Source organism: Arthrobacter sp. BG3, from assembly GCF_056680185.1.
On record NZ_CM155270.1, the window covers coordinates 2170260 to 2625246 of the forward strand.

404 protein-coding genes, 1 tRNA gene, 6 rRNA genes, 6 pseudogenes and 4 riboswitches (2 of these 421 only partly in view) are annotated in these 454987 nt (G+C 67.3%); of the genes and pseudogenes, 226 read left to right on the forward strand and 191 right to left on the reverse strand.

Annotation, left to right across the window (positions count from 1 at the left end; translation table 11 throughout):
- The 11 genes in view from AC1MFL_RS09640 to AC1MFL_RS09690 are tightly spaced (at most 60 nt apart) and all read left to right on the forward strand, a layout consistent with a single transcriptional unit that may run on beyond the window.
- On the forward strand, nt 1–157 hold the final stretch of the coding sequence (locus AC1MFL_RS09640) for a shikimate dehydrogenase (protein ID WP_479815134.1). 725 nt of this gene lie to the left of the window's left edge; only the last 157 of its 882 coding nucleotides appear in the window; its start codon lies beyond the left edge, outside the window; the stop codon is at nt 155–157.
- A complete protein-coding gene (locus AC1MFL_RS09645; protein WP_479815136.1) occupies nt 157–2142 on the forward strand; it encodes a bifunctional sugar phosphate isomerase/epimerase/4-hydroxyphenylpyruvate dioxygenase family protein in 1986 nt (661 codons plus the stop codon). The genes AC1MFL_RS09640 and AC1MFL_RS09645 overlap by 1 nt, the downstream gene beginning before the upstream one ends.
- Before the next feature lie 40 nt (nt 2143–2182).
- The gene (pcaH, locus tag AC1MFL_RS09650; protein ID WP_479815138.1) at nt 2183–3091 is read left to right on the forward strand and encodes a protocatechuate 3,4-dioxygenase subunit beta; all 909 of its coding nucleotides are present in this window, start codon (nt 2183–2185) and stop codon (nt 3089–3091) included.
- A 7-nt stretch (nt 3092–3098) separates the two neighbouring features.
- Nucleotides 3099–3665 (forward strand): protocatechuate 3,4-dioxygenase subunit alpha, encoded by a 567-nt coding sequence (gene pcaG, locus AC1MFL_RS09655; RefSeq protein WP_479815414.1) that lies wholly within the window; start codon nt 3099–3101, stop codon nt 3663–3665.
- Nucleotides 3662–5182, forward strand: coding sequence for a lyase family protein (locus AC1MFL_RS09660; RefSeq protein ID WP_479815140.1), 1521 nt, complete (start codon nt 3662–3664; stop codon nt 5180–5182). Before pcaG ends, AC1MFL_RS09660 begins: the two co-directional genes overlap by 4 nt.
- Nucleotides 5175–5993, forward strand: coding sequence for an alpha/beta fold hydrolase (locus AC1MFL_RS09665; protein ID WP_479815142.1), 819 nt, complete (start codon nt 5175–5177; stop codon nt 5991–5993). Before AC1MFL_RS09660 ends, AC1MFL_RS09665 begins: the two co-directional genes overlap by 8 nt.
- A complete protein-coding gene (gene pcaC / locus AC1MFL_RS09670; protein ID WP_479815144.1) occupies nt 5990–6445 on the forward strand; it encodes a 4-carboxymuconolactone decarboxylase in 456 nt (151 codons plus the stop codon). Before AC1MFL_RS09665 ends, pcaC begins: the two co-directional genes overlap by 4 nt.
- Nucleotides 6442–7680, forward strand: a complete 1239-nt coding sequence (locus AC1MFL_RS09675) for a thiolase family protein (protein WP_479815146.1) — start codon at nt 6442–6444, stop codon at nt 7678–7680. The genes pcaC and AC1MFL_RS09675 overlap by 4 nt, the downstream gene beginning before the upstream one ends.
- Before the next feature lie 3 nt (nt 7681–7683).
- Nucleotides 7684–8358: a 3-oxoacid CoA-transferase subunit A gene (locus tag AC1MFL_RS09680; protein WP_479815148.1), complete on the forward strand. Its 675-nt coding sequence runs from the start codon at nt 7684–7686 to the stop codon at nt 8356–8358.
- A 1-nt stretch (nt 8359) separates the two neighbouring features.
- Nucleotides 8360–9061 (forward strand): 3-oxoacid CoA-transferase subunit B, encoded by a 702-nt coding sequence (locus AC1MFL_RS09685; RefSeq protein ID WP_479815149.1) that lies wholly within the window; start codon nt 8360–8362, stop codon nt 9059–9061.
- Nucleotides 9062–9121: 60 nt separating this feature from the next.
- Entirely contained in the window at nt 9122–9937 is an 816-nt protein-coding gene (locus AC1MFL_RS09690; RefSeq protein WP_479815150.1) for an IclR family transcriptional regulator domain-containing protein, read from the forward strand.
- Between the two features lie 6 nt (nt 9938–9943).
- Here AC1MFL_RS09690 and AC1MFL_RS09695 read toward each other — a convergent pair whose 3' ends face one another.
- Nucleotides 9944–10183 (reverse strand): hypothetical protein, encoded by a 240-nt coding sequence (locus AC1MFL_RS09695; protein ID WP_479815152.1) that lies wholly within the window; start codon nt 10181–10183, stop codon nt 9944–9946.
- 228 nt (nt 10184–10411) lie between these two features.
- On the opposite strand from AC1MFL_RS09695, the gene AC1MFL_RS09700 reads away from it, so the two are divergent.
- The 9 genes from AC1MFL_RS09700 (at nt 10412) to AC1MFL_RS09740 (ending at nt 21653) form a co-directional block, all read left to right on the forward strand.
- Nucleotides 10412–11335 (forward strand): diacylglycerol/lipid kinase family protein, encoded by a 924-nt coding sequence (locus AC1MFL_RS09700; protein WP_479815153.1) that lies wholly within the window; start codon nt 10412–10414, stop codon nt 11333–11335.
- 326 nt (nt 11336–11661) lie between these two features.
- Complete coding sequence (locus AC1MFL_RS09705; RefSeq protein WP_479815155.1) at nt 11662–13323, forward strand: sugar transferase; 1662 nt, start codon at nt 11662–11664, stop codon at nt 13321–13323.
- Nucleotides 13324–13340: 17 nt separating this feature from the next.
- Entirely contained in the window at nt 13341–14453 is a 1113-nt protein-coding gene (locus tag AC1MFL_RS09710; protein WP_479815157.1) for a Gfo/Idh/MocA family protein, read from the forward strand.
- On the forward strand, nt 14450–15445 hold the full coding sequence (locus AC1MFL_RS09715; protein WP_479815159.1) for an NAD-dependent epimerase/dehydratase family protein: 996 nt from the start codon (nt 14450–14452) through the stop codon (nt 15443–15445). The genes AC1MFL_RS09710 and AC1MFL_RS09715 overlap by 4 nt, the downstream gene beginning before the upstream one ends.
- A 38-nt stretch (nt 15446–15483) precedes the next feature.
- Nucleotides 15484–16614, forward strand: coding sequence for a DegT/DnrJ/EryC1/StrS family aminotransferase (locus AC1MFL_RS09720; protein WP_479815416.1), 1131 nt, complete (start codon nt 15484–15486; stop codon nt 16612–16614).
- On the forward strand, nt 16607–17266 hold the full coding sequence (locus tag AC1MFL_RS09725) for a NeuD/PglB/VioB family sugar acetyltransferase (protein WP_479815161.1): 660 nt from the start codon (nt 16607–16609) through the stop codon (nt 17264–17266). The genes AC1MFL_RS09720 and AC1MFL_RS09725 overlap by 8 nt, the downstream gene beginning before the upstream one ends.
- Nucleotides 17263–18396, forward strand: coding sequence for a DegT/DnrJ/EryC1/StrS family aminotransferase (locus AC1MFL_RS09730; protein WP_479815163.1), 1134 nt, complete (start codon nt 17263–17265; stop codon nt 18394–18396). Before AC1MFL_RS09725 ends, AC1MFL_RS09730 begins: the two co-directional genes overlap by 4 nt.
- Nucleotides 18397–18425: 29 nt before the next feature.
- Nucleotides 18426–19022 carry an acyltransferase gene (locus AC1MFL_RS09735; RefSeq protein ID WP_479815165.1) on the forward strand — a complete coding sequence of 199 codons (597 nt, stop codon included), beginning with the start codon at nt 18426–18428 and terminating at the stop codon, nt 19020–19022.
- A gap of 9 nt (nt 19023–19031) precedes the next feature.
- The gene (locus AC1MFL_RS09740; RefSeq protein WP_479815167.1) at nt 19032–21653 is read left to right on the forward strand and encodes a WecB/TagA/CpsF family glycosyltransferase; all 2622 of its coding nucleotides are present in this window, start codon (nt 19032–19034) and stop codon (nt 21651–21653) included.
- Between the two features lie 46 nt (nt 21654–21699).
- Here the strand turns inward: AC1MFL_RS09740 and AC1MFL_RS09745 are convergent, their stop codons facing one another.
- Both AC1MFL_RS09745 and mscL read right to left on the reverse strand, forming a co-directional pair.
- Nucleotides 21700–22584: an ACT domain-containing protein gene (locus AC1MFL_RS09745; RefSeq protein WP_479815169.1), complete on the reverse strand. Its 885-nt coding sequence runs from the start codon at nt 22582–22584 to the stop codon at nt 21700–21702.
- A gap of 63 nt (nt 22585–22647) precedes the next feature.
- Nucleotides 22648–23121: a large conductance mechanosensitive channel protein MscL gene (mscL, locus tag AC1MFL_RS09750; protein ID WP_479815171.1), complete on the reverse strand. Its 474-nt coding sequence runs from the start codon at nt 23119–23121 to the stop codon at nt 22648–22650.
- 218 nt (nt 23122–23339) lie between these two features.
- Here mscL and AC1MFL_RS09755 point away from each other — a divergent pair, with 218 nt between their 5' ends.
- The 4 genes from AC1MFL_RS09755 to AC1MFL_RS09770 all read left to right on the forward strand — a co-directional run bounded on the left by AC1MFL_RS09755 (nt 23340) and on the right by AC1MFL_RS09770 (nt 27079).
- Complete coding sequence (locus AC1MFL_RS09755; RefSeq protein WP_479815173.1) at nt 23340–24428, forward strand: FUSC family protein; 1089 nt, start codon at nt 23340–23342, stop codon at nt 24426–24428.
- 77 nt (nt 24429–24505) lie between these two features.
- Complete coding sequence (locus AC1MFL_RS09760; RefSeq protein ID WP_479815175.1) at nt 24506–25270, forward strand: IclR family transcriptional regulator; 765 nt, start codon at nt 24506–24508, stop codon at nt 25268–25270.
- A 108-nt stretch (nt 25271–25378) separates the two neighbouring features.
- Complete coding sequence (locus AC1MFL_RS09765) at nt 25379–26569, forward strand: 4-hydroxybenzoate 3-monooxygenase (protein ID WP_479815176.1); 1191 nt, start codon at nt 25379–25381, stop codon at nt 26567–26569.
- A 117-nt stretch (nt 26570–26686) separates the two neighbouring features.
- Nucleotides 26687–27079: a nuclear transport factor 2 family protein gene (locus tag AC1MFL_RS09770; RefSeq protein WP_479815178.1), complete on the forward strand. Its 393-nt coding sequence runs from the start codon at nt 26687–26689 to the stop codon at nt 27077–27079.
- 94 nt (nt 27080–27173) lie between these two features.
- Here AC1MFL_RS09770 and AC1MFL_RS09775 read toward each other — a convergent pair whose 3' ends face one another.
- The 7 genes from AC1MFL_RS09775 to purB all read right to left on the reverse strand — a co-directional run bounded on the left by AC1MFL_RS09775 (nt 27174) and on the right by purB (nt 34719).
- Nucleotides 27174–28946, reverse strand: a complete 1773-nt coding sequence (locus AC1MFL_RS09775; protein ID WP_479815418.1) for an ABC transporter permease — start codon at nt 28944–28946, stop codon at nt 27174–27176.
- 38 nt (nt 28947–28984) lie between these two features.
- The gene (locus AC1MFL_RS09780; protein ID WP_479815180.1) at nt 28985–30052 is read right to left on the reverse strand and encodes an ABC transporter ATP-binding protein; all 1068 of its coding nucleotides are present in this window, start codon (nt 30050–30052) and stop codon (nt 28985–28987) included.
- 128 nt (nt 30053–30180) lie between these two features.
- Nucleotides 30181–31281 carry an extracellular solute-binding protein gene (locus tag AC1MFL_RS09785; protein WP_479815181.1) on the reverse strand — a complete coding sequence of 367 codons (1101 nt, stop codon included), beginning with the start codon at nt 31279–31281 and terminating at the stop codon, nt 30181–30183.
- A gap of 233 nt (nt 31282–31514) precedes the next feature.
- Nucleotides 31515–31949 (reverse strand): acyl-CoA thioesterase, encoded by a 435-nt coding sequence (locus AC1MFL_RS09790; protein ID WP_479815182.1) that lies wholly within the window; start codon nt 31947–31949, stop codon nt 31515–31517.
- Between the two features lie 58 nt (nt 31950–32007).
- Nucleotides 32008–32511 (reverse strand): GNAT family N-acetyltransferase, encoded by a 504-nt coding sequence (locus AC1MFL_RS09795; RefSeq protein ID WP_226760172.1) that lies wholly within the window; start codon nt 32509–32511, stop codon nt 32008–32010.
- A gap of 94 nt (nt 32512–32605) precedes the next feature.
- Entirely contained in the window at nt 32606–33280 is a 675-nt protein-coding gene (locus AC1MFL_RS09800) for a histidine phosphatase family protein (RefSeq protein WP_479815183.1), read from the reverse strand.
- Nucleotides 33277–34719 carry an adenylosuccinate lyase gene (gene purB, locus AC1MFL_RS09805; RefSeq protein WP_479815185.1) on the reverse strand — a complete coding sequence of 481 codons (1443 nt, stop codon included), beginning with the start codon at nt 34717–34719 and terminating at the stop codon, nt 33277–33279. The genes AC1MFL_RS09800 and purB overlap by 4 nt, the downstream gene beginning before the upstream one ends.
- Nucleotides 34720–34881: 162 nt before the next feature.
- Here purB and AC1MFL_RS09810 point away from each other — a divergent pair, with 162 nt between their 5' ends.
- Nucleotides 34882–35241 (forward strand): hypothetical protein, encoded by a 360-nt coding sequence (locus AC1MFL_RS09810; protein WP_479815186.1) that lies wholly within the window; start codon nt 34882–34884, stop codon nt 35239–35241.
- Nucleotides 35241–36680: a hypothetical protein gene (locus AC1MFL_RS09815; protein WP_479815188.1), complete on the forward strand. Its 1440-nt coding sequence runs from the start codon at nt 35241–35243 to the stop codon at nt 36678–36680. Before AC1MFL_RS09810 ends, AC1MFL_RS09815 begins: the two co-directional genes overlap by 1 nt.
- Here AC1MFL_RS09815 and AC1MFL_RS09820 read toward each other — a convergent pair.
- Nucleotides 36631–37017: a phage holin family protein gene (locus AC1MFL_RS09820; protein ID WP_479815189.1), complete on the reverse strand. Its 387-nt coding sequence runs from the start codon at nt 37015–37017 to the stop codon at nt 36631–36633. The genes AC1MFL_RS09815 and AC1MFL_RS09820 overlap by 50 nt on opposite strands.
- Before the next feature lie 84 nt (nt 37018–37101).
- On the opposite strand from AC1MFL_RS09820, the gene AC1MFL_RS09825 reads away from it, so the two are divergent.
- From AC1MFL_RS09825 to AC1MFL_RS09840, 4 genes are all read left to right on the forward strand, one after another.
- Nucleotides 37102–38220 carry a histidinol-phosphate transaminase gene (locus AC1MFL_RS09825; protein ID WP_479815190.1) on the forward strand — a complete coding sequence of 373 codons (1119 nt, stop codon included), beginning with the start codon at nt 37102–37104 and terminating at the stop codon, nt 38218–38220.
- Between the two features lie 147 nt (nt 38221–38367).
- Nucleotides 38368–39630 carry a pyruvate dehydrogenase (acetyl-transferring) E1 component subunit alpha gene (pdhA, locus tag AC1MFL_RS09830; RefSeq protein ID WP_479815191.1) on the forward strand — a complete coding sequence of 421 codons (1263 nt, stop codon included), beginning with the start codon at nt 38368–38370 and terminating at the stop codon, nt 39628–39630.
- Complete coding sequence (locus tag AC1MFL_RS09835; RefSeq protein WP_479815192.1) at nt 39630–40610, forward strand: alpha-ketoacid dehydrogenase subunit beta; 981 nt, start codon at nt 39630–39632, stop codon at nt 40608–40610. The genes pdhA and AC1MFL_RS09835 overlap by 1 nt, the downstream gene beginning before the upstream one ends.
- Before the next feature lie 38 nt (nt 40611–40648).
- Nucleotides 40649–42160: a dihydrolipoamide acetyltransferase family protein gene (locus AC1MFL_RS09840; RefSeq protein WP_479815194.1), complete on the forward strand. Its 1512-nt coding sequence runs from the start codon at nt 40649–40651 to the stop codon at nt 42158–42160.
- 95 nt (nt 42161–42255) lie between these two features.
- Here AC1MFL_RS09840 and AC1MFL_RS09845 read toward each other — a convergent pair whose 3' ends face one another.
- The gene (locus tag AC1MFL_RS09845; protein WP_226760162.1) at nt 42256–42594 is read right to left on the reverse strand and encodes a hypothetical protein; all 339 of its coding nucleotides are present in this window, start codon (nt 42592–42594) and stop codon (nt 42256–42258) included.
- A 219-nt stretch (nt 42595–42813) separates the two neighbouring features.
- On the opposite strand from AC1MFL_RS09845, the gene AC1MFL_RS09850 reads away from it, so the two are divergent.
- Complete coding sequence (locus tag AC1MFL_RS09850) at nt 42814–44412, forward strand: AMP-binding protein (protein ID WP_479815195.1); 1599 nt, start codon at nt 42814–42816, stop codon at nt 44410–44412.
- A gap of 165 nt (nt 44413–44577) precedes the next feature.
- Nucleotides 44578–44895 (forward strand): YegP family protein, encoded by a 318-nt coding sequence (locus AC1MFL_RS09855; protein ID WP_479815197.1) that lies wholly within the window; start codon nt 44578–44580, stop codon nt 44893–44895.
- A 149-nt stretch (nt 44896–45044) separates the two neighbouring features.
- On the opposite strand, the gene AC1MFL_RS09860 is transcribed toward AC1MFL_RS09855, so the two are convergent.
- The 3 genes from AC1MFL_RS09860 to AC1MFL_RS09870 all read right to left on the reverse strand — a co-directional run bounded on the left by AC1MFL_RS09860 (nt 45045) and on the right by AC1MFL_RS09870 (nt 47514).
- Entirely contained in the window at nt 45045–45476 is a 432-nt protein-coding gene (locus AC1MFL_RS09860; RefSeq protein WP_479815199.1) for a universal stress protein, read from the reverse strand.
- Nucleotides 45477–45529: 53 nt separating this feature from the next.
- The gene (locus AC1MFL_RS09865) at nt 45530–46822 is read right to left on the reverse strand and encodes an aminotransferase-like domain-containing protein (protein WP_479815201.1); all 1293 of its coding nucleotides are present in this window, start codon (nt 46820–46822) and stop codon (nt 45530–45532) included.
- Between the two features lie 128 nt (nt 46823–46950).
- On the reverse strand, nt 46951–47514 hold the full coding sequence (locus AC1MFL_RS09870; RefSeq protein ID WP_479815202.1) for an NAD(P)H-dependent oxidoreductase: 564 nt from the start codon (nt 47512–47514) through the stop codon (nt 46951–46953).
- A 126-nt stretch (nt 47515–47640) separates the two neighbouring features.
- On the opposite strand from AC1MFL_RS09870, the gene AC1MFL_RS09875 reads away from it, so the two are divergent.
- From AC1MFL_RS09875 to AC1MFL_RS09900, 6 genes are all read left to right on the forward strand, one after another.
- Complete coding sequence (locus tag AC1MFL_RS09875; RefSeq protein ID WP_479815204.1) at nt 47641–48237, forward strand: TetR/AcrR family transcriptional regulator; 597 nt, start codon at nt 47641–47643, stop codon at nt 48235–48237.
- A gap of 361 nt (nt 48238–48598) precedes the next feature.
- Nucleotides 48599–49585, forward strand: coding sequence for an ABC transporter permease (locus AC1MFL_RS09880; RefSeq protein ID WP_479815206.1), 987 nt, complete (start codon nt 48599–48601; stop codon nt 49583–49585).
- Nucleotides 49586–49587: 2 nt separating this feature from the next.
- Nucleotides 49588–50598 (forward strand): ABC transporter permease, encoded by a 1011-nt coding sequence (locus tag AC1MFL_RS09885; RefSeq protein ID WP_479815208.1) that lies wholly within the window; start codon nt 49588–49590, stop codon nt 50596–50598.
- Nucleotides 50595–52847: a dipeptide ABC transporter ATP-binding protein gene (locus AC1MFL_RS09890; RefSeq protein ID WP_479815210.1), complete on the forward strand. Its 2253-nt coding sequence runs from the start codon at nt 50595–50597 to the stop codon at nt 52845–52847. Before AC1MFL_RS09885 ends, AC1MFL_RS09890 begins: the two co-directional genes overlap by 4 nt.
- Before the next feature lie 49 nt (nt 52848–52896).
- Nucleotides 52897–54606 (forward strand): ABC transporter family substrate-binding protein, encoded by a 1710-nt coding sequence (locus AC1MFL_RS09895; RefSeq protein ID WP_479815212.1) that lies wholly within the window; start codon nt 52897–52899, stop codon nt 54604–54606.
- Between the two features lie 113 nt (nt 54607–54719).
- The gene (locus tag AC1MFL_RS09900; protein ID WP_479815214.1) at nt 54720–55775 is read left to right on the forward strand and encodes a Gfo/Idh/MocA family protein; all 1056 of its coding nucleotides are present in this window, start codon (nt 54720–54722) and stop codon (nt 55773–55775) included.
- A gap of 118 nt (nt 55776–55893) precedes the next feature.
- On the opposite strand, the gene ald is transcribed toward AC1MFL_RS09900, so the two are convergent.
- Nucleotides 55894–57012, reverse strand: coding sequence for an alanine dehydrogenase (gene ald, locus AC1MFL_RS09905; RefSeq protein WP_479815215.1), 1119 nt, complete (start codon nt 57010–57012; stop codon nt 55894–55896).
- 257 nt (nt 57013–57269) lie between these two features.
- On the opposite strand from ald, the gene AC1MFL_RS09910 reads away from it, so the two are divergent.
- Nucleotides 57270–58490, forward strand: coding sequence for a PucR family transcriptional regulator (locus AC1MFL_RS09910; protein ID WP_479815217.1), 1221 nt, complete (start codon nt 57270–57272; stop codon nt 58488–58490).
- Nucleotides 58491–58505: 15 nt separating this feature from the next.
- Here the strand turns inward: AC1MFL_RS09910 and AC1MFL_RS09915 are convergent, their stop codons facing one another.
- The 3 genes from AC1MFL_RS09915 to ptsP form a co-directional block, all read right to left on the reverse strand.
- Nucleotides 58506–58763 (reverse strand): hypothetical protein, encoded by a 258-nt coding sequence (locus AC1MFL_RS09915; protein ID WP_479815219.1) that lies wholly within the window; start codon nt 58761–58763, stop codon nt 58506–58508.
- Nucleotides 58764–58837: 74 nt separating this feature from the next.
- Nucleotides 58838–59260: a helix-turn-helix domain-containing protein gene (locus AC1MFL_RS09920; protein ID WP_479815221.1), complete on the reverse strand. Its 423-nt coding sequence runs from the start codon at nt 59258–59260 to the stop codon at nt 58838–58840.
- Between the two features lie 57 nt (nt 59261–59317).
- The gene (ptsP, locus tag AC1MFL_RS09925; RefSeq protein WP_479815223.1) at nt 59318–61003 is read right to left on the reverse strand and encodes a phosphoenolpyruvate--protein phosphotransferase; all 1686 of its coding nucleotides are present in this window, start codon (nt 61001–61003) and stop codon (nt 59318–59320) included.
- 201 nt (nt 61004–61204) lie between these two features.
- On the opposite strand from ptsP, the gene AC1MFL_RS09930 reads away from it, so the two are divergent.
- The 5 genes from AC1MFL_RS09930 to AC1MFL_RS09950 all read left to right on the forward strand — a co-directional run bounded on the left by AC1MFL_RS09930 (nt 61205) and on the right by AC1MFL_RS09950 (nt 67101).
- Nucleotides 61205–61933, forward strand: a complete 729-nt coding sequence (locus AC1MFL_RS09930) for a TetR/AcrR family transcriptional regulator (protein ID WP_301226037.1) — start codon at nt 61205–61207, stop codon at nt 61931–61933.
- 58 nt (nt 61934–61991) lie between these two features.
- Nucleotides 61992–64004, forward strand: a complete 2013-nt coding sequence (locus tag AC1MFL_RS09935) for a PTS mannitol transporter subunit IICBA (RefSeq protein ID WP_479815225.1) — start codon at nt 61992–61994, stop codon at nt 64002–64004.
- Entirely contained in the window at nt 64004–65152 is a 1149-nt protein-coding gene (locus tag AC1MFL_RS09940) for a mannitol-1-phosphate 5-dehydrogenase (protein ID WP_479815227.1), read from the forward strand. The genes AC1MFL_RS09935 and AC1MFL_RS09940 overlap by 1 nt, the downstream gene beginning before the upstream one ends.
- Before the next feature lie 194 nt (nt 65153–65346).
- Nucleotides 65347–65823 (forward strand): MarR family winged helix-turn-helix transcriptional regulator, encoded by a 477-nt coding sequence (locus AC1MFL_RS09945; protein WP_479815229.1) that lies wholly within the window; start codon nt 65347–65349, stop codon nt 65821–65823.
- A 51-nt stretch (nt 65824–65874) separates the two neighbouring features.
- On the forward strand, nt 65875–67101 hold the full coding sequence (locus AC1MFL_RS09950) for an MFS transporter (RefSeq protein WP_479815231.1): 1227 nt from the start codon (nt 65875–65877) through the stop codon (nt 67099–67101).
- 174 nt (nt 67102–67275) lie between these two features.
- On the opposite strand, the gene AC1MFL_RS09955 is transcribed toward AC1MFL_RS09950, so the two are convergent.
- From AC1MFL_RS09955 to rraA, 3 genes are all read right to left on the reverse strand, one after another.
- The gene (locus AC1MFL_RS09955) at nt 67276–68727 is read right to left on the reverse strand and encodes a sugar porter family MFS transporter (protein WP_479815233.1); all 1452 of its coding nucleotides are present in this window, start codon (nt 68725–68727) and stop codon (nt 67276–67278) included.
- 191 nt (nt 68728–68918) lie between these two features.
- Nucleotides 68919–70580 (reverse strand): MDR family MFS transporter, encoded by a 1662-nt coding sequence (locus AC1MFL_RS09960; protein ID WP_479815234.1) that lies wholly within the window; start codon nt 70578–70580, stop codon nt 68919–68921.
- Between the two features lie 103 nt (nt 70581–70683).
- Nucleotides 70684–71160 (reverse strand): ribonuclease E activity regulator RraA, encoded by a 477-nt coding sequence (gene rraA / locus AC1MFL_RS09965; protein WP_479815236.1) that lies wholly within the window; start codon nt 71158–71160, stop codon nt 70684–70686.
- A gap of 106 nt (nt 71161–71266) precedes the next feature.
- On the opposite strand from rraA, the gene AC1MFL_RS09970 reads away from it, so the two are divergent.
- The 5 genes from AC1MFL_RS09970 to AC1MFL_RS09990 all read left to right on the forward strand — a co-directional run bounded on the left by AC1MFL_RS09970 (nt 71267) and on the right by AC1MFL_RS09990 (nt 76633).
- Nucleotides 71267–72583, forward strand: a complete 1317-nt coding sequence (locus tag AC1MFL_RS09970) for an MFS transporter (RefSeq protein WP_479815238.1) — start codon at nt 71267–71269, stop codon at nt 72581–72583.
- A 162-nt stretch (nt 72584–72745) separates the two neighbouring features.
- Nucleotides 72746–73423 (forward strand): helix-turn-helix domain-containing protein, encoded by a 678-nt coding sequence (locus tag AC1MFL_RS09975; protein ID WP_479815240.1) that lies wholly within the window; start codon nt 72746–72748, stop codon nt 73421–73423.
- Between the two features lie 305 nt (nt 73424–73728).
- Nucleotides 73729–74940: an NAD(P)-dependent malic enzyme gene (locus AC1MFL_RS09980; protein WP_479815242.1), complete on the forward strand. Its 1212-nt coding sequence runs from the start codon at nt 73729–73731 to the stop codon at nt 74938–74940.
- A 165-nt stretch (nt 74941–75105) separates the two neighbouring features.
- Nucleotides 75106–75606 (forward strand): DUF456 domain-containing protein, encoded by a 501-nt coding sequence (locus tag AC1MFL_RS09985; protein WP_479815244.1) that lies wholly within the window; start codon nt 75106–75108, stop codon nt 75604–75606.
- A 37-nt stretch (nt 75607–75643) separates the two neighbouring features.
- Entirely contained in the window at nt 75644–76633 is a 990-nt protein-coding gene (locus AC1MFL_RS09990) for a hypothetical protein (RefSeq protein WP_479815246.1), read from the forward strand.
- Nucleotides 76634–76820: 187 nt separating this feature from the next.
- Here AC1MFL_RS09990 and AC1MFL_RS09995 read toward each other — a convergent pair whose 3' ends face one another.
- The gene (locus tag AC1MFL_RS09995) at nt 76821–77471 is read right to left on the reverse strand and encodes a LysE family translocator (RefSeq protein WP_479815248.1); all 651 of its coding nucleotides are present in this window, start codon (nt 77469–77471) and stop codon (nt 76821–76823) included.
- Nucleotides 77472–77574: 103 nt separating this feature from the next.
- On the opposite strand from AC1MFL_RS09995, the gene AC1MFL_RS10000 reads away from it, so the two are divergent.
- Nucleotides 77575–78030 (forward strand): Lrp/AsnC family transcriptional regulator, encoded by a 456-nt coding sequence (locus tag AC1MFL_RS10000; RefSeq protein WP_479815249.1) that lies wholly within the window; start codon nt 77575–77577, stop codon nt 78028–78030.
- Nucleotides 78031–78081: 51 nt separating this feature from the next.
- Here the strand turns inward: AC1MFL_RS10000 and AC1MFL_RS10005 are convergent, their stop codons facing one another.
- Nucleotides 78082–78564 carry an Lrp/AsnC family transcriptional regulator gene (locus AC1MFL_RS10005; protein ID WP_479815251.1) on the reverse strand — a complete coding sequence of 161 codons (483 nt, stop codon included), beginning with the start codon at nt 78562–78564 and terminating at the stop codon, nt 78082–78084.
- A 453-nt stretch (nt 78565–79017) separates the two neighbouring features.
- On the opposite strand from AC1MFL_RS10005, the gene gluQRS reads away from it, so the two are divergent.
- Together gluQRS and AC1MFL_RS10015 are read left to right on the forward strand one after the other, a co-directional pair.
- Nucleotides 79018–79914 carry a tRNA glutamyl-Q(34) synthetase GluQRS gene (gene gluQRS, locus AC1MFL_RS10010; RefSeq protein ID WP_479815253.1) on the forward strand — a complete coding sequence of 299 codons (897 nt, stop codon included), beginning with the start codon at nt 79018–79020 and terminating at the stop codon, nt 79912–79914.
- 9 nt (nt 79915–79923) lie between these two features.
- On the forward strand, nt 79924–80607 hold the full coding sequence (locus tag AC1MFL_RS10015; protein WP_479809437.1) for an HD domain-containing protein: 684 nt from the start codon (nt 79924–79926) through the stop codon (nt 80605–80607).
- Between the two features lie 68 nt (nt 80608–80675).
- Here the strand turns inward: AC1MFL_RS10015 and AC1MFL_RS10020 are convergent, their stop codons facing one another.
- The 8 genes from AC1MFL_RS10020 to AC1MFL_RS10055 form a co-directional block, all read right to left on the reverse strand.
- Complete coding sequence (locus AC1MFL_RS10020) at nt 80676–81341, reverse strand: transmembrane-type terpene cyclase (protein ID WP_479809438.1); 666 nt, start codon at nt 81339–81341, stop codon at nt 80676–80678.
- Between the two features lie 102 nt (nt 81342–81443).
- The gene (locus AC1MFL_RS10025; protein WP_479809439.1) at nt 81444–82760 is read right to left on the reverse strand and encodes an ATP-binding protein; all 1317 of its coding nucleotides are present in this window, start codon (nt 82758–82760) and stop codon (nt 81444–81446) included.
- A 120-nt stretch (nt 82761–82880) separates the two neighbouring features.
- Entirely contained in the window at nt 82881–84452 is a 1572-nt protein-coding gene (locus tag AC1MFL_RS10030; RefSeq protein WP_479809440.1) for an amino acid permease, read from the reverse strand.
- A 26-nt stretch (nt 84453–84478) separates the two neighbouring features.
- Nucleotides 84479–85894: an aspartate ammonia-lyase gene (locus AC1MFL_RS10035; protein ID WP_479809441.1), complete on the reverse strand. Its 1416-nt coding sequence runs from the start codon at nt 85892–85894 to the stop codon at nt 84479–84481.
- Nucleotides 85895–85902: 8 nt separating this feature from the next.
- The gene (locus tag AC1MFL_RS10040) at nt 85903–86946 is read right to left on the reverse strand and encodes an asparaginase (protein WP_479809442.1); all 1044 of its coding nucleotides are present in this window, start codon (nt 86944–86946) and stop codon (nt 85903–85905) included.
- A gap of 46 nt (nt 86947–86992) precedes the next feature.
- Complete coding sequence (locus AC1MFL_RS10045) at nt 86993–87700, reverse strand: FadR/GntR family transcriptional regulator (RefSeq protein WP_479809443.1); 708 nt, start codon at nt 87698–87700, stop codon at nt 86993–86995.
- Nucleotides 87701–87793: 93 nt separating this feature from the next.
- Complete coding sequence (locus AC1MFL_RS10050) at nt 87794–88396, reverse strand: DUF305 domain-containing protein (RefSeq protein WP_479809444.1); 603 nt, start codon at nt 88394–88396, stop codon at nt 87794–87796.
- A gap of 127 nt (nt 88397–88523) precedes the next feature.
- A complete protein-coding gene (locus AC1MFL_RS10055; RefSeq protein ID WP_479809445.1) occupies nt 88524–89063 on the reverse strand; it encodes a hypothetical protein in 540 nt (179 codons plus the stop codon).
- Between the two features lie 142 nt (nt 89064–89205).
- On the opposite strand from AC1MFL_RS10055, the gene AC1MFL_RS10060 reads away from it, so the two are divergent.
- Both AC1MFL_RS10060 and AC1MFL_RS10065 read left to right on the forward strand, forming a co-directional pair.
- Nucleotides 89206–89541 carry an ArsR/SmtB family transcription factor gene (locus AC1MFL_RS10060; RefSeq protein ID WP_479809446.1) on the forward strand — a complete coding sequence of 112 codons (336 nt, stop codon included), beginning with the start codon at nt 89206–89208 and terminating at the stop codon, nt 89539–89541.
- Nucleotides 89538–90671, forward strand: a complete 1134-nt coding sequence (locus AC1MFL_RS10065; RefSeq protein ID WP_479809447.1) for a cation diffusion facilitator family transporter — start codon at nt 89538–89540, stop codon at nt 90669–90671. The genes AC1MFL_RS10060 and AC1MFL_RS10065 overlap by 4 nt, the downstream gene beginning before the upstream one ends.
- Here AC1MFL_RS10065 and AC1MFL_RS10070 read toward each other — a convergent pair.
- On the reverse strand, nt 90668–91624 hold the full coding sequence (locus AC1MFL_RS10070) for an L-lactate dehydrogenase (RefSeq protein WP_479809448.1): 957 nt from the start codon (nt 91622–91624) through the stop codon (nt 90668–90670). The two genes, AC1MFL_RS10065 and AC1MFL_RS10070, sit on opposite strands and share 4 nt — an antisense overlap.
- Nucleotides 91625–91846: 222 nt before the next feature.
- Complete coding sequence (locus AC1MFL_RS10075) at nt 91847–92464, reverse strand: uracil-DNA glycosylase family protein (protein WP_479809449.1); 618 nt, start codon at nt 92462–92464, stop codon at nt 91847–91849.
- A gap of 477 nt (nt 92465–92941) precedes the next feature.
- Between AC1MFL_RS10075 and AC1MFL_RS10080 the strand changes: the two genes are divergently transcribed.
- The 3 genes from AC1MFL_RS10080 to AC1MFL_RS10090 all read left to right on the forward strand — a co-directional run bounded on the left by AC1MFL_RS10080 (nt 92942) and on the right by AC1MFL_RS10090 (nt 96374).
- The gene (locus AC1MFL_RS10080) at nt 92942–94729 is read left to right on the forward strand and encodes a glycoside hydrolase family 3 protein (RefSeq protein WP_479809450.1); all 1788 of its coding nucleotides are present in this window, start codon (nt 92942–92944) and stop codon (nt 94727–94729) included.
- Between the two features lie 66 nt (nt 94730–94795).
- Nucleotides 94796–95979, forward strand: a protein-coding gene (locus AC1MFL_RS10085; protein WP_479809451.1) for an IS3 family transposase whose coding sequence is annotated in 2 segments (ribosomal slippage) — nt 94796–95057 and nt 95057–95979 — 1185 coding nt in all. Because the reading frame shifts where the segments join, the coding sequence is not laid out codon by codon here.
- A gap of 86 nt (nt 95980–96065) precedes the next feature.
- On the forward strand, nt 96066–96374 hold the full coding sequence (locus AC1MFL_RS10090) for a fibronectin type III-like domain-contianing protein (protein ID WP_479809452.1): 309 nt from the start codon (nt 96066–96068) through the stop codon (nt 96372–96374).
- Between the two features lie 24 nt (nt 96375–96398).
- On the opposite strand, the gene AC1MFL_RS10095 is transcribed toward AC1MFL_RS10090, so the two are convergent.
- Nucleotides 96399–97877 carry an HNH endonuclease gene (locus AC1MFL_RS10095; RefSeq protein ID WP_479809453.1) on the reverse strand — a complete coding sequence of 493 codons (1479 nt, stop codon included), beginning with the start codon at nt 97875–97877 and terminating at the stop codon, nt 96399–96401.
- Between the two features lie 114 nt (nt 97878–97991).
- Between AC1MFL_RS10095 and AC1MFL_RS10100 the strand changes: the two genes are divergently transcribed.
- Complete coding sequence (locus tag AC1MFL_RS10100; RefSeq protein ID WP_479809454.1) at nt 97992–98501, forward strand: hypothetical protein; 510 nt, start codon at nt 97992–97994, stop codon at nt 98499–98501.
- Between the two features lie 9 nt (nt 98502–98510).
- On the opposite strand, the gene AC1MFL_RS10105 is transcribed toward AC1MFL_RS10100, so the two are convergent.
- Nucleotides 98511–100004 (reverse strand): amidohydrolase, encoded by a 1494-nt coding sequence (locus AC1MFL_RS10105; RefSeq protein WP_479809455.1) that lies wholly within the window; start codon nt 100002–100004, stop codon nt 98511–98513.
- 355 nt (nt 100005–100359) lie between these two features.
- Between AC1MFL_RS10105 and AC1MFL_RS10110 the strand changes: the two genes are divergently transcribed.
- The 5 genes from AC1MFL_RS10110 to AC1MFL_RS10130 all read left to right on the forward strand — a co-directional run bounded on the left by AC1MFL_RS10110 (nt 100360) and on the right by AC1MFL_RS10130 (nt 104834).
- Nucleotides 100360–100731, forward strand: coding sequence for a hypothetical protein (locus tag AC1MFL_RS10110; protein WP_479809456.1), 372 nt, complete (start codon nt 100360–100362; stop codon nt 100729–100731).
- On the forward strand, nt 100728–101783 hold the full coding sequence (locus tag AC1MFL_RS10115) for a zinc-dependent alcohol dehydrogenase family protein (protein WP_479809457.1): 1056 nt from the start codon (nt 100728–100730) through the stop codon (nt 101781–101783). The genes AC1MFL_RS10110 and AC1MFL_RS10115 overlap by 4 nt, the downstream gene beginning before the upstream one ends.
- Complete coding sequence (locus tag AC1MFL_RS10120) at nt 101780–102226, forward strand: flavodoxin family protein (protein WP_479809458.1); 447 nt, start codon at nt 101780–101782, stop codon at nt 102224–102226. The genes AC1MFL_RS10115 and AC1MFL_RS10120 overlap by 4 nt, the downstream gene beginning before the upstream one ends.
- Nucleotides 102227–102262: 36 nt before the next feature.
- Entirely contained in the window at nt 102263–103930 is a 1668-nt protein-coding gene (locus AC1MFL_RS10125; protein ID WP_479809459.1) for a DUF4389 domain-containing protein, read from the forward strand.
- A gap of 124 nt (nt 103931–104054) precedes the next feature.
- A complete protein-coding gene (locus AC1MFL_RS10130) occupies nt 104055–104834 on the forward strand; it encodes an SDR family NAD(P)-dependent oxidoreductase (RefSeq protein ID WP_479809460.1) in 780 nt (259 codons plus the stop codon).
- A 2-nt stretch (nt 104835–104836) separates the two neighbouring features.
- Here AC1MFL_RS10130 and AC1MFL_RS10135 read toward each other — a convergent pair whose 3' ends face one another.
- The 4 genes from AC1MFL_RS10135 to AC1MFL_RS10150 form a co-directional block, all read right to left on the reverse strand.
- Nucleotides 104837–105496, reverse strand: coding sequence for a GntR family transcriptional regulator (locus AC1MFL_RS10135; RefSeq protein WP_479809461.1), 660 nt, complete (start codon nt 105494–105496; stop codon nt 104837–104839).
- 133 nt (nt 105497–105629) lie between these two features.
- Entirely contained in the window at nt 105630–106622 is a 993-nt protein-coding gene (locus AC1MFL_RS10140) for a transketolase family protein (protein ID WP_479809462.1), read from the reverse strand.
- Entirely contained in the window at nt 106619–107521 is a 903-nt protein-coding gene (locus AC1MFL_RS10145; protein ID WP_479809463.1) for a transketolase, read from the reverse strand. The genes AC1MFL_RS10140 and AC1MFL_RS10145 overlap by 4 nt, the downstream gene beginning before the upstream one ends.
- Nucleotides 107521–108858, reverse strand: coding sequence for an MFS transporter (locus tag AC1MFL_RS10150; RefSeq protein ID WP_479809464.1), 1338 nt, complete (start codon nt 108856–108858; stop codon nt 107521–107523). Before AC1MFL_RS10150 ends, AC1MFL_RS10145 begins: the two co-directional genes overlap by 1 nt.
- Before the next feature lie 193 nt (nt 108859–109051).
- Between AC1MFL_RS10150 and AC1MFL_RS10155 the strand changes: the two genes are divergently transcribed.
- From AC1MFL_RS10155 to AC1MFL_RS10170, 4 genes and pseudogenes are all read left to right on the forward strand, one after another.
- On the forward strand, nt 109052–109876 hold the full coding sequence (locus AC1MFL_RS10155) for a sugar phosphate isomerase/epimerase family protein (RefSeq protein WP_479809465.1): 825 nt from the start codon (nt 109052–109054) through the stop codon (nt 109874–109876).
- 47 nt (nt 109877–109923) lie between these two features.
- A complete protein-coding gene (locus tag AC1MFL_RS10160) occupies nt 109924–110700 on the forward strand; it encodes an SDR family NAD(P)-dependent oxidoreductase (RefSeq protein WP_479809466.1) in 777 nt (258 codons plus the stop codon).
- A gap of 33 nt (nt 110701–110733) precedes the next feature.
- Nucleotides 110734–112461, forward strand: a pseudogene (locus AC1MFL_RS10165) (dihydroxyacetone kinase family protein); the annotation flags it as partial.
- Nucleotides 112462–112473: 12 nt separating this feature from the next.
- On the forward strand, nt 112474–113001 hold the full coding sequence (locus tag AC1MFL_RS10170; RefSeq protein ID WP_479815420.1) for an RpiB/LacA/LacB family sugar-phosphate isomerase: 528 nt from the start codon (nt 112474–112476) through the stop codon (nt 112999–113001).
- Between the two features lie 10 nt (nt 113002–113011).
- Here AC1MFL_RS10170 and AC1MFL_RS10175 read toward each other — a convergent pair whose 3' ends face one another.
- The 4 genes from AC1MFL_RS10175 to AC1MFL_RS10190 all read right to left on the reverse strand — a co-directional run bounded on the left by AC1MFL_RS10175 (nt 113012) and on the right by AC1MFL_RS10190 (nt 116893).
- Nucleotides 113012–114130, reverse strand: coding sequence for a sulfite oxidase (locus tag AC1MFL_RS10175; protein ID WP_479809467.1), 1119 nt, complete (start codon nt 114128–114130; stop codon nt 113012–113014).
- Nucleotides 114131–114266: 136 nt separating this feature from the next.
- Nucleotides 114267–115121 carry an SDR family oxidoreductase gene (locus AC1MFL_RS10180; protein ID WP_479809468.1) on the reverse strand — a complete coding sequence of 285 codons (855 nt, stop codon included), beginning with the start codon at nt 115119–115121 and terminating at the stop codon, nt 114267–114269.
- A gap of 4 nt (nt 115122–115125) precedes the next feature.
- Nucleotides 115126–116130 (reverse strand): aldo/keto reductase family protein, encoded by a 1005-nt coding sequence (locus AC1MFL_RS10185; protein WP_479809469.1) that lies wholly within the window; start codon nt 116128–116130, stop codon nt 115126–115128.
- Nucleotides 116131–116170: 40 nt separating this feature from the next.
- Entirely contained in the window at nt 116171–116893 is a 723-nt protein-coding gene (locus AC1MFL_RS10190; protein WP_479809470.1) for a hypothetical protein, read from the reverse strand.
- Between the two features lie 227 nt (nt 116894–117120).
- Between AC1MFL_RS10190 and AC1MFL_RS10195 the strand changes: the two genes are divergently transcribed.
- The gene (locus AC1MFL_RS10195) at nt 117121–117567 is read left to right on the forward strand and encodes a YchJ family protein (RefSeq protein WP_479809471.1); all 447 of its coding nucleotides are present in this window, start codon (nt 117121–117123) and stop codon (nt 117565–117567) included.
- A gap of 102 nt (nt 117568–117669) precedes the next feature.
- Here the strand turns inward: AC1MFL_RS10195 and AC1MFL_RS10200 are convergent, their stop codons facing one another.
- The 3 genes from AC1MFL_RS10200 to AC1MFL_RS10210 all read right to left on the reverse strand — a co-directional run bounded on the left by AC1MFL_RS10200 (nt 117670) and on the right by AC1MFL_RS10210 (nt 121125).
- Nucleotides 117670–118554, reverse strand: coding sequence for a TIGR04086 family membrane protein (locus tag AC1MFL_RS10200; RefSeq protein ID WP_479809472.1), 885 nt, complete (start codon nt 118552–118554; stop codon nt 117670–117672).
- Between the two features lie 167 nt (nt 118555–118721).
- Nucleotides 118722–120734 carry an acyl-CoA dehydrogenase family protein gene (locus AC1MFL_RS10205; protein ID WP_479809473.1) on the reverse strand — a complete coding sequence of 671 codons (2013 nt, stop codon included), beginning with the start codon at nt 120732–120734 and terminating at the stop codon, nt 118722–118724.
- Between the two features lie 64 nt (nt 120735–120798).
- Complete coding sequence (locus AC1MFL_RS10210; RefSeq protein ID WP_479809474.1) at nt 120799–121125, reverse strand: hypothetical protein; 327 nt, start codon at nt 121123–121125, stop codon at nt 120799–120801.
- A gap of 262 nt (nt 121126–121387) precedes the next feature.
- Here AC1MFL_RS10210 and AC1MFL_RS10215 point away from each other — a divergent pair, with 262 nt between their 5' ends.
- The 4 genes from AC1MFL_RS10215 to AC1MFL_RS10230 all read left to right on the forward strand — a co-directional run bounded on the left by AC1MFL_RS10215 (nt 121388) and on the right by AC1MFL_RS10230 (nt 128216).
- A complete protein-coding gene (locus tag AC1MFL_RS10215; protein ID WP_479809475.1) occupies nt 121388–122836 on the forward strand; it encodes a DUF3375 family protein in 1449 nt (482 codons plus the stop codon).
- Between the two features lie 2 nt (nt 122837–122838).
- Nucleotides 122839–123669, forward strand: a complete 831-nt coding sequence (locus AC1MFL_RS10220) for a DUF4194 domain-containing protein (RefSeq protein WP_479809476.1) — start codon at nt 122839–122841, stop codon at nt 123667–123669.
- The gene (locus AC1MFL_RS10225) at nt 123666–127142 is read left to right on the forward strand and encodes an ATP-binding protein (RefSeq protein WP_479809478.1); all 3477 of its coding nucleotides are present in this window, start codon (nt 123666–123668) and stop codon (nt 127140–127142) included. The genes AC1MFL_RS10220 and AC1MFL_RS10225 overlap by 4 nt, the downstream gene beginning before the upstream one ends.
- A gap of 237 nt (nt 127143–127379) precedes the next feature.
- Entirely contained in the window at nt 127380–128216 is an 837-nt protein-coding gene (locus AC1MFL_RS10230; protein ID WP_479809480.1) for an SGNH/GDSL hydrolase family protein, read from the forward strand.
- 27 nt (nt 128217–128243) lie between these two features.
- Here the strand turns inward: AC1MFL_RS10230 and AC1MFL_RS10235 are convergent, their stop codons facing one another.
- On the reverse strand, nt 128244–128531 hold the full coding sequence (locus AC1MFL_RS10235) for a YciI family protein (RefSeq protein WP_226759245.1): 288 nt from the start codon (nt 128529–128531) through the stop codon (nt 128244–128246).
- 103 nt (nt 128532–128634) lie between these two features.
- On the opposite strand from AC1MFL_RS10235, the gene AC1MFL_RS10240 reads away from it, so the two are divergent.
- The 3 genes from AC1MFL_RS10240 to AC1MFL_RS10250 are packed head-to-tail and all read left to right on the forward strand — an operon-like array spanning nt 128635 to nt 131812.
- Nucleotides 128635–129123 carry a MarR family winged helix-turn-helix transcriptional regulator gene (locus AC1MFL_RS10240; RefSeq protein ID WP_226759244.1) on the forward strand — a complete coding sequence of 163 codons (489 nt, stop codon included), beginning with the start codon at nt 128635–128637 and terminating at the stop codon, nt 129121–129123.
- A 49-nt stretch (nt 129124–129172) separates the two neighbouring features.
- A complete protein-coding gene (glsA, locus tag AC1MFL_RS10245; RefSeq protein ID WP_479809481.1) occupies nt 129173–130990 on the forward strand; it encodes a glutaminase A in 1818 nt (605 codons plus the stop codon).
- Between the two features lie 60 nt (nt 130991–131050).
- On the forward strand, nt 131051–131812 hold the full coding sequence (locus AC1MFL_RS10250) for an SGNH/GDSL hydrolase family protein (protein ID WP_479809482.1): 762 nt from the start codon (nt 131051–131053) through the stop codon (nt 131810–131812).
- On the opposite strand, the gene AC1MFL_RS10255 is transcribed toward AC1MFL_RS10250, so the two are convergent.
- From AC1MFL_RS10255 to AC1MFL_RS10265, 3 genes are all read right to left on the reverse strand, one after another.
- On the reverse strand, nt 131809–132570 hold the full coding sequence (locus tag AC1MFL_RS10255; RefSeq protein ID WP_479809483.1) for an FAD:protein FMN transferase: 762 nt from the start codon (nt 132568–132570) through the stop codon (nt 131809–131811). The two genes, AC1MFL_RS10250 and AC1MFL_RS10255, sit on opposite strands and share 4 nt — an antisense overlap.
- A gap of 64 nt (nt 132571–132634) precedes the next feature.
- The gene (locus AC1MFL_RS10260) at nt 132635–133192 is read right to left on the reverse strand and encodes an FMN-binding protein (RefSeq protein WP_479809484.1); all 558 of its coding nucleotides are present in this window, start codon (nt 133190–133192) and stop codon (nt 132635–132637) included.
- Nucleotides 133189–134625, reverse strand: coding sequence for a ferredoxin reductase family protein (locus AC1MFL_RS10265; protein ID WP_479809485.1), 1437 nt, complete (start codon nt 134623–134625; stop codon nt 133189–133191). Before AC1MFL_RS10265 ends, AC1MFL_RS10260 begins: the two co-directional genes overlap by 4 nt.
- Nucleotides 134626–135108: 483 nt before the next feature.
- Between AC1MFL_RS10265 and rpmB the strand changes: the two genes are divergently transcribed.
- From rpmB to rrf (AC1MFL_RS10295), 6 genes are all read left to right on the forward strand, one after another.
- Nucleotides 135109–135345: a 50S ribosomal protein L28 gene (rpmB, locus tag AC1MFL_RS10270; RefSeq protein WP_056342125.1), complete on the forward strand. Its 237-nt coding sequence runs from the start codon at nt 135109–135111 to the stop codon at nt 135343–135345.
- A complete protein-coding gene (gene rpmG / locus AC1MFL_RS10275) occupies nt 135345–135512 on the forward strand; it encodes a 50S ribosomal protein L33 (RefSeq protein ID WP_011693743.1) in 168 nt (55 codons plus the stop codon). Before rpmB ends, rpmG begins: the two co-directional genes overlap by 1 nt.
- A 4-nt stretch (nt 135513–135516) precedes the next feature.
- Nucleotides 135517–135822: a 30S ribosomal protein S14 gene (rpsN, locus tag AC1MFL_RS10280; RefSeq protein WP_011693742.1), complete on the forward strand. Its 306-nt coding sequence runs from the start codon at nt 135517–135519 to the stop codon at nt 135820–135822.
- A 725-nt stretch (nt 135823–136547) separates the two neighbouring features.
- Nucleotides 136548–138071 (forward strand): 16S ribosomal RNA (locus tag AC1MFL_RS10285).
- Between the two features lie 500 nt (nt 138072–138571).
- Nucleotides 138572–141706, forward strand: a 23S ribosomal RNA gene (locus AC1MFL_RS10290).
- 209 nt (nt 141707–141915) lie between these two features.
- Nucleotides 141916–142032: ribosomal RNA gene (gene rrf, locus AC1MFL_RS10295) — 5S ribosomal RNA — on the forward strand.
- The 16S, 23S and 5S rRNA genes sit together here, the layout of an rRNA operon.
- 137 nt (nt 142033–142169) lie before the next feature.
- Here rrf (AC1MFL_RS10295) and AC1MFL_RS10300 read toward each other — a convergent pair.
- Nucleotides 142170–144620: an HAD-IC family P-type ATPase gene (locus AC1MFL_RS10300; protein WP_479809487.1), complete on the reverse strand. Its 2451-nt coding sequence runs from the start codon at nt 144618–144620 to the stop codon at nt 142170–142172.
- Between the two features lie 586 nt (nt 144621–145206).
- Between AC1MFL_RS10300 and AC1MFL_RS10305 the strand changes: the two genes are divergently transcribed.
- The 6 genes from AC1MFL_RS10305 (at nt 145207) to AC1MFL_RS10330 (ending at nt 155743) form a co-directional block, all read left to right on the forward strand.
- Nucleotides 145207–146730: ribosomal RNA gene (locus AC1MFL_RS10305) — 16S ribosomal RNA — on the forward strand.
- 500 nt (nt 146731–147230) lie between these two features.
- Nucleotides 147231–150365 (forward strand): 23S ribosomal RNA (locus AC1MFL_RS10310).
- Between the two features lie 210 nt (nt 150366–150575).
- Nucleotides 150576–150692 (forward strand): 5S ribosomal RNA (gene rrf / locus AC1MFL_RS10315).
- Nucleotides 150693–151193: 501 nt separating this feature from the next.
- Entirely contained in the window at nt 151194–151481 is a 288-nt protein-coding gene (locus tag AC1MFL_RS10320; protein WP_069949929.1) for an HU family DNA-binding protein, read from the forward strand.
- A gap of 141 nt (nt 151482–151622) precedes the next feature.
- Nucleotides 151623–153785 carry a bifunctional copper resistance protein CopD/cytochrome c oxidase assembly protein gene (locus tag AC1MFL_RS10325; protein WP_479809488.1) on the forward strand — a complete coding sequence of 721 codons (2163 nt, stop codon included), beginning with the start codon at nt 151623–151625 and terminating at the stop codon, nt 153783–153785.
- On the forward strand, nt 153782–155743 hold the full coding sequence (locus AC1MFL_RS10330) for an NHL domain-containing thioredoxin family protein (RefSeq protein ID WP_479809490.1): 1962 nt from the start codon (nt 153782–153784) through the stop codon (nt 155741–155743). The genes AC1MFL_RS10325 and AC1MFL_RS10330 overlap by 4 nt, the downstream gene beginning before the upstream one ends.
- Nucleotides 155744–155945: 202 nt before the next feature.
- Here AC1MFL_RS10330 and AC1MFL_RS10335 read toward each other — a convergent pair whose 3' ends face one another.
- The 4 genes from AC1MFL_RS10335 to AC1MFL_RS10350 form a co-directional block, all read right to left on the reverse strand.
- A complete protein-coding gene (locus tag AC1MFL_RS10335; RefSeq protein ID WP_479815422.1) occupies nt 155946–156938 on the reverse strand; it encodes a hypothetical protein in 993 nt (330 codons plus the stop codon).
- 148 nt (nt 156939–157086) lie between these two features.
- The gene (locus tag AC1MFL_RS10340; RefSeq protein WP_479809491.1) at nt 157087–158766 is read right to left on the reverse strand and encodes a helicase HerA-like domain-containing protein; all 1680 of its coding nucleotides are present in this window, start codon (nt 158764–158766) and stop codon (nt 157087–157089) included.
- Between the two features lie 62 nt (nt 158767–158828).
- On the reverse strand, nt 158829–159530 hold the full coding sequence (locus tag AC1MFL_RS10345) for a type 1 glutamine amidotransferase domain-containing protein (RefSeq protein WP_479809492.1): 702 nt from the start codon (nt 159528–159530) through the stop codon (nt 158829–158831).
- Nucleotides 159531–159582: 52 nt separating this feature from the next.
- On the reverse strand, nt 159583–160452 hold the full coding sequence (locus AC1MFL_RS10350) for an aldo/keto reductase (RefSeq protein WP_479809493.1): 870 nt from the start codon (nt 160450–160452) through the stop codon (nt 159583–159585).
- A 107-nt stretch (nt 160453–160559) separates the two neighbouring features.
- Between AC1MFL_RS10350 and AC1MFL_RS10355 the strand changes: the two genes are divergently transcribed.
- Together AC1MFL_RS10355 and AC1MFL_RS10360 are read left to right on the forward strand one after the other, a co-directional pair.
- Nucleotides 160560–161369, forward strand: a complete 810-nt coding sequence (locus AC1MFL_RS10355; protein ID WP_479809495.1) for a glycoside hydrolase family 25 domain-containing protein — start codon at nt 160560–160562, stop codon at nt 161367–161369.
- A 140-nt stretch (nt 161370–161509) separates the two neighbouring features.
- Nucleotides 161510–162499 (forward strand): LLM class flavin-dependent oxidoreductase, encoded by a 990-nt coding sequence (locus AC1MFL_RS10360; protein ID WP_479809497.1) that lies wholly within the window; start codon nt 161510–161512, stop codon nt 162497–162499.
- 9 nt (nt 162500–162508) lie between these two features.
- On the opposite strand, the gene galT (AC1MFL_RS10365) is transcribed toward AC1MFL_RS10360, so the two are convergent.
- The 6 genes from galT (AC1MFL_RS10365) to AC1MFL_RS10390 all read right to left on the reverse strand — a co-directional run bounded on the left by galT (AC1MFL_RS10365) (nt 162509) and on the right by AC1MFL_RS10390 (nt 171175).
- On the reverse strand, nt 162509–163609 hold the full coding sequence (gene galT, locus AC1MFL_RS10365) for a galactose-1-phosphate uridylyltransferase (protein ID WP_479809499.1): 1101 nt from the start codon (nt 163607–163609) through the stop codon (nt 162509–162511).
- Between the two features lies 1 nt (nt 163610).
- Nucleotides 163611–165791, reverse strand: coding sequence for an alpha-galactosidase (locus AC1MFL_RS10370; RefSeq protein WP_479815424.1), 2181 nt, complete (start codon nt 165789–165791; stop codon nt 163611–163613).
- Between the two features lie 61 nt (nt 165792–165852).
- Nucleotides 165853–167931 carry a beta-galactosidase gene (locus tag AC1MFL_RS10375; protein ID WP_479809501.1) on the reverse strand — a complete coding sequence of 693 codons (2079 nt, stop codon included), beginning with the start codon at nt 167929–167931 and terminating at the stop codon, nt 165853–165855.
- A 2-nt stretch (nt 167932–167933) separates the two neighbouring features.
- Entirely contained in the window at nt 167934–168875 is a 942-nt protein-coding gene (locus AC1MFL_RS10380; protein ID WP_479809503.1) for a carbohydrate ABC transporter permease, read from the reverse strand.
- On the reverse strand, nt 168872–169825 hold the full coding sequence (locus AC1MFL_RS10385; RefSeq protein WP_479809505.1) for a carbohydrate ABC transporter permease: 954 nt from the start codon (nt 169823–169825) through the stop codon (nt 168872–168874). The genes AC1MFL_RS10380 and AC1MFL_RS10385 overlap by 4 nt, the downstream gene beginning before the upstream one ends.
- A 30-nt stretch (nt 169826–169855) precedes the next feature.
- Nucleotides 169856–171175 carry an ABC transporter substrate-binding protein gene (locus AC1MFL_RS10390; RefSeq protein ID WP_479809507.1) on the reverse strand — a complete coding sequence of 440 codons (1320 nt, stop codon included), beginning with the start codon at nt 171173–171175 and terminating at the stop codon, nt 169856–169858.
- 224 nt (nt 171176–171399) lie between these two features.
- Here AC1MFL_RS10390 and AC1MFL_RS10395 point away from each other — a divergent pair, with 224 nt between their 5' ends.
- Entirely contained in the window at nt 171400–174027 is a 2628-nt protein-coding gene (locus AC1MFL_RS10395) for a trehalase-like domain-containing protein (protein WP_479809508.1), read from the forward strand.
- Nucleotides 174028–174058: 31 nt separating this feature from the next.
- Here the strand turns inward: AC1MFL_RS10395 and AC1MFL_RS10400 are convergent, their stop codons facing one another.
- From AC1MFL_RS10400 to AC1MFL_RS10420, 5 genes are all read right to left on the reverse strand, one after another.
- Nucleotides 174059–175099 (reverse strand): GmrSD restriction endonuclease domain-containing protein, encoded by a 1041-nt coding sequence (locus tag AC1MFL_RS10400; RefSeq protein ID WP_479809510.1) that lies wholly within the window; start codon nt 175097–175099, stop codon nt 174059–174061.
- A 158-nt stretch (nt 175100–175257) separates the two neighbouring features.
- Entirely contained in the window at nt 175258–176388 is a 1131-nt protein-coding gene (locus tag AC1MFL_RS10405) for an FAD-dependent oxidoreductase (protein ID WP_479809511.1), read from the reverse strand.
- 43 nt (nt 176389–176431) lie between these two features.
- Nucleotides 176432–177358: an AEC family transporter gene (locus AC1MFL_RS10410; protein WP_479809512.1), complete on the reverse strand. Its 927-nt coding sequence runs from the start codon at nt 177356–177358 to the stop codon at nt 176432–176434.
- 116 nt (nt 177359–177474) lie between these two features.
- Nucleotides 177475–177903, reverse strand: a complete 429-nt coding sequence (gene panD / locus AC1MFL_RS10415) for an aspartate 1-decarboxylase (RefSeq protein ID WP_479809514.1) — start codon at nt 177901–177903, stop codon at nt 177475–177477.
- A 93-nt stretch (nt 177904–177996) separates the two neighbouring features.
- Nucleotides 177997–178908 (reverse strand): LysR family transcriptional regulator, encoded by a 912-nt coding sequence (locus AC1MFL_RS10420; protein WP_479809515.1) that lies wholly within the window; start codon nt 178906–178908, stop codon nt 177997–177999.
- Nucleotides 178909–179053: 145 nt separating this feature from the next.
- Here AC1MFL_RS10420 and AC1MFL_RS10425 point away from each other — a divergent pair, with 145 nt between their 5' ends.
- Nucleotides 179054–180517, forward strand: coding sequence for an amino acid permease (locus tag AC1MFL_RS10425; RefSeq protein WP_479809517.1), 1464 nt, complete (start codon nt 179054–179056; stop codon nt 180515–180517).
- A 220-nt stretch (nt 180518–180737) separates the two neighbouring features.
- Nucleotides 180738–184268: a bifunctional proline dehydrogenase/L-glutamate gamma-semialdehyde dehydrogenase gene (locus AC1MFL_RS10430; RefSeq protein ID WP_479809519.1), complete on the forward strand. Its 3531-nt coding sequence runs from the start codon at nt 180738–180740 to the stop codon at nt 184266–184268.
- 111 nt (nt 184269–184379) lie between these two features.
- Here the strand turns inward: AC1MFL_RS10430 and AC1MFL_RS10435 are convergent, their stop codons facing one another.
- Together AC1MFL_RS10435 and AC1MFL_RS10440 are read right to left on the reverse strand one after the other, a co-directional pair.
- A complete protein-coding gene (locus tag AC1MFL_RS10435; protein WP_479809521.1) occupies nt 184380–184676 on the reverse strand; it encodes a hypothetical protein in 297 nt (98 codons plus the stop codon).
- A gap of 265 nt (nt 184677–184941) precedes the next feature.
- The gene (locus AC1MFL_RS10440; protein ID WP_479809523.1) at nt 184942–185796 is read right to left on the reverse strand and encodes a LysR substrate-binding domain-containing protein; all 855 of its coding nucleotides are present in this window, start codon (nt 185794–185796) and stop codon (nt 184942–184944) included.
- 137 nt (nt 185797–185933) lie between these two features.
- On the opposite strand from AC1MFL_RS10440, the gene AC1MFL_RS10445 reads away from it, so the two are divergent.
- Nucleotides 185934–187292, forward strand: a complete 1359-nt coding sequence (locus tag AC1MFL_RS10445; RefSeq protein ID WP_479809525.1) for an MFS transporter — start codon at nt 185934–185936, stop codon at nt 187290–187292.
- Between the two features lie 102 nt (nt 187293–187394).
- On the opposite strand, the gene AC1MFL_RS10450 is transcribed toward AC1MFL_RS10445, so the two are convergent.
- The 3 genes from AC1MFL_RS10450 to AC1MFL_RS10460 form a co-directional block, all read right to left on the reverse strand.
- The gene (locus tag AC1MFL_RS10450; protein WP_479809527.1) at nt 187395–188543 is read right to left on the reverse strand and encodes a N(5)-(carboxyethyl)ornithine synthase; all 1149 of its coding nucleotides are present in this window, start codon (nt 188541–188543) and stop codon (nt 187395–187397) included.
- An 8-nt stretch (nt 188544–188551) separates the two neighbouring features.
- Nucleotides 188552–188701, reverse strand: coding sequence for a hypothetical protein (locus AC1MFL_RS10455; RefSeq protein WP_226759890.1), 150 nt, complete (start codon nt 188699–188701; stop codon nt 188552–188554).
- A gap of 114 nt (nt 188702–188815) precedes the next feature.
- A tRNA-Gly gene (locus AC1MFL_RS10460) sits at nt 188816–188889 on the reverse strand.
- Nucleotides 188890–189189: 300 nt separating this feature from the next.
- On the opposite strand from AC1MFL_RS10460, the gene AC1MFL_RS10465 reads away from it, so the two are divergent.
- Nucleotides 189190–189633 (forward strand): SRPBCC family protein, encoded by a 444-nt coding sequence (locus AC1MFL_RS10465; RefSeq protein ID WP_479809529.1) that lies wholly within the window; start codon nt 189190–189192, stop codon nt 189631–189633.
- Between the two features lie 50 nt (nt 189634–189683).
- The gene (dcd, locus tag AC1MFL_RS10470) at nt 189684–190259 is read left to right on the forward strand and encodes a dCTP deaminase (RefSeq protein WP_479809531.1); all 576 of its coding nucleotides are present in this window, start codon (nt 189684–189686) and stop codon (nt 190257–190259) included.
- Nucleotides 190260–190271: 12 nt separating this feature from the next.
- Here the strand turns inward: dcd and AC1MFL_RS10475 are convergent, their stop codons facing one another.
- Genes AC1MFL_RS10475 through AC1MFL_RS10485 form a run of 3 tightly spaced genes read right to left on the reverse strand, consistent with a single transcriptional unit; the run spans nt 190272 to nt 193395 of the window.
- A complete protein-coding gene (locus AC1MFL_RS10475) occupies nt 190272–191468 on the reverse strand; it encodes a cation:proton antiporter (protein WP_479809533.1) in 1197 nt (398 codons plus the stop codon).
- 4 nt (nt 191469–191472) lie between these two features.
- Nucleotides 191473–191955, reverse strand: coding sequence for a cation:proton antiporter regulatory subunit (locus tag AC1MFL_RS10480; protein ID WP_301228153.1), 483 nt, complete (start codon nt 191953–191955; stop codon nt 191473–191475).
- A 39-nt stretch (nt 191956–191994) separates the two neighbouring features.
- On the reverse strand, nt 191995–193395 hold the full coding sequence (locus tag AC1MFL_RS10485; protein ID WP_479809535.1) for an MFS transporter: 1401 nt from the start codon (nt 193393–193395) through the stop codon (nt 191995–191997).
- Between the two features lie 150 nt (nt 193396–193545).
- On the opposite strand from AC1MFL_RS10485, the gene AC1MFL_RS10490 reads away from it, so the two are divergent.
- The 6 genes from AC1MFL_RS10490 to mnhG are packed head-to-tail and all read left to right on the forward strand — an operon-like array spanning nt 193546 to nt 200022.
- Complete coding sequence (locus AC1MFL_RS10490) at nt 193546–196581, forward strand: Na+/H+ antiporter subunit A (protein WP_479809536.1); 3036 nt, start codon at nt 193546–193548, stop codon at nt 196579–196581.
- Nucleotides 196578–197156, forward strand: coding sequence for a Na(+)/H(+) antiporter subunit C (locus AC1MFL_RS10495; RefSeq protein ID WP_479809537.1), 579 nt, complete (start codon nt 196578–196580; stop codon nt 197154–197156). Before AC1MFL_RS10490 ends, AC1MFL_RS10495 begins: the two co-directional genes overlap by 4 nt.
- Nucleotides 197153–198799, forward strand: a complete 1647-nt coding sequence (locus AC1MFL_RS10500) for a Na+/H+ antiporter subunit D (RefSeq protein ID WP_479809538.1) — start codon at nt 197153–197155, stop codon at nt 198797–198799. The genes AC1MFL_RS10495 and AC1MFL_RS10500 overlap by 4 nt, the downstream gene beginning before the upstream one ends.
- Nucleotides 198796–199341, forward strand: a complete 546-nt coding sequence (locus AC1MFL_RS10505; protein WP_479809539.1) for a Na+/H+ antiporter subunit E — start codon at nt 198796–198798, stop codon at nt 199339–199341. The genes AC1MFL_RS10500 and AC1MFL_RS10505 overlap by 4 nt, the downstream gene beginning before the upstream one ends.
- Nucleotides 199338–199616, forward strand: coding sequence for an MrpF/PhaF family protein (locus AC1MFL_RS10510; protein WP_226759900.1), 279 nt, complete (start codon nt 199338–199340; stop codon nt 199614–199616). Before AC1MFL_RS10505 ends, AC1MFL_RS10510 begins: the two co-directional genes overlap by 4 nt.
- Nucleotides 199606–200022: a monovalent cation/H(+) antiporter subunit G gene (gene mnhG, locus AC1MFL_RS10515; protein ID WP_479809540.1), complete on the forward strand. Its 417-nt coding sequence runs from the start codon at nt 199606–199608 to the stop codon at nt 200020–200022. Before AC1MFL_RS10510 ends, mnhG begins: the two co-directional genes overlap by 11 nt.
- A 17-nt stretch (nt 200023–200039) precedes the next feature.
- Here mnhG and AC1MFL_RS10520 read toward each other — a convergent pair whose 3' ends face one another.
- A complete protein-coding gene (locus AC1MFL_RS10520) occupies nt 200040–200303 on the reverse strand; it encodes a DUF4235 domain-containing protein (protein WP_479809542.1) in 264 nt (87 codons plus the stop codon).
- 124 nt (nt 200304–200427) lie between these two features.
- On the opposite strand from AC1MFL_RS10520, the gene AC1MFL_RS10525 reads away from it, so the two are divergent.
- Nucleotides 200428–201225 (forward strand): DUF4386 family protein, encoded by a 798-nt coding sequence (locus AC1MFL_RS10525; protein ID WP_479809544.1) that lies wholly within the window; start codon nt 200428–200430, stop codon nt 201223–201225.
- A gap of 1 nt (nt 201226) precedes the next feature.
- On the opposite strand, the gene AC1MFL_RS10530 is transcribed toward AC1MFL_RS10525, so the two are convergent.
- The gene (locus AC1MFL_RS10530) at nt 201227–201775 is read right to left on the reverse strand and encodes a heme-degrading domain-containing protein (protein WP_479809546.1); all 549 of its coding nucleotides are present in this window, start codon (nt 201773–201775) and stop codon (nt 201227–201229) included.
- 185 nt (nt 201776–201960) lie between these two features.
- Nucleotides 201961–202104, forward strand: a riboswitch (TPP riboswitch).
- A 64-nt stretch (nt 202105–202168) separates the two neighbouring features.
- Between AC1MFL_RS10530 and AC1MFL_RS10535 the strand changes: the two genes are divergently transcribed.
- The 5 genes from AC1MFL_RS10535 to AC1MFL_RS10555 all read left to right on the forward strand — a co-directional run bounded on the left by AC1MFL_RS10535 (nt 202169) and on the right by AC1MFL_RS10555 (nt 208181).
- A complete protein-coding gene (locus AC1MFL_RS10535) occupies nt 202169–202801 on the forward strand; it encodes an ECF transporter S component (RefSeq protein WP_479809548.1) in 633 nt (210 codons plus the stop codon).
- Nucleotides 202801–204456, forward strand: a complete 1656-nt coding sequence (locus AC1MFL_RS10540; protein WP_479809550.1) for an ABC transporter ATP-binding protein — start codon at nt 202801–202803, stop codon at nt 204454–204456. Before AC1MFL_RS10535 ends, AC1MFL_RS10540 begins: the two co-directional genes overlap by 1 nt.
- Nucleotides 204453–205256: an energy-coupling factor transporter transmembrane component T family protein gene (locus tag AC1MFL_RS10545; RefSeq protein ID WP_479809552.1), complete on the forward strand. Its 804-nt coding sequence runs from the start codon at nt 204453–204455 to the stop codon at nt 205254–205256. Before AC1MFL_RS10540 ends, AC1MFL_RS10545 begins: the two co-directional genes overlap by 4 nt.
- A 96-nt stretch (nt 205257–205352) precedes the next feature.
- Complete coding sequence (locus AC1MFL_RS10550; RefSeq protein ID WP_479809554.1) at nt 205353–206876, forward strand: UDP-N-acetylglucosamine 1-carboxyvinyltransferase; 1524 nt, start codon at nt 205353–205355, stop codon at nt 206874–206876.
- A gap of 120 nt (nt 206877–206996) precedes the next feature.
- A complete protein-coding gene (locus tag AC1MFL_RS10555) occupies nt 206997–208181 on the forward strand; it encodes a glutamate--cysteine ligase 2 (RefSeq protein WP_479809556.1) in 1185 nt (394 codons plus the stop codon).
- A 99-nt stretch (nt 208182–208280) separates the two neighbouring features.
- Here the strand turns inward: AC1MFL_RS10555 and AC1MFL_RS10560 are convergent, their stop codons facing one another.
- The 4 genes from AC1MFL_RS10560 to AC1MFL_RS10575 all read right to left on the reverse strand — a co-directional run bounded on the left by AC1MFL_RS10560 (nt 208281) and on the right by AC1MFL_RS10575 (nt 211457).
- Entirely contained in the window at nt 208281–209489 is a 1209-nt protein-coding gene (locus tag AC1MFL_RS10560; protein WP_479809558.1) for an O-succinylhomoserine sulfhydrylase, read from the reverse strand.
- A complete protein-coding gene (locus AC1MFL_RS10565) occupies nt 209490–209909 on the reverse strand; it encodes a rhodanese-like domain-containing protein (protein WP_479809560.1) in 420 nt (139 codons plus the stop codon).
- On the reverse strand, nt 209906–210214 hold the full coding sequence (locus AC1MFL_RS10570) for a DUF1737 domain-containing protein (protein WP_479809561.1): 309 nt from the start codon (nt 210212–210214) through the stop codon (nt 209906–209908). The genes AC1MFL_RS10565 and AC1MFL_RS10570 overlap by 4 nt, the downstream gene beginning before the upstream one ends.
- A 13-nt stretch (nt 210215–210227) precedes the next feature.
- A riboswitch (SAM riboswitch) is annotated at nt 210228–210342 on the reverse strand.
- Between the two features lie 152 nt (nt 210343–210494).
- Nucleotides 210495–211457, reverse strand: coding sequence for an aminodeoxychorismate lyase (locus tag AC1MFL_RS10575; RefSeq protein ID WP_479809563.1), 963 nt, complete (start codon nt 211455–211457; stop codon nt 210495–210497).
- Between the two features lie 93 nt (nt 211458–211550).
- On the opposite strand from AC1MFL_RS10575, the gene cls reads away from it, so the two are divergent.
- Nucleotides 211551–213026, forward strand: a complete 1476-nt coding sequence (gene cls / locus AC1MFL_RS10580) for a cardiolipin synthase (RefSeq protein WP_479809565.1) — start codon at nt 211551–211553, stop codon at nt 213024–213026.
- Between the two features lie 49 nt (nt 213027–213075).
- Here cls and pabB read toward each other — a convergent pair whose 3' ends face one another.
- On the reverse strand, nt 213076–215127 hold the full coding sequence (gene pabB / locus AC1MFL_RS10585; protein ID WP_479809567.1) for an aminodeoxychorismate synthase component I: 2052 nt from the start codon (nt 215125–215127) through the stop codon (nt 213076–213078).
- Nucleotides 215124–215690 (reverse strand): low molecular weight protein-tyrosine-phosphatase, encoded by a 567-nt coding sequence (locus tag AC1MFL_RS10590; protein WP_479809569.1) that lies wholly within the window; start codon nt 215688–215690, stop codon nt 215124–215126. Before AC1MFL_RS10590 ends, pabB begins: the two co-directional genes overlap by 4 nt.
- Nucleotides 215691–215796: 106 nt before the next feature.
- Between AC1MFL_RS10590 and AC1MFL_RS10595 the strand changes: the two genes are divergently transcribed.
- Nucleotides 215797–215949 carry a hypothetical protein gene (locus AC1MFL_RS10595; RefSeq protein WP_479809571.1) on the forward strand — a complete coding sequence of 51 codons (153 nt, stop codon included), beginning with the start codon at nt 215797–215799 and terminating at the stop codon, nt 215947–215949.
- On the opposite strand, the gene AC1MFL_RS10600 is transcribed toward AC1MFL_RS10595, so the two are convergent.
- A complete protein-coding gene (locus AC1MFL_RS10600) occupies nt 215946–216440 on the reverse strand; it encodes a MarR family winged helix-turn-helix transcriptional regulator (protein ID WP_479809572.1) in 495 nt (164 codons plus the stop codon). The genes AC1MFL_RS10595 and AC1MFL_RS10600 overlap by 4 nt on opposite strands.
- Before the next feature lie 289 nt (nt 216441–216729).
- On the opposite strand from AC1MFL_RS10600, the gene AC1MFL_RS10605 reads away from it, so the two are divergent.
- The 6 genes from AC1MFL_RS10605 (at nt 216730) to AC1MFL_RS10630 (ending at nt 223385) form a co-directional block, all read left to right on the forward strand.
- The gene (locus tag AC1MFL_RS10605) at nt 216730–217665 is read left to right on the forward strand and encodes an SDR family NAD(P)-dependent oxidoreductase (protein ID WP_479809573.1); all 936 of its coding nucleotides are present in this window, start codon (nt 216730–216732) and stop codon (nt 217663–217665) included.
- A gap of 1 nt (nt 217666) precedes the next feature.
- On the forward strand, nt 217667–218560 hold the full coding sequence (locus tag AC1MFL_RS10610) for an amidohydrolase family protein (protein ID WP_479809574.1): 894 nt from the start codon (nt 217667–217669) through the stop codon (nt 218558–218560).
- Nucleotide 218561: 1 nt separating this feature from the next.
- A complete protein-coding gene (locus tag AC1MFL_RS10615) occupies nt 218562–219788 on the forward strand; it encodes an acyl-CoA dehydrogenase family protein (protein ID WP_479809575.1) in 1227 nt (408 codons plus the stop codon).
- Nucleotides 219789–219872: 84 nt separating this feature from the next.
- Complete coding sequence (locus AC1MFL_RS10620) at nt 219873–220328, forward strand: MaoC family dehydratase (protein WP_226760581.1); 456 nt, start codon at nt 219873–219875, stop codon at nt 220326–220328.
- Between the two features lie 43 nt (nt 220329–220371).
- On the forward strand, nt 220372–221736 hold the full coding sequence (locus AC1MFL_RS10625) for an MFS transporter (protein ID WP_479809576.1): 1365 nt from the start codon (nt 220372–220374) through the stop codon (nt 221734–221736).
- Nucleotides 221737–221789: 53 nt separating this feature from the next.
- Complete coding sequence (locus AC1MFL_RS10630) at nt 221790–223385, forward strand: acyl-CoA synthetase (RefSeq protein WP_479809578.1); 1596 nt, start codon at nt 221790–221792, stop codon at nt 223383–223385.
- Nucleotides 223386–223453: 68 nt separating this feature from the next.
- Here AC1MFL_RS10630 and AC1MFL_RS10635 read toward each other — a convergent pair whose 3' ends face one another.
- On the reverse strand, nt 223454–224077 hold the full coding sequence (locus tag AC1MFL_RS10635) for a LysE family transporter (protein ID WP_479809580.1): 624 nt from the start codon (nt 224075–224077) through the stop codon (nt 223454–223456).
- Nucleotides 224078–224132: 55 nt separating this feature from the next.
- Entirely contained in the window at nt 224133–224627 is a 495-nt protein-coding gene (locus AC1MFL_RS10640) for a hypothetical protein (RefSeq protein WP_479809582.1), read from the reverse strand.
- 424 nt (nt 224628–225051) lie between these two features.
- Between AC1MFL_RS10640 and AC1MFL_RS10645 the strand changes: the two genes are divergently transcribed.
- Nucleotides 225052–225828, forward strand: coding sequence for a hypothetical protein (locus tag AC1MFL_RS10645; protein WP_479809583.1), 777 nt, complete (start codon nt 225052–225054; stop codon nt 225826–225828).
- Between the two features lie 41 nt (nt 225829–225869).
- On the opposite strand, the gene AC1MFL_RS10650 is transcribed toward AC1MFL_RS10645, so the two are convergent.
- Nucleotides 225870–226685, reverse strand: coding sequence for a methyltransferase domain-containing protein (locus AC1MFL_RS10650; RefSeq protein WP_479809584.1), 816 nt, complete (start codon nt 226683–226685; stop codon nt 225870–225872).
- 133 nt (nt 226686–226818) lie between these two features.
- On the opposite strand from AC1MFL_RS10650, the gene AC1MFL_RS10655 reads away from it, so the two are divergent.
- On the forward strand, nt 226819–228192 hold the full coding sequence (locus tag AC1MFL_RS10655) for an APC family permease (protein ID WP_479809585.1): 1374 nt from the start codon (nt 226819–226821) through the stop codon (nt 228190–228192).
- Here the strand turns inward: AC1MFL_RS10655 and AC1MFL_RS10660 are convergent.
- On the reverse strand, nt 228107–228634 hold the full coding sequence (locus tag AC1MFL_RS10660) for a MarR family winged helix-turn-helix transcriptional regulator (RefSeq protein ID WP_479809586.1): 528 nt from the start codon (nt 228632–228634) through the stop codon (nt 228107–228109). The two genes, AC1MFL_RS10655 and AC1MFL_RS10660, sit on opposite strands and share 86 nt — an antisense overlap.
- 204 nt (nt 228635–228838) lie before the next feature.
- On the opposite strand from AC1MFL_RS10660, the gene AC1MFL_RS10665 reads away from it, so the two are divergent.
- Nucleotides 228839–231064, forward strand: a complete 2226-nt coding sequence (locus AC1MFL_RS10665; RefSeq protein WP_479809587.1) for an MMPL family transporter — start codon at nt 228839–228841, stop codon at nt 231062–231064.
- 26 nt (nt 231065–231090) lie between these two features.
- Here AC1MFL_RS10665 and AC1MFL_RS10670 read toward each other — a convergent pair whose 3' ends face one another.
- A complete protein-coding gene (locus AC1MFL_RS10670) occupies nt 231091–232047 on the reverse strand; it encodes an NAD-dependent epimerase/dehydratase family protein (RefSeq protein WP_479809588.1) in 957 nt (318 codons plus the stop codon).
- A gap of 154 nt (nt 232048–232201) precedes the next feature.
- On the opposite strand from AC1MFL_RS10670, the gene AC1MFL_RS10675 reads away from it, so the two are divergent.
- The 7 genes from AC1MFL_RS10675 to AC1MFL_RS10705 all read left to right on the forward strand — a co-directional run bounded on the left by AC1MFL_RS10675 (nt 232202) and on the right by AC1MFL_RS10705 (nt 238485).
- Nucleotides 232202–232975, forward strand: coding sequence for a TetR/AcrR family transcriptional regulator (locus tag AC1MFL_RS10675; RefSeq protein WP_479809589.1), 774 nt, complete (start codon nt 232202–232204; stop codon nt 232973–232975).
- 105 nt (nt 232976–233080) lie between these two features.
- Nucleotides 233081–233485: a hypothetical protein gene (locus tag AC1MFL_RS10680; protein ID WP_479809591.1), complete on the forward strand. Its 405-nt coding sequence runs from the start codon at nt 233081–233083 to the stop codon at nt 233483–233485.
- A gap of 260 nt (nt 233486–233745) precedes the next feature.
- Nucleotides 233746–235608, forward strand: a complete 1863-nt coding sequence (gene dnaK / locus AC1MFL_RS10685) for a molecular chaperone DnaK (protein WP_226760715.1) — start codon at nt 233746–233748, stop codon at nt 235606–235608.
- 2 nt (nt 235609–235610) lie between these two features.
- Nucleotides 235611–236285, forward strand: a complete 675-nt coding sequence (locus AC1MFL_RS10690; RefSeq protein WP_479809593.1) for a nucleotide exchange factor GrpE — start codon at nt 235611–235613, stop codon at nt 236283–236285.
- Between the two features lie 94 nt (nt 236286–236379).
- Complete coding sequence (locus tag AC1MFL_RS10695) at nt 236380–237363, forward strand: DnaJ C-terminal domain-containing protein (protein ID WP_479809595.1); 984 nt, start codon at nt 236380–236382, stop codon at nt 237361–237363.
- 15 nt (nt 237364–237378) lie between these two features.
- Nucleotides 237379–237804, forward strand: coding sequence for a heat shock protein transcriptional repressor HspR (locus AC1MFL_RS10700; RefSeq protein WP_479809597.1), 426 nt, complete (start codon nt 237379–237381; stop codon nt 237802–237804).
- A 282-nt stretch (nt 237805–238086) separates the two neighbouring features.
- Complete coding sequence (locus tag AC1MFL_RS10705) at nt 238087–238485, forward strand: hypothetical protein (RefSeq protein ID WP_479809599.1); 399 nt, start codon at nt 238087–238089, stop codon at nt 238483–238485.
- Between the two features lie 98 nt (nt 238486–238583).
- Here the strand turns inward: AC1MFL_RS10705 and AC1MFL_RS10710 are convergent, their stop codons facing one another.
- Nucleotides 238584–242027 (reverse strand): DEAD/DEAH box helicase, encoded by a 3444-nt coding sequence (locus tag AC1MFL_RS10710; RefSeq protein ID WP_479809600.1) that lies wholly within the window; start codon nt 242025–242027, stop codon nt 238584–238586.
- A gap of 262 nt (nt 242028–242289) precedes the next feature.
- Here AC1MFL_RS10710 and AC1MFL_RS10715 point away from each other — a divergent pair, with 262 nt between their 5' ends.
- Nucleotides 242290–243174 (forward strand): DMP19 family protein, encoded by an 885-nt coding sequence (locus AC1MFL_RS10715; protein WP_479809602.1) that lies wholly within the window; start codon nt 242290–242292, stop codon nt 243172–243174.
- A gap of 44 nt (nt 243175–243218) precedes the next feature.
- On the opposite strand, the gene AC1MFL_RS10720 is transcribed toward AC1MFL_RS10715, so the two are convergent.
- Entirely contained in the window at nt 243219–243785 is a 567-nt protein-coding gene (locus AC1MFL_RS10720) for a COG4315 family predicted lipoprotein (RefSeq protein WP_479809603.1), read from the reverse strand.
- 187 nt (nt 243786–243972) lie between these two features.
- On the opposite strand from AC1MFL_RS10720, the gene AC1MFL_RS10725 reads away from it, so the two are divergent.
- The 3 genes from AC1MFL_RS10725 to AC1MFL_RS10735 all read left to right on the forward strand — a co-directional run bounded on the left by AC1MFL_RS10725 (nt 243973) and on the right by AC1MFL_RS10735 (nt 247065).
- Complete coding sequence (locus AC1MFL_RS10725) at nt 243973–244473, forward strand: sigma-70 family RNA polymerase sigma factor (RefSeq protein ID WP_479809604.1); 501 nt, start codon at nt 243973–243975, stop codon at nt 244471–244473.
- A 5-nt stretch (nt 244474–244478) separates the two neighbouring features.
- Nucleotides 244479–245168, forward strand: a complete 690-nt coding sequence (locus tag AC1MFL_RS10730) for an anti-sigma factor family protein (protein WP_479809605.1) — start codon at nt 244479–244481, stop codon at nt 245166–245168.
- A gap of 127 nt (nt 245169–245295) precedes the next feature.
- The gene (locus AC1MFL_RS10735; protein ID WP_479809607.1) at nt 245296–247065 is read left to right on the forward strand and encodes a hypothetical protein; all 1770 of its coding nucleotides are present in this window, start codon (nt 245296–245298) and stop codon (nt 247063–247065) included.
- Nucleotide 247066: 1 nt separating this feature from the next.
- On the opposite strand, the gene AC1MFL_RS10740 is transcribed toward AC1MFL_RS10735, so the two are convergent.
- From AC1MFL_RS10740 to trmB, 3 genes are all read right to left on the reverse strand, one after another.
- The gene (locus AC1MFL_RS10740; RefSeq protein ID WP_479809609.1) at nt 247067–248287 is read right to left on the reverse strand and encodes an N-acetylglucosamine-6-phosphate deacetylase; all 1221 of its coding nucleotides are present in this window, start codon (nt 248285–248287) and stop codon (nt 247067–247069) included.
- Complete coding sequence (locus AC1MFL_RS10745) at nt 248284–249090, reverse strand: DUF1206 domain-containing protein (protein WP_479815426.1); 807 nt, start codon at nt 249088–249090, stop codon at nt 248284–248286. The genes AC1MFL_RS10740 and AC1MFL_RS10745 overlap by 4 nt, the downstream gene beginning before the upstream one ends.
- A 138-nt stretch (nt 249091–249228) precedes the next feature.
- Nucleotides 249229–250152 (reverse strand): tRNA (guanosine(46)-N7)-methyltransferase TrmB, encoded by a 924-nt coding sequence (gene trmB / locus AC1MFL_RS10750; RefSeq protein WP_479809610.1) that lies wholly within the window; start codon nt 250150–250152, stop codon nt 249229–249231.
- A gap of 109 nt (nt 250153–250261) precedes the next feature.
- Between trmB and AC1MFL_RS10755 the strand changes: the two genes are divergently transcribed.
- Nucleotides 250262–251569, forward strand: a complete 1308-nt coding sequence (locus AC1MFL_RS10755; RefSeq protein WP_479809611.1) for a CynX/NimT family MFS transporter — start codon at nt 250262–250264, stop codon at nt 251567–251569.
- 68 nt (nt 251570–251637) lie between these two features.
- Here the strand turns inward: AC1MFL_RS10755 and AC1MFL_RS10760 are convergent, their stop codons facing one another.
- The 3 genes from AC1MFL_RS10760 to lhgO all read right to left on the reverse strand — a co-directional run bounded on the left by AC1MFL_RS10760 (nt 251638) and on the right by lhgO (nt 255802).
- Complete coding sequence (locus tag AC1MFL_RS10760; protein WP_479809612.1) at nt 251638–253050, reverse strand: hypothetical protein; 1413 nt, start codon at nt 253048–253050, stop codon at nt 251638–251640.
- Nucleotides 253051–253068: 18 nt separating this feature from the next.
- Nucleotides 253069–254283 carry a hypothetical protein gene (locus tag AC1MFL_RS10765; protein WP_479809613.1) on the reverse strand — a complete coding sequence of 405 codons (1215 nt, stop codon included), beginning with the start codon at nt 254281–254283 and terminating at the stop codon, nt 253069–253071.
- 313 nt (nt 254284–254596) lie between these two features.
- On the reverse strand, nt 254597–255802 hold the full coding sequence (lhgO, locus tag AC1MFL_RS10770) for an L-2-hydroxyglutarate oxidase (protein WP_479809614.1): 1206 nt from the start codon (nt 255800–255802) through the stop codon (nt 254597–254599).
- A gap of 129 nt (nt 255803–255931) precedes the next feature.
- Here lhgO and AC1MFL_RS10775 point away from each other — a divergent pair, with 129 nt between their 5' ends.
- Nucleotides 255932–257341, forward strand: coding sequence for an MFS transporter (locus tag AC1MFL_RS10775; protein WP_479809615.1), 1410 nt, complete (start codon nt 255932–255934; stop codon nt 257339–257341).
- A 126-nt stretch (nt 257342–257467) separates the two neighbouring features.
- On the opposite strand, the gene AC1MFL_RS10780 is transcribed toward AC1MFL_RS10775, so the two are convergent.
- A complete protein-coding gene (locus AC1MFL_RS10780) occupies nt 257468–258952 on the reverse strand; it encodes an amino acid permease (RefSeq protein WP_479809617.1) in 1485 nt (494 codons plus the stop codon).
- Between the two features lie 552 nt (nt 258953–259504).
- Here AC1MFL_RS10780 and AC1MFL_RS10785 point away from each other — a divergent pair.
- From AC1MFL_RS10785 to AC1MFL_RS10815, 7 genes are all read left to right on the forward strand, one after another.
- Nucleotides 259505–260146: a response regulator transcription factor gene (locus AC1MFL_RS10785; RefSeq protein WP_479809618.1), complete on the forward strand. Its 642-nt coding sequence runs from the start codon at nt 259505–259507 to the stop codon at nt 260144–260146.
- Between the two features lie 14 nt (nt 260147–260160).
- Nucleotides 260161–261357 carry a sensor histidine kinase gene (locus AC1MFL_RS10790; RefSeq protein WP_479809620.1) on the forward strand — a complete coding sequence of 399 codons (1197 nt, stop codon included), beginning with the start codon at nt 260161–260163 and terminating at the stop codon, nt 261355–261357.
- Nucleotides 261358–261498: 141 nt separating this feature from the next.
- Nucleotides 261499–261834 carry a hypothetical protein gene (locus AC1MFL_RS10795; RefSeq protein WP_479809622.1) on the forward strand — a complete coding sequence of 112 codons (336 nt, stop codon included), beginning with the start codon at nt 261499–261501 and terminating at the stop codon, nt 261832–261834.
- Between the two features lies 1 nt (nt 261835).
- Nucleotides 261836–262792, forward strand: a complete 957-nt coding sequence (locus tag AC1MFL_RS10800) for an FAD:protein FMN transferase (protein WP_479809623.1) — start codon at nt 261836–261838, stop codon at nt 262790–262792.
- On the forward strand, nt 262785–263342 hold the full coding sequence (locus AC1MFL_RS10805) for a ferric reductase-like transmembrane domain-containing protein (protein WP_479809624.1): 558 nt from the start codon (nt 262785–262787) through the stop codon (nt 263340–263342). The genes AC1MFL_RS10800 and AC1MFL_RS10805 overlap by 8 nt, the downstream gene beginning before the upstream one ends.
- Nucleotides 263339–264592 carry an NADH-ubiquinone oxidoreductase-F iron-sulfur binding region domain-containing protein gene (locus AC1MFL_RS10810; protein WP_479809626.1) on the forward strand — a complete coding sequence of 418 codons (1254 nt, stop codon included), beginning with the start codon at nt 263339–263341 and terminating at the stop codon, nt 264590–264592. The genes AC1MFL_RS10805 and AC1MFL_RS10810 overlap by 4 nt, the downstream gene beginning before the upstream one ends.
- The gene (locus AC1MFL_RS10815) at nt 264589–264831 is read left to right on the forward strand and encodes a ferredoxin (protein ID WP_479809628.1); all 243 of its coding nucleotides are present in this window, start codon (nt 264589–264591) and stop codon (nt 264829–264831) included. The genes AC1MFL_RS10810 and AC1MFL_RS10815 overlap by 4 nt, the downstream gene beginning before the upstream one ends.
- 30 nt (nt 264832–264861) lie before the next feature.
- Here the strand turns inward: AC1MFL_RS10815 and AC1MFL_RS10820 are convergent, their stop codons facing one another.
- Nucleotides 264862–265524 carry a class I SAM-dependent methyltransferase gene (locus AC1MFL_RS10820; RefSeq protein ID WP_479809630.1) on the reverse strand — a complete coding sequence of 221 codons (663 nt, stop codon included), beginning with the start codon at nt 265522–265524 and terminating at the stop codon, nt 264862–264864.
- Nucleotides 265525–265730: 206 nt separating this feature from the next.
- Here AC1MFL_RS10820 and AC1MFL_RS10825 point away from each other — a divergent pair, with 206 nt between their 5' ends.
- A complete protein-coding gene (locus AC1MFL_RS10825; protein ID WP_479809631.1) occupies nt 265731–266054 on the forward strand; it encodes a hypothetical protein in 324 nt (107 codons plus the stop codon).
- Nucleotides 266055–266367: 313 nt separating this feature from the next.
- Nucleotides 266368–268251 (forward strand): DEAD/DEAH box helicase, encoded by a 1884-nt coding sequence (locus AC1MFL_RS10830; protein ID WP_479809632.1) that lies wholly within the window; start codon nt 266368–266370, stop codon nt 268249–268251.
- 152 nt (nt 268252–268403) lie between these two features.
- Here AC1MFL_RS10830 and AC1MFL_RS10835 read toward each other — a convergent pair whose 3' ends face one another.
- From AC1MFL_RS10835 to AC1MFL_RS10860, 6 genes are all read right to left on the reverse strand, one after another.
- Nucleotides 268404–269054, reverse strand: coding sequence for an MBL fold metallo-hydrolase (locus AC1MFL_RS10835; protein WP_479809634.1), 651 nt, complete (start codon nt 269052–269054; stop codon nt 268404–268406).
- A gap of 22 nt (nt 269055–269076) precedes the next feature.
- A complete protein-coding gene (locus AC1MFL_RS10840) occupies nt 269077–270087 on the reverse strand; it encodes an aldo/keto reductase (protein WP_479809636.1) in 1011 nt (336 codons plus the stop codon).
- A gap of 67 nt (nt 270088–270154) precedes the next feature.
- On the reverse strand, nt 270155–270586 hold the full coding sequence (locus tag AC1MFL_RS10845; protein ID WP_479815428.1) for a DMT family transporter: 432 nt from the start codon (nt 270584–270586) through the stop codon (nt 270155–270157).
- A gap of 2 nt (nt 270587–270588) precedes the next feature.
- Nucleotides 270589–270912 carry a DMT family transporter gene (locus AC1MFL_RS10850; protein WP_479809638.1) on the reverse strand — a complete coding sequence of 108 codons (324 nt, stop codon included), beginning with the start codon at nt 270910–270912 and terminating at the stop codon, nt 270589–270591.
- A 9-nt stretch (nt 270913–270921) separates the two neighbouring features.
- Nucleotides 270922–270989, reverse strand: a riboswitch (guanidine-III (ykkC-III) riboswitch).
- A 7-nt stretch (nt 270990–270996) separates the two neighbouring features.
- The gene (locus tag AC1MFL_RS10855; protein ID WP_479809640.1) at nt 270997–271314 is read right to left on the reverse strand and encodes a hypothetical protein; all 318 of its coding nucleotides are present in this window, start codon (nt 271312–271314) and stop codon (nt 270997–270999) included.
- A 12-nt stretch (nt 271315–271326) separates the two neighbouring features.
- Entirely contained in the window at nt 271327–272088 is a 762-nt protein-coding gene (locus tag AC1MFL_RS10860; RefSeq protein WP_479809642.1) for a FadR/GntR family transcriptional regulator, read from the reverse strand.
- Nucleotides 272089–272311: 223 nt separating this feature from the next.
- Here AC1MFL_RS10860 and AC1MFL_RS10865 point away from each other — a divergent pair, with 223 nt between their 5' ends.
- From AC1MFL_RS10865 to AC1MFL_RS10880, 4 genes are all read left to right on the forward strand, one after another.
- Entirely contained in the window at nt 272312–273385 is a 1074-nt protein-coding gene (locus AC1MFL_RS10865; RefSeq protein WP_479809644.1) for an ABC transporter ATP-binding protein, read from the forward strand.
- Nucleotides 273386–273448: 63 nt separating this feature from the next.
- Complete coding sequence (locus AC1MFL_RS10870; protein WP_479809645.1) at nt 273449–274636, forward strand: ABC transporter substrate-binding protein; 1188 nt, start codon at nt 273449–273451, stop codon at nt 274634–274636.
- A gap of 1 nt (nt 274637) precedes the next feature.
- Nucleotides 274638–275567 (forward strand): ABC transporter permease, encoded by a 930-nt coding sequence (locus AC1MFL_RS10875; RefSeq protein ID WP_479809646.1) that lies wholly within the window; start codon nt 274638–274640, stop codon nt 275565–275567.
- Nucleotides 275568–275637: 70 nt separating this feature from the next.
- On the forward strand, nt 275638–276465 hold the full coding sequence (locus tag AC1MFL_RS10880) for an ABC transporter permease (RefSeq protein ID WP_479809647.1): 828 nt from the start codon (nt 275638–275640) through the stop codon (nt 276463–276465).
- Here AC1MFL_RS10880 and AC1MFL_RS10885 read toward each other — a convergent pair.
- A complete protein-coding gene (locus AC1MFL_RS10885; RefSeq protein ID WP_479809649.1) occupies nt 276462–277157 on the reverse strand; it encodes a HutD/Ves family protein in 696 nt (231 codons plus the stop codon). The two genes, AC1MFL_RS10880 and AC1MFL_RS10885, sit on opposite strands and share 4 nt — an antisense overlap.
- A gap of 190 nt (nt 277158–277347) precedes the next feature.
- Between AC1MFL_RS10885 and AC1MFL_RS10890 the strand changes: the two genes are divergently transcribed.
- The 3 genes from AC1MFL_RS10890 to AC1MFL_RS10900 all read left to right on the forward strand — a co-directional run bounded on the left by AC1MFL_RS10890 (nt 277348) and on the right by AC1MFL_RS10900 (nt 279713).
- Nucleotides 277348–277959 (forward strand): phosphoribosylanthranilate isomerase, encoded by a 612-nt coding sequence (locus tag AC1MFL_RS10890; RefSeq protein WP_479809651.1) that lies wholly within the window; start codon nt 277348–277350, stop codon nt 277957–277959.
- Between the two features lie 46 nt (nt 277960–278005).
- A complete protein-coding gene (locus tag AC1MFL_RS10895; RefSeq protein WP_479809653.1) occupies nt 278006–279043 on the forward strand; it encodes an LLM class flavin-dependent oxidoreductase in 1038 nt (345 codons plus the stop codon).
- Nucleotides 279044–279167: 124 nt separating this feature from the next.
- Nucleotides 279168–279713, forward strand: coding sequence for a YceI family protein (locus AC1MFL_RS10900; protein ID WP_479809655.1), 546 nt, complete (start codon nt 279168–279170; stop codon nt 279711–279713).
- Between the two features lie 42 nt (nt 279714–279755).
- Here the strand turns inward: AC1MFL_RS10900 and AC1MFL_RS10905 are convergent, their stop codons facing one another.
- Entirely contained in the window at nt 279756–280151 is a 396-nt protein-coding gene (locus tag AC1MFL_RS10905; RefSeq protein ID WP_479809656.1) for a hypothetical protein, read from the reverse strand.
- A gap of 22 nt (nt 280152–280173) precedes the next feature.
- Nucleotides 280174–280332, reverse strand: coding sequence for a hypothetical protein (locus tag AC1MFL_RS10910; RefSeq protein WP_479809657.1), 159 nt, complete (start codon nt 280330–280332; stop codon nt 280174–280176).
- Nucleotides 280333–280464: 132 nt separating this feature from the next.
- Between AC1MFL_RS10910 and AC1MFL_RS10915 the strand changes: the two genes are divergently transcribed.
- Nucleotides 280465–280875 (forward strand): YccF domain-containing protein, encoded by a 411-nt coding sequence (locus AC1MFL_RS10915; protein ID WP_479809659.1) that lies wholly within the window; start codon nt 280465–280467, stop codon nt 280873–280875.
- A 25-nt stretch (nt 280876–280900) separates the two neighbouring features.
- Nucleotides 280901–281413: an SRPBCC family protein gene (locus AC1MFL_RS10920; protein ID WP_479809661.1), complete on the forward strand. Its 513-nt coding sequence runs from the start codon at nt 280901–280903 to the stop codon at nt 281411–281413.
- Nucleotides 281414–281550: 137 nt separating this feature from the next.
- Here the strand turns inward: AC1MFL_RS10920 and AC1MFL_RS10925 are convergent, their stop codons facing one another.
- The 4 genes and pseudogenes from AC1MFL_RS10925 to AC1MFL_RS10940 form a co-directional block, all read right to left on the reverse strand.
- Nucleotides 281551–282420, reverse strand: coding sequence for a DUF4031 domain-containing protein (locus AC1MFL_RS10925; RefSeq protein WP_479809663.1), 870 nt, complete (start codon nt 282418–282420; stop codon nt 281551–281553).
- A 25-nt stretch (nt 282421–282445) separates the two neighbouring features.
- Complete coding sequence (locus AC1MFL_RS10930; RefSeq protein WP_479809665.1) at nt 282446–283663, reverse strand: AI-2E family transporter; 1218 nt, start codon at nt 283661–283663, stop codon at nt 282446–282448.
- 78 nt (nt 283664–283741) lie between these two features.
- A complete protein-coding gene (locus AC1MFL_RS10935; RefSeq protein ID WP_479809667.1) occupies nt 283742–284389 on the reverse strand; it encodes a BBE domain-containing protein in 648 nt (215 codons plus the stop codon).
- 268 nt (nt 284390–284657) lie between these two features.
- Nucleotides 284658–285017: pseudogene (locus AC1MFL_RS10940) on the reverse strand (FAD-binding oxidoreductase); the annotation flags it as partial.
- A gap of 231 nt (nt 285018–285248) precedes the next feature.
- On the opposite strand from AC1MFL_RS10940, the gene AC1MFL_RS10945 reads away from it, so the two are divergent.
- Genes AC1MFL_RS10945 through AC1MFL_RS10960 form a run of 4 tightly spaced genes read left to right on the forward strand, consistent with a single transcriptional unit; the run spans nt 285249 to nt 288351 of the window.
- Nucleotides 285249–285659: a TOBE domain-containing protein gene (locus tag AC1MFL_RS10945; protein ID WP_479809669.1), complete on the forward strand. Its 411-nt coding sequence runs from the start codon at nt 285249–285251 to the stop codon at nt 285657–285659.
- Nucleotides 285656–286444 (forward strand): molybdate ABC transporter substrate-binding protein, encoded by a 789-nt coding sequence (modA, locus tag AC1MFL_RS10950; RefSeq protein ID WP_479809671.1) that lies wholly within the window; start codon nt 285656–285658, stop codon nt 286442–286444. The genes AC1MFL_RS10945 and modA overlap by 4 nt, the downstream gene beginning before the upstream one ends.
- 6 nt (nt 286445–286450) lie before the next feature.
- The gene (locus AC1MFL_RS10955) at nt 286451–287305 is read left to right on the forward strand and encodes an ABC transporter permease (protein ID WP_479809673.1); all 855 of its coding nucleotides are present in this window, start codon (nt 286451–286453) and stop codon (nt 287303–287305) included.
- Nucleotides 287302–288351 carry a sulfate/molybdate ABC transporter ATP-binding protein gene (locus AC1MFL_RS10960; protein WP_479809675.1) on the forward strand — a complete coding sequence of 350 codons (1050 nt, stop codon included), beginning with the start codon at nt 287302–287304 and terminating at the stop codon, nt 288349–288351. The genes AC1MFL_RS10955 and AC1MFL_RS10960 overlap by 4 nt, the downstream gene beginning before the upstream one ends.
- Here AC1MFL_RS10960 and AC1MFL_RS10965 read toward each other — a convergent pair.
- Nucleotides 288339–288863 carry a carboxymuconolactone decarboxylase family protein gene (locus tag AC1MFL_RS10965; protein ID WP_301230016.1) on the reverse strand — a complete coding sequence of 175 codons (525 nt, stop codon included), beginning with the start codon at nt 288861–288863 and terminating at the stop codon, nt 288339–288341. The two genes, AC1MFL_RS10960 and AC1MFL_RS10965, sit on opposite strands and share 13 nt — an antisense overlap.
- Before the next feature lie 613 nt (nt 288864–289476).
- Between AC1MFL_RS10965 and clpB the strand changes: the two genes are divergently transcribed.
- Complete coding sequence (gene clpB / locus AC1MFL_RS10970) at nt 289477–292146, forward strand: ATP-dependent chaperone ClpB (protein ID WP_479809678.1); 2670 nt, start codon at nt 289477–289479, stop codon at nt 292144–292146.
- A gap of 133 nt (nt 292147–292279) precedes the next feature.
- Here clpB and AC1MFL_RS10975 read toward each other — a convergent pair whose 3' ends face one another.
- Complete coding sequence (locus AC1MFL_RS10975) at nt 292280–293173, reverse strand: septum formation family protein (RefSeq protein ID WP_479809680.1); 894 nt, start codon at nt 293171–293173, stop codon at nt 292280–292282.
- A gap of 291 nt (nt 293174–293464) precedes the next feature.
- On the opposite strand from AC1MFL_RS10975, the gene AC1MFL_RS10980 reads away from it, so the two are divergent.
- Together AC1MFL_RS10980 and AC1MFL_RS10985 are read left to right on the forward strand one after the other, a co-directional pair.
- On the forward strand, nt 293465–293698 hold the full coding sequence (locus AC1MFL_RS10980) for a DUF3073 domain-containing protein (protein WP_024364970.1): 234 nt from the start codon (nt 293465–293467) through the stop codon (nt 293696–293698).
- Between the two features lie 119 nt (nt 293699–293817).
- A complete protein-coding gene (locus AC1MFL_RS10985; protein ID WP_479809682.1) occupies nt 293818–294600 on the forward strand; it encodes a VOC family protein in 783 nt (260 codons plus the stop codon).
- An 86-nt stretch (nt 294601–294686) separates the two neighbouring features.
- Here the strand turns inward: AC1MFL_RS10985 and purM are convergent, their stop codons facing one another.
- From purM to AC1MFL_RS11000, 3 genes are all read right to left on the reverse strand, one after another.
- Nucleotides 294687–295859 carry a phosphoribosylformylglycinamidine cyclo-ligase gene (gene purM, locus AC1MFL_RS10990; RefSeq protein ID WP_479809684.1) on the reverse strand — a complete coding sequence of 391 codons (1173 nt, stop codon included), beginning with the start codon at nt 295857–295859 and terminating at the stop codon, nt 294687–294689.
- On the reverse strand, nt 295856–297538 hold the full coding sequence (gene purF / locus AC1MFL_RS10995; RefSeq protein WP_479809686.1) for an amidophosphoribosyltransferase: 1683 nt from the start codon (nt 297536–297538) through the stop codon (nt 295856–295858). The genes purM and purF overlap by 4 nt, the downstream gene beginning before the upstream one ends.
- Nucleotides 297539–297603: 65 nt before the next feature.
- A complete protein-coding gene (locus AC1MFL_RS11000) occupies nt 297604–297948 on the reverse strand; it encodes a hypothetical protein (protein WP_479809688.1) in 345 nt (114 codons plus the stop codon).
- 101 nt (nt 297949–298049) lie between these two features.
- Between AC1MFL_RS11000 and AC1MFL_RS11005 the strand changes: the two genes are divergently transcribed.
- Nucleotides 298050–298898, forward strand: coding sequence for a class I SAM-dependent methyltransferase (locus AC1MFL_RS11005; protein WP_479809690.1), 849 nt, complete (start codon nt 298050–298052; stop codon nt 298896–298898).
- Nucleotides 298899–298916: 18 nt separating this feature from the next.
- On the opposite strand, the gene bcp is transcribed toward AC1MFL_RS11005, so the two are convergent.
- From bcp to AC1MFL_RS11060, 11 genes are all read right to left on the reverse strand, one after another.
- Nucleotides 298917–299396: a thioredoxin-dependent thiol peroxidase gene (bcp, locus tag AC1MFL_RS11010; RefSeq protein WP_479815430.1), complete on the reverse strand. Its 480-nt coding sequence runs from the start codon at nt 299394–299396 to the stop codon at nt 298917–298919.
- Between the two features lie 96 nt (nt 299397–299492).
- Nucleotides 299493–300149: a winged helix-turn-helix domain-containing protein gene (locus tag AC1MFL_RS11015; protein ID WP_479809692.1), complete on the reverse strand. Its 657-nt coding sequence runs from the start codon at nt 300147–300149 to the stop codon at nt 299493–299495.
- Nucleotides 300150–300157: 8 nt separating this feature from the next.
- Complete coding sequence (gene allB, locus AC1MFL_RS11020) at nt 300158–301501, reverse strand: allantoinase AllB (RefSeq protein WP_479809693.1); 1344 nt, start codon at nt 301499–301501, stop codon at nt 300158–300160.
- Complete coding sequence (locus AC1MFL_RS11025) at nt 301494–302678, reverse strand: glycerate kinase (RefSeq protein ID WP_479809695.1); 1185 nt, start codon at nt 302676–302678, stop codon at nt 301494–301496. The genes allB and AC1MFL_RS11025 overlap by 8 nt, the downstream gene beginning before the upstream one ends.
- 3 nt (nt 302679–302681) lie before the next feature.
- Nucleotides 302682–304472, reverse strand: coding sequence for a glyoxylate carboligase (gcl, locus tag AC1MFL_RS11030; protein WP_479809697.1), 1791 nt, complete (start codon nt 304470–304472; stop codon nt 302682–302684).
- A gap of 251 nt (nt 304473–304723) precedes the next feature.
- On the reverse strand, nt 304724–305602 hold the full coding sequence (locus AC1MFL_RS11035) for a 2-hydroxy-3-oxopropionate reductase (protein WP_479809699.1): 879 nt from the start codon (nt 305600–305602) through the stop codon (nt 304724–304726).
- A gap of 64 nt (nt 305603–305666) precedes the next feature.
- Entirely contained in the window at nt 305667–306467 is an 801-nt protein-coding gene (locus tag AC1MFL_RS11040; RefSeq protein WP_479809700.1) for a hydroxypyruvate isomerase family protein, read from the reverse strand.
- A 239-nt stretch (nt 306468–306706) separates the two neighbouring features.
- Nucleotides 306707–306868 carry a hypothetical protein gene (locus AC1MFL_RS11045; protein ID WP_479809701.1) on the reverse strand — a complete coding sequence of 54 codons (162 nt, stop codon included), beginning with the start codon at nt 306866–306868 and terminating at the stop codon, nt 306707–306709.
- Nucleotides 306869–306924: 56 nt separating this feature from the next.
- Entirely contained in the window at nt 306925–307740 is an 816-nt protein-coding gene (locus AC1MFL_RS11050) for a bifunctional allantoicase/(S)-ureidoglycine aminohydrolase (RefSeq protein WP_479809702.1), read from the reverse strand.
- A 37-nt stretch (nt 307741–307777) separates the two neighbouring features.
- On the reverse strand, nt 307778–309058 hold the full coding sequence (locus AC1MFL_RS11055) for a DUF6986 family protein (RefSeq protein WP_479809704.1): 1281 nt from the start codon (nt 309056–309058) through the stop codon (nt 307778–307780).
- Nucleotides 309059–309189: 131 nt separating this feature from the next.
- Nucleotides 309190–310602: an NAD-dependent malic enzyme gene (locus tag AC1MFL_RS11060; RefSeq protein ID WP_479809706.1), complete on the reverse strand. Its 1413-nt coding sequence runs from the start codon at nt 310600–310602 to the stop codon at nt 309190–309192.
- A 232-nt stretch (nt 310603–310834) separates the two neighbouring features.
- On the opposite strand from AC1MFL_RS11060, the gene AC1MFL_RS11065 reads away from it, so the two are divergent.
- Entirely contained in the window at nt 310835–311590 is a 756-nt protein-coding gene (locus tag AC1MFL_RS11065) for an IclR family transcriptional regulator (RefSeq protein ID WP_479809708.1), read from the forward strand.
- Between the two features lie 98 nt (nt 311591–311688).
- Here the strand turns inward: AC1MFL_RS11065 and AC1MFL_RS11070 are convergent, their stop codons facing one another.
- Together AC1MFL_RS11070 and pucL are read right to left on the reverse strand one after the other, a co-directional pair.
- The gene (locus AC1MFL_RS11070) at nt 311689–313194 is read right to left on the reverse strand and encodes a nucleobase:cation symporter-2 family protein (RefSeq protein WP_479809710.1); all 1506 of its coding nucleotides are present in this window, start codon (nt 313192–313194) and stop codon (nt 311689–311691) included.
- 150 nt (nt 313195–313344) lie between these two features.
- Entirely contained in the window at nt 313345–314253 is a 909-nt protein-coding gene (gene pucL, locus AC1MFL_RS11075; protein WP_479809712.1) for a factor-independent urate hydroxylase, read from the reverse strand.
- Nucleotides 314254–314604: 351 nt separating this feature from the next.
- On the opposite strand from pucL, the gene AC1MFL_RS11080 reads away from it, so the two are divergent.
- From AC1MFL_RS11080 to AC1MFL_RS11105, 6 genes and pseudogenes are all read left to right on the forward strand, one after another.
- Entirely contained in the window at nt 314605–314817 is a 213-nt protein-coding gene (locus AC1MFL_RS11080; RefSeq protein WP_479809714.1) for a hypothetical protein, read from the forward strand.
- A gap of 297 nt (nt 314818–315114) precedes the next feature.
- The gene (locus tag AC1MFL_RS11085; protein ID WP_479809716.1) at nt 315115–315609 is read left to right on the forward strand and encodes a nucleoside deaminase; all 495 of its coding nucleotides are present in this window, start codon (nt 315115–315117) and stop codon (nt 315607–315609) included.
- A 46-nt stretch (nt 315610–315655) separates the two neighbouring features.
- Nucleotides 315656–316720: pseudogene (locus AC1MFL_RS11090) on the forward strand (XdhC family protein).
- Complete coding sequence (locus AC1MFL_RS11095; protein WP_479809718.1) at nt 316711–317694, forward strand: FAD binding domain-containing protein; 984 nt, start codon at nt 316711–316713, stop codon at nt 317692–317694. The pseudogene AC1MFL_RS11090 and the gene AC1MFL_RS11095 overlap by 10 nt, the downstream one beginning before the upstream one ends.
- Before the next feature lie 2 nt (nt 317695–317696).
- The gene (locus tag AC1MFL_RS11100; RefSeq protein ID WP_479809720.1) at nt 317697–320600 is read left to right on the forward strand and encodes a molybdopterin-dependent oxidoreductase; all 2904 of its coding nucleotides are present in this window, start codon (nt 317697–317699) and stop codon (nt 320598–320600) included.
- An 86-nt stretch (nt 320601–320686) separates the two neighbouring features.
- A complete protein-coding gene (locus AC1MFL_RS11105) occupies nt 320687–321670 on the forward strand; it encodes an aldo/keto reductase (RefSeq protein WP_479809721.1) in 984 nt (327 codons plus the stop codon).
- A gap of 95 nt (nt 321671–321765) precedes the next feature.
- Here the strand turns inward: AC1MFL_RS11105 and AC1MFL_RS11110 are convergent, their stop codons facing one another.
- Complete coding sequence (locus AC1MFL_RS11110; protein ID WP_479809723.1) at nt 321766–322290, reverse strand: DUF488 domain-containing protein; 525 nt, start codon at nt 322288–322290, stop codon at nt 321766–321768.
- Between the two features lie 93 nt (nt 322291–322383).
- Here AC1MFL_RS11110 and AC1MFL_RS11115 point away from each other — a divergent pair, with 93 nt between their 5' ends.
- Nucleotides 322384–323028, forward strand: coding sequence for a uracil-DNA glycosylase (locus AC1MFL_RS11115; RefSeq protein ID WP_479809725.1), 645 nt, complete (start codon nt 322384–322386; stop codon nt 323026–323028).
- Between the two features lie 90 nt (nt 323029–323118).
- Here AC1MFL_RS11115 and nboR read toward each other — a convergent pair whose 3' ends face one another.
- From nboR to uraD, 4 genes are all read right to left on the reverse strand, one after another.
- Nucleotides 323119–323745, reverse strand: a complete 627-nt coding sequence (gene nboR, locus AC1MFL_RS11120) for a nicotine blue oxidoreductase (protein WP_479809727.1) — start codon at nt 323743–323745, stop codon at nt 323119–323121.
- 31 nt (nt 323746–323776) lie between these two features.
- Nucleotides 323777–326518 (reverse strand): pyruvate dehydrogenase (acetyl-transferring), homodimeric type, encoded by a 2742-nt coding sequence (aceE, locus tag AC1MFL_RS11125; protein ID WP_479815431.1) that lies wholly within the window; start codon nt 326516–326518, stop codon nt 323777–323779.
- Nucleotides 326519–326867: 349 nt separating this feature from the next.
- A complete protein-coding gene (gene uraH / locus AC1MFL_RS11130; RefSeq protein WP_479809729.1) occupies nt 326868–327209 on the reverse strand; it encodes a hydroxyisourate hydrolase in 342 nt (113 codons plus the stop codon).
- On the reverse strand, nt 327206–327703 hold the full coding sequence (gene uraD, locus AC1MFL_RS11135; protein WP_479809731.1) for a 2-oxo-4-hydroxy-4-carboxy-5-ureidoimidazoline decarboxylase: 498 nt from the start codon (nt 327701–327703) through the stop codon (nt 327206–327208). The genes uraH and uraD overlap by 4 nt, the downstream gene beginning before the upstream one ends.
- Nucleotides 327704–328000: 297 nt before the next feature.
- On the opposite strand from uraD, the gene AC1MFL_RS11140 reads away from it, so the two are divergent.
- On the forward strand, nt 328001–328240 hold the full coding sequence (locus AC1MFL_RS11140; RefSeq protein ID WP_479809733.1) for a hypothetical protein: 240 nt from the start codon (nt 328001–328003) through the stop codon (nt 328238–328240).
- Between the two features lie 216 nt (nt 328241–328456).
- Here the strand turns inward: AC1MFL_RS11140 and AC1MFL_RS11145 are convergent, their stop codons facing one another.
- Nucleotides 328457–328672 carry a hypothetical protein gene (locus AC1MFL_RS11145; RefSeq protein WP_479815617.1) on the reverse strand — a complete coding sequence of 72 codons (216 nt, stop codon included), beginning with the start codon at nt 328670–328672 and terminating at the stop codon, nt 328457–328459.
- On the opposite strand from AC1MFL_RS11145, the pseudogene AC1MFL_RS11150 reads away from it, so the two are divergent.
- A pseudogene (locus tag AC1MFL_RS11150) lies at nt 328611–329192 on the forward strand (serine hydrolase); the annotation flags it as partial. The gene AC1MFL_RS11145 and the pseudogene AC1MFL_RS11150 sit on opposite strands and share 62 nt — an antisense overlap.
- Before the next feature lie 258 nt (nt 329193–329450).
- Here the strand turns inward: AC1MFL_RS11150 and AC1MFL_RS11155 are convergent.
- Nucleotides 329451–330287, reverse strand: coding sequence for an alpha/beta fold hydrolase (locus AC1MFL_RS11155; protein ID WP_479809735.1), 837 nt, complete (start codon nt 330285–330287; stop codon nt 329451–329453).
- Between the two features lie 187 nt (nt 330288–330474).
- On the opposite strand from AC1MFL_RS11155, the gene AC1MFL_RS11160 reads away from it, so the two are divergent.
- Complete coding sequence (locus AC1MFL_RS11160) at nt 330475–330642, forward strand: hypothetical protein (protein WP_192815714.1); 168 nt, start codon at nt 330475–330477, stop codon at nt 330640–330642.
- Nucleotides 330643–330735: 93 nt separating this feature from the next.
- On the opposite strand, the gene AC1MFL_RS11165 is transcribed toward AC1MFL_RS11160, so the two are convergent.
- Complete coding sequence (locus tag AC1MFL_RS11165; RefSeq protein ID WP_479809737.1) at nt 330736–331650, reverse strand: serine hydrolase; 915 nt, start codon at nt 331648–331650, stop codon at nt 330736–330738.
- 196 nt (nt 331651–331846) lie between these two features.
- Here AC1MFL_RS11165 and AC1MFL_RS11170 point away from each other — a divergent pair, with 196 nt between their 5' ends.
- The 3 genes from AC1MFL_RS11170 (at nt 331847) to AC1MFL_RS11180 (ending at nt 336676) form a co-directional block, all read left to right on the forward strand.
- A complete protein-coding gene (locus AC1MFL_RS11170) occupies nt 331847–332764 on the forward strand; it encodes a 2-hydroxyacid dehydrogenase (RefSeq protein WP_479809739.1) in 918 nt (305 codons plus the stop codon).
- Between the two features lie 139 nt (nt 332765–332903).
- Nucleotides 332904–334637 (forward strand): ABC transporter ATP-binding protein, encoded by a 1734-nt coding sequence (locus AC1MFL_RS11175; protein WP_479809740.1) that lies wholly within the window; start codon nt 332904–332906, stop codon nt 334635–334637.
- A complete protein-coding gene (locus AC1MFL_RS11180; RefSeq protein ID WP_479809742.1) occupies nt 334634–336676 on the forward strand; it encodes an ABC transporter ATP-binding protein in 2043 nt (680 codons plus the stop codon). Before AC1MFL_RS11175 ends, AC1MFL_RS11180 begins: the two co-directional genes overlap by 4 nt.
- 35 nt (nt 336677–336711) lie before the next feature.
- Here AC1MFL_RS11180 and AC1MFL_RS11185 read toward each other — a convergent pair whose 3' ends face one another.
- The gene (locus AC1MFL_RS11185; protein WP_479809744.1) at nt 336712–337350 is read right to left on the reverse strand and encodes a GntR family transcriptional regulator; all 639 of its coding nucleotides are present in this window, start codon (nt 337348–337350) and stop codon (nt 336712–336714) included.
- Nucleotides 337351–337507: 157 nt separating this feature from the next.
- Here AC1MFL_RS11185 and AC1MFL_RS11190 point away from each other — a divergent pair, with 157 nt between their 5' ends.
- Nucleotides 337508–338248 carry an alpha/beta fold hydrolase gene (locus AC1MFL_RS11190; protein ID WP_479809746.1) on the forward strand — a complete coding sequence of 247 codons (741 nt, stop codon included), beginning with the start codon at nt 337508–337510 and terminating at the stop codon, nt 338246–338248.
- A 40-nt stretch (nt 338249–338288) separates the two neighbouring features.
- On the opposite strand, the gene tcuA is transcribed toward AC1MFL_RS11190, so the two are convergent.
- From tcuA to AC1MFL_RS11205, 3 genes are all read right to left on the reverse strand, one after another.
- Nucleotides 338289–339755, reverse strand: coding sequence for an FAD-dependent tricarballylate dehydrogenase TcuA (gene tcuA / locus AC1MFL_RS11195; protein WP_479809748.1), 1467 nt, complete (start codon nt 339753–339755; stop codon nt 338289–338291).
- A 184-nt stretch (nt 339756–339939) separates the two neighbouring features.
- Nucleotides 339940–340362 carry a universal stress protein gene (locus tag AC1MFL_RS11200; RefSeq protein ID WP_479809750.1) on the reverse strand — a complete coding sequence of 141 codons (423 nt, stop codon included), beginning with the start codon at nt 340360–340362 and terminating at the stop codon, nt 339940–339942.
- Between the two features lie 77 nt (nt 340363–340439).
- The gene (locus AC1MFL_RS11205; protein WP_479809752.1) at nt 340440–341099 is read right to left on the reverse strand and encodes a GntR family transcriptional regulator; all 660 of its coding nucleotides are present in this window, start codon (nt 341097–341099) and stop codon (nt 340440–340442) included.
- A 313-nt stretch (nt 341100–341412) separates the two neighbouring features.
- Between AC1MFL_RS11205 and AC1MFL_RS11210 the strand changes: the two genes are divergently transcribed.
- The 6 genes and pseudogenes from AC1MFL_RS11210 to AC1MFL_RS11235 all read left to right on the forward strand — a co-directional run.
- Complete coding sequence (locus tag AC1MFL_RS11210; protein WP_479809754.1) at nt 341413–342531, forward strand: PrpF domain-containing protein; 1119 nt, start codon at nt 341413–341415, stop codon at nt 342529–342531.
- 34 nt (nt 342532–342565) lie between these two features.
- Nucleotides 342566–343663: an ABC transporter ATP-binding protein gene (locus AC1MFL_RS11215; protein ID WP_479809756.1), complete on the forward strand. Its 1098-nt coding sequence runs from the start codon at nt 342566–342568 to the stop codon at nt 343661–343663.
- Nucleotides 343660–345438 carry an ABC transporter permease gene (locus tag AC1MFL_RS11220; protein WP_479809758.1) on the forward strand — a complete coding sequence of 593 codons (1779 nt, stop codon included), beginning with the start codon at nt 343660–343662 and terminating at the stop codon, nt 345436–345438. Before AC1MFL_RS11215 ends, AC1MFL_RS11220 begins: the two co-directional genes overlap by 4 nt.
- A gap of 37 nt (nt 345439–345475) precedes the next feature.
- Nucleotides 345476–346591, forward strand: coding sequence for an ABC transporter substrate-binding protein (locus AC1MFL_RS11225; RefSeq protein WP_479809760.1), 1116 nt, complete (start codon nt 345476–345478; stop codon nt 346589–346591).
- Nucleotides 346592–346898: 307 nt separating this feature from the next.
- Nucleotides 346899–348344, forward strand: a complete 1446-nt coding sequence (locus AC1MFL_RS11230; protein WP_479809762.1) for an SLC13 family permease — start codon at nt 346899–346901, stop codon at nt 348342–348344.
- Between the two features lie 43 nt (nt 348345–348387).
- Nucleotides 348388–349037, forward strand: a pseudogene (locus AC1MFL_RS11235) (ABC transporter ATP-binding protein); the annotation flags it as partial.
- A gap of 74 nt (nt 349038–349111) precedes the next feature.
- On the opposite strand, the gene AC1MFL_RS11240 reads toward AC1MFL_RS11235, so the two are convergent.
- Both AC1MFL_RS11240 and AC1MFL_RS11245 read right to left on the reverse strand, forming a co-directional pair.
- A complete protein-coding gene (locus AC1MFL_RS11240) occupies nt 349112–349297 on the reverse strand; it encodes a hypothetical protein (protein ID WP_479809763.1) in 186 nt (61 codons plus the stop codon).
- Nucleotides 349298–349441: 144 nt separating this feature from the next.
- Complete coding sequence (locus AC1MFL_RS11245; RefSeq protein WP_479809765.1) at nt 349442–351319, reverse strand: hypothetical protein; 1878 nt, start codon at nt 351317–351319, stop codon at nt 349442–349444.
- 203 nt (nt 351320–351522) lie between these two features.
- Between AC1MFL_RS11245 and AC1MFL_RS11250 the strand changes: the two genes are divergently transcribed.
- A complete protein-coding gene (locus AC1MFL_RS11250) occupies nt 351523–351786 on the forward strand; it encodes a hypothetical protein (protein ID WP_479809767.1) in 264 nt (87 codons plus the stop codon).
- Between the two features lie 65 nt (nt 351787–351851).
- Here AC1MFL_RS11250 and AC1MFL_RS11255 read toward each other — a convergent pair whose 3' ends face one another.
- On the reverse strand, nt 351852–352784 hold the full coding sequence (locus AC1MFL_RS11255; RefSeq protein WP_479809769.1) for a hypothetical protein: 933 nt from the start codon (nt 352782–352784) through the stop codon (nt 351852–351854).
- Nucleotides 352781–353407, reverse strand: coding sequence for a DUF6932 family protein (locus AC1MFL_RS11260; RefSeq protein ID WP_479809771.1), 627 nt, complete (start codon nt 353405–353407; stop codon nt 352781–352783). Before AC1MFL_RS11260 ends, AC1MFL_RS11255 begins: the two co-directional genes overlap by 4 nt.
- A 313-nt stretch (nt 353408–353720) precedes the next feature.
- Here AC1MFL_RS11260 and metH point away from each other — a divergent pair, with 313 nt between their 5' ends.
- Entirely contained in the window at nt 353721–357371 is a 3651-nt protein-coding gene (gene metH / locus AC1MFL_RS11265; protein ID WP_479809773.1) for a methionine synthase, read from the forward strand.
- Here the strand turns inward: metH and AC1MFL_RS11270 are convergent.
- The gene (locus tag AC1MFL_RS11270; RefSeq protein ID WP_479809775.1) at nt 357361–360219 is read right to left on the reverse strand and encodes an ATP-binding cassette domain-containing protein; all 2859 of its coding nucleotides are present in this window, start codon (nt 360217–360219) and stop codon (nt 357361–357363) included. The genes metH and AC1MFL_RS11270 overlap by 11 nt on opposite strands.
- A complete protein-coding gene (locus AC1MFL_RS11275; protein ID WP_479809777.1) occupies nt 360216–360773 on the reverse strand; it encodes a hypothetical protein in 558 nt (185 codons plus the stop codon). Before AC1MFL_RS11275 ends, AC1MFL_RS11270 begins: the two co-directional genes overlap by 4 nt.
- 363 nt (nt 360774–361136) lie before the next feature.
- On the opposite strand from AC1MFL_RS11275, the gene AC1MFL_RS11280 reads away from it, so the two are divergent.
- The 4 genes from AC1MFL_RS11280 (at nt 361137) to AC1MFL_RS11295 (ending at nt 366170) form a co-directional block, all read left to right on the forward strand.
- A complete protein-coding gene (locus AC1MFL_RS11280) occupies nt 361137–361751 on the forward strand; it encodes a helix-turn-helix domain-containing protein (protein WP_479809779.1) in 615 nt (204 codons plus the stop codon).
- A 227-nt stretch (nt 361752–361978) separates the two neighbouring features.
- On the forward strand, nt 361979–363220 hold the full coding sequence (gene argE, locus AC1MFL_RS11285; protein ID WP_479809780.1) for an acetylornithine deacetylase: 1242 nt from the start codon (nt 361979–361981) through the stop codon (nt 363218–363220).
- Between the two features lie 2 nt (nt 363221–363222).
- The gene (locus tag AC1MFL_RS11290) at nt 363223–364545 is read left to right on the forward strand and encodes an MFS transporter (protein ID WP_479809782.1); all 1323 of its coding nucleotides are present in this window, start codon (nt 363223–363225) and stop codon (nt 364543–364545) included.
- 194 nt (nt 364546–364739) lie between these two features.
- The gene (locus tag AC1MFL_RS11295; RefSeq protein WP_479809783.1) at nt 364740–366170 is read left to right on the forward strand and encodes an NAD(P)-binding protein; all 1431 of its coding nucleotides are present in this window, start codon (nt 364740–364742) and stop codon (nt 366168–366170) included.
- A gap of 85 nt (nt 366171–366255) precedes the next feature.
- Here AC1MFL_RS11295 and AC1MFL_RS11300 read toward each other — a convergent pair whose 3' ends face one another.
- On the reverse strand, nt 366256–366585 hold the full coding sequence (locus tag AC1MFL_RS11300; RefSeq protein WP_479809785.1) for a hypothetical protein: 330 nt from the start codon (nt 366583–366585) through the stop codon (nt 366256–366258).
- Nucleotides 366586–366909: 324 nt separating this feature from the next.
- On the opposite strand from AC1MFL_RS11300, the gene AC1MFL_RS11305 reads away from it, so the two are divergent.
- Together AC1MFL_RS11305 and gad are read left to right on the forward strand one after the other, a co-directional pair.
- The gene (locus tag AC1MFL_RS11305; protein ID WP_479809787.1) at nt 366910–368304 is read left to right on the forward strand and encodes a chloride channel protein; all 1395 of its coding nucleotides are present in this window, start codon (nt 366910–366912) and stop codon (nt 368302–368304) included.
- Nucleotides 368305–368481: 177 nt separating this feature from the next.
- A complete protein-coding gene (gene gad / locus AC1MFL_RS11310; RefSeq protein ID WP_479809789.1) occupies nt 368482–369861 on the forward strand; it encodes a glutamate decarboxylase in 1380 nt (459 codons plus the stop codon).
- Nucleotides 369862–369914: 53 nt separating this feature from the next.
- Here the strand turns inward: gad and AC1MFL_RS11315 are convergent, their stop codons facing one another.
- The 5 genes from AC1MFL_RS11315 to AC1MFL_RS11335 all read right to left on the reverse strand — a co-directional run bounded on the left by AC1MFL_RS11315 (nt 369915) and on the right by AC1MFL_RS11335 (nt 373355).
- The gene (locus AC1MFL_RS11315; protein WP_479809791.1) at nt 369915–370514 is read right to left on the reverse strand and encodes a PadR family transcriptional regulator; all 600 of its coding nucleotides are present in this window, start codon (nt 370512–370514) and stop codon (nt 369915–369917) included.
- 155 nt (nt 370515–370669) lie between these two features.
- Complete coding sequence (locus AC1MFL_RS11320) at nt 370670–370834, reverse strand: hypothetical protein (protein WP_479809792.1); 165 nt, start codon at nt 370832–370834, stop codon at nt 370670–370672.
- Between the two features lie 126 nt (nt 370835–370960).
- Nucleotides 370961–371545 carry a histidine phosphatase family protein gene (locus AC1MFL_RS11325; RefSeq protein WP_479809794.1) on the reverse strand — a complete coding sequence of 195 codons (585 nt, stop codon included), beginning with the start codon at nt 371543–371545 and terminating at the stop codon, nt 370961–370963.
- Between the two features lie 125 nt (nt 371546–371670).
- Nucleotides 371671–371931, reverse strand: coding sequence for a hypothetical protein (locus tag AC1MFL_RS11330; protein ID WP_479809796.1), 261 nt, complete (start codon nt 371929–371931; stop codon nt 371671–371673).
- Nucleotides 371932–372104: 173 nt separating this feature from the next.
- Complete coding sequence (locus tag AC1MFL_RS11335) at nt 372105–373355, reverse strand: MFS transporter (protein ID WP_479809798.1); 1251 nt, start codon at nt 373353–373355, stop codon at nt 372105–372107.
- A gap of 74 nt (nt 373356–373429) precedes the next feature.
- Here AC1MFL_RS11335 and AC1MFL_RS11340 point away from each other — a divergent pair, with 74 nt between their 5' ends.
- The gene (locus AC1MFL_RS11340) at nt 373430–373972 is read left to right on the forward strand and encodes an ArsR/SmtB family transcription factor (protein WP_479809800.1); all 543 of its coding nucleotides are present in this window, start codon (nt 373430–373432) and stop codon (nt 373970–373972) included.
- A 54-nt stretch (nt 373973–374026) separates the two neighbouring features.
- On the opposite strand, the gene AC1MFL_RS11345 is transcribed toward AC1MFL_RS11340, so the two are convergent.
- Complete coding sequence (locus AC1MFL_RS11345) at nt 374027–374920, reverse strand: alpha/beta fold hydrolase (protein ID WP_479809802.1); 894 nt, start codon at nt 374918–374920, stop codon at nt 374027–374029.
- A gap of 113 nt (nt 374921–375033) precedes the next feature.
- On the opposite strand from AC1MFL_RS11345, the gene AC1MFL_RS11350 reads away from it, so the two are divergent.
- Together AC1MFL_RS11350 and AC1MFL_RS11355 are read left to right on the forward strand one after the other, a co-directional pair.
- The gene (locus AC1MFL_RS11350; RefSeq protein WP_479809804.1) at nt 375034–375900 is read left to right on the forward strand and encodes a phosphotransferase family protein; all 867 of its coding nucleotides are present in this window, start codon (nt 375034–375036) and stop codon (nt 375898–375900) included.
- 156 nt (nt 375901–376056) lie between these two features.
- Nucleotides 376057–376401 carry a cupin domain-containing protein gene (locus tag AC1MFL_RS11355; RefSeq protein ID WP_479809806.1) on the forward strand — a complete coding sequence of 115 codons (345 nt, stop codon included), beginning with the start codon at nt 376057–376059 and terminating at the stop codon, nt 376399–376401.
- Between the two features lie 30 nt (nt 376402–376431).
- Here the strand turns inward: AC1MFL_RS11355 and AC1MFL_RS11360 are convergent, their stop codons facing one another.
- Complete coding sequence (locus AC1MFL_RS11360) at nt 376432–377349, reverse strand: DMT family transporter (RefSeq protein ID WP_479809808.1); 918 nt, start codon at nt 377347–377349, stop codon at nt 376432–376434.
- A 196-nt stretch (nt 377350–377545) separates the two neighbouring features.
- On the opposite strand from AC1MFL_RS11360, the gene AC1MFL_RS11365 reads away from it, so the two are divergent.
- A complete protein-coding gene (locus AC1MFL_RS11365) occupies nt 377546–378451 on the forward strand; it encodes a GOLPH3/VPS74 family protein (protein WP_479809810.1) in 906 nt (301 codons plus the stop codon).
- A gap of 42 nt (nt 378452–378493) precedes the next feature.
- Here AC1MFL_RS11365 and AC1MFL_RS11370 read toward each other — a convergent pair whose 3' ends face one another.
- The 6 genes from AC1MFL_RS11370 to AC1MFL_RS11395 all read right to left on the reverse strand — a co-directional run bounded on the left by AC1MFL_RS11370 (nt 378494) and on the right by AC1MFL_RS11395 (nt 385135).
- Nucleotides 378494–378790, reverse strand: coding sequence for a hypothetical protein (locus AC1MFL_RS11370; protein ID WP_479809811.1), 297 nt, complete (start codon nt 378788–378790; stop codon nt 378494–378496).
- 134 nt (nt 378791–378924) lie between these two features.
- Nucleotides 378925–380514: a long-chain-fatty-acid--CoA ligase gene (locus AC1MFL_RS11375; protein ID WP_479809813.1), complete on the reverse strand. Its 1590-nt coding sequence runs from the start codon at nt 380512–380514 to the stop codon at nt 378925–378927.
- The gene (locus AC1MFL_RS11380) at nt 380511–381707 is read right to left on the reverse strand and encodes an acetyl-CoA C-acetyltransferase (RefSeq protein WP_479809815.1); all 1197 of its coding nucleotides are present in this window, start codon (nt 381705–381707) and stop codon (nt 380511–380513) included. The genes AC1MFL_RS11375 and AC1MFL_RS11380 overlap by 4 nt, the downstream gene beginning before the upstream one ends.
- Before the next feature lie 35 nt (nt 381708–381742).
- Complete coding sequence (locus AC1MFL_RS11385; protein WP_479809817.1) at nt 381743–382996, reverse strand: acyl-CoA dehydrogenase family protein; 1254 nt, start codon at nt 382994–382996, stop codon at nt 381743–381745.
- A 123-nt stretch (nt 382997–383119) separates the two neighbouring features.
- On the reverse strand, nt 383120–383845 hold the full coding sequence (locus tag AC1MFL_RS11390; RefSeq protein ID WP_479809818.1) for a TetR/AcrR family transcriptional regulator: 726 nt from the start codon (nt 383843–383845) through the stop codon (nt 383120–383122).
- Between the two features lie 57 nt (nt 383846–383902).
- The gene (locus tag AC1MFL_RS11395; RefSeq protein WP_479809820.1) at nt 383903–385135 is read right to left on the reverse strand and encodes an NYN domain-containing protein; all 1233 of its coding nucleotides are present in this window, start codon (nt 385133–385135) and stop codon (nt 383903–383905) included.
- Between the two features lie 305 nt (nt 385136–385440).
- Here AC1MFL_RS11395 and AC1MFL_RS11400 point away from each other — a divergent pair, with 305 nt between their 5' ends.
- The 4 genes from AC1MFL_RS11400 to AC1MFL_RS11415 all read left to right on the forward strand — a co-directional run bounded on the left by AC1MFL_RS11400 (nt 385441) and on the right by AC1MFL_RS11415 (nt 389202).
- Entirely contained in the window at nt 385441–386346 is a 906-nt protein-coding gene (locus AC1MFL_RS11400; RefSeq protein ID WP_479809822.1) for a C2 family cysteine protease, read from the forward strand.
- A gap of 221 nt (nt 386347–386567) precedes the next feature.
- Nucleotides 386568–387515, forward strand: a complete 948-nt coding sequence (locus AC1MFL_RS11405; RefSeq protein ID WP_479809824.1) for an alkaline phosphatase family protein — start codon at nt 386568–386570, stop codon at nt 387513–387515.
- An 18-nt stretch (nt 387516–387533) separates the two neighbouring features.
- Complete coding sequence (locus tag AC1MFL_RS11410) at nt 387534–388331, forward strand: alkaline phosphatase family protein (protein WP_479809826.1); 798 nt, start codon at nt 387534–387536, stop codon at nt 388329–388331.
- 91 nt (nt 388332–388422) lie between these two features.
- Entirely contained in the window at nt 388423–389202 is a 780-nt protein-coding gene (locus tag AC1MFL_RS11415) for an alkaline phosphatase family protein (protein ID WP_479809827.1), read from the forward strand.
- Between the two features lie 59 nt (nt 389203–389261).
- Here AC1MFL_RS11415 and AC1MFL_RS11420 read toward each other — a convergent pair whose 3' ends face one another.
- The gene (locus AC1MFL_RS11420) at nt 389262–389663 is read right to left on the reverse strand and encodes a VOC family protein (protein WP_479809828.1); all 402 of its coding nucleotides are present in this window, start codon (nt 389661–389663) and stop codon (nt 389262–389264) included.
- A 135-nt stretch (nt 389664–389798) separates the two neighbouring features.
- On the opposite strand from AC1MFL_RS11420, the gene AC1MFL_RS11425 reads away from it, so the two are divergent.
- The 4 genes from AC1MFL_RS11425 to AC1MFL_RS11440 are packed head-to-tail and all read left to right on the forward strand — an operon-like array spanning nt 389799 to nt 393006.
- On the forward strand, nt 389799–390563 hold the full coding sequence (locus tag AC1MFL_RS11425; protein WP_479809829.1) for a phosphatase PAP2 family protein: 765 nt from the start codon (nt 389799–389801) through the stop codon (nt 390561–390563).
- Nucleotides 390564–390573: 10 nt separating this feature from the next.
- Nucleotides 390574–391314 (forward strand): DedA family protein, encoded by a 741-nt coding sequence (locus AC1MFL_RS11430; RefSeq protein ID WP_479809830.1) that lies wholly within the window; start codon nt 390574–390576, stop codon nt 391312–391314.
- Between the two features lies 1 nt (nt 391315).
- Nucleotides 391316–391990 (forward strand): response regulator transcription factor, encoded by a 675-nt coding sequence (locus AC1MFL_RS11435; RefSeq protein WP_479809831.1) that lies wholly within the window; start codon nt 391316–391318, stop codon nt 391988–391990.
- Nucleotides 391991–392004: 14 nt separating this feature from the next.
- A complete protein-coding gene (locus AC1MFL_RS11440; RefSeq protein ID WP_479809833.1) occupies nt 392005–393006 on the forward strand; it encodes a sensor histidine kinase in 1002 nt (333 codons plus the stop codon).
- A 184-nt stretch (nt 393007–393190) separates the two neighbouring features.
- On the opposite strand, the gene AC1MFL_RS11445 is transcribed toward AC1MFL_RS11440, so the two are convergent.
- From AC1MFL_RS11445 to AC1MFL_RS11460, 4 genes are all read right to left on the reverse strand, one after another.
- Complete coding sequence (locus tag AC1MFL_RS11445; RefSeq protein ID WP_479809835.1) at nt 393191–393412, reverse strand: hypothetical protein; 222 nt, start codon at nt 393410–393412, stop codon at nt 393191–393193.
- A gap of 236 nt (nt 393413–393648) precedes the next feature.
- Nucleotides 393649–394608 (reverse strand): aldose 1-epimerase family protein, encoded by a 960-nt coding sequence (locus tag AC1MFL_RS11450; RefSeq protein ID WP_479809837.1) that lies wholly within the window; start codon nt 394606–394608, stop codon nt 393649–393651.
- A gap of 2 nt (nt 394609–394610) precedes the next feature.
- Nucleotides 394611–395840, reverse strand: coding sequence for an ROK family protein (locus AC1MFL_RS11455; RefSeq protein WP_479809838.1), 1230 nt, complete (start codon nt 395838–395840; stop codon nt 394611–394613).
- 13 nt (nt 395841–395853) lie between these two features.
- Nucleotides 395854–397113, reverse strand: coding sequence for an FAD-binding protein (locus AC1MFL_RS11460; protein ID WP_479815432.1), 1260 nt, complete (start codon nt 397111–397113; stop codon nt 395854–395856).
- A 262-nt stretch (nt 397114–397375) separates the two neighbouring features.
- Here AC1MFL_RS11460 and xylA point away from each other — a divergent pair, with 262 nt between their 5' ends.
- From xylA to AC1MFL_RS11475, 3 genes are read left to right on the forward strand one after another with little or no spacing between them, the layout of a single operon-like run.
- The gene (gene xylA / locus AC1MFL_RS11465) at nt 397376–398566 is read left to right on the forward strand and encodes a xylose isomerase (RefSeq protein WP_479809840.1); all 1191 of its coding nucleotides are present in this window, start codon (nt 397376–397378) and stop codon (nt 398564–398566) included.
- A 19-nt stretch (nt 398567–398585) separates the two neighbouring features.
- Nucleotides 398586–400142, forward strand: coding sequence for a xylulokinase (locus AC1MFL_RS11470; protein WP_479809842.1), 1557 nt, complete (start codon nt 398586–398588; stop codon nt 400140–400142).
- Nucleotides 400126–401259 (forward strand): Gfo/Idh/MocA family protein, encoded by a 1134-nt coding sequence (locus AC1MFL_RS11475; RefSeq protein WP_479809844.1) that lies wholly within the window; start codon nt 400126–400128, stop codon nt 401257–401259. The genes AC1MFL_RS11470 and AC1MFL_RS11475 overlap by 17 nt, the downstream gene beginning before the upstream one ends.
- On the opposite strand, the gene AC1MFL_RS11480 is transcribed toward AC1MFL_RS11475, so the two are convergent.
- Nucleotides 401256–402326, reverse strand: a complete 1071-nt coding sequence (locus tag AC1MFL_RS11480) for a LacI family DNA-binding transcriptional regulator (protein ID WP_479815434.1) — start codon at nt 402324–402326, stop codon at nt 401256–401258. The genes AC1MFL_RS11475 and AC1MFL_RS11480 overlap by 4 nt on opposite strands.
- A 282-nt stretch (nt 402327–402608) precedes the next feature.
- Between AC1MFL_RS11480 and AC1MFL_RS11485 the strand changes: the two genes are divergently transcribed.
- The 7 genes from AC1MFL_RS11485 to AC1MFL_RS11515 all read left to right on the forward strand — a co-directional run bounded on the left by AC1MFL_RS11485 (nt 402609) and on the right by AC1MFL_RS11515 (nt 409878).
- Nucleotides 402609–403928: an extracellular solute-binding protein gene (locus tag AC1MFL_RS11485; protein WP_479809846.1), complete on the forward strand. Its 1320-nt coding sequence runs from the start codon at nt 402609–402611 to the stop codon at nt 403926–403928.
- Nucleotides 403929–403932: 4 nt separating this feature from the next.
- A complete protein-coding gene (locus tag AC1MFL_RS11490) occupies nt 403933–404835 on the forward strand; it encodes a carbohydrate ABC transporter permease (RefSeq protein WP_479809848.1) in 903 nt (300 codons plus the stop codon).
- Complete coding sequence (locus AC1MFL_RS11495) at nt 404835–405737, forward strand: carbohydrate ABC transporter permease (protein WP_479809850.1); 903 nt, start codon at nt 404835–404837, stop codon at nt 405735–405737. The genes AC1MFL_RS11490 and AC1MFL_RS11495 overlap by 1 nt, the downstream gene beginning before the upstream one ends.
- Before the next feature lie 62 nt (nt 405738–405799).
- Nucleotides 405800–407023, forward strand: coding sequence for a Gfo/Idh/MocA family protein (locus AC1MFL_RS11500; protein WP_479809852.1), 1224 nt, complete (start codon nt 405800–405802; stop codon nt 407021–407023).
- Nucleotides 407024–407034: 11 nt separating this feature from the next.
- Nucleotides 407035–408039 (forward strand): sugar phosphate isomerase/epimerase family protein, encoded by a 1005-nt coding sequence (locus tag AC1MFL_RS11505; RefSeq protein WP_479809854.1) that lies wholly within the window; start codon nt 407035–407037, stop codon nt 408037–408039.
- A gap of 40 nt (nt 408040–408079) precedes the next feature.
- Complete coding sequence (locus AC1MFL_RS11510) at nt 408080–408781, forward strand: ThuA domain-containing protein (protein ID WP_479809856.1); 702 nt, start codon at nt 408080–408082, stop codon at nt 408779–408781.
- Complete coding sequence (locus AC1MFL_RS11515) at nt 408766–409878, forward strand: Gfo/Idh/MocA family protein (protein ID WP_479809858.1); 1113 nt, start codon at nt 408766–408768, stop codon at nt 409876–409878. Before AC1MFL_RS11510 ends, AC1MFL_RS11515 begins: the two co-directional genes overlap by 16 nt.
- Nucleotides 409879–410083: 205 nt before the next feature.
- On the opposite strand, the gene mdlC is transcribed toward AC1MFL_RS11515, so the two are convergent.
- A complete protein-coding gene (gene mdlC / locus AC1MFL_RS11520) occupies nt 410084–411688 on the reverse strand; it encodes a benzoylformate decarboxylase (RefSeq protein WP_479809860.1) in 1605 nt (534 codons plus the stop codon).
- Nucleotides 411689–411801: 113 nt separating this feature from the next.
- Here mdlC and AC1MFL_RS11525 point away from each other — a divergent pair.
- Nucleotides 411802–412698, forward strand: a pseudogene (locus tag AC1MFL_RS11525) (LysR family transcriptional regulator).
- Nucleotides 412699–412774: 76 nt separating this feature from the next.
- On the opposite strand, the gene AC1MFL_RS11530 reads toward AC1MFL_RS11525, so the two are convergent.
- The 4 genes from AC1MFL_RS11530 to AC1MFL_RS11545 all read right to left on the reverse strand — a co-directional run bounded on the left by AC1MFL_RS11530 (nt 412775) and on the right by AC1MFL_RS11545 (nt 417793).
- Nucleotides 412775–414022: an MFS transporter gene (locus AC1MFL_RS11530; protein ID WP_479809862.1), complete on the reverse strand. Its 1248-nt coding sequence runs from the start codon at nt 414020–414022 to the stop codon at nt 412775–412777.
- A 189-nt stretch (nt 414023–414211) separates the two neighbouring features.
- A complete protein-coding gene (locus AC1MFL_RS11535; protein WP_479809864.1) occupies nt 414212–415507 on the reverse strand; it encodes a cation:proton antiporter domain-containing protein in 1296 nt (431 codons plus the stop codon).
- Nucleotides 415498–417414, reverse strand: coding sequence for a pyruvate kinase (locus AC1MFL_RS11540; protein WP_479809866.1), 1917 nt, complete (start codon nt 417412–417414; stop codon nt 415498–415500). The genes AC1MFL_RS11535 and AC1MFL_RS11540 overlap by 10 nt, the downstream gene beginning before the upstream one ends.
- 175 nt (nt 417415–417589) lie before the next feature.
- Nucleotides 417590–417793, reverse strand: a complete 204-nt coding sequence (locus AC1MFL_RS11545) for a hypothetical protein (protein ID WP_226758765.1) — start codon at nt 417791–417793, stop codon at nt 417590–417592.
- Between the two features lie 373 nt (nt 417794–418166).
- On the opposite strand from AC1MFL_RS11545, the gene AC1MFL_RS11550 reads away from it, so the two are divergent.
- Complete coding sequence (locus AC1MFL_RS11550; RefSeq protein WP_479809868.1) at nt 418167–418517, forward strand: DUF3846 domain-containing protein; 351 nt, start codon at nt 418167–418169, stop codon at nt 418515–418517.
- Between the two features lie 6 nt (nt 418518–418523).
- On the opposite strand, the gene AC1MFL_RS11555 is transcribed toward AC1MFL_RS11550, so the two are convergent.
- Nucleotides 418524–418988, reverse strand: coding sequence for a hypothetical protein (locus AC1MFL_RS11555; protein WP_479809870.1), 465 nt, complete (start codon nt 418986–418988; stop codon nt 418524–418526).
- A 132-nt stretch (nt 418989–419120) separates the two neighbouring features.
- Nucleotides 419121–419195: riboswitch (cyclic di-GMP riboswitch) on the forward strand.
- 121 nt (nt 419196–419316) lie between these two features.
- On the opposite strand from AC1MFL_RS11555, the gene AC1MFL_RS11560 reads away from it, so the two are divergent.
- The 4 genes from AC1MFL_RS11560 (at nt 419317) to AC1MFL_RS11575 (ending at nt 422231) form a co-directional block, all read left to right on the forward strand.
- Nucleotides 419317–420255, forward strand: coding sequence for an ice-binding family protein (locus tag AC1MFL_RS11560; protein ID WP_479809872.1), 939 nt, complete (start codon nt 419317–419319; stop codon nt 420253–420255).
- A gap of 225 nt (nt 420256–420480) precedes the next feature.
- Nucleotides 420481–420981, forward strand: a complete 501-nt coding sequence (locus tag AC1MFL_RS11565; protein WP_479809874.1) for a class F sortase — start codon at nt 420481–420483, stop codon at nt 420979–420981.
- 168 nt (nt 420982–421149) lie between these two features.
- A complete protein-coding gene (locus AC1MFL_RS11570; RefSeq protein WP_479809876.1) occupies nt 421150–421806 on the forward strand; it encodes a DedA family protein in 657 nt (218 codons plus the stop codon).
- 65 nt (nt 421807–421871) lie between these two features.
- Nucleotides 421872–422231 (forward strand): hypothetical protein, encoded by a 360-nt coding sequence (locus AC1MFL_RS11575; protein ID WP_479809878.1) that lies wholly within the window; start codon nt 421872–421874, stop codon nt 422229–422231.
- 64 nt (nt 422232–422295) lie between these two features.
- Here the strand turns inward: AC1MFL_RS11575 and AC1MFL_RS11580 are convergent, their stop codons facing one another.
- The 4 genes from AC1MFL_RS11580 to AC1MFL_RS11595 all read right to left on the reverse strand — a co-directional run bounded on the left by AC1MFL_RS11580 (nt 422296) and on the right by AC1MFL_RS11595 (nt 428467).
- Nucleotides 422296–424125, reverse strand: coding sequence for an alpha/beta fold hydrolase (locus AC1MFL_RS11580; protein ID WP_479809880.1), 1830 nt, complete (start codon nt 424123–424125; stop codon nt 422296–422298).
- Nucleotides 424126–424137: 12 nt separating this feature from the next.
- Nucleotides 424138–426804 (reverse strand): PEP/pyruvate-binding domain-containing protein, encoded by a 2667-nt coding sequence (locus AC1MFL_RS11585; protein ID WP_479809882.1) that lies wholly within the window; start codon nt 426802–426804, stop codon nt 424138–424140.
- A gap of 120 nt (nt 426805–426924) precedes the next feature.
- On the reverse strand, nt 426925–427563 hold the full coding sequence (locus AC1MFL_RS11590; protein WP_479809885.1) for a LysE family translocator: 639 nt from the start codon (nt 427561–427563) through the stop codon (nt 426925–426927).
- A 73-nt stretch (nt 427564–427636) separates the two neighbouring features.
- Nucleotides 427637–428467, reverse strand: coding sequence for an oxidoreductase (locus AC1MFL_RS11595; protein ID WP_479809886.1), 831 nt, complete (start codon nt 428465–428467; stop codon nt 427637–427639).
- Nucleotides 428468–428789: 322 nt separating this feature from the next.
- Here AC1MFL_RS11595 and AC1MFL_RS11600 point away from each other — a divergent pair, with 322 nt between their 5' ends.
- A complete protein-coding gene (locus tag AC1MFL_RS11600; protein WP_479809888.1) occupies nt 428790–429677 on the forward strand; it encodes a helix-turn-helix domain-containing protein in 888 nt (295 codons plus the stop codon).
- Between the two features lie 17 nt (nt 429678–429694).
- Complete coding sequence (locus AC1MFL_RS11605) at nt 429695–430501, forward strand: SDR family oxidoreductase (RefSeq protein WP_479815436.1); 807 nt, start codon at nt 429695–429697, stop codon at nt 430499–430501.
- On the opposite strand, the gene AC1MFL_RS11610 is transcribed toward AC1MFL_RS11605, so the two are convergent.
- From AC1MFL_RS11610 to AC1MFL_RS11620, 3 genes are read right to left on the reverse strand one after another with little or no spacing between them, the layout of a single operon-like run.
- Nucleotides 430477–430956, reverse strand: a complete 480-nt coding sequence (locus AC1MFL_RS11610) for a hypothetical protein (protein WP_479809890.1) — start codon at nt 430954–430956, stop codon at nt 430477–430479. The two genes, AC1MFL_RS11605 and AC1MFL_RS11610, sit on opposite strands and share 25 nt — an antisense overlap.
- A gap of 49 nt (nt 430957–431005) precedes the next feature.
- On the reverse strand, nt 431006–431419 hold the full coding sequence (locus AC1MFL_RS11615) for a hypothetical protein (RefSeq protein WP_479809892.1): 414 nt from the start codon (nt 431417–431419) through the stop codon (nt 431006–431008).
- Nucleotides 431416–431811, reverse strand: a complete 396-nt coding sequence (locus AC1MFL_RS11620) for a cupredoxin domain-containing protein (RefSeq protein WP_479809894.1) — start codon at nt 431809–431811, stop codon at nt 431416–431418. Before AC1MFL_RS11620 ends, AC1MFL_RS11615 begins: the two co-directional genes overlap by 4 nt.
- Nucleotides 431812–431982: 171 nt before the next feature.
- Between AC1MFL_RS11620 and AC1MFL_RS11625 the strand changes: the two genes are divergently transcribed.
- A complete protein-coding gene (locus AC1MFL_RS11625) occupies nt 431983–432564 on the forward strand; it encodes an NADPH-dependent FMN reductase (RefSeq protein ID WP_479809895.1) in 582 nt (193 codons plus the stop codon).
- Nucleotides 432565–432607: 43 nt separating this feature from the next.
- Here the strand turns inward: AC1MFL_RS11625 and AC1MFL_RS11630 are convergent, their stop codons facing one another.
- Together AC1MFL_RS11630 and AC1MFL_RS11635 are read right to left on the reverse strand one after the other, a co-directional pair.
- Entirely contained in the window at nt 432608–433180 is a 573-nt protein-coding gene (locus AC1MFL_RS11630) for an MOSC domain-containing protein (protein WP_479809897.1), read from the reverse strand.
- 37 nt (nt 433181–433217) lie between these two features.
- On the reverse strand, nt 433218–434006 hold the full coding sequence (locus tag AC1MFL_RS11635; RefSeq protein WP_479809899.1) for a DeoR/GlpR family DNA-binding transcription regulator: 789 nt from the start codon (nt 434004–434006) through the stop codon (nt 433218–433220).
- A 171-nt stretch (nt 434007–434177) separates the two neighbouring features.
- Here AC1MFL_RS11635 and galT (AC1MFL_RS11640) point away from each other — a divergent pair, with 171 nt between their 5' ends.
- From galT (AC1MFL_RS11640) to galE, 3 genes are read left to right on the forward strand one after another with little or no spacing between them, the layout of a single operon-like run.
- Nucleotides 434178–435347 carry a galactose-1-phosphate uridylyltransferase gene (galT, locus tag AC1MFL_RS11640; RefSeq protein ID WP_479809901.1) on the forward strand — a complete coding sequence of 390 codons (1170 nt, stop codon included), beginning with the start codon at nt 434178–434180 and terminating at the stop codon, nt 435345–435347.
- Nucleotides 435344–436528 (forward strand): galactokinase, encoded by a 1185-nt coding sequence (galK, locus tag AC1MFL_RS11645; RefSeq protein WP_479809903.1) that lies wholly within the window; start codon nt 435344–435346, stop codon nt 436526–436528. Before galT (AC1MFL_RS11640) ends, galK begins: the two co-directional genes overlap by 4 nt.
- Entirely contained in the window at nt 436525–437532 is a 1008-nt protein-coding gene (gene galE, locus AC1MFL_RS11650; protein WP_479809905.1) for a UDP-glucose 4-epimerase GalE, read from the forward strand. The genes galK and galE overlap by 4 nt, the downstream gene beginning before the upstream one ends.
- Here the strand turns inward: galE and AC1MFL_RS11655 are convergent.
- Entirely contained in the window at nt 437526–438569 is a 1044-nt protein-coding gene (locus tag AC1MFL_RS11655) for a LacI family DNA-binding transcriptional regulator (RefSeq protein ID WP_441005435.1), read from the reverse strand. The genes galE and AC1MFL_RS11655 overlap by 7 nt on opposite strands.
- 5 nt (nt 438570–438574) lie before the next feature.
- Nucleotides 438575–439777, reverse strand: a complete 1203-nt coding sequence (locus AC1MFL_RS11660; protein ID WP_479809907.1) for a Gfo/Idh/MocA family protein — start codon at nt 439775–439777, stop codon at nt 438575–438577.
- A gap of 214 nt (nt 439778–439991) precedes the next feature.
- Here AC1MFL_RS11660 and AC1MFL_RS11665 point away from each other — a divergent pair, with 214 nt between their 5' ends.
- The 4 genes from AC1MFL_RS11665 (at nt 439992) to AC1MFL_RS11680 (ending at nt 445733) form a co-directional block, all read left to right on the forward strand.
- The gene (locus AC1MFL_RS11665; RefSeq protein WP_479809909.1) at nt 439992–440948 is read left to right on the forward strand and encodes a carbohydrate ABC transporter permease; all 957 of its coding nucleotides are present in this window, start codon (nt 439992–439994) and stop codon (nt 440946–440948) included.
- Nucleotides 440949–440959: 11 nt separating this feature from the next.
- On the forward strand, nt 440960–441937 hold the full coding sequence (locus tag AC1MFL_RS11670) for a carbohydrate ABC transporter permease (RefSeq protein WP_479809911.1): 978 nt from the start codon (nt 440960–440962) through the stop codon (nt 441935–441937).
- 61 nt (nt 441938–441998) lie between these two features.
- Entirely contained in the window at nt 441999–443339 is a 1341-nt protein-coding gene (locus tag AC1MFL_RS11675; RefSeq protein WP_479809913.1) for an ABC transporter substrate-binding protein, read from the forward strand.
- A gap of 129 nt (nt 443340–443468) precedes the next feature.
- Nucleotides 443469–445733 (forward strand): alpha-galactosidase, encoded by a 2265-nt coding sequence (locus AC1MFL_RS11680; protein WP_479809914.1) that lies wholly within the window; start codon nt 443469–443471, stop codon nt 445731–445733.
- A 178-nt stretch (nt 445734–445911) separates the two neighbouring features.
- Here AC1MFL_RS11680 and AC1MFL_RS11685 read toward each other — a convergent pair whose 3' ends face one another.
- The gene (locus AC1MFL_RS11685) at nt 445912–446889 is read right to left on the reverse strand and encodes a glycoside hydrolase family 16 protein (protein ID WP_479809916.1); all 978 of its coding nucleotides are present in this window, start codon (nt 446887–446889) and stop codon (nt 445912–445914) included.
- A gap of 477 nt (nt 446890–447366) precedes the next feature.
- On the opposite strand from AC1MFL_RS11685, the gene AC1MFL_RS11690 reads away from it, so the two are divergent.
- Nucleotides 447367–449319 (forward strand): ATP-binding protein, encoded by a 1953-nt coding sequence (locus AC1MFL_RS11690; protein ID WP_479809917.1) that lies wholly within the window; start codon nt 447367–447369, stop codon nt 449317–449319.
- 51 nt (nt 449320–449370) lie between these two features.
- On the opposite strand, the gene AC1MFL_RS11695 is transcribed toward AC1MFL_RS11690, so the two are convergent.
- The 4 genes from AC1MFL_RS11695 to AC1MFL_RS11710 all read right to left on the reverse strand — a co-directional run bounded on the left by AC1MFL_RS11695 (nt 449371) and on the right by AC1MFL_RS11710 (nt 452000).
- Nucleotides 449371–449718, reverse strand: coding sequence for a DUF202 domain-containing protein (locus AC1MFL_RS11695; protein ID WP_479809919.1), 348 nt, complete (start codon nt 449716–449718; stop codon nt 449371–449373).
- A 1-nt stretch (nt 449719) separates the two neighbouring features.
- A complete protein-coding gene (locus tag AC1MFL_RS11700) occupies nt 449720–450076 on the reverse strand; it encodes a YidH family protein (RefSeq protein ID WP_479815438.1) in 357 nt (118 codons plus the stop codon).
- 319 nt (nt 450077–450395) lie between these two features.
- Nucleotides 450396–450938, reverse strand: a complete 543-nt coding sequence (locus AC1MFL_RS11705; protein WP_479809921.1) for a TspO/MBR family protein — start codon at nt 450936–450938, stop codon at nt 450396–450398.
- Nucleotides 450939–451394: 456 nt separating this feature from the next.
- Nucleotides 451395–452000, reverse strand: coding sequence for a TetR family transcriptional regulator (locus tag AC1MFL_RS11710; RefSeq protein WP_479809923.1), 606 nt, complete (start codon nt 451998–452000; stop codon nt 451395–451397).
- 84 nt (nt 452001–452084) lie between these two features.
- On the opposite strand from AC1MFL_RS11710, the gene AC1MFL_RS11715 reads away from it, so the two are divergent.
- Complete coding sequence (locus AC1MFL_RS11715) at nt 452085–452864, forward strand: SDR family NAD(P)-dependent oxidoreductase (RefSeq protein ID WP_479809924.1); 780 nt, start codon at nt 452085–452087, stop codon at nt 452862–452864.
- 108 nt (nt 452865–452972) lie between these two features.
- Here the strand turns inward: AC1MFL_RS11715 and AC1MFL_RS11720 are convergent, their stop codons facing one another.
- Nucleotides 452973–454987: the 3' portion of a PKD domain-containing protein gene (locus AC1MFL_RS11720; protein ID WP_479809925.1), read on the reverse strand. 169 nt of this gene lie beyond the right edge of the window; only the last 2015 of its 2184 coding nucleotides appear in the window; its start codon lies off the right edge, out of view — the gene reads right to left on this strand; it ends in the stop codon at nt 452973–452975.

Genomic DNA, 454987 nt, shown 5'->3' on the forward strand with positions numbered 1-454987 from the left:
GGCCCGGGCCAAGGGCTGCGACGTGCTCGACGGCGGCCGGATGGCGGTCGGGCAGGCAGCCGACGCCTTCCGGATCTTCACCGGCCTCGAGGCCGACGCGGACCGGATGCGCGCCCACTTCCTGGAGCTCGTCGCAGCGGAAGAGGTGGCCGCCTGATGCGCACCGGAATCGCCACCGTCTGCCTCTCCGGCACCCTGCGGGAAAAGATGCAGGCCTGCGCCATTGCGGGTTTCGACGGGATCGAAATTTTCGAACAGGACCTTGTCACCTCCCCGCTGAGCCCGGAGGACGTCCGGAAGATGGCGGCCGACCTGGGCCTGACGCTGGATCTGTACCAGCCGTTCCGCGACTTTGACAGTGTGACCGCGGAGCTGCTGGCCGCCAACCTGCGCCGGGCGGCGGCCAAGTTCCGGCTGATGTCCCGCCTCGGCATGGACACTATCCTGGTCTGCTCCAACGTCGCCACTGCCAGCATTGATGACGACGGGCTCCGGGCGGAGCAGCTCGCAGCCCTCGCCGCCCTGGCCCAGGATCACGGGGTCAAGGTGGCCTACGAGGCCCTGGCGTGGGGAAAGTACGTCAACGACTACGAGCACGCCCACCGCCTCGTGGAGACGGTGGACCACCCCAACCTGGGGACCTGCCTCGACTCGTTCCACATCCTCTCCCGCGACTGGGACACCGCCCCGATCGAATCCTTCAACCCCGAGAAGATCTTCTTTGTCCAAGTGGCCGATGCGCCCAAGCTGTCCATGGATGTACTGTCCTGGAGCCGGCACTACCGGGTGTTCCCGGGCGAGGGGCAGTTCGAACTCGCCAAGTTCCTCGGCCACGTGGTCCGGGCCGGGTACACCGGGCCGGTTTCCCTGGAGGTCTTCAACGACGTCTTCCGGCAGTCCGACGTCGACCGCACTGCGGTGGACGCGATGCGGTCGTTGATCTGGCTTGAGGAGCAGAGCGCGAAGTGGCTGGACGCCGCCCCGGCCTGGAAAAGCACCGCCGAAGAAGACGCCGCTGGCACCCGCTTCTCCGCCCGCCGCCGCTACCCGATGGAACTGGCCACGCTCCCGCAGGTCGCCGAACCGGGCGGATTCAACTTCGCCGAGGTCAGGGCCGCGGACACCGCCGCCCTGGAAACCCTGCTGGGCCAGCTGGGATTCGCGTCCAACGGGCGCCACCGGACCAAGAATGTGCAATTGTGGACCATGGGCCACGCCCGAGTGATCATCAACGAGGACTCCTCCCAGGAATCCCGCGACGCCGGGGCCGCAGCCGCACCCGCGATTTCGGCCTTGGGCTTCGACGTCGAGTCCCCCGTGATTGCCGCGGCCCGCGCCCAGCAGCTCAAGGCCCCGGCCGTGCCGCGCAAAAGCCAGGCCGACGAGGAAATTTTCCAGGGCTTCGCCGCCCCGGACTCCACCGAGATCTTCCTGTGCCAGGGCAGCCCCGACGGCACCGCGGTCTGGACCCGCGAATTCGGCGAGGGACTGGAAGCCCCCGCTGCCGGCCTGACCGGGGAACAGGGCGCCACCGGGGAACAGAGTGCCGTGATCGACCACGTCAACCTCGCCCAGCCCTGGCAGCACTTCGACGAGGCCGTGCTCTTCTATACCAGCGCCCTCGCACTGGAACCTCAGCCGTATGCGGAAGTCGCCAGCCCCACTGGCCTGGTCCGGTCCCAGGTGATGCTCACCCATGACCGCGGCGTCCGCCTGGTGCTGAACCTGGCTCCGCTGGTCCAGCGCGAAGGCGCCGCCCCCGGCACGGAGTGGGCGGGCACCGGCCAGCGCCGGACCTACCAGGAACACATCGCCTTCGCGGTGGATGACCTCGTGGCGACGGCCCGGGCCGCGAAGGCCCGCGGCCTGGATTTCCTCCAGATCCCAGCCAACTACTACGAGGACCTCGACGCGCGGTTCGACCTGGACCCGGCCTTCCTGGCCACACTCCGGGACCTCAACCTGCTCTACGACCGTGACGCCGACGGCGAATTCCTGCACTTCTACACGGCCACGGTCGGCAGCGTGTTCTTCGAAATGGTGGAACGCCGCGGCAGCTACGACGGCTACGGCGCTCCGAACGCACCGGTGCGGCACGCCGTCCAGTACGACCACCTGCACCAGCTGAACCCCACCACCTGACCCACCAAACAACACCAACACCCAACGAAAGGAGGCTGCTGTGCCTGAAGAAATCAACCTTGAGATCTACAACGCGGACCCGCTCACCGAGGACGTGTCCGACGAGGCCACGGAGGCCGCACCGAAGACGTACGCGAGCGGTGTCCCTGCCGGGGACACTGCCGCAGAGTCGCAGGCGGACCTCAGTGCCGAGATGAAAGCCCTCGGGGATGCCTACGCCCAGGCCCTCAGGAACGGTGCCCCGGCGGAGATCCAGCCGCGACTGGACTACGCCCCGTACCGCAGCAGCATCCTGCGCCACCCCACCAAGGACCTGCACCACGCGGACCCGGAAACCATCGAGCTCTACTCTCCCGCGTTCGGGCACATGGACGTGCACGCGCTGGAAGCGGACCTCACCATCCAGCACAACGGTGAACCGCTCGGCGAACGTATCATCGTCTCCGGCCGCGTGCTCGACGGCGACGGCCGCCCCGTCGCGGGCCAGCTCGTCGAGATCTGGCAGGCGAACTCCGCCGGCCGCTACATCCACAAACGCGACCAACACCCCGCCCCGCTGGACCCCAACTTCACCGGCGTCGGCCGGTGCATCACGGGCGCCGACGGCTCCTACAGCTTCACCACCATCAAGCCCGGCGCCTACCCGTGGAAGAACCACCTGAACGCCTGGCGCCCGGCCCACATCCACTTCTCCCTGTTCGGGCAGGAGTTCACCCAGCGGATCATCACCCAGATGTACTTCCCGGGTGACCAGCTCTTCCCGCTGGACCCGATCTACCAGTCGATCGTGGACCAGGACGCCCGCGACCGGCTCGTGGCCACCTACAACCACGAGCAGACCAAGCCTGAATGGGCGCTGGCGTACAACTGGGACATCGTCCTGACCGGGTCCAAGCGGACCTGGACCGAGAACGAGGCCCTGGGAGCAGCAGGAGACGACAATGAATAAGGCCAGCATGAGTAAACTCACCCCGACACCGGGCCAGACCGTCGGCCCGTTCTACGGCTACGCACTGCCCTTCACCAAGGACCGCGAGCTGCTGGCTCCGGGCTCCCCGGGCTCCCTCCGGCTCCAGGGCACGGTTTACGACGGCGCCGGGCATCCGATCCCGGACGCGATCCTGGAGATCTGGCAGGCCGACGCCGAGGGCAAGGTCCCGCACCACACCGGTTCGCTGGTGCGCGACGGCTACACCTTCACCGGTTTCGGCCGCAGCGCGGTGGGCAACACCGGCGTCTTCACCTTTACGACGGTCAACCCCGGCCCCACCGAGGATGGTGCGGCCCCGTTCATCTCCGTCGCGGTCTTCGCCCGTGGCCTGACGAACCGGCTCTTCACCCGGATCTACCTGCCGGAAAACGAGGAGGCCCTGGCCGCGGACCCGCTGCTGTCCTCGCTGGATCCGGAACGCCGCAAGACGCTGATCGCACGCCGCGACGCCGACGGCGGCCTGACCTGGGATGTCCGGCTCCAGGGCGAGGGCGAGACAGTGTTCCTCGACTTCGAGGGCCCCTCGAAGTGATCTCTCGTGAAACCGGCGGAGCCGCCGAGGGCGACGTCGGCCTCCTGAGTCCCGTGTCGGCGTCGCCCCGTGTGGCGGCGCTGACCGGGGACCGGGCGGTACTGGCCGCCATTCTCCGGGTCGAGGCCGCTTGGGCCAGAGTCCTGGAGGACGCGTCCCTGGCGCCGGTCGGGTCCGCCGCGGTGGTCGCTGAGGCCGCCGACGTGGGCCGTTATGACCTCGCGGGCATTGCCGTGCGCGCCCAGGGCGGCGCCAACCCGGTGATCCCCTTGCTGGCGGATCTCCGCGGGCAGGTCAAGGCCCTTGACACAGCGGGGATCGGTGCCGGGAAAGCCGTGCACACCTCGCTGACCAGCCAGGACGTGCTCGATTCCGCCCTGATCCTGCTGGCCCGGGATGCTGTCCGCGGCCTGCTCACCGAGCTCCGGGCCACCACCGCGGCCCTGGCTGCCCTCGCGGAACGGCACGCCGAGACGTTGTGCGTGGGCCGCAGCCTCACCCAGCACTCCCTGCCGTTCAGCTTCGGGCTCAAGGCGGCTCAATGGTTCCACGGGCTCGCCGCCGCGGCGCGGCGGCTGGAGGCCCTCGACTTCCCGGTGCAGACCGGGGGAGCGGCCGGAACCCACGCGGCCGGCACCCAGCTGACAGAGGGCGCGGCGCCGACCCCAGGTCCCCGGCCGTCCCCGTTTGATCTCTCCGACCGGCTGGCCGCAGAACTCGGCCTTGCCGCAGTTCCGGCGCCGTGGCATACGAACCGGCTGGCTGTGACGTCCCTTGGTGACGCCCTGGCCGCCGTGACCGACGCTGCCGGCAAGATGGCCTCTGACGTGCTGTTCCTCAGCCGCCCGGAGGTGGCCGAACTCGCCGAACCCCGCGCCGCCGGCCGGGGCGGGTCCTCGGCGATGCCGCAGAAGCAGAACCCGGTGCTGTCCGTGCTGGTCCGCAGCGCCGCCCTGCAGGCACCCGGTCAGGCCGCACAGCTGCATCTGGCCGCCGCCAACTTCAACGATGAACGCCCCGACGGTGCCTGGCACAGCGAATGGCCGGCCCTCCGCCAGCTCCTCCGCCTGAGCCTCGGCGCCGCCGTGCAGCTCCGCGAACTCGCCGAAGGCCTGCAGGTTTTCCCCGCGGCCATGCGCCGCAACCTGGACCTTTCCGGGCCGCTGCTGCTCAGCGAAGCCGTCACGGCCGCCGTCGCCCCGCTCCTCGGCGGGATTCAGGGCGTCGACGGAATGCACAGCGTCGACGGAAAGCAGCGGCTGCAGTCCGTCGTGGACCAGACGCTCCAAGTCCCGGCGGCCGAACAGGCCAGCACCTACCGTCGGCTGCTCCGCACTGCAGTGCCTGCGGAGCAGCTCTCCGACGCCCGGCTGGAGGAGCTGCTCGACCCGGCCAACTATCTCGGCCAGGCCGCCGAAATCTCCCGACGCATCCTCGCGGCCTACCCGGAGTTCGGCGCCACCGGAGCCCCCGCCCCATCACCGACCCCCGACCTGAACGGAGCCTCCCGTGGCTAGACCCACAGTCAAGGCAGTACTGCTTTCGCCCCAGCGCCCGCTGGGGGACAAACCCCTCCTCGTGCTGGGGCCGTCCCTGGGCACGTCCACGCTGCTGTGGAGCCAGGCCGGTGCCCTGCTCGGGGACGACGCCGACGTCATCGCCTGGGACCTCCCCGGCCACGGGATCTCGCCGGCCGCGACGGAAACCTTCACCGTCGCCGAACTGGCCGACGCCGTGGTCGAGCTGGTGGATTCGATCGCACCCGGAGCGCTATTCCACTACGCCGGTGTTTCGCTGGGCGGCGCCACCGGGCTGCAGTTGGGAATCAAGCATGGTGAACGGCTCAAGAGCCTGTCCGTGCAGTGCACCGGCGCGAAACTCGGCACGCCCGAGGGCTGGCTCGAACGCGCGGAAACCGTACGGACCCAGGGGACGCCCGTGATGATCCAGGGTTCGGCGCAGCGCTGGTTCGGCCAGGGTTTCATGGAGCGCCAGCCGGAACTCAGCGGCCAACTGCTGCACAACCTGCGCGACGCCGACCGCTTCAGCTACGCGTACTGCTGCGAAGCCCTCGCCGCCTATGACGTCCGGGACGACCTCGGCAGCATCCGGGTCCCCACCCAGGCCATCGCAGGCGTGGAGGACACCGTCGCCCCACCGTCGTTCGCCGAGGCGATCGCCGAGGGAATCACCGCCGGCGGCGGCATCGCGAGTGCAGTGAGCCTTGAGGGCGTGGCACACCTGGCGCCCTTCGAAGCACCCGGACACGTGGCCGACTTGCTGCGGACCCTGATTACCTGGGCCGAATCCCGCGGGGCCGGACAGTGACCGGCGCGGAGCGGCCCGGCCTGGAACGGCATGGAGTGGTGCAGCCGGAGGCCACCAGCCAGGAGATCTACGACGGAGGCATGGTGGTCCGCCGCGAGGTGCTTGGCGCTGCGCACGTGGACCGTGCCAACGCCAACAAGGACGCTTTCACCGAGGACTTCCAGGACATGATCACCCGGATCGCCTGGGGCGGCATCTGGACCAGGCCCGGCCTGACCCGGCAGATGCGCTCCGCAGTCACCATCACCGCGATGGTCGCGCACGGGCACTGGGAGGAACTGGCCATGCACATCCGTGCCGCCATCACCAATGGCCTCAGCAGGGACGAGATCAAGGAAATCCTGCTGCAGACCGCCATCTACTGCGGGGTCCCCTCCGCCAACACCGCCTTCAAGACCGCCCAGCAGGTCTTCCACTCAATGGACAACACAGAAATGGACAGCACGCCGTGAACGAGGCTTTTATTTTCGATGCCGTGAGGACTCCGTTCGGGAAGTTCGGCGGCGGCCTCGCCGGGGTCCGCCCGGATGACCTGGCCGCGCATGTGATCGGCGAGGCCGTGAGACGCGCCCCGGGCCTGGATGTTGAGCGGATCGATGAGGTGGTGTTCGGCAACGCCAACGGCGCGGGCGAGGAGAACCGCAACATCGCCCGGATGGGCACCCTGCTCGCGGGGCTGCCGGTCTCAATCCCCGGCACCACGGTCAACCGGCTGTGCGGGTCCTCCCTGGACGCGGCGATCATCGCGTCCCGGCAGATCAACACCGGAGACGCGGACCTGATGCTGGTCGGCGGCGCCGAGTCGATGTCCCGGGCCCCCTGGGTGCTGCCCAAAACCGAGAAGCCCTACCCGGCAGGGGATATGCCCCTGGTCTCCACCACCCTGGGCTGGCGCCTGGTGAACCCGGCCATGGACCCGGACTGGACCGTGTCCCTGGGCGAAGCCACCGAACGGCTCGCCGACAAATACGCCATCACCCGCCAGGCGCAGGACGAGTTCTCCGCCGCCTCCCACAACCTTGCCGCCGCGGCGTGGGACGAGGGCTTCTACGACCGGCTCGTCGCGCCGGTCCCGGGCACGGTCCTGGTCCGGGACGAGGGCATCCGGCCCGGGTCCTCGGCCGGGAAACTGGCCGGCCTGAAAACGGTGTTCCGCACCGAGGACGGCACCGTCACCGCCGGGAACGCCTCCCCGCTCTCGGACGGCGCCTCCGCGGCCTGGCTCGGCTCCGAAAACGCCGCCGCCCTGCTGGGTATGGACCCGCTGGCCCGCATCGCCGGGCGCGGCGCCCACGCCAACGACCCCCAGTTCTTCGGCTACGCCCCGGTCGAGGCCGCGAACAAGGCCCTTGCGAAGGCCGGCATCGGCTGGGACCAGGTCGGCGCCGTCGAACTCAACGAGGCGTTCGCCGCGCAGTCGCTGGCCTGCATCACCGCCTGGGGCATCGACCCGTCCATTGTGAACCGGCACGGCGGCGCGATCGCGACGGGCCACCCCCTCGGCGCCTCCGGCGGCCGGATCCTCGGCACCCTGGCCCGGTCCCTGCAGGCCTCCGGGCAGCGCTGGGGCGTCGCCGCGATCTGCATCGGCGTCGGCCAGGGCCTCGCCGTCGTCCTCGAAAACGTCACGGCAACAACACAGCCCGGAACAGCACAGCCGGCAACAACAGCGACAGCAAAGGGCTAGGACATGCTGAACTTTCCAGAGAACGTCAACGAGGCCGTCGCCGGAATCCAGGACGGTTCCACCGTGATGATCGGGGGGTTCGGCAACGCCGGGCAGCCGTTCGAACTCATCGATGCCCTGATGGACTGCGGCGCGAAGGACCTCACCGTCGTGAACAACAACGCCGGCCAGGGCGACCAGGGCCTTGCGCTGCTGATCAAGGAGGGCCGGGTGAAGAAGATGATCTGTTCCTTCCCGAGGCAGTCCGATTCCTGGCACTTCGACGCGAAGTTCCGTGCCGGCGAGATCGAGCTGGAACTGGTGCCGCAGGGGAACCTGGCCGAGCGGATCCGCGCCGCGGGCGCCGGGATCGGCGGCTTCTTCACCCCCACCGGCTACGGCACCATGCTGGCCGAGGGCAAGGAAACCCGCATCCTCGACGGCCGCGGCCAGGTCTTCGAGACCCCCATCCACGCCGACGTCGCGCTCATCAAGGCGCTCAAGGCGGACGGCAAGGGCAACCTCGTGTACCGCAAGACGGCCCGGAACTTCGGCCCGATCATGGCCGCCGCGGCCAAGCACACCATTGTCCAGGTGTCCGAGATCGTCCCCACGGGCGGTCTTGATCCGGAGATCATCGTGACCCCCGGAATCTACGTCAACAGCATCGTTCGTGTGAACACAGAAAGCGTGGCCTGAGATGAGCGTCCAATCCCATGATCAGGCGGCTCAGGCGGCCGGCATCCGGAAGTCGGACAAGCCGCTGGGACGCGATGACCTGGCCCGCCTCGTGGCCCTGGACATCAAGCCCGGCTCATTCGTGAACCTGGGCATCGGCCAGCCCACCCTGGTCTCGAACTACCTTCAGCCGGAGCAGAACATCACCCTCCACACCGAGAACGGCATGCTCGGCATGGGACCGGAGGCCACCGGGGACCAGATCGACGGCGACCTCATCAACGCCGGGAAGATCCCGGTGACCGAACTGCCCGGGGCGTCCTACTTCCACCACGCCGACTCGTTCGCGATCATGCGCGGCGGGCACCTGGACATCTGCGTGCTCGGCGCCTTCCAGGTCTCCGCGACGGGCGACCTCGCCAACTGGCACACCGGCGCCCCGGACGCGATCCCGGCGGTCGGCGGCGCCATGGACCTCGCGACCGGCGCCAAGGACGTCTTCGTGATGATGACGCTCCTGACCCGCGAGGGCGTGTCCAAGCTCGTGGAAACCTGCACCTACCCGCTCACCGGGATCGGCTGCGTCACCCGCGTCTACACCGACAAGGCCGTCTTCCTGACCGGCCCCGGCGGCGTGCAGGTCCGCGAAACGTTCGGCTGCACGCTGCAGGAGCTGCAGGAGCTGGTTCCAGTGCCGCTCACCGCCGCGCCCGCCGGAAGCTGAGGGTCCGCCGCCACGGACAAAGTGGTGCGGATAAAGTGATGCGGGACCGAAAGGGTGGAAATGATTGTCGCAGCAAAGGGCGCCACGGCCGGTGGTGCGCCGCCGGCCAGTGACCAGTACGTGCAGTCGCTGGCGCGCGGACTGGCAGTGATCCGCGCCTTCGGCACGGACCACCCCAAGATGACGCTGACCGAGGTTGCGGCCCGGACGGACCTCACCAGGGCCACGGCACGGCGGTTCCTGTACACGCTCGTGGAGCTGGGCTACGTCCGGACCGACGGGAAGATTTTCGCCCTGACCGCCAAGGTGCTGCAGCTCGGCTACGCCTACCTGTCGGGCCTGTCGCTGCCGCACCTCGCCCAGCCGCACCTCGAGGAACTGTCCCTGCAGTTGGGGGAGTCGACGTCGGCCGCCGTGCTGGAAGGGACCGATATCGCCTACATCGCCCGGGTGGCGACGCGCCGGATCATGGCCGTCGGCATCACGGTCGGCACCCGGTTCCCGGCCTACGCCACCTCGATGGGCAGGGTGCTGCTGGCGGCCCTGCCGCCCGCCGAGCTGGAGGACTACCTGGCCCGGGCTGAAATCCGGCCCCTGACCCCGCTTGCCATCGGATCGCGGGAGTCACTGCTGGCGGAGCTCGCCAAGGTCCGGGCCCAGGGCTGGTGCCTTCTGAACCAGGAGCTGGAGCTCGGCCTGATGTCCATCGCCGCGCCGGTCCATGACGGCCCCAAGGTGGTCGCCGCCATCAACGTGTCATTGCAGGCCCAGTCGGTGGCGAGCCGGCCGGACCCGGAGGCCTACCTGGACTCGGTGCGGGCGGCCACCGTGGCCACCGCGGAAATCATCTCCGCGGACCTGTCCTCCGGACGTTAGCGGCCCTCAGCTGGAGTGGCCTGACGCCGGCCGGGTGGAGACGACGATGGTGACCCCTCCGGAGTCGTCGCGGATCTTCAGGTGCAGGTCCCTGCCCACGAGCGAGGCATGGATATCCTCGCTGTCCGCAGGGGCGATCTGCTCTGCCAGACGTGTGACCGCCAGCGCCATGGCCCGGCCCCAGTCATGGGGATCCGTGCTGGACGCCTCGGCCTCGGCCGAGTAGTTCTCCTGTGGTTCAGACATAAGCTCCCGCTTTCCGCCCCTGGAGCGCGTGCCGTCCGGCAGATCCGGACAGGCGGCCTGCCCGGCTACAGTCTCACGCCGGCAGGCTCCAGTACATGAGCATGGCCAGTCTACTGACCGCGGTGCGCGGGCGTCCACGGTTCGCGGCCCCGCTGCGGAAGTTATGCGCAGAATCCCGCTAGGATTTCAGCCGGGACACCCTATGCCCAATTGCCATCGAAGGACGCCATGCCAGAGAACAATCCCGCGCCGTCCAGACGCGCAGCCGTAGTCATCAATCCCGCCAAATCCGGCGGTCCGGCGCTCCAGGGCGCGATCTTCAGGCTCTGCGAAACGCAGGGCTGGGCCGAGCCGCTCTGGCTGGAAACCACCGTTGAAGACCCGGGCACCGGCCAGGCACGCGAGGCGCTCGAGGCAGGGGTCGACGTCGTGATTGCCGCCGGCGGTGACGGAACCGTGCGCTGCGTCGCCGAGGTGCTCGCCGGCACCGGAACGCCCATGGGGTTGGTCCCGCTGGGAACCGGGAACCTGCTCGCCCGCAACCTCGGGGTGGACATCACCGACCCGGTATCTGCCTGCTACGACGTGATCCACGGCAGCGAACAAGCCATCGACGTCGTCAAGGCCCGGCTTGACCACTCGGACGAGGAAAAGGTGTTCCTGGTCATGGCCGGTCTCGGGTACGACGCCGCCATCATGGCCGATACCGTTGATGCGCTGAAGGACCGCATGGGCTGGCTCGCGTACGTTGAGGCCGGCATCCGCAAGCTTCCCGGCAAACCGGTCAAGGCGCAGATCAGCGTCGACGGCGGAGAACCCGTCCGCCGCAGGATCCGCAGCGTGATGATCGGCAACTGCGGCCGGATCATGGGAGGCGTCGAGATCTTCCCCGACGCCAACATCGACGACGGCATGCTTGATCTGCTCATCCTGGCCCCGAGCGGCCGGCTCGGCTGGCTGGGAGTGGTTGCCGGGATCTTCGGCCGGAACAAGCGCGAGACCGAATCCGTGGAGTACTTCCAGGGCAAATCCGCCGAAATCACCCTGGAGCATGAACAGGAGTTCCAGCTGGACGGCGACCACCTCGGCACCGGGACGCACCTGGCCGTGAGTGTCGGGCGCAGTGCCTTGAAGATTCGCATGTCGGTCTAGAACACCGCCGGCAGGCTCGCAGCGATACTTGCCTACCGATTACGGGCGCCAGCGCTGGGGGACAGGTCCGGGTAGTAAGTACTACCCGGACCTTGCCGTCGGAGGCCTCTCGAAAAGGCAGGTATTGACCACCCGTGACCAGACTGTTCCCACCAACTTGTATTGGCTCAGGCATCAAACGATGCAGCCAAGTGCCTTTTGGAGGGAGTCGCAATGGCCCGCTGGTTCCTTGTCGCCCCGCATGTTCGGCCGAATGACCGGGCAGCGTTTCTTTGTTCGGATCCAGCGCCCGGCCACGCCTGGCCCACAGGCTCCTGCGGGCGCCGGTGACACCCCAGGTCGAGGGAATGCCGCTGAAGCTGACCCTCCAAAGCGCCGCACACACTGCCGGTCACCCAGGCGGCACGGTGGCCGACCTCGCCTACGCAGCCCACGCACCCCGTATCCTCAGCACCCCCCAGGCCTCCCACGGCCACCCCGCAATCTTTGCGCCCCCGCGACGGACCTCCGCCGACGCTCCCGCGGTTGACGCCGCCGCCCTGCCGACCCCGGCCAGGATTTCAGGCCGGGAATGGGCGCGGTTCCTGCGCCGCCTGCTGCGGGGCACAGATGCCCTGCTGGTCGCCGTCTCAGTCATCGCGGGACTCCTCATCCACATCGAGGGCGGCGGCCAGCCCTTCGCGGGGACCGTCACGGACCTCTACGGGACACTCATCGGCGCGGTCCTCGGCGTGCTGTGGATTGCAGCCCTGGGCCTCTACCGGACCAGGGACCCGAAGGTCCTGGGAGCCGGGGCGAGTGAATACAAGCGGGTGGCCGCCGCCAGCAGCGCGGTCTTCGGATTGCTTGCCGTCGGCTTGGTGGTGTTCCGGGTCCAGCCTGCTTCGGCGTTCTACCTGGTGTCCCTCCCGCTGGGCCTTGTCCTGCTGCCGGGCAGCCGGTGGATCGCCCGCCGCTGGTACAACAAGCGGCAGGCCCAGGGGCAGTACCTCGTCCGGGCGATCGTCATTGGCCAGACCGAGGACGTGCGCTACGTGCTCAAGCGGATCGCCCGGAAATCCAATGCCGTGTACGAGATTCTTGGGGTCTCGCTGCCTGGCGGGCGGCGGGGGACGTCGTTCGACGTCGATGGCCGCCGGGTGCCCGTTCTCTCCTCCACCGATGACGTCGTCCGGACGGTCGGCCTCTGCGGCGCGGAGGCCGTCATCGTGGCCGGCCCCGTACCGGGCGGCAACCAGTACATCCGCGAACTGGGCTGGGGGCTGGAAGAACATCAGGCAGAACTGGTGCTGGCCTCGTCCCTGACCAACGTCGCCGGACCCCGGATCCACTGGCGGCCGGTGGAAGGGCTGCCGCTGATGCACGTGGATGTGCCCCGGTACAGCGGCGGCAAACATGTGTGCAAGCGGCTGCTGGACATTACCGTGGCCGCCGCCGCCCTGATCCTGCTGTCGCCGCTCTTGGCCGTCCTGGCGGTCATCGTCAAGCGTGACAGCCCGGGACCCGTCCTGTTCAGGCAGGAGCGGGTGGGCAAAGCGGGAAAACCATTCCGGATGCTCAAATTCCGGTCCATGGTGACAGATGCCGAAGCCGTACTGGCCGCACTCGGGGCCCAGAACGACGGCGCCGGCGTCTTATTCAAAATGCGCAACGATCCCCGGGTGACCCGCTGCGGACGTTGGATGCGCCGTTACTCGCTGGACGAACTGCCGCAGTTCTGGAACGTCCTGTCCGGAGAAATGAGCCTGGTCGGACCCCGCCCGCCGCTGCAGCGCGAGGTCGGCGGCTACGAGCGGCACACGCACCGACGGCTGCTGATCAAACCGGGGATTACCGGTCTGTGGCAGGTCAACGGCCGTTCGGACCTGCCATGGGATGAGGCCGTGCGCCTGGATCTCTACTACGTCGAAAACTGGTCAATCATGGGCGACGTCATCATCATATGGCGCACCTTCAGGGCTATGTGCGTGCCTGCCGGCGCGTACTGACTGAGTGAGGAAACACAATGAATGAAACACGTTCAGGGTACTCCCGCGGCCTGGACCCGGCGCAGGCCGCCGGGCCGCTGCGCGTAGCCGTCATCGGCGCCGGCTACTGGGGCCCCAACCTGGCACGGAACTTCACCGCAAGCCCCCACTGGGAGCTCGCCGGAATCGTGGACCTGGACCAGGGCAGGGCCGCCAAACTCGCCGCAGCCCAAGGCCGGGTGGCAGTCTTCCGGTCGATTGACGAGCTGCTGGACACCGCCGACGTCGACGCCGTTGCAATTGCGACGCCGGCCCACACGCACCACGGCATCGCACTGACGGCGCTGAAGGCCGGGAAGCATGTGCTGGTCGAGAAGCCACTCGCTGACAGCCGGGTCAAAGGAGCGGAGATGGTCGAGGAAGCGGAGGAACGCGGCCTGGTCCTGATGGCAGACCACACCTACTGCTACACACCGGCCGTGCTGAAGATCCGGGAGCTGATCGCCGACGGTTCGCTCGGCGAGATCCTGTTCATCGACTCGGTCCGGATCAATCTGGGACTCGTGCAACCGGACGTGGACGTCTTCTGGGACCTCGCACCGCATGATCTGTCCATTCTCGACTTCATTCTTCCCGACGGGCTGCGGCCGGTGGAGGTGACAGCCCACGGGGCAGACCCCCTGGGAACGGGCCAGGCCTGCGTCGGGCACCTGACGTTTGCCCTCCCCAACGACGCCATGGCCCACGTCCACGTCAACTGGCTGAGCCCGACCAAAATCCGCCAGCTCGTGGTGGGCGGGTCGCGGCGCACGCTGGTCTGGGACGACCTGAACCCCCAGCAGCGGCTCAGCGTCTATGACCGCGGCATCAGCCTGGACAGGCAGTCATCTTCTGCAGCGGACCGCAGGACCTCCGCCATCTCCTACCGGCTTGGCGACACCTGGTCGCCGGCGCTGCCGGAATATGAGGCACTGGGCCAGATGGTGGCCGAGTTCGCCAACAGCATCTGGCAGCAGCGGCCCGCCCGGACCAGCGGCGCTTCGGGTCTCCGGGTGCTCTCGGTCCTGGAGGCCGTCAGCGACAGCCTCAGCGCGGACGGGAAAGCCAGCATCGTCGTCGGGAACGAACCGCGACTGGAGGCAAGCAGATGAGCATCCTGCAAGGAGCGCAGGTCCTGGTCACGGGCGGTGCCGGGACCATCGGTTCCACGATCGTGGACCACCTGCTCGACGCCGGGGCCGGCAGGATCGACGTGCTGGACAACCTGGTCCGGGGCCGGCGGGCCAACCTGGACCCGGCCCTCGCCAGCGGACGCGTTGAACTCATCGAAGGGGACCTCCGCGACCGGGACCTGGTTCACGACCTCAGCCGGGGCAAGGACATCGTCTTCCACCAGGCGGCCATCCGCATCACCCAGTGCGCCGAGGAACCCCGGCTGGCCCTGGAGGTGCTGGTGGACGGGACCTTTAACGTGCTCGAGGCCGCATCGGCCCAGCGCGTCGGCAAGCTCGTGGCGGCCTCCAGTGCCTCGGTCTACGGTATGGCGGAGACGTTCCCCACCGCCGAACGCCACCACCACCACAACAACGACACGTTCTACGGTGCGGCCAAGTCCTTCAACGAAGGCATGGTCCGCAGCTTCCGTGCGATGTCCGGCCTGGACTATGTGCTGCTGCGCTACTTCAACGTGTACGGGCCACGGATGGATGTCCATGGCCTCTACACCGAAGTCCTGGTGCGCTGGATGGAGCGGATCGAGGACGGGCTGCCGCCGCTGATTTTCGGCGACGGACGGCAGACCATGGATTTCGTCCACACCCGGGATGTGGCCCGGGCCAACATTTTGGCCGCGGGCAGCGGCGTGGACGAGGGGGTGTACAACGTCGCCAGCGGCGCCGAGACAAGCCTCCTGGAGCTCGCCGAGGCGCTGCTGCGTGCGATGGATTCGGAGCTGCACGTCGAGCATGGCCCCGAGCGGGCCGTCAACGGCGTTGTCCGGCGTCAGGCGGATACCGCCGCGGCCGCCCGTGACCTTGGGTTCCGTGCCGAAACCGGGCTCGAGGAGGGCCTGCGCGAACTGGTGGACTGGTGGCGTCCGCTCCGCACCGAAATTGCGGACGCCAGGGTCGGGGGTGTGCGGTGACGGTCGGCCAGGACCGGGCCCTGAGCCGAATCAACGTGATGAAGCCCTGGCTTGGGGCCGAGGAAGCGGAGGCCGTGGCCGAAGTGATCGCGTCCGGCTGGGTGGCGCAGGGACCCCGTGTGGCGCGCTTCGAGGAAGCCTTCGCCGCCGCGCAGCAGGCCAGCCACGCCGTGGCGGTCTCCAACTGCACCACGGCCCTGCATCTGGCGCTGAAGGTGGCGGGCATCGGACCCCGCGACGACGTTGTGGTGCCATCCCTGTCCTTCATTGCCACCGCCAACGCGGTCACCTATGTGGGCGCCAGGCCGGTTTTCGCGGACGTCGAGGCGGACACCGGGAATGTGTCCGTGCGGACGCTCGCCGCCGCCCTGACGCCGGCCACCCGCGCCGTGATCGTGGTCGACCAGGGCGGGATGCCGGTCGATCTGGATCCGATCCGTGCCCTCTGCGACGGATTGGGCATCACCGTCGTCGAGGACGCGGCCTGCGCGGCGGGCTCCACCTACCGGGGCCGACCGGTGGGAGCGGGTGCCGAGGTCGCCGCCTGGTCGTTCCACCCGCGCAAAATCCTCACCACCGGTGAGGGCGGGATGCTGACCACCCAGAATGCGGATTGGGCGGACCGCGCCCGGAAGCTCCGCGAACACGCCATGAGCGTCTCGGCGAATGACCGGCACGCCTCGGTCCTGGCTCCGGCGGAGTCGTACGAGGAGATCGGGTTCAACTACCGGATGACCGACATGCAGGCGGCTGTGGGACTCGTGCAGTTGGGCCGGCTGGGTGAGGCGGTGTCCCGGCGCCGGGCGATCGCCGCCGCGTACCGGAAGGCGCTCGCCGGGGTGGAAGGGCTGCGTTTCAGCGAGGATCCGCTTTATGGAACCAGCAATTTCCAGTCTTTCTGGTTCGAAGTTTTGCCGGACTTTGCCCTCGGACGGGAGGAACTGCTGGAGCGGCTGGCGCAGGACGGAATCTCCGCGCGGCGGGGCATCATGGCCGCACACCGGCAACCCGCCTACGCCGGCAGGAACACGGGAAGGGCGGACCTGTCCGTGACGGAGCGGCTCACGGACCACACCGTCATCCTGCCGGTCTACCACCAGTTGAGCCTGGACGAGCAGTCCCGGGTGATCCATTCAATTCTGAAGGCTGCGGGGAAAACCGGTGACTGAGCTACTCCTGATTGGCGCCAGCGGCCTTGCCCGCGAGGTGCTTGCCTGCGTCCGCGAAAACGGCCAGTTCGACGTGGTCGGAGTGCTCGACGATGACGAGTCCAAGGCCGGGTCGGCCCTGGACGGCGCTTCCATCATCGGTCCTGCGAGCCACGCCCTCCGTTATCCGGAGGCGCAGGTGGTCGTCTGCATTGGCACGGGGAAGGGGCGCGAGCGGGTTGTCGCCAGACTCGCCGGGCTGGGCTTCCCCAGCCACCGCTTCGCGACGGTGGTCGACCCGTCAGTGCGGGTTCCGTACTGCTGCGACATCGGTCCGGGGAGCATCATGTTGGGCAATGTCACCCTGACCGCCGGGATCACGGTCGGGAGCCACGTCGTGATGATGCCAGGTGTAACGCTGACCCACGACGACGTCGTGGAGGACTTCGCCACCCTGGCTGCCGGCGTTTCCCTGGGCGGCGGTGTCAGGATCGGGCGCACGGCCTACCTGGGCATGAATTCGTGTGTGCGTGAACGCACCAAGGTGGGGGCCGGGACGAGGATCGGGATGGGAGCCGCCGTTTTGGGCGACGTTCCCGACGGCGAGACCTGGGCCGGGGTTCCCGCGCGCGTGCTTGAACCGGCTGCGACTGCGGCGGGTGGTGTGCGGTGACGCGGCCCGGCACCGTCGGCGTTTCCGTCCCCTTCGTCGACTTGGGCGCCCAGCACGAGGAGATTGCCGACGAAGTGGAGATGGGGCTCAAGGAAGTCTTCGCGCAGGCCTCTTTCATTGGCGGCCCCGCCGTGGCCGACTTTGAGCAGGCGTATGCCCGGTTTCTCGGTGCCGGGAACTGTGTGGGCGTGGCCAACGGCACGGACGCCCTGGAACTGGCGCTCCGTGCAGCCGGGGTCAAGGCGGGCGGGGAAGTCATCCTGCCCGCCAACACCTTTATCGCAACCGCCGAGGCAGTGAGCCGGATCGGTGCGGTGCCGGTGCTTGTCGACGTCGACCCGGATTACCTGCTGATCGACCCGGAGCGGGTGGCGGAGGCAGTGACTTCCCGGACGCAGGCCATTATTCCCGTCCACTTGTTTGGTCAAACGGCTTTTGTTGAGCGCCTAATTCCGATTGCGGACTCCTGCGGGGCCGTGGTTGTCGAAGACGCCGCGCAATCCCAGGGCGCCACCCGCTTTGGCCGCTTCGCCGGCACGCTGGGACTCGTGGCCGGCACGAGCTTCTATCCCGGCAAGAACCTCGGGGCCGCCGGGGATGCCGGGGCCGTGGTGACAGATGACGACGGCGTCGCGGCCCGGGTGCGGATGCTGGGTGCGCATGGCAGCGAACGGAAGTACCAGCACGACGCGGTCGGCATGAACTCCCGTCTCGACACCATCCAGGCGGTGGTGCTCAACGCCAAGCTGCGCCGGCTGGCGGCGTGGAACGAGAGGCGGCGGAAGGCCGCGGCCCGCTACCAGGAACTGCTGGCAGACCTGCCGGGCGTGCTGCTTCCCCGCACCGCCCGGGGCAACACCGACGTCTGGCATCTGTACGTCATCCGGGTCGCAGAACGGGACCGTGTGCTGTCGGCATTGAACCAGGCGGGTATCGGCGCCGGCATTCACTACCCGGTTCCGGTGCACCTCAGTTCCGCCTACCGGGGCCTGGGCCTCGGCCCCGGATCCTTCCCGGTCACGGAGCAGGCCGGCCGCGGGATCCTGTCGCTGCCGATCTTCCCGCACCTCAGCGAGACACAGCAGCAGTATGTGGCGGACCAGTTGCAGGCAGCCCTGGGCCGCTCATGACGACAGGACCCGAGACCAGAAGGAGCGCCATGACATCCATTGCCGAAACGGCGGACGTGGCAGAGACCGCCGTCATTGGAGACGGTACGAGAATCTGGCATCTGGCGCAGATTCGTGAGGATGCCACCGTGGGGAGCAACTGCAATATCGGCCGCGGCGCCTATGTCGGCCCCGGCGTCGTTCTGGGAAACAACTGCAAACTGCAGAACTATGCCCTTGTCTATGAGCCGGCATCCTTGGCCGACGGCGTCTTCGTCGGCCCCGCGGCGGTCCTCACGAATGACCTCCACCCTCGGGCCATCACCCCGGACGGGGCGCTCAAGGATTCGGACGATTGGGTCGCGGTCGGCGTCACCGTCGGCAAGGGGGCGTCCATCGGGGCCGGCGCCGTTTGCATCGCGCCCGCGTCCATCGGCGAGTGGGCCACGGTGGCCGCCGGAGCCGTGGTCACCCGTGACGTGGCGGCCTACGCCATCGTGGCCGGAGTCCCCGCCCGGCAGGCGGGCTGGGTGGGCGAGGCCGGGCACCCCTTAAAGCACGACGGGGGCGGCAGTTGGCTCTGCCCGGCCACCGGCCGGAGGTACGTCGAAACCAGCGGGCAACTAGCGCCTGCGGCAATGGACTGAGGAGGCGGCGTGGAAAAGCTGGGTGGGGGCAGGGTAATCCTGGGCGGCACACCGGTAGATCTGATGGAACCCGAACCGGCGCTGGAGAGGATACTCGCCAGAGTGACCGACGGCCACGGTCTCCCGCCGCTGGGGGTGGCTTCGGTCAATCTTGACCATCTGCACCATTTCGGAACTGGCGGCCGATGGGCGGGGACTCTGCACGCGGATCCCGCAAGCGCCGTGGATTGGCTCTACCTTCTGGACGGTGCGCCCCTGGTCTCACAGTCGCAACGAATCACCGGGCACCGGTGGCCCCGGCTGGCAGGCAGCGATCTGGCATCCCCCCTTTTGGCGCGCGCAGAGCAGCTCGGGCTGAGGGTGGGGTTTCTGGGCGGGTCCGAAGCGAACCAGCGGCTGCTGTCGCAGAAGATCGCCAATGAACACCCCGATCTGCAACTCGCCGGCATGTGGTCCCCGGGCCGTGAGGAACTGGCCTCGGTCCGCGACTCCGAGCGGATCGCCAGCGAGATCGCCGCTGCCGGCACACAGATCCTCTACGTGGGACTCGGCAAGCCGCGCCAGGAACTCTGGATTGACCGGTACGCGAAGGCCACGGGGGCGGCTGTCCTCCTGGCGTTCGGTGCGGCGGTGGACTTCCTGGCCGGCAGGGTCCAGCGGGCACCCGACTGGTTTTGTGAGCACGGCCTGGAATGGGGTTACCGCCTGGCCCTGGAGCCCAAACGGCTGGCAGGCCGCTACCTCGTGGACGGACCACCGGCCTACCTGAAACTGCGAACCGCCTCCTGCGCCGTAGCGCCGGACCGCACGGAACTCCTGCCCCAAGCTGCCCCCGCCCCACGGACTCCGGGCCGCTTTACCGGGCCTGACGGTTCGGCGGACGCCGTCGTCGTCATTGTGACCTATAACAGTTCAGAATGCGTGGGAACGCTCCTGGAAAGCCTGCGGGTGGAAACCGCCGATCTGACGCTGCGGGTTCTGGTGGCAGACAACTCCTCCGGCGACGGCACCCTGGACCTGGTGCGCGGCCGTCACCCAGACGTCCACGCGTTCAGTACGGGCGGCAATCTGGGATATGCCGGCGGCATCAACGCCGCGATGTGCCGGGCCGGCGATGCTGGGACTGTGGTGGTACTCAACCCCGACCTCACGGTGGAACCGGGCAGCTTCAAAACATTGCTGCATCGGCTGCTTGCGTCGCAGGCCGGGGCCGTGGTTCCACGCCTTTTGGACGAGCGGGGCGCAACCAGCTGCTCACTTTACCGGGAGCCCACCATCGCCACTGCTGTGGGCGATGCGCTGCTGGGCAGGCGGGCTCCCAACCGGCCAGGCTGGCTTGCGGGCACGGACTACTCGCAGGAGAGCTACGCCCACTCCCACACCGTGGATTGGGCAACCGGTGCTGCCCTGATGGTCCGGCGTTCCCTGGCGGACTCGGTTGCGTGGGACGAGTCTTATTTCCTGTACAGCGAGGAGACCGCTTTCTTCCGGTCTCTGCGGACGATGGGGGAAACCGTTTGGTATGAGCCTGCGGCCGTCATGCGCCACACCGGCGGGGCTTCCGGCAGTTCGCCCCAATTGAACGCGCTCCTTGCCGTCAACCGTGTCCGATACATTCGTCAGTACCATTCCCCGGCCTACTCGGCGGTGTTTCACGGGGCCGTCGTCCTTGCTGAAGTTCTGCGGTGCTGGAAGTCGGACCGCCGGGGTGTACTGAGGACGGTCCTCAACCAGGGAAGTTGGGCAGCCCTGCCCGGCCCGGGCAAAGACACCAGCAACAACGCGGACCCCGGACATTTCCCGCACGGGTCGGTGATCATTCCGGCGCATAATGAAGCCGCCGTGATCGCCCGCACCCTGGCACCGCTGGCCCGGCTGGCTGCCGCAGGACAACTTGAGGTCATCGTGGCCTGCAATGGCTGCAGCGACGACACGGCCGGAATTGCGAGGGCATTCGAGGGAGTCACGGTGCTGGAGCTGGAACAGCCGTCCAAGACTGCCGCACTCAACGCAGGCGACGCGGTCGCCTCGCGCTGGCCCCGGCTGTATCTCGACGCGGATGTGCAGATCAGCCCGGACACCGTCCGGGACGTCCTCAACGCGCTGCTCTCCGGCCAAGTGCTGGCCGCCCGTCCGGCCGTGCGCTTCGACCTTCAGGACGCGCACCCGCTGATCCACTCGTACTACCGCACCCGGCTGCAGCTACCGGCGGCCAGCAGCGGACTGTGGGGAGGCGGTGTGTACGGACTGTCCCAGGAGGGGCGGCAGCGTTTCGGGCAGTTCCCCGATCTGATCGCGGATGATCTGTTCGTGGACCGTCTCTTTGAGCCGGCGGAAAAAGCCGTGCTGGACGTGGAACCTGTGGTGATCTGCCCGCCGCGGACCCCCAAGGACCAGTTGGCCGTGCTGCACCGCGTCTATCGAGGCAACGCCGAGCAGGACGGCGGGCACAGCACCGCCAGTCACACCCTGTCGGAGGTGGTCCGCTCAATTCGCGGTCCACTCTCCGCCGTCAACGCCTCGGTCTACATGGGATTTGCCCTGGCGGGGCGCCGGAGAACCGCTCATCCGGCGGTGTGGGAACGCGATCCCAGCAGCCGACGGACGGCCGGCGGCCGCACACCGCACTAAGGGGACCCCGGCCCGGCGTTGAAGCGGGGCCGGGGAATCCGCACCGTCACCGGCTGGTGGCGGGGCGGTGCGCGAGAATCTCGGCGAGTTCGGCCAGCCGGTGAGCGCGGGCGGATTCCGCCGGGGTAAACGGCTCGCCGGGACGGCTGAAGGTGATGGGACCGTGCCAGGCGGTCGGGATCCTCAGTACGGTGCCGTCCGTTGCCGGCAGGGTGTCCGCTTTGGCGGCCGGAGCCCCGGTGTCCGTGTCCGTCCTGGTCCCGATCCGGGCGTGGAGCAGTTCAGCGACCGCCAGCGGCAGTTCCTCGGGGTTGGCCGCGATCCTGGTCGCAAGGCTGAGCGCACCGGTCTGCCCGTCTGCCATGGCCAGCGCTGTGGTGGGCCAGACATGCGGATCGCTGCCGCCGCCGTCGCGCAGGGCCTTCAGGAGTTCCGCCTCGCGCAGCTCGCCGGGCGCCGAAAGCACGAACTCGTCCAGCACGCCGCCGTCGACGGGGTGGACGTGGATGCTCAGGATGTTGGTGTCCAGCCGGGCCAGCGACTGCGTGAGTTTCTGCAGTGAACCGGGGCGGTCCATCAGCACCGTGCGGGCGCGCCAGAGGGCCGGTGCGGCGCGGAGCCGGCTGCGGTGCCGGAGGGCGGGGGCGTGCAGCCAGCGCCGCAGCATCCGCGCCGCGGAAGGTTCCGCCACCCAGATGACCAGAATGGTGGCCGTCATCGTCAGGACCAGGACCTTCGCCGCATAGGGCAGGTGGGTGCCGACCACCGCCGCATGGACCACAAGTTCGATCGGCAGCATTACGGCGATGTTGGCCAGGGTCAGCCGGGCCTTGGTCGGTTCGGGCATCTGGCCGCAGACTTCGCAACTCAGTTCGGAGGCGGCCGGGGCCCGTGTCGCGCCTTGTTTTCTGCCAGGGGCTAAGGGCTTCATGGGTCCCATGATGTCCGTCCGCTGTTACGGGCCTATTGCCGGCCCGTGACGTTTTGGCTCGGTCTAGCGGCTGCGTTCTCCGGCGGTCCCGACGGCGCGCTCGATGGCGTGGCCGGCCGCACCTTCGTGCTCCGGAACGGCCATCCGGGCCAGCAGGTCGCGGATCTCGGCCAGCAGGGCCGTGTCGGCCGGGAGCGGCTTCTCCCCCGGCTCTGCAGTGGCGAGGCGCTTCTTAACCAGCTGGTTGATCCGGTTCATCGGCGCAACGAAGATGAAGTAGACGACAGCGGCGGTGATCAGGAACGTGACAAACGCCGTGATCACCGCACCGAAGTTGACGAAGGTTTTTTCGTTCGCCGGCCAGATACGGAAGCCCAGCCCGTCGGTCTCGACACCGCCGGCCGCCGCGATGATGGGGTTCACGATGTTTGACGTAAACGCACCTACCAGCGCAGTGAAGGCGGTGCCGACCACCACGGCGATGGACAGTTCGATCACGTTGCCGCGCAGGATGAAGTCCTTGAATCCTTTGAGCATGGGGGTCCTCCGGTGTGCCTTGATTAGAGCTCTGGGCCGTGTCCCCGGCCGGGGGATCAAACGCTAGACGCTATCACCTCCGTGCACACCTCTCCGGCCGCCGAATTCCACCCAATGGATTGAAGGCGCCGGATCCGGGCCGTTCCGGCGTAAAATCGATTGCGGATGCCAGCGCCGCCGTCGTAACAATCCGACCGCGAGAGAGGCATCACCCACCCGTGAAAATGCTTGCCGAGCTGTTCACGATGGCTCCCGGCAATAAGGACCACCGTGTCGCAATCCGCTGCGCCGTCGGTGTCTTTGTCCCGCTGATCACGCTGGTGTTGCTGGACCGCCTGGACCTGGCCGTCTTCGCCTCCTTCGGAGCGTTCGCCGGGATCTACGGGCGCAATGAGCCGCATGCCACGCGCTTCGTCCTGCAACTGCGGGCCGGGATGCTGATGCTGCTGGTCATGCTGCTCGCCGCCTTGACCGCCCGTGCCGGGGTTGCCTTCGCGGTCCCCGCGGCGGACATCATCTGGTTCCAGGTCTTCGCCACCACGCTGGTGGCAGGCGGCTGCTCGCTGGTCGTCGCCTGGTGGCGCCTGCGCCCCGCGGGCTCGTTGTTCCACATTTTTGCCTTCGCCGCGATTGCGTCCATCCCCAACCAGCCGCCGCTCTGGCAGGGCATGCTCGTGGCGGTGTTGACAGTCGCCTTCTCTCTCCTGATCGGGATGTCCTCCCGGGTGGTCAGGAGCCGGCGGACGCCGTGGGCATGGACCGTCGCCGCCCCACTCACCCGGGCCGAGGAGCGGGCGGCCCTGCTCGAAAGCATCAGCTACATCGTGGCGGCAGGCTTGGCCGGCAGCCTTGCGACGCTGGCAGGCGAACGGCTGGGCTTCGGCCACAACTACTGGGCGATGGTGGCCGCCGTCGTCCCGCTCGTGGGCCACTCCACCCGGCACCGGGTCAGTCGTGCGGTGCAGAGAATCGTGGGCACGGCGATCGGGTTGGTGCTTCTCACGGGGATCCTCCTCATGCAGCCCGCGCCCTGGCAGACCGTGCTGGTCATCGCGGCCTGCCAGTTCGGCGCCGAGATGTTCATCGCCCGCCAGTACGTCCTGGCCCAGATCTTCGTCACCCCGCTGGCGCTGATTTCGACGCTGCTGGTGGTTCCCTCGTCGCCCGGCATCCTGCTGCGCGACCGGATTCTTGAGACCGTCATCGGAGCTGCCGTCGGCATCGCCGTCGTGCTGGCACTGGCGGTGTCGCGGCGTCTGCGCACGCGGCAGCCACCGCGGTCAGCACGCTCCGCCCGCCCCAGCTGAGCGGCAGCGTGGGATCCAAGCGCCCCACGCCGGCGGCGTAGAGTGGAAGCGGAATCCATTCAACGGAAGTGACTGCCATGGCTAACTCCGCCGCAGGCGACTCAGTGGTGGACCGCGTGGTCAGGGTGATCGAGGCATTCCCCGAAGGCGTCACGGTGCTGCAGCTCTCCGAACTCGCCGAGCGGGCCGGACTGCCGCCGAGCACCGCCCACCGGCTGGTCCGGCAGCTTGCCGGACACGGGCTCCTGGAGTTGGGCAGCGGAGGGTCCGTCCGGCTCGGCCTGCGCCTGTGGGAGCTGGTCAACAGGAATTCGCCCACCCTGGCCCTCCGCCAGGCGGCCATGCCCTTTATGGAGGACATCCAGCAGGTGCTCAACCAGAATGTGAACCTCGCCGTGCTGGAAGGCTGGGAGGCACTATTTGTCGAGCGCCTGTCGCGCCGCGGTTCCGTGGCCAACCGCGCCCAGATCGCCGGCCGGATGCCGGTGCACGTTTCCTCGGCCGGGCTGGCCCTGATGGCCAGCCAGCCGCCGGCGGTCCAGGCGGAGTACCTCCGCCAGTTCCACGATCCGGACGGCTTGGTCCAGCCGGAGGCACTCCGCACGTTGCTCCAGGAGACGGCCGGCCATGGCTTTGCGCAGCTGGCCGGCGTCGTGGACCCGGACACGTGGGGGATCGCCGTTCCGGTGCGGGACGCGGGGAACCGCACCGTGGCGGCGCTCGGCGTCGTCGTCCCGCTGCGTGAAATGCGGCTTCAGGCCTTGGTCCCGGCCCTGCAGACGGCGGCCCGCGGGATCGGACGGCAGCTCCATGACGCAAAGGCCGCCGCCTCGTTCCATTGAGTGGAATCGCTGTAACGCGTGTCACGTGTCCGGGCGCACACTGTAGCCAGAGAACCCACCGGCTCCGGACAGCCAGCAGTCCGGGCCCCGCAATGAAGCGAGGACAGCATGGCACAACGCAAGGTCATTACCACCCAGGTCGCAATCGTGGGCGCGGGCCCGGCAGGACTGATGCTCTCCCACCTGCTGGCCAAACAGGGAATCGAGTCCACTGTGATCGAGATCCGCAGCCACAAGGAAATCTCCGAAACGGTCCGTGCGGGCATCCTGGAACACGGCTCGGTGAACCTGCTCGTGGACAGCGGGGTCTCGGACCGGGTCCTGCGCGATGGTGACCGGCACGACGGAATCGAACTGCGCTTCAACGGCGAAAGCCACCGGATCGACTTCCAGGACCTCGTCGGGGAGTCGGTCTGGCTCTACCCGCAGACCGACGTCTTCCTCGACCTCGCCGCCCGGCGCCAGGACGACGGCGGCGACGTCCGCTACAACGTCACCGACACCACCATCCATGACCTCGAGGGCAAGCCGAAAGTCTGGTTCACCGATGCCGAGGGCGTTGAATGGGAGCTGCAGGCCGATTTCATTGCCGGCGCCGACGGCTCCCGCAGCCACAGCCGCTTCCAGATCCCGGAAGCCCGCCGCAAGTGGTACTTCCACGAGTACCCCTTCGCCTGGTTCGGGATCCTGGCCGAGGCGCCGCGCAGCTCCGACGAACTCATCTACGCCAACTCCGAGAACGGGTTCGCCCTTATCAGCCAGCGGACCGAGACCGTCCAGAGGATGTACTTCCAGTGCGACCCGAACGAGGACGTCAACAACTGGAGCGAAGACCGGATCTGGGACGCCTTCCGCAGCCGGGTCAACGGCAACGGCTTTGAGCTCAAGGAGGGCCCGGTCATCGACAAGACCGTCCTGAAGTTCCGCAGCTTCGTGCACGCCCCGATGCGGCACGGCAAGCTGTTCCTCGCAGGCGACGCCGCCCACACCGTCCCGCCGACCGGGGCCAAGGGCCTGAACCTGGCGCTGCACGACGTCAAGGTGCTCTTTGAGGGTCTCGACAGCTTCTACAAGACCGGAAACGCCGTACTCCTGGATGCCTACAGCGACCGCGCCCTTAATCGGGTCTGGAAGGCCCAGCAGTTCTCCTACTGGATGACCTCCATGCTGCACACCCCGGCAGACGGCGACGACTTCGCCCGCGCCCGCCAGCTCGGCGAGCTCAACTCCGTGGTTTCATCCCGCCACGGCCGGGCCTACCTCGCCGAGGCCTACACCGGCTGGCCGGGCGCCCACTAGGGCGTCCGCCCGGACTCCGGAAGGCGTGCATGTTTTCCATCGACAGGATCTGCGGCCAGGACTAGCCTTTAACCGTCCCAGCAAGACCCGACAAGGACGGCGGAGAGGTGTCCGAACATGGGAACAGCAGAGAATGTTGAACTGGTCCGGCGGGGGTATGAGGCCTTCAACGCCGGGGATATGGCCACCCTCAGCGAGTTGTTCGCCGACGACGCCGTCTGGTACGTGCCCGGAAGCGGCGTGCTCTCGGGCACGAAGCAGGGCCGCGATGCCATTCTGGCGTACTTCGGTGAACTGGGAGCGCGCACCCAAGGTGACTTCCAGGCCAACCTCGAGGACATCGTCGGCGGGGAAAACCACATAGTCGCGATCCAGCAGACCCAAGGAAAAAACAAGGGCAAGACCCTCGACATGGCCACCATCATTACTTTTGTGGTCCGCGACGGAAAGGTCACGGAAGGCCGGGAGTTCTTCGAGGACACTGCGAAGGCGGACGACTTCTGGATCTAGTCGGCAGCCCGGGAAGGAACGCCACGGGCCAGGTCAGGCACTCGGGGGTGGCAGATCTCCCGGACGCACCGCGGGCGCCGGTCACGTCAGCCGGTCACGGCACCAGCGCGGGATCAGTGTGCGCTGCTTCCGCCAGGACCGGCGTCGGGCTCTGCTTGCCACCGGCCCCGGACTTTGCCTTCCGTGCCGGCTTCCGGCCCGCCCTGCCGTACACCAGATACATCGTCACTCCGGTGATGACCATAAGCAGCACCGTGTAGACGAAGGTGTTGGACACCCCGTCAACGCCCTCCGCGCCGTCGGTGTTGGCCTTGATCACCAGGCCCAGTGGCTGGAACAGCGGGTGGGCCAGGAAGATCGCCGTGTCGTAGTCGTCCAGCATGCTGTTGAAGTTCAAGGCCGTGATGGCCGCCGCCGCCGGCAGCACGATCGGCAGCAGGATCCGGCGGAAGACGTACAGCGTCCTGGCGCCCATGATGGTGGCGGCTTCTTCGAGCGAGGAGTTGACCGAAGCGAAGGACGCCTTCAGCATCCGCAGGGTGAATGGGACCTTCACAGTCACGAAGGCAATCAGCAGGATGACCGTGGTCCCGGTCAGCACGGCGCCGCCGACCAGCGGGCTCGGGTGGTCATAGCTCAGGATCAGGCCCAGGGCCAGCAGGGCCGACGGCAGGATCCACGGGATGTGGAGCAGGTATTCGAAGGCCGTGGTGACCCAGTTGCGGTATTTCTGCAGGAGCCGGGCCACGAACAACAGCCCGCCGACGGCGATCACCGCCGCCAGGGCACTGTAAACGATGCTGATCACGAAGGGCCGAAGGCCCAAAGGCTGGGTGAGCACGCGAACGTAGTTGTCCAGGGTCAGGCTTCCCGGCGACAGCTGTCCGGTCTGGATCGCGGCGCCGTCGGCGAAGGAGAAGACAACGATCAGCACCACTGGCAGGGTGTACACGGCGAACAGCAGGTATGCCACGACGTGGACGGCGGCGTTGGCCACGGGGTTGCGGAGCCGCTGTTTTTGCAGCCCGGAGGAGACTTTTGACACCGAGAAATAGGTGCCGCCCTTTTCCAGCCGTGTCATGACGGCCAACATCAGGATGGTGGCCACGCCCAGGATGACGGCGAGCAGCGCGGCGAGGTCCCGCGACGTCGGACTGTTGGAAAACGTGAGAATCATGGGGGTGATGGTTTGGAACTCCCGTCCGCCCAGGACCTGCGGGGCGCTGAGGGCACCGAGGCCGGTCAGGAAGGAGAGCACGGTAACGGCAAAAAGCGTCGGCTTGAGCATCGGCAGGACAATACGCCGCAGGATCGTCCAGGTGGAGGCGCCCATGTTCCGGGCCGCCTCGATGGTCTGGTAGTCCACCCCCTTGAGGGCGTTGGCGACGAAGAGCATGTGGTTCGTGGTGGTGGCAAACGTCATCACCGCCAGGACGGCGAAGAAACCGGAAAACCAGCCCGGGTCCATGCCGGGAAACAGCGACAGCAGGAAACCGGTGACAATTCCCTTGTCCCCGTAGATGAACTTGTAACCGGCCGCCAGCACAATGCCGCCGTAGATAAAGGTCGTGGCATAGCCGAGGAACAGGATCCGTGAGCCGCGGATCTTGAAGTACTGGGTGACCAGCACAATAAAGATCCCCACGACATTGACGGTGATGGACAGGGCGACCGCCAGCAGGAAGCTGTTGCCCAGTGACTTCATGGCGCGCGGGGAGGAAAAGAGTTTCTCGGCGGCCCGTCCCGAGAAGCTGCCGTTTGGGAAGAAGGTCTGGATCAGCACATTCGCATTGGGCCAGACGAGGAAGGCCGCGATGAACCAGGTCAGCACGATCCCGATAATCAGGACGGCGGGGGAGCGGAGCATGCTCCGGGTGCCCGCGCTGTTCGAGCCGCCTCCGCTGCTCACGGGCGGGCCGCTTCCTGCAGCCGGGCGCCCAGCGACACGCCTGTTTCCGGGTGGTACTGCAGGACGTGCCGCGGCTGGACGTACACCGTTGCCGGGCTGCCGGTGCCGGGCTGGTGCCCGCCGTCTTCCTTGACGAGAAGCCGGATATCGGAGCCGTGGCAGCGCACGACGTATCTGCTGTGCAGCCCGTGGTAGCTCTTCGAGACGACAGTTCCCTGCATCGGGACGGCCGAGCCGTCGCCGCCAGCGGGTTCCAGGGACGCCTTCTCCACCCGCAGGTAGGAATTGGCTGCGGGGTCGAGCGTGTGGAGTGACTTCCGGTTCAGGTCGGCGAGGAAGTCACCGGTGAGGCGGGAGCTGTCGCCGATGAAATTGCAGACGAATTCGGTGGCGGATTCGTCGTAGATGCTTTGCGGGGTGCCAATCTGCTCCACGACACCGTTGTTGAAGACGGCCACCCGGTCGCTCATCGCCAGCGCCTCGTCCTGGTCGTGGGTGACGTAGACGGTGGTGATGCCGAATTCGCTCTGGAGATCCTTGAGCTGCTGCCGCAGCTGGTGCCGGAGCTTGGCATCAAGATTGGAGAGCGGCTCGTCGAGGAGCAGGATTTTGGGCTGCAGGACGAGGGCCCGGGCGACGGCGACGCGCTGCTGCTGCCCGCCGGACAGCTCAGTGACATTCTTCCGCAGCTGCTCGTCGGACAGATCCACGCGTTTGGCGATGTCGCGGACGAGCCTGTCGCTCTCCGCCGGCTTTTCCTTCCGGACCCGCAGGCCGAAAGCGATGTTCTCCCAGACGCTCATGCTGGGGAACAGGGCGTAGTTCTGGAACACCATGCCCACCTGCCGTTTGTCGCTCGGGAGCCGGGTGACGGGCTTTCCGTCGACGTAAACCTCGCCGGCGGTCGGCTCAATGAATCCGGCCAGGGTGCGCAGCGCCGTCGTCTTTCCGCAGCCGGAGGGCCCCAGGAGCGTGAAGAACTCGCCCTGTTTCACCTCGAGATTGAGCTCCGGGATGGCGGTGAAGTCACCGAAGGTGACCTGGATGTTCTCGAAACGGATCATGGAACCCTGTCTTTCTGGCGGCTGGGCGGCTGGGCGGCTGGGGCGGCTGGGGCGGCTGGGGCGGCGCGAAGGGCAGCGGTGGGCCGCGTGCGGCCGGCATCAGGGCCGGCCGCACGCAGGCGCACGGCTCAGCTCATGTATTCCAGTTCGATCTTTTCAACCCACGAACCCATGTTCGCCTGGACGAAACCCCAGTCGATGTCCTGCTGTTTGAGCGTGTTGAAGAACTCGACGACCTCGGGCTTTGCCTTGGCAATGGCTGCCTTGTTGACCGGCATGGAATTGAACTGCTGCGCCCACGCGCCCTGGGTGTCGGCGCTGCCGAACCAGTCGATGAACTTCAAGGCCTCGTCCTTCTTGTCCGTGCCCTTGACCAGCGCAACCTGCTCGATGGCCAGCGGGACGCCGACAGAGGGCATAACGGTCTCCACGTTGACCTTGAACGACTTCTCACGCTCGGCAATGATCGAGGACGGCATCTGGCCCATGTCGGTGTCGCCCGAGGCGATGCGGGCGAAGAGGTCGGTCTTGGCCACCGCCGGGGTGCCGTTCTTGAAGTACCCTTCAATCTGCTTCCAGCCCTCCTCCGAGATGCCCAGATCGCCGGCGTCGTCCCTGTAGCGCGTCAGGATGCTGGCGAAGACCAATTGTGCGGTGGCGGTTCCGAGGCCGGTGACGCGCTCGTAGCGGGACTTGAACCGGTCCTGCGTCCACAGGTCGGTCCAGTCAGTGGGGGCCTGATCCTTGCTGAACTTGTCCGAGTTGTAGCCCAGGAGGATGGCCTGCTGCACCAGCGGCCAGTACGCCTTGGCCGCGCCCTTGTCCCCCTTGGCGTCGTCGACCTCTCCTGACCAGGAGGGGGTGAACGGCTCAATCGCGCCGGCGGCCTTGATCTGCTCGAAGTACATGTTGTTCAGCCCGAACGCCACATCCGCAATCGGGTTGTTCTTCTCGGCAATCAGCTTGTTGGTGGCGTCGGCGCCGCCCGCGCCCACGATTTCGATCTTGAAACCGGCCTCGGCGGCCTTCTGCGTCACCCATTCACCGCGCCCCTCACCATTGGAATTGGTGTAGACGATGAGGGTTTCCCCGGAGGGCGGACCGGAGGGGGCTGTGGCGGCGGTGCCGGCGGCTGGTTCGGACGGTGCGGGGGCTGCGGCGCCCGCTCCGCAACCGGAAAGGAGGGCGACGGCGACGGCGCCGGCAACCAGGGTTTTCAATCTGCGCACGAGGGGGACTCATTTCTGAATGGGACCAGAGGGCAATGTCCGGCCAGCCTATAGCGGCCCGAACCGGATTCTGAGTTAATGGCCATCAAATCGACTAATTAACACTTGCGGGGCCTCCAGTCTGGTCCACAAGCCGCAACAGATGGCTTCCCGCGCGTTAACGGGCCGTGAATATCCGCCGCAGCGCCGCGGCCACCCAGCCCGGCGCAGTGCGCCACCGGTGCCGGCTGGACCTAGTCCTCCTCGAGCGTCTCCGTCAGGTGGTGCGCCGGGATCCGGTCCCGGTCGTAGGTGATCTCGGTGTACCCGTGGGGCGTGGGCTTGCCGTGCGGATCGAGGTTCACGAAGACGATTTCCTCGATCGTGAGGATGCTCTGCCGGGTGATCATGTTGCGGACCTCGGCGCGCATGGTCAGCGACGTCCGGCCGAAGCGGGTGGCAGTCAGCCCCATCTCGATCAGATCGCCCTGGACAGCCGAGCTGACGAAGTTGATTTCGGAAATGTACTTGGTGACGGCCCGGCCGTTGCCGAGCTGCAGGATGGCGTAGATCGCCGCTTCCTCATCGATCCATTTCAGCAGGCTTCCGCCGAACAGTGTGCCGTTGGCGTTGAGGTCTTCGGGGCGCACCCACTTTCGGGTGCGGAAGGTGATGTCTGCCGGTTCCATAGTGCGAGATTAGCCGACGGCGGCGCGGCGGGTCCTGTGTGACGGCGGCAGGCGTCCCTCAGGCCATGGCGGTGTGCGCCGCGCTGTGCGAGTCGATCGCCTTCGCATAGCAATAGGAGTGCTCCACCCCGATGTACGGCCCGAAGTTCGGCACCGGGGCAAAGCCCGAGTTCTCGTAGAACTGCCGGCCGTCAGTCTGCACCGAACCGGCCTCCGCGGTGATGGAGGTGATCCCGAGGGAATGGGCATGTGCTTCCAAGGCCGCGAGGATGGAGCTGGCCACCCCGGAGCCGCGGGTGTACGGAAGCACGTAGAGCCTCTTGATCTCGGCGGTCCGCGAGTCGAGGATCCGCAGGCCGCCGCAGCCCACGGGCTGCCCGGAGGCCTTGTCGTGGGCGACGAGGAACACGGCCGTGTCCGTCTCCGAGGGCGGCGGCCCCGGCTCGTGGTCGCTCGTGCCGAAGCGGGCGTCGAGTTCGGCCTGCTGGGCCGCGCGGAGGTCCGCGCCCACGGGGTTGGCCCAGGTGACCTGCCGGATGTTGAGCCGCGGATTGGTCTGCATGGCTGCCTCGCTTCGCCGAAGGGTTATGCAGATTAACCCTAGGCAGCGGCGGTTTCGGCCGTGTTTCCTGCGCGTTAGGGTTCGGAGAACTCCGCTACAGCGTGCGGCCGGTCGGGTCCTCCGCCGTCGGATCCACGAGCGCCAGGCCACCCACGGGACTGTCGTCCCAGTGGATGAGCCGCCATCCGGCGCCGGGGTCCCCTTCGAGTGCGACGATCCCGGTGTTGGCGAGGACGTGGCGGGCGGCGAATCCCGCCTCCACATTGCCGGCCCGAAGGCCGGCCCAGACGCGGATCGCGGCGCCGTGGCTGACCACGGCGACAGTTCCGGCGCCTGCATTCTCCGCGGATGCGGCGTCGGCGATCCGCGCGATCGAGGCGTCGTAGCGCTCGAAGAACTCGTGCCCGCTGGGCCCGGCCGGCATCCTGCGGTGCAGTTCGCCTGCCGCCCAGCCAAACACGGTGCCGAGGTAGCGCAGGTGCGATTCCTTGTCGGTGAGCTTTTCCAGCGACCCGGCTTCGATCTCCCGCAGCCCCTCCAGCACCTCGATCTCCAGGCCGCGCGCGGTCGCGAGCGGCGCGGCCGTGATCTGGGTGCGGATCAGCGTGGAGGCGTAAAGGCGGCCGATCTGCTCCTTCGCCAGGGACCGCGCCAGGGCGGCCGCCTGCCGCTCCCCGAGCTCGGTCAGCCCGGGGCCCGGGTGGGCGGTGTCCAGCTGGCCCAGGACGTTTCCGGGTGTCTGGCCATGGCGGATGAGCAGGAGCCTCATGCGAGGTGGTCCACCAGCTTGTCCGCGATGCCGGTGTACTTGCCGGGGGTGAGTGCCAGCAGCCGCGCTTCGGCGTCCGCGGACAGGCCCAGGCTTTGGACAAATTCCTGCATCCGGGCCGCATCGACGCGCTGCCCGCGGGTCAGGTCCTTGAGCCGCTCGTAGGGGTTTTCCATGCCTTCGACGCCGGCGATGGCCTCTGCGCGCATGACCATCTGGATGGCCTCGCCGAGGACTTCCCAGTTGGTGTCGAGGTCCGCGGCGAGCACGTCCTCAGCGACCTTGAGGCGGTCCAGGCCCTTGGCCACGTTGGAGATGGCGAGCAGCGAATGGCCGAAGGCCACCCCGATGTTGCGCTGCGAGGAGGAGTCGGTGAGGTCGCGCTGCCAGCGGGAGGTGACCAGGGTGGAGCCCAGGACATCCAGCAGACCGGAGGAGATCTCCAGGTTGGCCTCGGCGTTCTCGAAACGGATCGGATTGACCTTGTGCGGCATGGTGGAGGAGCCGGTGGCACCCGCGACCGGGATCTGCACGAAGTAGCCGATCGAGATGTAGCTCCAGATGTCCGTGCAGACGTTGTGCAGGATCCGGTTGAACCGCGCGACGTCGGCGTACAGCTCCGCCTGCCAGTCGTGGCTTTCGATCTGGGTGGTCAGCGGGTTCCAGCTCAGGCCGAGGCCCTCGACGAAGCTCCGGGCGACGTGCTGCCAGTCGGCGCCGGGGACGGAGGCGACGTGGGCCGCGTAGGTGCCGGTGGCGCCGTTGATCTTTCCGAGGTATTCGGTCCGGGCGATGCGGTCCAGCTGGCGTGTCAGGCGGTGCGTGATGACGGCCAGTTCCTTGCCGAGCGTCGTCGGCGTGGCCGGCTGGCCGTGCGTGCGTGAGAGCATCGGCACGGCGCGGTTGGCCTCGGCCATGGCGCTGATCTGTGCGACCAAGGCGCGTGCGGCGGGCAGCCAGACGTCCTCCACGGCGCCCTTAATGCCGAGGGCGTAGGAGAGGTTGTTGATGTCCTCGGAGGTGCAGCCGAAGTGCACCATGGCGGTCAGGTGCTCGATTCCGATGCCAGGCAGGCGGCGGCCGATGTAGTACTCGACGGCTTTGACATCGTGCACCGTGACGGCTTCGATGTCCGCCAGTTCGCGCACGGAGTCGGCGTCGAATTCGGTGACGATGGCACGGAGCTTCTGCTGCTGCTCCGCGGTCAGCGCTGCGGCGCCGGGCAGCACCTGGTTGCCGGTCAGGTGGATGAGCCATTCAACCTCGACGGCGACCCGGTCGCGGTTGAGGGCGGCTTCGGAAAGGTAGTCGACCAGCGGCGCGACGGCGGACTGGTACCGGCCGTCCAGCGGGCCGAGCGCGATCTGGTGTGAGGACGCGGCGAGGGCCAGGCGTCCGGACGGCGTGCGGGTATCGGCTGTGGCGTCAGTTTCAGGCATGGTCCGATTCTTTCACGAAGTCCTGCCGGGCCTTAAGCGCGCTGATCCATGTGACTTCCGGCAGGCCTTAAGCCCCGGTCTCCGGCCGGTTCTGCTGCCCGTTGTCCACATGGCTGAGCGGGGAGCTTCAGCTTGCTCGCCGGGGTCCCTAACGTCGGTGTTATGACCGCCGGGACAACCAGATCCAGCACCAGCTTCAACGGCACCAGCGCCAGCCGGGGTGCACCGGCCGATGCTTTGTTGGCCTCCGACGCCGCGGCATGCGCGCCGCGCGGCTATGAGGTCCAGCAGCTTGCCGCGCGCGTGGCCGCCTGCGCAGACCGCGCCGACGCCATGCTGGCCCAACTTGTCAGGTTGGAACTGCAGGGCTGGCAGTCCCCGGCCGGCCGGGCATACCGGACGTCGCTGTCCCTGCAGGCCGCTGCCCTGAACCGGAGCCGGACGGCCCTGCAGGAGGCCGTTGCCGCGGTGCTCAGGCATGCCCGGAATGTGGCGATGTCCCCGGGACGGCCGGGCTACTGATGGCCGAGGCCTCGCCCGCCGGCTCCGGGCCGGCCCCGGTCCCTTCCGCCCCGGCGGACGGGACGCTCCGGATCCGCGGCGGCGTGGGTGGGCTCAGCTTCCAGTTCGAGGAGTTGCTGGCCGGAGCTTCGGCCCTGGACGGGATCGTCCGGGAGCTGGCGGCAGTGGAGGCGGAGGCCGAGGGGGTGCACCGGGCGCTGTTCCCGTACCAGTCCGCCTCGTACGCGAGCGGCAGCCAGGCAATCATCGCCGTTGGTGAGGGAGCCCGGGTGCTGGGCAGCGTCCGGATGGAGCTGGAGCGTCTGTGCAGCGAGGTCCGCGAGAGCCATCGGGAGTACGAGTCTGCGGAAGCCCGGAACACCCTGCTCCTGCGGATCGGACGGACCGGTCCAGGGTACGGGCCACTGTGGAGACTGTTTGGCCTGCCTCCGATCACCGTGCGCGACACGGCGGAGGACGGCATCGGGCTGGTGCCGTCGACGCTGGCGCTGCTTCTTGGCCTGCCGGCCGGCTTGGCCGCCGCAGGGGGGACGGCGGCCGGCGCGGCGGGCGTCCGCTCCACCATCCGCGGGTTGACCGCCGGGCCGGGCCTGGAGTTTCTGCGGCCCCGACCCGTCCGGATCGCCGGCAGGGAAACCCGGACGGAGCAGGTCGATGCATCCCCTGCAGGGCTGTTATTGCGGGCTGAGGCCGTCGGCCGGAACAGCGGTGACATCGAGGTACTTGAGCTGGGGCAGGGCGGCACCCGCGCCTGGGTGGTGATCATTCCCGGGACGCAGCTGGACGGGCTGCCGCAGGGCACCAATCCCTTCGACGTGGGCGGCATCGCGGAGGGCCTGGGCTACGACTCCGCCGAAACCGGCGCGGCCATCCGCCGGGCCCTGGCGGAGGCCGGCGCGGAGGCTGGCGACCAGGTGGCCGCCGTCGGCTACAGCCAGGGCGGGATCCATGCCATGAATCTGGGCCGGGACAAGGCATTCCTGGCCGACTACGAACTCAGGTTCGTGCTCACGGCGGGTTCCCCGGTGGGCGGGATCGAGCCGGCCGCCGGCACCAGCAGCCTGCACCTGGAGCATGAACAGGACTGGGTGCCCGGGGCGGACGGACTCCCCAACCCGGACACGAGGGACCGGGTGACGGTAACCTTGACCAGCCCGATCCCCGGACCCGAATGGCTGGAGCCCGGACTGGGGCCAGGCCACGACCTGGACCGCTATGCCGGCGGCGCCCGGCTCGTCGCGGCCAGCCCGGATCCGTCACTTCAGGCGTCAACCGCTGCCCTCGCGGCAGTGGTCGGCGCGGGCGGCACCGCCACGGCGACCCGATTCTCCCTGCGGCGTGAAGCGATGCCGTCGCGGCGGGGACTGCCCCAGGCCCGACGCGGTGTTCCTAACGGTCGAGCGCCGGAAGAAAGCTCGCCACGAGGGATACCGCGCTGATGATGAGGGCGGCGAACACCGCGGTCCACCAGAAGCTGTCAATGGTGAAGTGCACGGTGGTGTAGCTGCTGATCCAGGACGTCAGGTAGAGCATCCCCGCGTTGATGACCACCGCGAAGAGGCCGAGGGTGAGGATGGTGATCGGCAGCGAGAGCAGGCTGACGATGGGCTTGACGAAGGCGTTGACGAGGCCGAAGATCAAGCCGATGAACAGGTAGCCCAGGATGATGCTGACAGTGCCGTTGCCCGCGGTGGAAATATCCAGGCCGGTGAGGATCCAACACGCGATTGCCAGGGCCAGTCCGTTGACGATGACCCGTACGATAAATGAGCGCATGCGCTCATGCTGTCACACGCCCGGCGGCAGCAGCAGGGACCATATCCCCCTCTTGCGGCAGCGACCCGAAGTAGGCTGGTTGGCATGACTTCATCTGAGAACACGGCCGGGGGCGTCCGGCCCCGCCCGGTGGTGGACCTCCTTCCCCGCTACGCGGCCGGCAAACCGCCCGTCCCCGTCGAGGGACTGGTCAGCTACAAGCTTTCCTCCAACGAAAACCCGCTCCCCCCGATCCCTGCAGTACAGCAGGCCATCGCGGCGCAGACCGACTTCAACCGCTACCCGGATCCGCTGAGCAGCAAGCTCCGGGCCGCGCTCGCGGGATTCCTCGACGTTCCCGCCGAGGACATCGTCACCGGCGCCGGAAGCCTCGGGGCACTGAACCAGCTGCTGGCCACGTTCGCCGGACAGAACGACGACGGCAAACCCGATGAGGTCATCTACGCCTGGCGCTCGTTTGAGGCGTACCCGATCTGCGTCGGCGTTGCCGGCGCCGAGAGCGTCCGGATCCCGCTGACCGCCGAGGGCCGCCACGATCTCGACGCCATGGCCGGGGCAGTCACCGCGCGCACCCGGATGATCCTGCTGTGCACCCCCAACAACCCCACCGGCCCGATCCTCACCGCCGAGGAAACCGAGCGCTTCATCAAGCAGGTTCCCTCCGACGTCGTGGTGGTCATCGACGAGGCCTACCAGGAGTTCGTCCGCGACGTGCACGCCGTGGACGGCATCGCCATGTACCGGAAGTACCCCAACGTGGTGGTGCTGCGGACCTTCTCGAAGGCCCACGGCCTTGCCGGGCTGCGGGTCGGCTACAGCGTCTCCCACCCCGACCTCACGCAGCACCTGCGCGTCACGGCGACCCCCTTCGCTGTCTCCCAGATCGCCGAAACCGCGGCCGTGACTTCGCTGGAGCACTTCGGCGAGGTTGTAGAAAGGGTACAAAGCCTCGTGGACGAACGCGACCGGGTCACCGCCGGGCTGCGGGACCTCGGCTGGTTCGTGCCTGAGGCGCAGGGCAACTTCGTGTGGCTCAACCTGGGTGCTGACAGCGCCGAATTCGCCGCCCTTGCGGGGGAGCGGGCACTCTCCGTGCGCGCCTTCGCCAATGAGGGCGTACGGGTGAGTATCGGCGAGACCGAGGCGAACACCCGCTTCCTGGAACTCTGTGCGATCTATACAAAACCGCCACGGCGTTCCTAGCGCTTAACATGACGGCCGCGGCCAACCCGCTGCGGATAAAGTAAGGACGAGTAAGCCAAAATATATGCCGGACCGGGAATGTATTACCGGGCCGGCATATATCCCAGCGATTGCGACGCATTCGGATGCGGCAAGCAAGGAGACGGTATGGGCGCCACACATCTGCCCTCTACCGAGTTCGACGGAACCGACATTGAGGACCAGCTCGAGGCGGAGGCCGAAGCCCGCCTGGGCGATCCCGACGAGCCGATGGTGCAGCTCCTCGCCCCGGACGGCACGCTCCGTTCCGACCCCGTTTTTTCGGAGTACGCCCGGCGGCTTGACCCGGAGAAACTGCGGGGCTTCTACGCCGACATGGCCAGAATCCGCCGCTTCGACGTCGAGGCCACCGCGCTCCAGCGGCAGGGCCAGCTGGCGCTATGGGTTCCGCTCACCGGCCAGGAGGCCGCGCAGATCGGTTCCGGTCGGGCAAGCCAGCCGCAGGACTACATCTTTCCCACCTACCGTGAACACGGCGTCGCACTGACCCGCAACGTGGACCTTGCCGAGCTGCTGCGGCAGTTCCGCGGCATCTCCAACGGCGGCTGGAACCCCAAGGACACGAACTTCCACCTGTACACCCTGGTCCTTGCCGCCCAGACCCCGCACGCAGTGGGCTACGCGATGGGCATCCAGCGCGACCAGAAACTCGCTGCATCGGCCGCCACCGCGGACGGAACAGCCGGCCAGGCCGCGGAGCCCAAGGCTGCCGTTATGGTCTACTTCGGCGACGGCGCCAGCTCCGAGGGCGACGTCCACGAGTCCATGGTGTTCGCCTCCTCCTACAAGGCCCCCGTGGTGTTCTTCTGCCAGAACAACCACTGGGCGATCTCCGTCCCCAGCTCCGTGCAGACCCGCATCCCGCTCGCCCACCGGGCCAAGGGCTACGGATTCCCCGGCATCCGGGTGGATGGCAACGACGTGATCGCAGTCCATGCCGTCACCGAATGGGCCCTGGAGCGTGCACGCCAGGGCGAGGGTCCGGTGCTGATCGAGGCCTTCACCTACCGCGTCGGCGCGCACACCACGGCCGACGACCCCACCAAGTACCGGGAATCCGCCGAGGAAAGCCTGTGGCGGGCCAAGGATCCGCTGGAGCGGCTGGAAAAGTACCTCCGTGCCGAAGGACTGGCCGACGACGCTTTCTTCGAACAGGTCAGGGCCGACGGCGACGAACTCGCCGCCTACGTCCGCAAGACCACTTACGACCTCGAAACGCCGGACATCCGGACTGCCTTCGCCAACACCTACGTGGAGGCCCACCCGCTGGTGGCGGAGGAGTTGGCCTGGTTCGAGGAGTACAGCGCAGGATTCGCCGAGGAGGCGTCCGCCGACCAGGCAACCGCCCAGGCAGAAGGCACGGCCAACTGATGACCACCATGACCATTGCCAAGGCCATCAACGAAGGCCTCCGCGCGACGCTGAACACCCACCCCCGCGCCCTGCTCATGGGCGAGGACATCGGGCCCCTGGGCGGCGTGTACCGCGTCACCGACGGTCTGATTGCCGAGTTCGGCGCCGACCGCGTGGTGGACACCCCGCTTGCCGAGTCCGGCATCATCGGCACCGCGATCGGGCTGTCCCTCCGTGGCTACCTGCCGGTCTGCGAAATCCAATTCGACGGCTTCGTGTTCCCGGGCTTCAACCAGATCACCACCCAGCTGGCCAAAATGCACTCCCGCAGCAACGGCAACCTGACCGTTCCCGTTGTCATCCGGATCCCCTACGGCGGCGGGATCGGCTCGATCGAGCACCATTCGGAATCCCCGGAGGCGCTGTTCGCCCACACGGCGGGCCTGCGCATCATCACCCCGTCCAACCCGCACGACGCCTACTGGATGATCCAGCAGGCCGTCGACTGCCAGGACCCCGTGATCGTCTTCGAACCGAAGCGCCGCTACTGGCTCAAGGGAGAGGTCGACACCGTGTCGCCCGGAACTTCCGCTGACCCGTTCAAGGCCCATGTGCTCCGCGCGGGGACAGATGCCACCGTAGTGGTCTACGGCCCGCTGGTGCCGGTGGCCCTGGCCGCGGCCAATGCCGCCGCCGAGGACGGACGCAGCGTCGAGGTGATCGATCTGCGTTCGATCTCGCCGATCGACTTCGACACCGTCACGGACTCGGTCAGGAAGACGGGCCGGCTGATCGTGGCCCACGAGGCCCCGACTTTCGGCGGGATCGGCGGCGAAATCGCGGCCCGGGTCAGCGAGCGTGCCTTCCACTCACTCGAGGCGCCCGTCATCCGGGTCGGCGGCTTCCACATGCCCTACCCCGTGGCCAAGGTGGAGGAAGACTACCTTCCGGACATCGACCGCATCCTTGAGGCACTGGACCGTGCCCTTTCCTACTGACCGCTTCCACTGAGGCGCCCTCTCCCAGCAAGGACAACATGACTCTCCACAAGTTCAACCTCCCCGATGTGGGCGAAGGGCTGACCGAGGCCGAGATCGTCGCCTGGAAGGTCAAGCCCGGCGACACGGTGGCCATCAACGACGTCCTGTGCGAAATCGAGACCGCAAAATCCCTCGTCGAACTGCCTTCACCGTTCGCCGGCACCGTCACCGAGCTGCTCGTCCCCGAGGGGCTGACCGTCGACGTCGGGACCCCGATTATCAGCGTGAGCGATGCAGTGGCCGCCGACGCGGCTGCCGCCCCGGCCCCCACCGCCGCGCCGGCCCCCACCGCCGCGCCGGCCCCCGAAGCTCCGCTGTACGGAAAGCTGGAGGCGGAGACCATCGACGCCGGCGAATCCGCGGGGGGCCCGGCCGGCGGTCCGCTGGTGGGCTCCGGTCCCAAGGCAGACGCGGTCAAGCGCCGGCGCCGTGTGGCTGCGCCGGCGGCTGCGGCAGGCTCCACTGCCGGGCCGGTCCCGCTGGCCGAACCTGTCGAGGCGCACGACATCTGGATCAGCCCGGAGGCCGTCGCCCAGGCGGAGCGCCCGGTCCCTTCGGACAACATTGACCTGCGGCCCACCCTCGGCGGGGCCATCAGTGGCCTGGTCAGCAGGGTCCTGGCCAAGCCTCCCGTGCGCAAAATCGCCCGGGACCTTGGCATCGATCTGGCCGATGTCGTCCCCACCGGTGCCCGCGGCGAAGTGACCCGCGAGGACCTCGTGAGCTACCAGGCGCAGCGCGACGCCGAGGTGGACAAGGCGGATACCTTCTGGGGCAAGACCGGCCGCCCGCAGGAACAGCGGATCGAACGGATTCCGGTCAAGGGAGTCCGCAAGGCCACTGCGAAGGCCATGGTCGAGTCGGCCTTCGCGGCCCCGCACGTCAGCATTTTCGTCGACGTCGACGCCAGCCGGACCATGGAGTTCGTCAAGCGGCTCAAAGCCTCCCGCGATTTTGAAGGCATCAAGGTCTCGCCCCTGCTGATCCTGGCCAAAGCGGTCATCTGGGCTGCGGCCCGCAACCCCAGCGTCAACGCGACCTGGGTGGACAATCCGGACGGCAGCGACTCCGCCGAGATCCATGTCAAGCACTTCATGAACCTCGGAATCGCCGCCGCCACGCCGCGCGGCCTGATGGTCCCGAACATCAAGAATGCCCAGGATCTCTCGCTCAAGGAGCTGGCCCTGGCGCTGAACGACCTCGCCGCGACCGCCCGGGCAGGTAAGACCCAGCCCGCGCAGATGCAGGGCGGAACCTTGACGGTGACGAACATCGGCGCCCTTGGGATCGATACGGGCACTCCGATCATCAACCCCGGAGAGGTGGCGATCGTGGCCTTCGGCACGATCAAGCAGAAGCCCTGGGTCCTCGACGGCGAAGTGATTCCGCGCTGGATCACCACCCTCGGCGGTTCCTTCGACCACCGTGTGGTGGACGGCGACCTCTCGGCGCGCTTCATGGCCGACGTCGCGGCGATCCTGGAAGAGCCGGCCCTGCTGCTGGACTGACCCGCCACCGGATAACACCGGCGAACGCGCAAACCCCGCCACTGAGCATGCCCAGCGGCGGGGTTTCGTGGTGGAAAAACGCGGGACCCGCGGGCCTAGCTGCCGGAGTAGCTCGACAGCAGCGCGATCATGCCCGGATCCCCGCTGTTCCCGGCCAGGGCCACGGCGGCGGCGAACATCACGCCGGCAAAGCCTGTTGTGCACGCGGTCACCACGGCAAAGAATTTCCAGTCGTCGCGGACAATGCTCCGCACCGTCTCGGGCATGCGCAGCCCGGGGGAGATCATGTTGGGGGCACTGTCCACGGAACCGTCGTCCAGGAAAGCGAGGACCCGGCCGCCCCGGCGGTCCACCCGCATGGAACTGATGTGGTTGCCGTGCCGGGCCAGAAGAATGTCGTGGCCAACGAGCTGGCGGCGCTGAAGTGTAGGCATTTTCATCCCCTGGAGCTAAAAGTATTGGATGTCCACGCCAGTGGGGGCACCACCAATTTTACCGCCGGCACAACGCTCCGGCGGGCCGGAATCCGCGTGAGGCTGCCCACTGGGCGCGGTGACGCGGCTCAACTCCGGTCCTGTCCAGGACGGCCCGGCGGCACTAGAGTGGCACCAGCCGCCGCCAGCTGGGCGGACGCGGATCAAAGGAGATGTTGCGTGTTTTCTAGCCCGTTCCCCGATGTGGAAATTCCCGATGTCAGCGTCTACGACTACCTCTTTGGCGGCCTGGCGGAGGCGGACCTGGACCGGATCGCCGTCGTCGACGGCACGAGCGGTGCGGAGACCACCTACCGGGCCCTGGTCGGGCAGATCGATGCCGTCGCCGGCGCCGTCGCGGCCCAAGGCCTGGGCGTCCACGGCATCGCGGCCATTCTGTGCCCTAACGTCCCGGCCTTCGCCGTGGTCTTCCACGGGCTGCTGCGGGCCGGTGCGACGGTCACCACCGTCAACTCCCTTTACACGGCGGACGAGATTGCCCTTCAGCTCGCCGACGCCGGCGCGGAGTGGCTGTTCACCGTCTCGGCCCTGCTCCCCGCGGCCCGGGAGGCGGCGAGCCGGTCCGGAATCCCGGACCACCGGCTCGTCGTGCTCGACGGCGCCGCCGGCCACCCGTCGCTGCGGGACCTGCTGGGTGCGGGTGCCCCGGCGCCGGACGTCAGCTTCGATCCGGCGACCCACGTCGCGGTGCTGCCGTACTCCTCCGGGACCACCGGCCGGCCCAAGGGCGTCATGCTCAGCCACCGGAACCTCGTGGCGAACGCGCAGCAGTCCCGCGGGCTGCTCAAGGTCACTCCGGAGGATCGCCTGCTGGCACTGCTGCCGTTCTTCCACATCTACGGGCTGACCGTGCTCCTGAATCTTGCCCTGCGCCAGCGTGCCTGCCTGGTGACCATGCCGAAGTTTGAGCTGGCCGAGTTCCTGCGCATCATCCAGGACCACAAATGCAGCTACCTGTTTATCGCCCCGCCGGTGGCCGTGGCCCTGTCCAAGCACCCGATGGTTGCCGACTACGACCTCAGTTCAGTGCACACCGCCCTCTCCGGGGCCGCGCCGCTCGACGGCGAACTGGGCAGCAGGCTGGCCGAACGGCTTGGCTGCCGGGTGCTGCAGGGCTACGGCATGACCGAGATGAGCCCGGTGTCCCACCTGATTCCCCTGGACGCCGCGGAGCTGCCCGTCAGCTCGGTCGGCTACACCGTCCCCAACATGGACTGCCGGCTGCTGGATCCTGCCACCGGGACGGAAATCGACCTCCCGGCCGAGGGCACCAGTGCGCCCGGGCACCTGCTGTGCCGCGGACCCAACGTGATGCTCGGCTACCTCAACCGGCCCGAGGAAACGGCGGACACGCTCGACCCCGACGGCTTCCTGCACACCGGGGACATTGCCACCGTGCGCGCCGACGGCGTTGTCACGATCGTTGACCGGCTCAAGGAACTGATCAAGTACAAGGGGTACCAGATCGCACCGGCGGAGCTGGAAGCGCTGCTGCTGACCCACCCCGGCATCGCGGACGCCGCAGTGATCGCAACGTCCGACGCCGACGGCCAGGAAGTGCCGATGGCGTTTGTGGTGCGCCAGCCCGGGGATGACGGGGAGCGGCTCGACGAGACCGCGGTGATGGAGTATGTGGCGGCCAAGGTGGCGCCCTTCAAGAAGATCCGCAGGGTGGAATTCATCGACGCCGTGCCCAAGTCCTCCTCCGGCAAGATCCTGCGCCGGATGCTGAAGACTGCCGGGGCGGCGGCCGGATAGGCCGGAGAACCGGCGGGCCCTGGAGCCGGGAACAGGGCCCGCAGACGCCCGGTCGGTCCACGCAGGACCCCGATTGTGACGCACGACATCCGCGTGAAGGGCCTCTGAGGGTATAGTCAGGAGTAGGTCAGGACGCGGCCACTGGAACCCCATTATGGAGCTACCATGTCAACGATTTCCCCCGTCCTGCCTTCCGCCGCCAAACATGCACCTGCGTTCCAGGGCGCCCCGGCGCCTGCCGCTTCCGGCACCATCCAGGCAGCCACAGCCCGACGGCCCTCAGCCCCCGGCAAGTTCGAACTCGTCCGTGATGACCGGGGCGGTTTCCTCATCCGCATCCTTGACGGGAACGGGGCCGTGCTGGCCCTCTCCAGAACCTACCTGGACCTTGCCGCTGCGGTCGCTGGGGTCGAGTCCGTGCGGGAATGCGCTGCCACTTCCCACATCTCGGACCAGACGGCCCGCACCCCGGCGCTTCCGTAACGAGGCCACGACCGCCGACACCGGACAAGCTGTCCGGTAGCTGCCGATCACCATTGGGGGTGACCGGAGGCCGCCGGAGACTTGCCTCGGGGCGGTTCAACGGCCGGTCGGCGCCGGGAATTTCCGGCGCCGACCGCTGCGGTCCGCGCCTAATCCGACGTGTCAGTCTTGGCGATGTAAACGTCGCAGGGCGCGTTGTGGGCCACGGAGTTGGCCACGCTGCCCAGCACGCGGCCCAGGCCGTGCATCCGCCGGTTCCCTACCACTATCAGTGTGGCGCCGGAACGGGCCGCCTCGTCGATCAGGGCCTCGGCCGGTTTGCCACGGGCGGCTGCGTAGGTGACGTTCAGTGCCGGGGTACGGAGGCTGTCCGCGACGCCCCGGGCGACCTTCTCCGCGTCCCCCGCATCGGAGACAATCCATTTGTCGCTGCCGCTGCCGAAGACCTCTGTCCTGTCACTGTCGAACGCACTGACCACGTGAAGGGTCGCCCCGAGTGAAGTGGCAAGGTCACGGGCGGTGTGCGCGGCCTTCAGGGCAGTCTCGCTGCCGTCAACGCCGACAACAATAATTCCGGTCATGAAATGCTCCTTGAGGTCAACGAACGTGTGCGGCCATGCACCAATGATTCAGGCTACAGGGCCGCGATGGCTTCCCGCAGGACCGGCGCCAGCCGGCGGACCCCTTCGCGGATGGACTCCGGTGGGACGGCGCTGAAGGCCAGCCGGATCTTGTTGGAGGGATCATCGGAATGTGTGAACGCCGCGCCTGGAATGAAGACCACCCCGGCCTCGATTGCCTTTTTCAGCAGCGGGTAGGTGTCAACGCCCTCGGGCAGGGTGACCCAGACGAAGAAGCCGCCCTCCGGACGGGTCCAGCTGAGGCCGGGCGGCATGTATTCGTCGAGGGCGGCCAGCATCGCATCGCGCCTCTCCTTGTACAGCCCCCGGTAAGTGTCGATCTGGCCGCGCCAGTCGTAGTCGCGAAGGTAGGCGGAGACGAGCATCTGGTTGAGGGTCGGCGGGCACAGGGTGACAGCCTCCGAGGCCAGGTAATAGCGGCGCTGGAGGTGGGCGGGGACGAGTGCCCAGCCGATCCGCAGGCCCGGCGCGAAGATCTTCGAGAAGGAGCCCATGTAGATCACGTCGTCGGGGTTTGCAGCCCGCAGCGGGGTGAGGGGCTTTCCGTCGAAACGGAGCAGTCCGTAGGGATTGTCCTCCAACACCAAAATATTCGCATTGCGGCATATATCCACGACCTGCTGCCGCCGCTCCGCCGCCAGCGTGATGCCGGAGGGGTTGTTGAAGCTCGGGATCGTGTACAGGAACTTGATGCTCTTGCCTGCCGTCTGCAGGGCGGCAATCCGGGCCTCCAGGAGGTCCGGGATGATCCCGTCGCCGTCCATCGGCACGGTGGCGACCTGGACCTGGTAGGCCTCAAAGGTGTTAAGTGCGCCGACGTAGGTGGGGTCCTCGACCAGCACCACATCGCCCGGGTTGCAGAAGACCTTCGTCGCGACGTCCTGCGCGGACTGGGAACCCGCGGTGATCACCACGTTTTCAGGTTTGGCGTCCAGGATGCCTTCGGCGGCCATGACTTCGCAGACCTGGGTCCGGAGTTCCTCGGTGCCCTGCCCTCCGCCGTACTGGAGCGCGGTCATCCCCTGTTCGGCGATGATCTTCGCGGCGGTCTGGCCGAGCCGTTCCAGCGGCAGGGACTTCAGATACGGACTTCCCCCCGCCAGCGAGACGAGTCCGGGCCGCATCGAGATGTCGAAGACATCCCGGACCGCCGATTGCTTGATATTTGCTGCGCGCTCCGAGAAGAGGTCCTCGTGGCGGTGGGCGGACGTAGCCGCACGTTCGATTGCGTCAATTGCCTCGGCCGGAAGTACTTCTGCGCCGGCATCAAGTGTTTCGTGGGTCACATCTCACAGAATACAACCCATGTTGCCTCCGGGAAAACCTTTGTTTCCAATCAGTTCCGGAAGGCTCCGGACACGGAACATCCCCGGCCGCTTCACGGCGGCCGGGGATGTTCTGCTTTGCTGCGGACCTAGGCTGCGGTGGCCGCGCGGGAGCCTTCCAGGGCCTCGAAGACGGCCTTGATCTGCTCCACGACCTCAGCGTCGTCCTTCGGGTGGACCTCGGCGAACCGGACCATGGAGCCCGGGACGGCCAGCTTGACGTCTTCCAGGACCCGGGCGCCGGCGATGCCGACGGCCTTGCGGGCCTCATCCTGGGCCCAGATTCCGCCGAACTGGCCGAAGGCGGTGCCGACGACGGCGGTCGGCTTGCCGCTGAGGGCGCCGGCGCCGAAGGGGCGTGAGAGCCAGTCGATGGCATTCTTCAGCGATGCGGGGACCGTGCCGTTGTGCTCCGGCGTAACCAGCAACAGGGTGTCGGCCTCGTTGGCGGCGGCGCGCAGGGCGGCTGCGGCGGCGGGAACCTGGCCCTCGACGTCGATGTCCTCGTTGTAGAACGGGATGTTGCCGAGGCTGTCGTGGATGAGCACCTCAACCTGTTCCGGTGCGTTCAGCTGGATGGCTTCGGCGAGCTTCCGGTTGGTGGAATCGGCGCGGAGGCTGCCGACCAGGGTGAGAACGGTGTTCTTGGACATGTGGACTCCTAGGGGTCGCGCCGCGGATGGTGCCGCGGCTGGCTGATCAGTGGAGGCTCTGTCGGCCTTCACTGATCTAAGCGGACTGCGGTCCGCTTCTATTCCCCCGACGCTAGACTGAGCGGTGTGAGCTTAATCCCCTTCCGCCCGGATGCGGAGCCCGAACGCCGCGACGCCGCCCGGAACCGCGAGCTGCTGATCCGTGCTGCCCGCGAGCTCATCGAGGAATGCGGGGCGGACGGGCTGACCATGGGGACGCTGGCGCAGCGGGCGGGGGTGGGCAAGGGGACGGTGTTCCGCCGGTTCGGCAGCCGGGCGGGGCTTATGATGGCGCTGCTCAGCGACGCCGAGGCCCGGTTCCAGGAGCGTTTCATGTTCGGCCCGCCGCCGCTCGGCCCGGGTGCTCAGCCACTGGAGCGGCTCATCGCCTTCGGCGAGGAGCGCATCGCCTGGGTGATGGAATTCGGCGAGCTGGCCCGGGCCGCGGACGTATCCGCGTACAACCGGTTCGACGTACCGGCGGCTGTGCTCTGGCACCGGCATCTGGAGATGCTGCTGCGGGAAGCGGGCGTGACCGCGGATCCCTGGCTGATGGCCACCTCGCTCAGTGCCGTCCTGGAGCCGGAGCGGATCCTGCATGCCGTCCGGGTGCACCAGATAGCCCCCGACCGCCTCGCCGCATCCTGGCGTGAGCTCGTCTCGCGCGTGGTGCGGGGGGCCTAGCTCAATCCGGATTCCGGACGGGCGACGTCAAATCAATTCCCCGGATTTATTCATAACGATCTGATACCTGACTCGCGGATTGCCGGGGCGGGACGCAGTCGGCTGCCGCACGTATGTGATAGTTTCCTCTGGAATGTGACCCGCAACATAGTCCACCAGGGCTTGCCGAAAGGCCTGCGGGCGGCCAGACACCCGCTGGCCAAGATCCCGGATCGGCGGCGGTAATCCCCTGCCGGATGGGGACTACGGAAGGATCAAGCTGTGAATTTTGTCAAGAATCCTGCCTGCGGTGAGGCTGTATCAGCCCGTCCGGCAGCGGCAGGCACCGCACAGGCAACGGCGATCCAGAACTAGCCGCCCCATGATCCGATACCTCGCCAAACGTGCCCTCACGTATGTCTTCATGATCTTCCTGACCACCACAGCCGGATACTTCCTGGCCGTCAACACCCTGCAGCCCGCGCTGCTGGAACAGGAACGCATTCCGCGGCCCACCCCCGAGCAAGTGGCGAACTCCTTCCGCCTCAAGGGACTCGACCCGGACCTGAGCCCGTGGGAGCGCTACGTGGAGTGGCTCACGGCGATCGTCACCCGCTGGGACTGGGGGCGCAGCCCCAACGGTGCCTTCATCAACGCCGAATTCGGTGACCGGGTCTGGATCTCGACCCGGCTGTTCCTGGCCTCCATCGTCCTGACCCTGATCATCGGCGTCGCCCTGGGCGTGTACACGGCGGCGCGGCAGTACAAGGCCTCCGACCGCGTCATCACCTCCTACAGCTACCTCGTCTACATTGTCCCCGCGCCGATCGCCTACTTCCTGGTGCAGCTTGGCGCCATCAACATCAACGAGACAGTCGGCGAACGCATCTTCTTTGTCACCGGAATCTCCACCCCGGGACTGGACGGCGGCGGCTGGGCGCAATTCCTTGACATGCTCGCCCACTACGCCGTGCCAACCTTCGCGATCACGATTGTGGGCTGGGGCACGTACCAGATCGCCCAGCGCCAATACCTCCTGGACAACGTCAACGCCGACTTCGTCCGGACGGCGCGGGCCAAGGGACTGACCCGCAACCAGGCCATCAGCCGGCACGCCCTCCGGGTGTCCTTCATCCCCGTGGCGCAAAGCATCGCCTTCACCATCCCGGCCATCTTCGCCGGCGGCTTCTTCGCCGAGAAGATCTTCGCCTGGCACGGCGTCGGCTCCTGGAGCATTGACGCGATAACCCTGCAGGACGTCAACGCCGCGACGGCGACCCTCGCCTACGGCTCCGTGATCTTCGCAACCGGCGCGATCCTGGCGGACTTCGCCACCACCCTCGTCGACCCGAGAGTGCGGGTGCAGTAACCATGACAAACCTCAGTGCCATCGACCCGGCTGCCGCCGCCGGCGAGGCAAAAATCGAGAACAGCGACGTCGTCATCACGAAGTCCTCGATCATCCTCCGCCGTTTCCTGCGCAACAAGACAGCCGTCGTCGGCCTGGTCGTCTTCCTCGCCCTGACCCTCTTCTCCTTCGTGGGCGGCCTCTTCACCAGCTGGGACAAGGAGACGATCGACCCGTTCAACATCGGCATGCCGCCGTCAGCCGAGCACCTGCTGGGAACCTCCCAGGCCGGGATCGACCTCTACGCCCTGACCGTGGAGGGCACCCGGATCTCGATCCTGATTGGCCTCGTCGTCGGTCTCGCCTCGGTCCTGATCGCCGCCGTCTATGGCTGCACCATGGCCTACTTCGGCGGAAAGGCGGACAAGGTCATGCTGTTCATCCTCGAAGCCCTGATCATGATGCCGGCCCTGCTGGTCGTCGCCGTGGCCACGAGCGGCGGCGGCAACGGCCTGCAGAAGTCCCTGCCCAGCTGGCTGCTGCTGATCATCGTCCTGCTGGTCTTCAGCTGGATGGGGACGGCCCGCCTCATCCGCTCACTTTCGATGTCGCTCATGACGCGGGACTTCGTCAAGGCTGCCCAGTACATGGGGATCCCGCCGCGGCGCATTGTCTGGCGCCACCTCGTCCCGAACATCGGCTCACTGCTGGTGCTGGACATCACCCGCGGCATCACCGGAGCGATCCTGGCCGAGGTGGCGTTCTCCTTCATCGGCATCGGCATCAAGGTCCCGGACGTCAGCCTGGGTGTGCTGATCGGCCAGGCAACGTCCCAGGTCTCCACCTTCCCGTGGATGTTCTGGGTCCCGCTGACCGTCATGTTCCTGCTGACCGGTTCGCTCGCCATGATGAACGACGGCCTCCGTGACGCGTTCGACCCCAGCTCCAGCTCCGTCGGCCGCGCCAAGAGGAGCGACCCCGGGAAGAGCAAGTCCGGCAAGACACCGACGACCGCAGGGACGAAGAACGCATGAGCCACGAAATGACCGCCGGCACCGAGTCCGCCGACCTCTCCGAGCTCTCCGCCATCGAGCGCCTGCACGTCGCCGGGCTGCACGCCGCAGGTGGTGCCCCGGCGGACGCCGTGCTCTCCGTCCGGGACCTGAACGTCCGCTTCAACACCGAGAACGGGGTGCTGCACGCCGTCCGCGGCATCGATTTCGACCTCCGTGCCGGCAAAACGCTGGGCATCGTGGGCGAATCCGGCTCCGGTAAGTCCGTTACCTCCATGGCCATCATGGGACTGCTGCCCCCGACGGCGGAGATCACCGGTTCGGTCCGGCTCCAGGGTAAGGAACTGCTGGGACTCAGCGACAAAGCCATGTGCCAGTACCGCGGGAACGACATCGCCATGGTCTTCCAGGATCCGCTGTCCTCCCTGACCCCGGTCTACACGGTCGGGAACCAGATCGTCGAGGCGCTCACGGTGCACAACCCCACCATGAGCAAGCAGGCCAAGGAGGCGCGCGCCGTCGAGCTTCTGGGCATGGTGGGCATCCCCAGCCCGAAGGACCGGATCAAGGCATTCCCGCATGAGTTCTCCGGCGGCATGCGGCAGCGCGTGATGATTGCGATCGCCATCGCGAACAACCCGCGCGTTCTGATCGCCGACGAGCCGACGACGGCGCTGGACGTCACCATCCAGGCGCAGGTCCTTGAGGTGTTGCACGCTGCGCAGGAGGAAACCGGCGCCGCCGTCGTGATGATCACCCACGACCTCGGCGTCGTCGCCGGCATGGCGGACGACATCATGGTGATGTACGCCGGCAAGCCGGTGGAAACCGGCAGCGTCGACGACATCTACTACAACCCGCGGATGCCGTACACGATGGGCCTGCTCGGCGCGGTGCCGCGCGTTGACGCGGCCGAAAAGTCCTCGCTGGTGCCGATTGAGGGCATCCCGCCCAACCTCATCCATCCCCCCACAGGCTGTTCCTTCGCGCCGCGCTGCCCGCTGGCCAGCGAGGCCTGCCTGCACGGCGAGCCGGAGCTGCGGCCGGTCACCGGTGCCGGCCTGGACGGCGGACTGCCGCACCGGGCCGCCTGCATCAAGACCGGATCCCTCGGCCCCGACGTGGACGTCCGCGAGGTCTTCCGGGCGCCGGCCGTTCCGGTGTCGCACTTTGACGCGATCCCGCGCGCGGAACGCAGGACCGTGCTGGAACTCCGGGACGTCCGGAAGCACTTCCCGCTGATGAAGGGTGCCCTGATCAAACGCCGGATCGGCACCGTCAAGGCGGTGGACGGGCTGAGCTTCGACATCCGTGAGGGCGAGTGCTTCTCGATCGTCGGCGAGTCCGGCTGCGGCAAGACCACCACCCTGCTGGAAATCATGGAGTTCCACAAGGACCAGGACGGCGAGGTGGTCATCGGCGGGCTCAGCAACAAGAAGGCCTCCGACGCAAAGACCAAGAGCGCCATGCGCAAGGAACTCCAGATGGTGTTCCAGGACCCCACCGGCGCCCTCGACCCGCGCTTCACTGTTTTTGAAGTGCTGTCCGAGCCGCTCGAGAACGCCGGCATGGCCAGGCCCCAAATCCGGAAACGCATCATGGAGCTGATGGAGCTCGTGGGCCTCCAGCCGGACCACGTCAACCGCTTCCCCAACCAGTTCTCCGGCGGCCAGCGCCAACGCATCGGTATTGCCCGCGCCCTCGCCGTGAACCCCAAACTGGTGGTCCTGGACGAGCCGGTGTCCGCCCTGGACGTATCCGTCCAGGCCGGCGTCATCAACCTGCTGGACCAGCTCCGTGCGGAACTTGGCCTGAGTTACCTGATGGTGGCCCACGACCTGTCCGTGGTGCGGCACATCTCCAACCGCGTGGCCGTGATGTACCTGGGCAAGATCGTGGAGATCGGGGACGTGGACAGCGTCTTCGACAATCCGCGCCACCCGTACACCCGGGCGCTGCTCTCCGCGATTCCGGTTCCGGACCCCGTCCTGGAACGCACCCGTGAACGCATCATCCTGCAGGGGGACCTGCCCTCACCGCTGGAGGCCCCCATGGGCTGCAACTTCGCCACCCGCTGCCCGGTGTTCGCGGCACTGCCGCCCGCGAAGCAGGAGAAGTGCCTGAACCAGGAGCCCGGGCTGGCCACCGTCGCGGAAACCACCGGGGCCGGACACCTGTTCCCGGCGGCCGCCACAGACCAGCAGTTCGCCTGTTTCTACCCGGACGGCGAACTGGACACGGACATGCTCGTTGTCCACGAAACAATCTGACCCACCAGTCACACGCATCACACCTTGCACCAAAAATGAAGGGGAACACATGAAGAATCTGACCAAGATCGGCGGCGTTACCGCCGTCGTTGCAGCGCTCGCGCTGACCGCTTGTGGCGGCGGCGGCGCCGCACAAGGTCCGGCGTCCGCGAAAGGCCAGGACGCGGGAAGTGACCTGGCCAAGCTGATCAGCATCAACGCGAAGGACGCCAAGGACCTGCAGCCGGGCGGCACTGTCACGCTGCCGCTGGGCAACATCGGTCCGGACTTCAACGGGTTCTCCAACAACGGCAACAGTGCGGACAACACCGCCCTGCACCGCCCGATCGACCAGGCCGGCACCTGGGGCTGCTGGAACTATGACTTCGACGGCACCGCCACGCCGAACAAGGATTTCTGCGAAGACGTCAAAAGCGAGGTCAAGGACGGCAAGCAGACCATCACCATCAAGGTCAATGAGAAGGCCACCTACAACGACGGCACCCCGATCGACGTCAAGACTTTCGAAAACACCTGGAACATGCTTAAGGGCGAAAACAAGGACATTGACATCGTCAGTTCCGGCGCCTACGAGTTCGTCGAATCCGTCAAAGCCGGTTCCAGCGCCAAGGAAGTCATTGTCACCACCACCCAGCCGGTCTACCCGCTGGACGCCCTCTTCACCGGTCTGGTCCACCCGGCCGTGAACACCCCGGCGCTCTTCAACGAAGGCTTCACCGGCGACATGCACCCGGAATGGATGGCCGGGCCGTTCAAGCTGGACCAGTACGACAGTGCCGCCAAGACGGTCACGCTTGCCCAGAACGACAAGTGGTGGGGCACCAAGCCGGTCCTGGACAAGGTGGTTTTCCGCCAGCTCGAGAGCAGCGCCGCCATCGCAGCCTTCAAGAACGGTGAAATCGATGGTGTTTCCGCAAACACCATCACCCCCTACAAGCAGCTCGACGGCTCCAAGAACTCCGAGATCCGCCGTGGCCAGCGCCTCTTCGCCGGCGGCCTGAACCTCAACGCGCAGAAGGCGCCGATGAGCGACGCCGCAGTCCGCAAGGCGATCTTCACCGCCGTCGACCGCGAGGCCCTGCGCAAGGTGCGCTTCAACGGACTGAACTGGGACGAAACCAGCTCCGGATCGATGATGCTGCTGCCGTTCTCCAAGTACTACCAGGACAACTACCCGGTCAAGGAAACCGGCGCCGAGGCCGCCAAGAAGGTCCTGACCGACGCCGGCTACACGGCCAACGCCGCAGGCATCATGGAAAAGGACGGCGTCCCCGCCGCCTTCAAGATCAGCAACTTCGGCGACGATCCCACCACCCTGGCGTTCGCGCAGACGCTGCAGAACCAGCTGAAGGCCGGCGGCATGGATGTTGGCATCGACCAGCGCGCATCCGCCGACTTCGGCAAGGTCCTGGGCAGCCGCGACTTCTTCATGAGCGTCTCCGGCTACACCGTAGGCTCGGACGCGACCGACGCCGTCAAGCAGTTCTACGATTCCAAAACGAACGAGAACCAACTGGGCGACGCCGAACTGGACGCCGAGATCAAGAAGCTCTCCACCATCGCCGACAACACCGAGCGCAACAAGGCAGCCATGGAAGTTGAGAAGAAGCACATGGAGAAGTACTTCTCCATGGGTGTGGTGATGAACGGCCCGCAGATCTCCTTTGTGCGCACCGGCCTGGCCAACTACGGCCCGTCCCTGTTCAAGAGCCTGTCCCAGGTCCCGGACTGGACCACCCTCGGCTGGGAAAAGAAGTAGTCCCCGGCTAAGAGCCAGCTGATACAGCAAGGCCGGCACCCCCGCATCGGGGTGCCGGCCTTCGCCGTTTAAGCCGGGCGGGGAAGGGGCCGGGCGGGGGTAGCGTGGGAGCCATGACAACCGACTCCACCCGGCCCATCCGTACGGCCGTTGCAGGCTTCGGCCTCTCGGGCAGCGTCTTCCATGCCCCGCTGCTCGCCGCAGACCCCGCCTTCTCCCTCGCGCTCATCTCCACCTCCGACGCCGGCCGGCAGGCCGCCGCATCTGCCCGGTACCCCGGCACCCGGATCGTGGACACCCCGGCAGGCATCCTTGGGCTCGCCGGCGAACTGGACCTGCTGGTCCTGGGCACACCGCCGGCCACGCACTTTCCGCTCGCGAAAGCCGCGCTGGAAGCCGGGCTCGACGTCGTCGTCGACAAACCCTTCACCGTGCGCAGCACCGAAGGCGAGGAACTCATCCGGCTCGCGGCGCGGCTGGGACGCGTACTCACGGTCTTCCAGAACCGGCGCTGGGACGGCGACTACCTGACCGTCCGCGGCCTGCTGAACGGCGGTGTCCTCGGCACGGTCACCCGGTTCGAATCCCGCTTCGAGCGCTGGTCCCCGGCGGTCGCCAAGGCCTGGAAGGCCGCCGCGACGGCGGACGACGGCGGCGGGGTGCTGTTCGACCTCGGCACCCATCTGCTGGACCAGGCGGTGCAGCTGTTTGGCCCCGCCACGGTCACTCACGCGGAACTGGACGCCCGGCGGCCAGGGGAGAAGACCGACGACGACGTCTTCCTCGCCCTGCGGCACGAATCCGGCGTCACGAGCCATCTGTGGATGAACATGCTCTGCGCCCAGCAGGGGCCGCGCTTCCGGCTGCTGGGCAGCGGGGGCGGCTTCACCAAACATGGCGTTGACCCGCAGGAGCCGTTCATCGCGGCGGGCGGCAGCCCGCTGGACCCGGACTACGGCGTCGAGGACCGGAACTGGGCCGGGCTCCTCGGCCGGGACGGCCACCTCGACCGGCTGCCCACCGAGCGCGGCGCCTACCCGGAGTTCTACCGGATCCTGGCGAACAAGATCCGCGGCGGCGGGGCGGCTTCGGCCTTGCCTGTCCCGGTGGATCCGTCAGGGCCCGTGGAGGTGCTGCGGCTCATCGAGCAGGCCCGGGCGCTCGCCTAAGCGCCGTTAAACAGCCATCGGCTGCGCCGTAACTGCCGGTTTGGGGGTCCCAAAGAGCGGTTACGGAGCAGCCGATGCTGTGCGGGCTATGCGGCGCCGCGATGCCGGGGTCGGCTGGTTAGGCGGCGACGAGATCGTGCCAGTCGGCGACGAGGGGCAGGTTGTGCGCCTCCGAGACCGAGCGGTGGGCGACCTTGCCGGCGGCGATGTTGAGGCCTGCGGCGAGGGCGGCGTCGCGTTCGAAGGCGGCCTTGACGCCCAGGTTGGCCAGCGAGACGGCGTAGCGCAACGTGACGTTCGTCAGCGCGTAGGTGGAGGTGTTCGGAACGGCGCCGGGCATGTTGGCAACGCAGTAGAAGATCGTGTTGTGGACCTTGTACGTCGGTTCCTGGTGTGTGGTGGGGTGCGTGTCCTCGAAGCAGCCGCCCTGATCCACCGCGATGTCCACCAGCACGGAGCCGGGCTTCATCCGGGAGACGAGCTCGTTGGTGACCAGTTTCGGGGCCTTGGCGCCCGGGATCAGCACGGAACCGATCACGAGGTCGGCGTCGACGACGGACTTCTCGATCTCGTAGGCGTTGGAGGCAACGGTCTTCAGGCGGCCCTGGTACTGGGCATCCAGTTCGCGCAGGCGGTTGATGTTGATGTCCAGGATGGTGACGTCGGCGCCGAGGCCCAGGGCCATGGCGGCGGCGTTGGTGCCGGCGACGCCGGCGCCAAGGACAACGACCTTGGCCGGGCGGACGCCGGGCACGCCGCCGAGCAGCACACCCTTGCCGCCGGCCGGAGCCATCAGCGACGTGGCGCCGACCTGGACGGACAGGCGGCCGGCAACCTCTGACATCGGGGCGAGCAGCGGCAGGGTGCGGCCTTCCTGCACGGTCTCGTAGGCGATGGCGGTGACGCCGGTGTTGATGAGCTCCTGCGTCAGCTCCGGTTCCGCGGCGAGGTGCAGGTAGGTGAAGAGGATCAGGCCCTTGCGGAAGCGGTGGTACTCGGCCTTCACCGGCTCCTTGACCTTCATGACCATGTCCGCGCGGCCCCAGACGTCATCGGCGTCGGCGACGATCTCGGCGCCGGCGATGGCGTACTCCTCGTCGGTGATGCCCGAGCCCAGGCCTGCGCCGCGCTCCACCAGGACCGAGTGGCCGTGGGTGCGGAACTCGTGCACGCCGGCAGCCGTGATGGCGACGCGGAATTCATTGTTCTTGATCTCTTTGGGGACACCGATGATCATTTGTGGGCTCCAGTGCTGGCGGCCTTATAGGCCTGGGTGTGTGCGGGGAAGTCGTACTTCCAGAATAAATCCGGCTGTGAGGCAAGCGACAGGCTCCGCCGCGCGGCAGCATCGGCTTTCCCCGGAAAGCCGGGCTTTTCCAAATGGCGGACTGGACATTTGTCGAATCGGCAAGCGTCAGGTGTCGCCTGCTGTCCGTTGGGTGGTGTCAGCCGCGGCATTGTCGTTGGCGGTGGCATCGGCAGTAGTCTGGCAGCATGCAGCAGCAGGATGTCGAACAGCTCGTGGAACAGGTCGCACTGAAGCTGGGCCGCGGCCTGTCGCTCGAGGATCTCGATGGCCTGCTGCTCGCCTACAGCTCCAACCAGTCGCACGCCGACCGGGTCCGGGTGAACTTCCTGCTCAGCAAGCGCGTCCCGTTGGACGTCAGCGCCTGGCAGCTTTCGCACGGGATCGCGACGGCGGTCCGCCCCGTGGTCGTGCCCGCCAACGAGGAGCTCGGGATGCTGGGCCGGGTCTGCGTTCCCCTCCTGGTGCGGGGCTTCCGGGTGGGGTACCTCTGGGTCCAGCTCGACGCCGAGGAGCCGAACGCGACGACGGTGCTCGCCCAGCTGCCCGGGGTGGCCGGCGAGCTGGAGCAGCTCTCTGCCCTGCTGCTGGACTCCAACACGGCCGAATCCGAGTTCCGCCGCCGCCGTGAACAGGAATTCCTGGCGGCCTGCCGGGGCGAAGCCAACGCCGTCGCCGCGGTGGCGGGCTGGAAGGAAGTGCAGGGGCGCGGGCCCTGGCAGCTCGTGACGGTCCTCGACGCCGACGGCTGGGCGGAAGGGGCGGATCCGATCGCCTCCACGCTGATCCACCGCTCCGCGGCGCTGCAGGCAACCATCGGGGTCGACGCCGCCCTGTTCAGCGCCGGCACGGAGACCCACGCCGCCGTCTTGTTCAGGGAATCGACGGGACGGGCCGACCACGCCCAGGTGCTGGTCCACTATCAGCTGGAGCTGGCCAAACGCGCCGGCCGGCAGGTCCACCGGATCATCCTGGGAACCTCCGAGGGCTTCGCGAAGCCGCGGGAACTGGCCGAGGCCTACCGCCAGTCCCGGCAGGCCGCGCAGGCAGCGGCGGTGGACCCGCAGCTGGGTGAACTCGTGGACTGCCGCGCCACCGGGATCTACCAGGTGCTGGCCTCGGCCGGCGGCGGAGCGGGGGCGTGGGCGGACGCGGGCTCGGTCTATTTCCGCATCCTGGAGGACCACGACCGGAACCACGAGCTGCTGCCGGTGCTGGAGCTTTTCTACGACAATGACGGCTCGGTCCAGGAAGTAGCGGACAAACTGCACCTGCACCGGAGCAGCATCTACAACCGCCTGGGCAGGATCCGCCAGTTGCTCGGCGTCGACCCGCTCAAGGGGATGGTGCGGCTGGAACTCCACGCGGCACTGAAGGCGCGGCGCTGGGCGGGGCGCCCCAGGATCTAGTCCGGTCCAGTGGCTTCAGGTGCCGCGGCCCTCGCGTTTGGGCTGCTCGGCCTCCAGCGCTGCCGCGCGCGCTGTTTCCCGCGCCCCCCGCTGCGCTGCTTCCCTCCTGCGGAGCGAAATCCGGCTGTCCACCCACAGGGAAACGGCCACAAACGCAACACAGCTGGACATGAAGGCAGCCGTATTATTCAGCCCCATGGCGGTTCCGAGGATGCCTGTGAGCACCATGGCGGCAATGCCGGCCACGATGTGCCACCCTCTGAACTTACCCACAATCCAAGCGTAACCCCGGCCTTCTCCGCCTTTCCGCGCAGGGCCGGGATCGTTGTTTGATCCTTATCACGCCGTCACGAAGCATCGGCGGCACCGTCATCCCCGTGCTCCTGGGCGCCGTCAGCGGTACTGTTCTTCTTCTGCTTTTCCAGCCAGGCCATGATGTCGGCGAGCCGGATCCGCCGGTGCGTGCCCCGGTACTCCACCGGGATTTCGCCGCGGTCCGTCATGTTCCGCAGATAGGTGTGCGAGATGCCGGCCAGCTCTGCGGCCCGGGACGTGGTCAGCATTTCCTCGACGCTGCTGACTGTTACCGCCTCGCCCCGCCCGAAGCGCGCCAGCAGGTCCACGACGGCCTCCCGGGCCTGGGGCGGCAGCCGGTGGACGGTGCCGTCGACGAACACCGTGATGTCGTCGCTGCCGGTCAGGGCGAACCGGAGATTCTGGGCGTCCTCAGCCGGAAGGGCGGCCGTCACCCGGGGAGCAATCAGTGTCATGGAGTGCATCCTAGCGCCCCCGGTTCAGCCTCACGATGCCTTCGCCCTGTTGCGTCCCTACAACCCGAGCTCCTCGAGCACCGGAAGCTTCGCCCGGACCCAGGCGCGGGCCTCGGTGGCGCTCGGCGCGGAGAGGGCCAGCTTGGCCAGTTCCTGGGCCTCGGCCAGGGTGACGGTCTTCAGCACGGCGGCCACGGCGGCGAGGGACCGGGCCGTCATGGAGAGCGTGGAAACCCCGAGCCCGGTGAGGACGACGGCGAGGGCCGGGTCGGCGGCAGCCTCGCCGCAGACGCCGACGGGCTTGTTGTGGCCTTCCGCGACGGAACCTTCCACGGTCAGGCCGACAAGCCGGAGCACGGCGGGCTGCCAGGGCGTATTGAGCGCTGCAAGCGGGCCGAGCTGGCGGTCGGCGGCCATGGCGTACTGGGTGAGGTCGTTGGTGCCCAGGCTCGCGAAGGCCACTTCCCGGAGGATGGCCTCGGCGGTGAGCGCCGCCGACGGGACTTCCACCATGACCCCGGGGGTCTTGATCCCGGCCTCGGCGCAGAGTGTGGCGAAGCGGGCGGCCTCCTCCGCGGTGGAAATCATCGGCGCCATCACCCAGACGTCCGCCTCGGACTCCTGCTCGGCCCGGGCGATGGCCTGCAGCTGGCGTTCCAGCACGCCCGGTGTGGTGAAGTCGGTGCGGTACCCGCGGACGCCGAGGGCGGGGTTGGGTTCCGTGGCGTCGGTGAGGAAGGGCAGCGGTTTGTCCGCGCCGGCATCGAGCGTCCGGAGGACCACTTTCTTGCCCGGGAAGGCGTCGAAGACGCCCTTGTATGCGGCGGCCTGTTCATCCACGGTGGGCTCGGTGTCCCGCTCCAGGAAGCAGAATTCAGTCCGGAACAGGCCCACGCCCTGCGCGTTGAGCTTCGCGGCGGCCACGGCGTCCTTCGCCCCGCCGACGTTGGCGAGCAGCGGCACCAGATGGCCGTCCGCCGTCGCGCCGGTGCCGTCAAAGTCCGCCAGGAGCGAGGCCGTGGCGGCCCAGTGCTCGGCGGCGGCCCGCTGGGAGGCGTCGGGATCCACTGTGATCAGGCCGGCTGCGCCGTCCACGTAAACCTCGGTGCCGTCCGGAAGCTGGTCGACGCCCGTGGCGGCAACGACGGCGGGCAGGCCCAGGGAGCGGGCGATGATCGCGGTGTGGGACTGCGGTCCGCCGCCGGCCGTGAGCAGCGCCAGGATCTTTTCCGGGTCCAGCGTGGCGGTGTCAGCCGGCGCCAGATCCTCCGCGATCAGGATGAACGGGGTGGGGGAGGACGGGATGCCCGGGGCCGGGACGCCGCGCAGTTCGGCCACGATCCGGGCCCGGACGTCCAGGACGTCGGTGGCGCGCTCCGCCATGTAGCCGCCCAGGTTATGCAGCATTTCCGAGACCGAGGCGCCCGCTTCCCAGATTGCCCGCTGGCCCGAGGTGCCACGGCCGATCAGTTTGGCAGCCGACTTCAGGAGCATCGTGTCCGTCGCCATGAGCGCGGTGGCCTCGAGGACCGCCTTCCCGTCGCCACTGACCGTCTGCGCCCGGGCCTTCAGCTCATCGTGCACTGCCTTCGCGGCCGCCTTCAGCGCCGCCGTCGCTTCCTCAGCGGTGACGCCGGCCGGCAACTGCTCGCCGGCGGGCGGCTCGCTGACAGGTTTGGGCATCTGGCGGATGGTTCCGATGATGCGGCCGGGGCTGACGCCTACTCCTGGGAAGTTCTGCACTGAAGGTCCTCATTCTCTGCCGTGGGCCGGTAGGCCGGTGTGTCAGGTGCCGGAGCCGGCCGTCCGGTCCGGGCCGGAGATTCCGGCCGGTCCATCCGGTGGGCCTGCCGACGGCCACGTCAGCGGTCGGCTCCCGGCACCTGAAAAAATTGTATGTGATGCACTTCATATAGCGTTGCTATAGGTGCTAGGGTAGCGGTTATGAGTTTCGATGGCCAGCTTCCGCCAAAGACGCGCCTGCTGCGTGCGGCGGCGGAGTTGCTGGCCAACTCCGCCGGAGGCGCGGTATCCACCCGCCAGATCACCCAGCTGGCCGGCGTCACCGCCCCGACCCTCTATCACCACTTCGGTGACAAGGAAGGGCTGTTCGACGCCGTCGTCGCGGCAGGCTTTGAGGAGTACGTGGCGGGCGAACGCGACTTCGCGCCGTCGGGACAACCGCTGGAGGATATCCGGCGGATGTGGGACAACCACGTGCAGTTTGGGCTCAAGCAGCCGGAACTGTACCTGGTCATGTTTGGCAATATCCGCCCGGAGAGCCGCCCGGCCGTCGTCGCCGACGCCGAGGGCCTGATGGAGGAAATGCTGAACAAGGCCGCCGTCGCCGGCCACCTCAACGTTCCCCCGCGGGAGGCGGCCAGGAGCATTCTGGCTGCCAACGTCGGGGTGACGCTCATGCTCATCACGGAAAAGGCGCCCGAGCGCAATCTCGAGCTGTCTGCCATGACCCGCGACGCCATGATCTTTGCGGTGTCCTCGGACCAGGCCAAGAACAGCGACCCCGAGGATTCCGGGAAATCGTCAGTGGTTGTGGCGGCGATCGCCCTGAACGCGGCACTGCAGGCATCGCACTCGGACCAGCTCTCCAGCTCGGAACTCAAGCTTTTCCTCGAATGGCTCCACCGGATCTCCATCAGCTCCACCAGCTAGCTTCGCGAAATTATCGGACCATCCTGCGGTGCAGCAGGAATGACGGTTAGGAAATCACATGGCAACAGAGACGGTTGCGAAACCCCGCACCAGCGTGCGGGTGGGCGTCCAGAAGTTCGGGACGTTCCTGTCCGGAATGATCATGCCCAACATCGGTGCGTTTATCGCCTGGGGCATTATTACCGCACTCTTCATCCCGGCGGGCTTCTTCCCCAACGCGGATCTCGCCAAGCTTGTGGCGCCGATGATCACCTTCCTGCTGCCGCTCCTGATCGGCTACACCGGCGGCCGGATGGTCTATGGCGTGCGCGGCGGGGTCGTGGGCGCGGTGGCCACCACGGGCGTCATCGTCGGCACGGACATCCCCATGTTCATTGGCGCCATGATGCTCGGCCCCCTCACGGCCTGGCTCATGAAGAAGCTGGACAAGATCTGGGAAGGCAAGGTCAAGCCGGGCTTCGAGATGCTCATCGACAACTTCTCGGCCGGCATCCTGGCCGCCGCCATGGCCGTCGTTGGCATGCTCGTGATCGGCCCGGTGGTGAAGGCCTTCAGCGACGGCGCCAGCAAAGTTGTCGAATTCCTCGTCCTCAACGGACTGCTCCCCTTCACCAGCATCTTCATCGAGCCCGCGAAGGTCCTGTTTCTGAACAACGCCATTAACCACGGCATCCTCACTCCGTTGGGAACACAGCAGGCGCTCGAGCAGGGCAAGTCCATCCTGTTCCTGCTCGAGGCCAACCCCGGTCCGGGCTTCGGAATCCTGCTCGCCTACTCGATCTTCGGCACGGGACTGGCCAAGGCGTCCGCGCCGGGCGCCGCCCTGATCCAGTTCGTCGGAGGCATCCACGAGATCTACTTCCCGTACGTGCTCATGAAGCCCATCATGATCCTCGCCGCCATCGGCGGCGGCATGACCGGCATCTTCACCCTCGTGGTCACCGGCGCCGGGCTCCGGTCGCCGGCAGCGCCTGGCAGCATCATCGCCGTCTACGCCGCCACCGCACGCGACAGCTACGTCGGTGTGACCCTCTCCGTGCTGTTCGCCACCACCGTGTCCTTCGTGATCGCCTCGGTGATCCTGAAAGCCAGCAAGACCCCGGTGGGCGCAACCGAGGAAGAGGCCCTCGGCGCCGCCACCGTCCGGATGGAGGAAATGAAGGGCAAGAAGAGCTCGGTTTCCGCCATGCTCACGGGATCCGGCACTGCCGCCGGCACTTCCGCCGGTGCTGCCGCCGGCGGCGTCGCGGTCCTCGCCGGCCCGGTCAGGAACATCGTCTTCGCGTGCGACGCCGGCATGGGGTCCAGCGCGATGGGCGCCTCGGTGCTGCGGAACAAGATCAAGGCTGCCGGCTTCCCGGGCGTCTTGGTCACGAATTCCGCGATCGCGAACCTCAGCGACACCTACGACGTCGTCATCACGCACCAGGACCTGACGGAACGGGCCAAGCCGGCTACCGCCAGCGCCGTGCACGTCTCGGTCGACAACTTCATGAACAGCCCGCGTTACGACGAGATCGTGGAGCTGGTCAGGTCAAGCAACACGGAGGCCGGAACCGACGTTCCGGCCGCTCCGGCTGCCGCTGCGGGCACTGCAGCTGGCGCCGCAACGCCGGAAGCTCCCGAGGAAACCGGCCCCGCCGGAATCCTGGTGCCGGAAAGCGTCGTCCTGAACGGCTCGGCCACCAGCCGCGACGCCGCCATCGACGAGGCCGGCAAGCTCCTGCTGGACCGCGGCGCCGTCGACGCCGGATACCTGGACGCCATGCACGAACGCGAGGAATCCGTCTCCACCTACATGGGCAGCTTCCTCGCCATCCCGCACGGCACCAACGCCGCCAAGGACCACATCATGAAGTCCGCGGTCTCCGTGGTCCGCTACCCGAACGGCATCGACTGGAACGGTAAGGAAGTGAAGTTCGTGGTCGGCGTTGCGGGCATCAACAACGAACACCTGCACATCCTGTCCTCGATCGCCAAGGTCTTCACCAACAAGGCCCAGGTGGCGCAGCTTGAGGCCGCCACCACGGTTGAGGAAGTCCTGGCCCTGTTCGGAAAGGTCAATTCATAATGAAGGCTGTACATTTCGGAGCCGGAAACATCGGGCGCGGATTCGTGGGGCTGCTCCTGCACGACGCGGGGTATGAGGTGGTATTCGCGGATGTCGCGGAGGACCTGATCACCCGGCTGGCCGCCGCTGACAGCTACCAGGTCCACGAGGTGGGGGAGCACCCCACCGTCCGGACGGTGAAGAACTTCCGGGCGCTGAACTCCAGCAGCCAGGAGGCGGACGTCGTCACGGAGATCGCGACGGCGGACGTCGTCACCACCGCCGTCGGGCCGCACATCCTCAAATTCGTGGCCCCTGTGATCGCCAAGGGGATCGCCGCCCGGGCTGCCGGACTGGCTCCGCTGCAGGTGATGGCGTGTGAGAACGCCATCAACGCCACGGACATCCTGAAGTCCGAGGTGGCGGCCCAGTGGGATCCGGCCGCGGGAGCCCTCGCTGACAAGGCGGTCTTCGCGAACACGGCGGTGGACCGGATTGTGCCCAACCAGGAGGGCGGGCAGGGACTGGATGTCACGGTGGAGACGTTCTACGAGTGGGTCATTGACCGGACCCCGTTCGGTGCGGCGGCGCCGGTCATTCCGGGTGCCACGTTCGTGGACAACCTGGAGCCGTATATCGAGCGGAAACTGTTCACTGTGAACACCGGGCATGCCGCCGCAGCGTACTTCGGATTCGAGGCCGGGCTGGGGACGATTTCCGAGGCCATGGCCGACCAGGACGTCGCCGCCGATGTGCGCGCCGTCCTGGACGAAACGAAAGAGCTGCTGGTGGCCAAGCACGGCTTCAACCGCGAGGAGCAGGAAGCCTATGTCCAGAAGATCCTGGGCCGCTTCTCCAGCCCGTACCTGCCGGACACCGTGAACCGGGTGGGACGGGCGCCGTTGCGCAAGCTCAGCCGGCACGAACGCTTCATCGGTCCGGCCGCGGAACTGGCCGAACGCGGGATCGTCCCGGAGGCGCTGCTCGGCGCGATCGCCGCGGCGCTGCGCTTCAACGACCCCGCTGACGCCGAAGCCGTGGAGCTCGGGCAGATCCTGGCCTCCTCGACCGCGGAGGACGCCACCGCCAAGATCACAGGCCTGGCCCCGGACCACCCGCTGTTCCCGGCCGTCTCCGCCCTGGTCGAGGACGCCAAGGCCGCCGTCTAGTCCGCATCAATCGCCGAAGCCTAGCCGCCGACGCCGGAGCTCACCCGAGCTCCGGCGTCGGCGTGTTTAATCCCCCGCCGAGGTGACAGTTGACGCCCATGCTTCTCCAAACCATGGGCGCCAACTGTCACTTCGGCGGAGGGCGGAGAGCTCCCGTTGACCGTTAGGGCGCCTAACTGTTAGGCTCCCTAACTATGTACGACAGTGAACCGGCTGACCCGCGCCTCGTCGCCCTCGCCCAGGACTTCCGCGAAGCCCTCCGCCACAGCATCTACCTTGTCCGCCGCCTGGACGCCGACGGCGAACTCAGCGCCGCCCAGCTCAGCACCCTCAAAATGCTCATGGACGGCGCCGACGCCACCTCCGGTGAAGGCAACGGTGCGAGGGTGGGCGAAATCGCCCGGAACCTGGGCGTCAAAGTACCCACCGCCACGGAACAGATCATCAAACTCGAGCGCGCCGGCCTCGCCCGCCGGGAACCCGATCCCAACGATTCCCGCGCTGTCCGGGTGAGACTTACCGCGGCGGGCCGGGCCGCCGTCGAATCCGCCAATGAGCGCCGCAACGCCGTTATGGCCGGCATCCTCTCGTCCCTTTCGGAGGGGGACCGCGCCACCCTCGCGGCCGCCCTGCCGGTCATCGGCAAGATCAACGCGACGCTTCAGGCCTGATACTCAACCGAAAATCCCGTAATTTAGATCCCATCATTTAGGAGTGCGACTATGCACGGCCAGCCCGCCGACACCCTGCCGGTAGCCGAAGTTACCCTTGAGGCTGAGAAGGCCTCACTGCTCAAACAGCCCAAGGCGGTGTGGGCGACGGCCCTCGCAGCGGTGTTCGCCTTCATGGGGATCGGCCTGGTGGACCCCATCCTGCCGGCGATCGCCAAGAACCTGGACGCCTCGCCCAGCCAGGTGTCGCTGCTGTTTACGAGCTATTTCCTGGTGACCGCCGTCGCCATGCTGATCACGGGTTATGTCTCGTCCCGGATCGGCGGCAAACGGACGCTGCTGATCGGACTGGCAGTGATCGTCGTCTTCGCCTCGCTCTCCGGAACTTCGGGAAGCGTGGCCGAGCTCATTGGCTTCCGCGCCGGCTGGGGACTGGGCAATGCCCTGTTCGTGGCCACGGCGCTGGCCGTCATTGTCGGCGTCGCAAGCGGCGGGGCAGGCACGGCGATCATCCTGTACGAGGCCGCCCTCGGCCTCGGCATTTCCCTGGGCCCGCTTCTGGGCGCACTGCTTGGCGGCTGGCAGTGGCGCGCGCCGTTCTTCGGCACCGCCGTGCTGATGGCTTCCGCGTTTATCGCCCTTATTGCCCTGCTGCCCAAAACCCCGCTGCCCGAGCGGAAGGTCCGGCTCCGCGATCCACTCCTCGCGCTGGGGCACAAAGGACTCCGGACGACGGCGGCCAGCGGCCTGTTCTACAACTACGGCTTCTTCACCGTCCTCGCCTTCACGCCCTTCATCCTCGGCATGGACGCCTACGGGATCGGCGGTGTGTTCTTTGGCTGGGGTGTTGCCGTCGCCGTCTTCTCGGTCTTTGCCGCCCCCGTGCTGCAGAACCGTTTCGGGGCCGTGCGGGTCCTCACCGGCACCCTGGCCCTGCTGATGCTGGACCTCCTGGGACTGGGGCTGGCTGCCGGGCACTCGGTGCCCGCCGTCGTCGTCCTGGTGGTGGTTTCCGGGGCGCTCCTGGGCGTCAACAACACCATCTACACGGAGCTGGCCATGGGGGTTTCTGATTCGCCGCGGCCGGTCGCCTCCGCCGGGTACAACTTTGTGCGCTGGATGGGCGGCGCCATGGCACCGTTTGCCGCAGCGCAGCTGGGCGAGCACTTCGGGCCGCAGGTGCCCTTCTTCGCGGGCGCGCTGGCCATGGTGGCGGCAATTGCCGTGGTCCTCGGCGGACGCCGCTACCTCACAGCACACGAGCCCCACGTGGTGTAGCCGGCGCCCGGCGCCCGCCGCCGCAGGGTACCCGCCCCGCCGGGTGCGCGTCCCGCCGAGGTGACAGAAGACGCCCATGTTCACGCAGAACATGGGCGTCTTCTGTCACCTCGGGAGTCGAAACGCACGCGCGGGGCAGCACGTGCGTCTCACGCGCGGGGCAGCACGTGCGTCTCAGGCCTGGGCGGAGGCCTTCGCGGAACCCTTCGGGACAAAGAGGGTCTCGGCGTGCTCCAGGGACATACCGTTGGTCTCCGGCACCTTGAACTTCACGAAGAAGAATGACGCCGCCGCGAACATCGCGTACATGGCGTAGGTCATGGGCAGGGAAGCCGCCGCCATGACCGGGAAGCTCAGGGTGATGGCGAAGTTGGCGATCCACTGGGCGGCCGCGGCGAGGCCCAGGGCGCGGGCGCGGATCCGCGACGGGAAAATCTCGCCCAGCAGCACCCAGACGAGAGGGCCCCAGGAGGCGCCGAAGCTGATCACGAAGACGTTGGCGGCAACCAGCGCGGCCGGGCCCCATACGCCGGGCAGCGAAATTGCGTCCCCGGTTCCGGTGGCTGAGCCGAAGGCCAGCGCCATGGTGCCCAGTGAGACGGCCATGCCGATGGAACCGGCGAGCATGATGGGCCTGCGCCCGATCCGGTCCACCAGGGCGATCGCCACGAGCGTCACGAGGATGTTCGTGATCGCGGTGGCGACGGAAATCGTCAGGGAGTCCTTTTCCTGGAATCCGACGGCCTTCCACAGGGTGGTCGAGTAGTAGAAAATCACGTTGATGCCGACGAACTGCTGCAGCACTGACAGGATGATGCCGATCCACACCACGGGCTGCAGGCCGAAGGCCTTGCCTCGCAGCGAGCCCTTCTGGCCGGCGAGCTTGTCTTCCTCGATGGCGTTCTTGATGTCGCGCAGGTGGCGGTCGGTGTCCTCGTTCGGGGCGATGGACTGGAAGATTTTGAGGGCTTCCTCGTCCTTGCCCTGGAAGATGAGGAACCGCGGTGACTCGGGCAAGGTGAAGGCAATCCAGCCGTAGACGACGGCGGGGACGGCGGCGGCCATGAACATCCAGCGCCACGCTTCCAGACCGAACCAGAGGGCCTGGCCGGCGCCGCCGGCGAAGTTTGCGAACAGGGCGTCCGAGAGCAGCGCGGCGAAGATGCCCGTGGTGATGGCGAGCTGCTGGAGCGAGGCCAGTCGTCCGCGGACGTGGCGCGGGGAGATTTCGGAAATGTACGCCGGCGCGATCACGGAGGCCAGGCCGATGCCCAGGCCGCCAACGAGTCGCCAGAAGATGAGGTCCCACACGCTGAAGGCGAAGCCGGTTCCGATCGCGCTGACCAGGAACAGCAGTGCTCCGAGCTTCATGGCAGGGATGCGGCCGTACCGGTCAGCGACCTTGCCGGCCAGATAGGCACCTGCTGCGCATCCGAGGAGGGCCACGGCCACGGCGAAGCCGGTCACCGCCTCGCTGAGCGCGAACTCGTCCTTGATGGCGTCGACGGCGCCGTTGACGACTGAGGAGTCGAAGCCGAAGAGGAAGCCGCCGACGGCGCCCGCCACGGCCAGCCAAATGACCCTCTGGGGGATCTTGGCTGCGGTCTGGTCTTGGGTGGTTGTCATCTGGCTCCCTCGGCACGTTTGCGTTCCCCGGCTGGCGCCGCGACCACCCAGTCTTCCACTGGAGTGTGCCCGGCACCCGTTCCGACAGCCAAAGTGAGACAAAACCTACAATTTGCTCACACCGCGGCCCGGCCCCGGGGAACAGCAACGGCAGGCAGCCCGGGGGACTGCCTGCGTGCACCGTGACTCGCCTAGTGGGCCGCGACGGCCTCTGCCCGGGCCGCGGCGGCGGCCTTCGGGTCCGTCAGCTTCTTGTTCGGAAGCGCGAAGCTGATCAGGAAGGCGACGCCGGTCAGGACGGCCGCGGTGAGCATCACGGCGTCGATCGACTGGGCGAAGCCCTCGGTGATCGGGCGCGTCAGGACCGGGTTCGCATGGTGCACCCAGCTCGTGTCGTTGAGGGAATCGCTGCTCGCGCCGTTCTTGAAGAACGCGTACAGCGGCGCGTTCGCGGGGTCGGCCGCGACTGCGGGGTCCTTGAGGACCTTGAGGTAGTCCGCGTTCAGCATGGCGTCCTTCATCCCGGTGGCCACCTTGTCCGCCGCCATGCTGAACAGCATGGAGATGAACACCGCGGTGCCCACCGCGCCGCCCATGGAGCGGAAGAACGCGGCCGAGGAGGTCCCGACGCCCATATCCTTGGCCGGCACGGAGACCTGCATCGCAAGGGTGAGCGGCTGCATGCAGAAGCCCAGGCCCAGGCCGAAGAACACTGCGATGGCGCCCGGAACCCACAGCGGGGTGTCCACCCCCAGCGAGAGGCCCATGACGGCCGCCGCTCCAGTCAGGGTGGCCGTGCCCAGGATGGGGAAGATCCGGTAGGTCCCCGACGCCGAAATGGTCCGGCCTGCGGTGATGGAACCGGTGAGGATGCCCAGGGTGAAGGTGATCATCATCAAGCCGGCTTGGGTCGGGGTCAGCCCCTTGACCAGCTGCAGGTACATAGGGAGCATCGCAATCGCCCCGAACATGCCGACGCCGATGATGAAGTTCAGCAGCGAGGAAAGGCCGAATGTCGTGTTGCGGAAGAGCCGGAGCGGGATCAGGGCGTAGTCGCTGGCATGTTTCTCCGCCAGCAGGAACGCGACGATGCCAACTACGCCGAGCCCGATGCAGAGTAGGGAGTTGACCGAGGTCCAACCCCAGCTGCGGCCCTGTTCCGCCACGAGCAGCAGCGGCACGATTGCCAGGGTGATGGCAGCGGCGCCCCAGTAGTCAATCCTCTGCCTTACGTGCTTGGCCGGCAGGTGCAAATAGAGGAATACCACCGCGAGGGCGGCGAGCCCGATCGGGATGTTGATGAAGAATACCCAGCGCCAGCCATCGACGCCCAGGATGGTCTCCGCGCCGGCGAACGCGCCGCCGATCACCGGCCCCAGCACCGAGGAGATGCCGAACACGGACATGAAGTAGCCCTGGTATTTGGCGCGGTCCTTCAGGGCCACGATGTCGCCGATAATCGTCAGGGCGAGGGCCAGCAGGCCGCCGGCACCGAGGCCCTGGATGCCGCGGGCGATCGCCAGTTCGGTCATCGAGTGGACCGAACCGGCATAGACGGAACCGGCCAGGAAGATCAGGATGGCCGCGAGGTACAGCGGGCGCCGGCCGAAGATATCACTGAGCTTGCCGTACAGCGGCGTGCTCACCGTCGAAGTGATGAGGTACGCCGTCGTTGCCCACGCCTGCAGGGAGAGCCCGTCCAGGTCGTTGGCAATGGTGTAGATCGAGGTGGACACAATGGTCTGGTCCAGCGATGACAGGAACATGCCGAGCATGAGGCCCACCATGACTGTGATGGTCTGACGGTGCGTCAGGACCTCTCCGGCTGCGCGCACAGAGGTGGTCTTGGACATGACTGCTCCCGGGGGAAGTATGGGGATCAAGCAGGAAGGTTGCTTGCAGTAACTATGTTAGTTGCTGCTTTGTTCCCGCTCCACCGATTTCCCGGCCCGCGGGCTACCGCTCGACCAGGATCCCGTCAGGGTCGCACCAGATCATCGCGCCGGGCCGGAGGACGACGCCGTCGATCTCCAGTTCCACGTCACTCTCGCCGGCGCCAGCCTTGGCGCTCTTGCGGGGGTTGCTGCCCAGCGCCTTCACCCCGAGCGGCAGCCCTGCGATTGCCGTCCGGTCGCGGATGGCGCCGTTAATCACGACGCCGGCCCAGCCGTTCGCGACGGCGCTCGCCGCGATCAGGTCCCCCATCAGGGCCGTGCGCAGCGAGCCGCCGCCGTCCACCACCAGGACTGCCCCGCCGCCGGGCGTCGCGAGGGTGGACTTGACCAGGGCGTTGTCCTCAAAGCAGCGGATGGTCCGGACTGGGCCGTTGAAATGCGTGTGCCCGCCGAGCGACTGGAACTGCAGGGCCATGGAGTCAAGCTCCTCACCCCGCTCGTCATAGAGATCGGCGGTGTTAACGGCGGATGCAGCCATCGGTTCTCCTCATACTGGAAATAGCGGGCGGATCGTGGTCCCCACGATAGTCTGGCTGCACATTGATCTCGCGTGCGTCAGCCGTTTCCGGGGGGAACCGAATTACATGAGCCTGTCCGATCTATCCGGAGCAGCTCCGGACCCAACCCGCGCCGGCCTCTCGGCGGAAAGCCCGACCGCGACTGCGCTCGCCGAGCCCGAGCGGGCTGTCCGTCCCGTCTGGATTGCCGGCGTCGTCCTCGTCAACCTGGGAATCAACGCGGCGTTCTTCGCCCCGCTCCAGGTGCTGCTCGGCCAGCAGGCGGAAGCGTTCAGCGCCGGTGACAAAGAGGCCATCCTCGCCCTTGTGACCGGGGCCGGGGCGGCGGTGTCCCTCGTGGCCAATCCGTTGTTCGGTGCGTTCAGCGACCGCACCACCTCACGCCTGGGACGCCGGGTGCCGTGGGTCCTCTTCGGGGCCATCCTCGGCGCCGCGGCCCTGATCGCCCTCGCCGGGGCACCCAATGTTGCCATCATGACGCTGCTTTGGTGCCTCGTCCAGGCGGGCTGCAACGGGGCCTATGCCGCCATTACCGCGGCCGTTCCGGACCGTGTGCCCGTGGCCCAGCGCGGCACGGTGGGCGGCCTCGGCGCCATGGGCCAGACCGTCGGAATCCTCGTCGGCGCGGTGATCGCCGCAGCGGTGGCTGGAGACTTCGCCGTCGGCTATTGGGTCTGCGCCGCGGCTCTGCTGGCCGGCGTCCTGCTGTACTTCTTCAGGAACGACGACGTCGCGCTCCCCGCCGGAGCGCGCCCGCCGTTCAGCCTGGCTGGCTTCGCCCGGGGCTTCTGGATTTCCCCGGTGCTGTACCCGGACTTCGGCTGGGCCTGGCTGACCCGGCTCCTGGTGAACATCGGCAACCACATGGTCACCCTCTACCTGCTCTTCTTCCTCAAGGACGCGGTCCATCTTGAGGAGACGCAGGGCATCGCACCGGAATTCGGTGTGCTGATCCTGACCGGCCTCTATGCCGTGATGGTGATCATCACCAGCGTGATCGGCGGCCGGCTGAGTGACCGGATGGGGAAGCGGAAGCCGCTCGTGATCGTCTCCTCCGTCATCATCGCAGTGGCCTCGCTGATCCTGGCGTTCGCGCCGACCTGGCCGGGGGCACTCCTTGGCGCCTCCGTGCTGGGGATCGGCTTCGGCTGCTACCTTGCGGTGGATTTCGCCCTCATCACCCAGGTGCTGCCGACGGCACTAAGCCGCGGAAAGGATCTGGGCGTCCTCAACATCGCCAATTCCCTGCCCCAGGTGCTCGCGCCGCTTATCGCTTTCCCCTTCGTCACGATGTGGGGAGGCTACGTTTCGCTGTACGTGGCCGCCGCGGTGATTGGGCTGCTGGGCGCTGTGTTCGTGGTGAAAATCAAGGGCGTTGACTAGCTCCGGGCCCACCGCGGGCGCGACTTCGTCCGGGCATCCCCGGCGCTGCCTGTAACCCGCTGGCGGCCCTGGAGGGTGGCGTATAGTGGACGGGAATTGCCGCGGCAGTGCTGCGGGGGATCCCTCCCGGCTGCCGAGAAAACCGACCCCGGAACGCTGCTGATGCCTGAATTTCCCTCAGAACTTCCTCCGATGGCCCCTCCGCCCACCCTGCCCCGGCAACGGCTCCGCTACACCCGGATTCTCGATGTGGCGGCCGGGTTCGCCCGCAAGGGTCTGGACTCCGTCGTCCTATCCGAGGTCGCCGCCAAGGCCGATGTGCCCCTGGGCACCCTGTACCGCTACTTTCCCTCAGCCACACAACTGGTGCTGGCGCTTTACCGCAAGCAGCTCACGGAGCTGCTTGCGGCCCAGGCCCCGGCCGCCGTCGCACCGGGCATGCCGGGCAGCCCCGCGAAAAAGTCCGCGGGGCGCGCTGCGGGCCGCTCCGCGTCGCCTCCCGCGGCGAACGCCAAGGGCGGCATCCCCGCCCAGGCGCTGGCCGGCGTCGTGATGGAAATTTTCCACATGCGCCTTATGCAGCCGGCCGTGGAACAGTGCCTGAACAAGGCCGTCTACACCAAGGACACCGACACCACGAAGCTGCTCCGCGAGATCGACTCCGCGGCCGAAAAGGCCGTCACGGCCGTGAGCGGCGACGCCGCCATCTCCCGGGTGCTGCTGCTGGCCGTCACTGGACTGGTCCAGTCCGTCCGATGCCGCCGTCTTTCCCTCTTCGAGGCCGAAGAAGACCTCAAAAAGGCCTGTTTTCTACTGACATGCAGCCGCCGGACGGCGTAACTGGTCTAGACCAATCTGACTTTTTACTGGGCGGTAACGGCACTTTTTAGTGATCAGGCTCACTAATAGCGATGGATAAACGTTTCACCATCTGTTCGGATGTGTCGTGCGACACGTCGCCGCCGGCCTGCGTTGTCTACCATTGGGAGAACCGGAGCGGCCCAGCCGCTTGCAGTACCCGGAGCTTCGCCGCAGACCCACCAACCCCACGGGTCGCAGCTGACGTTCCCCAGACCATCTTGAGCATCCCTGTGCTTGAGCTTCCATGAGCCGTACGCCCACGGTGAGCCCCAGGAGACAATGAAGTGTCCATTGAGACGATTAACCCCACCGACCCCGCGTCCGCAGCAGAGCCCGTAGCGGTGCTCAGCGACGAGGAAATTTTCGCAGCCCACCAGGGCGGCAAGCTTTCAATTTCCAGCACCGTGCCGCTCGCCAGCAAGCGCGACCTTTCCGTCGCCTACACACCCGGAGTCGCCCAGGTCAGCCGCGCCATTGCCGCCAACCCGGAACTCGCCAAAACCCTCACGTGGGCCCAGCGCCTCGTCGTCGTCGTCAGCGACGGCACGGCCGTCCTGGGCCTGGGCGACATCGGCCCCAGCGCCTCGCTGCCGGTGATGGAGGGCAAGTCAGCCCTGTTCAAGGCCTTCGGCGAGCTCGACTCCATTCCGCTGGTGCTCAACACCACCAACGTCGACGAGATCGTGGAGACCCTCGTCCGCCTGCGTCCGAGCTTCGGCGCAGTCAACCTCGAGGATGTCTCGGCGCCGCGTTGCTTCGAACTCGAGGAAAAGCTCATCGAGGCCCTCGACTGCCCCGTCATGCACGATGACCAGCACGGCACCGCCGTCGTCGTCCTCGCGGCCCTGACCGGCGCCGCCAAGGTAACCGGACGCGAACTTGAGAAGCTGCGCGTTGTCGTCTCGGGCGCCGGCGCCGCCGGGATCGCCGTCGCGCAGATGCTGCTCACCGCCGGCATCACCGACGTTGTGCTGCTGGACTCCCGCGGCGTCATCAACAGCGAGCGTGCGGACATCGCCGCCGATCCCGCCAGCAAGAAGGCCGAGCTGGCCCGGAGCGGCAACCCGCGCGGCGTCTCCGGCGGACCCGCCGATGCCCTGCTGGGCGCCGACGTGTTCATCGGCGTCTCCTCCTCCAAGCTGGCCGAGGAGCACCTCAAGCTGATGAGCCAGGACTCGATCGTCTTCGCGCTGTCCAACCCGGACCCCGAGGTCCTGCCGGAGGTAGCACGCCGGTACGCGGCCGTCGTCGCCACCGGCCGCAGCGACTTCCCGAACCAGATCAACAACGTCCTCGCGTTCCCCGGCATCTTCCGGGGGGCCCTCGATGCGGGCGCCCGCCGGATCACTCCGGCCATGAAGCTGGCTGCGGCGCGCGCCATCGCGGCACTGGCCGAAGAGGATCTGTCGGCCGACTACATCGTCCCCAGCCCGCTGGACCCGCGGGTGGCACCGGCAGTTTCAGCCGCCGTCGCCGCTGCGGTCGAAGCCGAGTAACAACAGCTAAACAGACGACGACGGCGGCGGCGCTTCCTTGGGGGATGCGGCGCCGTCGCCGTCTTTTGCGTTCCGGCGCACTCCTGGCGGACCGCCCCGATCCGCGGACCGCCCCTCTTGGCGGACCGGTCTGAACCGCCCGCTGCCGCGACCTAGACTGGGGCGATGAACACCGAGACAGTTGTGACGATCATGTGCGGCCTCGCCATCCTCGTGGGCGTGGTCGGCACCGTCATCCCCGTGCTGCCGGGCAGTATCCTGATCGGTCTGAGCCTGCTGGCCTGGGCCATCTGGGGCGGCGCCGGAACCACCGGCTGGGTGGTCTTCGGGATCGGCCTGGTCTTCGTCCTCGCCGGGATGGCCGCCAGTGCGGTGCTGACCGGCCGGAAGCTCAAACAGCACAGCATTCCCGGCCGCTCGGTGATGGCCGGGCTCGTCTTCGGTGTTGTAGGAATGTTTATCATCCCCGTCGTGGGCTTGTTCGTTGGGTTCGCCGCCGGCCTGCTGCTGAGTGAACTGCACCGCACGCGCGCTTTCGGCACCGCCATGTCATCGAGCTGGGCTGCACTGAAGGCCACGGGGCTGGGAATGATCGTGGAGTTCGGGCTCGCCTGCCTTGCCGGCAGCACCTGGGTGATCGGCCTGTGGATTTCGGCTGCGGCCTAGTCTGCCGCGGCCTCCCGCAGCGAACTAGCATGGAGGTATGAGCGCCGGACCAGCCGAATCCGCACCCCGCCCCGCCCTTTACCGCGACCTCCGCGACCTGACGCCGTTCCGCACGGCGGTCATCCGGACGCCGGTCCGCGGTCTCGCCGAGGGTGTGGGCGGGGCAGTCTCCGGAGTCCTGGCGGGCCGGACCCGCGGCACCCTGCCCGTGGAGGGCGGCGCGCCGCGGCTCGGCAAAGTGGGCCGCAAGGCGCCGGGAAAGGCCGCGAAGGCCGTGCACGCCGCCATCTTCGGCAGCTCCGACCCAAACCGGCTAATCTCCCTGGCGCACACCTACCCCGGGTGGGCCGGGCTGTGCTACCTGATGGCGGGGCTGCTGAGCTACGCTCACGGCGGCCACCTGCGCGCCGCCGAGCTGCTCCAGCGCGGAATGCTGACCAGGAACGAGGACGACGCGAACCTGTATGCCTCCGCCAACCTGAGCCGTGTCGTCACCCGGGTGACCGTGGCCGAGCGGGTCGAGGTTCCGGTCCTCTTCAGCGAGGAAGGGGTGTTCCTGGCGCTTTCCCACTCGTTGCGCGAAGCCGGCCAGCCGGAGGCTGCCCTTGCGGCGCTGACCGGACTGCCGCCGTCGTTGCCCATGGCTTTGGCGCGGTGCTCGCTCGCCGCCGCCCTGGGGCGCCACCGGGACGTGGTGGATGACACTGACGGGCTGCGCAACGGTGATGACCTCTCGGCGGCGCTGCTTCTGGTGCGGGCACGCTCGCTCCGGAAACTTGGTGCCAACGCGGCCGCCCGGGCCGTCCTGCAGGAGGTCCTGCGCCGGCGCGGGACCGACTTCACGCTCCGCAGCGATGCCCTGACGGACCGCGCGCTCCTGCTGCTGGACAACGGGCGGAAGGCGCTGAACCGGCTGGAGTGGCAACACCGCCAGCCCGTCGAACTGGAGACGGTCCGGGCCATCCGCAAGGACGCAGAACTGCATGAGCTCTGGGACCGCGAATACGGCTGGACCGACGACGACTGAACCAGGGCAGAGTGTCCCGATCCGGAGGACATCAGGGCCCTCTTCACCGCGGCCGCCTTGTACTCCACCCGCCCGGACGACCCCGAGCCGTGGACCGGGCGCGAGCAAATCGTCGAGCGCTGGATCGCCGCGCGGGATGAGCCGGGGGACTGGACGTTCGAGTGGAAACTCCTGGGCGCAAGTGACCTCAGCCGCGCGAGAGGGCGTGGCCCAGGAGCGGAACCAGCTGCTCGGACAGCAGCACAGCCCCCAGTGCCACCATGATGATGCCGCTGGCGAGCGTCACCCTCCGCGCCGCGCCCGGCCGGGAGTGCAGCAGTTTCCGTGCCAGCAACGCAACGCAGCTATAGACCACCGCGACCAGCAGCACGAAGGTCAGGCCCAGGAGGCCGGACTGGACCGGCACCGGCAGCGGCGCGTCCGGGCTGACAAACTGCGGCACCAGGGCCACGTAGAACAACAGGTCCTTCGGGTTGATCCCGCTGGTGCCCACGCCCTGCAGGAAGGTCCGGAACTGGTTCTCCGGCGCCCGCACCTCGGCGCCGCCGAAGCTCGCTCCGCGCCAGGACCGGATGGTTGTAAACCCGAGCCAGAGGAGGTAGGCCGCGCCGGCCGCCGTCAGCCACCCCAGCACACCCGGGATCCCGGTGAGCAGGGCCGCCAGGCCCGCGACCAGAAGCACAGTGTGCAGCAGGTAGCCGCCGCAGAGTCCCGCGACCGCGGGCACGAAACTGCGTTGTTTCAGCCCTGCGGTGATGGAATAGGCCCAGTCGACCCCGGGGGTGCAGGCAAGGGCGCCGGCGACCACCAGAAAGGCGAGGAAAAGCTGAGGGTTCATGGCGGTCTCCTGAGGGGCGGGTACAGGAAAAGTCTAAGAGAATTTCCGCCAGAAGTGTTCCCTCTTTTCGCGGAAAAACGCCGCCTGACGGTAAGATTATTGCGTGATTGACCACTTGGACAGAAGTATTTTGCGCCACCTCAAAGAGGACGGCCGCATGACGGCCACGGCGCTCGCCGCCAAAGTGGGATTGACCGTGGCGCCCTGCCACCGGCGGCTCCGCGACCTGGAGGCATCGGGCGTCATCCGCGGCTACCGGGCCGACATCGATCCGGCCGCGGTGGGGCTCGGGTTCGAGGCGATCGTGTTCGTCACTCTCCGCCAGGTGGACCGGGCAACGATGGAGATTTTCGAGAGCCGAGTGGCTGACAACCCCAGCATCGTGGAGGCCCAGCGGCTGTTCGGGTCCCCCGACTACCTGCTTAAAGTCATCGCCGAGGACCTGCCCGCCTACCAGCGCTTCTACGACAGCGAGCTGACCTCGCTGCCCGGCGTCGAGCGGCTGACATCAACGCTGGTGATGAAGAACCTGAAAACCAATACCGGCCCGCCGGTCTAGGCGGTGCCGTTCCGGTGGCGGTTCCCGGGCCGGGTGCGGGCATGGCTCTTCCTAGCCCAGCAGCCCCGTTGTCCGGTAGGGAATGACCTCACGCAGGAACATGCTCGTGGAGGTCCGCACAATGCCGGGACAAAGCCGGATTTCCTCGGAGACGCGGTACAGGTCATCCGGGCTCTTCGCCACCACGCGGATCAGCAGGTCGGTCTCGCCGGCCGGGGCGTGGCATTCGAGCACCTCGGGGATGTTCCGCAGCGCGGCGATCGCCTCGTTCAGGTGGCTCTGGTCCAGTTCCGCACTCACCGAGGCTGCCACCCCCCGGCCCAGCGCCGAGGGCAGCACCCGGCTGCTGTTCGGCCGCAGGGCGCCCGACGCCGTCATCCGCTCCAGACGGGACTGCACGGTGCCGCGCGCCAGGGCCAGCTTCTGGGCCAGCACCATGATTGGCAGCCGTGGATCCTCATCGAGGGCAAGGAGAATCCGCCTGTCCGTAGCGTCGAGTTCCTGCAATGTGACCACTTCCTGTACGTCATTCATGCCTGAATTGATCAGTCTGACCATTGTAATCCCCACCCGTTGCGCCAACTGTAGGACTTCTGTTGAAATAGTGACAACAAAGGGACACGGGCCACCGCCGGTTCCCACAGGCTACAAGCACCCCGGCACACCACCCGGACCTTGGATGAGGCTTCCCGCAAGGAACCCGCCCGCTGACTGACTCTTGATCACACCATCGTCATTCCGCATAATGCCCCGCAATCGCAGTGCCATGGCCCGGAGCAACGCCCCGGGCCCGGCACGGCAAGAGCCCCTGAGCCACCGACGTCGGTTTTCCCGAAGTCATCGGTAGCTGAGGGGCTCTTGTGTGTCCACCGCCCCCCAGGCAACGCGGGGTCACCTCCGGCCCATGTTCCGCCCCGACATGGGCCGGAGGTGACCCCGCGTTGGTGTTGGAATGGCTCCGGCGCGGGCGGCGCATAGGCTGGAGCCATGACCTCTGCCGGCCGCTTCGCCCCCAGCCCCTCCGGCGAACTGCACGTCGGCAACCTCCGCACGGCCATCCTCGCCTGGCTCTTCGCCCGGTCCACCGGCAGGCAGTTCCTCATGCGCGTTGAGGACCTGGACCGCGCCCGGGCCGGCGCCGAGGCGAAGCAGCTCCGGGACCTGGCCGCGATCGGCGTGACCTGGGACGGCGGCGTCGTCCGTCAGACGGACCGCCGGCCCCTCTACGCGGAAGCGATCGCCCGGCTGACCGCCGCGGGACTGACGTACGAGTGCTTCTGCACCCGCCGCGAGATCCAGGAGGCGCCGTCCGCGCCGCACGCCCCGCAGGGAGCCTATCCGGGCACCTGCCGGGAGCTGTCTGCGGCGGAGCGTGAAGCCAGGCGTGCCGTCCGCCCCGCGGCGATCCGGCTCCGGTCCGCCGTCACCGAGGCGAACGTCCAGGACGTGCTGAAAGGCAGTTACACGGGCGTGGTGGATGACTTTGTGCTCCGCCGCAACGACGGTGTGACCGCCTACAACCTCGCCGTCGTCGTGGACGACGCTGCCCAGGGCATCGACCAGGTGGTGCGCGGGGACGACCTGCTGCCCTCGACGCCGCGGCAGGTCTACCTCGCCTCGCTGCTGAATATGCCCGTTCCGGAATATGCCCACGTTCCGCTCGTGCTGAACGCCGACGGCGCCCGGCTGGCCAAGCGCGACGGCGCCGTCACGCTCGCGGACCTTTCCGCCGCCGGCATACCCGTCGGCCAGGTGCGCGACGCGCTGCTGGCATCGCTCGGGCTGCCGGCCGGGCAGCTGGAGCATGCCCTGGCCGTGTTTGACCCCGCCGCGCTGCCGCGGGAGCCATGGATCTGGCCCGGGATGGCCGGCCCGGACGCGTAGGCTTGAACCATGTCAGAACCAGAGTTCAGGGAAGCGCGCAGCCCGCAGCCGATTTTTACCGTCGAGACAGCGAAGATCCTCGCCGAAGTGGCCCACAACCGCCAGAAGGACAAGCTCAAGCGGCCCTACCGCGAGCACGTGATCGCTGTCGGGGATGCCCTGGCGGACTTCGACGACGACATCCGGATTGCCGGCTACCTGCACGACATCGCCGAGGACACCCCCATGACCCGGCAGGCACTGCTGGACATGGGCGTCTCCGAGCGCGCCGTGGACATCATTGAGCGCGTGACCAAGCGCCTGCATGAGAACCCTGACGACTACCAGGCCGGCATCCGCTACATCGCCGAGGACCACGACGCCACCCTGGTGAAGATCGCGGACAATGCGCACAATTCCCTGCCCGAGCGCGTCAGGGCGCTGGCCGAAAAGTGGCCGGACAAGCCGCCGGTCACCCGCTACAACGAGGCCCGTCCGGTGCTCTACGCCGCAGTTCCGGTGGAGGAAACCCGGAAAATCCTGGCCCGGATCAACCCGTGGCTGCTGGAGGAGCTGGACGATCTGCTCGACGAGGCAGACGACACCGACTACGAAAACCTCTCCTATGACGACGCCCCGGAGGGCGAGCCGTCCGGGGCGGAACCGGCGGAAACCCCGGCCGGGGCCGCAGAGTCCGGGCCGCACCAGGACTGAGCCCCCGCCGGCCGCAGCGGGTCCTTCCCCACCCCGGGACCTCCGTCGCCGTTCACAGCAACGCGGGGTCACATCGCGCCCATCCCGGGGCCCAACATAGGCGATATCTGACCCCGCGTTGCGGTTGGCAGGGATCGCGCCCGCCACAGCAGGCCGATGTAGGCGAGATCGAAGACGCTGCAGAGGATGCCGACGCCCAGGATCAGCGGCGAGTTGGCGTACCAGCCGAACACAATGGTGGGTGCGAGTGTTCCGATCCACTTGCCCACCGCAATCAGCAGGGATTGGCCGCGTGATCCCCGGCGGGCAACAAACATGGCGATGAACAGCCCGGACATCAGCAGATTCTGCAGGAACGCCGCGTAGCGCGCAGCGTCGTTCCAACCGAACTCGACCACGAACAGCAACTGAACTGCGAAGGACGTGGCGCCCAGCAGGAGCGCCCAGCCGATGAAAAGCGGCCGTGTCACCCAGGGCGGCAGCTCGGAACGGCCGAACCGGAGGAAGGTGTACACAATCACGACGTCGGCGAGTGCCCACGCGATGTTGAAGGCCCCTTGGGTGGAGATTCCGGTCGCAACGGACCTCACGGCATAGATGGTCTCCCAGGCGAAGTTGAGTCCGAGCGCCGCGGCCGGAATCGCGTAGCTTCGGTCCCTGAATCCGATCCGGATGCCATCAACGTAGACCGCGGTCCAGGCGAGGCCGCTCACAACCGTCAGGAACAGGATCACGGCTTCCTCTCTGGTTCACCACTCAGGCAACGCGGGGTCACATCCAGCCCATTCCGGGGTTCAACATGGGCGATATCTGACCCCGCGTTGCAGTAGTGGGAGTTACACCCGGCCCAGGGCGTCGATGTCCTCGAGGAATTGCTCGTGGACCGCGTCGCTGACCGTGGTCCGGGTGTCGGCGATCGCGTCGAGGTAGTCCTGCGTCGCGGGGCCCTTCCGGACCGCGTCGCGGATGGAGGCGGTGGGACTGGAAGCCAGCCCGCCGTCGTCGTACACCGCTTTCTCGAGCGCCCGCTGGGACGCGCTCCGGGCGGCATACTCGATGTCCGCGGGGGAGAAGCCCTCGGTCCGGTCCACCAGCAGCTCCACGTCCACGTCATCCACGACCGTGGCGGGAATGAAGCGCTGCCACATGGCCTCGCGGGCCTGGCGGTCGGGCAGGCCGATGGGGATGACGTAGTCGAACCGGCCGTGGCGCAGGAACGCGGTGTCCAGGGCGCGGATGAAGTTGGTGGCGCAGACCAGCAAGCGGCCGGGCTGCTCGCGGAAGGCCGGGATGATCTTGAGGAGTTCGTTGGTGACGCCCTGCAGCGGCGACGGCGGTTCGCCGGACCGCTGGGAGGCGATCTCCTCCACCTCGTCGATGAACACGACGGCGTGCTCCAGCTCCGCGATCTCCAGGAACGTCTCGCGCAGCGCGCCGGCGAGGCCCTTGGGGTCGGAGGCCAGCCGGGAGGGGAAGACCTCCACGAAAGGCCATTCGAGGCGGGAGGCAATCGCCTTCGCGAAGGTGGTCTTTCCGGTGCCGGGAGGGCCGAAGAGGACGACGGCGCGCGGCGGGACCACGCCGTATTCGTCCGCGAGGTCGGCCTCGGCCAGGGGAAGGACCAGGCGTCGTTCCAGCAGTTCCTTCTCGTTCCGCATGCCGGCGACGTTTTCCCAGAGGTCGCGGGCCAGGATCCGGCCGCCGAGCTGGCTGAGGGGTTCAAGTTCCTGACGCTGCACCGGGATCTTGCGTTCGAAATAGCGCAGGTTCTTCTTCAGCACGAAGCCGCGGCCCAGGAACGCCTCCACCCGGGTCTCGGATTCCGGCATGAGCGCGGAGAGCTTGTTCAGCCCGTGCGGGGCCATCCGGTTCTCGACGGCGGCCAGCAGCGACGTGCCGATCCCTCGGCCGCGATACTCGGGGAGGGTGGCCAGGAAGACGATCCAGCCCTGGTCGTGGGCGGCGCGTCCGACGGCGGCGCCCACCACCTGGTCGCCCTGGACCGCGACGACGGCGTGGTCCTTTTCGCAGGAGGCCAGCACCTCGGAGAGCGCGTAGACCGGCTCGACGTTGCTGGCTTTGAGGGTCTCCCAGAGGTGCAGGATGCCGTCAAGATCGGCGGAGTGAAAATCCCTGATTCGCCAGTTGGTCATAAGGTGTCTCCCGGGTGGTTCGTCGCTGAGCCAGTGTGAATCTTTCCGTCGAGCATATGCGAACCGCCGCCCGCAGAGGTTGCGGGGACGTTGCGTTACGGGAGGCGGAATGCCGAAAGGCTACTCCGGATCTCCGCCGGCGCTCCCTGCGGGCCGGGCAGCCACGAGCGGATACGGGCCGGTGAAGCCGTCCCGGACGGCGGCGATTTCCAGGATGCGGTGCCGGCAGAGGCGCCAGCCCAGCATCAGGAGCGGCACGATGACCACGAGGGACGCGATGGTCCACGTCCCCACAGGCGAGTCGAATGCCATGAGGACCAGCACCGCCAGGAGGAAGGCCAGCGTGAGCCAGCCTGTGACAGGAGCACCAGGCATCCGGAAAGTCGGGCGGAGCAGCTCCCCGCGGGCCGCGAGCCGTGCGAGCTGCATCTGGCACAGGACGATCATGGCCCAGGTGCTGATGATGCCCAGCGATGCGACGTTCAGGACGATCTCGAAGGCCTCGGCCGGGACCAAGGCGTTCAGGATAACGCCCAGCAGGGCCACGCTGGCGGTCAGGGCGATGCCGCCGTAGGGGACGCCGGACTTGTTCATCCGGGCGGCGAATTTCGGCGCAGACCCCGAAACGGACATGGAACGCATGATCCGGCCGGTGGAGTAGAGGCCGGCGTTGAGCGAGGACAGTGCCGCGGTCAGAACCACGAGGTTCATGATGGCATCCACGCCCTCGATCCCGATGGATCCGAAAAACGTCACGAACGGGCTTTCGCCGGCCTTGTAGGAGCTGTAAGGCAGCAGCAGCGAGAGCAGCACGAGCGAGCCGACGTAGAACACGGCGATACGGACTATCACCGTGTTGATGGCCCGCGGCATGATTTTTTCCGGGTTTTCCGTTTCGCCGGCGGCGGTGCCGATCAGCTCAATCGAGGCGTAGGCGAACACAACACCCTGCATCACCACGATTGCGGGCAACAGGCCGTTGGGGAACACGCCGCCGTTGTCCGCGATCAGGCTGAACCCGACCTCCTGCCCGGCGACGGGGGTGCCGAAGATGACGAAGTAGATGCCGACCAGCAGGAAGGACGTAAGTGCCACCACCTTGATCAGCGCGAACCAGAATTCGAGCTCGCCGAAGACCTTGACGCTGATGAGGTTGAGGCCCAGGACCAGGATCAGGGCGGCCAGTGCCCAAGCCCACTGCGGCACATCCGCGATGGGCGCCCAGTACTTCTTGAAGAAGTTCATGTAGAGCGCGACGGCGGTGATGTCCACGATCGCCGTCATGGCCCAGTTCAGCCAGTACAGCCAGCCGGTGACGAACGCGGCCTTCTCGCCGAAGAATTCACGGGCGTAGGAAACGAATGAACCCGACGAGGGCCGGTGCATCACGAGTTCGCCAAGGGCGCGCAGGATCATGAAGGCGAAGAATCCGCAGACGGCATAGCTGATGACCAGGGCCGGCCCGGCGGTGGCGAGGCGGCCGCCGGCGCCCATGAACAGGCCAGTGCCGATGGCGCCGCCGATCGCGATCATCTGGACCTGCCGGGGTTTGAGGCCCTTGTGGTAGCCCTGGTCCTCGGCGTGGAGCGCGGCCTCGGTGGCATGGGCGTGCGCCGGAATGGTGTGGTCGGTGACGGCCTGTCGCCGTTGGGCCGTTTGTTTTTGGGCGCGGGCAGTTTCGGGATAAGTCATGGGAATCCTTTGGGATTGAGGGTGCGCTACTTGCTCAGGTTGGCCAGGCGCTGCGGGCTGAGGAGGTCGGTGAGCTGCTCGGCGGTGAGCAGCCCGTGTTCAAGCACCAGCTCCGCGACACCCTTGCCGGTGGCGAGGGCTTCCTGCGCGATGGCCGTGGCCGTGGCGTAGCCCAGGTGCGGGTTGAGAGCGGTGACCAGCCCGATTGACTGTTCCACCGTGAGCCGGAGGTGTTCGGTGTTGGCGGTGATGCCCCGGACGCAGCGTGCCGTGAGGGTGCGGCAGGCGGCTTCCAGGTGGCTGATGCTCTTGTGGAGGCTGTGGACAATGATCGGTTCGAAGGCGTTGAGCTGGAGCTGCCCGGCCTCGGCGGCCATGGTGATGGTGACGTCGTTGCCGATGACCTCGTAGGCCACCTGGCTGACCACTTCGGGGATGACCGGGTTGATCTTGCCGGGCATGATCGAGGAGCCGGACTGGACCGCCGGGAGGTTGATTTCGCCGAACCCGGCGCGCGGTCCGGAGGAGAGCAGGCGCAGGTCGTTGCAGATCTTGGACAGTTTCACGGCGACCCGCTTGAGCACTCCGGAGAGGTGCACAAAGGCGCCGACGTCCTGGGTGGCCTCGATGAGGTCCACCGCCGTGACGAGGGGCAGGCCCGTGATCTCGGTCAGGTGCCGGCAGGCGGCCTCGGCGTAACCGGCCGGTGCGTTGAGGCCGGTGCCGATCGCGGTGGCCCCGAGGTTGATTTCGTGGATCAGCAGGTCGGCTTCGGCCAGCCGGAGCCGGTCCTCGCCGATCGTAACCGCGTAGGTGCCGAATTCCTGGCCGAGCGTCATGGGAACGGCGTCCTGCAGCTGGGTGCGGCCCATCTTCACCACCGTGCGGAATTCGAGCGCCTTGGCGGCGAAGGCGTCCTCGAGTTCGGTGAGGGCATCGAGGAGTTCCCTCGCGGCGAAGATCGTGCCTAGCTTGACCGCGGTGGGGTAGACGTCGTTGGTGGACTGGCTGAGGTTGACGTGGTCATTGGGGTGCAGCCGCGCGTAGTCGCCCTTCGGGTGTCCGAGGATTTCCAGGGCACGGTTGGCGATCACCTCATTGGCGTTCATGTTTGACGACGTCCCGGCACCGCCTTGGATGACGTCCACGACGAACTGCTCGCTGAGCTTGCCGTTCATGATGTCCGTGCAGGCCTCCTCGATGGCCTGGGCGCGCCCGGCGTCGAGCAGCCCGAGCTCGTGGTTGGTGCGGGCGGCGGCCAGTTTCACCGCGGCCAGCCCGCGGACAAGGTACATGTTGGAAGCGAGCGGCTGGCCCGTGATGGGGAAGTTCTCCACGGCCCGGAGGGTGTGGACACCCCAGTAGGCGCCGGCGGGAACGTCCCGGTCGCCCAGAAGGTCGTGTTCGGAGCGGAAATCTGCGCGTTCGTCGAGCGAGGTCATGGCGGTCCTTACGGGGCGTCGGGGGCGTTGGAGGTTTCGGGGGAGGGCAGGAAATTGGCGGCCTGCAGCAGCCCGACGGGCCGGCCGCCGCCCAGCACAGGTGCTGCAGCAAGGTGCGCCAGGGGCGAGGTGTCGACGTCGAGCGCCGCCAGAATCCGCACGGTGACGGGCATCCGGGCGCGGTCGCCGCCGTCGGAGATCTTCACGGCGACGGCGCGGCCGTCGGGCAGGCCCACCAGCTGGACGCCCTCGAAGCCGTCCTTGGCCAGCAGCCCGGGGACCAGTCGCATCAGCGCTGTAACGTCGCGGTCCTCGCCCGCCACCATTACGGGGTGGCGACGCATGGCGCGTGCGACGGCGGCTTCCGCGCTGCCGCCGGGTCCGGCTGCCGCGGCCAGCCGCCCGAACGCGCGGGACATGCCGCGCAGGGTGAGGGCGAAGAGCGGCGTGCCGCAGCCGTCAGTGGAGGTGCGTTCCGGTTCCTCGCCGGTCAGCTCCAATACGGTCCCGGCCACGAGCTGCTGCAGCGGGTGTGCCGGGTCGAGGTAGCCCTGGACCGGCCAGCCGTTGATGACGCAGGTGGCGGCCATCGCGGCGTGCTTTCCGGAGCAGTTCTGCGCCAAGCGGGTGGCCTGCCCGCCGCCGCTGAGCCATTCCTCGCGCTCGCGGACTCCATAGGGGAGGTCAGTGCTGTTCTCGAGGTCGCCAGGGGTCAGCCCATGCAGGTCCAGGATGCGCAGCGCCCCGTCGCGGTGGGCCGCGGCGCCGGAGTGGCTGGCGGCGGCGAGGGCGAGGAGTTCGTCCGGGAGCTCCAAGCCGGCGCGGACCATGGCGACAGCCTGCAGCGGCTTGAGGGCAGAGCGCGGGTAGAACGGGGCGAGGGGCTCGCCGGCGGCCAGGAGGGTGCGGCCATCCGCGGCGGTGGCGATTGCCGAGCCGTAGTGGACGCTCTCGACAAGGCCGTCGCGGGTCTGGACCGCGAGCGGGGCGTGCTGCTGGAGCCGCTCCGGGGCATGCGGCGTCGGGATGTGGACGAGGGCAGGAGAAATCATTGCGTCCTTTGGCGGTTATGTGGGTAACGGGTCAAGCTGGCGGGGGTCAGGCGCCTGCACGGGGGTTGAGGATCGAGTCAAGGGCAAGGCCAACGGCGTGCAGGTGCTGGCTCATGGCGATGCGCGCTGTCGCCGCGTCGCCGGCTTCGATGGCGGCCAGGATGCGCCGGTGCTCCTCGTCGGAAGCGTGCTGGCGGTCCGCCACCATGTTCAGGGTTTCGGACTGGTGGGCCAGGGCATCCCGGATGTCCGCGACGACGTTTTCGAACACCTTGTTCCGGCTGGCCCTCGCGATCAGCGCGTGGAAGCTCGAGTCCAGGCCCACCCACACTTCGGGGTCGTCCTCGGCGGCCATCGCGGCGACGATGTCCCGCAGGCTGTCCAGTTCTTCGGGCGACCGACGTTCTGCCGCCAGCCCGGCGGCAGGAACCTCGATGTGGGGACGTGCCTCGGTGAGATCGCGTGCTGAGTATTGGCCAAGGACCAGGTCCTTGGCCACGCGGTCGGCGACGACGAAGGTGCCCCGACCGGTCCTGGTGACGGTCAGCCCCAGGGCGGTGCAGGACCGCAAGGCCTCGCGGACCACGGAGCGGCTCACACCGTACTGCTGGGCAAGCGTGGCCTCGGAGCTCAGCTTGGCGCCGACGCCAAGCTTGCCGGATTCGATTTCGGAGCGGAGGACATTGAAGACTGCTTCGGCCGCGCTGAGGCGGGCGAGAGGCTGTCCTGCTGTCCGGCTGTCTGACAGGTTCACGCCTAAAATATGGCAGGGATCACACCGGCGTGTCAACTGTGACGGCGGCCCCGGGTGCCCGGGGCCGCCGTCGTCGTGGTGCCCTGGGCCCGTCTACAGCGCGGCGAGCAGGTCCTTCATTTCCTGGATCTCGCCCGTCTGGGAGGCCGCGATGTCCTTGCCCAGCTGGATGGCCGCCGCGTCCTGGCCGGAGCGGACCTCGGTGTTCGCCATCTCGACGGCGCCTTCGTGGTGGGCGATCATCTGGCTCAGGAACAGCCGGGCGGCTTCGGTGCCCTGGGCGGCGTCGAGCTTCCCGAGGTCGTCGCCGTTCATCATGCCGGTCATGGAGTGCCCTCCAGGCGCCTGGGTGGGTTCGTTCCAGTCGTTGAGCCAGCCGGTCATCTTCTCGATCTCGGGTGCCTGGGCTGCCTTGATCTTCGTTGCCAGCGCGGTGACCCTGGCATCGATGCCCTGCTTCTTCAGGATCATGTCGCTCATCTCCACGGCCTGGGCGTGGTGCGGAATCATGGCCTGGGCAAACATCGCGTCGTAGCCGTTGTGCTCCGCGTTCCCGGCGGCGGGGGCCGGGCTCGCCGCCATCGTGCTGTGGTCCATGCCGGGCATGCTGCTCCCGCCGGAAGGGGATCCGGTGGAGCAGCCCGCCAGCGCAATGACGGCGGCGACGGTGGCGGAAATGGTCAGGGTCTTCTTCATGGAAAATCGTGTCCTTTGTGGATCCTGTGGCGGAGCCGTTGATCTGGGGGCGCGCGGCGGCCTCTGGGATTGGCGGCCGTGCGCTGGGAGTGGGGTGCGCCGGCGTCGTCACGGCACAGGCCCAGTCCTACGTGCGGCTGATGGACAGCTCCCGGGGAGTTGGTGTCCCGGGACGATAGGTGCGGTCCGGCTGCCGGGCGGCCGCGGCTGGCGTCCAGGCTTGCAACGCCAGCGGCGTGGTCCCGGGCGGCGGGGCGCTCAGGGAAGCGCCCGCCGGTGAGGGGGTGCAGTCAACGTGAACCGCGGGCTTGTCCGCGCACCCGCCGGGGCAGACGCACGACGGCGGCACTGCAGTGCCGCCGACCGTCACCGACGCTGGCGTCAGCGGGGCGGGCGTCGCGGCGGCGGGCGTCGCGGCGGCGGGCAGCGGCGCCGTCAGGCCCGCGGTGTGGCTGGCATGGCCGTCGTAGGGTGCGGATGGCGAGCCCGCAGGGTGCTCCGCCGCGGCTTGTCCGGCCCTGCCAGGAAGCGGCCCCTGGGAGTGCATCCCATGGGAGCCGGAGAAGATGTGCATGCCCAGGAAGCCGGCGATCACAGCGAGAATTCCGGCCAGCAGCACGGCGCGGCGAAGGGCAGAAGCGGCCCCTGCTGGGCTGGCTGCGGTCATCACGGTCCTCCTTTTCGCGCGCCCGGGGTGGTTTTCAGGCTACCGGTGTTCAACGAAAGTTCCGGGCAGTGTGTTCCAGCCACCCATGTCCCTTGGCCGTGAGCGGTTTGGCCGATGCGGGCAACTATGACAGTATCTGCGTATGAATGCAGATATGCAGGTTGAGGTCGACAGCCCCCACGTGGAGCTAGCCGTCGAGGTGTTCTCGATGCTGGCCGACAGCACACGGGTCCGGCTGATCCTCGCCTTGGGTGAGGGGGAACTGCCGGTCAACGCGCTCGCCGAGAAAGTGGGGAAGCCGGCGTCGGCCGTCTCGCAGCACCTCGCCAAAATGCGGCTGGGCGGCATGGTCGCCACGCGGCAGGAAGGCACCAAGGTCTTTTACCGGCTGCAGAACGACCACGCCCGCCAACTGGTGATGGACGCGATCCACCAGGCAGAGCACGCCCTCGGCACCGCCCCGGGGCACGGCGCATGAACCGCCCGTCGGACGCCGTGGATGAACACAGCCGCGGCGGCGCTCAGGAGCCCACCCACGACGTCGGCGCCGTCCACGATCATGGCCACGATCATGACCACCCCCATGACCACGGCCACGATCATGACCACCCGCATGAGCACGGCCACGACCATGGCCCGCACGGCCATACGCACGCCAAGGGTCTCAAGGGCTGGCTCCAGTCAGTCTTCGTCCCGCACTCGCACGACGCCGCGGACTCCATCGACGAGGCGCTCGAATCCAGCTTGCAGGGCATCCGTGCGGTCAAGGTCTCCCTGCTGGGGCTCGGCACCACCTCGCTCTTCCAGCTGGTGATCGTGCTGGTCAGCGGCTCGGTGGCGCTGCTGGCAGACACGGTGCACAACTTCTCCGACGCACTGACCGCGGTCCCGCTCTGGATCGCGTTTCTGCTGGGCCGACGCAAGGCCACCCGGACGTACACCTACGGTTTTGGCCGGGCCGAGGACCTCGCCGGGCTGTTCATCGTGGCAATGATCGCGCTCTCCGCGGTGGTGGCCGCCGTCGAATCCATCCGGCGCATCTTCGAACCCCAGCCCGTGCACAACCTTGGCTGGGTACTCGCCGCCGGGCTGGTGGGCTTCGCAGGCAACGAACTCGTGGCGATCTACCGGATCCGCGTCGGCCGGCGGATCGGTTCCGCGGCTTTGGTGGCCGACGGCATCCACGCCAGGACGGACGGCTTTACCTCACTGGCGGTTGTGGCGGGCGTCGTCGGCGTCTGGCTCGGTTTCCCGCTCGCGGACCCGATCGTGGGCCTGCTGATCTCCGCCGCCATCGTCGTCCTCCTCTGGGGCACCGTGCGCGACGTCGGGCGGCGGCTGATGGACGGCGTCGACCCCGAACTGACCGAACGGGCTGAGGCCGTGCTCGCCGAACATGCCGGGGCCGGTGGCGCCGCGCGCCTGCGCTGGTCCGGACACCGGCTGCACGTCGAGGTCACGGTGCCTGTGGCAACGGACGCGCACCTCGTCGAGTTCGCCTCCGTGACGTCCAATGTGGAACGCGGGATCCGGCGGGCATTGCCCCACGTCGGCTCGGTGACCGTTGTGCCCGGCTTCACCACCGACGGGTCGGCGACGGGCGCCTAGATTCCCAGCGTGGCGAGACTCTGCTGCAGCGTCTCCGCCGAGTGGTGCAGCGAGACGAGTTCGCCGTCGTCCATGGGGGTATCCAGGACCTGGCGGACTCCGCCGTGCCCCACGATGCTCGGCAGGGACAGCGCCACGCCGGTGATTCCGTACTGGCCGTCCAACACGGTGGACACCGGGAGGACGGCGTTTTCCCCGCGCATCAGGGCCTCCACGATCCGCGTGCCGGACAGCCCGATCGCGTAATTGGTGGCACCCTTTCCGGCAATCACCTTGTAGGCGGCCTGCGTCACTTCGCGCGCGGTTTCGGCGAGGTAATCGGACGTAAAGACGGGTTCCCCGGCGACCCTCCAGCTGCGGATCGGGACCGGGCCGATCGTTGCGCCGGACCAGATGGGGAATTCGGTGTCGCCGTGCTCGCCCACCATGCTGGCGTGCACGCTGGTGAGGGAGACGCCGGCTTTCCGCGCCAGCAGCCACCGCAGCCGGGACGTATCGAGGACGGTGCCGGAGGAGAAAATGCGGGAGGACGGTAGGCCGGAGATCTTCTGCGCGGCGACGGTCAGGACGTCGCAGGGGTTGGTCACCAGGACGTAGACGGCGTCCGGGGAGTGCGTGAGGAGTTGCGGCATGAGCTGTTCGAGGATGCGGACGTTCGTGCTGGCCAGGTCCAGCCGTGTCTGGCCCGGCGCCTGTTTGGCCCCGGCGGTGATGACGACGACGTCGGCCCCTTCCGTTGCGGAGATGTCCCCGCCGCCGATGACGGTTGCCGCCGCGGCGGCGAACTGGGTGCCGTGGGCCAGGTCCAGCACCTCCGCCTCGGCCTTCGTTGCGTTGACGTCGAAGAGGGCGACGTTGCTGGCCGAGCCGCGGATCAGGGCGGCGTAGGCGAGGGAGGTGCCGACGCTGCCGGCGCCGACAATTGCGAGTTTAGATCCGGGACTCTGGGGCATGGTTTGCTTCTTTCCGGTCAGACGGCGGGCGGTGCGACAGTGCCTGCCGACCGTCCCATAGCTGAGTCCTTTCCGGCAGCGAGCCCCACCAGGGACGCGTCCGTCCGGGCTCGTCTCCAGCTCACCAAGGGGCGCCGGGCTTGGGCAGGGCCGTTGGGCCCTAAGCGGGCCCGATGCGCAATGGAAGAGGACCCCCCGTCGCGCGCGTCCTGGGCAACCGGCTCAGAGGTGCTGGATACCTGCGCGCTGCATGGCGTCCTTGTAGACCTCGACGTTCTTGTTCAGGAGTTCATCCTGCTTGGCTGCCGAGACGGCGAAGGCGCGGCCGCCCAGGGCCGTGGCCTTGTAGATCTTGACGCCGCGGTTCTTCAGGGAGGAGTGGTAGGTCTTCTCGAAGAGCGTCAGGAAGGCATGGGCATCGGCGCCGTGGGCGATGACGGCGGAGACGCGCTTGTTGATCTTGAGGAACTGGCGGAACGGCCGCAGTCCGTCCGTCTTCTCCTGGACGTTCAGTGCCGAGGGCAGTTCGGGGTCGCGGACCCAGGGGTAGGCGTTCCACGGCATCACATAGCGGGGGTCGAGTTCGACAGCCTCGTAGATGGAGGTGGCGCGTCGGGCGGTCTCGTCGTCGTTGAAGTGGGAGACGAAGCCCGATTCGGTGCCCTTGCCCGGGGCGATGTGGAGGCTGACGATCCGGCATTCGTCCTCGTCGTGGACGGGATCGATGTAGGGGACGACCGACCCCGGTTTCTTTTCCATCAGTTCGTCGCAAAGCTGCGTTACGGCGGCGATGTTCGGTTCCTGCAGCAGGGTCTTCTTTTCGTCCCAGTCAATCGTCACGATTTCTCCCTCAGCGCTCGGCGTCCAGAATCAGGCGTCTGGCTCCACTCTACGCTTTTGGTCGCCGGGGCGTTTTTTGGGTCGTATGGAAGAGGCGACGGACCCCTAGTCACACTGCATGGGCGGGCGTACGCTTAAAGCGCCTGCAGGTAACCATCTGGTTTAGCCGGGTCGTTCAGGACATGAAAATGTCCGAGCCATCTCATAGCGAGATCGCGAAGGTACCTGCAGGCCTCGCATTTAAAGGCTTGCGCGCGTGGAGTTCCGCACTGCAGCCGAATCCGTGGCGCCAACCTCATCCAGGTGTGCCCGCAACGGACTGACCGCCGCAGCAGTTGAATCCAGCCGCCGCAGCGGGAGAACCCGCCCAAACCTCTGGCCCTTGCCGGCCGCCACGGGCATGATGGAACCGATCCCAGGTCCTCACTCCGCTCCGCGCCCAAAGCCCGTCGGGTCGTCCCCGAAAGCAGGCGAAGCGTGAATTCAGAAGCGATGGAACGAGCCCGTGAAGTTGAGGCGCAGCTGACGGATGAGGAGCGCTTTTCGCTCCTGATCAGCGTTATGGGTGCCAATGAGGTGCTCAAGGACAAGGACCCGCGCATCCCGGACGGCGTCCCGATGAGTGCCGGCTACACGCCCGGGATCGCACGGCTGGGCATCCCCGCACTGTTGATGAGCGACGCGAGCTTGGGCGTGACCAACCCCGGCTACCGGGAGGGCGACACCGCCACGGCGCTGCCGGCATCGATCGCCCTGGGCGCCAGCTTCAACCCCGAGCTCGCCCGCAGATCCGGGCAGCTGGTGGGCCGGGAGGCCCGCAGCAAAGGGCTCAACGTCCAGCTCGCCGGCGGACTCAACCTGCACCGAGACCCGCGCAACGGCCGGAACTTTGAGTACCTCTCCGAGGACCCCTGGCTCACCGGAGTCCTCGGCGCGGAATCGGTCAAGGGCATCCAGGGCGAGCAGGTCATCTCCACGGTCAAGCACTTTTCCCTGAACTGCAACGAAACCAACCGGCACTGGCTGGACGCCGTCATCGACCCGGCCGCGCACCGGGAATCCGACCTGCTCGCCTTCGAAATCGCCATCGAACGCGCCCAGCCCGGCTCGGTCATGACTGGATACAACAAGATCAACGGCACCTACGCGGGCGGCAACGGGCCGCTGCTTCAGGGCATCCTGAAAGGCGCCTGGGGCTTCCCCGGCTGGGTGATGTCCGACTGGGGTGCGACGCCGAGCTGGGACTTCGCGCTCCGGGGCCAGGACCAGGAATCCGGCGTGCAGATCGACGTGATGATGTGGGGGCACGAGACCTTCACCGCCCCGCTCCGCGCGGCGTACGCGGCGGGTGAACTCCCCAAGGAACGCCTGTCCGAGATGGTGCAGCGCATCCTCTACGCCATCTTCGACGTCGGCATCGACCGATGGGAGGAAACGCCCGACGTCGACCTGGCCGCCCATGCCGACATCGCCCTGGAGACCGCGCGGCAGGGGATTGTGCTGCTCAAGAACGACGGCGTACTTCCGCTGAAGGCGCCTTCAACTGCTGCTGCGCCCTTCAAGATCGCGGTCATCGGGGGACATGCCCAGCTCGGCGTACCTTCGGGCTGCGGCTCAAGCGCCGTCACTCCGCCGGGCGGCTACGCCGAGGTCCACTCCATCGGCGGCCCGGGCATTATGGGGAGCATGCGGAACCTGTACCTGCTGCCCTCTTCCCCGCTGGCGGAACTGCAGAAGCTGCTGCCCGACGCCGAAATTGAATACGACCCCGGGATGAGCCCGGCCGAGGCAGCGCTGCTCGCCCGCCGGTCCGACCTCGCCGTCGTTTTTGGCATCCGGGTGGAGGGCGAGGGCTACGACAACGCGGACCTGTCCCTGCCGTGGGGCCAAGACGCCGTGATCGAGGCCGTCGGGGGCGCCAACCCGAACACCGTGGTCGTCCTCGAGACCGGCAACCCCGTGGCGATGCCATGGCTTCGTAAAGTCAGGGCGGTCCTGGCGGCCTGGTACCCCGGCCAGCACGGCGGCCAGGCGATCGCTGAAATCCTCGCCGGCGTCACGAACCCGTCAGGGAAACTCCCGCTGACCTTCCCGACGGGCATGGACCAGACACCCCGGCCGGAGTTGCCGGGCCTCGGCACACCGTGGGGTACCCCGACGGTGGTCAACTACAACGAGGGATCCGACGTCGGCTACCGCTGGTTCGCGAAGACCGGCCAGGAACCACTGTTCCCCTTCGGCCACGGACTCAGCTACACCAGGTGAGCTGCCGCGGAGTTCTCGGACAGTGGGCCCTCTTAAAATGGGGGTCTACCGAAAGTAGAGATCAGCATGACCGCATCACGGAAGCGATTTACCCAGGAGTTCAAGGACGAGTTGTGCCGCGAGGTGATCAGCACGTCCAAGCCGATTAAGGACGTGGCCACCGCGTACGGTGTCGGGCCCGAGACGCTCCGCAACTGGCTGGTCAAGTACCGCGAGGCCAACGGCGGGACAGAGGCTGATCTGACGGTGCCGGAGCGGGCCCGGCTGAAGGAGCTCGAGCGTGAAGTTCAAGAGCTGCGGGCGGAGACTGCGTTCCTGAAAAAAGCCAGCGCTTACTTCGCGCGGGAGCAGCGGTAGTGAGCAAGTATGAATTCATCGATTCCCAAAAAGCTGAGCCCGCCAATCGGAACTCGGTGGTGAGGATGTGCCGCTGGTTGGCCGTCTCGACGTCCGGTTTCTATCACTGGGCCACCCGTCCGCAATCTGCCACCTCGGGGCGCCGGCAGGCCCTGACGGCGCGGATCCAGCACTTCTTCGAGGAGTCCGAGGGCACCTACGGGTACCGGCGCATCCATGCGGATCTCGCCGTGGAACAGACCGAGTGCTCTCCCGAGCTGGTGCGGCAGATCATGCGTTCCCAGGGCCTGGTGGCCTGTCAGCCACGCCCGTTCCGCGTCACCACCGAGGCTGACGCTGAGGCGGCCGCGGGCATGCCGGACCTCGTCAACCGGGACTTCAGCGCCGACCGCCCCGGGGTGAAGTTCGTCGGCGACATCACCTACATCCACACCTGGCAAGGGTTCGTCTACCTCGCCACCGTTATCGACTGCTACTCGAAGAAAGTCGTCGGCTGGTCCATCGCTGATCACATGCGCACCGAGCTCGTCGCAGACGCGCTCAAGAACGCCGCCGCTACAACCCGGATCGAGCCGTCCGCGATCTGGCACTCCGACCGGGGCAGCGTCTATACCTCGGCCGATTTCAGGGCCCTGGTGGCCGGCCTGGGCATGCGTTCCTCGATGGGCCGCACCGGGGTGTGCTGGGACAACAGCATGGCCGAATCGTTCTTCTCAGCCCTGAAAAACGAGCGTGTCTACCGGACCGTATACGCGACCAAATCACACGCCCGGAGCGATCTCATTCGCTACATCGAGGGGTTTTACAACAGCCGGCGCCGACACTCCGCGCTCGGTTACCGGCGGCCCAACGAAGTCCACTATGGTTATCAACAGCCAGCCTTGGCAGCGTAGAAGAATCCACTAATTCCGCTGTCCGAAATCACCGCAGCAGCTCAAGGTTCGACTATGCGGACCTGGCAGTGCAGGACCGGGGCGGGGTGCTAGCCGAGTTCACCGTCACCAATGCGGGGCCGCGCCGCGGCGCCGATGTGCCCCAGCTCTACCTGCTCGAGGATCCTGCCGGGACCCGGATGCGGCTGCTCGGCTTCGAACGCGTGGACCTGGAACCCGGTGAATCACGGACCGTCTCGCTGGAACTCGATCCGCGGCTGCTGGCCTCCTACGACGCCGGCCGCGGGCAGTGGCGCACCCGTGGTGGCAGCTACCGCCTGGCGCTCGGGCACTCGGCCGGCAACTACGCCATGGAGGCCGACGTATCCCTGTCCGAGTCGTGGTTCGGGCGGTAGCCGGCCGGGTTACCAGGCAGTGTCTCAGGCCGCGGTCGCAGCCGCTGATCCTGGCCCGGGGCGGGCGCTTCTGACCGTCTTGGCGAGGTGACGGAGTTCGCGCCGTTCCCGGGAAGCTGCTGCTTTAGAAGGCGGAGGCCCGGGCAACGGCGGGGCCAAGGATTGGTAGATGTGTCCGGTGGGGGTGGTGACGTTGAGGGTGTGTCTGGGTCCGGGGCTGGGGCGGGAGGTCCAGCCGGGGGTTTCTTTGGTGTGGTTGCAGGCTTCGCAGAGTCCGGCGCCGTTGGTGTGGTTGGTGGTGCCGTCGTGGTGCCAGGGGATGATGTGGTCGAATTGGCGGATGGGGGCGTCGCAGTAGGGTGTGCGGCAGGTGGTGTCGCGGGCGGTGAGGTAGCGGCGGAGTCCGGGCGGGAAGAGCCGGGCTCGTGAGTCCATGGCGGTGAGGTCGCCGGTGCCGGGGGCGGTGTAGAGCCGGCGGAGCCAGACGTTCAGGGCTGCGTCTTCGCCGTCCGCGGCGCGGTCCCCGGCGCTGGTGCGGACGGTGTCGCCAACTTCCCTGCCGGTACCGGCTCCAGCGCTCATGCCCGTGCCCGTTCCTTCGGTTTTGAGGAGGGTGCGGGCCCAGCTGGCGGGGACGATGCCGTAGCCGGGGAGGCGGGCGGGTTCGCTGTGGCCCTGGAAGAGGGTGCGGTCGGTCATGACGAGTTGGATTTCGATGCCGCTGATCCCGCCGGGGGTGCCGGTGGTGCGTTCGATGAGGGCGTCGGCCATGAGTTGCCCGCGGGTGCGGGGGTCTCCTCCGGCGCGGAGGGTGGCCGCGTGCCGGGTCAGGGCGGCGTGGGCGGCGACGCCGGCGGCGACGGGGAGCAGTGCGGTGAGGTAGCACATGGTGTCCGGGGCCGGGCGGAGGCTGACGTGCCGTTCGGTGGCGGCGTGGCTGGCGCGGGCGGTGACGGTGCGGGGGTCCCGGCGGTAGGCGGCGGTCCGGGCTGCGGCGATGATGTGCCGGTCCCCGGTCCCGTTGAAGGTTCCGGTGTCGGCGGCGAGTTCGGCGTCGACGGAGGCCCGGTCGGCCGCGGACAGGCAGGCGGTTTCCTTCACCAGCAAGGTGGCGCGCCATTCGTTGAGCTGCCCGCTCTCCAACGCCGCGAGGGTGTGGGGCATTTCGGTGAGGAGGGCTTGGGCCAGGCCCAGGAGCCGTCCGCCGCGGGCCGGGGATTCCCGCCGGGCCAGGGCGATCTGCGCGCCGACCCCGGATCCCAGCTCCGCCGCCGGCAGACCAAGGTTCCGCTGTTCGCGGCGCTGGAGGAGGTCGAAGGCGACGGCGATTCTCGCCTGCAGTGCGGCCGTGGCGGATTTCAGGTCCTCGAGTTCCCGGAGCTGGCCGATCAGTCCGGCACTCTCACAGGCCGGGCGGACGGCAGCGAGGGAGCGGGCCACCTCGGTGACCGCCCCACCAACCGCCGCTTCCGGAACCATTTCGGGCCCCTGCTTGCCGTCCATGGAAACACACTATCGGCCACCTGCGACATTAAAAGGGGCCAAGGGAAAAGCGGCCACGGGGCTGCATATCCGTAAGCTTTGAAGGAACGCCCAGCGCCCCGATCCAAGGAACCCATGCCAATCCACAGACAGTCACTGAAAGAGGACGGGTTTACCGGATTCCGGCCTCTCGCTGACCTTGACATCAACCGGATCCCGCAGAAACCCGGGATCTTTGCGGTGCTGCAGCCCGAGAGCTTCCGGCCGCAGTTCCTGGCCAAAAGCACGGCCGGAATCTTCAAGAAGAAGGACCCCACCCTGAAGCCGGAGGCACTCAAAGCCAAATGGGTCGACGGCGCGGACGTCCTCTACGTGGGCAAGGCCGGCCCCGGGAGCAAGGGCAACCGTGGGCTGCGCCGGCAGATCCAGGAATTCGTCGACTTCGGCGCCGGTAAGCCGCCTGGTCACTGGGACGGCCGGCTGATCTGGCAGCTCGCCGCGGCCGGGTCCCTGATCGTCGCGTGGAAGGAGCTGCCCGTTGAGCAGCTCAACGCGGCCGAAGCCGGATACCACGCCGCGTTCGTGGATGAGTACGGCCAGCTGCCGTTCGCGAACCTGGTCCAGTCGCGGGTCAAGGGCAGTTAATCCCAATGGTCAGATGCCGCCCCGGTAAGTAAACCGGCCCGCCGCCAGGGTCGCGGCCACCGGCATCGCGGCAAAGACAGCGTCGGACACGGCCAGCGGGTCGCCGTCGAGCACTGCGATATCCGCCGGTTCCCCCCGACGGATCCTTCGGCCCCGACCGCGCGTTGACGCGGTCAGGGCCTCCATCCGGGTGAGGGCCTGCTCCGGGTGCCAGGGCTCCCGTCCGTCCCTCCGGGCCCGGGTGGTGGCCGCCGACATGGAGGTCCACGGCTCCAGCGGCGCCACCGGAGCATCGGAGCCCAGCGCCAGGGTGGCCCCGGCGGCCAGCAGCGACCGCAGCGGGAACGCCCGGTCCGTGCGCCCTGCCCAGTTGGAATCGGCGGCATCACGATCATCCAGGGCATGGGCGGGCTGGACGCTCGCCGTCAGGCCAAGCCCGCCGAAGCGCGCGAAGTCCTGGCCGCGGACAAACTGGGCATGCTCAATCCGCCCGGCGATCCCGGCCGCTGCAAAGGCATTCAGTGCCACCTCGTTGGCGCCATCGCCGATCGCGTGGACCGCAGGAACGAATCCGGACTCCTTGGCCCGGACCAGCAGTTCCAGCAGTTCCGGTTCGCTCACTGTGAGCAGCCCGTGGCCGCCATGCGGATACGGGTCCACACAGTACGCCGTGCGGGTGTTCAGCGAGCCGTCGATCAGCACTTTGAGCGGGCCCACCCGCAGCAGCCCCGCCCCGCCGTCGAGCTCCTGCCCGGTCCGCATCCCGTCCGCGATGGCCCGCGACAGGTCCTGCGGATAGACGCCGACGTCCACCCGGAAATAGTCGAATCCACCAGCCACGCGCCGCCGCCACACATCGCGGTTCCAGGTCATTTCGAAATCGACAATCCCCACTATCCCGCGCGCCGCCGCCGCCTGCCCGGCCTCGCGCACCCAGGCATCCACGACGGCGTCCGGCAGATTTCCCAGCTCGCGGGTCAGTTCAAAGGCCGGTTCCTCACGCAGCAGCCCGGAGGTGTCCACCGCCACTCCGTAGCGTTCGGCCGCCGCGCTGTTAAGCCAGACGCAGTGCAGATCATGACTCAGCAGCGCAGTCGGCAGGCCCCGGGTGGCGCCGTCGAGCAACTCCCGGCTGGGAACATCCGCCCAGGCGGCGTCACGGAAGCCGACGCCCACCACGGTCAGGCCGCCGCCGTCATGGCTGGCCAGTTGGGAGCTTACGACGCCGGCCGCCTCACGCGCCGAGGCGGCGCCGGAGAGGTCGATCCGGTTGGCGGCGAGGGCCCACTGGGTCATGTGGACATGCTCATCCCACAACCCCGGGATGACGTAGCGGTCGTCCAGATCAACCACCCGGGAAGCGGGGTTGCCGGGAATCCCGGCGGGACCGATTCGTGAAATGACGCCGTCGGTCACGTGCACGTCGTGAAGCGCCCGCCCGCCGGGAAACCGGACCGAGGCGAGCACGACGTCGTTCACGGCATTGGCAGGAGTCTCAGGCATACGGAACAGGTTATGGGCCGGACCGCTCCGCACCAATCCGGAGCCGCCACTGCACCAACCGGGACCTGTGGACGGCGCAGTTGCCGGGCTCCGACCGGCACACGGGACTTTCGCCCCTTGCCCAGGAAACGCATGCCGACCATGCTGGATTTGGGGCGGTTCCTGCACGGCCATTGGGGATGAACCGCTTGCTTGTCAGTTGTACGGTCTCGCTCGAACCTTGGGGAAGGAAAAGGCATTCTGCCCGTTGCCGCGCCTGCGGGAACTTGCAGGAGACCGCAACCAACATGACTGTCACCAACGATTTTTGCCTCTTTGAGTCAGCGCACAGCCTACGCGGGAGCTCTGATGCCCCGTGACCCACAGGCAGTATGGAAACCGGGCCAGCGCTTACTACGCGCACCCATCACACGGGGATCCCCGCATCAGAGTGCTCATCCGGATCGACGCCATTGAGGAGTCGGCGCGCGTCAACGTCCGGGGCGTCGTTACCCCCGCCAACATCCGGGCCCTGTACGTCGTCTGCCGCCGTGTGACAGCCAAACTTCCCGGCTACGAAATCGTCGTGGACCTCGCCCATGCCCGTGTGACGGCCGAGGCCATGGAGGAACTCCACGAGCACGCCCGCCACTCGGTTATGTCATCCGGCATCGACGGCTCCGTAACCCCGTGCCGGCTGCGCATCGTGGATCCGGCCACCATCCTCAGAATCAAGGAGAACGCATGAAAGCCCTCGTTTATGGCGGTCCCGGAGAAAAGTCCTGGACGGACGTCCCCGATCCCAAGATCCAGAATCCCAGCGACGTGATCGTCAAAGTGGAAACCACCACGATCTGCGGCACGGACCTCCATATCCTCAAGGGCGATGTTCCTGCCGTGACCAAGGGCCGGATCCTGGGCCACGAGGGCGTCGGGACCATCACCGAGGTCGGCTCCTCAGTCACCAGCCTGAAGGTGGGGGACCGCGTCATCATCTCCTGCATCAAGTCGTGCGGCCACTGCGCCAACTGCAAAACCGGGCTCTATTCGCACTGCATGGGCGAGGAAGGCGCTTCCGGAACCGGCTGGGTCTTCGGCCACCTGATCGACGGCACCCAGGCTGAATACGTCCGCGTCCCGTACGCCGAAAACTCCCTCCACCTGCTCCCGGAGGGCGTCAACGACGAGCAAGCCGTGATGCTCTCCGACATCCTCCCCACCGGCTTTGAGATCGGCGTTCAGTACGGCCGCGTCAAGCCCGGCGACACGGTCGCCGTCGTGGGGGCCGGCCCGGTCGGGCTTGCCGCGATCGCCACCGCCGGACTCTACGGTGCCGCCACCATCATCGCCGTTGACCTTGACGCGAACCGGCTGGAAAAGTCCCGTGAGTTCGGTGCCACCGACGTCGTCCTCTCCAGCGACGTCGACTGGAAGGAGCAGGTGCTCGCGTTGACCGACGGACAGGGCGTGGACGTGGCAATTGAGGCCGTCGGCATCCCGGCCACTTTCGACATGTGCATCGCCGTCGTCCGGCCGGGCGGCAACGTGGCCAACGTCGGCGTGCATGGCAAGTCCGTGGAGCTCCATGTTGAGGACCTCTGGATCCAGAACATCAACATCAGCATGGGTCTGGTGAATGCCAACACCACCCCGATGCTGCTCAAGCTCGTGGCGCAGAAGAAGGTGCCGGCGGAGAAGTTCGCCACCCACCACTTCAGCTTCGATCAGTTCCTGGAGGCTTATGACACCTTCGCCCGGGCAGCGGAAACGAAGGCTCTGAAGGTAGTGATCACGGCATGAAAGCCCTGGTTGTCTACGATTCTGCGTACGGCAACACAAAATCGGTGGCCGAGGCGATCGCCGGCTCGCTCGACGGGCTCCAGGCGAGTTCCGTCCCGGTCGGGGACTTTAAGCCCGATGCTCTCTCGGCCGGGGACCTCCTCGTGGTCGGAAGCCCGATCAACGGTTGGCGCCCGACGCCGAAGATCACGGCGCTGCTCTCGGCCCTGGGAAACGGTGCCCTCACCGGTGTAAAGGCTGCCGCGTTCGACACCCGGGTCCGGATGTTCATCCACGGCGACGCTGCCAAGAAGATAACCCACGCACTGAAGGCCGGCGGGGCCGACATCATCGCCGAACCCATGCCTTTCTACGTAAGAGGCAGCGAGGGGCCCCTGCGCAGTGGCGAAATTGAGAAGGCCGAGGGATGGGCGCGAGCCCTGCTCACCTCACTCAGGAGCTGAGTCAGCTGATCTGAGTCATCTGAAAGGACGGCGGCCATGCGACCAGGCCGGATAGTCATGCTGGTGCTGGGAACTCTCAGCGCGCTCATCGGGCTGGGGCTGCTGGCCGGTGCCGGCGCCGCAGGTTTCGCCAATTACCTGCAACGGGACAATGGATACTTCACGAGCCCGGCGGAACGCTACGTCACGAACTCCTACGCCCTGACAACACCCCGCCTGGACATCATGACCGACGGCGGAGTGCCGGAAACCGCCCCGGTCGGCGTCGTCGGAAGTCTCATGCTCAGGGGTTCTGCGTTTGCCGGCAAGGATGTCTTCATCGGGATCGGGCCGCGGAGCGACGTGGCGGCTTATCTGGATGGAGTCAGCCATTCCGAGATCACCGAGGTCCGGTTCAACCCGTTCCGGGTGGAGTACCGCGACGTGGCCGGAGCCAAGGTTCCGGCGAGGCCCGCGGACCAGAGCTTTTGGGCTGCGTCCGCCACCGGCCCGGGGGAGCAGCAGCTGAAATGGGATCTGCGCTCCGGCAGCTGGGCTGTGGTCATCATGAACGCCGATGCCAGCGCCCCGGTGGCCGTGGAAATGAAAGCCGGAGCCCGCTCCGACCTGCTGTGGCCCGTCTTCATCGGGCTGCTGATCGGCGGAATCGTGCTCCTGCTCATTGGAGTTCCCTTGATTGTGTTTGGCGCAGCAGGGCTGGGCCGCGGCAAGGCCGGCCCGCCTCTGCCCGGTCAGCCAGTGCCCGGCCAGCCGCAGCCAACGGCCGGACAGCCGCAGCCGCTGGCCGGGTCCTCCGCACCCCAGCTTTACGCGGCGGGTGCGGTGCCGGGTGCGGTGGCGGGCGTTCCGCCGGGTGCCGGGGTGATCTATCCGGCCCGGCTCAGCGGCTATCTGGACCCGAGCCTGTCCCGCTGGAAGTGGCTGTTCAAGTGGCTTCTGGCGATCCCGCACTTCATCGTCCTCTTCTTCCTGTGGTTTGCGTTCGGGGTGGTGACGATCGTGGCGTGGTTCGCTATCCTGTTCACCGGCCGCTACCCGCGCTCGCTGTTCAACTTCAACGTCGGGGTGATCCGCTGGAGCTGGCGGGTGGCCTTCTACTCCTACGGGGCGCTCGGCACGGACATCTATCCCCCCTTCACCTTGGAGCGCACCGACTACCCCGCTGACTTTGACGTCGACTATCCCGAGAAACTGTCCCGGGGCCTGGTGCTCGTCAAGTCCTGGCTGCTGGCCATCCCACACCTGCTGATCATCGCGTTGCTGACCGGGACCGCCCAGGCCTGGGTATACCGCGACGGCCATTGGGTGCAGGTCGGCGTGGGGGCCTCCCTGCTCGGTTTGCTGGTCTTCATCGCCGGGGTCATCCTGCTGTTCACCGGGGTGTACCCTCGGGGTCTCTTCGACTTCCTGATGGGCCTGAACCGCTGGATCTACCGCGTCAGCGCATACGTTTCCCTGATGCGCGACGAATACCCGCCGTTCCACCTGGACATGGGGCCCCGGGATCCGGGCGACACGGCTGCGATTTCCCTACCGGTGCCGCCCGCCGGGCCTGAATTCGCGCCGGTTCCGGGAGGTCCCGGTGCCGCCCCGCCCGGTCCGGCCCAGGGCGAGCCGGGGTTCTACGGTATCGGCGGCCCCGCAGCTCACGGCGCGGATGAGCCGGAAGCCCCCGTCAGCCCGGACAATCCGCCGCGCGCCTGAACCGCCCGGGACTTCTCTTACCGCAGCGCCATGCCCCCTGAACTGGCCGACGCCTCTTGCCAGCGGCTTCCGGCGAGAACATAGTGGAGGGAATTTACCACTCCACGGCGGGAGGCAGGCGATCATGCTGAACAACGAGGTGCCGGGAAGCGGGTTGCTGCAGGGCAAAACCGCGCTGATCTATGGTGCGGGCGGTTCCATCGGCGGCGCCGTGGCCCGGGCTTTCGCAGCGGAGGGCGCCTTCGTCCACCTCGCCGGGCGGACCGGGTCACGGCTGGAAAAGGTAGCCCGGGACATCCAGGAGGAGGGCGGCCGGGCCGAAACGTCCGTCGTTGATGCCCTGGACGAGGAACAGGTCGACGCATTCGTGGACCGGGTGGCGAGGAAGCACAAAAGGATCGATATCTCCTTCAACGTCATTTCCTTCGGCGACGTCCAGCAGCCGCTGATGGACATTGACGTCAATGACTTTACGCAGCCGATCAGCCTGGCCACCCGGGCCCATTTCCTCACCACCCGGGCCGCAGCGACCCACATGATCAAACAGCGTTCCGGTGTGGTGCTGATGTTCGGCGGCTCCGGTCCGCAGACCCTGCCCGGGCTCGGCGGCTTCAAGGTGGCCCTGGACGCGATGGAGGGGCTGCGCCGGCAATGGGCCCTGGAACTAGGCAAACACGGCATCCGGGTGGTCACAATGGTGTCCGGCGGGATCATCGAGACGATCCCGTGGCAGACGGAGGGGCGGGAGGAGATCATCGTGGAGATCGCCAGGTCCGCCCACCTGAACCGCACCGCAACGCTGGCGGATGTCGGGAACGTCGCCTGCTTTGTGGCCTCTGACAAGGCCGGGGCCATCACCGACGCCACGGTCAACATCTCCGCCGGCGCGATCGTGGACTACTAGGGCTACGCCACCAGGTTCGCCGCGGCCCCGTCCATGTGCTCGAGGATGGTCTGCCGCGCGAGCGAGGCGTCGCCGGACTCGATTGCCGTGACGATGTCGTAGTGCCGGTCGACGCTCATGTTGCTGACAGCCCGCTCCACACCCGCGAACATAATGGACATGCGGATGGAACCCTCCAGGGACTCCCACGAGTGCAGCAGGGTTTCGTTGCCGGTGAGCCGGCACATGGTCCGATGGAATTCGAGGTCGGATTCGATCCGCTCTTCAAGGCTGCCCTCGGCGGCCGCCGCCATGGCATCAATCGCGGTGCGCAGCGAGGCTGCGACCTGCACCCGGTCCGGCAGTTCGCACAGCGTGCGGGCGGCGAGCGATTCAAGCGCGGCCCGCACCGCGAAGATGTCGCGGATTTCCTTGGCGTCGAGGTGGCGCACTGACAGCCTGCCCCGCGGCCCGGCGGAGAGCAGGCCCTCCTGCTCCAGCTGGCGCAGGGCCTCCCGCAGGGTCCCGCGGCTGATCTGCAGCATGTCCGACAGCTCGGTCTCCACGAGGTGCCGTCCTGGTTCAAGTTCCCCGCTGGTAATGGCGATGCGGAGCGCGGACAATGCCTGTTCGCGGAGACTCTTCTTCTCGAGTCCCAGCAGCGGTGCTGTAGCTCCGGCCATGGCGGGTGTCCTCAATATCGCGTGGTGACGGTTGACAACTCACTGTCAACCGCTGGTGTGTTAACTGTTGATCTTACGGCAGAAGCGCGGAACGGACCCTGTGCCCGTGCCGCGCTTCCGCCGTTGCTGACTGCTAGCCCAGTTCTGCCAGGACCTTCGCCACGATTTTCTGGACCGTGAGTCCGTAGCGGTCGTGGAGGGTGGGCAGGGCACCGGCGTCGAGGAACTGATCCGGCAGGGCAATCGGTACGACGCGTTTGGCCAGGCCGGCGGTGACGACGGCGGAAGCGACAGTTTCGAAGAGCCCGCCGACCACGCTGTGGTTTTCCAGCGTCACCGCAAGGCGGTCGGTGTTGAGCTCCGCCAGGACCGTCGCGGCGTCGAAGGGTTTGATGGTGGGCGCGTGGACAACTGCGACGTCGACGTGGTGCGCGGCGAGGGCTTTTGCGGCCTGGAGGGCGCGCATGGTCATCAGGCCGCTCGAGATGAAGACGACGTCGGCGCCGCCGCGCAAGACCTTGGCCTTGCCGAGTTCGAAGCTGTAGTCGTACTCGTCCAGGACGGTCGGGACGTTTCCGCGCAGCAGGCGGAGGTAGCTGGGCCCTGCGCTGGCGGCAAGCTGGGGGACGGCCTGCTCGATGTCCAGGGAGTCGCACGGGTCCACGATGATCAGGTTGGGCATGCCGCGGAAGATCGCCATGTCCTCGGTGGCCTGGTGGCTTGGCCCGTACCCGGTGGTCAGGCCGGGGAGACCGCCGACGATGTTGACATTCAGGTTCGGTTCGGCCGCGTCCAGGCAGAGGAAGTCGTAGGCCCGCCGCGCCGCAAAGACGGAGTATGTGGACGCGAACGGCACCAGGCCTGTCTCGGCCAGACCGGCGGCGGCCCCGAAGAGCAGCTGCTCGGCCATGCCCATCTGGAAGAACCGTTCCGGGTAGGCCTGGGCAAAGATGTGCATGTCGGTATATTTGCCCAGATCGGCGGTCAGGCCGACGATCTTGTCGTTGCCCTGGGCGGCCTTGACCAGGGCGTGCCCGAACGGGGCCGACGCCGTTTTCTGGCCCGGGTCCGCGAAGGACGCGATCATGGCTGAGGTTTTCAGCTTCGGTGCGGTGGAGGTGCTCATCGGCTGGCCTTCTCTTCGTATCCTGCAGTCAACTGCTCGCGGCAGGTCTGCCACTCGTGGTCCTCGATGCGCATGAAGTGCGCCTTCTCGCGTTCCTCCAGCAGCGGTACACCCCGGCCGACTTTGGTGTCGCACAGGATTACGGACGGACGTCCAGTGGCGGCGGCCTGTGCTGCTGCGTTGTCGAACGCTGCCAGCAACGCGCTGATGTCGTTGCCGTCCACGCGCTGCGTGTACCAGCCGAAGGCTTCCCACTTTTCGGTGACGGGTTCGGTGCGGAGCACGGTGTCGGTCTTGCCGTCGGCCTGCAGGGCGTTGATATCGACCATGGCGGTCAGGTTGCCGAGCTGGTGGTGGTGGGCGCCCATCGCGGCCTCCCAGGTGGAGCCTTCGTCGAGTTCGCCGTCGGAGAGGAAGTTGTAGACCCTCACGGGGGAGCCCTGATGGCGCAGGCCCAGGGCGATGCCGACCGCGATGGAGAGCCCGTGGCCAAGGGATCCGCCGGAGATCTCCATCCCGGGTGTGTAGGTGGACATCCCGGACATCGGCAGCCGTGAATCGTCCGAGCCGTAGGTTTCCAGTTCCTCGACCGGGATGATCCCGGCCTCGGCCAGGGCCGCGTAGTGCCCGATCGCGTAGTGGCCGGTGGAGAGGAGGAACCGGTCGCGGACGGACCACTCCGGATCGTCGGCGCGGAAGCGCAACTGGTCCGCATAAACAGCGGCGAGCATGTCCGCCGCGCCCAGGGCCTGGCCCACGTAGCCCTGGCCCTGCACCTCGCCCATGTTCAGCGCATGGTGCCGAATCCGATATGCGGCGCCGCCGACACGCGCCGAGCGCTCCGTTGCCGTCTCGCCGGGAATCCGCCCGGCCGTGTGAACTGCCTGCGTTGCTGCCATCAGACGATCACCGGCTCGGGGGTGCTTTTGCTGGCCTCGTCCGCGAGCTGGCGCTCGCGCTTGCCCCAGGTTTCGCGGGTGGCGACGGCGGCCCAGAGGCCGATGGCGGCGTACAGGCTGAAGAGCAATGCCGGTCCCATCCACCCAAAGCTGACGAACAGCAGCGTGGTGATGAACGGCGTGAAGCCGGAGACCATGGCCGAGATCTGGTAGGCAAGCGAGGCGCCGGAGGCGCGGGTCTTGGCCTGGAAAAGCTCCGGGAACCAGGCGCCCTGGGCGCCGGCGAGGGAGTTCTGGCACACCGCGTACGAAACGACGAGGGTGGCGATGATCAGGATGAAGAGTCCGGTATTGACCAGCAGGAACATGGGGATGCCGAACAGCAGGGCGAAAGCGCAGGACCAGACATAGAGCGGGCGGCGGCCGATCCTGTCCGTCAGCCGGGCCCAGGCCTGGGTGGCGAGGATGCCGATGGCCGAGGCGATGCACAGCGCCACGAGAGTCTGGGTCTTGTCGGCCAAGTGCTGGCTGTTCAGGTAGGAAATCATGTAGGTGATGGACACGGCGTAACCTGCGGTCTCGGCAATGCGGAGGCCGATGCCCTTGACGATATTGCGCCAGTCGGTCTTGAGGACCTCCGTGATGGGCGACTTCACAATGTCGCCGCTGTCCTTGACCTCGTCAAAAACGGGGGACTCGGGGACCTTGGAGCGAATGATGAGGCCGACGGCGACCAGCACGATGCTGGCGAGGAACGGAATGCGCCAGGAGAGTTCGCCGCCGAGCTGGGCGCTGGCGAGGAACACCAGGTTTGCCAGCAGCAGCCCGACCGGGAAGCCTGCCTGGACCATGCCGGTGTACTTGCCCTTGGACTTCCAGGGAGCATGTTCGTAGCTCATCAGGATCGCGCCGCCCCATTCCGCGCCGAAGGCCAGGCCCTGGACGATGCGGACGAACACGAGCAGGGCAGGGGCCAGCAGGCCGACCTGGCTGTAGGTGGGCAGCAGGCCGATCACGAAGGTGGCGATGCCCATCAGGATCAGCGATGCGACCAGAACCGGCTTGCGGCCGAGTTTGTCTCCCAGGTGGCCGCCGATGATGCCGCCGATGGGACGGGCGGCAAATCCGACGCCCAGCGTGGCGAAGGCGGCGAGGGTGCCCGTCACCGGGTCTCCGGTGGGGAAGAAGGCAGTTCCGAAATACAGGGCGGCTGCCGTGCCGAATCCGATGAAGTCGTAGGTCTCGATCACTGCGCCAACGCCGGAACCAATGGCGACCCGCCTTGCATCCTTGGTGCCGTGGACCGGGCCCCGCATGGTGAGAGCTTCTTTGCTCATTGTGAATCCCTTTCGAAGAGCGAGTGACGCCTCCGCGCCACCACTGTCGACTGTTAACAAATGATACGCCAGTGTGACCCCCGCCATACGTGAATGTCAACAGTCAACTTCAAAGGTTGACTGTTGACAGTAGACATCCGTAATGTGGTTTGCATCACCACCGCCCCCGGGCATGACCAGAGGATCAACGACGATGTTCAACCCCCGACTCGGCTGCTCATCCATCAGTTTCCGCCACCAGGACCTGCCCGCGGCGCTGCGCACCATCACCGACCTCGGCTTCGGGGAAATCGACCTTGGCGCGCTCCCCGGCGTCTGTGACCACGTCCCCTACGACCTGGATGCCGGCGCCGTCGCCGCCGTGACGGCCGACGTCGTTGCCTCGGGGCTGCGGGTCCGCTCGGTCAACGGGGACATCGGGGACCTGAACGCCGTGCTCGACGCCGAGGGCGTCGCTGCCCGCGAGCGGCACCTCGAGGCCCTGCTCACCCTCACGGCGGGCACCGGTGCCAAGGCCTTGGTCCTTCCCTGCGGAGCCCTGAGCCATGATCCGGTCCGCAGCCTTGAGAAGGACCTGGACACCATCGCCGCCGGGCTGACACACGCCGAGCAGCGCGCCGCCGAGTTCGGCGTCGAACTCTGGACCGAGTCCCTGCATTTCCTCCGGTTCTGCTGGAACCTCGAGCGCGCCGAACTGCTGGCCCAGCGGTTGGCGGAATCGGGCGTCGGAATCGTCATGGACTTCAGCCACATCGTGGCCGCCGGCGAGGACCCGCTCGAGTACCTCCGGCGCCACGAGGGCCGGATTTCCCACATCCACCTGCGCGACGCGGTCCCCGGAAACATCAACCTGAGCATCGGCAACGGCCACGCGGACTTCGCGGCAGGGCTCCGGGCTGCCGCCGCGCAGGGCTACACCGGGCATTTCTCGCTCGAACTCGAAACCCGGGATGTTACCCACGAGGAACGCCCGGCCGCGGCCGCCAAGGCCGCCAGCTACATCACCGACCTCATCTGAGCAGCCGATCCCGGCAGAGCCACAACACACACCATTCAAGGAGCATCATGAGCAACACCATCCAGCGCACCGCCGTCCTGACCGGAGCCACCTCGGACCGGGGCATCGGCATCACCACCGCACGCCGCTACGCCAACGACGGCTGGGCCGTCGTGATCCTGGACCTCGACGGCGAGAAGTCCGCCAAAGTGGCCGCCGACATCGGCAACGAATTCAACGTTCCCGCCTTCGGCCACGAGATCGATGTCGCCAGCGAGGAGTCCGTCGCCGCGGCCTACCAGGCCGTGGCGGCCGAGGTCCGTTCCGGGAACCTTCCCCCGGTCGGTGCCCTCGCCAACATTGCCGGCATCACCTCGCCGTTGCCTTTCCTGGAGACCACGCTGGAGCTGTGGAACAAGGTCATGGCGGTGAATTCCACGGGCACCTACCTCGTCACCAAGGCTTTCCTGCCGGACATGATCGCGAGTGGCTGGGGCCGGATCGTCAACATGTCCTCCGTCTCGGCCCAGCGCGGCGGCGGCGTCTTCGGCAAGGTCCCGTACTCCGCCGCCAAGGCCGCCATCCTCGGCTTCACCAAGGCGCTTGCCCGTGAAATCGGCAGCACCGGCGTGACAGTCAACGCCATCACGCCCGGCGCGGTGGACACCAACATCCGGGTCGGCAGCACCGACGAGCAGGAAGCCGCCATCAACGCCGGCATTCCCGTGGGCCGGAATGCCAGCACCGAGGAAATCGCGGCCGTGATCACCTTCTTGTCCTCCGAGGAGTCCGCCTACCTCACCGGAACCACCATCGACATCAACGGCGGAAGCCACATCCACTAGCAGCCCTCGCAGGCGCAGGTTAGAGAGCCCAAGATGACCAGAATATTCAACGACCCCGCCGACTTTGCCGAGGAAGCCCTCGCAGGATTCTGCGACCTCCACTCGGACCTGGTCCGGCAGGTGCCAGACGGTGCCGTCCGCCGCCGCCGCTTCGCCAACCGGAAAGTCGCGGTGCTGGCCGGCGGCGGCTCGGGCCACTACCCGGCCTTCGCCGGACTGATTGGCGCCGGACTGGCGGACGGTGCCGTGGTGGGAAACATCTTCACCTCGCCCTCGGCGCAGCAGGCGTATTCCGTGGCGAAGTCCGCAGAGGACGGCGCCGGCGTTGTCTTCGCGTACGGTAACTACGCTGGCGACGTGATGAACTTCGGGATGGCCAGCGAACGGCTGGCCGCCGAAGGGATCGCCGTCGAGAACGTGCTCGTGACGGACGACATCGCCAGCGCCCCGCCGTCGGAGTCCGGCAAGCGCCGCGGCATCGCCGGGGACTTCACCGTCTTCAAGATCATGGGGGCCGCCGCCGAGGCGGGCGCAAACCTGGCCGACGTCGTCCGGCTCGGGCGCAAGGCCAATGGGCTGACCCGCAGCATTGGAAGCGCGTTCCATGGCTGCACCTTCCCGGGAGCGGCGGCGCCGCTGTTCACGCTCAAGGATGGGGAAATGGGCCTGGGCCTCGGGATCCATGGCGAGCCGGGGCTTTTCGACACCGAGCTGCCGCCCGCGAAGGAACTTGGCCAGGAACTCGTCTCCCGCGTGCTCGCAGAGACACCCCAGGGCACCAGCCGGCGGATCGCAGTGATCCTCAACGGCCTCGGATCCACCAAGCACGAAGAGCTGTTTGTGCTGTGGCTGACCGTCGCCCCGCTGCTTCGCGCCGCGGGCTACACGCTGGTGATGCCCGAGGTCGGTGAACTGGTCACAAGCCTGGACATGGCCGGCATCTCGCTGAGCGTCACCTGGCTGGATGAGGAGCTCGAGCCTCTCTGGACGGCTCCGGCGGAAACACCCGCCTACCGGCGAGGCGCGGCCGCCCTGCTGCCAGGATCCGCGGACACCGACGAGGCTCCCGGCGGCGCCGCTGCTGCTGGCGTGTTCGAGGCCGGGGAGGGGTCGCGGGCCTACGCCGACAAATGTGTTGCTGCCCTCCGCGGCGCCCGCGAAGCGCTGCATGAAGCCGAACAGCGGCTCGGCGACCTCGACGCTGTTGCCGGGGACGGCGACCGCGGGCGGGGCATGGTCCGCGGAGTCGATGCCGCCGCCGCCGCAGCCGCGGAGGCGTTCGTCCAGGGCGCGGGCGCCGGCGACGTACTGGCCGCGGCTGGCGACGCCTGGGCGGACAAGGCCGGCGGCACCTCCGGTGTGTTGTGGGGCGCCGGTCTGCGGGCCTTCGGCGAGTCCCTCGGCGACGAGCATGCCCCCGGCGTGGATGAGCTTGCCGCCGCAGTGCAGTCCTTCGCGTCCCGGATTGTTGAGCTGGGCCAAGCCGAGGTGGGCGACAAGACCATGGTGGACGCGCTGGTTCCTTTTACGGACACGCTCCGTCGTTTGGCGGACGGAGGGGGAGCGCCCGGGCTGATCTGGGCCGAAGCGGCCAGGGCGGCCACCGCCGCGGCGGAAGCCACCGCGGCCCTGCGTCCGCGCCGGGGACGAGCCCGTCCGCTCGCGGAAAAGAGTGTGGGGACGCCCGATCCGGGGGCCACCTCGCTGGCGATGATCTTCAGCGTCATGGGACCGCACCTCACCGCGGTCCGGCAGCCGGCGGGGGGCCAGCTCATGAACCGCTCCCAGACAGGCCCCGAATCCGCCGAGGGTGCGGCGGAAGGACTTCCGGCGGGCATCCGCCTCATTGTGGGCGCCGACGAGGCCGGCGTCGACTACAAGGACAGGATCCTGGCGGATCTCCGCTCGGACCCTCGGGTCAGCGAGATCATCGACATCGGCGTCAACCGCGGCGACGCACCCGAGCAGTTCACCCGGCCCTACCCGTACGTGGGCATCGCGGCCGGCGAGCTGATTCGGGACGGCCACGCGGACCGGGCCATCCTGTTCTGCGGGACGGGGATCGGTGTGGCCATCGCCGCGAACAAGGTGGACGGCATCCGCGCGGCCACCGCCCACGACTCGTTCAGTGTGGAGCGTTCGGTGCTGTCCAACGACTGCCAGATCCTGACGATGGGCCAGCGGGTGGTCGGGGTGGAACTGGCCCGCCGGCTTGCCCGGGAGTGGCTGGGCTACACCTTTGACCCCACCTCGGCCTCGGCGGAGAAGGTGAAGGTGCTCACCGACTTCGAGGGCTGCTGAGCGCGGCCCGTTACTGGACCGTCACCTTGACCCGCTGCACCACGTTGTTGCCCATGCCCTGGTAGTTCCAGACCTGCTCCAGCGGCTGGGTGGCACCGGTGGCGTCGGTGGCGCGGCAGGACAACTCGTGGTCTCCGGGGTCGGCCACCCACGGCAGGGACCAGGCGCACCAGGCGAAGGGCGCGGCCGGGTGCTGCAGCTGCGCGGGCGCCCACTTGCCGTCGATTCCCACCTCGACGCGCCGTACTGCACCCTCGCCTGACCATGCCCGGCCGGTCAGTATCACCGGCCCGGCCGGAACGATCCGGCTCCGGGTGAAGAAGTCCGGGACGCCCGGGGGGACCATCAGGGCGCGGACCTTGATCCAGCTGACCGGCGTGCCGGCGTCGTCCGCGTCCTGCTGGTAGCGGTACGCGACGGATTGCTGGAATCCCTCGAACGGCTTGGTCAGCACCGTGACCGAGGTCAGCCACTTCACGCTCGCCATGCCGTACCAGCCCGGGACCACCAGCCGCAGCGGGTAGCCGTGCTGCGGTGGCAGCTCATGGCCGTCCATCTGGTAGGCCAGCACGATGTCGGGGCGCAGCGCCTCGGCAACCGGGAGGCTCCGGGCGAACTGCTGCCGGACGCCGCCCTGGATTCCGCTGTCGGCGCCGGCGAAAGCCACCTCCACGGCGTCGTCGTCCACCCCGGCCTGGGCCAGCAGGTAGGCGAGCGGGACCCCGGTCCACACGGCGGTGCCGACGGCCTCCAGCTGCCAGGGCTGGCTGAGCGGGCGGGGCCGCAGCAGCGAGCGGCCGTTGCCGGCGCACTCCAAGGTCACCGGGACGCTGATCATCGGCGCCCGGCGGAGCGCTTTCAGGTTCAGCTCCAACGACCGCTGGACGGCGCCGCCGATCTGCAGGTGCCAGTGCGCGGCATCGATGAACGGGATGTCGAAGTGGTTCAGCAGGTAGTGCAGCCCGGGCGGTGTGGTGTCACTCCGCAGGGCCTCCAGCGGCATCGAGTGATTCCGCACGGCGAGCTGGAGTTCCTCCGCCGTCAGCGGGCCGTGGCTCGGCTCGCCGGGGTGCGGCGAGGGCTTCCGTCCGTGGCGCGGTGTTTTCAAGATGGACGAGTGTCGCGACATCTGCTTTGGCATGGCACTGCGATTCTGTTCCGGACCGGCTCGGCTTTGGACCGGTGTCACCCGTCTTCAGGTCTACGCCGCAGTCCGGAACCCGTCAATACTGTCCAACCCGGCACGGTGGTGGCTGCGCGCGGGCCTAAATCGTGTGCGACACGGCCAGGAATTGTGCCAGGCCCAGCGGTTCGCGCCCGGTGAGTTCGTGGACGGCGGACGTCGGCCCGGCCAGTTCGCCGGCGGCGATCGCGGTGTAGGTGCTCACCCATGCGTCCACCTGCCACGGCGGAGCACCGTAGGAGGCCCGCGAGGCGTAGGCCTCCTCGAGGGTCTCATTGTGGAACGTGATGGTCCGGCCTGTCCCGGCGGTGAGGAGTTCCGCGGCCGTGGCCAGGGAAACGTCTTCGGGACCGGTGAGATCGTAGCTTCTGCCGACGTGCAGGGCCGGGTCCCGGAGCACGGTGACGGCGGAACGTGCGATGTCCGCCCGGGCGACGGCTGCCATTACACCGTCCCCGGCGGGGCCGCGGATAACACCGTCCGCCCCCGCCAGCAACGGCAGGAAGTCCAAGTAGAAGTTGTCCCGCAGAAAGGTGAAATCCATCCCGGAGGCCTTGATGTGCTCCTCGGTGGCGAAGTGGTCCCGGCCCAGAGTGAAGACGGAATCAGCTGCCGCGCCGAAGAACGAGGTGTAGACGACGTGCCGCACGCCGGCCGCGGCCGCCGCGTCCACAAACGTGTAGTGCTGCTGCAGCCGGTCCTCGGCCTCGGCCGCGGAGACCATAAAGAGCGTCCTCACCCCCTCAAGGGCGGCTTTCGAGAGCACCGGGTCGGCGTAGCTAACCAACACGGGGACAGCGTGTTCCAGGTCCGGGGCCCGGTGGAGGTCGCGCACAAGGAGCCGCTGCGGGGTGCCGGCTTCGGCGAGCAGCCGGGCCACCACGCCGCCCAGGTGCCCGGTGGAACCGGTGACGGCGAGCGTGGGGGCGCCGGTCATGGGCTTATGCCTCCCGGGAGGCGGGTGACTTGGTCTGCGCCGGGTCGCGTTCGGCCAGCGGGCCGATGACGGCGTCGATCTTCTCCATGATTCCGGCGTCCAGTTTCACGCCCGCGGCCGCCACGTTCTTCTCGATCTGTTCCGGCCGGGACGCACCCATGATGGCGGAGGCCACGTTCTTGTTCTGCAGCACCCAGGCGATGCTCAGCTGGGCCATGGTCAGCCCGGCCTCCTCCGCGATCGGCTTGAGCTGCTGGACGCCGGTGAGGACCTCGTTGGACATCCAGCGCTCGATCATTTTCGAGCCGCCCTTGGAATCCGTGGCGCGGCTGCCCTCCGGGGCTGGCTTGCCGGGGTGGTATTTGCCGCTCAGCACGCCCTGCGCCATCGGCGACCAGACGATCTGGGAAAGGCCGAGCTCCTCGGAGGCCGGAATCACCTCGGCCTCGATGACCCGCCACAGCATGGAGTACTGCGGCTGGTTGGAGATCAGCTGGAAGCCGAGTTCCTTGGCGAGGGCGTGGCCGTCACGGATCTGGCTGGCCGTCCATTCGCTGACGCCGATGTAGAGGGCCTTGCCCTGCCGCACGATGTCCGCGAAGGCCTGCATGGTCTCTTCCAGCGGGGTTTCGTAGTCGTAGCGGTGGGCCTGGTAGAGGTCCACGTAGTCCGTCTGCAACCGGGTCAGTGAGCCGTTGATGGCCTCCAGTATGTGCTTGCGGGACAGGCCAAGATCGTTGTGGCCCTTGGGGCCGGTGGGGCCGAAGACCTTGGTGAAGATTTCCAGCGATTCCCGCCGCTCATCCTGGAGGGCCGTGCCGAGCACGGTCTCCGCGGCCGTGTTGGCGTAGACGTCCGCGGTGTCGAAGGTGCTGATACCGGCGTCGAGGGCGGCCCGGACGCACTGGGTGGCGACCTCGTTCTCCACCTGGGAACCGTGCGTGAGCCAGTTGCCGAAGGTGATTTCCGAAATCTTGAAGCCGCTGTTCCCGAGGTATCTGAATTCCATGGGTTTCACCGTAGCCGACTTGCCTGCCCGGGGTAAGGCCTCAGCCTGCTTTGCGCTCCTGGGCCTGGGGTTTGGGCAGTTGTTTGTTCTGCGGCCTGGGCAGTTGTTCGTTCAGGGGCCCGCCCAGGGGCTTCCTGGGCAGCGGCAGGTGGCCGGGAAGTGATACCAGCGAGCCCGTGTCCAGCAGTGACTTCGCGGCGGGCATCGGGGATTTCTTAAAGGCCGGCGGGACCGTGCCGAGCTGGCCATTCCGGTCCGTGGCTGACTCCACGAGCGGCGCCACGGCCGCTATGTCCTGGGCCGGAGCTGTGGGGCTGGGCAGTTCGCGGACCGAAACCTTGACTTCCGGGGCAGCGGCCGCCTTGGCCCGGGCGGCGGCACGGGCATCGGCCCGTTCGACGGCGGCGGACCAGTCCGGTGCCAGGACGGGTTCCTTCTTGGCGGCTGTGGCGGGCCTGGCGGGCTTGCCCGGTTTGGCGGCCTTCCCCGGTTTGGCAGTCTTGCCGGACTGAGGCTGCGGGGCGGCCCCGATGGTCCGGAGTGGGCTGTCCTGCTGGACGGGTGGGGCAATTCGTTCGGCTCTGCTGCCGGTCCTGAACAGCCCGTGCCCTACGGCCATGACGGTCACGGCGACCAGCCGGCCGAGGCCGGCAATCACCAGTGTGGCCACAAAGACGAGGAAGAGACCGAAGAACATGACCAGCGCCACTCCCAGGGTCCCGAAGAAGGTCAGGTTGAGGGCGATAGTTGTCGGATCTCCCACTTCATCTCTCCTAACTGGCCTCGCCGCGACGTGTCCCGCCCAGGACGGCGGGCAGAGCAGGACCCCTTAACAATACGTACTTTTTCCCCCGGACACGCAGGCATCCGGCCTCTTCGCGGAGACGTGTCAAAGCTGTTATGCGTGCCGCCGGCCCGGTGCCGCCGGGCCGTGCGTCTATAGTCGGAAGGAGCCTGCCGGCGTCGTCCGGCCCCCGGAAAGGACAAACTGTGACGCCCCCAGCCGCTGCCGGTCCCGGAGCCCCTGCCCGGCCGGACCAGGCCCCGTTCCAGGGCAACTGCCCCTGCCTTTCCGGGGAGCAGTACGGGGAGTGCTGCGGCCGCTTCCACCGCGGCGAGGCGGAAGCGCCAACGGCTGAACAACTGATGCGCTCCCGGTACAGCGCCTTCGTCGTGCTGGACGCCGGCTACCTCCTGCGGACCTGGCACCCGGACACCCGGCCGGCGGCGCTGGAACTGGACCCGGACATGCAGTGGCGCCGGCTGGATATCGTCTCCACCGGGCGCGGCGGCCCGCTGGATACCGAGGGGACCGTGGAGTTCAAGGCTTACTTCCGGCAGGACGGCGAACGCGGAGTCCACCACGAGACGAGCCGCTTCCTGCGGGTCAACCGCCGCTGGTATTACTACAACGCCGTCGCCGTCGAGTTCGGCTGACCGGCCGGCGCAGCCAGCGGGCGGTTGAACAGGGCGGTTAAACAGCTAACGGGCGCCGGGCAGCGTTGCCCGACGCCCGGCAGGTTCCGGACGGCTGCCTGCCTAGCGTTCCTCGACCGTGTCCACCGGCGCGAACCCGGCGCGGTCCACCTTGCGGTGGAAATGCATGCCGGCGGTTCCGCCGATGACAGCGCCCACCAGAGCCACCGCGGCCACCACCACTGCAGCGATGATGCTGGTGCTGGTCAGCTGGCCCTCGTTGACCGGGATGCGGGGGAAGCTATTGAGCTGGGCCAGGATGTTGTACTTCTGGCCTGCCACGAGGCCGAGGATGGCGACAACGACCGCGGCGATGAGGGCCCAGATCCACACCATGAACCCCTGCTTCGCTCCGTTGAAGCGCGCCATCCGGCCGGCGACGTAGCCGCCGGCGAAGTAGGACACAAACAGGATCACCAGCAGCACGATGATGCCGACGAGTCCCACGGATTCGTTGCCGGAGGTGACCGTGGCGTTGACGTCCGTGTTGGTGGCAAGCCCGACGGCGGTGCCGGCGGCGGCGACCAGCGCGGTCAGGAGCACAGCCAGACCGGTGGCGGCGAGCCAGCCGAAGAAGGCCGAACCGATCTGGATCCCACCGAACTGCTCCTTTTCGCGGGCCACCACGGTTTCGCGGGTGGGAACCTCTTCGACGACAGTGTCGCGCGGGGGAGTGACACGGGCGGGCTCGTCATGGCGCACGGCCGTTACGGGCTGGCTTCGGGTCGGCTCCGTGCGGACCGGTTCAGTGTGGACCACGTCCTGGGCGCGGGTGGGCGTGCCGGCAGCAGCACCTGTTGGGAGGGTGCGGGTGTCGTTGGCGGAAGCGGCGCCGGGGCGGTCAGCGTCCTGCCGGGCATCGTGGATTCGGGCGTCCTGGCTCACGGCCCCATCCTCGTCACGGGCGCGGCGGGGAGTGCGATCTTCGGGGCCTGCTGGGTTGCTCATCGGGACTGCTCACTTTCACTGAATGACCCGCGCCCATTGTTTGGGCCGGGCACCGCAAGGCGGAGGCCGGTGTGCAGGCCTCAGGTCCACCTAATCACGGGCAGTCAAAGGTAGCAAGGATGCTTACTATTTTTGGGGTGGCGGGAAGGGCCGCTGACGGGCCCCCGTCAGCGGTACTTCCGGTGCAGGTTCGCCTTCATCGATGCGCGCGGACTGGCATCGGCAATCCAGGGCCCGGTTCCTTCGGACTGGTCCAGGACCCCGGCCTCCAGCCATTCGTAGTCCCCGGCCAGGACCTTGCGGGAGAGCACGTGGTCGCCGTCGTCCGTGTTCCTCCAGAGCTGGTCGAAGTATTCATCCACCCGCACCCGGGCCTGTTCACAGAACGCCTCGGCGAGTTCATAGGCGGACGCGCCCTTCTCCGGCGAGGTCCGTAGCAGCATTTCCGCCCGGGAGCAGGCGGCGGCCATCGCGAACAGTTCGGCCCCGATGTCCACAATCCGGCCCAGGAACGCCTGTTTGTGCTCGAGCTTCGCCTGCCACCGTCCCATCCCGTAGAACGTCTGCCGGGCCAGCCGCCGGGAGGACCGCTCGACGAAGCGCAGCTGCTTTGCGAGCCGGCCGAAGTCGCTGTAGGAACGTGGGTCCATGCCTGCCCCTGCGACAAGCTTGGGCAGCCACTTCGCGTAGAAACCGGACGCGCCGACGGCGGCCCTGGCCTTGTCGGACAGGCTGGCGTCCTCGGAGGCGAGGTCTCCGGCGGCCGCAAGGTGCGCGTCCACGGCCTCACGGGCGATCAGCAGTTTCATAATTTCCGAGGATCCCTCGAAGATCCGGTTGATGCGCAGGTCGCGGAGCTGCTGTTCGGCCGGCACGGCGCGCTCGCCGCGGGCCTCGAGCGAGTCCGCGGTTTCGAAGCCGCGGCCGCCCCGGATCTGCACCAGCTCGTCGGCGATCCGGCAGCTGATCTCCGTCGACCACAGCTTGGCGAGTGCCGCCTCGATACGGACGTCCTTCTGCCCGGCGTCGGCCATTTCAGCGGACAGCTCGAAGACGGCGTCCAGGGCGAAGGCGCTGGCCGCAATGAAGGCGATCTTCTTGCCCACGGCTTCATGCTTGCCCACCGGCCTGCCCCACTGGGTGCGGGCATTGGACCATTCCCGGGCGATCTTCAAGCTCCACCGGCCGGAGGCGACGCAGAGCGCCGGAAGCGCCAGCCGGCCGGTATTGAGGGTGGTGAGCGCGATTTTCAGGCCCTGCCCCTCGCGGCCCAGCCGGTTGGCCGCCGGCACCCGGACCTGGTGGAAGCGGGTGACACCGTTCTCGATGCCGCGCAGGCCCATGAAAGCGTTGCGGTTTTCCACCGTGATGCCGGGAGAATCCATCTCAACGACGAAGGCGCTGATGCCGCCCTTGTGGGCCGTGCCGTCAGCGTCGGTGCGGGACGGGACCAGCGCCATGACCACCACCAGTTCGGCGATGACGCCGTTGGTGGTCCAGAGCTTCACCCCGTCCAGGATGTAGGACTCGCCGTCATCCGAGGGGGCGGCGGTGCTGCCCATCCGGGCGGGGTCGCTGCCGACGTCGGGCTCGGTCAGCAGGAACGCGGTGATGGCGCCGGCGGCGCAGCGCGGCAAATATTCCTGCTTCTGCGCCGGGGTCCCGAAGACCTTCACCGGCTCGGGGACGCCGATGGACTGGTGCGCGGAGATCAGGGCGCCGAGGCTCGGGTGGACGGAACCCAGCAGCGCCAGCGCCCGCCCGTAATAGACCAGCGAGAGGCCCAGGCCGCCGTAGTCGCGGGGAATCTTCATGCCAAAGACCCCCATGCCGGCGAGGTCCTTAAGGTACTTGTCCGGGATCAGCGCTCCGCGTTCGATAGTGCGCCCGGACATCGTGCGGCAGTAGTCGGTCAGTCGGGCCATGAACGCTTCGCCGCGTTCGACGTCGTCCGCCGGGGCTTCCGGCCAGGGGTGGATCAGGCCGAGGTCGAAGCTGCCGAGGTACAGGCCCTTGGCGAAACTGGGCCGGTCCCAACTGGTTTCACGCGCGGCTTCGGCGATGGCGCGGGCGTCGGCCGCGGTGGCGGCCGGACCGATCGCCTCAGCGGGGACCGGTGCCATCGCGGCGGGGCCGTCGGCGGGATTGTCAGTGGCTGGATTCTCAACGGCGGAGCTCATTGGGCATCTCCTCTAACCGGGTTTACCGGCTCGAGCCCTGGATCCGCCGTGGGTGGAGGACCCTTCAGCTGTCCCGCAAGACTACCCGCGGGTAGGTTCCGGTGCTAGGGGCCGATTGGCCCATAATCTCGGCCGCGATGTCGCCGACGAAGTCACCCGGAAGCTCAACCGTGGACGCGTGGTGGACCAGCCGGTCCCAGACGTGGTTGATGCCGTGGACAAGTCCCAGCAGGACATTCGCGGCGATGATCCAGGCGAGCCGGCCAACGCCGACCAGGACCATGGCAGCGAACGACGCCGTCATCACGAAGACCGTGAGTACCAGGGCAAAGACAAGCGTTCCCACGAACACCAGCGTTGCCGTTTCCACTGCGCTTAAGTCGAACTGCATTCTTCCCCCTGCACCATTGCTTCGGCTGAATCAGTAGCCCGAGCGTAGGGTGCGGGACGTGCCCTAGCCAGAGTCCACGGGCCGTGCCGTGACTCTTGATACGGGATCGAAATGCTACCGGGGCGTAGGTCACGGGGCGGTTGCGGTAGCCCCGGGGTGCGCGGCCGGGAATGACAGCCGGGGCCTGCGTTAACCTTGTAGCTGGCAGTTTTCCGTTATCCACTGCCCGATCCCGATCCCACGGCAGACGTTAGGAGAGTGCGTGTCCCGCTCCGCCCTGTCCTCCGCCGACGCCATCAGCGCCCGGCTGCGTGACCTTGAACTCCTCACCAAGGGCCCCGCCTGGGCCCTGACCCGCTCGGCGCCGTGGGTGATCGCCGTGCTGCAGGCATCCTTTACCCGCACCCGGCCGCAGCTTCCGCTGGAACAGTTCCACGCCGACGTCGACGCCTTCCTTGAGCAGCTCCGCCGCCAGGACCCGGGGCTGGGTGGCACCGCCAACGGGAAGTCATTTGGCGATGAGTGGACCCGCAAGAACTTCCTGACCCGGCGGAACCAGTCCGGCCAGATCGTTTACGAGGTCACCGAACCCGCCGCCCGGGTCCTCGCTTTCCTGGACAGCCTCTCCAGCGAACGCTCCACCCTCAACGGTTCCCGGCTGGGCACGCTGCTGGGCGACGTCGAGAAACTCGCCAACGAGACCAACCCGGACCAGAGCGCCCGGCTGGAATCCCTCGAGGAGGAGATCGGCGAACGGCGCCAGCTGATCGAGGACATCAGCTCCGGTGATTTTGACGGCCTGCTCGACGACGAGGAGGCGGTGGAGGCTGCCGGGAACATCCTGGACCTCGCAGCGAGCCTGCCCGCGGACTACAAGAAGATGCGTGACCGGATCGAGGAGCTGGTGGGGGAGCTCCGCAACCAGATCATCGAGGAGTCCCTGAGCAAGGGCGCCACAATGGCCCAAGTGCTGGAAGCGGACAAGCGGCTGCGGCAGAGCCCGGAGGGCAGGACCTTCCGTTCCTTCACCGCGTTCCTGGAGGACCCGCAGCAGCAGCTGCGTTTCCGGTCGGCGATCGGCGAGGTGCTCAGCCGGCAGTTCGCCGATGACCTCCGCCATGAGGAACGCGAGACGCTGAAAAACCTGGTGGCGGAATTGCGTACCCAGCACAGCCAGATCCAGCGGATTTACGGCAAGCTCAGCGAAAGCCTTAACACCTATGTCCAGAGCGACGACTTCCGCCAGTCCGTCCGGCTCCGCAAGGTCCTGAGGGAGGCCGAGCAGGCCATCCGGTCCCTGCCGTATGAACGCGAACGCCCCGGGCTGGTCCGCGGACCGGTGCTGTTCAATGCCGGCTTCGAGTCTCTGGCCATGGTGAAGCTGTTCGACCCGGACGAGTTCGCGGCCCCGCCCAAGCTGGCCGACCCCATCGCTTTCAGCGACTCGGACCGGGTGCGCTCGCCGCGGACCGGCAAAGCCAGCCCCCAGGCGATCCGCGCCGCGTTCGCGGGAGCTTCCACGCTTGCCGAGGCCTGGGAGCAGCTCCCGCCGGGGGAACGCCACATCAACTCGATCCGCGCCCTGCTCTCGCACGCCCTGCACCAGGGTGCCGGCTTCGACCGCGAGGACTGGGACACTCTCGACTTCGAACAGATCGACGGCTCCACGCGCACCGCGTACCTGCCGGTCGTCACGCTTAAGAAGGATTGAACATGACTGAACTTTCCCAGGCAGCAGCGGAGGCCCCAGAGGCAGTGGAGGCGGAGCCTGCCCAGCACATCCACGCTGACCCCTTCACGTTGACCCCGCGCGACACCTTCGTCGACGGCGCCGCACTCTTCCCGGGGGACACCGGTGTCCTCCCGATGAAGGTCCGCCAGGCGCTCGTGAAACTCCTCAAGGGCCCGTACATCGATGGTGGCCGGGATGAAAAGCTCTGGACCACGCTGCTGGACAACCAGCTGATCCTGCGCAGCCGCCTGTCCGAACTCTTCCTGGCCCTGCAGCTGGACCACGAACGCAAGGTGGCCGTCCTGCGCCCGGTGGACCCGGAGGCCATCGGCGCCGGCACCCGCTCCAGCATCCTGCGGCAGCAGCGGGCCCTGAGCCGGGTGGAAACCATCGTGCTGCTCCGCCTGCGTCTGCTTCTGGACCGCCATGTCACGGCCCAGACCGACCCCACGATCACACGCGAGGAAATCGCCGAGCTCGTGGCCCACTACCAGCCGGCCGGCCAGCAGGATGCCCTCCGCGATTCCGATGTCGTCAACCGCGCCATCACCAAGCTCCTGGCCCGCCAGCTCCTCCTCACCACCGGCCTGGACGAGGTCTACACCATCTCCAATGCCTTGCCCCTGGCCCTCCCCTTTGAGAACATCGGCGACATCCCCGCCCAAATCGACGCGCTGGTGGCAGCCTCCACCGACCAGTCAGGAACGGAACCGCTCCTCGAGTTCGACGGGGACACGGCGAACACCGAGCCGGATGACACTGCAGACGACGGCGCGGTAGACGACCACACCGAAGCGGAGGAATCCAAGTGAGCATCGCCACCATGCTCCCGATGGGCGAGCTCACCAACCCCGGCCAGATGCGCCTTGCCCTGGTCCAGGTGGTCAACTGGGGCACCTTCCACGGCGCCCACACCATGCACGTGGACCGCAACGGCACCCTGCTGACCGGCAATTCCGGCGTCGGCAAATCCACTCTGTTCGACGCGATGCTCAGGGTATACGACGCGAGGCCGCGCTCCAACGAGGCCGCAGCCCAGCGCGCGGGCGGCGCGGTGGAGGACAAACGCACCACGTTCACGTACATGCGCGGCAAGGTGGGGGACAAGGCCGTGGGCGAGGGCTCGGCCAGTGCGTTCCAGCGCCCGGACGCCACCTGGTCCGCCGTCGCCCTGACCTTCGACAACGCCGCGGGCACGCGGGTGACGGTGTCGGCGCTGTTCGACCTGCCCAAAAACGGCACGGAGTCCAGCGTCGGCCGGTACTACCTGATCGACAACAAGCCACTGGACCTCATGGCCATTGAGGGCATCGCGGAGAAGCGCTTCACCAAGGCGGCGCTGGATACGGTTTTCCCGGACGCCCAGATCTTCGACGTGCACAAGGCCTTCGCGGAGCGCTTCCGGCGCCTGCTCGGGATCAATTCCGACCAGGCCCTGCCGCTGTTGCGCGTCATCCAGGCCGGCAAGGGACTCGGCGGCAGCGTCAACAACTTCTTCCGCGACCAGGTCCTGGACGCGCCGGCAACGCTGGCCGCGGCGGATGACGTCGTCGAGGAATTCAGCAACCTGATGTCCATCAGGCAGCGGCTTGAGGACGTCCGGCAGCAGCGCGACCAGCTGGCGCCGGTGCCCGGGCTGAACAGAGAGTATGCCCAGTCCCTGCTCGAAGCCAACAAGCTCCGGGAGCTCGCCGGCGAGGAATTCGCGGCGTACACGCAGCAGCTGGCCGTCACCGTCCACGAGAAGACGCTCGCCCGGTTCAAGGAGCTGGCCCAGGCGAAAGCGAAGGAGCTCGGAGCCGAGCGCGGCATCCGGGACGGACTGGCCAAGGAGCTGCGCGAGCTTGAGGCGGACTACAACAACCAGGGCGGCAACGCTATCTCCGCGATCGAGCAGTCGCTGGACAACGCCCGGGTGGGGCTCAAACTCCGCCAGCAGGTGGAGGAATCGGCCCGCAAGGCACTCTCCGACGCCGGCCTGGAACTTCAGTGGTCCGCGGCCGGCTGGGAGCAGGCCCACGAGCACGCCGCAGCCCGCTCGGCCGCGCTGAAGGACGACTCGGAGGCGCTCAAGGAGCTGCGTTTCGAGGCCTTCGACGGCCACGCGACCAGGAAGCGTGAACTCGCCGCCGCCCGGCAGGAACTGGTGTCGCTCAAGACGCGCAAGTCCCTGCTGCCGCCGTCGAGCATTGAAAACCGCAGCGCCATCGCAGCCGCCACCGGCGTCCCCGAGGAGCAGATGCCGTTCGGCGGCGAGCTGATCGACCTCGCCGAGGGCCAGGAACAGTGGCGTCCGGCCGCCGAGCGCGCGCTGCGCAGCCTCGCCACCACCCTGCTGGTCCCCGGCGAGCACTTCGCCGCGGTCACCCGCTACCTCAATGACCATTCCGTCCGCGGTGCCCTGCGCGCGGTGGACGTCTCCAAGCCCCTGCCCGGCGGCGCGCTGGCCGTGCAGGACGCGGCCGACGGCGATCTGCTCACCAAACTGGACATCCTCACCATGGGGCCCGGCGCGGAGGCCGGCGAGTGGATCCGGGAACGGATCGCCCTCGATTTCGCCTACCCGTGCGTCGAGGATCCGGACGAACTGGCCGGGCTGGACAAAGGCCTGAGCCTGGGCGGGGTGGTCAAGCGAAACCGCCACACCGTGGAGAAGGACGACCGCTTCACCTCCCGCCAGGACTATGTCCTCGGCTTCGACAACGCCGCCAAGCTGGAGCTCGTCGCGGCCCAGGTTGAGGACCTGGAGCAGGAACTGGCCAAGGCCGCCGAACTGGCGCAGAGCCGGGAGGAGTCCCACCAGGGGATGAGCCGGCAGCTTGAGGCCCTGCGCCGGGTGGCCGAGGACCACCGCCCCTGGGAGCAGGTCTCGGCCGCCGTGGCGGCGGAGGAACTCGCACGGATTGAACAGCGCCTCAAGGCTGCGCTCGACGCGCAGGCCGATCTCGAGCCGTTGCGCGCCAACATCGAGGCGGCCCGGCACGAGCACCAGTCCAGCACCGAGGCCGCGGCCGTGCTGCAGAGCGAATACAAGGCTGTCGACTCGCGGCTTTCCGCCGCCGATTCGCTGCTGGACGCCGCACGGGGCCGCCTGGCGCAGTCGCCGCCGTCGGACGCCACCGTGACCGCGCTGGAACCGTACTTCACCGGCTTCGGCGACGTCCTGGAAATGCACGAGCTGGACAACCTGGCCAACCAGGTCCGGACCCGGCTCCTCGCCGAACTGCACGCCGCCGAATCCCGCGGTCAGGCCACCTCGGAGCGGCTGACACGCACCTTCGAGGGCTTCGTGCGCGAGTGGGGAACGGCGATTTCCGCGGACCACGGCACGTCGATCGGCGCCGCGGGCGAGTTCGAAGCCCGGTACCACGCCATCGTCAGCGACGGGCTGCCGGCACAGGAGGCCGAATTCCGGCTGTTCTTCAACCAGCGCACGCACGAGTCCTTCAGCACGCTGCTGCACCTGCTGGACGAGGAGCGCCGCTCGATCACCAGCCGCATCCTGCCGCTGAACGGGATCCTGTCCGAGGTCAACTTCCATGAGGGCAGCTTCCTGGAACTGGACATCAAGCAGACCCTGCCCGCCACCGCGAAGCAGTTCAAGGACGCGATCCAGAACGCGCTCAGGGTACGCCACACCCGCCCGGGGAAGGCAGCCGGCCCGGCGCCCGGGGCTTCCAGCGCGGACGGGGACGACGACGCCGAGCTCACCAACCGCTACAAATCGCTTGAAACGCTGGTGAAACGGCTCGGCTCGCAGACCCCGGAGGACCGGCGCTGGCGTGCCGAGGTGCTGGACGTCCGCGGTCACCTCTTCATCCAGTGCAAGGAGCACCGCGAGATCCAAAGTTCCCGGGCTGAAAAGGGCGGGGGGAGAAAGACCGAGGTCTTTATGCATGCGGACACCGGTTCGATGTCCGGCGGCGAGCGGCAGCGCTTCACCGCGTTCATCATGGCCGCGGCACTGAGCTACCAGCTGGGCATCGCCGAGCAGGGCTTCACCACCTACGGCACGGTGATGATGGACGAGGCCTTTGTCCTGGCCTCGGAGGAATTCGCCGGCGCCGGCATCAAGGCGCTGCATGAGTTCGGCTTCCAGCTGCTCCTGGCCGCCCCGGAAAACGTGATCGACCTGTCCCGGCACCTGGGCTCCGTCACCGAGATCCTGCGGGACAAGCGCACCAACCGCTCCGGGGTGCTCACCGCTCCCGTGATCGGCCCGCGCCCCGGGTCCGAGGGAACCTGGCGCTCCGAGGCGAACCCGGTGGACATCGTCCTCCGCTGACCCCCGCCCCGACCCCACCCCACCCCCTCTCCCCTCTCCCCTCTAGCAACGCGTCTCCCCTCTAGCAACGCGGGGTCACTTATCGCCCATAAATCCCGTCGGGATGGGCCGTAAGTGACTCCGCGTTGCTGTTAGGTGCTGTTAGTTGCGGTGGATCGGGTCACGCGAACAGTCCGGCTCACCTGCTGTGCCCCGCCTGTTAACCCCGACGTCGTCCGGCCGGGCTAGCGTGGCGGCATGGCCGAAAACCTTCTGTCCCCCAGCCCTGATGGGCGCCGGGTTTACGTTGCCCTGGGGGATTCCTTCACCGAGGGGGTGGGGGACTACAACGCCCGGCTGCCTAACGGGGTGCGGGGCTGGGCGGACCGGGTGGCGGAGCAGCTGGCCAAAGCGGACCCCGGGTGGAAATACGCCAATCTCGCGATCCGCAGCAAAAGGCTGCGGCACATCATCGCGGAACAGCTGGAACCCGCGCTCGCCATGGAACCGACGCTGATCACCTTATACGCGGGCGGGAACGACATCCTCGATATCGGCACCGACATCCACACTCTGATGAAGGACTACGAATTCCTCGTCGCGAGACTTGCCGCCAGCGGGGCCACGGTGGTGCTGTTCACCGGCTTCGATGTCCGGGTCTCAGCGCTCCTGGAACCGCTCAAGCGGCGGAACGCCGTCTACAACCAGCGGGTCCGCGAGGTGGCGGCGAGATACGAGGCCGTGCTGGTGGACTACTGGTGCTTCGATGCGTTCTACGATCCGCGGATGTGGGATTCGGACCGGCTGCACATGTCCAAGGCCGGCCACAAGTATCTCGCCGGCCAGGTCCTGGACCAGCTCGGGGTGCCGCACAAGGTCAAGGCCAAGGACTGGGCGCCGCCGGCGAAGCCCGGCCTCCGGGACTGGGAACGCCGGCAGCGCCGCTGGGTCCGGGACTGGGTCCTGCCGCTCTTCGCCCGCAAGCTCCGGGGCGTCACGCTCGGGGACGAGCTCAGCCCGCGCTGGCCGGAGCCGGTCAGAGTCCCGCCCAAGGCAGGACTGAAGAAACTGACCGCCAGGATCCCCGCAGCCTGAACGGTGTTCCCCCTGGGGCAGTCGGCGTCAGCTGTCCAGCAGGTTCTCGTAGCCAGGCGCCACCCGGCTCGCGTGGAACTCCTCGACGTCGAACTCGGCAACGCCGTTGACGTAGAACGGATCCCTGGCGAGCGAGGCATCCAGGGCGCCGCGGTCCGCGTTGGAGAGCAGCAAGGCGCCGGTGCGCGGGATCTTCCGCCCCGCGACCATAAAGATGCCCTGGTCGAAGGCGTCCTGCAGCCACGTAACGTGCGCCGGAAGGTGGAAGTCAACGATCTCTTCGGGGACCTTGTAGGTCAAGGAGACTACATACATGGGGTTAGCCTACCGCCTGCCCCCCGCTGCAGAGACGGGATATTTCCGGCACGGAATCCGGCGAAGTTGAACCGTCAATCTTTAATTCTCCTAGACTGTATCCATGACTGAACCGCGCTGGCTGAACGCCGACGAACGCCGGGCCTGGCTGGCCCAAGTGAGCATCAACACCCTGCTTCCGGCAGCCCTGGACACGCAGCTGCACCACGAGCGCAAGCTGTCCCTCTTCGACTACAACGTCCTCGCGATGCTTTCCGAAGCCGACGGACGCTTTCTGCCCATGAGCGAACTTGCCGCGCGCACGAGTGCCTCCCTGTCCCGGCTCTCCCATGTGGTCACCAAACTGCAGACCCGGGGCTGGGTGGAGCGCCGCCCGCACCCCGGCGATGCCAGGGTCACGACGGCGCACCTCACCGACGCGGGAATGGAAACCATCAAGGAGCTCGCCCCGGGCCACGTCGAGGCTGTGCGTTCGCTCTTCCTCGACGCCCTGAGCAAGGAGGACGTCGCTGACCTCGCCCGGATCGGCGAGAAGATCGTCGGCCGCCTGGACAAGGACCACTGGATCCTGCGGGACAGCCAGCAGGCCTGAGGGCCGCCGCAGAACCGTCCCCCGTCCGGCGTCGCCTAGTGTGGGCACTATGGAATCGCCGATCGACAGCTACCTGCGCCAGATCCACGCCGAGATCGCCCAGCTCAAGGACGGCAAGCCCTACAGCTCCATCCCGGCGATGGCCAACGTGGACCCGGACAACTTCGGCATCGCCCTCGCCACCGTGGACGGTAAGGTCTATGAGATCGGTGACACCCGCGAGGAATTCACCATCCAGTCCATCTCCAAGCCCTTCACCTACGGGCTGGCCCTGGAGGACCTGGGCAGCGAGGCCGTGGACGCCAAAGTGGACGTGGAACCGTCGGGTGATTCCTTCAATGAGATCTCCCTGGCCGAGGGGACCGGCCGGCCGGCCAACGCGATGATCAACGCCGGTGCCCTCACTGCCACCTCGCTGATCAGGGGATCCGGCGGGCAGTCCGGCTTCAAGCGGATCCTCAGCACGTATTCCGCTTTCGCGGGCCGGCAGCTCTCGGTCAGCGAGAAGGTCTTCGAATCCGAGCTCAAGCACGGCCACCGCAACACCGCACTGGCGTACCTGCTGCGCTCCTTCAACATCATCGAGGATGACCCTACGCCGGTCCTGGCGGACTATTTCCGCCAGTGCTCCGTCCTGGTGAACTCCTACGACCTCTCGATTATGGCCGCCACCCTCGCCAACGGCGGCCGGAACCCGCTCAGCGGCAAACAGGTGCTGGAGATCGGCCCGGTGGAACGCGTGCTGTCCGTCATGATGACCTCCGGCATGTACGACGACGCCGGGGCCTGGATCAGCAGCGTGGGCATGCCGGGAAAGAGCGGGGTGGCCGGCGGGATCATCGCCGTGCTGCCCGGCCAGGTGGGCCTGGCGGTCTATTCGCCGCCGCTGGATGAGCATGGCAGCAGCGTCCGCGGACTGGCTACCGCCCAGCGCCTTTCCCGGGACATGGAACTGCACTTCGTCCGCGCGGCCCGGACCGGACGGTCCGCCATCCTCGCCGCGTACGACGTGACCGAGACGCCTTCGGGGATCCGCCGGAACGACGAGGCCGCCGACGTGCTCCGCGCCCACGGCCACCGGGCGCGGGTGATCGAAGTCAACGGCGACCTGCTTTTCGCCGGCACAGAGTCCATGGTGCGCGAGCTCAGCAGCCTGCCGGACGAGGTAGAGCTGGTGGTCCTGGACCTGCGCCGCACCGACCAGGTCAGCGAGGTGGCCGTGCGCATGCTGGGAATGTCCCGGGAAAGACTGACCGGCGCCGGCCGCGAACTCGTGCTGATCGAGGCGGACGGCTCCGTCGCGGAGGCATTGGGACTCTCAGCACGGCATCCGGTGCCGTCCTTCGCGACCCGGAGCTCCGCCGTCGAATACTGTGAGAACCGCCTGCTGGAGCGCCATGGTGACCACCTGCTGCTGCCGGACATCGTGCCGGTCACCGCATCGCCCGCCCTGGCACCCCTGGACGAGGCGGATGCCGCAGCGCTCGAAGCCCTGATGACCCCGAAATCCTACGACGAGGGCGACGTCATCCGGCGCGTCGGACTGCGGTTCGGCGGGGTCTACTTCATCACCTCGGGAAGGGTCAGCAGCACCTCCCCGGGGCCCACCGCGGAGCGGGTCAAGCTGAACACACTCAGCGCTGGCATGACGTTCGGGGAGCTGGCGCTGGGCAGCGGGAACCGGCAGGAAACCACCGTCAGGGCGGTAGGCCCGGTCCAGGTCATGGTGCTCAGTGCCGAGGCGATCGACGAGCTGGAGTCAAGCGACCCGCGGCTGGCCCTCGCCCTCTGGAAGGCCCTGACCCGGGACGCCTACACCCGGGTGGAGCAGTACCTGCGCGAGTCGGCGGTCCGGATCCGCGAGTAGCGGCGTCGGGGACCTTTGGCCCGCTTTGTTGCTTCCGGCAACTACTGGCAGACTGGATCCATGGATTTCACGTCCCGCTTCGTAGCCCTCGGCGACTCCTTTACGGAAGGCGTCGGCGACGACGACCCCGCCCGCCCCAACGGCGTCCGGGGCTGGGCGGACCGGGTGGCCGAGCAGCTGGGCGCCGCGGATCCGGACTTCGGCTACGCGAACCTCGCCATCCGCGGCAAGAAGCTGCGCCAGATCATGGCCGAACAGGTCGACGCCGCCGTGGCCCTCAAACCAACACTGGTCAGCATCTACGCCGGGGCCAACGACATCCTCCGGCCCAAGGTCGATATCGACGACCTGCTGGTGGACTACGACGCCGGCATCCGCAAGCTCAAGTCCACCGGCGCCACCATCGTGATGTTCACCGGTTTCGACTCCCGCGGCTCCAAGATCTTCGGCACGACGCGCGGGCGCACCGCAATCTACAACGAACTGGTCCGCGGCATCGCCGGCGACCACGGCGCCCTCCTGGTGGACTACTGGCGCTTCAGCGAGTACTACGACTGGGGAATGTGGGCGACCGACCGGATGCACATGTCCGCCGCGGGCCACGCGAACATGGCCAAACGCGTCCTCACCGTGCTGGAACATGACCACTCGATCGACATCCCGCCCATGACTCCGGTCCCGGAGCTGAACCGGGCCGAGGCAATCCGGGCCAATGCCCGCTGGGTGCGCGAATTCGCCGGACCGTGGGTGGTCCGTCGCGTCACCGGAAAGTCTTCAGGCGACGGACTGGCACCGCGCTACCCCCGGCTCACGCATCTCTAGGCCCGGAATCCCGAAGTCGCGATCAGTTCCCCGTTGCCGAGGACGGCAAGCACCTCGACATCCCAGCTGTCCGTGGCCCAGTCCAGCATCCGCCGACCGCCGGCAACGACCGCCGTCGCCAGGACGTCCGCGGTAACAATGTCCGTGGCCGCCACGGAGACCTGGCGGAATTCGGAGCGGCGGAATTCGGTGCGGCCTACTCCTGCCTTCCAAATGTGGTCGCCGCGCTCGGCGCTGCCGGACGTTGCCAGTGCGGCGAAGCGGCCGGCGCCGCCCAAAGGGAACCCTGAGAGCAGCGCCCCGCGATCCTGCGGATCCACGATGCCGGCCAGCCACGGGGACCCTGTTCCCGGGGCGGGCGAGCCGCTCACCAGCACATCGCCCCCGGCGTTCAGGCACCAGTCCTCGACACCGACGGACTCCAGCGCGGTGGCTGCCTGGTCGATCGCGTAACCCTTGATGATTCCGGAAAGGTCCAGCACGCCGTCGGGCCGCTCGGGGGTGAAAAATCCCTCGGTCAGCAGCCGCCAGCCGGTGGCATCCTCAAAGCGGGCGCGGAAGGCCGCCGAAGCGTCCCGGAGCGTGACCTCGCCACGGGCCATCCGGCTCGCCTCGGAATCCGGGCGGTACAGGCTGAACATGGCATCCAGCCCCACAAACACGCGTTCGACGGCGGCCGTGGCACCTTCCAGCACCAGCCCGCCGTCCGCTGCCCCGCCGGTGGCGGTGGGCAGGGCGAGACTGATGACCGTCCCCATGCACTGGAAAGTCCTGCTTTTCAGTGTCGGGGCGCTGCGCGCCGGGCTCCCGGCGGCTAAGGGCTTAGAAGTTTGCTGCATCGAGGGCTGCCTGAAGCGAACTCAAATACGCGTCACTGGTGACGGTGGCGCCACCAATCGTCTGCACTTGGGCGGACTGGGCCTTGATGACCTCCGCGCGCAGCAGCGGAGCTGCCCGCTTACTGATTTGCACGGACTTGCGGTCCTCGTCGGTGAGTTGGAGGGCGGTCACATCCGTGATCGCGCCGGCCTTTACCGTGATCTGGACCTGGACGGCGCCGAAACGGGTCTGGACGAGGCTGCCGGCATAGCTCCCGGCGCCCTGCGCCGTGGCCCCGGCAGAACCCGAAGAACCCGTGGAGCTGCTGGATCCGCTTGAGGAGCCCGAACCGGAAGATCCTGACGTGGTCCCGCCGGCGGCTGCCGATCCGGACGAGGCCCCGCTGCCCGCTGCCGAGCCGGACGAGGTCCCGTTGGACGTGGTGGCCGACGTGGTCGCCGCCGCGCTCCCCGTGTCGGCGACGTGCGCGCCGGACTGCCAGCCGACCAGAAGGATCCCGGCGGAGGCCAGTGCTGCAGAAACCGCTGCTCGTATTCTCACCAGTCGAACCTTTCGTTGTGGAGTTGTTCTTCACGGACACCCGCCGAGCGGGCTTCGCTGATCACACTGCGCGCCCAGGCGGTCGGGCCGCAGATATACACGTCGGCGTCGGCAACGTGTGGAGCGTAGCTTGCCAGCCGATGTCCTGACCGGACGGCCGACTCCGGCATCCAGCCCCGCTCGCCGGTGGTCCGTGCGCCCGTGAGATGGAACAAGGTGGCGCCGCGTCGGCGGCAAAGTTCCAGGATTTCTGCGCCCAGATACAGTTCGGCCGCACTGTGGCCGCGGAGAATCACCGTGGCGTTGCCCGGTTCAAAGGGGGTGCGCTCCAGCAGGGCGCGGATCGGGGTGATGCCGATGCCCGCTCCGATCATCACCACGTGGTCCCGGCTGCGGGCCGCCGTGCTGAAGAGTCCGTAGGGCCCCTCGATGGCGACCCTCGTCCCGGGCTTCAGCCGTGCCAGCTGGGCCGAACCCCGGCCGAGGTTGCGGACGGTGATGCGCAGTCTGCCCCGCCCCGAGGAATCGAACAGCACGGGTTCCGCGGAGAGGCTGAAGGGGTGCGGATGCCACCACGCGCCCCGGGAAAGGAACCGCCAGATGAAAAACCTGCCGCCGTTGCCGGCCAGCTCGTCGAGGTGACGGCCTGTCAGTTCAATGCTGACGACGCCGGGCGCCTCCGTCACGACGCGGCTGACCTTCAGTTGGTGCCGGACCGTGGCGACGATTGGCTCAAGTACGCGGTAGTGGGCCAGGGCGGCCCCGGTGGCGATGCAGATGGCGATCCAATACCAGCGCTGCCACGTGCCCTCGGCGAAGAGGGCGCCGGTGCTGAACTGATGCGGGATCGCCGTGATGACGGCGGCGTAGGTCAGCAGGTGCACGGAGTACCAAAACTCGTAGGGAAACCGGCGCCGGACGGCCACGAGCGAGGTGACGACCACGGCAATGAACAACCCGGTCGACACGATGGCGAGCCACATGTCGGGGACCAGTACCCAAAGGGACACCAACTCACTGACTGGATCGAGCCCTTCGGCCATCCCGTATCCGACTGCGATCAGGACTCCGTGTGCGAGCAGCAGGTAAAGCGACGGTTTGCCGAGTTTGCGGTGAAATTCAAGGGCCCGGTCGTGTCCTACGGCGCCGTCGATCAATGGAAGACGCGCTACCAGCAGCAACATCAGCAGCACAAGGTCCATACCGGCAAGGCCGGCCACGATTCCCAGGGCCGTGAACGAGCCGGCAAGCGTCGAGAACCCGGTGGCGCCGCCGTCGGCGAGCCACAGCGCAATGGCGGCGGCCACCGAAGACCAAGCGAGCACGGTCAGCAGGTCCGCCCGCAACAAGCGTCTCCGGACCTGACCGCGGAACCGCTCCACGGGAGTGCGGCGGCCCCTGCCAGGGACGGCCGTCTGGAGTGAAGTGTTCATGGTTATACGGTCCGCCGCCCGCCTATCATTTTGCTGTGAAAGCGCTAGGGTGCCGATGTGACTTCGCCGGGAACCGGCTGGCGTCCCTTATACACCTCCGGGCAACGGATTGGTCTTTAATTCGTCAAGCTCGTAGACTTGGTAGGCGCTAGGTGGCGCGGAGCGTGTGCAATTGCTCCGGTTGGCGGGATTTGCCTGAGATATTGGCAGTCCTGATGGCCGGTAGTTAGGGGCTCAAGTTGCGTGCACTCCTGTATTCGCCCAGCATCCCGGCACTTCGCCGTGGTTTTCCTTCATGGATACCGCGGCCGGTGCCCGTGGCCCACAGTCTTCGCCGCAGTGAGGAAATCAGCCGGTTCAAGCCGTCTGCCTGAACACCGCGGAACTACCGAGACTCAGTGGGCGCTGGATGCGGACGCCGCCTGTCGCACGGTCACGCGGGAACTCCGCCGATCGTTTCATTTATTTTTGAGGAGAGTCGTCATGGCAGCACACTGCCAGGTGACCGGAGCCGAGCCGGGCTTTGGACACAGCATTTCGCACTCGCACCGTCGCAACAAGCGCCGGTTCGACCCGAACATCCAAAAGAAGCGCTACTGGGTTCCGTCCCTGCGCCGTAATGTCACTCTGCAGCTCTCTGCAAAGGGCATCAAGACCATCGACGTGCGTGGCATCGACGTAGTCGTCGCCGCAATCCTGGCACGAGGAGTGAAGCTCTAATGGCTAAGGACAAGGACGTACGTCCGATCATCAAGCTCAAATCGACCGCGGGCACGGGTTACACCTACGTGACGCGCAAGAACCGTCGTAACGATCCGGACCGCATGGTTCTGAAGAAGTACGACCCCCGCATCCGTAAGCACGTCGAATTCCGAGAGGAGCGCTAACCACATGGCTAAGAAGTCAATGATCGCTAAGAACGAACAGCGTAAAGTCATCGTCGAGCGTTATGCTGCAAAGCGCCTCGAACTGAAGAAGGCTCTGGTTGACCCCGCGTCGACTGACGAGGCTCGCGAAGCTGCACGCCTCGGCCTGCAGAAGCTGCCCCGCAACGCCTCACCGGTACGTCTGCGTAACCGCGACATCATCGATGGCCGCCCGCGCGGTACCTTCCAGAAGTTCGGTATCTCCCGTGTTCGCTTCCGCGACATGGCTCACCGCGGTGAGCTCCCGGGCATCACGAAGTCTTCCTGGTAATTCAGCACTCCTGAATCCAGTGGCTTGAAGAAGGGCCGGCGCCAGTAGGTGCCGGCCCTTTTTGTGTTTAAAGGCTCGACGGCGGACCCGACGCCGGGCGGCCCGCGGACAGCATGCCGGCGTCCGGCGGACAGCGACAAGGGCGATCCGCGGACACCAACCGAGGGCCAGTTCGCAGCCCGGAGTGGGTGACGCAGCCCACAGGGGCCAGTATCCGCCCTGGTGGTCGTTTGGGCGCCCTGGCGGGGGCCGTTTTTGGTGTGGTGGCGGGGTTTTTGGGGGTGTGGGGGTGGATTTGTGTGTGGTCGGTGGGGTGTGTAGAGTAGTTCGAGTCGCCGCCGCTGTTGCGGAGAGTTTGCGACCGACCCCCTGGCAAATATCCTGAAAATGGTTCGCTTTTTGGCGTGCTGTGTGAGGGTGGGGGCCCTTCTCGTGGGCTTGGTGATCGCGGAAACGCTGATTTGCTTAGCTTCGGGAGTTCGGGTAAGTTTGTGAAGTTGCTCCGGAGCGATCCGCGACCTGTGGTTGTGGTGGTGCCGGGTGTGTCTGTTGTTTGAGAACTCAATAGTGTGCCAAGTTTGTTGATACCAATTTATTGTATTGAATTGGTTGAATTGACTGGATCCGCCACCCCGTGGTGTGGTCTGGTTTTTACAGCTGGTTTCAAATTTTGTGCATTGTGTGCATCCCGTTTTCCCGGGGGCGCATGGTGTGTCTGTTTTACTTCAACGGAGAGTTTGATCCTGGCTCAGGATGAACGCTGGCGGCGTGCTTAACACATGCAAGTCGAACGATGATGCCAGCTTGCTGGTGGATTAGTGGCGAACGGGTGAGTAACACGTGAGTAACCTGCCCTTAACTCTGGGATAAGCCTGGGAAACTGGGTCTAATACCGGATATGACTCCTCATCGCATGGTGGGGGGTGGAAAGCTTTATTGTGGTTTTGGATGGACTCGCGGCCTATCAGCTTGTTGGTGAGGTAATGGCTCACCAAGGCGACGACGGGTAGCCGGCCTGAGAGGGTGACCGGCCACACTGGGACTGAGACACGGCCCAGACTCCTACGGGAGGCAGCAGTGGGGAATATTGCACAATGGGCGAAAGCCTGATGCAGCGACGCCGCGTGAGGGATGACGGCCTTCGGGTTGTAAACCTCTTTCAGTAGGGAAGAAGCGAAAGTGACGGTACCTGCAGAAGAAGCGCCGGCTAACTACGTGCCAGCAGCCGCGGTAATACGTAGGGCGCAAGCGTTATCCGGAATTATTGGGCGTAAAGAGCTCGTAGGCGGTTTGTCGCGTCTGCCGTGAAAGTCCGGGGCTCAACTCCGGATCTGCGGTGGGTACGGGCAGACTAGAGTGATGTAGGGGAGACTGGAATTCCTGGTGTAGCGGTGAAATGCGCAGATATCAGGAGGAACACCGATGGCGAAGGCAGGTCTCTGGGCATTAACTGACGCTGAGGAGCGAAAGCATGGGGAGCGAACAGGATTAGATACCCTGGTAGTCCATGCCGTAAACGTTGGGCACTAGGTGTGGGGGACATTCCACGTTTTCCGCGCCGTAGCTAACGCATTAAGTGCCCCGCCTGGGGAGTACGGCCGCAAGGCTAAAACTCAAAGGAATTGACGGGGGCCCGCACAAGCGGCGGAGCATGCGGATTAATTCGATGCAACGCGAAGAACCTTACCAAGGCTTGACATGAACCGGAAACGCCTGGAAACAGGTGCCCCGCTTGCGGTCGGTTTACAGGTGGTGCATGGTTGTCGTCAGCTCGTGTCGTGAGATGTTGGGTTAAGTCCCGCAACGAGCGCAACCCTCGTTCTATGTTGCCAGCGCGTTATGGCGGGGACTCATAGGAGACTGCCGGGGTCAACTCGGAGGAAGGTGGGGACGACGTCAAATCATCATGCCCCTTATGTCTTGGGCTTCACGCATGCTACAATGGCCGGTACAAAGGGTTGCGATACTGTGAGGTGGAGCTAATCCCAAAAAGCCGGTCTCAGTTCGGATTGGGGTCTGCAACTCGACCCCATGAAGTCGGAGTCGCTAGTAATCGCAGATCAGCAACGCTGCGGTGAATACGTTCCCGGGCCTTGTACACACCGCCCGTCAAGTCACGAAAGTTGGTAACACCCGAAGCCGGTGGCCTAACCCCTTGTGGGAGGGAGCTGTCGAAGGTGGGACTGGCGATTGGGACTAAGTCGTAACAAGGTAGCCGTACCGGAAGGTGCGGCTGGATCACCTCCTTTCTAAGGAGCACCTACAGTCACCTTGCCCCGTGTATGCGGGTGTGGAGGGGTTGTCAGGAGTACGCCCGTTGCGCAGACGATAGTTCTGCGGCGGGTGCTCACGGGTGGAATATCAACGAATAGCGGCCGCCGGTTTTTCCCTGGCACCCAGTACGGACTCTCCTTTCGGGGGTGGTCCTGGAACGGTGGCAGGGAGGGTACGGGCGGTTTAGTGTTTGGCACACTGTTGGGTCCTGAGGCAACAGGGCCGGGGTTCGCGGCGTAGGCCGCGGGGTCCGGGTTTTGTTTGTTTCTGGTTTCCTGGCTGCATCGAGCACGCACGAAGAGTGTGTGGGGTGTGTGGTTTGGGGTTGTTGTTTGAGAACTACATAGTGGACGCGAGCATCTTTTATAAGAAGCAATTTCCAAGAATATGAACCTGGATCTGTCGCTGTTGTCCTTCGGGGCGGTGGTGGTGGTTTCCGTGGTTCTCTCGAAAATTAGCGTTTTTGATCTTTTGTGGTCAAGTTTTTAAGAGCACACGGTGGATGCCTTGGCATTAGGAGCCGAAGAAGGACGTAGGAATCTGCGATAAGCCTGGGGGAGTCGATAACCGGACTGTGATCCCAGGGTGTCCGAATGGGGAAACCCCGCCAGGGGCGCGAGTTGCCTGGTGACCCGCATCTGAACACATAGGGTGCGTGGAGGGAACGCGGGGAAGTGAAACATCTCAGTACCCGCAGGAAGAGAAAACAATAGTGATTCCGTCAGTAGTGGCGAGCGAACGCGGATCAGGCTAAACCGTTCCATGTGTGATAGCCGGCGGGCGTTGCATGGTCGGGGTTGTGGGACTTCCCATTCTGTCTCTGCCGGGACAGTGGGGTGTGTAGTACAGGCATAGGTGAACGGTCTTGAAAGGCCGGCCAGAGAGGGTGTGAGCCCCGTAACCGAAATGTTGTGTACCGCCCGGGGATTATCCCAAGTAGCACGGGGCCCGAGAAATCCCGTGTGAATCTGTCAGGACCACCTGATAAGCCTAAATACTCCCTAATGACCGATAGCGGACCAGTACCGTGAGGGAAAGGTGAAAAGTACCCCGGGAGGGGAGTGAAACAGTACCTGAAACCGTGTGCTTACAATCCGTCGGAGCCAGTCTGATTCTGGTGACGGCGTGCCTTTTGAAGAATGAGCCTGCGAGTTAGTGTTACGTCGCGAGGTTAACCCGTGTGGGGAAGCCGTAGCGAAAGCGAGTCTGAATAGGGCGTTGCAGTGGCGTGATCTAGACCCGAAGCGAAGTGATCTACCCATGGCCAGGTTGAAGCGACGGTAAGACGTCGTGGAGGACCGAACCCACTTCAGTTGAAAATGGAGGGGATGAGCTGTGGGTAGGGGTGAAAGGCCAATCAAACTTCGTGATAGCTGGTTCTCCCCGAAATGCATTTAGGTGCAGCGTTGCGTGTTTCTTACCGGAGGTAGAGCTACTGGATGGCTAATGGGCCCTACAAGGTTACTGACGTCAGCCAAACTCCGAATGCCGGTAAGTGAGAGCGCAGCAGTGAGACTGTGGGGGATAAGCTTCATAGTCGAGAGGGAAACAGCCCAGACCACCAACTAAGGCCCCTAAGCGTGTGCTAAGTGGGAAAGGATGTGGAGTTGCGAAGACAACCAGGAGGTTGGCTTAGAAGCAGCCATCCTTAAAAGAGTGCGTAATAGCTCACTGGTCAAGTGATTCCGCGCCGACAATGTAGCGGGGCTCAAGTACACCGCCGAAGTTGTGGATTTCAGATATTTGCTAAGCCGCCCCTTGTGGGTTGGTTCAGGCGTCTGGAGTGGTAGGGGAGCGTCGTGTGGGCAGTGAAGTCGCGGTGTAAACCAGCGGTGGAGCCTACACGAGTGAGAATGCAGGCATGAGTAGCGAAAGACGGGTGAGAAACCCGTCCGCCGAATGATCAAGGGTTCCAGGGTCAAGCTAATCTGCCCTGGGTAAGTCGGGACCTAAGGCGAGGCCGACAGGCGTAGTCGATGGACAACGGGTTGATATTCCCGTACCGGCGAAAAACCGTCCATGCTGAACAGGGGATACTAACTGCCCGAAGCCTGCCTGAGCGCCCTTGTGGTGTGAGGGTTTTGGTGGAGCGCGGGACCTGATCCTGGGAGGCAAGCGTATTAACAGGTGTGACGCAGGAAGGTAGCCGAGCCGGGCGATGGTTGTCCCGGTCTAAGGATGTAGGGCGAACGGTAGGCAAATCCGCCGTTCATGATGCCTGAGATCCGATGGGACTCCCGTAAGGGGGGATTCGGTGATCCTATGCTGCCTAGAAAAGCATCGACGCGAGGTTTTAGCCGCCCGTACCCCAAACCGACACAGGTGATCAGGTAGAGAATACTAAGGCGATCGAGAGAATTATGGTTAAGGAACTCGGCAAAATGCCCCCGTAACTTCGGGAGAAGGGGGGCCCCCATCGTGATGGACACTTGCTGTCCGGAGCGTGCAGGGGCCGCAGAGACCAGGGGGAAGCGACTGTTTACTAAAAACACAGGTCCGTGCGAAGTCGCAAGACGATGTATACGGACTGACTCCTGCCCGGTGCTGGAAGGTTAAGAGGACCGGTTAGCCGCAAGGCGAAGCTGAGAATTCAAGCCCCAGTAAACGGCGGTGGTAACTATAACCATCCTAAGGTAGCGAAATTCCTTGTCGGGTAAGTTCCGACCTGCACGAATGGAGTAACGACTTCCCCGCTGTCTCAACCATAAACTCGGCGAAATTGCAGTACGAGTAAAGATGCTCGTTACGCGCAGCAGGACGGAAAGACCCCGAGACCTTTACTATAGTTTGGTATTGGTGTTCGGAGTGGCTTGTGTAGGATAGGTGGGAGACGTTGAAGCCCGGACGCCAGTTCGGGTGGAGTCATCGTTGAAATACCACTCTGGTCACTTTGGACATCTAACTTCGGCCCGTAATCCGGGTCAGGGACAGTGCCTGATGGGTAGTTTAACTGGGGCGGTTGCCTCCTAAAAAGTAACGGAGGCGCCCAAAGGTTCCCTCAGCCTGGTTGGCAATCAGGTGTCGAGTGTAAGTGCACAAGGGAGCTTGACTGTGAGAGAGACATCTCGAGCAGGGACGAAAGTCGGGACTAGTGATCCGGCGGTACATTGTGGAATGGCCGTCGCTCAACGGATAAAAGGTACCTCGGGGATAACAGGCTGATCTTGCCCAAGAGTCCATATCGACGGCATGGTTTGGCACCTCGATGTCGGCTCGTCGCATCCTGGGGCTGGAGTAGGTCCCAAGGGTTGGGCTGTTCGCCCATTAAAGCGGTACGCGAGCTGGGTTTAGAACGTCGTGAGACAGTTCGGTCCCTATCCGCTGCGCGCGCAGGAAATTTGAGAAGGGCTGTCCTTAGTACGAGAGGACCGGGACGGACGAACCTCTGGTGTGTCAGTTGTACTGCCAAGTGCACCGCTGATTAGCTACGTTCGGATGGGATAACCGCTGAAAGCATCTAAGCGGGAAGCTCGCTTCGAGATGAGATTTCCATACACCTTGTGTGTGAGAGGCCCCCAGCCAGACCACTGGGTTGATAGGCCGGATGTGGAAGCGAGGACTAACGACTCGTGAAGCTGACCGGTACTAATAGGCCGATAACTTACACCACACACCACCCCGCGAACCCATTCAAAAGGGGTTCGCACCCAAGGGGTGGTAAAAAGAAACAAGACTGCTTGCGTCCACTATGTGGTTCCCAAACAACAAACCCGCCACCAGCGTGTTTGTTCCAGGGAACAAAACCACAACAACATAACAACACCACAGTTGTAACACCAGATTTCCACACCCCCCCCGCGGGGGTGTCGGAGCAAGGGTTACGGCGGTCATAGCGTGGGGGAAACGCCCGGTCCCATTCCGAACCCGGAAGCTAAGACCCACAGCGCCGATGGTACTGCACCCGGGAGGGTGTGGGAGAGTAGGTCACCGCCGGAACATCATTAAACGGTCGAGAGCCCCAACCACAGGTTGGGGCTCTCCCGCATTTAAGCGCTATTCCATTTTTTCAAGACCGAAGGCCTGGCCTGTCGATACCCGGGAATCCCAGGCCCCGGCGGGCACCGAAGCGCCGGTCAGCGCGGGAATTTCCTGCCGTGGATCCAGGCGAGGAGCTCGACAGCCAGCCCGCCGCCAAGCGCGGCGGCGCCCGCCGCCCGCAACAAGTCCGCCGGCGGCAATGCGAGCTGGAAGAAGTCCTGGGCCAGCGGCAGGTTCAGCAGGATCAGGAGGCTGGCACACATCGCCAGCAGCACCGCCAGTTTCTGCCCATCGAACGGGCGGGAGACCACCGCGAGAATCCACAATCCGATCACCGACAGGGTCAGCACCGATGCCGACTGCAGTGACTCCGGGGCTCCCCCATCAGCGCCGCTTGCACGCGCGTACAGGTTCAGCCCCAACAGTGAAGCGGCGACGATGAGTCCGGCGGGGACGGAGAAGGACAGCGAGCGGCGCAAAAAGCCGGATTGATAACGGCGGGTATTGGCCATCAGCGCCAGGAAAAAGGACGGAATCCCGATCGTCAGGCCGTCTGTAAAGGACAGCTGGCGCGGCAGGAACGGAAACTGCAGGCTGAGGAGTCCGAAACTGACTGCGATCGCAATGGAATAGGTGGTCTTGCTGAGGAACAGCTTGGACACCCGCTCAATGTTGGCAATCACGCGGCGGCCCTCGGCCACCACACCGGGCAGCCGGTCGAAGCGTCCATCCAGCAGCACCAGCCGGGCCACGGCCTTTGTGGCAGGAGCGGCGGAGTTCATGGCGATGCCAAGGTCTGCCTCTTTCAGGGCCAGCACATCGTTGACCCCGTCTCCTGTCATCGCGACCGTATGGCCGCGGCGCTGGAGGGCTGCCACCATGTCCTTTTTCTGGTCGGGGCTCACCCGCCCGAAGACCGTGTTCTCACCCATCACCTCTTCAAGCCGTCGGGGGTCCTCGGGCAGCTCCCGGGCGTCGTACCCGTCCCTGACGTCCAATCCCACGGCGCGCGCAATTGCCGCGACCGTCCGGGGGTCGTCCCCTGAAATGATCTTCAGCTCAACACCTTCCTCGCGGAAGTAGTCCAGCGTCTGCCGGGCATCGGGGCGGATCTGTTCCCGGAACGTGAGCACAACGACGGGTTTTACAGCTGCGGGCAGTCTTGCATCGTCGGCGGTAATGGTTGTCCCGCCGGCGTATGCCAGCACGACAGTCCGCAGGCCGGATTCGGCGAGCCGGCCGGCCTTGCCCAGGGCGGCGCCTGTCACTGGTCCCGGGTCGTCGCCAGAGCTGTGCGTCAGCACTACCTCAGGGGCGCCCAGGATCCAGGAGCCTGAGCGTGCACTGCCGCCGTCGAATGTCACGGAACTCCACTTCCGGGCAGACGAGAAGGGAACCGACGCGACCGCCGGGCTGCCGCCGTCGTGCTCGAAAGCCGTCTGGAGACAACGCGATGTCGCGTTTGCCTCCGGATCCGCGGCGAACCAGCCGAGGGCGTGCTCCCAGCCGGGTTCGGCCGGCCCGGCCAGCTCATGGACACCATCGAAGATGATTCGGCCTTCGGTGAGCGTCCCGGTCTTGTCCAGGCAAAGAACATCCACGCGGGCCAGACCCTCGACCGCGGCCAGCTCCTGAATGAGAACCTTGTTCCCGGCGAGCCGGACACCGCCGACAGCGAAGGCCACGCTTGAGAGCAGGACCAACCCCAGGGGAACCATTGCGATGACGCTCGCAATCACCCCCACCAGCGCGGAGGTCCAGGCGCCGCTGGCGATAGCCTGCTCCCAGCCGCCCCTGGACTGCATCTCACCGTTGGCCACGATCAGGGCGACCGGGAGCAGCGCCCAGGTGAGCCAGCGCAGGACCCGGTCGAGACTGTTGCGGATCTCGGAGTTGACCAGCGAGAACCGCTTCGCGTCGGCGGCGAGCCGGCTGGAAAATGAGTCAGCGCCCACCCGGATCACTCTTGCGGTGCTGCGTCCAGCAACAATGATCGAGCCGGACAGCACCTCGGTCCCTGCCTGCTTATCGACGGGGTCCGACTCCCCGGTGAGGAGGGATTCATCGGCCTCCAGCCCGCCGCTCTCGAGAACGGAAGCATCGGCCGTGACCTGGTCACCTGCGCGCAGGACCAGGACGTCGTCCAGCACGACCTCTGCCGTGGGGATTTCCTGCACGGTGCTGTCGCGGAGCACGCGTGCGAGCGGGGCCTCGAGTACTGCCAGGCGGTCCAGGGTCCGTTTGGCGCGGTATTCCTGCACGACTCCGATGACGGCGTTGCCGGCTGCTGCCAGGCCGAAGAGTGCATCCTGCCAGCTGCCCAGCAGGAGCAGGAGAACGAAACTTGTGCCCACGATTGAGTTGAACAGCGTCAGGACGTTGGCCCGGACGATCTGCCAGAGGCTGCGGCTGGTTGTATCGGGTATGCGGTTTGCGAGCCCCTGGCTTGTGCGGGAGGCGACGTCGCTGCCGGACAGGCCTGCGGCGGCTGGCCCGGAGACACGCCGGTGCAGCAGGTCTGGTCTGTGGCGCCGGCGTTCTGCCATCACCTCCTGATCGTAACGGCAGGGGCGTTGGAAAGCAGGTGATGCAGCCCACGGGGGTTGGTTTTTGTGGTTTGGGTGTGGGGGAGGGCTTTCGGGTGTCTGGAATCGTTGGGGTGGCAGGGTTTTTGGGGGTGTGGGGGTGGTGTGGGGGTGGATTTGTGTGTGGTCGGTGGGGTGTGTAGAGTAGTTCGAGTCGCCGCCGCTGTTGCGGAGAGTTTGCGACCGACCCCCTGGCAAATATCCTGAAAATGGTTCGCTTTTTGGCGTGCTGTGTGAGGGTGGGGGCCCTTCTCGTGGGCTTGGTGATCGCGGAAACGCTGATTTGCTTAGCTTCGGGAGTTCGGGTAAGTTTGTGAAGTTGCTCCGGAGCGATCCGCGACCTGTGGTTGTGGTGGTGCCGGGTGTGTCTGTTGTTTGAGAACTCAATAGTGTGCCAAGTTTGTTGATACCAATTTATTGTATTGAATTGGTTGAATTGACTGGATCCGCCACCCCGTGGTGTGGTCTGGTTTTTACAGCTGGTTTCAAATTTTGTGCATTGTGTGCATCCCGTTTTCCCGGGGGCGCATGGTGTGTCTGTTTTACTTCAACGGAGAGTTTGATCCTGGCTCAGGATGAACGCTGGCGGCGTGCTTAACACATGCAAGTCGAACGATGATGCCAGCTTGCTGGTGGATTAGTGGCGAACGGGTGAGTAACACGTGAGTAACCTGCCCTTAACTCTGGGATAAGCCTGGGAAACTGGGTCTAATACCGGATATGACTCCTCATCGCATGGTGGGGGGTGGAAAGCTTTATTGTGGTTTTGGATGGACTCGCGGCCTATCAGCTTGTTGGTGAGGTAATGGCTCACCAAGGCGACGACGGGTAGCCGGCCTGAGAGGGTGACCGGCCACACTGGGACTGAGACACGGCCCAGACTCCTACGGGAGGCAGCAGTGGGGAATATTGCACAATGGGCGAAAGCCTGATGCAGCGACGCCGCGTGAGGGATGACGGCCTTCGGGTTGTAAACCTCTTTCAGTAGGGAAGAAGCGAAAGTGACGGTACCTGCAGAAGAAGCGCCGGCTAACTACGTGCCAGCAGCCGCGGTAATACGTAGGGCGCAAGCGTTATCCGGAATTATTGGGCGTAAAGAGCTCGTAGGCGGTTTGTCGCGTCTGCCGTGAAAGTCCGGGGCTCAACTCCGGATCTGCGGTGGGTACGGGCAGACTAGAGTGATGTAGGGGAGACTGGAATTCCTGGTGTAGCGGTGAAATGCGCAGATATCAGGAGGAACACCGATGGCGAAGGCAGGTCTCTGGGCATTAACTGACGCTGAGGAGCGAAAGCATGGGGAGCGAACAGGATTAGATACCCTGGTAGTCCATGCCGTAAACGTTGGGCACTAGGTGTGGGGGACATTCCACGTTTTCCGCGCCGTAGCTAACGCATTAAGTGCCCCGCCTGGGGAGTACGGCCGCAAGGCTAAAACTCAAAGGAATTGACGGGGGCCCGCACAAGCGGCGGAGCATGCGGATTAATTCGATGCAACGCGAAGAACCTTACCAAGGCTTGACATGAACCGGAAACGCCTGGAAACAGGTGCCCCGCTTGCGGTCGGTTTACAGGTGGTGCATGGTTGTCGTCAGCTCGTGTCGTGAGATGTTGGGTTAAGTCCCGCAACGAGCGCAACCCTCGTTCTATGTTGCCAGCGCGTTATGGCGGGGACTCATAGGAGACTGCCGGGGTCAACTCGGAGGAAGGTGGGGACGACGTCAAATCATCATGCCCCTTATGTCTTGGGCTTCACGCATGCTACAATGGCCGGTACAAAGGGTTGCGATACTGTGAGGTGGAGCTAATCCCAAAAAGCCGGTCTCAGTTCGGATTGGGGTCTGCAACTCGACCCCATGAAGTCGGAGTCGCTAGTAATCGCAGATCAGCAACGCTGCGGTGAATACGTTCCCGGGCCTTGTACACACCGCCCGTCAAGTCACGAAAGTTGGTAACACCCGAAGCCGGTGGCCTAACCCCTTGTGGGAGGGAGCTGTCGAAGGTGGGACTGGCGATTGGGACTAAGTCGTAACAAGGTAGCCGTACCGGAAGGTGCGGCTGGATCACCTCCTTTCTAAGGAGCACCTACAGTCACCTTGCCCCGTGTATGCGGGTGTGGAGGGGTTGTCAGGAGTACGCCCGTTGCGCAGACGATAGTTCTGCGGCGGGTGCTCACGGGTGGAATATCAACGAATAGCGGCCGCCGGTTTTTCCCTGGCACCCAGTACGGACTCTCCTTTCGGGGGTGGTCCTGGAACGGTGGCGGGGAGGGTACGGGCGGTTTAGTGTTTGGCACACTGTTGGGTCCTGAGGCAACAGGGCCGGGGTTCGCGGCGTAGGCCGCGGGGTCCGGGTTTTGTTTGTTTCTGGTTTCCTGGCTGCATCGAGCACGCACGAAGAGTGTGTGGGGTGTGTGGTTTGGGGTTGTTGTTTGAGAACTACATAGTGGACGCGAGCATCTTTTATAAGAAGCAATTTCCAAGAATATGAACCTGGATCTGTCGCTGTTGTCCTTCGGGGCGGTGGTGGTGGTTTCCGTGGTTCTCTCGAAAATTAGCGTTTTTGATCTTTTGTGGTCAAGTTTTTAAGAGCACACGGTGGATGCCTTGGCATTAGGAGCCGAAGAAGGACGTAGGAATCTGCGATAAGCCTGGGGGAGTCGATAACCGGACTGTGATCCCAGGGTGTCCGAATGGGGAAACCCCGCCAGGGGCGCGAGTTGCCTGGTGACCCGCATCTGAACACATAGGGTGCGTGGAGGGAACGCGGGGAAGTGAAACATCTCAGTACCCGCAGGAAGAGAAAACAATAGTGATTCCGTCAGTAGTGGCGAGCGAACGCGGATCAGGCTAAACCGTTCCATGTGTGATAGCCGGCGGGCGTTGCATGGTCGGGGTTGTGGGACTTCCCATTCTGTCTCTGCCGGGACAGTGGGGTGTGTAGTACAGGCATAGGTGAACGGTCTTGAAAGGCCGGCCAGAGAGGGTGTGAGCCCCGTAACCGAAATGTTGTGTACCGCCCGGGGAGTATCCCAAGTAGCACGGGGCCCGAGAAATCCCGTGTGAATCTGTCAGGACCACCTGATAAGCCTAAATACTCCCTAATGACCGATAGCGGACCAGTACCGTGAGGGAAAGGTGAAAAGTACCCCGGGAGGGGAGTGAAACAGTACCTGAAACCGTGTGCTTACAATCCGTCGGAGCCAGTCTGATTCTGGTGACGGCGTGCCTTTTGAAGAATGAGCCTGCGAGTTAGTGTTACGTCGCGAGGTTAACCCGTGTGGGGAAGCCGTAGCGAAAGCGAGTCTGAATAGGGCGTTGCAGTGGCGTGATCTAGACCCGAAGCGAAGTGATCTACCCATGGCCAGGTTGAAGCGACGGTAAGACGTCGTGGAGGACCGAACCCACTTCAGTTGAAAATGGAGGGGATGAGCTGTGGGTAGGGGTGAAAGGCCAATCAAACTTCGTGATAGCTGGTTCTCCCCGAAATGCATTTAGGTGCAGCGTTGCGTGTTTCTTACCGGAGGTAGAGCTACTGGATGGCTAATGGGCCCTACAAGGTTACTGACGTCAGCCAAACTCCGAATGCCGGTAAGTGAGAGCGCAGCAGTGAGACTGTGGGGGATAAGCTTCATAGTCGAGAGGGAAACAGCCCAGACCACCAACTAAGGCCCCTAAGCGTGTGCTAAGTGGGAAAGGATGTGGAGTTGCGAAGACAACCAGGAGGTTGGCTTAGAAGCAGCCATCCTTAAAAGAGTGCGTAATAGCTCACTGGTCAAGTGATTCCGCGCCGACAATGTAGCGGGGCTCAAGTACACCGCCGAAGTTGTGGATTTCAGATATTTGCTAAGCCGCCCCTTGTGGGTTGGTTCAGGCGTCTGGAGTGGTAGGGGAGCGTCGTGTGGGCAGTGAAGTCGCGGTGTAAACCAGCGGTGGAGCCTACACGAGTGAGAATGCAGGCATGAGTAGCGAAAGACGGGTGAGAAACCCGTCCGCCGAATGATCAAGGGTTCCAGGGTCAAGCTAATCTGCCCTGGGTAAGTCGGGACCTAAGGCGAGGCCGACAGGCGTAGTCGATGGACAACGGGTTGATATTCCCGTACCGGCGAAAAACCGTCCATGCTGAACAGGGGATACTAACTGCCCGAAGCCTGCCTGAGCGCCCTTGTGGTGTGAGGGTTTTGGTGGAGCGCGGGACCTGATCCTGGGAGGCAAGCGTATTAACAGGTGTGACGCAGGAAGGTAGCCGAGCCGGGCGATGGTTGTCCCGGTCTAAGGATGTAGGGCGAACGGTAGGCAAATCCGCCGTTCATGATGCCTGAGATCCGATGGGACTCCCGTAAGGGGGGATTCGGTGATCCTATGCTGCCTAGAAAAGCATCGACGCGAGGTTTTAGCCGCCCGTACCCCAAACCGACACAGGTGATCAGGTAGAGAATACTAAGGCGATCGAGAGAATTATGGTTAAGGAACTCGGCAAAATGCCCCCGTAACTTCGGGAGAAGGGGGGCCCCCATCGTGATGGACACTTGCTGTCCGGAGCGTGCAGGGGCCGCAGAGACCAGGGGGAAGCGACTGTTTACTAAAAACACAGGTCCGTGCGAAGTCGCAAGACGATGTATACGGACTGACTCCTGCCCGGTGCTGGAAGGTTAAGAGGACCGGTTAGCCGCAAGGCGAAGCTGAGAATTCAAGCCCCAGTAAACGGCGGTGGTAACTATAACCATCCTAAGGTAGCGAAATTCCTTGTCGGGTAAGTTCCGACCTGCACGAATGGAGTAACGACTTCCCCGCTGTCTCAACCATAAACTCGGCGAAATTGCAGTACGAGTAAAGATGCTCGTTACGCGCAGCAGGACGGAAAGACCCCGAGACCTTTACTATAGTTTGGTATTGGTGTTCGGAGTGGCTTGTGTAGGATAGGTGGGAGACGTTGAAGCCCGGACGCCAGTTCGGGTGGAGTCATCGTTGAAATACCACTCTGGTCACTTTGGACATCTAACTTCGGCCCGTAATCCGGGTCAGGGACAGTGCCTGATGGGTAGTTTAACTGGGGCGGTTGCCTCCTAAAAAGTAACGGAGGCGCCCAAAGGTTCCCTCAGCCTGGTTGGCAATCAGGTGTCGAGTGTAAGTGCACAAGGGAGCTTGACTGTGAGAGAGACATCTCGAGCAGGGACGAAAGTCGGGACTAGTGATCCGGCGGTACATTGTGGAATGGCCGTCGCTCAACGGATAAAAGGTACCTCGGGGATAACAGGCTGATCTTGCCCAAGAGTCCATATCGACGGCATGGTTTGGCACCTCGATGTCGGCTCGTCGCATCCTGGGGCTGGAGTAGGTCCCAAGGGTTGGGCTGTTCGCCCATTAAAGCGGTACGCGAGCTGGGTTTAGAACGTCGTGAGACAGTTCGGTCCCTATCCGCTGCGCGCGCAGGAAATTTGAGAAGGGCTGTCCTTAGTACGAGAGGACCGGGACGGACGAACCTCTGGTGTGTCAGTTGTACTGCCAAGTGCACCGCTGATTAGCTACGTTCGGATGGGATAACCGCTGAAAGCATCTAAGCGGGAAGCTCGCTTCGAGATGAGATTTCCATACACCTTGTGTGTGAGAGGCCCCCAGCCAGACCACTGGGTTGATAGGCCGGATGTGGAAGCGAGGACTAACGACTCGTGAAGCTGACCGGTACTAATAGGCCGATAACTTACACCACACACCACCCCGCGAACCCATTCAAAAGGGGTTCGCACCCAAGGGGTGGTAAAAAGAAACAAGACTGCTTGCGTCCACTATGTGGTTCCCAAACAACAAACCCGCCACCAGCGTGTTTGTTCCAGGGAACAAAACCACAACAACATAACAACACCACAGTTGTAACACCAGATTTCCACACCCCCCCCCGCGGGGGTGTCGGAGCAAGGGTTACGGCGGTCATAGCGTGGGGGAAACGCCCGGTCCCATTCCGAACCCGGAAGCTAAGACCCACAGCGCCGATGGTACTGCACCCGGGAGGGTGTGGGAGAGTAGGTCACCGCCGGAACATCATTAAACGGTCGAGAGCCCCAACCACAGGTTGGGGCTCTCCCGCATTTAACACCTGTTTCGAACCCTGCAGGGCCGTCGCATGGGAGGGGGCGTCCCCACGGGCTTCCAGGCCCCGGCCGAGAATTCAGACGCTCACTGGCACACGCCCGGCCCGCAGCCGGCGTATGGCCGCTCCCGTCCACGCCAGGCCCGGCCCGTAGGTGGCGCCGAAGTGGCGGGCGCCGCCGTCGATCCCCCTGGGGTCCGGCGCCCGCTGGCCCGGAAGACTCGGGCTGCGGGGCACGCTTAGGGCGGACCTTGACGGGACTGAGGGAGCGTCCGCTGATGGCGAAATATTGGCCAGAAAGGCGCCAAATCCCGGGTTTTTCCCCGAAAAACGCCGAAAACACGCGGAATTTGCCGCCTCGGCGGCGGCAAGCTGGTAAGTTTTCGAACAGTGGCTTGTGCACACGCCGTGTGCAGGCTCCAGGAATCATGACCGTCCAGGAGGACATAAATGGCTAAGAACCGAAGTGAACTTGTTGCAGAGGTAGCAGGCAAGGCCGGCACCAGCCAGGCAGCCGTCAACTCCGTGCTGGATGCATTGTTCGAGGTCTTCGAGACCTCTGTCGCCTCGGGCGAAAAGATCACCATCCCGGGCTGGCTTGCAGTTGAGCGCACCGACCGTGCAGCTCGCACCGGCCGCAACCCGCAGACGGGCGAGACCATTCAGATCGCCGCGGGCCACAGCGTCAAGCTGACCGCAGGCTCCAAGCTGAAGGCTGCAGTCTCCAAGAAGAAGTAGTCTTCTTGAACGTTTGAAAGGAGCGGCGACCCCTGGGGTCGCCGCTCCTTTTTCGTTAACGGCGGCAGAGGGCTGGGCACCAGAACCGTTGCGGACCACGCTCGATTCGGTGAGCAGGCGGGGGTAGCGGACAATGGAACTGTGCCTTCCGCAGCAAATCCCCGTGCCACAGCAGCAGCTCCCACCCCGACCGGGGGAGCGCGAGGTCCTGTTGTGGGTCCAGGCGGGATCTCCCGGCCCTGGCTTTTCGCGGGCCTGGCGGCGCTGTTCCTGGGACTGGTGGCCGCCCTGCTGTTTTCCGGCGCCGCAGCTGCCCGCGGGGTCTCCGATCCGGGCGCCCTGGTCCGCTGGGGCCTCCCCGTCAGCAAGGCCATCCATAACGCCTCGCTGGCCACCGTGATCGGCGGGCTGCTCTTCGCCGTCGGAATCCTGCCCCGCTCACTCGCTGGCTCTCGCTCCAAGGCAAGGGACCTCCCGGAACATCCGGCTTTCACCCGTGCCCTGGCTGTCGCGGCGGCCGCCGGCGCCGTCTGGACGCTTTCAGCGATTGCCGTCCTGGTGTTGAGCTACGCGGACATCGCCGGACAGGGGGTCTCCGGGGACGCGGAGTTCACCCGGTCCCTGGTCTACTTCATGACCGACATCGAGACCGGTCGCGCCTGGCTGTCCGTTGTCATCATTGCCGCCGTTGTCACCACCGCACTCTTTGGCGTCCGCTCCCAGGGCGCCCTGGCGGCGACCCTGATCCTCTCCCTCCTCGGACTGGTGCCATCAGCGCTGATCGGCCACTCCGCCAGCTCGGCTGACCACGAAGGCGCCATCAACTCGCTCGGCCTGCACCTGGTCGGGGTATCGGCCTGGGTCGGCGGCATCATCATGCTGGCCCTGCTCTCCGGCGTACTGGGAGGCGCGGCGTCCGGCTCGACGTCGGGCAGCCGCCCGGACATCACCGAGCCGACACTGCGGCGCTTCTCCTCCCTGGCCGGGCTGGCGTTCGCCCTCGTCTTCGCCTCCGGGGTGATCAACTCCAGCATCCGCCTCACCTCCTGGAACGACCTGTTCGGTTCGGCCTACGGACAGCTGATCCTGGCCAAAGCCGCAGCAACCCTCGTCCTCGGCGGCATCGGCCTGATGCACCGCCGCTGGGTCATCCCGCAGCTGGGCAGCGCGGGTGGGGGACTGTCCGCCCGCCGCGTGCTCTGGCAGCTCGTCATTGCGGAGCTGCTGATCATGGGAGTGACGTCGGGCATCGCCGTCGCGCTGGGCCGTTCCGCGCCGCCGCAGAGCGAGGCGCTCACGCCGGACGCCACCCCGGCCTTTATTGTCTCCGGCTACGATCTGCCGCCGGAACTGACCCCGGATCGCTGGCTGACCGAGTGGCGCCCCGACTGGCTCTGGGTCTCCGTTGCGGTCTTTGGCCTCGTGGCCTACATCCTCGGCATGCGGAAGGTGCTTCGCCGCGGCGACTCCTGGTCCTGGTTCCGGGCCATCAACTGGCTGATTGGCCTCGGGGTCCTGACCTATGTGACCTCCGGTCCGCCGTCGGTGTACGGCCGCGTCCTCTTCTCGGCCCACATGGTGGACCACATGGCCCTGACCATGGTGGCTCCCATTTTCCTGGTCCTCGGCGCCCCGGTGACGCTGGCCCTGCGCGCCCTCACGCCGCGGCGGGACAGCTCGCGCGGCCCCCGGGAATGGCTGCTGATCTTTATCCACTCCAAGTTCGCCCAGCTCGTGACGCATCCGCTGTTCGCCGCCGCCAACTTTGCCGGCTCGATCGTGCTGTTCTATTACTCGGAAGCGTTCGGATACGCCATGCGTGACCACGTGGGCCACGAACTGATGAACCTGCACTTCGCCCTCACCGGCTACATCTTCGTGCTGACCATGATCGGCACCGACCCGTTGCCCCGGCGCGCGCCCTATCCCATGCGGCTGCTGCTCCTGCTGGCCACGATGGGGTTCCATGCGTTCTTCGGCGTCGCCATCATGGGCGGAACCGGGCTGCTGGCCGCAGACTACTTCGGCAACCTCGGCAGGCCCTGGGGCCCACCAGCCCTGCTGGACCAGCAGATGGGCGGCGCGGTGGCCTGGGGCATCGGCGAAGTGCCCACGTTGCTGGTGGCCATCGGCGTCGCCGTCATGTGGTCCCGCTCCGATGAGCGCGAGTCCAAGCGCACCGACCGGGCGGCGGACAGGAATAACGACGCCGATCTCACCGCTTACAACGATATGTTTGCCAAATTGGCAGAGCGCGATGCCAGGCTGGCCGAACGCAACTCAAAGCTGGAAGGACGCTCATGACCGAAACCGTACGCACCCACCTCCGGGTCCGGGCCTCCGAGCTGGTGGGCCGCAACTGGCTCAACACCGGCGGCAAGTCCCTGGACCTGGAATCCCTGCGCGGCAAGATCGTGCTGCTGGACTTCTGGACCTTCTGCTGCATCAACTGCCTGCACGTGCTGGACGAGCTCCGCCCGCTTGAGCAGCAGTACTCCGACGTCCTCGTCACGGTCGGTGTGCACTCTCCCAAGTTCGAGCATGAGGCTGATCCGGTGGCCCTCGCCGCCGCCGTCGAGCGCTACGAGATCCGCCACCCGGTCCTGGATGACCCCGAGCTGGACACTTGGAAGGCCTACACGGCACGCGCGTGGCCCACGCTGGTGGTCATCGATCCTGAGGGTTACATCGTGGCCCACCTCTCCGGCGAAGGCCACGCCGACGGCCTCGCGGTGCTTATCCCCGAGCTGATTGCCGAGCACGAGGCGAAAGGCACCCTGCACCGCGGCGACGGGCCCTATGTGGCGCCGGAGCCGACGTCGGGCACGCTGCGGTTCCCCGGCAAGGCACTGTTCCTCCCGGACGGCCGGGGCGTCGGAAGCGCTGCGGATGCGGGGTCCTGGCTGGTCACCGACACCGGCCACCACCGCCTCGTGGAGCTGTCCACCGACTTCCAGACAGTTCTCGCCACCTACGGGTCCGGCGACAAGGGCCACGCCGACGGCAATGCCGCAACGGCCCGGTTCAATGAACCCCAGGGCCTGGTCCTGCTCCCGGAGGATGCCGCCGCCGAGGCAGGCTACGACGTCGTTATCGCCGACTCCGTGAACCACCGCCTGCGCGGGCTGAACCTCGCGGACGGGAACGTCACCACGCTGGCCGGCAACGGCGTGCAGCGGCTCCTGGAGACGGGACCGGCGCGGGTCGACGAGGAGGGTGCCGCCTATGGTGCCCGGCTGGAAGCGGACCCGCTGCAGGTTTCCCTCAGCTCGCCCTGGGACGTGGTCTGGTCCGCCAAACTGGACGCCGTTGTGGTTGCGATGGCCGGCGTGCACCAGATCTTCAGCTTCGACCCGCGCTCCGGCGCCGTGTCCATCATCGCCGGCAACGGACTCGAGGGCCTGCTCGACGGACTGGCGGAGGAGGCCTGGTTCGCCCAGCCCTCCGGTCTCGCCGAGGACGCGGACGGCAACATCTGGGTGGCGGACTCCGAAACCTCGGCCCTGCGCCAGCTCGTAATCGGCGACGGCGGCGCCGTCACCGTTGAGTCCGCCGTCGGCAAGGGCCTGTTCGACTTTGGGTTCCGCGACGGAAAGGCCTCCGACGCCCGGCTGCAGCACCCGCTGGGCGTCACGGTGCTGCCGGACGGCTCGGTGGCGATCGCCGATACCTACAACGGTGCCGTCCGCCGCTATGACCCCGCCTCGGGCCTGGTCTCCACCCTGGCGCGCGGGCTGTCCGAGCCTTCCGACGTGATTGTGGACCACACCCACGTGGCCGGCGCCGAGCCGTTCCTGGTGGTGGTTGAGGCAAACAAGCACCAGCTGGTTTACGTGCCCATCCCCAAGGAAGCACAGCAGGTCGACGAGGGTGCGGCCCAGACCCACCGGCCCAAGAGTCCGGTGGCCCCCGGGCTGCTGGAACTGACCGTCCGCTTCACCGCGCCGACCGGCCAGAAACTCGATGACCGCTGGGGCGACCCGACCCAGCTGAAGATCTCCTCGACGCCGCCGGAACTGCTGCTGGCCGGCGGCGGGACCTCAGTGGGCCTGCTCCGCACCCTGGAACTCGCTTCCGACGTGCCCGAGGGCGTGCTGCACATTACCGCCCGCGCCGCTGCCTGCGACGGCCCGGAGGACGCAGACGGCGAGATCCCGGACCACGCAGCCTGCCACCTGTACCAGCAGGACTGGGGCATCCCGGTCCTGCTGCAGGCCGACGGTGACACCGAACTGGTGCTGGACCTGCGCGGCATGGACTGACCTCCGCAGGGGCGGCCCACAGTGGCTGCTGTTCGTGACCGCCGCGTCACGGACAGCAGCCTTTTGGCTTTTACCGGGCCTTCCCTTTTACCGGGCCCCGGATCCGCGGAATCCCGGGAGTTCCCTGGTGTTGGCGGCCGCAAAACGCTGTCCGCCGTGACGCCGGCGTTGGCGCGACGGTGCCGCCACTGCTCCCGCGGTGCTAGTAGCTCAGGAGCGGGGTGACCTTGACGGTGTCGTCGTTGACGTCCAGGCGGGTGGTGAAGCTGAAATCGTGGACTGCGTTGAGTTCCGTCACGGCCCCGGTGAACAGGTCCACCTGCTGGGCCTTGATCCGGGCTTTGCCGTTCAGGGGGGCCACCACCCAGCGTCCGCCGAAGGGCTCAATGCTGACGGTGGGGTACTCGGTGATGCTCCAGTCGATGGTGCCGTCGACGACGCGGTTGTTGGTGGTGTGGTAGAACGGGCAGTCCGGCTGGAGCTTCTGCTCCTTGTCGGCGGTGTCCGCGCAGGTGTCCAGGAACTCCCTGACCTTGCCGCCCACCGCGTCCTTCAGCCCGTCGGTGGCTTCGGTCATGAGGTTCAGCGGAGCGACGGGGACGTCCCGGCCGGACACCGTGGCCTTGGCGGGCGGGGCGGTGAAGTACGCACCGGCCAGTGAAGCCTCGTACTCGCCCGGGTAGAAGACGGCGAAGGAGTTGCGGCCGTTGGGCATGTTCACCGGAACCCCGTTCAGGGTGGCCTCGCTGGAGTTGACCACCGTGACATCCAGGACCGGAAGAGCGGCCGGGACGAAGGCCCACTTATGGAAGAACAGCCATTCCACGCCGGACTTTTCCAGCAGGAACTCGGTCCGCAGCTGGCTGCCGTCAATCGTGTAGTCAATCGGCACCATGACCCGGTTGCCGCCGCGGTCCTCGGCCTCGCCGTACTTCACACCGCTGATCCGCGCGGACGCAGTCTGCAGCGCCGTGCCGTCCAGCATGGCAGCGTTTCCCTGGGGCACCGAGGCGCGCAACAGGCCGAGGGCCTTCTCGCCTTCGCCCTTCTGCAAAGCGTCGAGGTACTCGCGGACAGGCTGCTGCGGGCTCGCGATGGTGTTGTTCACGATATTGATCGCAACGATGCCCCCGGCCACGGCGAGCATCAGGCCCAGCAGCCACACGGCTGCGATCCTGACCAACGCCTGACTGATTTGCACGTACCTTACGTTACCTGCACCCCAGCGGAATCCTCTTGTCACAGCGGCCGCACGAGGCAAGCCTCCAACCAGGGCGGCCCGCTCCGGAGGCCAGGGGCGCCCGGATCGCCGCCGCCAGCGGGGGATACGTTCCGCGGGGCTCCTAGCGGCGGCGGCGCTTGGGTGCCGTGCCGAAGACCCCGCGCAGCAGTTCGCGCCCGAGCTGGGTACCCAGCGACCGGGCCATGCTCTTGAGTCCCCCGCCGAGGGCGTCACCCAGGGCTCCGGCGAGTCCGCCGTCGTCCGACGGCGGCCGTGGGGACTGCCGTGGGGACTGCCGCGCAGGTTCCTGCCACTCGGGCACCGGAGCGGGCCGGCTGCTGGGGCGGCCCAGGATTTCCTCCTCGATCCGCCGTGCCTCGGCGTCGACGTCCGTGGTGCCGCCGCCTGGGGCCGGCGACGCCGGGGCTGCCGCACCGGTCTCCGCCGAGGCCTTCCCGGCAATCTTCTCGAAGGCAGAGATGTCGTCGACGGCGGTGCCGTACTTGGGCAGCAGGGCCGAGCCGGCCACGGTGCTGGCGATGAGCGCGTCGGCGCTGGGGCCCATGACGGATTCCGGGGCGCGGAGCCGGGTGAGCGCCACCGGCGTCGGGGCGCCCTTCTCATTCATCACGGTGATGACAGCTTCGCCGATCCCCGCGGAGGTAAGAGTTTCCTCAAGGTCGTAGTCGCTCATCGGGAAGGTGGAGACGGTTGCTTTGAGCGCCTTGGCGTCCTCCGGCGTGTAGGCCCGGAGGGCATGCTGGACCCGGTTGGCGAGCTGCCCCAGCACCTCGGCCGGGACATCCTTGGGGGTCTGGGTGACGAAGAAGATGCCGACGCCCTTGGACCGGATCAGCCGCACGGTGGTGGTGATGGCGTCCAGGAAAGCCTTTGAGGCGCCATTAAACAGCAGGTGGGCCTCGTCGAGGAAGAACACCAGTTTTGGCTTGTCCAGGTCACCGGCCTCGGGCAGGTCCTCGAACAAGTCGGCCAGCAGCCACATCAGGAAAGTGGAGAACAGCATCGGCTTGGTTTGCAGGGTTGGCAGCTCGAGGCAGGTGATGACGCCGCGCCCGTCCGGGGCCGTGCGCAGCAGTTCGGCGGTGTCGAACTCGGGCTCGCCGAAGAACTTTTCCATGCCCTGCGCCTCGAGGGTGATCAGTTCACGGAGGATGACGCCGGCGGTCGCCTTGGACAGCCCGCCGAGTTCCTCGAGTTCGTCCTTGCCGTCCTTGGAGGTGAGGAACTGGATGACCGCGCGCAGGTCCTTCAAATCGATCAGCTCGAGACCGTTCTTGTCCGCGAAATGGAAGACCAGCTGCAGGCTCGATTCCTGCGTGTCGTTGAGTTCCATGATGCGGGAGAGCAGGATGGGCCCGAAGGACGTGATGGTGGCGCGGACCGGGATTCCGTGGCCGTCGCCGCCCAGGGCCAGGAATTCCACTGGGAACGTCTTGCCGGACCAGGACTGGCCGATCCCGTCCGTGCGGGCGATCAGTTTTTCGCTGCCGGTGGCTGCAGTGGCCAGCCCGGAGAGGTCGCCCTTGATATCCGCCAGGAAGACCGGGACCCCCGCGGTGGAGAGCTGCTCGGCCATCATGTGCAGGGTGACGGTCTTGCCCGTGCCGGTAGCGCCGGCCACCAGGCCGTGACGGTTCATCATGGAGAGCGGGAGCCGGACGGGCGCCTCCTTGTGGACTTCACCGTCGATGATCGCAGCGCCCAGTTCGATCGTGGGGCCCTCGAGGGTGTACCCCTTCTGGATGGTGGCGATTTTGTCTGCGGTGGATTTGATGGCCATGCCGACAGCATAGCCGGGTCCGGGGGCCCCGGACCCGGCTAATGCCAGCTACGCCTGCGTTGCTATTCGGAGAGGGCCTTCAGGACTTCCTTCGCCACGTCCTCGCTGGACTGGGGGTTCTGGCCGCTTATCAGATTGCCGTCGCGCACCACATGCGACGTCCAGGCGGCGGCGTTCTCGATGATTGCGCCCTTGTCCTTCAGCGCGTCCTCCACGAACCACGGCGTATTGGCGCCGGTGCCGCCGCCCAGTTCCTCCTCGTTGGTGAAAACGGTGAGGCGGCGTCCCGCGAAGGCGAACGTCCCGGCGTCGTCGGTGGCGCTCAGCAGGCCGGCCGGGCCGTGGCAGAACGGGGCGATGACCTTACCCGCCGTGTTCGCCGCAACGAGGAGCTTGCCGAGGTCGGCGTCCCGGTAGAGGTCGGTCATGGGCCCGTGGCCGCCGGGCAGCACGATGGCGTCATAACCGGAGAGCTCCACGTCGGCCAGTGCCAGCGGCGCGGACAGCTCGGCATCGAGGCCGGACAGGTACTTCCGGAAGCTGTCGGCGCGGTCCTGGCCGCCGGCGGAGTCGGCGGCGAGGCTGACCTCGTCGACCGTGGGCTTTGCGCTGCCGGGAGTGGCGATGTGGACGGTGTGCCCGGCGTTGAGGAAGGTCTGGTGGGAGACCACCAGTTCCTCCGCCCAGTAGCCGGTGGGGTGTTCGCTGCCGTCGCGCATGGTGAGGGAATCGGCGGCGGATACGACCATCAGGATGTTAGCCATGTCAGGCTCCTGTTCTGCCGGCCACACGGCCGGCGCTGAAAGTAAAAAGGGATCAGTGTGCGGATTCGAGTTCGGCGTACGTGGCGTCGTCCAGGACGACGCCGGCAGCGGCCAGGTTCTCTTCGAGATGGTTGACCGAACCGGTGCCGGGGATCGGCATCATGACGGGGGAGCGGCGCAGCAGCCAGGCGAGGGCCACTTGCGAGGTGGTGGCGCCGAGCCGTTTGGCGGCCTCGTCCAGCGGGCCGCCGGGCTGGGCCAGTTCGCCGGCGGAGATCGGGGCCCAGGGGATGAACCCGATGCCGTTGGCCTCGGCGTAGTTGAGGACGTCTTCGGAGCTGCGGTCGGTCAGGTTGTAGCGGTTCTGCACGGTGGAGACGGTGAAGTACTTCCCGGCTTCCTCAAGTTCGGCGACGCTGACCTGGGAGAGGCCCAGCGCCTTCACCTTGCCCTCCTTCTGCAGGTCGCGGAGCACAGTGAACTGCTCCTCCGGATCCACCTTGGGGTCGATCCGGTGCAGCTGCAGCAGATCGAGCGCGTCGACCTTGAGCTTGCGCAGGCTCAGCTCGGTCTGCTGGCGGAGGTACTCCGCGCGGCCCAGCGGGACCCACTGGTGCGGGCCGGTGCGGGTGAAGCCGACCTTGGTGGCGATCCGCAGCCCCTCTTTGTAGGGGTGCAGGGCTTCGGCCAGGATCTCCTCGCTGATGTTCGGCCCGTAGGAATCGGCGGTGTCAATGAAGTCAACGCCGAGTTCGACGGCACGGCGGACGACGGCGATGGCGGCCTTGCGGTCCGCCGGCTCGCCCCAGACGCCGTCCCCGACAATGCGCATGGCGCCGAACCCCAGACGGTGGACAGTTCCCACGTCCTTGAGATCGACCGTGGCGGATATTTCCGGATGCTGTGAGTTGTCATGGCTCATAGGGGCGACAACTCGCTAAGCCAGCTGAGTATTCCGCCCGCCGGCTCGCCCGCCGGGATTCCCGGCGGGTTTCCCGGCCCCGGCCGCCCGTGGAAGTAAGCTGGGGCATGGCTACCCGGGTACTGACGAAGCTTGCTTCCGCCGCCATCACGTTTGGCCTTGTCCTGCTGGGCGGGGGGCCGGCGGCCGCCGCCCCGCCCCGGACATCCCAGCCGGTCGGCATCGACGTTTCCTGGCCCCAGTGCGGAAAGACCCTCCCCAAACAGCCCGCGTTTGCCATCGTCGGAGTGAACAACGGCCTCGCCAACACCACCAATCCGTGCCTGGCAACCGAACTTGCCTGGGCAAGCACCGCCTCCGACCCGGCGCTCACTGCCCAGCCGCGGGTGGCGCTCTACGTCAACACGGCCAACCCCGGCCTGCAGGGTTCCTGGTGGCCCACCTCAAACCACTATGGCGGCACTGACGTCGCCAACCCGTACGGTGTCTGCGGCAGCGTCCCGGAGAATTTCAGCGCCTGCTCCTACATGTACGGCTACGCGAAGGCCTACGACGATGCCACGATCCGCGGGGTCGACAACCCGCAGAACTACTTGTGGTGGCTCGACGTCGAGACCGGAAACAGCTGGCAGGCCGACAAGACCGCCAACGTCGCCGACCTGGAAGGGATGGCCGCCTATTTCACGAGCATCAACGCGAAAGTGGGCCTCTATTCCACCGGCAGCCAGTGGGGACAGGTCGCCGGCACCGTCCCGTCGAGCAGTCCGCTTGCGGGTCTGCCGAGCTGGCTCGCGGGTTCGCGGTCCCTGACGGGGGCCAAGTCCAACTGCTCTCTGCCGGCGCTCACCCCCGGCGGCCGCGTCGTGTTGACGCAGTACATCTCCGGCGGGCTGGACTACGACTATCCATGTCCGTGAGCCGCACCGGGAAACGGCATGGGGTGCGCCACAACTGAGGCTGAAATAACCCGGAGCCCGGCGTCGTTGTCCACAGTGTGCGCGTGCCGGGACCCGGTGCCGCGCGTGAGACTTCCCCGCTACGAAAGGCCGGCTTTTCCGTGACTGTTCCGCTTTCCATCCTTGACCTGGCAACCATCGGCAAGGGCCAGACGGCGGCTGAGAGCTTCGCGGGGAGCGTGGCCATGGCGCAGCTCGCCGAGAAGCTGGGCTACCGCCGGGTCTGGTACGCCGAACACCACAACATGTCCGCCATCGCTTCCTCGGCCACCAGCGTGCTGATCGCCCACATCGCCGCCCAGACCGAGAGCATCCGGCTCGGCGCCGGCGGCGTGATGCTGCCCAACCACTCGCCGCTGACCATCGCCGAGCAGTTCGGCACCCTGGAGACCCTGCACCCGGGCCGGATTGACCTGGGCCTGGGCCGTGCGCCCGGCAGCGACCAGAACACGCTGCGGGCCCTGCGCCGGGACCCGATGTCCGCGGACAGCTTCCCGCAGGACGTGCTGGAACTCCAGGGCTACTTGAGCGGTCCCACCCGCATCCCGGGCGTGGAAGCCACCCCTGGCAAAGGCACCAACGTGCCGCTGTACATCCTGGGATCCTCGCTGTTCGGCGCCAAGCTCGCCGCGCAGCTGGGCCTGCCGTACGCCTTCGCCTCGCACTTCGCGCCGAACGCGCTCCAGGACGCCGTCGCCATCTACCGCCGCGACTTCCAGCCCTCCGCGCAGCTCGACGCCCCGCACGTGATCGCCGGCGTCAACGTGATCGCGGCGGATTCCGCGGCCGAGGCGCAGCAGATGTTCCATGCCACCAAGCGTGCCCGCGTCTCGCTCTTCTTCGGCGGCGGCCGCGAGTTCAGCGACGACGAGGCGGACATGGTCCTGGACTCGCCGCAGGGCCAGCACGTGGCCCAGATGATGAAATATTCCGCCGTGGGAACCCCGGACGCCGTGCTGGAATACCTGGACGAATTCACCGCCCACGCCGATGCGGACGAGCTCATCGTCGCGCACCAGAGCACCGGGACCGAGGCCCGGCTGCGTTCGGTGCAGCTGCTGGCCGACGTCGCCGGACTGGTCCGGGTCTAGCAACCCCGGTCACGGCTCGATGACGTCCCGGAGCCTGGCAGCGGCGGTTTCCGGGACGATGTCGGCGATGAACGCTCCCATCGCCGCCTCCGAGCCGGCAAGGTACTTCAGTTTTGTTTCCTCGCGCCTGGGGGAGGTCAGCTGGAGCATCAGCCGGATGTCGTCCCGGTGGGCCCGGACGGGCGCCTGATGCCAGGCGGAGATATAGGGGGTCGGCGTCGGATACAGCGCATCCACACCGCGCAGCAGCCGGCCGTAGAGCAGGGCAAACTCGTCGCGCTCCTCGGCGCTCGTGGCCGCGAGGTCGGGAATCTGGCGGTGCGGCAGGATGTGGACTTCCAGGGGCCAGCGCGCCGCGAAAGGCACGAAGGCCGTCCACCGTTCGCCCCGGAGCACCACCCGCTCGGAGTTCCGCTCGAAGGTGAGGACATCCTCGAAGAGCGAGCTGCCGTACCGCTCCAGCGAGCGGATGAGTGTCTGGGTGCGCGGGGTGATGAACGGGTAGGCGTAGATCTGCCCATGCGGGTGGTGCAGCGTCACCCCGATCTCTTCGCCGCGGTTCTCGAAAGGGAAAACCTGCTGCACGCCGGGCATTGCGGACAGGGCCGCTGTCCGGTCCGCCCAGGCTTCCATCACGGTCCGCATCCGGGACAGCGGTAACCGGGCGAGCGTTCCGGTGTGTTCCGGGGAGAAACACACGACCTCGCAGCGGCCCACGGACTGACGGCTGCGCCCCAGGCCAATACGCGAAAGATCCTCAAGCCCGTCCGGCGCCAGCGGGCCGGTCAGCTCCGGTCCGAAGGACGGCGACTTGTTTTCAAAGACAGCCACATCGTAGGGGCTGGGAATCTCCGACGGGTTCTCTGCCGAGGCCGGCGCCAGCGGATCCAGGTGCGAGGGCGGGAGCACGACCCGGTTCTGGCGGGCCGAAGCCACCGAAATCCATTCGCCGGTCAACACATCCTGCCGCATGAGGGCCGTTGGCGGCCGCGGCGCCGGTGCACGCAGATCCGGCGCGCGTTCCGCTGGGAGCGCGGTATCGGCGTCGTCGAAGTAGATGATGTCGCGCCCGTCCGCGAGCTGAAAGGCGCGCTTCACAATCCCGGCCATGCTAGATGCGCTTCCCCGCGGGTCCGGGGACGGCCCGCACACTCAGGAGCAGGCCGTGTTCCGGATTGAGGACGGGCATCGGCAGGCCGGACCCGGCGAGGAAACGGCCGCTCGCCTCAATCCCGGCTGCCAGCCAGGCAGGCGGGCGCGCCTGGATGAAAGCGTGCCCGCTGTCCGGGGCCGGATAGGCCAGCTCCACCCGGTAGTTCTGGTCGGGCAGCAGCCCGGGCAGGGGCACGTGTCCGGGAGCCTCGGAGAAGGACGTCGCCACCGACACCAGCGCGAACAGCGCTTCGGAGCCGTCGTGCGAGACGACGCCGTGCAGCATCAGCGAGGGGTCCTGTTCGTCGGCCCGCACCATGCGCCCGCTGTGCAGCAACGAACGGTGCTCCTTGTAAAGCGCGATGACGGCTGCAAGCTCGTCCCGTTCCGCACCATGGAGCTGGCGGACGTCCCATTCCAGGCCGAAGTGGCCGAACATGGCCGTAATGGCGCGGAAGGACAGTTCGTGGGTGCGGGCCGTGGTGTGCGAGGTCCCCGGCCCGATGTGCGCTCCGACCAGCTCCGGCGGCACCACCACCCCGGTCCACCGTTGAATGGTCTGGCGTTCCAGGGCGTCGTTGCAGTCGGAGGCCCAGACCCTGTCGGTGCGTTCCAGAATGCCCAGATCCACGCGCGCCCCGCCGGAGGAGCAGCTCTCAATTTCGACGCCGGGATGGGCCTTCCGCAGTTCGTCCAGCAGCCGGTACACGGCCAGCGTCTGGGCGTGGACGGAAGGGCTGCCCTCGTGCCCCATTTCCGTGAGATCCCTGTTCTGGTCCCATTTGAGATAGCTGATGCGGTGCTCGCTCAGGAGCGAGTCCAGCCGGTCAAAGATGTATTGCCACGCCTCCGGGTTGACCAGGTCGAGCACCTGCTGGTGCCGCCATTGCTCCGGCAGCCGGCCCGGTGCGCCCGGCCCCTGGCGGAGCGGGCCCGGGCCGGAGATCCAGTCCGGGTGCGCGCGGGCAAGGTCCGAATCCTCATTGACCATCTCCGGCTCGACCCACAGGCCGAATTCCATGCCGTGGGCGGTGACGGCGTCGATCAGGGGGTGCAGCCCGTCCGGCCAGAGCTGTTCGTCCACGTACCAGTCGCCCAGGCCGGTGCGGTCGTCGCGGCGGCCGCGGAACCAGCCGTCGTCGAGGACATAGCGCTCGACGCCGAGCGTGGCGGCGGAATCTGCCAGCTCCAGGAGGGTGGTGAGCCGGTGGTCAAAGTACACCGCCTCCCACACGTTCAACACCACGGGGCGCGGCTTCCCTGACCGTGTGCCGGGATGGTGCGCCCGCGCCCGGAACCAGGCGTAGAACGAGTCGCTGATGCCGTCCAGCCCGGCGTCCGAGTAGGCGGCAAAGAGCCAGGGCGTCTGGTGGCCGGTTCCTGCAGCCAGGGTGACCTCGCCGGAGCCCAGCAGCTCCGAGGCGCCGATGACCGAGCGTCCGTCGCCGACCGTCTCCACGAAGCTCTCGTGGTTGCCGCTCCAGCCCAGATGGACGGCCCAGACCTGCCCGTGCCGGTTGCCGAACCCCGGGGTTCCCGCGGCCAGCAGCAGCGAGGAATCGTGACCCGTGCGTCCGTGCCGGCCGGAGCGCACCCAGGTGCCCTGCCGCATCGGCAGCCGCTGGGGGTGGGCCTCGCGGCACCAGCGTCCCGTCAGGTCCAGGATTTCGCCTGCGGCACGCCCCACCGGCAGCACCGCGGCCAGTTCCTCCAGCGCATAACCGTCCGGGCCGTCATTCTGGAGGCGGTGCCGGAGCTGCAGCAGGCCGCCGTCGTTGATTTTGATTTCGGTGCTGAGGGTCAGGCCGGCGTCGGGGTCTGACTGGGTGATGACGGCGGAGCAGCCCTCACCCTGAGTTACGGAGACAAGGCGGAGCCGGGCGGAGAACGACCGGCCGTTCCGGTGGCCGCGGAGTCCGGGGCGTCCACGCCAGCCGGAGGACGCCTGCGGGATCAGGCCCTGCGTCACGGGAATGTCCAGGGACGAGGGCGGCACGGGGTCGCCCAGCAGGGACAAGTCCGGAAGATCAGGGCCCAGGTCCGCTCCGAAATGCAGCACCGCGGGCTCGCCGGTGCTGCAGTCGATGAGCAGTGCCGTGCCGGAATGCCGCAAATACAGCAGCCGCGGCAGCGGTTCCAGGACCGGAGTCCGCCCGGGGACGGTGGTCGGGTTCGGGTGGTTCACGGCAGCTCCATGCTTGTCATCGGCGTTGGGTGGCGGGTGCGGTGCGGGAACGGACGACGGCCACGCCGCCAGCGTCCAGGCCCAGGCCGCCGTCGAGCTCCCGGCCGGCGATGAGTTCCACTCCCGCAAGGGGCAGCCGGACGGCGTCGGCCCCGTGGTTGATGCAGAACGTCCAGTCCGTGCCGTCCTTGCTGCGCCGGATGACCTCGACGTTGGGCGGAAGGTCCGGGACGAGGGGCTCCACCGAGGCCTCGGCGCAGATAACGGGCAGCAGTTCGCTGAAGCCTTCGGCGGACAACGTGGTGGCGACGTAGTAGGCCCGGCCGGTTCCCGCGTGGTTGCGGGTCACCGCCGGAGAACCGGCCACCGGCCCCTCCGTCACCGCAGCGAGCACCTCGGCGGTGCTCACCGTTCCCAGTTCGCTCCACCACGCGCCCGCCCCGAAGGCGCTGAGCGGGACCGATTCGCCGGCGCGCAGGGGGAAAAATTCCTCCATCCGCACTCCCAGCAGCTCACTGAACGCGCCGGGGTAGCTGCCGGGCCTGATGTGGTCATGTTCGTTGACGACGCCGGAGAAGTACGTGACGACGAGGTGTCCGCCGGACCTCACATAGCCGTCCAGGTTGGCGACGCCGGCATCCGTCACAAGGTATTGCATCGGGGCCACCACGAGCCGGTAGCCGGAGAGATCGTCCGTGCTTTGGCGGAAGTCCGTCGGGATCCCGGCCCGATAGAAGGCATCATGCCAGCGACGCGTCTCCGCGATGTTGGAGGCATCCACACTCGGGTGCGAATCGAGTTCCGATGCCCAGCGGGCATCGGTGTCATGGATGATCGCGACATCGACGCTGCCGGACGCGCCGGTCACCGCCGAGCCGGCGACTTCGGCGATGCTGCGCAGTGCCTGCCCCAGCTGGACGACCTCCCGCCACACCTTGGTGTCGGTTCCCCCGTGCGGCAGCATCCCGGAGTGGAACTTCTCCGCACCGGCCCGGGAGGCCCGCCACTGGAAGAAGAGTGCGCCGTCCGCGCCGCGGCCGACGTGCTGCATCGAGTTGCGCAGCATTTCGCCGGGTGCCTTGGCGATGTTGCGGGGCTGCCAGTTGACCGCGGACGTGGAGTGCTCCATCAGCAGCCATGGCCTGCCCTGCGCCCATCCGCGGGTGAGGTCGGCGGTCTCGGCAAGCTCCTGGAAGTTCCGCAGGTCCTCGGCGATGAGGTAGTGGTCGTTGGAAACCACGTCCATCTGTCCGGCCCAGCGCCAGTAGTCCACCGGCTGGTGCAGCCCCATGTTGAAGCCCATGAAGTTTGTGGTCACCGGATGCCGGGAATGCGCGCGGATGATCGCCGCCTCCGCCTTGTAGCACTCGAGGAGTTCGTCCGAGGAATACCGGGCGAAGTCCAGCTGCTGGGTGGGATTTACCCATGTGCCGGAGGTCCGCGGCGGCAGGATTTCTTCCCAGGCGTAGTAGCGCTGCGACCAGAATGCGGTGCCCCAGGCGTCGTTCAGGCCGTCGAGTGTTCCGTAGCGGGCCTCCAGCCAGCTCCGGAAGCCTGCGGCGGCGCCGTCGGAAAAGTCGGGCTGGTTGTGGCAGCCGTACTCGTTGTGCACATGCCACATGACCACCGCGGGGTGGTCCTTGTACCTCGCCGCAATCTGCTCAGTCAGGCCGGCCGCAGCCCGGCGGTAGTCCGGGCTGGAGGCGGCGAAGGCCTGCCGGGACCCATAGCTGTGGCGCACGCCGTCGGCAGTCACCGGAAGGGACTCGGGGTACTTGTGGCTGAACCACGGCGGCGGCGAGGCAGTGGCGTTGGCCAGGTCCACCCGGATGCCGTTGGTGTGCAGCAGGTCCAGCACCCGGTCCAGCCAGCCGAATTCGTAGACGCCCTCGGACGGTTCCAGCAATGACCAGCTGAAGATGCCGACGCTGACCAGGTTGACGCCGGCCTCGCGCATGAGCCGGACGTCCTCGTCCCAGGTTTCTTCCGGCCACTGTTCCGGGTTGTAGTCCCCGCCGAACGCCAGCATCGGGGACCCTTCGGAGCCCAGGCGGGCGGTGATGTAGTCCATGGCGGCGTTGTTGTTGTAGTCCACGTTTATCCTTTGCTGGAGCCGAGCGTCAGGCCGGCCACGAAGTGCCGCTGCAGGAGCAGGTAGATGATGAGGGCCGGAATGGCCGTGATCATGGCGCCCGCTGCGATCAGGTTGTAGTCGGAGAGGAACTGGCCCTGGAGGTTGTTCACGGCGGTGGTGAGCGGGAGCCGGTCACCGCTTTGAATAAAGAGCAGCGGCCAGAAGAAGTCGTTGTAGATGAAGATGACCTCGAGCGTGCCCATCGCCGCCAGTGCCGGCCGGCAGAGGGGGAGGATGATCTCCCAGTACTGCCGCCAGATGCCGGCGCCGTCCACCAGGGCAGCCTCCGTCAACTCGGGGGACAGCGCCTTCATGTAATTGGAGAGGACGAACGTGACGAAGCCGATCTGGAAGGCCGTGTCGACGGCGATGACGCTGATGTAGGTGTTGAGGAGGTTTCCGGAGTCGCTGATGCTGTACGGGAGCTCGAGCTGCTTGAACATCTGGAACAGGGGGGCCGCGAGGACCTGGGGCGGCAGGAGGTTGCCGGCCGTGAACATGATCAGCAGGGTGACGTTGAATTTCCAGGACACCCTGCTGACGGCGAAGGCCATCATGGAGGCGAAGAACAGAATCAGGATGACGGAGGGGACGGTGATCAGCACTGAGTTCCAGGCGTACTGCGCAAACCCGCCTCGGGTCCAGGCCTCGACGAAATTGTCGAAGTTGAAGGACCCGCCGAGGCTGAAGTAGCCGTATTTGTCGGTGTCGGCCTTGGGCCGCAGCGACGTGAAGACGGTCCAGCCCAGCGGCACCAGCCAGATGGCTGCCATCACGATCAGGAAGATGTGGATGCCGAGGTGGTTCTTGGCTGGCCCCCGGCTTTTGCCGCCGCTGCCTGTGCGCGGCGCTGCGGCGACGTCGTTGCCTCTCGCCGCGGCCGGGGCCGGCTTGATGATGCTCATGCCTCTTTGTCCTTTCCAAAGGCGCGGGACAGGTAGAACGTGATGGGAACCAGCGAGATGACCAGGAGGATGACTGCGAGGGCGGAGCCGACGCCGATCACCTGTCCCTCGCCCACCAGGTTCTGGATGACGAGGGCGCTGATGAGTTCGAGGCCGTTCGTGCCGCGGTTGATGACGTAGACGATGTCAAAGGCGCGCAGCGATTCGATCACCGTGATGACGATGATGATCACGTTGACCGGCCGCATGGCCGGGAAGATGACCCGAAAGAAGGTCTGGACAGCGTTGGCGCCGTCGATCTGGGCTGCTTCCCGCAGGGTGGGGTCAACACCCTTGAGCCCGGCCAGGTAGAGGATCATGACGTAGCCGGCGTGGCGCCACGTGGCCGCCACGAGGGCCGCCCAGATGTTGACGCTGGAGTCGCCGAACCAGTCAACCGCCTGCGGGGTGCCTGCGGTCCCCAGCAGGAAGTTCAGCAGCCCGCTGTCCCGGTTGTAGAACAGCTGCCAGATGACGCCGATCAGGGCCAGCGACAGCATCACGGGAGTGAAGAAGATGCTCTGGTAGATCTTGGTGCCGCGGATATTCTGGTCGAGAAGGATGGCGAGCAGCAGGCCCAGCGGGGTGGCGATGAGGGCCAGGAACACCAGCCACAGCACATTGTGCTGGACCGCGGGCCAGAACGGCGGGTAGTCGTTGACGATGAACTGGTAGTTGGCCGCCCCTGCACTCTTGATGTCCGTCAGGCTCAGCCCGTTCCACCGGGTGAAGGACAGGGCCGCGGAGAGCAGTGTGGGGATCCAGACCAGGACGAGCTGGATGAGGGTGGGGACCCCCACCATGAAGCCGAGTACCCACTTGTCCCGGCCGGACAAACGCCGGACCCGCCCTGCCGGGGCCCGCTTGGTGCCGCGGGCCCCGGCAGTTGCTGTGTCGCTTGATGTGCTCACTAGGAATTCCTTGCTCGATATCGCGTGCGGCTACTGGGCGGCGTAGAGCGATTTGGCCTGGGCTTCCAGCTTCTTGACGTCGACGTTGCCGTCCTTGATAAAGGACTGCAGCGCCGGGATCATCACGTTGTTGGCCATGGCCGGGAGTGCGTCGCGGTCAAAGAACTGGCTGATGCTCTTGGCGTTGGCGATGGCCTCCGCCATCTTCTTGTTCAGTGGCGTGAACTTCGACGTGTCGGCGCCCTTGGCAGTGGCGATATTCGAGGAGTCAACGGATGCGTAGACGTCTTGTCCTTCCGGGGTGCCGAGGTAGGCGAGGAAGTCTTTGGCGGCCGGATTCTGGCCGCCCTTTTTGGAGAGCAGCAGTCCGTCGATGGGGGCTTCGATGGCGTCCTGGCCTTCCATCGCGATCTCCGGGAACGGGAAGAAATCGATGTCGTCCGCGACCGTCTTGTCGGTGTACTGCTGGGTGAGGAAGGATCCGAGCAGGTACATGCCGGATTTTTTGTCGCCGAGGTTCTTCGCGGAATCCTGCCACGTCATGCCCAGGGCATTGGGGTTCTGGTACGGCAGCAGTGCCTTCCAGGTGTCGAACACGTCGCTGACCCTCTTTTGGTCCCAGCTTTCCTTGTGGGCCGTGAGGTCCATGTGGAACTGGTACCCGTTGAGGCGCATGTTCAGGTAGTCGAAGGTGCCCATTGCAGGCCAGCCGTCCTTGTCCGCGAATTCGATGGGGATCAGGCCGTCGTCCTGCATCTTCTTGGAGAGTGCGGTGAGCTCATCGAAGGTCTTCGGAACCTGGTAGCCCTTCTCGGCCCACAGGCTCTTCCGGTAGAAGAAGCCCCAGGGGTAGTTGTAGTTCGGGACCAGGTACATCTTTCCGTCGGTGCCGGTGGAAGCCTTCTTGAGGGCGTCGGAGTAGTTGCCCCCGATCTTCTCCCAGACATCGTCGATCGGGGCGAGCAAGCCCTTGTCCGCGTAGTACTGCATCCGGTAGCCGGCAAACCAGGTGAAAGCGTCGTCGGGGCTGCCCTGCAGGTACGTGTTGATCTTGTTCTGAAAGTCGTTGTGGGGCACCACGTTGGTGGTGACCTTGACGCCGGACTTCTTCTCAAAAGCATCCGTGACGGCCTTGTAGGCGGCCTTGGGGACTTCGTCCGAGGATCCGGAACCGAAGCTGACCGTTTTGGCGCCGCCGCTCGACGCCGGCGCACTTCCGCCGGTGCAGGCCGCCAACACGGGCACCCCCGCCATCGCGACTGCTCCCACGCCCAGCGTCTTCAGCAAGGTCCGACGGTCCCAGCCGCCCTGGCTGGAGGCCCGGCTCAGCGCATCTTCGTGCATGGTCATGATTTCTCCTTTGAAACATCACGGGTGTGAGGCAGTTCACATAACTATGTATCATAATCGCACAATAAGGAACGTCAAGGGGCAAAAAGGAACATCCGTGCGGATGTTACACAGCTGCAACCGGGGAGACACCCGCGGGAAATCGGGCCGGGATGACACTTGGTAGGACGTCCTTTTCGGACGGTCTCATGCAGGCATTGGGGACTACTCGAAGGACTCCGCGCATGCCCACTCCACTCAACCAGTCCCTGGCCGACTCTGCCCTCCTGACGAAATCGCTGCCGCTGGGCCTGCTCCGGGCCTTTGTGCAGACCAACGCCGCCGATGACGGGCTGACGCCGCAGCTGCTGGCGGACCTCAAGATCCTGGCCCGCACGCCCGGGCTGCTCGTGGCCTGCAACTACGGCGGGACCCTGTGCGCCGCCGAGGGCATCTCCACCGAGACCCTGCCGCTGGGCAGCGCCGCGATTGCCCTCCGGGCGCTGGCTGCCCTGCCCAACACCCACGCCGCCGTCATCTCGGGGCGTTCCCTGCGGGACCTGGCGGCCGTCTCGCGGCTCCCTGCAGAGGTGCACCTCGTCGGCTCGCACGGCGCCGAGTTCGATATGGGCTATGCCCACGGGCTGTCCCTTGCCACCGAATCGGTGCTGCAGCAGGCCAGCCAGGCGCTCGCCGAAACCGTGGGCGCCTACCGCGGCATCACCATCGAACGCAAGCCCGTCGCCGTGTCCGTGCACACCCGCCCGGCCGCGCCCGACGTCGTCGCGCTGGCCACCGCCCAGGCGGAGGTAATCGCCCGGGCGCACGGGCTGTCCTTTATCGTGGACGGCTCGGTCCTGGACCTGTCCGTGGTGGAACCGTCCAAGGCCGCCGCGCTGGAGCACCTGCGCTCCATGCTTGGTGCCAGCGCGGCCCTCTACGCCGGGGACGCCGCCAGTGACGAGCTGGCGATGGCGACCTTGCGCGGCCCGGACCTGGCGCTGCGGGTGGGGGAGGGCCCGACGCAGGCCGCGCACCGGCTCCGGGATCCCGAGTCCTTCGCGAGGGTCCTCGCCATCCTCTTCGAACTCCGGCGGGCCTGGCTGTTCGGTGAGGATGCGGTCGGCCTGGAGCGGCATTCGATGATCGGCAACGGCTCCTCCACGGCCCTGATCACACCGGACGCCAAGATCTGCTGGATGAGCCACCCGCTGCCGGACTCGGGATCCCTTTTTGCGCATCTCCTCGGCGGCGACGCGGCCGGCCATTTCTCGGTCGAACCGGTGAAGGCCTCGCAGGTGCTGGGCCAGCGCTATGTGGACAGCACCATGATCGTGGAAACCCGCTGGGCCGATGTGACCGTCACTGACTACCTGGAACCGGCGCCGGAAGGCGTGACCAGCCTGGTCAGGGTGCTCTCAGGCACGGGGACGGCGCGGATTGTCTTCGCGCCCCGCCCGGACTACGCCAACGCGCCCTTCAGCATGGAGGCCCGCGGCGAGGAGCTGCACGTTGTGGGGACCGCGGACCCGATCATCCTGCTGGCGCCCGGGGCCGGTTTCTCCATGACCTCGGACGGCCGGCATGCCACCGCCACCGCCGAGGTGAACCTGCGGCACGGACCGGTGGTGCTGAACCTGCGCTGCGGCGACACGGAACTCCATCGCGCCGCGCCTCCGGGGGAGAGCTCGCGTCGCGCCGGCGTCGCGCTGCATTCCCGGCGCTGGGTGCAGGCGCTGCAGCTGCCCGCCGTGAAGCCGTCCCTGGTCCGGCGGTCGGCCCTGGTGCTCCGGGCCCTGGTCCACGAGCCCACCGGCGCCGTCCTGGCGGCGCCCACCACTTCGCTGCCGGAGGGGATCGGCGGCACCAGGAACTGGGACTACCGGTACTGCTGGCTGCGGGACGGCTCCATGACGGTCAACGCGCTCGTGGATCTCGGCTCGACTGCGGAGGCGGAAGGATTCCTGGCCTGGCTGGGCCGGATCCTCGCCCACGCCCCCGGCCCGGAATGGCTGCACCCGCTGTATTCGGTGACAGGGTCGCCACTGTCCACCGAAGCCATCATCGAGAGCCTCCCCGGCTACGCGGGCTCCCGCCCGGTCCGGATCGGCAATGCCGCGGACCACCAGGTGCAGCTGGACGTCTTCGGGCCGATCGCCGAGCTGATCGACGCCCTGTCCGCCCGGCGCGGGGACCTGTCCGATGCCCACTGGGAGCTGATGGTGCAGATGGCATCGGCCGTCCTGGCCCGCTGGCACGAGCCGGACCACGGAATCTGGGAGGCCCGGAGGGCGCCGCGGCATCACGTCTACACCAAGGTGATGTGCTGGGTGACGCTGGACCGAGCCCTGCGCACCGCCGCGCGGCACGGCCGGACGCCGGTCCCGGCCTGGGAACCCGCCGCGACCGCCATCCGCGACGAAGTCCTGCGCGAAGGCTGGGACGAGAGCGCGGAGTCCTACACGGTGGCCTACGGCAGCCCGGACCTGGACGCCGCGGTGCTGCACATCGGACTCTCCGGACTGCTCGACGTCAGCGACCAGCGCTTCCTGGACACCGTCACCGCGGTGGAACGGGAACTGCGGGTGGGGCCCACGGTGTTCCGCTACCGGTACGACGACGGCCTGCCGGGCCTGGAGGGCGGCTTCCACATCTGCACAACGTGGCTGATCGAGGCCTATGTTGCGGTCGGCCGGATCGAGGAGGCGTGGGACCTGTTCGACCAGCTGGTCAACCTGTTCGGCCCCACCGGTCTGCTGCCGGAGGAGTATGACCCGGGCACCGAAACACATCTGGGAAACCACCCCCAGGCATACTCGCATCTGGGTTTCATCCGCTGCTCGCGGCTGCTGGACGCGCTGCCGAGGAATTAGCTGCTGCGCCGGTGCTGAATCAGACGGCGCATTATTCGCAGGCGACGCCGTCGCGGTCGCCGTCCATCTGCTCGCGGTAGCCCGGCTGGCCGGCCCGCAGCGGTGCGGCGCCGGCAGCACGGGCGGCGGCGCAATTGGCGTAGTACACGGAGGCCGGGTCCGCTGGGGCGGCCGGGGCGGCGGGGGCCGCCGGTGCTGCCGGGGCGGGTGCTGCGGGGGCCGGCGCGGGAGTCGCCGCCTGCGCCGGGGTAGCCGGCGCAGCCTGGCTGGTCGGGGCGGCCTGGCCCGGGCAGTCGCCGAGAACCCGTGCCATCGCATCGTGCTCGGCCGCGGTGACCCACAGCCCGTAGCTGGACTTGACCGAGATCTGGCGGGCAACGTAGGCGCAGCGGTAGGACTTGTTCGCAGGCAGCCAGGTGGCGGCGTCGCCGTCGCTCTTTTGCTGGTTGGCAGGGCCGTCCACCGCGAGCAGGTTCAGCGGATCGTTGGCGAAGGAGAGCCGCTGGGACTCGGTGAGTTGCTGGGCGCCCTTCTGCCAGGCGTCGCTGAGGGCCACCACATGGTCGATCTGCACTGCGTCGCTGGTGCTGGTGCCGCGGAGGAAGTTGATCAGGGTGGCCGTATAGGGGTCGTTCAGGATGCCGGAAAGGACAACGCAGTCCCCGGTGCCGGGTTTGAGGGCGAGGTCGGTGAGGTCCCGGCGGAGCATGTCGTTGCGGGTGTCGCAGCCGTTGCGGTCGACGTCGGCCCAGGCCTGGCCGAACTGATCGCGCGAGTAGCCCGTCTTGGGCGCCCGGCCCTTGACCGGGATCGTTGCCAGGACGTCCAGGGCCTTGGCGGCGAAGGCCGGCTGCTGGTTCGGGGTGTCCTCGGCGCCGGACTCCGCTGAGGCGCCCGCGGTGATGCCGGCCGTGCTCACGGCGGCTGTGGGGGCGGCTGCCGGCGCGGCGCCCGGGGCCGTCGCCGTGCCGGCGCAGGCCGTGGCGGAGACCAGCAGCAGCCCTGCCAGCCCGGCCGCGATCCAGTCGATGGCCGCGGATCTGGCGGTGGTGCGTGTTCTGACGCTGCGCAATTTGTCCTTACTTCATGCTGTTGCCCCGGGTTACCCGCGGGGCGGCTTAAGACCGGTCCCAGCCTACCGGCGCACACCGCAACGCGGGGTCACATCGCGCCCATGCCGGGGCCCGGGATGGGCGCGATGTGACCCCGCGTTGTTTCCTGGGGGCGGGGTCAGCGGATCCCGGGCCGGGACGCCGAGAAGATCGCCGGCGCCGGGCCGTCGCCGGTGGCGAGGTCGGCGAGGATCCGCCCCACGACTGGGGTGAACTTGAACCCGTGGCCGGAGAAGCCCGCACCGATCACGAGCGGCCCGATGCGGTCAAGGATGAAGTTTTCGTCCGGGGTGGTGGTGTAGGTGCAGCTGATGTCGGTCAGGGTGTCGGCATCCACGCCGGGCAGCCACCGCCGCGCGTAGCTTTGCAGCGCCGCCAGTTGCGCCGGTTCCGCCGTGAAGGACCTCCGGTCCGGGTCCACGACCGGACCCGCGCCGTGCCAGCCGGCCTTGATCCCCTCGCCCGGCGTCGGCATGCCGTAGACCGGTGAGTACCAGTCCGCGAAATCCGCGCCCCGGCCGGGGGCATGGTTGAACCCGGGCCAGACCGCGCCCTCGTCGGCAATGGCGAAGTGTGCCGGCTGTTCCTGGGTGACGGTGAGCCGGGGGAGGGGCACCATGCCGCCGAGCAGTCTTGTGGTCCAGGCACCGGCGGTGACCACGGCCTGCCGCGCGGTCAGCACCTCGGTGCGGCCGCTGGCGTCGACCGTGAGCCGGACGCCGTCGTCCTCCGCCGCGAGCTCCAGCACCTTGACCCGGTGCCGGATCTCGGCGCCGCGGCCCGCGGCCAGGCGCTGCAGCGCCGGCAGGGCGGCATCGGGATTCAGCTGCCCGCCGTCGGGCATGTGCAGCACGTGCTGGTCGAACCGGATGCCCCGCCACCGTTCGGCCGCTTCCGCGGCAGCCAGGAATTCGGCCCGCAGTCCGGCCCTTTGCAGGGCGCTCTGCACCTCACCCAGCAGCGGGTCGGTCCCGTGGTTCACGACGCCGGTGCGCGCCAGCAGCCGCTCGCCGGCATCGGCCTCGAGCTCGTCCCAGAGCCGGACGGCCTCGGCCAGCATGGCCACGTAGTCCGGATCGGCGTAGCCGGGGTTGAGGTTCCGGGTGGCGCCGTGGGAGGCGCCGTTGCGGTGCCCGGGGCTGAACTGCTCCAGCAGGGTCACGGACCGGCCGCGGCTGGCCAACGCCCAGGCCGCCGCCGAGCCCATGGCGCCGCCGCCGATGATGACGGTGTCCAGGCTGGTTCTCATGGGTCCTCCGGAGGGTGTGGTGTGGGAGCATTGCGGGGGCTGCTCAGGCGAGCAGCAGGGCCACGCCGATCATGGCCGGCACGGCGACGATCGTGGTGATCAGGATGGTGTCCTTGGCGACGGTCAGGCCGGTCCGGTAGCGGTTGGCGATCACAAAGACGTTTTGCGCGGTGGGCAGGGCGGAGGTCACCACCACGGCGAAAAGTGCCTGGTCCGCCAGCTGCAGGGCGAAGCGGGCGAAGAGGTAGGCCAGCAGCGGATGCACAATGAGCTTGAAGCCGCTGGCCAGCAGGGTGTCGATCCGGCGCCCCGCCGAGGCGTGCAGCGGGCGGGAGCCGTTCAGGCTCATCCCGAAGGCGAGCAGCATGGCCGGAATCGCAGCCCCGCCGATCAGGTGGATGGGCTCCATCACCAGCGGCGGCACCTGCCAGCCAGTGGCGGCCACCGTCAGGCCCAGCCCGGAGCCCACGATCATGGGATTCCGCAGGATCATCAGCACGAAGCTCAGCGGCGTGGTCCGGTGCATGCTGGTGGTGGCATCCAGCACCACCAGGAACATGGGGGTGAAGAAAGCCAGCTGGAAGATCAGCAGCGGCGCCACATAACTTGCGTCGCCCAGGACGTACACGGCGATGGGGATGCCGAGGTTGGCGGAGTTGGCCAGCGAGGCGCCCATGGAGGACATGAGGGATTCCGGCACGGAGCGTTTGAGCAGGAAACGGACGATGCCGAAGTAGAGTGCCGCCGTCGCGATGGCGCCGACCGCCGTTACCAGCACCGGGGCGGCGAAAATATCGTGGACCTTGGCCTTGCTGAGGGTGTCGAACAGCAGGGCCGGGCTGGCGACGAAGAATGTCAGAGCGCTGAGCACGGAGCGGGCGTTCTCGCCCAGGATTCCGCGCCGGCCGACGAACATGCCCACCAGGATGATGCACCAGACCACGAAGAATCCGGCGAGGACGCCTAGCACGCGGCAGCCCGCGGCGTCGAAGGCGGGGGATGGGGGGCAGTCACCCCTCCAGAGTAATCAGCTTTATTTACGCCCAGCGCCTGTTACGGCAGAACTGCGCCCCCAGGCTGAAGCCGTCAGTTCAGCGTGGCGTTGTTCAGTGCGTACGGCGGGCGCATGATCCCGGGCGTGTGGCCTTCCGCGGGGTCGTTGCCGATCTGGACAATCTTGTTGTCCTTGTCCACATGGACCACTTTGGGGCTGTAGGCCCTGGCTTCATCAGTGGTCATCTGGGCGTAGGTGATCAGGATGATGATGTCGTTCTCATGCATGAGGTGCGCGGCGGCGCCGTTGATCCCGATGACCCCGGAACCGCGCTCGCCGGCGATTGTGTAGGTCTCCAGCCGGGCACCGTTGGTGACGTCGACAATGGAGACCAGCTCGCCGGGCAGGATGTCGGCCGCTTCCAGCAGATCCAGGTCCACGGTGACCGAACCGACATAGTGGAGGTCCGCGTGCGTGACCGTGGCGCGGTGGATCTTGGACTTGAATATTGTGCGATTCATAACGGATCCAGTCTAGCGCCGGGCCGCCGGAAGCGCTGTGAGCGAGCCAACACCCCCGCAAGCCTGCGCCGCACGCCCGCAACGGCCGCCGGATTAAGGGCCGGCGGGCGGGATGGACGCCGCTGTCTCCGCCAGGATCTCCCGGGTGGCCAGGATGGCCGGGCGCTTGACGCTGGAGCGCCGCACCGAGGTGAAGATGGTCCGGTGCGGATAGCCCGGCAGGGTAATCAGTTGCGACGTTGTGCCTCGCCCGGTCCAGACGAGGTCCGGCATCAGGGCCACGGCGTTCCCGGATTCGATCAGCCGGATCTGCGCCTGCAGGTCGGCGGTCTCGAAGCGGACGTCGGGCTCGAATCCGGCGCTGCGGCAGGCCTGTTCGGCCCAGTGCCGTGACGCCGCGCCGCGGGGCTCCATCACCCAGGCCAGCCCGGCGGTGTCCGTGAGGGACGTTATCGCCGGAAGGTTGGAGGATCGGGGCGGAACCGCGAGGCGGATGGCATCGCTCGTGAGCCGGAGCCGGTCGAGTTCGGCATAGCGGGGGGCCGCATGGCCGGGGTACTGCTCGGCAATCACCAGGTCGAAGTCCCGGGCCCAGGTCTCATGAAGCGCCGTTTCGGGTTCCCGCTGGATCATTTCGATCCGGACTTCAGGATAGCGTGACGACATCCTGGTGAGGGCGTCCGGCATCAGGGCCAGCGCCGCGGACTGGAAGACCGCAATGCGGACCGTGCCCGTCACGGTGGTCAGTGAGGCGGCCAGATCCGCCTCGGCCTGTTCCAGCGTTTCCAGCAGGTGGGCCGTGTGGGCCACGAGGACCTCCGCCTGCGGGGTCAGCTGGACCCGGCGTCCGGTCTTGCGAAGCAGTTCGACGCCGGCTTCCTTCTCCAGGAGGGCCAGCTGCTGCGAGACCGACGACGGGCTGTACTGAAGGGCCTCCGCAACCTCGGCCAGGGTGCCCCGGATCTTCAGTTCGCGCAGCAGGCGCAACCGCCGGACATCCAGCATCGCTATTCCTTTGTGAATTCTAATGTTTATTGATTAGGAGAATTCACTTTATCTAATGCAATCCGGCTTGCATACTGTTGTCGTCGAGTAACCCCCATCATAGGGCGGATTGATGGGCACCACCTCTGAGCGGAAGACCCTGAAAATGAGTACAAAAGACATAACCAGGTCGATCATGAGGCGCAAGCCCATCGACGACATCGAGGAAGAAAACCTGCACAGCGGCCTGTTAAAGAGCCTGGGGCTCTGGCAGCTGACCGCCATCGGCGTTGGCGGCATTATCGGCGTCGGCATCTTCTCCCTGGCGGGCCTCGTGGCCCACGGCAGCGCGTCCGAACCCGGCGTCGGCCCGGCGGTGCTGTTCTCCTTTCTGATTGCGGGGCTCGCCTCCGCGGCCGCCGCGCTGTCCTATGCGGAGTTCGCGGGCATGATCCCGCGGGCCGGTTCGGCGTACACGTACGGCTACGTGGCGCTCGGCGAGATTATCGGCTGGTTCATTGGCTGGGACCTGTTGCTGGAATACATCGCGATTGTGGCCGTGGTGGCGATCGGCATATCCGGCTACTTCGACGCGTTCCTCTCCGGCATCGGCATCCACATGCCGGCCTGGATGACCGCGACGCCGGATGAAGGCACCGGCGGAATCATCAATGTTCCCGCGATTGCCGTCTGCCTCCTGGTGACCTGGATCCTGTCCCGCGGCACCAAGACCTTCGGCCGGTTCGAACTCGTGGCTGTCGGGATCAAGGTAGTCCTGATCCTGTTCATCATTGGTCTCGGCATCTTCTACATTGATACGGGAAACTACAACCCGTTCATGCCCAGCGGGTTTGGCCCGGTTGTGGCCGGCGCTGCCACGGTGTTCTTCGCCGTGTTCGGGTACGACGCGATGAGCACCGCCGCGGAAGAGGCGACCGACGGCAAGAAGCACATGCCGAAGGCCATCATCATGTCCCTCATCGTGGCAATGCTCCTGTACGTCGCCGCAACCCTGGTGCTCACCGGCATGCAGAACTACCGGGAGATCGACCCCAAGGCCGGCTTCGCCTCCGCGTTCAACAGCGTGGGCCTGCCGGTCATCGCCACGATCATCTCGGTCTTTGCCGTCCTGTCCATCCTCACTGTGATGCTCACCTTCCTGCTCGGCGTCACCCGCGTCTGGTTCTCGATGAGCCGCGACGGGCTGCTCCCCGGCTGGTTCGCCAAGACGGACCGCCACGGCACCCCGCAGCGCGTCACCTGGATCGCCGGCGTCGCCTCCGCGCTGCTGGCCGGTGTGTTCCCGATCAAGGCCGTCGCCGACCTGACCAATATCGGCATCCTGGCCGCCTTCGTCGTCGTCTGCACCTCGGTCATCGTCTTCCGCTACAAAAAGCCCGACGCCCCGCGGACCTTCCGGCTGCCGCTCATGCCGCTCGTTCCGGCGTTTGGCGTGCTGGCCTCCGGCTTCCTCATGCTCCAGCTGCACTGGGAAACCTGGCTGCGCTTCGGCGTCTGGCTCGTCATCGGCCTGGTCATCTATTTCAGCTACGGTCGGAAGAACTCGCTGATGAATCCGGACAGCCCGAGGCACGAGGAGGCCGTGGAGATGCACCGCCACGCCGGCTAGCCACCCGCCCGGTTGCGCTATCACTTTTGGCTCCCATGCCCCGGTTTTGGCCGCCAAAAGTGATAGCGCATCCGTGTGTTCCGGGGCGGTTCCGGCGGGCCCCGCACCGTTCGAGTTTTCTAACCAGTATTGCTCGGAAAACATCGCTTTATCTTATGAAAATCCGGTCCCATACTGAGGTTAGAACGCTCCCCATTTCGAGAAAGAACGAGTGCCAGCCATGACCAACATTTCCACGGAGTCCGGTGTGAACACCGGCAACGACGCCGGACACGCCGCCGTCTCGGAAGGCTCTCCGGTCCTCGAAGCCGCAGCGCTCGCCGAGGAGGCCATCGGGCTGGTGCGCCACTGGCTCAGCGAGGCGGCCAAGGTCCCGGTTGACGCCTCGGCCGAGCAGCTCGCGGGCGTCCTGAAGGACCCCAACGGCCTGGACTTCACGGTGGGGTTCGTTGACGGCGTGGTCCGCCCCGAGGACCTCCATGTGGCCGCCCGCAACCTCGCAGCCCTGGCCTCCAAGGTTCCCGCGTTCCTGCCCTGGTACATGCGCGGTGCCGTCCGCCTCGGCGGCTCCATGGCCCCGGCCCTGCCCCAGGTGGTCATCCCGATCGCCCGCCGTGTGCTGCGCGAAATGGTCGGCCACCTCATCGTCGATGCCACCGACGCCAAGCTGGGCCCCGCCATCGCGAAAATCCGCAAGGACGGCATCAAGCTCAACGTCAACCTCCTGGGCGAGGCCGTGCTGGGCGAACACGAGGCCTCACGCCGGCTCGAGGGCACCCACAAGCTGCTGTCCCGCCCCGACGTCGACTACGTCTCCATCAAGGTCTCCTCCACCGTGGCCCCGCACTCGGCCTGGGCCTTCGATGAGGCCGTGGCGCACGTCGTCGAGAAGCTCACCCCGCTCTTCACCCGCGCCGCCTCGTTTGCCGCCGGCGGCGAAAAAGCCAAGTTCATCAACCTGGACATGGAGGAGTACAAGGACCTGGACATGACCATCGCGGTCTTTACCCGGATCCTGGACAAGCCGCAGTTCAGGGACCTCGAGGCCGGCATCGTGCTCCAGGCCTACCTTCCGGACGCGCTGTCCGCCATGATCCGCCTGCAGGACTGGGCCGCTGCCCGCCGCGCCGACGGCGGCGCCGCCATCAAGGTCCGCGTGGTGAAGGGCGCGAACCTGCCGATGGAGCAGGTGGAGGCCTCACTGCACGGCTGGCCGCTCGCCACCTGGAACACCAAGCAGGACTCGGACACCAACTACAAGCGCGTCATCAACTACGCGCTGCACCCCGACCGGATCCGCAACGTCCGGATCGGCGTCGCCGGCCACAACCTCTTCGACATCGCCTTCGCCTGGCTGCTCGCCAAACAGCGCGGCGTGGAGGCCGGGATCGAATTCGAGATGCTGCTCGGCATGGCCCAGGGCCAGGCGGAAGCCGTCAAGAAGGACGTCGGCTCGCTGCTTCTCTACACCCCGGTGGTCCACCCGGCCGAGTTCGACGTCGCGATCGCCTACCTGATCCGCCGGCTCGAGGAAGGCGCCAGCCAGGACAACTTCATGTCCGCCGTCTTCGAACTGAGCGAGAACGAATCCCTCTTCGAGCGCGAGAAGCAGCGCTTCCTCGCCTCCCTCGCCAGGCTCGACGACGAGGTCCCCCTGCCCAACCGCCGGCAGGACCGCAGCATCCCGGCCGGGCCGATGCCGCATGACTCCTTCGAGAACACCGCGGACACCGACCCGTCCCTGCCGGCCAACCGCGACTGGGGCCGCGCCATCCTGGCTCGGGTCCCGTCCTCGAACCTGGGCAACGCCGCCGTCGAGGCCGCCATGATCAACGACGAGGCGACGCTCAACACCGTGATCGACACCGCGGTGGAAAAGGGCAAGGCCTGGGGCACGCTCTCCGGTGACGAGCGGGCGGCGATCCTGCACCGCGCCGGCGATGTCCTGGAAGCCCGCCGGGCCGAACTCCTGGAGGTCATGGCCAGCGAAACCGGCAAGACCATCGACCAGGGCGATCCGGAGGTCAGCGAGGCTGTTGACTTCGCGCACTATTACGCCGAAGCGGCCCGCAAGCTCGACGGCGTCGACGGTGCCGCCTTCGTGCCGGCGAAGCTCACCGTGGTGACCCCGCCGTGGAATTTCCCGGTGGCCATCCCGGCCGGTTCCACGCTGGCGGCCCTCGCCGCGGGCTCCGCCGTCGTGATCAAGCCCGCCAAACAGGCCCGGCGCAGCGGTGCCGTGATGATCGAGGCACTCTGGGAAGCCGGCGTTCCGCGGGACGTGCTGACCATGGTCCAGCTGGGCGAGCGTGAGCTTGGCCGGCAGCTGATCTCGCACCCCGCAGTGGACCGGGTGATCCTCACCGGCGGCTACGAGACCGCCGAACTCTTCCGTTCCTTCCGCCAGGACCTGCCGCTGCTGGCCGAAACCAGCGGCAAGAACGCCATCATCGTCACCCCCAGTGCCGACCTTGATCTTGCTGCCAAGGACGTCGCGTACTCCGCCTTCGGCCACGCCGGGCAGAAGTGCTCAGCCGCGTCGCTGGTGATCCTGGTCGGATCCGTGGCCACATCGCGGCGCTTCCACAACCAGCTGATCGACGCAGTCACCTCGCTCAAGGTGGGCTACCCCGAGGACCCCGCCAGCCAGATGGGCCCGATCATCGAACCGGCCAGCGGCAAGCTCCTCAACGCCCTTACCACCCTGGGCGAAGGGGAAAGCTGGGCCGTCGAGCCGCGGAAGCTGGACGGGACGGGCAAGCTCTGGAGCCCTGGCATCCGCTACGGGGTGCGCCGCGGATCCTACTTCCATCTCACGGAATTCTTCGGCCCCGTGCTGGGCGTGATGACCGCGGAGACGCTGGAGGACGCCATCGCCATCCAGAACCAGATCGAGTACGGCCTCACCTCCGGGCTGCATTCGCTGGACCCGGCGGAACTGGACCTCTGGCTCGACACCGTCCAGGCTGGCAACCTCTACGTCAACCGTGGCATCACCGGCGCCATCGTGCAGCGCCAGCCCTTCGGCGGCTGGAAGAAGTCCGCCGTCGGCGCCGGCACCAAGGCCGGCGGCCCCAACTACCTCGTCGGGCTCGGCGAATGGGTGAGCAAGCCCAGCACCGCGGCCGGGAACCCTGCCGCCACGCCCGCGCACCCCGGTGTCCGCCGGATCGAGCAGGCGGCGCAGGAGTTCCTGACCGCCGGCGAGCTGGCAGGCCTGCAGCGCGCCGTGGCCTCCGACGCCCTCGCCTGGGCCGAGGAATTCGGCACGGCCAAGGACGTCTCCGGGCTGGGCGCCGAACGGAACATCTTCCGCTACCGCCCGCTGCCGGTGCAGGTGCGCCTCGCCGAAGGCGAACCGCTCGCCCACCTGGTCCGCACAGTGGCGGCCGGTGTCCGGGCCGGCTCCCCGCTGACGGTGTCCACCGCCGTCGAGCTTCCAGCCCGGCTGCGCACCGTGCTCTCCGGGCTCGGCATCGATCCCACCGTGGAGTACGACGCCGGCTGGCTGGCCTCCGCAGCCAGCTCCGCCGGAGCGGGCAGGCTTTTCACCCCGCGGGTCAGGCTCATCGGCGGGAATGCCGCGGCCCTGGCCGAGGCGACCGGCGGACGTCCGGACCTGGCGATCTACTTCCACCCGGTCACCGAAGCCGGACGCGTCGAGCTGCTGCCTTTCCTGCATGAGCAGGCCATCAGCATCACCGCACACCGGTTCGGGACGCCGAACCACATTTCGGACGGGCTGATCTAGGGAATTCCTCCCGGGGCCAGTACAAACGACTGCCAACACAAACGAGCCGGGCGGCCACCCTCCAATGGTGGCCGCCCGGCTCGGAGTCTGCGGAGGCTTAAGTCCGCGGACTCAGCCGAAATACCAGCCGGGCGGAACCCAGGTGGCAGGCACGGCATGCGCGGAGAAGTCGTCGCAGCCGGAGCAGAAGTACGTCACCTCGCCCAGCCGGTTGATGGAGCCGTCCCTGTGGTGTGTGGCCGGGACAAAGGTCTCCAAGTAGATGAACTCGTCGGTGCCGCACCGTTCGCAGTACGGGTTGCCGACGTATTCGGCCTCAACCAGGGTCGTCGGGTGGTGCGGGTCCAGGCGTCCGAGGCTGGGGTGATTCGCGGCGTCGCGGCGCACTGCCTGGGAGAGCGGGGCCACGGGCTTGAGGCTCCGGGTTGCCGATGTGGCGGGACGGTGTGGTCGGTTTATGGCTGGCGTCATTGTCGGCCTATCCCGAACGCCTCCGGTGCGTCGCCGCACGGCAGACACATAGGACAGCGTTCGTATTCGAATCGTTGTCACAGGCCTCTGCTTGACCTTCAACACACTCAGGATAAGCCATGAATACGAGTGGATCAATGGTATGCGTAAGTACGTAACCCGAGTAGGTACAGCAGCAGGTACGCAGGTGTGTCCCGGCCGCTCACCCGGGGCGCTTCAGGGTCCGGCCCGCGATCGTCTGGGTCAGGGCCTCGATCACCTCGGTGTTCGCCAGCGGGTTGCGGATCAGGGTGAAATCGACGTCGCCCACCGGCGGCAGTTCGAAGCGCCGGGTGATGATCTTCAGATCGTCAGGCACAAGCGAGGACGGCATGACCGCAACCCCGATGCCCGCCCGGACAGCGGCCAGCACGCCGCTGATCTGCCGTGTGGTGCACGTGATGCGCCAGGTCCGGCCGGCGGATTCGAGTGCATCGATGGCCAGTTTCCGGCTCAGGCTGGGTGCGGGGTAGGCAATCAGCGGCACGGGCTCGGCCGGGTCCAGCGACGTCTGCTCCAGCCCCACCCAGGCGAACGAGTCCTGCTGGACCACCGTGCCGTCCTTGGCCCCGGCCACCCATTTGACGAAGACCAGGTCCAGTTGGCCGGCGTTGAGCCGCTTGTAGAGCTGGTCGCTCTGGCCCACCGTCAGTTCCAGGTTGATCTGCGGGTAGACCTGGCGGAACTCCCGCAGGATCCGCGGCAGCCCGGTGATCGCGAGGTCGTCCGCCGTGCCGAAGCGCAGCCGGCCGCGCATGGCCGAGCCGGAGAAGTAGCGGGCGGCGGCGTCGTGGGCGGAGAGGATACTGCGGGCGAAGCCAGCCATGGCGTCCCCGTTGTCGGTCAGGCGCACATCCCGGGTGTCCCGTGCCACCAGGACCCTCTTCGCGGCGGTCTCGAGCTTGCGCACGTGCTGGCTGACCGTCGGCTGTGCGAGACCCAGCCGTTCCGCGGCCTTGGTGAAGCTCAGTGTTTCAGCCACCGCCAGGAAGGAGCGCAGCTGGGCGGGTTCGAACATGCGGTCTCCTCAGCTGCGGTACTCTCGCGCCATTGCGCTTCGTAATGCGAGTTATGCGGTGAATAAGCTTCCACAATTTATTGGGGTCAGCTTAGCGTTAAGGCATCCCCACTCACCCGCTCCCTTGAGGACTTTCTGTGGCTCCCCCTCCGTCGTTAGAGGCCAATGTATCTGCCCGGCCGGACGCAATTACCCAGCCCCTCGCCGTCGTCAACGAGCGGCTGCCCTGGCGCCACACTTTCATCTCGCTGAAAGTCCGCAATTTCCGCATCTTCGCGATCGGCCACTTCATTGCAGTCACCGCCCTGTGGATGCAGCGGATTGCCCAGGACTGGCTGGTACTCCAGCTCTCCGGTTCCGTCACCGCCGTCGGGATCACGGTGGCCCTGCAGTTCCTGCCCTCGCTGGTCCTGGGCCCATGGGCCGGCATGATGGCGGACCGCTTCGCGAAGCGGAAAATCCTCATGCTGTGCCAATCGGTGGCAGCCGTGCTGGCGGCCATCCTCGCGGCGCTGGCGCTGAGCCAGCGGATCGAAGTCTGGCACGTCTACGGCATCGCCCTCGCCCTTGGCCTGGTCACCGTGCTGGACCAGCCCGCCCGTCAGGTCTTCGTCAACGAACTCGTTGGCCCGGCCTACCTCCGGAACGCCATCAGCGTGAATTCCACGACGTTCCAGCTCGGCGGCCTGATCGGGCCGGCGCTCGCCGGGCTGCTGCTGACCGCGGTGGGGGCCGGCTGGGCGTTCGCCGCGAATGCCGTCGCCTGCTGCTGCACCGTCGCGATGCTGCTCACGCTGCGGAAGGACCAGCTGCACCTCAGCGCGCCCGTGCCCAAGCGCAAGGGCATGCTCAAGGAGGGGCTGGACTATGCGCTGAGCAAACCCACCATCTACTGGCCGTGGCTGATGGCCGGCTTCATCGCCGTGTTCGCGATGAGCCTGCCGGTACTGCTGGCCGCCTTCGCGGACCACGTGTACGACGCCGGCGCCGGCGGCTACGGCCTGCTGAACGCGCTGGTGGCACTCGGGGCGCTGGCCGGTGCGGTCACGTCCGCCCGCCGGCGGGAACTGAGGCTGCGCTCGGTGATGCTGGGGGCGGGAATGTACGGGCTGATGCTCTGCCTCGCCTCGCTGGCGCCCTCCATGGTGTGGTTCGGGGTGGCGATGGTGCTGGCCGGGTTTTGGTGCCTGATGTTCCTGACCGCGGCCAACCAGCTGGTCCAGATCAGTTCCAACCTGGCCATCCGCGGCCGCGTGATGAGCCTCTACATCATGGTGCTGATCGGCGGCCAGGCAATTGGCGGGCCGATGCTCGGCTGGCTGGCCGAGCACGTGGATCCGCATACGGCCATCCTGGTTTCCGGCGGGGTGCCGGCGCTGGCGGCGGCCGCGGTCGCCGTCGTGCTGGCGCGCCGCGGCCAGCTGATGCTCAGGGTGGACCTGAAGGACCGGCGGCGGCTGGTCAAGATCGTCTGTCAGGCAGCCGCCGTGCCCTAGTTTTCCGCACCGATGTCGGACAGCCGCTGCGTGGAACCACGCAGCGGCTGTCTTATTCCTAAGTGGCAGAGCGTTTTTGCCGCGGGAAACCGGGGACCGGCGCTAGTGCGCCAGGGGCAGGTGCGGGTACTCTGCCTCCCGTTGCTGGAACCGCAACACCTCCGGGTTGAGGACGGCGCCGTCTCGGATTTCGATCGCGCGGCGGATGGTCTCGTTCCCGGCCCAGGCGTCGGGGCCGGCCATCACTGTTTCCAGGAACGGCAGCAGCGCCTCGCTGATTTCCCAAGTGGCTGAATTCCGCAAGTAGGACGGGCTGTGGTCCACGGCGTAGTAGTCGATATGGTTCCCGACTTGGAACATCGGCTCGGCGAAGGTGGTGGATTTCGCCCAGCTGAAGCCCATGCCCTCGTCGCAGGACACGTCCACGATCAGGCTGCCGGGCCGGAACGCGGCCAGGTCCTCAGTGCGCAGGTACGTCAGCGGCGCGTTCGGGTCCTGCAGGGTGCAGTTGACCACGATGTCGCTCCCGGCGAGGAACGGTGCGAGCGGCACGCGGCCACGCTCGGTGATGACCTCGCTGAGGAACGGTGCCTTGTCGTCATGGTCGAACTGCGCGATCCGCACCGAATGGATGGGGGAGCCCACTGCGGCAACCCCGCGGCTGGTCAGCACCTGGACGTCATGGATTCCATGCGCGTTGAGCGCCGTGACCGCTCCGCGGGCGGTGGCCCCGAAACCGATGACGACGGCGCTCAGCCGGCGGCCGTAATCCCCGGTGGATCCGGTCAGGGCCAGGGCGTGCAGCACGGAGCAGTAGCCGGCCAGCTCGTTGTTCTTGTGGAAGACGTGGAGGCCGAAACCGCCGTCGCTGGCCCAGTGGTTCATCGCCTCGAAGGCGATCAGGGTGAGCTTCTTGTCGATCGCCAGCTGGGTGATCGCCCGGTCCTGGACGCAGTGCGGCCAGCCCCAGAGGACCTGCCCGTCCCGGAGTTCGGCCAGGTCTTCGGGCTGCGGCTTGGGCAGGAGGACGACGTCGGCCTCGGCCAGCAGCTGCGCACGGGGGACGATGCGCCCCGCCAGCGGGGCGAGATCGGCGTCCGAGACGCCGAAACGCTCGCCGTAGCCCTCCTCCAGGATCAGCTGCTGCCGGAGTTCCGGGGCGATGCGGTCCAGGTGGAGGGGATGGATCGGGAGGCGCCGCTCGTCGGGTTTCCGCGTGCTGGCAAGGACTCCGAGGGTGAGTTGGCTCAAGGTGCCGCTCACTTCTTTTTGGGGCTCGCCGGCTTGGCGCTGGTGGCTTTGTCCAGGGAGCTGGGCGGCGCTGCAGCGGTCCGTTTGTCGGCCCGCTTTTCCTTAATGGATTTGCCGGATTTCTTGGATGCTGCTTGACGGGGGGATTTGTCAGCCATGATCGCTCCTGTAGCGGAACCGAAGAGGTTCCTGACTTCGAACGATACAGGCAGCGACCTAACAGCCCCGGGAGGTCCGCCGGGCGGGGTTCCGGCCCTGACCGGGCGGGGAACTGGAGCGGCTGACGGGAATCGAACCCGCGTATCAAGCTTGGGAAGCTAGCGCTCTACCATTGAGCTACAGCCGCAATGGGACCGTCCAAAATGCTGGACGTGGTCCCGGGGAACATCGAGATTTACCTTACCCCAGCCGCACGTGTTCTCAGAACACGTCGCTCCGGCGCACATGGCGGGCCAGGCACCTCCCCGGGGGAGGTTCCAGGGCGGAGTCACTAGGCGGTACGCACGGCGGGGGTCCCATAACTCTTCGATAAAGGCCCGCCGCTGCCGCACCGCGGGGCAGGCCTTGCTGTCTATCCTGAAAGGGTTAGCTGCAGTTCCGGGGAAGCGGGCTACGTCCATCAGCCGTCCGCCCAGCAAGGATTTCCGTGGCAATCGCAGAGTACGACGTCGTCATCAAACGTGACGCCATGAGCGTCTATGACTTCCTGCTCGATGCCAGCAACCTGCCGCGCTGGCGTGCCGGCGTCCACAGCATTGAACTGGAATCCGGCGCGGCCGGGTCCAAGGGTGCCGTCTACCGGCAGATGATCGCGGAACCCGGCGGACGGACCGTGTGCGGAGATTTCGAGATCACCGAGGCGCGGCCCGGTGCCGAGATCCAGTACAGGGTCCTTGCCGGGACGGAGCGGACACGCGGAGGCTACTACCTGAGCACGGAAGGCGGGGGCACCCGCGTCCGCTTTGCCCTGGAATGCGAGCCGCGGGGGATCCTGGCCCGGCTGAAGTGCCCCTTCCGCCGGCGGATGAAGGCTGAAGTCTGCCAGCTCGAACAGCTCAAATCGGTCCTTGAGGAGCAGGCCGGGCTGTAACACTGGCCGCGCGGACGGCCGATCCCGGCGAGTACTGTAATTTTGAGACTGTGCTGATCTCTGACCGTGACATTCGTGCCGAAATTGACTCCCAACGGATTGTTCTGGAGCCGTTCGACCCTGCCATGGTGCAGCCCTCCTCCGTTGACGTCCGGATTGACCGGTTTTTCCGGCTCTTCGACAACCACAAGTACGCCCACATCGACCCGGCAGAGGAACAGCCCGAGCTGACCCGCCTGGTGGAGGTTGAGAGCGGCGAACCGTTCATCCTGCACCCCGGGGAGTTCGTCCTGGGCTCCACCTATGAGACCGTGACGCTCCCCGACGATGTTGCCGCCCGGCTCGAGGGCAAGTCCTCGCTGGGCCGGCTGGGCCTGCTGACCCACTCGACTGCGGGATTCATCGACCCCGGATTCTCCGGCCACGTGACCCTGGAGCTGTCCAATATGGCGACGCTGCCGATCAAGCTGTGGCCGGGCATGAAGATCGGCCAGCTGTGCTTCTTCCGGCTCACCTCGGCCGCCGAGCATCCCTACGGCTCCGGCGAGTACGGCAACCGGTACCAAGGCCAGCGCGGCCCGACGGCGAGCCGCAGCCACCTGAACTTCCACCGCACCGACATCTGACCGGGCGCGACGTCAGATCCCGTCCGCGGTCCGGACGCTCCGCTGTTTCGCGGGGCGGCGCAGCATCGCCACCACCGGCTCCACGAACCGGGCGGCGAGCGGGCCTGTCACGGCCATGATCAGCACGTAGGCGGTGGCCAGGGCCGCAAGCTCCTGGGGCACGACGCCCGAGGCGACCGCAAGGCCGGCAATGACGATCGAGAACTCTCCGCGGGCGATCAGCGCGGCGCCGGCGCGGAAACGCCCCGGCCGGCCGATCCCGGCTCGCTTCGCCGCCCAGATCCCGGTGAGCATTTTGGTGGCCGCCGTGACGACCGCCAGCAGAAGGGCCCAGCCGAGCACCGGCGGGATGGTGGCGGGGTCGGTATTGAGGCCGAAGACCACAAAGAAGATGGCTGCGAAGAGATCCCGCAACGGCTCGAGGATCCTGGTGGCGCTGTGCGCGGTGGCGCCGGAAATGGCGATTCCGAGCATAAAGGCGCCCACCGCAGCGGACACCTGCATGGCTGCAGCCAGCCCGGCCACCAGCAGCGCGGCGCCGAGCAGGTTGAGCAGGAACACCTCGGAGTTCTCACTGTGCACGGCCTTGGACACGTGGTGCCCGTGCCGGAGGGCCACGAGCAGGACGACGGTGACGACGGCGAGTGAGATCCCGACAGTCTGCAGCCCCACGACGAAGCTCACGCCGGCCAGGGTCGCCGTGAGGATCGGCAGGTAGACCGCCATCGCGAGATCCTCGAACACGAGGATCGAGAGCACCACCGGAGTTTCGCGGTTGCCAATCCGGCCCAGGTCCGTGATCACCTTGGCAGCGATTCCCGACGACGAAATGTAGGTGACGCCGCCCATTACCATTGCCCCGACGATCCCCCAGCCCAGCAGGACCGCGAGAAGGGCGCCCGGCAGGAAGTTCAGGACCAGGTCCAGGACGCCGGCCTGCCAGGAGCGGCGCAGGCCCGTGACCAGCTCCGCCGCCGTATATTCCAATCCGAGCATAAGCAGGAGAAGGATCACTCCGATCTCGCTTGAGAGATGGGTAAATTCGTGCATGCCCTCGAGTTTCACCAGCCCGCCGGCGCCGAAAAACAGTCCACCGATGAGGTACAGCGGGATCGGCGACATGCCGACCCGCCCCGCCAGCCGCGCCAGCAAGCCGAGGCAAAAGACGACGGCGCCGAGCTCAATCAGGGTCAGTGCGAGCGGATCCATGCCGTCAGCCGTTGCGCAGGATGCCGGCCGCCGTGTCGAGGCCTTCTTGCGTCCCCACGGCAACGAGGAGATCGCCCGGGTGCAGGACGACGTCGGGCCCGGGGGAGGGGAGCACCTCGCCTTCCCGCATGATGGCGACGATCGAGACGCCGCTCCGGGTCCGGATGGAGGCCTTGCCCATCGGCTGGTTCTGGAACGGGGAATCGGCGGAGATCGAGAACTGCCGGGTGACGATCCCCGGAACCTCACGGTGGGCCTCGGAAAGCTGCATGGCCAGCCGCTGTCCGCCCAGCAGGTTCCCCAGCGCGGCGGCCTCGTCGGCGGTCAGCGGGATGGACGCCTGGCAGGTGTCCGGATCGTCCCACGTGGAGACGATCAGTTCGGTTTGGCCCTCGCGGTATTCCACGACGCCGATCCGGCGCCCCGAGGCGGTCATGAAGTCCTTGCGCCGGCCCAGTCCCGGGAGGTCTGTTTCATCCACGTTCATTCCTCCAGCCTAGTGCGCCGCAGGACATTTCGGGCCGCTTCAGGCGGCGGGGACAACCGCGATTTCGGCCTGGTCCGGTGCCTTGACCGGGAGCAGCAGCAGCAGCCCGGCAAGGAGCACCACCAGAATGCCGAGGATGCCCCAGCGCTGCGCCCCGCCGGGCTCCACCAGCGGGGCGGCGACCGCGATGCAGAGCGTAAACAGTGCCGGGGCGAGGAAGCTGACTGCCCGGCCGGTGGTGGCGTAGAGGCCAAACAGCTCGCCGGACTCGCCCTGCGGGGCAAGCCGGGCCAGGAAGGCCCGGGAGGAGGACTGCGCCGGCCCCACGAAGAGGCACAGGAACAAGCCAAAGATCCAGAACGTGGTGGTGCCGGCCCATTCCATGCCGAAGAGGGAATAGCTCCCGCTGCCAAGGGCCACGATCACGGAGCCGGCCAGCAGCAACCCGAGCAGCGAACCCATGATGACCGCCTTCGGCCCGACCCGGTCGTCGAGGAAGCCGCCCGCGATGGCGCCCACCGCGGCCACGACGTTCCCGAAGATCGCGAAGAAGATGACGTCCTTGAGTTCAAAGCCGAAGGTGCCCGCGGCGATGATGCCGCCGAAGGTGAACACCGCGGCCAGGCCGTCCCTGAAGACGGCGCTGGCGAGCAGGAAGTAGATGGTGTGCGGGCTGGTCCGGTAAATCGCCTTGATCCGCCGCACCAGCAGCCCGTAGGAAGCCAGGAATCCCAGGCCGGCGCCCTGCCTGGTCTTGGGAAGCTCCGGCACGGCGAACAGCACGGGGAGCGCGAAGATAACGAGCCACAACGCCGAGAACACGGCGACAAGGCGGATATTCAGGCCATCCTCGGTCGAGGCGCCGAACCACTCGAAGCTGGGCTGGACGAAGAGCTGGAGCACCAGCAGCAGCGCGACAATGCCGCCGAGGTACCCCATGCCCCAGCCGAAGCCGCTGACCTTGCCGATGTTCTGCGGAGTGGAGATCTGGGCAAGCATGGCGTTGTAGTTCACGCCCGCAAACTCGAAGAACACATTGCCCAGCGCGATCAGCGTCACGCCCAGGAGCAGGAACTCCGGACGCGGGAAGACGAAGAAGCAGAGTGCGGTCAGCAGCGCGACGGCGGCAGTGTTGACCCCCAGCCAGAGCTTCCGGCGCCCGCCGGTATCGGAGCGCTGCCCGGTGACAGGTGCCAGCAGCGCGATGGCCGCGCCGCCGATAGCCAGGGCGCCGCCCAGGACAGCAGAGGCCTGGTCCTCGCCGCCAAAGGCGTTGGACGTCAGGTACACGGTGAACACGAACGTGGTCATGACCGCGTTAAAGGCGGCCGAACCCCAGTCCCAGGCTGCCCAGGCGAGGATGCGGCCCTTGTGGGTGGCGTGGCTTCCGGATTCCAGTTCCGAGGGACGCATGGCCTCTGGGGCAGCAGCGGAGTTCATAGCTCGAATATTATCCGCAGCAGGCGCGGGGCCCGACGCACCCTGCGAAAAGCATTTGTCCACGCTTGGTAAACTGTCCGGACTGAACCTAACGAATGCCCGCCTGCTCCAACTTTTGACAATCGAATTCCTGACGTTGCGGAGATACCAGTGATCACAGTCCTTGCCGTGCACTTCGCGGTGGCCGCTGTGGCGCCATTTCTCTTCCGGAAGTTCGGCCGGAATTCGTTTTACGCCCTCGCAGCGGTGCCCGCGGCCTCGTTCATCTGGCTGATCCTGCAGCATGGCGCCGTGTATGCCGGCGCCCCCGGCACCAGCGGCCGTCCCGAGTCCGGGGCCGCCGAAGTCCTGCCCTGGATCCCAGGGCTGAAGCTTGAGCTCGCCTTCCGGATGGACGCCCTGGCCTGGGTCATGTCCCTGCTCGTCCTGGGGGTGGGTGCGCTGGTCCTGATCTACTGCGCCCGGTACTTCAAGGACAAGGACGACTACCTCGGCGGATTCGGCGCCCAGCTGCTGGCCTTCGCCGGGGCCATGTTCGGCCTGGTCACCGCCGATGACCTGCTGCTGATGTTCATCTTCTGGGAACTGACCACGGTCCTGTCCTACCTGCTGATCGGCTACGCCCGGACCCGGCTGTCAGCGCGGCGCTCCGCCCTGCAGGCCCTCATGGTGACCACCGCCGGCGGCCTGGCAATGCTGGTGGGCCTGATCATCCTGGGCTCCAGCGCCGGGACCTACCGGATCTCGACCATCCTGGAGCTGGCACCCACCCTCGTCACCGGGCCCGCCGCCGGAGCCGTGGCCGCCGCCGTCGTCCTCATCCTGATAGGTGCGATCACCAAATCCGCCCTCGTCCCCTTCCACTTCTGGCTCCCCGGCGCCATGGCGGCCCCCACTCCGGTGAGCGCCTACCTGCACGCCGCGGCCATGGTCAAGGCCGGCATTTACCTCGTGGCACGGCTGGCGCCCGGATTCGCCGAAACCCCGTACTGGCTCCCGCTGGTCCTCGGCCTTGGCCTGGCCACCATGCTGGTCGGCGGCTACCGGGCGCTGCGGCAAACCGATATCAAGCTCATCCTGGCGTACGGCACGGTCAGCCAGCTGGGTTTCCTGACCATGGTCGTGGGGCTCGGCGAACCCGACGCTGCCCTTGCCGGCCTCGCGCTGCTCCTGGCGCACGGTCTCTTCAAAGCCACCCTCTTCCTGGTGGTGGGCATCATTGACCACCAGGCCGGAACCCGCGACATCCGCAAGCTCTCCGGCGTCTACCGTTCCTCCCGCGCCCTCGCGGTCGTGGCCGCGGTCGGAGCCGCCTCGATGGCCGGCATCCCGCCGCTGGCCGGCTTCGTCGCGAAGGAATCGGTGTTCGAAGCGTTCATCCACTACAGCACCGCCGCTGGCATCTGGGGCATGGTGATCCTGGCCGGCCTGGTCCTGGGATCCATCCTGACCTTCGCCTACAGCGCGCGGTTCATGTGGGGCGCCTTTGCCGTCAAGCCCGGCGTGGAGGCCACCCCCTTCAAACCGATCAAGCCGGCCTTCCTGGCGGCCCCCGCCATCCTGGGCCTGCTGACCATCGTCTACGGACTGTGGCCGGCGCCGGTGGACGGCTGGATCCAGCCGTACGCGGCGCTGTTCGTGCCCGCCGGCGAGGACGCGGCGGCCGCCGCCGGCCACCTGGCGCTCTGGCACGGCCTGACTCCGGCCCTGGGGCTGACCGCCATCACCTTCGTCCTCGGTGGGTTCATGTTCTACGGCCGCACCGCCGTCGCCCGGCTCCAGGGCCTGGTCCCGGCCTGGATCGACGGCGACCGCACTTATCAGTTGGCCATCGGCGCGCTCGACGACGCCGCCGTCTGGATCACCGGCCGGACCCAGCGAGGTTCGCTGTTCTTCTACCTCTCCGTCATCCTGACCGTGGCGTTCGCCCTGCCGCTTACCGCGCTGGTGCTGGCGGACAAGCCGCTCCCCGGAAACCTCTTCTTCATCGATCCCAACTCCCCGCTGCAGATCGTGGTGGGAGCCGGGATCGTGATCGGCGCACTGGCCGCCGTGCGGGCCAACAAACGCTTCCTGGCCGTCCTCATGGTCTCCGTCACCGGCTACGGCGTCGCCCTGATGTTCGCCCTGCAGGGAGCGCCGGACCTCGCGCTGACCCAGATGCTGGTGGAAACCATCATCCTGGTGGCCTTCGTCCTCGCCATGCGCAGCCTCCCCGCGGAACTCCGCGACCGCACCGGCGGAAGGTACCGGGTGATCCGCGTGATCATCGGCGCCGCCTTCGGCATCACCATGGTCTACGTCGCCATCTACGCCCTGGGCGCCCGGGTGGCGGCGCCCATCTCGCTCGAGTTCCCGAAACTGGCCTACGAGGGCGGCGGGGGACTGAATATCGTCAACGTCACCCTGGTGGATATCCGCGCCTGGGACACCTTCGGGGAAATTTCGGTGCTGGCGCTCGCAGCCACCGGGGTCGCGAGCCTCATCTTCGTCCGGGGCCGGGGGGACCGGCTCCGGACTTCCGCCATGGTGGAGGAAGGCTCAGTCGGGCGCCGGCAGCCAAACCGCAGCGCCGGCCGGGGCAACACCCGCGACGACGCCGCGCTGGCCATGAGCCGCCGCTTCGCCGCCTCCAGCCGCGATGCCTGGCTGGTGGCAGGCCGGACCATGGCACCGGAACGCCGTTCGATCATCTTTGAGGTCGTCACGCGGCTCATCTTCCACTCCATGATCGTCTTCTCGATCTACCTCCTGCTGGCCGGCCACAACCTCCCCGGCGGAGGCTTCGCCGGCGGCCTCACCGCAGGCCTGGCCCTCACCATCCGCTACCTTGCCGGCGGCCGTTTCGAGCTGGGCGAAGCCACACCGGTCAGTGCCGGCGCGCTGCTGGGCATTGGCCTTGCCACCGCGGCGGCCTCCGGCGTGGCCCCCCTGCTGCTGGGCGGCCAGGTGTTCCAGACCGCCATTCTCCAGTTCTGGCTACCGGTCTTTGGCGACGTCAAGTTTGTCACCTCCACCATCTTCGACATCGGCGTCTATGTCGTCGTCGTCGGCCTTGTGCTGGACGTGCTGCGCAGCCTGGGGTCCGAGATCGACGAGCACTTCGAGGAACACCCCGCAGAACCGTCGGACGAGCAGGAAGCCGGCGGAATCGCGGCCGAAACCACAGCCAAGGGGAAAGCATGAGCGTCAACCTGACCCTGCTGACGGTCATGGGCGCACTGTACGCCTGCGGCATCTACCTGATCCTGGAACGCAGCCTCACCCGGGTCCTGCTGGGCCTGATGCTGCTCGCCAACGCCACCAACCTGCTGATCTTGACCACGGGCGGCTATGCCGGCCTGGCACCGTTGTTCGATAAGGACACCGACCCCGGTCAGTACAACGATCCGCTGCCGCAGGCACTGATCCTCACCTCGATCGTCATCTCCTTCGCTGTCACCGCTTTTATGCTCGGCATCATCTACCGCACCTGGGTGCTGGCCCGGCAGGACGAGATCCAGGACGACGCCGAGGACCGCCGCGTCGCCAAGACCCCGAGCTTCGACGCCGAGGACGACTCCGTGGTTCCGGTGGAAACCTCTGAATTCCCGTTGACCATGCTCGGCACGGACGGCCAGTCGGTCTCCGATGTTCCCGCCGGGGCCGAAGCCACCGTCACGGTCGCCGACCGCACGCTCGACGCCGAGGCCGCCGCCTCGGAGGAACAACCCGGATCCCGGAACATCACGATACCCAGCAAGGAAGGAGGCGGACAGTGAACATTGCCAGTTTCGCCCCGCTCGCCGTCATCCTTCCCCTGCTCGGTGCCGCCCTGACCTTCCTGCTCATCCGGAATTCCCGGGCCCAGCGGACCGTCAGCATCGTGCTCCTGTCCATGACCCTGCTGCTCGAGTGCCTGCTGCTCGCCTCCGTGTGGGAGGGCGGCACCGCTGCGGTCAATATCGGCGGCTGGCTCCCGCCCTGGGGCATCGTCCTGGTGGTGGACCAGTTTTCCTCGCTCATGCTCGTGGTGTCATCCTTGGTGAGCCTCGCCGTGCTGATCTATGCCACCGGGCAGGGCATGGCCGACGGCGACCAGGACGCGCCGGTTTCGATCTTCCACCCCACGTACCTGATCCTGGTGGCCGGCGTGTCCAACGCGTTCCTTTCCGGGGACCTGTTCAACCTCTATGTGGGGTTCGAAATCCTGCTGACCGCCAGCTACGTGCTGATGACCCTCGGCGGGACGGGGCCGCGGATCCGGGCCGGGGTGACCTACCTTGTGGTCTCGGTCGTCTCCTCAGTGCTCTTCCTGATCGCGATCGCCATGATCTACGGGGCCACGGGAACCATCAACATGGCCGATCTCGCCGTCAAGCTCGCGGACCTGGACCAGGGCACGCAGAACCTGCTGCACGTGATGCTGCTCGTGGCCTTCGGGATCAAGGCTGCCGTGTTCCCGCTGTCCTTCTGGCTGCCTGACTCCTACCCGACGGCACCTGCCCCGGTCACGGCAGTGTTCGCGGGCCTGCTGACCAAGGTCGGCGTCTACGCCATGGTCCGGACCGAAACGCTGCTGTTCCCGGGGGACACCTTCAACGCCCCGCTGATGGTCGCCGCCTTGCTGACCATGCTGGTGGGGATCCTCGGCGCCCTGGCCCAAAGCGATATCAAACGACTCCTGTCCTTCACTCTGGTCAGCCACATCGGCTACATGGTGTTCGGCCTGGCGATGTCCTCGGTGGCCGGGCTGGGCGCCGCCGTCTTCTACGTCGCCCACCACATCACGATCCAGACGAGCCTGTTCCTGGTCACCGGTCTGATTGAACGCCGCGGCGGCAGTTCCTCGGTGGACCGTGTCGCCGGCCTGGCCAAGCTGTCCCCGCTGCTGGCGGTGCTGTTCTTCGTCCCGGCCATGAACCTCGCCGGCATCCCGCCGCTCTCCGGCTTCCTGGGCAAAGTGGGCCTGCTGCAGGCCGGCATCCAGCTGGGAACCCCGCTGGCCTACGCGCTGGTGATCGGCGGTGTACTGACGAGCCTGCTCACCCTGCTGGCCATGGCACGGGTGTGGAACCGCGCATTCTGGCGCAAGCCCGAGGACGCGGAACACCCCGACCCGGTGCTGCTGGCGCACCCCGCGGACTCGGCCACGGGTGACCGGGCCGGAAAGACCAACGTCACCCTTCTGCCGCGGACCATGGTGGGTTCCACGCTGGGCCTGGTCATTTTCGGTGTCGGGCTGACCGTGTTCGCCGGGCCGCTGTTCAAGGTGGCGGACCAGGCCGCCGTCGAAATGCTGGACCGGACCTCATACATTCACGCGGTCCTCGGCGAGGGCGTGCGGGTTCCCGCGATTTCCCAGCCGGAACCGGGCCCGGACCCCGCCGGCCTTCCGCCAACCAGCGGGCAGGAGCGCAAATGAACCGGAAACGGATCTCCCTGCGTCAGGAACTCCCGCTCCTGGTCTGGCTGGTGATTGTCTGGGGCGCCCTGTGGCAGAACTTCAGCCCGGGGAACCTGCTCTTCGGCGCACTGATCGCCGTCGTGGTGGCCCGGCTGTTCTACCTGCCGCCGGTGGAACTCGGCGGGCGCTTCAACCTGCTCCGGGCGGTCCAGTTCGCCCTGGGCTTCGTAGCCAAGGTGGTGGCCGCAAGCTTCCAGGTCCTGTACCTGGCCCTGGCCCGGGGCCCCAAGGTGGTCAGCGCCGTCGTCGCCGTCCCGCTGCGGAGCCATTCCGACCTGCTGGTCACGGCGACAGGGCACGTGACCGCGCTGATCCCGGGGTCGCTCGTGGTGGAGGTGGACCGGTCGACGTCCACGCTCTATATCCATGGCATTAACGTCCGCAACGCGGACGATGCCGCGCGGCTGCGCAAAGACGTCCGCGACACGGAAGCGGGACTGATCAGGATCATGGGTACCCAGGCCGAACTGTCCGCCCTCAACCAGGAGGTGGCATCATGATGCAGCTGGTCCTGACCGTGACCACGGTGGTGCTGTCCCTGGCTGCCGGCGGAGCGATCATCCGGATCGCGCGGGGCCCGTCGCTGCTGGACCGGGTGCTGGCCGCGGACGTGCTGCTGGCGATCGTGGGAGCGGCCCTGTGCATCGACATGGCCGTGAACCGGCACCTGAACAACCTCATGCTGCTGGTGGCGGTGTCCCTGATCGGGTTTGTCGGCTCCGTCACGGTGGCCCGCTTCGTAGCCGACCGGCGGGAGAAGAGCCGTGAATCCTGAAACCCTTACCGCCGACACCGTGATCGACGCCGTCTCGGCGGTCTTTATGGTGGTCGGCGCCCTGATGTCACTCGCGGCGGCGGTGGGACTGCTCCGCTTTCCGGACCTGATGACCCGGATGCACGCGGCCACCAAGCCCCAGGTGCTGGGGCTTTTCCTGCTGCTCTGCGCGCTGGGGCTCCAGATGCGCACCTGGTGGGTCTGGCCAGTGCTGGGCGTGGCGTGGATCTTCCAGTTGCTGACCGTGCCGGTGTCCGCGCACATGGTCGGCCGGGCCGGTTACCGCACCAAGCACCTCCACCCGGAACTGCTCAGCACGGACGAACTCGAGGCCGTCGTGCAGCAGGCGGCGGGCAAGCGCGGGTTTAGCGACGACGACCCCGACGCGGCCACCGACAGGCGGTAAGAGCTAAACGATGCGCCCTAAACCACGTCCTGGCTCTTGGCGAAACGCGTGACCGCGCGCTGCGTGCCGTGGTTGGCGAGGACCTGGATGATGGCGCTCACAGCTGCCGAAATCAGCGCGAAGGTTAGCGCTGAGCGCAGCGTGGTGGGCACATCCTCATCGTGGCCCTTGGGCGGCTTGTTGCCCGTGGATTTCTCCCACACGGTGTCAACGAGTTTGGTGCCGACGTAGCCGGCGAGCAGGCTGACGCCGGTGCCGAGCAGTTTGATGAAGATGTTCATTCTTCGGACTCCTAGGGGAGGAAACAGGGCTTCCCCTAGCCTAGCGCCCCTCGCCCGGCGCCCGGCGCTCCAGCCAGGGACCAACGCCCCTGTCCGGCGGCCCGGTCCGGACGTACCTTCGAGGATGGCACGACGCCAAACCCGCGCGCCCGGGCCCGCCCGGCAGCCGGCCACCGATTCGGCCGGCGGCCGGACCTGGCGCCGGCTCTATCTCTGGGCCGGGATCTCCTCGGTATTGTTCGTGGCGCTGCTGATGCTGGCACTGGTCCTGGACTTCGCCGCCCCGCCCCCGGTTCATGGCGGCACCGAGACGCTGGAGTTCATCGCGCGGAACAAAGGGAACTATGTTGCCGAACAGCTGCTCTGGATCATGCCGAACATCCTGCCGGTGCTGGTGTTCGTTGCACTCTTCGTGGCGCTCGCCCCGCTGGACAAGAGCCTGGCCCTGCTCGCCGCAGTGATCGGCGGCCTGTCGTGGGGTCTGATCCTTGCCGTCCCGGTCACCAGCAGGGGATCGGTGGGGCTCGTCTATCTCAGCGACCGTTACGCCGCCGCCGCCGACGACGCGGCCCGGCTCCGCTACTCGACCGCCGCCGAAGCCATCATCGCCGAAAACAACACCCCCGCCGTCGCCGGTGTCCTGTCCGCGGCCGGCATCCTGCTCATCTCCATCGTCATGCTGAACGGGGTGCTGCCGCGGGCCCTGGCCTGGCTGGGGATCGCCACGGGCGGGCTGGGCATCGTCGCGGAAGCCCTCCGGCACGCCGTCCCGGAGATCTACGGGGGCTACGGGGTGCTGATGTGGGTCTGGTTTGTCGCAGCGGGGATTGCGCTGATCCGGCTGGCCGGGCGGACACCCCGGCGCCCGAGCGAGGCGCCGGCACCGCGGGGTCGCGGCGGGACCGCAGCGCCGGGCGGCTGAGCTACCGCCCGGGGGTCACGGCGCGGCCCAGGATCTCCGACAGGGCTTCGACCACCAGCTCATGGTCGGCCTTCTGCGGCAGCCCGGACACCGTGACGGTGGCCACCATCCCGGTCCCGCGCACATAGATGGGGAAAGCCCCGCCGTGGGCGGCAAACTCCTTCTGGTCAAACCAGGCGTTGTCCTCGATCCTCCGCCCGGCGGCCCGGGACCGAAGACCCACCAGCAGGGACGGGACTTCGTAGCGGACGGCCGTGCGCTGCTTGGCCCTGATCCAGCGCTCATTGTCCGGTGTGGCGCCTTCCAGCGCCGCGTGGAAGAGCACCTGCTCGCCCTTGGTGATGTCGATGGCGATCGGGTGGGAGCGCTGCCTGCCGAGTTCAACCAGGAGCAGCCCCAGGTCCAGGGCGTCGTCCTTGCCGAAAGACTGGAACTGCAGCTCATCGATTTCGGCCAGGATGCGGCCGATGAGCGCGGCCAGCGATCCGTGCGGCTGCTCGTCGGCGGAGTCCGGATCGTAGCCGGAGGGCGGCACTGCTGAGTTGGTCACGTGTTCCAGCTTCCGTTGGTTGGCCGCCGGCGCGTGGGCGCGGCATCCGGTGTTCCCGTGCCTTGCCGACTCTACCAAGCAGGGGGTTCCGGGTCACCGGCGCGGCGCCGGCGCATTGTGACGGCTGACCCCGGAACCCAGCCGCCCGATGGGTGTAAACTTAGCCACGCCCACAAGGGCGATATTCAATACGACAGGGGAGCGCCGCCGTCGGGCATCACCGGAGGAATCCGGGGACACCACAGGTGGGCGCTGAGAGTGCGGACAGCCGCAGACCCTCGAACCTGATCCGGTTAGTACCGGCGCAAGGGAGTCGAGTTCTCAGAGTGCCCGGAACAGCGGCGGAAGCTGCGGCCCCGGACACCCTCCCCTCCTGTTCCTCAGGAGGACGACATGACTGATACATCTGCCAAGCAGACGCTCACCGGACGCAACTACAACTGGCGTGTGGTGGACATTGTGGTGGCCGCACTGATCGCGGTGGCCGGCGGCGTGATCTTCTGGGCCTGGTCCCAGGGCGCCAACCTCATTGCCGCCCCCGTCAACGCGTTCTACCCGCCGCTGACCGGGCTCTATGCCGGCGGCTGGATGATCCCGGCGGTGCTGGGCATGCTCATCATCCGCAAACCGGGCGCCGCACTGTTCTGCGAAGCCGTGGCCGCCGCCGGTGAGCTGATCATGGGCTCGCAGTACGGCACCACGGTGCTCATTTCCGGCATCCTGCAGGGCCTCGGCGCCGAGCTGGTCTTCGCCGCCTTTATGTACAAGAAGTTCAACCTGCCGGTGTCGCTGCTCGCCGGTGCCGGTGCCGGCCTGTTCTGCGGGCTGAACGATTCGTTTCTGCCCTGGGGCTGGAACATCGCCTACGCCGACGGCGACAAGCTGGCCTACATCATCTTCACGGCCATCTCCGGCGCCGTGATCGCCGGCGGACTGTCCTGGCTCGCCACCCGGGGCCTGGCCAGGACCGGTGTGCTGAGTTCCTTTGCCTCCCGCAAGGCGGCCACGGAGCCTGTCTTCTCCTGATGTCCGCCTCCAGCACGTCCGCCGGCAGCGGGTGCCGCCCGGCCACGGTCACCGCGCGGGGCTGGGGCTGGCGGCACGCCGGCCGGCCCCGGCCCGCCGTCAGCGGCCTGGACCTGGATATCCGGCCCGGTGAGCGGGTGCTCCTGCTGGGTCCCTCCGGCGCCGGCAAATCAACGCTGCTCCACGCCCTGGCCGGGGTACTCGGCGACAGCTCCGCCGGTGGCGCCGAGCGTGCTTCCGGCGGTGCTGCAGGCCGTGCCGCTGCGGATGCCGAGGATGCGGACGAGACCGGCCGCCTGCTGATCGACGGCGCCCCGCCCCGGGCCCAGCGCGGCCGGGCAGGACTCATGCAGCAGGACCCGGAGACCCAGGTGGTGCTCTCGCGCCTGGGCGACGACGTCGCCTTCGGCGCCGAAAACCTGTCCGTTCCGCCGGCCGAGATCTGGCGGCGGGTGGCGGAAGCACTTGACGACGTCGGGCTGGGCCGGCTGCCGCTGGACCATCCGACGTCGGCACTCTCCGGCGGGCAGAAGCAGCGCCTGGCCCTCGCCGGCATCCTGGCGATGCGCCCCGGCCTGATCCTGCTCGATGAACCCACCGCGAACCTGGATCCCGCCGGTGTCCTGGAAGTCCGCGACGCCGTCGGCCGCTGCCTGGACAAAACCGGGGCCACCCTGGTGGTGGTGGAGCACCGGGTCTCCGTCTGGAAGGACCTGGTGGACCGGATCGTGGTGCTGCAGCCCGGATCCGCCACGGACTCCGCCGTGCTGATCGACGGGCGCCCGGACGAGGTCCTGGCCCAGGCACGGGACATGCTCACCGCGGCCGGCGTCTGGGTCCCGGGTTACGTGCCGCCGACCCGGCCCCGGGGTGCAGCGGGCGCCGCCGCCGGCGCGGCCGGGCACACCGCTGCCGCCCACGCGGCGCGGCAGTTGCTGCTCGCCGCGGAGGACCTGGCCGTGTCGCGCGAACGGCCGCGGCGGGCCGGGCTCCGCGGAGGCTTCCGCCCGATCCCGCCGGTGCCCGTGCAGTCCGGCATCACGGCCCAGGTCCGGGCCGGCGAAGCGCTGACCATCACGGGTCCCAACGGCTCCGGCAAGTCCACTTTCGCCCTGACCCTCGCGGGCCTGCTCGCCCCGGTCTCCGGCACGGTCTCCGCCACGTTGCCGCTCAGTGCCGGCGCGGGGATCGACCCCTACCGGTGGAAGGCGCAGCAGCTGATCGCCCGGATTGGCACCGTCTTCCAGGAGCCCGAGCACCAGTTTGTCACCGGACGCGTGCTCGATGAGCTGATGTTCGGGCCCCGGCACCTGGGCCGCGGCGAGGACCGGGTGGACGAACTCCTGCAGCGGCTTCGGCTCACGGAGCTGGTGGACGCCAATCCCTACACCCTCTCCGGCGGTGAGAAACGGCGCCTGTCCGTGGCCACCGTGCTCGCCGCCCATCCCCAGGTGCTCGTCCTGGACGAACCGACCTTCGGACAGGACGCCAACACCTGGGCCGAACTCGCCTCCTTCCTCTCCGAACTCCTCGACGACGGCACCGCCGTCGTGTCCGTGACGCACGATGCCGAATTCAGTGAGGTCCTGGGCGGCACCGAGCTGAGCCTCGGTGCCCCCGAATCCCGGGAACCGGGGAAGGTCGCAGCGCCATGAGGCAGGAACTGACCCTGCGCGGCAACCATGCCCTGCTGGCCCGGGCCAACCCGCTGGCGAAGTTCGCCGCGGTTATGCTCATCACGATGGTCCTGGCGCTGTCCATCGACTGGGTGTCCGCCTCGGTGGCGCTCGGCTTCGAACTGGCCCTCCTTCCGCTGGCCGGGCTGACCCCGGGAGTGCTCTGGCAGCGGGGCTGGCCGCTGATCCTGGCCGCGGCGCTGGGCGGCTGGAGCACCACGATCCTGGCACCCGACAGCGGAAACATCCTGCTCGATGCCAGGATCTGGTCCATCAGCGAAGGATCCCTCGAGCTCGGGCTGGGTTTCATGCTCCGCGGCCTGGCCATCGCGCTGCCGGCCGTGCTGCTGATGAGCTGCACCGACCCCACCGATCTGGCGGACGCCCTCGCGCAGAAGGCGAAACTGCCGCACCGCTTTGTCCTCGGGACGCTTGCCGCGATGCGGCTGGTGGGACTGATGGCGGAAGAATGGCAGACCATCGGCATGGCACGCCGCGCCCGCGGCGTGGGCTCGCACGGGAACCCGCTGCAGCGGCTCCGCGCCACCCTGGGGCAGAGCTTCGGGCTGCTGGTGCAGGCCGTCCGGCGCGCCTCCCGGCTCGCCGTCACCATGGAGGCCCGGGGCTTCGGCGGCGCGCAACGGACCTGGGCCCGGAAATCCGTCTTCAGCGGCCTGGATGCCTGGGTGTTCGCGGGCGGACTGCTGATTGCCGGCGCGGCCGTCGCCTCTGCCCTGGCCGCGGGAACCTGGAACATGGTCTTCCTCGCGCGGCAGTAACGCCCGTTATCGCACCGGACGGGTAGCCGTGTGAGGTTCGCGGCATTCCGTCCCAAATGCCCGGCATTAATAAATCATGCGTGATATTTTCTTGGGATGACTCAAGAGACTGCTGAACACGTTGGCGCCCTCCTCCGCGACGCCCGCCGCCAGAAAGGCTGGACCCAGGGGCAGCTCGCGGCCGAGCTCGGAACCAGCCAGAGCGCCATCGCCCGGATGGAACAGGGGAAGCAGAACCTCAGCCTGAAAATGATCCAGCGGCTTGAGACCATCTTCGGCCGGAGCATCGTCAAGGTGGGCCGGCCGGCCATGACGCACCTCCGGGTGGAGGGCGGCCGCACCCTGTCCGGATCCGTCGACGTCAACAGCAGCAAGAACGCCGGCGTCGCCCTGCTGTGCGCCAGCTTGATCAACCGCGGCACGACGACACTGCGCCGGCTGGCCCGGATCGAAGAGGTCAACCGGATCGTCGAGGTCCTGACCAGCATCGGCGTGGAGTGCAGCTGGCTCAACGCCAACGACCTGCAGATCCGCCGCCCGGCCGTGCTGGACCTCGACTCGATGGACGTCGAGGCCGCCCGCCGTACCCGCAGCGTCATCATGCTGCTCGGCCCGCTCCTGGACGAATCCAGCGAATACCGCTTGCCCTACGCGGGCGGCTGCGACCTCGGCACCCGCACCGTGCAGCCGCACATGCAGGCGCTGCGGCAGTTCGGCCTCAGCGTCGACGCCAAGTCCGGTTTCTACGCGGTGCAGGCGCCGCCGTCGGACGGGCACGACCGCTCCTTCGTGCTCAGCGAACGCGGCGACACCGTCACTGAAAACGCCATCATGGCCGCCGCCCACCGCAGCGGAACCACGATCATCCGCAACGCCAGCCCCAACTACATGGTGCAGGACCTCTGCTTCTACCTGCAGATGCTCGGCGTCGGGATCCAGGGCGTGGGCACCACAACCCTGAAGATCACCGGCCGGCCCTCGGTCGACGTCGACATCGAGTACTTCCCCTCCGAAGACCCGATCGAGGCGATGAGCCTGATCACCGCCGGGATCGTCACGAACTCGGAAGTCACGATCCGCCGCGTCCCGATCGAGTTCATGGAAATCGAGCTCGCGACGCTGGAACAGATGGGCCAGCGGCTCGAAGTGTCCGGCGAGTACCTGGCCCGCAACGGGCGCACCCGGCTGGTGGACGTCACCACCAAGCCCTCGGAACTGCGCGCCCCCGAGGACAAGATCCACCCCATGCCCTTTCCCGGGCTGAACATCGACAACCTGCCCTTCTTCGCGGTCATCGCCGCGAACGCCCAGGGCCAGACGCTGATCCACGACTGGGTTTACGACAACCGCGCGATCTACCTGACCGAGCTGAACAAGCTCGGCGCCCAGGTGCAACTGCTCGACCCGCACCGGATCTACGTCAACGGGCCCACCAGGTGGCGCGCGGCCGAGGTTGGCTGCCCGCCGGCACTGCGCCCCGCGGCCTGCCTGCTGCTGGCGATGCTGGCTGCCCGGGGTGTCTCGGAACTGCGCAACATCTACGTGATCGAGCGCGGCTACGAGGACCTGGCCGAGCGGCTCAACACCATCGGTGCGAAGATCGAGTACTTCCAGGACTGACCCCGCTGCGCACCTCCAAGCAACGCGGGGTCAGATCACGCCCGTCCGGAGCGCCTCCATGGGCGCGGAGTGACCCCGCGTTGTTGAGCGTTTCGGCGGATCCTGCCGCACAATAGAAACATGCGCACCTTCGGCGTGGAGGAAGAACTGCTCATAGTGGATCCCGAAACGGGGATGCTGCTTGCCCTCGCCGATGTGATGCTGCCCAGCCTGGTCCCGCCGATGCCGGACACCGGCCTGGCCGACCCGGGACAACCGCAGGCCCATGAGGACGCAGACTTCAGCTACGAGCTCAAGCTGGAACAGATTGAAACCCAGACCCGGCCGTGCCGGGACTACACCGGACTGCTCCGCCAGCTGCATCAGGGCAGGGCCCTCGCCGACCAGGCCGCACGGGTTCACGGCGGCCGCGTGGCCGCCCTGGCCACCTCACCCCACGGCTCCGCCACCCACCTGACACCCAAGCAGCGCTATATGACCATGCAGCGGCGTTTCGGGCTCACGGTCCGGAACCAGCTCACCTGCGGACTCCATGTCCACACCTTCGTGGAGTCGCCGGAGGAGGGTGTGGCGGTGATGGACCGGATCCGCGACAAGCTGGCGGTGCTGATCGCGCTCAGCGCCAATTCCCCCTACTGGAACGGTGCGGAGACGGGGTTCGAAAGCTACCGGACGCAGGCGTGGAACCGCTGGCCTGGCTCGGGGCCGACGATGATTTTCGGCAGCCTGCCGGTGTACCGGCGGGTGGTGACCCGGCTGGTGGAAAGCGGCGTCCTGATGGACGAGGGAATGGTGTATTTCGACGCGCGGCTGTGCCGGCACCATCCCACCGTGGAGGTCCGGGTCGCCGACGTCTGCCTGCGGGCCGAGGACGCGGCGCTGATCGCCGTACTGGTGCGCGCCCTCGTGGAGTCGGCGTCCCGGGAATGGAACGACGGCGTGGATCCCGCCCCGGTCCCGACGCTGCTGCTGCGGATGGCCGCGTGGCAGGCCAGCAACTGCGGGCTGCGCGGTCAGCTGCTGGACTTCGGAACCTTCACCCCGGCCCCGGCCGCGGAGGTGGTCCACGCGCTGGTCGACTTCGTGGCCCCCGTGCTCGAGGAGCAGGGCGAGCTGGAAATGGTGCGCGCGGGCGTCGGCCGGATCCTGGCGGAGGGCACCGGTTCGCAGCTGCAGCGCCAGCCTTTCCGCTCCGGCGGGCTGGCTGCCGTCGTCGAACGGGCCGTCGAAGTGACCATGCGGGGAGCCGCCATCGGCGGCCCGGCGGACGAGGGCTCGTCCCTCGGCCGGGTCCGCCGCGGCTGAGCCCGCCCCGTTCACCGGGCGGCCGCCTGACCACCAGCGGGACGGCCCGGAGCCGGGCGTAGCCCGGCAGCGCCGGCCCGGACCCTGGACAGGGGGTGTCTAGACCTGCTTGAGGGCCTGGGCGAGGTCGCGGGTCAGGTCCCCGAGGTCCTCAAGGCCCACCGAGAGGCGCACGACGCCGTCGCTCAGCCCGATCGCCGCGCGCCCTTCGGGCCCCATGGCGCGGTGCGTCGTGGTCGCGGGGTGGGTGATGAGGGACTTCGAATCGCCCAGGTTGTTGGAGATGTCGATGATCCGCAGCGCATCCAGCAGCACAAAGGCGGCCTCCTTCGCCGAACGCCCGGCGGACGGGGAGAGCTCGAAGGTCAGCACGGTGCCGCCGGCCTTCATCTGCCGGGCGGCCAGCTCGAACTGCGGATGGGACGGCAGCAGGGGGTACCTGACCCAGCTGACCGCCGGCTGCGCCTCGAGCCATTCGGCCAGCCGCAGCGCGGAGGCGGACGAATGGTTCACCCGCAGGGCCATGGTCTCCAGCCCCTTGGTCAGCACCCACGCGTTGAACGCCGAGAGCGCCGGGCCGGTGTGGCGCATCAGCTGCTTGACCGGGCCCCCGATGAACTCCTTGGTGCCCAGGATCGCGCCGCCCAGCACCCGGCCCTGGCCGTCGATGTGCTTGGTGCCGGAGTAGACGATCACGTCCGCGCCGAGGTCCCCGCAGCGCTGCAGCAGGGGAGTGGCAAAGACATTGTCGACGACGACGGTCGCCCCGGCCGCGTGCGCGAGTTCGCTGACCGCCGCGATGTCCACGATTTCCTGCATCGGGTTCGACGGCGACTCGAAGAAGACCGCCGTCGTCGGCTGCGAGAGCGCAGACCGCCACTGCTCCAGGTCCGGGCCGTCCACGAAGACCGCCTCGACACCCCAGCGGGGGAGGATCTCGTTGAGGATCACGAAGCAGGAACCGAAGAGCGAGCGGGCCGCGACCACCCGGTCGCCGGCGGCCAGCAGGGCACCGAGCGCGGTGAAGACCGCGGACATGCCCGAGGCCGTGGCAAAACATGCCTCGGTGCCTTCGAGCAGCCGGAGCCGCTCCTGGAAGGTGGCCACCGAGGGGTTTCCGTAGCGGGAGTACACAAAGCGTTCGTCCTCGCCCGTGAAGGCGCGCTCTGCGGCGGCCGCGGATTCGTAGACGAAGCCGGAGTTCAGGAAGATCGGCTCGGACGTTTCCTGGAAGCCGGTGCGGTCGAGGCCGCCGCGGACGGCCTGGGTATCGGCGCTCCAGCCGGCGGCGTCAGGGTTGAAGGTCACTTAGTGCTTTCCAAGGTTGGTGGGCAGGCCGCGGTTCTTCCAGCCATTGACCGTGCGTTCGCCGTGGCGGTCCGGATCGCCTTCAAAGCCCTCGAGGACGTTGTAGGAGACGAAACCGGCCTCCGTCGCGGCGACCGCAGCGGCGATGGACCGCGCGCCCGACCGGCACAGGAACACCAGTTCGGCGCCGTCAGCGCCGGCCGCCTGCTGCTTCAGCTGCTCAACGAACTCCGAATTGGGGATGCCGCCGGCAAGATTCCACTGGATGAAAAGCGGGCCGGTGCCCTTGCCACCCGCGGCTGCCGTGTCCGGGACGCCGATGTGGGCCCATTCGCCCTCAGTGCGGACGTCCACCAGGATGGCTCCGTCCGCGAGCTTGGCCCAGGCCTCCTGCGGGCTGAGGTCACCGGCGTAGCTCACGCGTGGCCCTCGCCGTCGAAGTCAAGATCATCCACGGCGTTGGCGACGGCGGCATCTGCGCTGGCGATCGCCGCCGGCAGCACGACGGCCTGGGCCACGATGACGCTGCTGCCGTTGAACGTGGCGGCCGGGCTGCCGTGCAGCACGTAGCCGTCGGCGAGGGCGGCGGAGACGCGCTCGCAGAAGGCCCGGTCATCGGGGCCGGTAAAGAGTCTGTACGCCAGTTTTTCCTCGGCGGCACCGGGGACTGCGGGGGACGGGGCGGGTGCTGTACTGGGGACAGCGGGGGCGGACGCGTCAGGCACGACGGATCTCCTTCTTTCACGCTTGCAGCTCGAATGGTCGATATGCCGAGTATTCACCTGAGGCACCCCGCCGCGAAAGGGAGGGTTGCCGACCGGCCAGTCAGGGCTTGGCGCCGGGTCTCATTACTCACCAAAAACGTAACACCTGCGGCGCCGGCCGGCAGAGCCGCCGTCGTCATGTTAAGTAACGGGCCCCACCAACGCGGGGTCACTTAGCGCCCGTCCGGGGCCGCGGGACGGGCGTTAAGTGACCCCGCGTTGCTGTGTGGGGGTGGGGAGGCTACTCGATTGTGGCGTAGAGCGCGTTGAGTTCCGCGGTGAGCTGGCGGCGCAGTTCCGGGGTGCCGATTTCCTTGCCGTCGATGTGGTTGACGGGCGCCAGCAGCCGGATGCTGGAGATCAGCCAAACGGCGTCGGCGTCATACAGGTCACGGGGCTCCAGCGGCCCGTAGCCCAGCTCCCAGCCGGCGGCCTTGGCTGCGGTGAACAGGGCACCCTGCGAGGTGCCGGGCAGGATCCCGCTGTCGAGTTGCGGCGTGATGAGCCGCCGGACGGTGCGGACCCCGCCGGCCCCGTCGTCGGAGGTTTCCAGGTGCGCGAGCAGAACGGTCGACGTCGGACCCTCCAGGACCCGGCCGTCCGCGGAGGTGAAGATGACGTCGTCGGCGCCCTGGCTGCGCGCGTACCGGAGCGCGGCCATGTTGACCGCATAGGAAAGGGTCTTGGCGCCCATCAGCAGCCACGGTGCCCGCTCCCCGACTTCGCTGTCGTAGCCGCGGTCCAGCAGGATGACGTCGATCCCGGTCTCACGTTGGCGCCGCCCGGCCGGGCCGGGGGCGGAGGCCTGGACCCAGCAGGTGGGCGTGGGGGCACCTTCGACGCCGCGGGTCACGAGCAGCTTGACGACGAGTTCGTCGTCCCCGGTGGCCTCGCCGCCGGGCACATGCTGGCGCCGGTATTCGCTGATGGCCGTGGCGATGGCCCGGCGCCAGACGTCCTCCGCCGGGATGCCCAGCTCCAGCAGCCGGGCGGACCCGGCCAGCCGGTTCAGGTGCGCCTGGAGCTTGCGGGGCTGCCCGCCCACCGCCAGCAGCGACTCGAAGACACCGTCGCCGCGGGTGGCGCCCTGGTCCGTCGCCATCAGCTGGGGCTTGGTGGCATCTGCCAGCCTGCCGTCGTCGAAGGCAGGATCCAGGAAGACCAGCACCGGGGTGGGGGCGGGGACGGCGGCAGGAGAAGTCATGGCTTCAGCTTAGTGCGGCGTGCCACGGGATAGGATTTGACGGTTGCCCGTTCCGGAACTGTTCCGCGGGTCTGGAGCTTGAGGGGTTCGCCTGTGCTGTGGCCATTTTCGCTGGCGGAATCACTTCCGTCCTGGCTGATCCTGATTCTGACCGTGGTCGACCTCGCCATCCGGGTGCTGGCCCTCGGCATCATCCCCGGAAACCGCCGTCCCACCACGGCCATGGCCTGGCTGTTGATCATTTTCTTCGTCCCGGCCTTGGGCCTGGTCCTCTTCCTGCTCTTCGGCAACTTCCGCCTCTCCCGCAAGCGCCGCGCGCAGCAGGAGGCGGTGAACATCCGGGTCCGCGCCGGGACCTCGGACCTGGCGATGCTGGAGAGCCGCTACGAGGGCCCGGAATGGGTGTTGTCTGCCGGGGAACTGAACAAGACCCTGGGCTCGCTGCCGATGGTGGACGGCAACCACGTGGAGCTCCTGCCCGGCTACCCGGACTCGATCAAGGCGATGGCCGCCGCCGTCCGTGAAGCCGAGTCGTTCGTCAACGCCGAGTTCTACATCATGAGCTCGGACCACATCACGGACGATCTGCTGACCGCGATGGAGGAGGCCGCCGAGCGCGGCGTCGAAGTCCGCCTCCTGTTCGACCATCTGGGGACCCTGCGCATCAAGGGCTACCGCAAGCTGATCGCCCGGCTCAAGGCCAGCAAGATCCACTGGCGGCCCATGCTGCCGCTGAACCCGCTGCAGGGGCAGTGGCGCCGGCCGGACCTGCGCAACCACCGCAAGATCATGGTGATCGACGGCGAGGTCGCCTTCACCGGTTCGCAGAACCTGATTGAGCCCTCCTACAACAACCCGCGGCACCGCAAGATCGGCCGCGAATGGGTCGAGCTGATGGCCTGCCTCCGCGGGCCGATCGTCACCACGCTCAACGTTGTGTTCGCCACCGACTGGCTCAGCGAGACCGACGAATCCCTCGAGGGCCAGCTCGCGCACCGGCCTGAACTGCACGCCGGCAACGTCACGGCGCAGGTGGTGCCCAGCGGCCCCGGATTCATCACCGAAAACAACCTGCGGCTCTTCAACACGCTGATTTACTCGGCGCAGCGCAAACTCTCGATCTGCAGCCCGTACTTCGTCCCGGATGATTCCCTGCTGTATGCGGTGACGACGGCGGCGCAGCGCGGCGTCGACGTCGAACTCTTCGTCTCGGAAAAGGGCGACCAGTTCCTGGTCCACCACGCCCAGCAGTCCTTCTACGAGGCGCTGCTGGAAGCCGGGGTGCGGATCTACCTGTACAAGGCGCCCTTTGTACTGCACGCCAAGCATTTCACCATCGACGACGAAGTGGCCGTGCTCGGCTCCAGCAACATGGACATGCGCTCCTTCTCGCTGAACCTGGAGGTCTCGGTGATGCTGCTGGGTGAGGACATCGTGCGGCGGATCAGCGCTGTGGAGGACAACTACCGGGAGATTTCGCGCGAATTGACGCTCGAGGACTGGATGAAACGTCCAATGGGCGTCAAATACGTGGACAACGTCGCACGGCTGACGGCCACCCTGCAGTAGCCGCGGCGGCGCCGGAGCCGCGCCGGGACGGGCCGGGCCGGCGCCGACGTCAGGCGGGCGGAAACTCCGCGCCCAGCGCCGAGAGGACGCCGAAAGCCTTGGTCCGGATCTCCTCGTACTCCTCCTGCGGCGAGGAATCCGCCGTGATCGCCCCGCCGACGCCGAGGCTGAGGCCGGCGCCGCCGCCGGCCTGCTCGGTGCGCACGAGGGTCCGGATCGCGACGGCCAGGTCGGTCGCGCCGTTGAGCGAGAAATAGCCGATCGCACCGGAGTACACCCCCCGCGGGGCGCCCTCGAGCCGGTCCAGGATGGCCATGGTGCTGACCTTTGGCGCACCGGTCATGGAGCCGGCGGGGAAGCAGGCGGCGACGGCCTCAGCCCTGGGCATGCCCGGCCTGAGCCGGGCATCGATGGTGCTCACCATCTGGTGCACCGTGGCGTAGCTTTCGATCGCGCAGAGCCGGCTGACCGACACCGAGCCGGGCACGGCGAAGTGGCTGAGATCGTTGCGCAGCAGGTCCACGATCATGATGTTCTCGGCGCGGTCCTTCGGCGAGGACTCAAGCTCGTGCCGCAGCAGCGCGTCCCGTACAGGATCCGCATCCCGGTGCCGGGTGCCCTTGATCGGCTCGGCGCGCATCCCGCCGTCGGCCGCGATCCGCAGGAAACGCTCCGGCGAGGTGCTCGCCACGGTGAGGTCCCCGAAGCGCAGATAGCTGGCGAACGGGGCCGGGTTCCGCCTGCGCAGAGCCAGATAGGACCGCCACGGGTCCAGGGCGGCGGCGGGAAGTTGCGCCGTCAGCGCGGTGGTCAAACAGACCTCGTAGGTGTTTCCCTCGGCGATCTGGTGCTGGGCCTCGGTGATTTTGGACTTGTAGGCGACTTCCGAGTCCCGTGCGGCGAAGTCCAGGGCTGCAGGACCGGGTGCGGACAGTCCGACGCCGACGCCGGCCGCCGCTGTCTGCCCGCCAGCTGCCCGGACGACGGCGGTGCGGGCCGCCGCCAGCCAGCCCCCGGCGTCCGCGGTGTCCAGCGCCAGCAACCAGACCGTGCGCTCCACATGGTCCAGCACCACGGCGCGTCCGGCAAAAAGCAGGCAGGCATCCGGGGTTTCGGCTGTGACGTCGCTGCCGCCGGTCTCGCGTTTGAGTTCGTAGCCCAAGTAACCGAGCCAGCCCAGGGTGAACTCGCAGGGGTAGCCTTCGGGGCCGCGGAGCGCCCGGCGCCCCCAGACTCCGTCGAGCCAGCGGAAGAACGGCCCTTCAGTCCGGACGCTGGCGTTGCCGACGCTTACGTGGGTTCTGCCCGAACTGTGCCGGACGGACTGGCCGAACGGGCCGCCGTCGTCCGCGAGGATGCTGAAGCGGCTCCGTTCCGCGGCCACGTGGCCGCCGGCGTCCATCGAGGAGTCCAGCCATACGGCCCTGGCGGAGCGGCCGAAGAGGGACTCGAACAGCCGGGCCGGGTCCGGGGCGGCGTCGATCCGTTCGGCGCGGAGCTGAAGCCCGTGGCGGGCGGCAAGCTCCGGGAGCAGCGCCGGGGACAGTGCGGGCAGGTATTGCAGGGCCTGCAGCACTTCCGCCGGAGCGGCGCCGTCGGCAAGGTTGAGCACCCGGACGTCGGCCCGGGCGGGAACGTCGTCGCCGGCCAGCCACTCCTGCTCCTGGGCGGCCCACTGGTCCCAATAGGGTTCGTAGTTTTCACCGTCGCGGGCCAGGGCCCGGTTGCGCCGGTCTGGTTCGGGCGAATCGGCCCAGATCACCGCGGACAGGAAGGGGCGGGCGGCCTCGGCTCCGGCGCCCACGCCCTCCACCAGGACGATTTCGGCCGGCTGGGTTGTGCGGACGTCGCCGTCGTAGTGCGCCTTCCAGTCCCAGCTGACCCATTCGGCCGGCTCGCCGCGGTGCAGCGGGGCCAGAACCGTGGTGGCGTAGCGTTCGATGCCGGCCGCGAGCCCGTTCCAGCCAGGGTAGATGTCCTCCAAGTGGAAGAGCGAAACCTTGTGGTGCTCGCGGAGCCGTGCCGCCAGTTCGATCGCCAGAGTGGTCTTGCCGGCGCCGGACCGTCCGTCGATGGCGATGATGACGGGTGCTGGACTCATGAAATAGAGCGTACCCGCCGCCCTGCCGTGTGCGGTTGCCCGTCCGCCCGTCCGCGCTGGGAGAGCTCCGCCCGGACGTGCGCCACGATCCCGGGAAGTGCGGCGTGGATCAGGTTCCAGGTGAGGTCGAAGTCCGCGTGGCCGCCGTACCAGGGGTCTTCTATGCCCTGGTCAAGGGGGTCCTTGCCCGCGACGGCGGGATCGAAGCTGCGCAGCATCCGGATCTTGGACAGCGACCCGCGGTCCGGCGCCGCCTGCTGCAGCCAGCCGAAGTGGTCCACGTCCAGGGCCAGGATGAGTTCGCGGGTTTGGAACCACTCTGCCCGCCATTCGCGTGCCACGTGGCTGTCCGAGGCGATGCTGTGGGCAGTGAGCTTGCGCGCGGCCCGCGGATCAATCGGGCGGCCCGCCTCGTAGGCCGTGGTTCCGGCGGAATCCACCACGGCGCCGGTCAGGCCCTCCGCGGTGAGGGCCTCCGCCAGCATCAGTTCGGCCATCGGCGACCGGCAGATGTTCCCGGTGCAGACCGCGATGATCCGGTACTGGCTCGACGTTGAGGTCATAGTGCAAGCATGGATCATGCGGGTCCTCTTGGCTAGCTCCGGGGGTGCGAGTATTACAACGTTGTCATACTTGTATTTCGATCTGTCATAATGTCCGGCCGGGCCCTTGCTCGACACCAGCGGCCACGTGATCGGCATCAACACCATGGTTGCCGCGTCCACTGCGCAAACCTCGGTCAACGGGATCAGTTTTGCCATTGCTGCGGACGCGGTGGAATCCCTGCTCCCGAGCCTCCGTGCGGGCGGCTGGGTGAACTAACTGTCTGCGGGATTCCCGGACCAGACCGCCTTGCGGAGAATGGACCGCAGGGACGCCACTTCCTCGCCGGTAAGCATTTCCAGCTGGCGCGATTCCGCGGCCTGGGTTGCCTTCTGGGCGGCAGCGTGGAGTGCGCGGCCCCCCTTGGTGGCGGCCACCAGTTTCTGCCGCCGGTCCGAGACTCCCGGCTTTCTTTCGACCAGGCCGCGCTGTTCCAGTTCGTCAATGAGGGCGACGATCTGGCTGGGGTCAAGGCTGAGAAACTCGGCCAGTTCGCGCTGGGTGGGTCCCAGGTCGCCGCAGGCCAGCGCCAGAACGGAGTAAGACCGCTCTTTCAGCCCGAACTCCGCAAGGGCTGCGTTGTTGAGCACGCTGCCGGCGGCGTGCAGCTTGGCCAGAAGGAAGCCGATATCGGTGCTGATGCTTGATTCCGCAAGTCGCGCTGAAGCCCCGCCGGAGCTTTCGGTGGCGTTGTTTACCTGTTGTGTCATGGTGCCTTTCGGGCGGGTAGCCAGCCGGTCGTTGAATTATTCAATGATCCCACGCGTGAAACGGCGGCGAAAGGCGTGACCCGGTGCGGCGAGGGTGGCGGGTGGCACTTCCCTGCTCAGGGCGGTGAGCGCGCGAAGAAGGCCCAGGCCGCGGGTGCATATTGGATGCATAAATAAATGATTGACATTTTCAAGGATTAAGTTTCTAATTGAAGCAGTCAAGGGAGACGTGGATCACACCGCAGGCTCCCGGAGATAACCGCCGCAAGGCGCAGTGCAAAGGAGCAGCATGAGCCTGTCAGGGAAAGTAGCAATCGTCACCGGAAGCGGCCGCGGCCTGGGCCTGGCATACGCTCGGGAACTCGCCCGCCAGGGCGCCGCCGTCGTCATCAATGACGTGGATGCAGAGGTGGCCGCCGAAGCGGTCCGGACGATCGGGGCCGACGGCGGCCGCGCCGTCGCCGTCGTCGCTCCGGTGGGCAGCTCCGAGGTTGCCAAACTGCTCGTGCAGACAGCCGTCAAGGAGTTCGGCCGGCTCGACATCCTCGTCACCAACGCCGGCATCCTGCGGGACAAATCCCTGCTGAAGATGACGGACGAGGACTTCGACGCCGTGATTAACGTCCATCTCAAGGGAACCTTCACCTGCGCCCGTGAAGCGTTCGCCTACTTCAAGGAAAACGGCATCGCCGGGCGCATCATCACCATCGGCTCGCCCACCGGCCAGCGCGGCAACTTCGGCCAGACCAACTACGCCGCGGCCAAGGCCGGGATCGTCGGCATGGTCCGCACGTGGGCGCTGGAAATGAAGAAGGCCGGGGTGACCGCCAACGCAGTGATCCCGGTGGCCGCCACCGCCATGACCAAGACTGTCCCGTACTTCCAGAAGGCGGTCGAAGCGGACGAGCGCGGCGAGGCCATGCCGGCCTTTTTCCGGCACGATCTGGGTTTCGGAACCGCTGACGACGTCGCGGGACTGGTCGCGTTCCTCGCCTCCGATGAGGCGGCCGGCATTACCGGGCAGGCGATCGGTGCCGGCGGTGACCGCCTGCAGCTCTGGACCCACCCCGAGGCTGCGGCCACCGAGTACCGCGAAGGCGGCTGGGGCTACCAGGATCTGGTGGCGGACTTCGGCGCGCTCTTCGGCGACAAGCTGCAAAGCGTTGGCGAGGACTTCCTGCCGCTTCCGGAAGAGCTCAAGCCCGAACCGGCCGAGGTCCGCTGACATGGCCTCCCAGCGTTATGAACTCGGCATCGATGCCTCGAAGCTCGACGCGATTGACATGCACGTGCACCTCGAAGTGGACGGCCACGGCCACCAGTCCCTCCCGCCGGCCCTGACCGAAGCTTCGGCCAAGTACTTCAAGGCCGAGGACCGGACCCCGTCGCTGGACCGGATCGCCGAGGTCTACCGCGGACTGAACATGGCCGCCGTCGTGTTCACCGTGGATGCCCGCACCCAGCTCAAGCACGAGCCCAACAGCATCGAGGAGCTCATCGCCGGTGCCGCCCGGAACAACGATGTGCTGATCCCTTTCGGCAGCGTGGACCCGCGCACCGGCGCCGAGGCCATCCAGGGCGCCAAACACCAGGCAATCGACCTCGGCGCCCGCGGCTTCAAGTTCCACCCCAGCCTCCAGGGCTTCGACCCCTCGAGCGAACAGTTCTACCCGCTCTGGGAAGCGCTGCAGGAACTCGGTCTCCCGGCCATTTTCCACACCGGACAGAATGGCATGGGCGCCGGGCTCCCCGGCGGGTACGGCATCAAGCTCGGCTACTCGAACCCGCTGCTGCTCGACGCAGTCGCAGCGGACTTCCCTGAGCTGCAAATCATCATGGCCCACCCGTCCGTGCCCTGGCAGGACGAGGCCAACTCCATCGCCACGCACAAGTCCAACGTCTTCATCGACCTGTCCGGCTGGTCCCCCAAGTACTTCCCGGAATCCCTGGTGCGGATGGCCAATTCGGTGCTGCAGGACAAAGTCCTGTTCGGCACCGACTTCCCGCTCATCACACCGCAGAAATGGCTGGGAGCCTTCGCAGACCTGCCACTCAAGGACGAGGTCAGGCCCAAGATCCTCAAGCACAACGCAGTGCGACTGCTCGGACTGGGAGGCTGAGATGTCAGTCGATACCGAAAACCAGACGAGGCTGTACGGCGTCTGCGACTACTACGACGCCGAGTCCCTGTTGACGGCGGACGAGCGCCGCGTGCTGGGCAGGCTGCGGACCTTCCTCGACGAGAAAGCCCGGCCGTTGCTGGCGGACTACTGGGAACGCGGCGAATTCCCGGATCAGCTGGCACAGCCGCTGATCGGCCTGGACCTGATGGAACCTGCGGAACTGACCGGCGCCCCGGGTGCAGGGCGAACACCGGCCCGGGGAATCTATCAGGGCTTCCGGATCTTCGAACTCGCCCGCACCGACGCGTCGCTGGCCACCTTCTACACGGCCCAGGCCGGACTGTTCCGGACGGCTATCCGGGTCGGCGCCTCCGCGGAACAGCAGGCCGAGTGGATGCCCAAGGTCATCGACTTCTCGCTGAAGGGGGTCTTCTCGCTGACCGAGCCGGAGTCCGGCTCGGACATCGCCGGGGGACTCGCGACGACGGCGCGGCGTGAGGCCGGTCCTGACGGGGACACTTGGGTCCTGGACGGCGCGAAGCGCTGGATCGGCGGCGCCGCCACCGCCGACGTCCTGGCCGTGTTCGCCCGCGACACCGCGGATGGGCAGGTCAAGGCCTTCCTCGTGGACCGCGACGCCGCGGGCGTGACCCTGGCGAAGATCCACCGGAAAACGGCGCTGCGGATGATGCAGAACGCCCACATCACTCTCGAGGGGGTGCGGGTGCCCGAATCCAGGCGCCTGCACAACGTGGACTCCTTCCGGGACGTGGCCGCGATGCTGCGGGCCATGCGCTCGGACGTCGCCTGGATCGCCACCGGAATCCAGGCCGGAGCCTTCGAAGCCGCGCTTCGGTATGTCACCGAACGGAAGCAGTTCGGCCGTCCGGTGGGCTCTTTCCAGCTGGTCCAGGAGAAGTTGGCCCGGATGCTCGGAAACGTCACCTCGTCGCTGTCCCTCGTGGTCCGGCTGACGGAGCAGCAGGACAAGGGCATCTACCGGGACCAGGACTCCGCCCTGGCCAAGATGCAGACGTCCCTGCTGATGCGCGAGACCGTGGCTCTGGCCCGCGAAGTGGTGGGTGGCAACGGCATCACGCTGGACACTGATGTCGCCAGGTTCCACGCGGATGCCGAGGCTGTCTATTCCTACGAGGGCACCCACGAGATCAACGCCCTGATCGTCGGCCGCGCTCTCACCGGCGAAAGCGCCTTCACCCGCTGAGCCTCCCGAACTGAATCATCGCACCCCGCTCCGGCACCGTCGTCGGACAGTTCACTACCCCACCCAGCCCTCCAGGAGGACACCATGCCCAACCTCGTCGTCGACTTCGACAAGCTGCTCACCCTCGCCGGCACCGACCTCGGTGTCACCGAGTACCGCGAAATCACCCAGGAACAGATCAACAAGTTCGCCGACGCAACCGGCGATGACCAGTGGATCCACGTGGACCCGGAACGCGCCAAGGACGGACCTTTCGGCGCCCCAATCGCCCACGGCTTCCTCACTCTCTCGCTCATCATCCCGTTCTGGGGCGAGCTGTTCGACGTCGACGGCGTCACCACGAAGGTCAACTACGGACTGGACAAGGTGCGTTTCACGTCCCCGGTCAAGGTGGGCGCTCGGATCCGGATGCGGTCCACCATTAGCGAAGTGACCGAGGTCAAGGGGGGCGCCCAGATCAAGGTCGCCAACACCATCGAGATCGAAGGCCAGGAGCGCCCCGCAGTCGTCGCGGAATTCCTCGCCCGCTTCTACAAGTAAAAAGCCCTCTCCAAGAACCCTCCCTCTGTCCAAAGGAACAACCATGTCAGGACTCACTCAGCTTCAGGCTATGGGCACCGCCGAGCGACGCAAGGAAGCGCGCACCGTCATTGCCTCCAGCTACCTGGGCAGCACCATCGAGTACTACGACTTCCTCCTCTACGCCACCGCCGCAGCGATCGTCTTCCCGAAAGTCTTCTTCAGCGGCATGGACGACTGGGTGGGCGTCGTGGCCGCCTACGGCACCTTCGCTGCGGGCTACGTAGCCCGCCCGGTCGGTGGCATCATCTTCGGCCACTTCGGCGACCGGATGGGCCGCAAGAACATGCTGATCATCTCCATGCTGGTCATGGGCATGGCCTCCACCCTGATCGGGCTGGTTCCGGGTGCCTCCGTGGCCGGTCCCTGGGGCGCGGTGCTCCTCGTGATTCTCCGTGTCTTCCAGGGCATCGCTGTGGGCGGCGAGTGGGGCGGAGCAGCCCTGATGGCGCTGGAGCACTCCGAATCGGGCAAACGCGGGTTCGCCGCCTCGTTCGTCAACGCCGGGGCGCCGACCGGTGCCGTACTTGGCACCCTGATTATGGGCGCGTTCGCCGCGCTGCCTAACGACCAGTTCCTGGCCTGGGGCTGGCGCGTGCCGTTCCTGCTCTCCTTCGTGCTGCTGGGCGTGGGCATGTTCGTCCGGCTCAAGGTTTCCGAAAGCCCCATCTTCAAAGCCGCCATCGAGCAGGAAAAGGCCGACCGTGAGGAGACAACGCAAGGAAGGGGCGCCGGAATCACGGCGAAGCGCCCCACACCCCTGGTGCAGGTCCTGCGGCGGCCAAAGACCCTGATCTTCACCATGCTTGCCGGTGCGGCAGGTTTCGCACTTCAGGTGGTTCTGGCCACGTTCTCGGTCACCTATGCCGTCTCCAGGGGCGCCGACCGCCAGGGCGTGCTGTACGCGTTTGCCGCAGCCTCCCTGATCTCCATCGTGTTTGTGATCATGGGCGGCAGGCTCTCCGACAAGGTGGGACGGCGGCCGGTAATGATCGGCGGGCTGGTGCTCTTCATCATTTACCTGGTGCCGATGTTCCAGCTGCTCTCCTCCAACAACATCATGCTGATCTTCGTGGCCTTCGCAATCGGCCTGATGATTCATTCCACCCTGTTCGGTCCTTTGGCGGCGTTCGTGTCGGAGCAGTTCGGCACCACCTCCCGCTATACCGGCGCATCCCTGGGCTACCAGTTGGCAACTCTGCTTGGCGCCGGTTTCACTCCGGGCATCGTGGCCCAGATATTCAAGGACTCAGGCCAGGACACGGCATCGGTGGTCTGGTACCTCGCGATCATGTCGGTGGTCTCCATCGTCTTCATCCTGCTGACCCGGGAGCCGAAGAACAACGACCTCCAGACCGTCCAGGCCTGACCCTTCATCGGGTCCCGTCCAGCGGGCTAACCTCACAGTAGAAAGGATTCGCCGTGGAAAATTTTGGCATCGGCTCATGGCTGCAACGTCGCCGCCCGAAGTCCGGCAGCAAAACGGCCGTCATCGCAGGGGACAGGGAGCTCAGCTATGTCGAGCTCGCGGAACGTTCCGCCCGGCTCGCCAACGCCCTCCGGGACCGCGGCGTGGGCAAAGGCGACCGGGTGGCCTATCTGGGCGATAACGATCCCTCCTTCCTGGAGACCCTGTTCGCCGCGGGCCTGGCCGGGGCGGTCTTCGTCCCGCTGAACACCCGGCTCGCGCCGCCCGAAATCCAGTTCCAGCTCCGGGACAGCGGCGCAGTCCTGCTGGTCCACTCGGCGGCGCTCACGGAAGCCGCGGAGCGCGGCTCGGCGGGGACCGCGGTGGCCGGGCGAATCGTCGTCGACGATGAAACCGGACCCGACAGGACGGTGCCCGACAGGACGGTGCCCGACTGCGGCCGTGCTGCCAGGGGAACCGTGGTGGAGGGGTTGGAGGCCGTGATCGCCTCGGGGGCGGCGCTCCCGCCGGACGAGCCCGTGGGCCTGGACGACGCCGCCATGATCCTCTACACGTCCGGAACAACCGGAAACCCCAAAGGTGCACTCCTGACACACGGAAACATTACGTGGAACTGCGTCAACGTCCTGGTCGACTTCGACTTTGCCTCCACCGATGTGGCCCTCATGATCTCCCCGATGTTCCACGTGGCTTCCCTGGACATGGGTGTCCTGCCCACGCTGCTGAAGGGCGGCACCGTGGTCCTGGAAGCCAAGTTCGATCCCCGCCGGACGCTGGAGCTGATCGAGCGCCACCACGCAACGACCATCAGCGGGGTACCCACCACCTACCAGATGCTGTGCGAGCACCCGGACTGGGACGCCACGGACCTCAGCTCGCTGAACAAATTGACGTGTGGCGGGTCCGCCGTGCCCATGCGGGTCCTGGAAGCATACGAACGGCGGGGGCTGCGCTTCTCCAACGGCTACGGCATGACCGAGACGGCGCCCGGCGCCACCACGTTGCCGGCGGCCAGGTCCCGGGACAAGGCAGGGTCCTCGGGGCTGCCGCACTTCTTCACCGAAGTCCGGGTGGCTGATCCCGTGGATCCGGCGGCCGGCCCGGCCGCGCCGGGGACGGTGGGGGAGATCCAGATCAAGGGACCCAACGTCATCGACCAGTACTGGAACCGGCCCGAGGCCTCAGCGGATTCCTACACCGCTGACGGCTGGTTCAAATCCGGGGACATGGGCTACAAGGACCCGGACGGTTTCGTGTTCATCTCCGACCGGCTCAAGGACATGATCATCTCCGGCGGGGAGAACATCTACCCGGCCGAGGTGGAACTAGCCATCGCCGAGCTCGACGCCGTCGGAAGTGTCGCGGTGATCGGCGTGCCGGATGAGAAATGGGGCGAAGTGCCGCGGGCCGTGGTGCTCCTGCGGGAGGGTGCCCAGCTGACGGAAGAGCAGCTTCGCTCCCATCTGGAGGGCCGGCTCGCGCGGTACAAGATCCCCAAATCAGTGGTCTTCGTGGCAGAAATGCCCAGGACCGCGAGCGGCAAGATCCGGAAGGCCGATCTTCGGAAACTGACCCCCGGCCATGTCTGACTGAACTGGTCCGCGAAAGACGGGCGACCCGTCCCCGGCGGGCCGCCCGTCGCGGGCGTGCGGGGACGTCAGTGGATGAGGGCCAGCGCGGCGCCGACGGCCATGAACAGCACGCCAAACGTCCGGTTGAGGATGCGCTGCCCGCGGGCGTCGTGCGTGAACCGCTGGAAGGACTTGGCTGCGGCGGCGAAGAAGAACCACATGACCAGGATGTCGATGACAATCACAGTGGCAGACAATGTCAGGTACTGCGGCAGGAGCGGATTCTCCGGGCGGATGAACTGCGGCATGAAGGCCAGGAAGAACACGATCGCCTTGGGGTTCAGCAGGTTGACCCACAGCCCGCGGCGGAACATGGAGTATGCCGGCTCGTTGCGCAGCGCGGCAGCCTTTTCCTGGTCCAGGTCGGGTTTGTGCCGGAACTGCTGGATGCCCAGGTAGACAAGGTAGGCGGCGCCGGCGTAGCGGATCACGTTGAAGGCCACCGGCGAGCTGGCCACCAGCACCCCGACCCCGAGGGCCACGATCACGATGTGCACCACCAGCGCGGCCTGCTGGCCGAGGATCCCCCAGATGGAACGCCGGAAGCCGGAGTTCAGGGAGTTGCTCATGGTGTTGATGGCGCCTGCGCCGGGAGTGAAGCTGATCAGGACGCCGGCGCCCGCCAGGGCCAGCCAAAGGGAGGGTTGCACTGATTCAGCTTACTTCCGCGGGCGGGCCCTCCGCACACCTCGCTTCACAACGCCGTCACCCGCCGGCCGTTTGGCACAAGGGGTCGCACCGGGCGCAGAGGCACCGGAGCAGCTTCGAATGGGACCAGTGCAGCATGGTTCTCGGAAGGTCGTTGTGACTCGGATACTGGTCAAAGTACATATGCGCGCGGGCCGACATGTAGCCCGTTTCGTCGACGGCGAAATGGCCGATCAGTTGCAATCCCCGTTCGGCCGCCTTCGATTCCAATTCATCGGCCTCATCCATGATTGGGTCACGGCAGCCGTATTCACTGAAACTGCCAGGGTGGACGATGGCAAAGTATTTCGTGAATTCCGAATCCAGCGCCACCAGTAGAGCGTCGTGGAAAGGAGCCAGGCAGCCCGCAAAGTCCTCCGTGATGACTTCTACGCTGTCCAGCTGCATTTCCGCGTCCAAACAAACCAGCACCAGATTGGGCCTGAGTCTGCCGTCCGGCACGATGAACGGGCGGGCCAGTATGACGAAGTCGAAACCTGCTTGGATGATCATGTCTTGAGGCTAGAAAACCCGGCTCTGGCGGTCTATGGCGGTCAGCCGCTATGTGGACAACGGCCTGCCAACCAGGCACCTGGCCGGCAACTGTGAGCTGTATAGCCGGTTCTTCCAAGCGCCTTCTCCTATGCTGCTCCGCGCCCGAGGAAGGTTCCCGGACGCCTGGTCTCTACTATGGCCACTGTGAAACTCCGTCGTGCGTTAGCCTCCCGTATCCCGGTGCTGCAGCAGGGCAACATCTGGCTGAACGCCGGCGCCCATGCCTTGGTCCTGGGCCTGCTGTGGAGGATGGTCAAGACCAGGTTCCTGTTCCGGATCATCCCCGCTGACGCCCCGGCGACTGCAGACAGCCGGACCGCTGGAGGTTACGATGCAGTCAGCCGTGCGGCAGCCCTGCCCGCCGACAGACTTGGGGGAGTCGATGGACAGAATTTCCGGAACGATGCTTGCGGGGGCTTTCCTGCTGGCCACCTCGTCCTGCGCGATGCCAGGGACGGAGGCCGCACCGCCGTCGGCGACCGTCCCGCAGACCAACGCCGCCACCGCAGGCGCAGCCACCACCGGGGCGGCCCCCCAGACCGCAGCCACGCCGGCCGCGGCGGATCCCGGGAGTCCCGCGGCCCAGACGGCCGGGGCTGTGACCGAGGCACGGTTCGAGAATCCCGATTACTACGCGATGCCCGGCCAGACGATCACCTTCAACGTCTCTGAACCGCTGCGCCCCGGGGTCAGCGTCGCGCAGTACGAATGGGACTTCGACGGCGACGGGACCACCGACCAGGTGGGGCCCCTCCCTGTGGCGACCCGCAGTTATCCGGCTGTATTCGAGGGCAGGGCGACGGTGCGGATCAACCACTTCACGGGAGGCTCGTCGACGGCGTCTGCCGCGGTCCACATCGGCCGGGGCCCGCGGGACGGGCTCCCCGCAGCGCCGGTCAACGTGAGCGTACGGGTGACCGCGCACGCGGGCGGCCTCAGCACCGTCCAGATATCGTGGGAACCGGGTGGGCCGGAGCCCTTCCGCTGGGGTGTCACCGTGGACGGCTTTCCTGCCGGGATGGTCGAGGGCAAGGAGCGCACCGCGACCATGACGGACGTCCACCGGGTGAAGGACGTGGAGATCGGCGTCGTCGGGTTTGCCGAGAACCAGGGCATGGGAGCCTCCGCCAGCGTGACCCTTCCCGCCCTGCCGGATTAGGCCCCCGCGCTGCGGTCTGGAACACCGGCGCCGGGAGCACCTCAGGCCCGCGCGATTACCTCGCCGTTGGGGATCAGGAACCAGCCGTCATCCGTGGAGCCCCAGCGGTGCCAGCCGGCCGAAATCCGGGCCAGATCCGCGGCATTGGCGAAGCCGTATTCGAGCGCCTGGTCCGCGAAGGCTGAGTGCAGCACGCGCTCGCCCCACACCCGCGCCTGCCAGCGGCGCTGCTGTCCGGTGGCGTAGAGCCAGTTGCTGCTGGAGGGCGCGACGTCGGTGAACCCGGCGGACTGGGCCCAGGACACCAGGCGTCGGCCGGCGTCGGGTTCGGCCCCGTTGCGGCGGGCGATCCGCTGGTAGAGCTCCATCCATTCATCCAGCTCGGGGACGGCCGGGAACCAGCTCATGCCATGGAAATCGGCGTCGCGTACCGCCACGATGCCGCCTGGCTTGGCGGCGCGGCGCATTTCCCGCAGGGCAGCGACCGGGTCAGTGAGGTGCTGCAGCACCTGGTGGGCGTGCACGACGTCGAACGTTTCGTCCTCGAAGTCGACGTCGTAGATGTTGCCGGCGACGAACTCGACGTTCTGCACGCCGCGCTCGGCCGCGAGGGCGGCCGCCTGGCTGATCACCTCGGGCGAGCGGTCCAGTCCGGTGACCTTGCCGGGGGAGACCAGCCCGGCGAAATCGCAGGTGATGCTGCCGGGCCCGCAGCCGATGTCGAGCACCGAAACCCCGGGGGTGAGATAGGGGATCACAAAGGCCGCGGAGTTCTCCGCCGTCCGGGAGGCATGGGCGCGGACCACCGACTCGTGGTGGCCGTGGGTGTACACATCTTCAGGCTGCTGCGCACTCATAAGGAAACGCTACCGCTTCGCGCCGGCAAATCCGGGAAAGGGGGAGAGTGGCAGCGGGAAGACGGCAGGATTTAGCGCCCGGCCGTCAGTTTTGCCGCTTCTGGCCCGCCCGGTTCTGCGGATGATTGGAGGAGTGAAGATCAACAGCGGCAAGCAGGCAGGGCTCGGACTGTTTCGGGCCACCGGCATCTACGTCGGGGCGATCCTGGGGTCGGGCATCCTGGTGCTCCCGGCCATCGCCGCCAGGGAAGCCGGCCCGGCCTCGCTCCTGGCCTGGACCCTGCTGCTGGTGTTTTGTGTCCCCGTGGCCTTCAGCTTCGCGGAGATGAGCCGCCAGCAGCCCGACGCCGGCGGGATCAGCCACTTTGTCACGCGGGCCTACGGGCGGCGCGCCTCCGCGGTGGCCGGCTACCTCTTCTACTTCGCCATTCCCTTCGGGGCTCCGGCGACAGCCGTGATCGGCGGGAATTACATCGCCCATGCGCTGGGCGGCGGGCGCGGGACGGCGCTGGTGGCAGCCGGGCTGCTGCTGGCCGCCGCTTTCGCGAGCAACGCCGTCGGGATCGGGATGTCCAGCGGGATCCAGCTGGTGCTGATGGTGCTGCTGGTCGGGCTGCTGGCGCTCGCGGTCGCACTGGCTGCGCCGTTTGCCAGGGCGGAGAACTTCGAGCCGTTCGCGCCGCACGGCTACTGGGCCGTGGGCGGGGTGTCCAGCCTGCTTTTCTTTTGCTTCGCCGGATGGGAGGCGGTCACGCATCTCGCCGGTGAGTTCCGCCATCCGGACCGGGACCTCAAGCGGGCCACCTGGCTCACCCTGATCGTGGTCGGAGTGGTCTATATCGGCGTCGTCGCGGCCTCGGTTGCCGTCCTGGGACCGGCCCTCCCGGGCAGCGAAGTACCGGTCGCGCAGCTGCTCGAGAAGGGGCTCGGCGGACTCGCGGCGCCGCTGACCGCCGTCGCCGCCGCGGTGCTGACGTTCGGCCCGATCAACACCTTCGTCGCCGGCGCCAGCCGGTTGGGTGCGGGCCTCGCGTCCGACGGCGTGCTGCCGCGGACCCTTGGCCGGGGCGCCGGGCCGGGACAGGTTCCCTCGGCAAGCCTTGGATTGCTGGCGGTGATGACGTTCCTGTCTTTCGGGGCGGCGGCGGCGGCCGGGCTGGGCGATATGCGGTTCCAGATCGGGGCGGCGTCGGCCTGCTTCACGGCGGTGACGGCGTTCGGCCTGCTGGCCGGGATCCGGCTGCTGCCGGCCCGGACGCCGGCCTGGTACGGCGTCATTGTGGCCGCCGGTGTGATGCTGGCCGTGCTGCTGTCCAGCGGCTGGGCACTCGTGGTCCCGCTGGGCCTGGCCGCGGCCGCGGCCTGGGCGGGCCGCCCGGCGGGCAGGACGGTTGTGCCGCTGGGCCGCGCGGAAACGACGACTACGGCGCGTCGGCTGGAGACGGTTCCGCCTGCTGCGCCGCCTCCTGCCCAGCCCGGACCGTCGCCTCGATCATCGAGGTCATGAAGCGGGTCGCGATCTCCAGCTCCTCCGGAGTGAATTCGGCCATCGCGGCGCCCATGTGGCGGGCCAGCGGCTGGAACATGGCACCGCCGTCGCGGTAGGCCTTGGGGGTCATCCGGAGCTGGACCTGCCGCCGGTCGCTACCCTGCCGTTCCCGGATGACGTGGCCGGACTTATGCAGCCGGTCGATCAGCGCCGTGGTGGCCGGTGAGCTGAGGTGAAGTTCCTTGCGGAGCACCCCGGGCGTGACGATCTGGTTCCGTGCGGTGTGCTGCATGATCACGGCAAGGGCGTTGAGGTCTGTCCGGTGCATGTCGTTGCGTCCGCCGGCGGAATCCACGTAGCGGTTGGCCTCCAGGCTGAAATCCTGCAGCAGCCGGACCAGCGGCGGCGGTCCGGAGGGCGGCCCGGAAGGTTCAGGTCGTTCCGACGGATCGACTGTCACGGTGCACCTTCCTCTCCCCGGTAACTGGTTCACGCCCGCTCCGCAGCAGGCGCCCTCCGGAGTTTACTTCAGCGGACCCCGGCTTCGGGCCGGCCCGGGGCCGCAATGTTTGCCAAGAATTGGCGCCGATGGGTTATCTCCATCGTGGAGATAGTCTATTATGGACTCAATTCTACTCCTCCGAGGCACGCACCAGAAGGAACCATGAACAAGACACCACAAAGCAGTGCCCGCGTCCCCTTCTGGCTGCGCTGGCTGATACCCGTTCTGCTGGTTGTCACCTGGCTTGCCATCGCCGGGATCGGCGGACCCACCTTTGGTCGGCTCAGTGAGGTCTCCTCGAACGATCAGGCGTCCTTCCTGCCGGCGGGGGCCGAGGCTACGGAGGCGCAGGACTGGCAGTCCAAGTTCCGGGACTCGAACCAGATCCCCGCCGTCATCGTCATTGAGAGCGACTCGGCGTTCACCCCGGCCCAGCTCGGCGAGGCGGCAGCCCTCAAGGGCAAGCTGGAGGCCGTGGGTGGCGGCAGCACCGTCGTCGGCCCCATCCCGTCCGAGGACGCCAAGGCCGTCCAGTTTGTCGTTCCAATCGATTCGGCCGGTGAGGTGAAACAGGTCGTCAAGGAACTCCGGGGGGTGGTCCAGGCATCCGCTCCGGCGGGAATGCAAACCTTCGTGACCGGTCCGGCCGGGCTGACGGCGGACCTCGTCAGCGCCTTTGCAGGCATCGACGGCATCCTGCTGCTGGTGGCCCTCGGCGCGGTGTTCCTGATCCTGCTGATCGTCTACCGCTCGCTGCTGCTGCCGATTGCCGTGCTGTTCACCTCGGTCTTTGCGCTCTGCGCGGCCATCCTGCTGGTCTTCGGCATGGCAAAGCTGGGCTGGATCCAGCTCAACGGCCAGAGCCAGGGCATCCTTTCCATTCTGGTGATCGGTGCCGCCACGGACTATGCGCTGCTCTACGTGGCACGCTTCCGTGAGGCCCTGACGCACACCACTGACCGCACGGCCGCCGCGCTCACCGCGTGGAAGGCGGCGTGGGAGCCGATCGTGGCCTCCGGCGCCACCGTCATCATCGCGCTGCTGTGCCTGCTCTTCTCCGACCTCAACTCGAACAAGGCCCTCGGGCCCGTGGCGGCCGCGGGTATCCTGTGTTCTCTCATCGCGGCACTGACCCTGCTGCCCGCGATGATGGCGCTGCTGGGCCGGGCCGCCTTCTGGCCGTTCCGCCCCAAGCTGCTTCCGGAGACCGAGCGCGAGCCGGAGTACGTCACCGGACTTGAGGGCCAGAAGGGCCTGTGGCGGGCGACCGGTTCCCTCGTCTCCCGCCGGCCCCGCACCGTCTGGATCGCTTCGGTGCTGCTGCTCCTGGTGGCCTCCGCCGGCGTGCTCCAGCTCAAGGCCAACGGCGTCCCGCAGACCGACGTCATCCTCACCGCCTCCAACGCCGTGGACGGCCAGGACGCCCTGGCCCGGCACTTCGACGCCGGCTCCGGCAGCCCCGCCGTGATCGTCGCCGACGAGGCGAAGGCCCAGGAGGTGCTGGACAAGACCAAGGCGACCGACGGCGTCGGGGATGCCTACCTGCTGGCCGAGGGCGGCATGCCGCTCGTCACCGGCGCCCCGGCTGCACCCGGCGCCCCGGCGGCTCCCACGGCGCCCGCGGTCAGGGACGGCAAGGTGCTCATCAATGCCACGCTGAACTACGCGGCGGACTCCAACGAGGCCGAAAGCGTCGTGGTGGCCCTGCGCCAGGAACTGAAGAAGATCGACGACGGCGCCCTGGTCGGCGGAGTGACCGCGACGGCCCTGGACACCAACACCACCGCCCAGCGTGACCTCATCACGATCATCCCGGTGGTCCTCGCGGTCATCCTCATCATCCTGATGCTGCTGCTGCGCTCCGTGCTGGCACCGGTCCTGCTGGTGGCCTCGGTGGTGCTGTCCTACGCGGCGGCCATGGGTGTTTCCGCCTTCGTGTTCAACAACGTCTTCGGATTCCCGGGGGCCGACGCCACCGTTCCCCTGTTTGGCTTCGTCTTCCTTGTCGCACTGGGGGTGGACTACAACATCTTCCTGATGAGCCGGGTCCGGGAGGAATCCATCAAGCACGGCACCCGGCCCGGCATCCTCCGCGGCCTGGGCGTCACGGGCGGCGTGATCACCTCCGCCGGTGTGGTCCTCGCGGCCACCTTCGCGGCCCTGAGCGTCATCCCCATCATGTTCCTCGTGCAACTGGCCTTCATTGTGGCCTTCGGGGTGCTGCTGGACACGATTCTGGTCCGCTCGCTGCTGGTCCCGGCCCTGACCTACGACATCGGCCCGCGGATCTGGTGGCCGAGCAAGCTGGGACGCCCCGAGACGGATGCTGCCGCGGGCGCCCTGCCCGCGGCCCCGCAGCCGGAAGCCGCGGAGGCAGGCATCCGCTAGCCGGCCCCCCGAATCCGCAGCCGCCGTCACCGTTCCTGGTCCCTCCACCAGGCAACGGTGGCGGCGGCTGCTTCCGTCAACGGGGTGGGCTGCAGCCCCAAAGCCGCCTCGCTGGCCCGGGAGTCCATCACGAAAGGGCGCTCGAACTGGTAGGGCGTTTCGGCCAGTTCACGCATCCCGGGGGAAAACATGCCCATCATCCGCAGCGCCCGGCCGGGGATGGCAGCCACGCGCGGCGCACGGACGCCGGCGGCGGCGGCGAACGCTTCGGCGATCTGCCGCTGGCTCAGCGCCGGGCCGGTCGGCGCATGCCACACCCGGTTCCAGAGCGCTGGATCCTGCGCGGCCCTGATCATGGCGGCGGCCAGATCCGGCACGTAGGTGAAGGAGTGCGGCAGCCCCGCGCTGCCGATCACCAGCAGGGATTTGCCCGCCAGTACCGGCTTCACCATGCGCTCGCCGGCATGTGCACCGCGGACCCTGGGGCCGAAGAAATCACCCGCCACCACGCTTACGGTATCTGTTGCGGACGCCGCTCGGGCCTTCAGGAGTGCGGTCCGGATGCCCCGCTTGCCGCCCTGGGCTTCCCGCGGGCCCTCCTCGGTCATCGGCCGTTCCGGTTCGCTGTAGGAGTACAGGCTTTCCGGAAAGACGACGACGGCGCCGGCCTCGCCCGCCGCGGCAAGCACTGTCTGCTCGGCGCCGGGCAGTTCCTCGGCCCAGACCCTGGCGCTGTACTGCGAGCCGTGGATGCAGTGGAACACTGCTTTGGCTCCGCGGAACAGCCCGCCAAGCTGCGCCGGGTCGGAGACATCCACGGCCACCTTCTCGATCCGCGGGTGGTCGGGCCCGCTGCCGGAGCGGGTGAGGACGCGCACCCGGTGGCCCGCTGTGGCGAGCTGCCCGGCAACCGTCCAGCCAACCGGACCGGCGCCGGTAACGACGAACAGGGCTCGGACCTCGGGGGAATCAGGCTGGGACATGGTGTTCTCACTTTCTCTGGTCGCCCGGCCTCGTTTGTTCGCCGGCCTTGCGAGAGCGGTGCTCTCCGGATTCAGCATGCCGCCGGTTCAGAAAGAAGTCAAGAGCGGTGCTCACATTTGTTGACACTGCTCTGCTTTGTGGAATGCTGGAGCCATGCCGCAGACCGCCAACGCCCCGTCGCCGAAGCCGCCCACGCCGCGTGAGCGCGCCCGGGCCCGCACCATTGAGGACATTGTGCGCCTTGGCCGGGAGCACCTGGCGCTGCACGGAGCCGCCGCACTGTCCCTTCGTGCCGTGGCCAGGGATCTCGGCGTCGTCTCCTCGGCGGTCTACCGCTACGTGGAGAACCGTGAAGAGCTGCTGACCTTGCTCCTCATCGACGCCTACAACGAGCTCGGTGACGAAGTGGACGCCGCCGTGGCCGCCCTGCCCGCGTCCGACTTTGCCGGACAGTTCAGCGCACTAGGTTCCGCGGTGCGGCGCTGGGCGTTGCGCGAGCCGGCCCGCTACGGGCTCCTCTTCGGCAGCCCGGTGCCCGGATACCGGGCGCCTGCCGAACGGACCACGGGGCCGGGCACCCGGGTCATCTACGCCCTGATGGCTCTGCTGGACGGGGCCTACCGCGCGGGCCAGTTGGCGGATCCGGGCGGCGGGGCCGCCGTCGTGCCGCCGCTTGCCGCCGACCTGGCGCGCATCCGCGACGGGATGGGACTTGCGGTGCCGGACCGGCTGCTGGCGCGGGGCGCGCTCGTCTGGACCTCGCTGTTCGGCGCCATCAGCTTCGAGGTTTTCGGCCAGTACGGCGCGGGCACCTTCGCCGCCCCGGAGGAACTCTTTGCCCACCATCTGGCCGCGCTGGCGGATCTCGCCGGGCTTCGCACCGCCGCCGACCAGGCGGGCGAACGGCCGCCCATCTACCCCTGCTAGCGGCCGGTCCCGGGTTTCCGTCCCCTCTGTTGTCTCCCGTCGCCCCTCGATAGACTGCCCCTGCGCCTGCCTGGGCGCGCCGAAGCTTCCGGGAAGGATCCAACCATGTCCGAAAACAACGAGGCTGGCCGAACGGCAGCCGAACCCGAAGACGCGGCGGCCGAGGGCCAGTATGTCGAGGGCGACTACGGCACGGCGGGAACCGCCGGGGAGAACCCGCCAGTGGCGGCGGAGGGGGAATACTCCACGGGCGACTACGGCGCGGCAGGAGTCGGCGGCACCACCGCCGTCGGCGCTGAGGAGGGCGACTACCCCGAAGGCGACTATGGAGCGGCGGGTGGCACCGGTGCGCCGCCGGCCGCCGCCGACGAGGGTGAGTATCCGGAAGGCGACTACGGCGCCGCGGGTGCCGCAGGTCGGGCAGGTGCCCGGCCCGCCGCCGACCGCCAGCCCGGAGCGGCACCCGCCCGGGACGGCTCCGCGGGCGAAACGGGCCACGCGGACCGCTAGGCGTCGGACTTCGCGATCAGCGAACACCGCAGTTGCCGGCCTTGGTGCTGCCTGAAATTCCCCGGAATTCCGGGAAAGTGCGGCTTGCAGTGAGGCGCTCGAACCAACCGCGATCCGAAGTTGAGCGCAGGTCGCTCAACTTTGGATTGACTTTGACACGGGTCTGAGTAGAGTTGAGTGCAGATCGCTCAATAACGGTCGGGCCCTCTGGGTCCGCAGCCAATCAAGCAAGTTTCCAAGGAAAGAAAAGGAAGCAACACATGTCACGTGCAGTAGGTATTGACCTCGGAACAACCAACTCCGTCGTCTCCGTTCTCGAAGGCGGCGAGCCCACCGTCATTGCCAACGCCGAGGGTGGCCGCACCACGCCGTCGGTAGTTGCATTCTCCAAGTCCGGCGAAGTGCTGGTTGGCGAAATCGCCAAGCGCCAGGCCGTCAACAACATCGACCGCACCATTGCTTCGGTCAAGCGCCACATGGGCACTGACTGGACCGTCGCCATTGACGACAAGAAGTACACCCCGCAGGAAATCTCCGCCCGCATCCTGATGAAGCTGAAGAACGACGCCGAGTCCTACCTGGGTGAAAAGGTCACGGACGCCGTGATCACCGTCCCCGCGTACTTCAACGACGCTCAGCGCCAGGCCACCAAGGAGGCCGGCGAAATCGCAGGCCTCAAGGTCCTGCGCATCGTCAACGAGCCCACCGCGGCGGCACTGGCCTACGGCCTGGACAAGGGCAAGGAAGATGAACTTATCCTCGTCTTCGACCTTGGCGGCGGAACGTTCGACGTCTCCCTCCTCGAGGTTGGCAAGGATGAAGACAACTTCTCCACCATCCAGGTCCGCTCCACCGCCGGCGACAACCGCCTCGGCGGCGACGACTGGGATCAGCGCGTCGTGGACTACCTGCTGAACCAGCTCAAGGTCAAGGGCATCGACCTCTCCAAGGACAAGATCGCCCTGCAGCGCCTGCGTGAAGCGTCGGAGCAGGCCAAGAAGGAACTCTCCTCCTCCTCCAGCACCAACGTCTCCCTGCAGTACCTCTCCGTCACCCCCGACGGCCCGGTGCACCTGGACGAGCAGCTGACCCGCGCCAAGTTCCAGGACCTCACCAAGGACCTTCTGGACCGCACCAAAAAGCCGTTCCACGACGTCATCAAGGAAGCCGGCATCCAGCTCTCCCAGATCGACCACATCGTGCTCGTCGGCGGTTCCACCCGTATGCCGGCTGTCTACGACCTGGTCAAGGAACTGGCCGGCGGCAAGGAGCCGAACAAGGGCGTCAACCCGGATGAGGTCGTCGCCGTCGGCGCCGCACTCCAGGCCGGTGTCCTGAAGGGTGAGCGCAAGGACGTTCTCCTGATCGACGTCACCCCGCTCTCCCTCGGCATCGAAACCAAGGGCGGCATCATGACGCACCTGATCGAGCGCAACACTGCCATCCCGACCAAGCGGTCCGAGACCTTCACCACGGCGGATGACAACCAGCCGTCCGTGGCCATCCAGGTCTTCCAGGGCGAGCGTGAGTTCACCCGCGACAACAAGCCGCTGGGCACCTTCGAGCTGACCGGGATCGCTCCGGCCCCCCGCGGCGTCCCGCAGGTCGAGGTCACCTTCGACATCGACGCCAACGGCATCGTGCACGTCTCGGCAAAGGACAAGGGCACCGGCAAGGAACAGTCCATGACCATCACGGGCGGTTCCAGCCTCTCCAAGGAAGACATCGACCGCATGGTCAAGGACGCCGAGGAGCACGCAGCAGAGGACAAGGCCCGCCGCGAGGCAGCCGACACCCGCAACACTGCTGAGCAGCTCGCCTACTCCGTGGACAAACTGATCGCCGACAACGCCGACAAGCTGCCTGCAGAGATCAAGACCGAGGTCCAGGCCGACGTCGACGCCCTCAAGGCCGCCCTCGAAGGCACCGACGACGCCGCCGTGAAGACCGCGTTTGAGAAGCTGCAGGCTTCCCAGACCAAGCTCGGCGAGGCCATCTACGCCCAGGCAGGTTCCCCGGACGGCGCCACCGGCGCCCAGGGTGCCCCGGCCGGCGAGCAGGCAGCGGGCGCCGACGAGGACATCGTCGACGCCGAGATTGTTGACGAAGACGAGAAGAAGTAATCATGCCGCACCACGGTAACGAAGAAGAGCACGGTTCTTCCGAGAACCGTCGCGACGCTGAACAGCGGGAGAACGAGCCGCAGAAGCCGATCATCCACGACAACCGCAAGGTTGATCCGAAGACCGGCCAGGCCCGCCACCCCGACCAGGAGCGCGGCGCCGCCGGGGCCCCGGAGTCCGGGGATGCGCTGTCCCAGGCGGAGGACATCCTCAACAGTGTTGAGGTGCCCGCCGCGGATTCCGTGGCCCAGGGCGCGGACGGGGCGGAGGCGGAGGAGCTCAGGAATGACCTTCGCCGCCTGCAGGCCGAATACGTCAACTACCGCAAGCGCGTCGAACGCGACCGTGCCGTGGCTGGGGAGATGGCCGTCATTGGCGTCATGAACTCCCTGCTCCCGGTACTGGACGACGTCGACGCCGCCCGCCAGCACGGTGATCTCACGGACGGACCGTTCGCCGCGATCGCCGCCAAGCTGGAGAACGCGCTGAAGACGTACGGCCTGGTGCGCATCGATGAGACCGGCGTGGAGTTCGATCCCACGATCCACGAGGCCCTCATCCAGCAGCCCGGCACGGACGTCGAAATCGACACCGTCAGCCAGGTCCTGCGCTCCGGCTACAAGACCGGCGACCGGGTGCTCCGCGCAGCACAGGTCATCGTGGCTGTTCCGGCTTAGCAGTACCCCATCGAGGTGACAGTTCGCGCCCGTGTTTCGAACCGACTTGGGCGCGAACTGTCATCTCGGCACACAGATTTGAAAGGAAACGCCATTGGCTAGCCAGGACTGGGTGGACAAGGACTTCTACAAGATCCTTGGAGTCGCCAAGGACGCTTCCGACGCCGACATCAAGAAGGCCTACCGGAAGCTCGCGCGGCAGCACCACCCGGACACCAACGCGGGGAACGCAGCTTCGGAGCGGAAGTTCAAGGACATCTCCGAGGCTTACTCCGTGCTCTCCGACGCCGACGAGCGCCAGCAGTACGACGCCATCCGGGCCATGGGCGGCGGAGCCCGCTTCGCCCCGGGCGGTGGCGGCGGCGCCGGTGGCGGGGCTGGCTTCGAGGACCTCTTCGGCGGCTTGTTCACCGGTGGCGGGGGGCGCCAATCCGGCGGCTACAGCACGGCCGGCGGCATTCCGCCGGAGTTCGCCGACCTCTTCGGCGGCGGCGGCGGTTTCGGCGGCGGCCAGTCCTTCCAGCGTGCACCGCAGAAGGGCGCGGACCGGACGGCATCGACCTCGATTTCCTTCGCCGGCTCCGTCCGCGGAACCACCATCGGCCTGCGTGAACCGGACGGGGAAGTCATCGACGTTCGCGTCCCGGCCGGCATCAAGGACGGCCAGAAGGTCCGGGTCCGCGGCAAGGGCCAGTACGGTCCGGCCGGATACGGGGATCTCATGGTCACCGTTTCGGTGAAGCCGCATGACTTCTACGTCCGCGACGGCGACAACCTGCGCATCCATGTCCCGGTCACCTTCCCGGAGGCAGTCCTGGGCGCGGACATCGAGGTGCCGACCATCGACGGCGACAAGGTCAAGGTGCGCGTCCCGGCCGGCACGCCGTCGGGCCGCACGCTCCGGGTCAAGGGCCGCGGCGTCAAGCACGCCAAGGCTACCGGCGACCTGCTGGTCACCATCGACGTCGCCGTCCCGCGAAAGCTCAACAAGGAAGCCGAGGAGGCCGTCAAGGCCTTCGCCGCGGCCACCGCCGGCGAGGACGTCCGCGCCGAACTGGCAGCCAAGGCCCGGCTCTAGGAGCGGACGCCTGCCATGGCCATCGACTTTGAGCAGCCGATCTTCGTCATCTCCGTGGCCGCGGAGCTGGCGGACATGCACCCCCAGACGCTGCGGCAGTACGACCGGCTGGGCCTCGTCTCGCCCAGCCGGGCCCCCGGCAAGTCCCGCCGCTACTCGCAGCGGGACATCAACATGCTCCGCGAGGTGCAGCGGCTCTCGCAGGAGGGCGTCTCCCTCGAAGGCATCAAACGGATCCTCCAGCTGGAGAACCAGGTGGCAGCCCTGCAGCGTCGCGTCACCGAACTGAGCGAGGAGCTCGAACGCCGCCCCCGTGCCCTGGACTCCTCCCGCATCTTCGCCGCCGGAGCCGCGGGCGACGTCGTCAGTCTGGCCCGCGGCAAGCGCCCCCGTGCCCGCTCCCAGGCCGTCGTCGTGTGGAGGCCGCGGAACAGCGAGTGACGAAGCCCGCAGCCCGCTCCTGCCCTCCTCCACGCAGACAACGTTCCACGTAGTCAACGGACCCGGGAGCGAGTACCGGTTGCCCGCAGCCGGGTAATCACCGGCCGCAAAGACGGGTACCGCGATTGCGTGACTTCTTGGCCGCCCGCCCGTTTGAATTGTCACGGCAGGAAGGCTGGCGCCAGCCAGCGCAACAGCGAGGACAGCCGGGGGGCACCGCATGTTTGATCCATCGACGCCGGGAAAATCGGCGCCTGGACCCGCACTGATCGCGGACACGCCATGAACTCCGGGCTCCAGGCCCTGGCCCTGTTTGCCGGGTCCCGGACCGGAGCAATCCTGTTGGCGCTAGGCCAGGCGGTCGTGGTCGTGTGTGTCTGCTTCGATATGGTCCGCGCCCTCGCCGTGCCCCGGTCCCACCGCCGCTACGTGGCAAACACCGTCTTCACAACGCTGGCGTGGCCATCGATCCTGATCAGCGCGGGCAGCGTGCTGGTCCAGGCCGCCAGCGGGACGTGGCAGAACGTCGCCGCCGGGGTCTTCGTGATGGTCATGGTGATCTTCCGGTGGCGCAACGGCGGCGACGAGGACAGCTGGTGGAAGGGCAAGGGCAAGAAACTGGCCACCTGGTTCCGGAACCAGACGGCCGGCCGGTCCGCGGCCGCACCGGCCGCCGCGTAAACCCACCCACCGCAAACCATCCAACGCGGGGTCACCTCGCGCCCATCCCGAGGGGATTTACCGGCGCTATGTGACCCCGCGTTGGGGTGGTGGGGTTCCTAGTCGGTGAAGAGGCCGGCCAGGTCCTCGGCCGTGAGCGCCCCGCCGGAGAGGGCGTCGCCCTCCATGACGTCGGCGAACAGCTGGGACTTCCTGGCCTTGAGGGCCATGACCTTCTCCTCGATGGTGTCCTTGGCGACGAGCCGGTAGACCATCACATTGCGGGCCTGCCCGATCCGGTGCGTGCGGTCCACGGCCTGCGCCTCCGAGGCCGGGTTCCACCACGGGTCCAGCAGGAAAACGTAATCCGCCTCGGTCAGGTTCAGCCCGAAGCCGCCGGCTTTGAGGCTGATCAGGAACACCGGGGCGGCGCCGTTCTTGAACTCATTGACGACGTCGGTGCGGTTGCGGGTGCTCCCGTCGAGGTAGCAGAACTCGATGTTCTCCTCGACGAGCCGCTCACGGACCTTGCCCAGGAACCCGGTGAACTGGCTGAAAATGAGCGCCCGGTGCCCTTCCGCCACGAGGTCCTCCAGCTGCTCGAAGAGCACATCGAGTTTGCTGGACCGCACCCCGGAGAGTGCGGGATCGATCAGCGAGGGATCCAGGCTGAGCTGCCGCAGCAGCGTGAGGGACTGGAAGATGGTGAAGCGGTTCTTGTTGACGTCATCGATCAGGCCCAGGATCTTCTGGCGTTCCCGCTGCAGGTGCGTCTGGTAAACCTTCTGGTGCCGCGGGTTCAGCACCACCTCGAGGATCTGCTCCTGCTTCGGCGGTAGGTCGTGGATGACGTGCTCCTTGGTGCGGCGCATCATCAGCGGACGGACCCGACGCCGGAGCTTGTCCAGCTGGGCCTTGTCACCGTTCTTTTCCACCGGCTTCTGGTAGTACTCGGCGAAACGCGTCGGGCTGGAGAAAAGCCCCGGCGCGACGATCGAGGTGAGCGCCCAGAACTCCATCAGGTTGTTCTCCAGCGGGGTGCCGGTGATGGCCAGTTTGAACACCGCCGGAAGTTTCCGGGCGCACTGGTACGCCTTGGACTGGTGGTTCTTGACGAACTGGGCCTCATCCAGGACCAGGCCGGCCCATTCCTTGGATGCATAGGCCTCGTAGTCGATCCGGAACAGGGCGTAGGAGGTGATGATGATGTCCGCCCCCGCCATGGCCGAAACCGGATCCGAGCCGCTCTTGGCGAAGGTTTCGCTGATGGCACGCACCGTGAGGCCGGGGGCGAACCGTGCGGTCTCGGCCTCCCAGTTCCCGACAACACTCGTGGGGGCGACCACGAGGAAAGGCGCGGCGCCGGCCGCTGCCTCAGGCGCTCCTGCCGCGATCTTCGCGGCGCAGATCAGCGCCAGCGCCTGCACGGTCTTGCCCAGGCCCATGTCATCGGCGAGCACCCCGCCGAGCCCGTGCCGGTACAGGAAGCTGAGCCAGTTGAACCCCTCCAGCTGGTACGGGCGCAGCTCGGCGTTAAGCGTTGCCGGCAACGGCAGGCCCTTCACGCCGCCCTCCAGCAGGCCGCCGACCGCCTCGCGCCAGGCCGCGGCCTGCTCATCCACGATGCCAAGCTGGGCCAGCTCGTCCCAGAGCCCGGCCTGGAAACGGCTGATCTGCAGCGGCGCGTCCTTGTTGTCCTGCAGTTCCCGCGCCTCCTCAATCAGCGCCCGCAGCTGGTGCAGTTCGGGCAGGTCCAGGGAGAAGTAGGCGCCGCTGGGCAGCAGCATCCTGGTCTGTCCGGCCGCCAGAGCAGAGAAAACGGCCGCGAAGGACACGGGCTGGCCTTCCAGGGAAATCTGGATGCCGAGGTCGAACCAGTCCCTCTGCTCGGTGGCCTTCGTGGAGATGGACACCACCGGGGCCTCCTCCGCCTCCCGGTAGTCGGCGATCTCGCCGGCCGTGTCCACGCTGACGCCGGGGACCTCTCGGAGCGCGGGCAAAAGCTCTTCGGTGAACGCCAGGGTGTCCAGGCCGCTGAGTTCGGCCGACGCTGCCAGACGCGGCGTACCCCAGCCGCCCGTGGCCGACTCGCCCAGCGCCGGAACCACGTCCCAGGGCTGTCCTACGGCTTCGAGGATCCGGGCCTCGGCGGGGTCGTCCCGGTAACCGTGATCGTCGGGGTGGCGCCACAGCGGCTGTGAGGTGACAAGCGTGCCGGACTTGTAGTGCCATTCCCAGTGCAGCCGGACCCGGTGGTCGGCGCCGTAGTTCGCCAGCAGCGACAGGGTGGGAACGGCCAGCTGGGGCAGCTCCACGGATTCATCGGAGGCCGTCACCCGGGCGCTCTGCTTTAGTTTGGGGTAGAAACCGGTCAGGAAGCGGCTCTCATCCCGGGCCGGAATGTGCAGTGTGGTTCCGGCCGTGACAAAGGTCAGGAGCTCCTCGCTCAGCCCGCTTTCCAGCGGGGCGAGCGTGATGATGGAGTCCGCCGGCGCGACTCCCGGCAGGGCATCCGGCCCGGAGGTCAGGAAGATCCCGTGGGCCGGGCGCCCGATGGTCCCGACGGAAGCGGGATCGACCACCTCCCCCTCAATGGTGATGACGGGGGCGAGCGACAGCCCGCCGGTGTCCCCGCTGCCGGCAGCCGGCGCACCGCCGCCGGCGTCGTTCCCGCCGGCCGGGACCGGCGCGGCGCCGAACCGGGCCAGGTTGAGCCCGACGGCGGCCGGCTGCTCGACGAGCCGCACCGGCTCCGAACCCCGGCTGTGGACCAGGGCGACGCCGATCTTCCGGGCCTGGGCCAGCAGGCTCCACAGGTTCTTGCCGGCATAGGTGTTCATGCCCAGCCACAGCCCGGTCCCGGCGTGCTGGCGGTTGGCCTGGGCGGTGTGCGAGGCGAGGAACTCCTGCATCCACTCGACGTGGGCCTCGTTGCATTCGCGCCGGTAGCTCAGGTAGCTCAGGGTGTTCCAGGAGACATCGCCGCGGATCCATTTGCCCTTGGCCCCCATAATGACCGGACGCGCCTTCAACTGGCGGACGCTGCGCAGCGGATCCCGCCGGCCGGTGTAGGAGAAATGCGGGGCGGGCTCTTCGATCTCGAACTGGAGCGCCAGCGGGATGCCGTTGGTGGACTGGGTGATTCCCGGCCGGGCAATGAGCGGGCTGAGGGCCTGTTCCCAGTCCGGCGCCTCTTGCACCGGAGCCTGCCGGGACAGCCGGCTGGTATCGGCGGGAGTGAGCAGCTGGACCCGGATCGCGGGGCTGTCCTCGGCAGCAAACAACAGCGCGGCCACGTGCTTGCAGTCCTTCCGGACCGGGCAGCTGCAGACGCCGACGGTGCAGCTCCACCCGCCCGCCTTCCGGACCAGCTTCGCCGTCGTCGAATACGGCACATCGGAGCCGCCCCGGACTTTGCCGAGCATGAGTCCGGTGGCGGAATCGAAGGAAATCCCGGAAACGCGGCTCCCCATGGCGTAGGCAAGTCCGGCCGCAAGGGAGCGGTCGTTGATCGCGGGAGTCTGTATTGCCAGTGCCGCACTCTCGTCCGGATGGGATGGCATGTGCGCACTACTTTCAGCAGTTGGTCATCGGATCCATCTTACCGAGCCTGGCGGGACACCCCGTACCCGGCTGCCTGCCCAAGTGGATAACCCGCCCATGTGGATAACCTGCCCATCGGTCAACCGCGCCCAGGGGGCGTGCCGGCCCGGGACACCCAAACTTCGCCGGACGTTCAGCTCAGGCTCAACCGCCGCTGCGGCGGTGCCGCGTACCGTGAAAAGGGTCCGGAGCGACACCAGCCTTCAGCAGTGAGGATTTTCCATGAGCAACGGCCTTTCCACCGCCCTTCCCGCCACCGGTTACGCGGCGGTCCTGCCACGGGAGCGCATTAACGGCAGCGACGCCGACGTCGTTGACGCGAACGTGGACGTGGTCAACGCCATGTACGCGGAGCTGCTCGACATCGGGGAGATTGCGCCGAACGCGCTGCGCAGCTACTACGTTGACTTCTATCTGACGCAGTCGCTGGGCGGCGGGTTCGCCCAGTACGTGTTCACCGCCCCGGACCGCGAGGACATCGACGCGTACATCCGGGCAGGGCTGGAGGGGATGGGGGCCGCCGCCCACCTGGACCTCTTCAACCGCACTGTGGCTGCCTTCGACGCCCTCTCCGAGGAGGAAGCGGACGCGTATCTTGACGGCGACACCGGCCTGGAAGACGGTCTCGAAGACGGCACAGACGGCGGCGTCCCGGACGCGGTCCGGGTCGTGGAAGAGCTCGACGGCGAGTTCGAAACCCTGCTGGAGACCGAGAACCTCGTCGCGCTCAACGCCGCCTGGCTCCGGGGCCAGGCTGACCTCCTCGTCCTGGACGAGGAGGAACTCGACCGCCACATCGCCGAGCGCGTCTCCCGGGTCCCGAACCTGGCGGAACGCCAGGCCGAGGCCGCCGAGGATGAACTGCTGGACACCCCGGAATTCGAGGTAATCATCCGCGAGCTCTGCGACGTGGCCGGCCACACGCTCCGGAAGATCACCATGGGTGACCCCAACTATGACCACGACGGACAGACCACCCTGGCGTGGCATTTCACCACGGACCAGGGCGAATTCCTGATGCTGGATGATGAACGCGAGGCGGTCATGATCCACCCGGACACGAAGGAGATCCTGGCCGCCGTCGAGTTCGAGGTTGAAGGCGACTGAACCTGTTGGCCGCCGCGCCCGTTCCCGGCCGCGGCGGCCGGCTGCTAGTACCCCGCCGCCGCGCTGATCATTTCACCGGACGGGGCGACCAAGTGCCAGACGCCGCCGACGCCCTGGCCCAGAATGTCCCCGGCAGCCATGTCCTTGGCGTAGTAGTACACAGGCATCCCGTTGACGGTCAGCTGCTTCTTGCCGTCCGGGGTGGCAATCGTGCCCACGGTGCCGGTGACGCCGTCGGCCGTGGGGGTGTCAGCGGCGGCGAGGACCGGAGGCCAGGACTGGAGGCAGCCGCCGGTGCAGGCGCTCCTCCCGGAGTCCTTGACGTCCTTCGCGTAGACGTAGACGCTCATCCCCTTGCCGTCGACGACGATCCGGCCGGCGCTGGAATCGGCGACCTTGAGGTCCGTGGCGGCCGCTGCCGGGGTCGACGCCGGAGCGGAGCCCGCCGCTGCCGGTGCCGACGCCGGAGCCGAACCCGCCGCGGCGCTGCCGGGCGGCGTCGTGGCGGCTGCCGACGTCGTCGAGGTGCCGGTCCCGCTGGTGCCGGCACAGCCGGAGAGTAGTGCGGCGAGGGCGAAAGCGGACAAGCCAATGCTGAGGTGCTTCTTCATCTGCTGCTCCTTGACTCGAACCGGCCAACTGGCCAGGCCGGCGCTACCCGTTACGACGCCATTGAGGGAAGAATGGTTCACAGCAGGCCGCGGGCGGCGCCCCGGAACCCGGGCGTGTGAACCCTTCCGGCGGTCCGCACGTCATAGAGGCAGAAGCGCTGAAACCCGCGAGACAGGGAGGACGGTCATGTCGCTGGACGAAGACGTCGTGGCGGCCATTTACCGCGACCACGGGGCGGCCCTCAGGCGCTTCGTCCTCAGCGCCTCCCACGATCCGCAGCTGGCGGATGACGTGGTGCAGGAGACCGTGCTGCGGGTCTGGCAGCAGGCCCCCCACATCACCGGAAGCCTGCGCAGCTATCTGTTCAGAACGGCCCGCAACATCCTGATCGACAACTACCGCAAGGCCCAGCGGCGGCCCCGCGAGACGACGGACCGCGACCTGGCCGACCCGGCCGACGGCGAGGAACGCGTCGATGAACTCCTCAACCGGGTGCTGATGGAAGAAGCGCTGCTGCGGCTCAGCGCGGAGCACCGGGAAGTTCTCGTGGCGCTCCATTACCGCCGCTTCACCGTCCAGGAGGCAGCGGCCAGTTTGAATATCCCGAGTGGAACCGTCAAGTCCCGGGCGTTCTATGCCGTGCGGGCCCTCCGGACGATCCTGGACGAGATGGGGGTGGAACGGTGAGCGCCATGGAATTGCACCAGCTGCTGGGCGCCTACCTGCTGGGCGGGCTGGAACCTGTTGAGGCCACGGCCTTTGAGCAGCATCTGGCCGGCTGTGCCCCGTGCCGGCAGGAGCTGGACGAACTGGCCAGCCTTCCGGCGCTGCTGGACGCGCTCCCGGTGCCCGACGCCGTCGCCCTCGGCGCCGCCGCCACCGCCGCCGTGCGGGACCCGGCGCCGCCGGTTCCCGAGCCGGCCGGAGTGCCGGCGGGGGTGACGCGGCGGATGCTCGACGAGGTGTCCGCGCGGCGCCGGAAAGCACGGCTGCGCTGGAGTGCGGCGCTGGCCGCGGCGGCCGCGGCATGCCTCGCGCTCGGAATCCTGGCCGCACCGCTGGTCAACCCGGCGCCCAAACCGGACGCCAGCTATTCCATCCGGGCCAGCGACGGGCTGCAGATCACGGTAGGCCTGGTCAAGAAGGCCTGGGGAACCGAGCTCGCCGTCGACGGCCGGAGCCTGCCGGTGGACGGCACCCTTTCCCTGTGGGTGAAGGACACCAACGGCGGCGAGGACCGCGCCTGCTCCTGGACGGCCACGCCCAGCGGCAGCGTCAGGATCACCGGAGCCACACCGCTGCAGCTCACCAACATTTCCAGCGTCGAAATGCGGAAAGGGCAGCAACAGACCATGGCCGTCATCGCCGTGCCCCGGGGATAGGTTAGGGCCGGCCCCTTCGCCGCCGCCAAAGAATGTCGGACCCCCCTGCTCTACTCATGGTGGGGGATCCGACGGCTTCCCCACCACCTGCGGCACGCCCGTCCGCACCGGCGATTGGGGATTCGTTATGGACCAGGCTTTTGTGGTTGTCACCTCCGGGAAAGAGCTGGCCCTGCGCCTGTCGGCGGCCGGACGGACACGGCCGGCAGCGGTGATCTCCTGGCATCCGGAGCAGCAGGACAACCGGATCGACGTGGAGCATATCGCCCGGGAGGTGGGAGACCTGGCCGAAGTCTACTGGCTTGAAAACGGCGCGGAGAGTTATGCCTTCGGCGACAGCCTGCCGTACGGGGCGCACGTGTTCGGAAATGCGGCGCGAGTCTACTCGGAGGATCTCCGCTGGATGAAGGACGTGCACCGCAGCCCGCTCCGGATGGCGCGCGACCACCAGTCCGCTGTCCGCGCGGCCGAGGACATCATTGAGGACGTCCTGGGCCTGATCACCGTGGTCCCGCCGAAGGCCACGGCAGTCCGCGCCCTGCCCCGGCGTGTCCGGGGCACCGTCAGGGCCTTCGCCGGCGCGGGGTCCCGGGCGATCATCGAGCTGGGCGACGGCAGCTGCTGCACCATCCAGCGCGAGCACGTGGTCCCGCCGGTTCGCCTCGACTGGATGCTGGACCTTGGCCAGTGCGTGGAAGGCGACCTGAACGATGAGGACCGGACGCTCGACATCAACGCCCTGAAGACCGTACCCCGGCTCGCGGAGCTTTACCGGTCCGGGGACCTCGTCCTCGCCTTGGCCGAGCAGGTCAGCCCCCGGAGTGCCAGGCTCACTCTCTACCCGGGCTCCAGCTGGACTGTGGGACAGGCCCGGGTCTCCGCCGACCCCCTCGACACCGTGAACAGCCTGGTGACGGAAGGCGAAGTGGTGGTGGCCCGGTTCCTGCGGGAGCACGGGGCCGTGGCGTTGTCCTTGCTCGACGTCGACGACGGCGCCGGGGTCGTGGCGGCGCCCGCGCTCCTGACGGGCGGCACCCCCTGGCTGCGGTCCGGAAGGCACCTCACCGAGCAGCCCACCTCGGGACGGACGTTCCCTGCTGAAGCGGACGGTGTCCCCGGGGCGCGGACCGGGGACGCCGGGCAGGAAGGTCCCGCAGCGGCGGGGCCGGCCCCAAAACCGTCGGTTGCCCTGATGACCACCCAGCTCCAGCTGGAAGCCGAACGAAGGAAGGTCGCCGCCCTTCAGGAACTTGTCGCCGCTGCCAGCCACGCCGGCGCCGGATTCGTCAGCCTCCAGCAGGAGCAGGATGCCCTCAGGCTGGAACTGGAGGCGGAGCAACAGATCGCAGAGGGGGCCCAGGCGGCGCTCGAGGACGCGGAGGCCCGGCTCGCCCGCGGGCGGGAAGAACTCCTCGAGCTCCGGGCGTACAAACGCCGGACGCAGCCCGCGCTCAAGCGCGCAGCGGCCGCCGGTTCGGACGGGCTGTTCGCGACTGCCGGAGAACGCCTGCGGCACGATGTGTACCTCGCATGGGCCAAAAACGTCCCGGCGTTCGACAAGGCGCGGCAGGTGCTGCCCTCGGAGTGGCAGGCCGGGCCGGAGTTTGCGGCATCCCTTTACGGCTTCACCGAGCCGGGAGTGGTGGCGAAGGCGCTGAAGGCCACGGTGGAGGTCCTGACCGGGGCGGCGGAGCGGAACGCGGCGCGTGACGTCCATGCGCTGCGGGCGAACCCGGGCGCAGACACCGCCCAGCTGGTGCGCGCGGACGGTGCAAAATGCTTCCGCGCGGCGATCGAGCAGAACGTGGCGTCGGCCCGGCGGCTGCACTTCTGGCGGCTGCCGGATGGAACGATTGAGCTCTCGCGCATCGTGGTCCACGACGACTTCAAGCCCTGACTCAGGGCGCGGGGCGGCCCAGTAGATTACCGGCGCGCAGGACCGCCACCAGCCCGAAGTCAGGGCCCACTGCCACGACGTCGGCGCGCATCCCCGGCAGCAGGCTCCCGATCTCGGCCTCAAGGCCGAGGATTCTGGCCGGAACTAGGGTGGCCGCCTTCACGGCGTCTGCGGGGGCCACCCCGGCCCCGATGGTCCGGCGGACCACCTCAAGCAGCGTGGCCGTGCCGCCGGCGAGGGCGCCGTTGCTCTTCAGCGCCGCCACGCCTCCGCGGACCACCACGGCGGAGGGACCCAGCTCGTAATCGCCGTCGGGCAGGCCGGTGGCCGCCATCGAATCGGTGACCAGGGCGATGTTGTCGGCGCCGACCAGCCCGAACACCATCCGGACCGTCTCGGGGTCCAGATGGACACCGTCGCCGATGAGTTCCACGGCAACGGTGCCTTCGGCCGCCAGACGCAGGCACGCCGCCACCGGACCGGGGTTCCGTTGCTGGAGCGGCGGCATCCCGTTGAACAGATGCGTCACCGTCGGCCGGCGGCGCGTCCCGGCTGCCGCACGGGACCTCAGGGACTCGGCCGCGCTGGCCAGGGAGTCAGCGGTGGTGCCGGCGTCGGCCTCGGTGTGCCCTACCGAGGGCGTCACCCCGTGTCCGGTGAACAGGCGGACCAGCCCGCCGGCTCCGGGCAGTTCGGGGGCATACGTCATGGTCTTGAGGGTGCCGCCGGCGGCGTCCAGCATCCGGCCCAGCAGCGCCGGGTCGGGGTTCCGGAGCCACTCCGGGTTCTGCGCCCCGCAGCGGGCCCGGGCGAGGAACGGCCCTTCGGAGTGGATGCCCGCGATGAGGCCCTCCTCCGCGAGCGGCCTCAGCGCGCCGATTCCCCGGACGAGCTCCTCGGCAGGGGCAGTCACGAGGCTGGCCAGCAGCGTCGTCGTTCCACTGCGGTGCAGGAATCCGACGGCGGCGCGGCAGGCCGGGGTGCCGGCGGTGGGGAAGCCGCCGCCTGCGGCGCCGTGGCAGTGGAGGTCAACTAATCCGGGGAGGATCGAACTGCCCGGCGGAAGCTCCAGTTCCCGGGCGCCGCGGAAGCCCGCAGCGTCGAAGCCGGCCCGGGGCCCGGCATAGGCAATCCGTCCGTCAGTCACCGCCACCACGGAATCAGCGGCAGCGGCTCCGTCCGAGATCAGTGTCCCGGCCAGGACATAGGCGGTGGGCCTCACATCTTGGCGAGTTTGGCCCGCACCATCATGAAGACGCCGTAACAGATGAGGCCAATGCCGACGGCGGCCAGCATGTACACGCCGAACGGCTGGTCGCGGAGAGCCTTCAGGCCGCCGTCGAGCCCGGTGGACTCCTCCGGGTGCACCTTGATGGTGGCGATGATGACCAGCAGCCCCACCAGCAGCAGCGCAACGCCCTTGGCGGCGTAGCCCACGACGCCGAGGACGATCACGGCCATCCGTGCCCTCTCCGCGGCGGGCAGGCGGAGGTATTTGGTAAAGGACTGCCGGAAACCGCGGATGGCGTAGACAATCCCGGCGACCGCCACCGCCGCGCCGACGGCGAGCAGGAGCAGATAGCCGCCAGGGGCCTTCATCACAGACGCCGTGAAGTCGCTGGTGGAGCTGCTGTGGTCTTTGCCCGCGCCGATTGCGAAGGAGGCCAGGGTCACGGCGAGCCCGGCGTAGACCACGGCCTGGAGCGCGGCTTTGGCCTTCTTTGCGGCCTTTTTCTTCACCGGCAGATGCTCAAAATCGAAGATGGCGTCACTTGCCTGCCACACGGCCAGGGCCACGCACGCGGCGAAGCAGCTCCACAGCAGTAACGGCCCGGCCGGCTGTCCGGCGAGTTGCCCGACGGCCCCGCTGACGTCAGCCTCGCCCTGGCCGCCCATGGCAAGCCGGATCGCGACCACTCCGATCAGGAAATGCAGGACGCCGCTGACGGCAAACCCGGCCCGGGCCACCGGTTCGAGCCACCGGGAGTTGGTGATTTCCTCGGCCGCGTCCGCGGCGTCCTTCAGTTCTCTTTTGATGATCGGTCCTTCAACTGACTCGGTGGCTCCGCCGGACTACTGCTCCGCCCGGTTTATGCCTTTTCTGCCTCTTCGGTAATCGTGCCACGCGGAGCGCGCCGGCAACAGCGCCGCCGGGTGGCTGGCCTAGCGGCGGCGGTAGCTGAGGTCGAAGATGAGCCGGCCGGCGTCGTGCGCCTTGTTTTCGAAACTTGTCAGGATCCGCCCGTCGAACCGCGGCGCCCAGCCGCCGGTCTCATCGGTGCCTTCGTTGGGGCCGGTGTGTTCGGTGCTCACCGGTGCGCGCCCCTCCTTCACGGGGGCTCCGCCGACGAGGGACTCGACGCCGGATTCCCAGACCTGCGTGAGGGGGCTCTCCGCGCCGCTGCGTTCCCCGTCGTGCAGGTTCTCGAAGTCGGGGGAGCCGGCCAGGACCTCCCGCACGTGCACGGCATAGTTGGACCAGTCCGTGGCGATCCGCCAGATGCCGCCGGGTTTGAGGGCCCGTGCGGCAAGCTCGGCGAAGGCCGGCTGGATGAGGCGGCGCTTGTGGTGCCGGGACTTATGCCACGGGTCGGGGAAGAAGACCCAGAGTTCCGTCACGGATCCGGCCGGCAGCATGGTGGCGAGCACCTCGGGGGCATTCGCCTCCACGACGCGGACGTTGGCGAGCCCGCGGCTGTTGATCTTGATCAGGGTGTTGGCCAGCCCCGGGGTATAGACCTCAACGGCCAGGAAGTCCTTGTCCGGGTTCTCCTCGGCGGCGTGGCACACGGCGTCGCCGAGCCCCGAGCCGATCTCCACGACCAGCGGGGCCTTCCGGCCGAATTCGGCTTCGGCGTCGAAGACGTAGTCCGGGTGCACGGAGGTGTTGGCGATGTGGCGGGGGACATCGACGGCCCACCGGTCGGAATGTTCTTCCCAGGCGGTCTGCCGGCGGCCCTGCAGGCGGGTGCCGCGGCGGACAAAACTGACCGGACGGCCGCCGTAGGTGCCGAAGGAGGCCTGGGTGCCGGGGGTCACCGGGCGCGGTGCCTGCGGTGATTCGGGGGATTCTGGGGATTCACTCATCCCTTCCAGAATAGTGGAGTCCCGGCGTGCGCCGGCTCGGCAGGTTTGGCGGGCAGGGCCGCCCGAGCGTGACGCCGGTGGCACGGCACGCGGCGAAGATCCTGCCAGAATGGGGTCCGTGACTGTACCGAAAAGCTCCCCGGACCCCACCCTTAGCGGCATCAGGGTTGACGAACGCCCTGGCCTGCTGGTCGACGCCGAGATCGACGACGTACCCGCGGCGGAGCCCACCCGCGTCGGCAGCCGCCGCGGCCTGGTCTACCTGGGGGTGTGCCTGGTCCTGATCGGGCTGAATCTCCGCACTGTATTTTCCAGTTTCTCCGCTGTTCTTCCCGAGTTAGCGGCCGACGCCGGGCTGCCGGGCTGGGCCGTCCTCGTCCTCACGACAGTGCCGGTGACGCTGCTTGGGGTCTTCGCGCCGCTCGCTCCCGTCCTGGCCCGCCGCTTCGGTGCCGAGCGCGTGCTGCTGGGTGCCATGGCGGTGCTCACCGCCGGGCTGCTGCTGCGGCCCCTGGAGGCCGGGGGCGCCGGTCACCTCCCGGCCCTGCTGGCGGGAACGGCGGCCTGCGGTGCCGCGATCTCGCTCTGCAATGTGCTGCTGCCCGGCCTGGTGAAGCGTGACTTCCCGCACCGGCTCGGCCTGATGGGCGGCCTGTACACCACGGCGATCTGCGCTTCCGCGGCCCTGGGCGCCGGATTCACCTACCCGGTTTTCAGCGCGACCGGGGACTGGACCGCGGCGCTGCGGTTCTGGGCGCTGCCCGCCGGCGTCGTTCTCCTGCTGTTCCTGCCGCTGGCCGTCAGGCAGCACCACGGCCGGCACCAGACGTCGCGCGGCGGCGTGAATGTGTGGCGCTCGGGGGTCGCCTGGCAGGTGACCATTTTCATGGTGCTGCAGGCCATGATGTCCTTCAGCGTTTTCGCCTGGCTGGCCCCGATCCTGCGCGAACGCGGGGTGGACGGCGGCACCGCCGGCGTGATCGTCTCCGTCTCGATCGTGTTGCAGATGCTGGGGTCCTTGTTCGCCCCGGCCCTTGCCACCGGGTTCCGGGACCAGCGCACGATCAACACCGTGGTGGCGCTGATGACCGGTGGCGGCTTCGCGCTGAGCATCTTTGGCCCGCTGCCGCTGATCTGGCTGTGGACCGGGCTGCTGGGCCTGGGCCAGGGCAGCCTGACGGCCGTCGCGCTGACCATGATCATGGTCCGCACCCGGGACGGCCACACCGCCGCGCACCTGTCCGGGATGATGCAGGGTGTGGGCTACGGGGTGGGCTCCGCCGGCACCCTGATGGTCGGCCAGCTGCACCAGTCCACGGGGTCCTTCGCGGCAGCGGGTGTGCTCTTCCTTGCCGTCGGATCGCTGGCCGCGGTGTTCGGCTACCGTGCCGGCCGGAACCGCTTCATCGGCGACTAAGTCGGCTGGCGGCCGGCGGCCGGCGCCGGCGGAACCGGCGGAACCGGGCTCTTGCCGGAAGCGGCCCGCTACAGGCCGGCTTTCGCGAAAACCTGCCGGATAGCGGTGGTGGCCGAATCGACTGCGGCCGGGACATCGCCCTCTGCGAGCGGCCGGAAGTTCATCGTGCCGACCTCCACCGAGAGTGTTCCCCGCCTGGCGCCGAGGCGGACATAGGAACGGCCGGATCCATCCGAGTTCTGGTACCTGAAGGCATGGCGGGAATCGGCGTCGAGCTGCACGTTCAGGGGCTCAACCGGTGACCAGTAAGGCTGGCCCTGGCCCAGGACGTTCGCCTGGATGGACGGGCAGTCCTTGATCGCCAACGTCCGGATGTCGAAGGGGTACGGCTGCGCGACTGAGGTGCCCATGCTGATGATGGTCACCTCGAGCGAGACCACCTTGTCGGCGGTGGAGGCGATGCCCTGGGCCATGGTCGCTTGGCCGGCCAGGGTTCCGTAGTAGGCGGCGTCGTCGTAGGCGCAGCCGGCCTGCGAGGGGAGTGGCGTGACCCCTGGGGTTCCCGGGATCACCCGGGCATCGGTCGGGGTAACGTACAGCTCCGTGCCCGCCCCTCCCGTCACTGCCTGGAGCAGTTGGGTCAGCTCCTCGGGGCTGTGCGCGCCGGCCGGATTCGGCTGCGGGGCGCTGGGCGGGTTCTTTACCGCCTCGTCGATGAGGTCCCGGGCGAAGCCTGCCATGGAGTCCACCGCCCGGGCAGTCGTTTCTGCAGTCATCGGCCAGACCGTCAGTGCCATGTCGATGGACACCGTGCCCGCCAGCACCTGCAGACCGGCGGTCCCCATGTCCATGGGGCCCAGACCTTTTGCTTTCTGCGTGGTCGCGTACGCCTGCTGTCCCACGGGCGGAGCCGGCACGAGGTTGGCCTCATAGGTCGTCGGCGGCGGCGCCGCTCCGGCGTCGGGCATGGAAGTGGTGTAGCTCCGCTCGAAGTGGGCACACTCTGCGGTCAGGGCATCCGTGTTGTTGAAGTCCGCGGCGGCAAGCTTTTCGGGCGGGGCGCTCCTGATCACGAAAACGATGGTCGTCGCCTGCGACGGTTGCCCGGCGAGGGGCAGGCGTCCCTCCGCGAAGTTCACGCCCAGGTCGGTGCCCCGCCCCGTGGTCTCCATCTCCTCGAACAGGCGGAAGGCGGAGCAGTGGTCCGGCGTCGTGGTGCTGGTGCTGCTCGGCCCCTGGAAGTTCCTGGCCATGTCACGGAGCGTCCGTGTGTCAATCACGAGCCCTTGAAGGTTCCGTGTGCGCACAACAGCCGTCGCCAGATCGACAAGCTCCTGGTCCGTATAGACCTCGCCCGGCACCGCGGCGGCGGGGGATGCGCTCGGGGGGGAAGTGCTGCCGGGCGCGGACGACGTCGGTGTGCCCCAGGGTGCCGAGGAGCAGCCGGCGAGGGTCATGATGGCCACCGCTGCGCCGGCCATCCAATGGCGGCGCCGCATCTACAGACCGGCCCTGGCGAAGACCTGGCTGATCACGGCCGCGAGCCCGTCGGCGCCGGACTGCACCTCGGCGTCCGAGTACTTGATAACGCTGGCCTGCACGGTCAACGTTCCCTTCCGGGCCCCGACCATGACGTGCCGCTCGCCGGTCCCGTCGGGGAGTTGGTAGGCGACGGCGTAGCTGGAGTCCGCGGCGAGGCCCACGCTCAGGTGCTGGAGGTCCGACCACTGGCGTGTGCTGCCGCCCATGCCCTCCTGGATCGTGGCGCAGTCCCGAAGAGTGGCGGCAACGGTGTCGAACAGGTACGGCTGGGCCGCCGTCGTCGGCATGCTGGCCACCATGAGATCGATGAAGTCCATCTTGTTGGAACCCTGGATCGTCCCCTGCCCGACCACCGAGCCGGGCAGGACTGATGGGTCGCTGTAGGTGCACGGAGCCTGGGTTCCCGGCGACGGAGTGCCGGGATTCACGCCGGGCCGCTCCGCGCCAACGACGGCGGCGCTCGGCCTGTCCAGCGTGTTGCCGTTTGGTCCGGTGACGCCCCTGAGCAGGGCCGCGACATCATCAGGGGTGCGCGGGTTCGGCGGAGCCGGCGCCACTGACGGAGGGTGCTGCGCAGCCTGGTCGATGAGCTCCTGGGCCAGCCCGGCCATGGAATCGAGGGCCGGGCGGGCGTCTGGCTCGGAGTTCAGCTCGGCGACGGAAAGAGTCAGGCTGACGGATAACGTACCTGCCAGCACCTGGAGCCCGACCGAGCCGAAGTCCTGGGGCTGGTGGGGCTTGGTGTTCTGCATCCAGGCGAACCTCTTCTCCCCGGTCGGCGGTGCCTGGAGGAGCTGGACGGCGTGCGTCGAGGTCATGCCGGACTCCGTGTACGTAAGGTCGAACTGGCCGCAGCGGGCGGCCAAATCGTCCGTGTAGTTGAAGTCGGCCTGGGAGATCGCGTCCTTCTCAGCGCTCCGGACCGTGAGAGTGACGGTCGTCGTCGGTCCCGACTGTGCCGCGATGGGGATCCCGCCCTGGGCCATGGTCACGCTCTTGTCGGCCCAGACGGCGAACGGGTTCCGGGGAGCGAGGACCACGCAGTCGCCTGGCGTCGTCTCCGTAGTCGTGACGGGTCCGGCGCCGCCCGACACCGCGCTGCGCAGGCGCTGGGAGTCCATGGCCCCTCCCTGGACCTGCCGTTTCTGGGCGACGGCATTGATGATCGCCATCAGCTCCTGGTCCGTGTAGACCTTGTCCGGAGTGGCCGCCGACGGGGCGGTGCTGGACGACTGACCCGCCGTCGTCGGGCCGCCCGGCGCTGTGGGCCCGGACGAACATCCAGCCAGGGCCAACAGGGCGACGACGGCGCAGGCAAGCCGCCGCCTGTGCCTCGCCGCCGGCGCCGCCCGGAAAGATCCAGCTGTCCCAACTGCCCGAGCGGACATCGCAGGCCCCCTTTAGCTTGTAGGCCACAGGCTACGTTTCAGTAGGGAACCCCAAGTAGGGCACTTTGACCTGACATTGCGGACGGCCGGGCAGGGATCAGAAACGCCGGACCTGCAGGTACTGCTCGACAAGGTAGTCCGCAATGGCCAGGCATGATGTGGCGGCCGGCGACGGGGCATTCCGCAACAGCGTCACCGGCCCGACCTGCTCCACGGCGAAGTCGTCCAGCAGCGCCCCGTCACGGCCCCACGCCTGGGCCCGGACACCTGCCGCGGTCTTCGCCGTGAGGTCCGACATGGTGAGCTCGGGGATGAAGCGCCGGGCCTTGCGGTAGTAGAGGGACTTGATGAGCGACGCGCTGATCTCATCGACCCCCATCCGCCAGTGCTTTTTCGCCAGCGGACCCGCCCCGGGCCACCGCAGCGAATCCCAGGTGTCCTTCGCCGAGACCGAGAGCCACCGGTAGCCCTCCCGGGCGAGCGCCGGGACGGCGTTGGGACCCACGTGCACGTCGTCGTACACGCCGCGGGTGAAGTGCACACCGAGGAAGGGAAAGCGCGGGTCAGGCACCGGGTAGATCATCCCCTGCACCAGGGCGGTCCGCTCCGGCTCGAGCGACCAGTATTCGCCGCGGAAGGGGAGTATTTTCGGTGCGGGGTCGGCGCCCACCAGGCGGGCAACGACGTCGGACTGCAAACCGGCGCAGGCAATCACCCGGTCGAAGAGGTGCTCCGACCCGGGAGTGCCGGCCCGGACGGTGGCGCCCTCGACGGCCAGCGACACCACCTCCTGCCCGAGCAGAATGCTGCCCCCGGCCTCCCGGAAGTCCTGGGCCATCGCCTCGGTAATCGCCGCGAAGTCGACGACGGCGGTGTGCGGCGAGTGGACCGCTGCCACGCCGGCGACGTGCGGTTCGATCTCGTGCAGCCCGGCGGCACCGTTGATCCGGGCAAGGCCGGGCACGCCGTTCGCCCTGGACCGCCTTTCGATTTCGGCCAGGGCGGGCAGCTCGGACTCGTCCACTGCGACCACGAGCTTGCCGACTTCCCGGTAGGGGAGGCTTTTCTGCAGGCAGTAGTCACGGAGGGCGGACCGTCCCGCGACGCACAACTGCGCCTTCAACGATCCTGCGGCGTAGTACAGACCGGCGTGCACGACGCCGGAGTTGTGGCCGGTCTGGTGGCTGGCCAGCCGGTGCTCCTTCTCGAAGACGGTGACCTCACCGAGTCCGCGCTGCACGAGGGCCCGTGCCAGCGCGATGCCCACGATCCCGCCACCAATGATTCCGATTCGTTCGCTCACGTCAATGCATCCTTGTCGCCGCGGTCTTCACGCGAGTATAGAGCCGATGCCCGGGTGGTGGTGCGTACCGCCCGCCAGCTGTGGCATGCTTCCCCTTGAGCCAACATCCCCTACCGATCAGGCCACGCCTTGCCCCGTTCCGTCCCCGCTCCGACGCTGGACTCAGCCGGCATCTTCCACCGCAACTACCTGCTGGTGACGCTGGGCGCCTGTGCCCTCGTGTTCCTGGCCGCCTTCGAATCATTGGCGGTGACCACGATCATGCCGCTGGTCAGCCGTGAGCTGGATGGGGCCGCCCTCTACGCCCTGGCGTTCGCGGGCCCGCTCGCCACCGGCGTCATCGGGATGGTGGCCGCGGGCAACTGGTCCGACCGGCGCGGCCCGGTTGGCCCTTTGTACGCGTCCGTCGCCATGTTTGCGCTGGGCCTGCTGATCGCCGGAACCGCAGCCACCATGCCTGCCCTGGTGGCCGGCCGGCTGGTCCAGGGCCTGGGCGGCGGCGCCATGACGGTGGCGCTGTACGTGGTGATAGCCCGGGTCTATCCGCCCGAACTGCACCCGAAGATCTTCGCGGCTTTTTCCGCAGCCTGGGTGATTCCCTCGCTGGTTGGCCCCTTCGCCGCCGGCCTCGTGGCTCAGCTGCTTAGCTGGCACTGGGTGTTCCTCGGCGTGGTGGGGTTGGTGGTGCCGGCCCTGCTGATGATTGTGCCGGCACTGCGCGGGCTGCACGGCACGCCCGACGGCGGAACCCAGGCGGGCGCCGCGGCGGGGGACATGTCCGATCCTGCTCCGCGGAAGTCCTCGGCCTCCGGCAGGCTGGCCTGGGCCGGTCTCGCGGCGCTCGCCGTCCTGGGCCTGAACCTCTCCGCCCGGCTTCCGGTGGCTGGCGGAGTCGCGGCGGTGGCGGCCGTCGCTGTGGCCCTCGTCGCCGTCCGCCCGCTGGTGCCGCGGGGCACCCTGACCGCCCGCCGGGGACTCCCCAGCGTCATCCTCACCCGCGGCCTGGCCTCCGGCGCGTTCTTCGGCGCCGAGGTCTACCTGCCGTACCTGCTGGTGGAGCGCTACGCCTTCTCGCCCACCTTCGCCGGCCTGACCTTGACCGGCGGCGCCGTCGCCTGGGCAGCAGGTTCCGCGGTCCAGGGCCGGCTCGGGTCGCGTCTGGATCACCGCCGCGCGGTTCGAACCGGCGCGGCCCTCGTGCTCGGCGCCGTCGTCCTGGTGCTGGCGGCCACCGTCCTCAACTGGCCGGCCGCCGTCGTGATCACCGCCTGGGTGTTCGCCGGAGGCGGCATGGGGGTGATGTACGCGCGGCTGAGCGTGATGACCCTGGCCCTGTCGAGCAAGGAAAACGAGGGTTTCAACAGTTCGGCGATGTCCATTTCCGACTCGCTCGGCGGGGCGCTGTCCCTCGCCACCACGGGCATCATCTTCGCCGCATTCCCGACGACGGCGGCGTCCTTCGCCGGGGTCTTCGCCCTGACCGCGCTGATCGGCGTCGCCGCCGTCGCCGTCGCCCCACGGGTCGCCGTGCGCCGGTAAGGCCCCGCTTTTCCGGCCGCGGCCCGCTGGACACGGCGATTAAAGACGAGCGGGCTCCGGCCGGTTGGATCCGGCCGGAGCCCGCTGGCCCGGTGCGCCCCCGGATACCGGGAGAAAGGATATTGCCTAGCCCGCTACCGGGACTGCCTCGGCGTTGCGGACGGCTTCCCATTCGGCGATCTGGGCCTGCTGCAGCGGCGTCTGGCGGTTGAAATGCCAGGCCGCGCCGAGGAGCAGGAACCAGATAGGGGTTACCAGCAGCGCGAGCCGCGTGTCGTCGGCCTGCCCAAGTGCCACCAGCATGAAGCCGAAGAAGGCGAGCACGACGTAGGGCATGAAGGCTGAACCCGGCATCTTGAACTTCGACGCCGCATGCAGGGCGGGCCGGCGGCGGCGGAACGCGATGTAGCTGATGAGGATCATCGACCACACGAACATGGTCAGCACGGAGGCCACCGACGTGACGATGGTGAAGGCGCCGATGACGGAGTCGCCGGAGTAGAGCAGGACCAGCCCGGCCAGCAGGAAGATGCAGGAGAACAGCAGGGCGTTCTGCGGGACCTTGCGGGGGCTCAGCTTCCCGAAGGCCTGCGGGGCGTTGCCGTCCTGGGCGAGGCCGTAGACCATGCGCGAGGTGGAGTAGATGCCGGAGTTGGCACTGGATGCTGCGGAGGTCAGCACCACCAGGTTGATGACCACCGCGGCGATGCCCAGCCCGGCGAGCGTGAACATGCCGATGAACGGGCTGCTGGCCGGGTCGATGCTGTGCCAGGGGTTGACGGCCATGATGACCACCAGGGCGCCAACGTAGAAGAGCAGGACGCGGACGGGGATGGAGTTGATGGCGCGCGGCAGGTTCTTCTCGGGATCCTTCGTTTCAGCGGCTGCCGTGCCCACAAGCTCGATGCCGGCGAAAGCGAAGATGGCGATCTGGAAGCCGAGGACGAAGCCGAACATGCCGTGCGGGAACATGCCGCCGTCGTTCCAGAGGTTGGACAGGCTGGCCACCGCGCCGTTAGGGGAGGTGAAGTGGGTGGCGATCATGACGATGCCGGTGATGATGAGGGCGAGGATGGCGACCACCTTGATGATGGCGAACCAGAATTCCGCTTCGCCGAAGGCCTTGACGCTGGGCAGGTTCAGCAGAATCAGCACCACCGGGGTGATCAGGGCCGGGATCCACAGCGGCGTGCCGGGTGCGAGCTTGTCCACGTACCCGGCGATCGCGACGATGTCGGCCACGCCGGTCACCACCCAGAAGAACCAGTAGGACCAGCCGGTGAAAAAGCTCGCCCAGGGGCCCAGGAGGTCGCCGGCAAAGTCGCTGAAGGACTTGTAGTTCAGGTTGGAGAGGAGGATCTCGCCCATGGCCCGCATGACGAAGAACAGCATGGAGCCGATGATCATGTAGACGAAAATGACGGACGGGCCGGCCAGGGAAATGGTTTTGCCGGAACCCATGAACAGGCCGGTTCCGATGGCGCCGCCAATGGCAAGCAGCTGGATGTGGCGGTTGCCCAGGGCGCGGGCGAGATGCGGTTCGTTGCGCTCGCCCTTCGTGGCAGATTCCGACTCGGTGCTCTTGGGCACCAAAATTGTGCGTTCAGTCATCAGGCTTCTTTCCTTGTCCCAAGCGGCAGGTGGCTCAGCTGTGGTGCCGCGGCTGCGGCCGCGCGGATCCGTCGCAGGTGTGACGGAGATAACAGTTCGGGCCGGTTGTTCAAGATTAGGGCCAGGATGGCGCCCCTTCCGCGGGGTGCGGGGTGACCCGGGCGCGGCTGTCTGCTGGCGGCCGGCGGCGCTGCGTTCCGCCGCCGGGTCCCGCCCCGGCGGCGGAAAAGGAGCGTTTCCCGGCGTCAGGGCCGGATTCTGCGGCGCCGCCGGCGGCCGCCCGCCCGGGCCTCGGGTGGGTCGCGGGGTGCCGGGCGGCCCGCAGGGCAGTTCGACACTCGTCGAGTGTCGCCGCCTCAATCGTCGTCCGGTGTCTGCCGTCACTTTGCTCAGGCCGCCGGCCACCCTGCCGGGCGGGTGACCGCCCGCGGATCCTCCCGCCCCGCCCCGCCCCGCTCCGCCCGGCTCCGGCGGAGGCGCCGGACCTATACTTCACAGCATGAGCGTTGGGTACTTCACAGCATGACGGCGGTTGGGCCGAGAGTGCTGCTGGTGGAAGACGATTCCAGCCTGGCCGCAATGCTCACCGAACTGCTCGAGGGCGAGGGCTACACCGTGGTGCTGGCCCAGGACGGGCAACGCGCCCTGCACGAGGGGCTCAGCCGGGAATTCGACGTGCTGCTGATGGACCGGGGGCTCCCGGCCATCGAGGGACTGGACGTCCTCGAGCGGCTTCGGGGCCGCGGTGTGGCCGCCCCCGCGCTGATACTTTCCGCGCTGAGCAACCCGGCGGACCGGGTCGAAGGACTTGACCGGGGCGCCGAAGACTACCTGGGCAAACCCTTCGACGTCGACGAACTCCTGGCCCGGTTGCGGTCCCTGCTGCGCCGCCATACTGCGCTGGCCGGCGCCGTCCGTGTGCCGGGCGGCATGCTGGACATCGGCGGGCGCACGGTCACGGCAGGCAACGGAACGGTCATTGTCCTCTCCGAACGGGAAAGTGAGCTGCTGGCCCAGCTGGCCCGCAGCCCCCGCCAGATCTTCACCCGGCAAGGACTGATCGACTCTGTGTTCCCGGAGGCTGACGACGACGGCGTTGTGGACACCTACGTGCACTACCTGCGAAAGAAGCTGGGCCGGTCCTCGGTGCTGACTGTCCGCGGGGTCGGCTACCGGCTGGGGGAGCTCGGTTGAGGCGCCGTGCCCGCATGGATTCGAAAGGCGCGGTGGCGCGGCTTGCCGTCCAGTTCGCCGCGCTGATGGTGGTTCTGCTCGCGCTCATGGGTGGACTCATGTACTCGGTGGTGGCCGCCGGCGCCGACGAAGCAGACAACCGGAAGCTCATTGGGGCCACCCAGATCGACTCGACCCGGGACGCCCCGCTGGACGTCTTCGTCGCCATCTCCGGCAACGGCCAGCTGACCGTTTCACGCAACATGCCGGCGGGCCTGCCCGACGTCGCTGCCATCGCCCGCGTGGCGGAGTCGCGGGGGAGCGAGCGCGGGAAAGTCCAGATAGCCGGCAGGAGCTATGTCGTCTTTACGGCGTTCCACGACGGCAGGGTGGTCCAGGCCGCCGTCGACCAGCGTGAAAGGCAGGAGGAGTCGGACCGGCTGATCCTCGCACTGGTGATTGCCGGAGCGGCGGCAGCCGTTCTCGCTTCGGCCGCTTCCGTGTGGATGGCCCGGCGAGCCATGCGACCCCTGGTGGAGAGCATGGCACTCCAGCGCCGGTTCATCGCTGACGCCAGCCACGAGTTGCGTACTCCGCTGACACTTCTGAGCACCAGGGCACAGCTCCTGCGCCGGCGCCTATTGCGTCCCGACGCGGCTCCGGCCCCCCAGGAGACCGCGAAGGGCGTCCAGGGCATCGTCGATGACTCAAAGCTGCTCACCGGGATCCTGGATGACCTGCTGATGGCGGCAGACCCCCGGGGGGCGGCGGACTACACCCCGGTCAACCTTTCCGCCGTCGGGGCCGGCGCCGCCGCCCTGGCCGGAGGGCAGGCGGAGTCGCAGTCCCTCCGACTGGAAACAGATTTTCCCGCCGGGCCCGTCGTCGTCCGCGGGTCGGCAGTGTCACTGGGCCGGGTCTTCACCGCGCTCATTTCCAATGCGCTGGACCATGCCAGAACCACCGTCCACGTCACGGTCAGCACCCGGGGCAGGGACGCCGTCCTCCGGGTCGCCGACGACGGAGCCGGCTTCGCCGCCGGGGCCGAAGCCCGCGCCTTTGAACGGTTTGCCTCCGCCCGCCCCGAGACTCCCGCGGGGACGCCACGCCATTACGGGCTTGGACTGGCACTCGTGGCCGAGATCGTCTCGCTGCACGATGGAACCGTCAGCGTGGAGCCGAACCCGCCGGAGGGCGGAGCAGCGATTGTGGTCACCCTGCCCCTCGACTGAGCGCTTCGCCGGCCGGCAGCGGGCCCCGGAAACCCAAAGCCTGGCGACAGCATCATCTAAGAAACCTCAAAGAATCCGGGAGGAGTATTTGGGATAGCGGGTTTCTCACCGCGCAGTACCGCGGAACACTAGGAGCAGGCCATGGACACTCGAAGAAACGGCAAACGGCTGGCCGCCGGCATCACCGCCACCGTCGCCCTGGGCTGCCTTGCCACGGCAGGGATCGCCTCAGCCGTCGTGTACGCCGCCACTCCGGCCACCAAGGCTGCGGCCGCCACCACCACCTCCGGCTCCACCGGGTCGTCGTCCAGCGGGTCATCGTCCAACGGGTCGTCGTCCAGCGGGTCATCGTCATCTTCCGCCGGGGGCGGCACCGCGAAAAGCAACAGCGGCCGCCAGCCCAAGAGCTACCCCGGCATCACCCCCGTCCAGCCCGGCAGCGGCGGAGCCGTCCACGGCAAATCATCGGGGTCCTGACATGGTTGCCAGCGAGTCCTGGCCCGTCTGGGGCATGGAAGCCGGCGTCACCGTCACCGATGCCGGCGCGCTCGCCGCAGCCGCAGCCATTGTCCGGCGGACCCTTGCCGACATTGACGATGCCTGCAGCCGATTCAGGGACGATTCGGAACTGGCGCTGCTCGGTCCCCAGCTTGCCGCGGGCGCCCGCGTCAGCCCGCTGCTGGCTCTGCTCGTCGAAGGCGCCCTCGACGCCGCCCGCTGGACGGACGGCGACGTCGACCCGACCCTGGGCCGGGAGCTCGAAGCCCTGGGCTATGACCGGGACATCGTGAGCGTCAGGCTCCTTCCCGGCCACGGCGTCGCGGATGGTGCCGCCTCCGGGCTTCCCCCCGCGACCCGCGAGGCCTCCGGCTGGACCCGCGTCAGCCTTTCCGGGCGCAAGCTGACAGTTCCCGCGGGCACCCGCTTGGACCTTGGAGCCACAGCCAAAGCCATTGCCGCGGACCGGGCCGCCGCTCAGGTGTACTCCGAGCTGGGCTGCGGCGTGCTGGTCAGCCTTGGCGGGGACCTGGCCTCTGCCGGACCCGCACCGGAAGGCTGCTGGCAGGTGCTCGTCCAGGACCTTGCGGACGATCCGTCCCAGCAGTTGAGCCTCGGCGCCGGGTTCGCGATGGCCACCTCCAGCACCCAGAAACGGCGGTGGGAGCACGCGGGTGCCCAGATCCACCACATCCTTGACCCGCGCTTCGGTCTCCCCGCCGAGACTGTGTGGCGCTCCGTCACCGTCGCGGCCCCGACGTGCCTGGAGGCCAATGCCTTCAGCACCGCCGGCGTCGTCCGGGGTTTCCGGGCCGTGGACTGGTTCCGGGGCCGGGGCATTGCCGGCCGCTTCGTTGACCAGCACGGACGGACCATCGTCACCGGCGCGTGGCCCAGCGAGCAGCCTGCGACGTCGGGGCGGCGCCACCATGGATGAAGCCATGTGGGCTTTCGGGCGGGTAAGCGGCTTCATCTCCCTGGCGTTGTTTACCGCGACGGTGCTGCTGGGCATCCTGACCCGCTCCGGCAGGCCGCTCATTGTCCTGCCGCGGTTCTCCGTCACCCTCCTGCACCGCAACTTCGCCCTCCTCGCCTCAGTCTTCCTCGGCCTCCATGTGGGGTCGCTGCTGCTGGATTCCTACGCCAAGCTGAACCTGGTCGATGTCCTCGTGCCGTTCCTCGGTTCCTACCGGCCGTTCTGGCAGGGCCTGGGCACGGTCGCCATGGACCTCGTGCTTGCCATTGTCGTCACGGGCCTGCTGCGGCACCGCATCGGGCAGCGAACCTTCAAAGCAGTCCATTGGCTCAGCTACGCCATGTGGCCCATCGCCCTGGTCCACGCCATCGGCAACGGCACCGACGGGACCGGCAAATGGTTCCTGATCCTGGCCGCAGCGTCGGTGGCGGCCGTCGGCGGCGCCGTCGCCTGGCGTCTTTCCGCCACCTTCCTCGAAACGTCCAAAGCCCGTCAAGGAGGTCTGCCATGACCCCGCCCGACACCTCGCTTGCCGAATTCCGCCGGCTCCAGGCACCAGCGGGGACGTTCAGGCTCTTCGCCGCCGGGGCCTACGCCGGACTGCAGGACCATCTCAGTGCCTTCGGGCCGCTGGATACCGGCAGCATCGGACCGGATTTCATCCGGGTGCTGGAAGCCTCCGGACTGACCGGGCGCGGCGGTGCTGCGTTCGCGTCCTGGCGCAAGATGGCGGCGACGGCGGAATCCCGTTCCGCGGGAATCCTGCCCGCCCGGCCGGTGGTGATCGCCAATGGCGCAGAGGGCGAACCGCTCAGCTTCAAGGACCGGACGCTGCTGGCTAACTCCCCGCACCTCGTGCTCGATGGCCTGCTGGCGGCCAGCCGCGCCGTCGCGGGCTCGCAGATGTACCTCTACGCCGCCGCGGACAGCCTTGCGGGAGTGGCAGCTGCCATTGCCGAGCGGCCGGACGCGAGCCGGATCCGGCTGGTGCCGGCGGCGGAGGCGTTCATCGCGGGGGAAGCCAGTGCCGTGGTCAACGCCATCGCCACCGGCACGGCACTTCCACTGGACAAGCGGCGCCGCCTGAGCGAAGCCGGACTCAAAGGCCGCCCCACGCTGGTGCTGAATGTCGAGACGCTTGCCCACATCGGCCTCATCGCCCGCTACGGTGCCCCCTGGTTCCGCAGCACAGGGTCACCGGCCGACCCCGGCACCCGGCTCGTGACGGTCTCCGGCCCGGGTCCGGCACAAGTGCTGGAAGTTCCCGGAAACGCTGCCCTCGGAACGATTCTTCACGACGCCGGAATTGAGGCCCGTTCCCTCTCCGCCGTTCTGGTCGGCGGATACCACGGCCGTTGGGTCAGGCCGCTGGACTACCGGATCTCGCCCTCCGGCCCGGACGGACAGGCGGTCCGACCCGGGGCCGGAGTAATCCATGCGCTGCCCGCCGACCAGTGCGGCCTGGCGGCCACAGCGCGGATCCTTAACTACTTGGCGGGGGAGTCCGCGCAGCAATGCGGACCGTGTATGTTCGGCCTCCCGGCCATGGCCGGCGTGCTTGACCGGATTGCCTCCGGCGAACCGAACCCGCAGCTGCCGGGGGAGCTGGACCGGCTGAGTAAACTCGTCTCCGGCCGCGGTGCCTGCCATCACCCGGACGGGACCGTCCAACTGGTCCGAAGCGCCCTGGATATCTTCGCCGACGACGTCAAGGCCCACCTCACCGGCTGGTGCACGCGGCAGGACGGGAGTACGTCATGAGCGACACACTGCACATCGACTGGACCAAGTGTGACGGCCGAGGGCTGTGCACTGAGCTGCTTCCGGCGTTGCTGGCCCGCGACGACTGGGGCTACCCGGTGTCGCGGCGGAGCCGGTCAGGCAACCGCACCGACGTGCCCATCGGCGCGGACAGCCTGGACGCGGCGACGGACGCCGTCAGGCTGTGCCCCCGGCTGGCCTTGTCCCTTGTGGGCGAGCGGACCAGCAGGCGGGCGTAGGCCGGGGACCGGCCCGGTGCGTCGGCCTGCCTAGTGGGCGGCTAGCCGAGTGGCGCGCAGCACCGCATCCGTCAGCGCGGCCGCCTCGCCGTCGGGTCCGGTGGCGCTGCGGTGCCGGGTGTCGACGACGTCGAGCCGCCACTCGGGCGCCTCGATCCCCAGCTCCGCGGCCAGCTGCTCGGCCGTGTAGAACCTCTCCGCGTGATCGTGGTGCTCGCCCCACGGCGGCAGACCGTCCGGGTGGTGGCCCACGATCAGCAGCGCTCCTCCGGTCCGCACCGCGGCGGCAGCCAGCTGCAGGGCCTGCTGCCAGGGCATCACGGTGGAATGCAGAAACTGTGCCGTGACCAGATCGAAGAGCTCCCCGGGAACCCAGGTGTCCAGATCCTGCTGCACCCACGTGATGTGCCCGGCCTGCCCGCGCTCCTGCGCGTGCGCTTTGGCCCGTTCCAGCGCGACGGCGGAGACGTCGAGCGCGGTGACTTTCCAGCCGCGGCTGGCGAGCCAGATGGCGTCGGCACCCTCGCCGCAGCCCAGGTCCAGGGCCGTTCCGGGAGGCAGCGGCGCGGCCTCGGCGATCAGCTGCGGATTCGGCTCGCCGCTCCAAATCCTGGCCCGGCTGCGGTACTTCTCGTCCCAGACTTGGGCCGCACTGGAGTTGCTGTTGTCTTCGCGGTGCTCGTGCTCCGTCATCGTTGTCCTTTGGGGCCGTGGGGTCGTGGGTCGTTCCCCATCATGGCAGGGGAAGGCTCCCGGCGACACCAGTAAACCGGCTGCGCCCGGAACTGGACACACGAAGATCACGGCACGGAAACGCTCCCGAAACCTCAGTGATGGAGTCTGGAGCCAGCGACCGAAATGACGCTGGGGTGAATCCGAATCCGGGGAAGGATCAGGCCATGACTGCAGAAGATACGCGGCAGATTCAATCGTGCGAGGAGCTGTCGGTGGGGGATCAGATCGAGGCATGGCATAACGGCAAGCTCTTCCACCGGGGCGAGGTGATCCGGACGGTCGCGGCCACGGACCTGTTCTGGATCCTGGATGAGAAGACCGGAACCCGGAGGCTGATTGACGCCGAGGCGCTGGTAATCCTGCGGGTGGCGGTCCCGGCAGCCACGCACGCCACCGGGGTCCCCGGGCGGCGGGCGGCGGAGGCCCCGCCGGCCAGGGTGCCGGCGTCGCACGTCCCGCTGTTCCAGGCGCCCAGCCTGGTGCCCTGAGCGGGAGGAAACGGCACTTGCCCTGCCGGATGATAGACTGAGGGAACTTGATGTGCAGTGATGCCCACTAATGTTCCGGTTCATCAACCGGTTCCCCTGCTGGATTCCTTCCGGAATCCGCCCGCAGGGAGTGGGATTTTTTCATGTGAGAGGCACATCCTGCGTCGATGAACGCGTTCTATTTGGTCCCGGCCGCCGTCTTAACTAGCAGCTGGCCGGTTGATCACCTGACTTTTCTTCGGCGAACCCCTGGGCCAACCGGCACCGGGGGCCGATATCCGCATGGATACCGCCTGAAAGACCTTTGAAACATATGACTACTTTCGCTGCCCTCGGCACGCCCAAGGCCCTCGCCGACACCCTCACCGCCCAGGGGATCGTTGAACCGTTCCCCATTCAGGTCAAGACCCTGCCGGACACCCTGGCAGGACGCGACGTCCTGGGCCGCGGCCGCACCGGCTCCGGCAAGACCATTGCCTTCGCCATCCCGCTTGTAGCACGACTCGCTGAGCGGGAAGCCAAGCACTTCCGCAAGCCCGGCCGCCCCATGGGCCTGGTCCTCGCCCCGACCCGCGAACTGGCCACCCAGCTCAACGCGACCATCGAACCGATGGCCAAGGCCATGGGCCTGAACACCACCGTGATCTACGGCGGCATCTCCCAGGCCCGCCAGGAAAAGGCGCTGCGCGCCGGCGTCGACATCGTCATCGCCTGCCCCGGCCGCCTGGAGGACCTGATCCGCCAGCGCGTCCTGACCCTCGAAGGTGTCGAGATCACCGTCCTGGACGAGGCCGACCACATGGCCGACCTCGGCTTCCTTCCCGTGGTCAAGAAGCTCATGGACATGACCCCCAGCCAGGGCCAGCGCATGCTCTTCTCCGCCACCCTGGACAACGGCGTGGACAAGATCGTCCAGCGCTACCTGTCCAACCCGCTGACCCATGCAGTGGACGAATCACAGGCCGCGGTGACCACCATGGAACACCACGTGCTCGTCGTCAACGACCAGACCGTCAAGAAGCAGCTGATCGTCGAGCTCGCCTCGGGTGCCGGCCGCCGGGTGCTCTTCATGCGCACCAAGCACCACGCCCGCAAACTGGCGAAGACCCTGACCGACGCCGGTATCCCGGCCGTCGACCTGCACGGCAACCTGTCGCAGAACGCCCGTGACCGCAACCTGGCCGAGTTCTCCTCCGGCGAGGTCCGCGTCCTGGTCGCCACCGACGTTGCCGCCCGCGGTGTCCACGTCGACGACGTCGAGCTTGTCATCCATGTGGATCCGCCCACGGAGCACAAGGCCTACCTTCACCGCTCAGGCCGTACCGCCCGCGCCGGCTCCGACGGCACCGTCGTCACGCTGACCCTGCCGGAGCAGCAGTCCGACGTCAAGAAGCTCATGAAGGCTGCCGGCGTCGACGTCAACTTCGAGCGCGTCACCGCGAACTCGCCGCTGGTCGCACAACTGGTCGGCGAAATGGCCGACAAGATCGATCCGCGGACCCGCGCCGCGCTGCTGGCCGCCAAGTCCAACCAGGGCGGCGGCAGCTCCACCGGCGCCAACGCCGAGCGCAAGCGGGCCCGCCGCACCACCCAGGCTGCACCCACCGCGGGTGGCCGGGGCGGCCGTGGCGGACGAGGACGCGTCGGAGCCGAGGCTCCCCGCACCGACCTTCCCCGTGCCGAGCGCCGTGCCGTGGCCTACGAAGGCCAGGCTGCTGCGCGCAACGCCGCAGAGCGCGTCATCGAACGCAACGAGGACCGTCAGGACGCCGAGCGCGCCGAGCGCCGCAGCGTCCGCAGCCGCTCCACCTCGTACGGCACGCACCGGAACGACGTTCCGGCTGCAGGCGGCCGCGCTTCGGCCGGCCGCGGTTCCGACGGCCGCGCCGCAGAAGGGCGCAGCGACGCCCGGGGCGCTTCGGCTCCCCGCAGCGGCGCACCCCGCACGGGCGGCGCACCCCGCACGGGCGGCGCAACCGGCGGGCAGCGCGGCGGACGTCCGGCAACGGGCCAGCGTGCAGCAGCCGGCGCGAAGACCGGCTCCAACGCGGCCGTTTGGTCCTCCAACACCGGCGGCACCTCGGGCGGATCCTACGCAGGCGGCGGCAACGGCCGCTCCGGCGAAGGACGTCCGGCACGCAGCGGCGGCCCCCGCCGCGCGTCCGCCCCGGCGTCGAACGAACGCCGCAGCCGCTAAGGTTTCGGTTTTCCGCTACGCAAAGTAGCTCGCGCTACGCGAAATGCCGGACGCTACGGGAATTCCGCAGCGACCGGCATTTCGCGCATCGCCAACCACGAAGCGCAGCGTCAGCCGCCGAGCGCAGCGCGAACCACGAAGCGCAGCGCCAGCTACCAGCCGCGGGCGCGCCACTCCGCCAGGTGCGGGCGTTCCGCGCCCAAGGTTGTCGGTTTCCCGTGGCCCGGGTGCACCACAGTGTCATCCGGATACACGTCGAACAGCCGCTCGCTGACGTCGCTGATCAGCTGGGCGAACCGCTCCGGATCCTTCTGGGTATTGCCTACGCCGCCGGGAAACAGCGAGTCGCCGGAGAAAATGTGCGCCGGGCCCTCCGGGTCCTGGTAGACGAGGGCGATCGAACCCGGGGTATGGCCGCGCAGATGCACTGCTGTCACGTTGAAGCCGTCGAAGTTGCCGACGTCCCCGTGGTCCAGCAGCACATCCACCGGCACCGGCAGCTCGGGGGCGTCATCCGCCCCGGCGGCCGTCTTCACCCCCGTAGCGGCCACCAGGCCCGGCAGTGCACGGACATGGTCCCAGTGCTGGTGGGTGGTGGCGACCAGCGCCAGCTTCGGCGTCGCGGAGGTATCCGCGGCGGCGTCGGCAAGCAGCCCCTGGATGGCGGCCAGATCATCGGCCGCATCGATCAGGAGCTGCGCGCCCGAGGCCTTGCTGGTGAGCAGATACACATTGTTGTCCATCTCGCCGACCGAAATCCGGCGGATGGTGATGTCACGTAACGAGTGAATGAGCGAGTCCATGGGCTTCAGTCTACGGACGCGGTCATTCACGTCCCTCGGACACCCAGTTGGGGTCCGCGGAGCGGGAGCCGACGACGGCGTCCGCAGCGGCGTCGAGTTTCTCGAGTTGCGCCGGGGTGAAGTCGAGCACCAGGGCTCCCAGGTTCTCGTCGATCCGGTCCGCCTTGCGGGTGCCGGGGATGGGGACCACGGGCAGTCCCAGCCTCCGGCCCTGCACCAGAAGCCAGGCCAGGGCGACCTGGGCAGGAGTTGCAGCCTGCCCGGCGGAGGAAAGTTCCGCCGCGACTGACTGCACCGCGGCAACCACCTCATGGTTGGCGTCCATCGCCGCCTCGGCGAAGCGGGGGATGTTGCGACGGAAGTCGTTGCTGCCCAGCTTCGACGCGTCCACGGTGCCGGTGAGGAATCCCCGGCCCAACGGCGAATAGGGCACAAAACCCACCCCGAGCTCGGCCGCAGCAGGAACAACATTGCGTTCCACATCGCGGCTCCAGATGGACCATTCGCTCTGGACCGCGGCGATCGGGTGGACGCTGCTGGCTTCACGCAGCTCCTCGGCCGTCACCTCAGACAGGCCAAGATGCCGCACCTTGCCGGCCTGCACCAGCCCCGCCATGGCCTCCACGGTTTCCACTATCGGAACGCGGAGGTCACGGCGGTGCATGTAGTACAGGTCGATGGTGTCGGTGCCGAGGCGCTTCAGGCTGCGGTCGACGGCCTCCCGCACATACGCGGCGTCGCCCCGGATGTCCGAGTAGCCGGTGGATGGCGTGCCCACCAGGCCGAACTTGGTGGCCAGCTGCACTTCGCCGCGGCGGTCCTTGAGGAGCCGGCCGATCAGCTCCTCATTGCTGCCTCCGCCGTAGATGTCCGCCGTGTCGATGAAGCTGACCCCGGCATCCACTGCGTGGTGCAGGGTCCGCAGGGCCTCGGCCGGATCCACTTCCCCGTACACCGGGGTCAGGGCCATGCCGCCGAACCCCAGGGGGCTGACCATGAGGCCGTCGCCGAGCCGGACTTTCGCAGTATTCATTGGGGTCTGTCTCCATTCGTTGTTTCCTACCCCCAACCTCTGCCCGCGCCGGTGTATTCCGCAGCTCCTACCGGATGTCCGGTCCGGGCGCGGTCTGACCGGGCGGGGGCGGCGGGGAGGGCGCGGGTTCCCGGGCGGGCAGCAGCTTCAGGCCGGCCGCGCAGCCCACAATCCCCGCGATGAACAGCAGTTTCAGCGGGCTGGCGGGCTCGACGCCGGTCGCCATTGCCCAGCCGACAGTCAGGGCTGCGCCGATTCCCACCCAGACGGCGTAGGCCGTGCCGAGCGGGATGCTCTTGACGGCCAGACCCAGCCCCACCATGCTCAGGGTCGCGGTCAGCGCGAACACGAGGGTGGGCAGCGGGCGGGTGAAGCCGTCGGAGAGCCCCAGTGCGGTGGCCCAGACCGCCTCCAGCACAGCGGAGGCGAGCAGGATGAGCCAAGCCAGTGTCGGTGCCGTCGCCGGGCTGGCCGATTTCGGGATGCGGTTCTCGGCCATTCTCACGCCACCAGCCTCAGGCCGGCCACACAGGCGAGGATCCCGGCGAGCAGCAGGATCCGCGCCGCGCTGGCGGGTTCAACTTTGCTGATCATGGCGTAGGCGGACGTCAGCACCACGCCCACGCCCACCCAGACCGCGTAGGCGGTGCCGGTCGGGATGGACTGCATGGCGACCGCGAGGCCGCCGGTGCTGGCCAGCACGGCGGTGAGGAAGAGGGCGGCCGGCGCAATCCGGCGGCGGCCCGTGGCCTGCGAGGTCCGGTGCAGGGCTGCGGCCCAGACGGCCTCCAGCGAGCCGGAAAGTATCAGAATCAACCACGACATAACTGCTCCTGTGGCCAGTCTTGTCGCGTGCCGGGTACTGATCCGTCGTCCGGAGGCTCCCGGGGAAGGGGCCTTGATTCCAGCCTAGCAACGCTCCTGCGGGGAGGTGAACCCCGGCGATGTAACTGCGTTCCGGACCCAGCAGCCCGGCGTTGGCCAGGAAGCCCGCGCCGGCGGCGTATCCCCAGGCGCCCGGACCAGTTCCTCGACCACCGGCCGGATGAGCTTGTCCACGGCGCCGCCGGTGACCCGTCCGGAGAGGGCCGCCAAAGCGGTTCCCGTCTCTGCCGCCCACGCCGCGAGCCTGTCCTCGACGCCGGTGCCGATGCCGGTGAAAGTGGCGTCGATTTCCGCGGCGGCGGCCAGGGCGGTGGCGTCCGCAGCGGTGGTGGCTTCAGACAAAGGGTCTCCGCCTTAGCTCGAAGGAACGGGTGGGATGGAGCGCCTGGACTGCTCATTCAAGAGCCAGTCCGTGGTGGCCGCGATCAGGGCCTTCACCGACGCTTCGGCCGCTGCCGGCTGGTGGGACTCGACGGCGGCCGCGACCTCCGCGAGGAGCCCGGCGCTCCCCGCGCGGTAGCCGGAGTCGGCGCACGGCAGCAGCGTGAGCGCGCCCAGCTCTGCCTGCAGGCGGATCAGTTCCCGTGCCAGCCGGGCCGAACGGGCAATCGCGGCCACCTCGAGCAGGAACTCGGAGAGGGTCAGTCTCCAGCGCAGCGGATCCGCCTCCTCCGGGGGGATGAACGAACGCAGGGTGGCCATGTCCGCGGCGTCGGAGCGCAGGGCCGCGACGCCGGCGCACGCGGCGGCTATGGCCTGGTAGTGCAGCCCCAGATCACTGATCTGGGGCCCGGTCAGCTCCCTCAACTGGTTCAGCGCGCGTTCCGGGGAGGGAAAGACATCGTCAGCGATGAAGCTTCCGCCGCTGCGGCCCCGCACCGTGCGGATGATCCCCGAAGTCCGCAGCTGCGACAGCGCCTCCCGGGCGGTCACTGCAGAGACGCCAAGCGCCGCGGCGAGTTCCGTTTCATTGGGCAGCCGCTGGCCGCCGGTGAGCAGCCCGGTCTCCACTGCCTGTTCGATTCTTCCGCACACCTCGTCCACCAGGCCCCGGGATTTGATCGGCGTGAACACGGCCGCCAGGCTCCGGGAGGCGCCCTGTGGGGTGGGCAGCATCCGGGCCTCCCTGTCAGTTTCCTGCTTCGTTCCCTGGCATCCAGGAGCGGGCACTGGGGGGCTGCCTGCGCCCGGTAGCTGCCATCCTAATCCGGGCTGTCGAGGGGGTCTATACACAAAAACTATGGAGTAATAGTATTTGGCCCAGCAGCCGGTTGTGTCCTGGGTCACATGCGGCTGTGTCGCATCTAAGACGATCCGGCAACGGAGTTAGGCGCACCCGATGACCGAAACGCTCGCCGCCGGCCGGCCGACGGGAACGGACGCGGTTCCGGCGATCCGGCTGCGGAAACTCACCAAAGTCTTCGGCGACACCGTCGCCGTCAACGCCGTCGACTTGGACATCCGCCAGGGCGAGTTCTTCTCCATGCTCGGTCCGTCAGGATCCGGCAAAACCACGGTCCTGCGCCTGATCGCGGGCTTCGAATTGCCCACCTCCGGAAGCGTCGAGCTCGAGGGCAGGGACGTCACCGGACTGGCACCCTTCGAGCGGGACCTCAACACCGTCTTCCAGGACTATGCCCTGTTCCCGCACATGTCCCTCGTGGACAACGTCGCCTATGGCCTGCGCGTGCGGGGGATGCCCCGGAAGGAACGCCACGAGCGGGCCCGCGAGGCACTCGATCGCGTGCAGCTGGGCAAGTTCGTCGGCCGCAAACCGGCCCAGCTCTCCGGCGGCCAGCGCCAGCGTGTGGCCCTGGCCCGGGCCCTGGTGGTCCAGCCCAAGGTGCTGCTGCTGGATGAGCCACTCGGCGCCCTGGACCTGAAGCTCCGGCAGCAGATGCAGGTCGAACTGAAGGAATTGCAGCGCTCGCTCGGCATCACCTTCATCTTCGTCACCCATGACCAGGAGGAGGCCCTGACGATGAGCGACCGGATCGGCGTCTTCAACAACGGGAGCCTGGAGCAGATCGGCACGGCGCACGAGATCTACGAGCGCCCCGGCGGAGCGTTCGTGGCCAACTTTGTCGGCACCTCAAATATCTTCGACGCCGCCCAAGCCCGGAAGCTCTACGGCCGCGCGGAGCAGGTCTGCATCCGGCCGGAGCGGCTGCGCCTGTTCTGGGCCGGGGCCCCGGAACCGCGCCCCGGTGTCACCTCCTGCCCCGGAACGGTCACTGCGCTGGTTTACGTGGGGCACGCCACCCAGGTGCGCGTGCAGCTCGACGACGGTCCCGCCGTCGTCGCTCTCGTCCCGGAGACGCTGCCCGGCGGCGACGCGGAACTGCTGGAACGGCGCGTCACCGTCAGCTGGGACGACAACGCCGCCGTCTGGCTGCCCTCCCACGGCTCCTGAAACCTCGGTCCCGCGTTCAAGCGCGCAGTGTCCGGTTCGCCCACCCAACGAAAGGTAAGGATCATGGCATCAAGGAACAGGGCCTCCCGCGTGGTCGGGGTGGTTGCGGCGGCAGCGCTCGCATTGGCGGGCTGCGGCACCACCGGCGGGGGATCGGCCACCCCGTCGGCGCAGCCGGTCAAGACCGAGATCGGCGCCGGCGAAGGCCAGCTGTCCATCCTTGGGTGGCCCGGGTACGTCGAGGACGGCAGCAACGACCCCGCGGTGGACTGGGTGCATCCGTTCGAACAAGAGACCCAGTGCAAGGTCAGCTTCAAGCCGTTCGGCACCTCCGACGAGGCCGTGACGCTCATGCGCACCGGACAGTACGACGTCATCTCGGCGTCGGGGGATGCCTCACTGCGGCTGATCGCCGGCCAGGACGTCCAGCCGGTCAACATGAGCCTGCTGAAGAACTACCCCGATATCTACCCGTTCCTGAAGGACAAAGCCTGGAACACCGTCAACGGCACGAACTACGGAATGCCCCACGGCTGGGGCGCCAATCTGCTGATGTACAGCACGGACAAGGTCACCCCGGCGCCCACCTCCTGGAGTGCGGTGTTTGACGACGCCGCCAAGAACACCGGCAAGGTCACCGCCTACGATTCGCCCATCTACATCGCCGACGCAGCCGTCTACCTGATGGCGCACAAGCCGGAGCTGGGCATCAAGAACCCCTATGCCCTCGACAAGGACCAGCTTGCCGCCGCCGTCGGTCTGCTCAAGCAGCAGCGCACGCACATCGGCGAGTACTGGAGCGACGTCGTGAAGGAGGTCCAGGCCTTCACTTCCGGGAGCACCGTGGTCGGCACCACCTGGCAGGTGGGGGCGAACATCGCCGTGGCCGACGGCGCCAAGGTCGCGACCCTCATTCCGCAGGAGGGTGCCACCGGCTGGTCGGACACCTGGATGATCGGGTCCAAGACCAAGAACCAAAACTGCGCCTACAAGTGGCTCGACTACATCGCCAGTCCCCAGGTGAATGCCCAGGTGGCGGAGTACTTTGGCGAATCCCCGTCCAATGCCAAGGCCTGCGAGCTGACCAAGGACAAGTCGCACTGCGAGACCTACCACTCCGGTGATGCCGCCTACGCCGAAAAGATCTGGTACTGGACAACTCCGGTGGCCGAGTGCCTGGACGGCCGCAAGGACGTCAAATGCACGGATTACTCGGAATGGACGAAGGCCTGGACCGAAATCAAGGGCTGAGATGGCACTCCCGACGCAGCACCCGGCGCCCGGGGCACCCCGGGCCGCTTCCGCAGTGCCCCCGCCCAAAGCCAACAGGTTCTCGGCGCTGCTGCACCGCTCGCCGAGGCTACGGCTGGCGGGGCTGATCACCGCCCCCGCCGGCTGGCTCGTGCTCGTCTACATCGCCGCCCTGGCGGCGCTGCTGATTACCGCGTTCTGGACCGTGGACACCTTCACCGGCAAGGTGTCCACGGACTGGACGACCGAGAACCTGGTGACGGTCCTGACCGATCCGGTCTACCAGCGGATCACCCTGCGGACGCTGTGGATCGCGGTAGCGGTGACCGTGATCGACCTGGTCCTTGCGCTGCCCATGGCGTTCTTCATCGCCAAGGTTGCCAGCGCCCGCTGGCAGAAGCTGCTGGTGGTGGCGGTGCTGATGCCGCTGTGGGCGAGCTACCTGGTCAAGGCCTACGCCTGGCGGAACGTGCTCGCCGACGGCGGGCTGCTGGAGTGGCTGGGGGCGCCGATCGGGCTGCAGTCCCCGGGCTACGGCGAAACGGCAGTGATCCTGACGCTGTCCTACATCTGGCTGCCGTTCATGATCCTGCCGATCTACGCCGGGTTCGACCGGGTACCCGATTCACTGCTGGAGGCCTCCGGGGACCTGGGCGCGAAACCGCTGACCACCGTTCGGCTGGTGATGCTCCCGTTGCTGGTCCCTTCCATCATCGCCGGGACGATCTTCACGTTTTCGCTCTCGCTGGGGGACTACATCACGGCCCAGATTGTCGGCGGCACCACCCAGATGCTCGGCACCGTGGTCTACGCCAACGTTGGAGCCGCAAACAACCTGCCGTTTGCCGCGGCGGTCTCGCTGGTGCCGATCGCGATCATCACGCTCTATCTCTTCATCGTCCGGCGCACCGGCGCCCTGGATAGCCTGTGAACGGCGCCCAGCCCGTGGAAGCCGCCCAGCCCGTGGACGCCGGACTGCGCGTGCGGCCGGCAGGAGCACCATGAGACTTTCCCGAAGCGCCAAAGTCATCCTCGGCGTCGTCACTGTGCTGGTCTTCCTCTTCATCTACGTGCCGCTGCTGCTGGTGGTGGTGAACTCCTTCAACGCGGACCGGACCTTTGGCTGGCCGCCGCGGGGGCTGACCCTGGAATGGTGGGGGCGGGCCTTCGATTCCGCCGGCGTCCGTGGGGCGGTGGTGTCCTCGCTCTGGGTGGCGGCGGTCTCGACCATCATTTCGCTGGTGCTGGGGACGCTCCTGGCGCTGGCCCTGCTGCGTTACAAGTTCTTCGGCCGGGATGTCATCAGCCTGCTCGTGATCCTGCCGATCGCGCTGCCAGGAATCGTGACCGGCATCGCCCTGAACAACATGTTCACCACCATCCTCGGCGTCTCGCTGAGCCTGTGGACCGTGGTCATCGCGCACGCCACCTTCTGCATGGTGACGGTGTTCAACAACGTCATTGCGCGGCTGCGCCGGATGAGCGGCGGGCTGGAGGAGGCGTCCGCCGATCTGGGCGCCGGCGTGTTCACCACGTTCCGGCTGGTCACTTTCCCGCAGCTCCGCTCTGCCCTGCTGGCCGGTGGGCTGCTGGCGTTCGCCCTGAGCTTCGATGAGATCATCGTGACCACCTTCACCATCGGTGCCGGCGACACCACCCTGCCGATCTGGATCCTGCAGAACCTCTTCCGGCCCAATCAGGCGCCCGTGGTCAATGTGGTGGCCGTTGTGCTGATTGTGGTCTCGATTGTGCCGATCTGGCTCGCGCAGCGGCTCTCGGAGGACTCGGTGGGGATCGGCGCTGCGCGCGTGAAGGCAACGGAAAGCTAGTCCGCGACGCGGTCGATCGATACGACCGCCAGGAACCCCCGGCCCAGGATTTCCGGCGTGGCACTGTCGGAACCGACGACGGCGTCATAGCGGTCCAGCGTCCTTGGCCCGGCGGCGCCCGTCCCGGCCGCGCCAGCCGGCGTGTTTTCGGCTTCTGGACCGGCCGGAGTGCCTGGCTCGTCGCCTGCGGTGCCGGGGCTGACGGTGGCCTGGCCCTGAAGCAGGATCCCCAGCTGGCCCTCGAACACCGGGTGCGCCCGCTTCTTCGAGAGTTCAATGATGGAGGTGTAGCCCTTGAAGGCGCCGTGGCGGGTGATGACGTTCAGGTCGCGGATGTCTCCCGTGGGCAATGCCCCGGCCGCAGCGGCGTCGCCGGAGAACCGGAACGGGCGGTACTTCTCGAGCGGGTGCTCGGCGCCGTCGACGCTCAGCAGCAGCAGTTCGCCCTCGACCACGGTGAGCACCCGGTCCATGCCGGGAAACGCCGAAAAATCGCCCGCCTTGGACATCTCGGCGATGCTCACCCACCAGTCCCAGCCGCCCGCCGAACCAGTGCTGTCCTGACCAGTGCTGTCCTGACCGGTGCTGCCCTGCGGGGCGGTTGCCGAGGGCTGGCTGGCCAGTTCGCGGGTCACCCCGCCGCCGTTGCGCCAGGGTTGGACTTTCAGCTCGGCATAGCGGATGATCTCCATCCCTCCACCCTATCCGCCGGCCGGGACCGCCATCCGCCGGGCGTGCCGCCGCCAATGCCGCCGAGGTCCGACTTCGCGCCCATGTTCCGGACAAACATGGGCGCCGAATCTCACCTCGGGGCGGGTGAGGCGCCGGCTTGCCACGGACCTTGCTAACGTCAGAGCCAGGAAACACTGCAGAAGGAGCCGAATGTTCGTCAAGGTATGCGGGCTCAGCACCCCGGAGTCGGTCCGGACCGCGGCAGAGTCGGGGGCGGACGCCGTCGGCTTCGTCCTGACCCGCAGCCCCCGCGAAGTGACCCCCGCGCAGGTCCGTGAACTCCTGGCCCACGTCCCGGCGGGAATCCCCGCCGTCGGCGTCTTCCGGCACGAGGCTGCGGCAGCCGCCGTCGCGCTGGCCCGCGAGGCCGGACTGGACTGGGTCCAGCTCCACGGCGACCGGAGCCCGGAAGATGTGCGCACCGTGCACGACGCCGGACTCAAGCTCATCCGGGCCGTCACCATGTCCGCCGCGCCCGGGGCGTTCGCGGACTGGGGCGAGGAACTGCTCCTGGTCGACGCCGCCGTGCCCGGCTCCGGCGAGGCCTGGGACTACGCCTCGGTCCGTGACAGGGGGCTGGCCGGACGCCGCTGGCTGCTCGCCGGCGGGCTCCATCCCGGCAACGTCACCGCCGCCGCTTCGCAGGCAGGTGCCTGGGGTGTGGACGTCTCCTCCGGCGTCGAATCCTCCCGCGGGGTGAAGGACCTGGCCAAAATCCGGGAATTCGTGACGGCGGCCAAATCCGCGGCCGCGCAGCCCTGAACACCGCCGCAGGAATGCCGCCGGACCGCACCGTGTTGGCCCTGACATGAAGCGCATCGGATTTCTGTCCTTTGGACACTGGGGCCCCGGCGAGGGTTCCCGCACCCGGACCGCCCGCGACGCCCTGCTGCAGGGCATCGACCTCGCCGTCGCCGCCGAGGAGCTGGGCGTGGACGGAGCGTACTTCCGGGTGCACCACTTCGCCCGGCAGCAGGCCTCCCCATTCCCCCTGCTGGCCGCCGTCGCCGCCCGGACCAGCCGGATCGAAATGGGAACCGGCGTGATCGACATGCGCTACGAGAACCCCCTGTACATGGCCGAGGAGGCCGCCGCGACGGACCTGATCAGCGGCGGGAGGCTGCAGCTGGGGATCAGCCGCGGCTCACCCGAACCCGCCCGCGACGGCGCCGCCGCTTTCGGCCATGTGCCGGCCGACGGCGAGACCGACGCGGACATGGCCCGGCGGCACACCGCGGTGTTCCGCCGGGCCATCTCGGGGGCCGGGATGGCGGAGGCCGAGCCGCGCTACGCGGCCGGCGGATCAGGGCTGCTGCCCGTGCAGCCGCATTCGGCGGGCCTCGGCGAACGGATCTGGTGGGGCGCCGGCTCGCGCGCCACCGCGGTCTGGACCGCGGAACAAGGCATGAACCTGATGAGCTCCACACTGCTCACCGAGGACACCGGTGTGCCCTTCGACCAGCTTCAGGCCGAGCAGATCAGCATGTTCCGCCAGGCCTGGGCCGACGCCGGCCATCAGCACGAGCCGCGCGTTTCGGTCAGCCGCAGCATCCTGCCGATCGTCGACGATGAGGACCGGAGGTTCTTCGGCCTCAGCGCCCTGCGGGAGAAGCGCGACCAGGTCGGGGTGATCGACGGGCTTGTGGCCCGGTTCGGCCGAAGCTACGTCGGCGAGCCTGACGCCATTGCCGGGGAACTGGCCGCCGACGCCGCCGTGCAGGCCGCCGACACCCTGCTGCTCACCGTGCCCAACCAGCTCGGCGTGGATTTCAACGCCAAACTGCTGGGCACCGTGGTCCGGCACATCGCCCCGGCGATCGGCTGGGCACCGACGCCGCGGCCGTAGCCTGGGCGCCAGCGGGTTCGCCAAAGGCTAGCCGCGCCCCGGCGCCGTGGCTAGCATGGCTCCTTGGGGGACTACCCCAATGGCGCGGCGGGCCCGGCCCGCCGCCCGCGCGAAGGAGACTCTAATGACACTGCCCAAAGGTTTGACCCCCGGCGTCTGGACGCTGGACATGTCCCACAGCGAAGTCGGCTTCAGCGTCCGCCACGCCGGCATCAGCAAGGTCCGCGGCCGCTTCAACGAGGCCGCGGCGGAGGCCCGTGTCGGTGATTCCCTCGCCGACTCCAGCCTGCATGCCAGCATCAAGACCGCCAGTTTTGACTCCGGCGATGCCAACCGCGACGCCCACGTCCGCGGCGCCGACTTCTTCGACGTCGAAAAATACCCGGAGATGACCTTCCGCGCGACGGGGATCAAGGGCGACGGCGAGGACTATGTGCTGACCGGCGACCTCACGATCCGCGACGTCACCAAGCCGGTGGATCTGGAGGTCGAGTTCACCGGCGTCGCGGTGGACCCGTTCGGCGCCACCCGCGCCGGGTTCAGCGCGGAGGCGGACATCAGCCGCAAGGAATTCGGCCTGACCTGGAACGCCGCGCTCGAAGCCGGCGGGCTGCTGGTCAGCGACAAGGTCAAGATCAGTGTCGAGGCGGCCCTGGTCAAGCAGGCCTAAGCGTCCCTGCGCCTGGAAGACCGGCGCCGGGAAGACCCGCGCCTAAAAGAGCAGCAGGACGAAGCCGCCGACCGTGGACAGGATGCCCACCCCAGTGAGGATCCAGCCCAGGATCCAAGCCGCATTCTCGTGTTTTGGCGGTGTGAGTCCCCAGCGGGACGGATGGCACACGTCGTAGAAGAGCTCGACGTCGGCCCCGACCACCAGGCCCTGCGACTCGGCCGCCGGCAGCAGGGAACGGTGATCGGCGTCGTGGTGGTCCGTCCAGCTGTACCCCGTGAACCCGCCGGCGCTGATCACTTTGCCGGTGGTGCCGGCCCACAGGCATTGGCGCCGCCGGGATATCCAGCCCCACCCCAGCAGCGGCAGGCCCAGGACAAAACCCACCCACGTCATGACTTCGAGAATGGGGCCCAGAAGATCCCCGACGTTTGTCATCTGCGCGTCCCGGGCCGCAGCGTCAGCGCGTGACGTGTGAGCGGCGCAGGAAGAAGGCGATGCCGGCGCCGGCTAGGACCAGGAGGCCCACGTAGAGCAGGAGCTGCGCAGCCTTCACAGTAACGCCGACGGCCAGCAGGACGAGGGCGAGAATCATCGCAAGCTTCAGGAGTGCAGGCATGGTCCAAGTATTATGCCCTTCCGTGCGTTCGCAAAGCTGCCCGCCCTCCGCCAGCGTCACCGGAGGTATTTCAGCAAATGATCAGGGTGAACCCCTAGCCCGGATCGGCGTCCGGCGGGGGAGAATGGTGCCATGAAGACATTGCTGAATATCATCTGGCTGCTCTTTGGCGGACTCTGGCTCGCGCTCGGTTACTTCATGGCCGGGATCATCTGCTGTCTGCTGATCGTCACCATCCCGTGGGGGCTCGCATCGTTCCGGATCGCGAACTATGCGCTCTGGCCTTTCGGGCGCACCGTGGTGGACCGCCCGGGCGGCACCGGGGTGTTCTCCCTGCTGGGCAACGTCATCTGGCTGCTCGTCGCCGGCATCTGGATCGCGATTGGTCACGTGATCACCGCTTTCGCCATGGCCATCACCATCATTGGCATCCCGCTGGCCATCGCCAACCTCAAGCTGATTCCGGTCTCGCTCATGCCGCTGGGCAAACAGATTGTCCCGAGTGACAAGCCGTTTGCGACCTACCACAAGGCCTACCACTAGCCCGTTCTTGAGGAGGAGTAACGCAATGTCCGAGCCTGCAACAGCTGTTCCGGCACCGTCCGGCCAGGGTGGGGCGCCCACTCCGCCCGAGGACCTCATGCTGGTCATCACCCGCGAATTCCAGGCCCCCATCGCACGGGTATGGTCGGCCCTGACGGACCCGGACCAGGCCGTGGAATGGTGGGGGCCGCGCGGTTTCCACACCCCGCGCGAAAGCATCGACGCTGACCTGGAGATCGGCGGCCTCTACCGGGCCTGCATGGTCCAGGACAGCACCGGGGCGGAGCACTGGTGGAGCGGCGTCCACACGGACATCGAACCGCCCAATCTCTTCGTCTTCACCCATGCCTGGGACAAGCCCGACGGCACCCGGGGCTTCGAAACCGAGGTGACCTTCCAGCTGGACGAGGTCGACGGCGGCACCCGGATGACGTTCAGCCAGGGCCCCTTCGACATGATCGACAACCGCGATGGCCAGGGGGTCGGCTGGCGCGAGTCCTTCGACCGCCTGGCCGACCACCTCCGCCGCAGCCCCTGAGCCACCCAAAACACCAACCAACCAAGCAACGCGGGGTCACTTGGCGCCCATCCCGAGGGGATTTATGGGCGCTAGGTGACCCCGCGTTGCTGTGGGGTTACCGCCCCCGGCGCCGCCTCCGCCGTGCCGGGCGCCGCTCACCCGAGCTCGCGCTGCAGGTTGCGCCGCGCCGCGTCCAGCCACAGCTCCCGGCCCCGCGGGGTGTGGAAGAGCGGATCCAGCTGCAGGAGCTGGCGGACGACGGCGGCGCGTCCGGCGGCAAAGTCGTCGTCGCCGATGTGCGCGAAGTCCTGCCGGACGGCGGCCAGATACCGGGCGTAGGCGGCCGGTTCGCCGCCCAGCACGGAGAGGTCGGCGTCGCTGAGCAGGGCGGCGGCCTCGTCCCCCGGCTCCGGCTGGTGGTCTGCCGTCATCCGCACCAGACGGGCCACCTCGTCCACCTCGGCCGCGGGAAGGCCCGCGTGGGACAGCCGGTCCTCGGCGAGCCTGGCCGACTCCTCCTCGTCCTGCCCGGCGATGCCGCGGTAGACGGCGTCGTGGAACCAGGCGGCCAGCAGCACGGTGCGCGGCGGCTCGGCCGTGCCGGTGAGGAGGTCCAGCGCCTCCAGGACCGCCAGCAGGTGCGTGCGGCCGTGGTATTTCCGGTGTTCCTCGCCCCACCGGTCCAGCAGGTCCAGGAACAGTGCGTCGTGGCCCGGGAGGGCGTCATTCCAGCGTGTGAGCAGCGGGAGCTTGAGTGAGCTGCTACGCCGCCGGGCGGGGATCCGCAGGCCGCTGGCGATCAGCTTGCGGACCAGGATCCGTCCCTCCACCGGGACGGCCCCGGCCGCCACGAGGGCGCTGTACCGGGCCTCGGCGACGTCGTAATGGTCGCCGTCGAAGGCCCGTTCCGGGATGCCGGCCGCCGCGGCGAAGGAGTGCAGTTCCTCCAGCGACGTGTCCGAGATCAGGTGCGAGAAGTGCGTTCCGTGCGCCGGCCAGAGCGGGGGATCAAGGTAGATGGCCATGGGGGAAGTCTAATCCGGCCGTGGATCAGCCCCGGCCGGCATCACTGGCCACGGTGTCGGTCTGCGCCCCGGCGCGCGCCCCGGCCCGTTCCTCCACCTGGGTCCGGCCGCGGTGCGGGTTGGAGCGCACGCCTTCGCCCTGTTCATTGAGCCGGGTTTCCTGCTCGGCCTCCGCGATGGCCGCCGGAGTGATGGTGCCCGCGGAGTTCCAGGCCTTGATCGCGGCCCAGCCCACGGCCACGAGGGGAACGGCAAGGATCGCGCCGATGATGCCGGCGAGGATGGTGCCGGCGGTGAGGGCCAGCAGGATGACGAGGGCGTGCACGTTAAGCGCCTGGCCCATCACGACGGGCTGCAGGAAGTTGCCCTCCAGCTGGTTCACGACGATGACAACGATGATGACGATCAGGGCCGCGAGCGGCCCGTTGGCGACCAGCGCGACGAGCGCGGCGAGAATGCCGGCCAGGGTGGCCCCGATCAGCGGGATGAAGGCCCCGATGAAGGTCAGCGCGGCGAGCGGCAGGGCGAGCGGGACGCCCATGACCACGAGCGCGAGGCCGATGAAGAACGAATCGACCAGCGCCACGATGGAGGTTCCGCGCACGTAGCCGCCGAGCACGCTGAGGCTGCGCTCCCCGGCGCGGCGTGCCTTCACGAGGTTCCCGCCCTTGAACGCCCGCAGCACGAAGGCCCAGATCCTCTCGCCGTCCTTGAGGAAAAAGAACAGGATCACCGCCATGAGCAGGGCGCCGGTGATGAAGTTTCCGGCCGCGCTGAGTCCGGAGATGGCGCCCGCCCCGACGGTGCTGCTGGTGGCGAAGTCGACGACGGCGTCGCACGCCTGCTGGATCTGCTGGTCATCGACCGGGATGGGGCCCGTGCGGATGAAGTCATAGACCCGTTCGAAGCCCTCCGTGGCCTTGCTGGAGAGTTCGTCGGCCTGGCTCATCACGGCGACGACGATGCCGGTGATCACGGCCCCGAACGCGAGAAGCAGCGCCAGGAACGAGAAGGTCGTGGCGGCCGTGCCGGGCCAGCCGCGGCGGCGCAGCCAGTGGACGAAGGGGGCGATCGCGGCGGCCAGAATCAGGGCCAGCAGCGCCGGTATCACCACGAGCCGCACCTGGATCAGGGCATAGACCACCACCACTGAGAGGACCAGCAGCAGGAGGACCTGCGCGGTCCTGATGCTAGCGCGGCCCAGGCTGTCGCTCCAGGGGGTTGTCGTTTCCGGACTGGACATGCTGTTTTGTCTCCCGCTGTCGGACGGTCATGTTACTTACCAACCGTCTCACAGCCGGGGGCCGGGGACAGGCCGCGGTCAGGACGCGGCCGGCAGGATGTTCTGGTTGCCCCGGAAGGTGTTCCCCGGATCGAACTCCCGTTTCACCCGGGCCAGCCGGTTGTAGTTCTCCTCGCCGAAGGCTGCCCGGACCCGCTCCTGGCCCTCATCACCAATGAAGTTCAGCCACACGCCGCCGGTCGCGTAGGGGGAGATGTTCTGCCGGAACCTTGTGACCCAGGCCCTCGCGTCCTGCCCGCCCTGGGGAGTGTCGCCCAGACCGAAGGGATGGGTCACCCAGCTGGCGTTCCGGTTTAGCAGCGGAGTGGTGGCCGCGCCGGCGTCTCCTACTGCGCCGCCCCAGTGGACCAGCAGCTGCTGGGAACTGGGGCCCGGCAGGTTCCGGGCCGAGTCGATGATCACGTCGAGGGCATCATCGGAAAGCTCGTTGTGGTAGTCCGCGCTCCAGTAGTTGTACTTGCCCGGCGGGTCGTCGAGGGAGCACTGGAAATCGGCATAGCTGGTGTCCCCGAGGAGTTCCACGGCAGGGCCCAGCGCGCGGTAGGGCTTGGCGTGTTCGGCACCCTCCGCGGTGTCCCCGGCGTATACGTAGACGACGCCGGCCGCCATCTTGCCGACCATCTCCGGAGGCACGAAGGGTTCGGGCGGGGCAGTGAGGAATGCCATGGTTGCGGACTCCTCGTTCGGCGCCGCGAGTGCCAGTTCCCGGAAGCCTCGGCTGAGCTCGGCAGCCGCAGCGCCTGGCCACAGCATCAGGCCCGCGTGGACCGTCGGTCCGAGCCGGTGCAGGGCCAAAGGTGAAGGACGTGACGACGCCGAAGTTCCCGCCGCCGCCGTGCAGGGCCCAGAACAGTTCGGGGTTTTCCGTCGCGCTGGCCGTCACCTGGTCCCCGTCGGCGGTGACCAGGTCCACGGAGATCAGGTCATCACAGGCAAAGCCGAAGGCCCGCTCCAGCCAGCCGGAGCCGCCGCCGAGAGTGAAGCCGGCAAGGCCCGTCGTGGAGACCCGGCCGCCGGTGAGGGCGAGTCCGTACTCCTGGGTGGCCCGGTCAAACTCCCCGCACGTCAGGCCGGCGCCGGCTGCGACCGTCTGCGCCTCGGGGTCCACGCGGGCTGACTTCATCGGCCGCACGTCCACCACGAGCCCGCCGTCGTTCATTGACATGCCGGCCACCGAATGCCCGCCGGCGCGGACCGCGACGGCAAGTTTGTTCTCCTTCGCATAGTGCAGGGCCTCGGCGACCTCGGCGGGGGTGCTGCAGGGGGCGATCACCGCCGGTCGGCGGTCGATCATGGCGTTGAACAGCGTCCTGGACTCGTCATAGCCAGGGTCAACAGGTGTTATCCACTTCACGGCGGTGCTCCTCGGCGACCGCGGCCCCACCCCTCACCGGAATTTTAAGTCCGACGGCGGTGCCGGGGCTAGGGGAACGGGCTGCGGACCGGCAGGGCCCGGGCGGACGATATTCCGAATCTGCGGACCCCTGAAGGGCGGAGCGCCGCAAATGCGGGTTAGAGTTTCCTTATGCCTAATATCCGCGTTTCCGAGGCCGCACGGCTGCTGGGTGTCAGCGATGACACCATCCGGCGCTGGACCGAGAACGGAAGCCTCACCCCGCTCAGGGACGACGCCGGGCGGCTCGCCGTGGACGGGCTGGAACTCGCGCGGCTCGCCCGGGAGCAGGCCCAGCTTCCGGATGACCCGGCCAAGACGGGGAGCTCGGCCCGCAACCGCTTCGTGGGTCTCGTCACCGCCATTACGGCCGACACCGTGATGGCGCAGGTGGAACTGCAGTGCGGGCCGTTCCGGGTGGTGTCGCTGATGAGCAGCGAGGCCGTGCGCGAACTCGGCCTGGAACTCGGTTCGGTGGCGACCGCCGTCGTCAAAGCCACCACGGTGATCATCGAAACCCCCAAAGGCAAGGGCGTCATATGAGGGCCGTCCGGAGGGCGGGTGCCCTGCTGGCGGCCGGAACGCTGACCGCGGCGCTCGGCGCCTGCGGCCCGGTCGCCGGCGACGGCGGCGCGGCCTCCGGAGACTCCGCGGCCAAGACCGTCACCGTCTTCGCCGCAGCCTCCCTCAAAGCCCCCTTCACCGCGCTCGCCGAACAGTTCGAGGCCGCGCACCCGGGGACCACCGTGACCCTCAGTTTCGCGGGTTCCTCCGACCTCGCCACCCAGATCAGCCAGGGCGCACCGGCGGACGTGTTTGCCTCCGCCGACACCAGGAACATGGCCAAGGTCTCCGAGGCCGCGCTGGTGGAGGGAACGCCCCGGGACTTCGCCAGCAACGTGCTGACCATCGCCGTCCCGCCCGGCAACCCCGCGGCCATCGCCTCCTTTGCGGACCTGGCCCGGCCGGGCGTCAAGACCGTCGTCTGCGCGCCGCAGGTGCCGTGCGGCGCGGCCGCAAAGACGGTCGAGAAGGAAACCGGCACCACGCTGAAGCCGGTCAGTGAGGAATCATCCGTGACCGACGTCCTGGGCAAAGTCATCTCGGGAGAGGCCGACGCCGGGCTGGTCTACGTCACGGACGTCAAGACCGCAGGGGCCAAGGTGCAGGAAATCCCCTTCGCGGAGTCCGCCAAGGCTGTCAACACCTATCCGATCGCCGCGCTGCGGACCAGCAGGAACAAGGACCTTGCGGCCGCCTTCATCGCGGCGGTCACGGGGCCCGACGGCCGGCAGCTCCTCCGCGACGCCGGCTTCGGCACCCCTTAGGACCGCATGAATCACCGGAAAATCAGCGCGTACAGCGGGATTCCCCGCTGGGTGCTGGCCATTGCCGCCGCCGGGGCGCTGTTTGTGCTGCTCCCGCTCGCGGCCATGGTTGCCAGGGTCAACTGGCCGCAGTTCATCCCGCTGGTCACGTCCGAAGCGTCCCTGACCGCCCTCGGCCTGAGCCTCCGCACCGCCGCCGCGAGCACGGTGCTGTGCGTGCTTTTCGGGGTGCCGCTGGCGCTGGTGCTGGCCCGCGGCGACTTCCCGGGCCAGCGGCTGCTGCGGTCCTTTGTCCTGCTGCCGCTCGTCCTGCCGCCGGTCGTGGGCGGCATCGCGCTGCTCTACGCCTTCGGCCGCCAGGGCCTGCTGGGCAGGAGCCTCGAAGTCGCGGGCATCCAGATCGCGTTCTCGACGACGGCGGTGGTGCTCGCCCAGACGTTCGTGGCCTTGCCGTTCCTCGTGGTCAGCCTCGAAGGCGCCCTCCGGTCGGCCGGAAGCCGGTACGAGGCCGTCGCCGCAACCCTCGGCGCGCGCCCCACCACCGTGCTGCGCCGGGTCACCCTGCCCCTGGTCCTGCCGGGGCTCGCGTCCGGGGCCGTGCTCTCCTTCGCGAGGAGCCTGGGTGAATTCGGCGCCACGCTCACCTTCGCCGGAAGCCTGCCGGGCGTCACCCGCACGCTGCCGCTGGAAATCTACCTGCAGCGCGAGACCGACGCCGACGCCGCCGTCGCCCTGTCCCTCCTGCTGGTCGTGGTGGCGGTCATCGTCGTCGGGCTCTCCTACCGGGGTCCCGCGCCGGCCGGCCCCGGCCGCGCCCGCAGTCCCGGCAGCGCTGGCAATCATGGGGGCGTGGCGCCATGACGTTCACGTTCGACGCCGCCCTTGCCGCCCGCCGCTTCGAGGTCTCGCTGAGCCTGGCGCCCGGCGAGACGGTCGCGGTACTCGGGCCGAACGGGGCCGGGAAGTCCACGCTGCTCGCCGTGATCGCCGGGCTGCTCCGCCCCGACGCCGGCCGGGCCGAAGTGGACGGCCGGGTCCTGTTCGAGCTCGGCGCGGGCGTGCACACCTGGACCGCGCCGCACCGCCGCGGGACCGCCCTGCTGGCCCAGGACCCGCTGCTCTTCCCACACCTGAGCGCCCTCGAAAACGTCGCCTTCGGGCCCCGGAGCGTGGGGGTGCCCAAACGGGAGGCCCGCGAGACCGCCCGGCACTGGCTGGCCGAGGTCGACGCCGCCGACCTCGCCGCCCGGCGGCCCGGGGAACTGTCCGGCGGGCAGGCGCAGCGCGTGGCGGCCGCCCGTGCCCTGGCCGTGAATCCGGAGGTCCTGCTGCTCGATGAGCCGCTGTCCGCGCTGGACATCCACGCAGCTCCGCTGCTGCGCCGGCTGCTCAAGCGGGTGCTGGCCGGGCGGCGCGCCATCATCGTCACCCACGACGTCCTGGATGCCTACATGCTCGCGGACCGGGTGATCGTGATGGAGGACGGCCGGATCACCGAGGACGGTCCCACGCGGGAGGTCCTCCGGCGGCCCCGCAGCCGGTTCGCTGCCGGACTGGCCGGACTGAACCTGGTGCCGGGGACCGTGACGGCCGCCGGGATCCGGTCCGCCGAGGGCCTTGAATTCGCAGGCCAGCACGACGGGCCGCTCGACGCCGGGCAGGCCGGCGTGGCGGCGTTCCCGCCGTCGGCCGTGTCGGTGTTCCTGGGCGAGGCGCACGGCAGCCCGCGGAATTCGTTCCGCGTCACGGTCACTGACCTGGAGCCGCACGGGGACCAGATCCGGGTCCGCGCCGGCGAGCTGTCCGCGGACGTGACCCCTGCTGCCTCCGCGGACCTCGGGCTGGCCCCCGGGCTCGCGGTCTATTTTGTGGTCAAGGCCGCCGCGGTGTCGATCTACCCGGCCTGACGGCGGCCGGAGGTGCCCGGCTCCCCGCGGTCCTTGCGGATGGGGTGCTGGCTCACGATCGAGACCCGGTTGAAGGCGTTCATGGCGATGACCAGCCAGCTGATGGCGGAGAATTCCCCGTCCGTGAGGTGCCTCCTGGCGGCGGCGCCGTCGTGCTCGCGGGCGCGGGCGTCCGAGATATTGGTGATGGCCTCGGCGAGGGTGAGGGCGGCGCGTTCCTTCTCAGTGAAGAGGTCAGTGTCGCGCCAAGCCGGGAGGACGGCAAGGCGCTGCGCCGATTCGCCGTTCTTCACGGCGTCGCCCACGTGCAGGTCCAGGCAGTACGCGCAGCCGTTGATCTGGGAGATGCGGACATTCAGCAGCTCAATCAGCGTCCGGTCCAGGCCGGCCTCGTCGGCGGCCTCCTTGGCCTTCAGGCCGAGGCCGTTGAGTGCCCGCCAGGCGGCCGGGTGCTCCTTGTCCAGAAAAACGGACCCAGTGGTGTGGTGCTGCGCTGCCGCTGTCTCATCCATGATCAAAAGAGTACCCACGGGAAACCCCAAAACGGCACGTGACAAAGTTGTCACGTGTGTGACAAGATGCTTGAACAGCGAAATACCCTGCAGGAGCGGCCCCCGGTCGCTCCAGGAGCTGGTCCGCCGACATCGGACCGGCGCCCATCATTCGACGGTCGGCTCCTTGGGGGAGCCGACCGTCGAAATGGTTTAACGGCACCTGCGCAGCCGCGGGCCCGCCCGGCACCGCCGGGACATGCCCAGTCCCGCGCCTGAGCAGCGGACATATTGGCATTTTGTCCAGTGGCCCGCGCGCCCGGAGGGCATGTCCACTCCCGGGGCCGGCGCTGCGGGGGACATGCCCATTGGGCGGACCCAGCCCCGGAGGACATGTCCAGTCCCCGGCCCGAGCAGTGGACATATTGGCATTACGTCCAGTGGCCCGCGCGCCCGGAGGGCATGTCCCGCGGGGGTGGGGCTGGGGGTTTGGGGTGCCTGACGTGCCCGCGGGGGACTCCGGCCCTAGACAGCCGTTTCGCTGTCGGCAAACATGGAGCCAAGGAGACTCAATGCAAAGTTGAGCGGAGTACACTCAACTTTAAGACCAGCATGTTCCCGGAAGGAGCTCTCTTTGGACGCCAAATTCACCACCAAGAGCCAGGAGGCGCTGGCGGCTGCCGCCATGAACGCCTCGACGGCGGGCAATCCCCAGCTCGAACCCGCGCACCTGCTCAAGGCGCTGATGGACCAGCGTGAAGGCGTTGCCGTGGCGCTCCTCCGGGCCACCGGCTCGGACCCGGATTCCGTCAGTGTCCAGGCCAGCACGGCTATCAAGGCCCTCCCGTCCACCTCCGGCAGTTCGGTACAGCAGCCGCAGTTGTCCCGCACCGCCCTGCAGGCCATCAAGAATGCCCAGAATGAAGCCGAGCGGCTCGGCGACAGCTTCGTCTCCACCGAGCACCTGCTCCTCGGGCTGGCGTCCGGCAGTGACACCGTGGGCAAGCTGATGCGCGACGCCGGGGCATCCCACGAGGCCCTGCTCGCTGCCCTGCCGGGGGTCCGCGGCGACCGCAAGGTGGACACCGCCGACCCCGAAAACACCTTCCAGGCGCTGGAGAAGTACGGCACCGACCTCACCGCCATCGCCCGCTCGGGCAAGCTGGACCCGGTGATCGGCCGCGACGCCGAGATCCGCCGCATCATCCAGGTGCTGAGCCGCCGGACCAAGAACAACCCCGTCATCATCGGCGAGCCCGGCGTCGGCAAGACAGCCGTCGTCGAAGGCCTTGCCCAGCGGATTGTCGCCAATGATGTTCCCGAGAGCCTGCGCGGCAAGACCCTGATCGCACTGGACCTCGCCTCCATGGTGGCCGGCGCCAAGTACCGCGGCGAATTCGAGGAGCGGCTCAAGGCCGTGCTGGAGGAGATCAAGGGCTCGGAAGGCCAGATCGTCACCTTCATCGACGAGATCCACACCGTGGTCGGGGCCGGCGCGTCCGGGGACAGTTCCATGGACGCCGGCAACATGCTCAAGCCCATGCTGGCCCGCGGCGAGCTCCGGCTGATCGGTGCCACCACCCTGGACGAGTACCGCGAAAACATTGAGAAGGACCCCGCGCTGGAACGCCGCTTCCAGCAGGTCTTCGTCGGGGAGCCGAGCGTGGAGGACACCATCGGCATCCTGCGCGGACTTAAGGAACGCTACGAGGCGCACCACAAGGTCGCCATCGCCGACTCCGCACTGGTGGCCGCCGCGACACTCTCGAACCGCTACATCTCCGGCCGGCAGCTGCCGGACAAAGCGATTGACCTCGTCGACGAGGCCGCCTCCCGGCTGCGGATGGAGATCGATTCCGCCCCGGAGGAAATCGACCAGCTGAAACGTTCCGTGGACCGCCTCACCATGGAGGAACTGGCCCTGGCCAACGAGACCGATCCCTCGTCCGTGGAACGGCTGGCCGCAATCCGGGCGGACAAGGCGGACAAGAAGGAAGAACTGGCCGGGCTCAACGCCCGCTGGGAAGCCGAGAAAGCCGGCCTGAACCGCGTCGGCGACCTCAAGGCCCGGATCGACGAGCTGCGTTCCGCCGCCGAAAAATCCCAGCGTGAAGGCGACCTCGAGGCGGCCTCGAGGATCCTCTACGGCGAACTTCCCGCCCTGGAGCGGGAACTCAACCAGGCCGCCGAAGCGGAGTCCGCCCGGGTGGCCGGCGGCGGCGCCAAGCAGGACCTTATGGTTGCCGAAGAGGTCACCGCCGACGACATCGCCGAGGTGATTTCGGCCTGGACCGGCATCCCCGCCGGCCGCATGCTGCAGGGCGAGAGCCAGAAGCTGCTGGAGATGGAACACGTGCTGGGCGAGCGGCTGATCGGCCAGACCAAGGCTGTCACCGCGGTCTCCGACGCCGTCCGCCGCGCCCGGGCCGGGATCAGCGACCCCAACCGGCCCACCGGTTCCTTCCTCTTCCTCGGCCCCACCGGCGTCGGCAAGACCGAGTTGGCGAAGGCCCTGGCCGACTTCCTGTTCGACGACGAACGCGCCATGGTGCGCATCGACATGTCCGAGTACTCGGAGAAGCACTCCGTGGCCCGCCTCGTCGGGGCTCCCCCCGGCTACGTCGGCTATGAGGAAGGCGGCCAGCTCACCGAGGCCGTCCGCCGCCGCCCGTACTCCGTGCTGCTGCTGGACGAGGTGGAGAAGGCCCACCCCGAGGTGTTCGACATCCTGCTGCAGGTGCTCGACGACGGCCGCCTCACCGACGGCCAGGGCCGCACCGTGGACTTCCGCAACGTGATCCTGGTCCTGACCTCCAACCTGGGCAGCCAGTTCCTGGTCGACCCGGCCCTGGACGCGAACGCCAAGCGCGAGGCCGTGATGGCCACCGTGCACGCGTCCTTCAAGCCCGAGTTCCTGAACCGGCTCGACGAAGTGGTGCTGTTCGACCCGCTGAACGTCGAGGAGCTGTCCCGGATCGTGGAGCTGCAGGTCAAGGAACTGGGCGAACGCCTCAAGGGCCGCCGGCTCAACCTCGAAGTGACCGAGGGCGCCCGCGCCTGGCTCGCAGTGACCGGCTTCGACCCGGCCTACGGTGCCCGGCCGCTGCGCCGGCTAGTCCAGCGTGAAATTGGGGACCGGCTGGCCAAGGCCATCCTGGCCGGCGAGATCACGGACGGCGACACCGTGCTCGTGGACACCGCCCCAGACCTCACGGAACTCACCCTGGGCGGTTCCGAAAGGTCGGACCGGCCCTACGACGGCGCCTCCACCGGCAGCGGGCTCTCCGTAAGCCGCAAGGAATAGGCCCCGCAGCCTCAAACGGGAACTGCCAGCCGGACTGTGGTCCGGCTGGCAGTTCTGTGTAGATGGCATGGTGTCCTCGCGGCCCGGCAGGTTATCGTGGGGCCCTGTGCCCCGGCAGCCCGGCAGGAAGTCCCTAAGGAATCAGCGATTCCATGATGACGTTCCCGTTGTCCGCGGTGACGTAGCAGTCGACGCGGCGGTCGCCGTTGTCCCAGCTCGTGGAGCTCGGGTAGGCGTTGCGCTGCTTCAGGTCGTAGTTGGTGGCAGCGGCGGCCAGCTGCGCATTGCGGCAGGTCTCGCGGCCTTTGTCCTTCAGCGCGGACAGGCCGGGATAGGAGTCCGACTGCTGATAATGGTGCACGGCGATCAGCTGTGCCGAGTGCCCCGCGGCGCAATCCACGATGGTGGACTGCGGCGCCTCCGGGTCGAAGTCCTTGAAGCAGTCACCGAGCTGGAAGTCCAGCGGACCGACCCCTTCCAGCGGAAGCGGCCCGCGGCTCGCGGGGGCCGACGGCGTCGCGGGCGCAGCGGGGGAGGCGCCCGCGTCAGGCTGCTTGCTGCCGCCGCCGCCCAGCGACGTCAACCACCAGATCAGCAGACCCATAACGACGACGGCGGCAACCGCGGCACCGATTCTCGCGGGGCTCTGCCGGCGTACCAGAGCACCCAGCTGCCATGCCTTTTCCGAAGCCGCCCTGCCGGCCCCCGCCAGGGCGGCGCCGCCGGCGCCGGTGGAGCCCATGGCGCCCTGGGCACTCCGGGCTCCACGGCCGTCCCGGCGCGGGCCGGGCATGCCGGCGTCGGGCTGGCTGACCGGCGGCACGGACAGGCGGGCTGGCTGCGTCGCGGGCTGCGTTGCGGTCGGGGCAGCCAACGGCACGACCGGCGTCGCGGACGTCGGCGGCGTGGCCGGCTTCGGCGGAACGGCAGATGGCTCGAAGGCCGGTACGGCCGGTGAGGCGGGGACGGGCCGTTCTCCGGGTGCGCCGGCAGCGGAAACCCCGGGCCCTTCGTTCTCTTCGGTCACTGAGAATTCACCACTTCCGTGCATCTTTTCCGCGGCTGGGCGCCCGCCGGAGGGACCCGTTTCCGGAAGTCCACTACGGAACTCTATCTAAGATGCCGGGCGGGCCGCACGCCGCCGGGGAGCCGGCCGGGGTTGCGGGGGGGCGCCACACTGTCCACGGCGGCCGCCGCGGGGAGCAGTTACTGCTGAAAGCATGTAATCTAGGTGTACGACAAATTGACCAAACATTCCGGGGCCTCACTAACGCCAATGGTGACCACCTCCGGTCCGAGTACAAAAGGGGGTCACGCCATGGGGCGCGGCCGTCAAAAGGCAAAAGCTACCAAGCAGGCTCGGGATATTAAGTACTATTCCCCGAACACTGACTACACTGCGCTTCAGCGTGAGCTTAAAAGCTCTGAGGTTCGTGCACCGAGTCGGTTCTCGAATGAGCCTGTAGAGCCGGATTATTCGGCCTATGTGGATAAGTACGCGGACGATGTGGAAGAGGACGACGACGAGGTAGATTCCCGTCGGATAGGTTAGTCGACACTTCTTTCCGGCATGCTCTTCCGTTAGCGGATTGCCGACCACATGATTTCAGGCCCGCCGGCCGCTCCCTCTCGGGAAGCGGACGGCGGGTTTTCTGCTCCGGGAGGACTGCCATGACCATTCGCACAGGGTTCACAGACGGCGAGATCTGCTGGACGGACCTGCAGACCAGTGACGTGGGCGCGGCCAAGGCCTTCTATGCCGCCGTGTTCGGCTGGCGCTATGAGGACCTGCCCACCCCGGACGGGCGCAGCTACGCGCAGGCTTTCCTGGGCGGGGACCTGGTCACCGTGATCGCGCCGCAGAACCCGCAGCAGCAGGCCGCCGGAGCGCCCGGGCAGTGGAACGTGTACTTCGCGTCCTCCGATGCGCGGGAACTCGCCGACGGACTGGTCCATGCCGGCGGCAGCCTGGAGTTCGGCCCCGAGCCGGTGGGCGGAACCGGGGTGATGGTCTTCTTCGCCCCGCCCGGAGGAGGCGCCACCGGCGCGTGGCAGGCCGGGAGCCACTTCGGTGCCGGCCGCAGCGGGGAACCCGGTGCCCTGGCCTGGGCCGAACTGCTGACGCCCGAGCCGCAGTCCGCCGTCGGGTTCTTCCAGCAGTTGTTCGGGCATGACGTCACGGAGTATCCGCAGGACGACGGCGGCAGGTACACCACGCTGATGGTGGACGGCGCGGAGGTGGCCGGGATCGCCGCAGTCCCCGCGGGGGCCGAGGGCACGCTTAAGCCCGGGTGGCAGGTGTACTTCGGGGTGTCCGGCGTCGCCGAAGCGGTCGCGGCGGCGGTGGCTGCCGGCGGCAGAGTCCTGATTGAACCGGACGAGGTCGACGAAGCCGGCACCATCGCCACCCTCGAGGACCCGCAGGGCGGCGTGTTCAGCATCCTGGAGGTCTGAGCCCGGGTACCCGGAGTGAGCTTAAGCAGATCGAGTGCTCCCCAACCGCCGTTTTGGGCCGGCGGTTGGGGAGCACTCGATGAGGTTTAGGCGTAGGTGTTGACCAGCCGGACGGCGCCGCCGTCGACGCCCTTGGCGCCCTGCACATAGTCCGGTCCGGTCTTGACGATCGAGTCCGAATTCTGCTCCACGGTGCCCATGACCCAGGCCGGCAGCCCGCGTTCGTTGAGGCGGTTCACCGCGGCGTCGGCGGCCTCCGGCGAGACGATCGCGACCATGCCCACGCCAAGGTTCAGCGTGCGCTCCAGGTCGGCCAGCGGGACGTTGCCCAGTTCGGCGACGAGCCGGAAGATGGCCGGGAGCTGCCAGGTGGCGCGGTCCACGGTGGCCAGCAGGCCCTGCGGCAGGACGCGGGCCAGGTTGGCGGCGAGGCCGCCACCCGTCACGTGGCTGAAGCCGTGCACGGCCTGGCCGGCGGCGGAGCCGCTCACCGGGAACGTGCGGGCCAGGTCCAGGCAGTCGGCGGCGTAGACGCGGGTCGGTTCCAGGAGTTCCTCGCCCAGCGTGCGGCTGAATTCGGAGACATGGCGGTCCAGGGCCCAGCCGGCGTGGTTGATGACGCGGCGGACCAGGGAGTAGCCGTTGGAATGCAGGCCCGAGGAGGCCATGCCGATCACCACGTCGCCGGCGCGGACACGGTCCGGGCCCAGCAGGTCGGCGGCTTCGACAACACCGGTGGCGGCGCCGGCGACGTCGTACTCGTGCTCGCCCAGCAGGCCCGGGTGCTCGGCGGTTTCGCCGCCCACCAGGGCGGTGCCGGCGACGGAGCAGGCGGCCGCGATGCCACGGACGATGTCCGCGATGCGTTCCGGGACCACCTTGCCGCAGGCGATGTAGTCGGTCATGTACAGCGGCTCGGCGCCCACCACCACGATGTCATCGACCACCATGCCGACGAGGTCGAAACCGATGGTGTCGTGGATGTCCATGGCCTGCGCGATGGCGACCTTGGTGCCGACGCCGTCGGTGGAGGTGGCCAGCAGCGGGCGCTTGTAGGTGAGCAGCTTCGAGACGTCGTAGAGGCCGGCGAAACCGCCGACGCCGCCAATCACCGAGGAGTTATGGGTGGCCTTGACGGCATCCTTCATGAGTTCGACGGCGCGGTCGCCGGCCTCGACGTCGACGCCGGCGGAGGCGTAGGTGATGCCGACGGTGTTCTGGGCGGCGTTCATGTCAGCGGCCGGGGAGGCGGAAGTCATACGGGCTCTTTCTTGTCGGCAGCAATGGAACGATCAACGCGATCGTCATCGGTGAGCAGTTCTTCGAATTCGGCGTCCGGGCCCGGATCGCAGCCGGTGGCACCGGGCTTTTCGGCCGGATCCTCGTCGGGGCTGATGGCGGCGGCAGCCTCGGCGGCGGTTTCCGGCGCAGCGGCGCCGAGGGCGGCGTCTCCGGCGGCGGGGAGGCCGCCGAGATCGGTGCGTTCGAGCAGGTTCTTGCCCAGCTTGTCGGCGCCCGGGAGCTCGATCGGGTACTGGCCGGTGAAGCAGGCGGTGCACAGGCGTTCGCGCGGCTGGCGGGTGGCGTCGATCATGCCGTCTTCGGAGATGTAGGCCAGCGAGTCGGCACCGATGGCCTGGGAGATTTCCTCGATCGTGGCGCCGTTGGCGATCAGCTCCGCGCGGGACGCGAAGTCGATGCCGTAGAAGCAGGGCCACTGCACCGGCGGGGAGGAGATCTTCACGTGGACGGAGGCGGCGCCGGCTTCGCGGAGCATCCGGACGATCGCGCGCTGGGTATTGCCGCGGACGATCGAGTCGTCGACGACGACGACGCGCTTGCCGCGGATGACGGATTCGAGGGCGTTGAGCTTGAGCCGGATGCCGAGCTGGCGCAGGGTCTGTGAGGGCTGGATGAACGTCCGGCCGACGTAGGCGTTCTTGACGAAGCCGTGGGCGAAGGGGATGCCGGATTCCTCGGCGTAGCCCACCGCCGCGGGGGTCCCCGATTCCGGCACCGGGATGACGATGTCCGCTTCCTGGGTGTTTTCGCGGGCCAGCTGGCGGCCCATCTCCACGCGGGACTCGTACACGGAGCGTCCGGCAATGGAGGCGTCCGGCCGGGCGAGGTAGACATATTCGAAGACGCAGCCTGCCGGCGTCGCCTCGGCGAAGCGCTGGGAGCGTACGCCGTCCTCATCGATCGCGATGAACTCGCCGGGCTCGATTTCGCGGATGAAGCTGGCGCCGACCGTGGCGAGGGCGGACTGCTCGGACGCGACCACCCAGCCGCGCTCCAGCCGGCCCAGGCAGAGCGGGCGGATTCCGTAGGTATCGCGGGCTGCGTAGAGGGTGCCTTCATCCATGAAGACAAAGCAGAAGCCGCCCTTGATCTGGGGCAGCAGTTCCATGGCGGTCTGTTCGAGCGACTTGCCCTCTTCGCCCTCCAGCAGGGCCGTGACGAGGGCGGTGTCCGAGGTGTTGCCCTGCTTCATTTCGCCGGTGAGCTGGCCGCCGTTGCGGTCCACGAGCATGGCCTTGAGCTCGGCGGTGTTGGTCAGGTTGCCGTTGTGGGCCAGGGCCACAGTGCCGGTTGCGGTCGCGCCCAGAGTGGGCTGCGCGTTGGCCCAGTGGCTGGCGCCGGTGGTTGAGTAACGGCAGTGGCCGACGGCCAGGTGCCCGGTCAGGGTGTTCAGCGTGGTCTCGTCGAAGACCTGGGAAACGAGTCCCATGTCCTTGTAGACGTTGATCCGATTGCCGTCGCTGGTGGCTATACCAGCCGACTCCTGACCGCGGTGCTGCAATGCATACAGCCCGTAATAGGTGAGTTTTGCAACCTCTTCGCCGGGAGCCCAGACCCCGAAGACGCCACATGCGTCCTGAGGGCCCTTTTCGCCAGAGAGAAGGTCATGAGAAAGTTTTCCATCGCCGCGTGCCACTGGTCGATTATCTCACGTTTGCGCCGGGACTTTCCCGGCGGCCGGTTTATGACCTGCGGCGCCGCTCAGGCGCCCTGCGGGTCCTCGGTGTCGGGCACGGAATCGGGCACGGATTCGACGACTGCGCGCTTGGCCCGGCGGATACTGACCCGGTCCAGGATGAGCGCCACGAGGCCACCCACAATGACGCCGCCCGCGCCGCACATGATCATGAAAAAGCCGAACACGGCGCTGGCATCGTAGCTTTCATCGCCCGGGAGTCCGTAGGCGAGGAAAGCGGCCACACCGAAGCCCAGGAGCCCGCCCAGGACCAGGAACGGCACGTACTTCGGCGCCCGGCGCACAGTGATTTCACGCCGTTCGGGGACGTGCTGCTCGCCTGCGGTGCCGGAGTTTTCGGGGATAGACATGCCGTTAAGCCTACTGCGCCGGCAACCATTGCTACCGCCGGGGCCGCGGGAGCACACTAGTGGTTGGGGGAGGGTGCGGTCCGGGCGTAAGGAGTCGCACCATGTCAGTCACAGCGGACAGCATCCGTGACCAGCAGCGCATCATCTGGGACCAGTTCGCAGCAGGCTGGCAGAAATGGGACACCGAACTGCTCGGCTGGCACGGCCCGTTCGGCGACGCCCTGATTGAGGAGGCGCGGCTGCATCCGGGTTCCTCGGTGCTGGACGTGGCGTCAGGAACGGGCGAGCCGGGGCTCACGGCGGCGGCAATGGTGCCGGACGGCCAAGTGGTCCTGACTGACATTTCCGCTGGCATGCTTAACGTGGCCAGGCTCAAAGCGTCAGCCCGGGGCCTTCAAAACGTCCGGTTCGAGGTCTGCGATGCCGCTGCGCTGCCGTTGGCAGACGAATCCTTCGACGCCGTGATTTGCCGCTTCGGATTCATGTTCTTCCCCGCGATGGCGCCGGCGCTCCGGGAGATGGTCCGGACCGCCAGGCCCGGGGCGCGGATAACCGCCGCCGTGTGGGGCCGGGCCGCGGAAAACCCGTGGGCAAGCCTGATCGTGGGCACGCTGGCCCACCACACGGAACTCCCGCCGCCGCCCCCGGGGACACCGGGGTTGTTCCGGTATGCAGCGGCAGGACTGATGACCAGCAGGTTCCGCGAGGCAGGCCTCGTCGACGTCAGCGAACGGAAAGTCAGCACGGACCTGGTGCACGAATCCCCGGATCGCTACTGGGAGTTCATGACCGACATTGCGACCACCGTTGCGATGGGCCTGGCCAGCTCGGACGCGGAATCCCGGGAGCTGATACGTTCCGAGGTCTTCCAGCTGCTCGGCCGCTACGAGCACGACGGCGCCATCCGGCTCCGCTCCACGGCCACCATCGTGGCCGGGACGCGGCCCTAGCCGGTTTCCGCAGGGTGCCTAGACGCCGAGCTCTTCCTTCAGCGCGGCGACGTGGCCCTGCGCCTTGACCTGGTACTGCGCCAGCTTCACCTTGCCCTCGGGGTCGAGCACCACGGTGGAGCGGACGATCGCTTCGGTGACCTCGCCGTTGACCAGTTTTTCGCCCCAGGCGCCGTAGGCCAGGGCCACGGCGTGGTCTTCGTCGGCGAGCAGCGGGAAAGTCAGGGCGAAGTCGCCGGTAAAGTGCGCCAGCGCCTCGGGGGCGTCGGGGGAGATTCCCAGCACTTCATAGCCGGAACCCTGCAGGGAGGCCAGGCTGTCGCGGAAATCGCAGGCCTCGGTGGTGCAGCCGGGGGTGGCGGCCTTGGGGTAGAAGTACACGATGACGTTTTTTCCGCGGTAATCGGCCAGCGAGACCTTCTGTCCTGCGGCGTCCGGAAGCGTGAATTCCGGGGCGGAGGTTCCGGGCTGGAGTTTCACGGTCAGATTGGGGGTCATAGGGGTCATGGGGGTTCCTTCGGGGTGGGAGGTCTTGGGAGCTCTGTCGGTGGAGCTGTGTGAACAAAGACGAGCTTATTTTGCACAACCGCAGGTTCAGATGCTGTATTCCGCCGGTCCGCGCACCTTGGTACGGGGCCCGGGGACAAACTGGTAGCCGCCGCCGCGGACCGTGGCGATCGCGTGCCGCCCACCCCGCAGCTTGCGCCGCACCCGGCCCACGTACACATCGATGGACCGCGACGCAGCCGCAGGCGAGTCGAACGATTCAAGGAATAGCCGCAGCTCCTCGCGGCCCACGATGCGGGAGCAATTCTCCACCAGATGCCGCAGCAGCCTGAATTCGACGCCCGTCAGCGGCACCCGCTGCCCGTCGAGGTGTGCCTCGCCGGCAGCCAGATCCACGCATACCAGGCTGGCGGAACTGGCCGAGGGCGGCAGCCGGGTCGCGCCGCCGTCGTCCTCTGGCGGGGAGTCCTCCACAGCGGCCGACGACGGCAGCGGGGTTCCGCCGTCGTCGGGGGTTGCAGCTCCGGGGGCGGGCCAGAGCTGGACGTCCGCCCCCGGGGCAATCTTCAGGGCGTGCGCCAGCACCAGTGCCGCGGCCCGCGCCATGACGGTGTCATCGACGTCCTGGCCGGCGCCCGGTGTTACCCACACGGCCAGGCCGTGCGCCCTGAGACGCGGCCCGGCGGCCGGACCCGGCTCCCGGCGCACATGCAGGCCTCTCGGGGAATGGGCTTCGGTTGCCATCGCAGATGTCAGACTCCGCCGCGGCGGAGGAGTTTTCCGCTGGGGGTCCGGCCGTCGATCTCGCGTCCGCGCAGGAAGGTCCTGCGGACCACGCCGGAGAGGGCTTTGCCGTCGTAAGGGGTGATGGGGTTCTTGTGCTTGAGCTTGGAGACATCGACCACGAAGGCCTCGTCCGGCGCGAAGATGGAGAAATCGGCGTCGTATCCCAGGGCCAGCTGGCCCTTGGTGTTCAGCCGGGCGAGTTCGGCGGGCTTCCGCGCCATCCAGGACACCACCTGTTCCAGCGGGATGCCGCGGTGCCGGGCCTCCGTCCAGATCAGGGACAGGCCCAGCTGGAGCGAGGAGACCCCGCCCCAGGCCACGGCGAAGTCGCCGTTTTCCAGGTCCTTGAGGTCCAGGGTGGACGGGGAGTGGTCCGAGACGATGCAGTCGATGGTGCCGTCCAGGAGGCCCTGCCAGAGCAGCTCCCGGTTGGCGGCCTCGCGGATGGGCGGGCAGCACTTGTAGGCGGTGGCCCCGTTGGGGATTTCCTCGGCCATCAGGGTGAGGTAATGCGGGCAGGTTTCCACGGTGAGGTGGAGGCCGTCGCGCTTGGCGGAAGCGATCATGGGCAGCGCGTCCGAGGATGACAGGTGCAGGATGTGGGCGCGCGCACCGGTCCAGCGGGCACGTTCAATCACCTCGGCGATGGCCTTGTTCTCCGCGCCGCGTGGCCGGGAGGCCAGGAATTTTTCGTACTGGTCGCCGCCCGGGTGCGGGGCCCGGTCGATCGCACGGGAATCCTCGGCGTGGACGATCATGAGCGAATCGAAGGACCTGAGCTCGGCCATGTCCTCCTCCATCTCGTCCGCGTCCAGGTGCGGGAACTCGTCCACGCCCGAGTGCAGCAGGAAACACTTGAAGCCGAAGACGCCCTCGTCATGCAGCGGCCGGAGGTCCGCCTTGTTGCCGGGAATGGCTCCGCCCCAGAACCCCACGTCAACGAACGCCTGGTCCTCGGCCACCTCGCGTTTGAGTTTGAGGCCCTCCACCGTGGTGGCGGGCGGGATGGAATTGAGCGGCATGTCGATGATGGTGGTCACGCCGCCTGCGGCAGCCGCCCGGGTGGCGGAGGCGAAGCCCTCCCACTCGGTGCGGCCGGGCTCGTTGACGTGGACGTGGGTGTCGACGAGCCCGGGAAGCAGGGTTTCGTCCTCCGCGAGCTCGATGACTTGCGCGCCGGACAGGCCGTTGCCGAGCGGCTCGAGGGCAACGATCTTGCCGCCGCGTACTCCCACTTCGCGCGGCGCGATTCCGGCCGTGGTGAGGACGTGCTGCCCCCGGATGACGAGGTCAAAGGTTTCTTCAGGCATTCAGGCTCTCCTTGCTCACTGCCGCGGGTTCTTCGGCCGGTCCCGCCAGCTGCAGGCCGATGTTCCGCCCCAGGCGTTCCAGCAGTGCTGCCGCCTGCGCTATACATGTGTCTACATTGCTTTCGAGTTCCGTCAAAGCGTGCACCTCGCGGAAGCCGGATTCGGCGAGCTGTTCCGGGCCCAGCGTGGTGCGTCCGCAGACAGCGATGACCGGTACCCCTGCCCGCGCGGCCGCCCGCGCGACGCCCAGCGGGGTTTTGCCCAGCAGGCTTTGTTCGTCCAGGCTTCCTTCCCCGGTAATGACCAGGTCCGCGCCGGCCAGGCGCTCCGCCAGTCCGGTGAATTCGAGGACGACGTCGATGCCCGGCCGGCGCGTGGCCGCCAGGGCCGCGATCGCAGCGTAGCCTGCCCCGCCGGCTGCCCCGGCGCCGGGGGCCTGTGCGGCTTTGACCGCCCGCGGCCCGATTTCCGCCGCGAGCACGTCGACGAAGCGGGACAGCGCGGCGTCGAGGGCGTCCACATCCGCAGGGCTGGCGCCCTTCTGCGGTCCGAAGACCGCGGCGGCGCCCTCGGGGCCAAGCAGCGGATTGTCGACGTCGCTGGCCAGCACAAAGCGGGCTTCCTCCAGCCGCGGGTCGAACCCCGCGAAGTCGATCCGCTCCAGCCGCGACAGCGCGGCGCCGCCGGGCGGAAGCTCGCGGCCCTCACTGTCCAGGAACCGGGCACCGAGCCCCTGCAGGACGCCGGCGCCGCCGTCGGTGCTGGCGCTGCCGCCCACGCCGAGGATGATCTGCCGGCAGCCTGCGTCCAGTGCCGCGCGGATCAGTTCGCCGGTGCCCAGGCTGGTGGAGCAGGTGGCGCTGGCGGAGTCGGGGCCGGCGCCGGGCAGGACCGCGAGCCCGGAGGCGGCCGCCATCTCGATGACCGCCTCCCGGCCGCGGACCGCGAAGTCCGCTGTCAGCGGCTGCCCTGTGGGTCCGCTGACGACGGCGCTGCGGCGGGTGAAGCCGGAGCCGACGGCGGCATCCAGGGTCCCTTCGCCGCCGTCGGCCACCGGAATCAGGAGAACATCCAGGTTGGACCCGGTTGCCGCCTTCAGCCCTGCTGCCAGGTGCCGCGCGACGTCCGGAGCGGAGAGTGATCCTTTGAACTTGTCCGGAGCTATGACAATGCGCATTTCCTAGCCCTGCATGGCCAGGATAGCGGTGGGGGCGTCCCCGCGGGATTCGGCCAGGGCCTCGAACTCGTTGACGGCGTTGATTTCCACACCCATGGAGATATTGGTGATCTTCTCCAGGATTACTTCCACCACCACGGGAACCCGGAACTCGCCCATCAAGGCCTGGGCCTTGTCGAAGGCGGACGCCAGGTCGCTGGGGTCCTCCACCCGGATGGCCTTGCAGCCAAGGCCCTCGGCCACCTTGACGTGGTCCACGCCGTAGCCGCTGGCGGTTGCGGAGAGATCCGTGGAGTTGATGTTCTCGAACGCCAGGGACACGTTCTGCTCCATGCTGAAGCCGCGCTGGGACTGGCGGATCAGGCCCAGGTAGGAGTTGTTGACCACCACGTGGATGTAGGGCAGGTTGAACTGCGCCCCGACGGCCAGTTCCTCGATCATGAACTGGAAATCGTAGTCACCCGACAGCGCGACGACGGTCTCGTCCGGCTTGCCGCGCACCACGCCCAGGGCGGCCGGGGCGGTCCAGCCCAGCGGGCCGGCCTGGCCGGCGTTGATCCACTTGCGCGGACCGAACACGTGCAGCATCTGGGCGCCGGCGATCTGTGACAGGCCGATCGTGGAGACGTAGGTGGTGTCCTTGCCGAACGCCTTGTTCATCTCCTCGTACACCCGCTGCGGTTTGATCGGGATGTTCTCGAAGTGCGTCTTGCGGTGCAGGGTGGCCTTGCGCTCCGCGCAGTCGGCGGCCCAGCCGGAATAGTCCGGCAGGGTGCCCGCGGCCTGGCGTTCCCGGGCCAGTTCAATGAGACCCGTCAGGGCCGCGCCGGCGTCGGAGGCGATGCCCAGGTCCGGGGAGAACACGCGGCCGATCTGCGTCGGTTCGATGTCGATGTGCACGAACGTGCGGCCGGCCGTGTAGGTCTCCAGGCCGCCGGTGTGGCGGTTGGCCCAGCGGTTGCCGATGCCGATGACGAAGTCGGAGGCCAGCATGGTCTCGTTGCCGTAGCGGTGCGAGGTCTGCAGGCCCACCATGCCGGCCATCAGCGGGTGGTCGTCGGCGATGGCGCCCCAGCCCATCAGGGTGGGGATGACCGGCACGCCCAGCAGTTCGGCCAGTTCCACCAGTGCAGCGGATGCCCCGGCGTTGATGATGCCGCCGCCGGCCACGATCAGCGGGTGCTTCGCCGCGGTGAGCATGTCCAGTGCCTTGTCCAGCTGTTTCCTACTGGCGCGGGGCTTTTCGACGGCCAGGGGTTCGTAGGCGTCGATGTCGAACTCGATCTCGGCCATCTGCACGTCGATCGGCAGGTCCAGGAGCACCGGACCCGGACGGCCGGAGCGCATCAGCTGGAACGCCTTCTGGAAAGCACCCGGAACCTGGCCCGGTTCGCGGACGGTCATGGCCAGCTTGGTGACAGGCTTGGCGATGGACTCGATGTCCACGGCCTGGAAGTCCTCCTTGTGCAGTTTGGCCACCGGGGCCTGGCCGGTGATGCAGAGCATGGGGATGGAATCGGCCCAGGCCGCGTACAGCCCGGTGATCATGTCGGTGCCGGCGGGGCCGGAGGTGCCGATGCAGATGCCGATGTTGCCGTCCTGGGCCCGGCTGTAGCCGTCAGCCATGTGGCTGGCGCCTTCAACGTGGCGGGCCAGGGTGTGGCGTATCCCGCCGTGGATCCGCATGGCGGAGTAGAACGGGTTGATGGCCGCCCCCGGCAGGCCGAACGCCTCGGTGGCGCCCTCCTTTTCCAGGATGGCGACGGCAGCGTCTACGGTGCGCATCTTAGTCATGGTGTACTCCTTGGAAGTCTGTTTTTGGGTGTGCTGAAGGAAGGCCCGCGAACCGTTGCGGGGCACTTTGGGGGGCGCGGCGTCGTAAATCGCGACGGCGGCCGGCGTGTCCGTGGCGAAGTGCCCCCGGACGGCGGGTGGCTGGGACGGGTCAGACGGCCGGATTGCGGCGGCCTGCGGGTGGCCGGAGGCCAGGCGGGGTGGCCGGGGCGCCGGACGGGGTGGACCGGGCGGTGGCCGGCCGCGGTTGCTTAGGCGCGGCCGCTGAGCTGCAGGACCTGCTTGAAGAGTCCGGAGTGGTCCAGCCCGCCGTCGCCCTGGTTGACGCTGGCGGCGACGAGCTGTGCGACGACGGCGCCCAGGGGGACCGCGACGTTGGCTTCGCGGGCGGCCGAGGTGACGATGCCCAGGTCCTTGTGGTGCAGGGCCAGGCGGAAGCCGGGGTCGAAGTTCCGGTCGAGCATCTTCTGGCCCTTCTGGTCCAGGACCTTGGAGCCGGCAAGGCCGCCGCCAAGGACCTTCAGGGCCGCGTCAGTGTCGACGCCGTAGGCTTCGAGGAAGGCGATGGCCTCGGCGAGGACCTCGATGTTGACGGCGACGATCAGCTGGTTGGCCGCTTTGACCGTCTGGCCTGAGCCGGCCGGGCCGACGTGGACGATGGTCTTGCCGACCGCGGTGAGGACATCCTGGGCGGCCTCGAAGTCTGCCGCGTCGCCGCCCACCATGATGGACAGGGCCGCGTCGATGGCGCCCTGTTCGCCGCCGGACACCGGGGCATCGAGGGCACGGATGCTGGCGGCCTTGGCGTCGTTGGCCAGGCGCTTGGCAACATCCGGGCGGATGCTGCTGGCGTCGATCCACAGGGTGCCCGGCCTGGCGTGGGCGAACACGCCGTCGGGGCCGCTGACAACGCCTTCGACGTCGGGGGAATCCGGCACCATGGTGATGACGACGTCGGCGTCCTTGACGGCGTCGGCGATGCTGGTGGCGCCGCGTCCGCCGGCGGAGACAAGCTTATCGATCTTGTCCTGGCTGCGGTTGAAGCCGGAAACGGTGTGGCGGGCCTTGACCAGGTTGATAGCCATGGGCAGGCCCATGATTCCGAGTCCGATGACTGCAACATTGCTCATGATGGTTCCTTTACTGGAGTCTGGTGGTGGCGCGGCTGGTCCGCCGCGGTGCGGGGCGGAACGGTCAGTGGGCCGCGCGCTGGCGGATGGCCCAGGCGAAGGCGGTTTCCGCCGGTGCCTTGTATTCGAGGCCGATGTAGCCCTCGTAGCCGAGCTGGCGGCTGCGGGCGACCCACTCGCCGAGGGGAAGCTCGCCGGTTCCGGGAGCGCCGCGGCCGGGGTTGTCGGCGATCTGGATGTGGCCGAAGTCTTTGGCGTGCTTTTCGATGACGGCGGCGACGTCATCCCCGTTGACTGCGAGGTGGTAGAAGTCGGCGAGGAGCTTGATGTTATCCGCGCCGGTTTCCTGCTTCACGCGGGAGACGACCTGGACGGCGTCCTCGGCCGTGAGGAGCGGGTAGCGCGGGGCGCCGCTGACCGGTTCGAGCAGCACGGTGCCGCCGATGCCGGCCACTCCCGCCGCAGCCGCGGCGAGGTTCTTGACCGCCAGGTCATCCTGGGCCTCCGGGGTCTGGCCGTCCTGGCGGTTGCCGTAGAGGGCATTGAAGGAGGTGCAGCCGAGGCGTCCGCCGATGCCGGCCACCACGTCGATGTTGTCCTTGAACTCCGAGCAGCGGCCCTTCCAGGACACGAGGCCGCGGTCGCCGCCCGGCATGTCGCCGGCGTTGAAGTTCAGGCCCGTGAGCTGGACCCCGGCGTCGGTGATGGCCTGCTCGAAGCGGGTGACTTCGGCGTCGGCGGGCACTGACGCCGCGAAGGGCCACCAGAACTCGACGGCGTCGAAGCCGGCGGCCTTCGCAGCGGCCGGCCGCTCAAGGAGGGGCAGTTCGGTCAGCAGGATGGAACAGTTCACGGTGTACGTCATGGTGGGTTTCTTTCCGGTACGGGCGGAAGCCGGACGAGGCTTCTTCGCCTTGCTCAACTTCCACTTTGTGGAATAAAGATTCTGCTTTATGAAAAGTGTAGGGAAGGTTGGGCGCAAGAGTCAAGGGGTGCGTTAATGCCGGAGGCGGCTGCAGGGCGGGCGGGGGACCCGCCTGTTACCGGGCACAGCAACCGGGCCCGGCGGCGTCAGGGCCCGGTTGTTTCAGCTGGGGGATTTCTCTACCCCTTGGACGGATCCTTCCGGGCCGTAAGACCCACGAGCGCCCCGACGCCGATGCCGATCAGCAGGCCCGTAAACGGCTTGTCGGCGGTGGCAACCCCGATGGCAAGGCCGAGCGCGGCGCCAATAAGCATTCCGATCCACAAGGATTCGTACTTCACAGCCTCAGGCTAGCAAGCGCCGCCAAGCCTGCAGGCGCCGGGTCGCGCAGCCGTGCTCAGGTGAGGCGGATCTGGCGGTTGACGTCCTTGTAGAGCAGGTAGCGGAAGGGGCCCGGCCCGCCGGCGTAGCAGGCCTGGGGGCAGAAGGCGCGGAGCCACATGAAGTCGCCGGCCTCGACTTCCACCCAGTCGTCGTTGAGCCGGTAGACGGCCTTGCCCTCGAGGACAAAGAGGCCGTGTTCCATCACGTGGGTTTCGGCGAACGGGATGGAGCCGCCGGGCTGGAACGTGACGATATTGACGTGCATGTCGTGGGCCATATCGTCCGGGTCCACAAAGCGGGTGGTGGCCCAGGCCCCGTTGGTGCCCGGCATGGGCCGGGGCTCGATGTCCTGGTCGCGGGTCACGAAGGACTTCGCCGTGAAGCCTTCCAGCGGCTCGTAGGCCTTGCGGATCCACTGGAAACTGGCGGCGTCCCCTGCGGCGTCGTTGGAGACCTTCCAGTCCGATCCCGCCGCAAGGTAGGCGTAGCCGCCGGCCTCCAAGTGGTGGATCTCGCCGTCGAGCGTCAGAGTCAGCTCGCCCTTGGTGAGGAAGATGACGCCTTCGACGCCGGCCTCCGCCTCGGGCTTGTCGCTGCCGCCGCCGGGAGCCACCTCCACGATCAGCTGCGAGAAGGTCGTGGCGAAGCCCGCGATGGGCCGGGCGATGATCCAGGCGCGGGTCTTGGTCCAGCCGGGGAGGTTGGAGGTGACGATGTCGCGCAGCACGCCTTTGGGGATGACGGTGTAGGCCTCTTTGACCACGGCGCGGTCGGTGAGGAGCTGGGTCTGCGGCGGCAGGCCGCCTTCGGGGGAAAAGTAGTTGCTCATGGGGTGCGCTCCTTTATTAAAAGGTAAGTGGAGGGGGTCAGCGGTTGTGGGTGGCGGCCGGCTGGGCCAGCCGGGGGTGGGCCAGGGCAGTCAGCTGGGGCAGTCCGAGGCCGGTCAGCCCGTGGACTTCCTCCGCGCCGGCGGCCCCGCACTGGATGCCGCGCAGCACGAAGGCCGCCAGGGCCCTGGCCGTGGCGGGTTCGTCCATGACCCCGCCCTCGGTGCGCTCCACGTAGTTGCGCAGCCGCGCGGCGGCGGCGGGGAGGCCCTGCCGGTAGAACGCGTAGGTGGCGGCGAAGCGGCTGGGCAGCTGGGCGGGGTGGAGGTCCCAGCCCTGGTAGTAGCCGCGTTCCAGTGAGCGGCGGACCAGCCGGCCGTGGAGCCGCCAGGCGTCCTGCACGCCGTCGCCGACGGGGATGACGTTGGTGGAGCCGTCGGAGAGCCGGATGCCGGTGCCGGCGACGGCGAGCTGCATCACCTCTTTGGCGTAGTCGGCCACCGGGTGTTCCATAGACTGGTATTCCGCGGAGATCTGCAGGGATGCCGAGTAGTCGTAGGTGCCGTAGTGCAGGGCGCTGATCCGTCCTGGGACGGCGTGCGGCAGCTGCGCCACCGGGGAGGTGCCGTCCGGGCCCAGGATCAGCTGCGGTGTCTCGACCTGGACCTCAAAGCGCAGCCGGCCGGCGGGCAGCGAGTGGATTTCCTCCAGCCGGGACACGGCGTAGTCCATGGCCTGCACCTGCGCCACGGTGGTGACCTTGGGCAGGGTGAGGACGAGCCCTTCCGGCAGCTCGCCGGCGGCGGCCAGGCCGGAGACGAACAGGTCCAGGGTGCGCAGCCCGCGGGCACGCGTGGGCGCCTCGAAGCACTTGAACCGGATCCCGATGAACGGCGGGGCGCTGCCGTCCGCCACCGAGGCGGCCACGGCGGCCGCGGCGGTGGCGGCGGCCGCGTCCTCGGCGGCGTCGCCCCGGTCCCCGTAGCCGTCCTCGAAGTCCAGCCGGAGATCCTCGATCGGCTCGCTGCCGAGCTTCGCGGCGACGCGGGTGGCGACGGCGGAAGCCAGCTCGGGGTCCTGGCCCAGCAGGGCGCCGAGCCGCTCCAGCCCGCCGTGGGCGTCGGCGGCGGCCAGCGCCTGGGCGCCCCAGCCGGCGGCGAATCCCGGTGTGAAGCGGTCCGCCGGGACGTAGACGGTGTGGACCGGCTGGCGGGTGCCGTCGTCGCCCGGGTAGTTCCGTTCCAGCAGCTCATCCGTTGCCGCCAGCCGGGCGTCGATGTCCGTAAGGTCCTTGGCACTCAATGAAGCCTTGATGGCCATCTCTCAGCCCACCAGTTCGTAGGCCGGCGTGGTGAGGAAGTCCGTGTATTCCTCGGCGTGGGGGGATGAAATGGTGGGAGCCATTGTGGTCCTTCCTGGGCGGTGGATAAGTCGGGGCATCGGGCTGCGAGTCAGGCGCGGGCGGGGGCAGCGGCCGGGACCGCCGCATGGGCTGCCGCGGCGACAGCGGCGGCGACGTCGGCGGCAACATGGGGATCGAAGACGCTGGGAATGATGTAGCTGGCGTTGAGCTCATCGTCTGCAACCCGGTTCGCGATCGCCTCGGCCGCGGCCACCAGCATCCCGGGGGTGATGTCGGCTGCCCCCGCGTCCAGCAGCCCGCGGAAGAACCCGGGAAAGGCCAGGACGTTGTTGATCTGGTTGGGGAAATCGCTGCGGCCGGTCGCCACCACTGCTGCATGCCGTGACGCGATGGCCGGATCGATCTCCGGCGTGGGGTTGGCCATGGCGAACACAATAGCGTCCTCGGCCATGGATGCCACCTGCTCTTCGCCGATCACGTTGGGGGCGCTGACGCCGATGAAGACGTCCGCTCCCTTGAGCGCCTCATGCAGGGAGCCGGAGAATCCCTCCTCGTTGGTGTTCTCGGCGATCCAGGTGCGGTGCTCGTCGTTGTACCGTTCGCCGGAGTGGATGGCTCCCGAACGGCCCGCGGCGATGATGTGGCGTGCGCCCTGGGCCTTGAGCAGCGCGATGATGGCGGAACCGGCGGCGCCGACACCGGACACCACGATCCGGACCTCTCCGAGCTTCTTGTCCACAACCCGCAGGGCATTGGCCAGGGCAGCCAGCGTGACGATGGCGGTCCCGTGCTGGTCATCATGAAAGACGGGGATGTCCAGTTCCGCACGGAGGCGGTTTTCAATTTCGAAGCAGCGCGGTGCGGCGATGTCCTCGAGGTTGACGCCGCCGTAGACCGGGGCGAGCGCCTTGACGATCATGATGATTTCCTCGGTGTCCTGGGTGTCCAGGCAGACCGGCCAGGCGTCGACGTTGGCGAACTGCTTGAACAGGGCCGCCTTGCCTTCCATGACCGGCAGGGCGGCGGCCGGGCCGATGTTGCCCAGGCCCAGGACGGCCGAGCCGTCGGTGACGACGGCGATGGTGTTGCGCTTGATGGTCAGGTTCCGGGCGGCCTCGGGGTTCTCCGCGATAGCGAGGCAGACCCGCGCCACGCCGGGGGTGTATGCGCGGGACAGATCGTCGCGGTTGCGCAGCGCGACCTTCGGGACCACCTCGAGCTTGCCGCCGAGGTGCATCAGGAAGGTGCGGTCCGAGACGTTCCGGACGGTGACGCCGCCGAGCGCGTTGAGCGCGTCCTTGACGCGGCCTGCGTGCTCGTCGTCGGTGGTGTTGCAGGTGACGTCGACGACGAGGGTCTCGTGGTGGGACTCGGTGACGTCCAGGGCGGTGATCGCAGCGCCGGCGGCACCGACGGCGGCTGCCAGTTCGCTGGTGGCGGTGAAGCTGGACGGTGCCTCCACGCGCAGGGTGATCGAATTTCCGGGGCTCGGATTCGCCATTGAATTCCTCCTAGTCGGCCCGCGGACGGGCGTTCACTGTAATCAATTTATTTCGTATTATGGATATTATTATCTGCCATGTGGAAATGCAAGCCTCTGGCAGCCGTTGCGGTCTGCCTTGAGCGTGCACATCGACGCGGCGCTGGCCGTGCTGTATCTTGGGTCTACTAAGCACTTTTTTCACGATGCGGATAAAAGTTGTCGTCAGCGACCCCTCAGGAGACCCACAGTTATGGCGGAAAAAGCCCCCGGAGGCGTGCAGTCCGTTGAGCGCGTTTTCGAACTTCTGGAACTGATTACTGATGCCGGCGGGGACGTCACCCTCAGCGAGCTCTCCTCCTCCACCGATCTGCCGCTGCCAACCATCCACCGGCTGCTCCGCACCCTGGTCAATCTGGGATACATCCGGCAACTGCCGAACCGCCGCTATGCCCTGGGGCCGCGCCTGATCCGCCTCGGCGAGGCAGCGAACAAGCAACTGGGGGCTCTCGCCCGTCCGCAGCTCCAGTCCCTCGTGGAGCGCCTCGGGGAAACCGCCAACATGGCCGTGCTGGACTCGGACATGGTTATGTACGTGGCTCAGGTTCCGTCGCTGCATTCCATGCGGATGATCACCGAGGTGGGCCGCCGCGGCTTCATGCACGCCACCGGAATGGGCAAAGCGATTCTTGCCCAGCTGGACGATGAGACGGTGCGCGGCATCGTCGCCCGGAAGGGCATGCCCACCCCCACCCCCAAGAGCATCGGCGATGTCGAGGCCCTGCTGGCGGACCTGAAGCTGATCCGGGACCGCGGCTACTCCATCGACGAGGAGGAGCAGGAGATCGGCGTCCGCTGTTTCGCCATCGCCATCCCCAACGCGCCGACCCCCGCGGCGATTTCGGTCTCCGGGCCTGTCTCCCGGGTGGACGAGTCCTTCGCGGACCGGGCGGTGCCGCTGCTGCGCGAGGCGGCCCTGGCGATTTCCCGGGACCTCACCAAGAGCTGAGCCGCCGCCGTAGTGCCGCGGACTGAGCCGGCACCCTGCAGCACCCTCCCCCTCGGGGACAGGGGCCGCAACTGTCACGGCGGTGGCGTCGCTGGCCGTCAGTGGTCGGATTGCGATGCCGACTCCACCGGAACTTCCTTGCCGTCGCAGTCGATCAGCTTGCCGCCTTCGAAGCGGTCGCCGTCGGCCAGTGGCTTCAGGTCGTCCTCGCGGATGACCCGTCCGGTTCCGGCCACAAAGACCGACTGGTTCTCCGAATTGCCTGCTTTCAGGTGGTTGAAGAGCAGATTCAGCGCGATGGCCATCACAGCGGCGGAGCTGATGCCGGAGTGGAATATCGTGCTGAACCAGGACGGGAACTTGTCATAGAACGTCGGGGCCGCGATCGGGATCATGCCGAAGCCGATCGAGGCGGCGACGATGATCAGGTTCATGTTGTTCCGGTACTCGACCTTGGCCAGCGTGCGGATACCGCTGGCGGCAACCGTGCCGAACAGCACGATGCCTGCTCCGCCGAGGACCGCCGTGGGGACTGCGGCCACGACGCGGCCCAGGACGGGCAGCAGGCCCAGCAGCACGAGGATGACGCCGCCGGCGGCGACGACGTAGCGGCTCCTGATCTTCGTGACGGCAACCAGTCCGACGTTCTGGGCGAACGCGCTCTGGGTGAAGGATCCGAAAATGGGCGCCAGCAGGCTGGAACCCATGTCGGCCCGCAGGCCTGCAGCGATCCTCTTCGAGTCCACTTTGGTTCCGACGATCTCGCCAACGGCGAGGATGTCGGCCATGGTCTCGGTCAGGATCACCAGGACCACGATCACCATGGAGATGATGGCTGCGATTTCAAAGGTGGGCATGCCCAGGTGGAACGGCGTTGGAAACGCCACGATCGGGCCGTCCCCGACTTTGGAGAAGTTGGCCATCCCGGTCACGACGGCGACAATCGTCCCGCCCACCATGGCGAGCAGGATGGAGAGCCGGGAAATGGTGGCACTGCCGACCTTGCTGAACACGAGCACCAGGGCAAGCGTGATCCCGGCCAGCCCGATGTTCGCCATGCTGCCGTAGTCGTCGGCCTTTTTGTTGCCGCCCATGGCCCAGTTGGCGGCCACCGGCATCAGGGTCAGGCCGATCGTGGTGATCACCGTCCCGGTCACGACGGGCGGGAAGAACCGGACTATCTTTGAAAAGACCGGGGCGATGAGGAGACCGATCGCTGCGGAGACGATGACGGCGCCGAAGACGGCCGGAAGGCCGCCGCCGCCGGTGACAATTGCCACCATGGTTGCCACGCTGGCGAACGACACGCCCTGCACCAGGGGCAGTTGCGATCCGAAGAACGGAAGGCCCAGGGTCTGCAGGAGGGTTGCCAGCCCGCCCATAAAGAGTGCGGCCGCAATCAGGATCCCGATATCCGCGGGGGAGAGGCCGGCGGCCTGCCCGACGATCAGGGGGACCGCAATGATGCCGCCGTACATGGTCAGGACATGTTGGAATCCGTACGCGAAGCTGCTGGCAATCGGGAGCCGTTCATCCTCGGGCCGGGTGGATGGGGTAGGGCCGGGACGGGACTTGACCGCTGACGGCTTCTTTTTCATGTTCATGGCAGACTTTCTGGGTTCATGGCAGACGACTTTGTCTGGCTAACGGTGTCTGGCTAACAGTTATGGCTGATGGGGTGGGTGGCCTGTTCCAGGGCCGGCACGGGTGCTGGCCCTGGAACAGGCGGTGTCTCTAAGCCGGCGGCGGGGGTCCTAGCAGAATCCGGCGATGCCGGACCAAGCGATGTCGGCCGGTGTTGCGTTCTCGCGCAGGACCGTGGCCTCGATCAGGCCGTACGGGCGGTCTGCGGCGAAGAAGACCTCGTTGGGGTTGTCGAGGCCGAACGGCGAGAGGTCCACCAGGAAATGGTGCTTGTTGGGCATCGAGAACTTGATTTCCTCGATCTCGCTGTGTGCTTCCAGGACCTTGGTGCCCATGTCGAACAGCGTCTGCTGGAGGGCGTGGGAGTACCGCTCAGTGAACGCCTCAAGCAGGAGGCCCTTGACATCCTCGTAGCTCTTGTTGAAATCGAGCGAGCTGAAATCCGTGCCGGGCTTGAAGCGCCAGCGAGCGGAAACATCGGTGGCGAGGATCCGGTCCGTGGTCTCCGACAGGGTGGTGTACTTGTCGCGCGGGTAGCCGACGAAGCCCGACTGCGTGGACTTAAGGACGGTCAGGTCCTTCAGGCCGGAGATGAGGTGGTTCTGACCGCCGTCGCGGAACAGGACGGCGGTCCGGACTTCCTGGCCGTTGCGCACGAACGAGTGGTCGTGTGAGGCGCCGCGGACCTGGATGCGGTCCCAGCTGTAGGACTCAGCTTCCCAGCGGCCGCCGGTCACCCAGTCGAAGCTTGAGGTGAAGTGCTCTCCAAGCCGGAGCAGGAACGCTTCGGGGGACCCGATGCCCTCCCGGGCGAAGGCATAAACGGTGTTCTTCTGTGTGTCCGTGGGAACCACGTGGCTGTTGTCGCCTTCGAGGTGGGCCGCGGCGAAGTCGCCGCGGAGCTGCGAGGTGACGTTGAGGTCTTCGATCTCGTGGCGGTCCGTGTCGCGGGTGATCTTCACGACGCGGACTTCGGCCTTACCGAACTGGTTCTGGCCGAGGACGATTTTGTTGTTCATGGTGGGGTTTCCCAACTTCCGGTATGCGGAATCAAAGATCCCGCATAGAGATTTGGAACGCGTTGAGCGTTCGTTTTTTCTCCGCCGGCCCATAAAAAAGAGCCGACGTCAGTTGACGCCAGCTCATTACAACCCTGCCTGCTGTGCTCCCAGGTTACGTGACCTACGCCACGAATTACTTCCAAGATTAGCCCAGCCGGCCGGTGGTGTACATCACAATCTGAAATTACCGATTGTGACCGCCGGGCCGGGTGACCGGGATCGCAGACCCTTGACGGGGCTCCGGTATCGCCTTAGCGTTTCCGTATAACAAGAACTAACTTTCGCATTGTGAAAACTAAGGAGCAGAAAATGCAGCATCAAGTGTCCGCCAGGCAGGGTACCGAGCCGCCGCAGGCAGTGGAAGAGCTCTATCTGCCCCGCGGCGGCACCGATCCCGACTTCTACTTCCCGGCCGACCGTGGGCAACGGCCCGGACGGGTTTCGCGCTGGGTCACCCGGCTGCGGGCAGCCAGGTCCAACCGGCTGCCAGCTTCAGCGCCACGGCCGGGTGCGCCGAAGTAGTCCCGCCACGTTCCCCGCGCCCGTTCCCGCTGCCTGCCCAACCTGCCAGTTTCAGGACTGTGACACCGTGGAAATCAGAATTTCACATCACGAAACGAGGCTTCCAAAGATCTCTGGCGCGGACCCCCATCCGCTGCTATTCTCGCTGGTGTCAAAGGCGGGCACCCGGGGACCCGGAGGCTATCTACCAGGCGTAACTGAACCTTCATCGCACACGCCGAAGCCTGGTAACCGACGCAGCTGACGCATTACATTTCGTCGCGGGGTACCGGCTTCCACACAGTAGGGAGTCGACTTATGGCTGTCACCGTCACGGATCAGACGCATCTCGCCCGGTCCATCGAGCTGGCCACGGCCAATGTCCTGAACAGCGGGGGGCCGTTCGGGGCCGTCATCGTCACCGCGGAGGGCCAGGCATTCGACGGCGTCAACCGGGTCACCGCCACCAACGACCCCACCGCCCACGCCGAGGTCACGGCCATCCGCCGGGCCTGCACCGAGCTGGGCACCTTCGAACTCAGCGGGGCCACGCTCTACACCAGCTGCGAGCCATGCCCCATGTGCCTGGCCTCCGCACTGTGGGCCCGTGTGGACCGCGTCATTTTTGCCGCCGACCGCCACGACGCCGCCTCCGTGGGATTCGACGACGCCGTGTTTTACGAGTACTTCGAGAACAACCAGCCTGCGGCCGTCCTGCCCGTGCACAAGCTGGAGCTTGACGGCCCGGAAGCGCCGCCTGTGCTGCAGCCGTTCCACACCTGGAACAGCCTGCAGACCCGGATCGGCTACTAGAACCCGTGGCCGGCGTGCGGGTTTCGCTGCGAAAGGGGGTGCAGCGGTGCTGGACCTGATGCCCGCGCTGGCAGCCTGGGGGCCGGCGGCCGCCGGTGAGCGCTGCGCTGTGGCCACAGTTGTCGGCGCCGGCGGTTCCGTTCCGCGCCCGGTGGGAACCTCCATGCGGGTGTCCGAGTCCGGCGGTTGCGTCGAGGGCGCCGTCGTGGCTGCGGCCTTTGAGGTGATGGCCGACGGCGGCCCGCGCAGGGTGTCCTTCGGCTACAGTGCCGAGGACGCGTTCGCTGCCGGGCTCACCTGCGGCGGTGAGCTGGAAATCCACATCGAATTGCTGCCCGGCGGCCTCCGCCGTCATCATCCCGGACCCGGGCAGCTACCAGGTGTCGCAGTCCGCGGCCGTGGCCGCACTGCTGGGCGGTGCCGGGGACGGGAAACATCCGCTGCTGCTGGCGGCCGCCGCCCAGCTGGAGCCCATGCTCCGCGGCGGCCGGACCGGGCTGGTCCGGCTTGCCCCGCCGGTGGGCTGCCTTTCCGGCACAGCCGTGCCACAAAATCCCCGGACGAGGCCGGGCCCGGTCACCCTGCTGCTGGAGAGCCGGCTGCCAGCGTTCCGGATGCTGGTGTTTGGCGCCAACGACTTCGGCGCGGCCCTGCTGCCTGCCGGCCGGCTGCTCGGCTACCACGTCTCCCTGTGCGACGCGCGGCCGGCCTTCGCGATCCAGTCACGCTTTGCCGAAGCGGACCAGGTGGCCACCGGCTGGCCGCACCACTATCTGGCCGCCGAAGCCGCCGCCGGCCGCCTCGATGCCCGGACCGTTGTGTGCGTACTCACCCACGATTCCAAGTTCGACATCCCCTGCTGCAGGCCGCGCTGGGCGTGGGCGCGGTCACCCCGGCCGAAGTGGCGGCGTCCATCACCGCGGAACTGGTGGCGAGCCGCACCCGGTCCGCCCGCGGGCTGTCCCTGAAACACGGGAGCGGACCAATCCACCAGCACGCCGGCCACGGCCATACGGCCGCCCCTCCGGCCGGCACACTGCCGGTCCGCACACTTCAGGTACGCACACTGCCGGTACGCACACTGCAGAACCAGGAGACGCCATGGACATGAACACCATTGAGGCCGTGGTCCGCACCCAAGACCCGGCCGACTGGCGCGCCGGCGACGCCTGGTTGGCGGGCGGCACCGTGCTGTTTTCCTACGGCGGCTACGCCTTCGGCAAGGAACCGCTCAGGCGGCTGCTGGACCTTGGCTCCACCGGCTGGCCGTCCGTCACCGTGTCCGACGCCGGGATCGAGTTCGCCGCCACCTGCACTGTCGCGGAACTCTATGCGCTTCCCGCCAGTGAAACCGCCCGCTCCCACGCTGCCGGCTGGCCCGCCCTTGAGCTGGTCCGGCCCTGCTGCGACTCCTTCGTGGCCTCGTTCAAGGTCTGGAACATGTCCACCGTGGGCGGCAATCTCTGCACGTCCCTGCCGGCCGGACCCATGACCTCGCTCTGCGCGGCCCTGGACGGTGTGGCAACGGTGCTCGGTCCCGGCGGCGCCAGCCGCACCGTCCCGGTCGCGGACTTCGTCACCGGGGACGGGCGCAACTGCCTGGCACCCGGCGAGCTGCTCCGCAAGATCCAGCTGCCGGCGTCGGCCCTCGCCTCCCGGGTGGCCTTCCGTCGGCTGTCGCTGAGCAACCTGGGCCGGTCGGGGGTGCTGCTGATCGGCAGGCTCGACGCCGACGGCAGCCTGTTCCTGACAGTCACCGCGGCCACCACCCGCCCCGTGCAGCTGCGCTTCGCCGCGCCGGACGGCGCCGCGACGTCGCCGGCGGCCCTGGCCGAAGCGCTCGACGCCGCCATTCCGGACGGGCTCTACCACGATGACATCCACGGCCTGCCCGCCTGGCGGAAGGACATGACCTACCGGCTGGCAGAGGAAATCAGGGACGAACTGGCATCCCCGGCCGGGGTCCCGCCGGTCCGCGTGTCCGGGGACTTCTGGCCGCCGCAGGGTACTGCGGCCCGCCCACGGCACCCGGTTGCACCGCAGGCTGCGCCACAGCAGGGTATGCCGGAGCAGAAAGGGGCCTGAGCATGTCCAACCGGTCCGACCGAGCCATCGAAATCAACGGCGTCCCGGCCGAGGCGGAACCCCGTCCCGGCCAGTGCCTGCGCACCTTCCTGCGCGAACAGGGCAACTTCGGCGTCAAAAAGGGCTGCGACGGCGGCGACTGCGGCGCCTGCACAGTCCACGTGGACGGCACCCCCGTGCACAGCTGCATCTATCCGGCCGTCCGGGCCGAGGGGCGCGCCGTCACCACCATCGAAGGGCTTGCCCGCACCTGCGGTGCCTCCGGGGGGAGCGACGCGGACCTGACTGCGCCCTCCGGCGCCCTCCACCCGATGCAGCAGCAGTTCCTGGACCGGCAGGGCTTCCAGTGCGGATTCTGCACCGCCGGCATGCTGATGACGGCGGCCACCTTCGACGACGAGCAGCAGGCGGACCTGCCCCGGAACCTCAAGGGGAACCTCTGCCGCTGCACCGGCTACCGGGCCATTGCGGACGCCGTCTGGGGGGAGGGCGCGCACGGCGAATCCATCCCCCCGGACCGTGAGGGCCACCCCGGCCCCGCGGGGCCGGGGTCCGGGACCGCCGGCGAGGGCCAGCGCGATCCGCGTCCCGGCCAGCTCGGCGACGACGTCCCGGCGCCCGCGGGCCTGACGATCGTCACCGGCACGGCGCGCTTCACTCTGGACGTTCCGGCGTCGGAGCTTCCGGGGCTGCTGCACCTGAAGCTGCTGCGCTCCCCGCACGCCCACGCCCGCGTGCTGTCCGTCGACGCCACGGACGCCCTGCGGATTCCCGGCGTGGCGGCGGTTTTCACCCACGCGGACGCACCCGCGCAGCTGTTTTCCACCGCGCAGCACGAGCACTACACCGACGATCCGGACGACACCCGGGTGCTGGACGACGTCGTCCGGTTTGTCGGGCAGAAGGTTGCCGCCGTCGCCGCCGACACCGTGGCCGCGGCGGAAGCCGGTGTCCGGGCGCTGAAGGTGGAGTACCAGGTGCTGGACGCCGTGTTCACGCCGCAGGACGCAATGCGCCCCGGCGCCCCGCTGGTCCACGGGGACAAGGACGCCGCCACCGCACGCATCGGCGCACCGGAACGGAACGTCGTGGCCGAGCTGCACTCCGAACTGGGCGACGTCGCGGCGGCCTTCGCGGCAGCGGACTTCATCCACGAGCAGACCTACCGCACCCAGCGCGTGCAGCACACCGCACTGGAGACCCACGCCGCCATCGCCTCGATCGACGACGGCGGCCGGCTCCAGGTCCGCACCTCCAGCCAGGTGCCCTTCCTGGTCCGGCGCACCCTGGGCCGGATCTTCGGCCTGCCGGAGGACCGGATCCGGGTCGTGGCGGGACGGGTCGGCGGCGGCTTTGGCGGCAAACAGGAAGTCCTCACCGAGGACATCGTCGCCCTGGCCGCGCTGAAACTGCGGCGCCCGGTGCAGCTCGAATTCACCCGCACCGAGCAGTTCACGGCTTCCACCACCCGGCACCCGTTCACCATCCGGCTCAAGGCGGCCGCCAGCAACGCGGGCCAGCTGACCGCCCTGCAGCTGGACGTGCTGACCAACGCCGGAGCCTACGGCAACCATTCCGTGGGCGTGATGTTCCACGGCTGCGGGGAATCCCTCGGCGTCTACAACTGCGCCAACAAGAAGGTCGACGCGCACGCCGTCTACACCCACACCGTGCCCTCCGGCGCCTTCCGCGGCTACGGGCTGAGCCAGATGATCTTCGCGATCGAGTCCGCCGTCGACGAGCTTGCCGCCGGGATCGGCATGGACCCGATGGAGTTCCGCCGCCGCAACATGGTCCGCGAGGGTGACGACATGCTCTCCACCCACCCCGACCCGGAAGAGGACGTGCTCTACGGCAGCTACGGGCTGGACCAGTGCACGCGGCTGGTGCAGGACGCCCTGGGACGCGGCCGGGAACTCTACCGGTCCGCCGGACTCGGGGACCTCGGACCGGACTGGGTCACCGGCGAGGGCTCGGCGCTGTCCATGATCGACACCGTCCCGCCGCGGGGCCACTTCGCGCATTCCCGGCTCCGGCTCCTGCCCGACGGGACCTACCAGGTGGACGTGGGAACCGCGGAATTCGGCAACGGCACCACCACGGTGCACGCCCAGCTCGCCGCCACCGCGTTGTCCACCACCGCGGGCCGGATCGCGGTCCGGCAGTCGGACACCGACCTCGTGGACCACGATTCCGGCGCATTCGGCTCGGCCGGGACGGTGGTGGCAGGGAAGGCCACCCTGGCCGCGGCCGAGGAACTCGCGGTGCGGATCCGGGCCTTCGCCGCCGGCATCCGCCAGGTCCAGTCCTCCGCGTGCGTGCTGGAGGACGGCGCCGTCAGCTGCGGGGGAACCCGGGTGCCGCTGGCGGAACTGTTCGACGCCGCCGCAGCGGCCGGCGTCGAACTCTCCGCCGAGGGGCACTGGGGCGGGACCCCGCGGTCGGTGGCGTTCAACGTCCACGGTTTCCGGGTGGCCGTGAACACCGGGACGGGGGAGCTGCGGATCCTGCAGAGCGTCCAGGCCGCCGACGCCGGCGTGGTGGTCAACCCGCGGCAGTGCCGCGGGCAGATCGAGGGCGGCATCGCGCAGGCGCTCGGCGCGGCCCTGTATGAGGAGGTCAGGGTGGACGGTGCCGGACGGGTCACCACGGACATCCTCCGGCAGTACCACATCCCGTCCTTCGCGGACGTGCCGCGCAGCGAGGTGTATTTCGCCGACACGTCCGACAAGCTGGGACCGCTGGGCGCGAAGTCGATGAGCGAGAGCCCGTTCAATCCGGTGGCACCGGCGCTGGCCAACGCCATCCGGAACGCCACGGGGGTGAGGTTCGCGGAGCTGCCCATCGCCCGGGACAAAATCTACCTGGCCCTGAAGGAAGCCGGCCGCACCCCCTCCCGCCACTAGCAACGCGGGGTCAGGTACGGCCCATGTCGTGGGATTTCTTGGGCCGTAGCTGACCCCGCGTTTGGGTTCCGGCCTATAGTCGGATGATGGAACAGCGAATCTTGGGCAAGACCGGACGGAACGTCTCCATTGTCGGACTGGGGACCTGGCAGCTGGGCGCGGACTGGGGCAACGTCGATCCGGCGCAGGCGCAGGCCATCCTGGCCGCCTCCGTGGACGCCGGCGTCACGTTCTTTGACACTGCCGACGTCTACGGCGACGGCCGCAGCGAACAGGCCATCGGCGCATTCCTGGCCGGCAACCCGGGCCTGGACATCACGGTGGCCACGAAGATGGGCCGCCGGGCGGAGCAGCTGCCGGAGAACTACAACCTCGCCAACTTCCGCGCGTGGACCGACCGATCCCGGCGCAACCTGGGCATGGAGCAGCTGGACCTGGTCCAGCTGCACTGCCCGCCCACCGCGGTGTACAGCAACGCCGAAGTCTACGACGCGCTGGACACGCTCGTGGCCGAGGGGGCCATCCGGAACTACGGCGTCAGCGTGGAGCGGACCGACGAAGCGCTTGAGGCCATGCGCCACGACGGCACGGCCACCGTGCAGATCATCCTCAACGCCTTCCGGCTCAAGCCGCTGGACGTGGTGCTGCCCGCGGCGCAGGCTGCCGGCGTCGGGATCATCGCCCGGGTGCCGCTCGCCTCGGGACTGCTGTCCGGCAAGTACACCGCGGACACGTCCTTCGCCGCGGACGACCACCGGAACTACAACCGCACCGGCTCGGCGTTCGACGCCGGGGAGACCTTCTCCGGCGTGGATTTCGGGCAGGGCCTCAAAGCGGTGGCCGAGTTCGAGGAACTGGTGCCCGACGGCGTCAGCACCGCCCAGGCGGCCATCGCCTGGATCGCGGCGCAGGAGGGCGTCAGCACGGTGATCCCCGGCGCGCGGAACCCGGACCAGGCCCGCGCCAACGCCGAAGCGGCGGGTGTCAGCGGCATCGATGCAACCTTCGACGTCGGCGTCCACGAAATCTACGACCGCTACTTCCGCGAATCGATCCACCCCCGCTGGTAGCCCCTTTCCCAAACCAACGCGGGGTCAGATCCGGCCCATGCTGGCGTGATTCATGGGCCGGGTCTGACCCCGCGTTGTGCTGGGCGTGCGCGACGCTAGCCTGCCGGGTACCAGACCCGGTCTCCCTCAACGCGTGCGAACGAGGTGAGGGTGTGGGGTTTGGCCGACTTGTCCGTCATGATGTCGAGCACCTCGACGTTCCGGACCAGGAGCGCGTCCCCGATCAGCGAGCGGTGGCAGCGCCACGGGACGGCTTCCGCGCACATGATCGCCAGATTGTTGGTCCGCCCGCGTTCCAGCAGCTGGGCGATCGCCGTGGAAAATTCCCCGGTCTGCATGTAGTCGGCGTACCCCCGGAACGACGCGTTCCGCCAGGCGCCGTTGGGGCTGTCCTTCCGGGCGTGCCGGAGGCCGCCAAGGGATGCCATCCGCCGGTAGGTGATGCCGCTGGCCCGCACGCTCGCCGCCAGGGCGTCGGCATTGAACTGCGGGTTGTGCCGCGACTTCGGGACGGTGCGCACGTCGACCAGCTTCCTGATGCCGTGGGCCTTCAGGATGCCGATGAACTCGTCGATCGGATGCGTGGAGTGCCCCACGGTGAAGATGGTCATGTCCGCCATGCCCCCATGCTAAAGCGGCGCTGCAGCCTGTGCCGGCGGCGAAGCGGCCGGATAGTCTGATTGACCTATGAGCTGCCAAGGAACGGGCACCGAATGACTTCATCCTTCATCGAGGGCTTTATCGACCGGCTCGCGGCCGTGGAAACGGGGCCGGGGTGCAACAATTTCTTCGACCACGCCGTGCCCGGAAACGCCCTGCGCCGGCGGAACCTGGCGATCTACCTGCGCGAAATGCTGGAGCGCTCCCCGAAGGTACTGCTGCTGGGGGAAGCCCCCGGCTTCCGGGGTATGGGGATCACCGGAGTTCCCTTCACCAACCGCACGATGTTCTTAGGTCCCGCCAACAGCTTCGGGCTGTTCGGGCCGGGCAAGGGATATGTGCTGCCGGCGGAAGCTGCGGGGATTGCGGCCGAACCGACGGCCACGGTGATGTGGGAGGTGCTGGCCGAGCTGGAGTTCCTGCCGCTGCTCTGGAGTGCCTGCCCCTGGCATACCCATGTGCCTGGTCGGCCGCTGTCCAACCGCACTCCCACCGCCGCCGAAGCGGCACTGGGAACCCCGTTTTGGCAGGCTCTGGAGGAGGAATTCGCCATCGAAACGGTGGTGGCTGTGGGCAACGTGGCGCACCGCAGCCTGCGGCGGCGCGGCTTGGATGTCCCAAAGATCAGGCATCCCGCCCACGGCGGCCGGGCCGGATTCAAGAGGGGACTCGAAGAGCTGCTCGGCCCTTCCCGCTAAACCCAACGCGGGGTCAGATCCGGCCCATGCTGGGGTGCTTTTTGGGCCGGATCTGACCCCGCGTTGTGGTTCGGCGAGGGCGGCTTGGTTCTAGTCGAGGAGGTGCAGCTGGTCCGGGGTGTCGAGGTCCTCGCCGCCGGAAAGGTCGCTGCAGTCCACAAGGTCGATCAGCTCCGGGTGGGCCTGCAGGAAAAGGCGTGCCCCGGCGTCGCCCGTTGCCGATTCCGCGGCTGGAGCGCGCAGGCCGGCATCCAGAAGCAGCGGATGTCCGCGGTGCAGCTTTCCTTCCGGGCCGCGGTAGGCGGCCGCCGTCACCCGGCCTGGCAGGTGGGAGGCCAGCAGCCGGGCGACGGTCGAAGCTGTCAGCCCCGGCTGGTCCACCAGCGCCATGAGCACGTGGTCCCCAGGGGCCGCCGCGGCAATTCCGAGCCGGAACGAGCTGCCCATTCCGGTGTCCCAGTCCGGGTTCTCGATGACCCGGTGCTGGCTGAGGTCGGTGCGAGACCGGACCCTTGCCGCGTTGGCCCCGAGCACAATCACCACTTCCCGGCAGCCGCCTGCGAGCAGCACGTCGGCCACAACTTCCACGAGGGAGCGGCCGCGGAACGGGAGCAGCGCCTTGGGTCCGAGTCCCAGCCGGGTGCCGGCGCCGGCGGCAAGCAGCACCGCCGTCGTGCCTGGGGTCCGGCTCGGGCTCACTGCTCCGCTGTCGCTCATTTGCCCACCCTAACGCCCCTAACACCGCGGGTCAGGCGTCGCCGCCCGCTCCGCCGGTGGTCCCGGCGTTGACGTCCAGGAGCTTGTACCGGTCCATCGCGTAGGCGGGCACGCCGCCGTCGACCTCCCCGCGCGAGGCCAGCAGCTGCAGGGTCTTCACCACAATGGAGTGGGTGTCGTTCTTGAAGAAGCGGCGGGCTGCGGCGCGGGTGTCGGAGAAGCCGAAGCCGTCCGCGCCGAGCGAGGCGAACTGGTGCGGCAGGAACTGGCGGATCTGGTCCGGGACGGCCTTCATGTAGTCGGTCACGGCCACGATCGGGCCGGTGGCGCCGGCGAGCTGCTGGGCCACGAACGGGACGCGGGCGGGCTGGCCGGGGTTGAGGAAGGCTTCTTCCTCGGCGGCGAGCCCGTCGCGGCGCAGCTCGGTCCAGGACGTGACGGACCAGACGTCCGCGGAGACGCCCCAGTCCTCGGCGAGGATCCGCTGGGCCTCCAAGGCCCAGGGCACCGAGACGCCGGAGGCCAGGATCTGGCTTTTTTGCCCTTCCAGGTCCGACGCCGACACCCGGTGGATGCCTTTCAGCACACCGTTGACGTCGAGGTTCTCGGGTTCGGCCGGCTGGAAGATCGGCTCGTTGTAGACCGTGAGGTAGTACATCAGGTTCCGGTCCGCGGACGCCGGGCCGTACATCCGTTCCAGGCCGTCCCGGATGATGTGGCCGATTTCGTAGCCAAAGGCCGGATCGTAGGTCAAAACGGCCGGGTTGGTGGCGGCCAGGATCGGGGAGTGGCCGTCGGCGTGCTGCAGGCCTTCGCCGGTCAGCGTGGTGCGCCCGGCGGTGGCACCGATGATGAACCCGCGGGTCATCTGGTCCGCGGCGGCCCAGAAGGAATCGCCCGTGCGCTGGAAACCGAACATCGAGTAGAAGACGTAGATCGGGATCAGCGGCTCGCCGTGGGTGGCGTAGGACGTGCCGGCGGCGGTGAACGCGGCCACCGCGCCGGCCTCGTTGATGCCCGGGTGGATCAGCTGGCCCTGGGCCGATTCCTTGTAGGCGAGGACCAGGTCCCGGTCCACGGAGAGGTAGCCCTGGCCGTCGGGGTTGTAGATTTTCGCCGTCGGGAAGAATGCGTCCATGCCGAAGGTGCGCGATTCGTCCGGAACGATCGGGACGATGCGGTGTCCGAATTTCTTGTCCCGGAGCAGGTCCTTGAGCAGGCGGACGAAGGCCATGGTGGTGGCGGCCCGCTGCTTCCCGGACCCGCGCTTGGCGACCTCGTAGGTTTTGGGATCGGGCAGCTCCACGGGCGTGTGGTCCGGGCGGCGTTCGGGGACGAAGCCGCCGAGCGCGCGGCGGCGTTCCATGAGGTACTGGATCTCGGGGGAGTCCATGCCGGGGTGGTAGTACGGGGGCCGGTAGAGGTCCGCTTCGAGCTGGTCGTCGGTGATCGGGATGCGCAGGTGGTCGCGGAAGGCCTTGAGGTCCGCGAGGGTGAGCTTCTTCATCTGGTGCGTCGCGTTGCGGCCCTCGAAGTGCGTGCCCAGGCCGTAGCCCTTGACCGTGTGGGCCAGGATGACGGTGGGTTTGCCCTTGAACTCGGTCGCGGCCTTGTACGCGGCGTAGACCTTGTTGTAGTCGTGGCCGCCGCGCTTGAGGTTCCAGATCTGGTCGTCGGTGAGGTCCTGGACCATTTCCTTGGTCTGCGGGGTCTGCCCGAAGAAGTGCTCGCGGACGAACGCGCCGGACTCGGCCTTGTAGGTCTGGTAGTCCCCGTCGACGGTTTCGTTCATGATCTTCACGAGCGAGCCGTCCTCGTCCTTGGCCAGCAGGTCATCCCACTCCCGGCCCCAGACGACCTTGATGACGTTCCAGCCCGCGCCGCGGAAGAACGCCTCGAGTTCCTGCATGATCTTCCCGTTGCCCCGCACGGGCCCGTCAAGGCGCTGGAGGTTGCAGTTGATCACGAAGTTGAGGTTGTCCAGCTTGTCGTTCGCGGCGAGCTGGAGCAGGCCGCGGGACTCGGGCTCGTCCATTTCCCCGTCACCCAGGAACGCCCAGACCTGCTGGTCGGAGGTGTCCTTGATGCCGCGGTTCTGCAGGTACCGGTTGGACTGGGCCTGGTAGATCGCGTTCATCGGCCCGATGCCCATCGAGACCGTGGGGAACTCCCAGAACTCCGGCATCAGCCGCGGGTGCGGGTAGGAGGAGAGGGCATGTCCTTCCTTGGACTTCTCCTGCCGGAACCCGTCCAGGTCCTCCTCGGAGAGCCGGCCCTCCATGAAGGCCCGGGCGTACATGCCGGGGGAGGCATGGCCCTGGAAGAAGACCTGGTCCCCGCCGCCGGGGTGGTCCTTGCCGCGGAAGAAGTGGTTGAACCCGACCTCGTACAGGGTCGCGGCCCCGGCATAGGTCGAGATGTGCCCGCCGACGCCGATATCGGCCCGCTGCGCCCGGTGCACCATCACCGCGGCATTCCACCGCAGCCACGCCCGGTACTTCCGCTCGATTTCCTCGTCCCCGGGGAACGGCGCTTCCTGGTCCACCGGGATCGTGTTGACGTAGTCCGTGGTGGTCACCATCGGAACGCCCACACTCTGCGCGCCGGCCCGCTGGAGCAGGCTGCGCATTATGTACTGGGCACGCTCGGTGCCCTGATCCTGAATCAGCGAATCCAGGGACTCCAGCCACTCGGCGGTCTCTTCCGGATCACGATCAGGCAGCTGGTTAGTCAACCCGCTGAGGATATGGGAGGTCTCTTCTCCTGCAGCCACGTCCAACCTCTTTTCGTCGTTGAATGGTCGGCTCAAGTTTTCATTCTGTGAGAAAACTTTCTTGCATTTCGAGATTATCTAGGCAGCGATCCGCGCGTCAAGACGGCCGGCCGGTCACAATTGGTGCCAAGGGGTCTCCGGCCTGGTGGCTGGCCGGCATTGCGGAAGGGAGCTCGGTCAGCCGCAGGGGCTGCGCCGCCGCGGGTGCGGCGGCGGGGTCGTGGCCCAGTCGGGCTAAGGCCGGTCTTGCCGCTTAATTGCATTCGTTGCGGTCGCCGTGCCGGCAAGCTTGGGTCCGGACAGGATCTCCTGCGGTCGCAGCCTGCGCCAGGCTCCGCAGATTCGAGGCTCAGCTGCCCCGGTAGGTGGAGTAGGCGAACGGGCTCAGCAGCAGCGGCACATGGTAATGGGCCTCCGACTCCGCTACGCCAAAGGTCAGGACCACTTCGGGGAAGAACGTCTCCGTGCCGCTGGCGGCGTAGTACTTTCCGGTGTCGAAGGCCAGACGGTAGGTTCCCGAGGGCAGCCGGTCCGGCCCCAGCTCCTTGATGCGTCCGTCCGCATCCGTGGCGCCCTCGGCAATCTGGACCCAGCGTTCGCCGTCGAGCACGTGGAGCGTGACCGGGACGTCCGCCGCAGGCTTGCCGGAGCCGGTGTCGAGTACATGTGTAGTGATGTGGGACATGCTCATCGGCCCATCAGTCCTTCAAGTCGGAGCACTGCGATCTCCCGCAACTGCTGGCCAATGATTGTCAGTTCTTCTTCCGGGGTGTGGGCGAGCCGTGTCGTGAGGGCGGCCAGGATCTCCTCGCGGCTGCGTCCGGCCGCGCGGATCAGGAACACGTGCCCGAACTTCTCCTCGTAGGCGCGGTTGCCCTCGGCCAGGGCCTTCGCGACGGCCGTGTCGGCCTCGCCGAGTCCGGCCTGTTCCGCCTGGGACAGCCTGGCTTCGGCGCTGTTTCCCTTGGCCCGCTCGCCGATCCGGGGGTGGTGGGCGAGGGCCGCGTCGAGCTCTTCCGGGGTGAACGGGCTGGCTGCGCCGTGTCCCGCCTCAAGCAGTGCTTCGAGGCTCGGGTAGGGCCGCTCGTCGGCGAGTTCGTCGATCCAGCGCTGGATATCCAGGCAGGGGCGCAGGGAATCGGCAGCCTCCGTGCGGCCGGCCGCGTTGAACTGTTCAAGGTGCATGAGGCAGGTCCTTGTGTTTCGATGCTGGCATCCACGGTGTAGGGCTATGCGGATATTTCATTCCGCATCATGGAACTGTTATTTCAGCATATGCAAAAAGTCAACCGTACCCACCGGCGGGTGTCAACTCCGGGCCGCCACCCGGCCGTCCCGCCGCCACCCGGCCGTCCCGCCGCCACCCGGCCGTCCCGCCGCCGTCCCGCCGTCCGCCCGCCCATCCGCTCCCATGCCCCGTCCGCCCAACCGCTCCCCACGTTAGTGTGGGGAGGGACCGATCCGCGGATGAAAGGCAGTGTTATGAGCGATCCGAATGAACCGAGCAACGATCCGGCCGGCCTGCGCGGGCCGGGCGACCCGGACGCCGTCGAGGCCTACCAGCCACACGCCGAACCCGGCCGGGCCGGCAGCATCCGGGAGGAACAACTGACCCAGGCCGCAGGGACGGTGCCCGCCGCCTATGTCGGTCCGGGTGATCCCGAGGCGGAGGATAAGCCGGAAGACGCCGCGGACGCCGGCCTGTGGGACGACGAGACCTAACCCCAGTGCTGGGTGCGGTGACAGCTGATTCATAGCTCCGGCATAGCTGGCGTGGCTAGCTTGGGCAACTATGGAAGAACGCACGCCACGGCAGCCCCGTTACCGCCACGCCGGCAGCGCGGGCTTCCGGCAGCGCTTCCGGGCGTTCCGCCGGACCCGCGCAGCCTTGGTGGCGCTGTGCGCCGCGGCTCTGGCGGTGGCGCTCGGTGCTGGCTCCTATTCCGCCGCGCAGACGCGTTCGACGGCGGCCCTCCAGGCTGCGGGCCAGTCGAACAGCCAGGCGTCGGTGACCGGGCTGAGCGGCCAGACGCCAGCGCCGGCAACGGCGCCGGCAACCGGGTCTGCAGCCGCTGCGGCGCCGGCTGCAGCCTTGCCGGCCGCAGCCGCGGGAGCCATCGACGCTGACCTGGACGGCGAGATCAACAGCATCATCGCCGCCAACCCTGGGTACCAGATCAGCGTCGCCCTCCTCGACCTGTCGGACGGCACGGACGGGACCGGTGATGTCCACGAATACGGTGTCCCGGCGGCATTCGTCGCGGCCAGCACTGCCAAGGTCCTGGCCGCCGAAGCCTACTACCACCTCGTGGAAGCCGGGGCCGCCTCCCTCGAGGATCCGCTCGGGGCCTACACCGCGGAATTCCAGCTGCAGGCAATGATCCAGCAGAGCGACAACGACTCCTGGTCATTGATCATGGACGCGGTGGGCCACGAGGAGCTGTCCGAGTACGCGGCCTCGATGGGTGTGGACTACAGCCCCGAAAGCAATACGCTCACCCCCGCGGACATGGCGCACATCCTGGCCGGTCTGTACTCCGGAACTCTGCTGGACCCGGAGGACACCTCGCAGCTGCTCTCCTATATGCAGGGCACCAACTACGAATCGCTCATCCCCGCGGCCGTCCCCGCCGGCATCACCGTGTTCCACAAGTACGGACTGCTGGGCGGGGAACTGCACGACGCCGGCATCCTCGCCAAGGACGGCAGCGCATACGCCCTCGTCGTCTACACCAAAGGTGAGGACCTGAGCAGCGTGCCCGAGCGGACGGAAATCATCCACCAGGTGACGGCAGCCGTGGCGGACGGGGCGGGCAGCCCCGACGGGGCGGCGTCGCTTTCGCGGTCCGGAGCGTCCGTCCGGCCGGCCGACGCATGGCGCGCAAGCCCCGGAGCGTCCGTCCGGCCGGCTGGCGGGGCCAGGGTCCTGGACCTACTTCGCCAGGAACCCCAGCAGGATCTCGTTGACTTCGGCGGCGTGGGTCCAGAGCATGCCGTGCGGGGCGCCCTCGATCTCCACGTACTCGGCGCTGGGCAGGGCCTTGGTGAACTGCCGGCCCGTGACGTCGATGGGCAGGATGTTGTCCGCGGTTCCGTGGACAATCAGCGCGGGGACGTCGATCTTGGGGATGTCGGCGCGGAAGTCGGTCAGCCAGGTCGGCTGGGCGGCAGCCGAGGCGGTGGGGCCGCCGGAGGTCGCGAGGTTCCAGCCGGCCCGCATGACTTCCTCGCTGAGCCGGGGCGTGCCGAGGAAGGTGTCGCTGTTGTAGAAGTTCTTGAAGAATTCGGTGAAGAAAGCGTAGCGGTCGGTCGTCACAGCCTCCAGCAGCCCGTCGAACACTGACTGCGGCACGCCGCCGGGGTTGTCGTCGGCCTGCAGGAGGTAGGGCTCCAGCGAGCCGAGGAACACCGCCTTCGCCACCCGGGCCGAACCGTGGGTGCCGAGGTAGCGGCCCACCTCGCCGGTTCCCATCGAGAAGCCCACCAGCACGGCGTCGTTCAGGTCCAGGGTGGTGAGCAGGGTGTCGAGGTCTGCGACGAAAGTGTCGTAGTCGTAGCCGTCGGTGGGTTTGCTGGACTGGCCGAAGCCGCGGCGGTCGTAGGTGATGACGCGGTAGCCGGCACCCAGCAGGGCCGTGGTCTGCTTCTCCCAGGAGGATCCGTCGAGCGGGTAGCCGTGGATCAGGACCACCGGCTGTCCGGCCCCGTGGTCCTCATAGTAGAGCTCTATGTCGGTGCTGTTCTCGGTTCCAACCTTGACGTAAGCCATGTCAGCGGTCCTCTCGGTACGGTTCGTATGTCAGTCCTTCGGGAGCGGCCCAGCGGTGTGCCACTGTACGGTGCCACTGTAGGGAACCAACGCAGCCCCGGCAACAGGGTGTTCCCCGGGGCCGCATTTGGCGGACTATACCCCTGGGGGTATAGTTATATTAAGGACCTACCAAAAGGAGAACCAGATGTGCCGACAGGTTGCATGCAAGAAGTGCGGTAAGACCACTTGGGCTGGCTGTGGCCAGCACGTCGATCAGGTCATGCGGGGCGTCAAGAGCGCCGACCGCTGCAAGGGTCACGAGGGTGAAGTCAGCACCAAGACCGGCTTCTTCGCCAAGCTCTTCGGCCGCTAAGACCGGTTCTCCAGCTGGACGCAAGGCCCCCGCTGCACATCGTGCAGCGGGGGCTTTGCCCGTTAAACAGCAGCGCCACCGTTGACGGCGGTGCTACGACAGGAGCGCGCCTGTGACAGCTTCCGTCAGCTCGTGGATCACGGCCAGGCGTTCCTCGCTTTCGCCGTCCTCGCCCCAGGAGTAGATGGCCAGGGTGTAGGAGCGCCCGCCGGACGTCAGGACGGCGGCGTCGTGGACATAGCCCTCCAACTCGCCGTACTTGTGCTGCACCGTGACGTCCGGGCCGACGGCGGCCGGAATGAGCCGCTCGTTGTTGGTCTGCTGCATGTAGCCGAGCAGTTCCTCCGTGTGCTCCGCGTTGAGCAGCTTCCCGGTGGACAGCTGCCGGAGCAGTAACGCCATTTCGGCCGGCGTCAGCATGTTCTGTTCCGGGTCGTAGCTGATCCCGATGGACGCTGCGTACTCGATCAGTCTGGGGTAGCCGATGTCCTGCATCAGCAACAGCCAGGAGTCGTCACTGCTGGCGTTGACCATCGCCTTGACCTGGAACGCGGCATCGAAGCTCCCCAGCGGCACGTCCAGCGACTTCTCGCCGGTCTCCACCAGATGGTAGTAGGCGGCCGCCGTGATGATCTTGGCGGTGCTGGCCGCCACGAACTCGGACCCGTCGCCGTAGCTGCGCGGCTCGCCGCCGCGGGTGTCCACCAGTGCGACGCCGATCCGGTAGCCGGAGTTCTCGGCCAGGATCCGCTGGATCTCGGCGTCGAGGTTGGCAGCCGGCTTGGCCTGTGGCTCCGGGGCATGCGTGCCCGGGGCGGCCGCTGGGTGCTCGGGCCGCTGGTCATGGGGGCCGGCGAGGAAGTCCGTCCCCGGGGCCGGACCGGTGCGGACGACGGCGAGCGTCACCAGACCCAGCAGCAGCAGGGCCGTGGACGCCCAGACCAGGAGCAGGTTCCTCCGGGTGTGGCGGGAATCGGAGGCCGGACCGGATGGTCCCGAGGTGTTCATGGAGCAGGACCTTTCACGTCACAAAGGGAGGGGTTCCTGCAATGTATGCCGGACCGCGGGGCATGTCCAAAGGCCGCGCGGGACAAGCCAAAGCTGAGGGCAAACTCCCAGCTGGGGGCGGGAACGGGCGTGGCTGGCACTGCGCTGGCACGGCGTTGACACTGCCCGCGGCGGAACCACCATTAGGCTGTCAGCTATGCCGAAAATTACTGTAAGCCTGCCGGACGCGACCCTGCGGGAGTACCTTCAGCCCCACCCCGACGTCACCGTCCTGGAGTGGGACCTGTCCGGGGAGCCGCCGCGGCCGCGCCTCGACATTGTGGTCCCGCCCTACATGGGCGGCACGCAGGTCCTGCGGGGCCTGGAGGCGGTGGAAACCGGACTCGTGCAGAGCCAGTCGATCGGATACGACGGCGTCGCCGACTCGCTGCCCCCGGGCCGGGTTTTCGCCAACGCCGCCAGCGTCCACGAAACCTCCACCGCCGAACTGGCCCTTGCCCTGATCCTGGCCAGCCAGCGCGAGCTCCCGCGGCTGCTGCAAAACCAGCAGGAGGGCCGCTGGGAGGCCCGGCCCACCGCCAGCCTCGCGGACCGGCGCGTGCTGATCGTCGGCTACGGCGGCGTGGGCAAGGCCGTCGAGGACCGTCTCCTGCCCTTCGAGACCACGGTGACCCGGGTGGCCAGCAAAGAACGGACGGACCCGCGCGGGCACGTCCACGGCATCGCCGAGCTGCACACCCTGCTCCCGGAGCACGACATCGTGGTCGTGGGGGTCCCGCTCAGCGACGCCACCCGCCACCTCATCGACGATGCTTTCCTGTCCGCCATGCCCGACGGCGCCCTGGTGGTCAACGTGGCCCGCGGACCGGTCGCGGACACCGACGCTCTGGTCCGGCACACCGCCACCGGCCGGATCCGCGCCGCCCTGGACGTCACCGATCCAGAGCCGCTGCCGCAGGACCACCCGCTGTGGCGGACCCCCGGCGTCATCATCAGCCCGCATGTGGGCGGGGACAGTTCGGCCATGCGCCCGAGGATGGGCCGGCTCGTGCAGCGGCAGATCGAGCTCATGCTGGCGGGCGAACCCCCGGCGAACGTCGTGCTGAACGGCTAGGGACCGGGCGCAGCCCCTGCCGCCGGCTACGGCCGGCGGGAAACACTCCCGCTGACAGCAAACTCCCAGTAAACGTCGCGGCAAAGCGGACGTAAACTGACCTTCGGATCACTCTGCTGTCACAAGGCTTGGAGTACGGATGCTCTGGAAACTGCTTGTCGAGTACCTGCGGCCGCAGCGGCGGCTGCTGCTCGCCGTCGTCGTCTTCCAGCTGGCGGCGTCCATCGCTTCGCTGTACCTGCCCACCCTGAACGCGGACATCATCGACCAGGGGGTGGCGCGCGGGGACACTGACTACATCCTGCGCGTCGGCGGCGTGATGCTGATGGTGACCCTGCTGCAGATCGCCTGCACCATCGCCGCCGTGTACTTCGGTGCGAAGGCCGCAATGGCGCTGGGCCGGGACGTGCGCGGGGCCATTTTCAGCCAGGTGGCGGATTTCTCCGAGCAGGAGGTCACCAGGTTCGGCGCCCCGAGCCTGATCACCCGCTCCACCAACGATGTCCAGCAGGTCCAGCAGCTGGTGCTGATGTCCGCCACGCTGATGGTCACCGCGCCCATGCTGAGCATCGGCGGGGTCATCATGGCCATCCGGCAGGACGTGCAGCTGTCCTGGCTGATCGCCGTCAGCGTGCCCGTGCTGCTGGTGGCCGTGGGGCTGATCATCACCCGGATGGTCCCGCTGTTCCGGCTCATGCAGACCCGGATCGACACGGTGAACCGCGTGCTGCGCGAACAGCTCACCGGCATCCGTGTGGTCCGCGCCTTCGTCCGTGAGGACGTGGAGACCGCCCGCTTCGCCAGGGCCAACGAGGACGTCACGGACACCGCGCTGCGTGCCGGCCGGCTGATGGCGCTCGCGTTCCCCACCGTGATGCTGGTGCTGAACGTCTCGTCCGTGGCCGTGATCTGGTTCGGCGCGTTCCGGATCGAGGACGGTTCCATGCAGGTGGGGACCATGATTGCGTTCCTGAGCTACCTCATGCAGATTCTTATGTCCGTCATGATGGCCACCTTCATGGCCATCATGATCCCGCGCGCGTCCGTCTCCGCGGACCGGATCGGCGCGGTGCTCGGGACCGAGTCCAGCGTCCGGCCGCCCGAGCATCCGGTCAGCAGCGCGGTGCGCCGCGGCGAGCTGGAGATGCGCGACGTCGGGTTCGCCTACCCGGGTGCCGAGGCCCCGGTGCTGTCCGGCATCAGCTTCACCGCCCGGGCGGGGCAGACGACGGCGATCATCGGGGCCACCGGTTCGGGCAAGACCACCCTGGTGAACCTCATGCCGCGGCTCTTCGACGCGACGTCCGGCTCGGTGCGGATCGACGGCGTGGACGTGCGGGAACTGCACCCGGACCTGCTCTGGGGGCACATCGGCCTGGTGCCGCAGAAGCCCTACCTGTTTTCCGGCACGGTGCGCAGCAACCTGCTCTACGGCAAGCCGGACGCCACCGAGGACGAGCTCTGGCGGGCGCTGAACATCGCGCAGGCGGAGGATTTTGTCCGGGAGATGGAGGGCGGGCTGGACGCGCCGATCTCGCAGGGCGGCACCAACGTCTCCGGCGGGCAGCGGCAGCGGATTGCGATTGCCCGGGCGCTGGTGAAACGGCCTGAGCTCTACATCTTTGACGATTCCTTCTCCTCGCTGGACACCGCCACGGACGCCCGCCTGCGGCAGGCGCTCCGGCAGCACACCGCCGGGGCCACCCTGGTGATCATCGCCCAGCGGGTGTCCAGCATCGTGGACGCGGACCAGATCCTGGTGCTCGACGACGGCAGGCTGGTCGCGCACGGCACGCACGAGGAGCTGCTGGAGACCTCGGGAACGTACCAGGAAATTGTGAACTCGCAGCTCGCGGCGGAGGAGGCGGTATGAGCAAGGTCGAGTCCCGGACGCCCGGAACCGGCACCGGAACAGCCGCCGGAACCGGCACCGGAACAGCCTCCGGAGCCGGCACTGAGGCTCCGCTGCGGATTCCGCGCCCCCGCGGCGGCCCCGGCCACGGCGGACCCTTCGCCGGGATGAACATCCCGGTCGAGAAGGCGATGAACTTCGGCCCGTCCGCCAAGCGGCTGCTGGGGGAGCTGCGTCCCGAGCGGCTGTGGCTGACGCTGGTCCTGCTGCTCGCCGTCGTGAGCGTGACGTTCTCGGTGATCGGGCCCCGGCTCCTCGGCGAGGGCACCAACCTGATCTTCGCCGGCGTCGTGTCCAAGCAGCTGCCGGCCGGGGTGAGCCAGTCCCAGCTGATTGCGCAGCTGCGCGCCGCGGGGGAAACCCAGAAGGCGGACATGCTCAGCGCCATGACGCTGACACCGGGCACCGGGATCGACTTCGCCGCGCTGGCCACCGTGCTCCTGTGGGCGCTGGTGCTCTACGTGCTGGCCTCGGCGTTCGGCTGGATGCAGGCGTACATCCTCAACGGCGTCGTGCAGCGCACCGTGTTCCGGCTGCGCGAGCGGATCGAGGCGAAGATCAACAGGCTGCCGCTGCGCTACTTCGACACCGTGCAGCGCGGCGAGCTGCTCAGCCGCGTCACGAATGACGTGGACAACATCTCGCAGAGCCTGCAGCAGTCCATCAGCCAGGCCGTGACCTCGCTGCTGACCGTGGCGGGGGTGCTGGTGATGATGGTCATCCTCTCGCCCACGCTGGCCATCATTGCGCTGGTGACGATTCCGCTGACCCTGGTGACCACGACGGTGATCGCCAAGAGATCGCAGAAGCTGTTTGTGGCGCAGTGGAAGAACACCGGCGAGCTGAACGGCCAGATCGAGGAGACCTACACCGGGCACGCGCTGGTGAAGGTCTTCGGCCGGCAGCGCGAGGTGGAGGAGCGGTTCCGGCAGAAGAACGCCGAGCTGTACGAGGCCAGTTTCGGCGCGCAGTTCATCTCCGGGCTGATCATGCCGGCCATGACGTTCATCGGGAACCTGGTCTATGTCGGGATCGCCGTGGTGGGCGGCCTGCAGGTGGCCTCGGGCGCGATGCAGCTGGGGGACGTGCAGGCATTCATCCAGTACTCGCGGCAGTTCACCCAGCCGCTGGCCCAGCTCGGCTCGATGGCGAACCTGCTGCAGTCCGGCGTCGCCAGCGCTGAGCGGGTCTTCGAGCTGCTGGACACCGAGGAGCAGTCGCCGGACCCTGTGGTTGCTGAGGCGCCCGCGGCGACGCGGGGGCGGCTGGTGTTTGAGGACGTGTCCTTTGCCTATTCGCCGGACAAGCCGCTGATCTCGGACCTGAGCCTGGTGGCGGAGCCGGGGCAGACCGTGGCGATTGTGGGCCCCACCGGGGCCGGGAAGACCACCCTGGTGAACCTGATGATGCGGTTTTACGAGCTCGACGCCGGCCGGATCACGCTGGACGGCGTGGACGTCACCGCGATGACCCGGCACGAGCTGCGCTCGCGGATGGGCATGGTGCTGCAGGACACCTGGCTGTTCGGCGGGACCATCCGGGACAACATCGCGTACGGCAGGCCCGGTGCCTCCGAGGCGGAAATTCTGGAGGCGGCGAAGGCGACGTACGTGGACCGGTTTGTCCGCTCGCTGCCGCAGGGCTACGACACGGTGCTCGACGACGAGGGTGGGAATGTCTCGGCGGGGGAGAAGCAGCTGCTGACGATCGCCCGGGCGTTTTTGGCCCGGCCGTCGGTGCTGATCCTGGACGAGGCGACGAGTTCGGTGGACACCCGCACCGAGGTGCTGGTGCAGAAGGCCATGAGCGCGCTGCGGAGCGACCGGACGTCATTCGTCATTGCCCACCGGCTCTCCACCATCCGCGACGCCGACCTCATCCTGGTGATGGAGGCCGGCCAGATCGTGGAGCAGGGGACACACGCTTCGTTGTTGGAGGCCGGCGGGGCTTACGCCGCGCTGTACGAGGCCCAGTTCGCGGCTCCTGTGGCTGAGGTTTAGAGAAAGAGCGCCCCGCAGCCGCAGGAAGCACATCCCTACAACCGGTGCGGATCTTCGGCGTACATTTGCAGCCGGATCTCCAGCGCTTCGGTCATGTGCCGGGCGGCGATGTCACCCGCCGTCGTCGCGTCCCCGTTGTCGATGGCCGCAACCAGGGCGTCGTAGTCGGCGAGCACCGCCGCCCAGCGTCCCGGGTGGGTCAGGGTGGTGAGGGTGTACCGGCGGACCTGCTGATCGAGGCCGGTCAGCAGGCGCATCAGCGAGGGGCTGTGGGCCGCGGACCAGATGAGGTTGTGGAACTGCCGGTTCGCATCGGCCAGCGCGCGGCCGTCGCCGGGGTCAAGGACGAGCATGCTCTGGTACTTGGTCCGCAGTAGCTTGATGTCCAGATCCGTCCGCTTCCGCGCCGCCTTGGCCGCTGCCGCTTCCTCCAGCACGATGCGCGACTCATAGATGTCCACGATCTCTTCAGCTGTGTGGGTCCGCACGGCGAGGATCTTCCCGCGCCGCTCCAGGAGTCCGTCCTGCTCCAGCCGTTGGAGTGCTTCGCGGACCGGTGTGCGGGAAGCGCCGTAGCGTTCGGTGAGCTTGACCTCGGTGAGGGTCTCCTCCGGGGACACCGCCGAACTCAGGATGTCCTCCCGCAGGCGGCTGTAGACCGACTTGTCCAACATGGCGCACGCTCCTCACCGGGACCCCGGACCTGCCGCACTGCGGCAACGCCAGAGGGTTCCCCTTGCCTAATTAGCAGTATACATTTGCATTCAATCGCGGTGCGGCTGACCGGACGGACGGCCGCCCCCGGACGCCCACCCCACATGAGGAGCGCGAATGGCAGCCGACGTCCTGCTGGTCCACGGAAGCATGCTCGGCGCCTGGTGCTGGGACGCGACCATCGCGGAACTCGCCGCCCTGGGCACCGAGGCAGCCGCCTTCGACCTCCCGGGACACGGCGACGACGGCACCCCGCGGGACACGGTGACCGTCGCCGACTACGTCGCCGCCGTGGTGAAGCACCTGGACGCTGCCCCCGAACCCGTGGTCCTGGCCGGGCACAGCATGGCCGGCCACCCCATCGCCGCCGCGGCCCTGCAACGACCGGACAAGGTCAGGCACCTGGTCTACCTCAGCGCCCAGGCACGGACGCCGGGACAGTCCTGGGCGGACACCCTGGACCCCGCCATCCGGGACACCTACGAGCAGGAAGCCGCCGAGCGCGGGGACGGCAGCTACGTCGTTCCGGAAACCGTGGTGGCCTCCCGCTGGCTGTCCTCGCTGGAGCCGGACGACCCCACGGTGCAGGCCATCCGCTCCCGGCTCACCCCGCAACCCGCCGGGCCCCTCTTCGAACCGTGGAACCTGCCCGCCGGCTCGCTGGCCAGTCTTCCCGTGACCTACATCTGGCCGGGGGAGGACCGGCAAAACACCGAACGGCGCATGCGCATGTCCCTGTCCAACCTTCCGGCCGACACCCGGCTGGTCACCATCAGCGGCGACCACTGCGCCATGCTGACCAACCCGAAGGACACCGCCGCAGCCCTCCACGGCGTCGCCGCCGGGCACCGAGACTGAACTCCGAAACTAGGCACCCGACGGCGGTAACAGCCCCGGCTCAGGCGACTGAGCCGGCCTTCCTGCCGAACACCGCGCCGGCCGCGAGGCCGCTTCCGCCCGGGTAGTTGCCGCTGAACAGCCCGCCCAGGGCCTCGCCGCAGGCCAGCAGGCCCGGGACGGGGGCGCCGTCGTTGTTCAAGACGCGTCCGAAGGTGTCCGTCTTCAGCCCGCCGAACGTGAAGGTTACCCCGCAGGTGACGGGGAACGCGTAGAAGGGGGCTGTTTCCAGCGCCAGCGCCCAGTTGCTCTTGGGCGGAACGACGGCGGCCGCCCGCCGGTCCTTGACGTTCGGGTCGAACGCCCGGCCGGTGTCGATGCCGGCGTTGTAGCCGGCAACCGTGAGTTCCAGCCCCGCCGGTTCGATGCCCGCACGCTCGGCCAGGGTGGCCAGGTCATCGGCGACGATGACCGAGACACCGGGCATCTCGTACTCCTCGGCGCGGAGCATGGGCCGGGTGGTGGCGTCGAACAGCTGGTACGCCACGGCTCCGGGCTGCTGCAGAACGTCCCGGCCGTAACGGGCGTAGGTGTAGTTGCGGAAGTCGGCTCCCTCGTCCACGAAGCGCTCGCCCGCCTGGTTCACCACGATGCCCAGCGGATAGCCGCCTCGGGTCAGCTGGTTGGTCAGTTCGAAGTTGCTCTCGTTCTCCGCGAAGCCGGCATCCCAGGCGACGCTGTGGCAGGTGGACCAGTCGCCGCCCTGCGCCGCGCCCGCGTCAAGGGCGGCGAGGATCATCTCGCCCGTGTTGCCGGGGGTGCCACGGACCTTCGCGTTCTGCCAGCCCTCGCCAAGGTAGCGGCGCCGCATCTCGGGATTGGCCTCGAAGCCCCCGGAGGCAAGGATGACGGAACCGGCCCGCACCTCTCCCTCTACGCCGTCGCCGTCGCGGTAGCGCGCGCCCACCACGCGCGAATCCTCGGCGATCAGGCCGGTCACGGCGTGGCCGTAGCGGACGCCGACGCCGGCGCGTTCGGCCGCCGCGGCGTGGTCCTCCATCAGGCCCTTGCCGCCGCCGACGTTGCCGACATGCAGGCCGCCCCAGAACAGGAACGATCCGTCCGGCCGGCTGTAGGCCTGGCGTTCGTACATCAGCCGGTACTTCAGCCCCTGCCGCTGCAGCCAGCGCAGGGTTCCGTTGCTCTCCTCCACCAGCACCCGGGAGAGTTCCGGATCGTTGCGTCCGCCCGAGACCTTCTCCAGGTCCGCTAGGTAGTTCTCCTGCGTGTAGGGCGGAACCTCCGTGACGGCGTGGCGTTCGTCGGGTTCGACGACGTCGATCAGGTCGTCCAGCCCGCCGTGCGGGATGCGGGTGGCGCCCGCCGTGTAGTAGCTGTTGCCTCCGGCGCGCTCCCGCTCGGCCTTCTCCAGCAGCAGGACCGAGCGGCCATTTTCCGCCGCGGCCAGTGCCGCCGTGAATCCGGCGTTGCCGCCGCCTACCACCAGAACGTCGACGTTCTCAATCATTGTTTTAGCTCCTGTCTATGTATGGATACGAATGTATACAACAGAATGCAAAGTGGCAAGAGGGTGCCGCACCATGACGCCCCGGGCGGCGCTAGGGTTTACCGAAATGCAGCAGGGAGCCCGACCGCATCCCGGTCGAGCTCCCTGCTGATCCCGTCGCGCCGCCGCTATGGGCGCGCTGTGGTCAGTTGGTTTTTGCGATGTAGACGTCGCACGGTGCGTTGTGGGCGACCGTGTTGGCCACGCTGCCCACGACCCGTCCCAAGCCCTGCATCCGGCGGTTTCCCACGACGATGACCTTGGCCTCGAGGCGTTCGGCCTCGCTGATGAGGACCTCGTGGGGTTTCCCGTGCGCGGCGGTATACGTGGTGGAGACGCCCGATGCACCCAGCAGCAATGCCACGCGCTGCGCCACCTTCGTCGCTTGGTCCGCGTCGGAGACGGTCCAGTCCTCGCCCGCGATCTCCACCACTTCGGTTTTGTCGCTCGCATACGCGGTGACGACGTTGAGGGTTGCGCCCATGGCCGAGGCCAGGTCCGCGGCGGTACGCGCGGCCCGCATGGCTGTTTCTGATCCGTCGACGCCGACGATGACGATGCCTGACACTGGTCGAACTCCTTTTTTAGTCACTCATGGCGGTGCTCCCGGATGCCCCGCGGGCACCGGGTGACCATGCAGGGGGTTTACGGCGCAGGGATCTCCTGTGCATCGATGTACATCTCGATCCGGATGTTCTTGGCAACTTCCAGGTGGGCGCTGGCGATCTTGCCGGCGCGGTCTGCGTCCCGGTCGCGGATGGCGGCGACCAGTTCCTCGTGTTCCTTCAGCACCTGGTTCCAGCGGGCCGGCGTGGCCAGGGTGGTGCCGGGGTAGCGGATGAAGTGGACCAGTATGCGGTCCAGCAGATCCAGCAGCGCCGCGCTGTGGCTCGCCGCCCAGATGCGCTCGTGGAAGGTGCGGTTCACAGCGGCCAGCTGGGCCGCGGTGGCCTCTTCGAACTTCAGGTCCACCATGCTCTGGTGGGCGCGTTCGATCAGCATCAGGTCCATGTCCGTGTGCCGCAGGGCGGCCGTCTTGGCGGCGGCCTCCTCAAGGAAAGAGCGCACCTCGTAAAGGTCCAGCATCTCCTCGGGCCGGTACTCCCGGACCTGCATGCGGGAGCCGATCCGTTCGACGAGGCCCTCAGTTTCCAGGCGGCGTAGGGCCTCCCGGATGGGAGTGCGAGACACGCTGTACTTCTTGGCGAGCGCGGTCTCCACTAGCTGGGCCTTCGGGGGGAACTCCTGGGCAATGATGGCGTTGCGAATCATCAGGTACGGACTCATGAGTGCCGGATTGCTCATCGCTGGTCTCCTCCTCGTGGCAGCCAAAGTTGTGAACATCAGGCGGTCCTGATTGAACTCACCATACAGTCGATGACCATTTTAACACACGGTATACATTCGCCGCATTCAGTAAACATCGGGTGAGGCGCGGCATGTCGCCAATGTCACGATTCGGTAACTAGTGTGTGCCGGCCCACATTTTTGTTGATCGTTCTCAGCAAACGGTATACATTCGAGCAAAAGCGCGGACAATTTCATGAAACTGTACCGAAAGTCATGCAACGATCGACCGCTACCAGTGACGGTACGCAGTCAGTATTGAGGAGACACCATGACCAGCCCTACCGGCACGGTCCAATTGGGGGAACCGGACTCCCCCCTCGCATCGGTAACCCAGGTTCCGGCGGCACTGGTTCGCGGCGGGACCAGCAAGTGCTGGATCTTCCGCCAGAGCGACCTGCCAGCGGACACCGCGGATGTAGAACGGCTGCTGATCCGCACCTTCGGCTCGCCGGACCTTCGTCAGATCGACGGCGTCGGCGGCGCGTCCTCCACCACCAGCAAGGCGATCATCGTGGACGACCTGGCGGCGGCGGAAGGCGTTGTGAACTACCGCTTCGCCCAGGTGGCGATCGACAACCCGTCGGTGGAGTGGGACAGCAACTGCGGCAATTGCGCCACGGGCCTGGGCCTGTACGCGCTGCACGCCCGGCTGGTGGCGCCGGCCGACGGCGTCTCCCGGGTCACCATCGTCAACACGGTCACCGGGCTCAGCCTGGTCTGCGAGGTTCCCACCCCCGGACGGGAAGTCCCCACCTATGGCGCGCGGCAGATCCCGGGGCAGTACTACCCGGGCGTGCCGGTGGACATCATCTTCGAGAGCAGCAGTTGGACCAGCTTCGAGACGGAGATGCCCACCGGCAACCCCATCGACGAGGTCACCGTCCAGGGCCGTACCTTCCACGCCACCCTGATCGACGCCGGAGCGCCGGCGGCGATTTTCGATCCCCGCGACTTCGGCTTCACCGGCCAGGAAAGCGCGGAAGAACTCGAGCAGCTGGTCGACATGGCCCCCGCACTGCGGGCCGCGGCCGCGAAGGTCATGGGCATCCCCAGCCACCTGACCTCCATTCCCAAGGTGGGCATCGTCGGTCCGCCGCCGGCCGGAGAAACCGGGGTCTCGGCGCGAATGATCTCCATGGGCGCACTGCACCCGGCCATCGGCCTTACCAGCGCCGTCGCCATCGCCGCCGCCTCCGGACGCGCCGGTTCCGTCGTCGCGAACTGCGCGGTTGCCCAGCCGGACCATAGCGGCGAAAACACTTTGGCGATCCATCTTCTGAACGGTGCCACCAAGACGGCACTGGACGCAGCGGTTCCCACCAAAGTCGCATTCCAACGGTCCGCCAGGGTCATCAGCGAAGGAACAGTGCTCGTCCCCGGCGACTGACCGGGCGGCAGGCTTACATTCACAAGGACGTGTCATGAAAATCAGCATCCAGAATTTGCAGCTCAAGTACGGCGACTTCGTCGCCATCGAGAACCTCAACCTAGACATCGGCGACGGCGAGGCCCTGGTTCTCCTGGGCCAGTCCGGCTGCGGCAAGACCAGCACCATGCGCTGCCTTGCCGGCCTGGAAGAACCCAGCTCCGGCCGGATCATCATCGACGACGTCGTGGTGTTCGATTCGGAAAAGGGCATCAACCTGCCGCCGAACAAGCGCAACGTCGGCATGGTCTTCCAGTCCTACGCCGTGTGGCCGCACATGACGGTCTTCCAGAACGTCGCGTACTCCCTGAAGGTGCAGCGGCTCTCCAAGGCCGAAACGCAGGAACGGGTGATGGATGTTCTTACCATGGTGGGCTTGGAGAAGTTCGCCGACCGGGGCGCCAGCCTCCTCAGCGGTGGCCAGATGCAGCGCGTGGCCCTGGCCCGCAGCCTGGTGATGCGCCCCAGTGTGCTGATGCTGGACGAGCCGTTGTCCAACCTGGACGCCCGCCTCCGTGACCGCCTCCGCGTCGAACTCCGCGAGATCCAGCTGCGCCTCGGCCTGACCTGCGTCTACGTGACCCACGACCAGCACGAGGCCTTCGCCCTGGCGGACCGCATCGCCCTCCTCCAGGGAGGCAAGATCGTACAAATCGGCGGCCCGCGGGAGATGTACGAGACCCCGGCCAGCGCCTCGATCGCCCACTTCCTGGGCGTCTCGAACGTCATGGACTGCGAGGCTGTGCCGGCCGCGGACGGATCCGCGTCCGCCAAGGTTGCCGGGCATGACCTCACCGTGCACTCCACCCAGCGCGCCGCCGCGGCGTCGCAGCAAATGAAGGTCTGCATGCGCGCCGAAGACCTCCAGATCAGCTCCCGGCCCACGACGGCGCCCAACGCCTGGCAGGGCAAGGTCATGGTGGCCGGCTTCCAGGGCAACGACGTGCGCTACGCCGTCGAACTGGAGGGCGGGCTGGAACTGGACGCCCTCGGCACCATCAAGCGGGGCGAACAGCACGAGGTCGGGGACTCGGTCTGGGTCACCATCGACCCCTCGCAGGTCCAGATCCTCCCGGCGGAGGTGCTGGTATGAGCCTCAAGACCCCGCTGGCGGACCCCGCCATCACGGCCAGCCCCGTCCCCGTCGCCTCCCGCGGCACCAAGGCGCTGGGGAACCTGCGCAAGAGCACCCCCGCCATGATCATCATCGCGATCCTGTCCGTGCTGGTGCTGCTGCCGCTGGCGCTGGTGCTGCTTGCGGCGTTCTCCGACGCCGTTCCCCGCCCGGGCAACATCTCCCTGGGTGGGCTGACGCTGGACAACCTGATGCTCCTGGCCAGCCCGGAAGCCCTCGGAGCCCTCGGCAACTCGCTCATGGTGGGCGCCGGATCGGCCGTGGTGGCACTGGTCATCGGGGCGTTCCTGGCCTTCGTCTGTGCCCGCACCGACGCGCCGCTGCGCAAGTTCATCTTCTTCATTGGCATGGCCCCGATGTTCATCCCCGCCCTGGTGGGTGCCCTGGCCTGGTCGCTGCTGTCCTCCCCGAGCGCCGGCTACCTGAACATCCTGCTCCGCGACCTCGGCATCGACTTCATCATCAACATCTACAGCCTGCCGGGGCTGATCTTCGTGCTCGGGATCTTCTACGCCCCATACGCGTTCCTGCTGATGCACAGCTCGCTTTCCATGATGAACGCCGACCTCGAAGAGGCCGCCACGGTCCACGGGGCCACGCTGAAGACCATGCTGCGCACGGTCACGCTGCCGCTGGCACTGCCGGCCGTCCTCGGGTCTGCGATCTTGGTCTTCGCCCTGACCATGGAGAACTTCCCGGTGGCCCAGGTGATCGGCAACCCGGCCGGCATCGACACCCTGCCCACCTACATCTACCGCCTGATGAGCGCGACGCCAGCCAAGAGCAACCAGGCGGCCAGCATCGCCATCGTCCTGACGGCCGCGCTGCTGATCATCACCGTGATCCAGCAGCGCATCATCAACAAGCGCAAGTTCACCACGGTGACCGGCAAGGGCAACCGGCCGCGCCAGGTCCCGCTGCGGAAGCTGCGCTGGCCGTTCACCATCATCGCCCTCGCTTACTTCGCCGTCGCCGTCGTCCTCCCGATGCTCGCGCTGCTGGCAGCGTCCATGCAGGCCACGCCGTTCGTGGCCTCCATCTCCCAGCTCTTCGAGACCGGGGCGATGAGCTTCGCCAAGCTCGCCGACGTGCTGGGCTCCCACGATTTCCAGCTCGCACTGCGCAACAGCGTGATGGTGGCCGTCTTGGCCGCGATCGCGGGCACCACACTGAGCTTCATCGCCTCCTACGTCCGCTACCGGACCAAGTCGCGCGGCGGCCAGCTGATCGAGCTGATCGCGATGACGCCGCTGGCGGTTCCGGCCATCGTCATGGGCATCGGCCTCCTCTGGACCTGGCTGCTGCTGCCGGTTCCGGTCTACGGAACGCTGGCGATCCTGGCGATCGCCTGCGTGGCGGTCTTCCTGCCGCAGGGTTACCGGGGCATCTCGGCGTCGATGCTGCAGATGGACCAGGATCTGGAGGATAGCGCCGTCATGCTCGGTGCGCGGCGGGCCAAGGCGATCGTCTCGGTCACCCTCCCGCTGATGCGCGTCGGCATCACATCCTCGTTCCTGCTGTTCCTTATGCTCTCGATGAGGGAGCTCAGCGCCTCGATCTTCCTCTTCACCTCCAACACCCGGATCCTCTCGATCCTCGTGTTCGACAACTTCGACAACGGGCAGAGCCAGGCCGCCGCGGCCGTCAGCGTGCTGTACATCGTCGTGATCGCCGTCCTGGCGGTGATCGCCCAGAAGGTGGGCGCCGACCGCAAGCTGGACAGCACCAAATAACGCTTCCCAAACCACATCATTTGAAAGGGTCTAAACAATGAAGTTAGCGTCCAAAATCCCCCTGCTCGGCCTCGGCGTCGTCCTCTCGCTGAGCATGGCCGCCTGCGGCGGCTCCGCCCAGGGCAACAGCGTGGTCACCGCCACGGCCGAGGTGAAGACCGACGACGGTCTGGTCATCAACGGCGAGAACATCGCGGACAAGGCCACCTATGACAAGGCCAAGACCCAGACGCTGAGCCTGTATTCGGGCTACACGGAGTCCTCCGAGAGCGCCCTGGTGGCGGCCTTCACCAAGGACACCGGCATTAAGGTCAACGTGGTGCGCCTGACGCCGAACAAGCTCGCCGAGCGCGTCCAGTCCGAGCAGGGTGCCGGCAAGCTGGGGGCGGACGTCATCCGCACGTCCGACTACCGCATCGCCAAGACCCTGGAGGACGCAAAGGTCTGGAAGGCCTACGACGTGCCGGGCGCCTCGCAGTTCAATGACGTCTCGATCGACGGCGGACAGTTCACCCGCATGTTCAACTCCGTCTACACCCTCGGGTACAACACCCAGCTGGTCAAGGAAGCGGACGCGCCGAAGTCCTGGGCCGACGCCGTCGGCGGCAAATGGCAGGGCAAGCTGGGCATCGTCCAGGGCGGCTCCGGCGGCAGCACCGCGTCCTTGAGCCGGTTCATGGAATCGAAGATGGGCTCGGATTACTTCGCCAAGTACGCGGCGCAGAAGCCCACCATCTATGACTCCCTTGGCGCCGAGGCCACCGCGCTGGCCCGCGGCGAGGTGGCGGTGGGAACCGTGACCATCAGCGGCACCAACATCTCCGCCGTCCAGGACAAGGCCCCGGTGAAGTTCATTGTTCCGGATGAGGGCTTGGTGGCCTACGACTACTACCTGGGCATGGCGGGCTCGGCCACGAACGTTGAGGCGGCCAAGGTGTTCATGAACTACAACCTGTCCAAGCAGGGCCAGAAGGTTTTCGCACAGCTGGGCGAATACCCGGCCCGCACCGACGTTGAGCCGCCCACCATCATGGGTATCAAGCTGCCGGCCGCCGACTCCGGCAAGGTCTACCGGATGGCGAACTCCGACGCGACCACCTTCGGCAAGGACGACCTGGCCAAGTGGAACAAGGTCTTCGGCTACAGCAAGTAACCCGCAAGCTGCCCGGGCCCTGAGGGTCCGGGCAACGGACCGCAGTGGGGCGGCGAATGATGATCACCGGGATCATCGCCTATTCGCAACGTGCGCCGCCCCGCTGCACCAACCCGATCCCTGGGCGTCCGGCCCAAGGCCCGTAACCAATCTCCATGAACTCCCAGCGCCGGATAAGCTCAACCAAGCCGCTGCAGTCACGCTCCGTCGCCGAGCAAGGGCTCCCGGTCCGCCCCTGCGTGGGCTGGCCGACGATAGCGCCGTAAATGACTGTCTCGCAGTAGCCGTTCTCAAGGAGGAGACCAAGGTGACTAAGACCGCGCAGCGCACTGCTGCTCCTGGGGGCGACACCCCCGACAAACGTCCCCGGCGTACTGCCCCCCGCCGCCGTATCCTGCTGATGGCTGCGAGCGTTCTCGCCGTCTTGGCTCTGGTTTTCCTCGTGCTGGGCGGAGGCATCTTCCAGCCTGCGTCCGCCGTGGAACCGGAGGGGACCATGACCGCCATCCAGATCATTCCCCTCGTCATCCTTGTCGTGATGTTTGTCGTCGCCACTAAGTGGCCGTTGAACATCGGCGTCATGGGGCTGGTCGCATCCTTCGGCGTCGGGTACTTCATGCTCGGCATGACCGACAAGGAGATCCTGGCCGAGTTCCCCGCCAGCATTGTCCTGACCATCATCGGGGTGACCTACTTCTTCAGCATGGCCCAGCGGAACGGCACCATCGACATCATCGTGCAAACCTGCGTGCGCCTCGTCCGGGGCAAGACCATGCTGTTGCCCTGGGTGTTCTTCCTCATCGCTGCCGCGCTGACGTCGCTTGGCACGTTCTCGCCGGCCGCCGTCGCGCTGCTGGCACCGGCGGCCCTGGGCTTCGCCTACGAATCACGCATCCATCCCGTGCTGATGGGTGCCTTCATCATCAACGGAGCCCATGCTGGCGGCTTTTCCCCGTTGTCCGTGGCCGGCGTGCTGGTACACGACGTCGCGCTGAAGAACGGCTTTCCCATCTCCCCGGGGGCACTCTTCACGGCGAGCTTTGCCCTCAACCTCGTCCTCTCCGTACTCACCATTGCCGTCTTCGCCCTCCTGGGCAGGCTGCGCGATGGTGAGAACGGCCAACATGTCGATCTCGACACAACCCGTACCACTCGTCCACAGGGCCAGCAGATCCTTACCCTCATGCTGATCGCCAGCATCCTGGTGTGCACCCTTGGTTTCCAATTGCCGATCGGCTTTGTCGCCCTTTCCGCTGGCCTCTTGTTGGCCTTGGTCAACATCAAGGAACACCAGACGTTCATCGGCGGCATCTCCTGGTCCACAGTCCTGCTCGTGGCCGGCATGATCACCTATGTCTCCCTGCTCCAGCACGTGGGCGTTATCGACACGCTCGCCAAGCAGGCCTTGGCCCTGGGTGCACCACTGCTGGTCGCACTGGTCCTCTGCTACGTGATCGGCGTCGGCTCGGCCTTCGCCTCCTCCACGGCACTGCTGACAGCGTTCATCCCCCTCGCCGGTCCGCTCCTGGCCACCAGTTCGTTGAGCGCTTCCGGAACAGTCGCGGCGCTGGCCATCGCTGCCACAGTTGTGGATGTCTCCCCGTTCTCCACTGACGGTGCGTTGGTCGTGGCCAACGCAAGTGAGAACGACCGGCAGCGCGTATACCGCCAGCTCATGGTCTACGCAGGCGCAGTCGTGCTGGTCGCCCCAGCGCTTGCCTGGGGCCTGCTGGTACCCACTGGAATTATGTAATCGGGCGCATGGCCTACCCAGGTAGACCTGACGACCTGTTTTCGTGGGCATTGTGGGCCCGACCGGGGCAGGCAAGACCACGCTGGTGAACCTGATGATGCGCTTCTACGAGCTCGACGCCGGGCGGATCACGCTGGACGGCGTGGACGTCACCGCGATGACCCGGCACGAGCTGCGCTCGCGGATGGGCATGGTGCTGCAGGACACGTGGCTGTTCGGCGGGACCATCCGCGACAACATCGCGTATGGCCGGCCCGGTGCTAACGAGGCGGAAATTCTGGAGGCGGCAAAGGCGACGTATGTGGACCGGTTTGTCCGCTCGCTGCCGCAGGGCTATGACACGGTGCTCGCCGATCCGGGGGTGGGAATGTCTCGGCGGGGGAGAAGCAGCTGCTCACGATCGCCCGGGCGTTCCTGGCCCGCCCGTCGGTGTTGATCCTGGACGAGGCGACATCCTCGGTGGACACCCGCACCGAGGTGCTGGTGCAGAAGGCGATGAGCGCGCTGCGGTCCGACCGTACTTCTTTTGTGATCGCGCACCGCCTGTCCACGATCCGCGACGCCGACCTCATCCTGGTGATGGAGGCCGGGCAGATCGTGGAGCAGGGGACGCATACGTCCTTGTTGGCGGCGGGCGGGGCGTACTCGGCGCTGTATGAGGCCCAGTTCGCGGCTCCGGTGGCGGAGGTCTAGCGGTGATGGAAGATGCTTAGTCGAACCCTTAATGTCAGGAGACAGCTCCTCACAGAAGGCCACGCAGCATAGAACTATTCACGTTCCGCATTGGCTTGGCGAACAACCGGGAGGACGCCGGTAGCCGTGCTCTCAACCGCCGCAACATATTCGCTGTAGATCTCTTTCAAGCTCTGGTCCAAGCGCTTGTAGGTTTGCTCCGACAGTGTCGGCAGCCCCACGAGCTGCGATGATTGGCCGGATGGAACTAAAACGCTCATGTGGTGGCTCCTCGTCCTTGTCCCGTGGTTGCACATGTCCCAAACCCGGAATGTACCTCAAGTTTGCCCTATAGGTCTGTCAGATTATAGCTCACACGCCTTCGAAACACTCCCGTCCTTGCAAAATGCGTATGTGAGTGTCCGTCAGGAGGCCAGTCTCTCGTTGTACCTGACACTCCGCAGGATGAAGTGCCACACTATCGAGAAAAAGTTGGCGCAGACGCTTACTCCTAGCAGTCCGACCACCACTGAATCCGAGTGAAAGTCGCTGAAGTCGAAAGTGAGCGGTGGTGTGTTCTCACTGAGGATGGACGGCAGTAGAGCTGCACTTAGCGAATTGATGAGATACCAGACAACGTTGGATGCGCTGGCTAGTGACATGCGCCCCAAAGCGTCCCCGCTGAGTCTGCTAACCATCCAGCCTGCCAGAATGGCCGGCAAACTCGCTAAGATTGCGGGTATCGTCGCCGCCTGGCTCCCGGTGGGAAAATGCGTCATATAGGCGACTAGTGCGACGGTTGCCAAAGCGCCGACTCCAAGCGGGAGGCCGATTCCGGGCGGTACCTCACGGATGTGAAGTGCGAAATGAGCCTTGGGCTTTGTTTCTCTGAAATCCGCCCGAACCTTGGGATTCGTGCCCTGCGCAATGACGTCTTGATACGACTCCACTCTATACGTTTCATGTACTAGAGAGGTGCCGACACTGTTGCTATGGAGATGATGAATGCGCCGATCCCCGATGGATGCATTCCGGCTAGGTAGCTGTTTTCCGTCAATAACAGCCATGCCCTTGTAGTAGTACATTCCGTCAGGAATTACGACCTCAAGATGGTAGCTCTCCGCTCGCGCCACGGAGAACATTGTCATGAAAAAAGAACGCGGTGCGAGCCCGAGATGCGCCCGGAGTAATTCCGAAGCCCGTCCTGGTCTATGTACTCCGCCTGTGACAACCTGCCTCTTGATCGTCCATTTCTGACCGACTGTAATGAATGCCCCTCGCTTAACGCCTTTTGCGACTCCATAGATAAGATTTTGAGTCGCAAGTTGGTATATGAGCTGGCAAAGATGGGCGATTGCATTCTCGTTCTCGTTGCCTCCTGAGGAGCTGGATGCCTTCCGAATCTGTTTCAGCACCTCAGCCACCTCTGACTCGGGAACGGGCGGATCCGCGACTATTGTCTTACGGACGGTGTGCTTAAGTGGCTCGTGCGATCGTCCCAAAACATCTCTCCACAGCAAGTCCACCGTGAAAAGCGATAGTTCGCTCGCCTCACGGGACCCCAGAAGATCTACCTTGTCGTCGTCCACTGTTGCCGAGAAGTCATTGCGGAGAAATCGTTTCTCAATGAATGCGAGCGGGATGATGTCCACGCCCTCTGGTGTAGCATGTTGCTCTTTGGACACCGCCTTGTCTGCGTGTGGGAGCCTCCGTGTTTCCGATGATTCAACTTCGATCGTCGGCGGCGTGAGCGTGTACTTGTCCTGGGCTCGAACCACGACTTGGAGAAAGTAGAGAACGTGACGATAGGCCCGCAGTAGATCCTCTTGGGTGGCCCAGTTGGTGAGCTCCCCGACTGGCGGAATCACGATCTCGTCCCTTGTTTTCGAATGTAAACTCTGGGACTTGCGCTGCCGCGAATTTAGATCCACGGGAAGCCCGGTAACGGCATGATCAAAATGGAGTGAGGCTGCTGTTTTCATAGCGCCCGAAACCTCACCAGAGAGCACATTTCGGAAATGGGCAATGAATGCGGCAAGTGCTAGCAGTGCCATTGAAAAAACAACTTTGTCTCGGGTCACACTCGCGTATCCAGCAAAAAGCCATATAGTCCCAACTGCAGTCAGACATAGAACGCCAAATATGTTGAGCAAAGCACGCGGGAATAGATAAAGACCGATCACACGGAGATCATCCCGGTTGCGTGGGGAAATCATGTTCTTGGCCAATTCTGCTCCTAGGCTAGTCCAAAAAGTTTCAGTAATCACTGAGTAATTCTCATAGAGATTGCTGATTGCGTTCAAGATGATCAGCTTAGAGCCCACTCGGTCATTTCGAGATCTGGTAGAAGGGGGTGGGCGCGTCCCGCCATCACGAGGGTTCCGCCGTAGCGGTTAGCGCGTATAGCCAATTGATACGCGTCGGCCGATGCCGACTTGAACCGTCGCTTTTCGAATCCTGGAATTGGCTTCGGGCCAGGGAGGAGGTCGAAGCCCATGCCCGAAAAGTGTCAGGCGCAGCATCAATCATCCATAGAATCGCCCAGTACTCGAAGGCCGAGGACGTAGGGCAACTTGTCGGCCAGTACAGGGCCTACCTGAATGGCGAAGAGATCAAGGTCGAGACTTATCGCCGGTCCACCGATGGTCACTACCAGTTTTCGGTGGACGCCTACGTCAGTGATGAGCCCTCGCGGCGCGGCTTCGGCAATGGCGGGGCGACGATCGACGAGGCTCTTGCCACTTACCCCTGCGACAAGCTCGCCAGCTAGCTCCGGCCGATATCCGTGGCATGCAAGACAAAACCCCGCGTTCGATTCTGTACGCAGGCGTTTGTCTACTCAGCTTCGTCGGGGAAATCGAGCGCTTCTTGACGGACGTGCTCTATGTACTTTAAATGCTCACGTCCGCTAAGACCAACTTGATCCTTGGCCTCAACAACCTCGACTCGGAAGCTAACTTCCTCACCTAGGACAAATCCACTGCCGGTGATGTCTGCCGGATCTTCCAGATGCACTCTTCGCTTGCGATTACGTACTTGCTGCACAGTGACAATGCCATCAAGATCGAGGCCGGTGATTCTGCCTGTCACGATTGTCTCTTTAGGCTTGTCTATCTGCTTGAAGAGCCCTTTTGCATAGGTGCGACCCTGCTCGGTAAGGTTCGACTGCACTCGGCCACCTGTGGGTGAACGCCATTTGCCGCTCATGTTCAGGTCGTGCTTATCGAGTGCTTCGGTCAGCTTTCTGGCAGTCTTTAGTAGACGCTTGTTCTCTCCGAAACGGCTGGCGATAACAGACGCCAACGCTCCTTGCTCCAGCATGTTATGTAGGTCAAAAGTGTCACGCACAGCCTGGTCAACAGGTGACACATCAACTTCAACCTGTCCTTCAGCAGAAGGTGCGAGGGGTAGCTTCGGCTTGTAGTGGAGCACTAGGCTCCCGCGAGTAATGCGCACCAGGGTCATCTCAGACTCAGAGGGTCGATCAGCGGCAGCTTGTAGCTCTGCGCCAATAGGTCCGAGAAGGTCATCGGCGATGTCCTGATTAACTCCGCCATTTGTAACAGCGTCACCGGAAAGCCGGATGACTAGGTACGAGAAGGGAGGCAGGCCAGGTTGCATTCTGCGAGCAGCGGCATCCTCAGCTTCGTCGAACACCTCGAAGACATCGCCCTCGGGCTCAGGAAGTGTCGATAGGAAGGCACTAACGGATTCAGCCCGCTCGGCAGAGACGTGATGGTCTAGATAGCTCCGGACGCTTTCACTCACCACGTCACCTCCAGATAGCCGCGCGCTGAAGTTACATTGGGTGCCAGAGATGGTCCCTTCGGACCATCTGGCCTGACCCTCTGCCACCAGTCATCAAGACCGCCTCGTCTTGCTAGGTAGTTCTGTTCATGTTCGAGCAAAGTAGTCGGCAGTAGAGTTGATTCAAGGCTACGCCAGGGGATCGGGAAGGGCTCCACTTTGTACTCCTCCACCAGTTTCTTCCGGTGGCCAACAAGACGCTTCACCTTGCCGAGGCCCTGGGAACCAGCCAGATTGCTGATGACGTCTTCATCGTAGACGGGGGATACGTCAATATCGCTTGGATCTACCTCGTCGGAGATGAAGCTCCCTGCAATCCAGAGCGTGTGAAGTATCTGTTGATTGAACGGTTTCTCTGAGTCCCTCCATGCCTGAAGGTAGCTGATAAGCCCTTCCCAGATCGCCGGCCTGGTTGTGGAGTTCATAAAGTCTGGATGATCCACGAAGCGATGCCGAATATGGCTGAGAGTGGTTCTATATCGTCCTGGTGGAAGGTGCCCTGTTTTCGGATCGAGAGGCGGGATCGCGTGCAGGATACCCGCCATGCTGACGTCCGGTACCCGCTCGTCTATTGTCTGCCCCATGGCCCTAGACTGCCACAGATATCCTCCGCCACCGATTTGGAACACACTGCTCCGCAGACCTCACTTCCGGCAAACCCACCGCTCTGATGCCTCTGGTCAGCGGCACTTCGAGCCGGCTCTTTACCTGGCAGAACGCCAGCCCATGTCGGTTGCCACTAACACAAAGTGAAAGTGGCTCGGCCCGGTTCGTAGCAGAATGAATCCTTGGGAGGAGTTCTCGACCCAGACAGCGGCCCCAGGAAGCCCGCCACCCGCCGTCGTAGTACATGGACACACAGCGCACCGCACAGAGCCCCGCCCGTAGTCTGTTTAGATGCCTCGTTTTGCGCTCGATATTGACTCCGTCCCCCGCCCCTTCCGCTCGCAGGAACTGCTGGATGCGGTGAACCACCGGGTCGTGATCGCCGACGGGGCGATGGGCACCATGCTGCAGGACCGGGAACTGTCCCTCGAGGACGACTTCCTGGGGCTGGAAGGCTGCAACGAGATCCTCAATGCCACGCGGCCGGATGTCCTCGCGGACATTCATGACGCGTACTTCGCCGTGGGAGTCGATGCGGTCGAAACCAACACCTTCGGCGCCAACTGGTCCAACCTCTCCGACTACGGCATCGACGACCGGATTGAAGAGCTCGCCCGGAAGGGCGCCGAGATCGCCCGCGAGCGAGCAGAAGCGGCAGAAAAAACAGACGGACGGATGCGCTGGGTCCTGGGCTCGATGGGGCCGGGCACCAAGCTCCCCAGCCTCGGGCACACCAGCTACGACTACCTCAAGCAGACCTTCGCCCTGCCGGCCGGGGGCCTCATCGACGGGGGAGCGGATGCGTTCCTCATCGAGACGAGCCAGGACCTCCTGCAGACCAAGGCCGCGGTCAACGGATGCAAGCAGGCCATCGTGGCCCGCGGCATCCGGCTCCCGATCTTCGTCGAGGTGACCGTCGAGACCACCGGAACCATGCTGATGGGCTCCGAGATCGGCGCCGCGCTCACCGCGCTCGAGCCGCTCGGCGTCGACGCCATCGGCCTGAACTGCGCCACCGGGCCGGATGAGATGAGCGAGCACCTGCGCCACCTGGCCAAGCAGTCCTCCGTGGCGATCGCCTGCATGCCCAACGCCGGCCTCCCCGTTCTTGGTGCCAACGGCGCGCACTATCCGCTCTCACCCACCGAACTCGCCACCGCGCACGAGCAGTTCGTGCGCGAATTCGGCCTGGGTCTGGTGGGCGGCTGTTGCGGTACGACGCCGGAGCACATGGCCGCCGTCGTCGAGCGTCTCGCGCCCTTGCGCGACAGTGCGGCCGTCACCAGCGGCGGGAGGGGCGCCGACGGCGCCCGCGTTCCCACCGAGCGTGAAGCAGGCATCGCTTCGCTCTATCATCATGTGAATTTCGACCAGGAGTCCGCGTACCTCGCCATTGGTGAGCGCACCAACGCCAACGGTTCGAAAGCGTTCCGCCAGGCCATGCTCGAAGAGCGCTGGGATGATTGCGTCGACATCGCCCGCGGGCAGGTCCGCGTCGGTGCGCACCTGCTCGATGTCTGCATTGACTACGTGGGGCGCGACGGGGTCGCGGACATGAAGGAGATCGTCTCGCGTTTCGCGTCGGCCTCCACGCTCCCGCTCGTCATCGACTCCACCGAACCGCAGGTGCTGCAGGCCGGGCTCGAACTCATCGGCGGACGCCCCGTGATCAACTCCGTCAACTATGAGGACGGCGACGGCCCGGACAGCCGCTTCGGGCGGATCATGCCGCTCGTGAAGGAACACGGCAGCGCCGTGATCGCCCTGACCATCGACGAACAGGGCCAGGCACGCACCACCGAGGGCAAGGTGGCCATCGCCTCGCGCCTGATCGATTCCCTGGTGGGTGAATGGGGGATGCGCGTGGAAGACATCATCGTCGACTGCCTGACCTTCCCCATCGCCACCGGGCAGGAAGAAACCCGCCGGGACGGCATCGAAACGATCGAGGCCATCCGCCAGATTACCGAGAAGTACCCCGGCATCCACACCACGCTCGGCGTCTCCAACGTGTCCTTCGGCCTGAACCCGGCAGCGCGCATGGCCCTGAACTCGGTGTTCCTGCACGAGGCCGTGCAGGCGGGCCTGTCCAGCGGCATCATCGACGCCGCCAAGATCGTGCCGCTGGCTTCCCTGCCGGAGGAGCAGCGCAAGGTGGCCCTGGACCTCGTCTGGGACCGCCGCGAATACGACGCCGACGGCAACGTTACGTACGACCCCCTGAACAGCATGCTGGACCTGTTCGCCGGCGTCGACACCGCAGCACTGAAGGACCAGCGCGCCGCGGAACTCGCGGCGCTGCCCACCGGCGAACGCCTGGCGCGGCGCATCATCGACGGCGAAGGCAAGGGCCTTGAAGAGGACCTCGACCTCGCACGCAGTGAAGGCATGACCCCGCTCGCCATCATCAACGACCAGCTGCTCGAGGGCATGAAGGTTGTGGGCGAGCGCTTCGGAGCCGGCGAGATGCAGCTGCCGTTCGTGCTGCAGTCCGCCGAGGTGATGAAGACCGCGGTGGCTCTGCTCGAGCCGCACATGGAGAAATCGGATTCCTCGGGCAAGGGCACCATGGTGATCGCCACCGTGCGCGGCGACGTGCACGACATCGGCAAGAACCTGGTGGACATCATTCTCACCAACAACGGCTACAAAGTGATCAACATCGGCATCAAGCAGGGGATCGCCGAGATCATGGCCGCGGCCGAGGAGCACAACGCCGACGTAATCGGCATGTCCGGGCTGCTCGTAAAGTCCACGGTGGTGATGAAGGAGAACCTCGCCGAACTGCAGTCCCGCGGCCTGGCGAAAAAGTGGCCCATCATCCTCGGCGGGGCAGCCCTGACCCGCGCCTACGTGGAGCAGGACCTGGCGGAGCAGTTTGATGGAACCGTCAGGTACGCGAAGGACGCCTTTGAGGGCCTCGCCCTCATGGAACCGCTGGTCCGCGTCGCCCGCGGCGAGTCGCCGGACGACGTCGGCCTTCCGCCGTTGAAGAAGCGGATCCATAAAGGCGGACCGAAGTTCACGGTGACCGAGCCGGAGGCGATGCCGCGCCGGTCCGACGTCGTCTCCGACAATCCCGTGCCGTCGCCGCCGTTCTGGGGCACGCGCATCGTGCGCGGCGTCGCACTCCACGACTACGCCACTTTCCTCGACGAACGCGCCACCTTTATGGGGCAGTGGGGGCTCAAGCCCGGCCGCGGCGAGGACGGCGCCTCCTATGAGGAACTGGTGGAACGCGAAGGCCGGCCGCGGCTGCGGTACTGGCTGGACCGCATCCTCGGCGAGGGAATGCTCGACGCGTCCGTCGCCTACGGCTACTTCCCGGTGGTCTCCGAGGGGGAACAGGTGGTGGTGCTGCACCATGGGGAGGACCGCGACGGCGTCCTCGGCACCGCGGGACTGCTCGCCCCCGACGGCGGCTCAGGCGGCCCGCTTGGCACCGAGCGGCTGCGTTTCGACTTCCCGCGCCAGCGCCGCGACCGGCACCTGTGCCTCGCCGACTTCGTGCGCTCGCGCGAATCGGGACAGATCGACGTCCTGCCGGTGCAGCTGGTCACCGCCGGCTCGAAGATTGACGAGTTCACATCAAAGTTGTTCGCCGCCAACCAGTACCGCGACTACTACGAGCTCAACGGCCTGGTCATGCAGCTCACCGAGGCGCTTGCGGAGTTCTGGCATGCACGCATCCGCAAGGAGCTGGGATTCGCGGCCGAGGAGCCCAAGGACAAGGCCGGCCTGTTCAAGCTCGACTACCGCGGTGCGCGGTTCTCGCTCGGATACCCAGCGTGTCCGGACATGGAGGACCGCCGCAAGGTGACGGAGCTGCTGCGTCCCGAGCGGATGGGCGTGGTCCTGAGCGACGAGCTGATGCTGCACCCCGAACAGTCCACCGACGCGTTTGTGTTCCACCACCCGGAGGCGAAGTACTTCAAGGTGTGAGTTGAAGCCGGTCCCTAGCCGGGGCGGGTGGAGCCTGCGTGGCTTGCCCTCCGGGTCCAGGAAGCACGCTGGAGACTGGCTTCACCCGACGGAGTGCGGCGAGAATGGCCCGTCCCACCACTGCGATTCCGATGACGGTGGTGATGGCACGCAGGGTGTCCCAGCCCGCCGTCGACGTCAGAAGCGAGTACAGCAGGAAGCTGCTGAGGTTGGTAACCAGCGGCGCGCCGGGCACGTAGGAGATGCCGGTGCCGGCGCCCACCGCGAAGGGCCAGAACCACAGGTTGGTCAGCAGGCCGAACAGGTAGGACGCCAGGATGCCGTAGCCGCCCAGCATCCACAGCTCGGCTTTGCCCCGCACACGCCGCGGGAGAAGGCCGGCCCCCGCGCCCACCCATGCACAGGCGAAGATCTGGAACGGCGTCCACGGCCCGATGCCACCCCACAATGCGCTGGAGAGGGCGATGGTGGCGGCGCCGAGGAGCATGCCGAACCGGGGACCGAAGGCCCGGCCGGCCAGGATCAGCAGGATAAACACTGCCTCCACGCCCCCGACCCCGGTGCTGGCCACCCGCACCGCGGAACCTACTGCGGCCAGGACGCCGAGCAACGCCACCGTGTGTGAGGAGCGGACCGAGCCGTCGAGGGACACGCCGATGGCGATGGCGGCGAGCGGCGCAATGGCCAGCGCCGCGTAGGGGAGGGCCGCGGCGGCATCCTCCGGGAAGGCCGCGGCGAGGAGCGGCCAGCAGAACGCTGCGAGGGCCAGAAGGTTTGCCGCTGCGAGAACTGCGAGCTCGACGCCCCGCGGCATCCGGATGCGGCGCTGTCCTGCCGGGCTCTGGGTGTCTGTTTCGTCAATGACCCGTGGCCTCGGTCCAGCACTTGCCTGCCGGGGAAGGGGGAGGGGCGGTTCCGGCGCGTCGGCCGCCACGGCGGCAGGCGCGACGCCGTCACGCATCGGGAGGATCCGGGCGCCGAGGCCGTGGGCAAAGTCGAGGTCGTGCGTGGCGATCAGGACCGCCGCGCCGGAGTCCGCTGCCGCCCGCAACGCCGCCGAAACTGCTGCGCGTGCGGCAGGATCGAGTCCTCGGGTGGGCTCATCGATCAGGAGTACCGGGGGATCGTCCATGGTCTGCAGCGCGATGGCGAGGATTCTGCGCTCGCCTGCAGAGAGGTCTCTGGGGTGCTCGTGTCCGATAGGAATGCTGACGTCTCCCCGCAACCGGGCAAGGTGTGACTCCGCAGAGCGTGGGGGAAGCTGGTCACCGCGCCGGTGTGAGCGGCGCGCGGCACGCGCCTGGCGCCGCTCGGATGCGCGGAGCTCTCCCGCGACGGTATCCCTCGTGAAGAGGTCGTCCGAGGCGTCCGGCACGAGGGCCACCCGTCCGCCGTCGACCGTGCGGCCGTTGACGGTTCCTTCGCCGAGGGCGAGCGCCACCAGGAGGGAAGACTTCCCGGCGCCGTTTGGACCCACCAGAGCCACCACCTCACCACGGTGCAGGGTCAGGGACGCCTCGCGCACGAGTGGCTTGCCCTTGCGGTGCACCGCGAGATTTGCCGAAGTCAGCACGGGCGCTGGCTTCGCTGGCTCCGCCGGCGCTGGACGGGCAACGGCAGGGGATGACGGCGCGGATGGAGCGGCACCCGGCACCAGGGCGCCGTCGTCGATGGTCCACCACGAATCGGCCACCGGGGCGAGCTGCGCAGCCCGGTGCTCCGCCACGATGACGCAGACACCGTCATCGCAGGCGAGATCGTTGAGGACGGCGATGACGTGCCCCCGAGCTGCGGTGTCGAGGTCCGCCAGCGGCTCATCAACCAGAAGCAGGGCCGGATGCTCCACCACCGCGGCGGCGATGGCCACAAGTGTTGCCTCACCCGCCGAGAGGGTGCTGACATTCCGGTCCAGCAGCGCCGACACTCCGATACGCTCCGCGACCTCCAGCACCCGGACCCTGGCGGTCCCGGATGCCATGCCGCGCAGCTCAAGTGCGAGGGAGATTTCGTCCCGGACCCGGGTGCTGGCGAAGGCTGCGCGGGGATTCTGCAACACGACGCCGATGAGGCGGGCGGTGTCGCGGGGCGGCGTGGCGGCACGGTCCGTTCCGGCGACGCGCACGGTGCCGGAAATTTCCCCACCGTCCACGTGTGAAAGGAGGCCGGCGATACCCCGCAGGATGGTGGATTTGCCGGAGCCAGTCGGCCCGGTAATGACCGTAATGGACCCGCTCGACGGCGTGAATCCGGCGACGCGCACCTGCGCGTCACCAATGCGGAATTGTGCGTCCCGGATGCGAACCGGTGTTTCGGTACCTTGGCCGGGTTGGTGTGCTGCCCGGGCCCCGAAGCCGCGCAACTCCAGTGCCGCGGCAACCCGGCCCGCGTGCTCAAGGGTGCGCTCGAGCACCGGAACCAGGGCGCGGGGGCCGAAGCGTTCGCCCCGCAACCGGAACGCCAGACGGACGGAGGTCACAGCGTCGGCAAGCGCCGGAAGCGCCGCCCACGCCACCACGAGCGTCCGGGCCAGGCCCTGCACGGGGCCGCGGCGGGCCAGGTGCACGAAGCCGCGGGCCACATCCACCCAGGCGTTGAGCAGGCCGAAACCGAGGAACATCCCGGCAATTGGCAGGGCGGACAGGAACGCCGCCCACAGCCCAGGCGCCGTGACCGGACCGAGGAGGACGACGTGGGTGTACGGGGCAGGCAGCCGGATCGCCGGTAGGTCGAGCAGCACCGGTTCGCCAATGCCCGCCCCGTTGAAGAGGATGCGGTAGATGACCCGCGCCGCGATGAAGACGACGGCGAGGACCGCCGCCGCGCGTAATGGCGCGGGTCGGAAGGTCATGCCGCGGGGGCGGCCGGTTCGCCGTCGACCGTGTAGAGCAGTTCCAGGCTCTCGCCCGGGCTCACCTTTAAGGTGGCCAGGCCTTCCTGCGCGTACGCCCAGTCACCGGAGGCCGGCTTAACCCAGAGCGCCCAGTAGGCAAAGGCGGCGGGCATCTTGCTGCAGTCTTCCCGGTACGTCCCGCCCTTGTGGGCGATGTCGAGGTCTGCGGCGGGCACGCCGTTCACTCGGCACACCAGTTCGTTGGGATAGTCGGCAGTGCCCTCGGTTTTCACCTTTGCCTCGTCGAGCACCTTGGAAGCGGGCGTCGGCCCGTCCACAGTCACGCAGACGGAGGAGTCAGCGGCGGCCTGCTTCAGGGCGCCCGAATCGACGATGACCTTGACACCGGCGCAGGGCCCGGAGGCGGCACTGGATGAAGCCGTTGCAGTAGGCGCCGGGGCAGAGGTGGTTGCCTGGGTGGCGGCCGGCGTGGAACAGGCGGCGAGGGTAAACAGGAGACCGGCGGCGGCGAGGGAGCTCGCGGCGGCGGTGCGGATCTTAGTCAAAGTCACGTGTCAAGGGTAGGACGTTGCTGATCCGGATGCGGAGGCCGTCACGTTGTGTGACGTTAGGTCCCCAGGTAAGCCAACGTCACAACCAGCAGGCCCTTGCCACTTTGGACGGCGGCTGGCCGGCACCGGCGTGGAGGGCCTCGGAGTCCGGGTGTGCGCTTAAACGAGCGGCCACGGGTGACGCATACCGGTGCGGTCGACTGGCAGCACCCCCCGCGAAATCCCAGATCACGGTGCGGAGTTTGAAACCTGCCGAGAAGCACAGTCCGTGGTCCCATAACGTCCAGGACGTTCCGCGGTAGTCGATCGGGGCCCTCGATTCATTATCTTGACGATATCTTCACTATGGCGGACGATCGTGGAATGGAGAATCACGGCGAACACCCCCGCGCAGGTCAGGAATTCCCCGGCGTGGAGGATCAGGCCGAGCGTGCAATGACTGCCGTGGGGGCCCTGGTCCTGCAGCTGCGGCGCGAGGAAGGGCTCAGCATCGGGAACCTGGCGACAGCGGCCGGCCTGAGTCCGGGCCTTCTCAGCCAGATCGAGCGCGGCCAGGGTAATCCGTCACTGACCACGCTGATCAAGCTATCCCAGGCCCTGAAAGTGCCGGTCGGACGCTTCTTTGACACGAAGGAACAGGGCGGGGCGCTGGTGCGGCGCGATGACAGGCGGCGCCTCGAGGTCGCCGAGGACAACCTCATCTATGAGCTCCTGACACCCCACATGAGCGGCCAGCTCGGCATGCTCCGGGCTCAGATCGCGGCCGGATGGGACAATGAGGATGCTCCCTTCAAGCATGCCGGCGAGGAGTGCGTGACCATGGTGCAGGGCCGGCTCCACGTCTGCGTCAACGGAGTGGGGTACGACCTGGAGGAAGGCGATTCGCTGACCTACGACTCCTCGCTGCCGCACTGGTACCGCAACTCAACATCGGAAGACGCGGTGCTGATCGGCGCCATGACGCCGCCGTCGTTCTAGCTGTCGCCGTGTGCGGCGACCGGTGACGCGGCCGTCGACGGCAGGCGCTGCGCGGAGGACGAATACGAGCCTGGGTATTCAATTTAATGAATAAATCGCGCCCAAAGTGTTGACATGAGCGGTAGGTCGACCAAATACTGATGGGACCGCGGAGCGCCAGCCAGCTGCCGGCACCTGCCGCAGCCGGCCACCCAGCCCCGTCCCGTCACCACCCAAGGAACCTGCCCATGACGCCCGCCACCGCACCGGCAACCGCCGTTCCAGCCACCGTCGACCCAGCCACCACCACAGCCCCCAGCGCCGCCGCGCTTGCCTGGTCCAAGAATCTGGTCGCCTTCGACACCACCAGCCGCAATTCCAACCTTGCGATGATTCACAGCATGGCGGACAAGCTTACGGCCCACGGACTCACCCCGGTGATCGTCCCCAGCCCGGACGGCCGCAAAGCCAACCTCTTCGCCACGATTCCGGCCCAGGACGGCACCGTCACCGGCGGCATCATGCTCGCCGGTCACACCGACGTCGTCCCCGTGGACGGGCAGGCGTGGGACAGCGACCCGTTCACGCCGGAGGTCCGCGAGGGGCGGCTCTACGGGCGGGGCACCACGGACATGAAGGCCTTCAGCGGCGCCATCCTGGGCCTCCTGCCCGAGTTCCTGTCCGGTCCGCTGGCGGAACCGCTGCACTTTGCCTGGACCTACGACGAAGAAGTCGGCTGCCACGGCGCCGTCGTCCTGCTGGCCGAGCTCGCCGCCCGCGGGATCCGTCCCCGGTTGTGCTTCGTCGGAGAGCCCACCAGCATGCGCCCCGTCTCGGCGCACAAGAGCAGCCAGCTCTACCGCGTCAGTGTCAGCGGGATCGCCGCCCACTCCTCGATGACCACCACGGGCGTCAACGCCATCGAATACGCGGCCAGGTCCATTGCCTTCATCCGCTCCCTCGCCGATGAACGCCGGCTGTCCGGCCCGTTCGACGAAACCTTCGTGGTGCCCTACACCACGGCCAATGTCGGCGTCGTCAGCGGCGGGGCAGCGGTGAACACCGTTGCCGAAAGATGCGACTTCGAGTTTGAGTTCAGGACCATTCCGGGCGACGACCCGGAGGCGGTGATAGCCCGCATCGAGGACAACCTGGCCGAACTGCGGGCCGAAATCCAGCAGGAGAACCCCTCCGCGGATATCCGCATGGTCCCGCTGGGCACGGTCCCGGGACTCAGCCCCGAGGGCCCGCGCGTCGCACTGGAACTGGCCCAGGACCTCAGCGGCCAGACTGTTGAAGAATCCGTGGTCTACGCCACCGAGGCCGGTCTCTTCCAGCGGGCCGGCATCGACACCGTGGTGTGCGGGCCCGGGAGCATGGACCAGGGCCACACGGCCAACGAATACATCGAACTGACCCAGATCGCCGCCTGCGAGCGTTTTCTCCAGGCTCTCGCCGCCCACCTCGCTACGACCGAACGGACTGCATAGCCATGAGCCATCAAACCGCACCCAGCCTTGGTTCCAGCGGCCAGGTCACCGACACGCGTTCGCCGGCCGCCCTCGCGCTGGAACAAAGCAATGCCCGCAAAGCCGTCGTCGCAGCCTCCATCGGCAACGGGCTCGAATGGTTCGACCTCATCGTCTACGGCACGTTCGCTGTCACCATTTCCAAGCTGTTCTTCCCGACCACGAATGAAACGGCGTCGCTGCTGCTGGCCTTCGCCTCATTCGGGGTGTCGTTCATCATGCGTCCGCTCGGTGGCATCATCATCGGCCGTTATGCGGACAGGGCCGGCCGCAAGGCGGGCATGCTGGTGTCCATCCTTGTCATGTTCGTCGGCACGCTGCTGATTGTTGTGGCACCCACGGCAGCCGCCATCGGCGTCACGGCGAGCATTCTGGTGCTGGTCGCCCGGCTGCTGCAGGGATTCGCCACTGGCGGGGAATTCGGCACGGCCACGGCCTACCTGATCGAGTACGCACCCAGCCGGAAGGCGTTCTACGGCAGCTGGCAGGTTGCTACACAAGGCGGCGGCATCCTGCTGGCCGGAATCTTCGGGTTCGCGCTGAACACCTATCTCAGCACTCAGGCACTCGACTCCTGGGGCTGGCGACTGCCGTTTATCTTCGCGCTGGCCATTGGACCCGTGGGCTGGTACATCCGGTCCAAAATGGAGGAAACGCCCGAGTTCCTGGCCACGGAACGGTCCAAGTCGCCACTGCGGGAGACGTTCATCGGCAACGGCGGCCGGCTCTGGGCCATCGTCGGCGTCGTTTCCCTGGGATCCGTGGGCGTCTACATTGCCCTCTTCATGCCTACCTACGCGATCGTGAATCTCGGGATGCCGAAATCCGTGGCATTCCTCTCCACCCTGATCTTCGGTGTGGTCATGAGCATCGGTTCCCCGTTCATCGGCATGCTTGCCGACAAGGTGGGACCGGCCCGAATCATGACGTGGGCTGCCATTGGGTCCATGGTTGTCGGAATTCCTGCGTTTATGTTGCTCATCGCGGCGCCCGCACTGCCCACTATGATCGTGGTCGAACTGGTGCTCTCGGTGCTGGCCACGGCCTACTTTGCGCCGCTGCCGGCCATCATGTCCTCGATGTTCCCGGCCCGCATCCGCTCAACGGGGCTCTCCCTGGGGTACAACATCGGAGTCACCGTCTTCGGCGGTTTTGCTCCCTTCATCCTGACGTGGCTGATCGGCAGCACCGGTTCTCTTCTGGTGCCGGGCTTCTATCTTGTTGTCGTCGCGGTGATCGCCACTGTTAGCCTGGCCATTTCCCGCAAGGTGTACCGCCAGGCCTGACGTCGGCGGACACGGGTCGTACGGGTTCTGCCTTGGGACGTGCTGGCTCAGGGCAGATCCTGGTTCCAGCCGGGGTGTGGCTGCTGACTACCTTCGGTCCTCCGTCGACTCGGCAGCGATCGGTCTGGGCGTTGTGACGGTTCGTCCGCAGTGCGATCATGGACCTGTGCCCGACATCGAGCGGGGGACAGATTATGGGCTTAGATTCGCTTGAAGCCGACTACCTGATCGTCGGGAGCGGCGCGGTAGGCATGGCATTTGCAGACGTGCTGTTCCACGAGACGGACCACTCCATGATCGTCGTGGATCGCCACCACGCCCCGGGCGGGCACTGGAATGATGCGTATCCCTTCCTGCAGCTGCACCAGCCGTCGGCCACTTACGGAGTGAACTCGCGTGCCCTGGGCGCTGGCATGCGCGACGCGACAGCGCTCAATCTGGGCATGTGCGAACGCGCGAGCAGCGCCGCGATCCTCTTCTATTACGAGCAGCTGATGCGCGAGTTTGTCGCTTCGGGCCGGCTCCGCTATTTTCCGATGTGTGAATATGACGGCGACTTCGAGGACCGACATCTACTCACCTCCCTGACGAGCGGCAAGAAGGTCGAATTCCATGTGCGTGACAAGGTCGTCGACACCTCGTATCTGAACACCGCAGTGCCCTCCGCACAGCCGCCGAAGTATCTGGTGGCCGCCGACGTGAACTGCGTGCCCCCGAATGATCTGCCGCGCGTGAAGCGGCCGCCGACCGGGTACGTGGTGATCGGCGCCGGCAAGACGGGCATCGACGTGTGCCTCTGGTTGCTGGAGAATCTGGTTTCCCCGGATGATATTTGTTGGATCATGCCGCGGGACCCGTGGTTGCAGGACCGGGCGAACGTGCAGCCCGGCGAAGAGTTTTTCGAGCGAACATTTGGGGCGTTCGCGGTTCAGGCAGAAGTAGCGGCGAACGCAGAGACGATCGAAGATGTTTTCGTCCGACTTGAAGACACGGGACAATTGCTGCGATTGAATACCGACGTCACCCCGACCATGTACCACGGCGCCATAGTGTCCTTGGCGGAACTCGGGGTGCTGCGGCAGGTTAGCAACGTTGTCCGCATGGGCCGCATCCGGAGCATTGAGCGCGACCGGATCCTCCTAGAGCGCGGTTCAGTGGAATCAGACCCGGAGCGACTGTATGTTGACTGTTCCGCCATGGGGGTCGAAAAGCGGCCAGCGATTCCGGTGTTCGCTGGCCGGAAGATCACGCCGCAAATGGTCCGGGCACTCCAGCCGACGTTCAGCGGCGCCATGATCGCGCATGTCGAAGTGTCGATCGATGGTGAAGCGGAGAAGAACGAGCTCTGTACACCCATCCCGATGTCGGATGTTCCGGAGGATTGGCTCAGCATGATGCTCATGAATCTGGCCAACCAGGACCGTTGGAGGCGCGATGCCCGGCTCATGGACTGGATCGGGCACTCCAGGCTCGACGGGTTCTCTGGCTTGGCGCGCATGGTCCTGCCGGGCGACACGGAGAAGCTCGCACTACTTCATCGATATGGTCAGGCGGCCTCGTCCGCAGTAGCGAACCTGACACGCCTCATCGCCACCCCTCCACCAGCGCAAACTCGAAGCAGCTGAGTGCTGCAACCATAATTCGTATGACTACGACGCTGGTGGTGTGGGGACGACGGCGGGAGGTCCCTCCGTCGTCCGCTCACCCGGTTCAGTCCTGGCCGCTGAGGTTCCAGTGGATGCGGATGGCCTCAGCAATCGGGCCAGCAGTGACGTCGACCCGGAAAGCAACGGGCGCGGTCCCTGTCTCTTCGATGACCGAGTCACGGTAAACGCGGCCGCACGAGGGACACAGCGTGTAGAGATCCTCATCCGCAGGCCACTTCGCCAGCCCGGCGGGAACCGGGCTGGTGTCTGCGTTGTAGACGGGGACGCCTTGTGAGTTGGCCTGAATCAACCCGCCCTTGCTGACGGTGTTGCCGCACACACAGGTGATGGTGGTGACATCATGATCGATCACTTCGGCGGTTTCAGAGTCCATGATGACCTTCCCGGCGCTGGAAAAGACGTTACGGTATCAGCTTATGCCTGCCGGCCCATGTCATTACCAGCATCGTGGGCAACTGGAGATCCCAGCTCCAGGCCGTACGCTCGGCCCCCTGATGGGCACGAAGTTCATTGGTTCTCTTTCACCCGCATCGGGTGATGACTGCCGCCGCTGAAACCGTTAACTTGGAAACCGTGTGATTGACCGGCCTGTATCGCTTGCGCGACCTCACGAATGGCTCCCGCCGTGTAGCGGACGGCCAGCGGAAGGAGGAGGGATGCTCAACGGAATCGTCACAGGAGCGCCGGGTTGCCGGGAATGAGCGAGCCTACCGCGCCGCCGCCCAGTATCGATCCGCCCACCATCGATCCGGTCGCCGTGATTCGTTCCCGGCCTTACGTCGCCGCGCTCGTGCTGGCAGCGGTCTTGGGTGTTCCCATCTCGGTCATTGCGTATGGTTTTCTCGCTTTGGTCACGGCGGTGCAGCGGTTCGTCTTCGTCGGACTGCCGAATCAAGTCCTCGGGGGTGCTGTGCCTGCGTGGTGGCCGGTTCCGTGGTTGGTGCTGTGCGGGCTGCTGACGGCGTTGACCATCCGGTATTTGCCGGGAACCGGGGGCCACTCACCCGCTTTCGGCTTCAAGACCGGCGGTGGTCCGCCCAGCGGTCGTGAGCTCGCGGGCATCGTTCTCGCGGCGCTGACCACGCTCAGCCTGGGTGCGGTGCTCGGGCCCGAAGGGCCGCTGATCGCGATCGGTGGCGGCCTCGGGGCGCTGGCCGTGCACCTGGTGAAGAAGGACGCCCCGCCGATGTCCCTGACGATCATGGCGTCGGCCGGCAGCTTCACGGCGATCAGTACCCTGCTCGGGTCTCCCGTGCTCGGTGCATTCCTGATCATGGAGGCCGCCGGGATCGGGGGAATCACGCTGAGTCTGGTGGCCCTGCCCGGGCTGCTCGCTTCCGGCGTCGGGGCGCTGGTGTTCGTCGGCCTGGACGGCTGGACCGGGCTGGGCAGCTTCTCGCTGGCGCTGCCCGTGGTGCCGCCTGCGGTGCCGCCGACGGTGGCGACGATGGGCTGGGCGGTGGTCATGGGTGCGGCCGGCGCGCTGCTGGGATGGCTGATCCGCCGGGTCGCCCTGTCGCTTCGGCCGGTCGTGCATCTGAACCGGGTGCTGGTGACGCCTGCGCTCGGCTTGCTGATCGGTCTTGCCGCGATGGCGTACCAGTTGATCTCGGGGCACAGCTTCACGCAGGTGTTGTTCTCGGGGCAGGACGCACTTCCGGAGCTAGTCGAACACGCCGCGGATTACTCGCTTGCGGTGTTGGTCCTGCTGATCGCTTGTAAGACTCTGGTCTACGGCCTCTCGCTGAGCGCATTTCGTGGCGGACCGGTGTTCCCCTCGATGTTCATTGGTGCGGCGCTCGGCATTGCTGCGAGCGGGTTGCCCGGAATGAACTTTGCGGCAGGGATCGGCATGGGCATGGGAGCCATGTGCGCAGCCATGCTGCGGCTGCCAATGACGTCGACGCTGCTGGCCACGCTGCTGCTGGGTGTGGACGGTGTGGCTGTAACACCCCAGGTGGTGGTGGCTGTGGCTGTGGCCTTTGTGATCACCAACGTGCTCCCGGTCCCGGGCACGACGGCGTCAGTGGCCCCTGACGATGCCGGCAAGGTCCAGCATCGGGCTCCCTCGAGGACCGACCATGCGACATAAGATCTCGAGCGCAGGCCGGTTCAGCTCGCCGGGACCCTGTGGTTCAACTGGAGTACGGGAAACGCGGTGCGGGACAATCTCAGCCCTCTGCTTCCTGACCGGCGCGATTCTGATGTTGAGTCCGGAACCCACCGACACGTCCGTAACGCCTGATCAACAGCCTCTGAAGGAGAAGTGATGTCACTAAATTTCCAGCCGGCGGATGCCGACGTGGCCCTGTTTGGCAACCGATTCGTCACCCAGGAGGTACCCAGCCGGGAGTTCCCGGAGACCGGCATTCCTGCCCAGGACGCTTTGCGGCTGGTGGCAGAGGACCTGGCGCTGGAGGGTGATCCCGCCCGGAACTTGGCGACCTTCGTGACCACATGGATGGAGCCGCAGGCCCAGCAGATCATCGCCGCGAACCTGCACCGCAATTTTATCGACCACGCCGAATATCCCCGCACGGCCGAGATCGAGCAGCGCTGCATTCGGATGCTCGCCGACCTCTTCCACGCGCCGGGCGAGACGACGGGAGCCCGGACCCAGGGATCGTCCGAGGCGATCATGCTGGGCGCTCTGTCCCTGAAGTGGAACTGGCGGAAGCGTCGCGAGGCCGCCGGCGCGTCGACGTCGAGCCCGAACCTGGTGTTCGGCGGCGACGTGCATGTCGTGTGGGAGAAGTTCTGCCGCTACTTCGACGTCGAACCACGGATCGTGCCGCTGAAGCCCGGGAAGTACACGATCGGCCCGGACGACGTGCAGGCCCATGTCGATGAGAACACCATCGGCGTCGCAGCCGTGCTGGGTACGACGTTTACCGGCCACAAAGACGACATCGCCGGCATCAACGACATGCTCCTACGGATCAAGCACGAGCAAGGCCTTGATGTGCCATTGCACGTCGACGGGGCCAGCGGGGGGTTTGTCTGGCCCTTCCTCTACCCGGACTCCGAGTGGGATTTCCGGCTCGAACAGGTCCGCTCGATCAATGTCTCCGGGCACAAGTTCGGGCTGGTCTATCCCGGCATCGGATGGCTGATCTTCCGGGAGAAGGCCGACCTGGCCAAGGACCTCGTCTTCGAGGAGAACTACCTTGGCAAGACCGACTCGACCTTCACCCTGAACTTCTCCACCGGTTCGGCGATGGTTATCGCCCAGTACTACAACCTCGTGCGCTATGGCCGTGCCGGCTACACCTACATCATGCGGAACATGCAGACCAACGCCCGCGTCCTCGCCGAGAAGCTGGACGCGATGGGCCGGTTCGAGATCATCGGTGCCGCCGAGGAGCAACTTCCTCTGGTCGCCTTCCGGCTCTCCGCCGACACCGGATACAACGAGTTCGACATCGCCTGGCAGCTCTCGGCCGAGCGCGGCTGGATGGTGCCGGCATACACCCTCCCGCCGAACGCCCAAAACGTGACAATCATGCGGGCCCTGGTCAAGCAAACGATGAGCCGCGAGCACGTCGACACGCTCGCCCGAGACATTGAAGAGGCGTGCGCCACGCTGGCGAAGAAGGGCGGCGCGCACGAATCCGAACGGAACAAGATCGTTACCGGACCCGGCCATTGACGCAGTTCAAATGCTCCCCGGCTTGGCGGTAGATCCGGTCGAGGCCGGCAGTGTCATTCGGCGAGGATGAGGTAGAGCGCGCGGCGCGTTTCATCGATTTTTTCCATCGCGGCCTTTCGCTGTTCCTCGGTGGCCGAAAAGCGGAACTGGTGGATGACCCCCATCAGTTTTCCTACGCTCTGGTGGAACGCCGGGCCGGATCCCTGAGGGTCGACGTTCCACGCGTTCCCCAGCTCCTCTGCGTGATCGGCCACGTAAGCCCTGCCCGCATCGGTGAGCACGAACTCAGTGCGCCGGCTGTCACCTACCGGTTCGATGAGTCCTTCATCAACGAGCTGTTGCAGCGTCGGGTACACGGAGCCCGGACTCGGGCGCCAGGCCCCGGAGGTCTTTTCATCGATTGTCTTGATCAGGCCGTAGCCGTTGGAAGGTGATTCCGCGAGGAGGGAAAGTATTGCCGAACGGACATCGCCCCTGTTGGCCCGGCGCGAACCGCCAGGGCCAAATCCGGGGCCAAAGCCCGGGCCGAATTCTGGCCCAAACCCGCGGCCCGGCCCAAAGCCGCCGTGCCCGTGGGGTCCGCGGCGGCTCCTGCTGCGCCCAAAGCGTCCCAGCGCGGGCCCTTGGTCGGTGCATTTATCGTCGTCTTTCATAACGGCATCGTCCTTCCTCTTCGTCTGGATCTTCATAATGGGCGCCGACTATCGGCGATAGTTAACGATATGTCGGTAACTGTCGCTAATCAAGGGTTTTCCCGCTGCCTGGTGACTTGCCCAGGGAAGCCCTGTCGGTTCGGTGAGCTGTCGGGCTATTCGTTCGGCGCTGTTTCCGCGGCGGCGTCCGATGCTGCTGACGATTCATTGGACGCCTGCCACGTGGTGCCGAGCGCAGCGGTTAGGGCCATGGCGACCAAAGCCGACTTGAGCCCGGTGCTACCGGCGGTGAGCGGGGCGATGGGGCGGTAGATGATCATCGGGTCCTCCTTGGGGTGGTTGTTCCAATAACCACTCTCCAGCGGGGGAGTTGTTGGGGGCTTAGGTAGACCTGTGCTCCGGCTGTGCAAGGGAGCGGGTGGTCCCGGACCTAGGGACGGTGCGGATTAGCCCGGAATGCCAGCGACAATGCGCTCGCCGTTGAAGTATTCGAGCTGCCAGCCGTCAACGGAATGGTGATGGGCCAGGTTGAGCGCGGTGTTGTCGATGCTGTGCAGGGTGCGGCCGATAGCACGGCTGAGGCTCACACGGATAAGCGAGCCGTGGGCGACCACCAGGACGCGGCGGCCACAGAACTCCTCGGCGAGAGCTTCGAGAGCGGCCAGCCCGCGGCGGGCTGCATCATCCACGCTTTCTGCGCCACGGAATCCGTCGGGGATGCGCAGCGCGTCCAGTTCGGGGCCGTCCTGCAAGCCCTCGGCGGGTCCAAAGCTGCGTTCGGTGAGCTCCGGTACCCGGCGGACGAGTCCGAGTCCCAGTCCTGCCGCAATGAGGTCGGCGGTTTCCGCGGCGCGGCTCAGCGGCGACGACACAATCGCGTCCCACTCGTAGCCGGACAGGACGGCGACGGCGTCGCGCGACTGGCCGCGGCCGACGTCGTTCAGTGGAATGTCGGTGGATCCCTGCAGCCGCCGCTGAGCGTTCCAGTCCGTCTGGCCATGGCGGACAAGGGCGAACGACGTGAGGGTCATGCGTTCCATTCTCCACTGGATCCCGGTGGCGGCGTTCTTACGTGGTCCCATGCGCCGCCCCGGACGGCCGGTACTCCGCCGGGGGGCATCCCTGCAGCCGGAACCAGGGCCGTGCCTGGGGGTGCCTAAGGCTCGACCAGTGTCAGGAGTGTTTCCGGACGGACGCCGTCGAATTTCATCGCTTCGGCCGCCTCTTCGGATGCCATGACTCGCTGGAAAGTTTCCATGTCTGGGACTTCGACGATCAGGCCCACACGGTGGTTCTTGGCCGGGTCGATGAACGTTCGAACCGTGATGCCGAGGGGGCCGAAGACGTCTTGCCTTTTTGTTGAACTGAGCCAGTGCTCAACGTCATCGACCTCGTGGAAGATCATTAAAGTTGGCATCGTTCGCCTCTGCTTTCTGGGGTTGCGCCAGGAGCCGGGCTGGATAGGGGGCCCGTTCGGACATCCTGATCACGCTGAACGTACCACGGCCTCGAATGCAGCGGTAGCGGGGGAAAGGTCGACCGTTTGACCCCTCGCAACGGCCACGCGGAAGCCGGAACCGCCAGGGCAACTTAGGATGCGACATCGGCCGCGGCGATCGCCTTGTCCGTGAGGATCGGCATCATCCCGAGCAGTGCGAGGGTCAGCACCCCCATGATGCCGAACATGGCCTGCAGGCCCAGCCATTGGGCCAGCAGACCGCCCGCTGCTGCGCCGAGCGGCATCGTGCCCCACGCCAGCAGGCGGTAGGCGCTGTTGACTCTCCCCAGCAAGCGGTTGGGAGCAATGCGCTGGCGCAGGGACACGGTGATGACGTTCCACAGCATGATCAGCATGCCGCCCACAAAGAGGATGGGGCCTAGAACATGCGGGTTATTGGTCATGGCGGGCGCACCCACCAGCATCGCGCTCCCGAAGACCGTGAGCGCCAGGGACTTCGACCGGCCCAGCCGGGCCTCCGCCCATTCGGAAATGAAGGAGCCAACGAAGGCGCCGAGCGCGGAGGCCGTCAAAAGCACGCCGAACCCCACTTCGGACAGCTTCATTTCTGAAGCCGGGCCCACGGCAAACAGCACCAGGACTGCAAATGCCGCGCTGGATGCGAAGTTGAACACCCCGGTCATCACGGCCAGCGTCCGGAGGATCTTCTGGTTCCAGAGGAACCGCAAGCCCTCGCCGATGTCGAACCGCAGCGTTGTCTTCTGCTCCCGCTCTGTGCGAAAAACTCCCGGAACCAGGAGCAGGCCACCAACGGCCGCGAGCCACAGTGCCGCCGGTACGGCGAGTCCCGCAGTGACGCTGACGGCCACCAGCAACCCGCCCAGCGGCGGGCCCACGAACTGGTTGGCGGTGAGTTCGACGGCGTAGAGGCGGCCGTTGGCGCGCGAGAGCTGATCCCGGTGCACCACCTGGGGCAGGATCGACTGCGCGGAGGTGTCGTAGAGCGTTTCCGCCACGCCCACCATCAGGGCGACAACGTACAAAGCCCAAATGGTGCCGAAATCCAGCAGGATGACGGCGACCAGCAAGGCGGGCAGCATCGCGCGGCTGAGGTTGGCCCACAACATGAGCTTGCGCCGGTCCAGACGGTCGGCCAGGGCTCCGGCAGTCAGGGCGAAGAGAAGCCAGGGAAGCGTCGCTGCAACGCTCAGCCCGGCAACCAGCGTGGGCGACTGGGTGAGCTGAATCGCCAGCAGCGGCAGCGCGATCTTGAAGACGCCGTCCGCGAGGTTGGACAGCCCGGATGAGGTCCACAGCTTCCAGTAGGACGCACCCAGCGGCGCACGGCCGCGTTCTTCCACCTGCACAACGGGACCAGTCATAGCTGAACAATTCCCCATTGATTGAGAAAATTCAAGGGGGTTGAATCCAGTACATCGGTTTGTAGGATGAGTACATGACGGACGCAGAACAGACCAGCGCGGACGGGAAGAAGCCCGCCGCAAGTGCCCGCGAAGTTAAGGCGCTGGCCCATCCGCTGCGCCTGCGGATCCTGCGCCTGTGCGGGCTCCACGAACTGACCAACAAGCAGCTCGCCGACCGGCTGGGCCAGGATCCGGGGACGATGCTCTATCACGTGCGGCAATTGCTCTCGACCGGATTCCTGGAACCCGCAGAGGTCCGCACGGGCGAGAGTGGTGCGCTGGAGAAGCCGTACCGTTCCACGGGGCGGTCCTGGAATCTGGACACCGCACTGCGTGAAGCCGGTCCGGGCGGTCCGCTGGCACCGGTCGAGGCGTTCCGGGAAGAACTGACCGAAGCAGGACCGGATGCGCTCGCCAGCCTCTCACGCTTCGTGCTGCACCTCTCCGAGGCAGAGGCTGAGGACCTCACCACGCGCATCTACGCTGTGCTGAGCGAATACACCGACAGTGACGGGCAGCGATCGGACCAGCCCGCATACGGCGGCATCTTTGTCCTTCACCGGTCGCCAGACTAGGTCACCGGCACCGGCACCGGCACCGGCACCTGTCAGCGGACCGCGGCGAAGCACCTAGTCGAACAGACTCAGCACGGCCTGTGTGAACGCGTCCGGATTCTCCTGCGGAACGTTGTGTCCAATGCCCGGCAGGACGCTTTGGCTGTAGGGGCCGCTGAAGTGGTTTCGGCCTGCCGTCGCCGCGGGGCCGCCGACGCCGTCGTCCCCGCTTTCGAGCACCACCGTGGGGACGGTGATCCGCGGCTCCCGGGCGATCAGGTCCTCGAGCCGCTGGTACCGCGGGTCGCCGTCGGCCAGTCCGTACCGGTGGCGGTAGGAGTGGATGACGACGTCGACGAAGTCCGGGTTGTGCAGGCTCGGGGAGCTGGCGGAAAACGCCTGCTGCGCGCCGCCCCAGCCGGGTGACCAGGTGCGCCACAGCAGCTCGCACAGTTCGTCACGGTTTTGTTCCAGCCCGCGCCGCCCCCGCTCCGAGTGGAAGTAGTACTGGTACCAGTAGCTTCGCTCCCATTCCGGGACTGCAGGCTCGCCGGAGCGTGCGAGGTTGTGCATGTTGTAGCCGCCTGCCGAGACGAGCCCGGTGACGCGTCCGGGCTCCAGTGCCGCCACGATGCACGCCGCCCGGCCGCCCCAGTCGTAGCCCGCAACGACTGCCTGCTCTATGTTGAGGGCATCCATGAAGTCGAGGAGATCCTGCCCAAGGGCAGCTTGTTGACCGGAGCGGATCGTCGTGTGATCGAGGAAACGAGTCGGACCGAAGCCGCGAAGGTACGGCGCGAGCACGAAGGCGCCCTGGCCGGCGAGGATCGGAGCGACGTCGTCGAAGGCCCGGACGTCGTAAGGGAACCCGTGCAGGAGGATGACCGGGGTGCCGCCCGGATCGCCCGCGGACTCGTATCCGATATCCAGGACGGGGGTTTCGATGCGGCCGAAGGATGTAAAGCTCATACTGCCATTCTGGCCCCGCCGACGCGGTGGCCTCAGAACCTGCCGAGGGACGCGCCCGCCGGCCTTCCTGTCAAAACCATTCGCGGCACTTGAGCCCTGAGAGACTGGCGGTTGTGACTGCTCGCCATACCGATGCTTCCTCCGTCTGGCCGGCCATCGAAAAGGCTTGGCCGGATCTGCAGTGGAATGCAGCCGCGTTCGGGCACGGAGCCTTCCACCAGGTTGCCGTTCTCGGCGCGTCTGCCGTAGTGCGCCTATCGCGCGGAGCCGGCCACGCGGCCCGGACACAGGGCGAGCACCGTAACCTCACGGCATTGGAAGGTCTCCATCTGCCTTTCCGTATCCCGGTGGCCTTGTCCCAACCGCTTTCGGCGCGGTCATGGTCTGCACAGCTGTGCAGCCTCGTCCCCGGCGAACATCGCGCTGACCTCTCCTGGGAGGAAGCCAGAGGGCCGCTGGACTTTCTGCTGAGCGGGCTCCGGGAAGCTGCCATTCCTGGCGGTGCGCTCCGGCCGGTCAGGCAATGGTGCGGAGGGCAGCAGTGGGCCGCCGTCGTCGACCGGATCATCCAGCCCTTAGGCAGAGCCGCAAGAACCGCTGCCACTCGGACTGTCACGAGGGTGTTGGCAGAGGAAGCAGGGGTTGAGCCCTCACTCGTGCACGGCGACTTCGGCCTGCACAACATCATGTGGAAGGGAGCTGAACTGTCCGCAGTCATTGACTTCGACAACGCCTGCATTGGGGATCCAGCCCTTGACCTCGCACCCCTCATCGGGACTTTCGGGTCCGCCCGCGTCGCTGACATCGCGGACACGGAAACGATCGCCAGGGCCAGAGTCCACCGGGCTTCACTGCCGCTGCAGGTTGCCGCCGCTGCCGACCTGATCAACGACAGGAAGCTCAGGGACTTCGCGCTCTCGAACTTCCAGACGCGGTTTGACGCCGGCACCCTCCAGGATCCACATCAGGCATCCTGGTGAGTCTCCGCGCCATCCCTGTCTATTCCCCAAAAGCCCCTCGCAGCCTGCAGGAATGTATGGTTTCATGACTTGAAATCGGACGGTTCAATCCGGACATCAGCTCGCCCAGGCTTGAACGTCGAACGTAGCCCCTGGAAGTACACAGAGGAGAGCACGATGAGCAGCGACCACGCGAAACCTGAAACCAAAGGAGTTACCGCGGAGCTACTTTCCACGGTTGACCTTGGCCCTGAGATCGAGGGCATGGCAGGGCGCCAGCTTCGAATGCGCATGGTTACCATCGAGCCGGGAGGCGTCTACGGCCCGATCCACGACCATAAAGACCGCCCGGGCATCGTCTACATCCTGCAAGGGACGATCACCGACCACCGGAACGGAGTCGCGACGGACTATGGGCCGGGGGTGGGCTGGCCGGAGGACCGGGACACCACCCACTGGCTTGAGAACAGAGGAACGGTTCCGGCGTTGGAGATCTCGGTCGACATAGTCCGGCAAGAGTAAGAAGGAGTACAGGCGGCGTCACCAGATCCGTCACCCCAGGGCCGGCGTTGCGGCCCGTGACCTTTTCACTGTGGCCAGGAGGATCACTCCGGCGACCGCCGTCGAGCCAGCCAGGATGAATGCGACGAGTGCCGGCAGCGGGGCGGTGTCGGCTTCTCCGAGGATGATGATGCCGATGGTTACGGCTACGAGGGGATCGATGACTGTCAGCCCGGCGACGACGAGTTCGGGTGAGCCCCGGGTGTGCGCGTTCTGGACCAGGAACGTTCCGGACAGTGCGGCAATGACCAGCCCCGCCAGGCAAGCCAAAGAGAGCCATTCGAAGTCGCCCTCGAACAACCTGGCGATGACGGTCTTGGCCAGGGCCGCGACGAACCCGAACAGGATCCCGGCGCCGGAAGTAAAGACGATGGCGCCCCACCGGTGCCGCCAGAGACCGAAACCGGTGCCAATTGCCGCGAGGACGATGCCCAGGAGGGCCAGAATCGTGATGAGGTGCCGGTCGCTGATCTCAACGTCCTGAGCGGACACGGCGGCGATGGCCACGAACACCCCTACTCCGCCTACACACAAAGCAACGGCTGCCAGTGCCCGGCGGCCCGGGGACCTGCGGGTGGTCCGGGCGGTGGCCAACGTGGTTACCACCAAGGCGATCGCGCCGATGGGCTGCACGACGATCAGGGGGGAGAACCTCAGGCTTGTCAGCTGCAGGAGAATCGCCACACCGAGCATGGCTGTCCCTCCCAGCCATACTGGTTTCCGCAGGAGGGCCTGCAGGCGTCCTCCACCCATGCTTCCGGCGGCCCGCCCGGGTACCGCACCCTGGTCTTCGATGCTTTTGTGCTGGAGGAGTGTTCCAAGCGCGAGCAGGACCGCCCCGGCGGCGGCGATCGGGATGCCAAGCCAGTGATAGGACGCCAGCGCCGGCACGGCCGCAGATTCGATCATGACCTGACCTTACCGAACCTGGCCGGGTGTACCTGACCGTGCTTGCCCGTCAGCCCTCCTGCCGGTGCTGCTCCAGGACATCCCGGGCGGTGGTCCACTTCCCGGCTGCCGTACCGGTCGTTGCTGATGTGGTGAAGGCTCGCGTCCCTGCTGAACATGCTGGCGAAGTACTGCATGCCCTGCCAGGGTCCGTGCCGTGACCTGGTCCCCCGGCGATCTGGAGGACGAGGGGCGCCTGGTGCGGGAGAACAGGATCATGGGCGCCTGCCCGGAGAGCATGTCGGGAGCCGTTGTGGTTGCGGCGCAACTGGGCCACCATGATCGTATGGATGCTGAAACAACTCAGGCGGCGGAACTGAGCCTTCCCCAGGCTTTCCTGCTGTTGGCAACGAACGACAAAGACGGCACTCCGGAAGTGCCGGTTTTCGCCCTCAGGACCACTTTGGCAGGGGCAATACTGGCCGAGTTGGAGCTGCTTGGTGCGGTCGCGCTGCAGGGCAAGCACGTCAGGGCCACCGGCGCTGCCCCGCCGACGGAGTTCCAGCGCGAGCTGGAACTCATCCGTGGCAAATCGCGGCCCCACACTCCCAAACGGTGGGTCTCCATGCTGGAAGGCCGTGCCGAAGTGCAGCGTGTCTACGAGGGGATGGCGGCACGGGGCATCGTGGAACCTGTTGGCGAAAAACACCTTGGTCTGTTCAAGTCCACGCGGTACCCGGAGAAGGATCACGGCCCGAAGGCTGCGCTCCTTCAAAAGCTCGAAGCAGCACTCAGCGGTGCGCCGTCGGAACCCGAGAAGTCTGAGGCCCAGGCGTCTACTACCGCTGCACCTGAGGCCAAGGCCTCTGATGCCGCTGCTCCTGGGGCCCAGTCGCCTGACGCCAAGACACCGGATGCCAAGGCTCCGGTTTCCACGGCGTCCGATGCCCGGACCACGGCGCTGATCGCCCTGCTCCATGCCGCCGGGCTGTTCGGCAAGCTGTTCCCGGCAGCGGATCGGACCCGGGCGGGGGAGCTGGCGAAGGATTACTGGCCTACCCGCGCAGTGGAGGACGAACTGCGAATGATCAGACTGGCGCAGGAAGAGGCAGCAACCCTTTGATGGCACCCGAAAACCCGTCCCGGGGACGGAAGGGGCGCACGGTCAGGTAGCGGATTCACCCGGGCGTAGCCGGTTTCGGCGGCGGACGGAGATCAGGTCGGCGATGACTGCTCCGATCAGTGCAAGGGTGAACGGTGAGGTGGCACCGTTGATGAGACTGAACAAAGCGATCGGCTGCGGCTCCCCATCCATCGGGACTGGCCGAAGAGCGTTGGCGCCGGCGAAGACAGCCGCGGCCAGGACAACGAGAGTCTCAACCCGCGGCGCCCCGGTGCGGGCCGCCACCCTGTACCCCAGAACCGCGGCCACGGCAAGAAGCACGAATGCGGCCCGCACCATATACGGCACCCATGCACCCGCAACGGGGATCGGACGCGCGTCCAACGCCAGCAGCGGAGCGTAAATCTCCGATAGCTGCTTCGACCCTAAGCTTCCGTCCGGCGATTCGGTAGGGGGCGGGTCGGCGCCGGCCTTCAGGATCCGACGGGCTCGGTGGCCAGGTTTCGCTTGAGGATTTTGCCGCTGGGCCCGAGGGGGAGCTCCGAGAGCAGCCTGATGACGCGCGGATACTTGTACGCGGCGAGCTGGGCGCTGGCGAATTCCATCAGCTCCGCCGCGGTGGCGGTGGCTCCCGCGTCGAGCACGATCGCGGCCGCAACCTCCTGGCCGTGGACGTCGTGCGGGATTCCGTAGACGGCGGCGCTGACCACCTCCGGGTGGGTCAGCAGGATTTCCTCGACCTCGCGGGGGTAAACGTTGTAGCCGTTCCGGATGATCATGTCCTTTTTGCGGTCAACGATTCTCAGGTAGCCGTCGTCGTCCTTAGTGCCGAGGTCCCCGGTGCGGAACCAGCCGTCGACGATCGCCTCGGCCGTGGCCTCCGGGCGGTTGAGGTAGCCCTTCATCAGCAGGTGTCCGCGGATGACAAGCTCGCCCAGCTCGCCCGGGGGCAGCAGCTCGATGCTCTCGACCGTTTCGGCGCGGGCAATTTCGATGTCGACGCCCCAAATGGCGACCCCGATGGTGCCGGGCCGCGGCGGGGTGCCGACGTGGTTGAATGCGGCAACCGGGGAGGTTTCGGTCAGGCCGTAGCCCTCATGGATTTCCACCCCGAAGGCATCGCGGAACTTGTCCATCACGGCCAGCGGGAGGGACGCACCGCCGGAGATGCCGTAGCGGAGGGCCGCCGGGCGGACATCGGTGGCCTTGGCCGCCTCGATGAGCGCCACATACATGGTGGGCACCCCGAGGAAGATGTTGACGTTGTGCCGCGCCATCAACTGCAGGGCACCCTCGCCGCTGAAGCGGGGCATCATGACGATGGTGGCGCCCGCCCGCAGCCCCGCGTTGAGAACGACCGTCTGGCCGAAGGTGTGGAAGAGCGGCAGCCCGCCGAAGAGGACGTCGCCCGGCTGGAAGTCCATGACGGACGTCAGAATGACGGACGTCTGTTCCACCAGGGCGAAGTGGGTGCCGAGGGCGCCCTTGGGCTTGCCGGTGGTGCCGGAGGTGTAGAGGATGGTGGCTGTGTCCGAGGGTCGGCACGGGACGTACGTGCGGATTGGCTCGGCCGCGGCGGCCTCGGCTTCGAGCCGCGGCAGCCCGCCGTCGTCGGGCGCCATCACAGTCAGGAGGTCGGTCCCGGTTGCGGCGGCACCGGCAGCGCCTTCCTTCAGGAGCGGAGCGGCGCAGATCAGCATCGTGGCGCCGCTGTCCTGGAGCACGTATTCGATTTCGCGTGCCTTGAGCAGGGCGTGCACCGGAACCACAATGGCGCCCAGCGACAGGACCGCGAAATAGACGCGGGCGAAGTCCGCAACATTGGGGATCAGCACGGCAACGGCATCGCCGGGGCCGATCCCGCGGGCCCGCAGTGCCCCGGCGTAGGCGCGGGTCTCACGCCAGAGGTCGCCGTAGCTGGTTTCCTCCTCACCGACAATCAGCGCGGTGCGGTCCGGGGTCCTTCGAGCGGACTCGGCCAGGATGGCTGCGACGGAGATGGTTCCGAAGCCCTCTTCGGGATTGTTGGTATTCATGGCCTGCTTCTTCGTAGGGATGGTCATGCCTTCAGGATCAGGGCGTCGCCCTGGCCGCCGCCGCCGCAGAGCGCGACGACGCCGGTGCCTCCGCCCCGGCGCTTCAGCGCCAGGGCCTGGTGCAGGACCAGGCGCGCGCCCGAAGCCCCTACCGGATGCCCGAGGGCGATGGCGCCACCCTCGGCGTTGATGTCCTCCGGCTCGATGCCCAGGTCCTTGGCGGACTGGATGAGCACGGACGCGAAGGCTTCGTTGATCTCGACGAGATCAAGGTCCTGCGCGGTGAGGCCCTCCCGCTTGAGGGCGAGTTCAATGGCGCGGGCGGGTTGGGAATGCAGCGACCCGTCGGGTCCCGCAGTCTGGCCGTGGGCACCGATTTCGGCGATCCATTCGAGCCCCGCCGCTTCGGCTGCCGCTTTGCTGGCGATCACCAGGGCCGCGGCACCATCGGAGAGCGGGGAGGAGGACCCTGCGGTAATGGTCGCCGTGGCGTCCTTTGAGAACGCGGGACGGAGCTGTGCCAGGGATTCGGCGGTGGTCCCCGGGCGGATACCCTCGTCGTGCTCGAGCGTCAGCGCGGGCCCCTTGCGCTGGGGAACGTCGATCGGGGCGATTTCCTCGGCGTACACGCCGGCTGCGCGTGCCGCTTCGGCCCGCTGGTGGGACCGGGCTGCGACGGCGTCCTGCCCGGCCCGGGCGATGCCGCGTTCGGCGTTCCCGGCATCCGTGGCCTCGCCCATCAGCTGGCCGCTGACCGGATCCTGCAGCCCGTCCCGGTTCAGCGAGTCCAGCATCGGAGCGTCCCCGATGACGACGCCGGCCCGGAGGCCGGGAACCAGGTGTGGTGCGTTGGTCATGGATTCCTGGCCGGCCGCAACGATGAAGTCGGCTTCCCCGGCGCGGATCATCCGGGCTGCGTCAATCACGGCGGTCAGGCCGGAGAGGCAGAGCTTGTTGATGGTCACGGTGGGCACGTCCCAGCCGATTCCGGCGGCCAGGCTGGCCTGCCGCGCGGGGCCTTGTCCTGCCCCGGCCTGGATGACCTGGCCGACGATGACGGCATCAATCTGTTCGGGGGAGACGCCGGCGCGGTCCAGCGCGGCGCGGATGGCGTGGGCGCCCAGTTCGGTGGAGGAGAAGGGCGTGAGGCCGCCGCGGAAGCGTCCGAAGGGTGTCCGGGCGCCGCCGAGGATGACGGGGATATTGGCATTCTGGTTCAAGAGAGTCCTTTCAGGGTGGGCAGGTTCAGCGTGGATCAGGCGAAGGCGGAGATTCCGGTGATCCCGCGGCCGATGATGAGCGCCTGCATTGTCTCGGTGCCTTCATAGGTGTGGATGGCCTCGATGTCGGCGAGGTGCCGGGCGACGCGGTTTGCCAGCAGGATGCCGTTGCCGCCGAGGAGGTCCCGGGCGTTGGAGGCTATGCCGCGGGCAATGCGGGTGCAGGTGTATTTCGCGAGTGACGCCTGTTCGGGGGTGAGTGCCCCTTCTTCGTCGAGGCGGGTCATCTGAACCACCATCAGCTGCATGGTGGCCAGTTCGCTGAGCATCCGGGCGAGTCGTTCCTGCACGATCTGGGAGGCGGCCAGTGGCCGGCCGAACTGCATGCGCTGCTTGGCGTACTGGACCGCGGTTTCGTAGCAGGCGGTGGCATGCCCGACGGCGGACCAGGCGACCCCCAGTCGGGTGGCCAGCAGCACCCGGGCGGTGTCCTTGAAGGACCGCGCCCCGGGCAGCACATTTTCCTGCGGGACGAACACGTTCTCCAGCCGGATGTGGGCCTGCCAGATGGCACGCAGGGCCAGCTTGCCTTCAATTTTCGTCGCGGTGTAGCCGGGGGAGTCCTGCGGCACCAGATAGCCGTGGACCTGGCCGTCCTCGCCCCTGGCCCAGACCACGCAAACCCCGCCGACGGAGCCGTTGCCGATCCACTTCTTCTCGCCGTTGAGCAGGAAGCCGCCGGCCGTGCTGGTGGCCGTGGATTCCAGGGCCACCGCGTCCGAGCCGTGGGTGGGCTCCGTCAGCGCGAAGGCGGCGAATTCCTTGCCGGCGGCAACCGCGGGGAGCCAGCGCTGCTGCTGTTCGGCAGATCCGCACTCGGCTATGGAGCGCAGGGCGAGACCGCCCTGGACCGCGATCATGGTGGCCACAGAGCCGTCGCCGCGGCTGATTTCCATGTTCACCAGGCCGGCTGCCATCCTGCTCATCGGGGGGAAGCCGTCCACCTGGACCCCGTCCCGGAGCAGATCCAGCTCACCCAGGCGCCCGACCAGGTGCACGGGGTAATCGGCGCGCTCCCAGTAGCCGTCGATGACGGGAAGGACCTCGTCCTGGACGAAGCGGCGGGCGCGGTCCCAGTACTCGCGGTCACCGTCGCTGATACCGGCAAACACGGACGCAGGATCCGTGCCCAGGGCCTCGGTCAGGACATAGTCGGGTTCTACGGTGCCGACTGGAAATTCAGCCCCGGCCCCGGTTGCGGTGAACCCGGCGGTCGACGTCGTCGTCATCTGTTTGTCCTCTGTCTCGGCGTGGGGACCTGGCGGCCCGCGTGCTGTGGCTCACGCCACACCAACTAAGGATGCATTGGAACGCGGTTCCACGTCAAGAAACTCAGTTCCACAAGGCCGCTGTCAGGGCAGGGCGTCGCGGACGGCCTGCACTATTGCGTCTTTGTCGGCGCCCGCGGCCAGAACGGTCACGACGACGGCCGGGGCCGCCTGCGCGGGGGTGCCGGTGCCGAACAGCGCCGGCCGGAAGATCTCCGAGAGCGCCCGAAGTTCGTTCGCGAGCGCGCCTGATGTGTCCCGGCCAGCAATCCCTGATTCCAGTGGTGCGGGTGCGGATTCCCGTGGTGCGGAGCGGAGCCAGCGCCGGAGGAAGGCGTTGTGCACGGCGACCGCGGCTGCGGCGAAGGCGACGGCCGTGTATTCCCGATGCTCGACGTCCGGGAGTCTATCCAGCAGGTGCAGCAGGAATGCCCTCTCGTACCGGTGCGAGGTGACAAGTTCCCGGTCCCGGAGCGCCGGCACGGCCTGCATCAGCTCATAGCGCGCGCGGGACGTTTCGGGGTTGCGCAGGTGGTGGTTGAAAACCAGCAGCGCCGCGTCCTCGATCGCCGAGAGCGGTTCCTGCATCGTTTCCGCCAGCCGCTCGGTCACCTGCCGCAGGATCCGCTCGTGGTCAGCGAAAACCACGTCCTCCTTTGACCCGAACTTCCGGAAGAAGGTGCTGCGGCTCATGCCCGCGGCGTCCGCGAGATCGTCAACTGACGTTGCGTCGTAGCCCTGCCTGGCCAACAGCCCGATGGCGGCGGCGGCAGGCCTGTCGGCATCGTGGCTTGTCGGGTGCGAGATCATGGGCCGAAATGTAGCACAACCGCTGGTGCCGCCTGGGCCCCCAGCGGTCCCAGGGTGCTACTCCAGGAGCCCGCCGCTGGCCCAGCGACGCACCGCGAGCTTCTCGGCGGCGTCGAACTCCAGGAGTGCCACCCGGCAGAGTTCTTCCACGTTCGCGGTCCAGGCTGCTGCCAGGCCTGCTGCAGTCGCCTCGTCGTTGAGCTGGAAATTGGCGTAGGCGAGGCCCTGAAGGACAAAGTTCACAGCGTTGCGGGAGACCGGCTGGCCCGCGCTGACGCAATCATCCCGCACAAGCCGGGACAATTCGGTGCGGTTGAGCGGATGCTCACGAAGCCTGGCGGCCATGGCCAGGAACACCTGCCGGAACTGGGCAGCGGAAAGTGCGGGAACATCCGTCACCCTGGTGACCTGCTCCTCGATGCCGGGCTGCAGGTCAGCCGGGGCCGGAAGATCCTCGCTCGAAAACCGCTTGGCGTCCCAGACCCAACCGCCTTGGGCCGGAGAATATTCGACGCTTTGGCCGATCTGCGCCACCCACGTCCCAAACTTTCCGAAGCCTCCCCAGTCCGTCTTCAGGGACGGGTCTGCTGTGAGGGCCCGGTGCGCCACCATCGCGCCGACCACCGGTCCCGGAGCCTTGCGGACAAACTCCAGGACCTCACGGACCGCAGGCGAGACTGCCTTGGATTTCGACGTCGCCGCGGCCGGGACGTGCTGCGGCTTCGGGGACGCGAGGGTGTGAAGTGGTTCCACCGTTGTGCCGTTGAGGATTGCCACGAAGTCGTGGGACTCCACCACGTGGTCCGCCATCTCCCGGTACGCGAAGGCCACGGCGCCGGCTGCGATGACTGTGGTCATCCGGTCGGCGGCCCGGAAGCGCTGGATCAGCGACGTGAAGTCTGCGTCGGCGGAGGCGATGAAGAACTCGTCGATGCCACCGCTGCCGGAGAGTGCGTCCATTGCATCGAGCACCAGGTTGATGTCCGTGCTGCTCTTTCCCCGCTGGGTCAGCGACGGGCAGTCGATGACGCGGAACCCTGCCCGGGTCCAGTAGGTCCGGTACTTCGAGTACACCACCGGGTTGAGATAACAGTTGCGGATCAGGAAGCGCCGGGATTCCTCGCCGGTGCCGCCGTCGGCCAACGCCTCCGTCCAGTGCTTGGGATCCTCAGCGAACCGCTTGGCGGCGGCAGGGTCCAGGGCCATCAGGCCGGTGTAGACGTTGTCGAAGTCAACGAACATCGCGGCGCGGATGCCGGGCCGCCCGGACCGGGGGAGAGGATCACTCATCGGCTCAGTGTGCCAGCAAGAGCGCGGGAGGGACCAGATGTGACGCTACGGCGTCGCACCGCTTACCCGCATCTGTAGGACCGTATGCGGACGACCCCGGCAGCGCCGTGCGGAGCCGCATCCTGCCTGTGACTTCCCCCTATTTTGCCTGTGAATCGTCCGCCCGTTCTTGCACGAATCTGGTTGCCTGCGACAAGCTGTTGGTGACGTCGTGAATAGATCAACACCGGACGGCAAGGGTGCCGTCGGCGGTTGCCGTGGCGATGCCGATACCCTGCAAGAGCCTGCAGAACGGGAAAACGCAAATGTTGAAACGTGCAGAACCTCGGCGGCCTGATTACCGCGCCATCGGCATCTACGTGCTGGTTGCCGTGCTGGCCCTGACAGGAATTTTGGCACTCTTCAATTCCCGGGCGGCATTCCTGCCGGACCCGAACGCGGGAGGGGCCGTGCCGCCGGTGAGCAATCCCTCGGCGAAAAGCGCGACTTTCCAGAAAATCCCGAATCAGGTGCTCTTCGCCCTTGATGGCGCAGGCAAACCGGACATTTCCGGAAACCTCACGAACATCGCGCAGGGCGACGTGGGGGATTGCTATTTTCTGGCAGCCTTGCTCACGGTAGCCGCCCGGGCACCCGACACCATCTTGAACATGGTTCACGACAACGCAGACGGCACTTATACCGTTTCCTTCCACAGCAAGTACGACGGGGAACCCAATCCGGTGACGGTGACGGTGAACGGTGACCTCCCGTACCGCCGCGGCAAAACCTTCGAAAACGGCATCGAAAACATCGGTGGCAAGAACGTTTCCTGGGCGGCCATCATCGAGAAAGCGTGGGCAGCCGCGAACGGCAACAGCTACAAGGGCATCGAGGGCACCGACCTCAGCAACGCCCAGGACCACGATGTGCACAATGCCCTCTTTGCCATCACCGGCAAGGTGGGCGTGGACCGCAACCCCGGCGGCCCCATGACCGGAGTGAGCTTTGCGCAGGTGCAGCAGGATTTCACGAACGGCCTCGTCACGCTTGGGACCTCCAACTCTCGCGGCAAGCTGGTTTCCAATCATTCCTACGCATTGCTGGGCGTGAACTCCTCCGACAAGACCGTAGTGGTAGGTAATCCGGAGGGCGGCCAGTCCACACTGACGTTTGCGGCCTTCCAGTCGAGCAACATCAACCAGTACATCGCGATACCGACCTATCCCTGAGAACCGGAAGGTCCCGGGCGGCTGGCATGAAGTGCCGCCGCCGTCCGGCAGTCAGGAGCATTCCCTTGTTTTTCCAAACGCGGTTGCGTACGGCTGGGTCCCGAAAGCGGCGGTCCAGGCGGCGCCTGTCCGGGACATTTCTCGTCCTGGCACTGCTTGTGGCCACCGTCGCGGCCTGCCAGCCTGGACAGGTCCCGGCCCGGTCTGGCACCCCCGGGCACGTGTTTGTGATCAACCTCGAGAACAAGGGATACGACCGGGTGTGGGATGCCGGGTCCGCCGCACCCTATCTCACCGGGCCGCTGCGGTCACAGGGGGTACTTCTCACGGGCTACTACGGCATCTCCCATAATTCGCTGCCCAACTACCTGGCCCAGATCTCCGGTCAACCGCCCAACGACAGCACCCGCCGGGACTGCCACACCTATACGCCCTTTCAGCCATCGGGCACCGACTCGCAGGGCCGGCTCCTGGGAGACGGGTGCGTCTTCCCGGCGAATGTTCCCACCCTGGCCGGCCAGCTGGTATCCGCGGGCAAGTCGTGGCGGGGCTACATGGAAGACATGCCATCGCCCTGCCAGCACCCGGGCCTCGGCGCCGTGGATGAGCACCTGAAGGCTGCCCCCGGGGACCAGTACGCCACCCGCCATAACCCCTTCGTCTATTTCCAATCCGTCACTTCATCGCCCGACTGCAGTAAGAACGTCGTCAACTTTTCGGCACTACAGCAGGACCTGAAATCAGTGGACACCACACCGAACCTTTCCTACATCACTCCGAACCTTTGCCACGACGGGCACGACAGCCCTTGCGTTGACGGAAGCCCCGGCGGGCTGGGGACCGCCGATGAATGGCTCAGCGAGCAGGTTCCGGCGATTTTGGCCTCACCGGCGTTTCGCCAGGACGGGATGCTGGTGATTACCTTTGACGAGGCCGACGGCGGCGCCGAGGGCCCCGCCGCCGGCGTCGCGGGCGGAACTGCCGGGGGGAAAGTCGGCGCCCTGGTCATCTCACCGTTCACGGCCCCCGGAACAACCTCGGACCGGCAGTACAACCACTACAGCCTGCTGGCGAGCATGGAGAATTTCTTCTCCGCCGCCCGCCTCGCCGGTGCCAGCGAACCGGGAGTCAACACCTTTGGCGCGGACGTTTACCGGGCCGGAAGGTGAGGCACGAACATGTTGGCTATGCGCGCAGGGGAAGGCAAGGACGGCACCCGGCCCGGTGCCCCGCCACCGGCAGGAACCACACAACGCCGTCGCACCGTGGCGGCCGCCATGTCAGTTCTCGTCCTGTTGCTGCTGGCCGTGGTTCCGTCCGGCCAGGGGCCGTCCGTGGCGCCCGCCGAGGGCATCTCGAAGATCAAGCACGTCGTGATCATCATGCAGGAGAACCGCTCTTTCGACAGCTACTTCGGGACCTTCCCCGGAGCTGACGGGATCGAGATGCAGGACGGGACGCCCACGGCGTGCCTCCCGGATCCGGCAAACGACAGCTGCGCCCGGCCGTTCTACAATCCTGCAGACAGCAATGCCGGGGCTCCACACAGCCACGCTGACCAGATCGAGGACGTCGACAACGGCGCCATGGACGGTTTTGTGGCCCAGGCAGAGAAGGGCCTCGCGGGCTGCGGACCGCAAGAGGACGACTGTGACTACGGCTCCGATGCGACCGACGTGATGGGCTACCACGACGGGCGTGACCTGCCCAACTACTGGGCCTATGCGAAGAACTTCACACTCCAGGACCACATGTTCTCAGCCGCGGCTGCCTGGAGCCTGCCGGCCCACCTGTACCTGGTCTCGGAATGGTCAGCCAAATGCGCAAAAAGCCGGAGACCCCTCGTCCTGTGTCAACGCCCTGCAGAATCCCGCCTCCGGCCCGGACCCCGAAGTTATCCGGAACACCCTGATCGGCAAATGCCAGACCGGCCTCGACCTCCAGCCGTGCCAGGACGCCCTGCAAGCCGCAGGCATCAGCCCTGATCTCGCCAAGGAGATTGACCAGCTCATCAGCGCCAGCTGCAAACCCTCCGATTCCTACCCCACCTGCCAGGCCGCCATCGACGCCGCCCCGGTGCCGGCCGACCTGAAGACAAGGCTCACCGAGGCCGCCAAGAAACTTGAACTGCCTGACTACGCCTGGACCGACCTGACGTACCTGCTCCACCAACAGCACGTCCCCTGGGCCTACTATGTCTTCGACGGCACGGAACCGGACTGCCGCAACGACGCCGCCACCTGCGCCCCCGTGAAGCAGAACGCGAAGACCCCCGGCCTGTGGAATCCCCTCCTGTACTTCGACACCGTCAAGGAGGACGGCGAACTGGGCAACATCCAGTCCCACAAGAATTTCTACGATGCTGCCCGCCGGGGCACCCTTCCTGCCGTCAGCTGGGTGGCGCCGACCCAAAAGGTCAGCGAACATGCCCCCGCCAAAATCAGCACCGGCCAGGCCTATGTGGCCGGGCTCGTCAACGCCGTCATGAACGGCCCCGACTGGAAGAGCACAGCCATCTTCCTCACCTGGGACGACTGGGGCGGTTTCTACGACCATGTGGCGCCGCCCGCGGCCGATGCCAACGGTTACGGCTTCCGCGTTCCGGGCCTGGTCATCAGCCCCTATGCCAGAAAGGGCTTCATCGACCACCAGACGCTGAGCCATGACGCCTACATCAAGTTCATCGAGGACGATTTCCTGCACGGCCAGCGCATCGACCCGGCCACCGACGGACGCCCGGACCCCCGCCCCGGCGTCCGGGAAAACAGTCCGCTTCTGGGCGACCTTTCCAAATCCTTCGACTTCAATCAGGCACCGCTGCCGCCCCTGATCCTGCAGAACGCGACCACCTACTGACGCCACCATCTGCAGACGGCACTGTTTGCAGACAGCACTGCACGGCATGGCCGGCGACGCTACGCGGGCCCCTCCAGATGAGCGTCCCTGACGTCAGAAGGCGTGGCGCCCTGGATGACCCAGCGGTTGCCATCCGGGTCAGCGAAGAAGGCAAACTGCACGCCACCCATCTCCTGGACCTCACTGATATCGGCGCCCCGGCCCAGGAGCTCGGCCCGCGCCGCGCCCATGTCAGGCACGACGAGCTGCAGCCCCTCGAGGCTGCCGGGTGTCATGCCCGTCATGCCGGTTCCGATGACGATCGAAGCAGCCGAACCTGGCGGTGTCAGCTGCACCACCCTCATCCCGGGAATGTGCTCAACATCGTGGTCAAGGACAAACCCCAGCTTCTGCGTATAGAAGGACTTTGACCGGTCGACATCCGCCACCGGTACCTGCACAACTTCAAGGCGCATCTCCATGCGCCTCACAGTACCGCCCACCTGCCGGGCGTGCCGAGGGGACGGCCCCGGCACTTCTTAAGCCTTTCTTAAGGGCGGCACGGGAGAGTTGAGGGAGGCGCCGGACAGCGCCCTTGCCCCGACCCGGAGGACTCCATGCCTGGACCAGCCCCTGTTGACCGCGACACAGCGCCCCATGACCCTGCCGGCACCCGCCCGGCAGCCAGGCTGCAGTTCTGGGCCATCCCGCAGGCCCGTCACTGGCTGCTGTGGGCCGCGCTGCTGTGCGTGGCAGTCCTCGCGCTCGGCCTGACGGCTCAGCTTGTGCCCGGTGGGAGCGCCGCCGAACTCGGCGTGGACCAGGATCTCAGCCAGCACCATGCCGCGCTCCTGACCGGCGTGGCGATGGTCCTGAACGTGGTGTTCGGCCCGGCGGCCGGCGTCGTCCTGGTTGCCGCCGTCGCGCTGTATCTCTGGGTGGTCCGTCGCTCCCTGGTGAAGGCCGTCGCGTTCGGCCTCGTCGCCTGCTCCGGATGGGTGGCCAGTGAGTTCTTTAAGCTCATCATCGCCCGCCAGCGGCCCAACCCGGCCCTGCTGTTCGATCCGCTCTCGCCCGAAACGGGCTCCAACAGCTTCCCAAGCGGGCACGTTTCCTTCGCGGTCGCGCTGGGATTCGCTTTGTACTTCCTGGCCCGCGGAACCCGCTGGGCCAGGTTCACCGCCGGCTCCGCCGTGCTGGTGGCCCTGGTGGTGGCCTGGTCGCGGCTGTATATCGGGGTCCATTACCCCACCGATGTGGCAGCCTCCTTCCTCGCGGCGAGTGCGGCCGTGTTGCTGGTTGCGGGGTTGTGGAACCGTTTCGCGCCGCGCCTCCTCGAGCGCCTGCCGGCCGCAGTCCCGCTCCGGTCAACCCGATCCTAAGGACGTGACCATGCACGGCATTTACGCGTCGGGGCTTGCCCCGGCACTGTCCGCCGCGGCCGGAATCCCGCCGCTCCTTGACCCTGCGAGCCTGCTCGGGGGTCTCGGCCCGGCGGCGCTCGGCGTCATCTCACTGATGGTGTTCGTCGAGTCCGGTGTGCTGTTCCCTTTCCTGCCCGGGGACTCGCTGCTCTTCACCGCAGGACTGCTGCACCAGCAGCTGCAGCTGACGCTGCCGGTGCTCATCGGCGTCGTCACCGCCGCGGCGGTGGCCGGCGACCAGGTCGGCTACATGATCGGGCGCAAATACGGCCGCCGGTGGTTCAAGGATGATGCGCGGATCCTCAAGACGGCGCACCTGACCACCACCGAGGATTTCTTCCGCCGCCACGGCGGTGCCGCCGTCGTGCTGGCCCGTTTCGTGCCCATGGTCCGGACCTTCGCACCGCTGAGCGCCGGCATCGCCCGCTACGGGTACAAGTCCTTCACGCTGTGGAACTTCGTGGGGGCGCTGGCCTGGGGCACGTCCGTGACGCTGCTGGGATCATGGCTAGGCCACTATGAGATCATCGCCAAGAATATCGACGTCATCGCTGTCGTTATGGTGCTCGTCTCCGTGCTGCCCTGGGGTATCCAGCTCCTCAAGCGCCGCCGCCAGAACCGCGCTTCCGCTGCCGAACCTGCAGCTGACTTTGGTGACGACACTGTCAGCGAACGTCCCGCGGAAGGCGTGACGCAGGAGAATAGCTGACATGACAACCGCGCAAAGCCGGCCGTCCCTGCTGCTGGTGGAGGACGACGTCGTCCTGGGACCGCTCATCGCCGAACTGCTGGAACCGGACTACCGGATCACGCTGGCCACCAACGGCCAGGACGGGCTGCACCTGGCGCTGACCCGGACCTGGGACGCCATGGTGATCGACCGCGGCCTGCCCGTTATGGACGGCATCGCCTTGATCGGTGCGCTGAGGTCCAAGGGGGTATCGACGCCGATCCTGATCCTCACCGCCCTCGGGGACACGGACGAAAAAGTCAGGGGCCTGGACGCGGGTGCCAACGACTACATGACGAAACCGTTCGACGCCGGAGAGCTCGCCGCGCGCCTGCGTGCCCTGACCCGCACGTTCACCCCGGCCGCCGCGCCCGTGAGCATCGGCGACTGGGAACTCGACCCGGCCTCGCGATCAGTGCGCTCGGTCTACGGGCTGCTGGTATCCCTCACGGCCAAGGAAGCCGAGCTGCTGGGCGCCCTGGCTGCCGAACCCGGCAGGGTTTTCACCCGGGAGGAGTTGCTCAGCAAACATTTCCAGGCCGCCGACCAGCCCGGCGTGATCGACACGTATGTCCACCACCTCCGACGGAAGATATCAAAGTCCGTGGTCCGCACGGTCCACGGCGTCGGCTACCAGATCGGCGATGCCCCATGAACAGGACGTCTCCCATGGCAGGCGAACCGGACCGGGACACCCTCCGGCGGGCCTCGCTCAAGGTCGCTTTGCGGATCAGTGCCGCCTGCGCGGTGCTGGTCCTCTGCCTCCTCGCCGCCGCGACCATTTACCTGATGAATAAGCTGGCGCACCCTGATCTGCCCGGATCCGCGGCGGCCGGGAAGGCCTACACCTATCTCGATTCCAAGGACCTGATCGAGGCGATGATTATCGCCGGGGTGGCGGGAATCGTGCTCGCAGGCGTCGTCGGGTGGTTCAGCGCGCGCAGCGCCATCCGGCCGCTCGGGGAAGCGCTCGCCCTGCAGCGGCGGTTCGTCCAGGATGCCAGCCATGAACTGCGCACGCCCCTGGCCATCCTGGACGCGCGCATCCAGCTCGCCCAGCGCGACGCCGTGCCTGACTCCAAAGCGGCCAAGGCCCTGGGCAGGATCCGGGAAGATGCGGCCACCCTGACCGGGATCGTCAACGAGCTCCTGCTGGCGGCAACCGGGGCCACCCCGGATCCCTCCGCGGAACCGGTGGAGCTGGCCGGCGTCGCCGGGTCCGTCGCCGAGAGCCTGCAGGAACTTGCGGCGAGGCGGGACATCCGGCTCTCCTTTTCCGACGGCGGCGGCGGCGGCGATGGCAGCGGCCAGCCGCTGGCGCGCATCGACCGGAACTCCCTGCGGCGGGCCGTGCTCGCGCTGGCGGACAATGCCCTGGCCCACACGCGGCCCGGTGGAAGCATCACCATCAGCACCGGGGTCGAGGGCAACCGCGCGGTGGTCTGCGTGGCGGACACGGGGTCCGGAATCACGGGCGTGGACCAGGCCCGGATCTTTGACCGCTTCGTCCGGACCCCCAGTCCGGATGGAACCGGGGCCCAGCGAAGCTTCGGCATTGGCCTGGCGCTGGTCCGTGAAATCGCCACGGCAGCCGGCGGCGCGGTCGAGGTGGACCGGACCGGGCCGGAGGGTACGACCATGAAGCTGACGCTTCCGCTGGCCCGGCGCTGAGGGCGGGGCGCCAAACCGGCACACGTGGCCTCCCGGGCACAACCGGCGTAGCCTGCGCTTAGACGCACACATTCCTCACCTGCGCGTCGGCACCAAGCGGGCGATTGCCATGGAGAAGTTCGGAGCACAGGACAGCCCAACCCAGCATCCGGCCGGACCGGCCGGGACGGGGCGCCTGCCGTCCTCACGTACGCCGTTGCGCCTCGCCGCCAGGCTGGCATTTGCCGGCTTTGCGGTGTCCCTGGTCGCCGGGTTGTTCCATGACGATTCGGCCAGCGCGAATGACCACCCGGCAACGTTCGCGGAGTACGCCCGCAGCGGCATCTGGACGGCGGTCCATCTGGGCCAGTTCGCCGGGATGGCGCTTCTGATCTCCGGACTGCTCGTCCTGCTGGCGGTCCTTCATGCGCCGGACGGGGCGATGGCCTGGACGGCTGGATCATCGGGGCCGAAGGCTTCTCCACGGCCAACACCATTCCTACGCTCTCGGGCATCGTCCTGATCCTGGCGTGGTCCGTGTGGCTGCTGGTCAGTGCCCGGTTCGGCAGCGATGCGCCAGCCAGCCGCGGGAGGCATGGGTAAGGGGCCACGCGCGGGCGAAGCCGTGCGGGCTTCGGGCCGGTGGTCTTGCGGCTTCCGCCGTCAGGGCAGCTGGTAGCGGATACCCCAGCTGGGGTGCCAGGTCTCGCCGGGGGCCAGCCACCGCAGTCCCTCGCCGCTGTTTAAGGCATCGGCGGGAGCTGTCATCGGTTCCACGGCCACCGCGGTGACCGGGCCGCCGTCGCTAGGGAAGACAGAGGTGGTGAAGGCCTGGATATAGCCAAAGGACGCATCCATGCAGAGTTGAACCTGGCTGCCGTCCGGCGCTTCGAGATAGTGCAGCGAGCTGCCGTCCGGTTGCCGGCCGACGTTGCTCCACGCATCGTCGAGGGCGACGGCGCCGACACGTTGCCCGGTCCGGAAGTCGTGCCGGGTGCCATGGACATCCGTAGTGGCGCCGGTCGGGTTCAGCCGGTCGTCGACTTCGATGTGGGTGCCGGCATTGATGACGAGCGTCAGGTCTTCCGTGGGCACGGCATCCAACTTGAGAAAGGGGTGCGCCCCCAGCGCGACCGGGGCGTCCCGGCTGCCCGTGTTGGTCACGCTGTGGGTGACCAACAGCCCGTCCTCCATCAGTTGGTAGCGGACTGCCGTCGCGAGTTCAAAGGGGTAGCCCGGCTCGGCTGTGACATCGGCAGCCAGCGTGATGCTGTCCGGCGTCCTGTGCGCGACCGTGTACGAGGCGCCGGACAGCAGCCCGTGCAGGGCGTTGCCGTTGCCGGGTTCGGTGATCTCCAGCTGCTGCGGGACACCGTCGTAGGTCCACTTGCCGCCGGCGACCCGGTTGGGCCACGGGACCAGGACCCAGCCCGCGCACGACGGCGGTCCGGACTCGGCGGGGTAGTCCTGCAGGAGGGCGACTCCATCGATTTCGAGGGCACGCAGGCTGGCGGCGATCTCGGTCACGACGGCTCTTTGGCTGCGGCCTCCCAGCATGGCCTGCAGTTCGTAGTGCGCTCCCATCGGTGAGCAGGAGTGGTTCTGCACAGTTCCGTTCTGCATGGTTAGCCTGTCTGTGACGTGGGGGCGGGCACGGTGCCGGCAGGTGTGCCAAGGCTGGCGGGATCGGCCAGGAACGGGGTGAAGGCGAGCTCCGCGGCTCCGATCATCATCAGGTCGGAACCGAGCGCCGCGCGGTAGATCTTGACCTGGCCGGCGGGGCCGTCCATTGCCTGGGAGCGCAGTATTCCGTCCAATGATGCCGGGGCGAGCGCATGCAGTGTACCCAGGAACCCGTCGAGGACGATTGCCTCGGGGTTGAAGATGTTCACGGCATTGCGCAAGGTGATGCCCAGATACGTGAGCTGTCGGGCTACTTCGTCGTTCACCGCGAAGCTGTTGCGGTTTCCCAGCGCCCGTTCGAGGTCGGCGGTGTCGCCGCTGCTCAAGCCGGCCAGGCCGAGGAGGCGGGACTGGGAGACCTCGGTTTCCAGGCAGCCCGTGGCACCGCAGTGGCAGGTGGAGCCTTCGGAGCGGACGAATGTGTGGCCGAGTTCCCCGGCGTAGCCGGAGACCCCCCGGAGCAGTTGTCCGTCTGCGATGACTCCTCCGCCGATGCCGCTGGGGCCGCCGTTGAGGTAGATCAGGTTCTTCTGCCCGGCGCCGGCGCCGAAAATCAGCTCAGCCTCGGCGCCCAGGGAGGCGTCGTTGGCGGCCTGGCACGGGTAGCCGGTGGCCTCGCTCAGCATCCGGGCGACCGGTTCATTGCGCCAGCCCAGGTGTGGTGCATGCCGCACGACGCCGTCGTCGCGGTTAACCAGGCCGGGCACGGCCATGCCGATGCCGGTGATCCGGTAGGAGGCATCCAGCTCGGACCGCATCCCGGCGATAACAGCCGCTGCGATATTCACGGCTTCCCGGGCGCCCGGAATCCGTTCGGTTTCAAAGCGGATCTTCTTATGAACCTTTCCGCCAAGGCCGACCAGGCCGATGGTGACGGCGTCGATTTCCGGATTGACAGCCAACGCCGCAATCGACGGACCGGGATGGACATCCGGGCTGGGCCTGCCCACCTGCCCCTCGCCGGCGGGCGCCGTCTCATAGACCACGCCCAAGGAGATGAGCTGTCCGATCAGCGTCCCGACGGTGGAGCGGTTCAGCCCCGTATGCCGGGTCAGTTGGGCACGGCTGAGGACGCGGTGGTGGTGGACGAGGGAGGTCAGCAGCGACAGATTGTTCCGGCGTGAGGGATCGGGCTCGCTCGTCGCGGCGGAAGCAGGGGTACGTGGAGGCATCATCGTGAGACTATCAGCGGCCGAACACCGTGCGGTCGAGGAATGCGTTGCGGAACTTTCCGGCCGGATCCAGCCGGCGGGCCAGCGCGGTGAAGTCGGCGAATCGGGGGTACATCGGGGCGAGGCTGGCCTCAGCGCCATGGAACAGTTTGCCCCAGTGCGGCCTGGCGCTGAACGGGGCCAGCTCCGCTTCCAGGAGCGGCAGGATAGCTCTGACCGCCGGCTCGTCCTGGCGCCAGGTGAAGTGCAGGCCGATCCCGTCCCGGCCGTAGTTGGGGCTGAGCCACAGCTGGTCTGCCGCGATGGTCCGGATTTCCCCGATCAGGAGCAGGGGAGTGACCATTTCGGAGAGGCTCCGCATGGTGCGGAGGGCCTCCACGGCATGCTCACGGGGGATCAGGTATTCGCTCTGCAGCTCGTCGCCCTTGCTCGGGGTGAACTCCATCCGGAAATGGGCGAGCCTGTCGGACCATGGCCCGGGAACCCCGAGCTGCTGGGTGCAGTTGCTCCCGGACGCTCCGGGAAGCGGGTGCCGGGCCTCGGCGGCCCGCGTGCCGGAGAAGAACTCCGGTAACCCCGCGGGCAGGACGGCCTGGTCCGTGCGGTTCTTGAGCCATGCCTGACCCGCGGTCGGACCGCTCCAGTCGGTGAACAGGCTCAGGCTGTAGGCCGAGGACGTCAGGGCGTCGAAGCTTTCCAGGATCTGTTCCCAGTCGAGACCTTCAAAAACAGTCTGGGCGACGTCGAAGCTTGGCTCAATGTCCAGGGTCAGCCGGCTGATGATGCCCAGCGCCCCCAGTCCCACCACCATGCCGGCGAATTCGGCGTCGCCGCGCCGGGCTGTGACCACGGTGCCATCGGCGGTGACCAGCTCCAGGGCCGCCACGGCGGTGGAGAGATTGCCGTTGCCGTCGCCGGAGCCGTGCGTGGCGGTGGCGACGGCTCCGGCCACCGAGATATGCGGCAGCGAGGCAAGGTTGTGGAGGGCGAAGCCCCGGCGCTGCAGCTCGGCCGCGAGCGTGCCGTAGCGCGTGCCGCCACTGACGGTGACGGTCATGTTCTGTGTGTCGACGCTGATGCCGGCGTCGAGCATGTCCAGCACCACCAAGGTACCGGAGGTGTCAGCAATGTCGTTGAAGGAATGGCGGGATCCCAGCGCGCTGATTTTCCCGGCGCCCGCCACCAGGTCCTGGAGCTCCGCCATGCTCGCCGGATGGGCGATCCGCGGCGCCTGGTAACTGTAGTTTCCCGCCCAGTTGCGTTCGGTCACCATCTGATCTGTCACGGTTGAATCCTTCACGTGGGGGCCTCTTTGCAGGGTTGGCGGCAGATCGGCGGCGCTATTTGCTGTTGTTCACAACATAACAGCCGTCGACGCAAACCGCTACGGTGCTAATAACGCAGGCCGGGCGCTCACCGGGCATGTGGTTGACATCACGGAAATTCATAATATGTTTGGGTCTAGAACAATTTATTTTGGACCCTGCTCAACAACCATCCCGATTCAACAACCACACCTACGCTTGGAGCTCTCAATGGCGATTCAGCCCACCCGTGAAGACAAGTTTTCCTTCGGCCTTTGGACGGTGGGCTGGGAGGCCCAGGACCAGTTCGGCTCGGCCACCCGCCCGCCGCTGGACACTGTCGAGGCCATCAACCGCCTCAGTGACCTCGGCGCCTACGGCATCACCTTCCACGACAACGATCTCTTTCCCTTCGGCTGCTCCGCCGCTGACCGCCAGCGCGAAATCGACCGGCTGACGGGCGCGCTGAAGGCCACCGGGATGATCGTTCCGATGGTCACCACCAACCTGTTCAGCCACCCGGTCTTCAAGGACGGCGGTTTCACCAGCAACGACCGCGGCGTCCGGCGCTTCGCCCTGCGGAAGGTACTGGACAACATCGACCTCGCAGCCGAGCTCGGTGCCGAAACGTTCGTCATGTGGGGCGGGCGCGAGGGCAGCGAATACGACGCTGCCAAGGACATCCGCGGCGCCCTGGAACGCTACCGTGAGGCGGTGAACCTGCTGGGCGACTACGTCACGGACAAGGGTTACAACATCCGGTTCGCCATCGAGCCCAAGCCCAACGAACCCCGCGGCGACATTCTGCTCCCCACCCTCGGCCACGCCTTGGCGTTCATCGAAACGCTGGAGCGCCCCGAACTGGTGGGCATCAACCCCGAAACCGGCCACGAGCAGATGGCCGGACTGAACTTCACCCACGGCATCGCCCAGGCGCTTTACCAGGGCAAGCTCTTCCACATTGACCTCAACGGCCAGCGCAGCATCAAATTCGATCAGGACCTGGTGTTCGGCCACGGCGATCTGCAGAACGCGTTCTCCCTGGTGGACCTCCTCGAAAACGGCGGACCCGACGGCGGCCCTGCGTACCACGGCCCGCGTCACTTCGACTACAAGCCCAGCCGCACCGAGGACATCGACGGCGTGTGGGACTCGGCGGCAGCGAACATGCAGACCTACCTGCTGCTCAAGGAGCGTGCCAAGGCTTTCCGTGCCGATCCCGAGGTCCAGGCCGCGCTGCAGGCCTCGCGCGTGGCAGAAATCAACGAACCCACACTCAACCCGGGCGAAGGCTACGAACAGCTCCGCGCCGACCCCGCCTCCTACGAGGACTTCGACGCCGACGCCTACTTCGGCGGCAAGGGCTTCGGTTTCGTGAAGCTGCAGCAGCTCTTCATCGAGCACCTGCTCGGCGCCCGCTGATCCCGTGGCGGCTGCTCCCATGACCCTTGTTGCCGGCGTCGACTCCTCCACCCAAAGCTGCAAGGTGGTGGTCCTGGACGCCGGCAGCGGCACCCTGGTCCGCGAGGGCCGGGCCGGGCACCCGGACGGAACGGAGGTCCACCCGGACCACTGGTGGCGGGCGTTGTCCGAGGCAATCGAGGACGCCGGCGGGCTGGCGGACGTCAGCGCGCTGTCGGTGGGGGGCCAGCAGCACGGCATGGTGCTGCTGGATCACGCCGGTGACGTGGTGCGGCCGGCGCTGCTGTGGAACGACACCCGCTCGGCGGCGGCCGCGGCCGCACTCACGGACGAAGTGGGGGCGGACGACTTCGCACGCAGGACCGGGCTGGTCCCGGTGGCCTCCTTCACCATCACGAAAGTCCGCTGGGTCCGGGAGCACGAACCGGAACTGGTGGACCGGGTGGCAGCCGTCGCCCTGCCCCATGACTGGCTGACCTGGCGGCTCCGAGGCTACGGCCCGGCAACCTCCAGCCCCCTGGGCCCGGACCTGGAACAGCTCACCACGGACCGCTCGGATGCCAGCGGAACGGGCTATTGGAGCCCCTCGGCCGGTGGGTACGATCTCGAGCTGTTCAAGACCGCCTTCGGCCGGGACGCCAGGGAGTCCACCGGGAACGCCGGGCCGGGGGACGCCGGAACCGTGGTGCTGCCACGGGTGCTCGGCCCCGGCGACGCTGCCGGGGAAATCCACCCCGGCTGCTTCGGTTCCCCGGCCGGACTGCCCGGCTCTGCTGGAACCGGTTCAGCAGGAGCCGGCTCTGCTGGAACCGGTGTGGCGGAATCCGGACCCCGGATCCTGCTCGGCGCCGGTGCCGGGGACAACGCGGCCGCCGCGCTTGGATTGGGGGCGGAGCCCGGCGATGTGGTGGTCTCCGCGGGCACCAGCGGCACCGTATTTTCCGTGGCATCGCGGGCCGTTGCCGATCCCAGCGGGACGGTGGCAGGGTTCGCGGACGCCAGCGGCGAATACCTGCCCATCGCCGTCACACTCAATGCCGCGAGGGTGCTGAGCTCCGTGGCCGGCCTCCTGGGCGTGGACTTCGACGAACTGTCGCGCCTTGCCCTGGAAGCCGAACCCGGCGCCGGGGGCGTGGTGCTGGTGCCGTACTTCGAAGGTGAGCGCACGCCCAACCTGCCCCACGCCAAAGCCAGCTTCCACGGGCTCAGCATTGCCTCCAGCACCCGGAGCAACCTGGCCCGGGCCGCCATCGAGGGCATGCTGTGCGCACTGTCCGGCGGGCTGGACGCGCTCCGCACGCAGGGCAGCCCGGCAACTCGCCTCCTGTTGATCGGCGGCGCCGTGCAGAACCCCGCGGTGCAGGCCATCGCGGCCCAGGTCTTCGATCTGCCGGTCGTGATCCCCAGCCCCGGGGAGTACGTCGCCAGGGGAGCGGCTGTCCAGGCGGCCTGGGCATATAGCGGCAACCGGCCGGCATGGCCCGTCGCGGTGGACGCCGCACCGGCCCCGGATTTCCACCCGATCATCCGGCAGAACTACCTGAGGGCGAGCAGCCACATTGATCCCGGCAACTGAGCCGCTGCTTGCCCGAACCCCGCTGCTTGCGGACGACCCACAGGATCCGCTCCGGGCCTCCGGCAATCCTGTCCGCTGGGGCGTGGTCTCCACCGGCAGGATCGCGTCCATAGTCGCAGGCGATCTGGCCCTGCTGCCGGACGCGATCCTGCAGTCCGTCAGTTCCAGGTCCCGCGCCGGCGCGGAGGAATTCGCGGCCAGGCACGGCTTTCGCCGCGCCTACGGCGACGACGACAGCCTTCCGGGGTACATGCGGCTGATCCAGGACCCCGACGTCGACATCGTGTACGTCGCCACTCCGCACGCCAGCCACTTCACCGTGGCACACGCGGCGCTCGAGGCCGGCAAACACGTGCTGTGCGAGAAGCCGATGACGCTCAACGCACGAGACACGGCCGTCCTGGCCAGGCTGGCGCGGCGCAACGGGCTGTTCCTGATGGAGGCCGTGTGGTCCCGGTTTCTTCCCAGTGTGCAACGTGCGGCGGAGATCATCGCTTCGGGTGAACTCGGCGAGGTCCGGTGGATCCAGGCGGACCTCGGCTTTCCTGCACCCCGCCATCCGGGAGCCCGGCTGTGGCAGCGGGCGGCAGGCGGCGGCGCACTCCTGGACGTCGGAGTGTATCCGCTGACCTGGGCGCTCATTGCGTTGGGGGCGCCCGAGTCCCTGACCGCGGCGGCCCACATTAACGGTGACGGCGTGGATGCCGAAACCGCTGTGACCCTTTCCTATGCCTCGGGGGCCCGCGCCCAGTTCATGGTGTCGCTAACCACCGTGTCGACGCAGGCTGCCACGGTGTCCGGGACGAAGGGGATGCTGCGGTGCAACGCACCGCTGTTCAACCCGACGGAGCTGACCCTTACGTTTGGCTCGGGAGAAACCCGGCTGGAGACGTTCCTGCCGGCGGGGCGTGGGTACACCTATCAGCTGCGCGAGGTGCTCCGTTGCCTTCAACTCGGTCTGACCGAGAGTCCCACCATGCCGCTGGCCGACACACTGCTGGTCATGTCGCTGCTCGATGAAGCCCGGCGGCAGGCTGGAATCACCTACCCCTCCGACCCGGTACAGAGAACGGACCGGCGCCCGGCACACACGGGCGGCAGCCAGTGCAACGACTAGTGCAGCGGCCTGTCCGGTTCCGGTTTCCCGGCCGCAGGAGGGGCCGTCGATTCCCGGACGACAAGATGGGTGGCGAGTTCGACCCGACGCGAGTCGAGTTCTTCGCCGTTGGCCTGACGGAGGACGGCGCGCAGGGCGGCACGGCCCATCTCCTGCAGCGGCTGCGTCACGGTGGTCAAGGCGGGGATGGACTGCTCCGCCTGGTACGTGCCGTCGAAGCCCACCAGGCTCAGGTCCTCGGGGATCCGCAGTCCGTGCCTCCGGGCTTCGGCCAGGACGCCGAGGCCGATGCTGTCACTTCCCGCGAAGATGGCTGTCGGGGGCTCGTGCAGGGCCATAAGGGTCTGGAGGCCGCGAATTCCGTGTTCCGGGCGGAACTTGTCCAGCAGGACGTAGTCGGGCCGCACCTGGACCCCGTCGGCCATGAGTGCCGCCATGTAGCCATGGAGCCGCGCCTGATTGCATTCCGCCGATTCGGGTCCGCCGATGTACGCGATCCGCCGGTGGCCGAGGCCGAGCAGATGCTCCGTGGCTTCCTTGCCCCCGGCCCAGTTGGTGGCACCGACGCTAACAACCTCCGACGGCGGCGGGTTGAGTGGATCGATCACCACGACCGGGATGTGCCGCCGGCGGAAGGCACTCAACTGCGCCGTGCTGAAGCCGGAAGTCACCACAATCAATCCGAGCCGGCCTTCATCCAAAATCCGCTGGGCGCGCCGCTCGGGGCTGAGCGTCGTGGCGGGAGCGTGCCCGGTCACGTCGACCAGGACCTCGACGTCAACCGAGGCGGCCTGCTCCAGCACTCCGTTCAGGACCTCGACGGCGTAGGCCGAATACAGCGAATCGAACACCACCTCCACGATGGCAGTCCGGCCCTCGGACTGCTTGCGCTGTTGCGGTGACTGGTAGCCCAGCTGCTCGAGCGCCGCCAGGACCTTGGTGCGCGTGCTCTCCGCTACGTCCGCCCGCCCGTTGATGACCTTTGAGACAGTGGGTGAGGAAACGCCCGCTTCCCTCGCGACGGCGGCCAGCGTTGGCCGGCCGACACCCTGGACTAGTGACACGATGACTCCTGTACTTTCGAAATGTTTCGATAAGAAAAGTTTGACCCCGTTTCCCTGATGCGTCAAGTTCCTTGGATATTTTGAAACAGGTTTTCGGCTTTACCCCTTGACTGTGACCGAAGTCACCACTACTTTGAGTTTACAAGTCCCAGACTTTTACGAAACTTTTCGGAATTTTGCTTCACCCCATCAGCATCGGCAGCGCAGCCTTCCTCGTGAGGGTCAGGCTGCCGGCTCTCACAACCGGGCCTCAGCGCAGAACCCGGAGGACGAATGGAACCCCAGATGAAAAATCGTACGTTTCGCAGTGCCGCAATTGCCTTCTCCGCCGCCGCAGTATCGATCAGCCTGGCCGCATGCGGCTCCAGCGGCCCGGCAGGCGCTGCCGCAAGCGCAGACTCGGCCTCCATGTGGGGGCTGACCGGCGGCAACCAGCCCGTGCTGCAGAAGTCCGTTACTGACTGGAACTCCGCGCACCCGGATTCGACCATCAAGCTGGATTTCTTTGCGAACGACGCATACAAGACCAAGGTACGTACCGCCGTCGGCGCCGGCCAGGGCCCGACCTTCATCTACGGCTGGGGCGGCGGCGTTCTGAAGTCCTACGTCGACGCCGGACAGGTGGATGATCTCTCCGGGTACCTCAAGGACAACCCCGATGTCAAGGACCGCTACCTTCCGGCAGTACTCAAGAACGGCGTCATCGACGGCAAGACCTACGCCTTGCCCAACAACAACGTGCAGCCTGTAGTGCTGTACTTCAACAAGGATGTGTTCGCCAAGGTGGGCGCCGAGGCCCCCAAGACTTGGGACGAGCTGATGGCCCTGGTTCCGAAGTTCAAGGAAGCCGGCATCGCTCCGTTCTCGCTCGGCGGCCAGTCCAGGTGGCCGGACCTGATGTGGCTGGAGTACCTCGTGGAACGCATCGGCGGCCCAGAGGTCTTCGCCAATATTGCAGCCAACAAGCCAAACGCGTGGTCCGACCCCGCTGTCACCGAGTCGCTAACCAAGATCCAGCAGCTCGTGGATGCCGGCGGCTTCGCCAACGGCTTCTCGTCCATCGCGGCGGACAGCAACGCCGACCAGGCGCTGATGTACACCGGCAAGGCCGCCATGATCCTGCAGGGCGGCTGGATCTACCAGAGCATGAAGAAGGACGCAGCAGACTTCGTCAAGAGCGGCAAGCTCGGCTTCACCACCTTCCCCACGGTTTCCGGCGGCAAGGGAGACCCGGCCAACGTGGTGGGCAACCCCTCCAACTTCTGGTCCGTCTCCGCGAAGGCCACTGAGGGACAGAAGAAAGCCGCCCTCGAGTATGTGAAGAGCGGCATGTTTTCGGACAGCAACATCCAGGGCCTGATCGACTCGGGAGCCGTGCCGGTGGTCAAGGGCATCGAGAGCAAGCTCGCCGCGTCCCCGGACAAGGACTTCCTGTCCTATGTGTACGGCATGGCAAAGAACGCACCGAGCTTCACGCTTTCCTGGGACCAGGCCCTCAGCCCGGCGCAGGGTGATGCCATGCTGGCAAACCTCGACCAGATCTTCCTGAAGAAGATCACCCCGGCGCAGTTCGTCGACACGATGAACGCGACGATCGGAAAGTAATCCAGTGTCCACCACATCCGGTTCCTCCCGGCGGGCCCTCCAAACGGGCCCGTCGGGGTGGCTGGCCGCGCCAGCCCTTGCGTTCTTCGTGCTGTTCGCCATCATTCCGCTTTTCGGCGTCTTGTTCCTGAGCTTCACCTCCTGGGACGGCCTCGGCGAGATCAAGCTGGACGGTTTGTCCAGCTGGACAACAGTCCTGACGGACCCTGTCACAGGGAACGCACTGCTGGTCACGGCGAAGATCATGTTCTTCTCGTTCATCGTCCAGGCCCCGATCAGTCTTCTGCTGGGTGTCTTCACCGCGGCGGGCCAGAAATACCGTGCCGCATTGGCTGTCCTCTATTTCGTGCCGCTGCTGCTGTCCTCGGCCGCCGTCGCCATCGCGTTCAAAGCACTGCTGGACCCGAACTTCGGCCTGGGCGCCGGGCTTGGACTGCCGTTCCTGGCCCAGGACTGGCTGGGCGATTCGGACCTCGTGCTGTTCGTCGTGGTCTTCGTGATCGCCTGGCAGTTTGTCCCGTTCCACACGCTCATCTATCAAGGCGGTGTGCGCCAGATCCCCGCGGCGCTCTACGAGGCCGCGCAGATCGACGGTGCCGGGCGGGTCCAGCAGTTCTTCAACATCACGCTGCCCCAGATGAAATACACCATCATCACTTCCTCCACGCTCATGGTGGTCGGCTCGCTGGCGTACTTTGACCTCGTCTTTGTCCTCACCGGCGGCGGTCCCGGCTACGCCACCCGGCTGCTCCCGCTGCACATGTACCTCACCGGGTTCAAAGCCAACGACATGGGTGCCGCGAGTGCCCTCGGCGTCATGCTCGTCGTGATCGGTCTGGCGCTCGCCCTTCTGCTACAGAGACTGGGCGGAAAAAACCGCAACGCAAGCCAAATGGAAGGTGCCTGATGGCTTCCCTTACCCAGCTCCCCGTCCCGCCCTCGGCACCCGTCCGACCTGCCGTCGGCCCCCGTTCGCGGACCAGGGGGCCAGGACGGACCCGGCCCAATTTCCTCGCCGGCCTCGGCGGCTGGCTTTGGCTGGCCATCATCATCGTCCCGGTTTACTACGTGGTGGTGACGAGCCTGAAGAACCAGGCTGGCTTCTTCACTTCCAACCCGATGTTGCCGCCCACAGAACCCACCCTGGACAACTTCAAGCTGGTCCTGGAGAACGACTTCGCCAAGTACTTTGCCAACAGCCTCATCGTCACGGTGGGCAGCGTCATACCGGCGCTCCTGGTGTCCTTCATGGCCGCCTACGCGATCGTCCGCGGTAAGAGCAAGTTCCTCAACTGGACAAACAACCTGTTCCTGCTGGGCCTCGCGATCCCGCTGCACGCCACAATCATCCCCATCTACTGGATGATCACCCGTGCCCACCTGTATGACACCCTGCTTGCGCTGATCCTGCCCTCCATCGCTTTCGCCATCCCGATCTCCGTGCTGATCCTGTCCAACTTCATGCGGGACGTCCCTAACGAGCTCTTCGAATCAATGCGGCTGGATGGCTGCTCCGACTGGTCCATGATGTGGCACCTCGCGCTGCCCATGACCAAACCCGCCGTGGTGACCGTCGGCATCTACAACGCCCTCGGAGTATGGAACGGTTTCCTGTTCCCGCTGATCCTGACGCAGAGCCCGGAGACCCGGGTGCTGCCGCTGTCGCTGTGGACGTTCCAGGGCGAGTTCAGTGTCAACATCCCGGCCGTGCTGGCCGCCGTCGTGCTCGCGACGCTGCCGCTGCTGCTGGTCTATGTGGTCGCCCGGCGCCAGCTGCTCAGCGGCCTCACCGCCGGCTTCAGCAAGTAGCGTATCGAGCCGCGTGCCTTGGGCCGCGCAACCGATCTCAATCCATTTGGAAAGGATTACCGATGACTGACCCGACGACCCTGCGTGTGGGGATGGTGGGCTATGCGTTTATGGGGGCCGCCCATTCCCACGCGTGGCGGACCGCGCCGCGGTTCTTTGACCTGCCGCTGCGGCCTGAACTGACTGCGATCGCGGGCCGGAACGAGGAGGGCGTGCGGGCTGCCGCGCAGAAGATGGGGTGGGAGTCCGCCGAGACGGACTGGCGGCGCTTGATCGAGCGGGACGACATCGACCTGATCGACATCTGCACCCCGGGCAACACGCATGCCGAGATCGCCATCGCCGCGCTAGGGGCCGGCAAGCATGTCCTGTGCGAGAAGCCGCTGGCCAACTCGGTGGCCGAGGCCGAGCGGATGGCGGCGGCCGCGGACGCTGCGGCGGCCCGGGGAGTGTACTCGATGTGCGGCTTCAGCTACCGCCGCACCCCGGCGCTGGCCCTGGCCCGGCGGATGGTCGGCGAGGGCCGGCTCGGGCAGATCCGGCATGTCCGGGCCCAGTACCTGCAGGACTGGCTCAGCGATGCCGACGCGCCGCTGACCTGGCGGCTGGACAAGTCCAAGTCCGGCTCCGGCGCGCTCGGGGACATCGGCGCCCACAGCATCGACGCCGCCCAGTGGATCACCGGGCTCAACATCACCGGTGTTTCGGCCCTGCTGGAGACCTTCGTCGCCGAACGCCCCATTGCCGGAGACCTTGTGGGCCTCGGCGGGCACGGCGCCACCGGCGCCGACACCGTGCGGGGTCCTGTAAGCGTGGACGACGCCGCCATCTTCAGCGCACGCTTCGCCGGCAACGGCAACGGCACCGCCCCCGGATCCGGCAAGGGGTCCGCCGCAGGGCCGATCGGAGTGTTCGAGGCCACCCGCTTCGCCCTCGGCCGGAAGAACGCCATGCGCCTGGAAATTAACGGAACTGCCGGCTCGCTGGCCTTCGACTTCGAGGACATGAACGCACTTTCCGTCTACGACGCCGCCGACGGCTCCGACGCCGGCTTCCGCAAGATACTCGTCACCGAACCCCAACACCCCTACGCCGGGAACTGGTGGCCCACCGGCCACGGACTGGGCTACGAACACCTCTTCACCCACCAGGTGGTCGACCTCATCCACGCCATCGCCGGCAGCCAGCCCCCGGCACCATCCTTCGCCGACGCACTCCAGGTCCAAAAAGTCCTCGCCGCCGTCGAAGCCAGCGCCCACGCCGACAGCCGCTGGCACACCGTCTGAGAGGAAACACCATGACACGACCCATCACCCTCTTCACCGGCCAGTGGGCCGACCTGCCCTTCGAAGAGGTGGCGAGGCTCGCCGGCGAGTGGGGCTTCGACGGCCTGGAGATCGCCTGCTGGGGCGACCACCTGGACCCGCAGCGAGCCGTCGAGGACGACGCCTACGTCCAGAACCGGCTGGACATCCTGGACAAGCACCGGCTCAAGGTCCACGCAGTCGCCAACCATCTCACCGGACAGGCCGTCTGTGACGACCCGATCGACGAACGCCACGAAGGCATTCTTCCAGCCTCCGTGTGGGGCGACGGCGACGCTGAAGGGGTCCGCTCCCGTGCCGCCGAGGCCATGAAGACCACGGCACGTGCGGCCGCCAGACTTGGCGTCGACACCGTCACCGGCTTCACCGGATCCTCGATCTGGAAATGTGTCGCCATGTTCCCGCCCGCCTCGGACGCAATGATCGAACGCGGTTACCAGGACTTCGCCGACCGCTGGAACCCGATCCTCGACGTCTTCGACGAGGAAGGGGTCCGATTTGCCCTTGAGGTCCACCCGTCCGAAATCGCCTACGACTACTGGACCGCCAAACGCACCCTCGAGGCCATCGGGCACCGGGAGAACTTCGGCCTGAACTTCGACCCCTCGCACTTCATCTGGCAGGACTTGGACCCTGTCATGTTCCTGCAGGACTTCGCCGAGAAGATCTTCCACGTTCACGTCAAGGAGTCCGTCCGCCAGCTCAACGGCCGCAATGGCCGGCTCGGGTCCCACCTTCCCTGGGCCGACCCGCGCCGCGGGTGGGACTTCGTCACGGCCGGTCATGGCGACGTTAATTGGGAGCCGATTTTCCGAACCCTTAACGCCATTGGATATCAGGGACCCACCAGCATCGAATGGGAAGACGCCGGCATGGACCGTCTGGTCGGCGCGCCGCAGGCCCTCGCACTGGTCAAAGACCTAGCCACGATCACACCACCCGCGGCCGCGTTCGATGCGGCCTTCGCCGCCCGTTGAGCCGGGCACGGCCATCACAAACCAACAACAGAGGAACCCCATGACAATCAACCACAAAACCGCCCTCGTGGTGCGCGGCGGCTGGGACGGGCACCAGCCCGTCGAGGCCACCGAGGAATTCATCCCGCACCTGAAAGCCAACGGCTACCAGGTCCGGGTGGAGGAATCGCCCAAAATCTATGCCGACGCCGACTACATGGCCGGTGTGGACCTGATTATGCAATGCATGACCATGTCCACCATCGAGAAAGACGAATTTGAGGGCCTGCGCGCCGCCGTCGAAAACGGCACGGGCCTCGCCGGCTGGCACGGCGGCATCGCGGATTCCTACCGCGACACCTCGGACTACCTGCACCTGATCGGCGGCCAGTTTGCCTGCCACCCGGGCAAGCACCCGGATGAACGGACGGGCGGGCAGCCCGACAACTACGTCCCGCACAACGTCAACATGCTCCCGGCGGCAGCGGACCATCCCATCACTGCCGGCCTCGGTGACTTCGACCTGGTGACCGAACAGTACTGGGTCCTCGCCGACGACTACATTGACGTCCTGGCCACCACCACCCAAAAAGTCCGGGAATGGGACCCCTGGCACCGGGAAGTCACCTCTCCGGCGATCTGGACCCGGCAATGGGGCAAGGGCAAGATCTTCGTCTGCACCCCCGGGCACCGCGTCGAAATTCTCCAGGACACCAACGTCCGCACCATCATCGAAAGGGGCCTGCTGTGGGCAAGCCGGTAAACATTGGAATCATTGGCTGCGGAGCCATCATCGCCCAGTATCTGGCGAACTTCCGCCGTCTCGAGGACATCAACCTCGTCGCCGTCGCGGATTTGGACCCCGCCCGGGCGCAGGCGGTGGCCGACTCGTACGACGGCGTCCGCGCGCTCACGGTCGACGCGCTCCTGGCCGCCGACGACGTCGAGCTCGTCCTGAACCTGACCATTCCCGCAGCCCACGCCGAGATCGCCCTGCGCGCCATTGCCGCCGGCAAATCCGTCTACGGCGAGAAGCCCCTCGCGGCAACGGCGGCGGAGGCCCGGCAGGTGCTGGACGCCGCGCGGACAGCCGGCGTCGCGGTCGGCTGCGCCCCGGACACCGTGCTCGGCACCGGGATCCAGACCGCCCGGAAAGCGATCGACGACGGGCTCATCGGCAGACCCATCTCCGCGACCGCCACCATGGTCACTCCCGGTCACGAGCGCTGGCATCCGAACCCGGACTTCTACTACCAGCCCGGCGGCGGGCCGCTCCTGGACATGGGACCGTACTACGTCTCGGCGCTGGTCACCCTGCTGGGTCCGGTGGTCTCGGTGACCGGGGTTGCCAGCCACACCCGCGACGAGCGGACCATCGGCTCAGGCCCGCGCGAGGGCCAGATCGTGCCGGTGGCGATCGATACCCACGTTACCGGCGTCCTTGTCCACGCCTCGGGGGCCTTGTCCACGCTTCTGATGAGCTTCGACGCGGTGAAGACCAAGAGCGCCAACATCGAGGTCCACGGCGAGCACGGCTCCCTGGCGGTCCCGGACCCCAACCACTTCGCAGGCGACGTGCAGCTTTTCGTCCTCGGTGCGGATGACTGGGAAACCCTTCCCGTCTCCGCCGGCTACGAGGACTCGGGGCGGGGCTTCGGCATCGCAGACCTCGTCCGCACCCCTGCCGGCCAGGAGCCCAGGGCAGGAGGCGCCCTGGCCTTCCACGCCCTGGACGTGATGGAGTCCCTGCTGGAGTCGGCCCACACGGGCGCACCTGTCAGGATCGACAGCACAGCCGTGCGCCCCGCTCCGGTGGAGCTCGCCACCATTGCGGCGCCTGCCCTGGCGGCCACCTCGTAGCGCCCGCTTAGCGGAGCGGCCGCACGCCTCTCCTGTTGGAAGGCTCTCGGTGCAGGGACCGCGTCAGGGCAAGGCAACCGCGAAGGCTGCAGAACCCTTGCACAGGCAAGCGGACGACGGCGGGAGGTCCCGCCGTCGTCCGCTCAGTGCTGCCCCGCAACGGACTGCCAGTACGAGCTGGGTTCCTTAACCTGGTCCAGCGCGTTCAGAACGGCGAGACCGTGGTGATGGGTACTTCGATCAGGGTCGGGCCCTCGGAGGCGAGTGCCTTGGCGAAGCAGCCGCGCAGCGTCTCCAGCGAAGCGGCCCGCTCCGCGTCCACGCCGTACCCTGCGGCGAGCGAGACAAAGTCGATCCCGGGCACGTCGAGGCCGGGTGCGTCGAGGGCGTTGAGTTTGGCCGCGAAGCCGCGCAGGGCGCCGTACGTGCCGTTGTTCAGGATCACGAACACCACGGGGACCCCGTACTGCGCCGCCGTCCACAGGGCCGTGATGCCGTAGTTCGCTGAGCCGTCGCCGATGAAGGCCACGACGCGGCGGCCCGGTTCGGCGAGCTGGACTCCGACCGCGGCCGGCATCCCGAACCCGAGCCCGCCGGATGCCGGAAAGTAGTAGCTGCCGGGGTGGCGCATGTCCATCCGGTCCCAGAAGGCGCCGACCGTCGACGTCGTCTCGTTGACATAGATGGCGTCCTCGGGGGCGAGCTCGTTGATGAGCCCGAAGACGGCTTCCGGGGCCAGCCCGCTTCCTTCCTCCGGCCCCTGCACTGACAGCGGTGGGAGCTCCGGCCGCGCGCGCGCTGGCACCTGCACACCACGGGACTTCACCGCCGCGGCCAAACGGCGCAGTGCCGGACCGATCGAGGCCACCAGCGCGCGGCCCATCGGTGCGCGTGCCGCCTCTCCCGGATCGCAGCTGATCTGCAGCAGGGACGCACCCGCCGGAAGGTAGTTCCCGGGCTCGTGCTGGTGGTAGCGGAACACCGGGGCGCCGACCACCAGGATCAGGTCATGCCCGGCCAGCAGGCCGGTGATGCCCGCAACGGAGGCGGGCAGCACGCCACGGAACGCGGCGTGTGTGGTCGGGAAAGGGCAGCGGGGGGCGGACGGTGCCACCCACACCGGGGCGCCGAGACGCTCGGCGAGCGTGACGGCGTCGGAGTTCCCTCTGGCGGAGTCGACGTCGGGTCCCAGGACCAGTACCGGGTTCTCTGCCGCGTCAAGGGCGGCCACCAGGTCCGCGAGCTGGCCGTCGGAAAGCTCGCCGGCGTTTTCGACCGTTCGCGCGGCCAGGTGCTCCTCCGCCGGCCCCGTCTCCTGTGCCCAGTCGTCGTACGGGATGGACACGTAAACGGGACCGGAAGGCTCGAGGGCTGCGGTGTGGATGGCCTGGCCGATGGTGCGGACGACGTCGTGGGGCGAGGCCGGTTCAGCGCTCCACTTCACGAGCGGGCGGGGAAGTGAGGCGGCGTCCACGTTGGAAAGCATGACCTCCTGGCCGATCGTGGCGCGGACCTGCTGGCCGGCAGTGATCACCAGCGGAGTGTGCGAGTACCAGGCATTGGTGAGGGCACCCATGGCGTTGCCCGATCCCGAGGCGGCGTGCAGGTTCACCAGGGCAGGACGGCGGGTGGCCTGGGCATAGCCGTCCGCCATCCCGGCCACAACGCCCTCGTGGAGTCCCAGGACATAGCGGAAATCCTTCGGCATGGCCGCGAGAAACGGCAGCTCGTTGGAGCCGGGATTGCCAAAAATCGTGGTCAGTCCATGCTGGCGCAGGAGATCATATGTGGCGTCATTGACAGTGGTCATGGTGATACTTTCCTATCCGGAGCTGCTCGTTCTATAAAGCTAGGATGCGAACTTGCATGTCGACAAATAAATAAATCAGCCCTCTCCCATAGAAGATCTCTATGATGGACCGGGTGAGTCTCGACCTGAACCTGATCCGAGCTTTCCTGAGCATTTATGACCACCGATCGGTGACCCGCGCCGCGCAGGACCTGTCCCTGACGCAGCCCACTGTCAGCCATGCCCTCGGCAGGCTGCGGCGGGCCCTGAACGATCCGCTGTTCGTCCGCGGCCCGGCCGGGTACGAGCCGACTGTGCGAGCCTCGGAGTTGGTTGCCGTGTTCCGCAAGGCCGTGCTCGCCGTCGACGACGCCGTGGACGCGGACAATGTCTTTGATCCCTCCCGCACCAGCAGGACATTCCGCCTGTGCCTGACTGACATCGGCGAGAATGCCTTCCTGCCGCGGATCATGAAGCAGCTGGCGGTTCGGGCCCCCGGAGCTAGTCTTGAAGTGGTGCCGATGCAGATTTCCCAGGTCCGGACCTGGCTTGCCCACGGCGAGATCGACGGCGCCATCGCGAGCGTTCCGCTGGAGGTGTCCGGCCGCCGCACCATCGTGGCCGACGAGCGCTACGTTTGTGTGCTGCCATAGGGTGCGGCGGTTCCTGGGCCGCGAATCGGCTGGGAGGAGTTCCTGGCCCTGAAGCACGTGGCGATGGACCCCGCCGCAGGCCACGACCAGGTGGAACAGGCCATCCGGGCGCAGCAGGTGGAACGGGTCATTGCATTGCGTGTTCCGCACTTCACCGCGCTGGCCGAGGTGGTGGTGGGCTGCGACATGATTGCAATCCTGCCGCGGCAGATGGCAACCAGGATGGCGGAGCGGTGGCCCGTTGCCATCCGTGAGTTGCCGTTCGACATGCCTCAGTTCGAGGTGACCCTCTACTGGGATGCCACCGTCTCCTCCACCGGCGCCGCGGCCTGGTTCCTGGATCTCGTGGCCGGGGCGCTGGGAGAGGCGAACGGATAAGGCAGCCCGGACCCGCTTCGCGGGGCCGGGCGCCGAACCGTAGCGCAAGGAGTTGTCCGGAGTCTGGCTGATGGACTCAGACGATTCCCGCTGGCTTGCTGGTCCCAAGGGAGGGTTCATCCGGAACGAACTGCGCTCCACGCTTGACCTTCGGGATGACCGCCACGGCCGCGACCCCAAGCAACGCCGCTGCCGCGAAGACATAGAAACTGAAGGGATACGCGATGCCGGCAACCACCAGCAGGCCGGTGACCCATGGACCCGCGATCGCACCGAGGCGACCGACGGCGGAGACAAAGCCCATGCCGGAGGCGACGATATGGCGGGGGTACAGGTAGCCGACGAAGCCGTAGACGAGCACCTGGGCGCAGAAGACAAAGAATCCGGTGACGAATACGACGCCATTGAGCACGAGCTGGTTTTCCATCTTGATGCTCAGCACGGCCAGCAGCACGGCGGCGGCGGCGAACCAGAACATCGTCGTGCCCTTGACGCCGCGGAGGTCCGCGACCCGGCCCCCGACCAGCAGGCCAGCGATTGCGCCGACATTCAGGACCAGTAGCAGGCCTAGGGAGTCGGCGACGTTGTAGCCGGCACCCCGCATCAGTTGCGGCAGCCAGGTGTTCAGGCCGTAAACCAGCATGAGGCCCATGAAGGCTGCAACCCAGAGTCCCAGGGTGATGCGCAGGTACGGCCGACGGAGCAGGCCGCCGATGCGGACCTTGTGCGCGGGTGCCCCGGCAGTCTTCGAGGCTGCGGCGACGGGTGCTGTTTCCGGCAGCTTTGCCCACATGAGGGGGATTGCAAGCAGGCCGAGAAGGCCGCCTGCGTAGAAGAGCCACTCCCACTGGCGACCAACCAGCAGTGCGAGCAGCGACGCGGCCACGGCGCCGACGTGGTAACCGGTCATGGTCAGGGTGCTCGAGTGCGCCTTGCCATTCTTGGAGGCCGCTTCCTGCATGGCGGTTACGGCTACGGGCATGCAGCCGCCCAGCCCGAGACCGGCCAGAAGCCGGAGGATGCCCATCATGGCCACATTTGGCATCAGGGGGAACAACAAGGTGAAGACAGAGAACACGGCCACGCAGACAAGCAGGGGCAACCGCCGTCCGAAGCGGTCCGAGATTGGACCGATCAGGGCAGCGCCGATCCCGACGCCGACGAGGGAGATTGTGGCGACGTAGGTGGCGCCGGCCGGGTCAATGCCCGCGTGCTTGGTATCTAACAGGGTGGGAATGGAGGCGCCCAGGGCAACGAGGTCGAAACCCTCGAAGACGACAGTGAGCCAACAGAGAATGACGACCCATTTTCGCTGAGTTTGCATGGTGCGAACGTCCTTGGTCTACACGGCCGGACGAGAGTTTGCCCGGCCAAGATCTGCTGAAAAGATCTCTTACCCCTAGTCTGATGAGACCTGCGCCACAAGTCCAATAGATATAGATTGCCTTCTTCATAGATGAGCTCTATTGCCACATGCCTTTCACCCGGCCCATATCGGCGTAGTCTGCCCGGGCTAGTGGCGGGCGCGCTTCGGCCGAAAGCGCGGAGCGGGCGGGTGTCTGCGGCTCAGGCCCCGGGCCGGAGCGGGAGTGACCGGCACCTGGCCGCCGGGCTCCGGTCCCGCTGCGGCAGAAGCACGTCCGTAGCGGGCGGCCAGCGGGGCGGCGCTGAACCCATGGGCCAGGACGCTGAGCAGGACGGTGGCCGTGATGAGGGCCACCGCGTCATCGGACACGGCCCCCAGGGTTTCCAGCGCCAGCAGCGCGAACACAAGCGAGGCAAGGCCGCGCGGACCGAACCAGCCCACAAACAGGACGGTGGACCGGCCCAGGCCGGCACCAACCGAGGCCAGTGCCACCGGCAGCATGCGAACCACCGTGAGGCTGAGCACGGCGTATACGAGAGTCAGGGGGACAAAATGCGCCAGCATCGTCGGAATGGCTATGGCCCCGAAGGCCAGCCACACGAGCAGTGAAACCAGTCCGCCCATCTGCTCGACGAAGACCAGTTCGGCCGGCCCCCGCCGGCCGGCGCACGTGCCGAACGCCAGTCCGCCGCAGAAGGCGGCCACGAACCCGTTGCCGCCCACGGCGAGCGAAGCGGTGTAGGCGAACAGGCTCAGGGCGAGGACTCCGATGCCGGCGAAGTCCTCGAGCGCGGTCCCGCGCCGGCGGGCCAGCTGCAGCAGCCACCCGCCCAGGGCGCCGGCCGCTGCGCCGACACCGGCGCCGATCAACAGCTCGACGGCCGCGCTGCCGGGGGCCGCGGCGCTCTCCAGGCCTGCCGCGGCGGCCGCACCGGCGATCGCGACCATCACGACCGGGGTGGCGATGCCGTCGTTGAGGCCGCTCTCGACAGTGATCAGCTGGCGGATCCGCGACGGCACCGCCGGGTTCGTCACCACGGGGACTCCGAGGGCGGCGTCGGTGGGGGCCAGCGCCGCGCCGACCAGGAGGGCCAGCCAGAGCCCGAGCTGAGGGAAGAACCAGACGGCCAGCACCCACCCGAAAACGATCGTCAGCGGCAGGCCGACCCCCAGCAGCCGCACGTAGCGGCCAACATCCCGGCGCAGCTGCTGGAGCGGCAGGCGGGCGGCATCGGAGAAGAGCACCCAGACCAGGGTGAGCTCGACCATCGGCGTCAGGCCTGCCGGTGGCGCGGAGCTGTTGACCAGGCCGGACCAGGCCAGGGCTGCGCCGAGAGCAGTAAATACAATAGGTGCGGTCAGGTCCGCCTGTTGCAGCCGTGCCGAAACGAGTGCCCATGCGAACAGGGCCGCCGTGATGATGGCCAGCACCGTCACTTCCATGACGGATCCGTACCCGGTTCCGTGCCCGTGCCCGATTCCCCTTCGGTGGCAGCGCTGGCGGTGTGGTCCCAGGCGCGCAGGCGCCTCAGCAGGCTGCTTTTCTTCTGCGTGTGGTCCTGCATCCGGCCCAGGATGTCCGAGAGCATGCTGATGGCCTCATTGATGAAGGGCCCCTTGTTGAGCATGACGCACTCGGCGCGCTGGGCCATGGCGGCGTCGGTCACTTCGGCCCGGGACGGCATACCCGTCCGGGCGAGCGTGTCCAACACCTGAGTGGCCCAGATGACGGGGACATGGGCTGCCTCGCAAAGCCACAGGATTTCCTCTTGGACCTCCGCGAGTCGTTCGAAGCCCGCTTCAACGGCCAGGTCGCCGCGCGCGATCATGACACCGACGTCGGCCCACTTCATGAGTTCAAGGAGGATGTCGGGCAGGGCCTGGAAGGCCGCCACGGTTTCGATCTTGAGCAGAACGTCAAGGTTCCGGTCCCGCTCCGGATCGAGGTGGACGAGGAGTTCCCGCACATCTGAGGAGGTCCGGACGAAGGACATACTGACGATGTCGGCCAGACCCCGGACCTGCTCCAGATCCGCGGCGTCCTGCTCGGTCAGGGCTGAGACCCTGAGTCGCGAGTCTGGAAGGTTGATGCCTTTTTCTGCGCGAAGCCTAGTGCCCTGCGGGGCCGTGGAGGTGATCCTGGCCGTGAGCTCTCCCGGCCCGGCGGCGGTGATCACCCCGCCGATCCTGCCGTCGTCGAACCAGATCCGTTCCCCGGCGCGGGCGTCTGCAAGCACGCTGGCGAGGGTGCATCCGATGCGGTGTTTGCCCGCCGAGGTACTGTCCGCGGGATCAAGATTGCTGCTCAGGACCAGGCTGTCGCCTCGACGGATGAGCAGGCTCTCCGCCAGGGCCGGGAGGGCGCCAACCTTGGCGGTGGGCCGCCCCTGGCCGTGGCCATTCTTGCCGGTGTCCGGGTCCGGGACCGCGGTGAGTTTGGTGCCGGGCGTGAAATAGACGGTCTTGTCCAGTGCCACCAGGCACCCGTCCTCGGACGTCTGCTCGACGGCCAGGGTGCGGCGGGCCCCGCGGGCATCCTCCAGCCGGATCTTCTGGCCCTTCCGCCGTGAGCCGGCCCAGGCGTTGTCCTCCAGCGGAATAACCGGCAACGCCGGGCCGGGTGCTGTTGCGGGTGCGGTGCCGAGCCACACACGCCCCGGTTCCAGGACCGTGCCCGTTTTGCTGCGCACCGGTTTGACCCGGAGGACCCGGGGGCCAGGACGGACCGGGCCGGTCCGCAGCTTGGGACCGGCGAGATCCATGGCGATGAGGCAGCGTTTCCCGGTGGCCTCCTCTGCGGCGCGGATATGGCCCACCATGTCCCGCCACGCCGGTGGGCCGTCGTGGGCGCAGTTAATGCGGGCCAGGTCCATGCCGCGCTCAATCATGCCGCGGACGAGGGACGAGTCTGTCGCCGCCTCGCTTGGCAGCGTGACCATGATGCGCGCGGAACGGTCTTCGGGTTTGGGCCCGAGGAGGTTGACGGCATTCCGGGCGAGCAGCCGGTCGCCGTTCCGGAAACCGGCGGGCACGGCGGTGGGCCCGCCGTCAGGGGCGACCAGTCGGGTCAGGGTCCAGATCAGCGTATCGATACTGGGCAGTACATGGGGTTCTGTGCGTCCGAGCGAGGACAGCCCGTACCTCGAGAGACGGGATTGGAGATCCCTGATGTCATGGCGGCGCAGCTCGGCGTAGTGGACGAGGTTGCGGGCACTCTCGCGGTGGCGGGGCCGTACGTCCGCGATCCTGCCGCTGCTGCGCGTTTCGGCGTGCTTGACGCTGCGCCGGAGCCTGATGACTTCTTCAAGCAGTGCGCGCAGTTCCTCGATCTCCGCATTGGACACGTGCATTTACTCCCGTGGCTCGGGATGTCGTTCCACATCGAGGGCGTCGGAACTGGCCATGCCTAATTTTAGGCGGGGCGGGACTGCGTGGGCCCGTGCCCAAAGTCCCTAAGGGGTTCCTACACGACGACGACGGCGGGAAGTCCCGCCGTCGTCGTGGTGTTGCGTCGCCGTTGTGGTGCTAGGCGGAGACCGACTCGAGGTTTGCTGCGCCGTGGTTCAGGCTGAGCGTGAACGTGTTCGGGCCGCTGGCATGGACCGCGATGTTGCTCTTGGGGGTGTTGTGCCGCACCGAGAGGTCGTGGATCAGGGCGTCCAGCTCGTGGTGCATGCTGGAGCGGTCCCAGAGCTTGTGGGTGACAGAGGTGGCAGTTTCAAACGTCATTGTTCAGGCTTCCATTCATGATTCCGGAGGTCCGGCTGCCGCACCGATGCGGAGCCGCCGTAGGCCAACCAGGAACGCCTGAGACCGTGGCAGGCTCTGCGAGCTCACCGGTATGGCCTCATTGCGTCCACCAGGATGGGTAAATCTTTGCCTCTGGCCCGTCGCGCGCACGATTGTCGTGCGGAATGGTCAGGGCTGCTATGGAGGGACTTTGAGGTCCGCACCTTGCCTTTTCATGATGCACAGCGCCGGGCCGGCGGCTCAAGCCAGATGGCGATTATTGCAGGTGAGACTCATCACAGCCGAGGCAGGTGCGGGGAGGGGGACCGGGAACACCGGGAACTACGTCCTTGTTATTAATCACAGGACGAAAATGAGCAACCGACACACAGCCCTGATAATCCCGGCCCGGATCAGCGAACCCGTCCGGATCGAAACCATTGAACCCGGCCTGCGCGCCCTGCAGGACCTGGTCGGCGGAGACATCGAAACTGTCACCCGCGGTGACTGGCATGTCTATCTCAATGCTGAAGGCGTGATCCGCAACCTTCCGCTGAACCTGCGCGCCGCCCAGCTGATGTACGACTGCGGCCTGGATCTTTCAGGCGTGGCACGGGGCACCGCAGTGTTCCTCGGCCACGGCAGTCACGGCGAGGAGGCGGACGTCCCCGGTCACCTGATCCGGCTCGCGGAAGAATTCTTTGACACGAGGCTGGTGGCCTAGCGGGCCTTAACCACGCGTGGAGATTCCGCTCAGGGTGTCGATGTAGTCCAGCGTTTTGGGGCTGACGTGCCGCACATCCGCCAGGGCCTCCCGGAAAGCGGTTCTGGTGGCGGGGTCACTGAGCGCGCCTCGGAGTTCCGTCATCGTCTCGATGCCCTGACGCTCGAACACGTACGTGATGTCCGCTACCTGGGCAAGACGGCCGGGGGAGGGCCAGTCGATGACTTCCGAGAGCTTCCCGGTATCGAGGTGCTGGCGGAACCCGCTGGTCGTGGCGGCATCCGGCCACGCCGCAATGAGAGCCTCCACGCGCGGCTTGACGGTCTCGTGGTAGTTCTGCCGGCGCTGCAACGTGGCATCGACAATGACGGCCCCGATGTGGTCCCAGCCCCGGCTGTCTTCGGCCGGGATGTCTGGGCCGTGCGAGTCGCTAAAGGCCGGAAGGTTGGCATCATCATAGTCGGTAGTCATAAGAGAATACTTCCATGGGCCGGTGATGAGCGTGTGGCTGCGCCAGCCGAGATCTCCCCGGGGCAGGCCACGGGGCAGTGCAATGAAAGCCGGCGTGGGGCTGTTAGGGTTGCCCAAGACCGAGCAGCCGCTCATCGACAAGGGCAAACCGGGTGCGAATCCGCGACGCAAAGCTACGGGACCCTCGCGGTCGGCCGGGCCGCCGATCAACAAGGACCTCACTTTGGTTTCGACTTCGCCTGCCCACAGCCATCCTCAGGTCCGGTCCGGTGATGGATCCCGCCAGCGGCGCCTCCGGCTACGACGCCGGACCGCGGTGGGGACCGCCATGGGGGCCTCGGCCCTGCTTGCGATGGCACTGGTGGGACAGTCCCCGGCTTACGCCGCTGACGCCCCGGTGGGTCTGGGAACGGCCGCCGCGTTCTCCGTTCTGGGCGGAATGACGGTTACGAACACCGGATCCACGAATCTGGCCGGAAACCTCGGGGTGAACCCCGGGAGCGCGATCACGGGCTTCCCGCCGGGCCAAGTGGACGGTGCCATCCACGAGGGCGACGCGCAGGCCCTTCAGGCCCGGTCGGACCTGACCACCGCCTACGACGACGCAGCAGGCCGGCCCATGACCTCCCTCGTGGCCGGTGACCTGGTCGATAAAACCCTGTCCCCGGGCGTCTACAAATCCTCCGGCCCGCTGTTAGTCAGCGGGGCGCTGACCCTGGACGGACAGGGGGACCCGAACTCGGTGTTCATCTTCCAGGTCGCTTCAACCCTGACGACTGCCTCGGCAAGCAACATCGTGCTGACCAACAGCGCCCAGGCCTGCAACGTTTACTGGCAGGTCGGTGACTCCGCAACCCTCGGTACCGCTTCAAAGTTCAGCGGCAACATTCTGGCCCTGACTTCAATCTCGGTTACTACCCGCGCAAAGGTCCAGGGCCGGGCGCTGGCACGGAACGGCCAGGTATCGCTCGACGACAACGAATTCACCATGCCCGGCTGCGCCACAGCTTCGCCCTCGTCCACACCAACCGCCACAGCATCGGCGTCCCCCTCCGCAGCCCCGGCAATTTCGGTGTCGCCCTCGGCCGCCGCCGGGCCAATAAGCGCAGGCCCGGCCCCAAGGACGGGCCGCGGTGTGAACATTGATACCGCCGCAGAAACCCATGACTCAACCGCCGGGACCGCGCTCGGCGCGGCCGCTGCGGCGGGGCTGGTCGGGGTGTGGATGCTGACCGGGGGAAGGCGCCTGTTCCGACGGAACAAGTGACGCCGGACGGGCGGAAGCTCGTGCGGGCACCCAAGGCGGCCACGGGAGCGTCTTCCGGTGGATGACCCGACGGGGTCCGACGGTGCGCGCCACATGGCCTCCGTCCGCCGCCGCCCCCGAACCCGGACGATCTTCGGCGGGGCCTTGGTGGCCGCTGCGCTGGCCGCTGTGGTCGGCCTATCGGCAGCGCCGGGGTCGCCGCCGCCAGCTGCGGGACCCGGCCCGGTGACGGCACCGCTTGCACCCAGCGACGCCCCGGCAAGTGCGACGGCGTCCACTCCGGCACCCCACGGGTCGCCGCCGCTGCACATCACGTACCCGGTCATCGGCATGGACCAGGACGTGCTGCCCCTGACGCCCCAGGACCAGGGGCCGGAGGCGACCATCGTTCCCCCGATGACGGCAGACGCGTACTGGCTCACCCCTTACGGCAGCCCGGGTTCCACGGACACCACGTACATCATCGGCCACAGCTGGGAAGGCCGCGACTCAGCGTTCAACCACCTGAGCAGCCGGGCAAAGCCTGGAAACCAGCTCACCGTCACGACAGCAAACGGACCGGCAACCTACACCGTCAAGACGATAGCCACCGAAGACAAGAACACGCTCAGAGACAGCCCAATCTGGGACAGGGTCCCCAACCGGCTCATTCTGGTCAGCTGCTACACCGCCGACCTGCGGGGAACCAACATCGTCATCACCGCTGATCTGGAGCCGGTCCCTTAACGGGGTCGGTTCTCCCAAAGGCCTTTCTTTCGGTGCGGGCGCGAATGTATCTTCAGTTACATGGGAGCGCCGCTGTCCGGTTGAGGAGAGAACAGTGGAACAGGACCGAAGCCATCACCGCACCGGGACGGGCGACTCCGTAGCGTTCGGTTAGGGTGCGGGATCCCGGTGAGCGGTTTTGTAGACAACATCCTGAACGTCAGCCCTTTGCTGGCCCTGGTGATCGTGGGCTTGTTGGTCTTCGCCGAGGATGCCCTCTTCGTCGGGTTCATCATTCCCGGCGAGACCGCAGCGGTCCTCGGCGGTGTCGTGGCCAGCCGGGGCAACGTGCCCGTCTGGTCCATGATGCTCCTCGTTGTACTCGCCGCGGTCACCGGGGACACGGTCGGGTACGCAGTCGGCAAGCACCTCGGACCCAGGTTCTTGAATCTGAAGGTTATGAACAGGCGCAGGGCCAAACTCCGGAAGGCTCAGGACTTCCTGCGCCGCCGCGGCGGATTGGCCGTATTTCTGGGGCGGTTTGTCGCATTCTTCCGGGCCGTCATGCCCGCCCTCGCGGGGACCTCCCGTATGCACTACCCGACTTTTCTGGCCTTCAACGTCGCAGGCGGCCTGGTGTGGGGGGCAGGATGCGTTCTTCTGGGATTCCTTGCCGGTAATTCCTATGAAGCGGTAGTCAAGGCCGTGGGGCAGGACATCACCGCCGCCGTCGCCGCCGCCGTAGTGATCGCCTTGATCGTCTGGAAAATCCGCAAATCCCGCGACGAACGCGTGGCTGGCGGCGCATCTGGTTCCGGACCCACGGCCGGCAGAGCGGAACCGTAAACATCGACCGGCCGCTGAAGAATCTGAACGCACCGGCACCGGCACTCCATGACAGACTTTCTGCCATGGAGCCAATGGATTGTCTGGTCATCTACGTCCCTACCGAAGCGGCGGAAGCAGTCCGGCGGGCCGTTGGCGACGCCGGGGCGGGCAGGCTGGGCAACTACTCGCACTGCTCGTTCAGCGTCGAGGGCACCGGGCGCTTCACCCCGCTGCCGGGCGCGAACCCGGCCATCGGCACGGTCGGTTCCCCCGCGGAGGTGCCGGAGACCCGGATCGAGGCAATCTACCCGCGCTCCCGGCGCACGGCCGTCGTTGACGCCGCACTGTCCGCGCACCCGTACGAGACGCCGGCGTTCATGACCTTCCCGGTCGACGCCGGCCTGCCGGGCGGCACCGGTTCCGCGGACCCGAAGCGCTGTTAGCGCGGTGAGCCCTGGTCCGCAGGCACCCTGGTCCCAAGGTCCCCGGGTCCCTAGGCCCGATAGGTCAGGGTCTGCGCAGGAACTCCCGCACGCTGTCGACGTACTCCGCGGTCCGCGTGGCCATCACCCCGTGGCCTTCGCCCGCGAAAAGGCGGACCTCCGCCGCAGGATAGAGGGCGCGGAGGGCCGCACGCGCCTGCGGGGAAAACGCTTCATCCCGCTCCGATTCGATCAGCAGCACCGGAGCCGGCGGACCCGCGGGGGTGCCCGTCCCTGGTGTCCCCCCGGGCGGCAGTCGCGCGAAGTCCCTCATCTCCCGCAGGGCTGACAGGAGGTCCTCCTTCTGCAGCCGGCCGAGGATGTCCGAGAGCAGCATGTTCCAGAACACCGCGTCGTCCTGTGCGCCGTGGACAAACCAGCGGCGCCAGTTCCAGCCGGTCACCGAACGCACAGCGCTTTCCGGAAGGACGGCGAGGACGCGGATGAGAAGCGGGAGCAGCGGGAGCGGGGCGGCGGAGGGGCTTCCGGTGTTCGCGAGCACGAGGCGCCGCACACGCTCGGGGTGCCGGCGGGCGAACACCTGGGCCACAAAGCCGCCGAACGAGGAGCCCAGCACATCCGCCTGTGGCACTCCCTCGGCGTCGAGGATCGCGGCCAGGCCGTCCGCGAGCCCGGCCATGCCGGCGCCGGCCGGGTAAGCCGGGGCGATGACACGAAAATCCCGCTCCAGCGCCTCGATCAGCAGCAGGTACATGTCCGGCACCCGGGTCCCGCCTGCGGGCAGAAGCACGGTCTGGCGTCCCGCGCCGCCGGCAAGGTAGCGCCAGCGCACCGCGTCGACGTCGAGCGAGCGGTACCGGTGGCTGGTCCGGAAGGCGGCAAGCCTGGCGTCCAGCGTCGAAACCGGCGCGGTTGCCTGGCCTGCCTGGCTGCGGGTCGACGACGGGAGGCGGGGCGGGGCGGCCGGGTTTTCGCACTTTCGCGCGGGAAGGGGACGGCCTTCGAGGAAGCTTCCGACGGCCTCGGCGTATTCCGCCGGGTGGGTGACGGACGCCCAGTGGCCGCCGCGGCCGAACACGTAAGCCCGGGCACCGGGATATGCGGCCAGCAGGGCTTCGCGTTCGCCGGGCGTGCTGCCCCGGTCATCGGAAGCGGCGATCACCAGCACGTCCTCCCCACGCTCGAAAAGCGACGTCGCGGCGTACCGGTCCGGATGTGCCGCCAGATCCAGGAGCACCGCCAGGCGCGCCAGCGCCGATTCCCTGGTGTGTGCCGCGAAGAGGTCCTCGGTGTAGGCGGTGAGGAACGCACGCTCGTTGTCTTCGGCCCCAGCGAGAAGGCGCGCGATTCGCGGACGGTAGAAAGCGGCCAGGGCAGCCTTGGGCAGCAGCGAGAAAAGGCGGACAAAAGCTCCCACGAGCCGCGTGTGGCCCGGGGTGTAGAGGCCGAACCCGGACAGGATGAGCTTGTCCACCCGCTGCGGATAACGGCGCGAAAAGGCGTGTGCCACGCCGGCGCCGAGGGAGTGGCCGAAGACATTCGCGGACTGGATTCCCTCGGCGTCGAGAATGGCCGCGATCCCGGCCACGAGTTCGGCCATGGTCCGCACCGGGGGATAGGAGGGGGAGAGCACGCGGAAGCGGGGCTCGAAAGCGGTGATGGTGCGGAACGCGGAATCGCCGAATGTGAAGCCGCCGCCCAGGATAAGAAGTGCCGGTCTGGTTGCCCCCGGCACCGCGGAAGTTTCCCCCGCGGGGTGTGCGGCGCCTGCCGCTTCAGCCGGGGCGCGCGGCGTGGTGGGGCCGGCGATGTACTTCCATTCGACGCCGCCGACCGTCAGCGAACGGTACAGGTGGGTGGCGCGGAACGCGCGAAGCTCGGCATAGCCGTCCATGGATCCTCCCGCTCACGGCCCGGCCGTCACGCCCGGATGCTCGATCGTGACGGTTCCGGCGTCGCCGTCGACCCGGATCTGTTGGCCACTGGTGAGCCGCTGGGTGGCCACCCCGGTGCCGAGCACGGCCGGGATTCCATACTCGCGGGCCACGATGGAGCTGTGGCTCAACGGGCCGCCGACGTCGGTGACCACGGCGGAGGCCATCGCGAACAGCGACGTCCACGCCGGTGTGGTGATGCGGGCGACCAGGACGTCTCCGGGCATCATCCGGGCGAAGTCCTCGGGCCCTCTCAGGACACGGGCGGGGGCACTGACCCGGCCCGAGCTGGCGCCGGAGCCTTTGATGATGTCGCCCGGCTGGTCCTGCGGGGCTGCCGGCATCATGGACCCGAAGGCCCGTTCCATCCACCGGCTCTCGGGCAGCAATTGCGGGGCGGCGGCCTTGGCCTGGCCCCGCCAAAGCATCTTGCGCTCCGCGACGGCGCCGGCGCGGACGGGCCCGTCCGCGCCGGTGATTGCCACGACCGCCGGTGCGCCCGGCCCCGCGAGGCCGAACTCGACGGCGCTGCGCAGCTCCCGGTGGCGCAGCCAGAAAACGTCGCGGGGCTCGGCGATGACTCCGGAGTCCACCAGCCGTCGTCCGAGCTCGAACAGCATCCGCCGCAGCAGCGGCCAGGCCAGGCCGACGTCGGCCAGGGCGTCTTCGCGGATCGGGGCGGCACGTTGGGCCCAATGGAGCAGCCGGAGGAAAGCGGCCCGGCGGCCCGGCCCGAGCCGGGCGACCGTCCGGCTGGTCTGGTCCTCCCTGCGGGCGGCGGCCAGCCGCTGGCGCTCGAACGGGTCGTTGCCCTGGCCGCGCAGGTAGAACTTCACCGTCTCCAGCAGCGGGGACGGATCGTCGGCCGGCACCGGGGTGAGGAAGTCCAGGTTGTAGACCGTATGGCCGAACCGGCCGAGGTGGTCCTGGAAGCGGGGATGCCATTGCTGCCAGAGGGCCGGGTCCATCCCGGCCGACGGGAGCCCGGTGCGCTGCGACTCAACCAGTGCCGCCGTCGGTTCGTGGAGGATCGCCGGGACCAGCCCCGGAACGTCCCGGGCCCAGGCTGCCAGGCGGTACAACGACTTCTCCGCCCGGATGGGTTCGCTGTCGTAGCCGAGGAGGAACGTCTGGGCGGGAGGATCCCCGTCCCGACGCACGAGCCTGTCGTAATACATCCGGAAGGAGATTTCGCTGGTGGCCGCCACGGGAATGATTGACTGCACGGCCGTGTAGTAAACGGTGCCTGCGTCCAGCAGGGCCTGCACACCCGCCAGCAGTTCCTCGCCGGAAAGCTCCCCAACGGGCTTCGCCGACCAGTCCTGGATCACCTGCTCGTAGCGGGGGTGCGAAAATTCCCGCCAGCCGGTTACTCCCATGTGCGCCTTGCCGCGGACCAGCGAGCGGACCGCGGTCAGGGACTTGGCCGTCACGCGCCACATCGCCGAGGTGCGGTAGTAGTAATAGGCGTAGCCGTTGATCGTGGGCAGCCCCACGTCGTTCTCGCGGATGACGTTCTTGCCGACGGCGTCGGTCAGCAGGGCACGCAGCGACCGGGACACCGAGCCGTCAATGAGGTCGGCGAACAGCGGCGAGAGCGGGTCAGGCAGCTGCTCCACGATGCTCGCCCGGAAGTAGAACCCCTTCGGGTAGGGCGCCGTCCAGGTGTCCGGGGTGTCGGCCGCCGGCTCGGGCAGCGCGGTGATAGGCCGGGACTGCAGGATGAAGAACTGGTCACCGGCCCGTGCCCATTCGATGTCCTGCGGCACGCCGAAAAGTTCCATGATCCGGGTTCCATAGCCGGCCAGCTCGGCCGCCGCCCGGTCGTCCAGCACGGGCTGGTGACGGCGCTCCGCCGGTACCGGCTGCTCCCGTGTGCCGTGCTCCGCATAGACGGTCATGGTCTCCTTGTCCGCTGTGCGGCGCGACAGCACACGTCCCGTCACTGCTTCGACGACGATGTCATCCGTGCTGACCGTTCCGCTGACCACGGACTCGCCAAGGCCCCACGCCGCGCTGATCACCAGCTGGTCGCGGCGCCCGTTTGCGGGATTGGCGGTGAACATCACCCCTGCGGCCTCGGCCTCGATCATCCGCTGGACCACGACGGCGAGGCGCACAGTGTCCGGTGCGATGCCCTCCCGGGCCCGGTACGCCATGGCACGGGCCGTCCACAGCGAAGCCCAGCAATCCGTCGCGGCCGCGGCCAGGGCCCCCTCCCCGATGACGTTGAGGTAGGTTTCCTGTTGCCCTGCGAAGCTGGCCGAGGGGAGGTCCTCGGCCGTGGCGGAGGACCGCACCGCCACGGCTGCATCCCCGTCGCCGAGGCGCCTGTAGGCGGCGCCGAGTTCCGCTGCGATCGTGGCCGGCATGGTTCCGGCGCCGAACAGGGCGCGGATCCGTTTCGAGGCATCCTCATAGTCCTGCGGTGACGCCTCAGGCGCAAGTGCGGCCAGCGCCTGGATGCCGGCCTCGAGGTGGTTGGCTTCCACGAAATCGGCATAGGCTGCGGTGTTCAGCACAAACCCGGCGGGGACCGGAAGCCCCGCTCGAATGAGGCTGCCCAGGCCGATCCCTTTGCCGCCGGCCAGGGCGACGTAGCCTTGTCCCACATCGGCGAGGTTGTTGACGTAGGTCATGTCCGTGCCTCCTTCTGCCCGGAGCGGGGCGCGTTCATTGAGCCTGATGCCCAACATACTGGCACTCCCGCAGGCAGGAGGCCATAGCTGCGCGGGGCTGCACTGCGCGGCCGGTGACGGCTACGAGCTGGTGCTGGATGCCAGCACGCCCAGGCCGAGTGCGGCGATGATGCCACTGCTGCCGCGGTCGAGCCAGCTGCTCACCCGGGGGCGCTCTAGCCAGGCCATTGCTTTCACTGCCGCGATGGATACGGCCACCAAATAGAGGAAGCCGATGGCGCTTTCGATCACACCAAGCACCATGGCGGTGTCCAAGGTATTGCCGCCGTGCGGAATGAACTGCGGAACGACGGCGAGGTAGAACAGTCCGACCTTGGGGTTGAGCAGCGTGGAGAGCGCGCCGGCGCCGAACCCTCCCCTTCGGCTGACAGCTCGGCGAGGAGAGTGCCCGGCCGCTGCGGACGGTGTTGCCGCGCGGCGGCCCCGGACCAGCGACGAGATTCCCAAGTACAGCAGGTACAGCCCTCCTGCAATCTTTAGCCAGCGGAACACCTCCGCGGAGTCCTCCAACACGGCGGCGAGCCCCACTCCCACCAGCACGGCCCAGATCAGCGATGCCACAGCCGAGCCGAGCGCCGCGGCAATGCCGGCTCCGGCACTATGCAGCGAGATCCGCAGCACTAGAAAGGTATCCGGGCCGGGGGTGACGGAGAGCAACAGGCACAGCCCGGCAAAGGCAGAAAGGGTCACAGGGGTCATGCGCACTATTGTCCGGTTGCCGGCCGTCAGGGTGCAACGGTGGCAACACCGTGGCGGCCGGGTCCCGCGTGGCTCAGCCCCCGATGCCCGTGCTGAGGCTGAGGTCCCGCCACCGGTCCAGTTCCGCGCGCTCTGCCTGGGCGACCGCCGCAAAGGCCTCGAAGGCGTCTTCGCCGAGGACCATCAGCGACGGCGGGTTCGGACTTTCGACGACCTTCAGGATGGCTTCTGCTGCCTTTGCCGGGTCGCCGGGCTGGGTGCCGTGGACCGTGTCATGCTCCTTGCGCCGTTTACCGGCCGTGTCCGCGTAGTCCTGGATCGCCGTCGCCGACTGGGTGAGCGACCGGCCGGCGAAGTCCGTACGGAAGGCGCCGGGCTCGATGACGGTGACGTTGATGCCGAGCGGCTGGAGTTCCTTGTGCAGGGACCCGGAGAGGCCCTCCAGGGCGGCCTTGGTAGCCGAGTAATAACCGGAGCCGGCCGGTGAGATGCGGGCTCCGATGGAGGAGATGTTCAGGATGGACCCCGCCCTCTTCGCGCGCATGTCCGGGAGGATTGCCTTGATCATGTCGACGGCGCCGAAGACGTTTGTGTCGAACAACTGCCGGATGTCGGCGTCGTCCGCTTCCTCAACCGCGGCGCGGTAGCCGTAGCCGGCATTGTTGACCAGCACGTCGATGCCTCCGAAACGCGTCCGGGCCTGCTGCACTGCCGAGCTGATCTGTGCCCGGTCGGTGACGTCGAGGGGGAGGGCCAGCGCCGTGTCGGGGAAGGCTGCCGCGATGTCCTGCAACGTGCCGGGGTTTCGGGCTGTGACAACGGCGTTGTGGCCGTGGGCGAGCACTGCGTGGGCGAGGGCCCGGCCGAGTCCGGTCGAGCATCCTGTGATGAGCCAGGTAGCCATGAGGGTGGTCCTTTCGTGGGGGATGGCGGCGGCGAGGGGTTGGGTGCACCTCGGCGTCCGGAGGGGTGGCGTGCGCTGGGGGCGGGGGCCTTCAGCGGCGGCGTGCCGCCGCTTGCAGCCCGTTGGCACCGTAGCTGTTGTCGTCGGGATTCATTGTGAGACCTTGGGCGACTAGTTCGTCGGTCCGAGTCATCGCTGTCCTTTCTCGTCGTGGGGATGCATCTCCATCCAACAGGAGATGCTCCCCGGGCGGGAGGGGCTGTTGTTACAGGTACTGACAGTGCCTCCCGCACCCGGGGGGGAAGGATTCTAGGGTGGACATATGGATAACCGGAAAGAGGTCCGCGAGTTCCTAGCTTCGCGCCGTGCCAGAGTCAGCCCGGAGCAAGCCGGGCTGCCCGCCTACGGCGGAAACCGGCGCGTGCCCGGCCTCCGCAGGGAGGAAGTGGCCCTCCTCGCCGGTGTCAGCATCGATTACTACATCCGGCTGGAGCGGGGGAACCTCGCCGGTGCCTCGGGGAGTGTCCTTGACGGCGTCGCCCGGGCGCTGCAGCTGGATGAGCCGGAACACGCGAACCTGATCGACCTGGCCCGGGCCTCAGGCCCCGCACCGCAGCGGCGGAGCCGGCCCGTGCAGCAGCAGATCCGGCCGACCGTCCAGAGAATTCTTGACGCGATGGGTGATGTTCCGGCCTATGTGCGCAACGGGCGCAGGGATATCCTGGCCGCCAACCCGCTCGGCCGTGCGCTGTATTCAGAGCTTTACGCCGATCCGGTCCGGCCCGTGAACGTTGCCCGGTTCGTGTTCCTGAGCCCGCGGGCCCGCGACTTCTTCCTGGACTGGGAGCGCGCCGCCGCGGATCTCGTGGCCAACCTGCGCATCGAGGCCGGCCGCAGCCCGTACGACCGGGCGCTGACAGACCTTATCGGCGAACTCTCCGTGCGCAGCGAGGAGTTCCGGGCCCAGTGGGCCGCGCAGAACCTGCATTTTCACCGGACCGGCGTCAAGGCCGTCCACCACCCCGTGGTCGGCGACCTGGTCCTGTCCTTCGAAGCCATGGACCTCCCGGCCGATCCCGGTCTTTCTCTCATCGTTTACAGCGCCGAGCCCGGTTCCGCCGCCCAGGATGCCCTGCAGCTGCTCGCGAGCTGGACGGCCACCAGCGGCGGCCCAAGCGTGCCGGCACCACAGAACAGGAGTTCATCCTGAGCGATGTCATTGTCGTTATCGGGGCGGGGTCGATCGGTCAGGCAATCGCGCGGCGCGTCAGCGCCGGCAAGCAGGTGGTGTTGGCGGACCTGTTCCAGGGCAACGCCGACGCGGCGGCCGAGGTGCTGAGCAACGCCGGTTTCCAGGTCAGCACACTGACCGTCGACGTCTCCTCGCGACCCTCCGTTCGCGCCTTGGTGGAGAGTGCCGCGGCCTTGGGCGACGTCACGGGTGTCATCCACGCCGCAGGTGTCTCGCCCAGCCAGGCGTCGCCGTCGACCATCCTGGCCGTGGACCTGTACGGGACTGCAGTGCTGCTGGAGGAATTCGGAAACGTCATCGCCCGTGGCGGCGCCGGTGTGGTCATTGCCTCGCAGTCAGAGCACCGTCTGGGCGCCCTGGCTCCCGAGGAAAACACTGCCCTCGCCACGACGCCGGCCGAAGAGCTGCTGGCGCTGCCGATGCTCCAGCCAGACAGGGTCACTGACTCCCTCCACGCCTACCAGCTGGCCAAACGCGGCAACTCGCTCCGCGTGATGGCCGAAGCGGTTCGGTGGGGCAAGCGGGGCGCGCGGATCAACACGATCAGCCCCGGTATCATCTTCACCCCGCTGGCCAAAGACGAGCTGACCGGCCCCCGCGGCCCGGGGTACCGGCGCATGATCGAGTTGTCCCCGGCCGGGCGGGGCGGCACTCCGGACGAGGTCGGCACCGTAGGCGCGCTCCTGTTGGGCCACGACGGCGCGTTCATCACCGGCAGCGATTTCCTCATGGACGGCGGCGTCACGGCGTCCTACTTCTACGGCGAACTCGCCCCGCAGTGACCAACCCCTCCGACCCGTGGCACCGGACCGGTGGCATCGCGGGGAAACGCTCCCGCGATGACAGCCCGCACTGCTGATGCGAAGTCGGCTGCCAGCCGCGGCAGTGCGCCGGCGTGGGGCATCCGTTGTCCGCGGAGTTCCGCCGGCAGGCCTGAGCAATAAAGGGTCAGCTGCTCCGCGCCGAGCATGGCCGAGCTTGCCTTCAGGATGAGGACGGCGTTCAGGGCGGAGACTGGGTCGGACTGGCGCAGCGCATCGTCCACGCGGAGGAGGCGGTCCTCAAGAAGGTCGAGGAAATCATCCGCGAACCTGGCCGCGGCAGCAGGGCCGACGTGATCGATCAGAGCCTGCAGCTCCAAGGGGTTCAAAACCGGTGTTGGTGCGGTGCCGACGCCGGAGAGCGGCTTCGTGCGCTCGTGCTCATGCCCTGGAGCCCCGGGCAGCGGTCTATTCATGGCGTCCCCCAACGTCATGCTGCCCGGCCTAGTCCGCGATCCGGGACGGTCACAACGAGCCGGTTGCGCCGGCCCGTCCCCGGGGGGCGGACCGGAAGAGGCCGACGGCGGCCAGGAGGGCTCCTGCCCCTTCCGCGACCGCACTGAGCGACTTCTCGAAAAACCACACCGGATCGTACATCGCCGGGAACGGACCGAAGGCCGGAACATCAACGTAGCGGTACAACACCACGGCGGCGAAACCGCTCAGCGCCACAATCAGGGCCAGGGCGTAGGAGGCTCTGCTGCCCCGGATCAGAACATAGAGCCCTGCCAGCACGGCCGCGGCGGATTCGAGCAGGAACAGGGTGCCCTGCCCGATCCCGCCGGGGGAGGCGGCCTGGTAGCCCGGGGCCAGATGGATATGGACGCCGGCCTCGATGAACAACGCGACGGCTGTCAGCACCCGCAGGGCCATGTTCATTTAACCGTCAGCATCCCGTGCATATTCGGGTGATACGTGCAGTGGTACGCGTAGGTGCCCGGCGCCGACGGGGCCGTGAACGTGGCCGTCCCGCCGCCTCCCCGGACATCCACGTCAAATGCCGAGCCCTGGTCCGCAGTGACGGTGTGGGCCGCGTTGTCCATGTTGGTGACCATCACAACGGCGCCCGGTGCGACCGTCAGCGGGGTGCCGAAATCGAAGTTCCTGATGGTAATGGTGGCCGCCGCCGTCGCGGCGCTGGCAGCGCCCGCCGTCGTCGTGCTGGCCGCCGGCGCGGTAGCCGCACCGGAACTCCCGCCGGCCGGGGCGCAGCCGCCCACGAGGAGCATCGCCAGCAGCAGCGCTGCGGCCCGGGACTGAATCGCTTTCATGGTGTACCGCCCTCGACGCCGGAACCAAGGGCCGCGGGGCCCTGCCTGTCCTACAATTCTGCGCGCAGCTGGCCAAAATGACTCCGGCGGCCGGGCAATTCGGGAACGTCCGGCGGCCGATGGTTGTTATTCACTTCGTAGGAGTGCGTTTCTTGGGGGCAGGTGGCTGTCATGGCGACGATTGCGGTGGTGGTCGGATCCACCCGGCCGGGCCGGCTCGGAAAGCCGGTGGCTGACTGGGTCTATGCCCGCGCGACGGAACGCGCCGACGCCAGTTTCGAGATGCTCGACGTGGCCGACTTTGGTCTTCCGCTCCTGGACGAGCCGTTGCCGCCCTCCCGGGGACAGCACGACCACGCCCACACGATCGCCTGGGCCGAGGCCGTGGCCCGCTTCGACGGCTACATCTTCGTCACCGGCGAGTACAACCATTCCATTCCAGCGTCCCTGAAGAACGCCCTGGACTTTCTCTACGGGGAGTGGAACAACAAGGCTGCAGCCTTTGTCAGCTACGGGAGCGCGGGCGGCATCCGCGCCGTGGAGCACCTGCGGCAGGTTGCCGGCGAACTGCAGATGGCGGACGTGCGGGCCCAGGTGGCATTGCTGCTTGCCACCGAATTCGAGAACTACCGGACGTTCACACCGTCAGACAAGGCGGAGCGGGCCCTGGGGATCCTGTTTGACCAGGTCATCGCCTGGTCGGACGCCCTTCGGGTCCTGCGGCCCCGGCCGGACCGGCACCCCGGCACTTAGGGCCCGCGCGCCCGCGCCGCCCCTCCCGCTCCCGCGCCGGCAGCTACGGCAGTCGCGACGGGCGCAGCAGCGTCGGGGTGCCTGCCTGCCCGGGATCCAGCGGCACGGGGCTGATCAGCACGGCCGGCCCGCGGTGCAGCAGGCCGTCCGAGAGCGGCATGCAGCGCACTCCGCCCCGGCCGCGCATGGCGGTGTGCGCCCCGGGCGCGAGCATCTGGTCCATCCAGGCACACGGGTGGGCAGGCCGTCCGGCCCGGAACCGCACAAGTTCCCCGCGCGATTCCAGTGCAAAGTCCCCGCCGAGCAGCGGAGCCAGCTGGGCCCCCTTGAGGACAACATTGCGCCGGGTCAGCAGCGGGTCAAACGGACCGGCTCCCAGCTCCGCAGCCATCGCCTCGAGGGCTTCGGCCGCGACCAGGGTGACGGCGGCATCCATGTGCGCTGCCTTGCCGAAGAACCGGTCGCCGACGATGCCCTTACCAGCCACCAGCTCCACCCGCTGCGCATCTGTCGTGGGGACGTCAGCTGCGCCCTCGCGGGCGCGGCCGAAGTAGGCGTGCGCCGGGGACACGAGCAGGTGAAGGACCTCGACGTCGTACCTGTAGCTTTCGGTCATGCCCCAAAACTATCTCCACCGGTCCTGTTGGAGGGAACTACGGTCGCGAAGGGGTGCCGCCGCCGGCCAGCCGCAGCCGGCCCACCCGCTCGCTGAGGATCCGCTTGGCCTCCCCGGGCAGTCCCACGTCGGAAATGAGTTCGTCGGCGTCCTCCAGGGCGGCGATGGTGCTGATGCCCAGGGTCCCCCATTTCGTGTGGTCGGCGAGCACCACGACCCGGCGGGCCGCGGCGACGAAGGCGCGGTCCGTCTCGGCCTCCAGCACGTTCGGGGTGGTGAACCCGGCGTCGGCATCCACGCCGTGGACGCCCAGGAACAGCACGTCCAGGTGCAGCTGCTTCAGCGAGGACGTGGCCAGCGGCCCCACCAGCGCGTCGGAGGGCGTGCGCTCGCCGCCGGTGAGGATCACGGTGGACGGGGAGGAACTCTGGTGGAACACGTCGGCGACGCGCACCGAATTGGTGACCACAGTGATCCGGGGCCCGGCGGAGAGCAGCTGCGCCAGTGCCCAGGTGGTGGTGCCCGCGCTGAGCCCCACGGCCATGCCCTCGCGGACCTGGGCGGCCGCCTCATGCGCGATCGCCATCTTCTCGTCCTGCAGCTGCGTGACCTTCAGCTCGAAGCCGGGCTCGTGGGTGCCCACGCCGCCGGGGAGCTTGGCCCCGCCATGGATCTTCTCCACGGCGCCCGCGGCATCCAGCGCCTCGATGTCCCGCCGGACCGTCATGAGGGACACGCCCAGCAGCTTCGCGAGGTCCGTGACGCGGACGATGCGTTCACGCTGGACTTCCGCGATGATGGCCGAATGGCGGGCTGCGGCTAGCATTCTGCGTCCTTCGTGGGTGCTGGCAGGGGAAACGGGGGAATAGGGCGCCGGCGGCGACTGGGCTGGCTTCCTCTGTCCATCCTAACTTCCGCGCACCACCAAACACACAAAATTCCTGCTTTATTTTGTTCTCTATTGTTTGAAAATGTTTTATCGTGTAAAAATAGAACCATGACGCGAACCACGACGACCCGGCTGGCCGACGGCCGCGAGATTCTCTACTTTGACGACGCCGGCACCGCCGAACGCCCCACGGAATCCCTCGTGGACCACCGGGACCTGCCTGCCCGCCCCGAACCCGGCCAGCTGCGCTTCGATGCGCTCAGCCGCGAATGGGTTGCCGTCGCCGCGCACCGGCAGTCGCGGACCCACCTGCCGCCGGCGGACCAGTGCCCGATCTGCCCGACGACGCCGGCCAACCAGACGGAAATCCCGGCACCGGACTACGACGTCGCCGTCTTCGAAAACCGTTTTCCCTCGCTCGGCCCCGCCACGCACGATGTTCCCGCGGCGCCCGGCTGGGGGACCACAGGCCCCGCCGTCGGCCGTTGCGAAGTGGTGGCTTTCACCCCGCAGCACACAGGATCCTTCGCCGAGCTGGGCTGGCGGCGCACCCGGACGGTGATCGACGCCTGGGCACACAGGACGGCGGCCCTCAGCGCCCTGCCCGGCATCCGGCAGGTCTTCCCGTTCGAAAACCGGGGTGCCGACATCGGCGTCACCCTGCACCACCCGCACGGGCAGATCTACGCCTACCCCTACATCACGCCCCGCGCCGCGGTCCTGGCCGCCGCGGCCGGCGAATACGCCGACGCCTCGGACGGCTCGTCGACGCTGACGTCCTCGCTGCTCCGGGCCGAACGCGGCGACGGCAGCCGGATGGTGCTCGAGGGCGAAAACTTCAGCGCGTACGTCCCCTTCGCGGCCCGCTGGCCGCTGGAAGTCCACCTCGTCCCGCACCGCGAGGTCCCGGACCTCGCCGCCCTGAACGGGGCGGAACGGGACGAACTGGCGGTGCTCTACCCCGAACTCCTGAAGCGCTTTGACGCCCTGTATCCGACGCCGACCCCCTACATCGCGGCCTGGCACCAGGCCCCGCTGGAGCCGGCCATGCGCCGGGCAGGCCACCTGCACCTGCAGCTGACCTCGCCCCGCCGCGCCGCCGACAAGCTCAAGTACCTGGCCGGCTCCGAAGCCGCCATGGGCGCCTTCATCAACGACACCACCCCCGAATCCGTCGCCGCCCGGCTGCGCGAGGTGGCCGGCGGGGTGGCCCGCGAAGCCGCCTCCGCACCGGCCGGAACCCGCACCGCACTGACCCCGGAAGGCGCCCCCGCATGAACACGACCACACGCACCGACGCCGGGACCGGCGGCCTGCCGGACAGCTTGACCAGCCGTTTCGAGGCGACCTTCGGCGCGGCCCCGGACGGCGTCTGGGCCGCCCCCGGCCGGGTCAACCTGATCGGCGAACACACCGACTACAACGAGGGCTTCGTCCTGCCGTTCGCGATCGACAAGCGGGCGACGACGGCGGTCCGGCTCCGGGGCGACTCCACCGTCCGGCTGCTCTCCACCGTCGGGGACCAGGGGCTCGTCGAAGCCGACGCCGCTGACCTGGCCCCGGGCACCGTCGCCGGCTGGGCCAAGTACCCCCTCGGTGTGGTCTGGGCGCTGCAGCAGCACGGCATCGAGGTCCCCGGCTTTGACCTCCTCCTCGACTCCGACGTCCCGCCCGGCGCGGGGTTGTCCTCCTCGCACGCGATCGAGTGCGCCGTCGTCACGGCATTGAACGACCTCACCGGCGCCGGGCTGACCGCCGAGGAGATGGTCACACTGACCCAGCACGCCGAAAACGCCTTTGTCGGCGCACCCACCGGCATCATGGACCAGTCGGCGTCACTTCGCGGCGCGAGCGGCCGGGCCGTTTTCCTCGACTGCCGCGACCAGTCCGTGGAACTCGTGCCGTTCCAGGCGCAGGAGGACGGCCTCGTGCTGCTGGTGATCGACACCAAGGTCTCGCACTCGCACGCAGACGGCGGCTACGCCTCCCGCCGCGCGTCCTGCGAGCTCGGAGCCGAGGTCCTGGGCGTGAAGGCCCTGCGGGATGTCGGCGTCACGGACCTCGAGGAGGTCAGCGGGCTGCTCGATCCTGTGACCTTCCGGCGCGTCCGGCACATCGTCACCGAAAACGACCGCGTGCTGCAGACCGTGGACACCCTCCGGTCCCAGGGCCCGGCCCGGATCGGGCCCCTGCTCGATGCCAGCCACGCCTCCATGCGGGACGACTTCGAGATCTCCTGCCCCGAACTGGACCTGGCCGTGGACACGGCCCGCAGCCACGGCGCCATCGGCGCGAGGATGACCGGCGGCGGTTTCGGCGGCTCGGCAATCGCCCTCACCCCGGTGCGGCACGAGCAGCAGGTCCGCGACGCCGTCGTCCGCGCCTTCGCCGGCGCCGGCTTCACCGCGCCGGACATCTTCACCGTCACCCCGGCCACCGGGGCCGGGCGCGTCCGATGAGAATCCTGGTTACCGGCGGCACCGGCTTCATCGGCTCGCACACCGTCCTGTCACTGCAGCAAGCCGGCCACGAGGTAGTGGTCATCGACAATCTGGCGAACTCCAGTGCGGAATCACTGCGCCGGGTGGCCGAACTCAGCGGCACGCCTGCGGTTTTCCACCGTGCGGACCTCGTGGACGAGCCCGCCGTCGACGCCGTCTTCGCCGGGCACGCGATCGACGCCGTCATCCACTTCGCCGGGCTCAAGGCCGTCGGCGAATCCGTCCGGGAACCCCTGCGGTACTACCACAACAACCTCGTCGGCACCCTGAACCTGCTCCGGGTCATGGACCGCCATGGAGTCCGCTCGATCGTCTTCAGCTCCTCCGCCACCGTCTATGGCGAGCACAACCCGGTCCCTTACCTCGAGAAGATGGAAATCGGGGCGAACAACCCCTATGGCCGCACCAAGGAACAGGTCGAGGACATCCTCGCGGACCTTGGCGCCGCCGACAGCCGCTGGCAGATCGCGCTGCTGCGCTACTTCAACCCGGTGGGGGCCCACCCGTCAGGCCGGATCGGCGAGGACCCGCAGGGCATCCCCAACAACCTCGTGCCGTTTATCGCCCAGGTCGCGGTGGGCCGGCGCGAGAAGCTCATGGTGTTCGGTGGCGACTACGACACCCCGGACGGGACCTGCCAGCGGGACTACATCCACGTCGTTGACCTCGCCGCCGGCCACGTCGCCGCGCTGGACCGCATTACGGGCCGCCCCGGGGTCTACCGCTGGAACCTGGGCTCCGGGAAAGGCTCCTCGGTACTGGAGGTGCTGCGCGCCTTCGAAAAGGCCGCCGGCAAAAGAATCGCCTACGAGATCACCGGACGCCGCTCCGGGGACCTGCCCGCGTTCTGGGCCGATGCGTCCTCGGCCCTGGCCGACCTCAGCTGGTCCACCACCAAGACGGTGGACCAGATGTGCCAGGACCACTGGCGCTGGCAGAAGAACAACCCGCAGGGCTACTGAACTCCGGCCCCCGGGCAGCCGCAGGACTGACGGATCCGCAGCTCGGTGGGGAAGATGCGGTGCTCCGCGGGCTCGCCGCGGCGTGCCCCGAGGAGCGCGCTGACGGCCGCTTCCGCCATCACCCGGACCGGCTGCTCCACGGTCGTGAGTGCGGGCCAGCTGTATTCGGCCTCGGCCGAGCCGTCGAAGGACGTCAGGGCGATGTCACCCGGCGCGGTGAGGCCGGCTTCGTGGATGGCGCGCAGGATGCCGATGGCCTGCATGTCCGAACTGGCGAAGATGGCCGCCGGCCGGTTCGCCGAGGCGAGCAGCCTTTGGCCGGCCGCATAACCCCCGTCCCGGCTGAAGGTGCCACGGACAACCGGACCCTCCGGCAGCCCTGCCGCGGCAAGTGCCTGCAGCCAGCCCTCTTCCCGGAGGTCGTAATCCTGGGCAACGTTGGTGCCCATGGCGAGGGCGATGTTGGTGTGCCCGTGTCCGATCAGGTGTTCCACCGCCATCCGTGCGCCGGCTGCCAGGTCCACGCCCACGCTGTTGAAGCCCGGGGCCTTGCCGCCGTGGTTCAGGAGCACCGCGGGAATTTCACCCGATTCAAGTGCCTCGAGGTCCGGTTCAAACAGCACGCTGGCGAGAACCACTCCGTCCACCTGGCGCGAGGCGAGGTTGCGGATGTTCCGGCGTTCCTTGGCCAGGTTTCCGTCCGAGTTGGTCAGCAGCAGGGCGTAGCCGCGGGCGGCCGCGGCGTCCTCGACGGCATGGGCAAGCAGCGAGAAGAACGGGTTGGTGTTGTCCGGGATGACCAGGCCGATCGTCTCGCTGGAGCCCAGTTTCAGCGCCCGCGCCGCAGCATTCGGCCGGTAGCCCAGGATGCGGATGGCATCCTGGACCTTCGCCTCCGTCGCCGGGGCCACCTTCTTCGGCCCGCCGTTGACGACATAACTGACGACGGCGGTGCTCACGCCCGCGTAGCGGGCGACGTCCTTGCGGGTCACCGGGCCGCGGGGGGTGTGCACTGCCGAAGTCGTCATGGAGTCCATGCTAGCTAGCCGCGGGGCGGCGCATCGCCGAAATCGCGGATCGGCAGGCGTTCACCGTTGCGCTGGGCCGAGGCGTGCGCCACGATGCCGGGCAGCGTGAAGCGAGCCGCCACCCAGGCGTTGACCGGCGGGAGGGACCCGCTGTTGACCGCGGTCACGAAATCGTCCACGAGGAACTGGTGGCTCCCCTCGTGCCCGTTCGGCGCCCCCCGGAATTCCTCCGGGAGCCGGCTGCTGTCGTGCACCGGCGCCAGTCCGGAGATGAAGGCGTCCCGCAGCTCGGGGGCGACCTCCGCCAGGGACGGATCGTCCAGTGGAATGCTGGGCCGGGTTTCCAGCCGGGCCGAGACGTCGTGGACCGCTTTCTTGTCCTGCCACACGCTGACGGTGGCGAGCTGTTCGAAGCTCGCCTCGGTGCCGAAGAAACGGAAGCGGGATTCGCGGATGTGCGAGGGGTAGCCCACTCGGCGCATCTCGTTGGTGCGCATCACCCCGCCGTCGTTCAGTTCGAAAAGGGCCGTGGCGTTGGAGAAATCGTTGCCGAACATGCTGACGTCCTTGTCGAAAACGCCGTCCGGCCGGTCATCCTTGACCCCGACGCAGCTGACGCTCACGGCGTGCGCCGGAACGGCGCCCAGGACCCCGCCGATGGCGTGGGTGGGGTAGAGCATGGGCGGGTAGCTTGCTGTTTCCTTCCAGCGCTCGCCGCCGCTGTACTGGTAGGCCTCGTAAAAGCCGAGGTCCATGTCGTGGACGTAGTCGCCTTCGGCGTAGAAGATCCGGCCGAACCTGCCGGCCGCGTGCTGCTCCCGCGCGTAGACCGTCGCCGGGTTGTAGTAGCTGGTCTCGCCCATGGCGTAGACCAGCCCGGTCTCGCGGACCGTCTCGATGATGCGGGCAATTTCCTCTTCGGTGACGGCCATCGGGACGGCCGAATAGACGTGCTTGCCGGCCCGCAGGGCCTGCAGCACGAGCGGACCGTGGGTCCAGCGCTGTGTGAAGATGGCGACGGCATCGACGTCGGACGCCAGCAGGTCCTCGAAGCTGGCCATGGTGCCGTCCAGTGCCCACTGCCCGCGGGCAGCTGCGGCACGTTCCGGACGTTCGTCGACGGCGAATACCTCGCTGACGCCGGGGTGGAGCTTGAAGAGGTGGGCGAAGTGGCCGCCGAACTGGCCGACACCGACGACCCCGATGGAAAACGTCATTGTTGCCTGTCCGATCTGCCCGCAGAGCCGGGCACTGTGCCCGCGCGGGCATCCGGCAACAGCGTCCCACGGGGTATCTACTCGAGTCAATGGTTACTGGCTGGTACAAGAAAAATGCCTGGATTCCCTGAATAAACCCTTGCCAGTCCGAATCTACTCGTGTAGATTCTTCTCCAGTTGTTACCCACATCACACCCACCAGGAAGAGTCGACGATGACTACCATCACCAAACTTCCGGATCCCGTGGCTGGCGGATCCAAGCACCCCCAGCGCGGGAAAACTCCCCGGTCCGGCTGGGGGCGCCGCCTCGGCGACCTGCGCATCGCGCTGCTGTTCATCCTTCCGGCCATGGTCGGCTTCGTTGCCTTCTTCCTGATCCCCACGATCCGCGGCATCTACCTCAGCTTCACCGAGTACAGCGTCCTGGGGGATCCCACCTGGATCGGCACCAAGAACTACACCGCGATCTTCGCGGACGAGCTGTTCTGGAACGCGATGGCCGTCACCCTCCAGTACGTCGGCCTGAACATCGGCTTCCAGACCGTCATCGCCCTCGGGCTGGCGCTCCTGATGCACCGGGTGGCCAAATCCACCCTGATCCGGGGTGCGCTGCTGCTGCCGTTCCTGGTCGCCAACGTGATCGTGGCGCTGCTGTGGTTCTGGATGCTCGACTACCAGATCGGCATCGTCAACGAGATCATCAACTGGTTCGGCCTGCCCCGCATCGCCTTCTTCGGCAGCGAGCAGTGGGCAATCCCCACCATCGCCGGCGTCAACGTCTGGCGGCACATGGGCTACACGGCGCTGCTGATCTTCGCCGGCCTGCAGTCCATCCCCAACCATGTCTACGAGGTCGCGTCCCTCGACGGCGCATCCCAAACCAGGACCTTCTGGAGCATCACCATGCCGCTCCTGCGCCCCGTACTGGTGCTGGTCCTGGTGGTCACCGTGATCGGGTCCTTCCAGGTCTTCGACACAGTAGCCGTCACCACCGGCGGCGGCCCCATCAACGCCTCCCGCGTCATCCAGATGTACATCTATCAGAAGGCCTTCGGTGAATCCGACTTCGGCTACGCCTCGGCCCTGTCCGTCATTCTCTTCGTCATTCTCGCCCTCGTGGCCTTCATCCAGATGAAGTTCCTCAAGGGCAACGAATCGGATCTGGACTAAGGAAAACAGCCATGACAACCTCCGCACTCTCCCGCAAGACACCCGGCAGGAAATCCGGCAGTAAGCCAGGCGGCAAACCCGGCAGCAAGGCCGCCCGGAAGGGCGCCTACAAGAAGCCCTTCAACTGGCGCCGCGCCGGGGCCTGGACCCTCGTCATCGTCGCCATCATCGTCACGGTGGCCCCGTTCCTCTGGATGCTCCGCACCGCGCTCTCCAGCAACGCCTCGCTCGCCTCCAACGCCAGCAACCTGCTGCCGGCGGACTTCAGCCTCGGCGCCTTCAAGCGGGTCCTCGGGCTGCAGACCCCCGAGGAGGCCATCGCCGAGGGCGGCTCCGGCGCAGCCATCAACTTCTGGCTGTACCTGCGCAACTCCATCATCTTCGCCTCCGTCACCACCGCCGGGCAGGTGTTCTTCAGCGCCATGGCCGCCTACGCCTTCTCCCGGCTCCGCTGGCCCGGCCGGAACGTGGTCTTCGGCCTGTTCCTGGCCACCATGATGGTCCCGCCGATCTTCACCGCCCTGCCCAACTTCCTGATGATCAAGAACCTGGGCCTGCTCAACACCTTCGCCGGACTGGCCCTGCCCTTCCTGTTCATGACGCCCTTCGCCATCTTCTTCCTGCGCCAGTTCTTCCTCTCCATGTCCCGCGAAGTCGAGGAAGCCGCCATGCTCGACGGCGCCAAGCACCTGCGGATCTTCTTCCAGATCGTGCTGCCCAACGCCGCCGCCCCGCTGGCCACCCTGGCCCTGCTGACCTTCATCGGCCAGTGGAACGAATACTTCTGGCCGCTGCTGGTGGGCCAGGACGAAAGCGTCCGCGTCCTCACCGTGGGATTGGGCGTCTTCAAATCACAGTCCCCGCAGGGAGCCCCCGACTGGTCCGGCCTGATGGCCGCGACCCTGATCGCCGCCCTGCCCGTCCTCCTGCTCTTCATCGCCTTCGGCAAGCGCGTGGTCAACTCCATCGGCTTCTCCGGCATCAAATAAGCGCCAAACCAACGCACCCGCACCCCGAACAACCACCCTGCACAGCCCTGAAAGGTTCACCATGAAGAAGACCCTCGGCGCCGTCGCTGCCGCCGCAGCCATCGCCCTCTCCCTGTCCGCCTGCGGCGGTTCCGCCCCGGCATCCTCCGAAGCCAAGGGGGAAATCAACTACTGGCTCTGGGACGCCAACCAGCTCCCCGCCTACCAGCAGTGCGCCGACGATTTCACCAAGGCCAACCCGGACATCAAGGTCAAAATCACCCAGCGCGGCTGGGACGACTACTGGACCACCCTGACCAACGGCTTCGTCGCCGGCACCGCCCCGGACGTCTTCACCAACCACCTCTCCAAGTACCCCGAGTACGCGGCGAAGAAGCAGCTGCTCTCCCTGGACGACGCCGTCGCAAAGGACGGCATCAAACTCGACAGCTACACCAAGGGCCTGCCGGAGCTCTGGGTCGGCCAGGACGGGAAGCGCTACGGGCTGCCCAAGGACTGGGACACCGTAGGCCTCTTCTACAACAAGGCCATGACCGACTCCGCCGGCCTCACCGCCGAGCAGATGGCGAACCTGGACTGGAACCCGAAGGACGGCGGCAGCTACGAGTTGGCAATCGCCCACCTGACCGTGGACAAGAACGGCAAGCGCGGCGACGAAGCCGGCTTCGACAAGAACAACGTCGCGGTCTACGGCCTCGGCCTGGCCGGCGGCGGCTCCGGCCAGGGGCAGACCGAGTGGAGCTTCCTGACCGCGACCACCGGCTGGACCGCCACGGACAAGAACCCGTGGGGCACCAAGTTCAACTATGACGATCCGCGCTTCCAGGAGTCCATCGCCTGGTGGGCCGGCCTGATCGACAAGGGCTACATGCCCAAGCTGGAAACCACTGTCGGCGCCAGCCTCGCGGACAACTTCGGCGCCGGCAAGGCCGCCATCAACACCACGGGTGACTGGCTGATCGGCCAGTACCAGAGCTACAAGGGCGTGGAAACGGCGTTTGCCCCCACCCCGAAGGGCCCCGAAGGTAAGCGCGCCAGCATGTTCAACGGCCTGGCTGACTCCATCTGGGCGGGCACCAAGAACCCGGCCGCCTCGGTCAAGTGGGTCGAATACCTCGGCTCCACCGCCTGCCAGGACGTTGTAGCCTCCAAGGCCGTGGTCTTCCCCGCGATCACGACTTCCACCGACAAGGCCGCCGAAGCCTTCAAAGCCAAGGGCACCGATGTTTCCGCCTTCACCACCCACGTGAAGGACAGCACCACGTTCCTCTTCCCGATCGCGGACAAGGCCGCCAAGGTGGACGGCATCATGAAGCCGGCCATGGACGCCGTCCTCGCGGGCAAGAAGCCGGCCAGCTCCCTCACCGAAGCCAACAGCCAGGTCAACGCCCTCTTCAAGTAGGGCCCACCCGCCCCGGATGCCGCCGCTACCTCCTCGCGGCGGCGGCATCCGGCATTTCCCCCTTTGATTCCCTGCGGACCCGCGGCCCACAGCCACGGACGCGCCCCGAACCACCGAAAGAGAACAGCCATGGATCCCCTGTACCTCCGCTCCGCCAGCACCAGCCTGGTGATCAGCTTCGACAGCGGAGAGGCCGAGGTCATCCACTGGGGCGCCGATCTGGGACCCTCCCTTCCGGACCTGGCCATCCTCGGCGCCCCAGTCCCGCACTCCGCCGTCGACGCCGCCGTCCCCGCCGGGCTCCTGCCGCAGGCCTCCTCCAGCTGGCGCGGCCGCCCCGGCCTGCGCGGACACCGGATCGCCGACGGCGTTCCCGGCTACGACTTCTCCGTCCGGCTCCGCGTGGCGGAGGTGGCAGCGGACGGCGCCGGCGCCGTCGTCATCATCCAGGCGGACGCAGACGCGGGGATCCGCGTCTCGTCCGTCCTCACCCTGCACGACGGCGGCCTGCTGGAACTTCGCCACACTGTCACCAACACTGGCACCACGGCCTACCAGCTCGATGAACTGGCGACGGTGCTCCCGGTGGCCCCCGCCGCCGTCGAACTCCTGGACCTGACCGGGCGCTGGTGCCGCGAACGCCACCCGCAGCGCCGTGCCATCGCGCAGGGCACGTGGGTGCGCACCGGACGGCACGGCCGCACCGGCCACGACTCCTCGCTGCTCTTCGCCGCGGGAACCGCCGGCTTCGGCAACCGCCACGGCAAAGTCTGGGCCACCCACCTGGCCTGGAGCGGCAACCACGAACAGTTCGCCGACAGCGCCGCGGACGGGCGGACCATGATCGGCGGCTCCGAACTGCTGGGCCCGGCCGAGGTCGTCCTCGCCCCCGGCGGCAGCTACACAACGCCCGCGCTGTTTGCCGCCTACTCGGACCGTGGCCTGGACGGCATCAGCGAATCCTTCTACGCCTGGTTCCGGAACCGGCCGCACCACGTGCTGCCCGCCGCGGGCGCACAGGCCGGACCGGACGAGACCGGACTGGCCGGCGCCGGCAAACCGCGCCCGGTGGTGCTGAACACCTGGGAGGCTGTGTACTTCGACCACAACCTCGCCACGCTGATCCAGCTCGCTGATTCCGCCGCCGAGCTGGGCGTCGAACGGTTCGTGCTCGACGACGGCTGGTTCCGCGGCCGCCGCGACGACCACGCCGGCCTCGGCGACTGGTACGTGGACGAGTCGCTCTGGCCGTCCGGACTCACGCCGCTGATCGACGCGGTGACCGCCCGCGGTATGGAGTTCGGACTCTGGGTGGAGCCGGAGATGGTCAACCTCGACTCCGACGTCGTCCGGGCGCATCCGGAGTGGATCGTCGGCCCCGCGGTGCAGAGTTACAAGGACGGCGGGCGGCTGCCGCTGGAGTGGCGCCACCAGCACGTCATCGACCTCGTCAACCCCGAGGCCTGGCAGTACATCTACGACCGCGTGGATGCGCTGCTGCGCGATAACAACATCAGCTACCTCAAATGGGACCAGAACCGGGACCTGCTGGAGCACGGCCACGCCGGCCGTGCCTCGGTGCACGAACAGACCCTCGCCGCCTACCGGCTCTTTGACGCCCTGCGGGCCGCGCACCCCGGCGTCGAGATCGAAAGCTGCTCCTCCGGCGGAGCCCGGGTGGACCTCGGCATCCTGGAGCGGACGGACCGGATCTGGGCCTCGGACTGCAACGACGCCCTGGAGCGGCAGACTATCCAGCGCTGGACCGGGCTGGTGGTCCCGCCGGAGCTCGTCGGCGGCCACGTCGGCCCCACCACCTCGCACACCACGGCCCGCACCCACGACCTGTCCTTCCGCGCCATCACCGCCCTGTTCGGGCACTTCGGGATGGAATGGGACGTGCGGCAGGTCCAGGGCGCGGAGCGCGAGGAGCTCAAGCGGTTCATCGGGATCTACAAGGAGCACCGCGGCCTGATCCACTCCGGCCGGATGGTCCGCGCCGACGTCGCGGATGACTCCCTGATGCTGCACGGCGTGGTAGCTGGTTCCGCTGGCGCCGCAACCGGTTCTGAGGCTAACGGATCAGCCGGCAGCCCAGCCGTGCCGGGCTCGACGGCGGCGCTGTTCGCCCTGGTCAGCACCCGCACCTCAGCTGCGGAGCAGCCCGGCCGGATCGCCATCCCGGGTCTTGCCGCCGACGCGGTCTACCGGGTGGAGGCGGTCTTCCCCTGCCCGGGCGACGCCGACTACGCCCGCACGTTCACCCAGGTCCAGCCGCCGGCGTGGCTGGCATCCGGGGCCACCGCGACCGGCCGTTTCCTGGCCGAAGTGGGCCTGCCCATGCCGGTCCTGAACCCGGAACACGCCCTGCTGCTGAAGGTCACCACCGTCTGAGTCCCCGGTCCCCGCCTATCGGTTGCTCCGCAACGGCCGCTTGACTTCCCACCTCAAAACGTCACTTGTGGAGCAACCGATTCGTGTAGCTTTCCTGACATCGGTTGCGCCGTAACCGCCCTTTTTGGCTGCAGCTTTGGCTGCAGCCACCGACGACCGGCTGCTATGCCGGGGTCGGCTACTGCCAGGCCCGCACATAATCCACCCTCATGCTGCCCCGCTCGCCGAAAACCTGCGAACCCACCGAAACGCCCACATTCAGGAGTAGATAATGGGGGCTGTTGCCGTCAGTTGTGGCGTAGGAGTGAACGAGCCGGCCGTCGTAGTAGATATCGTTGGCTCCGGTTTTCCGGTGCAACCCGTACGTGTGGTAGGCCCCGGCCCAGCAGGCGGGGGCCGTCCGGTTTTTCGAACCCTCCGCTGAGTGATAGACGCTCCACATATCACCGGCTAGGGCCTCCGCTATGTCGATTTCTCCGGTATGGGGAAACCGCTGCCCCGCTGTCCACCACGCCGTCCAGTTGTGGACCGTGCTGCTGCAGGTTCCCGGGAAATAGATCCGCGCTTCGACGAAGCCGCTGGTGAACTCGAAGCCCACATGGCCGGGTACGCCGTCCTTGGGATTGGTGGAGAGAAGGGCGCCGGACTCGGCATCGGTGAGCTGCAGAACTGCTTCGCCATTGGCAACCTTTACGTTGCTCGAACAGGTCTTGACGTTGTTCATCACCGATTTGGGGTTGCAGTCATTGAACCAGTAAGGAGTCCAGGATGCTGTGTTCAGGGCCTCGAACTCATCGTCGAAGACCAGATGCCACGAGCCGCGAACGCCGAGCGGAACCCGCCGCGTCGTGTCCAGGGCCGGAGTGACGGCGAGCGAATCAGATCCGGCAGGGTTGCCGGAAGACGCTTCTGCACCGTTGCCAGGAGGAGGCGCTTCCGTCGGGATGCCAGCCCCGCTATCGGATGAAGGCGACTCCACCGGCATGTCAGCCCCCGGGGCGCTGGAGAGCGCTGGATCGGCTGCGGCAGATTCTGTTGCCGTGTTTCCCGAGCCAGAAGATGGCTGCGGAATGGGGAATGCAGTCTGGGCTGCACTCGCTGACAGCCCGGTCACGATGAGAAGGCCGCACAGCCAGTGTGTTGAGCGGCCCTTCATGGAAAAACGACGCCCCGGGTCAGGGCAGGGACGGACTGCTGCCGATGCTGTGGTCCCCTGTCCGCCGGTGCCCACCCTGTGCCGCGCTGAGAGGGTTGGTTGCACGTTGGTCCTTCCCTTTACGACCCGGCAGGGAGCCTGATCCCCTTCTTTCGGTTCAGGCTATAGGCGGGACTGCGGCAGGTCAGGAGTGGCGGCTACCTATCTATGTGCTTCCCAACTCTCGGATGGACTCTCGGTTCGGCGTCTCGGATTACTTGTTTCGCGTCAACAAAGGCCGGGGCAGTCCCGGCCGGCGACAGCGCAAGGGTAGCCACAGGTGCTGTTCTCCTCAGTGCCGTTGCGTACGAAACACCCCGGTGGCGGCAGATCTTGCACCCCGCGCCACGAAGCACCAAACTGCTAGGCTCCAGCTATCGGCACCCGCCCGGCGCCGATAGCTGGTGCAACAGCGGCTTTGCGAGTGAGGGAGACGCCATGACGGTTGCCGAAATCCAGGTGGACCAGCGGGTGATCGGGATTGACTCCCGCCGTTTCGCTTCCGTGGAGAAGGCTCTGGTGGAGCTGATCACCAACAGCGACGACAGCTACGCCCGGCTGGAGAAAGCCGGGCTCCCGGTGACCGGCCGCATCCAGGTCGGCTACGAACGCCACCACACCGGCGCCGTGCTTATGGTCACGGACCAGGCGGAGGGCATGTCCTTCGAAGAGGCAGCGCGCATCCTCACCTACGGCGGTGCGCACAGCCCCCTCTCCCGCGGCGAGGGCAACGGCCGCGGGTACTTCGGCCGCGGCCTCAAGCAGGCCATCTTCGGCCTGGGCCACGGCTGGATCGAGACCCTCAAGGACGGCCGGTTCACCCGCATCGATGTCTTCCGCGGAGAGAACGGCGGCTACCTCTACGATGACGGCGAGGAGGACCGCCGGGCATTTCCTGCGGACTACGCCCGGCTCGGCATTCCCTTTGGCGTCACCGGGACCGGCACCCGGGTGACAATCGTCGTCGATAATCCCCACGTGACCATCACCCAGCACGCCACCCTGATGCAGTCCCTCTCGGACAACATCTACCTGCGCGACGTGCTGGACCGCCGAACGGTCGAGCTGGTGCAGCGCCGGCCGGGCAGCGGAGCACAGGGTGCCGGGCCCGACTCCAGCGAACCTGTCCGCTTCGAGGAACCCCCGGCCATCCTCCTCCTCGGCCCGAAGCAGCCGGGCAGCTTCAGCCACGAGGGGCAGGAATATCCGTTCACACTCACGCTGAAGCGGGCGAAGGATGTGGAGCTGACGCTCAAGGGCGATGAACGCACCAATGGCCTGGTGGTCCTGTCCGGGATGGCGGCGCTCGACTGCACACTGTTCGAGTACGAGAACCAGGTGGGAACGGAGTATCTCTTCGGCTCCGTCCGCTGCGCAGCGCTGACCGAGATGCTTGGCCGCGGCAAGGCGGTCATCAGCGACGAGCGGGAGGGCCTGAACTTCAAGGATCCGTTTGTGGCAGCGTTCTCCCGCGCCGTCAGCGCCATGATCGGCGGCGCCGTGGAGGCTGAGAAAGAGAAACTCACGCATCTGGAACGGGCCACCACCTCCGGCCGCACCGCCGAGATGATCGAACGGCTGCTGCATCACATGAGCGAGGCGGCCGTCGTGGGTCTGGGCATCGAGTCATCCCCGGAAACCGCCGGCCCCACCCCGGCCGAGGAGGAGCCGCCGGCCGCGCTGCGCTTCACGACCCCGTTCTACTACCGGAAACCCGGGCACCCGTTCCACGTTGCCCTGCTGCTCGATGCCGGCCAGCTGCCCGACGGCGAACAGCTCACCTTTGAGCTCGGGCTGCCGGCCACGATGCGGATTGAGCCGGCTCCGGTGGCCGTTCCGGTCTCAGCCCTGCGGGGCATCCAGCGGATCGAGTGGACCGTCACGGGGGAACTGCCGGGGGAGCGGGGCGAAATCACCGTCCGGGCCGGCGCCTACTGGGCCTGGTGTGAGATCGTGGTGGCCGAGCAAGCCTCACACCGCAGCGAAAGCCAGCCCCCGCACGCTTCTGTTGTCCGGTCCGCCGGCCACCTCGCGGGGCACCCGCTGGGGCACCGGGTGCCCCGGGACCATGGCGTGGACTTGTTCGTCGGCTACGAGTTCCGCAACCTGCACAACAGCGCCGACCGTGCCGTCTACAGCGCCGCGGAGCGCAAAGTCATCATCAACACCGGCGCGCCCACCGTGCGGCTCTACGTTGACGGCCGTGGGCGCTTCCGGGACTCCGCGCGGCTGCTGCTCGCCGAGCTCTTTATGGACGTGATCTCCGACGAACTCGCCCGGCGCCGCATCGAACAGCACGGGCACGCCGGAGACCTCGACGCCTTCCATCTCGCCAAGCGGGACATCATCCGCCGGTACGGCAGTGACATCCACTTGTCCTTCCTGGGCTGATGCACGCTCCCGCTTTGCCGCGCGTGCTGCCCCCTCGCTTGCGTTGCCTCGCTAGCGCTGCAGCGGCAGGTACAGGACCGTGTAGATACCCAGTCCGGCGAGGACCACAACACTGCCGGCGATGGCCGCCGTCCCGCGGACATTCGCGGCCATCGCCGCTCCTCCGATGCCGCTGGCATGGTGGTGGTAGCGGCGTCGCTGCGTGAGGGCAATGCCCAGGGCGACCAACAGTGAAGCCGCCACCAGGGTGCCGGCAAACCAGCCGTAGTGGGGCACCCAGCGCAGGAAGATGCAGGCCGCCGTGATCAGCGTAAATGAGGTCCGCCGCCAGGCGAGGTCCGTCCGCTCGGGCTGAAGCCCCGGGTCATTGTGCACCACCGCGCGCCTCGTGTTTGCCATGCTAGGCCGAGCGCCCGATGACAAAAACGATCAGCACGGCCGCGACCAGCGCTCCGCCGATCGCCAGGATCGGAGCGAGCAGAGGCGCCGGGAGCGGCTCCTGGCGCCGCATGGCCCGTTCCACGTTGAGCCAGCGGAAGAACGAGCCGCCGCCGGTGACCAGCCCCAGCAGGAGCAACAGCACGGAGACGGTCTTGCGGAGTTCCGGGCCGAACAGTTCCGAGGTGAAGGCCTCCACGGCAATGCCGCCAGCCACCATCGCCAGCGAGGTCCGGATCCAGGCCAGGAACGTGCGCTCGTTGGCAAGCGTGAACCGGGGATCCGGGTCGGTCCCGCGGCCCAGCGCCCGAGCCAGGATCCCCTGGCGGCCCCCGCCCGGGCCTGAATCTGCGCCGGCAGCCGCCGTCCCACCGCCGGCCCGGGCCCCGGCCGCCGCCGTCCCACCGCCGGCCCGTGCCCCGGCAGCCGCCGTCCCACCGCCGGCCCGTGCCCCGGCACCGTTCGCGTCCGCAGCCCCGCCACCGTTTGCAGCCAAAGTAATCCCGTCCGGGACCTCCCCTCCGGTAGGGGACGTGCCGTGTGCGTTTTCGTGTGCAGTCATAGTGCTTTCAGGATGTCACCCCGCCGGCGAATTCCACACTCGGCCAGCACCACTCGCCGGCTCTCAGCTGTTCTTCTCAGTTGTTCACGGCCGCATACAGGTTCAGGCTCGCCGAGAACACCAGCCAGGAAATGTAGGGCAGCATGAGCAAGCCGGCGGTTCTGCAGATCGGCCCGAAGCGCAGGACGGCGGCGGTCGCCGCCACGGCGTGGGCTCCAATAACGAGCAGTGCCAGCCACAGGGCGGCGGTACCCAGCAGCGGGTACAGGCCGAAGAACGTCACCGGCCACGCCAGGTTCAACGCGAGCAGGGCGCCGTAGGCCCTGAGCGGATCCCGGCGGGGGGCATCCCGCTGCCGCCACACGAGCCACGCCGCCACCGCCATGGCCGCATAGAGCAGCAGCCAAACGGAGGCGAAGATCCACGCCGGGGGAGTCCACGGCGCCTTCTCCGCCAAGGCGTACCAGCCGCTGCTGTTCGCCCGGATCGGCAGGGAACCCAGCAACGACACACCCCAGGACACCGCCAGAAAGCCGGCCAAGCCCGCGACCTGCCGCCGCCACGGGCGGTCGGCCGCCACTAGGGGAGGCGGGACTCTGGGTTCAGCGGTCGCAGGCACTGACTCACTGTGGTCAATTGGGGAGGTGCCCGTCAAACCGCGACCGCGCACCTCCCGCCGCTGCCGTCGTCTGACGCTGCGCAAAACAGTGGGCGCTACGCAGAATACCTGCCGCTACCGGAATTCCGCAGCGCACGGTATTCCCCGCAGCGGCAGCGCAAATGAGCAGCCAAATTTGCTCCGCTCGTATGCCGGAGCGGGAGGCGGGACCCTGGTTTCGACGGTCGCAGGCATGACTCACTGTGGTCAAGCGGTGACGTGCCCGTCAAACCGCGACCGCGCACCTCCCGCCGCTGCCGTCGTCGTCTGGCGCTGTGCAAAACAGTGGGCGCTACGCAGAATACCTGCCGCTACCGGAATTCCGCAGCGCACGGTGTTCCTCGCAGCGGCAACGCAAATGAGCAGCGAAATCTTTCCCGACTGCACGCTCATCCGGGCCGCCCCTCGGCACAGAGCTCAGGCCCCCGGCACCTGCAGCACATCCACGGCAGCCAGCAGATAGGGCGCCGGATCCGGGTCCGCGCCCGCGGCCCACTGCATCCACGCCTCAAAAGTCGCGGCCAGGTAGGCCGCCGACAGGAATCCTGCGGTTCCCTCGGGAACCCCGAGCTCGGCAAGGTACCGCCGCGTCCGCTCGCGCTGGGGTGCCAGTGAATCGTAGCTCCGGCTGGCCAGCTCGGAATGTTCGGCAATCAGGCGCAGCCGCCCGCGCGAGACGGAGAGGTCGGGGATCACGGACACGCCGGCGACGGCGGCGGCCCGCAGTCCGGCCATCAGGCCGCCGTCACTTTCGCGAATGTCCCGGGCCGCTTCGAGGGCCAGCCCGGAGGCCTCGATCACCGGTTCCATGCCGCCCCAGACGAGATCGGCCTTGGTCGAGAAATACCGGTACAGGCTCTTGCGCCCGATCCCGGCTTCCCCGGCGATGTCCGCCATGGAGGTCTGTTCGTAGCCGTTCTCGGCGAAGAGCCGCAGCGCAAGGCTGGCGATGGCATCCGGATCGATGGTCGCGGGACGGCCGGCCGAACGCGTGCCGGCAGGCCTGGGGTCTTGCGGGAACATCCCACCAGTATTCATCCTGTCATAATGACACGGCGTGTCATAAGGTGGCAGATGTCGGCATTTGGAAACGTTCGGAAGGACATCATGGGCACCGAAGCTTCATGGCAGGAATCCATCACCGCGGGCCGCTTCGCGGGCAAGACGGTCATTGTCACGGGTGCCGGTTCAGGCATTGGCCTGGCCACGGCCCTGCGCGTTGCCAGAGAGGGCGGCAGGGTAATCGCCGCCGACGTCAGTTCGGAGCGGCTGGACGCCCTGGTCGACGGGAACACCGGCCTGGACCTGGTCACGGTGGTCGGTGACATTTCCGATGAGGACACCGTCGCCGCCGTTGTCGCCGCCGCGGGCGGCCGAATCGACGCGCTCGCGAACGTCGCGGGCATCATGGACCACTTCGCACCGATCCACGAGGTCGACGACGCCACCTGGGAGCGGGTCTTCCGGATCAACGTCACTGCCCTCATGCGCCTGACCCGCGCCGTCGTGCCGCTGATGCTTGAGGCCGGTTCCGGTTCGGTGGTCAACGTCGCGTCCGAGGCAGGGCTCCGGGGCTCCGCCGCCGGCGCCGCGTACACCGCGTCCAAGCACGCCGTCGTCGGCCTGACCAAGAACTCCTCGGTGATGTATGGGCCCAAAGGCCTGCGTTTCAACGCCGTGGCTCCCGGCGCCACCATCACCAACATCGAGGCCACCTGGGGTTCCCAGCTGGCGGCCGAGCGCCTCGGACCGCTGATGGGTGCGAACATCCCGGCCCCCGCCACCGCGGCGCAGCTCGCCGCATCGATCACCTTCCTCCTCAGCGACGACGGCACCAACATCAACGGCGCGATCCTCGCCTCCGACGGCGGCTGGTCCGCGGTCTGACAGCCGCCCGGCGCAACGCAAGTGGACGGCGCCGGGAGCTTCCCGGCGCCGTCCACTTTCATTTGCGCAACCAGGGCGCCGGGCCTAAATGCACCCGGCCGCCGGGGCTTAGGCCGGCTTCAGCGCCGTCCGCCAAACCGAGACGGCCTTTGCGGTGAACGTCCAGGTGGCCGTGCCGCTGGCGCCCGCCGTTGCCTGCATCTGGTCGGCCTGTTCCGCGATTTGTGAATCCGGGGCTTCCCACCGTTCGGTCCAGCCGCTGGGGGGTGTTGCCGCCGGTGAGGAGCTGTCGAAGCCGACGCCGCCGATCAGCATAGCGTTGTTGCTCGCCGTCGTGATGCTGGGGGCTGTGATGCTGGTCGCCGTGTACGTGGTGTTCGTAGCGGTGGCGACCCCGCTGTCCAGGGGCGTGGTGTTGCTAACGCCTCGGTACGCGGTGACTCCGCCGCCCCACTTCACTGCGGTGCTCAGCGTCCAGCTGTAACTTGCCGGGTCAGCGGACCCCACCACCTTGTAGTACGCGAACATCCGTGCCCCGGTGCTGATGGAGAGGTTATTGACGATGGCGGTCCAGCCCGCCGGTACAGCGGATGTCGTCGGATTCTGGTCCGCCGTGAACGATGCGACCAGGACGTCGCCGGCCGCCGTTCCGGACGGCTTGGGCAGCGTCACGGTCGTTGTGGCCGTTGGGTTGCTTGCGGTGCTTGAGGCGCCGGCGGTGATCCCTGATGCGGGCGGCGGGGTGCTGCCCGTGGTGACCGTGATGGTCTTGCTTGCCGACGTCGAGCCTCCGGCGTTGGTGGCGGTCAGGGTCGCGGTGTAGGTGCCTGCGGTGGAGTAGCTGTGCGAGGGATTCTGCGTGGTGGAGGTCCCGCCGTCCCCGAATGCCCAGGCCCAGGAGGTCGGTGAACCCGTGGACGTGTCCGTGAAGGCCACGTTCAAGGGGGCAGTCCCCGAGGTCGGAGATGCGGTGAACGAGGCTACCGGTGCTGCCGGCGGGGGTGTTCCCCCGCCCAAGGTGCGGTATGAGAACCAGTAGCGCTTGGTCGCGTTGTTGCTGGCCAGCACCACGAGGCCGGTGCTGCTGTCCACACCCTGCTTGGTGGTGGTCACATCGTTCATGTTGGCGGACGAGCCGTCCTGGACGACCGGTGTGCCGCGTCCGCTCGCGAACACCGGGTTGTCCATGGAGGCCGTCTTTTCATAGATGGCGCCGGGAATGCCGGAGTAGGCGCAGCCGCTGACGCCGGTCCCGGGGGCCGTGTGGAAGGCATGGACCATGTTGTTCTGCGTATCCAGGATGATCTGCGGGCGGGACACGCAGTCCCCGATCGTGGCGATCGTGGATTGGGAGAACGAGCCGGTTCCGGGCTTGAAGACCAGCAGCAGCAATTCCGGCAGGCTCTTGTTGGTCGAGGTGTCGTTGAGGCTGGTCTTGATCGCAGCGAAGACCCGGCCGGAGTTGTCCGACTGAAGGGACTTGAGGTTCAGATGGTCGTCGGCGAGCTTGTTGCCCTTGATGGCATCCTGGACCTTCCACGAGGACGTCGCAGTGGGGCTGGTCCCGTCGGTGCGGGTCGCCCAGCGGACGGAGCCCGTGAGCTGGTCGCTCCACATGACACCGATCTTGTTGCTGCCGTAGGCCACGACCGCCGAAATGTCATCGGGCGCAGGGTGCGGGTTGGTGACCGGGATAACGAACGGGGAGCCCCAGCTGGTCCCGTCGGGTGCGGACTTGTTGACGTAGACGGTGTTGGTGAAACCGCTGGTCGAATTGCCGGAGACCTGGGTCCAGGTGGCCCAGACCGCCCCGGTGCTGTCCCGGTCGATCGTCATCGACTCGCTGCTGTTGTTCATGATGGTGGTCGGGAAGCCGCTGTCCAAGGTGAACTTCCCGCCCGAGAAGCTGTAGCGGTACAGCTTGGCCGGCTGGCCCGAGACCGACGTCTTCGGCGACGTGTCGCTGGAGACCGCCACGACGTGGGAGGCGATGTAGAGGTGGGTGCCGTCCCAGAGCGTGTCCGCCAGGGTGCTGGCGCGGGTGTCGTTCGTGACGCCGGTGCTGACCCACGTCTTCGTGGGCACGTCCAGCCGGTAGATCTGCCAGCCCGTGCCGGAGGTCC

Coding starts and splice junctions, on each gene's coding strand:
- AC1MFL_RS09645 (WP_479815136.1), top strand. CDS start 157: ATGCGCACCGGAATCGCCACCGTCTGCCTCTCCGGCACCCTGCGGGAA.
- pcaG (WP_479815414.1), top strand. CDS start 3,099: ATGAGTAAACTCACCCCGACACCGGGCCAGACCGTCGGCCCGTTCTAC.
- AC1MFL_RS09680 (WP_479815148.1), top strand. CDS start 7,684: ATGCTGAACTTTCCAGAGAACGTCAACGAGGCCGTCGCCGGAATCCAG.
- AC1MFL_RS09685 (WP_479815149.1), top strand. CDS start 8,360: ATGAGCGTCCAATCCCATGATCAGGCGGCTCAGGCGGCCGGCATCCGG.
- AC1MFL_RS09690 (WP_479815150.1), top strand. CDS start 9,122: ATGATTGTCGCAGCAAAGGGCGCCACGGCCGGTGGTGCGCCGCCGGCC.
- AC1MFL_RS09695 (WP_479815152.1), bottom strand. CDS start 10,183: ATGTCTGAACCACAGGAGAACTACTCGGCCGAGGCCGAGGCGTCCAGC.
- AC1MFL_RS09700 (WP_479815153.1), top strand. CDS start 10,412: ATGCCAGAGAACAATCCCGCGCCGTCCAGACGCGCAGCCGTAGTCATC.
- AC1MFL_RS09710 (WP_479815157.1), top strand. CDS start 13,341: ATGAATGAAACACGTTCAGGGTACTCCCGCGGCCTGGACCCGGCGCAG.
- AC1MFL_RS09715 (WP_479815159.1), top strand. CDS start 14,450: ATGAGCATCCTGCAAGGAGCGCAGGTCCTGGTCACGGGCGGTGCCGGG.
- AC1MFL_RS09720 (WP_479815416.1), top strand. CDS start 15,484: ATGAAGCCCTGGCTTGGGGCCGAGGAAGCGGAGGCCGTGGCCGAAGTG.
- AC1MFL_RS09735 (WP_479815165.1), top strand. CDS start 18,426: ATGACATCCATTGCCGAAACGGCGGACGTGGCAGAGACCGCCGTCATT.
- AC1MFL_RS09745 (WP_479815169.1), bottom strand. CDS start 22,584: ATGAAGCCCTTAGCCCCTGGCAGAAAACAAGGCGCGACACGGGCCCCG.
- mscL (WP_479815171.1), bottom strand. CDS start 23,121: ATGCTCAAAGGATTCAAGGACTTCATCCTGCGCGGCAACGTGATCGAA.
- AC1MFL_RS09760 (WP_479815175.1), top strand. CDS start 24,506: ATGGCTAACTCCGCCGCAGGCGACTCAGTGGTGGACCGCGTGGTCAGG.
- AC1MFL_RS09765 (WP_479815176.1), top strand. CDS start 25,379: ATGGCACAACGCAAGGTCATTACCACCCAGGTCGCAATCGTGGGCGCG.
- AC1MFL_RS09770 (WP_479815178.1), top strand. CDS start 26,687: ATGGGAACAGCAGAGAATGTTGAACTGGTCCGGCGGGGGTATGAGGCC.
- AC1MFL_RS09775 (WP_479815418.1), bottom strand. CDS start 28,946: ATGCTCCGCTCCCCCGCCGTCCTGATTATCGGGATCGTGCTGACCTGG.
- AC1MFL_RS09780 (WP_479815180.1), bottom strand. CDS start 30,052: ATGATCCGTTTCGAGAACATCCAGGTCACCTTCGGTGACTTCACCGCC.
- AC1MFL_RS09790 (WP_479815182.1), bottom strand. CDS start 31,949: ATGGAACCGGCAGACATCACCTTCCGCACCCGAAAGTGGGTGCGCCCC.
- AC1MFL_RS09795 (WP_226760172.1), bottom strand. CDS start 32,511: ATGCAGACCAATCCGCGGCTCAACATCCGGCAGGTCACCTGGGCCAAC.
- AC1MFL_RS09800 (WP_479815183.1), bottom strand. CDS start 33,280: ATGAGGCTCCTGCTCATCCGCCATGGCCAGACACCCGGAAACGTCCTG.
- purB (WP_479815185.1), bottom strand. CDS start 34,719: ATGCCTGAAACTGACGCCACAGCCGATACCCGCACGCCGTCCGGACGC.
- AC1MFL_RS09810 (WP_479815186.1), top strand. CDS start 34,882: ATGACCGCCGGGACAACCAGATCCAGCACCAGCTTCAACGGCACCAGC.
- AC1MFL_RS09815 (WP_479815188.1), top strand. CDS start 35,241: ATGGCCGAGGCCTCGCCCGCCGGCTCCGGGCCGGCCCCGGTCCCTTCC.
- AC1MFL_RS09820 (WP_479815189.1), bottom strand. CDS start 37,017: ATGCGCTCATTTATCGTACGGGTCATCGTCAACGGACTGGCCCTGGCA.
- AC1MFL_RS09825 (WP_479815190.1), top strand. CDS start 37,102: ATGACTTCATCTGAGAACACGGCCGGGGGCGTCCGGCCCCGCCCGGTG.
- pdhA (WP_479815191.1), top strand. CDS start 38,368: ATGGGCGCCACACATCTGCCCTCTACCGAGTTCGACGGAACCGACATT.
- AC1MFL_RS09835 (WP_479815192.1), top strand. CDS start 39,630: ATGACCACCATGACCATTGCCAAGGCCATCAACGAAGGCCTCCGCGCG.
- AC1MFL_RS09840 (WP_479815194.1), top strand. CDS start 40,649: ATGACTCTCCACAAGTTCAACCTCCCCGATGTGGGCGAAGGGCTGACC.
- AC1MFL_RS09845 (WP_226760162.1), bottom strand. CDS start 42,594: ATGCCTACACTTCAGCGCCGCCAGCTCGTTGGCCACGACATTCTTCTG.
- AC1MFL_RS09855 (WP_479815197.1), top strand. CDS start 44,578: ATGTCAACGATTTCCCCCGTCCTGCCTTCCGCCGCCAAACATGCACCT.
- AC1MFL_RS09860 (WP_479815199.1), bottom strand. CDS start 45,476: ATGACCGGAATTATTGTTGTCGGCGTTGACGGCAGCGAGACTGCCCTG.
- AC1MFL_RS09870 (WP_479815202.1), bottom strand. CDS start 47,514: ATGTCCAAGAACACCGTTCTCACCCTGGTCGGCAGCCTCCGCGCCGAT.
- AC1MFL_RS09880 (WP_479815206.1), top strand. CDS start 48,599: ATGATCCGATACCTCGCCAAACGTGCCCTCACGTATGTCTTCATGATC.
- AC1MFL_RS09885 (WP_479815208.1), top strand. CDS start 49,588: ATGACAAACCTCAGTGCCATCGACCCGGCTGCCGCCGCCGGCGAGGCA.
- AC1MFL_RS09890 (WP_479815210.1), top strand. CDS start 50,595: ATGAGCCACGAAATGACCGCCGGCACCGAGTCCGCCGACCTCTCCGAG.
- AC1MFL_RS09895 (WP_479815212.1), top strand. CDS start 52,897: ATGAAGAATCTGACCAAGATCGGCGGCGTTACCGCCGTCGTTGCAGCG.
- AC1MFL_RS09900 (WP_479815214.1), top strand. CDS start 54,720: ATGACAACCGACTCCACCCGGCCCATCCGTACGGCCGTTGCAGGCTTC.
- ald (WP_479815215.1), bottom strand. CDS start 57,012: ATGATCATCGGTGTCCCCAAAGAGATCAAGAACAATGAATTCCGCGTC.
- AC1MFL_RS09910 (WP_479815217.1), top strand. CDS start 57,270: ATGCAGCAGCAGGATGTCGAACAGCTCGTGGAACAGGTCGCACTGAAG.
- AC1MFL_RS09920 (WP_479815221.1), bottom strand. CDS start 59,260: ATGACACTGATTGCTCCCCGGGTGACGGCCGCCCTTCCGGCTGAGGAC.
- AC1MFL_RS09930 (WP_301226037.1), top strand. CDS start 61,205: ATGAGTTTCGATGGCCAGCTTCCGCCAAAGACGCGCCTGCTGCGTGCG.
- AC1MFL_RS09935 (WP_479815225.1), top strand. CDS start 61,992: ATGGCAACAGAGACGGTTGCGAAACCCCGCACCAGCGTGCGGGTGGGC.
- AC1MFL_RS09940 (WP_479815227.1), top strand. CDS start 64,004: ATGAAGGCTGTACATTTCGGAGCCGGAAACATCGGGCGCGGATTCGTG.
- AC1MFL_RS09945 (WP_479815229.1), top strand. CDS start 65,347: ATGTACGACAGTGAACCGGCTGACCCGCGCCTCGTCGCCCTCGCCCAG.
- AC1MFL_RS09950 (WP_479815231.1), top strand. CDS start 65,875: ATGCACGGCCAGCCCGCCGACACCCTGCCGGTAGCCGAAGTTACCCTT.
- AC1MFL_RS09955 (WP_479815233.1), bottom strand. CDS start 68,727: ATGACAACCACCCAAGACCAGACCGCAGCCAAGATCCCCCAGAGGGTC.
- AC1MFL_RS09960 (WP_479815234.1), bottom strand. CDS start 70,580: ATGTCCAAGACCACCTCTGTGCGCGCAGCCGGAGAGGTCCTGACGCAC.
- rraA (WP_479815236.1), bottom strand. CDS start 71,160: ATGGCTGCATCCGCCGTTAACACCGCCGATCTCTATGACGAGCGGGGT.
- AC1MFL_RS09970 (WP_479815238.1), top strand. CDS start 71,267: ATGAGCCTGTCCGATCTATCCGGAGCAGCTCCGGACCCAACCCGCGCC.
- AC1MFL_RS09975 (WP_479815240.1), top strand. CDS start 72,746: ATGCCTGAATTTCCCTCAGAACTTCCTCCGATGGCCCCTCCGCCCACC.
- AC1MFL_RS09985 (WP_479815244.1), top strand. CDS start 75,106: ATGAACACCGAGACAGTTGTGACGATCATGTGCGGCCTCGCCATCCTC.
- AC1MFL_RS09990 (WP_479815246.1), top strand. CDS start 75,644: ATGAGCGCCGGACCAGCCGAATCCGCACCCCGCCCCGCCCTTTACCGC.
- AC1MFL_RS09995 (WP_479815248.1), bottom strand. CDS start 77,471: ATGAACCCTCAGCTTTTCCTCGCCTTTCTGGTGGTCGCCGGCGCCCTT.
- AC1MFL_RS10005 (WP_479815251.1), bottom strand. CDS start 78,564: ATGAATGACGTACAGGAAGTGGTCACATTGCAGGAACTCGACGCTACG.
- gluQRS (WP_479815253.1), top strand. CDS start 79,018: ATGACCTCTGCCGGCCGCTTCGCCCCCAGCCCCTCCGGCGAACTGCAC.
- AC1MFL_RS10015 (WP_479809437.1), top strand. CDS start 79,924: ATGTCAGAACCAGAGTTCAGGGAAGCGCGCAGCCCGCAGCCGATTTTT.
- AC1MFL_RS10025 (WP_479809439.1), bottom strand. CDS start 82,760: ATGACCAACTGGCGAATCAGGGATTTTCACTCCGCCGATCTTGACGGC.
- AC1MFL_RS10030 (WP_479809440.1), bottom strand. CDS start 84,452: ATGACTTATCCCGAAACTGCCCGCGCCCAAAAACAAACGGCCCAACGG.
- AC1MFL_RS10035 (WP_479809441.1), bottom strand. CDS start 85,894: ATGACCTCGCTCGACGAACGCGCAGATTTCCGCTCCGAACACGACCTT.
- AC1MFL_RS10040 (WP_479809442.1), bottom strand. CDS start 86,946: ATGATTTCTCCTGCCCTCGTCCACATCCCGACGCCGCATGCCCCGGAG.
- AC1MFL_RS10050 (WP_479809444.1), bottom strand. CDS start 88,396: ATGAAGAAGACCCTGACCATTTCCGCCACCGTCGCCGCCGTCATTGCG.
- AC1MFL_RS10055 (WP_479809445.1), bottom strand. CDS start 89,063: ATGACCGCAGCCAGCCCAGCAGGGGCCGCTTCTGCCCTTCGCCGCGCC.
- AC1MFL_RS10060 (WP_479809446.1), top strand. CDS start 89,206: ATGAATGCAGATATGCAGGTTGAGGTCGACAGCCCCCACGTGGAGCTA.
- AC1MFL_RS10065 (WP_479809447.1), top strand. CDS start 89,538: ATGAACCGCCCGTCGGACGCCGTGGATGAACACAGCCGCGGCGGCGCT.
- AC1MFL_RS10070 (WP_479809448.1), bottom strand. CDS start 91,624: ATGCCCCAGAGTCCCGGATCTAAACTCGCAATTGTCGGCGCCGGCAGC.
- AC1MFL_RS10095 (WP_479809453.1), bottom strand. CDS start 97,877: ATGGACGGCAAGCAGGGGCCCGAAATGGTTCCGGAAGCGGCGGTTGGT.
- AC1MFL_RS10100 (WP_479809454.1), top strand. CDS start 97,992: ATGCCAATCCACAGACAGTCACTGAAAGAGGACGGGTTTACCGGATTC.
- AC1MFL_RS10105 (WP_479809455.1), bottom strand. CDS start 100,004: ATGCCTGAGACTCCTGCCAATGCCGTGAACGACGTCGTGCTCGCCTCG.
- AC1MFL_RS10115 (WP_479809457.1), top strand. CDS start 100,728: ATGAAAGCCCTCGTTTATGGCGGTCCCGGAGAAAAGTCCTGGACGGAC.
- AC1MFL_RS10120 (WP_479809458.1), top strand. CDS start 101,780: ATGAAAGCCCTGGTTGTCTACGATTCTGCGTACGGCAACACAAAATCG.
- AC1MFL_RS10125 (WP_479809459.1), top strand. CDS start 102,263: ATGCGACCAGGCCGGATAGTCATGCTGGTGCTGGGAACTCTCAGCGCG.
- AC1MFL_RS10130 (WP_479809460.1), top strand. CDS start 104,055: ATGCTGAACAACGAGGTGCCGGGAAGCGGGTTGCTGCAGGGCAAAACC.
- AC1MFL_RS10135 (WP_479809461.1), bottom strand. CDS start 105,496: ATGGCCGGAGCTACAGCACCGCTGCTGGGACTCGAGAAGAAGAGTCTC.
- AC1MFL_RS10140 (WP_479809462.1), bottom strand. CDS start 106,622: ATGAGCACCTCCACCGCACCGAAGCTGAAAACCTCAGCCATGATCGCG.
- AC1MFL_RS10145 (WP_479809463.1), bottom strand. CDS start 107,521: ATGGCAGCAACGCAGGCAGTTCACACGGCCGGGCGGATTCCCGGCGAG.
- AC1MFL_RS10150 (WP_479809464.1), bottom strand. CDS start 108,858: ATGAGCAAAGAAGCTCTCACCATGCGGGGCCCGGTCCACGGCACCAAG.
- AC1MFL_RS10155 (WP_479809465.1), top strand. CDS start 109,052: ATGTTCAACCCCCGACTCGGCTGCTCATCCATCAGTTTCCGCCACCAG.
- AC1MFL_RS10160 (WP_479809466.1), top strand. CDS start 109,924: ATGAGCAACACCATCCAGCGCACCGCCGTCCTGACCGGAGCCACCTCG.
- AC1MFL_RS10170 (WP_479815420.1), top strand. CDS start 112,474: ATGAACCGCTCCCAGACAGGCCCCGAATCCGCCGAGGGTGCGGCGGAA.
- AC1MFL_RS10175 (WP_479809467.1), bottom strand. CDS start 114,130: ATGTCGCGACACTCGTCCATCTTGAAAACACCGCGCCACGGACGGAAG.
- AC1MFL_RS10180 (WP_479809468.1), bottom strand. CDS start 115,121: ATGACCGGCGCCCCCACGCTCGCCGTCACCGGTTCCACCGGGCACCTG.
- AC1MFL_RS10185 (WP_479809469.1), bottom strand. CDS start 116,130: ATGGAATTCAGATACCTCGGGAACAGCGGCTTCAAGATTTCGGAAATC.
- AC1MFL_RS10200 (WP_479809472.1), bottom strand. CDS start 118,554: ATGAGCAACCCAGCAGGCCCCGAAGATCGCACTCCCCGCCGCGCCCGT.
- AC1MFL_RS10205 (WP_479809473.1), bottom strand. CDS start 120,734: ATGAGCTCCGCCGTTGAGAATCCAGCCACTGACAATCCCGCCGACGGC.
- AC1MFL_RS10210 (WP_479809474.1), bottom strand. CDS start 121,125: ATGCAGTTCGACTTAAGCGCAGTGGAAACGGCAACGCTGGTGTTCGTG.
- AC1MFL_RS10220 (WP_479809476.1), top strand. CDS start 122,839: ATGACTGAACTTTCCCAGGCAGCAGCGGAGGCCCCAGAGGCAGTGGAG.
- AC1MFL_RS10230 (WP_479809480.1), top strand. CDS start 127,380: ATGGCCGAAAACCTTCTGTCCCCCAGCCCTGATGGGCGCCGGGTTTAC.
- AC1MFL_RS10235 (WP_226759245.1), bottom strand. CDS start 128,531: ATGTATGTAGTCTCCTTGACCTACAAGGTCCCCGAAGAGATCGTTGAC.
- AC1MFL_RS10240 (WP_226759244.1), top strand. CDS start 128,635: ATGACTGAACCGCGCTGGCTGAACGCCGACGAACGCCGGGCCTGGCTG.
- glsA (WP_479809481.1), top strand. CDS start 129,173: ATGGAATCGCCGATCGACAGCTACCTGCGCCAGATCCACGCCGAGATC.
- AC1MFL_RS10250 (WP_479809482.1), top strand. CDS start 131,051: ATGGATTTCACGTCCCGCTTCGTAGCCCTCGGCGACTCCTTTACGGAA.
- AC1MFL_RS10255 (WP_479809483.1), bottom strand. CDS start 132,570: ATGGGGACGGTCATCAGTCTCGCCCTGCCCACCGCCACCGGCGGGGCA.
- AC1MFL_RS10265 (WP_479809485.1), bottom strand. CDS start 134,625: ATGAACACTTCACTCCAGACGGCCGTCCCTGGCAGGGGCCGCCGCACT.
- rpmB (WP_056342125.1), top strand. CDS start 135,109: ATGGCAGCACACTGCCAGGTGACCGGAGCCGAGCCGGGCTTTGGACAC.
- rpmG (WP_011693743.1), top strand. CDS start 135,345: ATGGCTAAGGACAAGGACGTACGTCCGATCATCAAGCTCAAATCGACC.
- rpsN (WP_011693742.1), top strand. CDS start 135,517: ATGGCTAAGAAGTCAATGATCGCTAAGAACGAACAGCGTAAAGTCATC.
- AC1MFL_RS10300 (WP_479809487.1), bottom strand. CDS start 144,620: ATGGCAGAACGCCGGCGCCACAGACCAGACCTGCTGCACCGGCGTGTC.
- AC1MFL_RS10320 (WP_069949929.1), top strand. CDS start 151,194: ATGGCTAAGAACCGAAGTGAACTTGTTGCAGAGGTAGCAGGCAAGGCC.
- AC1MFL_RS10330 (WP_479809490.1), top strand. CDS start 153,782: ATGACCGAAACCGTACGCACCCACCTCCGGGTCCGGGCCTCCGAGCTG.
- AC1MFL_RS10340 (WP_479809491.1), bottom strand. CDS start 158,766: ATGGCCATCAAATCCACCGCAGACAAAATCGCCACCATCCAGAAGGGG.
- AC1MFL_RS10345 (WP_479809492.1), bottom strand. CDS start 159,530: ATGGCTAACATCCTGATGGTCGTATCCGCCGCCGATTCCCTCACCATG.
- AC1MFL_RS10350 (WP_479809493.1), bottom strand. CDS start 160,452: ATGAGCCATGACAACTCACAGCATCCGGAAATATCCGCCACGGTCGAT.
- AC1MFL_RS10355 (WP_479809495.1), top strand. CDS start 160,560: ATGGCTACCCGGGTACTGACGAAGCTTGCTTCCGCCGCCATCACGTTT.
- galT (WP_479809499.1), bottom strand. CDS start 163,609: ATGGCCGGGATTGTGAAGCGCGCCTTTCAGCTCGCGGACGGGCGCGAC.
- AC1MFL_RS10380 (WP_479809503.1), bottom strand. CDS start 168,875: ATGAGCATCATCAAGCCGGCCCCGGCCGCGGCGAGAGGCAACGACGTC.
- AC1MFL_RS10390 (WP_479809507.1), bottom strand. CDS start 171,175: ATGACCATGCACGAAGATGCGCTGAGCCGGGCCTCCAGCCAGGGCGGC.
- AC1MFL_RS10395 (WP_479809508.1), top strand. CDS start 171,400: ATGCCCACTCCACTCAACCAGTCCCTGGCCGACTCTGCCCTCCTGACG.
- AC1MFL_RS10405 (WP_479809511.1), bottom strand. CDS start 176,388: ATGAGAACCAGCCTGGACACCGTCATCATCGGCGGCGGCGCCATGGGC.
- panD (WP_479809514.1), bottom strand. CDS start 177,903: ATGAATCGCACAATATTCAAGTCCAAGATCCACCGCGCCACGGTCACG.
- AC1MFL_RS10420 (WP_479809515.1), bottom strand. CDS start 178,908: ATGCTGGATGTCCGGCGGTTGCGCCTGCTGCGCGAACTGAAGATCCGG.
- AC1MFL_RS10425 (WP_479809517.1), top strand. CDS start 179,054: ATGAGTACAAAAGACATAACCAGGTCGATCATGAGGCGCAAGCCCATC.
- AC1MFL_RS10430 (WP_479809519.1), top strand. CDS start 180,738: ATGACCAACATTTCCACGGAGTCCGGTGTGAACACCGGCAACGACGCC.
- AC1MFL_RS10440 (WP_479809523.1), bottom strand. CDS start 185,796: ATGTTCGAACCCGCCCAGCTGCGCTCCTTCCTGGCGGTGGCTGAAACA.
- AC1MFL_RS10455 (WP_226759890.1), bottom strand. CDS start 188,701: ATGGCTGACAAATCCCCCCGTCAAGCAGCATCCAAGAAATCCGGCAAA.
- AC1MFL_RS10475 (WP_479809533.1), bottom strand. CDS start 191,468: ATGGATCCGCTCGCACTGACCCTGATTGAGCTCGGCGCCGTCGTCTTT.
- AC1MFL_RS10480 (WP_301228153.1), bottom strand. CDS start 191,955: ATGAACGTGGATGAAACAGACCTCCCGGGACTGGGCCGGCGCAAGGAC.
- AC1MFL_RS10485 (WP_479809535.1), bottom strand. CDS start 193,395: ATGAACTCCGCTGCTGCCCCAGAGGCCATGCGTCCCTCGGAACTGGAA.
- AC1MFL_RS10495 (WP_479809537.1), top strand. CDS start 196,578: ATGAGCGTCAACCTGACCCTGCTGACGGTCATGGGCGCACTGTACGCC.
- AC1MFL_RS10505 (WP_479809539.1), top strand. CDS start 198,796: ATGAACCGGAAACGGATCTCCCTGCGTCAGGAACTCCCGCTCCTGGTC.
- AC1MFL_RS10510 (WP_226759900.1), top strand. CDS start 199,338: ATGATGCAGCTGGTCCTGACCGTGACCACGGTGGTGCTGTCCCTGGCT.
- AC1MFL_RS10520 (WP_479809542.1), bottom strand. CDS start 200,303: ATGAACATCTTCATCAAACTGCTCGGCACCGGCGTCAGCCTGCTCGCC.
- AC1MFL_RS10525 (WP_479809544.1), top strand. CDS start 200,428: ATGGCACGACGCCAAACCCGCGCGCCCGGGCCCGCCCGGCAGCCGGCC.
- AC1MFL_RS10535 (WP_479809548.1), top strand. CDS start 202,169: ATGACTGATACATCTGCCAAGCAGACGCTCACCGGACGCAACTACAAC.
- AC1MFL_RS10540 (WP_479809550.1), top strand. CDS start 202,801: ATGTCCGCCTCCAGCACGTCCGCCGGCAGCGGGTGCCGCCCGGCCACG.
- AC1MFL_RS10545 (WP_479809552.1), top strand. CDS start 204,453: ATGAGGCAGGAACTGACCCTGCGCGGCAACCATGCCCTGCTGGCCCGG.
- AC1MFL_RS10550 (WP_479809554.1), top strand. CDS start 205,353: ATGACTCAAGAGACTGCTGAACACGTTGGCGCCCTCCTCCGCGACGCC.
- AC1MFL_RS10555 (WP_479809556.1), top strand. CDS start 206,997: ATGCGCACCTTCGGCGTGGAGGAAGAACTGCTCATAGTGGATCCCGAA.
- AC1MFL_RS10575 (WP_479809563.1), bottom strand. CDS start 211,457: ATGACTTCTCCTGCCGCCGTCCCCGCCCCCACCCCGGTGCTGGTCTTC.
- pabB (WP_479809567.1), bottom strand. CDS start 215,127: ATGAGTCCAGCACCCGTCATCATCGCCATCGACGGACGGTCCGGCGCC.
- AC1MFL_RS10590 (WP_479809569.1), bottom strand. CDS start 215,690: ATGACCTCAACGTCGAGCCAGTACCGGATCATCGCGGTCTGCACCGGG.
- AC1MFL_RS10600 (WP_479809572.1), bottom strand. CDS start 216,440: ATGACACAACAGGTAAACAACGCCACCGAAAGCTCCGGCGGGGCTTCA.
- AC1MFL_RS10605 (WP_479809573.1), top strand. CDS start 216,730: ATGAGCCTGTCAGGGAAAGTAGCAATCGTCACCGGAAGCGGCCGCGGC.
- AC1MFL_RS10610 (WP_479809574.1), top strand. CDS start 217,667: ATGGCCTCCCAGCGTTATGAACTCGGCATCGATGCCTCGAAGCTCGAC.
- AC1MFL_RS10615 (WP_479809575.1), top strand. CDS start 218,562: ATGTCAGTCGATACCGAAAACCAGACGAGGCTGTACGGCGTCTGCGAC.
- AC1MFL_RS10620 (WP_226760581.1), top strand. CDS start 219,873: ATGCCCAACCTCGTCGTCGACTTCGACAAGCTGCTCACCCTCGCCGGC.
- AC1MFL_RS10625 (WP_479809576.1), top strand. CDS start 220,372: ATGTCAGGACTCACTCAGCTTCAGGCTATGGGCACCGCCGAGCGACGC.
- AC1MFL_RS10640 (WP_479809582.1), bottom strand. CDS start 224,627: ATGATCATCCAAGCAGGTTTCGACTTCGTCATACTGGCCCGCCCGTTC.
- AC1MFL_RS10645 (WP_479809583.1), top strand. CDS start 225,052: ATGGACAGAATTTCCGGAACGATGCTTGCGGGGGCTTTCCTGCTGGCC.
- AC1MFL_RS10650 (WP_479809584.1), bottom strand. CDS start 226,685: ATGAGTGCGCAGCAGCCTGAAGATGTGTACACCCACGGCCACCACGAG.
- AC1MFL_RS10665 (WP_479809587.1), top strand. CDS start 228,839: ATGAACAAGACACCACAAAGCAGTGCCCGCGTCCCCTTCTGGCTGCGC.
- AC1MFL_RS10670 (WP_479809588.1), bottom strand. CDS start 232,047: ATGTCCCAGCCTGATTCCCCCGAGGTCCGAGCCCTGTTCGTCGTTACC.
- AC1MFL_RS10675 (WP_479809589.1), top strand. CDS start 232,202: ATGCCGCAGACCGCCAACGCCCCGTCGCCGAAGCCGCCCACGCCGCGT.
- AC1MFL_RS10680 (WP_479809591.1), top strand. CDS start 233,081: ATGTCCGAAAACAACGAGGCTGGCCGAACGGCAGCCGAACCCGAAGAC.
- dnaK (WP_226760715.1), top strand. CDS start 233,746: ATGTCACGTGCAGTAGGTATTGACCTCGGAACAACCAACTCCGTCGTC.
- AC1MFL_RS10690 (WP_479809593.1), top strand. CDS start 235,611: ATGCCGCACCACGGTAACGAAGAAGAGCACGGTTCTTCCGAGAACCGT.
- AC1MFL_RS10700 (WP_479809597.1), top strand. CDS start 237,379: ATGGCCATCGACTTTGAGCAGCCGATCTTCGTCATCTCCGTGGCCGCG.
- AC1MFL_RS10705 (WP_479809599.1), top strand. CDS start 238,087: ATGAACTCCGGGCTCCAGGCCCTGGCCCTGTTTGCCGGGTCCCGGACC.
- AC1MFL_RS10710 (WP_479809600.1), bottom strand. CDS start 242,027: ATGCCATCCCATCCGGACGAGAGTGCGGCACTGGCAATACAGACTCCC.
- AC1MFL_RS10715 (WP_479809602.1), top strand. CDS start 242,290: ATGAGCAACGGCCTTTCCACCGCCCTTCCCGCCACCGGTTACGCGGCG.
- AC1MFL_RS10720 (WP_479809603.1), bottom strand. CDS start 243,785: ATGAAGAAGCACCTCAGCATTGGCTTGTCCGCTTTCGCCCTCGCCGCA.
- AC1MFL_RS10725 (WP_479809604.1), top strand. CDS start 243,973: ATGTCGCTGGACGAAGACGTCGTGGCGGCCATTTACCGCGACCACGGG.
- AC1MFL_RS10730 (WP_479809605.1), top strand. CDS start 244,479: ATGGAATTGCACCAGCTGCTGGGCGCCTACCTGCTGGGCGGGCTGGAA.
- AC1MFL_RS10735 (WP_479809607.1), top strand. CDS start 245,296: ATGGACCAGGCTTTTGTGGTTGTCACCTCCGGGAAAGAGCTGGCCCTG.
- trmB (WP_479809610.1), bottom strand. CDS start 250,152: ATGAGTGAATCCCCAGAATCCCCCGAATCACCGCAGGCACCGCGCCCG.
- AC1MFL_RS10755 (WP_479809611.1), top strand. CDS start 250,262: ATGGGGTCCGTGACTGTACCGAAAAGCTCCCCGGACCCCACCCTTAGC.
- AC1MFL_RS10760 (WP_479809612.1), bottom strand. CDS start 253,050: ATGGCCGGCGCAGCGGTGGCCATCATGACCCTCGCCGGCTGCTCCTCG.
- AC1MFL_RS10765 (WP_479809613.1), bottom strand. CDS start 254,283: ATGGCGATCATCAATGCCGTCGCCCAGAAACGGCAGGTCCAGGGAGGG.
- AC1MFL_RS10780 (WP_479809617.1), bottom strand. CDS start 258,952: ATGACTGAACGCACAATTTTGGTGCCCAAGAGCACCGAGTCGGAATCT.
- AC1MFL_RS10790 (WP_479809620.1), top strand. CDS start 260,161: ATGGATTCGAAAGGCGCGGTGGCGCGGCTTGCCGTCCAGTTCGCCGCG.
- AC1MFL_RS10795 (WP_479809622.1), top strand. CDS start 261,499: ATGGACACTCGAAGAAACGGCAAACGGCTGGCCGCCGGCATCACCGCC.
- AC1MFL_RS10800 (WP_479809623.1), top strand. CDS start 261,836: ATGGTTGCCAGCGAGTCCTGGCCCGTCTGGGGCATGGAAGCCGGCGTC.
- AC1MFL_RS10805 (WP_479809624.1), top strand. CDS start 262,785: ATGGATGAAGCCATGTGGGCTTTCGGGCGGGTAAGCGGCTTCATCTCC.
- AC1MFL_RS10810 (WP_479809626.1), top strand. CDS start 263,339: ATGACCCCGCCCGACACCTCGCTTGCCGAATTCCGCCGGCTCCAGGCA.
- AC1MFL_RS10815 (WP_479809628.1), top strand. CDS start 264,589: ATGAGCGACACACTGCACATCGACTGGACCAAGTGTGACGGCCGAGGG.
- AC1MFL_RS10820 (WP_479809630.1), bottom strand. CDS start 265,524: ATGACGGAGCACGAGCACCGCGAAGACAACAGCAACTCCAGTGCGGCC.
- AC1MFL_RS10825 (WP_479809631.1), top strand. CDS start 265,731: ATGACTGCAGAAGATACGCGGCAGATTCAATCGTGCGAGGAGCTGTCG.
- AC1MFL_RS10830 (WP_479809632.1), top strand. CDS start 266,368: ATGACTACTTTCGCTGCCCTCGGCACGCCCAAGGCCCTCGCCGACACC.
- AC1MFL_RS10835 (WP_479809634.1), bottom strand. CDS start 269,054: ATGGACTCGCTCATTCACTCGTTACGTGACATCACCATCCGCCGGATT.
- AC1MFL_RS10840 (WP_479809636.1), bottom strand. CDS start 270,087: ATGAATACTGCGAAAGTCCGGCTCGGCGACGGCCTCATGGTCAGCCCC.
- AC1MFL_RS10845 (WP_479815428.1), bottom strand. CDS start 270,586: ATGGCCGAGAACCGCATCCCGAAATCGGCCAGCCCGGCGACGGCACCG.
- AC1MFL_RS10850 (WP_479809638.1), bottom strand. CDS start 270,912: ATGTCGTGGTTGATTCTGATACTTTCCGGCTCGCTGGAGGCCGTCTGG.
- AC1MFL_RS10860 (WP_479809642.1), bottom strand. CDS start 272,088: ATGCTGCCCACCCCACAGGGCGCCTCCCGGAGCCTGGCGGCCGTGTTC.
- AC1MFL_RS10865 (WP_479809644.1), top strand. CDS start 272,312: ATGACCGAAACGCTCGCCGCCGGCCGGCCGACGGGAACGGACGCGGTT.
- AC1MFL_RS10870 (WP_479809645.1), top strand. CDS start 273,449: ATGGCATCAAGGAACAGGGCCTCCCGCGTGGTCGGGGTGGTTGCGGCG.
- AC1MFL_RS10875 (WP_479809646.1), top strand. CDS start 274,638: ATGGCACTCCCGACGCAGCACCCGGCGCCCGGGGCACCCCGGGCCGCT.
- AC1MFL_RS10880 (WP_479809647.1), top strand. CDS start 275,638: ATGAGACTTTCCCGAAGCGCCAAAGTCATCCTCGGCGTCGTCACTGTG.
- AC1MFL_RS10885 (WP_479809649.1), bottom strand. CDS start 277,157: ATGGAGATCATCCGCTATGCCGAGCTGAAAGTCCAACCCTGGCGCAAC.
- AC1MFL_RS10890 (WP_479809651.1), top strand. CDS start 277,348: ATGTTCGTCAAGGTATGCGGGCTCAGCACCCCGGAGTCGGTCCGGACC.
- AC1MFL_RS10895 (WP_479809653.1), top strand. CDS start 278,006: ATGAAGCGCATCGGATTTCTGTCCTTTGGACACTGGGGCCCCGGCGAG.
- AC1MFL_RS10900 (WP_479809655.1), top strand. CDS start 279,168: ATGACACTGCCCAAAGGTTTGACCCCCGGCGTCTGGACGCTGGACATG.
- AC1MFL_RS10905 (WP_479809656.1), bottom strand. CDS start 280,151: ATGACAAACGTCGGGGATCTTCTGGGCCCCATTCTCGAAGTCATGACG.
- AC1MFL_RS10910 (WP_479809657.1), bottom strand. CDS start 280,332: ATGCCTGCACTCCTGAAGCTTGCGATGATTCTCGCCCTCGTCCTGCTG.
- AC1MFL_RS10915 (WP_479809659.1), top strand. CDS start 280,465: ATGAAGACATTGCTGAATATCATCTGGCTGCTCTTTGGCGGACTCTGG.
- AC1MFL_RS10920 (WP_479809661.1), top strand. CDS start 280,901: ATGTCCGAGCCTGCAACAGCTGTTCCGGCACCGTCCGGCCAGGGTGGG.
- AC1MFL_RS10925 (WP_479809663.1), bottom strand. CDS start 282,420: ATGGCCATCTACCTTGATCCCCCGCTCTGGCCGGCGCACGGAACGCAC.
- AC1MFL_RS10930 (WP_479809665.1), bottom strand. CDS start 283,663: ATGTCCAGTCCGGAAACGACAACCCCCTGGAGCGACAGCCTGGGCCGC.
- AC1MFL_RS10935 (WP_479809667.1), bottom strand. CDS start 284,389: ATGGCATTCCTCACTGCCCCGCCCGAACCCTTCGTGCCTCCGGAGATG.
- AC1MFL_RS10945 (WP_479809669.1), top strand. CDS start 285,249: ATGCCTAATATCCGCGTTTCCGAGGCCGCACGGCTGCTGGGTGTCAGC.
- modA (WP_479809671.1), top strand. CDS start 285,656: ATGAGGGCCGTCCGGAGGGCGGGTGCCCTGCTGGCGGCCGGAACGCTG.
- AC1MFL_RS10955 (WP_479809673.1), top strand. CDS start 286,451: ATGAATCACCGGAAAATCAGCGCGTACAGCGGGATTCCCCGCTGGGTG.
- AC1MFL_RS10960 (WP_479809675.1), top strand. CDS start 287,302: ATGACGTTCACGTTCGACGCCGCCCTTGCCGCCCGCCGCTTCGAGGTC.
- AC1MFL_RS10965 (WP_301230016.1), bottom strand. CDS start 288,863: ATGGATGAGACAGCGGCAGCGCAGCACCACACCACTGGGTCCGTTTTT.
- AC1MFL_RS10980 (WP_024364970.1), top strand. CDS start 293,465: ATGGGGCGCGGCCGTCAAAAGGCAAAAGCTACCAAGCAGGCTCGGGAT.
- AC1MFL_RS10985 (WP_479809682.1), top strand. CDS start 293,818: ATGACCATTCGCACAGGGTTCACAGACGGCGAGATCTGCTGGACGGAC.
- purM (WP_479809684.1), bottom strand. CDS start 295,859: ATGACTTCCGCCTCCCCGGCCGCTGACATGAACGCCGCCCAGAACACC.
- AC1MFL_RS11000 (WP_479809688.1), bottom strand. CDS start 297,948: ATGTCTATCCCCGAAAACTCCGGCACCGCAGGCGAGCAGCACGTCCCC.
- AC1MFL_RS11005 (WP_479809690.1), top strand. CDS start 298,050: ATGTCAGTCACAGCGGACAGCATCCGTGACCAGCAGCGCATCATCTGG.
- bcp (WP_479815430.1), bottom strand. CDS start 299,396: ATGACCCCCAATCTGACCGTGAAACTCCAGCCCGGAACCTCCGCCCCG.
- AC1MFL_RS11015 (WP_479809692.1), bottom strand. CDS start 300,149: ATGGCAACCGAAGCCCATTCCCCGAGAGGCCTGCATGTGCGCCGGGAG.
- allB (WP_479809693.1), bottom strand. CDS start 301,501: ATGCCTGAAGAAACCTTTGACCTCGTCATCCGGGGGCAGCACGTCCTC.
- AC1MFL_RS11025 (WP_479809695.1), bottom strand. CDS start 302,678: ATGCGCATTGTCATAGCTCCGGACAAGTTCAAAGGATCACTCTCCGCT.
- gcl (WP_479809697.1), bottom strand. CDS start 304,472: ATGACTAAGATGCGCACCGTAGACGCTGCCGTCGCCATCCTGGAAAAG.
- AC1MFL_RS11035 (WP_479809699.1), bottom strand. CDS start 305,602: ATGAGCAATGTTGCAGTCATCGGACTCGGAATCATGGGCCTGCCCATG.
- AC1MFL_RS11040 (WP_479809700.1), bottom strand. CDS start 306,467: ATGACGTACACCGTGAACTGTTCCATCCTGCTGACCGAACTGCCCCTC.
- AC1MFL_RS11050 (WP_479809702.1), bottom strand. CDS start 307,740: ATGAGCAACTACTTTTCCCCCGAAGGCGGCCTGCCGCCGCAGACCCAG.
- AC1MFL_RS11055 (WP_479809704.1), bottom strand. CDS start 309,058: ATGGCCATCAAGGCTTCATTGAGTGCCAAGGACCTTACGGACATCGAC.
- AC1MFL_RS11060 (WP_479809706.1), bottom strand. CDS start 310,602: ATGGCGAATCCGAGCCCCGGAAATTCGATCACCCTGCGCGTGGAGGCA.
- AC1MFL_RS11065 (WP_479809708.1), top strand. CDS start 310,835: ATGGCGGAAAAAGCCCCCGGAGGCGTGCAGTCCGTTGAGCGCGTTTTC.
- AC1MFL_RS11070 (WP_479809710.1), bottom strand. CDS start 313,194: ATGAACATGAAAAAGAAGCCGTCAGCGGTCAAGTCCCGTCCCGGCCCT.
- pucL (WP_479809712.1), bottom strand. CDS start 314,253: ATGAACAACAAAATCGTCCTCGGCCAGAACCAGTTCGGTAAGGCCGAA.
- AC1MFL_RS11080 (WP_479809714.1), top strand. CDS start 314,605: ATGCAGCATCAAGTGTCCGCCAGGCAGGGTACCGAGCCGCCGCAGGCA.
- AC1MFL_RS11085 (WP_479809716.1), top strand. CDS start 315,115: ATGGCTGTCACCGTCACGGATCAGACGCATCTCGCCCGGTCCATCGAG.
- AC1MFL_RS11095 (WP_479809718.1), top strand. CDS start 316,711: ATGGACATGAACACCATTGAGGCCGTGGTCCGCACCCAAGACCCGGCC.
- AC1MFL_RS11100 (WP_479809720.1), top strand. CDS start 317,697: ATGTCCAACCGGTCCGACCGAGCCATCGAAATCAACGGCGTCCCGGCC.
- AC1MFL_RS11105 (WP_479809721.1), top strand. CDS start 320,687: ATGGAACAGCGAATCTTGGGCAAGACCGGACGGAACGTCTCCATTGTC.
- AC1MFL_RS11110 (WP_479809723.1), bottom strand. CDS start 322,290: ATGGCGGACATGACCATCTTCACCGTGGGGCACTCCACGCATCCGATC.
- AC1MFL_RS11115 (WP_479809725.1), top strand. CDS start 322,384: ATGACTTCATCCTTCATCGAGGGCTTTATCGACCGGCTCGCGGCCGTG.
- nboR (WP_479809727.1), bottom strand. CDS start 323,745: ATGAGCGACAGCGGAGCAGTGAGCCCGAGCCGGACCCCAGGCACGACG.
- uraH (WP_479809729.1), bottom strand. CDS start 327,209: ATGAGCATGTCCCACATCACTACACATGTACTCGACACCGGCTCCGGC.
- uraD (WP_479809731.1), bottom strand. CDS start 327,703: ATGCACCTTGAACAGTTCAACGCGGCCGGCCGCACGGAGGCTGCCGAT.
- AC1MFL_RS11140 (WP_479809733.1), top strand. CDS start 328,001: ATGAGCGATCCGAATGAACCGAGCAACGATCCGGCCGGCCTGCGCGGG.
- AC1MFL_RS11145 (WP_479815617.1), bottom strand. CDS start 328,672: ATGATGCTGTTGATCTCGCCGTCCAGGTCAGCGTCGATGGCTCCCGCG.
- AC1MFL_RS11155 (WP_479809735.1), bottom strand. CDS start 330,287: ATGGCTTACGTCAAGGTTGGAACCGAGAACAGCACCGACATAGAGCTC.
- AC1MFL_RS11160 (WP_192815714.1), top strand. CDS start 330,475: ATGTGCCGACAGGTTGCATGCAAGAAGTGCGGTAAGACCACTTGGGCT.
- AC1MFL_RS11165 (WP_479809737.1), bottom strand. CDS start 331,650: ATGAACACCTCGGGACCATCCGGTCCGGCCTCCGATTCCCGCCACACC.
- AC1MFL_RS11170 (WP_479809739.1), top strand. CDS start 331,847: ATGCCGAAAATTACTGTAAGCCTGCCGGACGCGACCCTGCGGGAGTAC.
- AC1MFL_RS11175 (WP_479809740.1), top strand. CDS start 332,904: ATGCTCTGGAAACTGCTTGTCGAGTACCTGCGGCCGCAGCGGCGGCTG.
- AC1MFL_RS11180 (WP_479809742.1), top strand. CDS start 334,634: ATGAGCAAGGTCGAGTCCCGGACGCCCGGAACCGGCACCGGAACAGCC.
- AC1MFL_RS11185 (WP_479809744.1), bottom strand. CDS start 337,350: ATGTTGGACAAGTCGGTCTACAGCCGCCTGCGGGAGGACATCCTGAGT.
- AC1MFL_RS11190 (WP_479809746.1), top strand. CDS start 337,508: ATGGCAGCCGACGTCCTGCTGGTCCACGGAAGCATGCTCGGCGCCTGG.
- tcuA (WP_479809748.1), bottom strand. CDS start 339,755: ATGATTGAGAACGTCGACGTTCTGGTGGTAGGCGGCGGCAACGCCGGA.
- AC1MFL_RS11205 (WP_479809752.1), bottom strand. CDS start 341,099: ATGAGCAATCCGGCACTCATGAGTCCGTACCTGATGATTCGCAACGCC.
- AC1MFL_RS11210 (WP_479809754.1), top strand. CDS start 341,413: ATGACCAGCCCTACCGGCACGGTCCAATTGGGGGAACCGGACTCCCCC.
- AC1MFL_RS11215 (WP_479809756.1), top strand. CDS start 342,566: ATGAAAATCAGCATCCAGAATTTGCAGCTCAAGTACGGCGACTTCGTC.
- AC1MFL_RS11220 (WP_479809758.1), top strand. CDS start 343,660: ATGAGCCTCAAGACCCCGCTGGCGGACCCCGCCATCACGGCCAGCCCC.
- AC1MFL_RS11225 (WP_479809760.1), top strand. CDS start 345,476: ATGAAGTTAGCGTCCAAAATCCCCCTGCTCGGCCTCGGCGTCGTCCTC.
- AC1MFL_RS11240 (WP_479809763.1), bottom strand. CDS start 349,297: ATGAGCGTTTTAGTTCCATCCGGCCAATCATCGCAGCTCGTGGGGCTG.
- AC1MFL_RS11260 (WP_479809771.1), bottom strand. CDS start 353,407: ATGGGGCAGACAATAGACGAGCGGGTACCGGACGTCAGCATGGCGGGT.
- metH (WP_479809773.1), top strand. CDS start 353,721: ATGCCTCGTTTTGCGCTCGATATTGACTCCGTCCCCCGCCCCTTCCGC.
- AC1MFL_RS11270 (WP_479809775.1), bottom strand. CDS start 360,219: ATGACCTTCCGACCCGCGCCATTACGCGCGGCGGCGGTCCTCGCCGTC.
- AC1MFL_RS11280 (WP_479809779.1), top strand. CDS start 361,137: ATGGAGAATCACGGCGAACACCCCCGCGCAGGTCAGGAATTCCCCGGC.
- argE (WP_479809780.1), top strand. CDS start 361,979: ATGACGCCCGCCACCGCACCGGCAACCGCCGTTCCAGCCACCGTCGAC.
- AC1MFL_RS11290 (WP_479809782.1), top strand. CDS start 363,223: ATGAGCCATCAAACCGCACCCAGCCTTGGTTCCAGCGGCCAGGTCACC.
- AC1MFL_RS11295 (WP_479809783.1), top strand. CDS start 364,740: ATGGGCTTAGATTCGCTTGAAGCCGACTACCTGATCGTCGGGAGCGGC.
- AC1MFL_RS11300 (WP_479809785.1), bottom strand. CDS start 366,585: ATGGACTCTGAAACCGCCGAAGTGATCGATCATGATGTCACCACCATC.
- AC1MFL_RS11305 (WP_479809787.1), top strand. CDS start 366,910: ATGAGCGAGCCTACCGCGCCGCCGCCCAGTATCGATCCGCCCACCATC.
- gad (WP_479809789.1), top strand. CDS start 368,482: ATGTCACTAAATTTCCAGCCGGCGGATGCCGACGTGGCCCTGTTTGGC.
- AC1MFL_RS11315 (WP_479809791.1), bottom strand. CDS start 370,514: ATGAAAGACGACGATAAATGCACCGACCAAGGGCCCGCGCTGGGACGC.
- AC1MFL_RS11320 (WP_479809792.1), bottom strand. CDS start 370,834: ATGATCATCTACCGCCCCATCGCCCCGCTCACCGCCGGTAGCACCGGG.
- AC1MFL_RS11325 (WP_479809794.1), bottom strand. CDS start 371,545: ATGACCCTCACGTCGTTCGCCCTTGTCCGCCATGGCCAGACGGACTGG.
- AC1MFL_RS11330 (WP_479809796.1), bottom strand. CDS start 371,931: ATGCCAACTTTAATGATCTTCCACGAGGTCGATGACGTTGAGCACTGG.
- AC1MFL_RS11335 (WP_479809798.1), bottom strand. CDS start 373,355: ATGACTGGTCCCGTTGTGCAGGTGGAAGAACGCGGCCGTGCGCCGCTG.
- AC1MFL_RS11340 (WP_479809800.1), top strand. CDS start 373,430: ATGACGGACGCAGAACAGACCAGCGCGGACGGGAAGAAGCCCGCCGCA.
- AC1MFL_RS11345 (WP_479809802.1), bottom strand. CDS start 374,920: ATGAGCTTTACATCCTTCGGCCGCATCGAAACCCCCGTCCTGGATATC.
- AC1MFL_RS11355 (WP_479809806.1), top strand. CDS start 376,057: ATGAGCAGCGACCACGCGAAACCTGAAACCAAAGGAGTTACCGCGGAG.
- AC1MFL_RS11360 (WP_479809808.1), bottom strand. CDS start 377,349: ATGATCGAATCTGCGGCCGTGCCGGCGCTGGCGTCCTATCACTGGCTT.
- AC1MFL_RS11370 (WP_479809811.1), bottom strand. CDS start 378,790: ATGGTGCGGGCCGCATTCGTGCTTCTTGCCGTGGCCGCGGTTCTGGGG.
- AC1MFL_RS11375 (WP_479809813.1), bottom strand. CDS start 380,514: ATGACCATCCCTACGAAGAAGCAGGCCATGAATACCAACAATCCCGAA.
- AC1MFL_RS11385 (WP_479809817.1), bottom strand. CDS start 382,996: ATGACGACGACGTCGACCGCCGGGTTCACCGCAACCGGGGCCGGGGCT.
- AC1MFL_RS11390 (WP_479809818.1), bottom strand. CDS start 383,845: ATGATCTCGCACCCGACAAGCCACGATGCCGACAGGCCTGCCGCCGCC.
- AC1MFL_RS11395 (WP_479809820.1), bottom strand. CDS start 385,135: ATGAGTGATCCTCTCCCCCGGTCCGGGCGGCCCGGCATCCGCGCCGCG.
- AC1MFL_RS11400 (WP_479809822.1), top strand. CDS start 385,441: ATGTTGAAACGTGCAGAACCTCGGCGGCCTGATTACCGCGCCATCGGC.
- AC1MFL_RS11410 (WP_479809826.1), top strand. CDS start 387,534: ATGCGCGCAGGGGAAGGCAAGGACGGCACCCGGCCCGGTGCCCCGCCA.
- AC1MFL_RS11420 (WP_479809828.1), bottom strand. CDS start 389,663: ATGGAGATGCGCCTTGAAGTTGTGCAGGTACCGGTGGCGGATGTCGAC.
- AC1MFL_RS11425 (WP_479809829.1), top strand. CDS start 389,799: ATGCCTGGACCAGCCCCTGTTGACCGCGACACAGCGCCCCATGACCCT.
- AC1MFL_RS11430 (WP_479809830.1), top strand. CDS start 390,574: ATGCACGGCATTTACGCGTCGGGGCTTGCCCCGGCACTGTCCGCCGCG.
- AC1MFL_RS11435 (WP_479809831.1), top strand. CDS start 391,316: ATGACAACCGCGCAAAGCCGGCCGTCCCTGCTGCTGGTGGAGGACGAC.
- AC1MFL_RS11440 (WP_479809833.1), top strand. CDS start 392,005: ATGGCAGGCGAACCGGACCGGGACACCCTCCGGCGGGCCTCGCTCAAG.
- AC1MFL_RS11445 (WP_479809835.1), bottom strand. CDS start 393,412: ATGAAGGACCGCCAGCAGGACGAGCAGTCCGGAGATCAGAAGCGCCAT.
- AC1MFL_RS11450 (WP_479809837.1), bottom strand. CDS start 394,608: ATGCAGAACGGAACTGTGCAGAACCACTCCTGCTCACCGATGGGAGCG.
- AC1MFL_RS11455 (WP_479809838.1), bottom strand. CDS start 395,840: ATGCCTCCACGTACCCCTGCTTCCGCCGCGACGAGCGAGCCCGATCCC.
- AC1MFL_RS11460 (WP_479815432.1), bottom strand. CDS start 397,113: ATGGTGACCGAACGCAACTGGGCGGGAAACTACAGTTACCAGGCGCCG.
- xylA (WP_479809840.1), top strand. CDS start 397,376: ATGGCGATTCAGCCCACCCGTGAAGACAAGTTTTCCTTCGGCCTTTGG.
- AC1MFL_RS11470 (WP_479809842.1), top strand. CDS start 398,586: ATGACCCTTGTTGCCGGCGTCGACTCCTCCACCCAAAGCTGCAAGGTG.
- AC1MFL_RS11485 (WP_479809846.1), top strand. CDS start 402,609: ATGAAAAATCGTACGTTTCGCAGTGCCGCAATTGCCTTCTCCGCCGCC.
- AC1MFL_RS11495 (WP_479809850.1), top strand. CDS start 404,835: ATGGCTTCCCTTACCCAGCTCCCCGTCCCGCCCTCGGCACCCGTCCGA.
- AC1MFL_RS11500 (WP_479809852.1), top strand. CDS start 405,800: ATGACTGACCCGACGACCCTGCGTGTGGGGATGGTGGGCTATGCGTTT.
- AC1MFL_RS11505 (WP_479809854.1), top strand. CDS start 407,035: ATGACACGACCCATCACCCTCTTCACCGGCCAGTGGGCCGACCTGCCC.
- AC1MFL_RS11510 (WP_479809856.1), top strand. CDS start 408,080: ATGACAATCAACCACAAAACCGCCCTCGTGGTGCGCGGCGGCTGGGAC.
- mdlC (WP_479809860.1), bottom strand. CDS start 411,688: ATGACCACTGTCAATGACGCCACATATGATCTCCTGCGCCAGCATGGA.
- AC1MFL_RS11530 (WP_479809862.1), bottom strand. CDS start 414,022: ATGCAAACTCAGCGAAAATGGGTCGTCATTCTCTGTTGGCTCACTGTC.
- AC1MFL_RS11535 (WP_479809864.1), bottom strand. CDS start 415,507: ATGGAAGTGACGGTGCTGGCCATCATCACGGCGGCCCTGTTCGCATGG.
- AC1MFL_RS11540 (WP_479809866.1), bottom strand. CDS start 417,414: ATGCACGTGTCCAATGCGGAGATCGAGGAACTGCGCGCACTGCTTGAA.
- AC1MFL_RS11545 (WP_226758765.1), bottom strand. CDS start 417,793: ATGACGTTTGAAACTGCCACCTCTGTCACCCACAAGCTCTGGGACCGC.
- AC1MFL_RS11550 (WP_479809868.1), top strand. CDS start 418,167: ATGAGCAACCGACACACAGCCCTGATAATCCCGGCCCGGATCAGCGAA.
- AC1MFL_RS11555 (WP_479809870.1), bottom strand. CDS start 418,988: ATGACTACCGACTATGATGATGCCAACCTTCCGGCCTTTAGCGACTCG.
- AC1MFL_RS11560 (WP_479809872.1), top strand. CDS start 419,317: ATGGGGGCCTCGGCCCTGCTTGCGATGGCACTGGTGGGACAGTCCCCG.
- AC1MFL_RS11575 (WP_479809878.1), top strand. CDS start 421,872: ATGGAGCCAATGGATTGTCTGGTCATCTACGTCCCTACCGAAGCGGCG.
- AC1MFL_RS11580 (WP_479809880.1), bottom strand. CDS start 424,125: ATGGACGGCTATGCCGAGCTTCGCGCGTTCCGCGCCACCCACCTGTAC.
- AC1MFL_RS11585 (WP_479809882.1), bottom strand. CDS start 426,804: ATGACCTACGTCAACAACCTCGCCGATGTGGGACAAGGCTACGTCGCC.
- AC1MFL_RS11590 (WP_479809885.1), bottom strand. CDS start 427,563: ATGACCCCTGTGACCCTTTCTGCCTTTGCCGGGCTGTGCCTGTTGCTC.
- AC1MFL_RS11595 (WP_479809886.1), bottom strand. CDS start 428,467: ATGGCTACCTGGCTCATCACAGGATGCTCGACCGGACTCGGCCGGGCC.
- AC1MFL_RS11600 (WP_479809888.1), top strand. CDS start 428,790: ATGGATAACCGGAAAGAGGTCCGCGAGTTCCTAGCTTCGCGCCGTGCC.
- AC1MFL_RS11610 (WP_479809890.1), bottom strand. CDS start 430,956: ATGAATAGACCGCTGCCCGGGGCTCCAGGGCATGAGCACGAGCGCACG.
- AC1MFL_RS11615 (WP_479809892.1), bottom strand. CDS start 431,419: ATGAACATGGCCCTGCGGGTGCTGACAGCCGTCGCGTTGTTCATCGAG.
- AC1MFL_RS11620 (WP_479809894.1), bottom strand. CDS start 431,811: ATGAAAGCGATTCAGTCCCGGGCCGCAGCGCTGCTGCTGGCGATGCTC.
- AC1MFL_RS11625 (WP_479809895.1), top strand. CDS start 431,983: ATGGCGACGATTGCGGTGGTGGTCGGATCCACCCGGCCGGGCCGGCTC.
- AC1MFL_RS11630 (WP_479809897.1), bottom strand. CDS start 433,180: ATGACCGAAAGCTACAGGTACGACGTCGAGGTCCTTCACCTGCTCGTG.
- AC1MFL_RS11635 (WP_479809899.1), bottom strand. CDS start 434,006: ATGCTAGCCGCAGCCCGCCATTCGGCCATCATCGCGGAAGTCCAGCGT.
- galT (WP_479809901.1), top strand. CDS start 434,178: ATGACGCGAACCACGACGACCCGGCTGGCCGACGGCCGCGAGATTCTC.
- galK (WP_479809903.1), top strand. CDS start 435,344: ATGAACACGACCACACGCACCGACGCCGGGACCGGCGGCCTGCCGGAC.
- galE (WP_479809905.1), top strand. CDS start 436,525: ATGAGAATCCTGGTTACCGGCGGCACCGGCTTCATCGGCTCGCACACC.
- AC1MFL_RS11655 (WP_441005435.1), bottom strand. CDS start 438,569: ATGGACTCCATGACGACTTCGGCAGTGCACACCCCCCGCGGCCCGGTG.
- AC1MFL_RS11660 (WP_479809907.1), bottom strand. CDS start 439,777: ATGACGTTTTCCATCGGGGTCGTCGGTGTCGGCCAGTTCGGCGGCCAC.
- AC1MFL_RS11665 (WP_479809909.1), top strand. CDS start 439,992: ATGACTACCATCACCAAACTTCCGGATCCCGTGGCTGGCGGATCCAAG.
- AC1MFL_RS11670 (WP_479809911.1), top strand. CDS start 440,960: ATGACAACCTCCGCACTCTCCCGCAAGACACCCGGCAGGAAATCCGGC.
- AC1MFL_RS11675 (WP_479809913.1), top strand. CDS start 441,999: ATGAAGAAGACCCTCGGCGCCGTCGCTGCCGCCGCAGCCATCGCCCTC.
- AC1MFL_RS11680 (WP_479809914.1), top strand. CDS start 443,469: ATGGATCCCCTGTACCTCCGCTCCGCCAGCACCAGCCTGGTGATCAGC.
- AC1MFL_RS11685 (WP_479809916.1), bottom strand. CDS start 446,889: ATGAAGGGCCGCTCAACACACTGGCTGTGCGGCCTTCTCATCGTGACC.
- AC1MFL_RS11690 (WP_479809917.1), top strand. CDS start 447,367: ATGACGGTTGCCGAAATCCAGGTGGACCAGCGGGTGATCGGGATTGAC.
- AC1MFL_RS11695 (WP_479809919.1), bottom strand. CDS start 449,718: ATGGCAAACACGAGGCGCGCGGTGGTGCACAATGACCCGGGGCTTCAG.
- AC1MFL_RS11710 (WP_479809923.1), bottom strand. CDS start 452,000: ATGTTCCCGCAAGACCCCAGGCCTGCCGGCACGCGTTCGGCCGGCCGT.
- AC1MFL_RS11715 (WP_479809924.1), top strand. CDS start 452,085: ATGGGCACCGAAGCTTCATGGCAGGAATCCATCACCGCGGGCCGCTTC.